The following is a 461,373-nucleotide window of genomic DNA, read 5'->3' on the forward strand; positions in this document are numbered from 1 at the left end:
TGCGCAAGGTCACGGCCAAGCCGCGTGCTGTGCCCAGTCCAGTGCCCCAGTTCGTGCAGTGACACGGCATAGTACGAGGCGGCATCCGGGAACTGTCCCTTGCCCGGCTGGTGGATGATGTCGGCCCGCGGCTGATAATACGCCGCGTCCCGTTCGTCGTGCCGGATCACGGCGCCGGACGCCCGCAGGATGCGCTCGGCCCGTTCGATAGGATCCCATGCGTGTTCTTTTCGTGCCGTGAACGGAGGCAGGCCGTCGATCTGTTCGGCGTTGAACACGGTCGCGAAAAATACGCGAGGCCGCTCGAGCTTGACTGTCTGTTTGACGGGTTCCCCTCGTCCGTCGAGGACAGGCTTGCCATTGCGTTCGAGCGGCCGTTCTTCTGCAAACTTCCAGTACTGGATCGTCGTGCCTTTCTCGCCGGCGCGTACCTGGGCATCCATTGCCTGCGCCTGCCGATAGGTCAGCCAGCGCGGATCGCCGCGTCCTTCGCTCATCAGGTGCAAGGCGTTGATGCCGCGGTAGCGCTTGCCGCTGACGGGATTCAGTGGGAGGTCCACACCCGGCTCCCAAGGTTTTTGCCAGGGAGCGGTACCTTGTTCCAGTTGTTTAATCAGCTTCTCCGCAACGATCAGGTGGAAGGGCTTTTTATGTTCGGTGGTGTCCATGTCTGTTCGCTCCAGGTGCTGGACTCACACGGTTCGCGCCTTCGGCGGCAGGACGGTCACGCGCAGCCGGCGCAGCCCCGTATGGGGCTCGCGCGCGTCCACCTCACCGAGTGCGTCCTCGAGGAAGGCCCCGGCCGCATCGGCCTCGTGCGGGGTGAAATCCGGTTCGAAGCCGACGACCAGTGCGTCGCGCAGCTTGACGGCGGCAAGGGTGGGCCGGTCTGGATCGGGATCGGACAACAGGAATATGTCCAGATGGCCGTTCTCGCCGGCTTCGGTGGCAGCAGCAATGAGTGCTTCAATCGTCGGATCAATCATGGTGTCGCTCCTTGGATCGTGAAAGTGGAAATTCGGGCAGCACGCGGCCATCGCCGGGCTTGGACAGCCTGGCGGCATCATTCAGGAATGGGGGTGCTGCTTACGCTGGAAGGTCAGGAGGAGTGGGATGCACGCGTCGCCGGTCCTCCTACCATGTGAGGACCGGTACGATGACGGTCCTGATCTGCGCACGGCTGACGGGGCCGAAATAGCGGCCGTCGAACGAGGTGGTGCTCACGTCCGACATCAGCAGCACCTCAGAAGCACTAAGCACGTAGCGACTGGTCCGCAGGCGCGGCATCGGACGGCCGGCCCGGTCGGTCACCAGAGGGACGCTGAAGGGCAACATTACGTCGTTCACGCGCACCCCAACGGCATCCACCGTCACGGCATCGCCGCCGGTGGCGAGGATCCGTTTCATCATGTAGCCATAGCCCCCCGGGCAGAAGCCCGCGGCCAGGTAACCGCGCCTGCGCGCCTCTTCGATCGCACCGACCTGCGGAGGGCAGAGCAGCACATACTCTCCTTTTCGTGCCGGACGTTCGCTGGTCCAGTAGAGGCCAAGCGCAATGCTCCTGCTGGTGTTGACTCTGGCACCGGCCAGGCCGAACAGGCCAGCTACCCCGAGCAAGGACGCGCTGATGCCAAGCGCGCGCACCAGGCGCTGGCCGGCGGTCCGGGGGACGACACTACGTCGAAACGTGAATTTCATAGCGATATCCGTTGGGCGCTCGGAGATTCTGTTGCGGGCCGTAGCTGGTCGCTGCATGCCGGTGCCGGAATCGCGGCACGCGCGCCGAAGATCTCGTCCTTGAAAAACAGGGGCTGCCTGCCATAAATGGCCGGGAAACCGCTGACCGAGACGATCATGTCGCCAGCCTCCACGATCAAGTCGCCGTCCTTCCTGGGGCCCGGCATACGCAGGCACTCGTCGGGCGTCAGCAGCGGCCGCTGCGTCTCCTGGTAGGTGCGCGATACCTGACCGAGCAAAGCGCTGGTACGACGGCCGCTGGTCGTGATCTGCTCCTTGACGACCGTGGTGATGCCGGTGAGTTTCGACAAATGTTCAGCTGTCTCCAATCGGTTCGGCGGATAGGCGTTCTGGATGTGGCAGTTGGACGTGATGGTCTCGTCCGGACCGTATCCGACCTCGCGGCTGCGGAGCTGCGTCAGGTCCTGGCAGATGAGATAGAACTTGATCCCGTAAGTAGCAACGAACGCGAGCGACTCCTGCAGGATCTCGAGTTTTCCAAGGCTGGGGAATTCATCAATCATGCCCAGCAGCCGGTGCTTGTATTTGCGCTTGGCGCGTATATGCGCATGCGCTGCCCGAACAAATCCAATCTTGGCCAACGCGCGGCGCCACCACGGCATCTCCAGCATGTGCCGCTCGTACTCCACCTTGTTCGCCAGCAGGCGCACGATCAAGTTCAACACGATCCGCACCAGGGGCCGCAAGCGCGTCTTGTCGTCCGGCTGGGTGACGATATACAGGCTGACCGGACTATCGTGGTTCACCAGGTCCCTCGCGATCGAAAACGTCGAGCGGCTGGTATTGCGCGCGATGACGGGATCGCGCCACAGGGCGAGGTAGGACTTCGCTGTCGACAGGACCGATCCGGCTTCCTCCTCGGGGCGGTCCATCATGTCGCGCGCCGCCGCTCCGACGACGGGATGGGTCTTCCCGTCCATGTGCTGGTAGGTCACCATCTCCATCCACAGCTCCGCGACGCTGCGGTTCGGATCCGCCAGCAGAAAATCGACATGGGCCAGGTTGGCCGGCGTGCCTTCGTTCCGGTGCTTGTACAACGCGTGGAGGATCACGCCAACCAGCAGGGATTGACTGGTCTTCTGCCAGTGGGTTTCCAGTCCTCGTCCGTCAGGGTCGACGATCAGCGTGGCCAGGTTCTGGACGTCGCCAACCTCATACGCCGTGCCGAACCGGATCTCCTCCATCGGATTGATATGGACATCGCAGTCCGGGTCAGCCGGCTCGAAGCGCAGCACCTTGTTCCTGGCATGCGCCTGACGCCAGCCCGCCGTCATGGCCCACAGCTCGCCTTTCAGGTCGGTGATGACCGCGCTGTCGGGCCAGGACAGCAGGGTAGGAACCACAAGGCCAACGCCCTTGCCCGAGCGGGTGGGCGCATAGGTCAGTACGTGTTCCGGCCCATCATGTCTCAGGTAATGCAGTTTGCCGCCGTCATCGATCCATGCCCCAACATAGACGCCGCGACCGCCTCTTGGTACCACGCCGCGCAGGATCTGATGCCACTTGCGCGATCGTGGCAGCAGGCCAGCGTCCTGCATGTCTTTCTTCTCGGCCCAGCGCGCCGAACCGTGCAGGTAATCGTTCGGCTTCGCGGTATTGGCCCCGACCATTTTGCAGATGAGTACACCGATCAGGCCAACGCCGGCAACCGTGATGCCTGCGCCGCCGGCGCGCATGAACGCGTCCGGATAGGACGAATACCACTTGGTGGCCCAATGGATAATCGCCCATGGCGCGTAGAGATGGTCGCCGACATGGGCGCCAAGCGCTGCCTGGTAACGCATGTCCCTCGCGAAGAACTGGGTCGCCGTCTGCATGCCGCCGCCCAGGGACAGCGCTGCCATGGCGGGGAGCAGCTTGCCGCGTCGCGCTGCGTGCTCGCGCACTTGGGGACCAACCGCGTTGTTGAACCCGGCTTTCATCTGCTGCGTCCTTTCGACTTGATGGCACCTTGGGCATTCACGCCTAACTGAGCGCCCAGCGGCAGATGCCGCAGGCGCCGCGCGGTCGCCTCGTCGACTTCAAGAACCATGACCTCGTCACCTTGCCTGAGCAAAGCCAGGGCATGGCCGTCAATCCAGCGCGTGCCTGCATAGGCGGCCGTGCCGGCGTTAAGGGAAGTATATCGAGCGTGTTTCGGTATATCGAAGCCATTGAATCTTTTTTGTTCTCGCTCAGCGATGTACCTGTCGGCGGCGCCGGTGGTGAGGGCACGCCTTGTCGTTGCGGCGGCATCGCTGCGTGTTGACGCCTCGGTGTCGGGCGGTGGCGCGCTTTGCGTCGTCCTTGTGGGACCAGCCACTTCGTGCATGCCGACGTAGTCCGAAACCCGGCGCCTGTCCTCTTCCACGCCTTGTCGTGCACGCGGTGGCGCTATTTTCCCGCCGGTCGAGGATGCACGAACCAGCTGCGAACGGCGCTGTTCCAACGCAGTGTCGGAGAACGTAACGCGCAGGTTGCCGGCAACTGCCGCCATCAGGACCTGCTCCTTGAAGTCATCCGACCCGTTGACAGCGATACGCTCGCCATATCGCGCGATCGCCATCCGCAACGCGCTCTGCATCGCGATCTGGTCCGCGCCAAGGGAAACCTTAAGGCTGCCGCCGTCATCCCGGATTGCGCTGTTGCCGACGCGGTAGATGATCGTGCCTTTCCTCGTGACGCTATCGTGGCCAATGGGGCGGACCGGACGCTGCGGCGGGACGTCACCGGTGACCGTATTACCCGTCAGGCCGCCTTGCCGATTCCGGCTGCGCAGGGCAGCCAGCGCCTGGAGGTCGCCCATTTCCGCTTCGCGCCGCAGCCAGTCCGTCCACTGGGACCGGCGGTGCTGCCGGTTGATGGCCCGGCGTTCGAGCCGGTATAGATTCTTGATGGCCGCGATCTCTTCGCCCAAGGCATGGGTAAGGGCGCCGTACATCAGTGTCTTCGCCGGCCGCGGCATCGAGGCAAGCTTGAGGGCCGCACGTTTCAGCCGCACGCTGCGCTTTGCCGCCTCGATACGCCGCTCCTTGCGCCCCCGAGCCAGGTCGCGTTCGCGCGCGCGGCTGTCCAGCGCCGCCGCCTGCGCCGCCCGATAGCGCGCATACAGTTCGGTGGTGTCCACGCTCGATGCGATCGGTTGCTTCTGGTATCGGCGCGTCGGCTTGCGTGAAATCTGTTGTCCAGGCGTGGCCTGAAAAGAGCCGAATCGCTTTTCAAGGTTCGGCTTGGAAAATTCACGTCCCACCGAGCTGGCCTTGACCATGGTGCCGTCGTCAGCGCTGATCACCAGCCCGTTTGCGCGCGGGTGTATCCGCAGCCCATGTTCGGTGAGCACTGCGTGCAGCTGTTCCCACGAGCGCGCGCCCAGCATCTGCTCCTTGCATTCGCGCTTGATCCAGCCGAGCAGGCTTTCGATACCCGCATGGTGTTCCATGTCCGACGCGCGATTCTCCGCACCGACTTGCTGCGGCGTGTGATTGTCCTTTTGCAGGCCGAACTCGTTTTCGAGCCCGTCGCACAATTTGGCCAGGACCCGATAGACGCGGAACGGTTCATGGATCGTGTAGCGCGTCGGGTGAATCTTGTTGATGGAGACGTGTACGTGCAGGTTGTCGGTGTCCTCGTGTACCACGCTGATTCGCTGGTGGCCGGTGAACCCAAGGCCATCGCAAAGGCAGTCCTCGATCGCCGCCAGCGTGGCCGCGTCCGGATTTTCGTCACGGCGAAAACTGATGAGGAGGTGATAGGTTTTGTCGGCCGTGGACCTCGTGTTCATCGTTTGCGTGTTGAGGATTTCCAGTGCCGCGGCTTGGGCCGAGTCACTGATGCAGTTGGTGATCCGGACTGCGCCCGTGCGCACTTCCTTGCCCTGTGCATCCGTCAGGTAGCGTACAAGCCGGGTGAAGCTGCTTTTGCCCGCGGCGTTCATTGGGATGTGCTTCGCGATCATGGCTGGGCGCTTTTACTTTAGCCGCTAAAATCGCTCGCACCCGTCGCGTGGGGTCAGAACCGCGCGGACCACGTCCAGTAGCTCGTCCTGGGTCGCTTCGATCTTCGCGAGCAGGGCGCGGATCGTCGATTCGCTGAACGCGGCGGTACGTTCGTCATTGGTCAGCCACAGCTTCAGCAGGCCGCCCAGCCGCCCCATGTCGGCATTGACGCGCAGGAGATCCTCGACGCATCGCTGGTCGAGGATGTTTCGGACCGGGTAGCCCAGGCCGACGTTCAGCAGATAGGTCGACAGGCTCTTGCGGGCAGCGCTGGCGCTGGCCTGCAGCTGTGTACGTTCCTCCGGCAGGCAGTACACCTTGACCGGCGGCGTGTTCTTGCGTGTGCGCCTTTGGTTCATCGTCATCTCCGTATGGCCGGCGGCAGCCGGCTGGCCTCGCAGAGCAGGATTCCCGTTGAGCACGAAGTGCGAATAAGGGGAGGGAAGTGGGAACACCGGCGGCGCCGGTGGGCCCACTTCACCTATCCTGCCCGCCTCTGCGAGTCGAATACTCCAGGGCAGCATACCAATCGGACTTTCGGTTAATCCTCGACTAGATCAATGAAACATACCGTTTATATCGAAACTCAGACCGGCTCTCCTATACTCGAATCACACCGTTACCACACAGCGCAACCACGGTTCGAACAGCAGCGCGAACAATGTCGATATCACGCCGGAACGGGCAATCACGATGGCAAAATCCTACAACGAGGAGTTAGCCGAGTGGGTCAGGCAGCGGGCTCGCTCGGCCAGGCACGAGAAGAATCGCGTCGCCTTCCTGAGCGTGAAGGAGGACGTGAGGGAAGCGCTCGAGCAGGGGTGGCCGGTCAAGACAATCTGGACGCATATGGTTGAACAGAAGCGTATTGGATTCAGCTACGACGCCTTTCTCGTCTACGTTAAACGGCATGTGCGATCCGCTGCGGAACCAGCAGTTGCGCGCACGTTCCAAGCGCCTCGTGCATCGCCCGTGACGCCGGCAGGCGGGCCACCCGCTAGTTCAATAGAAAGCAGGACGCCGCAAGCACCCGTCCATGCGCAGCCCGTTCAGGATCAGTTGACCGGCTTCACGTTCCATGCCGCACCCAATCGAGAGGAGTTAATATAATGGCAAAAGCACATTTCGTCCTGCAGGGTAGGGGCGGTATCGGGAAGACATTAGTCGCAGTGGTGCTGGCCCAAGCATTGGGTCACGTGGGCCGTGAGCCGGTCAACATCGACACGGATCCGGTCAACGCCACATTTTCGGGTTACGCCGCACTCAAGGTGCAGCGCCTGGAAATCATGGAGGATGACGAGATCAACCCGCGCAGCTTCGACCACCTGGTCGAAATGATCGACGCGGCCAAGGGCGACGTCATTGTCGACAACGGTGCGAGCTCCTTCGTGCCTCTATCGCACTTCCTGATCAGTAACAGGGTGCCGTCGCTGCTGACCGAGATGGGACACCAGTTGGTCGTCCACATCGTGATCGCTGGCGCGCAATCCCTGCTCGATACGATTCATGGCTTCGCCCAGCTGGCCCGGCAGTTCCCTCCAGAGGCTGTCTTCGTCGTCTGGCTCAACCCGTACTACGGCCCGATAGAACACGAAGGCAAGACATTCGAGCAGATGAAGGCCTACGTTGCGAACAAGGATCGGGTATCCGCCATCGTCAGGCTGCCAAGCCTGAAGAAGGAAACCTATGGCCGCGACCTGGCGGAGATGCTGCAGGCCCGCCTTACGTTCGATGAAGCCCTGGCGCTCGGGACGCTGACGATCATGACGCGACAGCGCCTGAAGATCATCCGTGATCAAGTGTTCGGACAGATCGCCAGCGCTGCCGTGATCTGACAGGGGGCGTACGTGGCTGAAGAACGGGAAGACCAGATCGAGGCCCTCATCCGGGAGATCGCGCAAAAGCACGGCATCGTAGTCGGCCGTGACGATCCCATCTTCGTCCTTCAAACGATCAATCACCGTCTCATGCAGGACAGCGCCAAGGCCCAGCGAGCACAGATCGAAAGTTTGAAGGAAGAGATGGAAGCGCTTGCTCAGCGCTGGAGCCTGGACGCCAAGGAAAAATCAGAACGAATCCTGAATGCGTCGCTCGCCGCGGGCAAGCAGGCGATGGCCCAGTTGATGGAGGAGGGCACAAGGACATCGGCGCGCGTGCTTATCAACGAACTGGATGACTTGCTAGCGAGGCTGGCGCAACCGCTCCGCGAAGCGCGCCAACTTGCTGTATTTAACGTCGTCGCTTCGTGCATCACCTTGCTTGCCGCAGTAGTCGCATTATGGGCAACGCTGCGTTGACCATGTGGGCAGCCGTAGACATTCAGGAGATGCCATGCTTCATCCGGCGGCTCGCTGTCACCTGGGCCGTTTCGGCGGCTCCGCTCGCGTATTTGACGCTGATATGGATACCGATGTCAGGCACCTTGTTGAAGTCGGCTAGCGCGTGTCTGACGAAGCCTTTGCCGGTCTGTTGGTACAGATGGTCCTGGTCAACATGGACGACGATGCCCTCGTGCGCTTTCGCCTTGTCGGCGACAGCGGCGAGAAAGATGTTATAGATGCCGGGCTTGACGCCGGCAGCTTTCTCCACCTTTTCAGTCGCCCATTGACCTTCCCGCTCGTTTTGAACGAGTCGTTGCCCGTTCATGACAAGAAGACGCTGTTTCATGGACATTCCCCTATGGCATTCGCTTCAGTCGTGGCGCTCTTTCCAAGTCCGCTGCCGGTCAACTGCAAATTGTAGCTGATCCGTTCCAGTGGTGGCCTCCCGCTTTAAGTACGGGGTATTGATGGTGGCGTAGGAAGACGGGCAAGGTTGAACGGTTGATTACTCCCCTGGGACCATTGAAGCCCTGTTCACGCAGCTCGGTTTTGCGCGATGACTCGGGAGTAGAATGGGCAGGCCGGGAGATGTAAAGCATCGTTTTGCGCTACCTGAGGTGCCGCAGGTTGGTCGATCGAAGCGATGGACGTGGCTCGATTGCCGCGGCTTATGCTTCAACAAGAGCCAGGAGATGGACCTCGGCCAGGGCGACGTCGCACTCCTGTCCATTGTCTTCGAATCTCAGCCAGGCACGACCTCTGGAAAGCGGCCGCTTGGTGAGCAGTAGGTACGCAATCCGGTCGTTGTGTTGGACCTTGATCAGTCCGATTTTAAACCGCCGCGCGGCTTCTCCCTGTTCACGCGCCGATGCTGTGGCCACATCCTGCCCGCCTTCCACAACATCTGAATTGAATTGCCCGTCCGACCGATAGGCCGCGTGAGAGTCTCGCCGCTTTTCGGCAAGGAATTCGCGGAGTAGTTTTATCTCGCCACGGGTCATCTCCTGGCTTGGATTAGTCAACCACTGAGTCACTTCGATCGGGGCGGACTTGAACGCGGATACTAGTTCGTTTACGACCGTAACGTCGTTGACCCGTCCAGTCCGGAAAGCGATTGCGACAGGCTCGGGAAGGTCCAGTAACGTGACATGCTGAGAGACGAATGATGCCGACTTGCCGATACGGCTGGCGATCTGTCCCTTTTTCTTGCCCTTGGCAAGCTCGCGTCCGATGTAGTCCGCAATTTCCCGTGGCGTCATGCTTTCACGTTGCAGGTTTTCGATTACCTGGTCGGCATCGTCGTAGTCGTTATCGATGAATGCCGGCAGGGTGCTCAAACCCTTCAGCTTACCGGCCCGGTAGCGACGATGACCGTGATTGATGATGTAACGACCAGCTGCGTTCGGATTGATTCGCACGGAAAGGGGAGTCTTTGGCCCTTTTGGGCCGTAGCTTGCAGCCAGTTCGGCAATGCTCTCTGGCCGCAGTCCTGGGTTGTTCCTGCTGCGTGGCTGTGCAGGGTCTTCGTCGATCAACGTAATGTCGATCATTAGTGGCGCGCCGTCGCTGGGAGGGAGCGGCTTCACTGTGTTCGAAGTCGCAACGCTGCGTGAGCGCTTCCGTATTTGTGCCAGATGTGTTTTTGCTCCGATCGTCATCGCTTGGGCTCCCTGGTCTGCTTGACGTAGATCAGCTTACGCCGAAGCCGAGCGCCAGAGTTCGATATATCGCTAAACTTTGATGTATCTTTAGCGGCTAAACAATCAAGTGGCACCCGCGCGATGGCGCCCAGCGTCTTTCACTATCCAGTGGTGCCCTTATGACCAAACGGTGCCAGATTGGACTTTTCGACTTATTGCCGGATAAGACAAAGTTGCTAGTGGTAGGCCTGAGTGGTAATCCCCCCGTTTTTAGAGCGAGCTAGAAGTAGAGGTTAAGCGGCGAGGGCAAGTTTCTGTTTTGGTGTGATGCCGCCGAGTGCCATGTTGGGCCGGTCGTGATTGTAGGTCCACAGCCAGCGAGTGGCAAATTCCTGGATCTCGTCGAGCGTTTCAAAAAGATGGTGCGCCAGCCAATCGTAGCGCACGGTCCTGTTGTAACGCTCGACGTAAGCGTTTTGCTGAGGCTGTCCTGGCTGAATGAAATCGATGCGGATTCCGCGTCTGGCGGCCCAGGCCAACGTCACGGCGCTGATGTACTCTGGGCCATTGTCGCAGCGGATCGCGTTCGGTTTGCCACGCCAGTCGATAATCCGGTCCAGCGATCTGATGACACGTTCGGACGGCAGCGAGAAATCGACCTCGATGCCCAAGCCTTCCCGATTGAAATCATCGATGACGTTGAACAGGCGGATGCTGCGTCCGTCGGCAAGTTGGTCATGCATGAAGTCCATCGACCAACTCTGGTTGATCGTGGTCGGCACGGCCAATGGCAGCGGCCTCTCGCGCACCAGGCGGTGGCGCGGCTTGATCCGTAGGTTCAGCTCGAGCTCCCGATAAATCCGGTAGACCCTTTTATGGTTCCATTTGAAGTCTTTGACGTTGCGTAGGTACAGGAAGCACAACCCGAAGCCCCAGTTGCGCTGGTTGTTTGTCAGCCGTACCAGCCAGTCAGCAATCACATTGTTTTCCGCGTCCAGCTTGGCCTTGTACCGGTAGCAGGTCTGGCTGATGCCAAATGCCCGGCATGCCAGGTTAATCGTGGCTGACCGCTGTGCCACGGCCCACTGCGCCATCTCTCGCCGCTGAGATGGCGCTACCACTTTTTTGTCAGCGCCTCGGCGACGATCTCGGCCTTGAGACGTTCCTCGGCGTACATCTTCTTCAGGCGCCGATTCTCGTCTTCCAGCTCCTTCATGCGTGCCATCAGCGACGCGTCCATGCCGCCGTACTTGGCGCGCCATTTATAGAACGTGGCGTTGCTGATGCCGTGCTCGCGGCACAGCTCCGGTACAGGGCTGCCGGCTTCGGCTTGCTTCAGGATGGCGATGATCTGGCTGTCGGTAAAGCGGGACGTCTTCATGTAGAGCTTTCTGTCTTAAGTAGAAAATTCTACTTCCAAACGCGCTCTTTTTGCGGGGGGATTACCGAGTCTGACGCAAAGCGAAGCAGAACCGCCGACGCATACACCAGCGCACGTGCGGTGCGCTTTAGGCTTCGCGAGCGACCTGTTGCTAGCCTGACTCGCAAGCGGCAGTCGGTGCGCGTCTTGAGCCGCTAAAGGCCAGGTCAGTCAGGGTTGAGTTCATTCGTTCCGTTGGTCTTCATACTGACTTCGCGATCGTGCTGATAGACGCAAAACGACGGCTGGAACGGCGATGGCGATGCCATGGCGCATGCGCTTGAAGGGAACGATTGTCGCGATCGCGAGTCCTGACGTAGGGGTGTTCTTCGATAACGTTCGACAAACGAAATCCCACGAGAGGAGGTTCCCTAGCTGAGGCAACACTTGCCTTCTTATTATGCCTTCGTCGAACGCTTTTCGCCCCTTGCCGTACACTTCGCAGCACTTGGCTGGCAAGCTACGCATCGAATTGATCGTCGCCTGGCGCGTCGCAAACAGCCCCTGGCGAATTTGGTGCAGCGCGAGGGTCGCCTGCCGGTCCTTGCTCTTGACCGCCCGAGCTTTCACTTCCCGTTGCAGCGCTCTTATGTTCCGAAGAAAAGGTTGATTCATGCAAATAACTTTTGCGTTCGTAACGGCCGGCGCTACAGTCAAGATTAGGCAGCAGTACTTATCGACTTTGCTACCATTACTACCGCCCGTCTGAGCGCTTCCGCGTCCGGCATCTTGTCCGCAGCGATACTTTGGAAAAACATCATTAGCCCTTCGATTTGGGAAGCGATCAGTAGAGACCGCAACTCACATTCACGCACATTCAACGATGGATTAAGTTCACTAATCAGTCGAGACAATGTATTTAGATAGGCTCGTTGGCTCTGCTCGAGCGCCTGATTTGCGAAGCTGTGATGACATGCGACTGCTGCAATCTCGAGGAAAAAGACTCTCGTATCTCGATCCCGAATTTCAACTAAGACCTGATCAATGATGGCTTCCAGACGCTTTTCAGCCGGCGCATCACTCTGCTCGATGCGTTCGTAACTCTCGTTATATTCTCGAATAGTTTGCACGATTACTGCTCGCAGCAGCAGTTCCCTCGTCGGGAAATAATGTTGAAGTGTTCCGAGAGGCACCTCGGCTTCACTCGCTACCTTTCGCAAGGTGAATCCACCAAATCCTTCTCGCTGCAAGACCCGTCTTGCATCCTCGACGATAGTTTGCAATTTATCTACGCGCTTCCGGTGTTGCAACGTGCCAGGGGCCTCCTCCACAGCCAGGGCGCCAGCATCGATTGAGAAATTTTTCATAAATCAGTTTTAGAAGTATTTGTCACTGTGGCAAGATTGACTTGCACAACCCTCACCTGCTCTCCGCTCGTCCTTCTCTGTAGCCGACAGTGGCCACACCACCGGATCCGATCAATTCATCCCGTACATTATAGCAGTAAGTCATCCGACCGATAAATTCAATACAGGCGTATGGCATTTTTGAGACAAATATTGCTGTAACGACAATTGTTTCTGCAAGAAGGCAAAAAAAACGCTGGATTTTCCCGGAAATTCGCCCTAGTGTTACAGAAAAATGAAATACACCGGAGAGGTTGGCGACCTCGTAGAGCAAAAGAATCAGTCATTTGACTGACTTTTGCTCGAGGGGAACACAGGAGACAAACGTGAACAAACTCCAACATACACATGTCCTCAGTGCAAGATTGAAAGCCCAAGCAGGAGCGACGGGCCGGGGCCTTCTAGCCTCCATCGGAGAACTGCTTGAAGAACGCACGAATCAGCAAGTAACGCTAGGGGAGATCACAGGCGAACTTTTGCTTTCTTCACGAACGCTGCGCAGCCGCCTACTCGAGCTGAGCACACGCTTTCGGACGCTCGTGGCTGAAGTAGGTGCCAACCAGGTTCGTCGCTACTTGACCGAAACCTCATGGCCCTTGGATCGCATACCTGAACAGGTCGGCTATAGCGATGCGGCTAACCTGCGCCAGGCTGTGAAGCGTTGGACGCGCGAATCTCCCCAAGATTTTTGTTCGCGCTTACGCACACTGCGAAGTACGTAGCTGTGTGATAAGGATTCGGGCGCCGAATGGCCCGAATGCTTCCCATCTCACACTTGACGATCCAACAAGACGTTACCGCTGAATGTCTCGTAGCCCATCAATGGGCTAGCGCGAAATAAAGTTTGATGTGGACTGGTAGTAAAAATATTTTGTTTTCACTGAAAGGAGTATGGCTATGTTGATAAAGAAAAAAATCGCGTGTGCAATGATATACGGCACATCACTGTTAACAGTTGCTGGCGCGTATGCCGCGGATCCGGACCAGTTAGGCAAGGATTTAACGTCGACTGGTGCGACTACGGCAGGCAACAAGGACGGCAGCATCCCAGCATTCGACGGGACGAGCGCACAGCTTCCAGGTTACGCCTATGGGAAATTCCGTGGGGATTTTTTCAAATACAAGAATGAGAAGCCGCTATACACGATCGATGCATCTAACGTTGGAAAATACGCGGACAAGCTTGCGCCCGGCCAAGTCAAGATGCTCAAGGAGGTAAAAGGATTCTCTATGCCTGTATATCCGTCTCATCGCAGTTGCGAAATGCCGGATTTCGTTCAATCGAATACTAGAAAAAACGTACGCGAAGCGAAAATCGGCGTAAATGGATGGACATTGGAGGGCGTTACACTCCCTGGTGTTCCGTTCCCAATTCCAAAAAGCGGAATTGAAGCTGTTTGGAATCACCTTTTACGTTATCAGGGTGCAGCCGAAGAGTTTCCTATCGGACGGGCTTGGGTATCCCCTGCACCTGGCAGCGATAGAGGCATCACCGCCGTTTACAATATGTGGCAATTTTGGCCAAACGGGAAAAAAGGTGAAAACAAACCAGCATCAGACGCTATGTATCAAGGGCTTTACTATGGATACGTTGAGCCGGCTTCGCTTTCCGGGCAAGCCATCGTTCAAAGATTCTATTTCGGAAAACCGACAGAAAGCTATTACTACTTCACCGGGCAACGACGTGTTCGCCGCTTGCCCTCATATGACTATGACGCGCCTCTGCTAGGTTATGAAAACCAATATGCCGTCGATCAATCAAACATTTTTTACGGTGCTCCCGATCGCTTTAACTGGAAAATCATCGGCAAAAAAGAAATGTTGGTCCCTTATAACGCCTTCGGCATGTATGATTTCCGGAAAAGTATGAAAGATGCGTTTCCGCAGCCCAATGTCATTAATGCTGATCTCAGGCGATATGAGTTGCACCGCGTTTGGGTTGTGGAAGGTACGGTTAAACAGGGTATCCGTCACGTTAACCCAAAACGAGTGCTCTATCTTGATGAGGATTCATGGGTTGCCGTCGGAGGTGAGGACTACGATTCCCAGAATCAGATCTGGAAATGGAAAGAATCCTCTCCCGCGCCAGCTTGGGAGTTGGGCGGAGCGTGCGTGATTCCGCAAATCGCGTTGTATGACTTTAACAGCGGTCGACTCACTGTCGATGCCGTCCCGTTCGGCGCGAATAAGGATTTCCGGTGGTATTCCACGGTCTCGGCGGAGCTTCCACAGCTTAAAGAAAGCTACTATACCAGCGAAAATCTCGGTCGCATCAGCGACCGTTAATGGCCTAATTGGGAGAACAAATGAACTATAAATTTCAACTCCAAGCTACTGGCATTTTTACCATGCTTTTGGTAGTCGGCAGCGCACACGCCATGGATTTTGGCATTTTCGATAATAAACTAAAAGCAAGCTGGACGACAGATTTAACCGCGGGTGGGGGGCTGCGTCTCAAAAATCCGAGTTGTTCGCTGACTGGTGATCCGACGTCGTTCGGTTGTGGCAGTCGGGCCGATGTTCAGTTATGGTCAAATGGCGATGACGGCAACTTAAATTATCGAAAAAACCAGTTTTATAGCGCCTATGGCAGCGTTGCGAGCGAACTCCTAATCCGCGCGCCGGATGATGACTATAAATTTATGATCCGTGGCACAGCCTTTTACGATGGGGCCGCGGATAAAACCGAGCGCACACCTCTGAGTAGTTCGGCAAAGAACCAAATCGTTCACAACTTGCGTTTATATGATCTGTGGGCAGAAAAACGCATCACGATCGGTGAGCAGATTGGTCACGTACGCGTTGGTAATCAGGTCATCAACTGGGGGGAAAGTTACTTTTTGCCATACGGCATCAATTCTACAAGCGCCATCGATTACCAAAAGGCAGCAACACCTGGACAGCAGCTAAAGCAAATCATTTTGCCGGCACCATTGATCAGCGTAACCTCGAGCGTTACGGACTCCGTTTCTGTCGAGGCATATTATCAGTTTCGCTGGAATAAGAACCTCTTCCCGCCTGTCGGATCTTATTGGTCGGCATCTGACGTCTTTGGACGTACGGATGGGTATCGTCAACTGATATTCGACAATGTGCAGCCTAATTTTAACGTCGGCGGTCTCGACCCCGCCGCGTCTGCTCGGCTAAATGGCCACGACCCGAGGAATGCCTCGGTATATAACCAATATGCAAGTCAGCTTTATAATAACAATAATGGTGCCTTCGATCTAACCGGTTTTGGTTATCCAGTCCATGAAATCGAGCCCCACAAACAAGGCCACCAATACGGTATCCGCATCGCTTATCGCCCAGATAGCTTCGACATCAACCTGGGGTTTTATTACATGCGATACACGGATAAATCTCCGGTGTTCACTTTCCGGGCTGCCGACGCGACGATGACTTATTTGAAAAATCGCGACTTGTACGGCGTGAGCGCCAATTTCCCGTTGGGCAATTGGTCTATTGGCAGCGAGCTATCTTATCGTCCCCGCGATGCTATCGCACTGACTAGTTGTTTCGCTCCAGGCGGCCCGCTTGATTCGACCACAAACCCTGCGCGTGATGCAAGCGGTAACAACGTGAATTGTCCGGCATATCGTGATAATCAAAAGTGGCAACTTACGGTTAATGCTCAGTACAGCATGACGCCGACCACGACGCCATTCATTGAACTACTTCACGCAACCGGAGGTTATTTCCTTGCGGAAGCCTCTTGGATCCGTTACCCAGGAGTTTCTGCAAGTGGCCGGTATTATTCTGTTATCAACGGAGTGCCCGTCATTCAAGGTCCGGCGGCCGGAGGACTATTCTGGTATGACCGTAACAATCCGGCAAATACGGTAGCGGCAACGCAAGGTACAGCGAATTCCTTGGGGGCCGCATTGTTCGCGAGTGTGACATATGACGGAAACTTGTTGCCAGGATGGCAGGTAACCCCGAGCATTTATCACCAACAGGCCCTTTCCGGCTACACGCCGTCCGCAACGGCAGCGCTGTGGATGCAAGGTGTGAAAGCGACCACCCTAGCGCTGAATTTTGCGCAGAATCCCTTGGAATGGCAGGCAGGAATTAATTACGTTAAGTATTGGGGCGGTAATTCGACAACCAATCCGTACAGCGATCGTGATAGTATCGGCTTCTTCGTGACGCGCACATTTTAATTATGACTACCGCGCCGACCCGAAAAAGCTTAAGTTTAAATTAATTATACTTTGCAAAAATTTGGTATTCAAGGCACGTATTGCATGATTGCCTTGTTCGGCTGCGGTAGTTAGCTGATGTGCTACGCAGTCTACGCCAGCAGTACCTGTGCTTCACTGGCGTCTGTATTTCCTTTAAATAAATTTAACTGAATTATTCATAAGTCAGAGAAATTTTATACATTCAACGAGAATCGAAATGAAAGTCGAACTTGACGTCAATGGAAAGGTGCATCAGTTAGATGTCGATCCGGGAATGCCTCTGTTGTGGGCTTTGCGTGATCACCTCCACCTTACCGGTACGAAATATGGTTGCGGTATTGGGCAATGCGGCGCCTGTACCGTGCATTTGGACGGAGAGGCCGTACGTTCCTGTTTGATTCCCGTCAGCTCCGTGGAAAAGAGCAAGATCACTACAATAGAAGGCCTTGCGCATAATCAATTTCACCCTGTTCAGCAGGCTTGGGTTGATAACGCGGTACCCCAGTGCGGCTATTGCCAATCTGGAATGATTATGGCGGTAGTGTCCTTCCTTAAAAAGACTCCGATGCCCACGAATGAGGAAATCAACGCTCAGATTACTAACATATGTCGCTGCGGAACCTATGAAAGGATTCGTAAAGCCATACATGCGGTAGCAAAGGATGACAAGCATGTCTAAAAAAGTCTTCAGTAATAAGCGTCGCGCATTTCTCATTGGCGCCGCCATGACGTCCGCAGGCGCTTTGTTCACGGTGGCAGGTTGTAATCCAGGCCGGGGCTCGCAGCAAGCAAGTGGAAGTAGGTCCGCCGGCAACGGCGCGGGGCAAGAGCTGAGCGTATGGATCACTATCCGACCTGACAACAAGGTCGTCTTAAAAATTCCGCAGGCTGAGATAGGGCAGGGTGGTCTCACGTCCATTTCTCAATTTCTTGCAGAAGAGCTAGATGTGGACTGGGCGGACGTAATACCAGAGTTCTATGATCCAAGCGTTAATGTGGCAAAAAATAATGTCTACGTCTATGCCGCGACGTTAGGTAGTGCTGGAATTTCGAATCTAATGGAGCCAGCGCGTATTGCTGCCGCTCAGATAAGGTCGATGATGGTCCGGGCCGCATCGGTGCGTTGGAAACATCCCGTCGATACTCTCGATACCGAGTTGGGCCACGTGAGGCATAAGGCAAGCGGACAATCAATTTCATACGCAGATCTTGCCGACGACGCCGTGAAGCTACCGGTCCCGGACCCACACAGTGTAAAGTTGAAATCGCCCGATAATTGGCGATATATAGGTAAATCCGTTCCTCGAGTCGACATCCCTTCCAAAGTGGATGGCTCGGCGAAATATGGGATCGACCTCCACTTCCCGGGGTTGAAATACGCCGCTATTAAGCAATCCCCCGTGTTCGGGGGGCGCTTGAAGTCATTCGATGCAACGGAAGCGAAAAAACATGCGGGTGTTATCGACGTCGTCAGCGTCAAGGCCGGCCCAAGCGGATTGAATGATCCAACGCCGAGTTGGGGCATCGACTACGGAATGGATGATGCCGTCGCAGTCATCGCAGACGATTGGTGGACCGCTAAAACGGTACTTGAGAGCTTGCATGTCGAGTGGGACACAGGCAGTCATGTCAACGCTAATAGTAAAGATATTGCGGAAGAGTTTCAGAGGGCGTTAGCGCACCCGGGCGCTGGAATGAAGGTCGTGCGTGAAGAGGGAAATTTCGACGCCGCGTTCGACAAAGCACATAGACACTTCGAAGCGGTGTATTCGGTACCATTCGCCGAGCACGCAACTATGGAGCCTATCAATTGTACAGCTATTGTGCGTGATGATGGCGTCGAAGTATGGGCCGCGTCGCAATACCCGGACGAGGCGTTACGAATTGCGGCCAGTGCGGCAAATGTTCCCGTGGGGAAAGCCAGGTTTCATCCGGTGCTGGGTGGTGGCGGTTTTGGTCGTCGCATCGTCAGTGACTACGTTTCGCAGGCTGTCCAAATAGCGAGAGCCGTCAAGGGAACGCCAGTGAAGCTTCTTTGGACGCGCGAAGAAATGATCAGGCGCAGCTATTATCCTCCGTATACGCTGTCTAAGTTCAGAGCTGGCATCGATGAGCAAGGCGGACTAGTAGCGTGGGAATCGGTTTCGGTCGGTGGACGTGCCCCTGATCAGAGCTATGGTACCGCTCGTCTCCCGCAGCTCGTTCCAAACTTGCGCATCAGTTACGAAATGCGGGATACACCTCCGCCATTCGGCTGGAAGCGTGGAGTTGCGTTCTCCCAACATACCTGGATGAACCAGTATTTTTTGAACGAAATTGCCCGATTAAGTGGGAAAGATCCCGTCGAATTCCAGCTCGCTCTCCTGCGTCCCGATGAGCTGCCAAAAAACATGGAAAAACGGGAATTGGCGCTTGAACGGATCATGGCCCTCCGCCGCGTGCTTGAGAAACTAAAAGAGACCGTTGAGTGGCCTATTAGACCCTCGCCTGGCAAGGGGCGGGGCATCGCTGTTCACGACCAGAGTTACTGGCCGGAGTACTCGGCTTCTGCCGCTGCGGCGATGGTGGAGGTATCAATGCAAAAACAGCGTCTGAAGGTTGAGCGCGTTGTTGTCGTTGTTGATGCTGGCCGTGTCGTCAATCCAGACAATGCAGTCGCGCAGATACAGGGAGGTGTCGCGTTTGGACTTACCGACTTTCTTTATAGCGAGATCAGCTTAGCAGACGGAAAGGTTATTCAATCCAATTTTCATGACTATCCAATCCTCAGGATGGCTTCTATGCCCAAGGTAGAGGTGCATTTCATGGCTTCTGAAGGCCGTTCTCACGGTATTGGTGAGACTCCGGTACCGCTTGTGATCGCTGCGGTCGCAAGCGCAGTCGCCGACGCGGGTGGTCCGCCTATTCGAAGCCTTCCAGTCGTTGCTCACGGCATCGAAGTCGTCTAGCACATTAGTTGAACACAGCTTCTGCTTCCCTTTGGACATGTTGACCCGCGCGTTAACATGTCTTTTTTTATAAGGGTTTTGTACCTTCACGGTACCACATCCATCTGACAGCGTTCGCGGTCATCCTGATTCTGCATTCAGCGCCAGTTCGACGTCATGTCCTTGACGCGGTTATCGCGCCTTCTACGATTTTCCTCAAGAGAGTGCGCCCGTCGCGATGACGGTCGCGGCGGCGCCGTGTTTGGCCTGAAAACACCTTTGGTTTTTTTGCCTGGAAACCTACGATGGGTTGGCTTCGCGCGAAATGGTGGTGTGACGCGCAACCGGTTCAAGTCGACATTTGTTCCGCGTATCGGACGGAACGACGACCACGATACGCAGGAGGCGTGGCAACTGCGGCACAGTCAGCCATTCCGCGCTGACGCGAGAGTGATGGTACGCCGTGGCGGCGATGACCGGCAACGTCGAACAATTGGGGAAGCAGGAGCTGGAGATAGCGCAACGGGGTGTGTCATGCCTTTCCGAAAATGCACGGCACTGCCACTTGCTGCTGGGGCAACGGCGCGTCAAATGGGTTCGCGTGACACGTGCGGTTGCCCATGATCGGTACGAAAAGCGTGAACGTCTGCTGTTCGGTGAATACATATTTATTGCCTTCGATTAAACCATGGGAACTTATGAAATTGCCGATTTCGGCGGATGTTTTCTGACCACGCCGCGGCATAACAGCGAAGGATGTACCCTGCCAGGCACGTCGGCCTACGTCGAATGGTTCTTGCCCAGCCGGCGAAAGGACGTATCGGTCACGTTCGTGCATGGTGGGGGAGGACAGGGGTCGGAATTTCTACGTACACCGGACAACCGTCCCGGATGGGTACACGCATTTCTGAAGGCGGGCTATCCGGTCTATGTGCTGGATCGCCCTGGTCATGGTCGAAGCAACTGGGACAGCGCCGTTCTCGGGCCGGCCACGCCGGCACCTGATTACGAAACGCTGATCCCACGTTTTGTCGACGTGGCACGGTGCCATCTGTGGCCCGAGGCCGTTTTGCATTCGCAGTGGCCGGCAACGCCGGCCGGCAATGACGACCGCTTCATGGCCAGCCAGGGACCGATGGCGACGCGCCTGGTGTCGAGTCAGAGACATGTCGAGGACATTGCGCCAGCGCTGTTCGAATTGACGGGGGATACGGTTCTTTTGACTCACTCGGCAGGCGGACCATGTGGTTGGGCCCTGAGCGCGTGCGGCGGGCCGCGTGTGCGAGGCATCATTGCTGTCGAGCCGCTTGGCGCCCCCGGCATGGAGCATTCGTTGGGACGGTTCGAGAACGGCCTTTGCGCGGCGGATTTTGGCGGTGCTTACGATCCTTACGGTCCTCCGATTGCGATGTTGACCGGGGAGGCGACATGGATGCGCGCGACAAATTTCAGCGCCGCCGAATTTCTTCGCAAGCGTAACCCCAGCTTCACCCACTTCGATCTGCCTGCCCATGGGATCCGGGGAAACGGGCACATGATGATGTCCGAACTAAACAGCGATTTGATCGCGCAGTTAATGCTCGATTGGCTGGAAACGACACTTTAAAACCTCGACGTCGACCGCAGGCGCATGAGGGCATTGCGTGAGTCATCGCTGGCTTGCGCGAAGCCTTGCATGAGCGACCCTGTCGACGTTTCACACCTACTGGAGCTGTAGTTATGACGAAGAAATTCAGAATCGGGCAGATCGTTCCGAGTTCGAACACGACAATGGAAACCGAAATTCCGGCGATGCTGGCGGCGCGCCAGTTGATCCGGCCGGACGAGCGGTTCACTTTTCACTCAAGCCGCATGCGCATGAAGAAGGTTGTCAAGGAAGAGCTTGCGGCGATGGATGCCGAGTCGGATCGCTGCGCGGTCGAATTATCGGACGCTCGCGTGGATGTGCTCGGCTATGCCTGTCTCGTTGCGATCATGGCGATGGGCCCAGGTTACCACCGTGTTTCGCAAGAACGCCTGCATGGTCGCACCGTGGAGAACGGCGGCGAGGCGCCGGTGATCACAAGCGCAGGCGCTCTGGTCGATGCCTTGAAGGTCATGAAAGCCAAGCGTATTGCTGTCGTCGCTCCTTACATGAAGCCGCTGACCGAAATGGTCGTCGAGTACATTCGCAGCGAGGGTTATGAAGTGTCCGTGTGGCGTGCGCTTGAGATCGCCGACAATCTCGAGGTCGGCCGCCACGACCCGGCCAAACTTCCCGCCATTGTCGCTGAGATGGATGTGTCGGATGTCGATGTCGTCGTGCTTTCAGCATGCGTCCAGATGCCTTCGTTGCAGGCGGTGCCGATGGTCGAGGCGATGACCGGCAAACCTGTGGTGACGGCAGCGATCGCGACGACCTATGCGATGCTGAAGGCACTGGGCATCGAGCCGGTGGTGCCTGGCGCCGGCGCGCTCCTGTCCGGTGCGTATTGAGGGACGCGGTGATGAGTTCCACCTTCCTTTACGGCGCGAACGTGCATGCGAACGGAATCCGCCAGCATTATCTGCGCTATGGCGGCAGTGACGAGCAACGCGCGCAGCGCGATGCGGTCATTATCATCCCGGGCATCACGAGTCCGGCGATAACCTGGGGTTTCGTCGGTGAGCGTTTCGGACAGCACTTCGATACTTACGTGCTCGACGTGCGCGGACGCGGCCTGTCCGAAGCTTCGGATGCGCTCGACTATAGTCTCGAGGCCCAGGCGGCCGACGTCGCCATGTTCGCCCAGGCGCTCGATCTGCGCCGTTATGCCCTGGTTGGCCATTCGATGGGCGGGAGAATCGCAGCCAGGGTCGCTCGAACCGGGCCGCCAGGCTTGACACGCGTTGTCCTGGTCGACCCTCCGGTATCCGGCCCGGGCCGTCGCTCGTACCCGTCGAAATTGCCGTGGTATATCGATTCCATACGTGAGGCGCGCTCAGGTATGGGGATCGAGGCGATGAGAGCGTATTGTCCGACCTGGACCGATGCGCAGTTGAGGTTGCGTGCCGAGTGGTTGCATACATGCGATGAGCGTGCCGTGGTCGCGAGCTTCGAGGGATTTCATACCGATGACTTCCATCAGGACCTGCGGCATGTCGCCGTACCAACGATGCTGATGGTGGCAGGACGGGGCGATGTCATCCAAGCCAACGACGTCGAGGAAATCCGTACCTTGCTGCCCACTGTTGAACTGAGCCGGGTACCCAATGCCGGCCATATGATCCCCTGGGACGACGAAAAAGGGTTTTATGCTGCGCTGGATGACTTTCTCGGCAGCCATATCTGACGCAATTCAAGCGCGCGCGGCCGATCCGATCCCGCGCCGCGGACGACGTATGTCATCAAGGAGGAATAATGCCCGTTAGCGATCTGGAACTGATCAACGCCTGGAAACAGGTCTTGACCTTGTCGAATATGAAGAGCGGCGACAATGTTACCGTACTCACCAGTAGTAATACGCATCCGCAAACACTGGCCACGGCCATGATCGCCGCCGGCATGCTGGGGGCGGTGGTCAACCGTTTGGACCTGCCGCCGGTGAATGCGGAGAAAGCACATAGTCGCGATTCTCTCGCCTATTTGGGAACCACGCCACTCACAGGCAACCGGTCCGCGATCGCCGCCCTCAAGGAAAGCGATCTGGTGCTTGATCTCATGACTCTGCTGTTCTCGCCCGAGCAGCACGAAATCCTTGCGAGCGGAACGAAAATTCTTCTGGCGGTAGAGCCACCCGAGGTGCTGGTCCGGCTTGTGCCAACCGCAATGGATCGAGAGCGCGTCAGGACGGCCGCGGCGCTGATTGAAAACGCCAGGGAAATGCGCGTCGTGTCCGACGCGGGCACGGATCTTCGTTGTGCGCTTGGGGACTTCCCCGCAATCAGCGAATACGGCTTTGTCGATGTTCCGGGCCGCTGGGATCACTGGCCCAGCGGCTTTGTGCTGACCTGGCCGAACGAGGGGGGGAGTGAAGGCACGATCGTGCTCGATCGCGGCGACATTTTGCTGCCTCAAAAATCTTACGTGACCGAACCGGTGAGATTGACCATCAAAAGCGGCTACTGCGTCGCTATTGAAGGCGGCGTCGATGCGGCGCTACTGCGTGATTACATGGAAAGCTTCCGCGACCCCGAGGCCTATGCGATGTCGCACATCGGCTGGGGACTGCAGCCGCGTTCCCGATGGTCGACACTCGCCCTGTATGACCGGGAGCAGACCATCGGCATGGACGCGCGCGCTTACGAGGGCAATTTCCTGTGTTCGCTCGGGCCGAACAATGAAGCGGGCGGCAGCCGTACGACCGCCTGTCATATCGATATCCCTGTCCGGAATTGTACTGTCATGCTCGATGGCAGGGACGTTGTCCGGCAAGGAAAAGTACTGGATCAAGAAATTCTCAAAGGAATATGCCATGCACAGTGAAATCGAAACTTATCGAAGCCAGGGATTCGACGGTCAACTCGAGCCACGCGCCCCGTACGGACTGTTGTTAATCGACTTCGTGAACGGATTTGCCGATCCCGCAGTTTTCGGCGGCGGCAATATTGGCGAAGCGATCGGCAACAGTATTCCCCTGCTTGCGGCAGCTAGAGCGCGCAACTGGCCGGTCGCCCATAGCCGGATCGTGTTCTCCGACAGCGGTTCGGACAATAATATCTTCACGCTCAAGGTGCCGGGCATGCTGACCCTCAAGGAGGACGATCCCCGCAGCGCGATCGTTGCCGAGCTGGCGCCTGTCGAGAACGAGTTGGTCGTGCGCAAGCAGGTACCGTCCGCATTCTTCGGTACGTCACTCGCCGCCTGGCTGACACAGCGCGGCGTCCAGACGCTCGTCGTTGCCGGTTGCGTGACCAGCGGGTGCGTTCGCGCCAGCGTCGTCGACGCGATGTCGCTAGGATTCCGACCGCTGGTCATCTCGGACTGCGTCGGCGACCGCGCGATCGGACCACATGAAGCCAGCCTGTTTGACATGCAGCAGAAATATGCGACTGTCGTAACGCTCGACGATGCGCTCTCGATGACGCGCGTTTAGGAAAGCCCTGAAAGCGTGACTGCGTATTCCCGAATTGAAGTCGATCTACGTTGACCGCTGAGGCTGCTACAAATAACGCGTTCACTGCGGGACAAGCTAGCGATGCTTCTCTCGACGAATGCGAGCGGCATTAAGTCCGGCTGGGACATTTTAAAGATAACGGCGCGCAATCTTGGAACGCCGGAGCGACGCAATCGCGATGTTGCATTCCGCTCGTGTAAGGTAGCGCGCCATACCTTCGACCTTGCTTTAATGTCTCGCCTCTCCAGACTGCCATGGAGAATAGTCCAAAAGGCCCGTCTTTCAGCACGCCGCCCTTCCCGCGACACCAAACAGAATTTTTCAGCGAGTCGATCAACGATAAGCAGATGACACGTCCATCTGGGGAGTGGGACTGAATTCGCTGCGAGAGCCACCGTCTTATATGGCCACAAAGCACCTCGTGTAGAGCCATCGCCCTGCCTATCGTAGCCACATACCAACATCGCAAGCATAGTCTGTTTGTGACCGTGAGCGACCTGTGTCGTGCGGCACCGAAAACTTGCTCTGATCAATCGAACTCTCTCGAAAGTTGCACAATGATTTCTGCAGATCACCTTCTAAACTTTTATATCGACGGCCGTTGGGTAGCGCCCGAAGCAGGTGTCAGCCGACACGAGATCATCAACCCGGCGACGGGTGAAGTATCCGGTATCGTAGCCTACGGCACAGACGCCGACGTACACAGCGCGGTGCACGCTGCCGCTCGCGCTTTCCCCAAGTATGCTGCATGGCCTCAAGCGCAACGCACCGAGCTGCTGCGATCTGTATGCGCTGAATATGAGCGCCGTCTACACGATATGGCTGAGGCGATTACCGCCGAGATGGGCGCTCCGCTCGAGACGCTGTCCAAACCTTTGCAAGCGCAGACAGGACTTTGGCATTTCCAAACTGCATTAGAAATTGCCAGCAACTTCGACTTCGATCGGCTTCGAGGAACAACACGGATCCTGCGTGAGCCGGTGGGCGTGTGCGCGCTTATTACGCCATGGAACTGGCCTGTTAATCAGATCGCTTGTAAGCTCGCGCCAGCACTTGCCGTTGGCTGCAGCGTAGTTTTGAAGCCGAGTCAAAATGCTCCCTATTCAGCAGCCCTGATGGCCGAGATCCTGCACGATGCGGGCGTGCCGGCTGGGGTATTCAACATGGTGCAAGGCTCTGGAGCAGCCTTTGGCGAATTGCTGGCCTCGCATCCACAGGTCGATATGGTGTCGCTGACAGGATCTAATGCTGCCGGTGCAAGTGTAACGAAGGCAGCAGCTGATTCTGTCAAACGCGTCTCACTGGAACTTGGAGGCAAGTCAGCCAACATCATCCTGCCCACCGCCGATTTGCAACAGGCCGTCACCCATGGTGTGACGACGATGATGCATAACTCGGGTCAAACCTGCGTCGCTCCCTCGCGCATGCTGGTTCCGCATGACAAGTTGCAAGAAGTGGAAGCAATCGCAAAACGCGTCTGCGAATCGCTCGTTGTCGGCGATCCGCTTGCCGCTGACACCTTTATGGGACCGATCGCCAACGCGCGTCAGTACAAGCGCGTCGTCGAGATGATCGAAGTAGGTGTAGCCGAAGGTGCGTATCTGGTCACGGGCGGTGCAGCTAAGCCCGCTGGTTACGAACGGGGTTACTTTGTCCAGCCAACAGTCTTCAGCCGTGTAAGCAATCAAATGACGATTGCCCGTGAAGAGATCTTCGGCCCCGTGCTTGCGATTCTCCCCTACGGAACCGTTGACGAGGCCATCGATATTGCGAACGATTCTCCATATGGACTATCCGGCTATGTTTATGGCGCGACCGCCGATGAGGCGCAAGACATTGCCCGTCGTTTGCGCACTGGCATGGTTCATCTCAATGGCGCTAACGTCGACATGGCTGCCCCATGGGGTGGATACAAGCAATCTGGCAACGGTCGCGAGTGGGGCGCTTGGGGCTTTGAAGAGTTTCTTGAGACGAAGGCAGTGCTCGGAGCGGTAGTTGTCTGATCCGTCGAGAATGCTCAGGAGACTCTCATGACCAAAGCAATTATCAACCCCGTATCAGTTTCAGTATCGGGAGCGGGTGCCGGTGAAACCGCCGTTCTCCCTCGCACCTTGGGAACATTCCGCCTGGCGGTGTTCGTCATCGCGGCCGTTGCGCCACTTGCTGCCGTCATCGGTGTACTGCCAGTTGCGTTAGTCTTTGGCAGCGGCACTGCGTTGCCGCTTGCCTTTATTGTTGTCACCGCAGTGATGGCGCTGTTTGCAGTAGGGTATTCCGCGATCAGCCGGGAAGTGATCGTCGGCGGTGCGTTCTACGCTTATATCGCGCGCGGGCTTGGATCCGTTATCGGCCTTGGCGCAGCATGTGTGGCGGTGATCTCGTACACGATGTTCGTGCCAGGCGGCCTTAGCTACCTTGGGTTTGTTATGCAGACTTCGGTAGGAGAACTGCTTGGCTACCATTTTCACTGGATCGTGTACGCGCTCGGAGCGTGGGTCCTTGTAGGCCTTCTTGGCCTTCGAAAAATTGACTTCAGCGCACGTGCGGTTCTGGCACTAATCGTGCTCGAGTTTCTCCTGCTGCTTGTCTTCGACTCAAGCATTGTTGGCCGACTGGGCAGCGCGGCGTTGCCGATGCAATCCTTGAACCTGAGCGGCATGAGTCAGGGGGCACCGGGCGTGGCCATTCTTTTGGCGTTCACCTGCTATTTCGGGATCGAGTCCGCTGCGCTTTACTCCGAAGAAGCAAAATCACCGGAAAAGACCGTCGCCCGCGCCACCTATCTCGCTATCTTCGTCATCGGGATCTTCTATTTTTTTACGTCATGGATCACTGTAGGTGCGGTTGGGCCGAATAACATTAAGGGCATTACTGAGGCTGACATTGGCTTGATCTATTTCAAGCTCAGCGACAAGTTCATGAGCGCTGCGTTTACACATATCATCCAGGCCGCGATCGTTACGAGCATGTTTGCGACGGTCCTTTCGTTGCATAACGTGGCAGCGCGCTACCTGTTCGTGCTTGGTCGCCAGGGTTGCTTGCCCAGTGCACTCGGCCGCGCACACCCGACGCATGGTTCGCCGTCCGCAGCGAGCATTGCGGTCTCACTAATCTCGCTGATCGTGGTAGGTGGCGCAGCGTATCTCGGTTTGCACCCAATGCTCGGGCTCGGGTTGATCGCCTTGGGATTTGCCGCAGTCGGCGTGATGTTCTTACAAGCCCTCACGGCTTTGGCAATTGTGTCGTATTTCCGTGATCGTTCGGATCGAAAGACGTGGCAGCACATCGTTGCGCCAATTCTCTCGTTTATTGGATTGACCGGCGCGCTCGTGATTGCGGTCCACAATTTCGAATACTTAAGTGGCAGCCAGAACCCCTTGGTCAACAGGATACCGATCGGTATTCCGCTTGCAATGGCTTCGGGCATCTGCTTTGCCTTATGGCTTCGCCGGTATCGGCCAGCTAAGTTTGCAGCCGTCCTTAATGACTGACTAATTCTTCCGTTTTATCTGTGCCATGTCGGAAATATTGATGCGCCTTTTTTGCAACCTTTGATAGGAAACATCGCATGAAATTTACAAAACAATCCAAATTTTTTATTCTCGCTATGATGTGCGCAGCCTCATATTCTGCGGCTGCACGCGATCAAGCTAGCGCTACACGTGACGCTACGGCGCAAGAGATTCGCGCGCTTTTTAAGAGTCAAGACGAGGCAAATTGGAATGGTGCGACGCCTGAACAGTTGGCACACAGGTTCTACACAGAGGACGCGATCATCATCGGTGAGGGTGAGGAGACAACGCAACGTGGAATGAAAGATGCAATTACGGCGTTGGTCAATTGGAATGAGTACCTGGGGCCAGGAGGCAATAAGGCGTGTCAGTTCAACGTACTTGATCCAATCATGATCTCCGGCGATATGGCTTCAACGTTTGTTACTTTGAGCTGTAGGCCCAATCCACCGAAAACGACGAAGCAGGAAACTATTCGGCAGCTGTTCGTCCTGAAACGCACTCCAAAAGGTTGGCGCGTAGCTCAGGAAATGTGGGAGATGGGTGGCATGGAGAATTAACCGTTCCCCCTCGTTATCCCATTCACGGTTTGCTTGCGGGCGCCGAAGGGCGGCCCGCCTCTTCAGGGGCGGTTTGTGAGGTAACGGCGCTTTATCGAGGGTTAACCGTGTGGCATTGGCGGGCGTTGTCGTCGCTGACAGCCTCATTAAAGCAGTATGTACTATCGCGTGCGAAAGCTGATCATTAGGCGATGATACCGACCGAACACAGCAATTATTGTTATTTTGTCGAGGTAGACATTATGGCAATAATGCACTTCATGCAAAACTAATCTCCGGTGGATAGGCGCGCCATCGTGTTGCCAGCTTATGCGGCCAATCACTTGTCTGTCGCGTATCGATGCCGCCGCATTTGCGCGATCTGGGTATCCTCGAGGACTGCATCATGGCGACTTCTCTGGCAGGATCATGCAGTACGCGTTGAACCTATGGCAGCACACGCTTTACAGTTGCAGATACTAACGAAAACGAGCAGAAGTTGCTATTCAAAGCGCTTGCACAGCGAGCGCGATGCAAGTTTACGCGTCACGCATGAGCAAACTGACTATCGGCAACGTTGGCCACATGGCACCTCGCCTGACGCTGGGGCAGTGTCTAAAGTTTGGTCATGAACTCAAGAGACCCTCGCTACGACATCCTCTTTGAGCCGGTTCGGATCGGCCCGGTGACCTCAAAGAACCGCTTCTACCAAACCCCCCACGCTTTGGGGATCGGGCCCCACCGATACCAGGACATGGTGGCGTTTCGACAGGCGCGCGCCGAAGGAGGCTGGGGCGTCGTCTGCGTTGAGGAAACGATGATTCATCCAACCTCGGGACACGATCCGTTTCAGGGGCCACACCTGTGGTCGGACGCGGACATCACTCGTGTCGCTCCGATGGCGGAGGCGGTCCATAAATTCGGCGCTCTGGCAGGTGTCGAGCTGGCACACGTTGGCAGTTCAGGCCCCTGCTGGGAGCATCGTGGCTACCCGCTGTCGCCCACCGCAGGTCCGGTGCGCCTTCATCACAATCCGATATCCACTCGGCAGATGGATAGGCGTGACATCGCGCAATTCCGGCGTTGGTATGTCGACGCCGCATTGCGGGCCAAGAAGGCTGATTTCGATATCGTCTACGTCTACTGTGCCCACGACTTGTCGCTGCTGCAGGACTTTCTCGTCAGCCGCACGAACAAGCGCACCGATGACTATGGGGGCTCGTTCCAGAACCGGCTTCGGCTACTTCGCGAGGTGCTGTCCGACGTTAAGGATGCGGTAGGTGACCGCTGCGCGGTGGCGGTACGTTTGGCGGTGGAAGAACGTCGTTGGCAAAGCAGTCTCAACACGCGTGAAGATGGCAGGCGCGTGATCGAAGAATTGGCCGAGGTACCTGATCTCTGGGACGTGAACGTCAGCGATTGGGCTTGGGACAGCGGCAGTTCGCGTTTCTTCGAGGAAGGACAGCAGGAGCCATTCATTTCGTTTGTCAAGCAGGTGACAAGCAAGCCAGTCGTTGGCGTCGGCCGCTTCACCTCGCCCGATGCGATGGTCAGCCAGATCAAGCGCGGTATTCTTGACTTCATCGGTGCGGCGCGCCCTTCGATCGCGGATCCATTTCTGCCCAATAAAATCGATACGGGTCAACACGACGATATTCGCGAGTGCATCGGTTGCAACGTGTGCGCCGCGGAGGTCATGAACAAGACCACTATTCGCTGCACGCAGAACCCGACGGCCGGCGAAGAGGCCCGCTTGCAATGGCATCCGGAACGCGTGCCCGCCGCAGCGCACCCGACGCGAAGCGTACTGGTGGTGGGTGGTGGGCCGGCCGGTCTGCAGGCCGCACTGACGCTGGGCAAGCGCGGTTATCAGGTGTCGATTGCAGAGGCAGGCGAAAGCTGGGGCGGCCGGATTGCGCGAGAACGAAACCTGCCCCGCCTTGCCACCTGGGGCCGAGTCGTAGATCACAGGCTTGCTCTACTGCAGCGCATGCCCAATGTGGAGATGTACCTTTCCAGCCGCTTATCCGCCGACGACGTGCTGGGCATGGCGCCAGATCACGTCATTGTCGCCACCGGCTCGAGCTGGCGGCGCGATGGCACCGGCCGCAGCCATGACGAGCCAATCCCGGGCGCTCAGGCCGCACACGTGTTCACGCCGGACGACATCATGGCTGGCAAGCCGGTGACCGGGAAGATCGTGGTATACGACGATGACTATTACTACATGGCATCGGCGTTGGCCGAGAAGCTGGCGCGGGAAGGCAACCAGGTGACTTACGTCACCACCGCCAGTGATCCAGCGCCCTGGACCTTTAATACCCTGGAGCTCGGTCATGTGGTGAAGGCGTTGCTGGCCGCTGGGGTCGAAATTGTGACGGGAGCCGCTATCACCGCCGTTGAGCCGGGGAGCGTGAAGGCGCAACGAGTCCTAACCGAGCATTCGTTCGCGCTCGAAGCGGACGCCGTGGTACTCGTGACTTGCCAGACTGCGGATGAAACGCTGTACCGGGAACTACAGGAGCGGATCGGAGAAGGCGGGCCGATGTCGCTGGACCGCAGTGGCGACTGCGTCGCGCCCGCGTTCATCGCACAAGCCGTGCGCGATGGCCATCGTGCCGGAATGAGCTACGACTTGCCCGAGGACGAGGGAACGCCTACCTATTGAATGTCAAACCAGAAATATCGACCCCATTTGGAATTTTTCCCATGGACGACGAGCGTAGTCTGAGCCGAGCGTTTATCGAGCAAGTCGGTAATAAGTCCGTTGGGCGCCGATATACATTGGAGGCTGAGTGTTCATGTTCAGTGCATGTCGAAGTAAGATCTAGCGGCCCATAGTGGGGCCTTAAATCATTAACTAGTGCTTCATGCCTCTCACTGAACCGGCAAAATCAAAACCTGTGCGGTGAGCGTCTAGTCAATCAAACAGGTAGTGACCACCGTATTTAATGGAAGCTATTAGGCGCCACTGATCCTCGACAGCTAAGTCGAAAGCAAGTCATCCTGACCTTGCGGTAACCGTACATGCTGCCGCTTTCCAGCCATGACCCCTTGATGGGAACCAGCAGCCGCTTGTCTTCTTTGGCGCGGTGGCTTTCTGGATTCAGACGCCAGGCATAAAAACCACTGGGATGCACGCCGAGCAGCTTGCACAGCCGCCGCACTGGGAATTGGTCCTGAAACTCAGCAATGAAGGTGTACCTTACCCGGGTAATCCCCCCGCAAAAAGAGCGCGTTTGGAAGTAGAATTTTCTACTTAAGACAGAAAGCTCTACATGAAGACGTCCCGCTTTACCGACAGCCAGATCATCGCCATCCTGAAGCAAGCCGAAGCCGGCAGCCCTGTACCGGAGCTGTGCCGCGAGCACGGCATCAGCAACGCCACGTTCTATAAATGGCGCGCCAAGTACGGCGGCATGGACGCGTCGCTGATGGCACGCATGAAGGAGCTGGAAGACGAGAATCGGCGCCTGAAGAAGATGTACGCCGAGGAACGTCTCAAGGCCGAGATCGTCGCCGAGGCGCTGACAAAAAAGTGGTAGCGCCATCTCAGCGGCGAGAGATGGCGCAGTGGGCCGTGGCACAGCGGTCAGCCACGATTAACCTGGCATGCCGGGCATTTGGCATCAGCCAGACCTGCTACCGGTACAAGGCCAAGCTGGACGCGGAAAACAATGTGATTGCTGACTGGCTGGTACGGCTGACAAACAACCAGCGCAACTGGGGCTTCGGGTTGTGCTTCCTGTACCTACGCAACGTCAAAGACTTCAAATGGAACCATAAAAGGGTCTACCGGATTTATCGGGAGCTCGAGCTGAACCTACGGATCAAGCCGCGCCACCGCCTGGTGCGCGAGAGGCCGCTGCCATTGGCCGTGCCGACCACGATCAACCAGAGTTGGTCGATGGACTTCATGCATGACCAACTTGCCGACGGACGCAGCATCCGCCTGTTCAACGTCATCGATGATTTCAATCGGGAAGGCTTGGGCATCGAGGTCGATTTCTCGCTGCCGTCCGAACGTGTCATCAGATCGCTGGACCGGATTATCGACTGGCGTGGCAAACCGAACGCGATCCGCTGCGACAATGGCCCAGAGTACATCAGCGCCGTGACGTTGGCCTGGGCCGCCAGACGCGGAATCCGCATCGATTTCATTCAGCCAGGACAGCCTCAGCAAAACGCTTACGTCGAGCGTTACAACAGGACCGTGCGCTACGATTGGCTGGCGCACCATCTTTTTGAAACGCTCGACGAGATCCAGGAATTTGCCACTCGCTGGCTGTGGACCTACAATCACGACCGGCCCAACATGGCACTCGGCGGCATCACACCAAAACAGAAACTTGCCCTCGCCGCTTAACCTCTACTTCTAGCTCGCTCTAAAAACGGGGGGATTACCCCATCATCAGCGCATCGACAACCAGCTGTGATGTCATGCTATCTTGCATCGACCAGCCAACGATACGGCGCGAATACACGTCCAACACAGCGGCGACGTATAGCCATCCTTCGGCAGTCCAGATATAGGCGAAGTCGGCCACCCATTTCTGGTTGGGCGCCTCGGCATGGAACTGTCGATCGAGCACGTTCTCCGTCAAAGTGCTACGTGCTCCGCGATCCCTGGGTAAGCCTCGGCGTCGAGGACAAGCGCATAACGCCTGTTTCCGCATCAAACGCTCGATGCGGTGCAGGCCACATGACAGCCCTTGCTCAAGGACGTCGTGCGGTACCTTCTCGACAATTGGAGCGCTTCATCGATCGAGGGGCCTCATAGATCAATTTCCGAAATTTTGTGGACGTGGCAAGACTTAGCTTTCCGCATTCCTGTCTTCGCTTCCCCCATTGTTCCCGCGAAAAGCTTGTACACATGCACTTTTCGCCTGTAAGTCATCGATCGATTCGGCCAGCCAGTCATATGACTTGCGATTTCCAATACGTCTGTATGGTATTTTTGCGACAGAAGTTGCATATAGGGTAATTTTTTCAGGCATTTTGGGAAAAAAGCGCTGGATTTTAGGGCGAAAACGGCCTAATGTTGTGTGAAGACGGGCGCACACCACCCATACAACAGCCCCGCGATCGTAAAACAGCAAGTCAGATGACTGACTTGCATAGCGTGAGATACAGGAGACAACCGTGAATACACTCCCATATACCAGTGTCCTCAGTACAAGATGGAAAACTCAGACAGGAATGGCCGATGAGCGACTGCTGGCCTCCGTCCGGCAACTGCTTGAAGAGCGAACGAACCAACAAGTAACTCTAGGCGAGATAGCTGCTGAACTTTTGCTCTCTCCGCGAACGCTGAGGCGTCGCCTGCTCGAGCTGAACACACGCTTTAGTACGCTCGTGGCTGAAGTGCGTGGCAACCAGGTTCGTCGCTACTTGACCGAAACCACTTGGTCCTTGGATCGCATAGCTGAGCAGGTCGGCTATAGCGATGCGGCTAACCTGCGCCAGGCTGTGAAACGCTGGACGGGCGAATCGCCCCAAGGCTTTCGTTCGCGTGTGCGCTCGCAGCAAAGCACACAGGTATGTGACAGGAATTTCGAGCGGCAGATGGCTTAGACCAGTGGCTCACTGCGTTGTAGTGCAAAAACCTCCCTTAATGCAGGTCGCTTGACGATAAGGTCTACCGCCAGCTTGTACTCGATATCTGGTTCGTATGCGTCTTAGGCAGCGCGGAGGATCGCTTCGAGAAGCCTTGACTAAAATTGCGACCCTTCCGGATCTCTGACGCGACAGTACTTGCAACCGTGTACATGTGTGGAAGGGCCGCTTTACGACAAGTGAGCAATGTCTTCATGGATATCGCCACTGTCGACATGTTTTTACTCTGTGTTGGACAGCGAAATCAGCACAGGTATCGATTTCGATGTTGGCGTGCCCGCACCGTGAGCAACACTGTCGAGTGGCGTCAGCCGGTTTGTATGGGGATAATTCGCACCTAGGCAGTCGCACGGGATATCGTAGGCAACCAGCATGAAACGCTCGACAAGGCGCTCGATGCCGTCGCCCTAAATACTACTGATGTCCACCCATTGTCATGCGGCAACGCCTCGCATCGCCAGATCGAGAGGATTTGCGAATACCACATGCCGCATTCCAAAGGCACCGTGGTAGCGGCCGCTATACCGCATTTGATGAGGCACATCCGACGAGCGCTTAGTACCTGAGGAGCGAAGTGGCGTAATAGTCCACTGATCCACACAGAAAGACTGACAATCTCCGCTTTCATAGTATGCGGTACGGCTCCCCAACAGCTCATGTGAACGGCCACCGTGCGCAGCTACATTCATCAACGTCACGACCGTATATCACACAATTTGTAGGTATGTTTCCAACTACGTAATGGCCACTTCCCACCTTTCGTCACGCCGCCGGCGGACTTATTATTATTATCAAAGAAAGAATTTCACATCTGTTCTTTTATTGTTCAGAGTAAGCAATGCAACTTAGAAAAATGGCGCCGTATCCCGCAAGCTGCAAGCTAATAAGATCCATTTTACTCATCACGTCTTCGGATGCGATAGTTTGAATATAGCTTCTGTTCCCTTTTAGACATGTCGACGGCGGCCCTCGCATGTCTTTTTTTATAAGTAGTGCGCTCACTTCAGTTACGCTTCATGTTTAATTATGCATAAATAGTCGGTTGGTCGATAACTCAACGACGTTAATGATTCTGTGGTGATGTGTACCATCCGCCATGCGCGGTTGGATTTGCAATGGCCTTCTGTCACCGCCGGGGGAGACTGGATCGCATCATTGTTCCTATCGGAATAATTGTAGGCTCTATTCCCTCAATCCCTTTATTGTTACGGAAAAAACTATGCAGTCAACAGAACGCAATACGGCATCTTGGCAAGCCGCTGACAAGGCACATTTTATTCATCCATTCACCGATGCAGCGTCACTGCATAAGGACGGTGTCCGTATTATTACCAGTGGCGATGGCGTGTGGGTTCGCGACAGCGAGGACAACCTCCTGCTCGACGGCATGGCAGGTTTATGGTGTGTCAACGTTGGATATGGCCAGCCCGAATTGATTAAGGCAGCATATGAACAAATGAAGTCGCTTGCGTACTACAACGCATTCTTTCATACAGCGGTGCCTTCATCGATTGAACTGGCTGAGCTGCTGGCCGAAGTGAGTCCGCCACAATTAAAGCGGGTATACTACGCAAATTCTGGTTCTGAAGGAAACGACACCGTCATCCGCTTGGTAAGGCATTATTGGGGTCTAATGGGGAGGCCACTGCGAAAGACTTTAATTGCGCGAAACTTTGCTTATCACGGTTCGACCATTGGCGGCGCTTCTTTGAGCGGTATGCCGTGGATGCACGCACAGGGCGATTTGCCAATACCTGGTATCGTTCATATCGAGCAGCCGCATTACGAAGCGCTCGGAAGCGGCATGACGCGGGAACAGTTCGGCTTGAAAGCTGCTTCTTGGTTAGAAGAAAAAATTATCGAAGTTGGTCCCGAAAATGTTGCCGCTTTTATTGCGGAACCTGTACAGGGGGCAGGAGGGGTAATTGTACCGCCCTCTACCTACTGGCCTGAGATTCAACGTATCTGTCGCAAGTACGACATCCTGCTCGTTAGTGATGAGGTGATTTGCGGTTTCGGTCGAACCGGAAACTGGTGGGGATGCCAAACTTTTGGATTTGAACCCGATTTGATGACATTTGCCAAGGGCGTCACCAGTGGCTATGTTCCGTTAGGTGGCGTAATGGTTAGCGACCGGGTTGCCGATGTTGTCGAACGCGGCGGCATGTTTAATCACGGATATACATATTCAGGTCATCCAGTCTCGTGCGCAGTCGGCGTCGCTAACGTCAAAATGCTCAGACAGGAGCGCCTCGTCGATTATGTACGTGAAGACGCCGGCCCATATTTGGCAGAAAAGCTGGCATCGCTTCACGATCATCCATTGATTGGCTACACGGACGGCGTCGGCTTGATGTGGGCGATCCAGATTGTCAGGGATAAATCAACTAATGAACTATTCGAACCCGATAAGCAGATCAACGTAATTTGCCGCGAATTTGCCCGGAAAAATGGTCTTATCATTCGCGCGATTGTAAATGATCGAATGATTATTGCGCCACCACTGGTAGTTTCCCTCGTCGAAATCGATCGAATCGTAGAAATTGTCCGACGAAGTTTCGATGAAACGCTTGTCGAGGTCCAGTTGCGCGGATGGATCTGATAGACCGACGGGGCCGACCTCGCACTGATCAAGTCCAACATTGCAAATTGATTGCCGCGGAAACGTTGTTACGCTGCGTTTCCGAGTACACACGTAGCCGCATCAACGGCGCCACTGGAAGTATTCAACATCATGAATTTGAAACCACTAATTACACGCCTGGAAGCGTTTCTTTTCCGCTATCGCGGCCTGGCCCTTGCCTTACTGTTCGTGTTCACCGCCATTATGGCCGTTTTTGCGAGTCGACTTCACATGGAGGCCGGATTCGAAAAGCAGATCCCTATCGGCCACGATTATGTTGCGACCTTCCAGAAATACAGGCAGGATCTTCCGAATGCCAACCGTCTGACAGTAGTGGTCAAGGCACGCAAAGGCACTATCTGGACCAAGGAAGCTCTTACCCGACTTTATGAGGTAACGCAGGCGGTTACGTTTCTGCCCAATGTCGACCGCCTTGGAGTCAAATCGTTGTGGACGCCAAATAGTTTTGTCAACGAAATTACTGAAGACGGTTTCCGTGCCGAGCCAATTATCCCAGGCACGATCACCGTCGACGCGCTTACGCCAAAGATTATAAATAGCATCCAGACTTCGACTAGTCAGGCGGGATACATTGGCATGTTGGTATCTCGCGATCAGACCGCGGCCATGGTAACCGCTGAGTTAAATGAAGTCGGTGCGGACGGTCGAAAGATTGACTACATTTCATACAACAAATTAATCGAGTCTCGTATTCGACAAAAGTTTGAAGACAAAGATTTTGAAATTGAAATTATCGGTTTCGCTAAACAGATTGGCGATATTGCCGAGGGTGGTAAAAGCGTGATCCGCTTCTTTGGTTTGGCACTTCTGCTGACCTTAGGGGCCGTGTATTGGTACTGTCACTCGTGGCGTTTCACCGTTTTGCCAGTCGCATGCTCGCTGACCTCCCTCATTTGGCAGTTCGGTACGCTGAATTTGATGGGATATGGACTTGACCCGCTGGCTGTTCTTGTGCCTTTCCTCGTTTTTGCAATTGGTGTTTCGCACGGTGTTCAACAAATTAATTTCATCGTGCGAGGCTTAGGCCAAGGAAAGACGACAATGCAGGCGGCACGCGCAAGTTTTACTGGTCTTCTTATTCCAGGCGTTCTAGCCCTAACGACGGCCCTCATCTCTTTCATCACACTTTTGCTAATCCCGATTCCAATGATTCGGGAGTTGGCAATTACGGCGTCGCTTGGCGTTGGTTACAAGATACTTACGAATTTAGTAATGCTCCCTCTGGCTGCGTCATACTGCAATTTTACGGACGAGTATGCCAAGAAGGCCATGCGCAAGCGCGAGGCCCGAACGCGTATTATCCGCACTATTGCGGTAGTCGCCGAATGGCGTAATGCTGTAGTAATCACTTGCGCAGCGGTTTTAGTACTAGCGGTGACCGCGTGGTCAAGCCGTGACCGAGTCATTGGCACGGTCGAGCCAGGAGCACCGGAGCTCCGCTCGGACGCCCGTTTCAATCAGGATGCAGTTGCCATCTCGTCCAGTTTCAATATGGGCCTCGACTGGCTTACGGTCGTCGTAGCAGCTCCGCCTGATTCATGTGAAAACGTTAATGTCGGTCTGTATGCCGATGAGTTCGGTGCCGCCATGCGAAGCGTTCCAGGTATTGTTGCAGTCGATTCGTTTGCCGGACAGTTGCGTACCTATAATCAGGGCTACAACGAGGGCTACCCAAAAATGCATGTGGTTCCGATTGATTCGTCGAACTATTCGGCAATGGCGACCGAAATCGGCCGAGGTAGAGGATATAACAGTAAAGACTGTTCTATGACTGCCGTGCATCTGTATCTTTCGGATCATAAGGCTGTAACCATCGATCGCGTCCTAGACGCGGTGCACCAGTTTATGGCGAACAGAGCGGCACCTTCGGGCGTTCGCCTTCGTTTGGCCGCCGGTAACGCCGGTGTCTTGGCGGCGACTAACCAGGAACTCGAACATAGCGAATTGCCCATGATGTTATATGTCTATGCTGCCATTATTCTTCTTGTTCTCATTGTGTATCGCGATTTTCGAGCTGCACTTGCCTGCTGTTTTCCGCTGACCGTTGGCACTTTCATCGGTTACTGGTTTATGAAAAAGTTTGAAATTGGACTTACCGTCGCAACCCTTCCGGTAATGGTTTTGGCAGTAGGCATTGGCGTCGACTACGCTCTATATATCTATAATCGTCTTCAGATGCATTTGGCCGATGGTGATTCCATGCGCGTCGCGATGTCGAGGGCTTTGGAATTCGAAGGTATTGCAACCATCTTTACAGCCTTGACGCTCGCGCTCGGAGTCGGTACCTGGGTTTTTTCTGACCTGAAATTTCAAGCTGATATGGGAAAACTTCTCGCTTTCATGTTTCTTGTAAATCTTCTGATGGCTTTTACCGCTTTACCTGCTTTGGCCGTAGTTTTGGAACGAGTCTTTCCGCGTAAATCGGCGGCTTATTCCCCTTCGATCTTGTCTCATTGATTCTTGAAAGTCTCGGATATGAAATCGTTTCAGGCAGCAATGTCGTCAATCTTACTTTTGACTGCGTCAGTTTTGGCGAATGCACAGGCGGCTGCGCCTAGCGCAGTCGTCGTGCACCCGGCAAATCAATCGCGGAATTTATTGAATACCGAGTATCTCGCCGCGGCTCAAGCCGGGAGAAGAATTGTTGCCGTTGGTGAACATGGGACCGTTGCACTATCGGACGACAGTGGGAAAACATGGCATCAAGCCCACTCGGTTCCGACGTCTGCAGAGCTTACCGATGTATATTTCGTTGATGCGAACAATGGATGGGCGGTTGGCCATTGGGGAACGATACTCAAGACCACGGACGGGGGCAATAACTGGACGTCTCTGCGCAGCGATACTCAAGTTGACCAGCCGTTGTTCTCTGTCCGCTTCTTAAATTCAAATGACGGGTTCGCCGTTGGGTTGTGGTCCCTGATGCTGAAAACCAATGACGGCGGCGCGACATGGAATACGGTGCACCTTCCGGTGCCGGAAGGTGCAAAGCGCGCCGACCGGAATTTGTTCAGTATTTTTTCAGCCTCGGGTGAGCCATTATTCATTACTGCGGAACGTGGACTGATCTACCGATCGAACGATAACGGCACTACCTGGGATCCAATTGCAAGCGGATATTCTGGTAGTTTATGGTGTGGAACGGTATTGGCAAACGGTACAATTCTCGTTGGTGGTCTGCGCGGGAGCGTTTATCGTAGTCTCGATAAAGGTGCTACGTGGAGCCGCATCGATTCTGGCACTACGAGCTCGATTACAAGCTTAGTGCAGCTGCCTAACCATGTTGTCATCGGTACAGCGCTTGATGGAATTGTCATCACTAGTGAGGACGGTGGGTCGACGTTTAAAATGAGACAGGATAAGGATCGGCAAGCATATACTTCTGCAGTCAGCCTAAAAAACGGCCGACAGCTTTTAGTTGGGTCGCATGGTCTTCAAGTTTTCAATTAGCATCAATTTCCATTGAGTGTAAGGCATTCTAATTTTCTTTCAACTGGCCGCAGAATTTCTGGATAGACGTTTAATGGATATCTGGTTGGTTCAGGCCTACGTTCGAAAGTAAGTTGGCTTGTGGTCGGAGTTTTTGGGGCAGGAAGGGATTGTGCGAAGCCAACTTTGATGTGGTAATAACGTGCTGCGCGTGAAACTTTCCTCGCTTTTGGATCCCGGTTTCAGGGGGGCTGGACGGTTTTCGCCGGCAATGTCCGATTAGAACGTCAAATCATCTATCGGGCATTTTCCTCCTTAGCTCTAAACTACATCAGTTGGAACAAGCGGATGCGCAGCGTCGTGCTTCGTTTGCCGCTTGTGTTCGCCAATATCGTGGAACGCGATGAGTATTCGGGCAAAGCCGCGGCACGCAGACGTTCATCTGAACACCGAGAGATTTACATCCGCGCAAATGCGCGCGTGCATCGATCCCGCTAGGGTTGCGAAGAATGTGCAAGTGCGAATTCCTGGAAGCTAAGCGACGAAGCTCGCTGTCCCAAGGTACGCTTTTGATCTTCTGTTTGGCCGCCTTTCACCTCCAGTGCACTCGTCGTCGCCGCTAGGATACGTGTATTCGTCTATGGAAACGTATGTTCAATGTATGCGGATTCAGATGCGAAGAGTGTTCCGTGGTGGCGGGAGCCGGAGCGCTGACTTGGCGCGAATCGAAATCGCCAACGCGATACTCGGCGGGCAGGCCACGCCCGATGGACGACACCAATCGCCCGAAAAATGTGCCTAACTGTTGAAAGATTGAGAGGTTTATAAAAATGCGTGTTTTCAAGTTTGGTTTCTGGACATCGCTGATGCTCACGGCTTCGCTAGCGAGTGCTGTAGAGTGCGCGTCGCCGGACGCGTGTGGCGTAGAGCGGGGCCGGAAGATCTTCATGACGTGTGCAGCATGTCATTCCATTGATCCCAAGGGCAGTTTTACTGTCGGCCCTAACCTGCGATCTGTTCTCAATCGCCCGATCGGTAAAGCGGCAGGTTTTCACTACAGCGCAGCGTTACAGAAGGCGAGAGGTAACTGGACGCCAGCGGCATTGGATGCCTTCTTGACAGCACCGTCGGAAGCACATCCTGGAACAAGCATGGCTTTTGCTGGACTAAAAAAGCCTGATGACAGAGCAGCGGTGATCAGCTACCTCAAGCAGCTTGCGGAGAACAAAGAATGACTAAAGATACATTAAAACCCGGATTTAAAGGTCGCCGCTTGTTTCTCGGAGCCGCGGCGGCACTTCCAGCCACAAGCGTTCTTGGTGCAAAGCAGCCACAGGGTGCAGCCGGGAGCGGTCCACTAGCCACGAGCGTTCTCGATGCCAAACATTCACAGCAGGACCCTCAGCGTGGCAAGCATAGGTTCGATGCGGATGTAATCGTGATTGGCGCCGGGTTTGCCGGCGTTACCGCTGCGCGCGAGCTTGGCGTCGAAGGCCATAAGGTCATCTTGCTCGAGGCTAGTACTAGACTCGGAGGTCGCACGTACAGCGGGCGATTTGCCGGACAGGACGTTGAATTTGGGGGGGCTTGGGTACATTGGGCCGAACCGCATATTTGGGCGGAGGTCCAGCGCTATGGTCATGGCGTCGAAGAAGAACAGATCGCAAATGTCGATCGTGCGCTCGTGATGCTGTCGGATGGGAGAGTTAAGCAGGTCACGACTGAAGAACTTGCGGCCTATGACCGAAGTGGCATGGACAAGTTTTGCGCAGGCGCGAGGGAGTTGTTTCCGCGACCATATGAACCGATGGCCAATCCGAAAGTGCGAGAGCTTGAAAACATCTCCGCAGCCGAGCACATAGCGACACTTGGCCTGAATGAAATTCAGACGGCCATGTTGAACGCAGAGATGACGCTTTACGGTGCGGGTTCCACCAAAGAGTATAGCTATATGGCTTTCGTTAAATGCTTCTCTTGTATGAGTTGGGATTATTACACATTCAACGACGCGGATCGCCGCTACCGTATTGGCAAGGGCGGAACTCTCGGTCTCTTGAAGTCGATGATCAAGCACAGCAAGGCTGAGGTAAGGTTTTCATCCGCAGTCAACCAGGTTCGTCAAGAACGCGATCATGTGATCGTCACGACCGAAGACGGACGCAAAGTTACGGCACGCGCAGTCGTGGTCACGGTGCCGACTAATACATACAAACGTATCCAATTCATTCCTGAGCTGGCGGCGGCAAAACGTAAGTACATTGACCAAGGAGAAATGGGAGATGGCGCCAAGGTCTTTGTACAGCTCGAAAAAAATCACGGCAACACGTTTGCCTTCTGCGACGACCCTAATCCGCTCACGGTGGTGCAGACAATCGCCAACAACGACGAGATCGGGACGATTCTATCGTTGACCCCTGGCCGCCGCAAACTTATCGACATCAATGATGCCGATGAGGTAGAAAAGCAGGTCCAACGCCTTTTCCCGAAAGCCAAGCTAACTGGCTTGTCCGGATATGACTGGCCGAACGACCCCTATGCCAAACAAGGGTGGGGATCGTACCGCGTCGGGCAGATGAGTCTTGCTCAGGAAATGGCCGTGCCGGATGGGCGTGTATTCCTTGCAGGTGCATCGACTGCTGGTGGCCTCAACGAATACATTGACGGAGCCGTCGAGAGTGGGTTGCGCGCAGGCCGTCAAGTACGAGAAATGTTTGGGCGGTCGTCGAGCTGATAAACGTATAGGATGGACTTAATGATAGGCGGGCCGTCAGAACTTGCTATGTCTGGCTGCCCGTTTGCGGGTAACAGTTTTCTGACATTTACCGCTGATCAATCCCTTGCTCCGCTAGAAAACACGTGTACGGCAGACCCGATCCAAACACTGATGGCCTGACCGAAAAAGAAAGTGTAGATTTTTCGTATCGTGGTGCGATCAAACATTTTTATTCGCAAGCTAATACTTGAAAATATACACGTGTCAGCAACGCGATCAGTGAAACATTGAAAGCTATTACGGCTATCTTAGTGTTGGAACTTGACCGCGGCCGATTCGCACGGCAGTGAAAGTCTAAGATTAGCACCATCATGCTTTCAGAAAATGCCACCCCTTAAACTTCGAGCACCGCTGGCTATAAACCATTCGTCCGGCCGCAGGGACTGTATAGCACATACCAGTTCAATAACCCGGCTCACTAAGTAGGCGGTGCCGAGGCCGGAGCGACTAACCTCATTAATAACGACTAGATGCAGTCGGGAGAACGAAATGCGAATAGCAGATTTACGCATTGGGACACGTCTATGGCTTGGTTTTTCCTTGGTTACGCTGATGATCATGGCGATGGCCGTCTTCGCAATCAGTCGAGTAGAGCGACTCGAGCGGCATATCGAAGAGATCGTCGATGAGGACTATGCCCAAATTAAATTGCTCGGTGAGATGCGGCAAGCTGTCATGTACATGGCTATCGTGACACGAAACATGGCACTCGACAGTAGTGATGAGCAGCTGTCGTCGGGTGTCAACAGACTCCATGACGCGCAAAAACGATATGCCAAAAATGTTGGGGTGCTGAAGAAGCACCTTGCCAAAGCAGGGGTTGCTGACCTTGCACGAGTGATCGACGATGACGAGGCGAGGGCTCGGCCTATCATCGAAAAGGCGGCCCAATACGCGGACGAAAAGCGCCTGGACGAAGTCATCGCTGTGTTGATCAACGAAGCACAACCGGCGCAGGAACGGTGGTTGCACTCGATCGAGGCGTTGATTGAACGTCAAGAAGCCGCTACCAAATTGGCGACTACGGATGCCGTGAATGTGTATCACCAAGCGCGCGTCTGGATCGTATTAAGTGCTTGCGTCGCCGCGCTGGCCTCGGCCGCGACAGGTTACTTTACGACACGCGGAATTACTCGACCGCTGCGCGAAGCGGTTCAGGTTGCACGTAATGTCGCGGCAGGCGATTTGAGTTCGAAGATTGTCGTGCAGCGCCGAGACGAGACTGGCGAACTCATGACGGCCCTGCTGACCATGAACGATAACCTGCAGCGTTTGGTCGGCGAGGTGCGCGGCGAGGCCGACGCCATGAGGTCTGCGTCTGTTGGAATGGTCGATGGCAATCATACGTTGGCGGTAAGAACCGAAGAACAGGCCCAGTCGCTCAAGGAAACGTGGTTACTGATGAATCAACTGACGCAGGCGGTGTCATCAAATGCGTCGAGCGCGGCCAGGGCGAGCGAACTGGTAATTTCAGCCGCTTCCTTTGCCGGTATCGGTGGTACTGCGGTCAAGGATGTCGTCGAAACAATGAATGCTATTAGTGCATCTGCAAACAAAGTTGGTGACATTATCGGGGTAATTAACAGTATCGCATTTCAAACGAATATTCTGGCACTGAACGCAGCCGTCGAGGCCGCGCGGGCGGGTGAGAGCGGACGCGGATTTGCTGTAGTGGCGGCAGAGGTTCGTGCGCTCGCGCAGCGCGTGGCAGACTCTGCCACCGAAATCAAGGTCTTGATCGACAACAGCGTAAGCAAGGTCGCGACGGGTGGAACGCTGGTAGATCAAGCCGGTGTCACAATTACGGATCTCATCGTAAGCATTCAGCAAGTAGAAGATATCGTACAGGAAGTTAAGCGCGCCAATCAAAAACAGGAACAGGACATCGTCCAGGTAAATCAGGCTCTGGAGGGTATCGCACTGAGTACGAACCGAAATGCATCGTATGCCGAGGACGCGGAGAACGCGGCGCAAGCTCTCCTCGCGCGAGCGGACGCGCTGAACCGACTAGTGAGCAAATTCGTATTGCCAAAGGCGGATTCTTTGCGAGGTACTGAATTACCTGCGATAAGTTGTGGGCGTGTAAGTGCATCCGAGCCGAGCAACCTCGATAACATCGACACTCTGGTCTCGGCCGTTCAAGTATCTTCCGAACAAGGGCCAGTAAGTTAGCCAATTCAGAATGCCACAATTATATCGATGAGAGATGTCGCTTGTCTATCAGGCATGCAACGTCCCTGGGATACTGAGAAAGCCTTTGCCAGACATCGTCATCAGAATTGACATGGACTCTATCGACCTTGAAGTGCTCAATGCTTGCTCCAAGTGGCTGTGTCACGGATGGCGTTGTGAATATATAACTGTAGTGCAAACATGGGGTTCCAGTCCCCGACCAGTTGGGGCGACAATGGCGATCCGGGCGGATGGCACCGTAGTCGGCTCTGTTTCCGGAGGATGTATTGAAGACGATCTCGTAGCAGCAGTGCGCGAACGCGGCATTGCACGAATGACACCGGAAGTCCTCACCTATGGAATTTCGGCTGACGAGGCGCACAGGTTCGGTTTGCCTTGCGGCGGAACGATTCAACTTGTGGTCGAACCGCTCGCAGATCACAGTCGCATACACGAATTGACCGGTTTGGTAAGCGAGCGCACCCTGACGAAACGTATTCTCGATCTGGTGACGGGAACGGTGGAGTTGGCCAAAGGCAGCGCTGATGAGCGGCTGTGCATGGCTGATGGGAAACTACTTACCGTCCACGGACCGCATTTGCGTTTGCTCATCATCGGCGCCGGCCAGTTATCCCAATTTCTTGCACAAATTGCGGTTGGTCTCGAATATCAGGTGACGGTGTGCGATCCACGTGACGAATATCATGCCGGTTGGACTTTAGAAGGCGTCGAGCTCGTGCATGCTATGCCAGATGACGTCGTGCTGGAAATGAATCTGGATCGACGCGCTGCGGTTGTAGCTTTGACGCACGACCCCAAATTGGATGACCTGGCGCTGATGGAAGCATTGCGAACAGAAGCATTCTACGTAGGGGCGATCGGTTCCCGCGCTAACAACGCTAGGCGGCGCGAACGCTTACGGTGCTTTGATCTGAGCGAAGAGCAGATTGCCAACTTGCACGCCCCGATTGGCTTATACATTGGTAGCAAGACGCCTTACGAAATCGCTATTTCGATTCTTGCCGAGTTGACTGCCGTGAAGAACAATGTAGCGTTGCCGTGGCAACTGAGCGTCGAGCAGGGCAAGACTTTGGACCAGGACCGCGCGCAATCAGCCCTAGACTAGCAGCCTGCATTCTCGGCGATAAAACCGCCCTTGTTTTCACAAAACTTACCGATCCTGACACCTGGTATTGCCGCGATCATAGCCTTGAGGGGGCTGCACCACATCCATCTGACAGCGTTCGCGGTCATCCTGATTCTGCATTCAGCGCCAGTTCGACGTCATGTCCTTGACGCGGTTATCGCGCCTTCTACGATTTTCCTCAAGAGAGTGCGCCCGTCGCGATGACGGTCGCGGCGGCGCCGTGTTTGGCCTGAAAACACCTTTGGTTTTTTTGCCTGGAAACCTACGATGGGTTGGCTTCGCGCGAAATGGTGGTGTGACGCGCAACCGGTTCAAGTCGACATTTGTTCCGCGTATCGGACGGAACGACGACCACGATACGCAGGAGGCGTGGCAACTGCGGCACAGTCAGCCATTCCGCGCTGACGCGAGAGTGATGGTACGCCGTGGCGGCGATGACCGGCAACGTCGAACAATTGGGGAAGCAGGAGCTGGAGATAGCGCAACGGGGTGTGTCATGCCTTTCCGAAAATGCACGGCACTGCCACTTGCTGCTGGGGCAACGGCGCGTCAAATGGGTTCGCGTGACACGTGCGGTTGCCCATGATCGGTACGAAAAGCGTGAACGTCTGCTGTTCGGTGAATACATATTTATTGCCTTCGATTAAACCATGGGAACTTATGAAATTGCCGATTTCGGCGGATGTTTTCTGACCACGCCGCGGCATAACAGCGAAGGATGTACCCTGCCAGGCACGTCGGCCTACGTCGAATGGTTCTTGCCCAGCCGGCGAAAGGACGTATCGGTCACGTTCGTGCATGGTGGGGGAGGACAGGGGTCGGAATTTCTACGTACACCGGACAACCGTCCCGGATGGGTACACGCATTTCTGAAGGCGGGCTATCCGGTCTATGTGCTGGATCGCCCTGGTCATGGTCGAAGCAACTGGGACAGCGCCGTTCTCGGGCCGGCCACGCCGGCACCTGATTACGAAACGCTGATCCCACGTTTTGTCGACGTGGCACGGTGCCATCTGTGGCCCGAGGCCGTTTTGCATTCGCAGTGGCCGGCAACGCCGGCCGGCAATGACGACCGCTTCATGGCCAGCCAGGGACCGATGGCGACGCGCCTGGTGTCGAGTCAGAGACATGTCGAGGACATTGCGCCAGCGCTGTTCGAATTGACGGGGGATACGGTTCTTTTGACTCACTCGGCAGGCGGACCATGTGGTTGGGCCCTGAGCGCGTGCGGCGGGCCGCGTGTGCGAGGCATCATTGCTGTCGAGCCGCTTGGCGCCCCCGGCATGGAGCATTCGTTGGGACGGTTCGAGAACGGCCTTTGCGCGGCGGATTTTGGCGGTGCTTACGATCCTTACGGTCCTCCGATTGCGATGTTGACCGGGGAGGCGACATGGATGCGCGCGACAAATTTCAGCGCCGCCGAATTTCTTCGCAAGCGTAACCCCAGCTTCACCCACTTCGATCTGCCTGCCCATGGGATCCGGGGAAACGGGCACATGATGATGTCCGAACTAAACAGCGATTTGATCGCGCAGTTAATGCTCGATTGGCTGGAAACGACACTTTAAAACCTCGACGTCGACCGCAGGCGCATGAGGGCATTGCGTGAGTCATCGCTGGCTTGCGCGAAGCCTTGCATGAGCGACCCTGTCGACGTTTCACACCTACTGGAGCTGTAGTTATGACGAAGAAATTCAGAATCGGGCAGATCGTTCCGAGTTCGAACACGACAATGGAAACCGAAATTCCGGCGATGCTGGCGGCGCGCCAGTTGATCCGGCCGGACGAGCGGTTCACTTTTCACTCAAGCCGCATGCGCATGAAGAAGGTTGTCAAGGAAGAGCTTGCGGCGATGGATGCCGAGTCGGATCGCTGCGCGGTCGAATTATCGGACGCTCGCGTGGATGTGCTCGGCTATGCCTGTCTCGTTGCGATCATGGCGATGGGCCCAGGTTACCACCGTGTTTCGCAAGAACGCCTGCATGGTCGCACCGTGGAGAACGGCGGCGAGGCGCCGGTGATCACAAGCGCAGGCGCTCTGGTCGATGCCTTGAAGGTCATGAAAGCCAAGCGTATTGCTGTCGTCGCTCCTTACATGAAGCCGCTGACCGAAATGGTCGTCGAGTACATTCGCAGCGAGGGTTATGAAGTGTCCGTGTGGCGTGCGCTTGAGATCGCCGACAATCTCGAGGTCGGCCGCCACGACCCGGCCAAACTTCCCGCCATTGTCGCTGAGATGGATGTGTCGGATGTCGATGTCGTCGTGCTTTCAGCATGCGTCCAGATGCCTTCGTTGCAGGCGGTGCCGATGGTCGAGGCGATGACCGGCAAACCTGTGGTGACGGCAGCGATCGCGACGACCTATGCGATGCTGAAGGCACTGGGCATCGAGCCGGTGGTGCCTGGCGCCGGCGCGCTCCTGTCCGGTGCGTATTGAGGGACGCGGTGATGAGTTCCACCTTCCTTTACGGCGCGAACGTGCATGCGAACGGAATCCGCCAGCATTATCTGCGCTATGGCGGCAGTGACGAGCAACGCGCGCAGCGCGATGCGGTCATTATCATCCCGGGCATCACGAGTCCGGCGATAACCTGGGGTTTCGTCGGTGAGCGTTTCGGACAGCACTTCGATACTTACGTGCTCGACGTGCGCGGACGCGGCCTGTCCGAAGCTTCGGATGCGCTCGACTATAGTCTCGAGGCCCAGGCGGCCGACGTCGCCATGTTCGCCCAGGCGCTCGATCTGCGCCGTTATGCCCTGGTTGGCCATTCGATGGGCGGGAGAATCGCAGCCAGGGTCGCTCGAACCGGGCCGCCAGGCTTGACACGCGTTGTCCTGGTCGACCCTCCGGTATCCGGCCCGGGCCGTCGCTCGTACCCGTCGAAATTGCCGTGGTATATCGATTCCATACGTGAGGCGCGCTCAGGTATGGGGATCGAGGCGATGAGAGCGTATTGTCCGACCTGGACCGATGCGCAGTTGAGGTTGCGTGCCGAGTGGTTGCATACATGCGATGAGCGTGCCGTGGTCGCGAGCTTCGAGGGATTTCATACCGATGACTTCCATCAGGACCTGCGGCATGTCGCCGTACCAACGATGCTGATGGTGGCAGGACGGGGCGATGTCATCCAAGCCAACGACGTCGAGGAAATCCGTACCTTGCTGCCCACTGTTGAACTGAGCCGGGTACCCAATGCCGGCCATATGATCCCCTGGGACGACGAAAAAGGGTTTTATGCTGCGCTGGATGACTTTCTCGGCAGCCATATCTGACGCAATTCAAGCGCGCGCGGCCGATCCGATCCTCGATATATCGACGCAGCAAAACGCTGCCCTTGTCGAGGAGCTTGCCGCTGCGTCGGAATCCATGCATGAGCAGGCCGACCGACTTTGAAACGTGGTGTCTGCCTTCCCTGCAACTTGATACATTGTTGCCTTTGAGGAAATACACACGGATTTGGCGCTGCATCGGTTTCGAAGCCGTAGGTTGAGCTGAGGGGCATGCGCGCCAATGGGGTTGACTACTACGTCATCGCCCACGCCACCCTAACCGTTGAGAGCAGCGTTGTGGGTGACTACAGGCGAGCTCGAGAGAATCATAGACCGTCAGCAGCACACTATCTCAGCCGTCGGAAAGACAAGGGATCGCTACTGCATCACCAAGGGGATAGGGAAAAGGGATGACGAACAGGCACTGTGCGGCGCAGGCGACGGAATGATCTTTCGCTGCCTCATTTTCGCGCGTCCGCACAGATGCAGGCGCGCGGACCAACTTCGTGTGTGGAGATTGTCTATAATCTGTAACCATAGGGTGCTTGTGAATCGGAGCGAGATTCGTCATTGCGCGAGCAAGTCCTGCGTCGAGCAGGACAACTCGCTCGCAATGAGCCTCGTCAATTCGATTTAACGGTGCACTTGATCATCGTTCGCGCTGCAGCTATAGGCTTCAAGCCATTCCATTGGGTCACGCATGTCGACCCAGCCGCAAAACGGGCTGCACAACCGGTAACCCATCAGTTCTCGAACGCGCAAGGGGAGTTGACGTGCGCGTTCAGGCGAAACGGCAAGGTATTGATTTTCCTCCTGACGCATGTAGCCGAGCGTGTATGAGATGGCAATGGCGATTCGACGCTCATCTTCGGTAACGTTGCTGCCGCCTGCATGATACAGTCCACCAACATAAACGAGGGCAGATCCACGCGGCATCTCGATCGGAATAGCCTCTTCCAATCGCGGGATCCGCTCGTCATCCCAACGATGACTGCCGGGGATGACCATAGTGCCTCCGTTCTCGGCGGTGTAGCGCGTACCGGCGAAAAGCGCCTGCACCAGTGTCGGCGGACCAGGATGACGAGCATAGTACATACTGTCGTCTCGGTGGATTTCCTGTGCCGTTTGACCCGGCCATAGCTCGATAGCCTGTGTCACTGAAAGTTGGATTGTCGGACGCATGCGCAGCTTGTGCGTGGTCGTGCCATCCGGGTTTGCACCGGACCAGACGCCGTCATGCACCAGGAGGCGTTCGGCCGCACCGATAAATGCCGGCGCAAGCATGAGGTCAGCGGTACGATCAGAATGTTGCAGAAGTGCGTTGCAACGCCGTGTCCGATTGCCGGTAAAACCTGAGCCGAACGCTTGGCGATCAAAATGCGGCTGAAGATCAGCAATGAGCTCATCCATCACAGCGTCATCGATAAGATTGGTAATGATCACACCGCCATCACGGTCGATGCAGTCGGCTACGTCGTCGGCAGAGACGTTTCGCGGGAGAGTGCGTAGAGATGGTGACATAATCATTTTGACTCCGTAAGGTGAAATGATCACTATACGTAATTCACCTGCCGGGACGAGGTTCTAGTAGGTCATTGTTACATCGACTGGTAGCTGGTGCGGAGCGATCCAGGCAACAGCCAACGAAGTTTAAGTTTGTAATGGATGCCCCGCTAATGACCATCTCTCACCGTAGTATGCGGCGTGGTGGGATCATCCGGATAGTGAAAATATCTGTATTAATTGTTTCTGAGCGAGTCGATCCTCGTACCTTCGATCGGCTAGTGGAAGTGCCGTACAGCGCTCCGGCTAAATTGCCGGTACTTAGATTGGCGAGACTGTTCCTCCTGCCCAGGACTTTAGTCGGTTGCCCTGCAACGTATTCCGGCGGGGTTTTGCCTCGTGATATATATGACCCAAGAACGCATGACGTTCCAGCCATGGATGAGAAAATGGTCGTGGTCGGTAGCGAAGATACCTAGAGAAATCCGATTGCGCTAGACCTATGGTATCGGGCTGCTTCTTACCTGCAGCAGAATAGAGTCGCCGTGTTGGAAGTGATGGCGTCCGATAAAAATAATCGTCATAAGCAAGGCAAAAACGTACCATCGACCAGGAGAACAGCATGTCCGCAGTTGCGGATCATAATGGCCAGGAGAGCGACGACACGGTCGAATCTTTGCGGGTACTGCAGGTCTGCTGCTAGCCGGCCATTGCCCGACGTCGAGTTGTCCTACGACATTCAAAACACCATCGTTAGCATCCTAAATAAACCTCAGCGACCTATGAAATTTTCAGTATGAAACAGGGGCGTGAAATAATGCCGAGAGCACTGTTCCATGACCGAGGTAATGACCACCAAAACCTAAAAACTACAAAGTCCCATGCCGTTCCCCGGTTAGTCGATCGACCAACACTTTTCCATTGACTACATATTCGGATAACTGGGCCCGCCGCCGCCTTCCGGCGTGACCCACACGATGTTCTGCGTCGGATCCTTGATGTCGCAGGTCTTGCAGTGCACGCAGTTCTGCGCGTTGATCTGAAGGCGGTCCTTGCCTTCGTCCGTCTTCACGAATTCGTACACGCCGGCCGGGCAGTAGCGCTGTTCCGGACCCGCGAACTTGGCCAGATTGATCTCGACCGGCACGTTCGGGTTCTTGAGCGTGAGGTGCACGGGCTGGTCTTCCGCGTGGTTCGTGTTCGAGATGAACACGGACGACAGGCGGTCGAACGTCAGCTTGCCGTCCGGCTTCGGATAGGCGATGGGCTTGAAGTCGGACGCCGGGCGCAGGCATTCGTGGTCCGCGTGGTTGTGGTGCAGCGTCCACGGCGCCTTGCCCTTGAACAGGATCTGGTCGATGCCGGTCATGATCGTGCCGACGACGAGGCCCTTGCTCATCCACGGCTTGAAGTTGCGCGCGACGTGCAGTTCCTCGTGCAGCCACGACTGTTCGAACGCGACCGGATAGCTCAGCAGCTCGTCGTGCTGGCGGCCCGCGCCCAGTGCGGCGTAGGCGGCGTCGGCCGCCAGCATACCCGTCTTGATGGCGGCGTGGCTGCCCTTGATGCGGCTCGTGTTGAGGAAGCCCGCGTCGCAGCCGATCAGCGCGCCGCCCGGGAACACGGTCTTCGGCAGCGACTGCAGGCCGCCCGCCGTGATCGCGCGCGCACCATACGAGATGCGCTTGCCGCCTTCGAAGAAGTGGCGGATCGCAGGGTGCGTTTTATAACGCTGGAATTCCTCGTACGGCGACAGGTACGGGTTCTGGTACGACAAGCCGACGATGAAGCCGACGGCGACCTGGTTGTTTTCCAGGTGGTACAGGAAGGAGCCGCCATATGTGTCGTTGTCCAGCGGCCAGCCGGCCGTGTGGACCACGAGGCCCGGCTGGTGCTTGGCCGGATCGATTTCCCACAGTTCCTTGATGCCGATGCCGTAGGTCTGCGGATCCTTGCCCTTGTTCAGGTCGTATTTCGCCATTAGCTGCTTGCCGAGGTGGCCGCGCGAGCCTTCCGCGAACAGCGTGTATTTCGCGTGCAGTTCCATGCCCAGCTGGAACGCGTCGGTCGGCTGGCCGTGGCGGTTGACGCCCATGTTGCCCGTCGCGACGCCCTTCACCGAGCCGTCGTCGTTGTACAGGATTTCCGCGGCCGGGAAGCCGGGGAAGATCTCGACGCCCAGCGCTTCCGCCTGCTGGCCCAGCCAGCGCACGACGTTCGCGAGCGAGATCACGTAGTTGCCGTGGTTGGTCAGCATCTTCGGCATCATGAACGATGGCGTCTGGTAAGCCTTCGTTTCGGAGAGGAACAGCATGCGGTCTTCCGTGACGGGCGTGTTCAGCGGCGCGCCCAGCTCCTTCCAGCTCGGGAACAATTCATCAAGGGCAATCGGATCCATAATCGCCCCTGAGAGGATGTGAGCGCCGATTTCGCCGCCTTTTTCGAGTACGCAGACCGAGACGTCATGCCCTTGTTCGACGGCCATTTGCTTGAGTCGGATCGCCGCCGACAGTCCAGCCGGGCCTCCACCAACGACAACGACGTCATACTCCATCGTTTCGCGTGGTCCGTATTCTCCGTTCATCTATATTCCCTGTAATTGCCTGTCTGACTTATTCAATAAATAACTGTTGCCTGATAGCTGGCCGCGCTTGGCAGTTTCAGCGTTAACTCATGCTCTGTTTGCGCCTAATGCTTATGGGAAATAGAACTAGTCATAGCTGTGAAACTTGCTAGTCAAGTAAATATGCATAACGAAGTTCACGTTGTTGACGTCGTGAGACAGTTATCAGTTTGTATTCAAAGCTAGTTCGCCGCTCATTGGCGAACCTGCGGGCCGTGTGACGATCGGACGCGAAAACAAGTCAATATCTGCCGTCCGTGCAATCAACACTCAGCGGGGCGACTGTATTTTTTGATGGCAGTGACTAATTCGATGTCTAGCTCAGTCATATCAAAGCTGCATCGCACATTCGGCGCCGCCTCTGAGGAAGTGCACAGCGCTCACAGCCTCAGCTGCTTTAACCGGTTTGCAGTCGCGGGCCTGCGGAGTACAACGCTTGACTTTGCGACCAGGACCGCCAATATGGCAAACGAAGGCGACCAGCGTATAGCGGCGCTGCCTTTCAAACTCTGAACACAAAGCATAAAATTCTCTAAGCTGCGCAGCCATTATCTTGCTAAGGCTTCTTGTATAAAATCTACGGATATATGCCAATTGCGAGCATAACGAGTAGAGACATGCCTCGCGAACAATCCTGGCCGAGCGTGTGGCCATTCGACTAGCTAAGAAACTTATTCTCAACTGTATAGTTCTGCGGTTGCAGTCTCGCGTACTTTTCCATGCTCATTTACTACAGTTTGACTACTGCAATTATGGTTTCCGTGGTCTTCCGCTCACCGCTACGGTTATTAGCTTAAGAGCGTCTATCAAATTTGTGATGATTTAGCAGGGAGCCCGCCTAAGACGCCAAAAGGCATTTCGGACCCAGGTCTCGCAAAACTATCGGAGGTTGCGGACAGTAAGCCTGATCACGTTATCCGCTGTCAGTGCCGGAATGCGTACGTCGGACGAGTTAAACCATTCGACGTACGCTGTGGCAACGTTCATCGCACACTTCTTCAGTAAGCATGCGAAATTGGTTCGTGAAACGCCAGAGCTTTGCCCGATACGTCTTACGGAACGTAGTTAGAAGACAGTGCGCATCTGCTCATGGAACGACATGACCTGACGCATCTTGTCACGATCGGCAGCGATGGCCCGAGCCTGCGCAATCCACTCATCACGCTGCTGACCTGGAAGCATGTGGTACAGCGTACGCAAATTGTGTGTCGCGCGAGGTGATACGAGCTCGATGAATTTTTGCCGTCGATCGCGGTCGTAGAACTCAAGAATGTCTTCGCTTGCACCGTCCTGAATAACACGTCCCAAAGCTTCAACTAACGCGAAGCTGTCGAACATACCGCCTGTCAGGCCGAGTCCACCAGTAGGGTTGGTGACGTGCGCCGCATCCCCAACAAGGAAAATGCGGCCTTGGCGCATCCTGTCCGCTACTCGCTGATGCATTCGATAGGGAGAGAATGCATCAATCTGGTATTCAACACCTTCCGGCAGAAGCTTGGTCAATACTTCGGTAGCCCGCTGCTTCAGGCTTTCTACTGGCAGCTCAGGATCCTCAACGAACGTGACCCGCCAGAAGTTGTTCGGATCGATTTTGCAAATGACCGAACCAAAGACAGGATCGATTTGCATCGTAGTTTTGCTAAATGCTTGACTGTCGAGGTCGACTCGCAGGTTTGTGGCGACGTAGCGCTCTGGCCAAGTTACCCCGAAAAATTGCATTTTCAGCACATGGCGTCGGACGAAGCTGCCCGCGCCATCGGCTCCGATAAGCCAGTCGCCCTCGAGCTCTTCGTTCTCGCCTCGCGATTGCAACTGTGCCGTTACCCCACTTCCATGATCGGTGCAACCTACCAACGAGGTTTCGTATCGGATGCTGACTTTGGGGTATTTCTTAAGATGCTCAAGTACCACGCGAGAAAGCTTGTCCTGCCCTAGGTTTAGCGCGTACGGAAATTCGACGACGCCGTCAAGGCAGCTGAGATTCCAGCGAATCATTTCACCGGTCTGATAGATGCGCCAAGCGTGATCCTGTCGAAGGAACCCAGTCGCAATGCAGTCCTCAAGGATACCCAAGTCACGTAGATGCGGCAGCACCGAAAAGTGATAGACAAGAGCTCTAGGACTTTCGTTTGGCTTATCCTCGGCTTCCAGCACAGTCACTCGGTTGCCCTGCCGAGCCAGTCCCAATGCGGTGAGAAGCCCGGTCGGACCACCGCCGGCGATGATGATATGTTTGCTCAAGTTCATTCCTCGTGTGCCCATCCAGAGCGCGTCCAAGGCGGACGTGACCTGCGAGCGTTGATAGTAAATTGACCCGAACTCATGTTAAAAATCGGCGCCCTTGTCTGCGAGGTGCTTTCAGGCCAAATGCCATGACCGGACGTGCGAACGAAACACCGGCAATGTTCAAGGAGTGCTTGAGTCAGCCAAATCAATATCGATGGTGGCTCGTCCGCATGACCTGAATCGGAATCACGTGTTCCATTGGCGCAAGCTGAATCCGAACGGTAGTTTGTAAGCAGGGGCCGCCCGCATAGAAGTAGTACCGTCCTCAGAACTGAGCGAAGAGCTCAATCAAATCAGGGGCCTACAGCGGTTTCTCCGGCAAAAGGACAACAGTAGCAAAATTCTCCAGGAAACCGTCGAGGTAATAGAGTCACGAAATGGCAAGCGCACTCGTCAAAATTGCCATAGGACGACACTTGAGACGGGTCTGCGAAATCTTCGTTGCGCGCGTTCGGACGTGGCGTCCAAGCCAGCCAGGCGGACTGACGGGCAGGGTGGGCACTTGGCCGTAAGATCGATGACCTAACGTGGCTGAGGCAATACGCCAGTCGATAGCTCATGTGCCACAACTATGGATACCGTCGGGTTTGGATACTTGTACGACGCCAGCGGAAGCTCTAGGGATGAACGCGGTCAAATGGCATACGCGTCAACCATATTACGCATACCCACCACCATGGGTGCGTTGGCCACATGGCACCTCGCCTGACGCTGGGGCAGTGTCTAAAGTTTGGTCATGAACTCAAGAGACCCTCGCTACGATATCCTCTTTGAGCCGGTTCGGATCGGCCCGGTGACCTCAAAGAACCGCTTCTACCAAACCCCCCACGCTTTGGGGATCGGGCCCCACCGATACCAGGACATGGTGGCGTTTCGACAGGCGCGCGCCGAAGGAGGCTGGGGCGTCGTCTGCGTTGAGGAAACGATGATTCATCCAACCTCGGGACACGATCCGTTTCAGGGGCCACACCTGTGGTCGGACGCGGACATCACTCGTGTCGCTCCGATGGCGGAGGCGGTCCATAAATTCGGCGCTCTGGCAGGTGTCGAGCTGGCACACGTTGGCAGTTCAGGCCCCTGCTGGGAGCATCGTGGCTACCCGCTGTCGCCCACCGCAGGTCCGGTGCGCCTTCATCACAATCCGATATCCACTCGGCAGATGGATAGGCGTGACATCGCGCAATTCCGGCGTTGGTATGTCGACGCCGCATTGCGGGCCAAGAAGGCTGATTTCGATATCGTCTACGTCTACTGTGCCCACGACTTGTCGCTGCTGCAGGACTTTCTCGTCAGCCGCACGAACAAGCGCACCGATGACTATGGGGGCTCGTTCCAGAACCGGCTTCGGCTACTTCGCGAGGTGCTGTCCGACGTTAAGGATGCGGTAGGTGACCGCTGCGCGGTGGCGGTACGTTTGGCGGTGGAAGAACGTCGTTGGCAAAGCAGTCTCAACACGCGTGAAGATGGCAGGCGCGTGATCGAAGAATTGGCCGAGGTACCTGATCTCTGGGACGTGAACGTCAGCGATTGGGCTTGGGACAGCGGCAGTTCGCGTTTCTTCGAGGAAGGACAGCAGGAGCCATTCATTTCGTTTGTCAAGCAGGTGACAAGCAAGCCAGTCGTTGGCGTCGGCCGCTTCACCTCGCCCGATGCGATGGTCAGCCAGATCAAGCGCGGTATTCTTGACTTCATCGGTGCGGCGCGCCCTTCGATCGCGGATCCATTTCTGCCCAATAAAATCGATACGGGTCAACACGACGATATTCGCGAGTGCATCGGTTGCAACGTGTGCGCCGCGGAGGTCATGAACAAGACCACTATTCGCTGCACGCAGAACCCGACGGCCGGCGAAGAGGCCCGCTTGCAATGGCATCCGGAACGCGTGCCCGCCGCAGCGCACCCGACGCGAAGCGTACTGGTGGTGGGTGGTGGGCCGGCCGGTCTGCAGGCCGCACTGACGCTGGGCAAGCGCGGTTATCAGGTGTCGATTGCAGAGGCAGGCGAAAGCTGGGGCGGCCGGATTGCGCGAGAACGAAACCTGCCCCGCCTTGCCACCTGGGGCCGAGTCGTAGATCACAGGCTTGCTCTACTGCAGCGCATGCCCAATGTGGAGATGTACCTTTCCAGCCGCTTATCCGCCGACGACGTGCTGGGCATGGCGCCAGATCACGTCATTGTCGCCACCGGCTCGAGCTGGCGGCGCGATGGCACCGGCCGCAGCCATGACGAGCCAATCCCGGGCGCTCAGGCCGCACACGTGTTCACGCCGGACGACATCATGGCTGGCAAGCCGGTGACCGGGAAGATCGTGGTATACGACGATGACTATTACTACATGGCATCGGCGTTGGCCGAGAAGCTGGCGCGGGAAGGCAACCAGGTGACTTACGTCACCACCGCCAGTGATCCAGCGCCCTGGACCTTTAATACCCTGGAGCTCGGTCATGTGGTGAAGGCGTTGCTGGCCGCTGGGGTCGAAATTGTGACGGGAGCCGCTATCACCGCCGTTGAGCCGGGGAGCGTGAAGGCGCAACGAGTCCTAACCGAGCATTCGTTCGCGCTCGAAGCGGACGCCGTGGTACTCGTGACTTGCCAGACTGCGGATGAAACGCTGTACCGGGAACTACAGGAGCGGATCGGAGAAGGCGGGCCGATGTCGCTGGACCGCAGTGGCGACTGCGTCGCGCCCGCGTTCATCGCACAAGCCGTGCGCGATGGCCATCGTGCCGGAATGAGCTACGACTTGCCCGAGGACGAGGGAACGCCTACCTATTGAATGTCAAACTAAATCGACCAAGGGTGTGTAACGCGCTGTCCGCGATATCGCCCTTGGCAAGGAAAAATTAAACCGTCACGCTACGTGATAAGCCTTTCTGTTTCGCATGTAGGGCGAGCTCGACATCCCCGAAACGTCGACCGTTCCAAACTGATATCACGTCAGACGGTGGGCTTGAATTGGATGTTCCATGACCAACACGGCGCATATGAGCCGTAAGTTGGTTGCAAAGCACCAACGCCGCCTTCAAACCTTCAACGACCGCGTGATCAGAATTCATTTGGTTTGCGCTGGCGTTGCTCTGCTTTATGCCACGTGACGCTCCCGCCGTCTTCTTCGTTGAGGAGCGTCGCGACTATCACTAACCCGTCTTCATAACAGCCATGGCAGTTTACTGCTCGCGGCGCCCGGTAGCTTGGATTAATGTCTCAGGGACAATTTGGGGGCAGAAATGACGCATGCCAAGTAGTTTGACAGGTTGGTTCCCTAATTTAAGCTGGTCCACAGCGACCTTTAACCGGCTGACCAGCCCTTCACGCCATTGCATCCACGAGCTTTGGCTGCCCTCGCATCCGAACAGGGCAGCGCCTTTTCGGAATCTTGTTCTTTCACCATCCGACTAATATCTCAGGCTACGCGCCTGGGATATTTCGTTGATACTCTTCAATGTTCGCACCGCCTCCAGTCTAACGTTAGACTGAAGTTACGGCGTGTGCCCTGCCTTTTTACTACCGCTCATTCGCCGCAAGCATTCGTGGAAGACACAGGATCGACGCGGCTCAGCACCTTCTGCCCAAGTCACTCCGCCAAGCCATCGTATGAGCCGATGCACATTGCAGAGCCGCGCGCCACGGTCAGTTCGCGCGAACTCCGCGAATCGTGTAGGGAGGCCCGACGGGCTTACAGATCGTCAATATTGAAAAACAAACTATGTCGGGACTTGCCTTACCCTAAGCTCTAAAGGAGGCGATCGCGGTGTAGGTTAGTTCGGTGTGCTCAACACCACCGACATTGCGTGCACGGAAACCTGATCGCTCCCCACCGTCGCGCACTGATGTGCATCTCGATTATGAAGCGTTTATCGAAATTGGCGCTGCTGCCGACCAAAGACGGTGTCGTCGCGTTCAACGACACCGTGGACACGCCAGAAAATGCACGTTACGCGATGAAATTCCGCACCGCGGAGTCGTGGGAAGGTGTAAGCCTGGTCCCGTCAGTTCGACGCGCAGGTCGAGCTCATGGACAAGATCACCGGGAGTCCCGACCGAGTGCCGCTAATCCACCTGTTGTAGGACTTAGGCGGCCTGCCGGTTTGCGTTAAGATAATTGCCGCGTAAGCTGTGGGACTAATTCGAACAAGTCGCCGACGATACCGTAGTCGGCCACCGAGAAGATCGGGGCATCCGGATCCTTGTTGATGGCGACGATGGTCTTCGAATCTTTCATGCCGGCCAGGTGCTGGATCGCGCCCGAGATACCGACGGCGATGTACAGCTGCGGCGCGACGACCTTGCCGGTCTGGCCGATCTGCCAGTCGTTCGGCACGTAGCCGGCGTCGACGGCGGCGCGCGATGCACCCATGGCGGCGCCAAGCTTGTCAGCCAGCGGTTCCAGGATCTTGAAGTTGTCGCTCGAACCCATGCCGCGGCCGCCGGAGACGACGACCTTGGCGCCGGTCAGTTCCGGACGGTCTGACTTAGTTACTTCGCGGCCAACGAAGCTCGACTTGCCCGAGTCCGCGACGGCGTCGACCGTTTCGACGGTGGCCGAACCGCCGTCGTTCGCGGCGGCATTGAAGCCGGTGCCGCGCACGGTGATGACCTTCACCTTGTCCGTCGACTGCACGGTGGCGATGGCGTTACCAGCGTAGATCGGGCGCTCGAACGTGTCCGGCGCATCGACCTTGGTGATTTCCGAGATCTGGGCGACGTCCAGCTTGGCGGCCACGCGCGGCAGCACGTTCTTGCCGAAGGCCGAAGCCGGAGCCAGGATGTGCGAGTAAGCCGGAGCGACAGCCAGGATCTGCTCGGCGACGTTCTCGGCGAGGCCGTCGGCGAATTGCGGTGCGTCGGCGACCAGCACTTTCGACACGCCCGCGACTTTCGCGGCGGCTTCCGCGACGGCGCCGCAAGCACTGCCGGCGACGAGGATGTGGACGTGGCCGCCGCATTGTGCGGCCGCGGTGACGGTGTTCAGGGTGGCCGCCTTCAGCGCGGAGTTGTCGTGTTCAGCAATAACGAGAGTAGTCATGTTGTCTTCAGCTTTCGAACCGGCGTGCACTTGCCCGCCGGGAGATCATTGTCGAGCCCCCAACCCAGGTGCGCGCGTACTTCCTATAGTGTCGGCAACGGCGCCCAGATGCGCCGTCTATGCATAAGCCATTCGCAAACCTGCTCCTTGCTGGGGGCTTTGGTCGGTGCCATGGTAGTCTGCTTCAGATGACCTTGGCTTCGGTGCGCAGCTTCGCAACCAGTGTCGCCACATCGGGTACCTTGACGCCGGCCGAACGCTTGGCTGGCTCGGCGACCTTGACGGTCTTCAGGCGCGGTGTGACGTCGACACCGAGGTCTTCCGGCTTGACGGTCGTCAGCGGCTTTTTCTTCGCCTTCATGATGTTCGGCAGCGTGACGTAGCGCGGCTCGTTCAGGCGCAGGTCGGTGGTGATGATGGCCGGCAGGGAGAGGGCCACGGTTTCCAGGCCGCCGTCAACTTCGCGGGTCACGGTGACCTTGCCGTCTTCCAGCACGACCTTCGAGGCGAACGTCGCCTGCGGCCAGCCCAGCAGCGCAGCCAGCATCTGGCCGGTCTGGTTCGAATCGTCGTCGATCGCCTGCTTGCCCAGGATGATCAGTTGCGGCTGCTCTTCGACGGCCAGCGCCTTCAGTACCTTGGCGACGCCCAGCGGCTCGATCTCGGCCCCGGTCTCGACCAGCACGCCGCGGTCGGCGCCGATCGCCATCGCGGTACGCAGGGTTTCCTGGGCCTGGGCCACGCCGCAGGTCACGGCCACGATCTCGGTGACCTTGCCGGCTTCCTTCAGGCGCGTGGCTTCTTCCACGGCGATCTCGTCGAACGGATTCATCGACATTTTGACATTGGCGATATCGACGCCACTGCCGTCGGACTTGACGCGGACCTTGACGTTATAATCGATAACGCGCTTTACAGGAACGAATATCTTCATAAGGTTCTTTCGAAAAATATAAGGCAATGTAGCGAGCTAACTATCGCTAGCGCTGAAGATGCAATTTGATAATAATGGGGTCAGCGGCCAAGCGGAATTCTACCTATCACCACGCGCCATCTTGGGTCTTGACTACTTTTTGTAGAGTACTCGAGCTCTCAGTTGTTCGTCGTACCACGGTAACAAATACCAGAGCAATGACAGCCGGTAGAGGCGAGACCACCAACACGCTCATCAGACTGAAGTGACCGAGAAGAATCGCTGCGAGGCCTGGGCCGATTGATTGCGAGGCTGCGATGGCGATGTAGATAGCCCGTGTATAGCGACCACAGGCATCATTGGTGGAAGTCTGCGCCATATAATAGGCCAGCCCCATGTTCCAAGCTCCAGCCAAAAGCGACACTGACAGAGTAAACATCACCACCCCGTGTGAGCACCACGTGAGTCCTAGAGACGCGAAAAGAACTACGGTGGTGATGAAAAGCATGCGAACGCGGTTCCCGGCATCACCGAGGAGGGTGGGGGCAAGTGCACCCAACCCACTACCAAGTAATCCAATTCCCAATGCCCAGGCGATATCATTACCGGAGAGGCCATTTGCGGTGCCCAAACGTTCAAGGAAGCCCCAGACCACGTTCAGGCTTATGCCGAACAATACGAGACCAGCTAATCCAGCGCGTGCTGGCCGGGGATTTGTTAACGCCAGGGGAGCAGCGTGCGCTTCGATTCGCCACGTATCCTGCACGCCCCCGACGCGTCGAGGTAGGAAAAACGCTAGCATCATCGACACCACAAAGAGTAGTGTTCCTAATCCAATCGTTGCCTGATAGCCCAACGTTTGCTGAGCCGTGTTCAACAGCCAAACCCACATAGCATTGATGACACATGACACGAGCAAACCTGCCCCGAAGGCACGGTCAGGTTCTGCTGCGCGCGCCAGCAAACAGGAAGCTACGAGCGTGACAGTGTTGGAGGCGATTCCAGCGATAAACCGCGTCATGGCAACTGCAGCGAAGCCCGTCATCGATCCGGTGACCGCATTGGCCAGGATTGCAACCACGCTGGCCAAAATGATGAGTGACCTCCACTGCACACGCGATGTGGCCCAGAAGGCAAATAATGCTCCGAACACGCAGCCCGCCTGTTCGATGGACAAGATCCAACCTACTTCACTAACACTGAGATCGAGATGGTCCGCGAAGAGCCCTGCCATGATTGGCGAGACACTAATCGGAACCACTGATAAGGCATAGATTAACGTACTAGCGACCATAGCAAGCATAGTCAAAGGCGCGGTCTGGTTTTGATGCATGGTGATTGCCGGTAGGGTTACGAGATAGGAGCACTGCATCGAGCCGCCATACGCCGTTGTGGCGACAGCGACGGCTTGTCTGTTCGACATCCGCCTCTCAGTCGGATGGCAGAGCAGGCCCAAGCGATGATCGAGCGAGTAATCGTACACGGTGTACCCCAAAATTCCGATAATCACATGCAAATATACCGATGAAGCAAAAATACCACTATGTTATCTAGGCGCTAACAACGTTATCTCTACGACAGCATAAGCGGATAGCTAGCCTGTACGGTCGTTACTTTGGCTGCGCTCCCGCAGCGGAGTTTCGGGCACCCGCGTCAGGTGTCGCATACGACTTCATGTAAGCGTTTTTCACTTCTACTTTGCCATCATTAATGACGAAAAAGTCGCATCCGCGAAGTTGCGCCATCTGGTCATTGGCGTCTTTGTATTCAAAGAGCCATTCGGATGCCGCTTTACCATCGGGGCCGAAAATGGGCTCTCCAACCGGCAACAGACGCGCGCCAGGAAAAGCCGAGAAGGTGCTAATCAATGCTTTTCGAATCTCGGCATGACCGCGGTAGGTTTTTCCTAGTGGGTAATCGCCCATTACGTCGTGGTATGTGCCGTTCGCCGAAAAGCACTCAAGTACCGCGTCGACGTCTTGACGGTCCCAGGCGGTACCAAGATTTGCCAAAAGTTGCTTCGACATACATTGAACTCCTCAAGAGTAAGCTGTGATGAATATAATGGTTACCGTGACCCCGAACGGGGTCAAGATGCATCCTGTAGTCAATGTATGCGCCAGAACGAAACTTTGAGAGGTTACAACCGGCCAACTGGCTTTTGCTTCATGGAAAGTACGAAGCCGCCGCACACTTTACGTGTGCGCTGATGGTAGTCCTTGCCAGTCTCTCTCGGGTCCTGCGCGTATGATGAAATCACGCGTCAGTATGACGACCGCTACAGCCTGAGGGTGACGTGCACTGCGACAACGAAAGATCGGCCGGCAACGAATCCCGTGCTGACTCCGGAAACCAAGATCGTTTATCTGAAATCCGATTCGAAGGACACAATAATTCTCGCGCGCGGGCGCCGTTTCTTGATACGGATCGGCATCACCGAGCTAGGGGCGCGATTAGACCCGACACGCTTCATTCGAATACACCGCGCTGCTCTTATTAATCTCGACCTCGTCGAGTGGCATCTGGCGAGACCGCGACCTGAAGCGGCTGTTGAGGTGGTGTGTGGCTGGCAGGTGTGCAAAACGCAGGTATTTCCTGCGCAGGTTCGCTTTGGCGCGGCGGTAGATGCCGGTGTCCGAGAATTCATTGCATAGTCGTTAGCCGCGCCGCGGGCGGGATGCCGTACCTTGGTTCATCGCCAGGTTGCGAACGATTGCCGAGAACGAACGCATGTGCGCGGTCTGCTGCCTCGTACCCCGCTTCCAGAGGATGCCCGGCGTGCGTACCGGCGTCGGGCTTTCCAGCATCACCACGTGCAGACCGCCTTCCGCCGTGACCGCACTCGCCGCGACGATGGCGGCGATGCGCGTGCGGGCGACCAGTCGCAGCATCGGCGCGATTGTGTTCATTTCGGCAACTACGACCGGCTCGGCCGAGCTGGCGCGAAAACATTCGTCGAGCATATTGCGCGTCGAGAATTCGCTGGGCAGCAGAACCAATTGCTGGCGGTGCAGTTCCACGAAGCGGATCCGCTTCCTCTTGGCGAACGGATGTTGGTCGGATACAACCAGCACCATTTCTTCGTTGTGCAGCGGCTCGAACCAAAGTTCCTCCGGCGTGTTCGGACGGTAGGCAATGCCCAGATCGAGCTGTTCAGCCTTGAGTTTTTCGCTGATGTCGTCCGCCGATAGCTCCTCCACCGTCACTTTTACGGTCGGATACCGATCAAGGAAGATCGCAATGCATTCGGGCAAGAACTCCAGATTGAACGTGTGCGTCGCTCCGACTCGAACCTCTCCTGCCAGCGAACTGGCGCTGTCCTTGAGCGCCCCCAAGCCCTGGTCGACGGCACGCAATGCTTGCGTCACGTAATCGAGAAACAGCTGTCCGGCTTCGGTCAGCACGACCTTTTTGCCGATACGCTCGAACAGTGCGGTATCCAGCTCGTCTTCCAGTTGCGCGATCTGGTGCGATAGCGTCGATTGCGTCACATGCACCCGCTCCGCCGCACGCGTGAAGTTAAGACATTCCGAAAGCGCCTTGAAATAACGTAAATGCCTGAGCTCCATGTTCCCTCCAAACCATCGATGCCATCAATGATAACAATGGAAAATCATCATTTCAACATATGGTTGCCTGCTGTTACTCTGTATTTATCCGCAAGAAACCAACTGGACTGAATATGAAGATAGGCAAAGAAACCGTACCAAGAACCGCCATCTCGACGGCTGACGCACATTCGATCACCGTCCGCGGCGTTGACCTGTGTGGCGACCTGATTGGCAAAATCTCTTTCACCGACTACTTCCACCTGCTGGTGACCGGTACGCGGCCGTCGGTCAAGGCGGCAGCCATCATCGACGCGACGCTGGTGGCGATTGCGGAACATGGCCTGGTACCGAGTGTGCAGGCGAGCCGGATGACGCTTGCGGCTGCACCGGACGCACTACAGGGGGCGGTAGCGGCCGGTATTCTCGGATGCGGATCAGTCATCCTCGGGGCATCGGAAAGCGCGGGACGGCTGTTCGACGACATTGCCGCGTATGCACGCGATCACGGGACGGACATCGACACGGCTGCGCTGGCCGTCGTTGGCGAATATCGCGCAGCGCGCCGCGCCATCCCGGGTTACGGACACCCGCTCCACAAGGAGCGCGACCCGCGCGTTAACGCCCTGTTCGAGGTAGCGCGTCACCATGCGATCGACCTGTGTTACGTGGATATCGCGGAGGCGGTGGAGCGGGTTCTGCCGCGTGTCATCGGAAAGGAGCTTAAGCTCAACGTATCGGCCGCAATTCCCGCCGTGCTGCTTGGCATCGGATTTCCGTTGGCGGCGCTCAAGGGTGTCCCGATCCTGGCCCGCACGGCCGGATTGATCGCTCACCTGACGGAAGAACTTGAGCACTCGATCGGCTTCGCGCTCTCGTACCAGGCCACGCGCGAGCTCGTATTCGATGGCACGCAGCTCGTCCGATCCTGATCCCGCAACCGTCAACCACTAGGCAATCCAACATGAGCAAAGTACTAGAAGGCGTGCGCGTCATCGAACAGGGCACTTTCATCACCGGGCCCGCCGCGTCCATGATCCTGGCGGACATGGGGGCCGACGTGATCAAGGTCGAGCAGCCCGGCACCGGCGATCCATTCCGTGCGTTCGATGGCGGACTGTACAGTACCCATTTTCAGACCTACAACCGCAACAAGCGCAGCATCGCGCTGGACCAGAAACTGGAAAGCGATCGGGCCGTGTTTGACGACCTGATCCGTGGCGCGGACGTGTACATCCAGAATTTCCGACCAGGTATCGCCGAGCGCCTCGGTGCCGGCGAGGCCCGGCTGCGCGACCTCAACCCGCGCCTGATCTACTGCGCGATCAGCGGCTTCGGGGCGACGGGGCCGGCCTCTCAGCGGCCCGCTTACGACACGGTCGCGCAGGCCGCCAGCGGCTTTCTCGGCCTTCTCGTCAATCCGGCCGACCCGCGTGTGGCGGGTCCGGCGATAGCCGATGCGATGACGGGTTATTACGCGGCATTCGGCATCCTGGGCGCGTTGTTCGAGCGCGCCAGCAGCGGCCGCGGCCGCAGCGTGGAAGTGTCGATGATCGAGGCGATGTGCCACTTCAACCTGGACGCGTTCACGCACTTCCTGTCGGAGGGGGAAGTCATGGGGCCGTTCAGCCGGCCCAGCGTCTCGCAGTCCTATGTGTTGCAGTGCGCGGATGGCAAATGGATCGCGCTCCACATGTCGTCGCCTGCCAAGTTCTGGCAGGGTCTGGCAACCGCAATGGGCCGTCCGGACATTTTTTCTGATCCCCGTTTTTGTTCTCGCGAACAGCGCATCGAGCATTACGATGACTTGATCGTGCTGTTGCGCGACATCTTCATCAAGGAGATGCGCAGCACCTGGTGCGAACGGCTTGCACGGGAAGACGTGCCGCACGCACCCATGTACGACGTCGCCGAGGTTCTCGAAGATCCGCAGGTCCGACATCTGCAACTCGAGGTGTCGGTGCCCCACGCCGACCTCGGGAGGTTCCGCACGATCCGTTTTCCGATCACTTTCGATGGCGAACGCGGGTTCGACATTACCGCGCCCCCGGTTCTGGACCAGCACGGTCATGCCATCCGTAGCGAATTGTTGCACAAGAAGTAGCCCTCATCGCGCCGCAGGCGCATTACAAACCATAACGGAGATAAATCATGAGTCTCGAAAACTGGACCCCAAGCGACATCGATCTGGAACTGGCGCGCAGGATCGCCCAGCAACGGCGCGCCGCCAACAAGGTCAGGCACCTGCACCATCACGCCTTCCGCTGCCGCAGCGCGGAAGAGACGCGGGCGTTCTACGAGGGACTGCTGGGATTTCCCCTGGTGGCAGCCTGCATCGAGCCGATCGATCCGCTGACGAACGAACCCAAGCCGTACATGCACCTGTATTTCGAACTCGGTGACGGCAGCGCGCTCGCGTTTTTTGACTACCCGTCGCACTTCAAGGCCGACGATTTCCCTGAAGTCGATCAGTTCGGCCACCACATCGCCATGGAAGTGGAGGGCGGCCATGCGACGATCGACGCCTACAAGCACAAGCTTCAGGTGGCCGGCGTCGAGGTCCTCGAGATCGATCACGGCTACTGCCGCTCGATCTACTTCTACGATCCGAACGGGATGCGCGTGGAACTCGCCACGAACGTCTCGGTCACCGAGCGCTTCTTCGCGGACAAGTACCAGTCCGTCGACGCGGACATCGTCGCCTGGCGCGCGCTACGCGAAAAGCACTACGGCGCCGCCGCTGCTGCCTGAGAGCGCACCGATGAATGCCAAGGACTCCATCGTCGCGTTACGGTCATCCGAGGTCGTATCCGTGGACGGCTGCCGCATCGCTTACTGGCAGGGCGGTAACCCGGCCGGTTTGCCGATCGTGCTGCTGCATGGCTTTGCCCTGGACCATACCGTGTGGTCGACGCTGTGCGCACAGGACGGTTTCCTCGACCGGTGCCATGTCGTCCTGCCGGACCTGCGCGGCCATGGCATGTCCGGCCGCGCATTGTCCGCCGAGGGCTACGCCGACGGCCGTGCCTGGGCCGACGACCTCGACGCGGTGATCCGTGCCAGCGGCCTGCATCGGCCCGCCGTACTGGCCTGGTCGTACGGCGGCCGCATGCTGCTCGACTACGTCCGTCACTACGGCAGCGGTGCACTACGCTGCGCCAACCTGGTGGCCGCCGCCAGCCTCGCCGATCCGCGCGTGCTCGGTCCGGATCACACGGTCCTGGCGGACCTATGCGCGGGCGAGGTGGCGGTGGCAAACGCGGCAGCCGACCGTTTCATCCGCGAGGTCCTGCGGACCGCGGCGGGGACGCAGCGGTACCGGACACTGAGCGCTGCCATTGCCTCGATACCAGCCGGTCAACGGGCATGGCTGCGCAATCGCCGCCTCGACTACGACGACGTCGTCGCGCAACTTGACCTGCCGGTACTGGTGAGCCACGGCGTATGCGACACGGTCATCCTGCCGGCCCATGCAGGCAACGTGCAACAGGCGATTGGCGGCGCCTGGGTGTCGCTGTATGAGGATGCGGGGCATGCCCCGTTCCTCGACGACCCGGAGCGTTTCGCCAGCGAACTGATCGCATTCGTGGCACGGGTTGCGTAGCCCGTGTCCGGAGTTAATTACGTCAACAAATACTAGGAGACAAACATGGAAAATCTGGGTGGCGTCATAGTATCGGGGGCTGGTCCGGTGGGCCTCGTCACCGCGCTCGGGCTCGCACGCGCTGGGATTAAGGTCACGCTGGTCGACGCGGCACCGACCATCAACGACTCACCGCGCGCGGCGATCTATTATCCGACGACGCTCGACGTGCTCGACTGTTACGGCCTGCTTGAAGACGCGCTGCACGTCGGCTACAAGAGTACGGAATTCCAGTTCCGTTCGCCGGCCGAGAACAAAGTCGTGAGCATCGACTCGTCCATCCTGACGGGACTGGTCCGCTATCCCTACAACCTGCACCTGGGCCAGCACATCCTGGCCGATCTCGTGCTGCAGCACCTGTCGCGGTACCCGAACGCGGCGGTGCGCTGGAACACCGGCCTGGCGGCGTTCGAGCAGGACGAGCGGGGCGTGACGGTACGGGTCGACACGGCAGAAGGCCCTCAGGATTTGCGCGCGGACTGGCTGGTCGGTTCCGATGGCGCGCGCAGCACGGTGCGCCGCCTGCTCGACCTGCCTTTCGAAGGGCATACCTGGCCGGACCGCTTTGTCGCCACCAACGTGCGCTTCGATTTCGACAAGTATGGTTTCGCGCCGATCAACCAGGTGTCCGACCCCGTCAACTGGGCCGTCGTGGCCCGTCTCGGCAAGGAAAACATCTGGCGTTGCACGTTTGGAGAAGACGCCTCGCTGCCGGAAGAGGAAGTGCTGCGCCGCATTCCGGAACGCTATGCGGCCATCCTGCCCGGCCCGGGCAAGTACGAGATCGTGGCTGCATCGCCGTACCGCGTCCACGAACGTTGCGTGCCATCGATGCGGGTCGGCCGCGTCCTCCTCGCCGGCGACGCCGCCCACGTTTGCAACCCTTGCGGCGGCATGGGGCTCACGACCGGCATCATCGACGCGGTCGAACTGTCCGACGCGCTGTCCGCGGTGATCACCCGCCAGCGCGACGACTCGATCCTCGACTATTACTCCGACGAGCGGCGCCGTGTCTTCCGCGAATGCACGTCGCCTACGGCCAGCCACATGAAGCGCGTGCTGTCGGAGAAGGATCCGCACAAGCGGCGCGAAGACGAACAGGCTTACCGCACCTCGGCGGAGAACGCCGAGATCGGCCGCAAGGCCATGATGTATCCATCCGGCGTGATCGGCCGGCCGTTCCCGGAAGGCATCTACGAACGTGCCGATGCCACAGCCTGAGCCGCGACGCATCTCTCAAAAAGCGACAAGAAACGAAGGCAAGCCATGAGCAAAATTCTCGGAGACAGCAGGGTCCGCACGGAGGGTTTCGAGCGCCATGAATATGTGGTGAACGGCATCCGGACCGTGCTCTACAGCACGGGCCGCGGAGAGACGTTGGTCTACTTCCATGGCGCCGGCACATTCCACGGCTTCGATTTCGCGCGGGACTGGACGGGTGATTTTCGCGTCGTCATTCCCTATCATCCAGGGTTCGGCGAGTCACAAGACGATGCGCGCATCGACTCGATGGACGACTACGTGCGTCATTACGCCAACCTGTTTGACCAGATGGGCCTGAAGAAATTCAATCTTGTCGGCTGCTCGATGGGAGGGCGGATGGCGGCGCAGTTCGCGGCCGACCATGGTGCTCTGCTGAACAAACTGGTCCTTGTCTGCCCGGCCGGGTTGGACGTGCCAGCGCATCCGATGACGAACCTGGCCGACATCCCGCCCGGAGAATTGCTCGACTACCTGATCGAGGACGTGTCGGTGCTGGATCCGTTCGTGCCGACCTGGCCCGATCCTCAGTTCGGCGCCATGCGTGCACGGGAAACGGAATCCGTCGGCCGCGTCCTGAGGAACGGCAGCCTGGTCGATCCGGCGCTTCCCGCCTCGCTTGCGCGCATCGACGTAGCGACCCTCCTGTTGTGGGGAGGGGAGGATCGTGTGATCCCCGCCGCCCAGGCACAGACCTGGGCTAACTTGCTGCCGGACGCCACCGTCCGTGTGGTCGCGGGCGCGGGGCACCTCATCCTCGACGAATCTGTGCAGGCGAGGGGGGCGGTCAAAGCGTTCCTGCGTTCCGGCGCGGACGAGTGACCGACATGGCACCGAAGCCCCTTTTCGCCAAGCTGTGGGACCGGCACCTTGTCGGTCCGGCCGACGGCCCCGGTCCAGCGCTGCTGTATGTCGACCGGCACCTGGTCTATGAGGTGACGAGCCCACAGGCATTCGAGGGACTTCGCCTCGCCCGGCGCCGGCCGTGGCGCCCCGAGACCGTCCTGGCGACGGCCGATCACAACGTGCCGACGATCGCGGCGCAACGCGGGACCATCGCCGATCCGTTGTCGCGAGCCCAGGTGGACCAACTGGCCGCCAATTGCGCCGAATTCGGCATCACGCAATTCCCACTGGGCGATCCGCGTCAGGGCATCATCCACGTCGTCGGCCCGGAGCAGGGCGCGACATTGCCGGGCATGACGGTGGTCGCTGGCGATTCGCACACCAGTACCCACGGCGCCTTTGCTGCCCTGGCTTTCGGAGTCGGGACGTCGGACGTGGAGCACGTACTGGCGACCCAGTGCCTGCTGGTGGAACGGATGAAAACCATGTATATCGAAGTGACCGGCGAATTCGTTCAGGGCGTGACGGCCAAGGACCTGATCCTTGCCCTGATCCAGCGTCTCGGCACGGCCGGCGCGACGGGCTATGCGATCGAATTCGGTGGCCCCGCGGTCGCGCGCATGTCGATGGAATCGCGTATGACGTTATGCAATATGGCGATCGAGGCGGGTGCTCGCGTGGGCCTGGTGGGTGTCGACGACGCCACGCTGTCCTATCTTGACGGGCGGCCGTATGCCCCGAGTGGCGCGGCATGGGATGACGCGTGCGCTTACTGGCGTACGCTCGTCAGTGACGAGGGAGCCTCGTTCGACGCATGGCTGTCCATCGACGCGGGCACGGTGGCGCCCATGGTTACCTGGGGCGTGTCGCCGGCAATGGCCGTGTCGGTTGACGGCTGCGTGCCGTCGCCGGAGGATCAGGCGGACCCCGTCCGGCGCGCACAGGTGTCGCGCGCGCTCGACTACATGGACCTTAAGCCGGGTACGCCGGTTCGCGAGATCACGCTCGACCGCATTTTCATCGGCTCCTGCACCAACGCGCGCATCGAGGACTTGCGTGCCGCGGCGACGGTTGTACGCGGTAGGACGCTTGCGCGCACGATTCGCCAGGCGATCGTCGTTCCCGGGTCTGGCCTCGTCAAGGCGCAGGCCGAAGCCGAAGGACTGGATCGTTTGCTCATCGATGCAGGATTCGAATGGCGCGAGCCCGGGTGCTCAATGTGCCTCGGCATGAACGATGACCGCCTCCTGCCGGGTGAGCGCTGTGCCTCGACCTCGAATCGCAATTTCGAAGGTCGTCAGGGCGCGGGGGGCCGAACGCATCTGGTGAGTCCGGCGATGGCGGCGGCCGCGGCCATCGCCGGCCATTTCGTCGACGTGACGCAGGACTGGTGAGGCCGCCATGCAATCGTTCATCCCATTTACCTCGTGCGTGATGCCGCTCGACCGACCGGATGTCGACACAGATGCCATCATCCCGAAGCAGTTCATGAAGTCGATCGCCCGCTCGGGATTCGGCGCCAACTTGTTCGACGAATGGCGCTACCTAGATCCCGGTTACCCGGGCAAGCAGGGCAGGGCACCTGATCCGGCGTTCGTGCTCAACCAGTCCCGCTACCGGGACGCGCAAATTCTGCTCGCCAGGGAAAACTTCGGTTGCGGATCGAGCCGTGAGCACGCGCTCTGGGCGTTGTCCGATTACGGCATCCGGGCCGTGATCGCTCCCAGCTTCGCCAGCATTTTCTACGCAAACTGCTTCAAGAACGGCCTGTTGCCGATCCCGCTCGACGAACAAGTCGTCGACCGACTGTTCAGGGACGTTGAGGCGACCCCAGGCTACGCGCTCGCCATTGATCTGGTCAGCCAGATGGTCTTCACGCCAGGAGGTGAAGTCATCCGCTTCGAGATCGACGGGTTCAACAAGCGGCGGCTGCTCGACGCGCTGGACGACATTTCGCTCACGCTGCAGCAGGATGAAGCGATCCGTTGTTACGAACAGCGCCGCAGCGCGCTCGAACCATGGCTGTTCCCGTGACGACGATTCCGATCCAAGTAGGCGGCCCGCCACGAGCGGAGGCGCCGGATCCGCAGCCACCCTAGCTGACCGGCAGCGGTTCGTAGTCCATCCATTTAGACAATTACATATTTTGTGCCGTCCACGACAGGCGCACGGAGACTTGCATGCCTATTCCTCGTAAAACACTCGCGCTCGCCGTAGCGCTCACGCTCCCCAACGCCTATGCGGTCGACTTCAAGACGTCGGATCCCGACCTCAAGGTCAGGCTGGACCTGACGCCGAAATACAGCTCGGCATACCGCGTGAAGGATCCGTCAGCGGCACTGACCCGGCTGGATTTTGCCGGCGACCCCAATGTCGCCAACGAAGACGACGGTGACCACAATTTTCGCAAAGGCCTGATTTCAAGCCGTTTCGACCTGTTGGCGGAATTCGACGTCACGGCGAAAAATTTCGGTGCCCGCGTGAGCGGGACGGGCTGGTACGACAGCGTCTACCTGCGCCGTAATGATTACTCGGGCACGCAGGTATTCGTGGGCGGGAATCCCACACCAACCGTAATCTCGACCGCCAACAACAAGCCCGGCCAGGCGCCCAACGAGTTCCTGCCTTCCACCCGCTATCAACATGGCCGGGGTGCCGAAGTGTTGGACGCATTCGTATACGCCAAAGGTGAAGTCGGCGGCATGCAAGGCACGGTACGCCTGGGTAAGCATTCGTTGCAGTGGGGAGAAAGCTTGTTCTTCGGACAGAACGGTATCGCCAACGCACAGGGACCGGTGAACATTTCTAAGATTCTGTCGGTGCCGGCTTGGCAGTTCAAGGAGGTCCTGCTGCCGGTCGAGCAGGTCTCGGGCTCGCTGCAGGTTAGCGAAGGTGTACAGCTCGGTGCGTACTACCAGTTCAAGTGGCGTCCCAGCCGCCTGCCTGGCGTCGGCAGCTATTTTTCGGATAGCGACGTCTTGCCTGATACCGGGTTCGTCAACTTCGGCGTCGACGCCAGCGGCAAGCCCGTCAACCTGCCTTACCTTAACAACAAGGAGCACCTGCCGCGCAACTCCGGTCAGGGCGGCGTGCAACTGAAGTGGAATCCGGCAGGCAGCAACTACGAGTTCGGTTTCTATGCCGCGCAGTATCACGAGAAAACTCCGGCGGCTCCGGTGTTCGATTTCGTGAACGGCAACGTGCACCTTGCCTACGCCGAAGACGTGCGCACGGTTGGGATGAGTGTGAACTCGTCGATCGGACAACTCAACTGGGCACTGGAAGGCTCCATGCGGGACAACGCGCCACTGACCAGTAATCCGGCAGTGCTGGTGCCTGGCGGCGCGGTCACCGGTTGCGGGACGTCCGACAGCAATCCTTGCTATGCCGTCGGGCGCACGGCTCACCTGAACCTGTCCGGCATTTACGTCCTGCAGCCGACGGCCCTTTGGCAGGGCGGGGCCATGCTGGGAGAACTGGCGTGGAACCGTACGATGAAGGTCACGCGCGACATCTTCGCGCCGACACTGGGAGCGACCGGCGTCAACGGTGGACTTGCGGCCAACACCACCAAGGATGCCTGGGCTTTCCGCACGATCTTCGAACCCCAATATTTCCAGGTCCTGCCGGGGCTGGACGTATCGGTCCCCATCGCTGTGGGCTACAACTTCGGAGGGCGCTCGTCCGCCATGTTCAAGTTCGCCGGCGGCGTGTCGGACGGCGGCGACTACAGCATCGGTTTCAAGGGCACTTACCAGAACCAGTGGAATTTCTCGCTGGCCTATACCGATTACTTCGGTGCCGCCGGGACGCTCACCGAAACGCTGGTTCCGGGCAGTGCCGGGCCGCGTCAGCTTACCTTCGCCCAGACGCTCAAGGACCGAGGTTTCGTGTCTTTCAGCGTGTCCCGCACTTTTTAAATGCTTTCGAAATTATCGGAGTTTCGACATGAAGAACATTACCTTCCTCATCACCCTGATCACTGTCCTGGCAACCCCATTGTCGTTTGCCGCGGTAACGGCCGACGAAGCCACCAAGCTCAAGACCACCTTGACGCCGCTCGGCGGTGAACGGGCCGGTAACAAGGACGGCAGCATTCCCGCGTGGGACGGCGGTGCCACCAAGGTGCCGGCCGGCTACAAGTCCGGTGACCCGCGCCCCGATCTGTTCGCGAGCGAAAAGGTCCTGTATTCGATCGACGTCAAGAACATGGACAAGTACGCCGACAAGCTGACCGACGGTGTGAAGGCGCTCATGAAGAAGTATCCCGACTACCGCATCGACGTGTATCCGACCCATCGCAGCGCCGCAGCGCCGCAATGGGTGTACGAGAACACGTTTAAGAACGCCACGCGGGCGAAGCTGGTCGATGGCGGACAGGGTGTCGACGGCGTGTATGGCGGCATCCCGTTTCCGTTGCCGAAGGACGGCTATGAAGTGATCCAGAACCATCGCCTGGCCTGGATCGGTTACTCCATCGTGAGCAATTCCAGCGCCTGGGTCGTGACGTCGGACGGGAAGCGTTCGCTGGCGTCGGCCGGCATCGAGCGTATCCACCGCCCTTATTACGATCCGCACGGCAGCCCAGCCACGTTCAAGGGATACTACAACTACTCCAAATTCTATGCCACCGATCCCGGTTCGAAAGCGGGCGAGTCGATCATGGAGCACGCGTCGATCAATTCGAATAACGCGCGCGGGCTGTGGCAGTACTTGGTCGGGCAACGGCGCGTGCGCAAGGGCCCGTCCGTGGCCTACGACACGCCGGATGCGGTAACGTCCGGCATCGGGCTCGTCGACGAGGCGTTCATGCTGTTCGGTCCGCTCGACAAATACGAGCTCAAGCTGGTGGGCAAGAAGGAAGTCTACATTCCCTACAATAACAACCGCGCGGACGCGGCCAAGATCGCAGACCTGCTCCAGCCGAAGAGCCTCAATCCCTCGCTCGTGCGCTGGGAACTGCATCGCGTCTGGGTCGTCGAGGCAGCCCTGGCGACCGGCAAGCGTCACGTCGTACCCAAGCGCAGGTACTACGTCGACGAGGACACCTGGCAGATCATCCTGATCGACGGCTGGGACGCTAACAATGAGCTCGTAAGGACGAACTTCACGCTCACGCTGCTGGCACCGGATATCCCGGCTCTGATCGGCCAGACCGAATGGGGCGGTTATGACCTGCGCACAGGCGCGTATTACCTAAATATGGCCACCAACGAGATGCCGACGCAGTACAAGCCGGCCGTGCCGGCGCTGGCGCCGGCTGATTTCAGCCCCGAGGCGCTGGCCAACGAAGGTACGCGCTGATGAAACGCGCACTGCTTACCGGAAGCGCCGTGCTGGGATTTGCGGCGGTACTGGCCGCAGCGGCGGCGCCATCCGCATCGCCCGTGCCCGCCGTATTGCGTAACGGCGCGCTCGGCAGCAACAAGGCCACGACGGCGGCGGCCCTCGCGGTGGCGCGCGCCGGACAGCGTATGGTCGTCGGCGGCGAACGCGGCATCGTGCTGCTGTCCGATGACGCCGGGGCGAGCTGGCATCAGGCTAAAGTGCCGGTGCAGACAAGCCTTACCGCGATCCGGTTCGTCGACGCTCGGACGGGATGGGCCGTCGGCCATCTTGGCACTATCCTGACGACCGGGGACGGCGGCCTCACCTGGACGCTACAGCTCGACGGTGTCCGGGCTGCGGCCCTGCAGGCTGCCAGCTTGCGCGCCGAGGGCAATGACCGCGCCGAACGCATCGCCAGCCAGCTAGTCGCGGAAGGACCGGACAAGCCCTTCTTCGATATCGACTTCGCCGACAGCCAGCACGGATTCGCGGTCGGCGCCTACAACCTGGCGTTCATGACCAGCGATGGCGGCCGGACGTGGACTCCCCTATCCGCGCGGCTGCCCAATCCGAAGGGCTTGCACCTGACGGCGGTGCGTGTCGCTGGCAAGGATGTCTACATCGCTGGCGAGCAGGGTCTGCTGATGCACTCCTCCGATGGTGGCGCCACGTTCGAGGCATTACCCTCGCCGTACAAGGGCACCTTCTTCGGCCTGCTGCTGACCCGGTCGGGAACGTTGCTCGCCTATGGCCTGCGCGGCAACGTATTTCGCACGCCCGACCGCGGCGCTCACTGGGTCAAGATCGACAGTGGCGTAAGCGCCTCCGTCAGCGCGGGAATCGAGCGCGACGACGGTAGCCTCGTGCTGTTGGCCCAGACCGGGGACGTTCTCGTCAGCCGCGACGGTGGCGCGAGCTTTCAAAAACGCCCGACACGAGAACAGGCGCCCGCCGCGGGGCTTGCGGCCGCGCCCGACGGCGGCCTGATCGTGGCTACGTTGCGCGGCGTACGGCGCCAACCAAAACTTTAAGGCAACAGCATCATGCATACTGATACCACGCTCGACCACCAGCCGGTGGTCGCCCGCCTCGAAGACTTCGACACGTCCTCCGGTTCGCTGCCGGAGCGGCTGCTGTTCAACAACCGGCCCTGGATCGTCCTATTATGCGTGTTACTGAGCGCATTCCTCGGTTGGCAGGCCACGCATCTCCGATTGAACGCGAGCTTCGAGAAGACTGTCCCGACCAGTCATCCTTACATCGTCAACTATGTCGCCAACAAGGGTAACCTGGCTGGCCAGGGCAACGCGATCCGCGTGGCGGTGGAGACGACGGGCGCCTCGATTTTCGACAAGAATTACCTGGCTACCCTGCAAAAGCTTAACGACAACATATATTTGCTCCCAGGAGTCGACCGTCCGTTCATGAAGTCGCTCTGGACCAGCAACACACGCTGGGTGGCCGTGACCGAAGATGGGCTTGACGGCAATGTCGTGATCGGCGACAGCTATGACGGCAGTCCCGGCGCCCTCGCGGCGGTCAGGACCAACGTCGAACGCTCGGGCGAAATCGGACAATTGGTGGCGGCCGATTTTAAATCGAGCATCATCGTGGTACCGCTGCTCGACAAGAATCCACAGAGCGGCCACGCCCTGGATTACGGCGATCTGGGTCGGCACCTGGAAGCGCTTCGCGCCAAGTACCAGAGTCCGTCGGTGCGCATCCATATCACCGGGTTCGCGAAGGTGATGGGTGACCTGATCGAGGGCATGACCCAGGTGCTGGCGTTCTTTGCCATCGCTATCGGCATCTGCAGTGCGGTGCTGTACGGCTACACGCGCTGCGTGCGCAGCACCGCCCTGGTGGTCATGTGCTCACTCATCGCCGTGGTCTGGCAATGTGGCCTGCTCGCGCTTGCCGGCTATGAGCTGGACCCGTATTCGATCCTCGTGCCATTCCTGGTCTTCGCGATCGGCATGAGCCACGGCGCGCAAAAAATGAACGGCATCATGCAGGACGTGGGACGCGGCACGCACCGGGCGGTCGCCGCACGCTACACCTTCCGCCGTCTGTTTGTGGCGGGCATGATGGCGCTGTTGTGCGACGCGGTCGGGTTCGCCGTGCTGGCGCTGATCAAGATTCAGGTGATCCAGGACCTGGCCGCGGTGGCCAGCATCGGCGTCGCCGTCCTGATCTTTACCAACTTGGTACTGCTGCCCATTCTGCTGTCGTATGTCGGTGTGAGCCGCCGCGCGGCGATCCGCAGCCTCCAGGTCGAAACCGAGGGAACGGCTGGCCAGCGTGCCTGGCTGTGGCGCCAACTCGATCATTTCACGCGGCGCGGCCCTGCGATCGCGGCCATCGTGGTCGGCACCGCCATCAGCGTGGCGGGTTACATGGTGAGCCTGCACCTGAAGATCGGCGATCTCGATCCGGGGGCGCCGGAACTGCGTGCCGATTCGCGATACAACCTCGACAACGATTTCATGGCCCGCCACTATGCGGCCAGCGCCGATATATTTACGGTGATGATGTCGACGCCTGAGGACCAGTGTACTCGCTACGCCAACCTGGCCAAGGTGGACGAACTCGCATGGCGGCTCGAGCAGCTCCCGGGCGTGGAGGCGACCAATTCCATGGCCGCGCTGTCCAAGATATCGATGATCGGCTATAATGAAGGCAACCTGAAATGGTATGAGCTGATTCCGAACGACGCGGCGCTTGGCGGCGTGCAGACGCGTGCGCCGCGCGAGCTGTTCAACCAGGGGTGCTCGTTCCTCTCCCTGTACGTCTACCTGAAGGATCACAAGGCCGAAACTCTTACAAGGGTGGTGGACGAAACCGAGCGTTTCATCGCCGCCAACAACAGCGACGGAGAGCGGTTCATGCTCGCGGCCGGCAGTGCCGGCATCGACGCGGCGACCAACATCGTCGTCAAAAAGGCCATGCGCGAAATGCTGCTGTGGGTGTACGGCGCCGTGATCCTGTTGTGTTTCTTCACGTTCCGCTCCTGGCGCGCCGTCGTGTGCGCTGTACTGCCTCTGGTCGTCACATCGATCCTGTGTGAAGCGTTGATGGTATGGCTGGGGATGGGAGTGAAAGTGGCCACGCTACCGGTCATCGCGCTCGGCGTGGGCATCGGCGTGGACTATGCGCTGTACGTGCTGTCGGTCATGCTGGCGCGCCTGAAAGCGGGCGACACGCTGTCCGATGCCTATCACCATGCCTTACAATTCACCGGACGTGTCGTGCTGCTCACTGGCCTGACCCTTGCGCTCGCCGTGGCAACCTGGGCGTGGTCGCCCATCCAGTTCCAGGCAGACATGGGTATCTTGCTGGCGTTTATGTTCGTCTGGAACATGCTCGGCGCCTTGATCTTGCTGCCCGCACTAGCGTATTTCCTGCTGCCGGGCCGTAAATCGGTGCAGCCCTCGCCACTCTGCGCAGCGGCGTAGCGTTCTTCAAGGGAGGGGAGTCATGAAGATCGGTACGCGCCCGCGCCTGGGATTCGCGCTCATGCTGGTCCTGCTCATCGCCATCGCTATGCTGGGCTTGCAGCACATGGAACGCATGCAGAAGCGCATCGATGACATCACGAGCGTGAACAACGTGAAGACGCAACTGGCCAGCACAATGCGCGAGACGGTGTTCGAACGCATGATCGCGTTGCGCAACATGGCCTTGATCGGTGGCCTGTCTTACCTGCAGCCGAAAGCGGACAACATTGACGCGCAGTCCGCCAAGTATTATCAGGCGGAGCGTCACCTGGAGCGCCTGGTCACCGCATTACCGGCGTCCGCGCAGGAGAAAGCATTGCTGAAGCAGATTGGCCTATACGTGCAGGCGGCCCAGCCGTGGATCGCGAAGACGACGGGGTTGGCCTTCGCCGCCGAGAACGATCAGATCTACACGCTGCTGGTCGAGAACCTGCTGCCCGCACAAACCCATTGGATGGCGGCTCTAAGACAGCTGATCGAACTGGAGCAGCGAGAGAGCAGGCTGGCTGCCGACGAGGCGCTACAGGGTTACCTGCGCGCACGCGCTTTGATGTTGGGGATTGGAGGATTCGCAGTGCTGGTAGGCCTGGCGGTGTCATTCGCGCTCACGCGTCACCTGTTGCGGGAGCTGGGTGGCGAGCCCATCTACGCTGCCGGTATCGCAGGGCAGACCGCCGCCGGCAACCTGGCCGGCAAAGTCGATCTGGCGCGGGGAGACAAGTCTAGCCTGCTTTTCGCAATGAAAACGATGCGCGAGAACCTTGCCGCCCTGGTCGGCAACGTGCGCGGCAACGCCGACAAGATTGCCGGCATCTCGGCGGGCATCGCGCAGAGCAGCCGCGATCTGCTGATGGGCACGGAAGAGCAACGCCGCGCGCTTGACCTCACCACCTCGGCAATGACGCAGTTCGTCGCGCTGGTCAAGGACAGCGGCGAGCAGGCCTGGCATGCCGATGTGCTTGCGGGGTCCGCATCGGATGTCGCACAGCGGGCGGGCGAGGTGAGCGCACAGGTGATACGCACAATGGAAGCGATCAAGGTGTCGTCGCACCCCATCAAGGACATTACCGGTGTCATCTACGGCATTGCCTTTCAGACGAACATCCTCGCGCTCAATGCGGCGGTGGAAGCGGCGCGTGCCGGTGAGCACGGACGGGGATTCGCCGTCGTGGCCGCCGAGGTGCACAACCTTGCCCAGCGTTCAGCTACGGCGGCGCGCGAAATTAGCGATCTGATCGGGGAATCGGTCATGTGTGCCGACTCGGGCAGCAAGTTTGTCGACCGGTAATCCCCCCGCAAAAAGAGCGCGTTTGGAAGTAGAATTTTCTACTTAAGACAGAAAGCTCTACATGAAGACGTCCCGCTTTACCGACAGCCAGATCATCGCCATCCTGAAGCAAGCCGAAGCCGGCAGCCCTGTACCGGAGCTGTGCCGCGAGCACGGCATCAGCAACGCCACGTTCTATAAATGGCGCGCCAAGTACGGCGGCATGGACGCGTCGCTGATGGCACGCATGAAGGAGCTGGAAGACGAGAATCGGCGCCTGAAGAAGATGTACGCCGAGGAACGTCTCAAGGCCGAGATCGTCGCCGAGGCGCTGACAAAAAAGTGGTAGCGCCATCTCAGCGGCGAGAGATGGCGCAGTGGGCCGTGGCACAGCGGTCAGCCACGATTAACCTGGCATGCCGGGCATTTGGCATCAGCCAGACCTGCTACCGGTACAAGGCCAAGCTGGACGCGGAAAACAATGTGATTGCTGACTGGCTGGTACGGCTGACAAACAACCAGCGCAACTGGGGCTTCGGGTTGTGCTTCCTGTACCTACGCAACGTCAAAGACTTCAAATGGAACCATAAAAGGGTCTACCGGATTTATCGGGAGCTCGAGCTGAACCTACGGATCAAGCCGCGCCACCGCCTGGTGCGCGAGAGGCCGCTGCCATTGGCCGTGCCGACCACGATCAACCAGAGTTGGTCGATGGACTTCATGCATGACCAACTTGCCGACGGACGCAGCATCCGCCTGTTCAACGTCATCGATGATTTCAATCGGGAAGGCTTGGGCATCGAGGTCGATTTCTCGCTGCCGTCCGAACGTGTCATCAGATCGCTGGACCGGATTATCGACTGGCGTGGCAAACCGAACGCGATCCGCTGCGACAATGGCCCAGAGTACATCAGCGCCGTGACGTTGGCCTGGGCCGCCAGACGCGGAATCCGCATCGATTTCATTCAGCCAGGACAGCCTCAGCAAAACGCTTACGTCGAGCGTTACAACAGGACCGTGCGCTACGATTGGCTGGCGCACCATCTTTTTGAAACGCTCGACGAGATCCAGGAATTTGCCACTCGCTGGCTGTGGACCTACAATCACGACCGGCCCAACATGGCACTCGGCGGCATCACACCAAAACAGAAACTTGCCCTCGCCGCTTAACCTCTACTTCTAGCTCGCTCTAAAAACGGGGGGATTACCGTATAAATCTTCGGCTCAGAACTAATTTACGCGTGATCAAGGCACGCAGTCAGTGGCTGAATTGCGGTGGCGATGCGGTTATGCAGCGGCCTGCAAAGCCGTGTAGATGGGTTCGACTCCCATCCTCGCCTCCAGCATATCGGTGGATCAGCGCATTTATGCTGATCCACGTCAGTAACACGCTATGTGGCATTGTAGGTCGGTCTAAATTTCCCATTGGTCTCTAGATCCGCAATGCAGCGTTATGAGCCGCGCGTCGACTTCCCTAACCCTGTGTCCGTCGAATCGGCAGAAAGTCACGACATCGCTTCCAATGAAGTCGCGTCAAAACGTATCGTCAATCTCTTGTTGGCGGGTATGGAAGCCGACTGCGTCTCCGCCGGCTGACTGCTGCGCCGCACGATGCAGCAGTCGCCAGGCCGCCGGCAATCCAGCGACCTGGACTCTGCCTCAAGGCGCCAGGGTTTGCGCCTTCAGGTTCAACTTGACGTCCAGTACTGCATCATTTACCGAGCGTGCGATCGCAACCTTATAGCTTCCCTCCGCGACTTTCCATTTCTGCGCAGCGGTATCGAAATTCGCCAGAACACGCGGCTCGAGGTGAACCTTCACGGTGCGCGACTCGCCCGGTTTCAAGGTCACGCGGCCCCACCCGGCCAAACGGGAGATCGTCTTGCCATCCCGGGTCGGGACCGAAGCATAAACCTGGGGCGTGTCGGTACCGGCCCGGCGCCCGACATTCTTGACCGTGAACGTGAGCGTCAAGCCGTCCTCGCCGCCGAAGCTCGGTTTTTCATAGCTGAACCTGGTATAGGAGAGTCCGAAGCCAAACGGGTACAGCGGCTTGATTTGCTGGCGCTGGAACCACCGGTAGCCGACGTCCGACCCCTCGATGTCATAGTCCACATCGAATTCCTTCATGCCCGCCGCCAGGCCATACGTCACTTCGCCCTTGGCATTGGTTTTTGCCGCCAGGCCGGGAATGGTCGGGCGCGGAAGTTGTTCTTCGCTCGCCGGGAACGTCACCGGCAGGCGGCCGGACGCATCGACGTCGCCTGCCAGCACGCTGGCGATCGCCTTGCCACCAGCGGAACCCGGATACCAGGCTTCCATGATCGCGCCCACCTTGTCTTTCCACGGCATCAGCACCGGCCCGCCCGTTTCAAGCACGACCACGGTACGCTGGTTGGCCGCTGCGACGGCCTCGATCAGCTCATTCTGCTTGCCGGGCAGGCTCAGGTTAGCGACGTCTTCGCTCTCGGTGGTCCACTGATCTGCGAACACGAGGGTCAGTTCCGCTCCCTTGGCCAGTTCGACAGCGGCGTTGACGTCATCGCCGCTTGCATACGTGATCTTCGCTTTCGGAAAGCGCTGCTGCAGCGCTTTCATTGGCGACGATGGCAGGTAGGTGATGCGCGCAAACGCCGATGCAGTGCCCGCTGGCTTGATCTCCAGTGCTGGCCCGCCGACCGGACGAACCTGCGACGAGCCGCCACCCGACAGCACGCCGATGTCCGCATGGCCGCCGATCACCGCGATCGACTTGACGCGGTTCGCGATCGGCAGCAGGTCCCTGGCATTCTTGAGCAGCACGATGCCGGCCGTGGAGGCACGTTCGCTGATGGCGTCGTTCGCCGCGTAGTCGATCGCTTGGGCAGTCGGCACAACCGGATGGTCGAGCAATCCGGTCGCTACCGCACTGCGCACGATGCGCATGGCCATGTCGCGGATGCGTTCAGCCGGCACTTCGCCGCTGGCGACGGCGTTCTTGAGCAGTTCGCCGAAATACGGCTTCGCGTCCAGAATGTAGCCGGACTGGTGGTCCAGGCCGGCCAGCGCCGCTTTCGCACCGCTGTGTACTGAACCCCAGTCGGACTGCACCCAGCCCGGATATTTCCAGTCGCCTTTCAGCACGCGGTTCAGCAGGAATTCGTTTTCGCAGGCGTACACGCCATTGACGCGATTGTAGGCGCACATGACCGCAGCGGGCTTTCCGATCTCGATCGCAATCTGGAACGCCAGCAGATCCGATTCCCGCATTGCGGCTTCACCGATCTTTGCGTTCAACACATTGCGTCCGGTCTCCTGATCGTTCATCGCGAAGTGCTTCACGGTCGACATGATGTGATTGCTCTGCACGCCGGCGATCGAATGCCCGGCAATCACCCCCGACAGCAACGGGTCTTCGCCGGCATATTCAAAATTCCGGCCATTGCGGCCGTCACGCACCAGGTTCGCGCCGCCGGCCAGGAGCACGTTGAAGCCCTTGGCACGGGCCTCCGAGCCGATCATTGCGCCGCCCTGGTAAGCCAGCTGCGTATCCCAGGTCGCCGCAACAGCGAGACCCGAGGGCAGCGAGGTGGCGACATCGTCGGTCCGTTTATTGAGAAGGTTCGCGACGCCCATCCCGGCGTCCGACTCGCGCAGCGATGGCATGCCGACGCGCTCGATGCCGGGGATATAGCCGGCGCCGATGATGGCGTCCGCCGGCACGTTCTTCCTCTGGAAGGCCGGGAACATACTCCTCAACAGGCTCATCTGCTCATCGAGCGTCATTTGCGAGACGATCGATGCAGCACGTGCCTCGACATTGTTGGTCTGGGCCTGGCCTATCGATGCCTGGCCGAGCAGGCACAGCACGCCGGCCGAAATCAGCCGGCGCTTCATGTTTGGGTAAATCACATTCCCGCCTTTCTTTGTTTGCGTACGAGATGTACTGGACCGAGCAAGCCGGCCGGTTGTTGTTTCAGGTTCTTCAGGCCCGCCTTCTTTGGATCGATCATCGCGTTGTTCGGGCTGTTGAAGACCCGGATTTCCAGCTTGTTCAGCCCAGGGCGAAGCAGAGACGTGATGTTGGCATCGAAAGGCGCGGCGATCAGGGTCTGCTGCGGTCCGCCCGCCACTGAGACGGTGGCCATGTCATGCACGGCGCCGAGTTCGAGCCACACCCGGTGTCCTCGTTCCAGCCAGGCAGCAGGGACCATGATCTCCGTGCCATAGGTCGCCTGGCCCGAGAAATCGGCGAGTCCGTCGATGGCGCTCCAATCCTTCAACTGGTCGAGCATCAGGCGCGTATTCACCGGCCGGCCATTGTGGCCATGTCCCTGGACATCCAGCGTCCATTGGCGCCGGCCCAGGTCGATGGCGTCGACTGCTTTCCATGCCATCGTCGGCGGCGCTTGCTTCCCGGTGAATACGACCAGCGCGGCGCCGCCGGCCGCGATGTCGAGATGGGTTTCCGTTGCGCCCTCCTTGTGCTCGAAAGGCAGCCCTGCCTGTGTGCCATTCGAGGCGTCCCACAATTCCGGGAAACCTTTGGCCCGCGTGGTGAAACGGACGCTGATGGCCTCGTCCTTCGGGTTGTGCAGGAAGTATGCGGAACGGCCGTCGAGCACCTTTTCGATGAACAGGCAGGAGGTTCCTGCGAAAGTCAGGTTCGCGGGAACGCCGACCTCACGGAGCGATCGTTGCAGCGTTGCGGCTGGCACGATGCGCGCGCCCGCGTTCAGCGCGGATTGCACGGCTTCCCTGACGAGCCCGTCCTGCCGTTCGTGATCGGCATAGCCTGTCGCGTGCGAAGGAGGGCGATCCACAAAGATAACCGGTAGCCCGGCTTTGGCAAAGCGGGCCAGTTGCGCGGCCGTCGCGGCGGGCAGGTTGCCACGCGCCGGCAAGACCAGGGCGGCATAGGTGGCGCCGCCGGCCGTTCGCAGGGTACGGCCCGTCACGCGGCCTTTCAGGATGCTGTCGTCGTTGATCCGGTCGTAATCGTATCCGCTCTCCAGCAGGTCATCCAGAAGCTTCGTAGTGGACGCTGGCTCGATACCATGGAAATAGCCGATCTCGCCAAGATAGACGGAGACGGGAACGACGTTGCGGCTGTTCTGCATTACGCCCTGCAGGCGGCCGATGTAGCCGGTCAGTTCACTGATCGCGTTCCAGAGCGGATTTGCTTCGCTGATCATGCTGCTGAATCCGGCCAGGAAGGGGCTGGGCGCGAACGGGTACCAGCCGGGCCAGGCATCTTTGTGCAGTGCGTAGGGAAAGCCGTGCATCGTGAGGGCGTTCGCCCCGCTCGCGATCAACAGATTGGCGCGTGCCTTCCATTGTGCGGGCGTGATTTCGAACGATTTGCCGGGCCAGCACAGGCTCTCGCACCCGACCAGCTTGCGACCGTACAGGTTGGCGGCGGCGCGCGCCAGGCGCATGAAGTGCGTATCGCCGCCGGATTCAAGGTCTTCGGTTTCAGGAATGTCCGCCAACCCGTACGACTGCAACAGATCGCTCGGGCCGCCGTGTGCCTGCAGGCGCGCCTGCAGGCCATGTTGATGGTTCCACTCGACGAATGGCTGCAAGAAGTTTTCGATAAACAGTTCTGACAGGGTCTGGCGATAATCAGCCCGGATCCGGTCCCCGGTATCGCCGGCGTCGAAGTAGGGTGGGGAGCTATGCTGGTTCCAGGCTTCCATCCATCCGGGTTGCAGCAGGTGGGGTAGGTAGGGCGTCAGGTCATAGCCGCGGCGCGCCTGGAACTGCGCCAGCAAGTCCTCTGACCAGTACATGTCCGGCATGAGTTCCAGGCTGTCGACGAAGGTCGCCCGCAGGGCGCGTGCCGGTACGCCGCCTGGCGCCATTGGATCGCCGATACGGCGCGCATGCGCCTCGAAGGCGGCACGTTTAAAGTGATCGAGGACCAGTTGCGGCCCTTCGCCCACGCCTGCCATGACGGAGCTGTCGACCACGAATTGCTTGAAAACGACGATCTGCCACGTCCCCTCGCTCGGCGGGATCCAATCGATTTTCCCGTCCGCGCCAAGCTTGTCAGTCAGGACAATGCCTTTTGGCGTGTCCATCTTCCCGGACGCCTTGACCACTGCTTTCCTGAAGTTCTTGTTGTCGGTCAGTTCCGGCTCTGCGCTCTTGATGGCAACGACCGCCACGATCTTCTGGCGTGCGGCCAGGCGGTCACGCCAATCCTTGACGCGCGGGTCTTTCCCCCTTGCGTCCAGTGACGACATGGCGCCAAATTTGCGTGTGTTGGGCGGAATCTTCACCTGGATGGGGCCGGTCAGCGGGGCTTGTACGCTCGTGATGGCCGGCGTCAGCTCGATCAGCGCGAGTTCCGGTGTGATCGCGAAACCACCACCCGACGGCCAGGCCGAACCGAAGGTCGTGTCGATCTGCAGGCCTTGAGCCTGGGCTTCGTCGGTGCAGACCTTCAGGTGCTCAAAATATGCTGCATTGGCGTAGTCATTCAGGCGGGCGCGCTCTTGCAGGGTAAGGTCGGGAATCGCCGGATTGAAGGCCTGGATTTCGGCGCCGCCAAATCCGGCGGCGTTCAAGAGCCTGATTTCGCGACGCAGTTCGCTGTCGTCCACGACGCCACCGGGCCACCACCAGCGTACCCAGGGTCTTGCCTGACGGGGCGGCCGCTGGAAGACCTGCTGATAGGTGAGCGTCGTATTCGCGGCGCGAGCCGGCAATGTTGCCAGGCTCGCCAGCCCAGCCAGCGACGAAAGGAAGTTCCTGCGGTTTAAGCGCATCCGTCATGTCTCCATGTTTGTTATTGGCCCCGACCTGATCGTCATTCAATTGATCAGATTTCGACTCGGCACGAGCCTAAGTAAAGCGAAAAGTCGTGTCAATCAATGGCCAATCAACTTTTTGCAAAGTTCGATCACGGCGCAACAAGTTATGTGCGGAACGGTGCAAACCAGTGATTATTTCGTGTTTGCGGGGGGCGCGCTCTTTGCGCCCGTTGACACTGGTCGGCAAGTCCTTTTTACTAGGAAACACGGATTTACAACTGAAAGCGCGCTCAGGTAGATCACCACTATTGACTGCGCGTGTGTTCGAAATGGTGAAACGGAGATAGCAATGCAATTTACGAGACTTGCGGTGGCAGCCATTCTGGCTGGTTTGATGTCTGGCCCGGCGATGGTGCAAGCCCAGACCGGTCAACAACCGGCGGCGGGCCAGGCCGCACAAGCGCAGGGCAAACTGTCGGTTGATTCGTTGGTCGGCGACATCCTCGACTACCCCGCAGCAAAGGCCGTCCTGGTCAAGCACATCCCGGCGATCGGCGAGGATGACCAGATCGAGCAGGCGCGCAGCATGACGCTCCGTTCGCTCCAGCAGTTCGCTCCCGACGCATTTACCGATGCCGTCCTCGCCGCCATCGATGCCGACCTGGCAAAGTTGCCGCCGGGCGCGCTCAAGCACTAAGCCCCCCTGCTTTGCCGCCCAATGCTTGGGCGGCACTGCCGACAATCCGCTACTCAGATAAAAAAAGGCCGCGCGAAGCGACGGCGCAGATGCGTCACGTCCATCGTGTCGGTCCAGGAGACGTAATCAATGAACTATCGTTCCGATATCAATCAGCATTCCGGCTTCAAGCTGTCGCTGTGCGCAGCCGCGCTGACAATGGCATTCCCGACTTTTGCCCAACAAGGCGCTCCGGCTGCCGACACGGGCACCCAGGCCACGGCACAAAAGTCGAACCAGATCCAGGAAGTCGTCATCACCGCCTCCAAGCGCCGGGAAAGCATCCAGTCGGTGCCGATGTCGGTCGATGCACTGACGTCCGAAACGCTGCAAAAAAATAACATCCAGCAGTTCGCCGACGTGGAAAAGCTGAGCCCTGGACTGGTCTTGAACAACGCCGACGGGCGCGGGCAGAACATCTCCCTGCGTGGGGTGACGTTCGACCCCGATACGGGCGCGAGCCCGACGGTGCAGGTGTATTGGAACGAAACGCCGATTTCGACGTCCGATGCCTTCCGCAGTCTCTTCGACATAGGACGGATCGAAGTGCTGCGTGGTCCTCAGGGCACGCTGCGCGGCCAGACCTCGCCGGCCGGCGCCATCACGGTCGCGACTCGCGTGCCCAATCTCGATTCTGTCGAGGGTACGATCAACCAGACTTGGGGATCCCACAAACTGTGGAATACGCAAGCAGCCGTCAACGTACCGCTCATCGAGGGTAAGCTGGCCATGCGTGTGGCCGCGGTATATGACCGCAGCTCGAACGATGTCCATAACGTCGTGAACGGGCGCGACAATGGCGATCGCGCACGCGGCGGCCGCATCTCGCTCCTTTACCAACCCTTCAAAAACCTCGAAGTTCTGTTGGTGCATCAGCAACTCAAAGACGAAAACACGAATTATCCGGTGAACACGGGCGCGCCCGTGGCCGGGCAGGGCAGCGGTCCCACCTTGACGCAGGGGGACCGCAGTTCCGTGGTCGAAGGAAACTATGATTTCTATAACCGGACGAAGCTGACTTCGCTGAACGTTACCTGGAATCTCGACGGCCACAAGCTGAGCTATATCGGTGGCTTCCAGCAGAGCAGGGAAGTAGACGATCGCGATCAGGACATCACGAATGTCATTCAGAACTACGTCAGCCAGCAGCTCGTCAACATCAAGGGTTTGCAGCGGACGCACGAAGTGCGATTCGAATCGACCGACGGCGGCTTCTGGAATTACATGTTCGGCCTCTATTACACGAAGAGTTCGTTCTCCTCGCGGTTCACGCAGCCTCTCGCATATTTTTTCCCGGTGCCGTACGGCGCACCGATGACGATCCAGCTCGAGGGATACACCGCGCCCGGAACGTATGGCAAAGGCACAGCCTTCTTCACCGATCATCGTTTCGCATTAAGCGCAAATGACACCCTCGAAGTCGGTGCCAGGCACCAGAAGAACGAGTCGTATTCGCAACAATATCTGAACGTGTTTGGAAACACCACGGAATCCTTGCCGAAAGGTTTTGCGAATCAGGAGAGCAAGCACTGGACTGGATCCGCCAGCTACAAGCACACCTTTAATAAGGACGTGATGGCTTACGTCAGCTATGCGGGTGGATATCGTCCGGGGGGCGCAGCCGGTTTCGTGACCGCAGCTGGTCTGGACCCCAATTACATCGTGTACAAGCCGGAAAAAAGCAATTCGATCGAGCTTGGCGTGAAATCGTCGTTCCTGAACCGGACGGTAACGCTCAACGCGGACATCTTCCAGCAAAAGATAAAGAACTATATTGGTCGCGCGAACAACGTTTACGTCAGGACGGCCGCCGTGGCGGGTGAAGGGCCAGGCCCCGGCGCCGGTGGCACTTATCCTGCGGACGCTGCCACCGGTGGCATCAACCTCAATACGAATGGCGACGTGATCGCCCGCGGCCTGGAAGCCACCGCCAACTGGCGCATCAACCCGGACTGGCGCGCCCAGTTGTCTCTGAGCTATGTCGACGCGCACTACGACAAGGCCAACCTGTATTGCAATGACACCAATAACGACGGGAAGCCCGATAATCTTGGGTTCGCCGTGCAGCCGGGACGCCAGATTTCCTTATGCCGTAGCAGCCGCCCGCTGGCGGATAGCTCGGAAAACGAAGCTGGACGCCTGAACGCGGTCCTGCAGTCCGAATATGCGCGCCCAATCTCCAATTATGAAGGCTTCGTGCGAGGACTGATCCGGTACACCCCGCCCAGCTATTACCTGCCGACGAGCGAAAATATTCCATCGTTCATCCCGGTCGACCTGTACGTTGGCATGCGCGATTCGGAACGGCGTTGGGAAATCAGCCTGTGGACCCAGAACTTGTTCGACCGTTCGAACAAGGGGAGCGGCTCGCTTAACTATGTGGGTGGACTCCCTGGTGGCTACCTTATTTCCCGCGTACCGCAACAGCGCCGAGTCGGTGTAACCCTGCGCTACGACTTCGGTATGTGAGCAAGGTTGGCAGCGTTGCCGGACAATGACATGGCAGCGCTGCCGCATGGGCACCCGCAGGCGGCAAGCGCATTTGGCGGAGCGCACCCAGGCAAACACCAGATTGGAGAGTAGATTTGAAAAAAGTCAGAAATTTATTGACGTGGTCCGGGTTCTTCAAGACCCATTCACTGATCGGCGCCCTGGTTCTCTCGCTTGCCATTCCGGTTGCACATGCCGAGGTCACCGCGCCGGTGTGGATTACCGATCCGGAAGCGCGCGACATGACTTCGGTCGTTTTGCACTTCCGGCAGAAGCTGGCGCTGCAAACCAAACCCACGGCGCTGTGGGTCGATATCAGTGCGGATAATCGCTTCACCCTGTATGTCAATGGCGAGCGCGTCGCCAAAGGCCCGGCGACCAGCGACCTGGCTCACTGGCGCTATAAACGTATCGACCTCGCGCCGTATCTACGCCCTGGCCAGAATGACATTGCGGCCGTGGTGTGGAATTATTCCATTCCGTCGGGTCCGATGTCCCAGATCTCTTCACGGACCGGCTTCTATTTCAAGGCGGAAGACGAGGCTTACGCTTCCCTGAATAGTGGTCCTGGCTGGCGCGTCAAACTGGACCGCGGCCATCGCTCGTTGTCGGGCATGGGGCAGATTAACAAGCAGTTCAAAGGTTTGTATTACGTTGCGGCGGCGCCTGAGACGATCGACGCGGCGGCGGCGGACTGGGACTGGAAAACTGGCTCCGTCGCATCGGAATCCGGCTGGCATGTGGCCGTCCCGGCAACCGACGAGAAGCATCCCGCACGCTGGGACCTGACCGCCGACCCACTGCCCGAGATGAGCTATCGCAGGATCGAGAATGGCAAGGTCGTGCGAACGGACCTTCCGGAGGCAAAGAACTTCCCCTCCGGTGCCGTCACCATTCCCGCCCGTACTCATACCAGGATTCTTGTCGACCAGGGTTACATGACTGCCGCTTACCCGAAACTGTCCGTCGCAGGAGGCGAAGGTGCGTCCATCAAGCTGTCGTATGCCGAAGCGCTGTACGACGCGAACGGCAAGAAGGGAATACGTGACGAGGTCGGTGACTGCATCGTCAAGGGCATCTTCGATACCTTTACCGCAGACGGCAAGCCGCGCACGTTCGAGCCGCTCGAATGGCGCGTGTGGCGCTTCATGGAGCTGGATGTCCAGACCCAGGACGCACCCTTGACCCTGCAAGGAATGGAGGCCTACGAAACGGGTTATCCGTTCCAGCAAAAAGCGCGATTCGAGGCGAGCGAGGCCGCCTTGAAGCAGATCTGGGACATCGGTTGGCGGACTGCCCGCATCGACGCCCACGAGACCTACATGGACTCGGCGTATTGGGAAAAGCTGCAATACGTGGGAGATACACGCCTGCAGGCGCTGATCTCGTACGCAGTGTCGGGGGACGACAGACTCGCGGTCAACGCGATCGACATGATCGGCTGGTCGGACCGCGACGGCCTCACCGAAGGCGCCTATCCGAGCCGCGGACGAAATATCATCGCCCCGTTCTCCCTGCTTTGGATCGCGATGGTCGATGACTACTACCAGCGGCGTCCGGACGCGGACGTGGTTCGGCGCAACCTGCCTCGCGCACGTCGGATCATCGACTGGTACGCGAAATACATGCATTCGTCGAACCTGCTGGGGAAGAACCCGACCTGGAATTTCGTGGACTGGGTCGGCATGCAGCGTGACCAGTTCCCCAGCTTTGACGCGAACGAAGAGTCCTGCCTCACGACCCTGTTCTATCTTGGCGCGCTCCAGCAAATGGGGCGGATGGAAAAGGCACTGGGCGACGCAGGCATCGGCAGCGACTACGAGGCTCGCTCGGTAAAAATCACGGAAGCGCTGCGCGCAAAATGCTGGAGTCCTGCACGTCAGTTGTTTGCCGACGATCCATCGCTGACAAAATTCTCGCAGCACACCAACTCGCTGGCCATCATGTATGGCGTGGCCAAGCCTGAGGATGCCAAAGGGATCGTTCGCCGCATGACGACGCCGAACGGCATCACGCCGCCGGAAGGCGTCATTCCCACCAGCTATTACTTCTCGTGGTATCTGGGCCGGGCGCTCGTCCAGGCGGGCCTGGGCGACCAATACCTGCAAATGTTGCAGACCTGGCGCGACCTGTTGAAGCTGAACTTTTCCACCTGGCCCGAGGAGGGCGGCGATACGCGCTCGGATACCCATGCGTGGACCGGTCACCCAACCTCGGAACTGCTCGAGATCGTTGCGGGTGTCGGACCGGCCGCACCAGGGTTCGCCAAGGCCAGGATCGAACCGCATCTGGGTTCATTGACTTCGCTCGACGCCGTGGTGCAGACGCCGTCCGGACCGATTTCCGTATCGTACCGGGTCAAGGGCGGCAAACTTACCGCCGTCATCGATAAACCGGCCTCCTTGCCAGCAGTGTTCTCCTGGCACGGGCGGGAACATCCGCTCAAACAAACCAGGACCACACTGCGGTTGGCACGATGAGCCGCTGAACGCAAGGCATGGCTCGCCGCCATCAGGGCGAGCCATTGTCACTTCCATTTCCTCGAACTCCTGGAACCCGTTATCTTCCGATCTCATGGAACACATTCCATCCACGCAGGCGCTCCAGCCACATGACCGCGCTGAAGGCGGCACTTCCGCTCCACTTGTCATCGTTACCATGCTGTTCTTCATGTGGGGACTTCTCACGTCGCTGAACGATGTCCTGATTCCCCACCTCAAAGCGGTCTATACACTCAGCTATGTACAGGCGATGCTGGTGCAATTCTGCTTCTTCGGCGCCTATTTCATCGTGTCGCTGCCGGCCGGGATGCTGATCAGGCGTATCGGTTACCAGCGTGGCGTCGTCGTCGGGCTCGCCGGCGCGGCTGTAGGCTGCGCACTGTTCTATCCGGCGGCCATGAACGGCTACGGGCTGTTCCTGCTGGCGTTCTTTGTCCTGGCGGCCGGCATCACGACGCTCCAGGTAGCGGCCAATCCCTATGTCACCGTACTCGGCGATGCGCATACTGCTTCGAGCCGCCTGACCCTGACGCAGGCCTTCAATTCGCTCGGTACGACGATCGGACCGGCACTCGGCGGCCTGCTGATCCTGTCCGGAATCATGCTGGACGACCGGCAGCTGGCCCAGTTGCCGGCGCAGGCCCAGGTCGCCTATCGCGCAAGCCAGGCGGCGATGGTCCAGCAGCCCTATCTGCTTTTGGCAGGCCTGCTGTTGATGCTGGCGGTGATCTTTGCCGTCATCAATCTGCCGAAAATCGCCCACGGCGACGAGCAGGCGACGGTGCAGGGCACGTCGTCCATTTTCGCGCATCGTCATCTGGTGCTGGGAGTCGTGGCCATCTTCCTGTATGTGGGCGGCGAGGTGAGCATCGGCAGCTTCCTCATCAATTTCATGGAAGATCCGAACATCGCGTCGCTCGGCCAGGCTGAAGCGGCCCGCTTTGTCAGCTTCTACTGGGGTGGGGCGATGGTCGGACGCTTCATCGGGTCTGCCGCGATGCGTCATATCAGCCCTGGCAAAGCGCTGGCGTTCAATGGGGCGTGTTCCATGCTGCTCATCCTGGGCGCAGTCCTGGGTCGGGGGCACCTGGCGATGTGGTCCATCCTTGCGGTCGGGCTCTGCAACTCGATCATGTTCCCGACCATTTTCAGCATGGCGCTGCGCGGCCTCGGCAAGCTCGCCGGGCAAGGGGCGGGCCTGCTGTGCATGGGGATCGTCGGCGGCGCGCTGGTGCCGTTTGCCCAGGGCATGGTGGCCGACAAGCTCGGCGTGCAGCCCTCGTTTGCCGTGCCGGTCCTGTGTTACGCCTTCATTTGCTACTACGGCTGGAAATACCGCGCGGCGCTCGTACGGCCATCGTAACCGCGCACACCTTGCAGAGGCTGGGGCGGCGGGAACATGGTGCCGCCGGGATTACGGGCGACCGTTATGTCTGTTGGGGTGCGCGAGTTGGTCCGCCAGGATGGCGGATGCCCCAAGCAGCGCCGGATAAGGTGCGCTGATGACCCAAGTGGGGATGCGGGCAGTAAACGCACTCAAGCGGCCCTTTCGTTCGAAGCGCTCGCGGAATGGTGAGCCGGCGAAGTAGCTACCCAGGCGGGGCACGACGCCACCCCCGATATAGACGCCACCTCGGGCACCCAACGTCAACGCCAGGTCGGCCGCAACTGTGCCGAGCATCCCGCAAAAACAGTCGACCGCTTCTCGGCTCAGTTGATCGCCACCGGCCAAGGCCCGGGCCACAATATCGCCCGGCCTGAGCCCAGGATCGGTGGGCAATCCCCGACTTGCGGCGAGTGCCTCACGGATCAGTGCGATTCCGGGGCCCGAAACGAAGCGCTCGGACGAGACATGGTCATAGCGCTGCCAGCAATACCTCAGCACATCCGCCTCACGTTCGTCCATTGGAGAAAATGCAGCATGGCCACCCTCGCTCTCCAAGGGTATCCAGCGTCCTCCAGCAGGGATCAGGCCGGATACACCGAGCCCGGTGCCGGCGCCGACCAGCCCGATGGCGCTCCGGGGACGCGCGTCGCCGCCGCCAACCTGGACCAGGTCGGCCTCGCCGAGTAAAGGAAGCGACATGGCCAGGGCAGTGAAGTCGTTGAGGACAACCAGCGTGGCCAGTCGTAGTTCGCTGCGCGCGGCTGCTATCGAAAACGACCAGTGATGGTTCGTCATGCGTATGGCGTCACCATCCACCGGATTGGCGATCGCAACCACGGCATGCCGGACTGGCACGGCGCAACCGTCCAGGTAGGTCCGAACCGCGTCCACGAATCGCGAGTACTCGGCGCACGCCAGCGTACGCGTGTCGTGCACTTTTCCTGGCGCGGATTCGAGCGCGAAGCGCGCATTGGTGCCGCCGATGTCAGCCAGCAGGCGCGGGCCGTCGATATAGTCATGCATGTCTCTTCCTCTTGCTCTACTCACGGATGGAATGTGCCGTCAATGGTGTCGCCGAATCAAACCTTCGGCGTATCGGCCACTTCGACACTTGCAGATACCAGACCGGCTCCGCCGGGCCGACGGTTGTCCGATAACTTTGACCTGGTAAGAAAGACGACGCAGCGCTTGAGCCATAACAGGCCGTCGTCCACATAGGTGAAGACCACCGGGATGACCAACAGGCTGAGCAAGGTCGAGGTCACCAGGCCGCCGATCACGCCGATCGCCATCGGCGAACGGAAGCTCGGATCGGCGCCGAGTCCCATCGCGATCGGCATCATGCCTGCGCCCATCGCAATCGTCGTCATGAGGATCGGACGCGCCCGCTTGTGGCAAGCGTCCATCAGCGCGTCAAACCTGCTCACGCCCTGTTCACGCCGCGCCATCACGGCGTATTCCACCAGCAGGATGGAATTCTTGGTCACCACGCCCATCAGCATCAGCAGGCCAATCACGGAAGGCAGCGACAGGCTGTTGTTGGTGATGAGCAGGGCGACCATCGCGCCGCCGACCGAAAGCGGCAGGGCAGCGAGAATCGTCACCGGCTGCAGGAAATCATGGAACAGCAGCACCAGCACCAAGTAGATGCAGGCCACGCCGATGACGATTGCCACGCCGAAGTTCTCGAACAGTTCAACCATCATCTCGGCGTCGCCGGACTGAACCTGCTGTACGCCGTTCGGCAGCGACTGCAGCGAAGGCAGGCGCTTGGCCTCCGCCAGCACTTCGCCGATGCTGCGCCCGCCCAGTTCTACCTTGATCGTCGTCTGCCGCATGCGGTCGCGCCGGTTGATCTGGCTCGGCCCGCTGCCGGTACGGATCTCGGCGATGTTCGCCAGCGTCACCGGACCATTGCTGCCCAGAACCCGAATCTGGCCGATCGCGTCGATGTCGCGGCGGATTTCGCCGGCAAGGCGGACCCGAACGTCCACTTGACGCTCAGGCAGGTTCAGCTTGCTCATGGCCGCGGCATAGTCGCCGTATGTGGCCATCCTGACGGCCGAGGCCAGCGCCTCGCTGGTCACGCCGAGATCGGCGGCACGGGCGTAGTCCGGCGTGATCTGAATCTCCGGCCTCTGCAGGCTTGCGCCCGAGGTGACCGAACCGATCCCTCGCAGGGTGCGCAGCTCGCGCTCCACGGTACGGCTCGCGCCGGCAAGCGCGTCGGCATGATCACTGGCCAGCATGATCAGCAGCGATTCCCCGGTGTTGGCGCCGCCCACGGTAATCCGCGCGCCCGGCACAGAGGCCAGTGCGTTGCGGATTTCCTGCTCGATCACGGACTGTTTGTAGTCGCGCTCCGTGCGCGGCGTCAGTGTCAGTATCAGCGTCGCGGTTCGGGCATCGCTGCCGCTAGTGGCGGCGCTATTGCTGTTGGCGCTGATCGTCGTTCCGACCGAACTGAACACGTGACGCACGTCCTTGATCGTGGCCAGGCGCTGCTGGACCAACTCGGTGACGCGCAGGGTGTCGTCGATCCGGCTGCCCGGGGTCAGCTCGATGCCGACCTGCGTCTGGCTTTGGTCTGCCGGGGGCACGAAGCCAGTCGGCAGCAGAGGAATGAGGGCGAGGGATGCGACGAAGAAGCCGACCGCCCCGAGCACGGTGGTCTTGCGGTGCGCCTGGCACCAGCGCGCGCAGGCAAGGTAGCGCAGCATCAGCCAGCCGTCGCGTTCCTCCGGATGGTCGCCCTTGAGCAGGTAGGCCGCCATCATCGGCGTCAGCAGCCGCGCTACCAGCAGCGACGCGAGCACCGAGATCGCGGCCGTCATGCCGAACTGGCGGAAGAACATACCGGCGATGCCGCTCATGAAGGCGGTGGGCAGGAATACCGCCACCAGCGCCAGCGTGGTGGCCACCACGGCCAGGCCGATTTCATCGGCCGCGTCGAGGGCCGCCTGGATCGGCGGCTTGCCCATCCGCAGGTGGCGAACGATGTTCTCGACTTCCACGATCGCGTCGTCGACCAGGATGCCGATGACAAGCGCCAGTGCCAGCAGGCTCAGCGTATTCAGTGTGAAGCCGAGGAAGTACATCGCTGCAAATGTCGGGATGATCGACAGCGGCAGGGCGGCGGCCGAGACCAGGGTGGCACGCCAGTCGCGGAGGAACCAGAACACGACCAGAACCGCCAGCACGGCGCCTTCGTACAGCAGGTGCATCGAGCCATCGTAATTGTCCTCGATCGCGTCGACCAGGTTGTAAGCCTGGCCGAACTTCACGTGCGGATGCGCGGCCTGCAGCCTGGCCACGGCCTTCCGTACCCCGGCCATCACGGACACTTCGCTCGCCCCTTTGCTACGGGTAACCTGGAATGCAATGACCCGCTTGCCGTCGAGCTGGGCGTAGGAAGTCCGTTCGGCATACGCATCCTTCACGGTCGCAACCTGGTCGAGGCGCACGTGGCGCCCGTCACCCAAGGGAATCTGCAAGCGTGCGATCTCGTCGGCGGTGCCGACCGCGCCGAGCGTGCGCAGCGACTGGTTCTGCCCCGTCAGCCTGCCTTCGCCGCCGGACAGGTCGCGCTGAACTGCCCGCAGCTGGCTGGATACCGTGCCCGCACCGATGCCGAGGCCGTTGAGCCGTACCGCATCGAGCTCGACCACCACTTCGCGGTCGACGCCGCCGATGCGCGTGACCTCGCCGACGCCGGGAACGGAGCGCATGGCCTTGGCGACATCGTGGTCGACGAACCACGACAGCGGCTCCTCGCCCATGCGGTCCGACTGCACGGTGTAGGTCACGATCGCTCCGCCGGTCACGGTCATCTTCGAGATGGTCGGCGGCTGCATCTCGGCAGGCAGTTCAGGACGGGCGCTGTCGACGGCGTTGCGGACCTGATTCAGCGCTTCTTCGCCGTTCTTCTCGAGTTTGAACTGCGCGGCGATCGCCACGGTGCCATCGGTGACGGTCGTGGTGATGTGATCCAGTCCCGACACGGTCGCGATCCTGTCCTCGAGCTTGCGCGCGACTTCTGTCTCCAGCTGGCTCGGCGCCGCACCCTCGAGCACCGCGCTCACATTGATGACAGGAAGGTCCATGTCAGGCAAGCTCTGCACGCCAAGCTTGTTAAAACCTACGATCCCGAGGACCGTCAGGACGACGAACAGCAGAATTGCCGGAACCGGATTGCGGATCGACCAGGCAGAGCAGTTCATGCGGATTCCTTTGCTGCGCCGAGACGGACGGCATCGCCGTCATTGAGGAAGGCACCTCCACTGCGCACCACCGGCGTGCCCGGCTTGATGCCATCGAGGATCTCGACCTGGTCTGCGCGGCTGCGGCCAGTACGCACTTCGTGCTGGATCACGGTCTGGCGTCCGGCGTCGATCTCGAACACATAGCTGCGGCCGTCGCGCAGGGTGATGGCACTGCTCGGCAGTACGGTGGCCGGACGCTGGCCAAGCGCGATACTGCCGCTCGCATAGGCGCCGGCACGCGCACCCGCGCCCTTGGGCAACTCCACGTAAGCGATCGCCACGCGGGTTTTCTGGTCGAGCGTCGGCGCCAGTTGCCGCACGCGGCCCTTGACGGTGACGCCGCCCGGCAGGCCGATTTCCGCTTCGTTGCCGATCCTGAGCTGGGCAAGCTGCACGGCGTCGAGCTCGGCGCGCCATTCGATGCGTTCATCGCGCACCAGCGTAAACAGCTCGGCGCCGCTGGCAACGACGGCGCCCAGCGTCGCGCTGCGGCTGGCAATGACGCCGTCGTCGACGGCGACGATACGGGTCTGGCCAAGACGGATGCGTGCGCTCTCCAGGTCGGCTTCGGCCGATTTCAGCGTGGCGGCCGCCGTCAGTTCCGTGATCTCGTATTGCTCGATCTGTTGGCCGGACAGTGCGCCGCTCGCGCGGACTGCGTTACCGCGGCGGACATCGGACTGGGCTTCGCTCAGCCGGGCGCGCGCCGAGGCGACGGCGGCTTCGGCCTTGCGCACGTCTGTCCTGACCGTCTCGCTGGCCAGTTCGGCCAGCAGCTGTCCACGCTTGACGCGCGTACCGACGTCCACATGCAGTGCGCTGATGCGCAGGCCGCCGGTTTCGGCGCTGATGGTGGCTTCCTGCCAGGCGGCCAGCGGACCGCTGGCCGAGACGGCGAAAGGCCAGCTCACCTGGGCTGGCCGGACCGCTTCCACCGCAAGGCTCTTCGCTTTGCCGGGCGCGTTCGGCACCGCGGCGGGCGCCGGCGCGCGCACTATCAGGACGACCGCGGCGAGGGCGGCCACGGTGATAAGGGTAAAGCGCTTGGTTCGGGTCATTGCGAAACTCCGGTGGGATACGTGGTATTGGTGTTCTGCCAGCCTCCGCCAAGGGCCTTGTAGAGCGCAATGCCGTACAGAACCCGGTCGCGCCGGGTGGAAACAAGGGCCTGTTCCGCCTGCAGCGCGGAGCGGCGGGACTCTTCGAGGGTCAGCAGGCTGATACCGCCCGCCTGCCAGTTTTCCTGGGCCGATTCGAAGTAGCGGCGATAGTCGCGCGCGCTGGCGGCCACGTCGTCGAGGCGCTTGCCGGCCGCGTCGAGCCGCACCAGGCTTTGCTCGGTTTCGCGTACGGCGCTGCGTACGGCGCCCTGGTAGGACGCCAGCGCCATGTCGTAGCCGGCACGCACCGAGCTCACTTGTGCACGCAGCCGGCCACCATCAAAAAAGGGCAGGGAGAGCGAGGGGCCGAAGGACCACGGACTGGTGTTCAAGGTCGTTCCTCCCGCCGAGGTCCGGCCGACCGCTACCGATCCAAGAAGGGAGAGGCGGGGATACCGGCTCGATTCGGCAACGCCGACGTCGGCACTGGCCGCCGCCAGCGTGCGTTCGGCGGCCACGAGGTCAGGGCGCTGGCTGAGGAGTTGGGCGGGTACGGCACGGACCTCGAGGGCGGCCGGGACGGGAATGGCGGGAACCTCTTGCCCTAGATGCCGGCGAAGCTGCGGCTCGTCGAGACCAGTCAGGGCGACGAGCGACTTGACCCCAAGTTCGCACTCGGCCTCCTGTGCCGTGAGCGAAGCCGAGGCATTCGCGACGCCGGCGCTGGCCAGTGTCAGTTCAGCCGGCGCGGTCAGCTGGAGCTCAGCGGCGACGCGAATGCCGGCCGCGGTCTTGCGCAGCGAATCCAGGTTGTCACGCTGGCTCTGCGCCAACAGCCGGCAGGCGCGGTACCTGACATACTCGCTGGCGACTTCGGCGGCGAGAGAGACCCGTGCGTCATGCCAGTCGGCTTCGCGTGCCTGCACGCGCGCCGAGGTGGCTTCACGATTGCGCTGCACGGATCCAAACAGGTCGATCTCCCAGCTGGCATCCAGGCCCGCCGAGCTGACCGTGGTCATCGCTGTCTGGCTGGCCAACAGCGGATTTGCGCCGCCGGCGTCACCGGCGCGCAGGGAGCCACTGCGCGTTGCGCCGATTCCCGCATTCAACGTCGGCAGCGCGCCGGCGCCAGCCTGGTCACGGCTCGCCCTGGCCGCGGCGATCGCGGCGGCGGCCTGGCCCAGTGTCGGGTGATCCGCTTCGCCGGCGCGGAGCAACAGGTCGAGCGTCGGGTCGTTGAAGCCCTGCCACCAGGCGAGCAGGGCGCCGGTGCTGCCTCCGTGTGGAAGCGCCGCTTCCCACGCCGCAGGTATCTTCAGGGAAGGTGGCGTATAGTCCGGTCCTACCGTGGCACAGCCGACAAGGGTTGCGAGTGCGGTCGCAAGTGCAACACGCAGTAGTCCATGGATAACCATGGGCCCGGATGAGAAGTTCATGATGTTTCGGGATATGACGGGTTATCGTCCATATTAACTGTACCAATGAGTTCAAGTATGCGCTTGACGCAGTGAGCGCGTCAAGCAATACTGTACCTATTAGTTCACTAAAGGATCGGATCGAGATGAGAGTGCGTACGGAAGCGCGGCGCGAGGCCATCCTGGACACGGCGGGCGCCGTCTTCATGGAGCTGGGTTACGAAGGGGCATCCATGACGGAAATTGCCGCTCGCGCGGGGTGCTCGAAGGTGACGCTGTACGGCTATTTCGCTTCGAAAGACGACATGTTCCTCTCCGTGATCGCACACCATGTCGGACGAGAAGTCGATCCGATACTGGAACAGCTGGCCGCTTCCGCACAGGAAGATCCTTCGATGGTGCTGAAGCGTTTCGGCGAACGTTATCTCGCGGTGACGCTGGCGCCGGAATCGATTGCGATGAAGCGGCTGATCATCGCCCAACTGAGCGATCCGGAGCTGTCCAAGCGGTTCTGGACACTGGGACCGCAACGCTATCTCGATGCGGTGGAAGCCTACCTCGCCGCTGCAACCAGCGCGGGGCGCCTGAAGGTTGTGGATCCCAAACTCGGAGCCCAGCACCTGACCGCCCTGTACGAGGCGGAAACGAGCGGCGGAGGATTGTTCGCGAGCGGGTGGATCTTCACGCGCAACGACATCAAGCGCATCGTAGGGCGTGCGGTCGACACTTTCCGCAGCATTTATGGATGAAGCCGTGGGCCAGTTGCGCATGCTGGCATCTGGAATCGTCATGGGCGCGCCGGCGCTGTAGCGTCGCCGACCAGCTTGTAGAAACGCACCGCATCACGCAGCCTGAACGCGTTGTCGTGCATGCGTAGTGCCGCCGCTGCAGCCTCTTCAACGAGGGCGGCATTCGCCCCGCCTCTCGCAGTGCCCCATCGCTCGTCCGCAGTGACTGTCTCTTCCCCCCATCAATATCCTGATTATTTGAAACAAGCAGCCTGCTGATGCTTGTGTTACTACAACAGGCTGGTTAATATAATCAAACGTTTGTTTGAATAAGAGACCCGGAAGGATACGCAATGACACAAGCATCGCCGACGCGCAGGGTGCGCGCAAACGGTCAATACGCCCGGGAAAAGATCTTGCTGGCAGCGCTCGGATTGTTTTCCAAAAAAGGCTATGCCGCGACATCGGTGCGCGACGTCGCCGGTGCCGCCGACGTCAATCTGGCGGCGATCTCTTATCACTTCGGCGACAAGGCTGGCCTGTACCGGGCCGCGCTGCACGAATTCCTCGATGACGTCGGAGACGATCTTCCAGCATTCGATACACCCGGTCTGACGTTGCAGGAGTTGCTGCGGAGGTACATGCATGTCTGCCTGCGGCCTCTCGGCATGGGCAAATCGGCCCTGCTCAGCGTGCAGTTGCGCGTGCGCGAATTCATCGAGCCGACCGGGTTGCTGCAATCCCTGACTGCCGAGCGCGACCAGGCTTATGCGCTGCTTCTCGGCATCCTGACCCATCATTTCGGTCTCGATGCACCGGACGACGAGCTGGAAGCCCTGGCATTTTCGATTTTCGCCTTCGTCGGCAACCTGTATTCCGCCCAGGACCACCTCGCAGCCAGACGGCCGGAATTGCTCGAGGCCACGGACGCCGCTGGCGCGTGGGAAGAACGCTTCACGGCTTATGCGTACGCCATGGTCGTGGTCGAATCCGAGCGCCGCAAGGCGGCAGCGCACGCGATCCAACGCCCCGACTGACAGGACGAATTCGAACCAACCGTGACACCGTTGTAGAAGCACCCATAAAAGCAATGATATCGAGGAGACAATCATGAACCACGATCGCCGCAAAAAATTGTTGAAGCTTCTCGCCGCGCACCAGACGGCTTCGATCAGGTGGCTTGCCGAAGCGCTCGACGTATCGCCCGCCACCGCGCGTCGCGACATTGACTGGCTCGCCAGCCGCAATCTGCTCGTCCGTACGAGAGGCGGCGCGCAAAGCGCCGGACCGAAGTCCCAGCAAAGCTCGCTGTCGAGCGAGGCGTTCCAGAAGAGCATCCTGGAATGCGCGGCCCGCAAACGCGCCATTGCGAAGAAGGCGGCATCAATGTGTGCGGACGGCGAAACGATCATCATCAATGGCGGTACCACCACATTCATGATGGTCGAGTTCCTGACCGAGAAGAATATGCGGATCCTGACTAATTCGTTCCCGATGGCCCAACGGCTGCTGGCCACGAGTGAGAACGAAATCGTCCTCTCCGGAGGCAAGATCTATCGCGAGCAAAATGTCATCCTGGCGCCTTTTGACAATGACGTCACCCAGAGCCATTACGCCAGCAAGATGTTTACGAGCGTGTATGGGCTGTCCCTGCTTGGCCTGATGGAAGCCGACCCGCTGTTGATTCAGGCGGAACAGCGCCTGATCAAGCAGGCCGAAGAGCTGATCGTCGTGGCCGACAGCTCAAAATTCGGCCGCAACGCTGGTCTGATCCTGTGCCGCCTGGACCAGGTTGCGCGCGTCATTACGGATACCGATGTCTCGGACAAAGCTGTCCAGATGCTGGAACACCAGGGAATCCAGGTGATTACGGTGCCGGCCGAACAGCCCAGGCAGCACCCCGACGCCGCGGCGCCCGGCCAGCGATATGAACGCGAACCCCGGGAGCAGTGGGAGATAGGCGCCTACATCTGAGCCGTCGGCTGTTTTGTCGGAACCAATAAAACAACGAACATGGTCAGAGAGTCTCCGGCGCTCAAGCATGCCCTGCTCGTGGCTACTGGCTTGTAAATAAACGCCGAATGTCTCCTCGCGTTCGGGTGGCCTCCAACGCTTCAAAGGACGCTGCCTCAAACTGCGTCCTTTTTTTTGCTATGGGGGCGGCGCCGCTTGCTGGCGATGGGCGACAAGTCAACTCCCAATCGACGCGAGCTGACTGTTATTGGGCAGGAGGCGATGGGATCCTGCTAGTCGGTCTGACAGCCCAACGTGGTTGCTTCGCCGCACAGGTGCCAGGCCTGGCACTGCGCGCCGACTACGATGGTCGTGTAGTTGTCAGATTCAGCTTTTTCCGTCACTGAATGAAAGAGAGTGAATATTGATTTCTCCGTCGGAGCTGCCCTTGATGGTCATGTATAGGCTTTCCTCGGGACGTCTGATATCGACAGAAAGTGACGCATTGCGAGGCAATTTCCAAAATTGCGACAGGTCGTAGCTGCGTTTTGCCAGCAACCGCCCTTTTTTCGAGTCCCGGCGAACTTCGATCGAGAATGATCCTGAACCATTTTCGCTTGTTGATATCAAAATATCCAATGTCGAAAAATGCTTCGTAAACTGTATATTAGGAAAATAGAGGCTGCTTTCGTTCTGGATCGGCTGCATTACGAACGCGTTGCCGAATTCTCGCTTCCTGCAGCCAATCACGGCGAAATAGTCACTCGCCCGGATTCCTTTGTCAGCAACATAACGTCCCACACCTGCGGCTCGAATCTCAAGCGGCGCGATGTCGCCGTTCTCTCGATAGTGGACGTAAGTTATTACGGAATTTCGAAAAAATGGTGAACAATACGAAGCTGACTGGTCGTTGCATGCGAAATACGTCTGGCCATGCAATTCAAAAAATGAACCATGCCGGTCATAGTTCAGCCAATCGCGTGCGGAGACGCCTTTCCGGGACTTCGCCGGCGCCATCAAGAATTGAGGGTCAACATTATCCTCTGTGAATAGTCGCCCCTTGCATTCGTATGGACCGTAGGGTGAATCGGATATTGCGTAATATGACCCCCAAGACAGATAGTACTTGCCCAGCCTCGAATGCAGGAATGGCTTATCATCCGTAACGCCACGGCCGTACGGTCCCTCGGCATTGCGAATAATTATGCGTCTCGGTTTTTCAGCCAACGACGTCATTTCGTCGTTGAGTTTTGCGATGAAATAGCTGAACGTTCCAAACACGATGTAGCTGCTGCCATCGGGGTCTTGCAGTATTCCCGGGTCACGAGCTTCGGTCTTGACAGTGCCATCCGCAATGAGCGGCTGTCCCAGCGGGTCACTCCAGGGGCCATAGGGAAGCGAACTTTTCACCACGCCAATGTTCTTCGGCCCCATCGAGAAGTACATGAAATAGTCGTTACCTTTACGTGCGGCGTCAGTGGCCCAGCATTCATCGCTATCGGTCTTCAAGTATGTCGATCGCGGGCTCAGCGTGCTGACCAGATCCCAATGAACCAGGTCATGGCTCCGCCAGACACGCCAATCCTTCATTACGAAATTAGAATTGGCGGCGTCAAAGTCATGCGTGGCGTACATATAGGCGACGTCGTCGTAGACCCGGATTTGTGGATCACAGGTTCCGCTACCACGCAGTATCGGATTGCCAAATTCCTGGCCGTCATTTTGCTTGTATGCCTTTTCGCCTGCTTCGACAATACCCGCACCTGCAGTTAAGGCTGTTATCCCGCCAATCAGGAAACCTCTTCTTTTCACGCTTCACCTTCGCCAGAGTTATGATGGCTCTTGCCGTGGGCCATTCAGAACCGCATCTCGCCAATGCTGGCGATATGCAAGCAAACTTTCGCAGGAAATTGGCGGAACCGTTTTGCCGGACGCAGCTGGAATGCTGTCGGGATAGCGCAGCAGCCAGGCTCCGCAGGTCGTGCCGCTACCATCGTCCGAGTAGCTCACTTTCTGCCGCGGCCGTAGACCTGCGAGCAAGGCGCCGAACCACTGGTTTGCGGTGAAGCTGCCCTCGACCGACAGCGGACCGGCCGCACCGAGCGCGTCGAGGCAATAATCCGTCAGCAGGACCAGATACAGGGTCGCCAGCGCGTAGCGTTCACGCGCGTCCTGTGGCTCTGGGCCAATAATGCGTCCTGCACGACCTGCAAATGGTCCGCCGGCGGCGGCAAAAGAAGGCAGGGCGAGTGTGCCGCGGTTCATCACGCGCTCGAGATCAGCGAGGGTACAAGCCTCCCCACGTTCATGGGGGCCGGCCAATTCGGCGAACTCCCGTCCGCCCATGAAGCGCATGCACGCCACCGGCTGGCCCTGTGCATTCGTATTGGCCAGCATGTCCGCTTCTTCACGTAGGGCAGCCATGCTGACGCCGAAGGCGGCCGCAATCATCCAGGTGCCAGTGGAGAGCACGGTGCGCGCTCCACCAGCGTGATCGCTGTCGAGGTAGCGGACGAGCGAGGCATTACTGTCATGGATGCCGCAGAGGACCTGGCACGTGGGGGACAGGCCGGTAGCTGATGCAACTTCGGGACGCAGCGTACCCAGCGCGGCCGATGGTGCGGCCAGCGGCGGCATCAGCGTCTGCCACCCCATGCGCGCCACCAGGCCCGAATACTCCTGGCGATGCGGGTTCCACAAGTCGGTATGACAGCCCAGCGATGTCGCTTCGCTGGCTGCCACGCCGCACAGGCGCCACGCCCAGTACTGCGGATACATGAGGATACGGCGTGTGCGTGCAAATTCGCCTGGGAAGCGCTGCTGCAGCCAGGCCAGCTGGCGACCCAGGTTCAGTCCCACCGGCAGATTGGGCGAACAGGTCTCGGCATAGGCGGGCCGCACCGCGTCGTAATCGACGCCCGCCAGGGGCGCTTCGTAATCGAGCACCGGCAAGATCAGACCGTTGTCGTCCACCAGCGCGGCGGTGGCACCGTGGGTAACGGGCACGATGGCCGTGACATCGGCCTGCGCGGCGAATGTGCGGCAGGTCGCAAGCAGCCAGTCCCAAATGCCGTCGGTATCGTGATGCGGATAGGGGCCATTCATCAATACCGTGTTGGGGCGCCGTTGCTCGGCGAGCATATGTCCGGCTGCGTCGATCAGGGCCAGCTTGACGTTGGTCTTGCCGATATCGAGGACAATCAAAGCGTCGTTCATCGCGTGCCTGCCTTATGCCCGGGTCGATCGACCGCGCAGCAGGCGCGGCACCGCGATCGTCACCAGCAGCAGCGCGCCGACGACGATGGTCATGTAGATACCGGGGATGTTCGCCAGCGACATCCCGTAGGTAAGCGTACCCATGGTCAGTACCGCGAGCATGACGCCGCCGATGGTGCCGGTACCGCCGGCGATGCTGACGCCCCCCAGGATCACCATCGTGATGACTTCCAGCTCCCACCCGGTCGCGATGTTGGGGCGGGTACTGCCGATGCGTCCCGTCAGCAGGAATGCCGCCAGCCCGGCCATCGCGCCCGTCAGCATGAACAGCGCCAGCCGGTAGCGGTCGACAGCGATGCCGGAAAAGCGCGCGGCGTCGGGGTTGTTGCCGATGGCGTAGATGCGGCGGCCCCAGACGGTCGTGTGCAGCAGCACCGCGAACAGTGCGGCAAATGCCAGCAAGACCACGAACTCGCGCGGCACGATGCCGAAGAAATAGCCTTGGCCCCAATCCGTCATCAGCGCCGGATATCCGGTGAACGCCTTGTCTCCGAGGACGACGCTGGCCAGGCCGCGGTACAGCGACACGGTGCCGATCGTGACGACGATCGACGGCAGGGCGTAACGGGTCACCAGCCAGCCGTTCAGGAAGCCGCAGGCGGTGCCGGTCGTCAGCGCGACGACAGGTAGCATTTCGGCCGGCAGGCCGGCGCCCTTGGCAAGGCCCATTGCAACCGAGGACAGGGCAAGGGTGCCGGCCACCGAGATGTCGATCTCGCGGCAAATGATGAGTAGCGCCATCGGCAGCGCGATCAGCGCCTTCTCGCTGAAGTTCGTGGTGCCGTCCAACAGGTTGTACGGGTCGAGAAAGTACGGCAGAACGATGCTGTTGCCCGCGAAAACGAGAACAAACAGCATGGCCAGCAGGCTTTCCCAGCGCGTCAGCACATGCTTCAGTTTGGTGTTCTCACGGTCGAGGATCGTATAGCGTGACGTCTTTTCGCTGGGCGTCATGGTGATCGGATTCATGCTGCGCTCTTCATGTCGTTGGTATGCAGGGGAAGGATCTGGCGGCCGCGGCTGGTTTTGCCGCGTGCGTTGATCAGCACGGCGATCAGGATCACCAGGCCGGTGAGGGCGCTCTGCCAGAACGGCGAGACCTGCAGCACCGGCAGCGCGTTGCCGATCACCGACAGGAACAGTGCGCCAAGCATCGCGCCGGGGACCGAACCGATGCCGCCGCCGATGCTGACGCCGCCAATGACGCAGGCCGCGATCACAGTGAATTCGAAACCGTAGGCGACCTCCGTGTAGGCAACCGCGTAACGCGCCACCCACAGGTAGCCGCACAGGCCGGCTACGGCGCCGGACAGGCCATAGACCCACAACAGGCGGCGCGCGATCGGGATGCCGATGTAGCCGGCGCACTGCGGCGCGTTCCCGACCGCGTACAGATCCCGTCCGAAGCGGGTATGCCGCGCGAGAAACGCCATCAGGGCCAGCATCGCCGCGGCAAGCCACACGAGGTGCGGCAGGCCGAGCAGCCGGGTCAGCGGAAAGGCGATGAAATCGTGCGGCATCTGGTGTGCGGAAACCCAGGCGCCGCCGGAGAGTACGAATACCATGCCGCGGTAGACACTCATCGTCCCCAAGGTGATGACGATCGGCGGCAGCTGCAGATAGCCGATCAGCCAGCCGTTGACCAGGCCGAGGCCCAGGCCGACGAGAATCGCGACCGCGATCACGATCGGCAGCGGCAGCCCGGGATTGTGCGACGCCAGCATGGCGGCCACCATGCCCGACAGCGCCAGGTTGGAAGCCACCGACAGGTCGACGCCGCGGGTGACGATCACCAGCATCTGAGTTAGCGCCAACATCACCAGGAGGGTACTGTCCGTGACCAGGTTGGCCAGCGACGATGGGGCGAGAAAGATCGGCGCGCGCAGGCCGACCAGGCCGATCAGAATGACGACCATCAGGGCGAGCAGGAACTCGCGTTGCTTCAACAGATTCATTGGACCTCCAGATTGTTTTCCACCAGCTCGATGCCCGATGCCGCGGCGACTACGCGCTCGGGCGTGGCATCGGCGCGCTCGAACACGCGCTGCACGCGGCCGTGGTGCATGACCACGACGCGGTCGGCCATGCCCAGCACTTCCGGCAATTCGGAAGACACCAGGATCACGGACAAGCCGCGCGTGACCAGCTGGCTGATGAAGCGATGGACGGCGGCCTTCGAGCCGATATCGATGCCTTTGGTCGGCTCGTCGAGGATGATCACCTTCGGTTCGGTGGCCAGCCACTTGCCGAGAACGACCTTTTGCTGGTTACCTCCCGAGAGTTCGGCGACATGCTGGGTGAGGTGATTGGCCTTCAGTTCCAGCTGCTCCGAGAAGTGGCGTGCGATGGCCGTCTCGGCGGCCCGCTTGCCGCCGCGCAGGAAGAAACCAATCCGCGACAGGATCGGCAGCGTGATGTTGTGCATGATCGGCATCGTCAGATGGGCGCCATGGTGCTGACGGTCTTCCGGTACGTAGGCAATGCCATGGGCGATCGCTTCTTCCGGAGTAGCGACCCGGATGGTCTTGCCGTCCAGGCGCACGGTGCCGCGGACGTTGGCCGTCATGCCGAACAAGGCCTGCATGACTTCCGAACGGCCGGCGCCGACCAGGCCGTAGAAGCCCAGGATTTCACCCTTTCGGAGCGTAAAACCGACGCCGTCGAACTCAGTCGGGTGGCACAGGTTCTCCACTTCCAGAAGTGGCCCGCCGATTACCGCGACCTCTTTCGGATAAGCCTGATGCACCGCGCGACCGACCATCAGCGCCACCAGTTCGGATTCGGAAATGTCCGCCAGATTGCCCTCGGCGACAAAATTGCCATCCCGGAGGACCGTATACCGGTCGGCCACCTCGTAGATCTCGTCGAACTTGTGCGAGATGAAGATGACTGCCGTGCCGGCAGCTTTGAGCTGCGCGATGATGCGATACAACTCCCGGATCTCGCGCTGCGATAGTGCAGCGGTCGGCTCGTCCATGATCACCACGCGCGCATCCTGCGACAGGGCACGCGCGATCTCGACGAAATGGCGCTGGGCCACGGACAGGTCCTTCACGCGGGCGCGCACTGGCAGGTCGACCTCCAGGCGCGCGAACAAGGCCTGGGCCTCGGCTTCGATGCGTTTCCAGTCGATGCGGCGCGCGGTGCCCGTCACCGGTTGCCGCCCGACGTAGATGTTCTCGGCCACCGACAGCTCGTCGAACATCACGGTTTCCTGGTGCACGGCGGTGATCCCGGCGGCCATCGCTTCCTGCGGGCTGCCGAAAGACACAGGCTTGCCGTCCAGGTTGATGGTGCCGCCGTCCGGCCGGTAAATGCCGGTCAATGTCTTGACCAGGGTGGACTTGCCGGCACCGTTCTCTCCAATCAGGGCCATGACCTCGCCAGCCCGGATATTAAGGTTCATGCCGTTCAGGGCAACGATGCCGTTGAAGCGTTTGCTGATGCCGGACAGCTGGAGTACCGGCGCGTGCGCACCGGTGCTCTGCGGCGCGGCGCCGCCGTGTGGAATAGGGCTGGACAGTTGTGTGACTGACATACGAATGGGCGGACAGGTTGTGATGATGGCCGCGGCGCGTGTCGAGAACAGGAACGACACGCGCAGCAGATACTCGCCGTCCCAGCGCGCGGCGGGAACGACATGCAAAACTGCAGCCAATGATCAGGCCGCAGAGGGAGCGTCAGAACAGCTTCGCAAACTTGTCGACGTTGTCGCTGTTGTACGTAAATGGTGGGCCAAGAGCCGCTTCGCGGTTGGCGTCGAGTGTGACGCTACCCATACGCCCAACCGAGACCGTGGTGCCGGGCTGTGACTGCGCCGTGCCCTTGACGAACTCGGCGGCGGCATAAGTCGCCGCGTAGCCCAGGTCGATCGGATTCCAGATCGCAAATTCCTTCACCGCGCCGCTCTTTACATGGCCGGCCATTTCGGATGGCAGGCCGAGCCCGGTCACGAACACCTTGCCGACCAGCTTTTCGTCGACGACCGCCTTGGCTGCGGCCACGATGCCGACCGTGGTGGGGGCGATGATCGCTTTCAGGTCGGGGTGGCTGCGCAGCAGGCCGATCGCCTCGCGGTAGCTCTTGTCGGACTGGTCGTCGCCGTACACGGTACCCACCAGCTTGACCTTGGCGTACTGCGGCTGCTGCAGCACTTTTTTCATCACGCCGATCCAGATGTTCTGGTTGGTGGCCTGGGCCGAGGCCGACAGGATTGCGACTTCGCCCGCTCCGCCGATGGCGCTGGCGGCCATCTGCACCTGCTTCTCACCGATCAGCTCGGCGTTGGATGGGTTCAACTGCATCAGACGTCCCTCCGGCGTCAGGCCACTGTCGAAGGAAATCACCTTGATTCCGCGTTGCATCGCCTTTTTCGCGATCGGGACCAGCGCGTTCGGATCGTTGGCGGAGATAACGATCGCATCGACCTTTTGGCTGATCAAAGAGTTGATGATCTCGATCTGTCCCTCGGCGCTCGGGGTCGTGGGACCGGTATAGATGACGTCGATGCCGCCGATCTGTCTGGCCGCCTCGTCGGCGCCGATATGGGCCGCGTTGAAAAAGCCATTGCCCAGGTTTTTCACGACCATGGCGATGCGGGTCTTCTCGGGCTTTTTCTGGCAGCCGGAGCTGCCGACGAGGATGCCGAGGGCGACTGCGCTCAGCAAGAGTCTTCGAAAATTCAATTGAGCGTCTCCATGTAGTACATGTTTGGGGAATTCAAGTCATACTGGCCCTCGAGTGACATGGCGTCGCCGTCGTGCTGCGATTCGTATGAGTCCGTTTGATCGGGCTGTACAGTGATCACCTTGACCCCGCTCTGTTCAAGCATCTGGACCGCTTTATCCGATACGTCCGTATCGGTAATCACAGAAGACACCCGGTCGAGTCCGCACAGGATGAGGCCGGCCCTGCGTGCGAACTTCGAGCTGTCGGCCAGCACGATCAGTTCTTCGGTCTGGCTGATCAACCGCTTCTCGGCCTGGATCAGGACTGGATCGGCTTCCATCAAACCCAGCAGGGACAAGCCATACACGCTCATGAACATCTTGCTGGCGTAATGGTGCTGCGTGATGTCGTTGTCGAACGGCGAAAGAATGACATTCTGTTCACGATAAATTGTGCCGCCGGGCACGATGACTTCGCTCTTGCTGGACACGAGCAGGCGCTCGGCCATCAGGAACGAATTGGTCAGGATCTCGAGGGGCTTCTCGGTGAGGAATTCCGCCATCATGAACGTCGTCGTGCCGCCGTTGATGATGATTGTTTCGTCATCCGAGCACATCGATGCGGCGTAACGCGCGATGGCCCGTTTGCGCGATGCGAAGCACTGGATGTTGTTATCGAAAGTTTCGCTTGCCAGCGGATGCTGTCGGCTCTTCTGCTCGATGTTCCTGGCGCCGCCTCGGGTGCGCGCCAGCAGCTTGCGATCAGCGAGCCAGTTGATGTCGCGTCGGACGGTGGCCGGCGAAGCATTCAGCCATTCCACCAGCTGCGGGACCGTTACCATCTGATGTTCGGCGAGCAGTTTCAACAAGCTCTTGCGGCGCTTGTGATTCACCATGTTTGTCTCCTCCATCGGTCATTGTTCTTGTGTTCGACCGGATCTGTTCGAGAGAGATTAGTGAGTCATGTAGTCACGGTCAATCGCAAAGCGTGACAAATAAATGATTATTTCTGGTGCTTGTCGCTCAAATGCGATCAAACGAATCATTCCGATGATTATTCGCTGCGCGCGGTCCAATCCGGCCGCCGGCCCGTTGACACCGGTTAGTCGTCTGTCTTTTACTAGTTTTAGACGCCGCGGACGTAATGCATCCGTGGTTTGTTGGTGAGACATGAATGCTATCGGGCGATAGCGGCTAACTGTATGGAGACCTTTTTGATGGGCACGATGAGCGAAACGAAGCAGAAGGAACCAATCACGTCGCGCTGGGATGACCAGCACGCCGCCACCCTGAGCGAACCTGAACTGTTGTTGTACCGTTCGAACCTGCTCGGTTCCGACTTGCGCATCACGAACTTCGGCGGCGGCAACACGTCCGCCAAGATTGCGATGACCGATCCGCTCAGCGGCGCGCAGGTCGAGGTATTGTGGGTGAAGGGTTCGGGTGGTGACCTGGGTTCGATCAAGCTGGACGGATTCTCGACGCTGTACATGGACAAGCTGGAGGCGCTGAAAGGGCGTTACCGCGGTCTGGAACACGAAGACGAGATGGTCGGCTACCTGCCGCACTGCACGTTCAACCTGAACCCGCGTGCGGCATCGATCGACACCCCGCTGCATGCCTACATCAACCGCAAGCACGTGGATCACATGCACCCGGATTCGGTGATTGCGATCGCCGCGTGCAGGAACAGCCGCGCGCTGACGGAGAAGATTTTCGAAGGCGAGCTCGGCTGGCTGCCGTGGCAACGTCCGGGTTACGACCTGGGCCTGAAACTGGAAAAGCTGTCGCAAGAGCAGCCGCATCTGAAAGGCATCATCCTGGAAGGTCACGGTCTGTTCACGTGGGGCGATAGCGCCAAGTCGTGCTACGAGACGACCCTGGCGATCATCAAGCGCGCCGAGGACTGGCTCGCTGCAAACGTCAAGCAGCCGGTCTTCGGTGGCCGCAAATATACGCCGTTGCCTGCGCAAGAGCGAGCTGCCATCGCGGCGCGCCTGATGCCTCTGCTGCGCGGCAGGATCAGCAAGGATGAATACAAGCTCGGCCACTTCGACGATTCCGACGCCGTGCTGGAATTCGTCGGCAGCGCCGATCTCGCGCCGCTGGCCGCACTCGGTACGTCGTGCCCTGACCATTTCCTGCGCACGAAGATCCGTCCTCTCGTGCTCGACTTCGACCCGACCGCGCCGGACCTCGACCGTCTCGTCGCTGGCCTCGACCAGGCATTGGAAGCCTACCGCGCGGACTACACCGCGTACTACGAGCGCTGCAAGCGCGACACGTCGCCGAAGATCCGTGACGCCAACCCGATCATCTACCTGATCCCGGGCGTGGGCATGCTGTCGTTCGCGAAGGATAAGGCGACGGCGCGCATCGCCGGCGAGTTCTACGTCAACGCGATCAACGTGATGCGCGGCGCGAACGGCGTCAACGAATACGTCGGCCTGCCGGAACAGGAAGCCTTCGACATCGAATACTGGCTGCTGGAAGAAGCGAAACTGCAGCGCATGCCCAAGCCGAAGAGCCTTGCGGGCCGCATCGCGCTCGTGACGGGCGGCGCCGGTGGCATCGGCCAGGCCGTCGCGCGCCAGCTGCTGCAAGAGGGCGCGTGCGTCATGCTGACCGATATCGACGCGGAAGCGCTGGAATCGGCGCAACAGCATCTCGTCAAGGTGGCCGGCAAGGATACGGTCGGCACGGTGCAGGCGAACATCACGGATGAAAGCCAGGTCGCCGATATTCTCTCGGCAACCGCGCTGCGATTCGGTGGCGTCGACCTGCTCGTGTCGAATGCGGGCATCGCGTCGGCTGCGCCGCTGGACGAGACGTCGCTCGAAGTCTGGAAGCGCAACCAGGACATCCTCGTGACGGGTTACTTCCTCGTCAGCCGCAACGCCTTCCAGATCATGAAGCAGCAAAAACTGGGCGGCAGCATGGTCTTCGTCGGCAGCAAGAACGGCCTCGTCGCCTCCGCCGGTGCGTCGGCGTATTGCACGGCGAAGGCGGCCGAGCTGCACCTGGCGCGCTGCATCGCGCTGGAAGGGGCGGAGCACGGCATCCGTGTCAACGTCGTCAATCCGGACGCCGTCATCCGCGGCTCGCGCATCTGGGACGGCAAGTGGAAGGAAGAGCGCGCCGCTTCGAACAAGATCGAAGCCGACGACGTCGAAGAGTTCTACCGCAAGCGCAGCATGCTCAAGCGCAGCGTCCTCCCCGAGGACATCGCGGAAGCCGTGTATTTCTTCTCCAGCGAAAAAGCGGGCAAGAGCACCGGCAACGTCCTGAACGTCGATGCCGGCAACGCAGCCGCCTTCACGCGCTGACCATCACAAGGAAATACGCAGCGGAGCAAGCCTGCTGGCGGGCTTCGCTGTCAAGGAGACACGAGATATGAAAAACTTGATCGACGCCGGCCTGGTGGCCGAACAGAATGCCAAGGCGGCCGCACAGCTGCAGGCCGATTATGACGCGCTGGGCGGCATGCTCGCCCGCCGCGGGCAGGACATCGAAGCGTTGACCTCGCTCGCCCAGGACTTCGCGGTGGCCGTTCCAAGCTGGGGCGTGGGCACGGGCGGTACCCGCTTCGCGCGCTTTCCGGGCCGCGGCGAGCCGCGCAACGTGTTCGAAAAACTGGATGACTGCGCCGTCATCAACCAGCTGACCCGCGCCACGCCTGCGGTTTCTCCGCACTTCCCGTGGGATAAGCCGATGGATGCGAAGGAGCTGCGCCAGTATGCGGACGCGCTTGGCCTGGCCTTCGATGCCGTCAATTCGAACACGTTCCAGGACCAGCAGAACCAGGAACACACGTACAAATACGGCAGCCTGACCGCCAATGCGGCTGCGACGCGCGCACAGGCCGTGAAACACAACATGGAGTGCATCGAGCTGGGCCGCGCGCTTGGCTCGAAGGCGCTGACGGTGTGGGTCGGCGACGGTGCGAACTTCCCGGGGCAGAGCAACCTGCGCGGCGCACTGGAGCGCTACCTGGACAGCATGCGCGAGATCTATGCCGCGCTGCCGGACGACTGGAACGTCTTCATCGAACACAAACTGTTCGAGCCGGCGTTCTACGCGACGACCATCGCCGACTGGGGCACGAGCTTCGCGTGCGCGACTGCGCTAGGTCCGAAGGCGAAGTGCCTCGTCGACCTCGGTCATCACGCCCCGAATACGAACATCGAGATGATCGTGGCGCGCCTCGCGCAGTTCGGTAAACTCGGCGGCTTCCACTTCAACGACAGCAAATACGGCGACGACGACCTCGATTCCGGCTCGATCAATCCGTTCCAGCTGTTCCTGGTCTTCAACGAGCTGGCCGACGCAGCGCAACGCGATGGCGCCGCGTTCAAGCCGGCGTACATGCTGGACCAGTCGCACAACGTGACGGACCCGATCGAGAGCCTGATGAACAGCGCCGTCGAAGTACAACGCGCTTACGTGCAGGCTGCGCTTGTTGATCGGACCAAACTCGCTGAACTGCAAGGCTCGAATGACGTGCTGCTGGCCGCCCAGGCTCTCAAGACGGCATTCCGCACCGACGTTTCGCCAATCCTGGCGATGGCGCGCTTGCGCGACGGTGGGGCGGTTGATCCGGTGGCTTGCTACCGCGCAAGCGGGTACCGCGACCGTGCCGCGAGCGCGCGTCCGGCCAAGGCTGGCGCGAGCAGCAGCGGTATCGTCTGACGTCTGGCTTGTATGAATTCCGCGCCGGTCTGTCAGGCGCGGAATACGTTCGTGATAACGACAGGTTGTCGATCTGGATTGATGAGAGCATTCATGGGAGCAGAGTTGCGTCGTAAGCTGGTCGTTGGAAACTGGAAGATGAATGGCAGCAGGCAGACCGTCCTGGAACTGCTGGGAACCATTGGTGCTAGGTCGAAGGCCGCAGGATGCGAGGTGGCGATCTGCCCTCCATTCGTTTATCTGGACCTGTGCAACCTCGTCTTGTCCGCGACCGACATTGCGCTTGGCGCACAAGATATGTCCGAACACGCGAGCGGGGCGCGGACGGGGGAAGTGTCGGCAACCATGCTGACCGACTTCCGCTGCCGTTACGTCCTGCTCGGACACTCCGAACGGCGCACGTCTCACGGCGAATCTGACGAGACCGTAGCCCGAAAGACCCTGCAGGCGATAGAGGCGGGGCTGAGCCCGATCGTTTGCGTCGGCGAGACGTGGGAAGAGCGCCAGGCCGGGCGCACTTACGATGTGCTGGCGCGCCAGATCCATGTCGTCGCCGATGCGCTGAACTCCAGTGGACAGCTCATGTCGTTGACGGTCGCGTATGAACCCGTCTGGGCAATCGGCAGTGGTGTGACGGCGACAGCAAGCGTGGCACAGGACGCCCACGCATTCATCCGGCAATGCCTCGCGAGGCATTCTGCGACTGCCTCGCAACGTGTGCGCATCCTGTACGGAGGAAGCATGAAGCCGGACAATGCCGCGGAGCTGCTGGCGATGCCCGACATCGATGGCGGCCTGATCGGCGGTGCGTCGCTCAATGCGTCGCAATTCCTGTCGATCATCGATGCTGCGGTGAGGCTCGAAGCAGTGCAGTAAGCGCCGGACGTGCCTGCGTCGCAGATCGATTCAAGTCGTATTCCTTCGTTCAAGTTATCGTGATTATTTCATCCGCTACCGACTATCGCGCGGCTGCACGCCGCGTATTACCCCCATTCCTCTTCCACTACCTCGATGGCGGGGCGGGCGCCGAGGAGACGCTGCGTGCCAACGTCGACGACCTGCAATCCGTCAGGCTGCGCCAACGTGTCATGCGCGGTTCCGAGCAGCTGGATCTCGGCGTCGAATGGTTCGGCCAGAGGTATGACTTGCCCATTGCGCTGGCCCCTGTCGGGCTGACCGGAATGTACGCAAGGCGCGGCGAAGTGCAAGCGGTCCGGGCCGCGTGTGAGCGGAATATCCCGTTCATCCAGTCGACGGTGTCCGTGTGTCCGCTGGCGGAAGTCGCTGCGCAGGCATCCAGGCCGATCTGGTTCCAGCTTTACGTGTTGAAGGACCGGGGCTTCATGCGTGACGTCATGAAGCGCGCCAGCGACCTGGGCGCGACGACTCTCGTTTTCACGGTGGACATGCCGGTGCCTGGCGCGCGTTACCGCGACGCGCATAGCGGCATGAGCGGCCCGAACGCGGCATTGCGTCGCGTTATCCAGGCCATGCTGCACCCGCGCTGGGCACTCGACGTTGGACTGCGCGGCCGTCCTCACGATCTCGGGAACATTTCGGCCTACCGCGGACATGCCACGGGACTGCAGGACTATATCGGATGGCTTGGGGCAAATTTTGATCCCGCCATCGGTTGGCGGGACCTCGAGTGGATCCGCGACGAGTGGAAGGGCAGACTGGTGATCAAGGGCATTCTGGATAGTGACGATGCGCGCGACGCACTCGCCTTCGGCGCGGATGGCATTGTCGTCTCGAACCACGGCGGACGTCAGTTGGATGGTGCATTGTCGACGGCCCAGGCCTTGCCGGCCATCGCCGACACTGTCAAGGGAAAGATGACGATTTTCGCGGACGGCGGTGTGCGTACCGGTACGGACGTGTTTCGTATGCTGGCGCTGGGCGCAGATGGCGTCCTGATCGGGCGCGCGTTCGTGTACGCGCTGGCCGCGCAAGGTCAGGCCGGTGTGGAGCGGCTACTTGCGATTCTGGAAAAAGATATACGGACGAATATGGTGCTGACCGGCGCGAAATCCGTGCGTGAGATCGGTCCGCACCTGCTGGCCGTTTAGCGCCTGTTCATCCGGGCCGACCTATTCCCTGATGACGTCAAGCTTCATGCGATCGTTAAAGGGCGGCTCGACCAGGTGGCGACGCCACCGGACCAGCAGGGGCGCGACGCGGAGGAGGCCCAGCTGCGAGGTGTCGCTGCACTCGTTTGCGAAAGCGGTCATCGTGCGCGGCCGGGACATCCGAGTCGTTGCCGAATTGTTAGGTCATGCCAGCGTCACCACCGTTGCAGATGCCGAGTCGCTGAGCGTTCTGGAGTCGTTGCCGATGCGAGCTGTAAACCGCTTCCATTCGGCCTTAACTAAACCGATTGGTTCTAGGCAGTAAAGACCTGGTTTCGCTCTGCCACTTAAACTGGCAGAGCGTTTGTGGCAGATTTGTAAGAAATTCAAAACTGCGGCGCGTAAAGCAGGCGGCCGAATAACGATATGTATATGGAGATAGGACGGATGCGTTTAACCCGCAAAGATTTCCTCTCGCCGCTGGCGGGGCTGGCAAGTCTGGCAACCGGTCGTGCTGCACCTGCCAATGGTTCTGCTCAATATCGTTGCCGGCTTACTGCTACTCGTGACAATTGCGGTACCGCGTCTGTTGCACGATCGCAGGCCGGAGGCATTTTCATGAGGCGATTCTTCACTTGTCTGCTGATCGCAGTCGCTCCCTGGGCTGCGGCCAGTCCCGATGTGGTGCCTCTATGGCCCGAAGGCGTGCCGGGCGCCATGCAGAATGGCGCCGCGTACGCTGGCGATGACCGGGCCCCAACGGCGTATGCGCCTACGCTGACCGTGTATAGCCCGCCGAACGACCACGCGAACGGGACGGCGGTGATCGTCTGCCCGGGTGGCGGGTACGTTGGACTGTCAGTCGATCTTGAAGGGTCCGACTATGCGCGTGCACTCAACGACATGGGGGTGACTGCGTTCGTGTTGCGCTACCGGGTGCGGACCCGCCATCCAGCACCACTACTTGATGTACTACGTGCGATGCGTCTCGTGCGTTCTCAAGCCGACCGCTATCACATCCGTCCGGATCGCATAGGGATCATGGGGAGCTCGGCGGGCGGCCATCTGGCAGCGACCGCAGGCACGCTGTTCGATCATCCACTCGGACGCACCGGGGCAGACCTGGACAAGGTCAGCGCCCGTCCTGACTTCCTGATACTGGCATATCCGGTGATCACGATGAGCGGTCCGGACGCGCATGCAGGTTCGCGCAAAGCGTTGCTAGGCGCATTTCCAACAGAAGAGGATCTGCGGCTGATGTCGGTTGAAACACAAGTCACCAGTGCAACTCCGCCGACCTTGCTCATTCATACGCAGCAAGACCGCCTGGTGCCGGTCGAGAACAGCATCCTGTTTTATCAGGCGCTGACACGGGCGAGAGTGCCCGCCGAGATGTATCTGTTCGAACGTGGCGAACATGGGATTGGTATGCGCTCAAGGCTCGGTACAGCGGCAGACTGGCCCAAACGTGCAAAAGAGTGGCTGCAGGGAAAAGGACTATTGGACTAGCTTGAGCAGCATTGCTTTTGGTGGCCGAACATGCGGTTGCCTGCGCTATTCCGTCGAGCAGACCCGGCTCGGCATTCCGGTCCTGTTTCATGAAGAAACGGCACACGGCTGGCGTTCGAGGACGCCACATCGTTCCCGATCCCGCCTGCGCTGGGCAGTACCTGGAATCCCGCACTCGTCGAGCGATCAACATCGACAATTCGAGTGCCGCCGCCCCGTCGGCGCGTGACGTACATCTCGGCACTAGTCAGTCGCTGAGGTTTCCTTTTACCCGATCAACCCCATCGAAAGAGAAGAAATGCCGAAACAGATTTTCCTGACCGGCGCGTCCGGAAACATGGGCAATGCCGCCTTGGAGCACCTGCTCCTATTGCACAAGGACATCAGCGTACGCATCCTCGTGCTCCCTTCCGAGCTACGCCACCGTCGTATCCGGCGCTGGCAAACTGACTCAAGGGTCCAGGTCCTGGCGGGTGACCTGCGCAACTATGGGGATGTGCTGACAGGAGTGAAAGGGGCTGATTATGTCTTGCATGTCGGCGGGATGGTGTCGCCTGGATGCGACCGGTTCCCCGAGCTGACGCGTCAGGTCAATGTCGGCGGCGCTGCCAACATTGTTCGGGCCATACAAGAGCAACCGGATCCGAATGCGGTCAGGCTGGTCTATATCGGCACCGTGGCGCAAACGGGTAGCCGTAACGCGCCTGTCCACTGGGGCCGTACTGGAGATCCGATCAAGATCAGCAGATACGATCACTATGCGGTCACTAAAACTCAGGCCGAGGCGATCGTCGCCGAGTCCGGCTTACGCTACTGGGTCTCGCTGCGCCAATCGGGCATGGCGCATCCGGACATGTGGAAGATCTTCGATCCGATCATGTTCCACAACCCGATCAATGGCGTATTCGAATGGTCGACGGTGAAGGACTCCGGCCGCTTGACGGCCGCGGTCTGCGGGGAAGATGTTCCGGAACGGTTCTGGCGCTCCTTTTACAACATCGGTGGCGGACCGTCCTGCAGGGTCAACAATCACGAATTCATGCGGATGAGCTTCGAGGCGATGACAGGGGATTACCGAAAAGTGCTCGACCCACACTGGATCGGGACAAAGAACTTCCACGGCCAATGGTACGCCGACTCGGATGTACTCGAACAACTGGTGCCGTACCGAAGCCAGAGCCTGGCCGATTTCATGCATGACTACGGTCGGGCCATCCCTTGGTATGTCAAGGCGACGGCGCGCTTTTTCCCCGGCGCCGTCCGGAAGCGCATTGCCGGCCTGGCGCACGAGGAGGGCGGAACGATGGCTTGGATCGAGAACAACGATACCGAGCACATCAACGCTTTCTTCGGATCGCGTGCCGACTGGGAACGCATACCCAAGAGCTGGGACCGATTTGAACTCGCCAGCGCCCCGACCGCGCCGGTCCTGCTTGATCATGGTTACGACGAGCGCGTGGCACCGGACCAATGGGATGGTGACGTGCTGAATCAGGCGGCGGCATTTCGCGGTGGCGCTTGCCTGTCAGACGCGAGCGGGGGGCCTTACCGCCCGGTGCGTTGGCGCTGTGCACGCGACCATGAGTTCGACATGTCGCCCAATCTGTTCCTGCGCGGAGGCCACTGGTGTCCACAATGTATGGTGGATCCGTCGACGTACGACGACGTAGCGCGGCGCAGCCCTTTCTTCAGGCAGGTTTGGCCGGACTGAAGGTTACAACTGCTCTCGAGTATCTAGAAGAGCTGTTGCGATTCAGCTGGCCGACGGCCGGGAACCATTAGGAGTCGGCGGCGGTAACTGGTCTACCGGCTTTCCGGACGTTAGTGGCATTGGATATGCGTTCGCCGAACAATAGAGTAGCGTGTTAGACACCAGGGAAAAATGCCATAAACGAGGAACAGAGGCTGTCGCAGATGAGGCAGCTTCCGAGTGCATTCGTGGCGCAGCTCGGACGGCTATTGCAGTGGCGCTAGCCGACGTGCCTGTGTGGTGCTGTTCAGCGTCGCGTGTTGAACGAACTCATGTGGTGCAACGTGCGGTGCAGAGCTAACTCTTTGATTCGTTGCGGGAACAGGCGGCCACGCTGTCGGCGCTGGTCAGTGCCTTCATGGTCGATCGGACGAGCAGATCCCATTCACGGTACCATGAACGTAATGGCCCAAAGCGGGACGGCGAGCACGCTCGCGAATACCGATCGTGTAAATGCCAGTTATTGCCAGTTGCGGATCAATGAATTTTGCGTGGTATCGCGGATGGTACTGAACCGAAAGTGCCCTAAAAATGCCAGTCCATTCATAAGCTTGGCTCATCCATTGATCATCGAGTGGGAGTGAGGTTTCCTTCTGGAAACATCGCTCTTATAGTTTAAAAAGGCTCGCTTCGGCGAGCTTTTTTGTGCGATATGAATCTCCGGCTCAGAACTACTTTAAACGTGCTCAAGGCCCGCAGTCTGTCGCTGTATTGCGGCGATGAAGCAGTTATGCACCGGACTGCAAAGCCCTTTAGGCCGGTTCGATTCCCATCCCCTCCTCGAGCATATCTGTAGATCAGCGCTTTTGCGCTGATGTATGCCATTTTCATTTCTGGTTGTCGTGGTCGCGCACATTAACAATTTTTCGCGCGACACACGCCTACCGAACTCATGACAATTCATTGCGCATGGTCTGCCTGGCCGGCAAACGCAGCGTAAACGTACTGCCTTTGCCGGGTGTGCTAATGACCTCGGCTGTCCCGCCATGAAGTTCGGCGATCGAGCGCACCACCGCCAGGCCCAGACCCGTGCTGTCGGCCGAACTGCGTGCGGCGTCGGCACGGTAGAAGCGGTCGAATAGAAAGGGCAGGTGTTCGGCGGCGATACCGTCGCCGTCGTCGCTGACCGCGATCACGACAGCGTCGTGCTCCCAAGCGGCCGACAGCCTCACCGTGCCGCCACGGGGGGTGTAGCGCAAGGCATTGGTCAGCAGGTTCGACAGGGCGCGGCGCAGCAGTACGGGGTCGGCATCCAGTTCGGCCTCGCCGTGGATCGCCAAGGTGATGCCCTGTTCTTCCGCCGCGATGTCGTAGAAGTCGGCCAGCTTGCGAAATTCGACGGCTAGCGCCACCCGTTCCAGGTGCAGGTGCTGACCGGCGTTGTCGGCGCGCGCGAGGAACAGCATGCTCGACACCATGCGCGAGAGCCGCTGGCCTTCCTCGACCACGATGCCGAGGGTGTTCTGGTATTCTGCCGGCGCGCGCGCGCGCGCCAGCGTGACGCTGGCAGCGGCGACCAGGTTGTTGATCGGCGACCGGAACTCGTGCGCGAGGTCGGAGGAAAAGCGGGTCAGCTGTTCGAACGACTGCTCCAGTCGGGCCAGCATGTCGTCGAAGGCGCTGGCCAACACTCCCAAGTCGGATGGCCAGGCCTCGCTCGCCATACGGGCATGCAGTTTCTCGGCGTTGATGCGGCCGATTTCCCGGCTGATTGCCCGCACCGGAGCCAAGCCACGCCGAGCGAGCAGCCAGCCGGCGCCTGCGGACAGTACGATTGCCAGGGCGATCACACCTGCCAGCTTGGCGCGGTAGGCGCTCAGCACGTGCTGATCCTGCGAGACATCCAGCACGCCGCGCAGGAGCGTGCCGCGAGGACCGAGTGAAGGACCCCGCAATTTCGCCGCTTCGCGGCCGGGCAGATCCGCCGCAACGTCGAGTACAAGGTAATAACGCACCGGCTGGCGCGACCGGTCGGCCCACCTCACGAAGCCCGACCGCATACCGGCATGCGCGAGCGCGGCGCCAAATAGCGCCGTGTTCGATGATGCAGCCAGGACAAGTCGGTCCGGCGCCACCAGTTGCCAGGCAAATTTCTGGTAATCCTCCTGGTATTCACCCCACTCGTGCTGCCATTGGCTGGGGACCTGCCTGCGCGCCAGGTGTTCGAGCACGTCGCGCTGGATCTGGAGGTCGTCGCGCAGCTCGGTTTCCTCCTTGTCGCGCAGCTGCTCCACCAGCTCGGAATACATCATGACCGAGACGCCGATCACGATCACTGCGGTCGCCGTGCCGAAGAACAGGCTCAGGCGCGCCGTCAGCGACCAGCGCCCGGCATCGAACAGCTTAATTGCGGACTTCGAGAACATAGCCGACACCGCGTACCGTATGCAGGAGCTTGACGGAATAGGGGTCGTCCAGCTTCGTGCGCAGGCGCCGGATCGCCACCTCGACGATGTTCGTGTCGGACTCGAAATTCATGTCCCAGACCAGGTCGGCGATCACGGTGCGCGACTGTACTTCGCCACTGCGTCGGACCAACAGCGACAGTAGCGCGAATTCCTTGGGAGTCAGTTCGAGCCGGTCGGTGCCACGTGTGGCCCGATGCTTGAGCAGGTCGACCCTGAGATCGCCCAATTCGAACACGGTTGGCTCACTCGTCGCGGGCGAACGCTCATTGCGGCGCAGGATAACGCGCACCCTTGCCAGCAGCTCGCTGAACGCGAACGGCTTGACCAGATAGTCCTCGGCCCCCAGTTCGAGGCCGCGCACGCGGTCGTCGATGGCATCGCGCGCAGTGACGAACAGCACCGGCGTCTGGCGCTGCGCACGGCGTGCGGTTTCCAGGATGGTCCAGCCGTCGAGGCCCGGCAGCATGACGTCCAGGATCGCCAGATCGTATTGCACGGTCAGCAGCAGGTGCAGGCCATCGGGCCCGTCGTGGGCGACGTCGACCACCATGCCTTCTTCCTTGAGGCCCTTGGACAGGTAGGCGGCGGCGGTAGGCTGGTCTTCCACCAGCAGAATCTTGGTCACGTTCTCGATCGCTTTCAAAGCGTTTATTATCCCTGGCGCGGGCTCATTCCACCGTCGCCTCAATCGGCGCAGCGACACGCCGCGGAGACGTGCGGCGCGGTGCGGCGAGCCGGTCGAACCACACATACAGCACCGGCGTGATGAACAGGGTGATCAGCTGCGACAGCAACAGGCCACCGACGATCGCGACGCCAAGCGGCTGGCGCAGTTCGGCGCCGCTGCCCAGGCCCAAAGCGATCGGCAGGGCCCCCATGATAGCGCACAGTGTGGTCATCATGATCGGGCGGAAGCGCAGCAGGCAGGCCTGGCGCACCGAGGCGTCCGGCGCCAGCCCCAGGCGGCGCTGGGCGTCGAGCGCGAAGTCGATGATCATGATCGCGTTTTTCTTGACCACCCCGACCAGCAGCAGGATCCCGATCATGGCGACGAAGCTCAGGTCGAGGCCGGTCATGCGCAGGGCCAGCAGGGCGCCCACTGCGGCCGACGGGATGCCCAGCAAAATCGTCACCGGATGGATCCAGCTTTCGTACAGCATGCCGAGGATGACGTAGATGACGGCGACGGCGATCGCGATCAGCCACAATTGGCTGCTTTGCGATTGCTGGAACAGCGCAGCCTGCCCGGCGAAGGCGCCGAAGACGGTCGCCGGCAGCGCGATCGCGTGGCGCGCCGCGTCGATGGCGGCGCCGGCGTCGGACAGCGACTTGCCGGGTGCCAGGTCGAATGTGATGGTCACCGCCGGCAACTGGCCCTGGTGGTTGACCGCCATCGTGCCGGGGCCGCGTCCGACCCGTGCGAACGCGCTCAGCGGAACCAGGGCGCCCTGGCTGCTGCGGACGTGGATTTTTTCCAGGCTCGTTTCGTCGCGCCGGAAGCGGTCTTCCAGCTCCATGATGACCTGGTAACTGTCCTCGGGCGCATAGATGGTCGACACCTGGCGCGTGCCGAACGCCGCATACACGGTCGCGCGCACGGTGGCCAGGTCGACGCCGAGCTGCGCGGCCTTGTCGCGGTCGACCTCGAGGCGCGCTTCCAGGCCGTCGCGCTGGGAGTCGGTGGCCAGGCCGACGAACACCGGCGACCTGCCCAGCTCCTCGACGAGGCGGGCGGCCCAGGTCTCGAGCGAGGCGGGACTGACGGCCTGCAGCGTGTACTGGTAGGTGCTTTTCGAGCCACGTCCGCCGATCCGGAGGTTCTGCACCGGGCTGAAGAACACCTTGACGTTCGGCAGGAAGGCGGTCTCCGCGCGCAGCTGCCTGAGCACTTCGGCCAGCGGTGGGCGCGCGCCGCGGGGCTTCAGGGTGAGATAGAGATTGGTGGTGTCGTGGTCGACCTTCGAGGCGACGTCGCTGACGCCGGGGTCCTTCATCAACACCGCTTCGATCCGCTTGAGCACCGCGAGGCGACCTTCGTACGACATGTCCTGCGGGGCGTCGACGTTGACCGTCACCTGGCCGGTGTCTTCCTGCGGGAAGAAGCTTTTCGGCGCCGCCAGGTACAGCCAGGCGGTCAGGAGGCAGGTGGCCAGTGCCGCCAGCAGGACGGCGGCGCGGCGCGCCAGCGCCAGGTCGAGGGCGCGGCCGTACAGCGCCAGCAGGCGCGCGAAGCCGCGTTCGAAGGCGGCGCTCCAGGCCGGCGCCGGCCACGGCGCATGCGCGTCGTGCGCCATGAACATCGGCACCAGCAGGGGGATCAGGGTCAGCGAGGCCGCCGCCGACACCAGCACCGCCAGCGCCACCACCAGCGCGAACTCGTGGAACAACAGGCCGATCGTGCCCGGCATGAACAGCACCGGGATGAACACCGCCACCAGCGACACCGAGATCGACACCACCGTGAACGCCACTTCGCCGGTGCCCTTGATGGCGGCCTCGTGGGGCGCCATCCCATCCTCGACGTGGCGCATGATGTTTTCGAGGACGACGATGGCGTCGTCCACCACCAGTCCGACCGCGATGGTGAGACCTATCAGGGAGATGTTATTCAGGCTCATGCCGAACGCGAACATCAGGCCGAAGGTGCCGATCAGCGACACCGGCAGGCTGATCGATGGGATCAGCGTGGCCGCCAGGCGCCGCAGGAACAGCAGGATCACGAGTACGACGAGCGCGATCGTCAGCAGCATCGTCAGGTTGACGTCATGCACCGCATCGCGAATCGATATCGAACGGTCGTTCAGCACCGTCACCTTGACCGAACCGGGAAGCTGGGCGACCAGCTTCGGCAGGGCGGCGCGGATCGCGTCGACGGTCGCCACCGTGTTCGCACCAGGCTGGCGCTGGATCTGCAGCAGGATCGAACTGGCGCCATTGATGCCGCTGGTATTCTGGTTGTTCTCGACGCTGTCCAGCACCTGCGCCACGTCGCTCAGCCGCACCGGGCGCCCGTCTACGGTGGCGACGACGACGCGGGCGAAGTCGGCGGCCTTCATCAGTCCTGTCGCCATCTGGATGCTCATCATCTGGCGGCGCGTGTCGAGCTGGCCCAACGGCGCATTCGAATTGGCGGCCTTCAGCGCCGCGGCGACGTCCGGCAGCGCCAGGCCGAGCGCGTTCAGGCGGTCGGGATCGACCTGGACGCGCACCGCATAGCGGCTCTGCCCCGACACGTTGACCTGCGCCACCCCGCTCAGGGTCGAGAGCGCGGGCACCATCAGGTTGTCGGAAAAGGCATTCAGGTCGCTCAGGCGCAGGGAAGGGGAGCTCAGGCCGATCAGGAGGATCGGCGCGTCGGCCGGGTTCACCTTGCGGTAGGAGGGCGGCGTCGTCATCTCGGCCGGCAGCGAGCGCGATGCGCGGAACAGGGCGGCCTGCACGTCGGCGGCGGCGGCATCGATGTTGCGGCTGGCGTCGAATTCCAGGGTGATCTGGGTCTCGCCCTGGATGCTGCTCGAGGTCGTGGCGAGCAGGCCGGGGATGGCGGAGAACTGCTTTTCGAGCGGCGTCGCCACCGAGGTCGACATCGTTTCCGGACTGGCGCCGGGCAGGCGCGCGCCGACCTGGATGGTGGGCATGTCGTAGACCGGCAGGGCGGCCACCGGCAACTGCAGCCAGCAGGCGAAGCCGGCCACGATGACGCTCAGCCACAGCAGCAGGACGGCGATCGGCCGTTGCAGGCAGAAGCGGGCCAGGTTCATGGCGTCTCCGGCGCGGCGATGCGCACGCGCATGCCCGGCCGCAGGTTCTGGCCGCCTTCCTGCACGACGCGCACGCCCCCTTCGACGCCGGCGACCACCGCCAGTTCGTCCTGGATGCGCAGCAGCCGCACTGGCCGGGGCGCCACCTTGCCGTCGGCCCCGACCAGGTAGACGAAGCGTCCGTCCGGACCTTCCTGGACCGCTTGCGGCGGCAGGACCACCGCGCCGTGGCTCGTCCCGGCATGCACGACCACCCGCACGAAGCCGCCGGGCCACAGCATCTGCTTCGGATTCGGGAAGCTCGCCTTCAGGGCGATGGTCGCGCTGCCGCGGTCGATGGCACTATCGACGAACGCCAGCCGGCCTTCGGCGCTGGCGCCGGCCGCGTCGGTGACCGACACCGCCACCGGACCGGCCGCGCGCGCCGCCAGCAGGGCCGGCAGTTCGTGTTCCGGCAGGTTGAAGTCGACACCGACCGGCGAAAACTGCGAGATCGTGACCAGCGGCGCGGGCGCTCCGGCCTGGACCAGGCTGCCCGGATGCACGACCACGGCGCCGGCGCGGCCCGCGAGCGGCGCCATGATCCGGGTGCGCGACAGGGTGGTGCGGGCGGCCGCGGCTTCGGCCTGTGCCGCGCGCAGTTGCGCCGCCAGGGCGTCGACCTTGCTGGCGGCGGTATCGACCGCGCTCGGGGCGATGAACCTGGAGGCGGCCAGCGCCTGCGCCCGCTGCTGCTCGCGCCGCGCGTCGGCCAGCTGGGCCTGCACCAGGCCGACCTGGGCCTCGGCCCTGGCGAGTGCGGCGCGGGCATCGCTGTCGTCCAGCGTGAACAGCAGCTGGCCACGGGCAACCGCATCGCCTTCATGGAAATGGACGGCCAGCAGCGTGCCGTTGAGTTGCGGCCTGACGTCGACGAAATCGAGTGGCACGACGTGGCCCTGCGCCGCCAGGTCGACCGGAATGTCGACGGCGCGCGCAGCGGTCACGCTCACGAGGGGCTCCCTGGCGGGCGCCGGTGTGCTCGTCGCGCCTGCCTGCCCGTGCAGCGCCGCCGCCGCGAGGGCCGCGCCGATGGCCAGCGCACCGGCCGCGACGATCATCTTCTTGCGTACGGAAGCCATGACGGGAAGAAAGTTGGAGGAGGCGTTATTGTGGCCGCACGCGAATGACGGAATGCGGACGCTGCGATTACATTTTTGTCAGGTTCGGCGTGCGCATGGCACGGTTCGCTATCCTGTCGCTTCGATACGCTATCCGAATGCCTGGATGATGAGCTCATTGATCGACTGGATCCTGCACCTCGACACCCACCTTGCCGCGCTCGCGTCCAGCCACGCGGTCCTGGTCTACGTCGTGCTGTTCGCGGTGATCTTCATCGAGACCGGGGTCGTGATCCTGCCCTTCCTGCCGGGCGACTCGCTGCTGTTCGTGGCGGGAGCGATGGCCGCCCAGGGCACGTTCGGCCTGCCCGTCCTGGTGCCGCTGCTGGCCCTGGCGGCCATCCTCGGCGACAGCATGAACTATGCGATCGGCGGCCAGTTGCGCGCGCGGATGCTGGACAAGCAGCGGATCCGCTTCATCAAGCCGGAGCACCTGGAGCGTACCCACGATTTCTTCGACCGGCATGGGCGCAAGACCATCGTGCTGGCCCGTTTCGTACCGGTCGTGCGCACGTTCGCCCCCTTCGTGGCGGCGCTCGGGCATATGGCTTACAAGACTTTCCTGGCTTACAACATCGCGGGCGGCCTGTTGTGGGTGGGCGCGCTGGTCGGCGCCGGGGTTGCTTTCGGTAACCTGCCATGGGTCTCCGAGCACCTGACCGTGGCCATCCTCGGCATCGTCGCTGTCTCGCTGCTGCCGGGCCTGATCGGCTGGCTCTCGGGAAAAAAACAGGGGGAAGCGAGCACGAGTCGCTGACAAGCTATGTCTCGGCTCGGTTTCGTCTGGACCGTCATGCCGACTAGGACAAGGAGGATTGACCACATGGAAAAAACCAAAGAACATCATTTAGCTAAAGTTCCCGAAGTCACGCTGGGCTTCTGGATCATCAAGATCGCCGCCACCACGCTGGGAGAAACCGGCGGCGACGCGGTGTCGATGTCGATGAACCTCGGCTACCTGATCGGCACGGCCATCTTCGCCGTGGTATTCCTGGCGGCTGTCATTGCACAGATCAAGGCCAGGCACTTTCATCCGTTGCTGTACTGGGTCACCATCATCGCCACCACGACGGTCGGCACGACGCTGGCGGACTTTGCCGATCGCTCGCTCGGCATCGGCTACGCCGGCGGCTCGGCCTTGCTGCTGCTCTTGCTGTCTGGTTCGCTTTTCATCTGGCATCGCAGCCTCGGCTCCGTGTCGGTGAGCACCGTGAGCTCGCCCAGGGCCGAAGCGTTCTATTGGGTCACGATCATGTTCTCGCAGACCCTGGGCACGGCACTGGGCGATTGGACCGCCGATAGCGCGGGTATGGGCTATTCCGGCGCCGCCGTCGTGTTCGGCGGCTCGCTCGCCCTGGTCGCGGCCGTGTATTACTGGACCCAGGTGTCACGCACCATCCTGTTCTGGGCCGCGTTCATCCTGACCCGTCCGCTGGGGGCCGTGGTCGGCGACTTCCTGGACAAGCCCCTGGACCACGGCGGCCTGGCATTGAGCCGGTATTCCGCGTCGGCCGTGCTGTTTGGGTTCATCCTGACCAGCCTGCTGTTGTTCCGGCAACGGGCGGCCCGCGCCGCACACTGAACGCGGAAGGTGGATGTTCCGATGTGGAGAAGCGGACCGGCTTGAGCGTGCGGCTCATCCTGCGCGACCTGACAAAATTGTAATCTCCAGGTCGGATTGCTGTCATGTCCGGTCGGCCATAATGAGCGGCTGCCCTGCGCGAGCGTCATGGGCCAGCTGACGATCCACGGACATGAGAACAAGCTTGTTGACAACCTGGCTCCGCCCTTCTGCGGGCAGCCGCGAAGCCGGCCCAGTGCGCTTCATCCTTGCGCTGGCGCTCGCCAACACGGCGTTGTTCCAATGGCCGTTGTATGCCCTGGCGGCCTCCACCCGCGCAAGCTTCGACTGGAGCAGCGCGCTGGCGATCGGCACCCTGTTCGTATTCCAGCTGACGATTTCGCTGGGGGTGCTGGGCTTGTGCGCCCTTGTCTCGATCCGGCTTCTCAAACTCGCGTCCGCCCTGTTCGCCGTCGGTAACGCCGCCGCCCTGTATTTCATCGTCCAATACGGAATCGTCATCGATGCGACGATGGTGGGAAACATCGTCAACACGAATGTGAAGGAAGCTTCGGAACTGGCGCATCCGAAGCTGCTCCTGTACGTGATTGCCCTGGGGTTCGTGCCGGCCGCGCTCATCCTGCGCCAACGCGTCGCCGCTGCGCACCGCGTGCGCAGCGCCATGGTGCTCGTGCTCGCGCTGGTGCTGGGTTCCGCCTGGCTGTACGCGAATGCGCAGAGCTGGCTATGGATCGACAAGAACGCGAAGGCATTCGGCGGCCTGATACTGCCGTGGTCCTACGTGATCAACGCGGCGCGGTACTACAAGTCGGAGGCGGAGCGCCATCGCGTTGTGGAGCCGCTGCCGCCGATCACCGCCGGGCGGCCCGGCGGCATGGTGTTCGTGCTCGTGATCGGCGAGGCCGCGCGCGCGCAGAATTTTTCCCTGTTCGGCTATGGCCGCGAAACGAACCCCCGGTTGCGGCAGGACGGCGTGCTGGCCTACCCGGGGGCGCACGCCTGCGCGACGTACACGACCGCGTCGCTGCGCTGCATGCTTTCGCATCGCGGTGTGGACGGAATCTCCGGCAACGACGAACCCTTGCCGAGCTATCTCCATCGCCACGGCGTCGAGGTGATCTGGCGTACGAATAATTTCGGCGAACCGCCGCTTCAGACGAGCCGTTACGACACCGCCGACCAGATCCGGAAAGCGTGCACGCAGGATTGCGCGCGCCTCGACTACGACGAAGTGCTCCTGCACGGCCTCGATGCGATTCTGCACGACGGGAAGCCCGACACCAAGACCCTCGTCGTCCTGCACCTGGGCGGGAGCCACGGACCGCAGTACGCCAAGAAATATCCGCCCGAATTCGAGCGGTTCAAGCCGGCCTGCCAGAGCGTCGACCTGCAGAAATGCAGCCCCAGCGAACTGGTGAATGCCTACGACAACACGATCGTGTACACGGATGAGGTCCTGCACCGCGTCATCCAGCTGTTGAAGTCGGCGACGGCCAGGCCGAGTGCGATGCTCTACATGTCCGACCACGGCGAATCGCTGGGGGAGGGCGGCCTGTACCTGCACGGGGTGCCGATGGCCATCGCACCGGAGGTGCAGTACACGGTCCCGCTGCTGGCATGGACGTCCGACGAATTCGTACGGCGCGGTGGCACCCTGAAGACGCCGCAGCGTTTCCGCAAGCCGCCCTCCCACGACGTCATCTTCCACAGCGTCATGGGAGCGATGGGCTTGCGCAGCGCAGTCTATGTCCCGGAAAACGACCTGTTCCAATTTATCACCCAGCCATGAACGACCGATCGATATTCCGTCTCGCCTATACCGAAGTCCGGCGCCCGCTCGCGCTCGTCGCCATCCTGCTCGTCGGGATCGTCCTGAGCGCGGCGTTTCCGAGCAAGTTGGCGAGCTATCCGGTGTTGCCGGCAGGCACCAGCGTTCCCACGGAGGTCAGGCTGACCGAGAACTATGTGCGCTTCGTCCCGACCGCCGTACAGATCGTATTGCCGCTCGTGCTGGGCGATAAAGTCGGGCTCGTCCAGCTGCTTTACGTGGGCGTGTCGACCACCGTCCTGACGCACGGATTGAAGCATTTTCTCGATGACAGATGGGTGGATCACACCCGGCTGGGCCAGCGGCCGAATGGCGGATCGATCAACATGCCGTCCGGACATTCGTCGATGGCGTCGTGCGCGGTGTATTTCATTGGCAGGCGCTACAGCCTTTGGCTCGGACTGTTGCTCTCGGTAATCGTTGCGATGACCATGTATGCGCGGGTCATGCTAAATGCGCATACCATTTCCGCGGTGATCGCCGGGGCCCTCGTGGGATGCCTGACCACGGCATGGTTTACCTCGCAAAGGTAGTGGCTGTGCGAGCAGCGCGGCCAGGACGAACCTCCCCGAGTTTCGCATGCTCGTCAGGGCGGCTCTCGGCGTACAACTGTGGCCGACAGGCACGTGACTGGCGGGCATGCACCGAACTCATCTCGTATGCAGGGTTCGCGGGCCGTCGGCAGATCCCATTCACGTTACCATGTCCGTAATGGCCCAGAGCGCGATGGCGAGCACGATCGGGAATATCGATTGGCTGATGCCGGTTATTGCCAGTCGCGTATCAATGAATTCCGCGTGGTATCCCGGATGGTACTAAGCCGCACGTGCCGTAAAAATGCTAGTCGATTCATGGGCTTAGTCCAGCCATTTATGACCGAGTGGGAGTGAAGAGTCGTCGTAACTAATTTCTAAGTAAGATTTGGCGAGCCGTTGATCGTTCAGGTTGGATGATCAACGGCTTTTCTATTTCTTCACGAGATAAGGCGCGGTCGCGACCATGCGGCTTGCGACCCGGTGCGATGCCGGAGTCGTCAACACCGCGTCGAAGCGCGGTACTCACGCGCTATGCTGAGCAGCCATTGCTTGAACGGCTGAAGCGAAGGGGCGTTCTCCTTCGATTCGGGATAGACAAGGTAGTAGCCCTTGTCGTTGAGCAGTGACATCTCGTTGGGCACGATCAGTTCTTTGCTTGCCAGCTCGGCCAGGACGAAGAAGCGGGGCACCAGCGCTACCCCGAGTCCTGCACGCGCGGCCTCCACCAGCATGGAAAATAATTCGTAGCGTTGGCCGCTCATGCAGTCGACATCGTGCACGCGCGCCTGGGCCAGCCACTGGCGCCAGGCATCCGGGCGGGCCGATTGATGCAGAAGCGGCAGCCGTGCCAGCGCCGGCGGCGCCAGGGACCCTGACCCGTTCAGCAGTTCCGGACTGCATACCGGAACCATTTCTTCGCCAAACAAATGCTGGGTGATGGCACCTGGCCATACGGGATTGCCGAAGTGGATGGCCGCGCTGAACGGCGTATCCGTGAACAGGAACGGTTCGGAGCGGGTCGTGAGGTTGAGCGTGATATGCCCGTGTTGCGCGTAAAACTGCGGCAAGCGCGGGATCAGCCAGCGTGTCGCGAACGTTGGAATCACCGCGAGCTCGAGGATGCCCTCGGCGCCGCTCCGGGTCGCGACCGCGAGGGTGTCGCGTTCGATCCTGTCCAGGTTGTCGCGCACCTGTTTCGCATACGTCTCGCCGACCTCGGTCAGGCTGACACGCCGCCTGACGCGGTTGAACAGGGGCAGTCCCACGTAGTCTTCCAGCGTTGCGATCTGGCGCCCGATCGCGCTGGGCGTCAGCGCCAGTTCGTCCGCACTGCGGGTAAAGCTCTGGTGCCGCGCCGCCGACTCGAACGCGATCAGGGCTTCCATGCTCGGGAGTTTTCTTCTCAACGTTGTTTCCTCAAACGCACAATGTCGCGCATTTTTATCGTTTGTGCCACAGGGTCTTTGAACGAATACTAAGCACTGCTGCAAGCCAATCTTACGTACTTCGAATTTTTGCATTGCGAAGCTGCTTTGATGTTTGCGTTCAATCAAAGCATTGCACTGCCAGTACGCAGTGCCATCGCAAATTATCAATGGGACATGGAGGAAGACATGCTAGTCGAAGTTGCCGCACCCCGATTCAAGCCCTACACCCGACTCACGATCCAGCAGGCGCCGCAATGGGCGGCGATGCCCACGCATTTGCAGGAAGCCGTGCTGGTGGTATCCCGCGTCCTGCCGTTCCGCACGAACCAGTATGTGATGGATGAACTGATCAACTGGGACAACGTGCCGGACGATCCGATTTATCGACTGACGTTCCCGCACGAAGACATGCTGGCGCCCGAGGACTATGCGCTGCTGCGCGACCTGGTGCTGGTCAAGCAGGACGAAGTCGCCATCGAACGCGAGGTGCGCCGTCTGCGGCTTGGCATGAATCCGCACCCGGCGGGCCAGATGACGCACAACGTGCCGTCCATCGACGGCGTGCCGCTGCGCGGCCTGCAGCACAAGTACAAGGAAACGGTGCTGTTCTTCCCCAGCGCCGGCCAGACCTGCCATGCGTATTGCACGTTCTGCTTCCGCTGGCCGCAATTCGTCGGCATGGACGATCTCAAGTTCGATGCGAAGGAATCGAACGAACTGGTCAGCTACTTGAAGCTGCACCCCGAAGTGACGGACGTGCTCATCACCGGCGGCGACCCGTTGATCATGAGTACCCGCGCCCTCGCCGGCTACCTCGAGCCGCTACTGGCGCCCGAGCTGGCGCACATCCAGAATATCCGTATCGGCACGAAGTCGGTCTCGTACTGGCCGCACCGCTTCGTCACGGACAAGGATGCCGATGAACTGCTCCAGCTGTTCCGCAAGGTGGTCGACGCCGGCAAGAACCTGTCCGTCATGGGGCATTACAACCACCCGGCCGAACTGCGTCCGGCGATCGCGCAACGCGCCGTCAAGCGGATCGTCGGATCGGGCGCAACGCTGCGCATGCAGGCGCCGCTGATCCGCCATATCAACGAGGATCCGGCCGGCTGGGCGGAATTGTGGACCACGGGCGTGCGGCTGGGCGCCATCCCGTACTACATGTTCGTGGAGCGCGATACGGGTCCGAGCCACTACTTCCGCCTGCCGCTGGCCAAGGCGTACGAGACCTTCCAGGCCGCTTACCAGCGGGTGTCGGGGCTGGCGCGCACGGTGCGCGGGCCGTCGATGAGCGCGTTCCCCGGCAAGGTGGCGATCGACGGCATCGTCACGATCGGCGGCGAAAAGGTCTTCGCCCTTCAATTCCTCCAGGCGCGCAATCCGGACTGGGCGCGGCGACCGTTCTACGCGAAGTTCGATCCCGAAGCCACCTGGCTGGACGACCTGGTGCCGGCCTTCGGCGAGGAGCGGTTCTTCTTCCAGACCGAGGAAGACGAGCCCCACCGCGTGATCCCGATTGCCGCGCCGCGGGCGCAGGCCCACGCCGCCACCGCCGGCGATGGCGCAGGGGATATCGGCACCTTGAGCACGGGAACCTGACATGACGCGCTTACTGCATCGGCAAATTCACCACGCGTATCCGCGCGCCGTCGGCGGCGAGGGCATCCATCTGATCGACGCGGCGGGCAGGCGCTATATCGACGCCAGCGGCGGGGCGGCCGTGTCCTGCCTCGGCCACCAGCATCCAGCGGTGCTGGCCGCGCTGCACGCGCAGCTGGACCAGGTGGCCTACGCCCACACGAGCTTCTTCACGACCGACGTCGCCGAGGCGCTGGGCGAGGAATTGCTGGCCCAGGCGCCGTCCGGGATGTCGCATGTGTATCTGGTGTCGGGCGGCTCCGAGGCCGTCGAGGCGGCGCTGAAGATGGCGCGCCAGTATTTCGTGGAGCGCGGCGAGCATCAGCGCCGCTACTTCATCTCGCGGCGCCAGAGCTACCACGGCAATACGCTCGGGGCGCTCGGGGTCGGGGGCAATGCCTGGCGGCGCGCCCAGTTCGCGCCCATCCTCGTCGAGAATCACTACATCGATCCCTGCTACGAATACCGCTACCGGCACCCGCATGAGACCGGCGAGGCATATGGCGCGCGCGCCGCCGCCGAGCTGGAGGCGAAGATCCACGAACTGGGTGCCGCCAACGTCATCGCATTCGTCGCCGAAACCGTCGTCGGCGCCACCCTCGGCGCCGTCCCGCCGGCGCCAGGCTACCTGGCGCGGGTCCGCGACATCTGCACCGAGCACGGCATCCTGCTGATCCTCGACGAAGTCATGTGCGGAATGGGACGTACCGGCACGCTGCATGCTTGCGCGCAGGACGGCGTGGCCCCCGACCTGATGACGGTGGCGAAGGGCCTGGGCGGGGGATATGCGCCGATCGGCGCGACGTTCGTGGCCGGGCACGTCTACGATACGTTCGCCAAGGGGTCCGGGATGTTCCAGCACGGTCACACGTATGTAGGCCATCCGCTGGCTTGTGCCGCCGCGCTGGCCGTGCAGCGCACGGTCCGCGAGGAGCGCCTGCTCGACAACGTGCAGGCCCGCGGGACGCAGCTGGAGCGGGCCCTGCATGCGCGTTTCCGCGATCATCCCCATGTCGGCGACATCCGCGGCCGCGGCTTGTTCTGGGGCGTCGAACTGGTGGCGGACCGCGGCTCGAAGCTGCCCTTCGATCCGGGACGGCGCCTCCACGCCGACATCAAGTCGGCGGCCATGCAGCGCGGCCTGATGGTGTATCCGATGGGCGGAACGATCGACGGCCGCGCCGGCGACCATGTACTGCTGGCGCCCCCGTTCATCTGCGACGCCGCGGCCATCGACGCCATCGTCCTGCGGCTGGGCGAGGCTATCGACGCGGCCATCGCCGGCCGACGCGCAGGCGACCATTGACCACCGCATCACTGAAATGCAAAGGAACGACACCATGTCCCGTATTCCCTATGCGGCGCCCGGACCGGATGCGCCACAGGATCTTGTCGACGCCATCCTCGCCCGCCGCGGCGGACGCCTGCTGAACCTCGACCGCATGCTGCTGCAAAGCCCGGCGTTCGCGAGGGGCTGGAACGCCTTCCTGGGCGAGGTCAGAACCGGCCTCGGCTTGTCGCCCAGGCTGCGCGAACTGGCCATCTGCCTGGTGGCCGTCCTGAACGGCGCCGATTACGAGTTCCACCATCACGCCCCCGAGTTCATGAAGGCCGGCGGCACCGCCCGGCAACTGGCCGCGTTGCAGCGGCTCGAATACGGTATGCCGGACCCGGCCCTGTTCGATGCGAGCGAACGTGCCGTCGTCCGGCTGACGTTCGAAATGACGCGCGACGTGCGGACTGCGGACGCCACGTTCGCGGCGGCGATCGCCGCGCTGGGCAACCACCAGCACGTGGTGGAACTCGTCGGCGTGATCGCCACCTACAACATGGTGTCGCGCTTTCTGCTCGCGCTGCATATCGAGCCCGAAGCGGTGGCGTCCCGACCATCCTGACCTTGAAGAGGCAACGCAATGACGTACGTGGTCACCGAAAGCTGCATCAACTGCAAACATGCCGATTGCGTGGAAGTCTGCCCCGCGGAAGCCTTCCACGAAGGAGCGAACTTCCTCGTCATTCATCCCGAAAAATGCATCGACTGCGAGATGTGCGTGAGCGCCTGTCCGGTCGACGCGATTTTTTTCGAAGCGAACGTGCCGCTGGAACAGAAGGAGTTCGTCGCACTCAACGCCCACTATGCGGCAGTCTGGCCCGTCATCCTGGACAAGAAGCCGGCCATGCCGGACGCGGGATACTGGCACGGCCGGCCGGGCCGGCGCCAGCTGCTCGATCCGGCGCCGGCGCCGGCCTAGTATCACGACCCGGCAAAGTATCGAACATGGCATGACTTCGGCTGTGCGATTGACATTTTTAGTGGGATCAGCACGTTACCCCAGCTGTTGAAAATCGAAGGGGGAGTGAGTTTCCTTTCGAAAGCCTAATTTTGCAGTTCATTAAAATCCCGCTGCGTCTTGGCGGGCTTTTTTCCAGAAGAATGCATGCCAGTGGCGGCGCGGCGCGCGAGCGTCATGCCCAGCCCCACGCCGGCGCCGAGACGCAACGGCGCTTCGGCGACCCGAACATCCATTACCTTGACGGGCGCGTCCTGTACGGCGACGAGGACCATGCCCGCCTGCCGCTGCCCGACGGCCTGCATCCGGATGGTGCGACGCACGCGCTGATGGGTGAGCGGTTTGCCGCCGCAGCCTTCGGCGAGGGGCGGCCATTTGCTTGAGACCGGCTTGCTGGCTAACTTGAAGTCCTCTAACTTGAAGTCCTGTTTTTACAAGGCTTGTTTATTTCCCTTCTTGCTCTCCAAACACCAGCTTTCGCTTTCCAGACAGTTCGAAAACATGTCGGCTATTGGCGAAAAACGTAAAACACCCCCACGATCACGGCCATTAGAATCAGGCGAAAAAACGAGGCGACGAGTGGCTTCGCACTGATCGGGCGTGTGCTCGTTCGCATCTCCGAACCGTACGGGTTTTGCTTAAACAAGGAGAACAGATGAGACATGGTTGGCCCGCGTTACTCTTCACCACGCTTGTTGCTTGCGGAGGCACAGGCGCCACGAGCACGTCAACACCGACACCAGCCTCGCCATCCGCACCTCCCGTCGCCGTGCCGCCTGTGAGCACCGCGGGCTGCGGCAGCGGTTCCAAGTTGACCACCGGCATGCATTCGCTCACCAGCGACGGTACCGAGCGCAGCTACTGGATCGAACTACCGGCCACCTATGACCGCAACAAGGCCTATCCCGTGATCATCGGGCTGCACTGGCGCGATGGCAGCGCCGCCGATGTCTACGGTTGGAGCGGCTTTTTTGGTCTGAAGAATTTGTACGGCGACAATGCGATCTTTATTGCCCCGCAGGGCCTGGACAAGGGGTGGGCCAACACTGGCGACCGCGACATTCGCTTCCTGCGCGCCATGATCGGCGACGTCCAGCAGGGCACGTGCACCGACCCTCGGCGTGTCTTTGCTACCGGCTTCAGCTTTGGCGGCATGATGTCCAACGCCATCGGATGCCAGATGGGCGACGTGGTGCGGGCGATCGTGCCCATGGCCGGTTCGCTCTGGAGCGGCTGTGCCGGTTCTTCCTACAAGGTGGCGGCGCTGTTCATCCACGCCAAGGACGATAACACCGTGCCGTACTCGGCGGGGATGGAGGCGCGCGATGTTTTCCTCAAGCGCAATAGCTGCAGTGCCGCCACAGTGCCCGTCGGGAGTAACGGCTGCGTGGAGTACCAGGGCTGCGACAGCGGCAAGCCCGTAGTCTGGTGCGGCACCGAGACGGGTGGCCACTGGTACCCCGGTTTTTCGGCGCAGGAGTCCAAGGCCTTCTTCGATCGCTTCAAGTAGTCCCGGAAAAAACGAAAGGTCGTTGATGATGCGGATGCGCTCATCAACGACCTTTTGGTTGGGGGCTACCGCGCGCGATCAGCCTTCCATCTGCTCCAGTTCCTTGCCGCGCGTTTCATGCACGTAGCGCAGCACGAAATAGACCGAGATCACTGCGGCCACGGTGTACAGGCCGTAAGCGCCCGCCAGGCCGATGCTCGCGAGCAGCATCGGGAAGGTCACCGTGATCAGGAAGTTGGACGTCCATTGGGCCGCGCCGGCGACCGCCAGGCCCGAGCCGCGGATCTGGTTCGGGAACATCTCGCCCAGCATGACCCACATCACCGGACCCCAGGAAATGTTGAAGAAGATCACGTAGATATTCGCCGCGGCCAGGGCGACCACGCCCATCGTGCCGGACAGGGCCAGCTTGCCGTTCGCGTCGAGCGAGGCGCTGGCAAAGGCGAACGTCACGATGCCGAGCGTCACCGCCATGCCGGCCGAGCCGATCCACAGCAGGGGTTTGCGGCCGATGCGGTCGATCAGGAATACCGTGACGATGCAGGCGCCGATGCTCAGGCCGCCCGACAGGACGTTGATCAGCAGGGCATCGCTTTCGGAAAAGCCCACGGCCTGCCACAGCACCGCGCCGTAATAGAACACCACGTTGATGCCGACCAGCTGCTGGAACGTCGCCAGGCCGATGCCGACCCACACGATCGGGCGCAGCTTGCCGGTCGTCTTGTTGACCAGGTCCGACAGGCGCGGACGGTGGTGGTCTTCGGCCAGCGACACGTCGATTGCGGCGAACTTCGCGCGGGCCGAGGCTGCGCCGTACAGGCGTTGCAGCACGGCCAGTGCTTCGTCCTTGCGCTTCTTCGCGACGAGGAAGCGCGGGCTTTCCGGGATCGTCAGCAGCAACAGCAGGAATAGCACGGACGGAATGGCCATCATCCAGAACATCCAGCGCCATGCCTCCTGTCCCAGCCACAGCACGCCGGTCGAGGCGCCGGCCGCGTGCGCCAAGAAATAGTTGCTCAGGAAGGCGCAGAACAGGCCGCTGATGATGGCGATCTGCTGGACCGTCGCCAGCCGGCCGCGGTAGCGGGCCGATGCCACTTCGGCGATGTACGCCGGCGACATCACGCTGGCCGCGCCGACCGCGAAGCCGCCCAGCACGCGCGCGGCGACGAAGATGACCGAGCTCGTTGCAAAGCCCGCGCCCAGTGCCGACAACAGGAACATCACGGACGAGATCAGCAGCACGGTCCGGCGGCCCCAGAGGTCGCCCAGGCGGCCGGCGGTGAAGGCGCCGAGCGCGCAGCCCAGCAGCATCGACGCGACTTCGAAGCCGAGTTCGGCGTCGGTCGAATGGAAAGCCTGCTTCAGGCCGTCGACGGTGCCGTTGATGACGCCGCTGTCAAATCCGAACAGGAAGCCGCCGATCGTGGCGACGCAGCTGATCAGGACGATGAGGCGGGTGTTTTCCGCCTCCTGGATGGTACTCGTGCTCTCGACGGCACTGGTGTTCATACAAGTCTCCTTGGATAGTCTTGGTGTGTCATCGCCGTCGGTGCAGGTCTATAACATTCTGTACCATCAAACCAATAGCGCTAACATCTTGTCGAGTCTGTACGATTTCCGTGCTCGTGTCAATGCATTCCGAGGCCCTGCATTCGCCCGCGGGCAATGGATCGGGTAAGATGCGTGCCTTACCCTGCAAAGCCCTGTATTCACGGGGCTTTGTGTTGAAATACTAGGAATCTCCGATGGAAATCAAGGTCAACTTTCTCGACAAGCTGCGTCTGGAAGCCAAGTTCGATGACTTCACGGTCATCGCGGATCAGCCGATCCGTTACAAGGGCGATGGCTCGGCGCCGGGCCCGTTCGATTATTTTCTGGCCTCGTCGGCCCTGTGCGCGGCGTACTTCGTGAAGTTGTACTGCAACACCCGCGCTATCCCCACCGACAATATTCGCCTGTCGCAGAATAACATCGTCGACCCGGAGAACCGTTACAAGCAGATCTTCAAGATCCAGGTCGAGCTGCCGCCGGACATGTCGGAGAAGGACCGCCAGGGGATCCTGCGTTCGATCGATCGCTGTACCGTGAAAAAAGTGGTGCAGACCGGGCCCGAGTTCGTGATCGAAGAAGTCGAGAACCTGGATGCCGACGCGCAGGCGTTGCTGACGTTGCAGCCTGCCGCCGACGCGGCCACCTATATTCCCGGCAAGGACCTGCCGCTGGAACAGACCATCGCCAATATGTCCGGGCTGCTGGCCGGCCTCGGCATCAAGATCGAAATCGCATCCTGGCGCAACATCGTGCCGAACGTGTGGTCGCTGCATATCCGCGACGCGCACTCGCCGATGTGTTTTACCAACGGGAAGGGCGCGACCAAGGAAAGCGCACTGGCGTCCGCGCTGGGCGAGTATATCGAGCGCATCAGCAATAACCATTTCTATGCCGGCAGCTACTGGGGCGAGGAAATCGCCAACGCGGCCTTCGTCCATTATCCGGACGAGCGCTGGTTCCAGCCCGGCCCCGACGATGCGGTGCCCGACGAGATCCTCGATGCGTACTGCCGCGCCATCTACGACCCGGAAGGCGAACTGCGCGGCTCGCATCTGGTCGACACCAATTCGGGCAACGTCGCGCGCGGGATCGTGTCGCTGCCTTACGTGCGGCAATCCGACGGCGAGACGGTCTATTTCCCGTCCAACCTGATCGAGAACCTCTACGCCAGCAATGGCATGAGCGCCGGGAATACCCTCGCCGAAGCGCAGGTGCAATGCCTGTCGGAGATTTTCGAACGTGCGGTGAAACGCGAGATCCTGGAAGGCGAGATCGCGCTGCCGGACGTGCCGCAGGAAGTGCTGGCGAAATACCCGGGCATCGTGGCCGGGATCCAGGAACTGGAAGCGCAGGGCTTTCCCGTGCTGGTCAAGGATGCGTCGCTGGGCGGCGCCTATCCCGTCATGTGCGTGACCCTGATGAACCCGCGGACGGGCGGCGTATTTGCCTCGTTCGGCGCGCACCCGAGCTTCGAGGTGGCGCTGGAGCGGAGCCTGACCGAACTGCTGCAGGGCCGCAGTTTCGAGGGCCTGAACGATCTGCCGCAGCCGACCTTCGCCAGCGAAGCCGTGACCGAGCCGTACAATTTCGTCGAGCACTTCATCGATTCCAGCGGCGTGGTGTCGTGGCGCTTTTTCAGTGCCAAAGCGGACCACGATTTCGTCGAATGGGATTTCACCGCGCAGGGCGACAACGCCAATGCCGAGGAAGCCGCGACGCTGCTCGGGATTCTCGAGGAGATGGGCAAGGAAGTGTACATGGCGGTGTACGACGAGCTGGGCGCCACGGCGTGCCGGATCCTCGTGCCCGGCTTTTCGGAAATCTATCCCGTCGAGGATCTCGTCTGGGACAACACCAACAAGGCGCTGCTGTTCCGCGCAGATATCCTGAACCTGCACCGCCTGGACGACGACGCCCTGGCCGCGCTGCTGGATCGCCTGGAAAACAATGAGCTGGACGAGTATTCGGACATCGCCACGCTGATCGGCATCGAGTTCGACGAGAACACGGAGTGGGGCCAGTTGACGGTCCTCGAGCTGAAGCTGCTGATCCATCTCGCGCTGCAGCAGTTCGAGGAGGCGCACGAACTGGTGGGCGCCTTCCTGCAATATAACGACAACACCGTCGAGCGGCGTCTGTTCTACCAAGCGCTGAACGTGGTGCTGGAGGTGGTGCTGGACGACGAGCTGGAGCTGGACGACTACGTGACCAATTTCCGCCGGATGTACGGCAATCCGCGCATGGACGCGGTGCTGGGTTCGGTCGACGGCAGCGTGCGCTTTCACGGCTTGACCCCGACGAGCATGAAGCTGGAAGGGCTCGACCGGCATCATCGCCTGATGGACAGTTACCGCAAGCTGCATGCGGCGCGGGCCAGGTCGAGGTAAATGCGTGGAGAAGAGCCCCTGATTGCAGGGGCTTTTTCTTTGCTCGCTTGCTGTTGTTATCCGATCACACACAAGTATTGACATTGGATTCATTCTCAGCAGACAATGCCCCTGAATTTGGCAACGTTTCCAAATTTTTTTCATCGAGTTTGGCAACGTTTCCAATTTGTCAGTCGCACACGGCTGATCGGACGCGTCGCAAGAGGAAGACGACGCAATCGCGTCCAGCGTGCGTCACGGAGTGGCAACGTTTCCATTCGCGCGGATGGAGGCGCTTCCAGGATCACATTAGTTCAAACAACGAGGAGACACCATGCACCGACCCGGCAAAGTCCGCCCCCAGCAACGCATCCTGACCATCACCCCGATCGCCGCCGCCTGCGCCGCGCTGCTGTGGGGTGGCGCAGCCGCCGCGCAAACCATGGAAGACGCCACCGCGAACACCGTGGTCGTCACCGGCATCCGCGGCAGCATCGAGAGTTCGATGGCCATCAAGCGCGAATCCGATTCGATCGTCGAAGCGATCACGGCCGAGGACATCGGCAAGCTGCCGGACGTGTCGATCGCCGAATCGATCGCACGCCTGCCGGGGCTCACGGCCCAGCGCGTGGCGGGCCGCGCCCAGGTGATCTCGTTGCGAGGCCTGTCGCCGGACTTCGCCGGCACCTTGATGAACGGGCGTGAACTGGTCAGCACGAGCAATAACCGCGGCGCCGAATACGACCAGTATCCGTCCGAGCTGATCAACGGCGTCACCGTGTACAAGACGCCGGATGCGTCGCTCGTGGGGCAGGGCCTGTCCGGCACGGTGGACCTGCAGACCGTGCGTCCGCTCGACCGCCGCGAGCGCGCCCTGGCGTTCAACGTGCGCGGCGAGCGCAACGGTAACGGCAAGCTGAACGACGAATCGTCGGCCTGGGGCCAGCGCGTCAGCTTCGCCTACATCGACCAGTTCATGAGCAACACGCTGGGTGTCGCCGTCGGCTACGCGCACCTGAATTCGCCGGGCCAGCAGAAGGAATACAAGGCCTGGTGGTGGGGCGACCAGAACAACCTGCCGCCCGGGAATGCCGATGTGGTGGCTCTTAAAGGCGCGGAAGTCACGGCGACCTCGCGCAAGCAGGTGCGCGACGGCCTGATGGCCGTGCTGGACTACAAGCCTTCGCGTGCATTCCGCAGCACGCTCGACCTGTACTACTCGCAATTCGACCAGACGGAAATCATGCGCGGCATGATGTGGAACTCGCACCAGTGGAGCGCGGTGACCTACCGCGATCCGCAGATCGAGACGATCGGCAACGTGAAACTCCTCACGGGCGGGACGCTGGTGAACCTGGAACCGATCGCCCGCAACGACTACAACACCCGCAAGGACACGTTGAGCGCGCTCGGCTGGAACAACAAGTACCGGACGGGCGAATGGGAATTCATCGGCGACCTGTCGTACTCGCAGGCCAGGCGCCACGAGCAGGTACTGGAAACCTACGCCGGCCTCGGCCCGGCCGGGTCGGGCATCACGGACAACAATTTCCAGTTCAGGATCCCGGTCGAAGACGGCATCCCCAGATTCACGCCGAGCGTGGATTTCACGAACCCGTCCCTCATCAAGCTGACCGACGTCGGCGGCTGGGGCAAGGATGCGGACATGCACCGTCCGAAGGTCGACGACACGCTGGGCTCCCTGAAAGTCTCGGCGAAGCGCAGCCTGGTCGGCATGTTCAGCTATGTCGAGGGCGGCCTGAATTACTCGAAGCGCGACAAGAAGCACTCGGACATCAACAACTACTACTTCCTGAAGAATAACCACGCGCCGGTGTCGGTGTCGCCGGACCTGGTCAAGCCGTCCACGTCGCTGTCGTTCGCGGGCATCCCGGCCGTGCTCACGTACGACACGCTGGGCGTGCTGGCCAGGTACTACGACCAGCAGGCCGCGCGCAGCGCCGACCTCGCGATCCAGAACTGGAGCGTGGAAGAGAAGGTCGCCACCGGCTACGCCAGGCTGGGCATCGACACCGACCTCGGTCCCGTCCCCGTGCGCGGCAACCTGGGTGCACAGGTGATCGGCGTGAAGCAGGGATCGGACGGCCTCGCGGTGGACGGCGACAAGATCACGCCGTTGCACGGCGGCAGCGACTACCGGGACGTGTTGCCCAGCCTGAACCTGAACTTCGACCTGAGCCACTTCGTCGACCGCACCGCGCTGCGCTTCGGCGCCGCGAAGACGGTGGCGCGTCCGCAGATGCAGGACATGCGCGCCGGCGCGTCGGGCGGCATCAGCGACACGACGCGCGAATGGAGCGGCAGCGGCGGCAATCCGACGCTGGAACCGTGGCGCGCCCGCGCGTTCGACCTGTCGCTCGAAAACTACTTCGCCAGGAGCAGCTACGTCGCCGTCGCCGCATTCTATAAAAACCTCACCAACTACATCTACAACCAGCAGACGTCGTACGATTTCACGGGCTTCCCGACGCAATCGAAGACGGTCCCGATCAGCAATATCGGCACGATGAACCGTCCCGCCAACGGCCAGGGTGGCATGGTCAAGGGCCTCGAACTGTCCGGCTCCCTCGAAGGCGGGCTGCTGTGGCATGCGCTGGACGGCTTCGGCATCCTCGGCAGCTATTCGCTCACGGCGTCGTCGATCCACCCGAACGGTCCGGGCACGAGCGAGAAGCTGCCGGGCCTGTCGGGCAGCGTGTCGAACGTGACGCTGTTCTATGAAAAGAACGGCTTCTCGGCGCGCGTCAGCCAGCGCTACCGCTCCGCGTTCCGCGGCGAAGTCACGGGCCTGTTCGCACTGCGTTCGTTCAGCGAGATCCTGGCCGAGAAGCAGATCGACTTCCAGGCCGGCTACGCGTTCGAGCAGGGCAGCCTGAAAGGCCTGTCGATCCTGCTGCAGGTGAATAACCTGAACAACTCGCCATACCAGACGAAGCAGGGCAGCCCGTTCGCGAGCGGCGCCTATGCGCCCGAGCGCTACACGACCTATGGCCGCCAGGTGCTGCTGGGCCTGAACTACCGCCTGTGAGGACATGACCATGCGACTCACGACAGCGGCACTGGCCGCACTCGTCCTGTTTTCCGGTTGCGGAGGCGCCGGCGGCGGCGCGGCCGTGCCGCCGGCCGCGGCCCCGGTTCCTGCGGCCGCCACGACGCCCCCGCCCACGGCGCACCCGGTCGAGCCGGGACCCGCGGTGCCGATCACGCAAGCGGCGCAGATGATCCACGCGCAGGGCGCGAAATGGGTCACGGCCGGCGGCACCGAGATCCACCTGAAGGGCGCCAACGTCGGCAACTGGCTGATCAACGAATGCTGGATGATGGGGCAGGGGTCGAACGGCGTCGACACGCAATGCAGGCTGGAGGGCGTGCTGGACAAGCGCTTCGGCTACGCGGAGCGCGACCGCCTGTTCAAGCTGTTTCGCGACAACTGGATGCAGCCGGCCGACTGGGACCAGCTCGCGCAGTTCGGCGTGAACGTGGTGCGCCTGCCGTTCATCCACACGCTCGTGGAAGACGAGCGGCATCCGGGGAGTCTGCGCGCCGATGCGTGGCACTACCTGGACGAAGCGATTGCCCAGGCGGAGCGGCGCGGCATCTACGTGATCCTCGACCTGCACGGCGCGGCCGGCGGCCAGGCCGGGGAGAAGGAGCAGCACGACGGCTGCACCGGCCCGGCCGAACTGTGGACGACGCCGGCCTACCAGGACCGCACCGTGTGGCTGTGGCCGAACACGGGCGGCTGGCAGACCTGGACAACCGTCAGCGCGACCGTGAACCTGACCGCAGGGCAGCAGGACCTGACGATCTTTTCCAAGGTCGGCGGGTCGCCCACCTCAGGGTTCGGTCACCGCATCACGTGCGGCTGCGGAGGCGCCCGTTTTCCTGGTCGCGGTCTCGAGCAGGCTTAGTACGGCATCGACCATATTGTCGACCGTGAAGCGCTTGGCGATGGCCCTGGTATTGCCTGCAAGGCGGCGGTGCAACGGGCGGTCCAGCAGCAGGCGTTCGAGCTGGGTGGCGAGATCGCCGCTGTCCCACGCCTTGAACAGGAGGCCGCCCATTTTCTCGCCGTCGCGGATGACTTCGCCGATGCCGCCATAGTCGGGCACCAGTACGGGGGCACCATGGCTCATTGCTTCAGCAACGACGAGGCCGAACGGCTCGCGATTGACAGACGGACAGACCACGCAATGGCTGTGCGCGTACAACGCGTCGCGTGTTTCGATTGAAATCGAACCCGCGTGAAAGACCTTCAGATCGAGATGGGTGGACAGATCGTCCAACACCTTGCGGTAGGCGCCGCCTTTCGCCGTCGAGCCGCAGATGACGAGTTGCATCGCCGTGTTCCGCCTGGCCAGCAGCCGGGCTGCGTAGAGCAGCAGATCGATGCCTTTCTCGGCGTCTTGGCGTCCGACATAGGCGACGATCGGATAATGCGGCGACAAGCCAGGAAAGGCCGACTTCAGGCTCGCGAACGAATGTTTGACCTTGCGCTCGGTTTGCACGATGCCGTTGTACACGACCGCGAGCGAGTCTCGCGGCACGTCCATCTCCGCGATGATCCGGTCCGCGTAGTCGGCACTGACGACGACGGATGGCCAGGCGGAAGCACGGATGGCCTCGTTGAGCATGCGGTGGAACTCGTCGAGCAGCCCCAACTGTTTAGCATGCGCGGCGAACTGCTCGTCCCCCTGGAATGTCAGCAGGTAGTCGAACTCGTGCGTGCTCATCCGTTGCGCCGCCAGGGCCAGGGGGCCGAGCGCCGCGAAACTCATCAACACATGGCTGGCCCCATCGCGTGCGAGAAGGCGTTGCAGACGCCGTGCAAGGCCCCGGTCTCCTCCGGGGCGGCCGTAGAGCGCATGGATCAGGTTGCGCAGCAGTCGGTCGACATAACCGCTGCGCGCCTGAATCGTGCGTACGCGCAGGCGTCGCGGCAACAGGAACAACAGACGGCCCACGCACTGGTCGAGGAATCCGGACGGCGTCGCGAAATGGTAGCGCGTGCCATGACACAGCATGCGGTGCGCGATGCCGGGGTCGGCGAGTTCGGCGTTCACTTCCATCATCCAGTAGATCACGACCTTGTGGCCGCGCCGCCAAAGCGCATTGGCCAGTGCCAGGTCCCGTACGGTCGAGCCGAGGTAATCTCCGCTGCCCATCGTGACGATGGCAAACGTGCGTGTCGATTCCATCATGGTCTCCCTATGGTTCTGCAAGACGCTAATACGTGTAGGACGCGCCCACGAATACCGATCTGTGCAGCAGGCTGCCGAATTCGCTGTTCGCCGCCCCGCGGTAATGCGCCGGCACGACCAATAACTGCAAATGGTCGCCCAGTTCGTATTCCGCGTTGACGATGAACTGGGATGAAACGTCATCGAGATTGCGGATGTAGCGCGCAGTCAGATTGAGTTTGCCGGCGATTTTCGTGTCGAGGAATTGCAGCATCGCGTAGCGGCGCCGCGCCAGCGGAAGGACGGGATCGAGCAATGCGCCCCGGCGCTGCAGGCACGTCTGGATCGGCGCGTCGGGGCAGCCATCCTTGTTGAAGAAATACTCGGCTGTCAGTGTCGGGCCGCTTTCCAGGGTGTACGAAGCGCCGGTAAGCAACTGCCGGTTGCGCGGCGCGACCCCTGGGCCGTTCGACTTGCGCCCGGCACTGGCTTCCGCATGCAGCAACAGCGCGTCCGACACGTTCCATCCGGCGAAACCGCCAATGCGACTCCCTTCGCCGGTCGCTTTCGATCCGATCAACGAAAAGTAGGTCTTGTCGCCAGTGAAGTCCAGCTTGACGGCGCGTGCCTTGCGATAGCGATTGATCGGATCGAGACGGCCCTTGCCGGTGTTGTCGATGAGCGAAACGGTAACGGCGGAGCTCGCGACGTAGACGGCGCGGGCATAATCCAGCCCCGGCTGTTCGAGGTTCGGGTTGTTTTTGCCGTTGTTGGCATTGAACGGATTCGATGGCGACACGAGCGAGGAGGGCCCCCACTGCAGGTTTTCCCGGCCATAGCTCAGCGTCAATCGGTCGTGCGGACGGAAGCGGATCGATCCCTCGTTCAGGAACACCTTGTGCTCGATCTTCCGGTCAGGGGACATGCCGGGATAGTCGATACGCGAGCGCGTCCAGTAAAAGCGCGGCCGCAGGTCGAATTCGAATGCGCGCAGCTTCAGGTTGAAATCGGGGCGGAACTGGAACGCGGCCTGGTTGCTTGCGATGCCCAGGCTGTTGTTCGGGTTCAGCGGCGAGGAGAGCGTATCCTGATAGAGCCCGTAAGCAAGGCCGTTGATGCGCGAATAAAATCCATCACTGATTTCCTGGGCCAGAGTCGAAGACTCCGGCGCGGCATATGCCGACCAGGACAAACCCAGGCCCACTACACATAGGGAAAGCCGTTTTCGCATCGTTAGCCTCATCGCATGAAGAGATTCAGGTTGAAGACGTAGTCAGGTATTGCTTCGATGTGTGGATTGGCGAGTTTCAGGTAAGTCACCTCCGTGTTCATCAATTCCCCCCGCAAGGTGATCCGGGACAGGAACGGACGGGTGTTGCCGTTGACCTTGACGGTATTGGCGTAATCCATCCAGGCGGATTTGAATTTCTTGCCCGATACGGTGAAGTATTCGGCCTTGATCCCGAGCAGGCGCTTTTTCGAAACCCAATAGGTGATGCGGTCGTACGTCACCTTGTCGATATTGGCTTTCAGGTCGAAGACGTAGCACTCCTCGCCGTTGACAAGTTCGTCGGGGAGCCGCGTGGCCGAGTAGTTGTCGGCATAGTTGGTCGCCGCGATATCGCCATACGCCGCGTCGCCCATCAGCTTCTGGCGCTGCGAGATCGGTACGGGCCTGCTGAGGCCCGGCTTGTAGAACCACATGTTCGTGTTGAGCATGAGGATCTTGTTGCCCCTGTACTTGGGCGGCTCCAGGCTGACACCGGCGAAATCGAAGGCACGGACCTTGATGTCGTAGACCAGCCGATCCTTGACCCTGTCGTTCTCGGACGATTCGATGGCGACCCGCCAGGCGAGGCCATCCACATTGCCGCGCGCTTCGTCCGCCGCCCTCAGGATGTCGGTGGAAGAGGGCTCGGCGCGACCGGGACACGGCAGCGACAGGAAGATCGCCAGTGCCATGGCCGGCCGAGTCCATCGGGTCAGGTACGGTGCAGTCATCGCAATCTCCTCGTTCTTCAGGCATAGCCCAGCGCATTCGGGATGGGCATGCGCGCGGCCTTGCGGGCCGGCAGGATCGCAGCAACGGTGGACAACAGCATCAGCATGAGCGTGCTGAATACCCAGTACGTGGGGACCAGGTAGATTTGCAGCGGCACGCGGCGCGCCATCTGGGGCGGTATCCACGTCGGCTCCAGCCAGCTCACCGACGTGACGACGAGCAGCGTCAGCGCGATGCCCAGCAGCGATCCGAAGCCGCCCAGCACGACGCTTTCCATCGAGAACAGCCCGACGATCCGGCGGCGCTTGACGCCCAGTGCGCGCAGCGTGCCGATCTCGCGGGTGCGCTCCATGACCGCCATGGTGAACGTGTTCACCACGCTCATCACGACGATCATGAAGACGATGACGAAGCTGACGACGAAGATCACGTCGAACATCTTTTTCGTCTTGGTGTAGAAGGGCGACAGCTCGGCCCACGTCCGGATGTCGACGTCGAGGCCGGACCGCCGCAGTTCCTGCGCCAGGATCGTCCGGAACGCTTCGACATCGGTGTCCCGGTCGAGCAGCAGCGTGACCCGATCGACGCTGTGCGTGTCGTACAGGCTCTGGGCGAACCCGAGCGGTACGATGGTGAGCTTGTCATCGAGCACCTCGACAGGCGAATCGATGAGTTGCACGAGCCTGGCGTCGAGGGCATTGATCTGGCCGCTCACAGTCGGCGACATCGCCACCGCGGTGGCGCCGAGCGGCAGATTCAGGGCCTTGGCAAGGCCATGGCTGACGCCGATGCCATTGACGTCATCGTCCGCCAGCGGTTGGCCGTCGTACTGCCGGATGCGCTTTTGGGTCGCGTTGGCGTATTTCCTGATTTTCTCGACATCGGACGGTACGCGGCCCGTGCCGATGAAGATCGTCGAGACTTCGCCGTTGCTCAACAGGCCGGACACGCCCAGCTGCGCCGTGTTGACGAGGACTTCGGGGTGGCGTGCAGTCACGCCCTCGACGGTCATCAACTGGTCCGCGGTGAGCAGGTAGCGCGTCGGGTCCAGCTTCCCCTTGTCGAGGAATCCGGTCTTGAAGATGGTGAGGTGTCCGTTTGCCTCGCCGTAGATGTAATTTTCCTGCAGGTTGTTGAAGATGTAGACCATGAATCCGCCCAGCACGTTCACGGCCACGAAGCCAAGTGCAATCGCCAGGATCGTGAAGAGGGAGCGGCGCGCGTTGCGGAAGAGATTCCGGACAGCCAGTTTGATCCAGGTGAGCATGATTAACCTCGGTTGGCAAAGGAGGTAATGTGGTTCCTGCGGTCGTCCTGCACCATGCCGTCATGCAGGACGATCTGCCGGTCGACCCGCTCCAGCAGGCGCTGGTCGTGGGTCGAGAACACGAACGCCGTTCCCTCGGTATGGCTGATCGAGCGCATCAATGCGATGACCTTGAGCGCATTGTCGGAGTCGAGGTTGGCGGTCGGCTCGTCGGCAACCACGAGCATCGGCGCGCCGACCAGTGCCCGGGCGATGGCGACCCGTTGCTGCTGGCCGCCTGAGAGCTTGGCCGGGCGATGGGCCAGATGGTGCTCCAGGCCCATGTCGGTGAGCCGTTTCAGCGCGATATTCCGCGCTTCGCGTGCTGTCGCCTGTCCGACCTGAAGCGGCAGCATGACGTTCTCCAGGGCCGAGAGTACCGGGATCAGATTGAAGCTCTGGAACACGAAGCCGATGGCGCGGTTGCGCAACGCGCTGCAATGATCGTCCGACAATGCTGCCGCGTCCTGGCCCTGGAACAGCACGCTCCCCGAACTGGGCGTATCCAGCAGGCCGCACAGATTGCAGAACGTGGATTTTCCCGATCCGGAGGGACCCCAGACGGCCACGAATTCCCCGGGGACGATCGAGACGTTGATCGCCTTGAGTGCGTCGATGCGGTTCTCTCCAAGCTCGTACTGCTTGTGTACATTCCGCATCTCGATGAGTGCCGGAACAGCGCTGACGGTCATGATTGCTCCTTGTTGTCGTGCGTGTGCACGGGACTGTCGATCGCCACGATGAAGTCGCCGTCACGCAGCGTCCTGACATCGGCGCACGCGCCGTCCGGTACGTGGCGCATGCGCAGGCTGTGGTCGTCCGCCCATGCGCACGCTTCGACATCCCGGGCCGGACGATGGAGGCCGAGGCCAAGGCGCTTGCCGAACGCCTCCTTGGCACACCACAGGCGGGTGATCCAGGCGGCTCGCTCCGGGGCGCCGTATGCCGCCAGTTGCCGCCGCTCGCCTTCGGTCGTGAAACTCGCCAGCCAATGCGCATCGTGCTCGGCGACGCGCTCGATATCGATGCCGACCGGTGCGCCGGCGGCGATGGCAACCGCGACCCCATGGCTGTGCGCGATACTGATGCGCGGGACGGGCGTCGGGGCCGGCCAGGAGGCGACGACGGGCTGGCCATGCGGGTCGTTGCGGATGGCGAACGTCGCGGGATGCAGGTCCAGGTCCGCGTTGGCCGTGCGTGCGCTCCAGGCGCGCGCCGCGTCCTTGGCCGCGACGCGCCCAAGGAGCCATTCGAGCTGACGCTGCGGGTAGTGGGCCTTCGCGTCGAACTCGATCATTTCCTCGGCCCGCAGGTAGTGACGTGCCAGCAGGGCGAGGTCGAAACCGGCGATGGTCTGCGCCGCCAGCCATTGGTAACCGATGTCGCGATCGGGGCCGGCCAGCGACCGGGTCTCGCTGAGCAGGCACCGGCTCGGGTGGCGTTGCAGGGCCACGAGTTCCGGCGCCCATTTGAATTGCCAGGACCGCCAGCCGGCGACGCGGAGCCAGGCGCCGCCCGCGCCGTCGCCGATCTCGACGTCCGCGCTGATCATCTTCAGCTGGCGTCCCGTGATCCTGATCGTGACGGGCAGGATGCTGCCTGCGGCCGGCGTCGGGCCATGGAAGTCGAGCCGCCCCAGACCGACAGGGAAGGCGGAGCTGCCGTCCTGCATGCTCCAGACGGCAATGAGCTGGCCGATGGTGTCCAGCAGTCCCGGGTCGCACAGCAGTTGCGGTTGGTCCGAGAAGGTGAACCAGTCCTGCGTGGGCCTGACCCGCAATTGCCCATGCAACCCGTCGGGGCCGATGTGCAGCGGTCCGTGCAGGCACTGGAACCGCGGTCCATGGAACAGGTGGCGGTCCGCATACAGTTGACCGGCGTCGACCGTGGTGCCGGTCGGCGGGAGGATCGATTGCGCCGGCGGCGGGGCCGAATAACGCGTGCCGAGCAATACCGTGGAAGCGATCATGCTCTCGTGCGCGGGCCCGGCCAGCACTTCCACCGCAATGCGTTTGTAATCGGCGTGCTCGTGCCCATGCTCGACCTGGCCCTTGACCGTCAACTCGAGTTCGCCGTTGTCCGACACCGCGATCCAGCGCCGGGCCGTGACGTTTTCGAAGCCGAGCAGGCCATAGCCGGGGGTAAGGCATGCGGCCGCCTCGGCCATCAGTTCCAGGCTGCCCGTCATGGGCACTACGGGATAGCATTCGCGGAGTGGCTTGACCCCCGGGGCATGGACGAAGTTATGGTCCGCCAGGAACAGGTCCGTGTCGAGCGCCAGCCGGCGCGCTACCGTGATGCTGGCGCCGGCCTGGTAGTCGAGGATCCGGTCGACGAACGGCAGGACCGGCGCCGGTTGCCGGGGCGCCGCAGTCCCGGTATCGTCGGCGCGCGCCTGGTGTGCCGCTGCCTCGAACGCCCGGCCCACGAGCGGCGCGCTGCCCGAGACCAGGTAATGATTGGTGGGTGCCATCAGATCTTCTCCAGTACCAGTCCGCCGAGGGTGAGTCCCGGGCCGTAACCGAGGCAGACGACGCGCGTGCCGGGCGCAATGCCGGGTTCGTCAACGATGCCTTTCAGGATGTGGGGAATCGTGGCCGACGACATGTTTCCGTTCTCGCGCAGGACCGCCTTGCCGACGGCGACCTGGTCGTCCAGTAGCCCGAGTTCATCCTGGATGCGTTCGATGATCGTCGGCCCGCCCGGGTGGATCGCGAATACCAGGGCTGGCTTGGCCTGCTCGAAATCGATGCCGATCCGGCCCAGCAGGTCGTCGACGAACGCGTACACGTGGCGCCTGATTACGACCTCCACCATGTCCGACGTCGTTGTCCGGAACCGGTACGGGCCCGGGACCAGGGTCATGGCGTCCGCGGAATCGGGCAGCAGGCGTTCGTTGAACGCAAGTACGCGCAGCCCCGGCAATGCGTAGTCGCGTGCATGCGATGGGGTGCACAGCGAATAGTTGATGAAACCGTCGGCGTACAGCGACATCGCGGCAATGTTCGCGGCGCTGAACTCCTCGATGTCGTGGTGGCCGGACAGCAGTTCGGTATGCACGATATCCACGCGCTGCCTGGGCGACGCCGTGCCATTCTGCCCCGATGCGAGGAAGCCATGCGCCATCTTTATCGCGGAGAAAGCGCCATGGCTGTCCACGTGATAGCAATGCGATACGCACGTGGAAAACCATTTTTTTTCCACGACCAGGCGCTCCAGCGGGCTCGGCGCAAGATAGCCCGTGGAGGTCACGTGAATCAGGTCATCCGGCGCAACCGCGGCGTCGCCATACATCTCGCCGAGGCAGTCGCCGACGATCTTCCCGTAATACTGGTGCCGGGTTTTCAGGTCCGCGCCTTTGGTATCCTCCGGGCCGGCGAAGATACGCAGGTGCGCGTGCTCGGGATCGGCCAGGAACATGTCGCCATCCATGATGCGGATGTCGGCCAGTTTCGGGAAAAAGACGAGTTGCCGCTGCCTGATCACGGCAGGCGGCACCGCATACTGTTCGAACTTGCCCTGCATGTCGGCCACGGCCTGTTGCTTGCCCTGCCGGGTGGTGATGCCATGCAGCTTGCAATAGCTGCGTGCCATGGCATATGCGGACACCTCCAGGGCAAGCCGTTGAGGCACCGGCGTGGCGACCCTGACCGGGGTGAAATTAACCAGAACTGGATAGTCGTAGTTGTCCATTGCATGCTCCGCTAGTTCGTCAGCCGCAGGGTCGCGATCTGGCCGATGCTGGACGTAATCACGATTTCGGGCTGGCGACGGGGGCCGTGCTCGAGCTCATCCAGGAAATGGCGCTGCCCGGTTGCAGGGGCGATCGGCTGGATCGAACGCGATGCATACAGCCGGCGCAGATCGTCGTTGACCATGCCCGCATCCCACGGCCCCCAGTTGATGGAAAGCGCGTGCAGGTGGGGCCAGGCATGGCTGAGCTGGTCCGCCAGCTTGTTCAATACCTCGTTCGCGGCACTGTAGTCGGCCTGGCCGATGTTCCCGAACCGACCGGCGACCGAGGACAGGAAGACGATGAAGCGCAGGGCGGCAAGGTCCAGCCGTGCCGCAAGCGTCAGCGCGGGCACGACTTTCGTATCGAACACCGAGTCGAAGGTGTCCACGGACTTGTTGAGTATCAGTTTGTCGCTGATCACACCCGCACCGTGGATGACGCCGTCGATCCTGCCCAGGCGCCGGTAGATCTCGTCGAGCAACGCGTTGAACGCCTCGTTGTCCCGCACATCCAGGCAGTGGTATTCCACCGTGCAGCCGCTGTTGCGGAAGGCCGCGAGGTTGGCCGCCATCTCGCGTTCCTTCAGGAGCTGCTTGAGTTCGGCTTCGACCGCCGCCGGCCTGACCTTTTGATGCCGTGACTGGAACCGTTCCGTCAGCAGGTGCCGCAACGCCTGCAGATCCGTCACGTCGCGTGTCAGCTCGTCCTCGTCGCCCGGCAACGGACTGCGGCCGACAAGGACGAGGTGCGGGTGATATTTATCCGCCAGCATGCGCGCAAGGTTCGCGGTAATCCCGTAGGCGCCGCCGGTCACGAGGACCACGGAACCGGGTTCGAGGGCGAATTCCCCGAGATTGTCATGCTCGCGTGCGCGCGGAACGAGATCGATGCGGTAGCGCCCGTCCTCGTCGAACCCCACCTCGATGTCGGGATTCGAACTGAACATCTCGCGCGTGATCCGGGCGGCGAGCTCCGCCGGATCGAGCGCCGGTGCGGCATCGATGCATTTCACCCGGACGTTGGCCCATTCCCGGGCGGCCGACTTCACGACGCCCAGCGTCCCGGCGCTGCCGACCGCGGTATGCGCGCCGCCAGCGAGGCCGAAGCGGCCGTCGAACGATGTCACGTTGATCAATCGGCCGGCGCCGGCGTCGGCACTGCGCCGCAGGGCGGGGCCCAGCACTTTCAGGAGCATGAACAGTGCCCGCGCATCGTTCCTGTGGTCCCACGTCGAGCCACCCTCGTCGGCGCCCATCAGGTTGATCAGGGCCCCGGGCGGCGTCTCGTCCACCCGCAGCAGTTCGGCAAGCGGCGTCACGGCGTCGAGCGAGGAAAGGTCGACCTCGAGGCGCGACGCGTCGACGGCCCGCGTGAATGCGCCGGGCACGACGTGACGAACCTGGCAGCCTTGTTCCTCGAGCCGCTCGCGCAACGCGATCGCGAGGGGCGAGACCTTGCTGACCAGGACAATGGGGACGCCGCCCGGCCAGGCGATCGTCGCGTCCGCGTCCAGCGGTGCGTCGCATGCCTGGACGACATAGCTGAGCACGGGGTCGGACTCTGCCGGTGCATCACGCGACTCCACTTCCTCATCCGGCGACGAAAGTGGAGCCGGCGCTTTTTTTGCCGGGCTCTCCGCTACTGTGGATTCCGCTTCGGGCGCAAGCAGGCGCTCGTACCACGCCACGACTTCACGCAAGGTCTTGAAACCCGACAGCTCCTCGATCAGCTTTTCTTCGTCGCGATCGCCGACGAGGCTGTGGCGTTGCGACAGATTGCTGAAGATCTCGATGCGCTTGATCGAATCGATGCCGAGGTCCGCCTCCATGTGCGCGTCCATGTCGAGCATGTCGACGGGGTAGCCGGTCCGTTCCGACACCGCTTTCAACAGCTCCGCCGAGAATTCGGCGGTCGATGCCGGCCTGGCTTCCCGAGGACTGCCGTGGGGCGCCGCCGACCGCGCTGTCATGGGAGCGGAAGAAGCGGCCAGCGGGACCGCGGCTGGCAGTTCGGGCAGGATGGGCGCCTGCGCGGGCTTGCCGATATGAATGGGGGACGGCGCGGCGCTCGCTGGCGCTGTCGCAAGGCTGGCCACGGTGGCCTGGGGGCGCGGTTCAGGCACGGGATTGACTGGCCGCGTCGACCCGACCGGCAGCACCAGCGGCGGCGCCACGAGGCGCGGACCGATGCCGGCCAGCTGTGCCTGCAGGTCGAGGAACTGGCGGAGGACGTGCTGCTGCTCGGTCTGGAATGCGAGCAGAGATTTCAACGTGTCGTGAAAGTCACCCATGTGCGATGAGGACCCGGGAAATGCTGGCACTGGCATGGCTGCGTCGCCCGATAAATCGGTGGGCAGGGGTTCTCTGCTGGTCATTGTCGTTCTCCGATGAGTAGTTGTGGCGGTGTCTTGCGATACCTGCACCGGGCGCGTGCCCGCCTGCATGTGGGCGGCGGGTACGGACGCAGGCGGTGCCGGGGGCGACGGCTGCGGAGGGGGCGTGCCGGGGCGCGGCGGCGCGGACCAGGGGACGGCCCGGCCGCCGTTCACGCGCCAGACCAACGGGCCGTGCTCGTGGCGCCGGCGCGCTTGCGCCAATGTCTCGTCGAGACCCTGCTCGGCCAGTCCTCGTCCTGAGAACCATTGCCCGAGGTTGATGGGCAATCCCCTGGCTTCCGCCTGCGCCAGCAGCTGTGCGAGTTGTTCCCAACCGTTCCTTCCCGGGGCGTCGAGCGCAAGCACGCAGTGCGGACGCGTGCCAAGGATGCGACCGACCAGGCCGGTCAGCGTCAGGCCCGGCCCGCACTCGACGAACACATGTGCGCCTGCCGCGTACACTGCCTCGATCTGATCCGTGAAGCGGACCGGTTCGGAGATATGTCGCGCCAGCAGCGAGCGCATCTGATCGGGTTCGGGCGGATAGGGGGCCGCGGTCAGGTTGGCATAGACTGGCACGCGGGGCGGCGCGAAGGCGACCGAGTTCAATTCATCGGCCAGGGCAGCTCCGGCCACCGCCATCTGTGGGCAATGGAATGCCGTGCTCACGGCGATCCGCCTGGTGCGCATGCCCTGCTGGACCAGGACCGGCAGCGCCGCCTCGATCGACTCCGGCGTACCGGCGATGATGGTCTGGTCGGGCGCATTCAGGTTGGCCACCGTGACTTGCAGACCGTAGCGGGCGATGGCCTCGTTCGCCCGGTCGCCATCCACGTCGAGGGCCGCCATGGCGCCGGCCGGGGCGCTCGTCGCGAGGCGACCGCGGGCGAGCGACAGGTGCAGCAAGGCCTCACGCGTGATCACGCCGGCCGCGCAGAGCGCGACATATTCGCCGTAGCTGTGCCCGGCAACGAAATCGGGACGCAAGCCATAACTGGTAAGAACGTCGTACGCGGCCATGTTGACCATCCCGAGTGCCGGCTGCGCGACGTCGGTGGCGTTCAGGGCTTGTTGCTGGGCATTGCGGTCGGCGTCGTTGAACGCCGGTCGCGGATAGATATAGTCGGCGATGGCGGGCTGGCCGGGATCGTTCGTTGCCGGCTGGGCGAAACAGGCGTGCAGCGCGGGCAAGTCCGTGACGAGATCGCGCAACATGTTGATGCGCTGCGCCCCCTGGCCTGGAAACAGGAAGCAAACGCCGCCGGGTGCCTCGGTGCTCTCGCGGTAATGCAGGCCGCTCGCCGGATGGATGGGTGTCCGCGAATCGAACTGCGCCAGCGCGTGCGCCAGCCTGCGGCGCAGATCGTCGACGGAGCTGGCCACGACGACCAGGCGGCACGGCTGGCCGCCGTTCGCGCGGCGCAGCACGTGCTGCTCGCGGTACAGCGAGAAGGCCAGTTGCGCCAGGTCGACTTGAGGCGCGCGCTGCAGTTGCTCCAGCAGGTCCTTGATCGCTTGTTCGATGTCGGCGCGGCTGGCGCCGGTAAACGCGAACAGCTCGACGTTGCGGGGCTGCAGGCTGGTCCTGTCGGCCGGCCGGTACGCATTGGCGTACTCGGATAACACCGCGTGGAAATTCGTGCCGCCAAACCCGAAGGCGCTGACGCCGCAGTAGCGCGGGTGGGCGCGGCCGGCATGAAGCCAGGGGCGCGGTTCGCTGTTGACATAAAGGAAGGAGCCCGGTGCAGCGAGCGCCGCCACTGGCCGCTCTACGCCGAGCGTGGGCGGCAGGACGCGGTGATGGAGCGCGAGGGAGGCCTTGATCAGGCCCGCGATGCCGGCCGTGACCTTGGTGTGTCCGATCATGGACTTGACGGAGCCGATCGCACACGCGGGCGCCGGCGCCGAACCCATCACGGTCGTGAGCGCGGCGACTTCCGACTTGTCGCCGAGCGCGGTACCCGTGCCGTGCGCTTCGATCAGCGTAACGAGGTGCGGGTCGACGCCGGCGTCCCGGTAGGCGCGCTCGAGTGCTGCAACCTGGCCTGGCGGATGCGGGGCGGTCAGGCTGCGGTGGCGGCCGTCGCTCGCGCTGCCGACGCCGTTGATGAGCGCATAGATGCGGTCGCCGTCACGCTCGGCATCGCTGAGGCGCTTGAGCACGATCGCCCCCACGCCTTCGCTGATTGCGATCCCGTCGGCGCTTTCGTCGAATGGGCGCGAACGTCCGCGCGGCGACAATGCGTGCGTCTGGGCGAAGCACATGAACCCCAGTGCGCTATTCGTGCAATCGACGCCGGCCACGAGCGCCACGTCGGCCTGGCCGTCGCGCAGCTGCCTGAAACCGACTTCGAGCGCGGCGAGCGAGGATGCGCAGGCCGCGTCGACCGTGAAGTTGCTGCCGCCGAGATCGAGCCGGTTGGCCACCCGTCCTGCGATGACGTTGCCGAGAATGCCGGGAAAACTGTCCTCGGTCCACTTCGGCAACTCCTTGTCGAACAGCGTATCGATGATGTGATCGCGGGTTTCCTGGGACAGCGACTCCACCCGCGCGAGATACAGCGGCAGTACGGTGCGCAGGTTGTAGAGCGTGCCCAGGTCGTTCATGCCGCCGACGGCCACGATGCATGCCGTGCGGTCGCGTGCGAAGGGCCGCTGGTCCAGGCGTGCATCCTCGAGCGCCTGGCGGGCGACTTCGAGCGTAAGCAGCTGGGCCGGCTCGATCGAACCGAGCGTTGCCGGTGCGATACCGTAGCGCTGGGGGTCGAATGGCATGTCGTCCAGGAATCCCCCCCATTTCGAATACACTTTGTCGGCGACGCCGCGGCGCGCCTCGAACAACTGGGCGGCCGGCCAGCGGTCGTCACTCACTTCCCGAATGGCGTCGAGTGCGCGCATGATGTTGTGCCAATAGGCCTGCAGCCCCTGTGCCTTGGGAAATTGCGCTGCCATGCCGATGATGGCGATCGGTTCGCTGGCTGCCGCGGGCTCGGCGTCTTCGCTGCGCGGCACGTGTTCCTGCAGGAGCCGCATGCTCGCACCGGATACGGCGTCGTGCAGCTCCGCCAGGCTGCAGGTCTCGTCACGCAGCCGCGCGACATCGCCCAGCATGTACAGTCCGTCGCGTCGTTGCGCGTCTTCGTCGAGGGTAATGTAGCGCTGGCTTGCAGGCACATCCGGATCGCCGTTGCGCGCGACGCCTTTCGAGGCGATGCGCAGACGGCCGATGTTCATGAGCTCGAGCGCCATCAGCGTGTCTTCGTCTGACTTGCTTTCCAGGACGAGCTGGCGCCGCAGCGCCTCGAATTCGTCGCAGAATGCGGTCCTGGCGCAGCGGGTGTAGATACCGACGCCCGACTGCAGCAACGCGGTCTCCTTGCACTGCATGGCCTGGCGCTGGAATTCCCCGACGATCGCACCGCTTGCAACGATCTCGTGGGTGAACAGGTACGCGGTACCCATCAGCACACCGACTTTCATGCCCCGCGCGCTCAGTGGTGCGGCAATGAGCGCGACCATTGCCGCCGATAACGCGTCATGGACGCCGCCGGCAAACAGGACGTGCACGGCCTCCGGATCCTTGATGTCCGCGCTGGCCAGGATGCCGACCGCTTGTTCCCACAGCACGAAGCTGCTGCGCGGGCCCGTGTGCCCGCCGCATTCGCTGCCTTCGAACACGAAGCGCCGCATGCCGCTCCCGAGAAAACTGCGCAACAAGCCGGGTGACGGGACGTGCAGATAGGTGACCGTGCCGAGTTCTTCGAGCTCGCGGGCCTGGCCCGGACGGCCGCCGGCGATGATCGCGAACGGCGGCCTGATCTCGCGCAGCACCGCCAGCTGTTCCTCGCGTAGCTCGCGCGGTACGAATCCCAGGATGCCCACGCCCCAGGGCATCGTGCCCATCAGTTCGCGGGTCGCGCGCAGGAGGGCGGCAACCTCGGGACCGCGCAGCACCGCGAGAGCGACGAATGGCAAAGCGCCCGCCGCGGCGACATCCCTCGCGAACGGCGCGACGTCGCTCACGCGCGTCATCGGGCCCTGGGCGATCGGGAAGCGCGTGCCGTGGGATCGTGCGAGCGGGCCGTCGGGCTGCAGTGCCTGCAGGGTGTTCGCCTGCCGCAGCCGGTTTTCGATGGAGTCCCGGATCGCAGTGACGATGCGGCCGACCGTACCGAAGCGCGTTCCGAGGGGCTCCGCGAGACCGATGTCGGCCCCCGCCGGGATGATCGGGTCCCCGGCGTCGAGCAAGCCGTTCAACAGGGCGTCCTGCCATTCCTCGCCCTGTGCAACCATGCGTTCGATCTCGCGCTGGCGGACACGTCCACTCCGGCTGAAGCAGCGATAAGGCGTGTCTTCGCTGCCGACCAGCGCAGTCTCGCTGCCGTCGATCCCCGACCATGCGATATTCGCGGGCGGGCAGGGTGCTTCGGCCGTCTGCCAGAGCTGTTCGCCGATGACGACACCGCGCGCGCCAGCCAGCATGACGGCCGCCGCCGTGTGCGGACCGATACCGCCCTGGATCCAGTAAGGAATTGCCAGCTTTCCCGCGCACTCCTGCGTCAGCATGAACGCCGAGCGGCGGCACACGTGGCCTCCCGCCTCATTGCCTTTGAGGACCACCCCGTCGAAGCCCGCGTCCTGTGCCGCCTGGGCCTCGGCAAGATCGCATGCTTCCAGCAGGACGGCGCGGGCGATTTTGCGCCCGGTCCTGGCTGCGGCACGAAGGTCCCCGGAACGCACGCCAGCCAACTGCAGCACGGGCGCGCGTGTTTCGAGGCCGCTATCTCCCGCCAGGTGGTTGAGGACGTCATGCCTGGCCTGGAGCAGGTCGAATCGGAGCCCCCAATTCGCCGCCTGACTCGACCAGCGTGCGACTTCGGCGACGGCCGCCGCCATGTCGCCAGGTGGCGTCCTGATGCCGAGGTCGAGGATACCAAGCGCGCCCGCGCGGCTCGCTGCGATGGCAATCTGCGGCGCCAGCCGGAATTGCGGGCTGAGCGCGATAATCGTTGGTAGTTCAGTCTTTACCGCGTTTGACGCATTCATGAGGATCTCCACGGTGTCTCTTCAAATAGGCGGTTGACCGCCCGCTCAGGCATGAGGGATGACCATCAACGCCCCTTTGGAAAATACCTGCCAGAAATTCGTTGGATCATGGCGGACGCGTGAAGACCGGCCGCCCGTGGAACGGCGGGACCTGGCAGGTACGCGGGCCGGAAATGCCAACGATTGATGGGTGCGCATTGATATGCAGACGCCGCCGCCGGGCTCGCGATACACCAGCGCGCACGCCGGCGTGCGCGCGTCGACCCTGGCCTCGTCCGGCCAGCCATGGGGCAAATCCATCGGTCCGTCGTCGCAACCCACCACCTGCAGCCTGCCGGCCTCCGGGCGCAGTGCTTGGGTGACGGGCACGAACAGGAACGGGGGCTCAAGGACATCGAACACCGCTGCTTCGAGCTGTGGACCGAGGCCGGGATCGAACTTCACGTAAGCTGCCCCGGCTTTCAGGATCGCCAGGATTGCGCGCACCTCGGCAATCGAAGGTTCGAGTCTGACGATACAGAAGCATCCCGCGTGCAGGCCACGACGCTGCAAATACAGCGCGAGTTCGTCGGCCTGATGGTCGAGCTCACCATAGGTCAGCAACTGGTTGCCTGCCTTGACTGCAGGCGCACCAGGGAATGTCTGCGCATTCACTTCGAAGCGGCGCTGCAAGGGAAGTGAATGCAGATTATTTATCGTCACGCATCCGTAATCCGATGGATGCAGTGTCCTGCATAATTTTCTGAGGATGTGTAATTCACTTCTATATTGCGGTGCAGTATACAAAGTGTCGTCATCGAGGAATAATGAAATATTACCCCGGGCCGGTATTCTTGCGAGTTCCAGTCCAACGTGCATTTCTCTCTCCCGGTCATTCCATGGGCGCTTGGTTCACGGCTCTACAGGACGGCTCTTTCATTGCTTGACGGTATGTTCTGGCATGAGTTGTTCTGGTGCGACCTGCGCTGGCATGGGGGCGGCGAGCGGCAATTCTCCTGTTTGTTTTTTGTGCTTGACGCTGCGTTTCTTCAGGCTGTTGCTGAGTTCCGAAATCAGTTCCGTGGCCACGAAAATGATCTGATTGACACTGAGGCCGGTATGCAGCATCTCGCGATAGAAAGCGCGGGCCAGCATGCGCGCGAACTGGTTCGGATTTTGCATGATCCCATTCATTAACTGCTTGACTGCCGAGTCATTGGATTGGGCGATCGCCAATTGGGCAAATCTCGAGTTGAGAATATTCTGCAGTTGGATCACCTGAATGGACTTCGTCACCAGCGGCGTGAGAACACTGAAAAGTTGCAGGTCTTCTTCTTTGAATCCGCCCGGCTGCAACGAGAGTGATGCATGGATGACTCCAACGATTTTTCCTTGTAAAACAATCGCGGATACCATGCTTTCGGTCGTGCCGTGGACATCATAGGCGCGCTCCGGACCGGCGGAGGTCTCGCTGACGGTCGCTGCATAGATCACGGGTTTCTGATTCGCCAGCAGCTCGGGCAGCGGACCGAATTGAGGCCCGCTATCGAGTGGCGTCTGCGAAAGATCGCACTCGGCCAGGATCAGGATGCTGCAGCCTTTCGCGGAGAGTATTCGGGCAATGACCTCCGACAGGGCATCGAGACACTCCTTCATGCTCCCTTCGGGAGAGAAGCGGGAGAATTCTTCCCTTAACCGGGAAGCGGTCTTATCACTCAGCATCATGGCATCCTCATAAGATTATTCAGCATCCGACTTATACATCCTGATGATTATTATGTTTTCGATGGTGAATGACGTGGGGTGTGATTACTGTCGTGAATTGAATTCGTGCCGGCTAGCAATATTTATTCTGGTGCTTCTTGCTAACTACAGTCACATGTCGTGCCTATGATTGTCGAATCCAGTGCGTGCGCTTGTAATCATTGCCATAAACCTTAATTAGACATTATCACCTGTCGAATGTGGCTGTTTGATTGCAGTCAAACCGGCGGATAAGCTCGGCCGCGCGTAAAGAGACGGCGGCGCGATATTCCAGGACATGTCGTGAAAGCACAACTTTGGTGCGTCGTGTTGGTGATAAAACGGAAGAATATATCTATTTTTGCTGCGTCGCACCATGAATTCAGAGATGACTTGATGGGGGCGGATCGATGACTGGTTTCAGGTAATGCAGAGCTTGCCAAAAAGCGCAAATCCGGATATGCCATTACTCCATCCAGGCCGTTTAGTGATTCAAGGAACCTAAGTTTAAAGAATTGAAATTATCCGAATGAACCGGCCGACCTTGTGAATTGCGCTTTGCCCGGATGAAGCATGGGATCGTTGAATTCGGCCTTGCGGGCAGTGTTTCGAGAAATTGCTCATTCGTGGACGCGAAGGTGGAAGCGGGTTGTGGCTTGATGAACGATCGCTTTCGCTCGTCAATGCCGGGCCGCCGCGGCAAGGACATCGGCGGGGCAGGGATCGGGCACGTTCATCGTTACGGGAAGCTGCGCACCTGGACAAGCGAACGGGAGGATGGTCCGTGCGACCCGCCACAGATGCGCGCTGGTGGCGCCCGGTCGGCACGGCACCATGGTGTGAAGCAGCTGGCGGCGTAGTGTGGTTCTCGCGGCCTTCGACCGCCGCGCGTAGCGGTTGAAGTGGCGCGGTGATCGCCGATACCGTGGAGGTGCGCTTGGCTTTTTTACCGGAATAAGAAGACAGGATAGGTGACGTCTCCTTATTCCTCCGGAATCAGACTTTCTCCAGTATCAGGCCGGACACCGTCAACCCAGGTCCAAAACCCAGGCACAGCACGCGCGTTCCTGGCCGGATGGCTTTTTCGTCCAGAATCGCTTTCATTATGTGCGGAATGGTCGCAGAGGACATGTTGCCGTTTTCATGAAAGACCGACTTGCTGAACGAGACCTGATCTTCGCGCAGGCGCAGTTCGTTCTGGACATGCTCGACGATTTTCGGCCCACCCGGGTGGATCGCGAACATCATCGAGTCCTTGTCGCGCTCGAAGTCCATGCCGATCCTGCGCATCAGGTCGGTGGCGAAAGCGTAGACATGCCGCTTGATCACCACCGGCACCATGACAGACAGGGTCACCTGGAACTGGTGGTCGGTCGGCATCATTGTGATCGCATCGGCGGCGTCGGGCAGGAGTTGCTCGTTCAAGGCGAGGATGCGCAAGCCCCGCAGGCCGTGCTCGCGCGCGTAACTCTCGGAGCACGCCGAATACTTGATGAAGCCGTCAGCAAACAATGTCATGGCGATGATGTTTTCGATACCGCTGTCCTCGATGTTGTGATGACCGGACAGGAGCTCGGTATGGACGATATCGATCCGCCGTTTGGGTGGAGCGGCACCGGTAAGCGACGAGGACAGGAAGCCGTGCGCCATTTTGATCGCGGGAAACGCTCCATAGCAGTGTTTATGGTAGCAATGCGTTACAGCGGTATCGAACCATTCCTTGTGTGCGACCACCCGTTCCACCGGGCTGGGTGCCAGGTAGCCGGAACTGGTCACATGGATCAGGTCGTCCGGACCGGTCATCGTATCGGAGTACATGTCCGTGACGCAGTCGTTCACGATTCTTTCATAGCTGAGGTGGCGGGTTTTCAGGTCGGCCCCCTTCGTATCGTCGGGGCCGGCGAACAGCCGCAGATGCTCCTGCGTGGGTTCTGCCAGCACCACGTCGCCATCGGAAATGCGGATATCGGTCACTTTTGGAAAGAAGACCAGCTGCCGCTGCCTGATCTGGTCGGACGAGACCGCGTATTTCGCGAATCGACTTCTCATGTCGGCCAACGCCTGGCGCTTGCCGTCCTTGCTCTCGATACCGTGCACCTTGCAATAGCCACGGGCAAGGCCGAATGCCGATAGCTCCAGCGCGAAACGTTGCGACACCGGTTTGGAGACCTGTATGGGTTTGAAATCGACCAACACCGGATTGACATCTGTATTCATCATGGCCTCCTTCTGCTCTCGGGGGATAACGCATTGATCAGGTCCAGGCCTCAGCTTATCGCCAAGTCCGCTGCATAAGGACGCGTATGCGATTTCGTTGATCCGACTCAAAGCTCAGCCATGGGATGTTTTGAAAAGAAATAACCCAGGATCAAAAAATGTTGCTTGCAAAAGTAACGGGTCAGCCGACGCCAGGACGGTTTTGTGTTGTGCGACGCAAAATGTGGGGCTTGAACAACGGTTTTCCGGACTCGGCGGAGGCGCCGCGCTTCGGTTCATGCGCGTGCCGTTCAGAGGGGAAAACGTGGGGTCCGGGCCGGGCGACGACGCGGTAGGCGTTGTGGTGCGATCGCAGCAATCTCAGCCAATCATTGATCAAACCAAAACCTTGGCAAGATTGAACGTGCAAGAGTGAGCGTTGTAAATTTTTCTTTTGAAAATTCTCATTATCAACTTCTGTTGGGGAAAAAATAATGCGACAAATCAATCTTTCACTTGCACTGTTCGTCATGGCAGTCGTTTCCGGCTGCGGCGGCGGCGATTCCAGCAATACGACCACGGATGCCGGCTCGGTGGGCTCCACCCCGGGCGGAAGCGGCACCGCGAAACCGACATTCGCTGCCCAGGTGACGTTCGGCGACAGCCTGGTCGACGTCGGCAGCTATGCGGTCGGGGGCATTCAGGCATTGGGCGGCGGTAAATACACGATCAATGGAAACAATACGACGGTGAGCCCGGCCCTGGACGGGAAGAACTGGACCGAAGTCCTGGCGAGCCAGTTGAAACTGCCGGCACCGTGCGCGGCCCAGACCGGGCTGGAAGGCGACGCCGCCAAGGGTTTCTCTATACCGGTTACCAACCACGGCGGTTGTTTCGCCTATGCCCAGGGCGGCGCCCGCGTGAGCAACCCGGTGGGGCCCGGCAACAAGCAGACCGGATCCGCGCTGGGACTGCTGACGCTCCCCGTCGCGGCCCAGGTCGCGAACCATCTCGCCGCCAGCGGTGGGAAGTTCAAGGGCGACGAAATCGTCGTCGTCATGGCCGGCAGCGCGGATGCGCTTGCTGAACTGGACAAGTTGAAGGCGGATGCGACTGCAGCCGGCGAAGCTGCCGGCAAGGAGGCCGGCGACAGGGTGGCAAGGAGCGTGTTTGCGCTCTCGCTCACTGGCCAGTTGCTCAAGGCCGGCCTGAATTCCGTGAATGCATTGCGAGCGTCCGATGCATTGATTGCCGAGCTCGCGAACCCGAAGCACACGCCCGACAGCCTGGCGCTGGTCCTGGTGGCAGCCTCGCTGCCGCATCCGGGCGATCCCCAGCCCCAACCGGGCGGCACGACGCCCGACTGGCCGTTCCTCATACCCCAGATGATCGCCACGGCGACGGCTGACGCCAAGGCCGCCGCGGCCCCGATTGCTGCCAGTGCCGCGGCGAAGGCCGGCGCCGACTATGCCGATGCAAATGGCCCGCGCGTCGTGGCCGCCATGACAAGCGCCGCGGCCGACCTCGCTGCACTGGTCAAGACCAGCATCGTCGGGAAGGGCGCGAAATATGTCGTGGTCAATAACCTTCCGGACCTGACGATCAGCCCATTCGCGCTAGCGCAGCCTGCGTCGTCCCAGGCACTGATCAAGACGATGGTCACCGCTTTCAACGACAGGCTCAAGGCTGACCTGGCCGGTCAGGCCGGCGTCCTGTTGATCGACGTGGCGAGCGTCAGCCGTGCCCACGCGGCCGACTCGAAATCCTTCGGCCTGACCAGCGTCACCACGCCGGCTTGCGGCCCCAACGCGCTCGGCGCCGTCCTGAATTCGCTTGCGTGCAATGCCAGCAATACGATCGGTGGCGACGTCAGTCATTTCATGTTTGCCGACGGCATTTATCCGACGCCGTTCGAGCATTCGTTGATCGCCAAGTATGTAGCCGACCAGATGACCCTCAAAGGTTGGCTGTAGATCCTGCGGGAGCGACGCTGGCCGCTACCGCGGCCGCGTCGCTGCATGACCGCTTGTGATGTTGTTCACGCGTGACAAAGTCTAGTTCCTGCAGGAAACAACCGGTGAGCCGATGCTAATATGTGCACGTGCTCATCCGCGCGATCATGCAAATCTTTAACTTCCTCCTGCTGGCCGGTGCCGTGACGGCGCTGTTCCTGGCCTCCGTCGCCTGGACCCGCCGTCACGCCCCCGGGGCGCCAGCGCTGCTGGCCATGCAGCTGAGCGCGGCCTGGTGGCTGACCTGCTACGCGCTGCCGTTCGCGCGGCTGTGGCCGGACGACGGGATGTTCCTGCGGATGCGCGTCATCTTCCCGGCCGTCGTCGCGATCGCGCCGCTCACGCTGGTCTTCGTGCTGAGCTACACGCGCGGCACGAACAAATGGCCCCGGTCGCGGCTCCTGGCGCTGGCCACCGTGCCTGCCGTCGTGGTCGCGGCCGCGCTGTCGCCACTGCACGACCTGTGCTTCGGCACCTGGCGCGGCGAGTCCACGGACAGCATTTTCCGGATGGGCCCCCTGTTCTGGGTCCATTCGTTGTACAGCTACGTAGTGGTCGCGAAGTCGGTGCTTGCCCTCGTGGCCGCGTACGACCGGGGATCGCGGCACGTGCGGCGGCAGACGCGCATCCTGCTGGGCGCGCTGCTCGTCCCGATCATCTGCAACGTGACCTTCATCGCCGGCGTGTCCCCGCCGGATCTCGATCCCACCCCGATCGGCCTGGTCGCGAGCGGCATCCTGGTATCGCTGGCGATCTTCCGCCGCGGCCTGTTCGATCTCGTCGCCGTGGCGCGTGAAAAGATCGGCTCGGCCATCACCGACGGCTTCATCGTGATCGACGCCCAGCGGCGTGTCGTCGAAAGCAATGCGGCGCTTCGGCGCATGTTCGACATCGGCCAGCCGGTCAAGCCGGGCCGCCTGCTCGGCGACCAGCTGGCCGAGCTGGATGAACACGTGGCCCGCCTCGGCAATGCCCCGACGACGACGGAATTCGTGCATGGCGGTGCGCGGCATCTCGAACTGCGCACGTTCGCCATCGGCGACGACGACGGCAACGCGATCGGCGCCGTCCTGATCGTCCGCGACGTCACCGAAGCGCGGACGACGTCGCTCGCCCTCGAGCAGGCGAACGCGCAGCTCAAGGCCCAGCTGGACACCATCCAGTCGATGCAGGCGCAGTTGCAGGAGCAGGTCATCCGCGATCCTCTGACGGGGCTGTACAACCGCCTCTATCTGACGGACGCGCTGGCGCGCGAATTGACGTGCAGCGCGCGGACCCGGGGCTCGTTCGCGGTCGTCATGATCGATGTCGATCACTTCAAGACGGTCAACGACGTGCACGGCCATGCGCTCGGCGACGCGATGCTGCGCGCGCTTGGGAGCCTGCTCCGGCAACAGGTCAGGCCGACCGATTCCCCATGCCGGTACGGCGGCGAAGAGTTCGTCGTCATCATGCGCGACGTGACGCTCGACCTGGCCATCGAACGCATCAACGAATTGCGGGTCGCGTTTTCCGCCCTGCGTTTCGCGTCCAACGGTGCCGATGTCGGCAGGTCGTTCTCGGCGGGCGTCGCGCTGTTTCCGCTGCATGGCCGCGACGAGGCGACCCTGCTGGCCGCAGCCGACGCGGCGTTGTATGCGGCCAAGGCCGCGGGCAGGAACCAGGTCTGCGCGGCGGCTGGGCGCGTTTCGAATCCTCGGCCCTTGTCGCTCGGCTGACGTTGCCCGCGGCTGCGCGGCTGCGCGTCAGCGCGTCAGCGCAGGTTGACCGCCGCCAGCTTGCCGGCGCTCGTCAGGATATACAAGACCCCGCGCTGCGAGATCGCCAGGTTGCCGCCCTGCGGATACGTCCACACCACCTTGCGCGTGTTCAGGTCGACCGCCTGCGTCGCGGTGGACGAACTCACGAAGGCAAGGTTGCGCGTCACGATGACGTTCGAGAAGTCATTGTTGCCCAGGTCGACAGTCCACAACAGGTTTCCGTTCGCCGGTGCGTGTGCCTCGAGTGTGCGGCCGTTCGCGCCGAATGCGTACACGGTGCCGTTACCGTAGGCGGCCATGCCGAATGTGTAGCCGTCCAGCACCCACGCGCGCGCGTGGGTGGCCAGGTCGAACGCCATCAACTGTCCGGACGCGACGATCGCCTGTCCCGTACCGGTCAGGACCACCGGGGCGGCCGTGAAATAGGTGCTGTACGGGTAGGGCGCGCCGATGGCATAGGCGCTGCCGCCGTCGGCGGCGTCGAACACCTTCAGGATGTTGTCGGGCGTACTGTACGTGTAGACGAATCGGCCATCGGTGGCTGGGCTCCAGCCTTCCTCGACCGTCGAGGGGACCGTCCAGGCGAACTTGCCGTCCTGGTCGGCATATTTGGCGAGGCCGCCGTAGTAACCGTCGATCGAGTACACGTCGGTGCCGACTACGGTAGGGGCCGAGTAATTACTCCATTGCGAGCTCATCGCGGTTTGCTTGAGCAGCGCGCCCGTCGCCTGGGAATAGACCCACAGATAGGTGTCCTCGTGCCCGGTGGACGTGACGTAGACACGGCCGTTCGCCGCTGCCGGCGGATTTACGTGGTTCAGGTTGGTGAGCTCGACTTTCCATGCGATCGTGCCCGAATCCTCGGAGATCGCCAGCAGTTCCCATTGCGTGTTCGCGCCCTGGCGGACGATGAATACCCGTCCGTTGTCGATGGCCGTCGATGCGTATCTGTTCTCGGAATTGACCGCACTGGACAGCTGCCAGCGGCGCGTGAACGTGGCGGGATCGAAGCTGGCGTCGACAAATCCCGTATGGGCCGCGTTGCCCTGGTACGTCGTCCAGCTGCCCAGCCCGTTCACCGGGGCGAGCGCGGACAGATTGGTTGGCGACTTCACGTTCACGGTGAGCGGCAGCGTCCACGGCGAGCCGGCCACGGGACGTTGGCAGGTGCGTACGTCGTCATCGCACATGCGCAACTGCAGGTTACTGTTGTACGTGCCCACCGCGAGGGCGTTGCTGGTGGCGGTCGAGAGCGTGAACACGTAATGGCCGTCCGGCGCGAGCGTCATCTGGTCGGGCGGGGTCACGGTGAGGCTGGCGGGATCGAATACGCCGATACTGGCGACGCGCCTCGCGAGTTCCTTGTCCAGTTGTGCTTCGAACGTGACGGTGGTCGCCTCGCCGGGATAGGTCGTCACGCTTAGGCTAGGCACCGACAGGGTCAGGCGCGCCGCCGCATCGGTCCTGGATTTGACCTGCACCGTCAGTGGCACGTGCCAGGGCGACCCGGGGAACGGTTTGGCGCAGGTGAGCGGTGCATCCTCGCACACGCGCACCTCCAGCGAGGTGGTATGGGTGCCGGCGCTGAGGTTCGGGGAGGTACGGAGCGTGGCGACATAGGACATCGCCGAGGCGCCCGACACCGATACGTCGGTCGTGACCACGCCTTTCGTGTCGATGATGCCGATGTTGAAGGACTGGGCAAAGGTGCGGCTCGACGTCGCCGTCACCGATACGGGCATGCTTTCTCCTTCGTACTGGCTAACGGTCGGTGCCGCCGGATCGAACGTAAGCCAGGCCCCGTCCGGATTGCTGGCCCCGGAACCGGACCCGCCGCCACCTCCCGAGCCGCCGCCGCCGCATGCGGCCAGCGTGAACGCGAGCGCGCACGCGAGCAAACCTCGCACATTTACCTTCATCACATTTCCTTGACTAAAATGATTGCAAAAACGACATTTTAATCGGGAAACGTTTTCGGGTGTAAATATATGTAACTACGCCATCACGCCTTGGCCAAAAAACTTCCCAGCGTCGCCAATAGCGTCGCCCCATCTACACCGTCCGGGTCGGCTTCGTCCACGGTAGCTGGAATCACATCCGGGTTATAGCCCTCCCACAGCGGCTTGATCAACCCCGCGCCTTCACCCAGCAGATTGCGCACGACGCCGAACGCGGTGCGCGGCAGCTCCAGCGTGGCCCATTCCGCGGTCGCATTGGCCGGCCCCGTCCCGACGGGCACGCCCAGCCGCGTGGCCATCAGCGCCCGCCGGAACTGGCGCAGCCTCTTCGAATAGCCGTCCTCGATCACGCGGTCGAACGAGCCCAGGTCGGCGGCGCCGTCGAACGTCATGCCGCGCCGCCGGAAGTGGCTCGTGCCGACGAGGGAATACACGTCGTCGACGATCACCACCGCACTGCGGATGGCGGTCGCGCGGCCGGGAAAGCCGAGCGGGTGGAACACGGCCAGCCGGTCGCTGATGATGCCCGGGAATGTCGAGACGAGCGCCTTGCGCGCCCCGATCGCCTGCTGCACGAAGGTGTCGAAGTTCATCGGCGGGCCGCTGTGCGCGAAATCGGTGTCCCACGGCAGCGCCACCACCACGCGCAGGTCGCGGTGATCCGTCATGCGGTCGATGATCACCTGGGCCAGGTCGAGCATGTGGGGCGGCATGCCGCCGTTGTCGGCGGCCGTGGGGGCGAACTGGGCGCTTTCGATGTAGACGAGCTCACGCGCTTCGCCCAGCGCGCGCCGCAGCGACCACAGGGCGTCGCGCCGGCCGTGCTTCGCCACCCAGTATTCGCGTCGGATCTCGCGCAGCAGCCGGTCGCCGTTGGGCGAGTTCACGGTCGGCGGCGGGCCGGCCGGATTGACGGCGTTCGAGACCGCGTCGACGATGTCCTGCACCGTCGTCGCATCCTCGAAAGCCGATTCCGGCGCCAGCGACAGCTCGGGCGTGTCGCACACGGCCGCGATGGACTGCAGCGCCGCGCCCATGCGCGTGCCGGCGTTCGGCGCCGCATCGTTCGGCGGCGTGGCCGGTTCGTTCATGTTGTTGCCGGCGCCGTACAGGATCCAGCCGTCCAGCAACGTGGGCGCGCCGGGGAAGGGCAGCGGCGGCTTGGCGCGGCGCAGCGCGTGCCACGCGAAGTCGTAGGCCAGCGCACCCGTCACGCGCGCGCCCGCCGCGTGGATGTCCGGACCGGCCGGGTTGCCGGGGTTGCCCTGCGTGTGCTGGGCGGAGCGCGACTCCGGCATCCAGCGCGCGCCCGTCACCACGGCCTGCCACGACAGCGCGCCGTTGCTCGCGGCAGCATCCGGGATGCCCGCCGCGACGATCGTCTCGAAGCGCGCCATCAGCGGCAGGCGCGGACCCACGCGCGGGATGCTTTCGGAGGCGAGGCTGCGCGACAGCGCGGCCAGGGTGCCGCCGTTTGCGGCCGGCGTCGTGCGGGGGAGGCCGAACAGCGGGACCGGGCACCAGCCCCGCATCTCGGGCGGCACCAGCGGCAGGCGGTCGGTGCCGCCGAACGTGTTCACGGGCGGCGCGACGGGCGGGTCGACGGGCACGCGGATCCCGCTCCACAGCTTGCGCTGGCCGCCGCGCACCGTCACGACGATGTCCACGTCGATCCGGATGCCGGGGCTGTGCGGATCGCCCGGGCCCAGGCCGAACGGGTTGGCCAGCAGGATCCTCACGTCGTTCGTGCCGTCCGCCAGGGCCGCGCCGCCGTCGCCGCGCACGAACGAGGGCTGCTTGCCGATGCTCGCGATCTCGGCGAAACGGCGCGCGTACACGCGGATATGCGCATCCAGTCGCCCGTGATGCCGGGCGTGTTCCCGAGCCCGATCAGCAGGTTGCTGGCGCCGGCCGACACGGCGATGTCGTTCATCCCGTGCGGCGCCACGAACAGGCGCACGACGGGGAGGTACAGGCCGGTCCAGTTCTCGTCGTAGCCGAACTGCGCCAGCACCTCCGGTGGCGTGTAGCCGTTCGACAGGTCGAGGACAGCGCTGCGGAAGCCGAAGCCCACGACGTTCGAATCGCCGATGAATGCGTACGGCGGCGTCATCGTGATCAGTTCGGCGGTACCGAGGTCGCTGCCGTCGTCCAGGCTGGTCGCGCCGAGGCTCAGGAGGTTGAAGGCGAGGACCCCGGCAGCATCCTGCGACAACTGCATGCGCAGCCTCGGCAGGGTGAACGACACGACGGTGTTGGCGGGGTCGCGTTCCAGCAGGCCATCCGACTCGCGCAGCTTCGCGCCTTTCAGCATGGGCGGGCGCAGCACGACCGTCGTGAGCAGCATGTCGAGTGTGAACTGGGCGCCGGGATAGTCGGATACCGGCATGTCGATCGGCAGCGTGTCGAGCACGTTGAACACGTCGGTCGTGGTGGCCGCCACGCCCGTCGCGGCCGCGATGATCGGGGAACCGGCGCGCGGGACGAACAGTTCGAAGGCGATCTGCGTATCCTGGATGTCGATCCACGGATCGCGCCGGGTCGGATCGTCCTGCGGATGCAGGCCGCCGGCGGTGGCGGTGACGGTCAGGCGCGCGTTCGGCAGGTCGAGCACGGGCCGCGCGGAGACGGCGAACTTCGCGACGCCGCGGATCGTCGTGCCTTCGGCCGCGCCGGTTGCCTCGTAGCGGTCGACATAGATGGCACCCAGCGCCGCTTGCCAATCGCCCAGTGTCGTGCCGAGCAGTTGGTAGGGCGAGACCAGGTCGAGCAGCGAAAGAGGGAAGGCGGGCATGGCGGACTCTTTCAGACGTCGATGACCCCGTACGGGCGGCACGCGGCCTCTCGCACGATGAGATTCGAAAACGGCGGCGGTTGTTCTGGAGGTACGGCGCACTGGCCCCGGCCGCGCGAAAGTGGACCGGGAAGAATGTGTTCTTGTTATCGAGGCGGAGTCGACTGGAGATAATTTAAACGCAATTTTGTTAAATCACAAGCGGTCGGTTGCAAAATATTCGTAAATATGTTTGTTGCGTATTCAGGATGGATAACAGGGCCGGGTCCGACGGCCAAATGTAAAAAACCCGGAAGCCGCACATCGGCTTCCGGGCTGCGTTCAGGTCTTCAGGACCGCTCAGAACCTGCGCGCTTCACGCCCCCGCCACGCCATCATCGCCAGCATGGCAACCAGCATCAGCGCCGCCGTCGACGGTTCCGGAACCTTCGTCACGCTGCTGACCGGGGTCGAGGGCGCCGCCACGAGGACCTGTTCGCCGACCGGTGCAAACGGCTGCAGGAACAGGTTGCCCAGGTCGCCGTCGGCGCCCAGGTAGTGCGTCGCATCGAACAGCGCCCAGCCGAACGCGGTGCCGATGTCGCCCGGCAGCATGGTGAAGCTGACGTCGAAGGCGAACCTGCCGCCCAGCTGGATGGCCTGGACCAGGTCACCGCCGCCGCCGGCATTGCCGAACACGAAGGAACCGGGCGCGGTGCCCGTGACCGTGCCCGTCAGGTCCGCCGCGCCGTCCAGCGCGCCCGCCAGGTTGCTGACGATGGCGGTTGCCGCCGGCGCGCCGTCCAGTCCCAGGAAGTACAGCTCCAGGAAAGCCGGCCCCGAACCCAGCGACGCCGTGTCGATGTCGACGTGATAGAGCGGGGTGGCCGCCGCCTGGCCGCAGGTGCCGGTCAGCGCGGCCGCGAGTGCCAGCCAGGATAAGAAGTGCTTGAAGCGAAACATGGTCAGGTCCTTTACTGGATGCTGAAGAGGGCCGGCGTGTACGCAATGCCGACCTTGTTCGGGTTGGAGAAGGTGGTCGTCAAGGTGACGCTCTGGCCCGGAGCCAGGCTGGCGGCCGGCAGCGCCATGTACGGCACGCCGTCCTTCACGCCGGTTTGCGTGTCCAGCGTGACGCCGGCCGTCAGTACCTGCAGGCGGAAATGCAGCGGACCCGTCAGCGTCTGGCCACCGGTGTTCGTGATCGTCACCGTGCCCGTGTACTTGTTGGTGAAGCGGTTCACCGTCAGGCCCGAGCGCGCGATCGATGCGAAGGAGGTCACGTCCGCCGATTTGTCGATCGACACCGTCACCGCGTGCGCCTGTTCGGTATTGCCCGCCCAGTCCTTGCTCCAGTAGCTCACCGTGTGCGTGCCGCTCGTGGTCAGCGTGACGGAGTTGCCCGTCTGCTGCGCACCGCCGTCGACCGTGTAATACGTCGCTGCGACACCCGAGCCGCCCTGGTTGTCCGTGGCCGCGAAGGTGACCGTCGCGTCCGTGGTCGCCGTGCCTTGCGGCGCGGTGGCCGTGGTCACCGGTGCGATCACGTCCGCGCCATGCAGCGAGCCGTGCAGGCGAACTTCCCTGATGGTGCCGAACCACGCGTTCGGATTGTACACACGGATGTAGCGGTAAGGCACCAGGCTCGTGACCGGCAGCGTCTGCCATTCCGCCGTCGACTGCGCCGCCGGGGTCAGCGTGGTCCACGCGGTGTTGTCGTTCGAGCCCTGGAACACGAGGCCGTTGACGCGCGTGTAGTACTTGTCCTGGCTGCCGATGACTTCGGTGCTGGTCAGGCTGACCTGGTTGCCTTCCTTGAAGTCGAAGACCACCCAGGCACCCGTGCCGGAGCCGCCCGAGCCGTTACGGAAGTCCGAACCGGTGCCCAGGTTCGCGTCGAACAGGGTCTTCACGATCGTCAGCGTCGTGGCGGCGTTGCGGTTCGTGGTCGAATCGATCAGCGTTGCGATGGTCGGAACGTTCGGGATGAGGTCGCTCTCGTCGACCAGGGTCAGCGAGGTCTTGTCAGTCGTTTCCGTGACCTCGTAGCCCGTCTTGCCGGCTTGCGTGAGGTAATTGATGGCGAACTTCACCGTACCGGGCTGCGTCCCCTGGGGCAGGTTCGCGGTGGCCGTGTAGTTGATGTTGTCCGTCGTCGCGACTGTAGCGGGCAGGCCGGCGATGGTGACCGCCACATTACTGATCGCTTCCTTGGCCGTGAAGTTCAGTTTCGCGGTACTTCCGGGCACAACCCTGTTGCGCAGCGCCTGGACCGAGGTGAGCGACGCGGATGCGATGCGGTTGGTGGACTCCACGGCGCCATACAGGCGCAGCTCGGCCACGTTCCCATACCCATTGTTGGGGTTGGTCATGCGAATGTAGCGGTACGGCGTCGGATCGGTGATCTTCAGGCTCTGCCAATCCGACGTGTTCGCCGCAGCCGTCGAGATCGTCGTCCAGGTCGCATTGTCGTTCGAACCCTGGAAGATGGTGCCGGTCGTACGGCCGGTGAACTTGCTGTCCTGAAGAGCGATGACATCGGCTCTGGACAGCGCCACGGTTCCGCCGCCCCGGAAGTCGAACTCGAGCCAGCCATTGCTCCCGCTGCCGTTCAGGCGCAGGTCCGTCGCCGAGGCCAGGTTGCTGTCGAACAGGCGGTTGGCGTTCGAGATCACATCGGTCGCATTGCGGCCGTTGGAATCCGTCAGGGTTGCGATATCGATCACGTTACCGATGTAATCTTTCTGGTCCGCGATGAACAGGTTCGTGGAATCGGTCGAGAACATCACGGGTTCCGCGTCCACACCGGCGCCAGTCTTGTAGTTGGCCAAAAACTTCACCGGTCCGGTCGCCGTGGTGGGCTTGACGACCAGTGTCGCGGTCCAGTTCAGGTTGTCCGTGGTCGTGATGGTTGCCGGCTCGCCCTGGATCGTTGCGGTCACATTGTTGACCGGTTCGGAGGACTGGAAGGAAAGCTTGATCGTGTTGCCGGACACAACGCGGTTCTTTACAGCCTGGTCCGACGTCAACGAAACGCTGTTCAGCTTGTTAACCGTTTCATAGCGGGTACCGAAGAGCCTGAACTCGCCGAGCTCGATGATGTTGTACCACGTGTTCAGGTTGACGGTGGAAAGCTTGAAGAAGCGATAGCGCTGGCCGCGCAGGTCCTCCTGCACGTCCAGGGTCTGGCGCGCCTCGCTCTGAATCGTTGCGTCGGGTGTGAGTCGCGTCCAGTGCTCGTTGTCGTTGGAGCCAAAGGCCGCGACGCCACTGGCGCGTTCCGGGAAGCTGGTGCGCGGCTCGAACTGGAACGCGCTCGCCGCCACCTTGAAGCTGGGACCGAAGTCCAGCGTGAACGTGAGATTGTTCTCCCTGGCGATGAAGTACGGGATGAAGGTGATGGGATCGTCGTCGACCCCGGTGGCGGCCCAGTCACCGAAGTTCGTCACCAGGTTCGAATTGAAGAACAGATTGGTGTAGTTCATGCTGCCGTCCTTCAGCAGCGGGGTCAGTTCCTGGAGTCCGGCGACCGCGTTACGCAAAGTCGCCAGTTTCTGGAAGTAGGTGGTGTCGTTGCCGGACCCGACCGCGGCCTGCATGTCCGCATAGGCAGCCTGGTAGGCATCCCTGGTCGACGTCACGTACAGCGTGTCCGGTTTGAATTGCGCGGCCACGACCCCGACGGTCGCCTGCCGGTCCGCACCCACGACGACCGTCAGCCGCTTGGTGGTCACTGTCGTCCCGTCCGAAGCCTCGACCACTAACGCGTACGTACCGGCCTGCGTCGGCAACCAGGAGAATGCGCCCGTGCTGGTGTCGAACGACGCGCCTGGCGGCAGGTTGTCGATGTTGTAGGTCACGACGTCGCCCGCAGCCGGATCGGTGGCCGAAAGGTCGATCGTCGTCGGGACGGTTGCGCCGGCATACGTGTACAAGGTCGTGTCGGCATTGCCGGACTTGAACACCGGCGGGCTCAGCATAGTGCTCGACTGGGCATTGATGTGATCGATGTCGACCGTGGTGCCGTTGCCGGTCAAGGTAACCTGGAGGAAATCGCCGAGGTTGATGGGTACCACCAGGTAGCGCCACTCGCCCCGGGTGTTCGGCAACGCGATCGGGTTGGCATAGGTGTCCAGGGTCATGGTGGCCGGGCCATTGGTCCGGAAGCGGAAGCCGATCGACGTGACGGTGCCGCCGTAATAACTGTACACGGCATAGCGCGTGCCTTCCGGCGTGGCCGTGCTGCGCACGAAGCTGGTCGAGCCTTCGGTCTGCGTCACCGAAGAACCGGTGAGCGGGGAGTAGCGGTCTTCCACTTCGCGATACGGATCGATGACTGAAATGCCCAGGTATTTGCTGCCCTCCGCCTCGGCTGCCTTGGGGATGCCAATCCAGAAGTCGCCGCCGCCATCGGCGCCATCCCAGTTGTAGGCCCTGCGCTTGGCGTAGGCCGTCGTGTAACTAGGGGAGATCTGTTCGAGGTTCAGGCCGCGGACATACTTGTAGTAATAAAACGCTTCCCAGGTGTTCTGCGTCAGCCGGCCCCGGCCCGATGACGACACGGTCGGATACATCGCCCGGACGCTGCCATCGGGGTTGACACTCATGGCGACGGGAACCCACGGGATGTCGTAACCGATATTCCATTTGCTGAACAGGTCATGAACAGCCAGCAGACGATCATCGAGGAATTCATAGGGGCCGACGGCGTTCGACTCGGTCGAAGGCGTACCTGTCACCGGATCGACCTTGGTACCTTGCGACATGATCATGCGCGCCAGGATTTCCGAGTTGGTGAGGTCGCCGGCGCCGTGGGCCTGATCGCGGCCCATTTCCACGTGCTGGATCTGGGGCGGAATCGCTTCGCCGGTGGCGTCATTCTTCGTCACCAGGCGGAACAGCCTCTCGATCGAGCCGGTCCATGCAGGATCGGGCGCATCCTTGTTGACGGTGAACCACTCGACCGTCTGATTGTACGAATCGCGATCGCCCATGAAGATCGCACCGGACATCTTCGCGATGGTCGTGTACAGATGCTGGTTCATGAAACGGCAGTTGCAATTGTCGTCGGTCAGGATTGTCGGCACGAAGAGGTTGGCCGCGATCTTCTGTGTGTCGTCATCCGTCCACGCGAGCGTCGGGTCCTGGGTGCTGGAATAACGCATAATTTCGGCCGCGCCGACCATCCGCTGCATCGGGATTCCGGTATGGATGTGCGCATCGGTGTAATACGCGTACTTGGCCGGATCCATTTGCTCGTACAGGCGCATGATGCGCATGACGTTGGCCCGGTAGACCGGATCGCCGGTCACGTAGTAAAGGATCGCCTGGGTGTAGGCGGTCAAGGCGTCCGACTTGAAAATGCCCTCGGCACCCTGCGATTCAATTCCGAGAATGCGCGGCTTGGTCTGGTCCGAGGCATTGACGTTCGCGATGTTGGGCGTGCGCTTGGCGCTGGCCGACTGGAGCATCATGTTGAAATGTGTATACCAGGGCTCTTTCTTCGCCAGAACCTGGGCCCGCATGTTTTCCAGCTGCGCCTTCGTGAAGCCGACGCCGGGATGCTTGAATCCGCTTGCATCGATTGTTTCGGTGAGGACCGGCTGGTAGCTGGTCACCATCGTGTCGATCGGATCCGCGGCCATCGCGAGCTGGCCCGGGAAGGGCACCAGCGTCGTCGCGATACCGACTGAAAATGCCATGCAGACGGCGCGTCTTAACGCATGGTTCAATTTGATTGTTCTCATGTCTGTCCCTCCATTTTTAATCTCTTCGTGTTTAGGTTACCGATAACATTGTTGACCGGAGACGGACCGGAAATGCAGGGTGCGGCAGCACCCGCTTGCGTAGCCGAACCGGGTCGCATTGGTTTTTTATATATGAAGTGCTTATAAACGAGTGCCGTATCGAAGAACGTTCGGCGCAGTCTCACCGTACGTGTGCCTGAAACAATGCCGTTCCCGACTCGATCGGGTCACGATCAAGTCGCCGCTTGCACATGGCGGGATTGTACGTTATCGATACCGTACAATTGTAGGCCTAATTTCAGCAGGCGCGAACATATTTTTTGCCGCGCTGGCGATGCTCATGCCGGCTGGATGAATGAAAAAACCAAAAATGAAAAAAACCCAAAAGCCGGACAACGGCCTTTGGGGTCCGATTAAGACTGCAGGACGTCAGGACGGATCAGGGCCGGCGCGCGCCTTGCCCGCGCCACGCCATCATCGCCAGCATGGCAACCAGCATCAGCGCCGCCGTCGACGGTTCCGGAACCTTCGTCACGGTGCTGACCGGGGTCGAGGGCGCCGCCACGAGGATCTGTTCGCCGGCCGGTGCAAATGGCTGCAGGAACAGGTTGCCCAGGTCGCCGTCGGCGCCCAGGTAGTGCGTTGTATCGAACAGCGCCCAGCCGAACGCGGTGCCGATGTCGCCCGGCAGCATGGTGAAGCTGACGTCGAAGCCGAACCTGCCGCCCAGCTGGATGGCCTGGACCAGGTCACCGCCGCCGCCGGCATTGCCGAACACGAAGGAGCCGGGCGCGGTGCCCGTGACCGTGCCCGTCAGGTCCGCCGCGCCGTCCAGCGCGCCCGTCAGGCCGCTCACGATGGCGGTTGCAGCCGGCGCGCCGTCCAGTCCCAGGAAATACAGCTCCAGGAAAGCCGGCCCCGAACCCAGCGACGCCGTGTCGATGTCGACGTGATAGAGCGGGGTGGCGGCCGCCTGGCCGCAAACGCCGGTCAGCGCGGCCGCGAGTGCCAGCCAGGATACGAAGTGCTTGAAGCGAAACATGGTCAGGTCCTTTACTGGATGCTGAAGAGGGCCGGCGTGTACGCGATGCCGGCTTTGTTCGGGTTGGAGAAAGTGGTCGTCAAGGTGACGCTCTGGCCCGGGGCCAGGCTGGCGACCGGCAGCGCCATGTACGGCACGCCGTCCTTCACGCCGGTTTGCGTGTCCAGCGTGACGCCGGCCGTCAGTGCCTGCAGGCGGAAATGCAGCGGACCCGTTAGCGTCTGGCCACCGGTGTTCGCGATCGTCACGGTGCCCGTGTACTTGTTGGTGAAGCGGTTCACCGTCAGGCCCGAGCGCGCGATCGATGCGAAGGCGGTCACGTCCGCCGATTTGTCGATCGACACCGTCACCGTGTGCGGCTGCTCGCTGTTGCCCGCCCAGTCCGTGCTCCAGTAGCTCACCGTGTGCGTGCCGCTGGTGGTCAGCGTGACGGAGTTGCCCGTCTGCTGCGCGCCGCCGTCGACCGTGTAATAGGTCGCCGAGACACCGGAACCGCCCTGGTTGTCCGTGGCCGTGAAGGTGATCGTCGCGTCAGTGGTCACCGTGCCTTGCGGCGCGGTTGCGGTGGTGCCAGGCGCGGTCGTGTCCGCGGCGTTCACCGTACCGTACAGGCGCAGTTCGGTCATGTTGCCGAACCAGGCGTTGGCGTTGGTCATGCGGATGTAACGGTAGGGCGTGGTGCCGGTGATCTTCAGCGACTGCCACTCCGGCGCATTCCCGGCGAAGGTCGAGATGTTGGTCCACGTCGCGTTGTCATTGGAACCCTGGACGACGGTGCCGTTGATCCGGCCCGAGTACTGGTTCTGGGGACCGATGACGTCGACGCGGGACAGCACCGTGGTGACGCCGGGCCGGAAGTCGAACTTGACCCAGCCATTGTTGCCGCTGCCGTTGAGGCGCAAGTCGGTGTTCGTCGTCAGGTTGCTGTCGAACAGTAATTTTGCGTTCTTGATCACATCGGTTGCATTGCGGCCGTTGGAATCGGTGACGGTGGCAATGTCGAGCACGTTGTCGATGTAATCCTTCTGGTCCGCAATGAACAGGGTCGACGAATCGGTCGGGAACAGGACGGGTTCGGCGGCGGTGCCGTCGGCGGTCCTGTAGTTGAGGAGCAGCTTCACCGGTCCCGGTGCCATGGCGGCCTTGACGACTGTCGTCGCCGTCCAGTTCAGGTTATCCGTGGTGGTGACGGTGGCCGGTTCGCCCTGGATCGTCGCACTCACGTTGTTGATCGGCTCGGACGACTGGAACGTCAGCCTGATCGTATTCCCCGGCACGACCCGGTTCTTCAGCGCCTGGTCGGAACCCAGCGACACGCTGGTCAGCTTGTTCACGGTTTCATAGCGGGTGCCGAAGATCCTGAATTCGCCGAGTTCGAGGATGTTATACGACCAGAGATCATGGATCATCGAGAGCTTGAAGAAGCGATAGCGCTTGGTGCGGAACTCGTCCGCCACGTTCAGCGTCTGCCAGCCCTCGATCCCGAGCGTCTCGTCGGGCGAGATCCGGGTCCAGTTCTCGTTGTCGTTGGAACCGAAGATGGTCACGCCGCCGACGCGTTCCGGGAAGCTGGTGCGCGGCTGGAGCTGGAACTTGTTCGCGGCGACCTTGAAGCTGGGACCGAAGTCCAGCGTGAACGTGTGATTGGTATCGCGGGCGATCGTGAACGCGATGAAGCTGTCGGTATTGTTGTCGACCCCGTTCGCCGCCCAGTCGCCGAAATTCGTCACCAGGTTGGTCTTGAAGAACAGGTTCGTGTAGTCCATGCTGCCGTCCTTCAGCAGCGGGGTCAGTTCACGCAGGCCGGAGACCGCGTTGCGCAATGCCCCAAGCTTCTGGAAGTAGGTAGCGTCGGTGCTCGACCCGATCGTGTTCTGCATGTCGGCATAGGCGCTCTCGTAGGCCGTCTTCGTCGCGGTAACGTACAGCGTGTCCGGCTTGAACGGCGCGGCGACGGTCGCCACGGCAGCCTGCCGGTCGGCGGCGACTTCGACGATGACACGCCTGGTGGTCACCGAGGTGCCGTCCGATGCTTCGGCGAGGAACGTGTAGGTGCCGGCCTGCGTGGGTAGCCACGAGAACGCGCCCGTATTGGTATCGAACGTGGCGCCCTGCGGCAGGTCGTCCATGTTGTAGGTCACCACGTCGCCGGCCGCCGGGTCGGTGGCAGACAGGTCGAGCGTCACCGGGATGGTGGCGCCTGCATACGTGGTCGCCGTCGTGTCGCCGGTGCCGGACTTGAAGACTGGCGGGCTCAGCAAGGTGCTGGACTTGACGTTGATGTGGTCGACGTCGACCGTCGTACCGGCACCGGTGATCTTGAGCGGCAGGAAATCGCCCAGGTTCATCGGCACCACGACGTAACGCCACTGGCCCCGTGTATTCGGCAACGCGACCGACATGCCGTCGACGTCCATCATGGCCTGGCCATTGGTGCGGATGCGGAAGCCCATGTTGGGGATGGCGGCCCCGTTATAGCTGTACACGGCGATGCGCGTGCCTTCCGGCGTGGCCGTGCTTCGCACGAAGCCGGTCGTGCCTTCGGTCTGCGCGACCGCATTGCTGTCGTATGCCGTGAACCGGTCTTCCACTTCACGGTACGGATCGACGATCGGGAGGCCCAGGTATTTGCCGCCTTCCGCTTCGGCGGCCTTGGGAAGCGTCAGCCAGAAGTCGCCGCCGCCGTCGACGCCATCCCAGTTGTAGGCCTTGCGCTTGGCGTAGATCGTGGTATAGCCCGGCGCGATCTGTTCCAGGTCGAGGCCGCGCACGTATTTGTAGTAATAGAAGGCTTCCCAGTTGTTCTGGGTGAGCCGGCCGCGGTACGACGGATTCACGTTGTTGTACATCGCGCGGATGCTGCCATCCGGATTGACGCTCATGGCGACAGGCACCCATGGGATGTCATAGCCGATCATGTATTTGCCAAACAGTTCGTGGACGGCCAGCAGGCGGTCGTCCATGAATTCGTACGGGCCGACGGCGTTGGATGCCGTCGACGGCGTGCCCGCCACCGGATCGACCTTGGTACCCTGCGCCATCATCAGGCGCGCGAGGATCTCCGAGTTCGTGAGGTCGCCGGCGCCGTGCGCCTGGTCGCGGCCCATTTCGACGTGCTGGATCTGCGGCGGAATCGCTTCGCCGGTGGCGTCGTTTTTTGTCACCGTCCGGAACAACTGCTTGATCGATCCGGTCCAGGCCGGATCGGGGGCATCCTTGTTGACGGTGAACCACTCGACGGCCGTGTCATAGCCGTCGCGGTCGCCCATGAAGATCGAGCCGGACATCTTGGCGATGGTCGTGTACAGGTGCTGGTTCATGAACCGGCAGTTGCAGTTGTCGAAGGTCTGGATCACCGGCGTGACCAGGTTCCTCGAGAAGTTGACCGTATCGTCGTCCGTCCATGCGAGCGCCGGCGTCTGGGTGCTCGTGTAGCGCAGGATTTCCGCCGCCGCCGTCATGCGGCTCAGCGGAATCCCGGTATGGATGTGCGAGTCGACGAAGTACACGTACTTCGACGGATCCATTTTCCCGTACAGGCGGATGATCCGCATGGCGTTGGCGCGATAGACGTCGTCGCCGGTCACGTAGTACAGGATCGCCTGCGTGTAGGCGGTCAGTGCGTCGTTGATGAACAGGCCGTTGGCGCCCTGGGAATCGATCCCCAGGATACGCGGCTGCGTCGGGTCGGCGCCGTTGACGTTCGAGATGCCCACCGTACGCGACGCTTTGCTCGACTTGAGCATCATGTTGAAGTGGGTATTCCAGGGCTCCTTCTTCGCCAGGACCTGGGCCCGCATGGTTTCCAGGGTCTCCTTCGTGAGCCCGACCCCGGGATGCCTGAAGCCGTTCGCATCGATGGATTCGCTGATGACGGGCTGGTAGCTGGTCACCATCGTATCGATCGGGTCTGCGGCCAGGGCGACCTGGCCCGGGTAGGGCACCAGCGTCGCGGCGATACCGATCGACACCGCCATGCAGGCGATGCGCCTCGCCGCACGGTCGAATTTAATTGCTCTCATGTTTGTTCCCCCATTTTTCTACCTCTTCTCGTGTTTAGGTTACCGATAACATCTTTTGCCGGAGCCAGAGTCGGGAAAGCCCCAAATCTGCTTCCAGAGGTTTTTAATGTATGAAAAACGTCCGCGTCCGGACGGTATCGACAGCTCCAGCCTGTAAAATTGCCGCACTGGCTAGACAGAAATGTACGTTATCGATACCATACAATTGTAGACCTAATCCCTGCCAGCCGACACAAATTTTTAACGATTACGACCATCTGCAACGGACATGCCCACCTTTCCCGAACATAAATTCTCCCGCTGGTGCGCAGTCGCACTGTCCGGCTTGCTCGCTGCCGCCATGACGGGCCCTTGCCAGGCCGGCGACGGCGTCACCTGGGGTGACTGGGCCAAGTGGGGCGACCTGGGCAACGGCCGCTATCGCAATCCCGTCCTGCCGGCCGATTACAGCGACCTGGATGCGATCCGTGTCGGCGACGACTACTACGCGATTACATCGACGTTCCAGTTTTCTCCGGGGATGGCGGTGCTGCATTCGCGCGACCTGGTCAACTGGCGCACGGTGGGCCACGCGGTGCCCGACCTCACGCAGATCTCGCCGGAACTGGACTGGACGCGGATGAACCGCTACGGCCGGGGCATCTGGGCCGGCGCCATCCGCCACCATGCGGGCCGGTTCTGGATTTATTTCGGCACCCCGGAAGAAGGCTATTTCATGACCAGCGCGGAACGGCCGGAAGGGCCGTGGACGCCGCTGCAGCACGTGTTGCGTGCAACCGGATGGGACGACTGCGCGCCGTTCTGGGACGATGACGGCAAGGGCTACCTGGTCGGCACGCACTTCAGCGACGGCTACAAGATCCATCTGTGGGAACTGAGCGCGGACAACCGCAGCCTCGTGCCGGGGACCGACCAGGTGATCTACCAGTCGAAGGGCAGCGAGGCCAGCAAACTGTACAAGTTCAACGGCACCTATTACCACTTCTTCAGCGAAGTGCAGGGCGACGCGCGCGTGATGATGATGCGGCGGGCGCCGTCGATCCGCGGACCGTGGTCCGAGAAGCGCCAGCTGATGCAGGCGGACCGCGCCGCCATGGAGCCGAACCAGGGCGGGATCGTCCAGGGCCCGGACGGCAACTGGTATTTCTTCACCCACCACGGCAGCGGCGACTGGGCGGGACGGGCCGCGAGCCTGCTGCCGGTCCACTGGATCGACGGCTGGCCGGTGATCGGGCAGCCCGACCGCGCCGGCATCGGCACCATGGTGTGGGAAGGACGGATGCCGGGCACGCCGTCCGTCCGCCGGTTCCCGCAAGGCGGCGACGACTTCGATGCGGGCGCGCTCGCGCCCGTCTGGGAATGGAATTACCAGCCGCGCATGGACAAGTGGTCGCTGTCGGCCCGTCCCGGCCATCTGCGCCTGCACGCCTTTCCCGGCCTGGACGGCGTCAACCTGCTCAAGGTGGGCAATGTGCTGACCCAGCGCGTCGTGCGGACGGGCAGCCAGTCATTCGCAGCGCGGATAGAACTGGCGGGGATGGCCGAGGGCCAGCATGCCGGCCTCGTCCACTTCACGGCGCAGCCGCACGCCGCCAATCCCGCCGAATCCACGGCGTCCGCGGGCATCGTGATGGTGGAGGGCAAGCGTTACCTGGAAGTGTCCCGGGACGGCAGTTACACCCGATTACAGCCGTGGAAGCACGATGCGATCTGGCTGCGCTCGACGTGGGGGCTGGATGGCAAGACCACCCTGGCCGTCAGCGCGGATGGAGCAAGGTACGAGACCGTGCTGCCCGACTTTTCGTTGACGTGGGGCGCGTATCGCGGCAGCCGTGTGGGCGTGTTCACGTTCAATCCGGCTGGAGAACATGGCTACGTGGACGTGGACAGGGTGGATTATCGCATCGACAACCGTCAGTATTAACTTGTCAACAAGAGGCAAATGGTCCACACTGGTTGTGTGATTATTTGTGATATTTCTCCTTGACTAGACATGAGCACCGTCACGCTGGACGCGGCCGTACTGCTGGACATCATCGACATCCAGACCGAGATCGCCTGCCAGGGCCTGGATCTGGGCGGCGTCATGCAGCTGGTCAGCCAGCGCGCCGCGACGCTGTGCCGGGCCGAGGGTGCTGCGGTGGAATTGGCCGAGGGTAATGAGATGGTGTACCGCGCGGCAGCCGGGCTCGCCCGGGCGCAGTTGGGGTTGCGCCTGCGGCGCGAAGGCAGTCTGTCCGGCCTGTGCGTGGACGGGAATGAAATCCTGCGTTGCGACGACGCCGAGCTCGACCCGCGCGTGGACCGCGCAGCGTGCCGCAAGGTCGGCCTGCGCTCGATGCTCGTCGTGCCGCTACGCCATGACGTCCATTCGGTGGGCGTGCTGAAAATCGTGTCGTCGGCGGTGAACGCCTTCGGCACCTGGCATGCGCAGGTGCTCGGCCTGCTGTCGACGCTCGTCGGCGCGGCGATCTACCACGCGGTGCAGAACGCGTCGAACGACCTGTACTACCGCGCGACGCACGATGCGCTGACGAGCCTCGCCAACCGGGCCCAGTTCTACGACAGCCTGCGCCAGCAGCTGGCGCGGGCGGCACGGTGCCATGGGCACGTCGCCGTCCTGAACATCGACATGGATGGGCTGAAAGCGATCAACGACAACCTCGGCCACCGCGCCGGCGACGCTGCGCTGTGCGAAGTGGCCAGCCGCATCGGCGCCGAACTGCGCGCGGACGACATGGCGGCGCGCGTCGGCGGCGACGAGTTCGGCGTGATCCTCGTCGGCGTGCGCGACCGCTGCAGCGTCGCGAACAAATGCCAGGCATTGACGACGGCGATCGGCGCGCCGTTCGAGTTCGAGGGGCGCGCGCTGGCGCTGGGGGCGAGCATCGGGTTTGCGCTGTGGCCGGAGGATGGCGATGACATGGAGCAGCTGATCGAACTGGCGGATCGGGCCATGTATCGGGTCAAGCATGGGCGGCGCGCGGGCGTGGGTGCGGGCGCCTGAGTGTCATTTGTCGTCGAGTTCGGCCCGGTCGCGTCCGATAATCCGGAACGACGTGCTTGCGCTCTGACGCACAGGGAGTTTGATGCCTTCGAATTTCACGGGGACATGGGTCGTGTATCTCGTAGTGAGATCAAGCATCCATTCTCTCAGGCCCCGGATTGCCGATGGGGAAAGGCGCTCTTCCATTCTGATCGATTCCCCAGGCGCTAACGACGTGACCTTGTTGCGTAGCGAGAGATCGGCAGGCGGGAATGCGCACAGCGGGAGTATCTCTTGTGTTTCGTTGTCGATCAAAGCAGGGCATATTTTGTCCCGGTCATTGTCGAGGAGGTGGCCAGGCGTTTGAGTCATCAAAATAATGAAAGATACACGAGAACTTTTCCGGATTTTTCGCACGAAAAACCGTTGACCTTGCGCCCGGATTTCCTTACCTTTGTCTCATACGCGTGGCACCCGGCAGTTGTCGCGAGATCGAAATTCGCGTTCCTGTTCTTTACCAGGATGCTTTGAAAATGGCTTGAAAGCCATGGGCGCGCGGCTTCCGGAACAATATAAATAGCTTTGTCGTTCGTGCCGCTCGTGAAACTTTCGGCATGCGTGACCGGTTCGACTTCCGCAACGAGGGTCATGTAATCCGTGGAGCCCGGTACACCACCTTCGTATTCTGGCGTTCCGAACATTTCCCATCGGACAGACTTTAGATCGGGCGATAGATCAACCAGCCGTTGTAATGCCTTGACATCGTCGGAGGCCTTGAGTTTTTTATCTTCGGCCGAGCAGCCGGAATTACAAAGGACTACTGCGGTAGCAAGCATGGCCAACGCGTAGCGAGTCCTGGCCGCCTTCAAAATGCACATGTTAGGCCTGTGGAATCGTTTCAAGCGACGGTCCGTCATCGTCAGTTATCTGTGGAGATGTCATCTTCAAATCGTCCGGCAATTTGTTCGACGAAATACCACTTGCACGGACGCTCTACAAAGGCACGCTTGTTTCTCGATGAGATGTAATTTAGGAACTGCATCTTTTTATATGCGCGGCACCAATCATCGAAGTACTCGTCGGTAGGTTCTACACGCCCCTTGTTTCGTGTGGCATCATTCGGCGCCCTCCAGATGTTGTCACGCCCAACTATTGAGAGATATTCGAGTGCCAGGTCGCTGAAGGTCTCGCAGAGATCGAGCGCGCCCCCAGTGTTTCCGGTCCAGGCAAATTGCAGCGTACCGTTCGGATCGTCTTGAGGAACATATACACCCGTGCGTACCGGTCGTTTCCCGCTTTCTCCTTCGACATCCGTTCGAATACGGAACTTCGGAAATATTGGAATGTCGCTCATATGCAATACCCACGACGATTCCATTCCTAAATCCGTCCAGCAACGGTTTATGGTGGAGTCAAGTTTAAAGGCGGGGGCGACAGCGTCTCTGCTCAGTTCACGAAATTTTTCTTCTTCCTCTGGCAACGTCCAATTCATCGAAAAATGGCTCATGCCTATGAGCGTACCGCTGATGCCTGCGATGTCATACCATTCGGTAGCGCGCATCTGTTTTTGTCCCACAAGTGCGTGCAGACAATCCCTCAAAATTGGATGGATACGAATAATATTGCGAAGTCCGACCCTCTGCTGTAACTTCTTGTTGATTATCGCTCGGTTTTTTGGTGTCTTCTGAGTGACATGCGCAAGACAGCGCGCAAAGTAAAATTGCGAGGCTAAATTTTTTTATTTTGAATACTCAATGCGGAACTACCGAACGGCGAAAGTATGGTCAATAGCCGGTCTTGCGGCGGAGCGTGACAGCCCGGCGTTGTCGTCAGGTTGAAATCCAAATTTTTATTCCGCTGAAGGATGCACAGAGCAACCTCTCGTGCAAAGAATAGCTGCAACAGAAAGCGGTTTCAAGACACGTTTAGCGCTTGACGCCGTCGTCAGGCGCGCATGGTCGTTGCTCATATCGAGTCGTCCGGTGCCGATATGGAGATTATTTTTTGTCGAGCTCGGCTTTGTCGCGCCCGTGAATCCGAATACTCGTGCTGACGTTCTGATTTATAGGTGCTTCCTTATCAATTAACTTGACCGGAACGACAATAAAGAATCGCGCGGTGAGATCAATCATGCGCTCCCTGAACGCACTAATCGCCCCTCTGGATACGAGCTGTTCGATCTTGATACTTCCTCCAGCAGGTATTTCCGTGAACTTGTTTTTCAGGGAAAGATCCGGAGGTGGGGGTGGGTTGGTCTGAAATTCTTCTCGTGTCTCGTTATCGATTAAAACGCAGTGTGGTCCTTTTTGGTCAAGAAATTCGATAGGCACACCTACCGGGTTTTTCGAGACGTTTGTGATGGTTAAATCGATCAGCATCGACTGGTTTGCGAAGATGCATTGCGCATTGTCTTTGCATTCAGCGTGCACAGATAGAACTGAATCTTGCATTGCCGCCTCCGGGCTTGCGGATAAGAATAATAAAGTTATCGTGACAAACTTCAGATGATTTTGCATGTAATCGGACGTCCAATCTTTTCGGTAAGGAGGTCTCTCGCCTCGATGGCTATATTCCATGCATGACGCGGATATGTTTTCGTAACATGGCTCGTAGACATAACCGATGCGTCGGCTGCGCTCTCCTTTTTGCCGTCGTAGGGGCCGTCGATTGCAGCGCTGAGGGTACCGTCGGGCGTGACATATCGTATCGTCGTGTCAGTTTGATCGGGTTGCGCGGAATATTCGTCAGGGAGTCCGACACAGTGCCCAAATTCGTGCGCAAAAACATACTCGTCCGATTCCGTCCATACCTCGATATCGCCCAGACCCACGCCTTCCCGAATCTGCGTTTCGCTAACACTCATCGTGAAATGCTCGTCGGCATCTACCCAGATAAGCTTATAAGTTATTGGTAGCGTTCGCTTGCCACATTGTGGGTCGCGTATTTCGAGCTGAAACTTCCCATTCCATTGGGTGTATATGCCGCGCTCGGCCCGGCTTTTTAATGCGGCAACTCTTTCCAGCCAAGCTCGCCTTTTCGTCTTTTTTACTTCGTCCGGTAACCGCTCCTCCCTGAACATCTCCGAAAGGCTCAGCCGTGGTTGGGGTTTAATGCGAAGCTCGACGACGACAGGTGTTCCCGATTTTGCTGGCACGTAAAGCTTATAACGTATACGGGTTCTAGGTAGCAAAGTGGCGCCATCTGCATTTCTTGTCGTTCCATAATAACGGGTGGATTCGGCAACAACTTCCTTCTCATGATCTTCGATCCAACAGTTGGGAAGATCAACAAGCACTTCTTTCCGCTTTTTTACTTCGACAGGGCTGGTCGTCGTACTCGCTGCCGCTTTATATCTCGGATTGCCCTTTAACGGCGCATTCTGTCGCGCCTCCAACTCCGAGTCCCGCCGGTCCAGCAGCTCAATGGTCAAAGGTTCTGCAGAATACGAGCTGATCAGATGGGTGTGACCATCCTCGTCGGTAAGTCCTTCCTCGTAGCTTCCATCGGCTCGCTTTACACGATAGGGCTGTCTCGGCATTGCGGCGCTCGTCGTTTGGTCTCGGAGAACGAACGCTTCGTCGAAAAGATGCAGGCGGGTATCCGGCAGCGCATTCATTGCGGCGGATTTGTCATGTCCGCCATCGAGCACATGCTGTCCGCCTTTTACCGAGAACGTCCCCGGACAAGCAAACGTAATGTCCTTACCCTCCAGCGTGATCGACGCCTGCCCCGCCTGCAGTACGATCGTCTTGCTCGCCTTGACCTCGATCCCGTCATTGACCGAGATGACGGTGACTTCCTTGTCCGCCAGGATCTCGAGCTGGTCTGTATGCGCCTGCACCGACACCGGCCCGTTACCGGCGAACGCCTGAATGCCGCCCTCGTGGGCATACAAGGACGTCGCCTCGGCCGACACCGACGACGACGTGTACGCCGCCGTCATGTGCATGTCCGACTGCGTCGTCCAGTGCAGATGCTGGCCCGCGAACAGCACAGTCGACGCGGGCGTCGCCCAGTTGATGCCGGCCTGCGAATCCATCAGCACGACCGGCGCGCCGAATTTTTCGACGGGCGACGACGTGTCGAGGTCGCGCGATCCGGGCGTCGGCTTCGCGGCGTCCTGGTTGTTTACCGGGCCGGCGAACTTGCCCTGGTCGGCGGGATCGATCTGCGCGAGGAAGTCCTTCTGCGCTTGCACGGCCGCCTTGCTGGTCAGCGCATGCTGTCCCGTCGCAGCGTCCAGCAAGGTGGTGCCGAGCGACTGCGCCGCTTTCAGGCCGTCTACCGCTTCGGCCGCGTCCATTTGCGTCGAGCTGACGCTGGCGCCTTGCGCGGAACGTGCGCGCGTCGTCAGCAGCACGCCTTCCGCGCCGCGTACGACGGCCCAGGCATCCGTGCGCAGTTCGAAGCCGCTGCCGCGGTAGTGGCCGCGCTGCGCGCTGCCTGGCGCCTGGCGCACCAGGTGGCCCAGGTTCAGCTGCGTGGCCGCCGTGCTGGTGGCGAGGCGCATGCGCAGCTGTCCCTGCGTATCGTCCAGCTGCCACTGGTTCCAGCCGGCGCCGTCGAATGTCTGCGTGTGGATGCCGGAGATCGTGCCTGCGTGGTCGACGCCGGAATCGACGCCCGCCGCGAACGGCGGCGCATCCGCGCCCGTGTACAGCTGCGCGACCACGACGGGGCGGTCGATGTCGTTGTCGATGAAGTCGACCAGCACTTCGGTGCCGATGCGCGGCGTGAATTGCGACCCCCAGTTCGGGCCCGCCAGCGCTTCCGCGACACGCACCCACGTACCCGAGCGGTCATCGCCGGGCGCGCATCCTGCGTCGTCCGTGTCGTGATCCAGGCCGCCGCGATTCGCGCCGGCGCCGCGCTGCCAGGCGAACTGTACGCGCACCTGGTGGTCGCGCGTCGTGGTGGCGACGCTGTCCGGCAGGCCGACCACCAGCGCCGTCTGCGGGCCGAGCGCCGTGTGCGGCTGGGGCAGGGCGGTCGCATGTGGGACGATGGCCACGGCGTCGCGCACGCAGCCGAACCGGTTGCGGTACGTGCCGGGTTCGACGCCGCCACGGTCCACGGCCGCGATCTGCGCGCCGACGTTGTTGCGCGCCTCGTGCTCGACCCACAGCACCTTGAAGACGTTGTCGCCGTCGGGGTAGCGGTCGTGCTGCGTCAGCGTGAACGCATGGCCCGGGGCGAGCCGGCGCGCGGCACCTTCGCCTTCGAACAGCTTGTTGTCCAGTTCCAGCGCGTGGAGCATCAGGCGGCTGTGCAAACCGGCCGCGCCGGCATCGGTGGCGATGCGTTCGCCGGCGCCGTCGTACACCGGCAGCAGCGGCAGCTCGCCGGCGTCCAGGATCGATTGCTGTTCGGCGGCGGGCGCGCGGACCTGGGCCGGATCCCAGCTGCTGATCGAGACGGCGTTCGCCTGCACGCGCCGGCGCGCGCTGAAGCCGTCGATGGCGTCGTCGGTGTCGGTGGCGCGCACGCCGTGAAAACGGATGGCGGCGTTGCCCGGCGTCGTGGGGAACTCGGCCGCGCTGTCGAAGATGATCACGCGGTGCCGCGCCTGGCCGTCGTCGGTTGTGACGTCCTGGTCGTGCTCGAAGCGCCAGGACAGGCCCTCCGACGCCATCAGGCGCACGAAGAAATCGTAGTCGCTTTCGCGATACTGGGTGCAGATGGGGCGCGGCGGCAGGCCCTGCGTGATGTCGAAGTCGAAGCGCAGTTGCGGGTAGTCCGCGAACAGCTCGGTGACGATGTCGCGGACGTTCTTGTCCTGGAAGATGTAGTTGTCGCGGCGCAGGCGCAGCAGGGCCAGCGCGGGCTCCAGGCGCAGCCGGTAGCGCGCGACGCCGCCATCGGCACCCAGCCATTCAGCCGCGGTGCAGATGCCGTGCCACGCGCGGCGGCGTCCGTCCGGTTGCAGCAGGCCGACGGTCAGTTCTTCGCCGATGAAGCCCGCGAGATCGAGGTCGGTCGACGTGCTGAGGGCCTCCACGTCGAAACGGTATAAATCATTTACGGCTTCGCGGCCGCGCACCCGTTCCGCGAGCGGGGATTGCGGCAGTGCGGCGTCGTGCGCGCTGGCCAGCGTGATGAGGCGGGCATGCTGGGACAGGCCGGTGCCGAAGCGGCGGAGTGCTTCGCTTAATGTTGCGAGGTCCATGTCAGAACGATGTCATTGTCGGGTTGGCGGAGTTGGGAGGGCGCCCAGGCGTTGCGAGAGGGCGGCCCTGGCCGCCCTGATATCGCCGGTTGCGCCCGCGCCGTTGATGTCGGCGGACAGGCCTTTTTCGACCTTCAGCGTGCCGTCGTTCGCAATGGACGCGATGACGACCAGCTGCTTGCCGGCGACCGATCTGAACATGGAAATGTAGTACGTCGCGGCGGGCGCGGCCAGCCGAGTGGCAGCGAGGACGCCGGCGCACCCGGTCGTCGACGCCACCTCGGCCAGGTTTGCCGATAGCGGTTTGGCGCCGGCTTCCATCGCGAAATGGCAGGCGCGGGCGTGGCTGTCCTCGAAGGTGGCAAATGAGGACGTATCCCCCGCGATGAAGTCACGTTCCAGGAACCGCCATTGCGGGAACGTCTTCCGCATCATCGCCGCGCGTGCAAGCTTGATGCCATTGGCTTCTTTCCTGGAGTCGGACGACGGGACCCCGTCGTTGAGCATCTTGTCGTCGACGAAGCCCTGGGCCGGATCATCGTACACGTAATGGAACTCGCGATACGTGTCGTCGCGCGTGTCCCGGTCCAGATATTCGATGGCAAGGTAATGCTTGTCCTGCAGGCGGAACGCCCTGATCGACGGTATCGCGACGCATTGCGGAAAAGTGTTGCCGCTGTCCGCATCAAGTATGTCGATATAGCGTGGCTTCGGCGCGTCGGGGACGGCAACGAGGAGGCCGCAGCTCGGCGCCACGCCGTCCTTGTCGTAGAACGCGACGGGTACTACCGCCGGGTTGGGCGAGCGCGCCAGCTGACGGAGTTCGGCCCTCTCGGCGCCGCGCCCTTTCAGGAATGCGGCGACGTTAACTGATTGGGCGGCGGCCTGGATACTGAATGTCGGGATAGCCAGAGCAACGAACGCTGTGATCATTTTCATGGTGGCAGTCGGGCCTCAATCTGCAAAGGTATCTTCCGACATCTCGACCTTTTTGCCACCGCGCGTGAACGTATAGATGATGCGGCCGGATGTCGTATCCGAGCGCGTCTGCATCGTCATCGGTACGCCATTCGCCGTGAACGATGCCAGGATCGTGGGCTTGTCGAATCGCGCGCCGACCACGGCTGCCGAGAACGGCGAGCCATCTTCCGGGTTAGCCGCAATTTGTGCGAGCGTCTTCATCACAGGCGTCCAGAGCTTCTTGTCGGATGTCGGAGCGGCCACATAGATGTATCGGTAGCCCTTGATACTTTTCATCTGTGAGGCGAACAGGGGATCCTTGCCGTACTTCGCCAGTTCCGTATCGAGCGACGTCGGCGTGGTGTTTTTGACTTCATAGCAGCACACGACGTCCAGGGTCGAGCCGGGGCCTTGCAGACCGTTGAAGACAGTCGATCCGGACAACTTCTCGTCGGTGAAGATGTAGGTCGGACGGGCGGTTACGTGGCTCCCGTTTGCCAGAACAGGGATTTGTTCGACGATACCGACGATGGGAAGCCCGTCGGCATGACAACCGACGCAGGCTAATGCGATGAGCGAGAAGAAGAGCCGTTTTTTCATGGAGACTGGTCGGGAAAGGTCAGGAAGAGGCTTTTCGGGTTGGATACCCGCTGGGCGTAGCCGATACTCGTGCTGACGACGCGCTTACCCGGCTTCGCCATGTCGCCGGGATTGTTGGTGCGCCATGCGAAGGAGCCGCCGATGTACGGCGTTCCCTCGCCGTTTTCGTCGAAGTAGTGGACGGCCTTCTTTTCGCGATAATAGGTCGCACGTACGAACATCGATTACCCCTCAGCGGCCGAAGAATTCATGGTCTATCGCGTCGCGTCCATCCACGTAATGGCCCTTCGAGCGTTGCTTACTGTCGCTCTTGAACAGTGGGATGTCCTCATTCTCGTTGAACCGGACGACTTCGAAATCGAAAGGCGTCTTGCGCGCGCCTTGCGCGTCGGCGCTTGGCCCGACCTTCGTCGCCTGGACCGCGAACAGGTGATTGCCTTCGACGTAAAACGCGACGGCGTGCGTGTTGGCGTCGCCGGACTCGTAGTTGCGGAAGTTGTAGCCGAGGCCCTTGGGCGTGGTGGTCGTTACCTGCAGCCAGGGCTCGCCCGCGCTGTCCGGCACCAGGTACACGGTGAACGTATCGAAGCTGCTCGCCGTGCCGTTGGCGACCATCCCGCGCACGATGTGCAGTGACAACTTGCTCAGATTGACCTCGTTGACGCCGTAGCCCAGCTTGACCTCATGATGGGTCGACGCCGCAATCGCCGGTGCTTGTACACCGGCACAGAGCCAGGCGGCGAATAGGACACCTGCCACAACGTTACGCGCTATGTGCATGCTTTTTTTCATCATTAGGGCGAAAGCGCTCAACTACGCCGCACCGAGAAAGCGCCAGACAGTCAATCCATATGGGGACTTCAGATCCTGCATTGGCGCCCCTTGCGTATAGACCGTATCGTGGACGGGCACCCCGATCGATTGCCAGCGTCGTCCAATCGGGCATGTTTCGCCAGGCTTTGCACGAATTTCAGCGGTTGCAGTGCGCGGCGCACCTGTGGCACTTCCTGCCGTCGAGTTCCTGAGATGTGCAACGAGGTCGCGTGGGTAGAAAGGTAGGTCCCGATACGATTGGTCGTCGACATTCAAAGCAATCGTGATTGCTGCCGCTTCCCATGCCCAATAGCCCAAGAACGAAGGGGCGCCGGTGTGAGCGTCGTAGTAGGGTTCGCGACGGCTCGCTTCGTACCAGTCCAGCAGATACGCCTTGATCAGTCCGGGGCGGTCGGATGGTTGCGCGTCGAAGATTGGCAACGCCTTATAGTACGGTAAATGACGCGTGCATTCATCGGGTAAAGGCGAGGGCCGCTGGCTGTAACACGACGCAATTCGTTCGAGCAGACCGTCGCGCATCGAATTGTTATAGTCGAGAATTGCCATGATCCGGGGGATCAATTTTGTATGCCCGAGCAAAACGGAAAAGCAGAGCAGCCGGTTTGCTATCTGGAATTCGACATCCTGCAGATGGATGACAGGCGAGTTGAGTCGCGTTCCTTCGTCAGTTCGATTGAATGCCTGCGTATATAGAGCGAACTCCTCGAAATAGTCGACGACGTGCGGGAAAAATCCTTGTAATTCCATGATGTGCACGCCAGCCGAATAGCTGAGCGTCAACAGGTCGATCGCATAATCGGAACGTGCCCCCGTGAGACGCACCAGCGCGGCCACGTCTTGGCCGGAGAGCCATTCTGGATCGCTCAGTTTCTTTTGAGCGTTAGGAATTCGCCTTGAGATGTCTGCGGCTTCATCGCTGTAAGCAGCGTAGTCGAGTAAAGGTTCTCGCTTTGCCTGTTTGAATTCGGACTCGGTCAGTATATGGATCATGGTTCTCGCAAGTTTTTTCCGACGATCGAGCAAGTCGCCGCGGTGTTATTTCGGCCGGTATCTAATGATTCGCTTGTTGTCAATGTCGTTCGCAGTCTGCGATACAAACAAGCTTCTCTCGATTCTTGGCGACCTGCTCTAGCGTCATTTCGCTTTTGTCGGCGCTCATGACTACGTTATCGGGTACACGATACATCAACGGTTTCACCGGGTCGATATGCCGTGCAAATGCGACTTCGCCGTTACCAAACCACGCTTGATCGTCATTTTTCTGCTTGTACTGGTCAGAGGGTTCCTCATACATTCTCTTGATTCCGGGCCAGCCAGGCGAAGTATTAACGGCACTCATGCAACTGTCGGCATTCTGACCTGGACACAACGCGTTTAACTTTTCATTGTAGAAGTTAAGGAACAGCCAAGTCGCGTTTCTGCGACGTTTTGGATCGCCCGGAGCGAGGAAAACGGCATTTCCAGAAATAAATACTCGATCGCCTGTGGGCTTATGGCTTTTGGGGCTGATCGCTCTTCCTTCTTTATCGAAAAGAACGTGGAAAAATATGTTCGAATACGCTGCAGGCGCAATCAGATAAGGATTCTTGTTGACGCTCTCGCGAAGAATGACTGCGTCTTCGCTACCCGTACCCGGCGATCTGATATACAACCAATAGCGAAATGCCCAAGTCGGCACCGGCATGTATTCTTCGGCGCTACGAAAATCGTCATGCTTGACCCATCCTCTGACACCGCTGACTTTGCATTGCGCCCAACCATCCGCGCTGTTTTTGATGCAAGGCTTGACGGCGCCGCGTTGATTTATCACTGGCTTGTCTTTCAGCGTAGCGATAGGGCTTGTGTCACCTTTATTTTGGTATATGTTGAGCACGCCATTGACTGGAAAGATTGGGGCATCCAGGTCCATCCCAAAGTTAGTGTAATTTTGACTCCCTAACGCTTCGTCCGCAAGGATGCTTCCGGAAAAGAAAAACATGAACGAGAATAGAATTCCGATTTTAGTATCCAAGTTCAGTATCCCTCACGGTAATATGCAGATGGGTTCCGTGCAATTTCTCATTGCCGGTAATGAGGTGGTTCGGTTGTGCTGGCGAATTGTCACGAGTGTTTAAATCCATTTCCCATGGATCAAATGTCTGCTTAACATCACTGTTCTCTCGCAGCTTATGAATAAAAGTGCGAATAGAGGTGCTGTCGCTGTTGCGAATCGCTATCGTCGCGGCTTCACGTTTATTTGTCTCTTGCGCCACTAGTTGCTTGAGTTCTTGTTTTTCATCCTCGGTAAGCGTCTTTTTTCCTTCAAGCCGATTTTTTTGCGTCAATAAATTTATGTATGCCGTGTCTGCAGAAGTCCGGCTGCGGCTTAGCTTCAAGTCACGACCTTCCACTAATATGCGGCTTACGTCCAAGCCCACGCCAACGCGATGCAAGACTGAACCAAGCATGGGGCGCCAACCCGATGCAATCTCAAGTGCCGTAGCGTCCAATTCGAACGCGGCCTTCAAGAATGCTTTATAAGTCTGAGGGTGAACGCGAGGAATAATTTCGGCTTTGGCTGCAGCAAGGTTCGTAATAGAAGGTATGTTTTGCCTGCAATTCTGAAATGCAGCCGCTTGCCACGTGATTACCATGTTTTTCTTGTTTGGTTTTACGACGCTCAGCGTTATAGCGTTGCCGCTAACGCTTGCATTTCCCCCAAAAATCTGTTGCAAGGCTGCTTGGAGTTCCGGAGGTTCGAATCGACTTTGTTCCAGGGCCTCATCCGCTGTGAATTTATGACTGAATTTTAACCAGGTCGTCCCGAAAAGGCTTGCAGAATAGACCTTTTTGGTTCCTGTCGAGACTGGGTCCGACGGTAGTTCATCTGAAGGGTCATAAGCCGTACCCTTGATTTCCGAAATCTTCACTACCACGTCGCTCAGCCCTTCTTCCGCACGCACGCGATAAAGCGGGGTAGTGCGATATTGAACCTTTGCATCATTGCCAAGGTATAAGGCGACTTCTTTGCCAAACGGAACTTTTTGTCGAATTTTGTTGTTTCTCATTAACAAAATACCTTGCCCCTTCATCAGGGGTTTGCCTTGATCGCCCGACATCTCAGCAATAACATACGGCAGTTTTTCCAGTTTCTTCTCAGAGCCACGCTTGGTATCGAATTCCCACGCAACATACACGCCAGCTTCTTTTATGACATCTTGTACATGGTTCTCGGACTTTTTCTTCGTACCGGATAGCTGAACTGCGCCAGCTTGCTTAACGGTCGACAGAGGAGCCGGTGGAGACAAAGGCGCCTCCTGGAGCTCTTGATGTCCAGCGTCTAAGTCGTTTTGGCGTGGTGATTCGTCATGCTTGCTGTCTTCGCCAGCAACTGCTTGACTGAACGTCTGGCTGTACCATGGTTTAGTCGTGACCTCGGCAGCGACAATCGTTTTTCCTTTGCCGCCTCCCACTTTTTTTTGCAGGGGTTTTAGAGACTGTCCGGGGTCAGGTCGAGGTAGATGCAATTGTACGGTAGTTCGGGTGTCGGTAACGGCGATGACGGTCTTGCCGTCCGCGCTTGTTTCGCCTTCGATTTTTTTCTGCTCACCATCGCCGGTGAAGTAGGAAAGTAAATAGCGTAGACCTCCCATCGGCTTTCCATCAATGCCTTTTACGAGAAATTGCTTGGCATGGGGAATTGGCTCAGTTTTTCCTTCTTTCCAACCTTCCACGCGCATGATTGCTAATTTAAATTCGTCCAGCTCTTCCTTGGTGAGAGATCCAATAGTCCGAGCGGCGTCCAGGCCGGTCATCTTTCTGACTGTGGCTGCATATTGCTCCGGATCGTTATGGTCGGTGGCCGGGGCATATTTTTTAAAAACCTTATCCAGTTTGATATCGGAATAAAAATTCTTTAAAGAATACTCCAGGGCCGCAAATCCATCCTCCTGACTCGCAAATGCCGCAAAGCTGCCGCCGCGTCCGATCGATAAACCACTCTTTTCGGCGGCAATAAGATTCCCTGGGTTGTTATTTCGCCAGGCGCGAGTGCCTCCGGATCGTAAGAATTCCGTGCCGTCTGCGCAAACGTATATGACACTGTTTTTTTCGCCATCACGCGCTTGGATGAATTTCTTCTCACCCATTATTCGATCCCGTTGATAGGTGACGCCTCACTGTCGATAGCACGATTGACATCACAGTATGCTTTTTTCGAGCTGTAAACTTTACGCTCTTTAAAATAGTGTAGTGGCGTGCCAGGGGCGCGCTCATCATTCTTCGTTAGATCGAATTCCTGGAATTTTACGGAGTTTTTTTCAGACCACTGGCCCTTCCGGCTCGCGTAAACGACACGAATTTTCTTCCCGTCCTGAAACGCGCGCATTCCAGTGATCGCGCAGTCGGCGCCGGAACGCAATGTCAGGGAAGCTTGATAGTCGTCGTTTATCTCGAACGGAATAGCTTCAGCGGCTCCACGCGGATTTCTTATCAGGAAACTGACAGTTTCCAGCGCATGTGCATTGTTCAGGTCAATGATCGTGTGCAAAGCCACGACATCACCGCTGGCGAGTTTGATCGGCGTCATGTCACCACGCAATACCACTGGGAGCGTCTGGGCCGTCGCGGAGAGGGCGGCTATCGCCAAGACGCTAGCACTCGCTATGGCTCGAATTTTCATCGCTTTCCTCTTCACAGATCCATTGCAAATCACGGTCGAATAAGATGTAGGTCGTCTCAGGGTTTTCGGTGTCGACATACGCCGTCATGCCATGCGTATCTGTCACACCCTTGATCTCTTGTTGGTCCGCTACGTATATCGTGTAGGCCTGATCTGCCAGCGGTGTGCCAAGCGTGTCCTTGAGCCTGAAACGTTGGCCAAACTGATGGCTCAGCTGCGGCATGGCTGGTAGTTCGAATTGTGCGCTCGCCGGGCCGGTGAGCTCCTTCATGCTCGCCTTGAAGGCGATTGTCCCCGGGCCATGCACTTCGATGTCACCTCCCGAAAGCCGAATGTACGCGCCTTGCGCAGTCAACAGCACATGCTCCTTCGCTGCCACGTTCACGCTCCTCGCGATGCTCGCCACCGTAATCGTCTTGTCGGCTGTCAGCCGTGTCTGGCCACTTTGGCTTTGCATGCTGATTTTGCCGCTGGCCGCATGCATGCGGATGCCGGTTTCCTGATTCGGTTTGTCGGTGCTCGTGGCCTTACCGTACGTGAACAGGCTGACCCCGGCGCTGACCGAGTGAATGGTATTGCCTTGTGAGGCAAAGCCGATGTCCTGTCCCGCCGTGATGTTGGTGGTCGTGCCTGACGCAATGACGGTCGATGCTGGCGTGAGCGCTGCGATGCCTGCCGGCGTGTAGAGTTGCAGCTGCGGTTCGCCGTAAGCGGTGGCGTCGCCGTTGGCTGACGTCGCGGTCAGTGTATCGCTGGCCTTGGCGAGCGCTTCGGTTGCCGGCAACTTGTCTGGAGACGTGCCTCCCGCCAGCATGGCGTTGTGCTTGCCGGCCGTCTCGGCCAGGCTGTGTTGAAGTGTATGGCTTTGTTCGATCTGTGCAGCCGCCTGTCCGGACTCCAGCGCGCCCGCATCGGCCGACGCACGCTCGGTCGCAATCAGCAGTCCGCGGCCGGCGCGCACCGCCACCCCATGCTCCGCCTTCAGCTCGGCCCCCAGCCCCACGGTCCCAAGCCGCTGGTTATCCGTCTGATGCACGAGATGCCCGAGATTCAGCTCGGCCGTCCCCCGATGCGCCTTCGCATGCCGCTGCAACGCCACGCGCGCCTGTTCCGGCGTGTCGTCGAACACGAGCTGGCTGTACGCGCCGGCCCCGTTGCCGCTGGCCCGCATGGCCTGGCTTTTCAGGCCGGACAGCACGGCCGCGTGCGCGTGCGCGCCGGCCGCGCCGGGGAACCAGGCGCCCGCGTTGCCGGTGGCCGCGCCCGCGCCGCCGGCTGCCGTGTTGTGCTGGGCGTCGTCGGCACCGGCCCCGTTATAGACGGCGCCGATGACCACCGGCCGGTCGATGTTCCCGTCCAGGAAATCGACCAGCACTTCCTGGCCGACGCGGGGCAGGGCGTGGCTGCCCCAGTTGGCGCCCGCGACCGGCGCGAGCGGCGTGGCCACGCGCACCCACGTGCCGGCGCGGTCGTCGGCCGGGGCGCCCGTGTGGCCGTGCGGTTCGGGATGATCGAGGCGGCTGTGGCTCGCTTCGCCGCGCTGCCAGTGGAACTGCACCTTGATACGGTGGTCGCGGTCCGTGTGGATCGCGGTGCCGCGCGGGCCGACGACGATGGCCGTCTGCTGGCCCTGCACCGTCGGGCGCGGATGCAGCAGGCGGCCGTGGCCGTCCACCGGGCTGTCGCGGTATGGCGTCGCGGCCGGGATCGCGTCGAAGCTGTTGCGGTACACGGGGCGTTCCGCGATGCCCTTGCCGCGCGCGTGCAGGCTGGCCGACAGGATCTCGTCATTGAGCGCGGCGACCGGATCGTGGCCCAGGTGGCGGACGAGCGTCGATGCGGTATCGGCATCCAGGTTGTTGTGCGCGAGGTGGCGCACGCGTACGAGCAGGAACGGGGCGGCCGCGCTGTCCCGGGCGCCATGCTCCGCCAGGATGAACGTTGTCCCAGGCGTGAAGGTACGCACGTTGCCGGCGCCCACGTGGACGACCTTGCCCGCTTCGAGTGCCTGCAACTGGCGCTCGGCGATGCGCGCGCCGTGTTCGCGGCTCGTGTACGCGTACACGCCGGGGATGTCGCGGCTGGCCAGTTCGACCGGATCCTGTCCGGCCGCGCCGGCGGTCCGCACCTGGCGCGCGCGATAGTCCCAGCTGCGCAATTCGACGGCATTCGTCGCGAGACGCGTCTCGGTGCGCCAGCGGTCGACGCTGTCCTCGCGCATCACGGCGCCGGATTGCGTGAAGCGCACGAGGGCCTGCGTGTTCGGCTTGAACGCGTCGTTGCTGTCGGCGATGACGAGCGTGTGTGCGCCCAGCGGCGCGCCGTCCGGATCGCCCTCGTGCTCGAAGAAGGCGAACAGACCTTCTTCGCTCATCAGGCGTCGCACGAACGCGAGATCGCTTTCTTGGTATTGCGTCGTCAGGCTGCGCAGCGGGTAGAGCGAGCGGTCGACCTGGAAGCGCCAGGCCGGCGCCAGCCTGCCCTTGCCGTCGTATGCGGAAAACACGGTGTCGATGATGTCGACGATCGACTTGTCCTGGAAGACGCGGCTGTCGCAGCCCAGCGCGAGGAACGCGGTCCAGGGTTCGATCGTCAGCGTGTACCGGGCCAGGCCGCCGTTCGCGCCCGTCATCTCGGCCGCCGTCACGTGGCCGTGGAAAGGACGCACGCCCTGGAACGGCCCCGCCAGCAGCTCGAGTAGCACGGACTGGCCCAGCAGCGATTTCAGCGCCAGCCCCGCATCCGTCGACAGCGCCGACACACGCAGCCGGTAACCCGTGTCGATGGCTTCCTCGCCGTGCAGCGATTCGGCCAGCAGGACGTCGTCACCCAGCGGCGTATGCAGGCGCAGCACGCGGCTCGACTGGGTGAAGCGCGCCACGAGCGCCCGGATCGCCTGGGCTGTCAGTGGAAGAGAGGGTGTCGTCAGCATACGCGGAGTTTTCGTTGTCGCATGGTTCAGGTGCCGATGAATGCCGAGCCCAACGCCTCCAGCGCGGACTTGAGCGAGACATCGTGACGTTTCAGGTGCCTGGACACCTTGTCGACGGTATAGTCGGACTCCACCTGGTCTTCGACCCAGTCCAGGTCGTCGAAGGCGATGTGGCGCTCGTTGCCCGCCTGTGGATCCATGATCGCCTGCAGCGTCCGGGCCGATGCGCCGCCGAAACCGAGCACGAGGCGCGGCCGCGCGCCGATGCGAGTGACGAACAGCGCGAGCTCGAAATCGGCGCGCGCGAGGAACGGCGCGATCGCATGCATCCAGTACGCGCCGACGAGGCCGCGGTACAGCGGGTCGGCAGGCAGCGGCAAAACGAGGCTTTTCTCCAGCCGGCTCGCGCTGCTGGCCAGGACCGGCTGCAGCAACAGGCCGAGCGCCAGCAGCAACTGGCGCACCGAGCCCGCGTAGCCGGCTTGCGCCAGCAGCGCCTGCAGGGTGCCGAGCGACTGCAGTTCGATGAAGTCGGTAAATGCCGCCGCGTGGGCATCCGCACGCAGGTCGAGTTCGACGACCTGGCCGGCCGCCGCGCGGAGCGGCACGTCGGCGTCGACGGCCGTCACCAGTCCCTTGCTGAGCGCTTCCAGGCGGTTCCACAAGAGACCCAGCATCAGCGGCGCGGACGGGACGAACGCGCGGGGTTCGGCCACGTCCAGCATGCCCATCATGAGGAACGGAAAGCGGCGTCCCGACTCGTCGCTGCTCGCGACGATGTGGCCGGCGATCGCGTGCCGGCGGCGCGGACCCGTGATGACGAAGTGCAGCGGGGCGACTGCGTCGTAATTCGCCTTCCATTGCGCGTCCGCCGTCATGAGGTCCATCGCGCGCGCGAGCCAGTCGTCCAGCAGCTTGACGAGCGCCGGGTTGTCGGAACCCTTGACGAAGTCGCCGCGGCTCGGGATCTTGCCGAAGTAGCCGATCGACACGTGTGTGGACGCGAGACTCATCAGACGGCGGCGGACGTGGCGAGACCGGCCGGGCGGACCACGGCGACACTACGATGGACCGGATCGGCATTCCCGACGCACAGGACGGCGCCGGCACCATCCAGCGCATGGCGGCGGGCCAGCGCGAGCGTCGCCAGGAACGGCACGCCACCTGACAGTCCGCAAGCCGGCCCGGTGGTCCTCACGTCGATGCCTGCATCGAGGTGCGGCAGATCCTCGTGGGCCAGTGCCATCGCCTCGAGGACGCGGTTGCTGCGGTGGTCCGCATCCGCGAACAGCGCGGACACGGTGGATGCGTCGACGGCCGTTTCGGCCAGCACCCGTTCCGCCAGCCGGCGCAGGTCCGTGGCGTCGGTGCGGTGCATGGCGTCGGCCGATGCGCTGCGCGTGGCGCTTGCCGCCTGCAGCGTCGGCGCCGTGTACGCGGTATCGGACAGCAGGAGCCCGGCGGCGCCTTCGCCCGGCACCAGTCCCTGCGGATGGGCGGCGGAGAAGAGGGTGCCGTCGGCCGCCATCCGGTCGACGGCCGCCTGGTCGATGTGCGAATCGAAGGCGAGCAGGATAGTCAATGCCGGATCGTTGTTCGCCTGGCCGGCCAGCACCGACAGCAGGGCGCTGGCGGCCGCCGCGGGTTCGCCCGGCGGGGCGGGGCTGACGGTGACCTTGTCCGCGTCCCAGCCGGCCTGCGCGGCGACGTGGACGAACCACGCGCCGGCCGCCGTGCGCTGCGCGGCGGTCCAATCTACAGGCGCCAGGGGCACGATGCGCAGCAACGGATCGTCGACGGCGGCCAGTGCCGCGGCGTCGGCGAGTTCGCTCACGACGGCGCTGGCCAGTTCGAGGGCGCGCCAGTGCGCTTCACCGAAGCGGACGTCCGACTGGCCCTGTGCGGCGAGCCACGGCTCGGCCTCGGCCCGCCACGCGGCGTCGCCGGCGGACGGCACGCGCACGCTCATCACGGGATAGCCGGCGTCGTCGACGAGTTCCGGGTCCAGGTCAGGGCGCGCGCGTCGTGCGTCGAGCGCGGCGGCCAGTTCATCGACTGAATCCCCATGGCGCGTGCGCACGGCCGCATCGACCAGCGCCAGCGCGGGCAGGCGCGCCGCCGCGGCGGGAGCCGGTGCGGCGGTCGTGGCCGGCGCGGCGGCACCGGCTGCGGGTTGCGGCCGCGCGAATCGCCGGACCAGCACGACGGCGGCCAGCACGGCGAGCGGCAGCGCGACCAGGTACGTGACCAGGTCGGACGTGGATGGCGCGCGGTCGGTGCCGCGCCAGGTGAAGATGGCGCCACCCCAGAAGGCGCCGAACGTCAGCATCGTCAGGATGCCGCCGCGGATCCATGTGCCCATCAGGTCCGTCTCCGCCTGTGGCTGCGGCGCTGTGGGTTACACATGATCTACCGTCGCCTGCTGGCCGGCGATCAGCGTGGCGCCGCAGCCGGCCTTGTCGCCATGGCGTGCGGCGGCCTTGCCGTCGACGATGAAGGTGGTGTCGCCGCTGACGATGGGGGAGCGGCCGTGGCGCGGACATACGGTCATGTCGCCCACGCGCGCGATGCCCTTGCCGTCGCAATCGCTCAGCGTCGACGCTTCGATCACGCTGCCGCCGTGCGATGTCCTGTCACCCAATACGATCAATGGTCCTGCCATGCTTTTCTTCCGTCACCGTTACAAATGTGCAGCATGCAATGTTACATGCAGACAATATTTTTCCGCATTATAGCTGGGCAAAACTGTGTTCTTAATCACAGTTTGTAACAGTTAAGCAGTTTCTTTGAGGCTATAGCGTGGCGCTCGCGATTAGCGTAAAGTTAAGTTTGTTAAGTATGGATGAGTTGGAGAGTGTGTCTTGCAGCAATCGATGACCCATGCGCTGGAAGCGCTGGCCGCCCTTGCCGGATTCGACAGCGTCTCGCGCCTGTACGCGTTGCGGATCGGGAATGGCGCTACGGATTTCCCGGGCGGTGAACTGCTGGTCGAGGCGTTCGTCGCCGACGATGCGGTTCAGGGGCTCGGCGTACGCGACGTGATCGCGTTGTCGACCAGCGCCGCGATCGAGCCATCCTTGCTGCTGGGCCGGCCGGCCGCCCTCGAAGTCACCTTGGCGGACGGCACGCGCGCCGACTTCGCCGGCGAGATCTGCGCGGCCGCGCAGCTGGGCAGCGACGGCGGCTTGGCGCGCTACCGCGTCCGCATCGCGCACTGGGTGTGGCGCATGGCCCACGTGCGCAATAGCCGCGTATGGCAAGACAAGTCCGTCACCGACATCGTCGACAGCGTCTTTTCCGCCTATGCGCCCGACGCGCGCTGGCGCTGGAGCGACGACGTCGGCCCGTTCATGGACGGCGCCAACCCGCGCAGCTACTGCTGCCAGTACCGCGAATCGGATCTCGCGTTCGTCGAGCGGCTGCTCGCGGAAGAAGGCCTGGCATGGCGCTTCGAACAGGCCGACGACGGTCCGCGCATGGTGCTGTTCGCGGACAGCCGCGATGCGTCCGCCGTGACCGACGACCCCAGCATCGACGCCGGCGGCGCACGCTTCCACGGCGCGCACGCGCGCGAAAAAAGCGACAGCGTGCAGGCGCTGGCGGCGCTGCGCAGCGTCGGCGCTTCGGCCGTCACCTTGCTCAGCTACGACTACAAGAGCAAGCAGGCCGTGGCCGCGAACTCGCCGTCGCGGCTGTCGAACGGCAGCCTGCCGTGGCTTGAATCGTTCGACACGCCGGGCCAGTACGCGTTTGCCGACGGCGCTGACGCACGCCGCTACGCCGACCTGCAGATGGAAGCGCGCGAGGCGCGCAGCCAGTTGTGGCGCGGCCGCTCGACCCTGCGCACGCTGCGCGCGGGCACGCGCCTGACGGTGACCGGCGCCCCGGTGAGCGCGCTCGGCGCGGCGGCACCGTTCACGATCCTGCGCGTGACGAGCGTCGGCGTGAACAACCTGCCGACGCGGGCGCAGGATGCGCTGGCCGAGTTGTTCGGCCCGATCCCCGAACTGCTGGAAGAAACCCTGCGTGACGACTTGCCGGAAGACTTCGGCCTGGCGCTCGCGCAGGCGCGCGCGGCCGGCTACGCGAACTGCTTCGAGGCCGTCGCCGCCGACGTCGTGTGGCGTCCGCAACTGGACGGCAGCGACGGCCGCAGCCACGCGCGCCCGACGGCGGCCGGCGCGCAGAGCGCGATCGTCGTGGGCGCCGACGGCAGCGACACGCCGCGCGGCGCCGACGAACTGTATTGCGACCGCCTGGGCCGCGTGCGCATCCGCTTCCACTGGCAGGACGGCGGCGACGCCACGTGCTGGGTGCGCGTGGCGCAGCGCCTGGCGGGCGGCGGCATCGGCAGCCAGTTCCTGCCGCGCATCGGGCAGGAAGTCATCGTCCAGTTCATCGAAAACGACATCGACCGCCCGATCATCGTGGGCGCGCTGTACAACGGCCAGGGCGAAGGCGGCGTGACGCCGACCCCGGGCGGCGAGCACCGCGACGCCGGCATCGATCCATTCGACGCCGCGCACGACCACGCGACGTCCGGGCAGGGCAACCTCGCCGGCGGCAACAGCCCCGTGTGGCACGGCGCTTCGGCCGCGCTGGCCGGCCACCGCAATGCTGCGGCCCAGTGGGGCGTGCGCACGAAGGAATTCGGCGGCGCGGGCTACAACCAGCTGCTGTTCGACGACACCGACGCGCGGGGCCGCGTGCAGCTGCGTACGACGCACGCGGCGACGGAACTGAACCTGGGCCACCTGATCCACGGCGCCGACAACTACCGCGGGAGCCTGCGCGGCGAAGGCGCCGAACTCCGCACGGACGCCTACGGCGCGCTGCGCGCGGGTGCCGGTCTGCTGGTATCGAGCTACCGCATCGAGCACGACGCGTTGTCGCGCGACCCGGCGGGCGACAACGTGGCGGGTATCGCGCTGCTGAAGCAGGCCGTCAAATTGGGCGAGACGTTCAACGACGCGGCCGTGACGCACAAGACCGTGGGGCTGGCTGCGCATCTGGGCGCGACGAAGGCCGGCGCCAGCGCGCTGGATGCGAAGGCGGCGCCGTTGCAGGCTATGTTGAACGCGGTGGCCGGCATGGTGGCGCTCGATGGCGGTGCATTGGGCGACGACAAGCTGCCGCATGTGGCGGCGCCCGTGATCGCTCTGTCGGCGAAGGCCGGGCTGGGCGTGACCGCGGCGGATGCGGTGCAACTGTCGAACGGCGAGGCGGTCAGTCTGATGAGTGGGCAGGACACGCAGTTCGTCACCGGTGGCGCCATGCGGATGCATACCGGGCAGGCGATCGGCGTGCTGGCCGGCGCCGTGAAGGCGGGCGAAGGTGACGTCGGACTGCAGATGATCGCGGCGCAGGATGCGGTCGACATGCAGGCGCAGGCGGGCACGCTCGATGTACAGGCGCGCGATGACGTGCATGTCGTCAGCGCGAACGCGCACGTGGATTGGGCGGCGGCGAAGCGGATCAGTTTGTCGACGGCGGATGGGGCGAATATCACCATCGAGGGCGGGAATATTACGGTGCAGTGTCCGGGGAAGATTGCGGTGCATGCACTTAAAAAGAGTTTCATGACCGGCGTACGCCTTGACTATGACCTGCCAAGGCTGCCTTCGAGCGCTCCGGTGTGTATCGAATGTCTCGTAAAGGCCGCCAGCTTCGGCTCTCCCCTTGCAATGGTTGTGTCATGAGAAATACGCGTCGCTTATCACAAGATGAAACGGACGTGGTCGAAGCCGTCAGCCAGATGTGCAGCCTAATCCAAAGTCGACAAGGATTTGAATGGTATGGGCTTGTTGATACTGTATTCGACTACCCGGATGGAAAATTTTTTAACGAATGTGCCGACGTAATTAACTGCTATGTGGGTCACCCGCAATTAGAGGCACTTGCAAGTGCCGCGCCTTGTCTGGTATCACTTCAAGATAATGATGCTTTAGCCCATCGATTGACATCACTTTTCCGGCATTGTTCTGCTCGGCCCATGTTGAGTTTTTTCGCCAGTGAAGTGAGCGGTGCAAGAATGCTCGAGCATTGGCGGGCATTCTATATGGCTAGATTGGACGAGGGACAGGAAATGCTGTTGCGATTCGCTGATACACGAGTGCTGCCAAACCTCCAGCACGTGCTCGCCCTCGATCAGTGGGCAGCTTTCTGTGGTGCGGTGAGGTACTGGTATTATGTTGATCGAACTGGAAAAATTGCGGAGTGCGCAGTTTCAAATATTGCTGACTATCGCCATGATCAGTTGCAGTTGTCGAATCACCAAGTTGACAGGTTAATAAAACTAAGCTATCCAGACATTCTGATGCAGCGAATCATTGAATCCTTGCCTGACGCGATCCCTCCGTTGATTTGTCCTTCTTCCCTATATGAGCTAATTTCCGCGTCATATCGTTTAGCTCAACGCTACTCGATAGAAAACGAGGCGGACGTATTTTCTTTAGCCGTTGCAGCGTGCCTTACTGAGGGGAAAAGCAACAAAAATGCTGGGCTTTATCGATTGTTGGAAAGTGGGAGCTGGAGCGCCGGCAATTTAGGCGACGAAATGTTTGAGGCTAATATTGTATGAAATTTAACTTTGCGGCATTGCAGAACAAAAAGAAGAAGTCGATTTCCTTCGCCATCTCATGTTTTTTTGCTGCCGCATCGCTGCAGGCGTGTGGCGACGAGGGTACGGCGGTGAGTGTCACTGCATACAATCATACGCGGACTCATGATATCGAATATTTTACAATGAACGGGGCCGGCGGAGTAGACGTAAGGCGAGGGAGCTCAAGTGGGGAAACTTGTTGTATCGTAATTCCTAATAAGTGGCGTCCAGGTCTCAAGGTTTCGTTAACGTGGCGTTATGCTGCGCCAAATGATAATGAAAACAACGTAATGCCTGTGATAACTCAAGAGGTAGAGTTGCCCAAATATCCTCACCCTGATGCGATGCGAGTGCATTTCTATGAGAACGAAAGAATAAAGATCGTCCTGTCAAAGTGCTCGCCAAAACACCCTTTCTATCCTCTTTCGCCTGAAGATCGTCTCCCGTGGAAGCCTATGTCATCGAAGAGCGAATATCGTGAGAGTGGAGGCCCAATTGACTGTTGAAGTTCAGTTTGCTTACAACCCCGAAATTAATAACACCCGATCGCTTGTTCGGCCATTATCGCCTCGCGAAGTCATGCAGCAAGCCAAGGCCGTTTCGGCACAGTATTCGGAGCAATCGGTGCTGAAATGTTGTGGTCAAGTTTTTATCGGAATTTTCTTTGATGGAACAGGTAACAATGAAGACATCGATTACCTATCAGTAAAAAGCACGCCGCAGAAATTTCAACACAGCAATGTTGTCCGACTTTTTCACACGTTTAAGAGAGAAGAGGAAGGCACGACAGCATATTATCCGTTCTACATCCCCGGTGTCGGAACTCCGTTCCCTAAAATTTCTGACACCGGTGGAAAGCTAGGAACTGGGACTTCTTGGAATGGAGAGTCTCGTTTGATTTGGGGGCTTACGAGGGTTTTTAACGCGGTTAGCGATTATCTGGAGGGGAGTCAATTAATATCTGATTCGGTGGCTAATAGCATGGCTAACGCCTTGGGCGGGATCGGTTCTTTGGAGGCGCAACGGAATTATGCGTTGGGACGTACATGGATGGATCAGTTGTCGCAGTTGGTCAAAAGACAGCCGAAGAATCGGCCGTCCATAGAACAGATCAATATTTCGGTTTTCGGATTCTCTCGCGGCGCCGCTGAGGGCCGAGCATTCGTTAATTGGCTGTATCAGATTTGCGCAAAAAACTCCGAAGGCTATACTTTTGCGAACATCCCGATAAGAGTACAGTTTTTAGGGATTTTTGATACAGTTGCATCAGTTGGCATTGCCGGTGCCTTTTCCTCGGGACTAATGGGGGCGGAGGGGCACCAGTCCTGGGCTAATAAAAACATGCAGATTCATCCGGGGGTTGAAAGCTGTCTGCATATTGTCGCTGCCCATGAGGTTCGCGCTACGTTCCCGCTTGACTCGGTAAGAATTGACCAAAGATACCCTCCTAACGTTAAAGAATATGTTTATCCAGGATCGCATTCGGATGTCGGCGGTGGCTACAATCGGCATGCGCAGGGTAAGACAGACGCTCTTGCTCGAGTACCGGGTTTTGAAATGTACTGTGCAGCCCGCGCGGCAGGTGTCCCATTATTGCCACTTGAAGGTCTATCCAGGCCGGTCAAGGAGTGCTTGGTGCCGACCAACGAGGCATTAATAACATTCCAGAGATATATGCGCGAGGCACAGATTCCTGCGGGGCCGGTGGAGGAAATGATGCGCGCTCATATGGCCAAGTATTTTTCTTACAGGTATCAAGCTATAGCGAACGAAGAAGATAAGTCGACAGCGGAAGAATATTTCGCTCGCAACTTCTTTAGAAAATCGACGGCAGAGCGCGAGTATTTAAGAGACACGCAGCAGTATTTTGTTGCCATTATTGCCGCACTGGTTGAGAAGCTCGAGTATCGGATGGGCCACGACTCGGTACTGTATGGACTTCGACACGATGGCCTTGGCGAGACTTATGTAAAGCAGCCATTTCAAGAGATCGATTTCAGGACGCTTAATCTATTGTCCAGCGCAGCTCAACTGGTGAATAGACGAATATTTGCTTTGCTTGATGTTAAGGATCAGAAGTCCAACGAAAAGTCTATCGCAAGATTGCACCGGACTTTAGAGAGATGGTATAAGTGGCTTAAGGAAAACAACCTGCCAAATCTTGTAGATTCAAGCGCTCCGGAACGCGATGTTTTAACTGTGGCATCATCCATTGCAAGAGATTCGCAATCTCAGGAGATGCGAGATTTTTTCGATAACTGGGTGCATGATTCAATGGCTGGTTTAGCGAAAGATGGTATGAACGAGTTTTTATTCAATGGAATTGGCCTTTTCAAGTTTCGTCGTGTCTATTTTGGTGACCGCTCCGATGAAATAATTCACCGACGTGTGATCGAAGCTAACGATCGCGAGAAAGCAGCGTCTCGATTGAAGCAAAAGCAACGGAAGGAATGGGATCTGGAGTCAGCCGAGTATAGACGAGCGGCGTCGTAGAAGTAAGGATTTTGTTGGTGCGGTCTTGGGAACTTTAGGAGTGGACGAAAGTCTTTGTGCTGGGTTGGATTTCAAAGAAAAATATCCAACACTTCGAAAATAGTCGTGCAGGCTGTATGAACTTTGACGGCTTCCCGGCCGTCATGCGTGTAGTTTTTCTTGTTAACTTTGCGATCACGAACGCCATCTCGAGGCTTATAACATGAGGTCATGCAATCATTCTAAGGCAGTATTCGCTGCTAAAGTTAATTCGAAGTTCGGGACGCTACGTGTCCAGTCCCGTTTGATCGTAAACGCGTTTGACGAATAATTCTGGCCGCTTCTGCTGCCATTCTTTGAGCGCGAGGATAGGCGTTTTACTGCCGATGGCGCGTTGTGGAATGTGGTGGTTGTACAGCTTCAAGTAGTTCAGCAATGTGGCCTGCAGGTCGGCCCTGCTGTCGAAGCGGGTTTGCTGTAGCAGTTCGTTGATCCGTCCGTTGAAGCGCTCGACCATGCCATTCGTTTGGGGATGACGCGGCGGTGCCAGTCGATGCTCGGCAGGCAGGCCTGCGCAAGCGACGTCGAAGGCGTGCTTGCCGCTGGGCTTCTTGTCTTTGGTGGCGAAACGGTCGGTAAATTGCGAGCCGTTGTCAGTCAGGATCTTGCTGATCTTGATGGGTGAAGCCAGCTTGAGCCGACGTAGGAAATCGACGCTGCTCGCCTCGGTCATGTCGCCATAGATGTGCATGAAGACCCAGCGCGTGGCGCGGTCGATGGCGACGAACAGATAGCGGCGCGAGGTCTCATCCGGCATCTGCGGCAGGTACTTGATGTCGATGTGGATGAAACCCGGCTCGTAGTCCTTGAAGGTCTTTTTCGGTGCGATGGTTTCGCCCTCGGCCTTCGGAATCACGTCTTCCAGGCGCGACATGCCTTCGCGCTTGAGCAGGCGTGCGATGCCCGATCGGGAGACGTCGGGATTGATATATTGCCGCGTAATGAAAAGCAGGTCGTCGAGGGGCAGATAGAGCGACTGGCGCAGTGCCAGAACGATGGCTTCCTGGGCCGTGCTCAGCGTCGTATGCAACGTGTGCGCACGATGCGAGCGGTCCTGCACGTCATCCCGTTTGAGCCACTTCGCGGCCGTCGCCCGTGTGATGCCGAAGACCTTCGCCGCCTGACGGTCCGATAGGCCGGAAACCTTGATCTCCTGCCGGACTTTCGGGGTCGTACGAGCTTGCGGATGGATGCGTGAACTCATGCTGCGAACTGCTCCTGTTGCGGTTGAATGCCGGGACTGCTGAACCCAGCAATCAAGTCGCCCAGCATAGCCCTTGCGCGAAACAAAGGCCAGCTACGACGAGGAGCATGATCACACGAAACTAAACAGCTACGTATTCTTGGCATGCAAAAGCCCGGGTAAAAGAAAAATCCCCTAGCGAAATACAAGGTTTCATCGTAACGTTGCCTTTATCATGGACTGAAGGAGAAAACAACCGTTCGGCAATGAATCTTACGATGCTTGCGAAGACAGATCCCACAACAGTGCCTCAACAGACAGTCGCGAGTACAATGCAACCGACTGAAACTGAAGTCAATGGATAGTTGATTCGCATTGTTTTCAGCCTCGTATACTCCTGGAATATTATTGATGTCACGAACTGAATCCTCGTCTCCTCACGGAAGGATATTTCCCCGTCTAGTGCTTGCCTTGCTAGTGCTGGGGCGTTTTTCAAATGCGCTCCAGGCGGCAGATCTGCCGGTCGATGCGTCAAAGGCCACACCTTCTCGAGCTCCAACCTCGGACGATTTATTGAAAATAGCCGCCCCCGACTATCAGAAACCGGTTGGCGTCAATTCGGAGTGTTTTGGTCGAATGATGTTCGAAGTTAGTGGAGTTGATGAGTGGCCGACTTACTATCGCCACATGTATCCAACAGGCATTTTTGCAAGGTCGTTCAGCGATAATGTTGGGGATCCATATGATAGTATGCGCTTTGGGGATACGCTCATCGCTGTTATTGCATCGACAAAAAGGTTTCCGAAAGAGAAGATATTTGAGGCTACACCTTTCGGTAGAATAGCTGCGTTGCAAAAAAATATTGAAGAAAAGCGCTCTTATATTGCAAGATTGAAAAAGTCCGGAAAAATATCGGACGTTGATAAGGCCGAGATCGAGGAGCAGTCGCAGGATTTCCAGCGATTCGAGGCGATCATAGCTGAGTACAGAACGAAATTTGAGAAGTTCAACACCGGACTGCCGAACAGTGAGGCGTATTGGACCAGTGAAGACTCGTCAGTTGATAATTCCGATCTCCGTTCGATTCTAAGGGCGTACCTGATGCGAGGCGATCACATCTTCGTATTCGAATCCAATGCGAAGATGAAAAATTCTGCGAATAAGGAGAGTCATAAGAAAAAATTCTCTTCCATGCTCTCGAATTTTCGCCCGCGAGCGGCTAACGAAATTCCTGCAGAAAGAGGTGTATGCATACCTTTCGGCTTTATCGCAGACGATGGAGAAACACCTATCGCATTCAAGCAGTCAATACGCTTCAGTGATGCTCCGGGTGTCCTGTATACCCTGAGTACGGGTACTGTCGATTCACGGAATATCAAGGCGACGCCTTTGCTTGCAATGGCCGAGGCGGCCATTTCGCCTCCGCAGCCGGAGAAGCCGGGCGACCCAGCACCAAAAGTGATTCAACGTATTGGCCCTCGGATGGTCAAGATGGCGGGGGTGTCTGCGTCACAGGGAGGGGTGCACCTGAAGTTTGATCAACCTGGAAGCAAGGGGTACGAAATTTACAGTGTGTTCACTGGTTATGGAGGATGGCTGGGCACGACGGTATTGCCTTATATTCTCGTGAATATGCGTACCATGAACAAGAATCTGGCTCCGGAATTGAAGGAAAACCCTCCGCCATTCGCTGTCAGTAAGAACCGTATGGACCTGATGGTCAAAAGCATGCGCTGGAGGCCAACCACGCCACCCATGCCGGAGCTGACTCGAAGATAAATCAGAGAAGCGCGTGAGCAAATGTTCTCTTCCGTGCTTCGAATCACGGCGCGCACGAAAAGCGACAGTGTGCTGGCATTGGCGGGGCTGCGCAGCGTGGGCGCAGCGGCCGTCACGCTGCTCAGTTACGACTGCAAGGGCAAGCAGGCGGTCGCCGCGAACTCGCCGTCGCGGCTGTCGAACGGCAGCCTGCCGTGGCTCGAATCGTTCGACACGCCGGGCCTGTCAAATCCCGTCTGATCATAAACGCGTTAACGAATAATTCTGGCCGCGTCTGCTGCCATTCTTTAAGCGCCTGGACGGGCGTTTTTGCGTCGAGTGCGCGCTGTGGTATGTGGTGGTTGTACAGCTTCAAATAGTTCAGCAAAGTCGTCTCCAGATCGGCCCTGCTGTCAAAGCGGGTCTGCTGCAGCAGTTCGTTGATACGGCCGTTGAAACGCTCGACCATGCCATTCGTTTGAGGGTGGCGCGGCGGTTCCAGCCGATGCTCGGCAGGCAGGGCTGCGCAAGCGACGTCGAAGGCGTGCCTGCCGTGGGCTTCTTGTCTTTGGTGGCGAAACGGTCGGTGGATTGCGAGCCGTTGTCGGTCAGGATCTTGCTGATTTTGATGGGTGAAGCCAGCTTGAGCCGGCGCAGGAAATCGACGCTGCTCGCCTCGGTCATGGCGCCGTAGATGCGCATGAGGACCCAGCGCGTGGCACGGTCGATGGCGACGAACAGGTAGCGTCGCGAGGTCTCGTCGGGCATCTGCGGCAGGTACTTGATGTCGATGTGGATGAAGCAGGGCTCATAGTCCTTGAACGTCTTCTTCGGCGCGATAGTCTCGCCTTCGGCCGTCGGGATCACGTCCACCAGGCGCGACATGCCTTCGCGCTTGAGTAGGCGTGCAATGCCGGACCGGGAGACGTCGGGATTGATGTATTGCCGCGTTATGAAAAGCAGATCGTCGAGCGGCAGGTAGAGCGACTGGCGCGGTGCCAGGACGATGGCTTCCTGGGCCGTGCTCAGCGTCGTATGCAGCGTGTGCGCGCGATGGGAGCGGTCCTGTACGTCCTCTCGTTTGAGTCACTTCGCCGCGGTTGCCCGCGTGATGCCGAAGACCTATGCCGCCTGGCGATCGGACAGACCGGAATCCCTGATCTCCTGCCGGACCTTCGGGGTGGTGCGAGCTTGTGAATGGATGCGTGAACTCATGCTGCGGACTGCTCCTGTTGCGGTTGAATGCCAAGACTGCTGAACCCAGCAATCAAGTCGCCCAGCATAGCTCTTGCACGAAACAAAGGCCAGCCACGATAAGGAATATGATCGTACGAAACTAAACAGTTAAGCGCAGGAAGGGTGAAATGAAGATCTTTAGAAATAATATTTATGATGCGCGCCATTAATGGCGATTAATTGGATTATGGTGGGCTAGTTTAGGTAACGGATGAAATGGCGCAGAGCTCGTGCATACGTTGGCGCTTTGGTAAGGGAATAATGATGAGATCGTTCTTAATTGCACTGTTGTGCAGCTTCGGTGTGGTGTGTTCGTGGGCTCAGGCTGCTCCGTTAAACGGCACATGGAAATTCGATCGTGCTGTGGATTACTACGGGCGCACCCCGCTGGGTTTGGTATCGCACTTCAATACAGTAGTCATCAAGGATGGCGAAGCCAGGTTTTCGTCAGACTGTGCGGTTCGATTCAATGCGGAAGAGTATTTTTTCTCCGACGTGTTTCAGCCGCTCACCAAGGGTGATGTTACCGAAAAGCAGGTTAATGAGTTTCTGAATAAGAACCTTGGAGTGTCCCTGGTCGGAACGAAGGATGTGTATAGTTTGGCGAATGCGCCGGCAACGTGTGCTCGTCCCATCATGGAATTTTTTGTTGTTGGCGACAAGTTGCTGATTCCATTTGGCGCAACGTTTTACAGTTACGACAAGCAGCAAACACTGGAAATTGGGAAAAATGCGTCAGAAAGCGTTGTGCCGAGTATTCTTTCGAACTACAAGTATACGCGTTTGCCCTTGAACTATGACCGCTACTTCTCCTGGTGCAGACCGAAGATTGCCGGTGAAAACGGCCGTCCGCAGACAACTGATAAATGCAGGCCCGATTTTTATCCGTACGTCGCGGATTCAAAAAGTCACGATCCACTCATGAATATTATCGGCAACCACGATTATGCAATGAATGGACAGGAATATACCGAAGGGTTCTCGCCACCGTTCAAACAAAAAGTAGCTGCGACCTTTCTCGTACTCCCGCCCATGAAACGGGTAGTCCTGGTCCGTGTCGATGACTTCGACCTCGTGCGCGACGAAGAGCGCGATGTAATGTCCGGCGTGTATCTTTCGATTGTAAACGGGAAGGTCATCGATCAGATCGAAGGTTGTCAGTTCGATCAACGGTATATGTGTGTCGTCGACGGCACGCCGGTGGCGAGATTGACCGATAGCGGTAAGTTTGAGCGTATTTCATCCAAATGAGGTCGCGCTTCCGATAAACCGGCAATGCGCCTTTCATTGTCCCGACGGCGAGATCCACGTAGCGGTTATGACGTGGATCACTGCAACCACAAACATACAGTCAAGCCCTCCCGGGTACAACGATATCAATTTATTGAATTACCGAGCAGGGACGTCCTTACGGCGCGGCTTCGCTGCAAATTTCATCAGGACGATCCCGCAGCACCTTACGCTCGATGCGCCCATTCGCAAAGTACGGGATCTCCGGACAATAACGGCGCCCAGCCGTCGTATCGACCTGTTTCCACGCCGTGCTCTCCGTGCGCACGACCTTGAGCCGCCCCGCTGCGTCACGCTTCCAAATCGCGATGTCGCCCGATGCAGTGGACAAAGCCCGCGATTCGCAGCCGCTGAAGTCCTCGAACGTCAACGTCAGCCGATCGCCGACCTGTTCCACCCGATCAGCAAATTCGATACGCCCGTCCCGATACTCGGGAATCGTGTAGCAATACAGGATCTTCTGGCCGACCAGCACCGGCAATTGCACGCTGGACGCCGTGGCGGCTTCCTTGAGCCGCCCGCCATCCCAGCGATACGTCGTCACGCCATGTTCGCAGCACCCGTTACGCCATTGCGAAACGATGGTTTTGAATGTCTTGTCGAACTCGGGTGACGTAATCGCTTGCAGCGTTTCCGGCGCATCGACGAAGCGCTGCGTGCGCGGATCGAACAGCCAGGTCTGCTGCGGAATGTTCGGCCCCGCCGGCAAACTGAGCGCGATCGTCAGATCCGGGAACCCATCGAAATTGGCGTCGACGAACGATGGAATGAAGACGCGGCCCGGCCCCTGGGAATCGGTCGGCAATTCCTGAGCGAGCCGGCCGTTTCGATAAATCCTGATGGCCGATACGTAAGGCGCTTCGTCGCTGTCATCCGTCTCTTTCGGCATCGCATCGGCAACTAGGCGGAGCTCGAACGGCACCGGCTGCGTATCGCGCAGGTGCAGCGCAAACGTCTTCCCGCCATCGGGCGATGTCCAGTTTCCCGAGGCGCTATCTCCGTCCAGGTTCACCGTCCAGCGGCCGGTCGCAATGTTCTTCGCAGACTGCGAATCGCGCTCGGTCAGCTTGAGCGTGTTGGCTTTCACCGTACCCGTCAGCTGAAGCTGTTGCCGGGTTTTCCCGGAACAGGGCGCATAGCAATATGATCCCGATACGTTCCCGGCGATGCGGGTCAGCGCCACGTTGATCGGCTTTGTGCCGAGTGTGCCGGACAGTACCCGTTCCCAGACAGGAAATTCTACGCGAGGCAGCTTTGTTTCCTGGGCAAAAGACTCTCCATGCGCGGACAGCAACGAACAAGCCAAGACGAATACAAAGATGTTGCGCATTTTGCTACCTGTGATTGATCCGCTCGAAGTCTACATGGAAACCCGAAACAGCAAAATCGCTATGATTTGTACGGATCTTGATGTCGTCTAGCATCGCCACAATGCGTTTTTACACAGGACGAATCGATGGTACGAATGGATGAATCGCTGGTCGCATGGCTCGACGAGCATGCGGACAGCCTGGATGCGGACACGCTGCATGCGGACGCGCTGCCGGCCCGTCTGGCCCGGGCCGGCCTGTTCGCGGTGGCAGTGCCTGAAGGCGAGGGCGGTGACGGGCGCGCTTTGAGCGCGGCCGTCGATGTCGTCGCGGGACTCGCCGAACACTCGCTCGGTGCCGCCTTCGTGTACTGGGCACAGCGTGCCGTCATCGCCTGCCTGCTGGCGAGCCCGAACCGGGAGCTCGTGCGCAGGCTCGTGCCGGACCTGGTGCACGGCCGGCTCGCGGGCGCGCCCGGGTTGTCGAACGCGATGAAATTCCTGGGCGGCCTGGACCGGCTGCGCATTACCGGCACCGCCGTACCGGACGGCATGCGGTTGAATGGCACGTTGGCCTGGGCGACGAATGTGCGCAGGCAGGGATTCGTCGCCGCGATCGCTGTGGGCGACGAACATGGCGACAATCCGGCCGTGCTTGCGCTTCCCCACGACGTGCGTGGCGTGGTGCGCGAACCCGACCTCGATCTGCTCGCGCTGCGCGGCACCAACACGGCGGCCGTAAGGCTGGACGACGTCACGCTCGATGCGTCCTGGCAGATCCACCCGCAGGCGCGGGTTTTCCTGCCCTCGATCCGTCCCGTTTTCGTCGGCCTGCAATGCGGGCTCGGGCTCGGGCTCGCGCGCGCATCGCTGCGGGCAGGGCGCGCGGCGCTCGGTAACCGCCCGTCGGCCTTGTCGGGCGAAATCGACGCGCTCGATGCGGACATCGCAGCCTACCGCCAGACACTGTGCGCCGGCCTCGATGACGGCACCCTGCGCGACCGGCCGCGCGAGCTGCTGACGCTGCGCCTGCGGATGGTCGACATCGCGGCGGCTGCCCTCGCGCTGGAATTGCAGGTGTTGGGGGGACGTGCCTTGCTGCGCGCGGAGAGCGGCGGCTACGCCCGCCGTGCGCGTGAAGCAGCGTTCCTCGCGGTTGTCACGCCAACGGTTGGCCAGCTCAAAGGTGACCTGGCCAGACTGGCGTAGTCCGGATTTCACACACTTCACAAATGTTGTCTATACGAAATTATTTTCTTGCCAGAATGAGTAAATACCAGATAACATTTGCCTCAAGTCAACCTTAAGGAGCCGGCCAACGGCTTCCGCGTGGAGTGAAGATGCTGAGCCGCCTGCCCGTGCTGTGGAAAGTCCTGTTGGCCCCGGCCATCGCCATGTTGTGCATGGCGGCTTACCTGATCTTCACGGCCATCGTCTTCAAGCAGAACAACGTGCGCCTGGCGGACGTGCGCGACGTGCAGTACCCGGTGCTCGATGCGCTGACGGAGAACGCGGGCGCCCTGGACAAGATCATCGACGTGCTGAATTCGGCGGCCGCCGCCGGCGAACCCGAGCAGATCGCCGGCGCCGACGCCCTCGCCGCGAAGGTGGCGGACAACTACCGCCGCGTGCGCGCACTCGACAAGGTCCATGAGCAGGACCTGGGCCGGCTGGCACTGGAGTTCGACACGTATTACAAGACGGCCCGCGCGATTTCCGACGCCATGGCGAATCACAGCGGCATGCCGGCCAAGGACAGGCTGCAGGCGATGGCCACGGCGCTGGCGACCTATCGCAAGGATGTCACGGCGTTCCGCACGGCGGCGCGCGACCGCTTTACCGGGACGGTCGGCGCGGCGACCGACGCGTCGAACCGGGCGGTGCTCGGTGGCGCCGTCACCGGCGTGCTGGGCCTCGTCGTCACGCTCGCCTTCGCCCTGCTCGTCGCGCGCACGCTGGTGCGCCAGTTGAACGAGGCGGTGCGTGTCGCGGAAACCGTCGCGGCGGGCGACCTGACGAGCATGATCGCCGTGGATGCCCAGGACGAGACGGGCAAGCTGCTGCAGGCGCTGCGGGACATGAACGGCAGCCTCGTACGAATCGTCAGCGAAGCGCGCAGCGCCACCGACAACATCGCGGCCACGTCGGTCCAGATCGCGCAGGGCAATGGCGACCTGGCCGGGCGCACGGAGCACCAGGCGCAGGCTCTCGTGCAGACGTCGTCGTCGATGGGCGCGCTCACCGGCACGGCCAAGGAAAACGCGGCGAATGCCGCGCAGGCCAACGAGCTGGCCGGATTCGCCGCCAACGTCGCCACGCAGGGCGGCGCGGTCGTCGGGCAGGTGATCGCGACGATGGAAGCGATCCATGCGTCGTCGCGCGAAATTGCGGACATCGTCGGCGTCATCGAGGGCATCGCGTTCCAGACCAACCTGCTCGCGCTGAACGCCGCGGTCGAGGCGGCGCGTGCCGGCGAACACGGGCGCGGCTTCGCCGTCGTGGCGAACGAAGTGCGCAGCCTCGCGCAGCGTTCGGCCGCCGCGGCGAAGGACATCACGGCCCTGATCGGGCGCTCGGTCTCCCAGGTCGAACTGGGCACGACACTGGCCGACCAGACCGGCCGCACGATGGACGAAATCGTGAGCAGCGTCCGGCGCGTCACCGACATCATGGCCGCGATCGCCGAAGCGAGCAAGGCGCAGACCGCGGGCATCGAGCATATCAACGATGCCATCGCCCAGATGGACTTGGACACGCAGAGCAACGCCGGTCTCGTCGACGAGACCGCGGGCCTGGCGAGCGCGCTGCGCGAGCAGGCCGCCAGCCTCGCCGCCGTCGTGAGCGTGTTCACCCTGGCACGCCAGGACGGCTTGCCGCAGCCGGCCGCGCGCGACAGGCTCGCGCTGCCGGAATCCAACCGGCCCGGCGCGGGGCGCCGCGCCTGACCCGCCTCCTTTTCAACACCACACCATCATCATGAAAAGAGTCCTTTCCGCTGCGGCATCCGCCGTGGCGTTCGCGGCGTGCGCCGTGGCGCCCGCGCACGCCGAGATCAGCATCATCGTGTCCGCCCACTCGTCGCTGGCGCCGCCCGTGACGCAGGTATGCCAGGCGTTCCTCGGCAAGATCAAGTCGCCGACCCCGATCAACCTCACGGAAAAGAACCCGTTGCGCGACGAGTTCTTCGCCAAGGCCTGCAAGAAGGACCCGGTCCAGGTCCAGGCCATGTGGGGCAAGCTGATTTTCACGGGCACCGGCACGCCGCCGGCCGAGGTGGACTCGGGCGCGGCCATGCGCAAGGCCGTCGCGGCCGATCCGAACGCCGTCGGCTACATCGACAGGAAGGACGTTGACGCCACCGTCAAGGTCATCGCCACCGCCAACTAACCGATAAAAAGCATGAAGAAACTGATGATCGCCGCGCTGTTGTCCAGCGCCGGCATGGCACAGGCCAGCGACTTGAGTATTTCGGGGTTCGCCACCGTCACCGCGGGCAAGGCCTATGGCGGTTCCGACGGGGAGTTCATGGGACAGCCGTGTCCCTGCTTCATCGGCAATTACGAGCACGGCGCCGTCTACCACGGCAACGAATGGAGCCTCGCGCGCGAATCGCTCGTCGGCCTGCAGGCCACGTACCGGTTCACCGGCAAGCTGTCCGGCACCGTCCAGGCGGTGGCGCGCGCTTCGGAACACGGCAAGCCGGAAGTCGACTGGGCCTATCTCTCGTACGACGTGGCGCCCGACACGACCGTCCAGGTGGGCCGCCGCCGGCTGCCGATCTACGCGTATTCGGACAGCGTCTACATCGGCTACACGCTGCCGTGGGCGCGCGTGCCGCAGGATATCTACGGCTGGGAAGTCGGCGCCTACAACGGCGTGAACGTGCGCCATTCGCGCAGCTTCGGCGACTGGGCCGTCACCGGCACCGTCTTCGCCGGCCAGGAGACCACGGAGAACAACACCGAACAGCGCAAGATCTATTACGGCTACCGCGTCGACGACGACTGGAAGCACATCCTGGGCGGCTACCTCGACGTGTCCAACGAGGTGTTCGGCGCACGCCTGATCTACATGCAGAACTCGATCGACCTGTCGATGTATCCGCCGGGCGAAGACCCGACGTTCGCGCGGGGTACGCGCCAGCGGATCATCGGCCTGTCCGGCAGCATCGACTACGGCAACTGGATGGTGCGCGCGGAAGCCAACCGCTTCATGCGTCCCGCGCTGGACTACAAGTCGTCCAGCTGGACGGCGACGGTTGGCTACCGCATGGGCCAGTTCATGCCGATGGCCGGTTTTTCCTCGTACAAGGAAAAGCAGACCGCGACCTATACGGAAACGCAGAACGACAACACGCGTTTCGTCGGCGTGCGCTGGGACTTTCGCAAGAACATGGACCTGAAGGTGCAGTGGGACTCGGTGAAGGATTCGAGCGCGTACGACTTCACAAAGAACGCGAAGATGCTGACCGTGACCTGGGACGTACTGTTCTGACTCATCCGGTTCCGTGCGACATCGATCGTGAGCATTCGTTATATTTAAATTAACCATGCTCATTCGCTGTCGAGAGGAACATGAAGGTATCGAGGAATCGCTTCATGCCGCGCCGCTGCGCCTGCGCGGTCCTGCTGGCGCTGGCCGCCGGCGCCGTCCAGGCGGACGACGATCCGCTGCCGGAACCCGGACATGGCGACGATACGCGTCCATACAAGAGCTATGGCGCCGCGGCGCTGGAAATCGCCACCTTCCAGCTCCTGCTGAACCGCGTGGATCACGCCTTCGTTCGTCCGGACGACTACGGCGTCAGCGTCGGTTCGTTCCGGCGCAACCTGCGCAGCAGCTGGGTCGTCGACCGCGATCCGTTCGAGATCAACCAGCTCGGCCACCCGTACCAGGGTTCCGTCTACTTCGGCCTCGCGCGCAGCAACGGCCTGTCGTTCTGGGAATCGCTGGGCTTCGCGTTCGCCGGCAGCGCCGTGTGGGAAATCGCGGGCGAGACGACGCCGCCCTCGCGCAACGACCAGATCACCACGAGCTTCGGCGGCAGCTTCCTGGGCGAATCCCTGTATCGCATGGCGAACCTCGTGCTGGAGCAGGGCTATGGCCTGTCGCCGCGTTGGCGCGAGGCCGCCGCGGCCGCGGTGTCGCCGCCGCTCGGGTTCAACCGTTACGTGCGCCCGGGGCGCGGGTCCGGCATCTGGCCCAGCAACAGCCCGGACGTCTACGCGCGCCTGCAGCTGGGCGCGGGTGGGGTCTCGCACCGGAACGTCGGGCCGTCGCAGGCGCCGCACCGCAACGAGGTCTCGGCCGACTTCGCGCTCGACTACGGGCTGCCCGGCAAACCCGGTTACACGTATCGCCGGCCATTCGATTACTTCCTGTTCCGCCTGCGGCTGTCGAACATCCAGGGCATCGAAAGCCTCGCGTCGCGCGGCCTGCTGTGGGGAGCCCCGTATGCGCCCGGCCGCAACGTGCGCGGCATCGCGGGCCTCTACGGCAGCTACGATTACCTGGCCCCGCAGCTGTTCCGCGTGGCCAGCACCGGCCTGTCGCTGGGCACCAATGCGCAGTGGTGGGTGGCCGACGGACTCGCACTGCAGGGGCACGCGTCGGCCGGTGTCGGCTACACATCGACGGGGACCGTGCGCGCCAGCACGAGCGGCCAGTACAACTATGGCTTCGCACCCCAGGCGATGCTGATGCTGCGCGTGATCGGCGGCGAGAAGGTCGCGCTCGACCTGACGGCGCGCGAATTCTTCAACGGTAAACTGACCAGTCCCGAGACCAGTGGCACGGACCGCGTGTTCCGGGGCGACGCCACGCTGACATACCGTCTGACCGGTCGCCACGCCGTCTCGCTCAAGTACATCACGTCGCGCCGGACGTTCGCCTTCGCCAACGTGCCGGAGCGGCAGCAGCGGCGCGATACCATCGGTCTTTACTACACCTGGCAGCCGTTTCGCGGCTTCGGCGCCGTCGAATGGTAGGGCGCTCGCCACCGTTGTAAAACGTTTTACTTGCGGTTATATTGCGTCGGATAGCCCAGGTGGAGACGACATGGAGAAAAAACGTTTTGCGCGCACGGTCATCGCCTGTGCGCTGATGGCGTTCGCGGGCGCGGCGCAGGCCGATGTGAGCCAGCGCGTGGAAGCGCTGCTGCGGCAGATGACGCTGGACGAAAAGGTCGGCCAGCTGAACCAGCTGTCGGGCAAGGACTTCAGCACGGGGCCGGGCTCCGACAAAGTGCGCGACATCGAGCGCGACATCCGCGAAGGCAGGATCGGCTCCATGCTGAACATCCGCGGTGCGGCCGAGACGCGCCGGGTGCAGGCGCTGGCGCTGCAGTCGCGCCTGCACATTCCGCTGCTGTTCGGGCTCGACGTCATCCATGGCTACCGCACCGTGTTCCCCGTGCCGCTGGGCGAAGCGGCGTCGTGGGATCTCGAGGCGATCGAGGAATCGGCCCGCATCGCCGCGCGCGAAGCCTCCGCGGCCGGCGTGCACTGGACGTTCGCGCCGATGGTCGACATCGGCCGCGATCCACGCTGGGGCAGGGTGATGGAAGGCGCGGGCGAAGATGCCTACCTCGGATCGCGCATCGCCGCGGCCCGCGTGCGCGGCTTCCAGGGCCCGAAGCTGGGCGGCCTCGAATCCGTGATGGCCACCGCGAAGCATTTTGCAGGCTATGGCGCCGCGATCGCGGGCCGCGATTACAACGCCGTCGACATGAGCGAGCACCAGCTGTACGAAACCTATCTGCCGCCGTTCAAGGCCGCGGTGGATGCGGGCGTGGCGACGTTCATGAACTCGTTCAACACGCTGAACGGGATCCCGGCCACCGGCAACGCGATGCTGCAGCGGGATATCCTCAAGGGCCGCTGGGGTTTCAAGGGCTTCGTCGTCAGCGACTGGGGCTCGGTGCGCGAGATGGTCGTCCACGGCTATGCGAACGACTTGCCGGATGCGGCCGCGAAGGCCATCACCGCCGGCAGCGACATGGACATGGAAAGCGGTGCGTACGCGTCGTCGCTCGCGAAGCTCGTGCGCAGCGGACGGGTAGATGTGGCGCTCGTCGACGATGCCGTGCGGCGCGTGCTGACGAAGAAGTTCGAGCTGGGCCTGTTCGACGATCCATACCGCTTTTCCGATCCCGCGCGCGAGAAGGCGGCGCTGGCGGATCCGCGTCATCGCGCGGCCGCGCGCCGGATCGCGGCGGAATCGATGGTGCTGCTGAAGAATGATGGCGGCGTGCTGCCGCTGCGCAAGGACGCGCGCTCGATCGCCGTGATCGGCCCGCTCGCCGACGCCCGCCGCGACCTCGAAGGCGGCTGGATCGTGGATTCCAATGCGGCCACGATGGCGAGCCTCGTCGACGCCGTGCGTGCGCACGCGGGACCGGGCACGCGCGTCGCGTACGCGGCGGGCTGCGACGTCGCCTGCCGCGGCACCGACGGCTTCGCGGCGGCGCTCGACGTCGCGCGCGCGGCCGACGTCGTCGTGCTGGCCGTCGGCGAAAGCTGGGACATGTCGGGCGAGGCGAAATCGCGCGCCGATATCGGCCTGCCGGGCCGCCAGGCGGAACTGTTCGACGCGCTGAAGGCGATCGGCAAGACGCCCGTCGTCGTGATCATGGCCGGGCGCCCGCTGATCTTCGAGAACGTCGCGGCAGGGGCGAACGCCATCCTGTATGCGTGGCACCCGGGCAGCGAAGGCGGCAATGCGATCGCGGACGTGCTGTTCGGGGACGTGAATCCATCGGCGAAGCTGCCGATGACCTTCCCGCGCAACATGGGGCAGATCCCGATCGGCTACCAGCAATACCAGACGGGCCGCCCCGTGCTGGACAACGGGAACAGCGTCTACCGGTCCGCCTACATCGATTCGCCGAACACGCCGCGCTACGCGTTCGGGCATGGCCTGAGCTATACGACGTTCGCGTACGGCGACCTGCGTCTCTCCAGCACGCGGATGGCGCCGGACGGGAAGATCACCCTCCAGTTCACGCTGACGAACAGCGGACGCGTGGCCGGCGCCGAGGTCGTGCAGCTGTACCTGCGCGACCCCGTGGCGTCCGTCGTGCGGCCGGTGAAGGAACTGAAGGGTTTTCAACGTATTGTATTGAAACCGGGCGAGCATCGCGCCGTCAGCTTCACGATCGACCGCGACACCTTGTCGTTCTTCGACCGCAAGCTGGCGTGGGGTGCGGAACCGGGAACGTTCGAGCTGATGGTCGGCAGCGCATCGGACGACATCCGGCTGCGCCAGGCCATCGAGCTGGCGCCCCGTTGACGACGCCCGTCAGAACGTCACGTCCGCGCGCACGCCGACGTAGCGGTGCCAGTCGCGCGGCGGCAGCCATTCGGTGGTGTTCACGGCATGCGGCATATTCGGTGCCTTCGGGCTCCACGTGCTGTTGGCGATGCTGTTGTTCAGGCCCGCCGCATACTGGCGGTCGAACAGGTTGTCGACGAACAGCGTGGCTTTCCAGCGGCCGCCCCGGTCCGCGGCGCCGAACGTCAGGTTCGTGATGCTGTAGGCGCCTCGGATCGTGTTCGGATCCTGGTTCAGCGAGAACTGCGTACGGCTCTGGTAGCGCGTGGTGGCGGCGACGAAGCCGTCGAAGGGCAGCGCGGGCAGCGGCACGTCCAGTTGGCCGCCCAGGTTCAGTTTTACTTTCGGCGCGTTCGGCAACGTCTTGCCGGCCAGGTCCTGCACGTTCGTGTTGTTGAATTCGGGGCTCTGGTAGCAGCCCGGTCCCTGCACGGCCGCCGTGCCGGCCGCAGCTCAGACGCGGGAAGCGTTCATGCGCTATATTCTACGGTCTTCCAATTCGTCGATGCATATGCACGTGATCGAAACAACCGTCGTCGTCGCTGCATCCCCGGCCGCGGTCTGGGACGCGCTGACGGACCCCGCCGCGATGCGCGTGTGGATGGGCGAACCGGAAATGGCGATCGACGTCGCCACCGACTGGCGGCCCGGGTCGCCCATCGTGATCGGCGGCGTGCACCACGGGCCGTTCCGCAATCACGGCATCGTGCTGGACGCCTTGCCCGGCGCGCTGCTCCGCTATACGCACCTTAGTTCCGTGTCCGCGCTGGCGGACGTACCGGAGCACTACAGCTTGATCGCGTTCGCGCTCGATGCCGTGGAGGGCGGGACGTCCGTGCGGTTGACGGTGGAGCGGTTTGCGACCGAAACGATCTACCGGCACCTCGACCTGTACTGGCGCGGCACCATGGAAGTGTTCAAGGCATTCGTCGAGCGCCGGCCTATAATGAAACCATGAACTCGGATTTGTGGAACGCGCTGGCGGCGCGCCGCCATGTGGCCCTGCGCCGCCTGCAGGCGCCGGGTCCGGACGATGCCGCGCTGGCGCGGATGATGGACGCGGCCGCGCAGGCGCCCGATCACGGCTGCCTGCTGCCCTGGCGCTTCGTGCTGATCCCGCCGGAGCGGCGCGCCGATCTCGGCGCCGTGTTCGAGGAAGCGCTTGCGCAGCGCAATCCCACGGCCGACGATACAGCGCGGGCGTCCGCGCGCGAGAAAGCCTTGCACGCACCGTGCCTGCTCGTGGCGGTCCTCGTCGACGCGCCCGGTACAACCATCCCGGTCGAGGAAAAACTGGTCTCCCTGGGCTGCGCGCTGCAGAACGTGCTGCTCGCGGCGCGGGCGCTGGGCTTTGCCAGCGGTCTCGCGAGTGGCGGGGCGCTCGACACGCCCGCCATGCGCCGCCTGCTGGCGCTCGACGCGGACGAGCGCGCGGTCTGCTTCATCGGCATCGGCACGGGCGAACCCAAAAAAGCGCCCCGGGTGCGTCCGCAGCCGGGGCAGTTTTTTTCAACGTTGTAGGGTGGGCGCCTGCGCCCACGCGTAACGTTCGCGTTATGCCGGCTTTCGCGTGGGCACGTGGTGCCCCCCCTACTGCACGAGCGGCGTCGCGCTCCCTTCCAGCGTGACGCCCTCGATGCGCGCGCGGCCCACGAGGATCTGCAGATACTGGTGGATTCCCCGCTGCAGCGCGGCCGTCGCGAGCATTGCTGCGATCTGCGATTTCACCGTCTCGAACGGCAGCAGCGAGCCGTCGATGCGGCGCAGCACCTGGACGATGTGCAGGCCGAAGCGCGTCTCGATGGGACGCGCGGCCAGCTCGTTTTCGCCGAGGCGGAACAGCACGTCGTCGAATTCCGGCACGCAGTCGCCGCGGCTCAGCTGGCCGAGGCTGCCGCCCACGGCGCCGGACGGGCAGTTCGAATACTGGGCCGCCAGTTCGCCGAAGCGGTCCGGCGTGGCCCGTAGCGCCGCGAGGATGTCCTCCGCCGTTTCGCGGACGAGGTCCAGCGGCACCGTCGGCGTCACCTGGAACAGGATGTGGCGCGCTTCGACCATCGCGCCGCGGGTGAACCGGTCCGGATGGTTCCGGTAGTAGGTGCGGCACGCCGCCTCGTCGGCCTGCGGCACGCTGACCTCCTGCGTCAGCAGCGCCTCGACGCGTGCGTCGTCGTCCACGCCGGCAATCCCGAGGCGGTCCGCTTCCTGCAGCAGCACGGTGCGCAGCACGACTTCGTGCACCGACGCTTTCAGCGGATTGGCGGCGCCCTTGTGGTGCGGCAGTTCCTGTTCGATCAGGCGGTCGTCGATCTCGACGCCGTTGACGGAGATACCCATGATGACTCCTTAGCGCGGACGGACCAGCTGGAAGGCACGGCCCAGGTATGTCACCGCGCCGAAACCGCTCCAGATGTGGACGAGGCGGGTGAACGGGAAGATGACGAACAGCGACATCCCCATGAACAGGTGCAGCTTGAACACGAGCGGCGCATCGAGGATGAAGCCGGCGGCGTCGCCGCGGAACGTGACGATGTGCTGGGCCCAGGTCATCAAGAGGACCATCATGTGGCCGTCCAGGTGGCCGGCGGACACTCCAATCGACGACAGGCCGAGGAGCAGGGTGCCGAGGATCCACAGCAGCACGATCTTGTCCTTGAACGTGGTGGCGGCGCGCAGGCGCTCGTTGCCGAGGCGGCGGGCGAGCAGCAGCAGGATGCCGACCAGGCACAGGGTGCCCATCACGCCGCCCGCGGCCATCGCGAACAGCTGCTTGGCGCCGTGCGTGACGCCGAGCGTATCCCACACCCACACGGGCGTCAGCAGGCCGACGGCGTGGCCGCCCAGCAGGCCGATGATCCCGATGTGGAACAGGATGCTGCCCAGGCGCAGCTGGCCCCTGTGCAGTACTTGCGTGGATTCCGAGCGCCACGTGTATTGCTCGCGGTCGAAGCGGATCAGGCTCCCGAGCAGGAAGATCGCCAGGGCGATGTACGGGTAGATCCCGAACAGGAATTGATTTATATAGTTCATGCTACCTCCTCCTGATGCACGGCAGGACGCGTGCCGCGCGGGTAAAAATTGATCGGTTGCGGGCCGGACGCTTGCGGCTTGAGCAGCGGCTCGACGCCGTCCGCGCCGGGGCCGAAGGTTTCCAGTGCCTCGTCCATGTCCTTGATCGGCGGCTCGGACAGTTCTTCCGCCGCGACCGGGGACAAGGCTTCCAGCACGTCGAACACGCTGGCATACGGGCTGCCGTTCGCGGCCAGCTTGCGGCCGATGAAGGCCAGCACGTGGACCGCGTCGCCCAGCAGGCGGCCGGCTTCCTCTTCGTCCAGCTGCGACAGGAATTCGAGGAACAGCGGCACGAAGTCCGGCAGCTCGTCGCCCTGCATTTCCAGGCCGTGCTTCTTGTACTCTTCCATCAGGTCGACCATGGCCTGGCCGCGGTCGCGCGATTCGCCGTGGATGTGCTCGAACAGATGCAGCGAGTGCGACGGCGTGCGGTCGAACGTCTGCACGTATTCCTGCTGCAGCGTGATCATGTCGTTCTCGGCCAGGTGCGCCAGCAGCGGCGCCACCCGGGCGCGCATTGGCAGCGGCAGGCCGTCTTCCAGCTCGGGCAGGGCGGCGACGAGGTCGCCCTCCGGGTACAGCAACAGCGCGGACAGGATGCGGTAGTGGTTCATGTCAGGCTCCTTCCGTTTCTTTGTTCTTGCGCGATTTCGGCATCGAGACGAAGATCGTCGATCCCTGCTTCTTCTTGCCGAACAGCGAGGCGTCGCTGGTGCCGTCCGAGCAGCCGTTACCGAACGAGAAGCCGCACGAGCCTTTTTCGTTGAAGCTGTCCTCGGCCATCTCCTTGTGGCTGCTCGGGATCACGAAGCGGTCTTCGTAGTTCGCGATGGCCATGATGTGGTACATGTCTTCCACGACCGCCTGCGACAGGCCCACCTGGCGCAGCACGTCGAGATTCTCGACCTTGTCCACCGACTTCGAACGCATGTAGGCACGCATCGCCAGCATGCGGTCCAGCGCATGCACGACCGGCGCTTCCTTGCCCGCGGTGAGCAGGTTGGCGAGGTAGCGCACGGGGATGCGCAGGCTCTTCGTGTCCGGCAGGATGCCGTTCATGCCCATCTTGCCGCTTTCGGCCGCGGCCTGGATCGGCGACAGCGGCGGGATGTACCACACCATCGGCAACGTGCGATACTCCGGGTGCAGCGGGAACGCGATCTTCCATTCGACGGCCATCTTGTAGACGGGCGAACGCTTGGCGGATTCCAGCCACGAGTCCGGGATGCCCTGGCGGCGCGCTTCCGCGATCACGTCTGGATCGTGCGGATCGAGGAACAGGCCGAGCTGCGCTTCGTACAGGTCCTGCTCGTCGGCGACCGACGCCGCGGCTTCGATCTTGTCGGCGTCGTACAGCAGCACGCCCAGGTAGCGGATACGGCCCACGCAGGTTTCCGAGCACACGGTCGGCTGGCCCGCCTCGATGCGCGGGTAGCAGAACGTGCACTTCTCGGCCTTGCCGGACGACCAGTTGTAGTAGATCTTCTTGTACGGGCAGCCCGAGATGCACATGCGCCAGCCGCGGCACTTGTCCTGGTCGATCAGCACGATGCCGTCGTCTTCGCGCTTGTACACGGAACCGGACGGGCACGATGCCACGCAGGTCGGGTTCAGGCAGTGTTCGCACAGGCGCGGCAGGTACATCATGAAGGTGTTCTCGAAGGTCGAGTACATCTCCTTCTGCACGTTGTCGAACAGTTTATCCTTGCTGCGCTTGGCGAATTCGCCGCCCAGGTCGTCTTCCCAGTTCGGCCCCCATTCGATCTTGTCCATCTTCTTGCCGGTCAGGACGGAGATCGGACGGGCGGTCGGCGGTGTCTCGGACAGCGGCGCGTTCTGCAGGCGCTCGTAGTCGTACGTGAACGGCTCATAATACTCGTCGATCTGCGGCAGGTTCGGGTTGGCGAAGATGTTCGCGAGGATCTTCAGGCGGCTGCCCTGGCGCGGTTCGATCCTGCCGTCCGCCTTGCGTCTCCAGCCGCCGTTCCACTTGTCCTGGTTTTCCCATTCCTTCGGGTAGCCGATGCCGGGCTTCGTCTCGACGTTGTTGAACCAGGCGTATTCCACGCCGTCGCGGCTCGTCCAGACGTTCTTGCAGGTCACCGAGCAGGTGTGGCAGCCGATGCATTTGTCCAGGTTCAGCACCATGCCGATTTGTGCTCTGATTTTCATGTCTTTACCTCGTTATCTGTTCAAGCACCCTTCGGGCTGGCGGCGCGTGCCAGCGCGGGTTCGCGGTCTTCCGTCTTGTGCTTCGGCGTTCCCGCCGGCCGTGCCGGGGCGGGGCGGGTGGCCTGCTGGTCGCCGTTCGGACGCGATTCGTCGCGGGCGCCTTCCATCCAGTTCACGTCGCGCATCTTGCGGACCACCACGAATTCGTCGCGGTTGGAGCCCACCGTGCCGTAGTAGTTGAAACCGTACGACAGCTGGGCGTAGCCGCCGATCATGTGAGTCGGCTTGGTCACCGTGCGCGTCACCGAGTTGTGGATGCCGCCGCGCTTCTTCGACATTTCCGCACCGGGCACGTTCACGATCTTTTCCTGGGCGTGGTACATGAGCGTCATGCCTTCGGGGACGCGCTGGCTCACGACGGCGCGGGCCGTCAGGGTGCCGTTCACGTTGAACACCTCGATCCAGTCGTTGTCCACGATACCCGCCGCTTTCGCATCGATCTCGGACAGCCACACGTGCGGGCCGCCGCGCGACAGCGTGAGCATGCGCAGGTTGTCGGAGTAGGTCGAGTGGATGCCCCATTTCTGGTGCGGCGTGATCCAGTTCAGCGCCAGTTCCTTGTTCCCGTTCGGACGGCGGTTCATGATCGCTTCCGTGGTCTTGGTGTTGATCGCGGCCTTGTACACGCACAGTCCCTCGCCGAAGTCGCGCATCCAGACGTGGTCCTGGTAGAACTGCTGGCGGCCCGTCAGCGTGCGCCAGGGGATCAGTTCATGGACGTTCGTGTAGCCGGCGTTGTAGCTGACTTCCTCGCTTTCCAGGCCCGACCACGTCGGCGACGAGATGATCTTCCTCGGCTGCGCCTGCACGTCGCGGAAGCGGATGCTGTCATGCTCGCGCGGGATCGCCAAATGCGTGTGGTCGCGGCCCGTGATCTTCGACAGCGCGTCCCAGGCTTTCACCGCCACGTGCCCGTTCGTTTCCGGCGCCAGGGTGAGGATCATCTCGGCGGCGTCAATCGCCGTGTCCAGGCGCGGCTGGCCTTTCGAGACGCCTTCTTCCAGCACGGTGCGGTTGATGCCGCGCAGGACGTCCACTTCATGCGCCGTCTTCCAGTCGATGCCCTTGCCGCCGTTGCCCACTTTTTCCAGCAGGGGGCCGATCGACGTGAACTTCTTGTGGATGTCGCGGTAGTTGCGTTCCACCACCGTCATCGACGGCATCGTCTTGCCCGGGACCGGCTCGCACTCGCCGAGGCGCCAGTCCTTCGGATCGAACGGCTGACCGAGTTCGCCCGGGGTGTCGTGCAGCAGCGGCGTGAGGATCAGATCCTTGCGCGTGCCCAGGTGGGCGCCGCCGATCTCCGACAGCTTGGCCGCGATGCCCTTGTAGATTTCCCAGTCCGACTTCGCTTCCCACAGCGGCTGCACGGCTTCCGACAGCGGGTGGATGAACGGGTGCATGTCGGACGTGTTCAGATCGTCCTTTTCGTACCAGGTCGCCGTCGGCAGCACGATGTCGCCGTACAAACACGTCGTCGACATGCGGAAGTCCAGCACCACGAGCAGGTCCAGCTTGCCCTCGGCGGCCGGGCGCACCTTGACGTCGCGCGGCTTGACGCAGGCGTCTTCGTCGCTCATCAGCGCGTTCTGCGTGCCCAGCAGGTATTTCAGGAAGTACTCGTGGCCCTTGCCCGAGCTGCCCAGGATGTTGGAACGCCACACGAACATATTGCGCGGGAAGTTCGCGGGATTGTCCGGATCGTCGCACGAGAAATTCAGCTTGCCGGCCTTGATCTGCTCGACCGCGTACTTGGCCGGGTCCTGGCCCGCGCTTTCCGCGGCGCGGACGACGTCCAGCGGATTCGTCTCCAGCTGCGGGGCGGACGGCAGCCAGCCCATGCGCTCGGCCTTGGCGTTGAAGTCGATCAGCGCCATCTCTTCCAGCTTGCCGTCGGCCGTCGGGCACAGGATCTCGGACGTGTGCAGCTTTTCGTGGCGCCACTGGCTCGTGTGGGCATAGAAGAACGACGTGCCGTTCATCTGGCGCATCGGGCGGTTCCAGTCCAGCGCGAAGGCGAGCGGGGTCCAGCCGGTTTGCGGGCGCAGCTTTTCCTGGCCCACGTAGTGCGCCCAGCCGCCGCCGCTCTGGCCCACGCAGCCGCACATCATGAGGATGTTGATGATGCCGCGGTACGTCATGTCCATGTGGTACCAGTGGTTCAGCGCCGCGCCGACGATCACCATCGACTTGCCGCGGGTGCGGTCGGCGTTGTCGGCGAATTCGCGCGCCACGGTCACGACATCCGCGGCCTTCACGCCGGTGTGCTTCACCTGCCATGCGGGCGTGTACGGGACGTCGTCGTCGTAGCTCTTCGCCGCGTTCGGGCAGATCCCGCGGTCGACGCCGTAGTTCGCCATCGACAGGTCGTACACGGTGGTGACGAGTGCCGTGGTGCCGTCGGCCAGCGTGATCGACTTGACCGGAACGTTGCGCAGCAGGAGGTCCTCCGCGTCCTTGCCGCCGAAGTAGGGGAAGCCCACCGGGGCGATGCGGTCATGGTCGTCCAGCAGCGACAGCTGCGGATCGATCGGATTGCGGGTGGCGCCTTCCTTCTGTTCGAGGTTCCACTTGCCCGACTCGCCCCAGCGGAAGCCGATCGAGCCGCTCGGCGCGACGATCTTGCCGGTCGCCTGGTCGATGACGAGCGTCTTCCATTCCGGGTTGTTCGATTCATCCAGGTTGTTCGCGAGGTGCGAGGCGCGCAGGAAGTAGTCGGGGACCAGCGTGCCGTCGCGTTCCTTCAGCATGACCAGCATCGGGAAGTCGGTGTACTGCTTGGCGTAGTCGCGGAAGTAGGCGGATTTGCCGGTGGCGTGGAATTCCTTCAGGATCACGTGGCCCATGGCCATGGCCAGTGCGGCGTCGGTGCCCTGCTTGGGCGCGAGCCAGATGTCGCCGAACTTGGCCATCTCGCCGAAGTCGGACGATACTGCAACGGTCTTCGTGCCCTTGTAACGCACTTCCGTGTAGAAGTGGGCGTCCGGCGTGCGGGTCATCGGAACGTTCGAACCCCAAACCATCAGGTACGTGGAGTTGTACCAGTCGGCCGATTCCGGCACGTCGGTCTGCTCGCCCCACACTTGCGGGCTCGAAGGCGGCAGGTCGCAATACCAGTCGTAGAAGCTCATGGCGACGCCGCCGATGAGGCTCAGGTAGCGGGTGCCGGCGGCATAGCTGACCATCGACATGGCGGGGATCGGCGAGAAGCCGATGATGCGGTCCGGGCCGTATTTGCCGATGGTGTAGGCGTTGGCGGCGGCGATGATCTCGTTGACCTCGTCCCACTTGGCGCGCACGAAGCCGCCCTGGCCGCGTACGGTTTTATAGCTGGCGGCCTTCAGCGGATCGTTGGTGATGTAGTCCCAGGCCGCGACCGGATCGCGGGTGGCGCGCGCTTCGCGCCACAACTGCATCAGGCGGCCGCGCACCATCGGGTGCTTGACGCGCTGCGCCGAGTAGACGTACCACGAGTAGCTGGCGCCGCGCGGGCAACCGCGGGGTTCATGGTTCGGCAGGTCCGGGCGGGTGCGCGGGTAGTCGGTCTGCTGGGTCTCCCAGGTGATCAGGCCGTTCTTGACGTAGACCTTCCAGCTGCACGAGCCCGTGCAGTTCACGCCATGCGTCGAGCGCACGATCTTGTCGTGCTGCCAGCGCTGGCGGTAGGCCTTTTCCCAGGTGCGGTCTTCGTTGACGACGGCCCCGTGGCCATTCGAAAACGTCTCGCTCGGTTTGCCGAAAAACTTCAGGCGGTCCAAAAAGTGACTCATGGTTTCTCCAACGGCGCGCCGGAGGCGCGCTCTCGATATTCGGTGTTGTGCAGCTGTGTTCAGTCTACGGAGCGGACCGGCTGTGCGGTATTCGCAAGAAGTCGGTCCGGCCGTGGATTAGGGAGTAGGCGACCTACTCCTTTATGACTAGCAGGTGATCTCGGCACCCTTGCGGGCATAGAACCACCAGGTGACGGCGATGCAGGTGACGTAGAAGCCGATGAAGCACCACAGCGCGGCGTCGGCGCTGCCCGTCAGGGCGATCGAGGTGCCGTAGCTCTTCGGGATGAAGAAAGCGCCGTAGGCGGCGATGGCCGAGGTGAAGCCGAGGACGGCGGCCGCTTCCTTGTTGGCGCTGGCGACGGCCTGCGCTTGTGCGCCTTCCGACTGGCCCCTGGCGGCGCGCTGGTGCAGGGTCAGGAAGATCACGGGGATCATGCGGAAGGTCGATGCGTTACCGACGCCGGTGCAGGCGAACAGCACGAGGAACATGCCGAAGAAACCCGCGAAGCTCCCTGCGTGCAGGAAGTGCAGCACGCCCAGCACGGCCAGGATCATGCAGACGAACGTCCACACGGTGACGCGGGCGCCGCCCAGCTTGTCGGCGATGAAGCCGCCGGCCACGCGGGCGAGGGCGCTGACGAGGGGACCGACGAACGCGTACTGCAGCGGGTTCACTTGCGGGAACAGGGTGCTGGTCAGCAGCGGGAACGCGGCGGAATAGCCGATGAACGAACCGAAGGTGCCCACATACAGCCAGCACATGAGCCAGTTGTGCTTGCGCTTGAAGATGACGGCCTGTTCGGCGAACGACGCCTTGGCCGACGCGAGGTCGTTCATGCCGAACCAGGCGGCCAGGGTGCTCACGACGATGAACGGCACCCACACGAAGCCCGCGTTCTGCAGCCACATCTGCTTGGTGGCGGCTGCGCCTTTTACCACCTTTGTCCAGGTCTGCGGCTCGCCGCCGAACAGGGCGAACGTGATCACGAGCGGGACGACGAACTGCGCGGCGGAGACGCCGAGGTTGCCGAGGCCCGCGTTCATGCCGAGGGCATAGCCCTTCTGCGCTTTCGGGTAGAAGAAGCTGATGTTGGCCATCGACGATGCGAAGTTGCCGCCGCCGAAGCCGCACAGCAGCGACAGCACGAGCATGGTCGGGTAGCTGGTGTTCGGGTCCTGCACGGCGAAGCCGATGCCGAGGGCGGGGATCAGCAGCGACGCGGTGGAGATGGCGGTCCATTTGCGGCCGCCGAAGATCGGCACCATGAACGAATAAAAGATGCGCAAGGTGGCGCCCGAGAGGCCCGGCACGGCGGCGAGCCAGAACAGCTGGTTGGTGCTGTACTTGAAGCCGATGGCCGGCAGGTTGACGACGACGACGCTCCACACCATCCATATCGCGAACGCCAGCATCAGCGCGGGGATCGAGATCCAGAGGTTGCGGCTGGCCGTGGGCTTGCCGCGGCTGTGCCAGAAGGCGGGAACCTCGGGTTCCCAGGACGAGATGAGGTAACGACTCACGATGTTCTCCTGTGATTATTGAAGTGGTATCAGGCGGCCTTGCGCAACGGCGTGACCGGTGCGGCGACGGGCGCCCTGGTTTGCGGTTTGAACGAGAAATGCATCCAGACGAGCGACACGCACACGGTCCCGTACAGCAGCATGAAGGAGCTGGAACGGATGCCGGTGACGTCGACGATGGCGCCGAACATGATCGGCAGGATGAAGCCACCGAGGCCGCCGGCGAGGCCGACGACGCCCGAGACGGCGCCGATGTTGTCGCTGAAATCGTCGGCGATGAAGCGGAACACGGACGCTTTGCCGATGGCCATCGCCACGCCGACGACGAACAGCAGCAGGGTGAAGATCACGGGGCCGAGGCCGATGTGCAGGTCCATCGCGCCGGAAACCGTCTTGACGCTCATCGTGGTCTGCGGATACGACAGGATGAAGAAGCACACCCAGCACACCCACATCACGTACCAGGTCACCTTGTAGGCCCCGAACTTGTCGGAAATCCAGCCGCCCAGCGCGCGCAGCACGCCGCCCGGCAGCGAGAAGCACGCGGCCAGCAGCGCGGCTTCCTTGAGGCCGAAGCCGTATTCGCCCACGTAGTATTTCGTCATCCACAGCGCCAGCGCCACGTAGCCGCCGAATACGACGGAGTAGTACTGGCAGTAGCGCCACACGCGCGGATCCTTCAGCACGCGCATCTGCGCGGCGAAGCTCTCGCCCGATGCCGATTTGTGCGACGGGTCGGAATAGGTGCCGAACCAGAACAGCAGGGCGGTGGCGACCATCGCGGCGGCGTACACCTTGGGCAGCGCCTGCCAGCCGAGGGCGGCGATGATGGCGGGCGCCACGAACTTGGTCAGCGCGGAACCGGAGTTACCGGCGCCGAACACGCCCATCGCGAGGCCGCGGCGCTCCTTGCCGAACCAGCGCGCAACGTACGGCGTGCCGACCGAGAACGAGCCGCCGGCCAGGCCCACGAAGAGGCCCAGCACGAGGAAGTGCCAGTAGGCGGTGGCATGGCTGATCATCCAGATCGGCAGCGCGCAGGCCAGCATCAGCGTGAAGAACACGATGCGGCCGCCGTAGCGGTCGGTCCAGATGCCGAGGGGGACGCGCACGAGGGCGCCGCTCAGCACGGGCGTGGCGACGAGGAGGCCGAATTCCGTCTCGTTCAGGCCGAGTTTCGTCTTGATGGGGATGCCCAGCACCGCGAACATCATCCAGATCGCGAAGCAGATCGTGAATGCGAAGGTACTGCTGACCAGGACCGCGAGGGGCCGTCTGTCGGTGCTCATTCTTGTTCTCCCGATAAAAGCATGTGGTGATGCCGGAAGCGTACGTGGCGGGGGCCAGCCCAACCATTGGCCGGAGGGGTGTGCGCGGCAACGCAATGGAGCTAGGCGCCCTAGTCATAAAGGTGTAGGTCCGTGTACGATGGCGCTTATTGCCCCTATCGCGCCCCAGTCGCACGGAACCGCCCATGCCGCACGCACTCAGCCCCGAACAGCTCAGCAACATCATCGACATCGCCGAAAACGCCGTGATCTGCACGGACGAGCGGCAGAAGATCATCCTGTTCAACAAGGGAGCGGAACGGGTGTTCGGCTGGACCGCCGCGGAGGTGACGGGCCAGGACCTGGCGATGCTGATGCCGCCGCGCTTCCGTCCCGGCCACGCGGAGCGGGTGGCCGGCTTCCAGCACGGGGAGCGCACGGCCCGGCGCATGGGCGAGCGGGGCACCATCCACGCGGTGCGCAAGGACGGCAGCGAATTCCCGGCCGAGGCGACGATCTCGAAATCGGCGGCGGGCGGGCGCGTGATCCTCACGGCGATCCTGCAGGACATTTCGGAGCGCAAGGCCTACGAGCGCGAACTGGAACTGGCGCGCGACAGCGCCGAAGCGGCGATGCAGGCCAAGAGCATGTTCCTGGCCAATATGAGCCACGAGATCCGCACGCCGCTGAACGCCGTCATCGGCATGACGAGCCTCCTGCTGCACACGGACATCGACGACGAACAGCGCGACTACACGGAGACGATCCGTTCCAGCAGCGAGGCGCTGCTGGCCATCATCAACGACCTGCTCGATTATTCGAAGCTGGAAGTGGGGCGCCTCGACCTCGAGCGCCACGCGTTCGAAGTGCGCCGCTGCGTCGAGGAAGCGCTCGACCTGCTCGCGCCCAGCGCCAGCGACAAGAACCTGGACCTTGCATACATGATCGAGCCGGGCGTGCCCGCGACGATCCTCGCGGACGCCACGCGCCTGCGCCAGATCCTCGTGAACCTGCTGTCCAACGCGATCAAGTTCACGCACCACGGCGAGGTCGTCGTCACCGTGTCGGGCGAGCCGCGCGAGGAGGGCGGCTACCGCCTCGTGTTCGCCGTGCGCGACACGGGCATCGGCATCCCGCCGCACCGCCTGGACGATATCTTCCACTCGTTCACCCAGGTGGACGCATCGACCACGCGCAAATACGGCGGCACGGGCCTGGGCCTGACGATCAGCCGGCGTCTCGCGGAGATGATGGGCGGCGGGCTGACGGTGGACAGCGAACCGGGACGCGGCTCGACGTTCAGCGCGGCCATCGTCGCCGACGCGTTCGACGACCAGCTGGCCGAACACGTGCTGCGCGACCGCGCGGCCACGGTGCGCGGGCGCCGCATCCTGATCGTCGACGACAACGCGACCAACCGCCGTATCCTGATGAAGCAGGCGCTGTTGTGGGGCATGTCGCCGCTGGCGGCGGCATCGGCGGTCGAAGCGCTGGACCTCGTGCGCGACGGCCACCCGTTCGACGTCGCCGTGCTGGACATGCAGATGCCCGACATGGACGGCGCGCGCCTCGCGGCCGAGCTGCGCAAGCACCGCGACCGCGCCGCGCTGCCGCTCGTGCTGCTGACCTCCGTCGGCCAGCGCCAGGCAGGTGCCGAAGGAGAAGCCGTGCGCGAGTTCTCTGCGTGGCTGAGCAAGCCGATCAAGCCGGCCGCGCTGCTGGAAGCGCTGCAGCAGGTGCTGGGCGAGCGCCAGGCCGCGGCGCGGCCGGCGCCGGTGCCGGCCCGGGAAGAGACGGATCTCGCGATCCTCGTCGCCGAGGACAACACGATCAACCAGAAGGTGATCCGGCAACTGCTGCGCCACCTGGGCTACCGCGCGGACGTCGTCGGCAACGGTCTCGAAGCCGTGGCGGCGCTGGAGCGCCAGGATTATCCGGTGATCCTGATGGACATGCAGATGCCGGAAATGGACGGCCTGGAAGCGACGCGCCGCCTGCGCGAGCGCTTCCGCGGGGCCAACGCGCCGTACATCATCGCGATGACGGCCAACGCCATGCCGGGCGACCGCGAACGCTGCCTGGACGCCGGCATGAACGACTACGTGCCGAAGCCGATCGAGATGGACGTGCTGGACAAGGCGCTGGCCGCCGCGCGCGGCCACGTGGCGGCGCGCCGTGCGGGCGCCGCGGTGCTGGACCCGGCCCGCATCGCGCAGCTGCGCACCATCGACGACGATGCGTCACTGCTGGAGGACGTCGTGCACGCGTTCGTGGGCGAGGTGCCGCAACTGCTGCACAAGCTGGAACACGCCGTGCGCGAGCACGACGGGCAGCTGCTGGCGGCGACCGCGCACTACCTGTTGTCGAGCATCGATTTCGTGGGCGCGAACCGGATGCGGGTGCCGTGCACGAACCTCGAGCTGATGGGGAAGGCGGAGAACTTCGAGGATGCGGGGGAGCAGTTAGCTTCGCTTACGAACGCTTACGAGGAAGCAAAAGCCGCATTGTTGACGTTGAGGTAGGGCTGGCTCCCCGATCCCGCGCGGACGTTCGCGGACGTTCGCGGACCGCACGCGTTGCGCGTGGGCACGGGGTGCCACACACCCTACGATCGATCAACCCTGTCGATCGGGGCCGCTTCCTAAACCCTGCTCGACGGCGAACACCGCCGCCTGCACGCGGCTCGACAGGCCGAGCTTCTTGAGGATGTTCTGCACGTGGATCTTGACCGTGCTCTCGGCCAGGTCGAGCACACGCGCGATCAGCTTGTTGCTTTCGCCGCGGGCCAGGCACGCGAGGATCTCGCGTTCGCGCGGCGTCAGCTTGTCCAGGTCCGATGGCGGCGCGGCCGGCTTGGGTTCGCGCTGTTTCTGCAGCTGTGCCACGAGCTTGGCGGCCATCGATTCGGCCAGCACGGATTCGCCGGCGGCCGCGCGTTCGATGGCGCGCTGCAGGTAGTCGGCGTCGATGTTCTTGATCAAATAGCCCCGCGCGCCTGCATGCAGGGCAGTGGCCAGGTCTTCGCCTTCCTCGGACACGGTCAGCATGATGACCGCCGCCTCGGGCCACCCCTGCAGGATCAGTTCCAGCGTCTCCACGCCGGTCATGCCGGGCATGTGCAGGTCGAGCAGGATCACGTCGGGTTTCAGTTGCATCGCCCGCTTCACGCCGTCGATGCCGTCGGATGCCTCGCCGACGACGGTGAAGCGCGGATTGCGCTGCAACAGCGAACGTACGCCGCTGCGGAACAACGTGTGATCGTCGACCAGCAGCACGCTGATCGGCTCGCGGGTGTCTTGCCCGATGTCTTCCATCCGAAACTCCATTCGATTCAAGCGGCCCGCCGGTGCGCGCTCGGGACGTGCAGGCGGACGGTGGTGCCGGCGCCGTTCGCGGATTCGATGGCCAGGTCGGCGTTGATATGCCGGGCCCGTTCGCGCATGATGTGCAAGCCCACGTGGCTGTCGCCGGACGCGGGCACGGCGACGGAATCGAACCCGACACCATTATCGCTGATCGATAGCGAAAAGTCTTGACCGTCGCGGACCTGCACGAGCACCTTGTCGGCATGCGCGTGTTTACGGATGTTCGACAGCGCTTCCTGCACGATGAACAGGAGCTGCAGCTGCTCCTCGCGCGGGAACGGCAGGCCGCCGCCCCCTTCGGCCTTGAAGCTGGCCTCCACGCCCGTCTGGTCGCGGAACTTGCGCACGGCCTTGCGCAGCGCGCTGTTGAGGTCATCCTCTTCCAGCCGGCTGCGGAAATTCTGCAACAGTTCGCGTACGTCCTCGTAGCTTTCCTTGACGCCCGCACGCAGCAGCGGCACGATCGCGGCCGCATCCTGCTGCTGCCCGTCGTGCAGCGACTGTTCCAGCATCTGCACCTGCAGGTTCAGGAAGTTCAGGCCCTGGGCGATGCTGTCGTGCAGGCCGCGCGCCACCATGTTGCGCTCTTCCGAGATGGCCATTTCGCGCTCGCGTGCCGCGAGCCGCATGTTCTCGACGGCGGTGCCCAGCAGCCGGCCCAGCGTTTCCAGCAGGGCGGTCTCGCGCTCGTTGAACGATGTCTCGGTACGGAAATGCAGGCTGAATACGCCGAGATGCTGGTCCTGGGCGAAAATCTGGAACACCGACACCGTCGCGAATCCTTCGCGCGCGCAGCGCGACACGTCGGGGCCGGGCACGGCGCGCAGCAGCCGCACGACGGGGTGCCTGCCCTGCGCCGCCTCGCCGCACAGGCAGTCGCCGACCGGCATGCAGCGTTCGGCCTTGACCATCTCGTCGGACAGGCCGGCCTGCACGATGAGGTGCACCTTGTCCGTGTTGGCGTCGATGAGCCGCACCGATCCGCCGTCCGCGCCGAAGTAGCGCATGATGCGCTCGACGAAGCCTTCGCACATCGGTTCCAGCGTCTGGCGCACCTGCAGGAAGGCGGCACTGTCGTACAGCAGCGCCAGTTCGCGGTTCTGGCCTTCCAGCGCGGCCGTCTTGTCGCGTACCTTGTCTTCCAGGCTCGCGTAGATCTGTTCCAGGCGGTCGGCCATCCGGTTGAAACCCGTCGCGAGCTGGCCGAATTCGTCCTGGCTGGCCACGTCGAGGCGGACGCCGAAATCCGTGTCGGCCATGCTGCGCATTCCGGCATGCAGGCGCTCGACCGGGTCGACGATGAGGCTGAACATCAGGTACACGAGGACGACGGTCCCGCCCATCGCCAGCGCCATCAGCGCCAGCTGCGAGCAGCGCAGCCAGAACGTGCGCACCTCGTTGTCCCGTTCGATCAGGCCCACGATGGCGTCGATCTGGGCGACGTAGCCATCGACCCGGCCGAGGAAGTCGCGCAGCGGGGGCAGGCGCTCGTCGCCCCGCGCCTGCAGCACCTGCAGCGCGAGCGGCCGCAGTTCGCGCTGCCAGCGCAGCGTGGCCAGGGAAAAGCTGTCGCGGATGGCGGCCGTCGGCGGCAGGCCGAGGGGCCGCTGCGGGTCGCCGCGGTCGATCAGCGCCAGCGTCGCATCGATGGTCGCGATCTGCGCCCGCGCATCGCGCGCGTAGCCGCCGCCGGGCATGTGCACCTCGCGGCCGAGCAGCATCGCGAGCCGGTATTCCTGCTTGCGCACGCCGCCCGTTTCGTTGATGGCGGCCGCCGAGCCTTCCAGCTGCCACGACAGCCACAACGTCGTGCCGATGGCGGTCAGCGCCAGCAGCAGGAAGCCGATCAGGGCGCCGGCGATGCGGGTCGACAGGCGCAGGTGGCCCGGGATCGGCGGATAATCGGGCGTCGTCGTCATGCCGCGGCGTCCAGCGGCTGGACGAGGTTCGCGATGTTGCGGACGACGAAGTTGTCGCCCGGGTCGCAGCCCGTCAGCAGGGCCGGGTCCACGCGCACATCGCGGCAGCCGATGACGAGCGTGGACGGATGCTGTCCATCGCGCAGCGAGGCGCGCACGACCGGCTCGCTCATGAAGCGCTGCTGGAAGCGGGAAAAGCCGCGGATGAAGCGCTCGATGTCCTGCATGTCAGCCTCCCGTCTGCGACATGAAGCGGACGATTTTCTCGGGCCGCGCGGTGAAGTCGTGCTGGTGGGGTTTCAGTTCGATGGCGTGGCGGATCGCGGCGTCGAGCTCCGCGTCGCTGGCTCCAGCGCGCAGCAGCGGACGGAATTCGAATTTCTCTTCCTGGCCCAGGCACAGGTACAGGGTGCCGTCCACGGCCAGGCGCACGCGGTTGCAGGTGGCGCAGAAATGCTGCGACATCGGCGTGATGAAGCCGATGCTGCTCCTGCCGTCGCGCGTGGCGAGGTAGCGCGCCGGACCGCCGCCCAGTTCCAGCGCCTGCGGCACCAGGTCGAATCGTTGCTGCAGGCGTTCGCGCACGGGCTGCAGGTCCATGTAGGCGGCGTTCTGTCCGGTCTCTCCCATCGGCATCACCTCGATCAGGCGCAGCACGAAGCCGTGGCCGATGCAGAACTCGGCCATGCGCTCGATCTCGCTGTCGTTCACGCCGCGCATCGCGACCATGTTGATCTTGATGGGATCGAACCCGGCCTCCTTGCCGGCCATGATGCCGTCCAGGATGCGCGCATGGCTGTCGCGGCCCGTGATCGATTCCATGCATCGCCGGTCCAGCGTGTCGAGGCTGACGTTGATGCGCGCGACGCCGGCCTTGCGCAGCGCCTCGGCGTGGCGGCGCAGGGTCGTGGCATTGGTCGACAGCGACAGGTCGTCCACGCCGGGGATGGCGGCGATACGGCCGGCCAGGTCGGTGACATGGCGGCGCAGCAGCGGCTCGCCGCCCGTCAGGCGGATGCGGCGCGTGCCGAGGCGGGCGAACGCGCGCAGCAGGCGCTCGATCTCGTCGAACGTGAGCCAGTCCTCCGGTTCCTCGAACCCCTTGAAACCCGTCGGCATGCAATACGTGCAACGCAGGTCGCAGCGGTCCGTCACGGACAGGCGCAGGTATTCGATCGTTCGGCCGTAGCGGTCGCGCAACATCGCGGTTCTCCAAAGGGTTGATGGTGAAGATTGTAGAGACCGCGCGCCACTCTGGCAGTCGGCATGACGGATGACGGGAGCTAGTTCTTTCGGCGTATGTCGGGCCACGCGGCCTGCCGCTAGACTCAGTTTCCTATTGGCAAGAAAGTGTCGAAACGAAAGGAATTCATATGGCAATGTCAAATTTCAGGATCGGCACGCGCCTTGCCTCCGGCTTCGGCCTCGTGCTGGTGCTGCTCGCGCTCGTGGTCGCGGTCGGGCTGCAGCGCTTCCACGACGCCGGCCAGGCGACGGCGACGCTGATCGACGACGACTGGGCCAAGGCGGAAGCCGCCGCCACCATCGACACGATGACGCGGGCGAATGCGCGCCGCACGCTGGAGCTGTTCATCGCGCCGGACGACGGCTACCGCACCCGGGTGCGCGAGAAAATCGCATCGAACCGGCACGAGATCGACGGCGCGCTGGCCACGTTGCGCCGCCTGGTCGCCAGCGACGAAGGCAAGGCCGTGCTGGCCCGCGTGGCCGAGCGGCGCGAGGCGTACGTGGCCTCGTTCACGCAGGTGAACGCCCTCGTCGACGCGGGCAAGCGCGCCGAGGCGCAGCAACTGGTGCTGGCGGAAACCCTGCCGCGCCTGGACGTGTTGCAGCAGGCCGTGCACGATCTCAACGTCCTGCAGAAGGGGCGCGCGGTCGCCGCGGGCAAGGCCGTGCAGGACCGGATCGCGTCGGGGCGGGTGCTGATGCTGGCGCTGGGCGCCGCCGCGCTGGCCGTCGGCCTTGTCTTCGCCGTCCGCCTCGCGCGTTCGATCGTGCTGCCGCTGCGCAGCGCCGTCGCGGTGGCGCAGCGCGTGGCCGGCGGGGATCTCACCAGCCGGATCGAGGCGGGTTCGAAGGACGAAGTCGGCGAGCTGCTCGGCGCGCTGGCGGCAATGAACGCGAGCCTCGGCACGATGGTCGGCGAAGTTCGGCGCGGGACCGAGACGATCGCCACGGCGTCCTCGCAGATCGCGAGCGGCAACATGGACTTGTCGGCGCGCACCGAGATGCAGGCCAGCGCGCTGCAGCAGAGCGCCTCGTCGATGGAGGAACTGACAGGCACCGTGCAGCAGAACGCGGACAATGCGCGCGCGGCGAACGCGCTGGCGGCGGCCACGGCGACGATCACGGCCGAGGGCAGCGACGCCGTGGCGCGCGTGGCGGCCACGATGGGCGAGATCAGCGACGGCGCGCGCCGCATCGCGGACATCACGGGCATCATCGATGGCATCGCGTTCCAGACCAATATCCTCGCGCTCAACGCCGCGGTGGAAGCCGCGCGCGCCGGCGAACAGGGCAAGGGATTCGCGGTCGTCGCCACCGAGGTGCGCAACCTGGCGCAGCGGTCGGCCGCCGCGGCGCGCGAGATCCGGCACCTCATCGACGATTCGACCGCGAAGATCGCGGGCGGTACGGCGCTCACCGGCCGCGCGGCCGACACCATGCAGCGCGTGCTGGCCAGCGTGCGCCAGGTGACGGGCATCATGGCCGAGATCACGGCGGCCAGCGACGAGCAGCGCATCGGCATCGAACAGGTCAACCAGGCCGTGGGCCAGATGGACAGCGTGACGCAGCAGAACGCGGCGCTCGTCGAGCAGGCGGCCGGCGCGGCGCAGGCCCTGCGGGAGCAGGCGCATACGCTGAACGACACGATCCGCATGTTCAGGCTGGAAGCGGCCAGGAGCGCCTGACGCCGCCAACTCGCCCGCGCCAGCAGGGAGCTGGCGGTGCCGGTCGAGTTTTTCGGGTCGTACTCAACCTACAAATCTGGTTTACCTGGATAATCAAACTCCGACAACACGTTCACCTTCAAATGGCAGCCGTAACAAAAAAATTGGCTTCAGCGCCGTTGTTCCTTGTCCTTGGGCTCGCCACGTCGACGGTTCACGCACAGGCACACGCGCCCGTGTCCTCGATCACCGACGCAGCCCTGGATCAGTACCGCGACATGTATCAGCAGAGCCCGCTTTGCACCAAGGCCGAGATAACGTTGTGGAACTGCGAAACCGGGAAGCGCGTGTTCTCGCTGTGTTCGTCACCCGTCGTGACCCGCACGACGGGCTACCTGCAGTACCGGGCTTCGAACGCCGGGAAGCCGACATTCGCTTACCCTGCAATCAAGACTCCGCCACTCGGGTTATTCAAATACAACTCGTTCGGTAACGGTAACGCATCCATTGAGTTCACGAACAACGGATATCACTACACCCTCGCGGATCCGCTTCGGGATACCTCTTCGATCGTTGTGTCCGCACCCGGCGCATCGGGCAAGAAAACGGAAATCGCATGTGGTCCCAACCAAACGCTGCAAGTGAATTACACCATGCGGCTTATGTACGATGCGGGACTATGGGAAGATGACTAGGCAGGTCGCTTGACGAACCTGTTACAACGGAGTCTTCCGGGAATATAGGATGAACGTCACGCCGCATCAGCGCATCGATGCCGGCCACCGTGCCGGCCATCGCCAGCGCCGCGACGCCGGCGCCGGCCCACGTGGCGATGCGGTCGCCGGCCGCCCACTCCTGCCACGCCAGCACGGCGGGCATCAGCAGCATCGGCGCCGTCATGGCGGTGGCGAGCCAGGCGTGGCGGCGCACGCCGCCGGACAGGCTCTCAGCCACCGCAGCACCCGCCGCAGCAACCGCCGCTCTTTTCCTTGCGCGCTTCGCCGTAACCGGCGCCCAGCAGCGCGGCGGTGATGTCCCGCGTCGACGTGGCGTCCTCGTCGAACTCCACGTGCATCTCGCGGCCGCCCGGTTCAAGGTCGATACCGCGCACGCCGGGCAGGGTGCACAGGGCGCTCGTGAGGCGTTCGATGTCGGCGAAGGCGAGAGGGGCCGAGAACTGGAAATCGTGTTGCATGATGCTCCTTTTGCGTTGGGTCGTTGGTACACCGTCAGGGTAGGGCGGCCCGCCGCCCTTGTCCTTGAACCGGTTTCAGGTTTTACGAATCAGGCACAGCCGCCCAGGTAGTGGCACGACGTGCAGCGCGTGCAGCCGTCGACCTTGCGCAACGCCCGCGCGCCGCATTCCGGGCACTTGGCGCCCGTCTCTTCGACCGCCGCGATGTTCGGTGCCGGCGCCTCGTCCGGCGTGCCGCGCCGTGCCAGCAGGCGATCCAGCGCGTCGGCGGGCACCTGGTTGCCGTGGGCGTCCAGGAAACCGCGCCGGATCAGGATCCGCTGCAGCATGAAGGCGATGGCCGCCACTTCCGAGTCGTGGTACATCGGCACCTGCACGCCGTCCGCCCGCGTCAGGTGGCCGCAGCGCACCGGCCCCTTTTCCCACACGACGGCGCGCATGTCGGCGAGCGCCTTGGCGATGGAGCTGCCGGCGCGCGCGGCCAGCGACAGCAGGCGCATCGTGGACGTGATCCACTGGTGGCCGTCGCTGCGCTGGTTCGCGGGCATGAAGAACTCGAACGGGCGCTCGATGGCGAGGTCGCGCCCGTTCAGCCGTCCTTCCACGCGCATGAAGCTGATGGTCAGATAGACCGTCTTCTTGCCTTCCTGGGTCGTGTATTCGACCTTCGAGGTGACCGATTCCAGTTCGCCGGCCGGGCGGCTCTCGAAACGGCGGCGCAGCGGATCCACGTGGTACGGCACGCCGGCGTCCGGTGCTTCGGCGACAGGCGGCGCGACACTCAATACGCTGCCCGTGACGGCGTTGGGCCGGTACGTGGCGAGGCCCTTCAGCCCCGCGCGCCACGCCTCCGTGTATAAATCCTTGAAGTCGTCGAACGGGTAGTCGGCGGGCACGTTGACGGTCTTCGAGATCGCGCCGTCGACGTACGGCTGCACGGCCGCCATCATGCCGAGGTGGTCCTGCGCCGACATCTCCAGCGCCGTCACGAACTGCGCCGGCAGTTCGGCCACGTCGTGGCCGAGGTGGCGGTACAGGCGCCACGCGTGGTCGGCCACCTCGTAGATGCGCGTGCTGTCGTCCGGCATGCGCTTCTTGCGCTGGTACACCCACGAAAACGCGGGTTCGATGCCGTTCGACGCGTTGTCCGCGAACGCGAGGGCGATGGTGCCCGTGGGCGCGATCGACATCAGGTGCGAATTGCGGATGCCGTGGCGGGCGATCGCTTCGCGCAGCTCGTCCGGCAGGCGCCGCGCGAACGCGCCGTCCAGGTAGCGTTCCGCGTCGAACAGCGGGAATGCGCCTTTTTCGCGCGCCAGCGCCACCGATGCATCGTACGCGGCGTCCCGAAGTGCGCGCGTGACGTCGGCGGCGAACGCGCGGCCCTCGTCGGCGTCGTAGCGCAGGCCCAGCATGACGAGCGCGCTGCCCAGGCCCAGGAAACCGATGCCGATGCGGCGCTTGTTGCGGCCTTCCGCCGCCTGCTGCGGCAGCGGCCATTCGGTGGCGTCGAGCGCGAGGTCGAGCATGCGCACGCCGACGGCCGTCACGTCGCGGAACGTGTCGAGGTCGAAGCGCGCCTCCGGCGTGAACGGCTGGCGCACGAATTTCGTGAGGTCGAGCGAGCCCAGGTCGCAGCAGCCGTACGGCGGCAGCGGCTGCTCGCCGCACGGGTTCGTGGCCGCCAGCGTCTCGGCGTAGTACAGGTTGTTCTCGCCGTTGATCCGGTCCAGGAACAGCACGCCCGGCTCCGCGTGGTCGTAGGTGGAGCCGATCACCTTGTCCCACAGGTCGCGCGCCCGCACCGTGCGGTACACCCAGCGGCCATCCGGGCGCAGGTATGCGCCGTTCGCCCGGTCGTCCGGTCCCGGTTCGGCCGCATGCGTCAGCTCGACGGCGGCGTCATCCAGGACGGCACGCATGAAGGCATCCGTGACGCCGACGGACAGGTTGAAATTGCTGAACGCGCCGCCGTCCTTGGCCGCGACGAAGGCCTCGATGTCGGGATGGTCGATCCGCAGGACGCCCATCTGGGCGCCGCGGCGGGCGCCGGCCGATTCGACCGTGCGGCACGACGCGTCGAACACGGCCATGTACGACACGGGGCCGGACGCGCGCGAAGCCGTGCCTTTCACGAGACTGCCGGCGGGGCGGATCGCGGAAAAGTCGTAGCCGACGCCGCCGCCGCGGCGCATCGTTTCCGCGCTTTCCGCCACGGCGCCGTAGATGCCGGGGATGGCGCCGTCGCGGCCGCTGATCGCGTCGCCGACCGGCTGCACGAAGCAGTTCATCAAGGTGGCCTTCAGGCCGATGCCGGCCGCCGAGTTGATGCGGCCGGCGGGCACGAAGCCGTGGTCCTGCGCCCACAGGAAGCGCTGCTCCATCTCCGGGCGCAGCGGTTCGGGTTCGTGCGCGGCCAGCGCGCGGGCCACGCGGGCGCGCACTTGCGCGACGGTCGTCTCGTCGCCTTTCGCGTATTTCTCCTGCAGTACGTCGGCCGACACGTCCTGCGTCGGCATGGATGCGGCAAAGAGGGATTCGTTGGCGTTCATGTGATCCTCGGTGATAGTCAGGCGACCACTATCCCCGAGGCCCGCCGGCCCCGCCTTAAACTGGTTGAAGCATTCGGCGTTCCGCCGCGAGCAGCGCCACGTCGTCCGCCACCTCGCGCGCGACGGCGGCCGCTTCGGCCGGGTCGAACTGCATGTGGTAGCGCTTGCGCACGCCATGTTCGGCCAGCTGGACATGCAGGTCCGGCGTCACTCCGTGGCGCGCGAGGCAGTGGCGCGCACATTCGAGCGGACAGCCGTCGATGGCGACGACGGGCCGCCCGGATTTCGCCAGCTTGACGAGCGACGGCACGTCGCCGCCCACGCCGGCGATGCACGACATCTCGGCGACTTCCTCCCGGTCGAGTTCCAGCGCGATGTGGTTGGCCATCTGCGCCGCGCTGGAACAGCCGGAGCAGGAATAGACGAGGGGGAAAACGGTACGGTCACGGCCCATCAGGTTCTCCTTTCAACGGTCGACGGCGTCCAGCGTATTCTTGATGAGCAGTCCCAGCTCCGTGTCGCCTTCCATGACCAGGCGGCGGCTGAAGAACAGCGTGTCCGGGTCCTCGCGGCGCGTGGCCAGCAGGCCCAGGTCGTACAGGGTCGCGCCGATGACGACGTCCGGTGCCGTCTTTGACGTCACGGCCGCGAACGAGCGCCCGTTCCACGCGACGTCGAAGGCGACGCCCGCGTCCAGTACGGCCAGGCGCAGCCGCTTGCGCAGCAGTTGCGCGCGCACGTCGTCGTCCAGGTGGGGTTTCAGGCCGGCGTTCAGGCCCGCCGCGAACAGCCACGCGCCGGGCCGGCCGGGCAACCGGGACAGGACGTGGCGGACGGGCGCCGGCAGGCGGTAGGGGGAGGCGTTCATGCGGCGACCTCCTCGAGGCCGGGGCGGCCGTGCCAGAAGCCGTTGCAGGCGGCGCCCGGCATCCACGCGCCCATGCGCTCGCGCGCGGCGGCCCCGGTCAGGGCGCCCGTCAGCACGCCGTGCACGCTGGCGACGATGTCCGCCATGTGGGCCAACTGCGGGCTGAGACGCACGACGCCCACGCCCAGTGCGCGCATGGCGGGCAGTACGTCGACGAGGTTGTAGACCTTCGCGGACTGGGTCTGGATGCCGTTCAGGACGAGGAACGGCTTGCCTTCCTGCGTGTCCAGCACGAGGCCGTCCGGGTGCTCCAGGCAGCTGAAGCGGCAATCGTCCTTGGGCAGGTTGCGGTGGCGCGCCGTGAAGCAGCGCGCGGAAAACGCGAGCGGCATGCGGCCGTAGGCGAACACCTCGGTCTCCACGCCGGCCGGCAGGGCAGCCTGCATGGCCGCGAGGCTGGTCGACGGCATTTCCAGCGGCGCGACCCAGCGCACGGCGCCGGCGCGGGCGAGCACGGCCAGCGTGGCCGGGTTGTAGATGTTCAGGTGGGGGCCGGCGACGAACGGGCGGCCGTCGACGCAGTGGACGGCGCCCATGTCGTTGGCCTCGACGAGGAAGCGGCCGTTGCCGCCGACGCGGCGCAGGGTACTCAGGTCGGATGGCGATTCGATCAGCACCTGGGTGGACAGCACGACGTCCTTGCCGGCGCCGGCCAGCCGTTCGGCCAGGGTGAGCCAGTCGGAAGGACGCAGCTCGTGCCGGCGCGAGCAGACGGTTTCGCCGAGGTAGACGATGTCGACGGGCGTCTCCGCCATCGCATCGTAGAACGCGAACACCGTGTCGCGCGGCCAGTAGTATTGCAGGGGCCCGAGGGCAATCTTCATGATGGTCTTCCGGTGCGGGGTCATTTCCAGGGGCGGTGGTAGGCGCCCAGCGTGTGCTGGCTGCCTTCGGCGACGTTGTCCAGGCTCGTCATCCACTCGCGCCGGACCGTGTAGCGGCCGTGTTCCGCGAGGCAGGCGTCGATCGCGGCGCGCCACACCTTCGTGACCTGGGCCACGTACGCGGGGCTGCGCTGGCGGCCTTCGATCTTGACGGCGCGCGCGCCCACCGCCGCGAGCTTCGGCAGGATCTCGAGCGTGTTCAGGCTCGCGGGTTCCTCGATCGCGTAATACGTCTCGCCGTCCACGTCGAAGCGGCCCTTGCACAAGGTGGGGTAGCCGGCCTGCTCGCCGTCGCCGTAGCGGTCGATCAGGACGTCGTACAGGCGCGCCTCCAGCGCGCGCGGCGTCCGCGTCCAGCGCACGGCCTTCGCGGGCGAGCACACGCCGTGCGTGTTGGGCGATTCCCCGGTGGCGTACGACGACAGCTGGCAGCGGCCCTCGGCCATCACGCACAGGCTGCCGAAGCCGAACACTTCGATCTCGACGGGCGAATGCTCGATGACTTTTTCGGCCTGGGCCAGCGACAGCACGCGCGGCAGCACGGCGCGCGCGATGCCGAAGTGGCGGTGGTAGAAGGCGATGGCGTCGATGTTCGTCGCCGAGCCCTGCACGGACAGGTGCAGCCGCAGCTGCGGATGCACGCGCGCCGCATAGTCCATCAGGCCCGGGTCGGCCAGGATCACGGCGTCGATGCCGTGCGTGGCGGCGCGGTCGAGCGCGCGGCGCCACGGGCCGTCGCCGCCCGGCTGCGGATACGTGTTCAGGGCGAGGAAGACCTTGCGGTTGCGGTCGTGGGCATAGCGGATGCCTTCGACGATGGCGGCTTCGGAGAAGTTCAGGCCGGCGAAGTTGCGCGCATTGGTCGCGTCGCGGAAGCCGAGGTAGACGCAGTCGGCGCCGTGGTCGATGGCGGCCTTGAGGGCCGGCAGGCTGCCGGCGGGGCAAACGAGTTCGAGGGAGGGAGAGGTCATGGCGGGCGGGTGAACGGTAACGCATGGAGCATAATGACGCGCCGCCTCTCTCGCCTTGAACGGGTTCAAGCAAATCGCACGGCGTGTCCGTCCGGGTCGAACGCGAGGAACCGTTCGATGGCGCCGCGGTGCACGGCGTCGATCATCATCTTGAGGCCGCGGTCGATGCCGGACGCCTGCTGTTCCCCTGCCAGTGCGGCGACGAACACCATGTCCCACGGCTGGCCCGTCGCGCGCGACTCGTCGGCCAGCACGCCGAAATCCGCGAGCTCGTCGAGGCCCTTGTCGACGCACATCACGGGCGCCAATGCGCCGCCGCAGCCTTCCTCGAAGCGGCGCGCCTGGCCCGGTGTGTGCGCCTGCGGCAGTTCGGCGACCGCAAACACGAACAGCAGGCGCTGCGCCTCGGGCTGGGTGCGCGCGGCGGCGAGGAAATCGGAAAAATTCGAGAGCTGCATGGGGAAATCCGTGACAAGGAGGAGGATGGTCCGATTGTAGGCGGCTTCCCCGCGCGCGTAAGTCGGCACGATGGAGGACGCCGCCTAGTTCTTCCGGACTATCCCGCGCGGCGCCCGACCGCGCGAGAATGGCGGCATCCCGACCATTTCATGACGTCCCGCGACCGTGGCCACCATCGACCCCTGCACCTTCCTGCGCCGCCTGCCGCTGTTTTCCGATCTCGGCGAGGAGGAACTGCGCGCCGTCGGCGCCGCGGCCACCGAGCGGCACGTCGGCCGCGGCCGCACCATCGTCGAGCGGGGCGACCCGTGCGAGGGGTTTCACTCGATCCTGTACGGCCAGGTCAAGCTGGCCTTCATTTCGCCGCAGGGCCAGGAAAAGGTCATCGAGATCCTCGGTCCCGGCAAGACGTTCGGCGAGGCGGTCATGTTCATGGAAAAGCCGTACTTCGTGACGGCGACGGCGCTGGAAGACTGCCTGCTGCTGCACGTGCGCAAGGAAGCCATCTTCGCCGAGCTGGAACAGAGCGCGGCATTCGCCCGGCGCATGCTGGCCGGGATGAGCCGGCGCCTGCACGGCCTTGTCGCCGATGTCGAGGCGTACACCCTGCACACGGGCGGCCAGCGCGTCGTCGGCTATCTGCTGAAGGATGCGCCCGCATCCGGCGCGACGGTGCGGCTGTCCGTCAGCAAGCGCCTCGTGGCGTCGCGCCTGAACATCACGCCCGAGTATTTTTCGCGCGTGCTGAACGATCTCACGCGGCGCGAACTCGTGCGCGTGGACGGGCGCGACATCGCGATCCTCGACGCGGACGGATTGCGCGCCTACGAGGGATAAGCGTCCGCGACCCGTTTCGTCTCGCGCGCGATCACGGCTTCCTCGTCGGCCGGCAGCGCCCACACGGCGACGGCGCTGTCCGGCGCGTGCAGGCGCGGGCCATGGGTTGCATTGGCGTCCGCGTCGAGGCGCACGCCCAGCCACGCGGCCTGCTCGCACACGCGGGCGCGGATGGCCGCCGCGTGTTCGCCGATGCCGCCCGTGAACACGAGCACGTCGAGGCCGCCCGCCGCCGCGGCCAGGGATCCGAGTTCGCGCGCGATGCGGTATACGAACACGTCGACCGCTTCGCGCGCGGCCGGCTCCAGGCTCGCGAGCAGGGTGCGCATGTCGCCGCTGATGCCGGAGATGCCCAACAGGCCGCTGTCGAGGTACAGCAGGCGTTCCAGCGCGTCCGGCGTCATCCGTTTTGCGCGCAGCAGGTGCAGCACGAGGCCGGGGTCGAGGGCGCCGCAGCGCGTGGCCATCGGCAGGCCGTCCAGCGCGGAAAAGCCCATCGACGTCGCGACGCTGCGGCTGTCGACCATGGCGCACATGCTGGCGCCGCTGCCCAGGTGGGCGACGACGACGCGGCCACGGGCGCGCGGTTCGATCGCGGGCAAGGTGTCGGCGATGTGGGTGTACGACAGGCCATGGAAACCGTAGCGCAGCATGTTCTCGTCCGCGAGCGCGCGCGGCAGGCCGTACAGGCGCGCGACCCGCGGGTTCCCGAGGTGGAACGCGGTGTCGAAGCAGGCGACCTGCGGCAGGCCCGGATGCAGGCGCGCCATCGCGTCCATGCCGGCCACGGTGTGCGGCTGGTGCAGCGGCGCGAGCGGGGCGAGGGCCTGCAGCTCCGCCAGCAGGGCCGGCGTGACGAGCGCCGGTCCCGCGTGATCGTTCCCGCCGTGGACGACGCGGTGGCCGATGGCCGCGAGCCGGGCCGGCGCGAGGTGGTTCTCGACCTGGCCGACGACGGCACGCAGTTGCGCGGGGCCGTGACCCGCCACCTGGCCGTGCGCCGTCGCGACGAGATCCGCGCCCCGTTCGACGTAGACGGCGTACTTGATGCTGGACGAGCCGGCGTTGATGCATGCATATCCCTTGCTCATGATGATCCGATCACGGCGAGACCTGTCGAGTGGCGCACGAGCAGGGACGCGAGCGCGCACGACGCGAGCCGGGCCAGCGGGCCGTCCGCGCGGCTGGTGAGCATGATGGGCACGCGCGCCCCGATCACGATGCCGGCCACCTGAGCTTCCGCCAGGTACTCCAGCTGCTTGGCCAGCATATTGCCCGCTTCCAGGTCGGGCACGACGAGGATGTCGGCCTGGCCGGCCACCGGGGACACGAACCCTTTCGTGCGCGCCGCTGCTTCCGATACGGCGAGGTCGAACGCCATCGGCCCGTCGAGGATCGCGCCCTCGATCTGGCCGCGGTCAGCCATCTTGCACAGCGCGGCCGCCTCGATGGTCGACGCGATCTTCGGATACACCGTCTCGAGCGCGGACAGGATCGCCACGCGCGGCGCCGCGATGCCCAGCGCGTGCGCCAGGTCGATCGCGTTGCGGACGATGTCGCGCTTGTCCTCCAGCGTCGGGTAGATGTTGATGGCGGCGTCCGTGAGGAGCAGGGGACGCGGATACGTGGGCACGTCCAGCGCGAACACGTGGCTGATGCGGCGGCCCGTGCGCAGGCCGGTGTCGCGGGCGACGACGGCATGCATCAATTCGTCCGTGTGCAGCGCGCCCTTCATGATGGCGCCGACCTCGCCCGTGCGCGCGAGCGCCACGGCGGCATCGGCGGCCGCGTGGCTGTGCGCGGTCGGCACGATGCGGTACGGCGCGAGGTCGACGTTCGCCAGCTCCGCCGCCTGGCGGATCTTCGCTTCCGGGCCGACGAGCACCGGCGTGATCAGGCCCTCGCGCGCCGCTTCGACGGCGCCCAGCAGCGACACCGTATCGACCGGGTGGACGACGGCGGTATGCACGCGCGGCGCATCCTGCGCGGCCGCCAGCAGCGCGCGGTAGCGGCTGCCGCGCTCGCGCAGGCGGACTTCCGGCAGCGCGATACGGGGCCGCGCGACCTTCTCGGCCGGCGCGATGACCTCCGCGGTGCCGCTCGCCACCTGCTGGCCGTGCTGGTTCGTCACCGTGCAGTCGAGCGTCACGCGGTGCTTGTCCGGATCGAGGCGGGCGACGGTGAGCAGCACGGTCACGGTGTCGCCCAGGCCCACGGGTTTCAGGAAGCGCAGCGACTGGCCCAGGTAGATCGTGCCCGGGCCGGGCAGCTGGGTGCCGAGTACCGTGGAGATCAGGGCGCCGCTCCACATCCCGTGCGCGATCACTTCATGGAACATGCTGCTGCGCGCGTATTCCTCGTCCAGGTGGGCCGGATTGACGTCGCCCGACATGACGGCGAACAGTTCGATGTCGGCGCGGGTCAGCGTGCGGGCGAGGCTCGCGCTGTCGCCGACCTTCAGTTCGTCGAACGTGCGGTTGCTGATGGTGTCCATCGGTCACCCCAGCACGTGGTAGCCGGCGTCGACGTATTCGACGTTGCCCGTCACGAGGCGCGCGCCGTCGCTCGCCAGGAAGGCGGCGAACGCGCCCACGTCGTCGAGCCGGGCCAGCATGTGCTCGGGCGCGCGCGACCAGGCATCGTCGAGGAGCTCGTCGAAGTGTTCCAGGCCGGACGCGGCGCGCGTGCCCATCGGGCCCGGCGACACGGCGTTCACGCGGATGCGCCGGCTGCCCAGTTCCACCGCGAGCGCGCGCACCGACGCTTCCAGCGCCGCCTTCACGGGGCCCATCAGGTTGTAGTGGGGGACGACCTTCTCGCCGCCGTAGAACGTGAACGTCAGCAGGCAGCCGCCGTGCGGCATCAGCGGCTCCGCCAGTTTCGCGCAGCGGATGAAGGAATGGCACGACACGTCCATCGCCAGCGCGAAGCCTGCCGCCGAGCAGTCTACGACGCGGCCCTGCAAATCGTCCTTCGGTGCGTACGCGATCGCGTGGATGACGACATCGAGCGTGCCCCATTCGGTGCGCACCGCGTCGAACACGGCCTCGAGCTGGCCGGGCGCGCGCACGTCGCACGGCAGCACGAGCGGACAGCGCAGTGTTTCGGCCAGCGGGCGCACGTGGGGTTCGGCGGCGTCGTTCAGGTAGGTCACGGCCAGTTCGGCCCCGCACGCGGCCATCACGCGGGCGCAGCCCCAGGCGATGCTGCGGTCGTTGGCGATGCCGAGAATGAGCCCGCGCTTGCCGCGCAGGTCGATGAGAGCGTTCTGCATGGGATTCTCCAGTGAGGGTTCAGCGTTCCAGCACGTAGCGGCCGGGTGCGGGGCCGAGCGAGGCGCCCGGCGCGGGCGGCGCGGTGCGGCCCGTGCTGCCGGCTGCCAGCCAGTCGGCCCAGGCGGGCCACCACGAGCCGTCGCGCGCGGGCGTCGCGGCCAGCCAGTCGTCCGGGGCGACGTACGTGTCGCCGTCGCTGCGGCGCGCGAGGCGGTAGTGCCGGCCGCGGCGCCCCGGTTCGCTGACGATGCCCGCGTTATGGCCGCCGCTCGTGAGCACGAACGTGACGTCGGCGTCGGCGACGAGGTTGATCTTGTAGACGGACTTCCACGGCGCCACGTGGTCCGATTCGGTGGCGACGACGAACTGCGGCGCGCGGATGTCGGCCAGCGCCACGGGCCTGCCGTCGATGCGATATCTCCCCTCGAACAGGTCGTTCTTCAGGAACAGCCGGCGCAGGTATTCGCTGTGCATCCGGTACGGCATGCGCGTGGCGTCCGCGTTCCACGCCATCAGGTCGTTCATGGGCTGGCGCTGGCCGAGCAGGTAGTCGTTGACGATGCGCGACCACACGAGGTCGTTGGAGCGCAGCAGCTGGAAGGCGCCGGCCATCTGGCGCGTCTGCAGGTAGCCCTGGCGCCACATGATGTCTTCCAAAAAATCCAGTTCGCTGTCGTCGATGAACAGCGACAGCTCGCCCGGCTCCGTGAAATCCGTCTGGGCGGCGAGCAGCGTGAGCGATTGCAGGCGCGCGTCGCGCCGGCCCGCCAGGTACGCGGCGGCGATCGCGAGCAGGGTGCCGCCCAGGCAGTAGCCGGCGGCGTTGACGCGCCGGTCGGGGACGATGGCGGTGACGGCATCGAGCGCGGCGAGCACGCCCAGGTGCAGGTAGTCGTCCATGCCGAGATCGCGGTCCGCCTCGCCCGGGTTGTGCCACGAGATCATGAAGACGGTGTGGCCGCGCCCGACGAGGTAGTTCACGAGCGAATCGTGCGGCGACAGGTCGAGGATGTAGTACTTCATGATCCACGCGGGCACGATCAGCACGGGTTCCGCATGCACGTCGGGCGTCGCGGGCGCGTACTGGATCAGCTCCATCAGCCGGTTGCGCAGGACGATCCTGCCGGGCGTGACGGCGACCTGGCGGCCCGGCACGAAGTCCTCGGTGCCGGCCGGCGGGCGGTCCGCCAGCAGGCGCCACCAGTCGTCCGCGAAGTGTGCCGCCCCCTTCGAGAAATTCATGCCGCCCTGTTGCGCCGTGGACTGCAGCACCTCGGGATTCGTCGCGACGTAGTTCACGGGCGACATCATGTCGAGCAGCTGGCGCGCGACGAACGATACGACCTGTTCGTGGTGCGGCGCGACGCCGCCGATGCCGGTCGTGACGTTGTGCCACCACTGCTGGTTGAGCAGGAAGCCTTGCTGGATCACGTTGAACGGCCACCGCTGCCACGCGGCGCCGTCGAAGCGGCGGTCCTGCGGCAATGGCTGGATGCAGGGTGCCGCCGGTCCGGCGGCGGCACGCGCGGCGTAGTCGCCGAAACGGCCGGCCTTGCGCAAGGCCTTGTCGCACAGCCGGGCCCATTTTCCCGGCGATTGCGCCAGGTGCAGGCTCCAGTCCATCCACGCGAGCGCCAGCGCGGCGGGCGAAATGCCGGACGTCATGCGGCCCAGGGCCGCGTGCAGCAGGCGGTCGGTCACGGTAGGCGGTTCGATGTCGGCCCAGGGGTCGGCCGGCGGCGGGTTGAACTTGTCCATGGGCCCACCTTACCGGTTTGATCGAGGTGAGATCGTTGATCCAGATCAAAACTTCGAAAAATTAACTTGTCATCAACATTTCATCATCGATGCCTACGCTGAAGCCTTGTTGAGCATGAGGTGTATTTCCAATAATCAACCTGGAACATTCAAATGCAATCTTTCGATCTCGCGTTTCCCGCGCCGATGGTGCACGCATGAGCCGCCGCGGCTTCCTCCGCACGCTGGCGCAGGCCGGCGGCGCCAGTGCCGTCCTCGCTTCCTTCCCGCCCGCGATCCAGAAGGCGCTGGCCCTGCCGGCCAACCAGCGCACCCGCAGCCTGCAGGACGTCGAGCACATCGTCGTGCTGACGCAGGAGAACCGCAGCTTCGACCATTATTTCGGCACGCTGGAAGGCGTGCGGGGATTCGGCGATCCGTTCCCGATTCCCGTGATGGATCGGCGGAACCTCTTCAACCGCAAGACGGTCTTCGTGCAGCAGACCGTCGGCGGCGCGCCGGTGCCGGGGCGTCCGAACTGGCCGCAGAGCCGCGCCATCGCGCCGTTCCGCCTGAATACCGTGCAGGATTTCCCGGTCATGCGCGTGGCCGGCACGCCGCACGCGTGGCTGGATGCACAGCTGGCGTGGGACCACGGCCGCATGAACGACTGGTGTACCGTGAAGCAGAACCATGCGCTGGGCTATTACGCCGAGGCCGACGTGCCGTTCCAGTTCGCGCTCGCCCGCGCCTTCACGATCTGCGATCACTATCATTGCGCGACGCAGACCGGCACCAACACGAACCGCCTGTTCCTGTTCACCGGCCATAACGACCCGCTGGGCGCCGCGGGCGGTCCGTCGACCGACAACAGCCACGACGATTTCAATCCGGACCCGAACACCGACTACCGCTGGACGACGTATCCCGAGCGCCTGGAAGCGGCCGGGATCAGCTGGCAGGTCTACCAGAACATGGCGGACAACTTCACCGACAATTCGCTGGCCGGCTTCCGTTCGTTCCGCAACGCGTGGTACCAGCGGCCGGGCTATTCGCCGTCGCTGCGCAGCCGCGGCGTCAGCACGCGCGATCTCGACCTGCTGAAGGCGGACGTGCTGGCCAACCGGCTGCCGCAGGTGAGCTGGGTCGTCGCCACCGCCGAAGGGTCCGAGCACCCGGGGCCATCGAGCCCCGCGTCGGGCGCCGACTACATCGCGCGCGTGCTTGATGCGCTGACGGCCAATCCGGAGAGCTGGAGCAAGACGGTCTTCATCATCAACTTCGACGAGAACGACGGCTTCTTCGACCACATGCCGCCGCCGGCCGTCCCGTCGTACACGACGTACAGCCCCGATCCGGCGCAGGCCCGGCTCGCGGGCGCATCGACCGTCGACACGACCGGCGAATACCACCACATCCTCAACGGCGCCGACGCGCGCACCTTGCACCGTCCGTATGGCCTGGGTCCGCGCGTGCCGTTGTACGTCATCTCGCCGTGGACGAAGGGCGGCTGGGTCAATTCGCAGGTGTTCGACCACTCGTCGATCGTCCGCTTCATCGAGGCGCGCTTCGGCGTGCGCGAGCCGCTCATCAGCCCGTGGCGGCGTGCCGTGAGCGGCAACCTCCTGTCCTGCTTCGATTTCGTGAACCCGAACGACAGCGCGGCCGCCTTGCCCGATACGGCCGCGCGGCGCGCGCTGGCGCTGAGCCTGGGCAGCACCAAGGTCCCGGCGATCCCGACGGCCCTGTCGGCCCCCGTGCAGGCCGCCGGCGTGCGGCCGGCCCGTGCGCTGCCGTACGAATTGCAGGTGCAGGCGCAGGTGTCCGCGACCGGCGGCCTGGTCGATCTCACGTTCGAGAATGCCGGTGAAGCCGGTGCCGTGCTCCACGTGTACGACCGCCTGGCCCTGGACCAGGTCCCGCGCCGCTACACGGTCGAAGCGGGCAAGCAGTTGACGGGCCGCTGGACGACGGGCGCCGGCTACGACCTGTGGGTGCTGGGACCGAACGGCTTCCACCGCCATGTCGCGGGCGACGTGCGCCGCACCGCGGACGCCCCGTTGCCGGAAGTGGTCGTGCGCGCCGACCGCCGGGCCGGAGAGCTCGTCGTCGACTTCGTGAACAACGGCGGCCAGCCATGCACCTTCCAGCTCATCGCCAACAAGTACACGACGATGCGGATCCCCGACGTGCGCGTACCCGCGCGCTCGCGCAGCACGTTGCGCCTGTCGCTGGCGCAGACCGCCAACTGGTACGACTACGCGGCGCGTGTCAACGGCATGCCGGGCTGGCTGCGGCGCTTCGCCGGCCACCTGGAAAACGGCCTGCCGTCGATCAGCGACCCGGCGATGCGGGGCGCGGCGCAACTCGACCAGTATCGTATCGTTTGATCAGGAGATGTCCATGCATGTTCGCTTCCTCATGGCCGCCGCGCTGCTCGCGGCGGCATGCAACGGCCAGGCCGCCGTCGTCTACGGCAGCAACCTCGTCGTCAACGGCGATGCCGAAGCCGGCCTCGCCGGCTGGACCGGCTACGCGGGCTACGGCGCGTTCCAGTCCGTGGACTATGGCAGCAATTGGGTGCTGCCCACGCAGCCGGGACCGGCGGACCGCGGCAACAGGATGTTCGCCGGGTTCGGCCAGTATGCCGTCGGCTGGCAGACGCTGGACTTCGGCACGGCGACGTCCGGCACGATCGCCTATTCGCTGACCGGCTGGCTCGGCGGCTGGCAGGACCAGGGCGACAACGCGCTGTTCTACGTGCAGTTCCTCGACGAATTCGACAACGAAGTCGGGAACTCGGTGCTCGGCCCCGTGACGCCGCAGGACCGCAACGACCAGACCGGCCTGATGTTCCGCGAGACCGACGGTTTCGTGCCGACGGGCACCCGCAAGCTGTCGTTCTGGCTGTCGATGGAGCGGCTCGTCTCGGGCGACAACGATGGCTATGCGGACAACCTGTCGTTCGTCCTGCGGGCGCCGCCGGCGGGCGACGTGCCGGAACCCGGCATGGCGGCGGTGTTCGCGCTGGGCCTCGGCATGCTGGGCTGGTCGCGCCGGTCAAGACGCCCAGCGATGCCGCAGCACGGGCGCCGCGAGGTCGAGCCCCAGCCGCAGGCAGGCCAGGGCCAGCAACAGGCCGCCGGCTGACGCCAGGGGCGGCACCGCGCACGCGGCGAGCAGCACCGCGACGGCCGCGGCGTGCCAGCGGCATTGCGTGCGCAGGCGGCTCGGGGCGATGAGTTCCGCGAACTTCGGCACCGGCACGTGCGGCGGCAGGCGGGCGCGCAGGTGGTGCCACACGAGGAACGGGACGATCCGGTACAGCATGCCGTTCACGGCGGACATCGCGCAGCCCGCGAGGAAGCAGACGCCGACGAGGGCGTCCGATGCGCCGCCCGGCCACGCGAACAGCCACGCGGTACCGGCCAGCGCCGCGAGCGACAGCAGCCAGTAGGGCGTGCCGGCCGCGGTGCGCGTGCGTTTGCGCCGCAGCAGCAGGGAAGCGGCCAGGCCGGCATAGGCGGTGACGAGCGCGGCGCCGGCCAGCGCGGGCACGGTGCGCCAGGGCGAATCCAGCCAGCGGCCCGCGATCCATCCGGCCGATGCGAGCAGCACCAGCGGCACCAGAACGCGCGCGGCGAGTGGCGGAAACGGGTCGGTCGCCTGGAACATCGGAATCACCTGGAACGACACGGCCATCACGAGCGGCACGACCCAGCCGGCCAGGCCCAGCGCCGCGTGGGTGTCGACCAGCGGCGGCACGGGGACGGCCGGGCCGCCCGCGAGCCAGCCGGCGAGGAGCAGGCCGGCGACGACGCACGCCAGCAGCGCCGCGGCGGCCACCGCCCACATCGAGGGCAGCAGGCAGGCCAGCAGCACACCGAACGCCGCCACCAGCACGGCGCCCGCCAGCGCGAACAACAGGACATGCCCGGACAGGAACGCGGCCGCGAGCAGCGCCGCGCCCGCACCGAGCAGCGGGCAGCTCCAGGCGGCGACGCGGTACGTCCCGCGCAGCGGCAGGCCGGCCACGGCGGGCACCATCTGGAGCAGCGAGCCCGCCATCGTCATCGTCAGGAAGCCCAGCGTGACGAGGTGCACGGCGGCCAGCGCCGGCGCGGACCAGCGCGACGCGAACACGGCCGCGCCGTGCCACGCGACGACGACGCCCGCCGCCACCCCGAACCACGGCGCCGCGAGCAGGAACGCGAGCGGCACGGCGGGCGGCGGGAGGCGGGTAGTGTCGACGGCGCGCCGCATCAGGCGCTCCGCGCGATGGTCACGAGGCAGCCGTCGTCCTGCCACTCGGATTGCCAGCGGTAGCCGGTGCGTGCGAGGATGCCGTACAGCGGGTGCGGCTCGCGCGCCAGCAGCACGCGCAGCCGCGTGCCGTCGGGGAGGGCATCGAGCGCGGCCAGCACGCGCTCCATGGGTTCGGGGGCGGTCAGGGCCCGCAGGTCGAGAAGATCGTTCATGATGGTGCGATGAGGCTGGACAGCGCAATGCCGTCCAGCGACTCGAGGAAACAGGCCGTCGCGCGGCACAGCGCCCCTTTCAGCACGCACGCCGGCGCGAGCGGGCACGCGCGGGCGCGGCCGTCCAGGCAGGCGACGAGGTTGAAATCGCGCTCGGTGTGGCGCACGACGTCGCCCACGGTGATGTCCGCGGGCGCGCGGGCGAGGCGGATGCCGCCGCAGCGGCCGCGCACGGTCTCCACGAACCCGGCATGTCCCAGCTCGTTCACGATCTTCGTCAGGTGATGATGCGAGATCCCGTGCAGGGCGGCCACCTCGCCGGTGGTGGCGAGGCGACCGCCGTTGGCGCCCAGGTACATCAGGACGCGCAGGGCATAGTCGGTATGTTCGGTGAGACGCATGTCCGCTCCGGCGCCCGTGGGTTCAGGCCTTGGTGGAAACGCGGGCCTTGGCGGCGGGCCGGCCGGCGATCTCGATCGGCACCTCCACCGGGACCGTGGCCGGGCGGGCCGGACGGCGCATCACCCGCAGCACGAACAGCGCGAGGAACAGGGTGCCCAGCGCGAACACGATGTCGCCCGGCACGCGCAGCCACACCATGTTCTCCATGAACGGGGAGTGGATCACTTCCGGCGAGCGCGCGAACCACATGCCCTTCGAGATGCTGGCCCAGGCCTGGTAGATGCCGGCTGGGACGAGCGCCATGAACACCATCATCGCGAGGCCGATGTTCAGCAGCCAGAACATCGGCTTGAGGAGGGCGTCCGACCAGGCCAGGCGGTCCGTCAGGCCGCGCAGGCAGAACAGCATCAGGCCCACGCCCAGCATGCCGTACACGCCGAACAGCGCGGCGTGGCCGTGCGCGGCCGTCATGTTCAGGCCCTGCATGTAGTACAGCGCGATCGGGGTGTTGATCGAGAAGCCCAGCAGGCCTGCGCCCACCGTGTTCCAGAAGCCGACGGCGATGAAGCACAGGATCGCCCAGCGGTAGCTCGCCACCCACGGCGCGGCCTTCATGCGCTGGTAGTTGCGGTAGGCCTCGATGCCGATCATCGACAGCGGCACCACTTCCAGCGCCGAGAACATGGCGCCGATCGCGATCACGGCCGTCGGCGTGCCGGTGAAATACAGGTGGTGCAGGGTGCCGAGGATGCCGCCGAACAGGAACACGATGGTCTCCAGCACGATGGCGGCGTTGGCGCTGGCCGCGCGGATCAGGCCCAGGCGGGTGAACAGCAGGGCGATGACGGCCGTGGCGAACACCTCGAAGAAGCCTTCGACCCACAGGTGCACGAGCCACCACCTCCAGTACTCGACCATCGCGTAGTGCGTATGCTGGCCCCAGGTCAGCGACGTGGCGTAGAAGCCGCCGATGCAGACGGCCGCGAGGAACACCATGGCGATCAGGCCGCGGCTTTCCGACGGTTTGCGCAGCGCGGGCCACAGGCCGCGGCCGAGCAGGAAGGCCCAGAACAGCAGTCCGACGAACAGCAGGTATTGCCACACGCGGCCCATGCTGGTGAATTCAAGGCCCTGGTTGCCGAGCCAGAAGCTGAAGTCGACGCCGCGATGCTGCAGCGTGCCGAGCCAGCCGCACGCGGTCGAGCCGGCGACGATGAACAGCAGCGCGTAGAACAGCACGTTCACGCCCAGCGCCTGGAACTTCGGCTCATGGCCGGAGATGGCGGGCGCGATGTACAGGCCCGTCGCCAGCCACGCGGTGGCGATCCACAGCACGGCGAACTGGGTGTGGATCGTGCGGCTGATCGTGAACGGCAGGATGTCGCCCAGCGGGATGCCGAAGAAGCTGTGGCCTTCGACCGAATAGTGCGCGGTGATCACGCCCATGCCGACCTGGGCGAGGATCAGCGCGACGACGACGGCGAAGTACTTGCGCGTGGCCTTCATCGACGGCGTGGCCTTCAGCTTGAACAGCGGGTCGTCCTTGGGCGGCTTCGGATCGGCTTCTTCCGGCTGCGCGGAGTGGAAGAACACCATGCCGGCGATGGCGCCGATCATGACGATGATGCTGGCGACCGACCAGATGCCGGCGCCGGCCGTCGGGGTGTTGCCGACGAGGGGCTCGTGCGGCCAGTTGCTCGTGTACGACAGCGCGGTTTCGCCCGGACGGTCGGTGGCGGCCGCCCAGGACGACCAGAAGAAGAAGCCGGTCAGCGCGGTGCGGTCGTCCGCGGCGGGCAGGGAGCCGGCGCTCATCGCGTACTGTTCGCGCAGCTTGTCGAGCTTCGGATCGGTGCCGAACAGGCCCGCGTAATGGCTGGCGACGGCCGCGATGGCGGCGGTGCGCTCGGCGCTCAAGGTCAGGGTGCCGGTGGCGGCATCGTACGTGTTGCGGCGCAGGGCGTCCTTGACCAGGGCGTCGATGCCGCCCCGTGCGGCCGCATCCAGCTGCGCGTACGGCTTGCCGTGGCCGCGCTGCGCGAGTTCGTCCTGCAGGGCGACGGCTTCGCGGTGCAGCCAGTCGGCCGACCAGTCGGGGGCGACGTAGCTGCCGTGGCCCCATACGGTGCCCAGCTGCTGGCCGCCGGCGGCGAGCCAGGCCTGCTGGCCCCGTGTGATCTGGTCGCCCGTCCAGATGACGTGGCCTTGTTGGTCGAGGACTTGCGCGGGGATCGGCGGGGCCTTCAGGTAGATCTCCCGGCCCACGAACAGCAGCGTGCCGAAGGAGAGTACGCAGATGATCGCCAGCCAGGTCCATAGTCTGCGTGTAGCGTGCATGGCTTGTGTTCCTTCACTGTGATTGATCGGTGGCGCAGCGGGGCGCCTGGACCGCATTGTGCGGCGAAACACCGCAATAGTTGCATCGCAAATGCAGCTTTATTTGAAATGCTTGACCCAGTTTAGGAAACCGCGCGGGACACGCCCATCGGCACGGCGGACTAGTCACTTTGGCCGATTGTCCGGCGCCCCGGCGGCTCATAACATGCAGCGTAGATACCACTTAAAAGGAGGCCGCCATGGCCCTCATGACCATCGAAGAAGCCCGGCCGGCGCCCGCACCCGGCCACGGCGCGCCGCTGTTCGCACTCGGGTTCCGCCCGTTCTACCTGCTGGCCGCCGCGTTCGGCGCCCTCGCCGTGCCGCTGTGGATCGCGGCGCAGGCGGGCGTGCGCCTGCCCGCGCGCATCGACATGTTGTGGCATATGCACGAGATGGTGTTCGGCTTCGCGCTGGCCGTCGTCGTCGGCTTCCTGTACACGGCCGGCTACGCCTGGACGAAGCTGTGGACCCCGCGCGGCAAGGCCCTTGCCGCCATCGCCACCGTGTGGGTGGCGGGGCGGATCGCGATGCTGGCCGCGCCGCCCGTCGTCGGTGCCCTGGTGGACGCCGCGTTCCTGCCGGTCGCCGCGTGGCCGCTGTTCCGCGTGCTGAAGCAGTCGGGCAACATGCGCAACATGTTCCTCGTCGGTCTGCTCGCGCTGCTCACCCTGACGAACGTGTGCTACCACGCGGCCGCGCTGGGCTGGATCCGCGTGAATCCGCTGGCGCCCGTGCACGCCGCGATCCTCCTGATCGTCGTGATCGAAATCGTGATCGGCGGCCGCGTGATCCCCATGTTCACCCGCAACGGCGCGCCGGGCACCCAGCCCGTGCAGGATGCGCGCCGCGACAAATGGGCGCTGGTGCTGACCGTGCTGGCGGGCCTCGCGTGGATCGCCGGCCTGCCGGCGCCCGCGACGGCCAGCCTCGCGCTGTTCGCCGCCGTCGGCCAGGCCATGCGCCTGCTCGGCTGGCAGCCGTGGCGCACGTGGCGCAACCCGCTGCTGTGGATCCTGCACGTGTCGTACTTCTGGATCCCGTTCGGCTTCCTGCTGCTGGCGCTGGCGCAGTACGGCGTCGTCACGGGCAGCGCCGCGCTGCACGTGCTGACGGTCGGCGCGCTCGCGGGCCTGATCATGGGCATGATCACCCGCACGGCGCTGGGCCACACGGGCCGTCCGTTGAAGGCCGGCCGCGGCGAGACCGCGATGTTCGTCCTCGTGCAGGCGGCCGTCGTGCTGCGCTTCGCCGCCGGCGTCGTGCCGGCCTGGCGCGACACCGGCCTGGTGCTCGCCACCGTGTGCTGGAGCGCCGCCTTCCTCGCCTACCTGGCGGTCTATGTGCCTTACCTGACGGCCGCCCGCATCGACGGCCGCGAAGGCTGAACCGGAGTGACCATGCATCCCACCATCGAATTCGACGCCGACCTGATCGCCCGCATGACCCAGCGCGGTCCGCGCTACACGTCCTACCCCACCGCCGACCGTTTTACCCCCGCGTTCGGCGCCGGCGAGTTTGCCGCCGCCGCGCGGCCGGGCAGGCCGCTGTCGCTGTACGTGCACATCCCGTTCTGCGAATCGCTGTGCTACTACTGCGCGTGCAACAAGATCATCACGCACGACCACGGCAAGGCGGTGAAGTACCTGGGCTACCTGCTGCGCGAGATCGACATGCAGGCCGCGCTGTGCGCGGACGGCGCCGTCGTCGAGCAGCTGCATTTCGGCGGCGGCACGCCGACTTACCTCAGCGACGCCCAGATGGGCGACCTGCTGGGCAATTTGCGCAGCCGCTACGCGTTCGCGGCCGACGACGCGGGCGAGTTTTCGATCGAGATCGACCCGCGCACCGTGGACGCCGCCCGCATCCGCACGTTGCGCCGCCAAGGCTTCAATCGCCTGTCGCTGGGCGTGCAGGACTTCGACGAGGACGTGCAGCGCGCCGTCAACCGAATCCAGCCGGAAGCGCTGACGCGCGACGCCATTACCGCCGCGCGCGAGGCGGGCTTCCGCTCCATCAGCATCGACCTGATCTACGGCCTGCCGCTGCAGAACGTGACGACGATGGCGGCGACGCTCGACAAGGTCGTCGCCGCGGCGCCGGACCGCATCTCGGTCTACAACTATGCGCACATGCCGCAGCTGTTCAAGTCGCAGAAGCTGATCCGCGACGAGGACCTCCCGGACGGCGCGACGAAGCTGGCGATGCTGGGCCTGTGTATCGAGCGGCTCGGCGCGGCGGGTTACGTGTACATCGGCATGGACCATTTTGCAAGGCCGGACGACGAACTCGCGCGCGCGCAGCGCGACGGCACCCTGCACCGCAATTTCCAGGGCTATTCGACGCACGCGGACGTCGACATGGTCGCCTGTGGCGTGTCCGCCATCAGCGCCGTGAACGGCACCTATGCGCAGAACGAGAAATCGCTCGAGCGGTATTACGCGCGCATCGGCCGCGGCGAGCTGCCCGTGGCGCGCGGGCTGGCGCTGTGCAGCGACGACCTGCTGCGGCGCGACGTGATCCAGAAGCTGATGTGCGACTTCGCGCTCGACCTGCGCGGTCTCGCGACGCGCTGGGACGTCGACGTCGCCGAGCATTTCGCGCCCGAGCTGGCGCGGCTGGCCGACCTGGCGCGCGACGGCCTGCTGGCCGTGACGCCGGACCGCATCACCGTCACGCCGAAGGGCCGCCTGCTGGTGCGGAACATCTGCATGGTGTTCGATGATTATTTCGGCAAGCCGGCCGCCGTGCCGTTGCAAAGGATGCAGTATTCGCGTACGGTGTAGCGTTGCCAGAGCGTCCAGACTGTATTCGCAGAGACACAGTTTCCGCAAATATGTGAACATTCCGTGCGGCAATGTTCTATATTCTCGACATAAGGCTTGATTCCTCTCAAGCTGATCGAGTTTTGCCAAACTGCCATGAATGCAGCCACCTTACATCTTCCCGCGCCCAGGATGGCGCCGACGCCGCCATGCCCGGAGGGCTATGTCGCGCTCGAATGGCTCGAACATGCGCCCGGCTTCGTCGCCTTCCTCGTCGGTCCCGACCTCGTGTTCGCCCATGCGAACGACGCGTACAAACAGCTGGTGGGGCGCAGCGACCTGATCGGCCTGCCGATGGGCGACGCACTGCCGGAAGTGGCGGAGCAGGGCGTCGCGGCACTGTTGAAAGCGGCGCTGACCACCGGCGAACCGGTCGTGCACCGTGCCTGGCCGGTCCAGCTGGCCGGTCCGGGCGGCGCGCTGCAGCTGCGCTACGTCGACTTCGTGGCGCAACCCGTGCCGCACAGCGCGGCGCCGGGCGGCGCCGGACTGCTGGTTCTGGGCAGCGACGTGACGATGGAGACGGTGTCCCAGCGCGACCTGCAATTCAGCCTGACGCACGACATGCTCACGGGCTTGCCGAACCACGCGCTGTTCCGCGACCGCCTCGAGCACGCGCTGCGTCGCGCCGCGCGGGCCCAGCGTCCGCTGCAGGTGGCGGCGCTGCAGCTCGACCTGTTCAAGCGCGTGCACGCGCTGGTCGGCCACGCGGGCGGCGAGCGCATGCTGGTCGAGATCGCGCGGCGCATCGAGCGCGCCGCCGGGCCGGACGTGACGGTCGCACGCGACGGTGCCGACAAATTCCTGTTGCTGCTGGAAGGGACGCAGCAACCGCAGGTGACGGCGCGCATCGAGGAGATCATTCGTACCGTCGCGGCGCCGTTCGAACACGCCGAACACGCCGAACACACCGTGTACGTGACCTGTTGCGTGGGCGGTGCCGTTTTCCCCCTGAGCGGAGGCACGGCGGAAGACCTGCTGCTGGCCGCCGACCGCGCCCTCGCGTGCGCGCAGGATGCGGGTGCCGGCACCCAGCGCTGGGACGATACGCTGCCCGCCGACGGTGGCCTCGACCGGCTGCGGATCGGCTTCGCGCTGCGCGAGGCGCTCGCGGGCGACGGCCTGTCCCTGCGCTACCGGCCGCGGGTCGACCTCGTCAGCGGCGCGATCTGCGCCGTGGAAGCGTCGGTCTGCCTGCACCACGACGGCGCCGCGGTGCCGTCCGCCACCCTGCTCGGCGTGGCCGAAGAGTGCGGCCTGGGCGGCGCGCTGGCCGACTGGGTGTTGCGCCACGCCGCCGCGCACGCGGCACAGTGGCGCGCGCACGGCCACACGGCGCTGCGCGTGGGCGTCAACCTGTCGGCGCGCCAGGTCGCGATGTGCGACCTGGAGGGGACCATCCTGCCCGCGCTCGCGGCCGCGGGTGTCCCGCCGACCTGCCTCGACCTGGAGCTGGCCGAGCACCTGCTGGCGGACGACGCCGGCCGGCTCGCCGACTGCCTGCACGCGTTGCGCAACGCGGGCATCCGGCTGTGCCTCGACGGCTTCGGGACCGGCTCGTCGAGCCTCGTCAACCTGCAGCGCCTGCCGCTCGACGTCCTCAAGATCGACGGCTCCTTCATCGCGCGCGTGCCCGACGGGGACAGCGCGGCGGCGGTCGTGGATGCGATCGTCACGATGGGGCACAGCCTCGGCATGCGCGTCGTCGCCGACGGCGTCGAGCGCGAAGGGCAGTGCGACTTCCTGGCGCGTCACATGTGCGATGCGGTGCAGGGCGATTTCGTCTCCGCGCCGGTGCCGTTCGACGCGCTGACCGCGCTGCTGCAGACCGGCCCCGGCCTGGCGCCGCGCCTGCTGCGCTTCAACCGCACGCAACCCACGCTGCTGCTCGTCGACGACGAGCCGAGCATCGTGTCGTCGCTGCGGCGCCTGCTGCGCGGCGACGGCTACCGCATCCTGACCGCGAACAGCGGCAGCGAAGGCCTGAAGCTGCTGGAAGAACATACCGTCGACCTGATCGTGTCCGACCAGCGCATGCCCGAGATGACCGGCGTCGAATTCCTGCGCAAGGTGCGCCAGCTGTACCCGGACACGGTGCGCATCGTCTTGTCCGGCTACACCGAGCTGCAGACGGTGACGGACGCGGTGAACGGCGGCGCGATCTACAAATTCCTCACCAAGCCGTGGGACGACGAGCAGCTGCGCGGCCACATCCAGGAGGCGGTCGCATACGGCGCGATGGCCAACGAAAACCGCCTGCTCACGCTGGAAGTGCGCACGGCGAACCAGAAGCTCGCGGCCGTGAACCGCCAGCTCGAGTCCGTGCTGGCGCGCCAGCGGAGCGACATCGAACAGGGCGAGATCAGCCTCGACATCGTGCACGAGGCGCTCGACAACGTGCCCGTGCCGGTGCTGGCGGGCGACGACGCCGGCACCATCGTGCTGGCCAATCGCGCGGCGCACGGGCTGTTCGCGGCGCAGGGGCCCGTGCTGGGATGCGCGTTGCGCCAGTTGTTCCCGGGTTTGCCCGAGCCGCTGCCGGACGGCGCGAGTTTCGCCTTCGAACACAAGCTCGGAGAGCAGCGGCTCCATGCCCGCGCGCAGCCGATGGGCAACGGCTCCCAGTCGCGGGGCTGGCTGATCGTGATCGAGGCCGCATGACGACGACCGTGGTGGAACTCACCCAGGTGGTGCAGCGCCTGCGCGACCTGCCGGCGCTGCCGTCCATCGTGCTCGACCTGATCAGTTCCTTCGGCCGCGAGGACGTCGACGTGACGACGCTGGCGGAAAAGATGTCGCGCGACCAGGCGCTGGCCGCGAAGATCCTGCGGCTGGCGAATTCGTCGTTCTACGGCCTCCCGGCCAAGGTGAAAACGGTCAAGCAGGCGATCGTCGTCCTCGGGTTCGACAGCGCGCGGGCGCTGGCCGTCGCGAGCACCGTCATCGACCGCTTCGGCGGCGCCGGCGGGCCCAGGGTCGACGTCGCGCACTTCTGGCGCCATTCGATCGCGACGGCGCTGTGCGCCCGCAGCCTCGCGCGCCAGGCGGGGCTCGACCAGGATGCCGCCTTCATCGGCGGCCTGCTGCACGACATCGGCCGGCTCGTGCTGGCGATCAGCTTCCCCGAACAGTATGCCCGGGTGATCGCCGAGTACGACGACGCGGGCCTGTCCGCGGTGGAGCTGCGCGTGCTCGGCGTGGACCACGAGCACGCCGGCCAGTTGCTCGCCGAGGCGTGGAAGTTCCCGCCCGTGATCCAGCGCGCGATCGGCCGGCACCACGCGCCGGCCGCGGCCGACCTGGCCGACATCCCCGGCGTCGTGCACGTCGCGAACGGGCTGGTGCACGCGCTCGATCCGAACGGGCGCATGGCCGGCGTGGCGGCGGCCAACCTCGGCCTGTTGCCGGAACAACTGCAGGCCGTGTGCCGCGAGACGGAAGGGCAGTTCGAGGAAGCGTGCCGCCTTTTGATGCAAGATTAGCCATGAACGACATTATCGAGAGGGCCGGCGCCATGGAGGCTCAGTCATGAACATGTTTTCCGCCACCGCGCGCCCGGATGCGCCCGCGGCCACGATCCTGTGCGTCGACGACGAGCCGAACATCCTCGCCGCGCTGCGCCGCCTGTTCCGCCGCGAACACTACAAGGTCCTCGTCGCGGGCAGCGCCGCGGCAGGGTGGGCCGTGCTGGAAGAAGAGCACGTCGACATCGTGATCTCCGACATGCAGATGCCGGAGGTGAACGGCACCGAATTCCTCGAACGCGTGCGCCAGCGCTGGCCGGACACGCTGCGCCTGCTGCTGACGGGCCACGCCGACCACGAGGCCACCGTCGGCGCGATCAACCGCGGCGAGGTCTATCGCTACATCACGAAGCCGTGGAACGAGGAGGCCATCCTGCTCGTCGTGCGCGACGCGCTGGAACGCCAGTCGCTGCAGCGCGAAAAGCTCCGCCTGGAAGAACTGACGCGCCAGCAGAACGAGCAGCTGCGCGACCTGAACGCGAACCTGGAGCAGCGCGTGCGCGACCGGACGGCGGAATTGTCCGCGGCCCAGAAATCGCTGCAGGCCTCGCACGAACGCCTCAAGAACAACTTCCTCACGCTCATCAAGGTGTTCTCGAGCATGGTCGAGACGCGCGCCGGCGCCGTGCCCGGCCACGGCCGCAAGGTCGCCGACCTGGCGCGCCGCATCGCCATGCGCATGGGCCTGACGGCGCGCGAGGCGCAGGACATCTTCGTGGCGGGCCTGCTGCACGAAATCGGCAAAACCGGCTTTCCCGACGGCCTGATCGGCATTCCGGAATCCGTGCTGAAAGGTGACAATCTCGGGCTCTACCGCACCTACCCGCACCTGGGCGAACAGCTCCTGATGCCGCTCGAGGAATTGCGCGAGGCGGCACGCATCATCGGCGCCCACCGCGAGCGCTTCGACGGCGCCGGCTTCCCGGAAGGCATGGCCGGCTTCGACATTCCGCTCGGCGCGCGCATCCTGGCGGTGGCCCACGATTACGAGGCGCTGCAGCGGGGCCTGCTCGCGCAGCGCCGCGCGGATGCGGCGCAGGCGACGGAACTCGTCGCGGAAAGCCGCGGCAAGCGCTACGACCCGGAGGTCGTCGAAGCGTTCTACGATATCCGCACCGGGCGCAGCGTGGCCGAGGTGATCGCCGAAGTCGCGATGGGCACGGCCCAGCTCAAGCCGGGCATGGTGCTCAGCCGCGACCTGCTGTCCCCGGAAGGGACGCTGCTGCTGTCGGCCGACCATGTGCTGTCCGACCGGATGCTGAAGCAGCTCGCCGAATACGAGCGCCGCTCGTCGATCGAATTACAACTTTTCGTGAAGTCAGGGTCTCCCGATGCGCCGCATTCTCATTCTTGACGACGAACCGTCCGTGCTGAGCGCATTGCGGCGCACGCTGCGCGCGGCATTCCCGCCGGACGACGTCGTGATCGAAGCGTTCGACGAGCCGGAAGCGGCCGTGCTCCGTGCCGGCGAACAGGACTTCGACGTCGTCATCTCCGACTACCGCATGCCCGGCCTGAACGGTGCCGACGTGCTCCAGCTCATGAAAGGCCTGCAGCCGGAAGCGGTCCGCATCGTCGTGTCCGCGACGAAGGAAATCCTCGAGGTGGCCGACGCCGTGAACCGCGCCGAAGTGTTCCGCTACCTGGCCAAGCCGTGGCAGCAGGAAGAACTGGTCGCGACGGTGCGCGAAGCGTTCGCCCGCCGCGACCGCCGCGCGCCGCCGCGTCCGGCGCCGGCGGCGGCGGGCGGGCAGGACGACGTGTTGCGCCGGCTCGAGCAGGACGAGCCCGGCATCACCCGGGTCGACTGGGACGAGGACGGCAATATACGCCTGTTCTGACGCGGCATCCTGTCCGGATCGGCGGGAAACACCGCTCCCATGCCGTAAAATCAGTCATATCATGTGGATTGAATTGCCATAAGGCAATTTATTTGACACAATCCCGCTCATAACGATATTTACATGGGCACGGAGGCATGTCATGGGTTGGATTTCACGTTTGATGGGCGGTTCGGACGGCGGCACCAGCCCGTCCGCGGCGGCGGCCAAGGCCGGCGAGCAGAAACTGGAGCAGGCGCGCGAAGCCGAACGCATCGGCCACGACATCGATGCGGCGTACTACCGCTGGCTGACGGGCTCGGCCCGTTTCGATGCGGCGCCGGACGTGGAACAAGGCATCCTCGACGAGGTCCGGGCGCTCGCGGCCCGGCCGGGCGATGCGGCCGGGCTCGTGCCGCGCGTTCCCGAAGTGATCCCCCAGCTGCTGGGCAGCCTGGGCGCGGAAGACGTCTCGACCACCGACCTGTCGCGCCTCGTCATGCAGGATCCCGTGCTCGTGGCGGAAGTGATCCGCGAGGCCAACAGCGCGTTCTACCGCCCCATGACGAAGGTCGATACCGTCGAGGCCGCCATTAAGCTGCTGGGGCAGAACGGCCTGCGCATGGTGCTGGCGCGCGTCGCGTTCCGGCCCGTCATCAACATGGAGTCGGACGGCTTCGCGCGCCGCGTCGCGCCGCGCGTGTGGGACCAGTCCGAGCGGTGCGCCCTCGCCGCGAGCCTCATCGCGCCGGGCATCCCCGCCGGCGGCTTCGAAGCGTACCTGGCCGGCCTGATGCAGAACGTGGGCCTGATCGTCGCGTTCCGCCTGTGCCCGGACCGCGCCGTCCCCGGTTCCACCGGGTTCAGCAGCCAATTGCTGGCGCTGGGACGGCAGCTGTCGGCCGGCATCGCGCGCCACTGGGAATTTCCGGCGGAGGTGACCCTGGCCATCGAACAGGCGGGCGCGCCGGACGCGTCCAACCTCGCGCGGGCGCTCGCGCAGGGCGACCGCATCGCCAAACTGCGCCTGCTGATCGACGCCGGCGCGGTGCCCGAGGACGATGCCCTCGTCACGGATGGACTCGACAGCTTCCAGCGCCGGTGCCTCGGCAAGCTGGCCCACCTCGAGACCTGATCACATTGCCCACACTCGTTGTGAGGAATGTCAATTTTTAGCAACAATATAACGATAACCTCTGTCGTTTAATTTGCGACAGAATTATCGAATTTGCGGTATTTTAGATGCGCGTGGGCGATTTATTGCTGGAAATTTCATGAAATCCACAGGTTTGGCCGTTCTTCCTGCGTGCCGAGCCCGTACATACGTCCATGCCACGCGCAATGGGACTGACACGCCGGCCGCAAGGTCCGCTAGGATCAGGCTCATGCGAAGAATGCCAGCGGTCGCCTGGTATCGCATCGACAGGAGATGAGCATGAATCCCTCCGCTTTTGCGCCCGAAGCGGCGTTGCCGGCCCGGCAACCGGCAGCACTGCAGGTCCTTGAATTCGATTGCCGGGGGCGACGCTTTGCCGTGCCGCTGGCGTCCGTGCGGCGGGCCGTGCTCAGCGCGCGGCCGGTGCCGCTGCCGGGGGCGTCCGACATCGTGCTCGGCGTGCTCGACGTGGGCGGCGAGACCGTCACCGTCGTCGATTTCGGCCTGCGCGCCACCGGCCGCCCGACGGTCATCACACCTTCCCAGCAATTCCTCATCGTCGAGATGGACGGGGTCCTGTGCGCGCTCGTGGTCGACGCGGTCGTCGGCCCCGGCACGGCGGTGCCGGACAGCGGCTGGCCGGACGCCGCGGGCGCCGCCGATTACGTCGACGGCGTGGTGCGCCTGCCGGACGGCCTGTGCCTCGTGATCGATCCGGCCCGGTTCCTGTTCGAGCACGAACGGGTGCAGCTGACGCGAGCGTTGGGAGCGGTGGGTGAGCGCCATTGACGACACCGTCGTCGCCGACGTGTTCGACCTGGCGGCGCAGCGGGTCGAGGCCGCGACCGGCCTGACGTTCACGGGCCTGCGCCGCCGCCAGTTCGACGCCGCCCTGGCGCGGATGGCCGACGCGCTGGGCCTGCCGGGCGCCGCGGCCTGCGCGTCGTGGCTGCTGGCCGGGCCGTGGGACGCTGCCCTCAGCGCCCTGTGCGCGCGCTTCCTCACCGTCGGCGAAACGTATTTCCTGCGCGAGCCGCGCGCCTTCGACCTCGTGTGCGACCAGGCGCGCGCCCTGCTGGCCCGGGGGACGGCGCGCCCGCTGCGCGTCTGGAGCGCCGGCTGCTGCACGGGCGAGGAACCGTATTCGATCGCGCTGGCGCTGCGCCGCGACGTCCCGCAACTGCCGCCCGAACGCGTCGACATCCTCGCCACCGACCTGAACGACGCCTTCCTCGACGTCGCGCGTGCGGGCGTCTACCGGCGCTGGTCGTTCCGCCGCACCGACCCGGCCGAACTGGCCCCGTTCATCCAGCCGCTCGGCGACGGCCGCTTCGAAGTCGACGCCGTGCTGCGCGCCCAGGTCCGCTTCGCGCAGCTGAACCTGGCCAGCGGCGCGTATCCGTCCGCCATGGACGTCATTTTCTGCCGCAACGTCCTGATGTACTTCGGGCCCGAGCAGTCCGCGCGCGTCGTCGCGCGGCTGCGCGCCGCCCTCGTCGACGGCGGCTGGCTCGTCGTGAACGCCAGCGAGGCCTCGACCCGGCTGTTCCCGGGCTTTACCGCCGTGTACCTGGAGGATGCCGTGTTCTTCCGCAAGGACGCGCTGCCCGCGCCGGCGCCGGTGCCGGTGGCGCCCGCACCGGCCGCGACCCGGCCGGCGCCGGTCCCGCGTCCCGAGCCGTTGCCGGCCGCGGCGCCGAGCGCGCCGGTGCCGCCGGACGATGCGGCCATGGCGCGCGTGCACGCGCTCGCGCAGGCGGGCGGGCGCGAGGAGGCGCTGCAATGCCTGCGCCGCGCCGTCGAGGCCGAGGCGCTGTCGGCCCCATTGCAGCAGCGTGCCGCGCTGTTCGCGCTGGAGCAGGGCGACCCGGCCCTCGCGCGCCATTGCGTGCGGCGTCTCCTGTACCTCGAACCGGACAGTGCGTTCGGCCACTACCTGTGCGCGCTGATCGAAGACGCCGCGGGCCGGCGGCCGCGCGCGCGCAGCCTGCTGCGCGACTGCCGCCGACTGGCCGGCGCCGCCGACGCCGAACTGGGCGGCGCGGCGGCGGCGTGGCTGGAGCGGATGTCATGACGGCCGCCTTCGACTGGGAAGCCTTGTCGCGCCGGCTCGAAGCGGCCGCCGCGGCCTGGACGCGCTGGACCGCATCGAGCCCGGCGCCCGCGAGCGCGTGCTGGCCGCGCGTGCCGCCGCGCTGGCAGCGGCGGGCGCCGCGCCTGGCGCGGCACCGCCCGCCGGCATCGAGGTGCTGGCCTTCCGCTGCGGCGGCGAGCGCTACGCGTTCGACGCGGCCTGGGTCGCGCGCGTGCTGCCGGCGCTGCCGCTGACTACCTTGCCCGGCGTGCCGGACGTCATTGCCGGCATCACGATGTGGGAAGGCGACGTGCTGGCCGTCGTCGATCTGCGCGTGCTGCTCGCGCTGCCGCTGACCGAACTGGCCGACCCCGGCGCGCTGATCGTCCTGCGCGGCGAGGAGAGCCGGTTCGCCGTGCTGGCCGAGGCGATCGACGGCACCCGGCGCTTCCCGCACGACTGCCTTGGACACGACCTGCCGATGCTGGCCGACCCGGACGCCAGCTACCTGCTCGGCGTCGCCCCCGACCGCACCGCGCTGCTGGACGCGCGGCGCCTGCTTGCCGATTCCACGCTGATCGTGAATACGGACCACCAATAACAAGAGGAGATTCCCATGCGCGCCCTGGCCGACTTTTCCACCCGCGCGAAACTGATGCTCGGTTTCGCATTGATCGTCGTGGCGATGGCGCTGTCCAGCTTCTCGTCGTGGAACGGACTCGCGCGCCAGCGGGCGTTGCAGCAACGCCTGTACAACGACGACCTGGCGATCACGATGAACGTGCTGGAGCTGCGCAGCGCCATCAACCGCGAACGCGTGGCGCTGCTGTCGACGCTGGTTGCGGGCAGCACCGCGCAGGCGGGATTCGGCCGCCAGCTCGAAGCCGAGGAAGGTGCGATCCGGAGGCTGTTCGGCGAGCTCGCCGCGCACAAGGACGCCGACCAGGCGTTTGCGGCGGACTACGCGCGTCTCGTCAACGCCTACCAGGAATACGGCGTCGTGCGCGACAACGACGTGCTGCCGCAGGTGCGGGCCGGACAGCGCGCGGCCGCCGGCGAAGCGGCGACGGGACGCCTGCAGAACACGTTCGACCGGCTCAGGACCGTCGCCGACGAGATCGCGGCGAAGCAGATGCAGGAAGCCCGGACCCGGATGCGCGATGGCGAGGCGCTGGTGGAAAGCGCGGGCGTGACGCTGATCGTCCTGAACCTGGCGGTCGTCCTGCTGGCGTTCGTGAAGACGGTGTGGCTCAACCGCGCCATCGCGGTTCCCCTCCGGGAAGCGACCACCGTGGCCGCGCGCATCGCGACGGGCGACCTGCGCGCCGACGTCCCGGCCGGCACGAGCCGCGACGAGGTCGGGCAGATGCTGCGCGCACTGGGCGACATGGTGCAGTCCTGGCGCACCCTCGCGGCCGAGACGACGCGCGGCGTCGCCACGCTGACCGGGGCCGCAGGCGAGATCCTGTCCAGCACCGCGCAGGCGGCGGCCAGCACGGCCGAGACGGCGGCCGCCGTCAGCCAGACCACCGCCACCGTCGAGGAGGTCAAGCAGACCTCGCTGCTGGCGTCCGAGAAGTCGCGCGCCGTGTCGGACGCGGCGCAGCAGGCCGCCCGCACGGCCGCGGATGGGCGGCGCGCACTGGAAGACAGCATGAAGGGCATGGAATCGATCCAGGAAAAGATGGAAGCCATCGCCTCCACCGTCGTGCGCCTGTCCGAGCGCAGCCACGCGATCGGCGAGATCACGGCGACCGTCGCGGGCCTTGCCGAGCAGTCGAACCTGCTGGCCGTGAACGCGGCCATCGAGGCCGCCAAGGCCGGCGAGCATGGCCGCGGCTTCGCCGTGGTGGCGCAGGAAGTCAAGAGCCTCGCCGAGCAGTCGCGCCAGGCCACGAGCCAGGTGCGCGAGATCCTCGGCGAGATCCAGAAGAGCGTGGGCGCGGCCGTGATGATCACGGAGCAGGGCGCCAGGACGGTGGCGCAGGGCGTCGAGCGGGCCGCGCAGGCCGGCGAGGCCATCCGCGGGCTGACGGACAACATGACGGAGGCGGCGCAGGCGGCGGTGCAGATCGCCGTCTCGAGCCAGCAGCAGCTGGCCGGCATGGACCAGGTGGTGCTGGCGATGGAGAACATCCAGCAGGCCAGCACGGAGAACGCGGCGGGCACGCGCCAGGCGGAGGCGTCCGCGCGCAACCTGCACGCGCTGGGGCAGTCGCTGCGCCAGACCATGACCCGCTTCCAGTTCTGATCCTGCGATGACCGACGAAGCATTCCGGGAGCGGCTGCGCGCCATCTTCGGCGAAGAGGCGCGCGAGCACCTGGCCCAGATCGACGTGGGCCTGGTGGCGCTCGAACAGGCGGGCGGGGGCCAGCGCGACGTCCTGTTCGAACGCCTGCTGAAGGTGCTGCATACCCTCAAGGGCGCGGCGCGCACCGTCGACGAGATCGAGCTGGAGCGCCTGTGCCATGCGCTGGAAAGCATGCTGGGCGCGGCGCGCGCGGCCGGCGCGGCGGGGGTGTCGGCGACGGCCGAACAGTTCGACCTGCTGCACCGGGCCGCCGCCGCGGCGCGTCAGGTCGTCGACGCGCCCGCCCTGCGCAGCCGCAAGGTGGCTGGCATGCTGGCGGCGCAGGTCGAGACCGCCGCGGCCGAGCTGCCGGCGCAGGCGGCCGAGGCGCCCGCGCAGGAAGCGCCGGCCGCGCCGGAGGTGCCGGATGAGCCGGATGAGCCGGACCCGCCGGCGGACGAGACGGAGCAGAACCGGACGGACGAGCGCATCCGCGTCGACGGCCGCTGCATCGATGCGATCCGCGCCCACGCCGAAGGCCTGCTGCCCGTCGAACTTAAGTTGCGCCACCACGTCGACGAATTGCGCGCTCTCGCGGCCGGGATCGCGACGCGGCGGCGCGAAGGCGTCGTCTCCTTCGACGATGAAGCGGCGCGCCTCGAGCTCGCGTGCGCCCAGCTGGCCACGGGGCTGGAAAACACGGGCAAGGAATTGCATGGCGTGCGCGCGCGCCTGTTCGAGGCCGTGCTGGAAACGGCGCTGGTGCCGGCCGCCGCCGCGTTCGGCGAGCTGCCCGCGCTCGTGCGCAACCTGGCGCGGGGCCGCGGCAAGCAGGTACGGCTGGAGACGCTGGGCGCCGACGTGGACCTCGACCGGCGCGTGCTGGGCGTCGTGCGCGAAGCGCTGATCCACCTCGTCACCAATGCCGTCGACCACGGCATCGAGACGCCCGACGAGCGCGCGCGCGCGGGCAAGGATCCGGCCGGGCGCATCGAGATCGCGGTGACGCAGCGCGACGCGCGCACGGTGTGCGTGCGCGTGCGCGACGACGGCGCCGGCATCGACGCGGACGCGGTCGCGCGCCGTGCCGGCGTGGACGCGGCGGAACTCGCGCAGATGAGCGAACAGCAGCGCCTGCAGCTCGCCCTGCGGGCCGGCGTGTCGACCCGCACCGAGGTCACGTCCGTGTCGGGCCGCGGCGTGGGCCTGGCCATCGTGGCGGACAAGGTGGCGGCCAGCGGCGGCCAACTGGTCGTGGGCACCGTGCCGGGCGCCGGCGCGTCGTTCGAACTGCTGCTGCCGGTGGGCGTGGCGAGCCTGCGCGCGCTGGTCGTGGAAGTCGACGGCCACCGCTACGCGCTGCCGCTGGCCGGCCTGGAGGCCGTGCGCAGCGCGGCGCAGGCGGCCGTGCGCACCGTCGAGGGCCGCGAGACCGTGCTCGTGGGCGGGCGCGTGCTGCCGCTCGTGCGCCTCGCCGCACTGTTCGGCACGGCGCGGCCCGGCACCGACGGCGACCAGGGCGTCGTGGTCACCGCGCAGGCGGGCGGCCAGGCGTTCGCCGTGCTGGTCGACGCCATCGTCGCCGAGCAGGACCTGCTGCCCAAGCCCCTGGGGCCGCTGCTGCGGCGCGTGCGCTGGTTCAGCGGTGCGGCGCAGCTGGGCGACGGCACGCTTGCGCCCGTGATCGCGCTCGAGGACGTCGCCGGCGCCGGCTATGCGGTGGACACGGCCGTCGACGGCCTCGACGCGCAGTCGCGCCTGCGCACCGGGCGCTACGACGTGGTCGTGAGCGACGTCGAGATGCCGAACATGGACGGCCTGGCGCTCACCGCCAGCATCCGGGCGACGCCGGCCACCGCCGAGCTGCCCGTGATCCTGGTGACGTCGCTGCAGACGCCCGAGCAGCGCGAAGCCGGCCTGCGCGCGGGCGCGGACGCGTATTTCACGAAGGGCAGTTTCGATCAGGACCGCCTGCTGGCGACGGTGCGCCGGGTGGCGGGGATGGAGGCATCATGATCCGGGTACTGGTGGTGGACGACTCGAATTCGGTGCGGGCGCTGCTGATGCACATCCTCGGCACGGCCCCGGGCCTCGCGGTGGTCGGGTGCGCGGCGGACGGCGAGGAAGCCGTGAAGCTCGCGCGCGAGCTGCAGCCGGACGTGATCACGATGGACCTGCACATGCCGCGCATGGACGGCTTCGAAGCCATCCGCCGCATCATGCGCGAATGCCCCACGCGCATCGTCGTCGTCAGCGGCAGCGACTCCCGGGCCGAGGTCGACGCCAGTTTCCGCGCGATCGAGGCGGGCGCGCTGGTGCTGGTGCGGCGGCCGCTCGGCATCGGCAACCCGGCGCATGCGGACAGCGCGCGCGACCTCGTGCGCACGGTGAAGGCGATGGCCGAGGTGCGCGTCGTGCGGCGCTGGAGCGATGCGCGCCGGGCCGCGCGGCCGCTGCAGGGGGCGCCGCGGCGGCTCGTGGCCGTCGGCGCGTCGACGGGCGGACCGACGGTGCTGCGCGACATCCTGGCCGAACTGCCGGCCGACTATCCGCTGCCGGTCGTGATCGTGCAGCATCTCGCGCCCGGCTTCATGGACGGCCTGGCGACGTGGCTGGGCGAGGCCAGCGGCTACCCGGTGGAGGTGCTGAAGGATGGCGCCCCGCTGGCGGGCGGGCGCGCCTGCCTCGTCCCGGAAGGCTGGCAGGCGACGCTGGGCCCGGGGCTCGTCGGCCGGCTCGTGCTGGCGCCGCCGGAACACGGCATGTGCCCGTCCGTGTCGCACCTGTTCCGCGCCATCGATCCCGAACTGCGTCCAGCCACCGCGGCCGTCCTGCTGACCGGCATGGGCAAGGACGGCGCGGCCGAATTGAAGCTGTTGCGCGAGCACGGCGCGCTGACCATCGCGCAGGACCGCGCGAGCGCCGTCGTCTACGGCATGCCCGGCGAGGCGTTGCGGCTGGACGCCGCGATGCTGGTGCTGGAACCCGCGGAAATCGGCAAGGTGCTGGCACGCCTGCCGGCCGAGCCGTTTCCGTCATCCGTATTTCCAACCCTTGGGGACCTTCCATGAGCACGTCTCCCGACAACGTCGTCGAACGCGATACCGTGGCCTCCCACGAGATCGAAATCCTGGTGGTGGAGGACAGCGCCACCCAGGCCCGCCAGCTGGCGCAACTGCTCGAAACCGTGGGCTACCGCGTGCGCATCGCATCCGACGGCCGCGCGGGCCTGGAGGCGGCCCGACAGCGACCGCCGACGCTCATCGTCACCGACATCAACATGCCGCGCATGGACGGCTTCGAGATGTGCAAGGCGATCAAGCAGGACCCGCACGTGCGCGACGTGCCGGTGATCCTGCTCACGTCCCTCTCCAGCCTGTACGACGTGATCAAGGGCCTGGACTGCGGCGCCGACAACTTCATCCGCAAGCCGTTCGAGGCGGACTACCTGCTGGGCCGCATCCGCTTCATCCTCGCCAACCGCGCGCTGCGCTCCAACGAGCGGGTACAGCTGGGGATGAAGATCAACCTGGGCGGCCAGACCCATTTCATCACGGCGGAACGCCAGCAGATCTTCGATCTCCTGATTTCGACGTACGAGGAAGCGATCCACATGACGGAGCAGCTGCGCGCCCAGCAGGAGCGCATCGCCCATTCGTACCAGTCGCTGGAAGGGCTGTACCGGGTCGCGGAGGCGATCAATCCGGTGCTGTCGGAGCAGGACGTGGCCGAGCGCGCGCTCGACCGCGTGCTGGACCTGCCGGGCGTCACCGGCGCGACGATCCGGCTGCACGACCACGACGGCCGGCCCACGTTCGCCGTCGCGCGCGACGGCACCGGCGCCGTCATGGAGCCGTGCACCTGCGTCATGCCGGCCGGGGCGCAGCCGGCGGCCGTGATGCGGTCGACGTGCCGCGGCTTTCCCAGCCTGCGCGTCCCGCTGTCGACCGGCACGCGCAGCCGCGGCATGATGTGCCTGACCGTCGGCGACGGCCCGCTGGCCGAGGACGACCGCCAGGTACTGGAGACGGTCGGCAGCCAGATCGCCGTCGCCGTCGAGCGCGCGCACCTGTACGGCAACATGGAGCGCCTGGTCGACGAGCGCACGGCGGCGCTGGAATCGGAGCGTGCGCTGCTGGCGGCCGTGGTGAACCTGTCCGGGGCACTGGTCTGCGTGGTGGACGGCGACGGCAGCATCCGGCTGTTCAATCCGGCCTGCGAGCAGACGTCGGGCTGGCGTGCGGAAGAGGTGCTGGGGCGGCCGTTCCGCGACCTGTTCCGCCGCGCCGACAACGCGCCCGTGGAATTCAATGCGTCGCCGGCCGGGACGATGCCCGTGCAGCAAAGCGGCGAATGGGTCGCGCGCGACGGGTCCGTGCGCTCCGTGATCTGGTCGTCGACCATGCTGCCCCGCGCCGACGGCAGCGTGCAGTACGTCGTCACGGCGGGCATGGACGTGACGGAGCTGCGCCGCGCCGAAGAGAGCCTGCGCTATCTCTCCAACTTCGACCGCGAGACCGGCCTGCCGAACGACGTGCTACTGCGCGACCGCGTGCGCCAGATGCAGGCCCGCGTCATCGACGGCAAGCCGCTGCTCGGCTACATGCTGCTGCGCCTGACGCGCTTGCAGGTGATCCGCGCCAGCGTGGGCGTGGAAGCCGAACAGGCGCTGCTGCGCCAGGCCGCGGGCCGCCTGGGCGAGCTCCAGGACGCCGATCTCACGGTCGCGCGCACGGGCGAGCGCACGTTCACGCTCGCCGCGCTGCGCGCGAACGAGGCGGAGATGGCCACGCTGGCGCGCCTGGTGCTGGAGCGCATGGACGAGGCGTTCGTCCACGACGGCGAGGACGTGCACCTGGACCCATGCATCGGCATCGCCCTGTTCCCGAACGACGCCGACGACTATGACGGCCTCACCCAGGACGCCGAGGCGGCGCTGCAGCGCGCCCTGGCGAGCAAGGACGAGCGCTACGCGTTCTACCGGCCGGAACTCAACGACGGGGTGTACGAGCGCTACCGCTTCGAGAACGCGCTGCGGCGCGCGCTCGAACGCGACGAGCTGATCGTGTACTACCAGCCGCAGGCGAGTCTCGCCACCGGTCAGCTCATCGGCTTCGAGGCGCTGCTGCGCTGGCAGCATCCGGAACTGGGCCTGATCCCGCCGGGCCGCTTCATCGGCCTGGCGGAGGAGACGGGCATGGTCCTGCCCATCGGCGAGCGGGTGCTGCGGCTGGCCTGCGAACAGTCGATGGCGTGGCAGCGCGAGGGCCTGCGCGCCGTGCCGGTCTCGGTGAACCTGTCGGCGCGCCAGTTCTCGGAACGGATCGTCGAGACGGTCGCGAAAACCCTCGCCGCGACGGGGCTGGAACCGAAGCTGCTGGAACTGGAGTTGACGGAAAGCGCGTCGATGGAAGACCCGCAGAAGACCGTCGACATCCTGTGCAAGCTGAAGGAGATGGGCGTGCGCCTGGCCATCGACGATTTCGGCACGGGCTACTCGAACCTGAACTACCTGAAGCGCTTCCCCGTCGACCGCCTGAAGCTCGACCAGTCGTTCGTGCGCGACCTGACGTCCGACCCGGACGACCTGGCGATCGCGCGTGCCGTGATCGCGATGGGGCACGGCCTGCGGCTGGACGTGATCGCGGAAGGCGTCGAGACGGAAGGGCAGCTGGCGCTGCTGGCGCAGCACGGCTGCGACGAGGTGCAGGGCTACCTGTTCGGCCGGCCCGCGGCGCCCGAGGATTGCGGCCGCATGCTGCGCGAGGAAAAGTCGCTCGCCCTGGACAAGCTGCAGCCGCAGCCCTATCACCGCACCCTGCTGTACGTGGACGACGAAGTGAACCTGCTGACGGCGATCCGGCGCGCGATGCGCCAGAGCGGCTACCGCGTGCTGGTCGCGAGCAACGCGCGCGAGGCGTTCGAGATCCTCGCGACGAACGAGGTGGGCGTCATCGTGTGCGACCAGCGCATGCGCGGGATGAGCGGCACCGAATTCCTCGCGCGCGTGAAGCAGATGTATCCGCTCGCCGTGCGCATGGTGCTGTCGGGGTACACGGACCTGCAGTCGGTCACGGAGGCCGTCAACCGGGGCGCGATCTTCAAGTTCCTGACGAAACCATGGATCGACACGGAACTGGACGAGGCGGTGCGCGAGGCGTTCGCCGAATTCGAATCGAAACGGCTGCACGGGAACCCGTGAAGGAGGCTTTGCTATCGCGCTTTTGGATACCGGCCCGGCCCATTTCATATAGCTGGGCGCGGGGAGGCTGGCTCATACTTGGGGTTTCCCTTCTCATAACCATAACGACGAGACCATGACGCTTCTTCCCCGTACCCTCACCATCGTTGCCCTCGGCGTCGCCATGCTGTGCGGCGGCGCCCATGCGGCCGACGTCCGCGAACGCCAGTCGTTCGACGCCGGCTGGCGCTTCACGAAAGGCGATCCGGCCGGCAGCGCGGCACCGGACGCCGCCTCCCAGCCGGCCTTCGACGACGCCGCGTGGCGCAAGCTCGACCTGCCGCACGACTGGGGCATCGAAGGGCCGTTCAAGCAGGAATACCCGGGCGAGACGGGCAAGCTGCCGTGGTGGGGCGTCGGCTGGTACCGCAAGCACTTCACCTTGCCGGCCGGCGACGCGGGCCGCCGCGTCTACCTGGACATCGACGGCGCCATGTCGCACGCGAAGGTCTGGGTGAACGGTCAATACGTGGGCGGGTGGCCGTACGGCTATGCGTCGTGGCGCGTGGACCTGACGCCGTACGCGAAGCCGGGCAGCGACAACGTCGTGGCGATCCGGCTCGACAATCCCGAGAAGTCGTCGCGTTGGTATCCGGGCGGCGGCATCTACCGCCACGTCTGGCTCGTCAAGACGACGCCCGTGCACGTGGCCCAGTACGGGACGTTCGTGACGACGCCGCAGGTCTCGAAGGCGCAAGCCACCGTCTCCGTGCAGACGACGGTGGAAAGCAACGGCCGCGCGGCGCAGGTGCAGGTCGCGACCGAGATCTACGCGCTCGACGCGGCCGGCAAGCGCGGCGCCGCGCCGGTCGCGCGCCAGGCGGCCACGAAGGTCACCAAGGTGGAGGCGGATCGCCAGGCCCAGCTCACGCAGACGCTGACGGTGCCGCAGCCGAAGCTGTGGAGCATCACGAGCCCGCAGCGCTACGTGGCCGTCACCACCGTCACGGAAAACGGCCAGGTGACGGACGTCGTCGAGACCCCGTTCGGCATCCGCAGCGCCGTGTTCGACGCGAACAAGGGCTTCCTGCTGAACGGCCAGCGCGTGCCGCTGAACGGCGTGTGCATGCACCACGACCTGGGCGCGCTGGGCAGTGCGATCAACGAGCGCGCCCTCGAGCGCCAGCTCGAGCTGCTGCGCGAGATGGGCACGAACGCGATCCGCACGAGCCACAACCCGCCGGCGCCGGAGCTGCTGGACCTCGCCGACCGCATGGGCTTTGTCGTGCTGGACGAGGCGTTCGACATGTGGCACGAGAAGAAGACGCCGAACGACTACCACACGTCGTTCGACGAATGGCACGAGAAGGACCTGCGCGCGCAGATCCGGCGCGACCGCAACCACCCGAGCGTGATCGCCTGGAGCACCGGCAACGAGATCCCGGAGCAGGGCAAGCCGGAAGGCTGGAAGCTGGCCGCGCACCTGGCCGAGATCGCGCGCGGCGAGGACCGCACGCGCCCGATCACGTCCGCATACAACCACACGGATTCCGGCTACAACGGGTTCCAGAACGTGGTCGACATCTTCGGCTACAACTACAAGCCGGGCGAGTACGGCAAGATGCATGCGTCCGCGCCCTACCTGCCGATCTACGGCAGCGAGACCGCGTCGACGATCAGCTCGCGCGGCGAATACTTCTTCCCGGTCAGCGACGACAAATCGAAAGGCGCCGCCAATTTCCAGGTCAGCAGCTACGACCTGACGGCGCCGCCGTGGGCGACGTCGCCCGACGTCGAATTCAAGGGGCAGGACGACAATCCGTTCGTGGCGGGCGAATTCGTGTGGACCGGCTTCGACTACCTGGGCGAGCCGACGCCGTACAACGACGACACGACGAACCTGCTGAACTTCACCGATCCCGCCCAGCAGGCGCGCGCCGCGCAGGAACTGGCGACGCTGAAGAAGATCGCGATGCCGTCGCGCAGCTCGTACTTCGGCATCATCGACCTGGCCGGCTTCAAGAAGGACCGCTTCTACTTGTACCAGGCCCGCTGGCGCCCGGAGCTGCCGATGGCGCACCTGCTGCCGCACTGGAACTGGCCGGAGCGCGTGGGCCAGGTGACGCCGGTGCATTTGTACACGTCGGGCGACGAGGCGGAGCTGTTCCTGAACGGCAAATCGCTGGGCCGCAAGAAGCGCGGCCCGCGCGACTACCGCCTGCGCTGGGACGACGTCGTCTACCAGCCCGGCACCTTGAAAGCGGTCGTGTACAAGAAGGGCAAGCGCTGGGCCGAAGACACCGTCGCGACGACGGGCGCGCCCGCGAAGCTGCTCGTGTCGGCCGACCGTGCCAGGCTGCGCGCGGACGGGAAGGACTTGTCGTTCGTGACGGTCACGGTCGCGGACAAGGATGGCCGTCAGGTACCGCGCTCGCATGACCGCATCACCTTCAAGCTGTCCGGGCCGGGCGAGATCGTCGCGACGGACAATGGCGACGCGACCGACCTGGAAGCGTTCCAGTCGCCGGCGCGCAAGGCCTTCAACGGCCTGGCGCTGGCCATCGTGAAGACGAAGGCGGGCCAAGCGGGCAAGCTGACCCTGACGGCCAGCGCCGATGGGCTCGAAGGGGCGCAGGTGACGCTGGACACCCAGGCGCAGTAAGGCCGACTGTTGTAATCAGGCGATAGCGACCGAAACTCTTGCATGCAAGAGTTTCAAGAAAGCCCCCACGCTCGGCGTTTCCTCCGGATAATGGAATTTCCGTAAATATGCCGAGCCATCGCCATGGAATTTGAAGTTTTCGAATCGCTATCGTCGAGCCCCGCGCCGGCCGAAGCCGCGTCGCCCCTGGTCCGGCTGCAATACCTGATCGACAATACGCCGGCGATCATCTACGCCACCGTGCCCAGCGGCGACTTCAAGATGACGTTCGTGAGCAACAATGCCTACAAGGTCCTCGGCTACCGGCCGGAAGAGATGCTGGCCGATCCGAACTTCTGGTTCGACCATCTCCACCCGGACGACGCGCCGGGCATCTTTTCCAGCCTGGCCCAGCTGTTCGTGGAAGGCGAGCGCACGTACGAATACCGGTTCCGCACCGCGAGCGGCGAGTTCGTGTGGATGCACGACCGCCTGCGCCTGATCCGCGACGAGCACGGCACGCCGGTGGAAGTCATCGGCTCGCTGACGGACATCACCTCGCGCAAGAACATGGAGCAGAAGCAGCAGCAGCTGATCGCCCGCCTGAGCGAGGCGCACGAGCAACTCCTGCAGTCGGAAAAGATGGCGTCGATCGGCCAGCTGGCGGCCGGCGTCGCGCACGAGATCAACAACCCGATCGGCTTCGTCAACTCCAATATGGGGACGTTGGGGCACTACGTGGACACGCTGCTGAACGTGGTGGACGCGTACGGCGAGGCGGTGCAGAAGGCGGCGCCCGGCTCGGCGCTGACGGCGCAGATCGAGGCGATCAACCGCGAGGCGGACCTCGGCTACCTGAAGGACGACATCGCCGACCTCGTGAGCGAGTCGATGGACGGCCTGAAGCGCGTGAAGGACATCGTCCAGGCGCTGAAGGATTTTTCGCACGTCGGCCAGAACGACTGGCAGTACGCGGACGTGCACGCGGGCCTGGACACGACGCTCAACATCGTCGCCAACGAGATCAAGTACAAGGCGACGGTCGAGAAGCACTACGGCAAGCTCCCGGAAATCAAGTGCCTGGCCTCGCAGCTGAACCAGGTGTTCATGAACCTGCTCGTGAATGCCGCCCAGGCCATCAATAGCAAGGGCGTGATCACGATCGCCACCGGGGCGAGCGAGGGCTGGGTGTGGGTGAAAATCAGCGACAACGGCTGCGGCATCCCGCCGGACAACCTGAAACGCATCTTCGAACCGTTCTTCACCACCAAGCCGGTGGGCAGCGGGACGGGCCTCGGCCTGTCGCTGTCGTACAGCATCGTCAACAAGCACGGCGGGCGTATCGACGTGGCGTCGAAGCCGGATGTCGGCACCGTCTTCACGATCAAGCTGCCGGTGGTGCCGCCGGCGTCCTGACGCTCACTCCTCATGCAGGCGGATCGCCTGCTTCTCCTGTTCCGGCTTGTCCAGCCAGCGCCGGTGCAACGCCCGCTCGATGGGCTTGCCGCACACGAACAGGACGAACACGAGGACGAGGGCGATCGCGGCGATCTGCCACGAGCCCATGCCGCACAGGATGCCGAGGATCGCGGTGATCCAGATCGACGCGGCGGTCGTGAGGCCGCGCACGCGGTCGCTGCCGTTGTCGCGGATGATCACGCCCGAGCCGAGGAAGCCGATGCCCGTCACCAGTCCCTGGATCACGCGGCTGACGGCGGAAGGATCGGCCTGGCCGTCGCCCGTGAGGAAATTGGCGCCGGCGAGGGTCAGCACGCAGGCGCCCAGGCATACGAGTCCCAGGGTGCGGATGCCGGTGGGCTTGCCGTGCAGGTTGCGGTCCAGGCCGATCAGGCCGCCGACGAGGACCGAGACCGTCAGGCGCAACAGGATGTCGAGGTAGTCCATGCGTCGGGTTGTTGTCGAGAGGACACTATCCTACCACCTGGATGGCACCGTTGCAGGCAAGCTTGTGGATCTGATAAATGCTGTTAAAACATTCGTAATTTCGAGCATTCGGGGCCAGAAAACTGTCTCGTTCCCGTCCAAAAAGCATGGTTTCGTCGCGTTTTTACGACCACATTTCGCGAGGTTGCGCTAATATTGACGCGCGGAAACTTTCACCCAATGTTTATGAAAACACGTTCCCTGACCACCCGGCGCGAACGCGGCTTCACGCTGATCGAGATCCTCGTCGTCGTCGCAATCGTCGGCATCCTCAGCGCCATCGCCGTCCCGACCTATCGCGACTACGTGATACGGGCGCGCCTGACCGAAGCGTTCTCGGGCCTCGGCAGTGTGCAGATCGCCGCCGAGGATTACTGGAACAACGGCAGTCCCCACACGTACGCCGGCTTCGACCGGCTACCGCCGAACAGTAGCAGCTTCACGTTCGCGCTGAGCGGCGCGACCGCGTCCGCGTACACCGTGACGGCGACCGGTGCCGGTCCGGTGGCGGGCTTCGTCTACACGGTCGACCAGAACGGCAACCGCGCGACGACGGCCGCGCCGACCGGGTGGGGTACGAGCACGTCGTGCTGGATCGACCGCAAGGGTGGCCAGTGCACCCAGTGACGCTCCCGCCGGCGGCGCGCGGCTTCACGTTGATCGAGGCCGCGGTGGTCGTCGCCATCATGGGCATCGTGCTCGCGGTCGGCTTGCCGTCCATGTCGGACTGGCTGCTGGGCCGCAAGGCGCTGGCGGCCGCCGTGTTTTACCAGGACGGCTTCACGCTCGCGCGCAACGCGGCGATCGCGCACAACAGCCACAGCCGGCTCGTGCTGACCGAAAACGCCGCCAACGGCAAGATGGACTGGCGCGTCGACATCTGCTTCCCGACGTCGGGCACGCCGTGCAACGACGTGACGGGCGGCTGGTCGACCGCCGCCGCGGCGGACGGCGATCCCGATCCGAACCCCGTCTTCCGCTCGATCGCACGTAGCGCCCAGGCCATGCCGGGCGAGAGCGACCTCGCGCAGGCCGTGAGCCCGTCCGGCGCCACCGAAGTCTATTTCACGCCGCTGGGCTGGGTCGATACGGCCGTCGCGCCGTATCTCGCGCGGATCGACATGGCGCCGTCGCTCACGCGCGCGCACGCCTTCGCCCCGCTGGCCGTCGTGTTGACGCTGGCCGGCATCGCGTCCATCTGCGACCCGGCGGCGCCGGCGCACGACGTCCGCGGGTGCCCGCCATGATCGCACGCCGCCAGCAGGGCATGGCCCTGATCGAATCCATCGTCGCCGCCGTGTTGCTGGCGGTCGGCCTGCTCGGCGTCGTCGGCATGCAGGCGCGGTCGATGGGCGCCCTGGCCGACACCGGCATGCGCGCCGAGGCGACCATCGCGGCCGACCGGCTGCTCGGCATGATGGCCGTCGACCTGCCGAACGCGGGCGCGTACGCGCTGGCCGCGGGCGCGACGCCGAACGCGCGCCTGCAGCCGTGGTACGACGACACGCGTGCGCGTATCCCGAATGCGCAGGTGGTGATCGCCGTGACGCCCGCGGCCGGGCGCACGCGCGTGGCGATCACGATTTCCTGGACCCGCAAGACGGGGGCGGCACAGAACGCGCACCGGGTCGTGTCCTACCTGGCGGCGGCGACATGATGCGCGCGCCATCGCGCCGGGCAGGGGGCTTCTCGCTCGTCGAGCTGATGGTCAGCGTGGCCATCGGCCTGCTGGCACTCCTGTTTGCGCTGCGCATGGTGGGGGGCGCCGAACAGACGCGCCGCACCGCGCTGGGGGGCTCGGACGAAATGCAGAACGGGATGGTCGCGCTGTTCTCGCTCGCTAACGACGCGGGTAATGCCGGTTATGGCCTCAACGATCCCATCATCGCCGGCTGCAACACGCAGTTCAGCGACACGGCGGGATACGAGCTGGCGCCCGCGCCGCGCGGCACGGCGACCGTGACGCCGCTTGCGCCCGTCGTGATCGAGTCGCACGGTGCGGACGCGGACCGGATCTCGTTCTATGCCGGCACGTCGGTCGGCGGCACGCCCACGCTGCGTCTGACCAGCGACGCGGCAGCCGGCGCCACGCAGCTCGACGTGGACCGCATCGTGTACGGTTTCAGCCAGGGCGACGTGCTCGTCGTCGCGCCCGAGCAGCCGGGTGCCGACTGCCGTCTCGTCCAGCGTTCCGACAACGACCAGACGGCCACGCGCGTCCTGCTGGCGTCCGGCGGCGGCATGCGCTTCAACGACAACACGTCGACGGCCACGTTCAAGGGCTACGCCGCGCGCGTGTTCGACCTCGGCCCGGCCGGGAACCTGGCGTTTCGCTCGTGGTCAGTGGCGGACGGCTACCTGCAGCTGCAGGCGGCGGCGCCGGTGGACGCGGCGGGGCAGCCGTCGACCGTGGCCGAGGACATCGTCTCCATCAAGGCCCAGTACGGCATCGACACCCGCACGGGGAGCGCGTTCCTGCCGCAGAACGGCCTGCAGGTGAACCGCTGGACGGCCACGATGATCGATGCGGACGGTTCGGGCACGGTGGGCGACGCGGGCGACTGGCAACACATCGCCGCCGTGCGCCTGGCCGTCGTCGCGCGCAGCAAGGCCGTCGAGCACCCTGCCGCCGGCGCGGCCTGCACGACCACGACGGCGCAACCGGTCGTATTCTCGAGCGCCGCGCCTGCCGGCGTGGCCGGCGTGCCCATTACGGTGAACGTCGCCGTGACCGGCGATCCGCTCGACTGGCGCTGCTACCGCTACCGCGTGTTCGAGACCGTGGCCACGCTGCGCAATGCGGGATGGAGGCCGAATCCATGAGAACGCGGCCGAACCTGCGGGCCCACGGCATGGCGCTGCCTGTCGTGCTGATCATCCTCGCCGTGATGCTGCTGGGGAGCGTGTACCTGCTCCGCTCCGTCAACTCCACCGCGCTCACGACCGGCAATCTCGCCTACGACACCACCCTGAGCCGCGAAGCCGACCTGGGCTTGCACACGGCGTTTGCCTGGCTGAGCCAGACCGCGCAGACCAACAAGGCGGCGCTGAACCAGGACGACGCGGCCAGCGGCTACGTGGCCACGTGGGACGCCGCCAGCCAGGCGCGCGACGCCGCATTCTGGAACGGCAGCCGCACCATCACCGGCGACGACGGCACGAGCATCGAATACGTGATCCACCGCCTGTGCGCGTCGGCCGGCGCGTACAGCGGCACGAACCGCTGCATGCAGACGGCCGCCAATACGGCGACGGCGGGCAGCACGGTGGCGATGGGCGACAGCCTGGCCTCCGACGCGCCGTCGTATGCGGGTACGCCCCAGCTGCATTACGTGATCACGGCACGCATCACCGGCGGCCGCGGAGCCAACGTGACCAACCAGATGATCGTCCTGATCGGCGCCTGACCTACCATCATGAATAAACTCCTCGTCATCCTGGGCTTCGTTGCCCTGACGCTGGCCGGCACCGCCGGCGCGGCCGTGACCAGCATTGCCCAGCTTCCGCTCCTCAACGTCGACGGCACCGGTAACGTCAAGCCGAACCTGATGCTGCTGTACGATAACTCGGGCTCGATGGCGAGCGCCTTCACGCCGGACTATATCGACGACAGCACGACGTGCCGCTCGCGCGCGCTGATGACGGGCGGGACCCGCGGCTGCACGGTCGGGCACCCGCCATTCAACAGCGCGGACTTCAACCGCCAGTACTACGACCCGAAGGTGCGCTACACGCCGCCGGTGCGCGCGGACGGCACCTCGTACACATCGATGACGCGCAGCGCAACCAGCGACTGGACGTCCGTGACGACGGACGGCTTCGGCGTAAACCGACGCGACCTGCTGGGGAACAGCGCCGCCAGCACGAACCTCGCGACCGGATTCCCCGACCTGCGCTGGTGCGACTCGAACAGTGCCAATTGCGTCTACAACTCGGCCACGTACACGTATCCGAACGATGTGCGCTATACCGCGAAGGCGTACACGACCAACCCCTACTACTATACGATCAACGTTGCCGAGTACTGCACGACCGCCGCGCTGACGACGTGCGTGACGACCGCAGTGGGCGCACCGGCACCCAACGGTTATCCGTTCCCTGCCAGGGTGCGCTGGTGCGACAGCACCGCGCTCACCAACTGCCAGGCGAAATACGTCGGCAACTTCAAATACCCGCGTTTCTCGAATCCGAACGGCGGCGTGGTCGCCGCGTATGGCACGATCACGATCGGCACGTCGGCCTCGAACGGTGCCATCACGATCAATGGCGTGTCGGTCGCCGAGTCGGGGGGCAACGTCGTCATCACGAACAACGCGGTGACTGCCGCGTCGGGCACGAATACGGTCGGCAAGCAGCAGACGGTAGCGACCGCGCTCGCCGCGTCGATCATCGCGAAGACGGGGCTGACGAACCAGTACCTCGCCTGCGTGCGCACGCCGGCGTCGGGCTACGGCGTGCCGGCCTGCTCGACCTACGGCATCACGCTCGGCACCGACAACGTCGTGGCCGTGATCCCGATCGACTGCGCCAGCGGCACGAGCGGCAAATCCATGGGCGTCTGCTCGGTCCTGACGGACAGCAGCCGTTCCGGCTGGGCCATCACGGTGGACGCGCCGGCGGCCATCGTCCAGGCCGCGCAGCCGGCAACGGCCCTCATCACGGTGTCCGGCACGGCCAGCAATAGCAAGAACGCCAGCGGCCGCACCGTGCTTGCCGGCGGCACCAAACTGGGCAGCAAGACCATCATCGCATCCGACCTCACGTTCGGCAAGAGAGCGAGCAATACGGCGGTCGCTTCGGCCATCGCGGGTGCGATCGGCACGCAGGGCACCATCACGGCGTACGCCGGCGGTAACGCCGTCACGACGGCCTGCGCGGGCAAGAGCGCCGCCACCGTCTGCGTGGCCGACACGGGCGCCAGCGCGGGCGGTGCCGCGATCACGATGGGGGCGCTCACCAACAACGGCGGCGACATCAGCTTCGCGCTGACGCCGGCGTCGGCGCCCGTGCCCGCCGTGTACGACACGATGCCGGTAACGACGACACCGCTGGGCAGCGGGGCGGCCGTATTCGTGCGCACGGACATCGTGCCCACCGTGACGAGCTATCCGAAGGCGGCCGGCCGCACCGACTGCGCCGGCGACACCTGCACGTACGACGAGGAGATGACGAACTTCGCCAACTGGTATGCCTACTACAAGACGCGCAACCAGATGATGAAAACCGCCGTCGGTCTCGCGTTCCAGGCGTTGACGTCGAACTACAACGTCGGCATCGTCGCGCTGTCCGCCGCCGCGGCCGAGGGCACGATGACGGCGCCCCAGCAATTCACGGGCGACGCGCGCACGACCTGGTACTCGACCCTGTACGCGATGGACGGCAGCCAGTCGACGCCGCTGCGCCCCGCGCTGCACGCGATCGGCAAGATGTACGCCAACCTGAGTCCCTACGTGGCCGCGGCCGGATCGGAAGTGGTGCAGTACCCGTGCCAGCAGAACTTCACGTTCATCACGACCGACGGATACTGGAACGGCGGGGCCGCGTCCACGGTCGTCAACAACGACAACGTCGAAAGCACGGCGCGCTTCTGCACGCGCGGCACCGGCTGCTACGATCCGAGCGCCCAGAGCTACAACACGCTGGCCGACGTCGCGCTGTACTGGTACAACGGCGGTTCGAACACGGTATCGTCGTCGCTGCGCTCGGCGCTGGAAGACTGGACGAAACCGGGTCTCGTACCCGCGCAGGCGGGAGAAAACAGCCGCCTGCACATGAATACCTATGCGCTCGGCCTGGGCGTGGACGGCGTCATGAACTACGAGCCGAAGTACGATTCGGCGCCGGTGCCGGGCGGCGATTTCTACAACCTGATTACCGGCGCGGCGACCGGCTGCCCGTGGAACGGCAACGGCGCGTACGTCTGGCCGGATCCGAAGACGAGCGATTCCAGCGGCTCGGCCGCCTACCAGTCGCGCGTGGACGACCTGTGGCATGCCGCCATCAATGGCCACGGCCACTATTTCAGCGCGTCCGATCCGACCCAGGTCGTCCAGGGCCTGTCCTCGGCGCTGTCGGCGATCCAGGTGCGCATCGGGGCGGCGTCGGCGGCCGCGACGTCCACGCCGAACATCTCGCAGCAGGACAACGACATCTTCTCGTCCACGTTCACGACCGTGCGCTGGTACGGCGAACTGTCGGACCGCAAGATCGATCCGATTACCGGCGCGGTCTCGACGACGGCCGCGTGGACGTCGTCGGACACGGTCGGCCGCCTCGTCGGAGACAGCAGCGACTCGCGCACGATCTGGATGCAGGATACGGTGAACGGCGGCCTCAAGTCGTTCACGTACGCGAACCTGACGGCGACCGAGAAAGCGTGGTTCGACAACAAGTGCGCGGCGCTGGCCCAGTGCGCCAGCCTGTCGGCGACCGACCGCGCCACCGTCAACGCCGGCGCCAGCATCGTCGACTGGCTGCGCGGGCAGCAGCAGTACGCGGACGGGACGGTCCTGCGCGCGTACTCGCGCACCGACCACAACCCGCCCGGCCTGACGACGACGATCCCGATCGTGCTGGGCGACATCGCTTCTTCGAAACCGGCCTACCTGCGCGATCCGCGCAAGGGCTATTCCATCGCGGGCTATGCCGATTACAAGGCCGCCAACGCGACGCGCTCCCCGACCGTGTTCGTGGCCGCGAACGATGGGATGCTGCACGCCTTCGATGCGGCGTCTGGCTCCGAACTGTGGGCCTACGCGCCGCGCATCACGATGAAGAAGCTGTACCTGCAGGCCGGCACGACCTACGGCACCAACCACCAGTTCACGACGGACGGCGCGCCCGAGGTGGCCGACGTCAAGATCGACGGCACATGGCGCGCCGTGCTGGTGGCCGGCCTGAACGCGGGCGGCCGCGGCTACTACGCGCTGGACGTCACCGATCCCGCGCATCCGCGTGCCTTGTGGGAATTATGCGCCGATCCCGCGGTGTGCAGCGGTACCGCATATGACGCCGACATCGGTCTCACCTTCGGCAACCCGCAGTTCGGCACGTGGAAGGACAGCGGCGGGACCGAGCACTGGGCCGTGTTCCTCACGTCCGGCTACAACAACGTTCCCGGCACCGACGGCGTAAACGGCGGCAACGGCGCGGGCTACCTGTACGTGGTCGACGCCGCCACGGGCCAGGTACTGAACAAGGCCAGTACGGCCAACGGCGACACCACGACGCCTTCCGGCTTTGCCCGCATCACGGCCATTACCGCGAATCCGCTGACGGATCCGCTCGTGACCTATGTGTACGGGGGCGACAACCAGGGCAGGATGTACCGCTTCGACTACACCGCCGGCGGCGCGCCCGTGGTCGTGCAGATGGCGGATGCGGGCAGCACGCAGCCCGTGACGACGCGGCCGGAAATCACGCAATGCCGTGCGAACGGCACGGATGCGCAGGGCAACGCGACGACGGCCGTGCGCACGATGGTCGTGTACGGGACCGGGCGGTTGCTGGACCTGCCGGACATCGCGAATACCGACACGCAGAGCGTCTACGTGCTGAAGGACACCGGTGCGGGCATTCCGGCCGTGGACTGGCGCACGGCCGCGAAGATGGCCCGGATGCGCCTGTCGAAAAGCACGGCCGGCGGCGGCGACACATACGCCATCAGTGGCACGACCGTCAACTGGGGGACCCAGGCGGGCTGGTACATGGACCTGGACCAGAACAGCGGCGAGCGCGTCAACCTGGACCCGAAAGTCGTTTCCGGCACGCTCAACGTGGTGGCCAACATGCCGACGTCGTCGTCCGCCTGTTCGGTCGGCGGTACGAGCAATCTGTACCAGCTCGACGTCTGCACGGCGCAGCCGTTGCTGGTCGATTCCAGCAACCAGCCCATCGTGGGCCGCGCCCTGTCGAACACGTCGGCGGCCGTCGGCTTCATCATCGTGCGGCTGCCGAACGGCGCGCTGAAGCTGATCGCGACGACTGCGGACGGCAAGAACACGCCGTTCGATCTGCCGGCCGCCACGGCGCAAGCCGCACGCAAGGCCGGCTGGCGGCGCGTGCGCGACTGAGCCGCGTTACGGCAGCGCGGGGGCGGAGTCCAGCGCCGACAGCGTTTGCGTGGCGCTTCCGCCCGCATCTTCCACGCGCAGGCGCACGGGCAGCCAGTTTCGCTCCGGCGCGAGCCAGATGTCCAGCCGTGCCATGCCGGGAGCGGCGAGTTCCGCGAGATGCCAGGCCGCGAGCGTACCGATGCCAGTCGCGACATCTTCCCGGCCCAGCACCTTGAACCGCGCGATGCGCAGGTCGCGCGCGCCGGCCACGACGACGTCGAGCGTGTCGCGGACCTGGTCCGGTTCCGCAAGGCCGATGCCGGCGAGCTGCATCAGCACCGATGCGCGGTCCTGGATACCGACGTTGTCCGGACTTTCGGCGCCGGTTGCGCGGAACAGCACGCGGTGGCCGTCCGCATCGAATTCCGTCAGCAGTGGACCGGCGTCGCCGTCCTCGCGTGCAAGCCGCGGCGCGATGCCGGCGTCGCCGCTCGCGCCCTCGCTGTGCAGGCGTCCAAGGACGCCGTCCATGTCGAGCACATAACGGTCGCCATCCGTGCGCCAGGTCAGGCGCGTCGGGCCGGCCGGCGCCGGGACGCCGCCCGCCGGCTGGCGCACGAGGTCGTAGGTGAGCTGGACCGGGGCGGGCAGGCGGACGCGGTAACGGCCCGGCATCTGCAGCAGCGGCGGCCCGGTGTCGGACGGCGCGGCGGATACGGTGCCCGGCGCATCCGGGGCTGGACGTTGCGCGTCGGCGGGTGGTGGCACGGGCGTGGCTGCCGACCGCTGCGCGGGTCGCGGGCGTGCCGGTGCTGCGACGGCTGCCGGTGTCGCCGGGGACGGGGAAGTCGGCGCGGCCAGGACGGGGACCGGAGCAGGCGGCGCGAGCCTTACGCTGAGTCTGCTTTCAGCCGCCACCGGCGTGGCCGGGAACGCTCCGCGACCGCGCGCGGCGAGCAACTGCAGCAGTGCGAGGTGCGCTGCCGCGGAACACACGCACAGGACCAGCAAACGCCGGTGCCGGGACAGGAAGGCAAGCGTCATGCCGCTAGTGTAGCAGTGCGCTGGTGGCCTTCCTCAACCCGTCTTCTCGACAGCCTTGACCATGCACTTCGACAGCTTGTCGAAGTGCGCCAGCGCCGCCTGCGTGAGCGTCACCTGCTTGCGCCTCGTGTCCTCGGTATCGGTCAGCATGATCCAGCCCTTCTCGCGCATCGACGTCAGGCGGCTGTGGACGGTGGCTGGCGCTCCGAGTTCCTTCTTGGCCATCATGTCGCGCACGCACAGGCGCTCGCCGTCCTGCATGGCGCGCGCGACGGTGCCGAGGATGCGTTCTTCCAGCGGGTCGAGCGAGGGCAGGGACGGCAGCCCGCGCAAGGCTTCCGCGAGTTGCAGAAAGCGCAGATAGATGTCGGCGGGACGGGTCGATTTGCTCATGGGCAGATTATAATGCGATAGCCACGCGAACTCCATCACCTACAAACCCTCATGTCATCCCCTTTAACTCCTGGTAACCACGCTGGACCGGGCGTGTCCGACCGCGCCCGCGTCGCCTGCGCGAGCGTCGTCGGCTCGGTGGTGTTCTACCTGCTGCTGGCGCGGTTGCAGGACTGGGTGTTCCCCAACGTCGAGTTCATGCGCGGAGTCGGCTGGATCTACCTGCCGGCGGGCGCACGGCTGCTGTGCCCGTTGCTGCTGGGCTTGCCCGGCGCGGTCGGCGTCCTGGTGGGGTCGTGGTGCGAATGCTTCTTCCACCTGTATCCGGACGATCCCGTGCGCTCCTTCGCCGGCGGCATCAGCTCGGCGCTCGCGCCCTACCTGGTGTACCTGTTCGCGTTGCGGGTGCTGGGCATGCAGGCGTCGCTGGCCAACCTGACGTCGCGCCGCCTGCTGCTGCTCGTGCCGCTGTTCGGCGTGGCCAGCCCGCTGATGCACCACCTGTGGTTCTGGATGCATGGCGACCACGTCCACCTGGCGCAGGGTTTCGCCGTCATGGCGGCCGGCGACATGCTGGGCGCGCTGGTGGTCCTGTACGCGCTGAAGGGCATGCTGGGGCTGCTGCCGGCGCCGGCACCCCGCCGGGAAGATCTTTCATGACGAGGTGGACATGATTCCGCTGCGGATTCATGAATCCCATTCATAAGGTCAAGCAATCCCCGCCGGTCCCGCGCGGCAGGTTTGCCGTTACCATCGTCGTCCTGCGATGCAAACGACAACCTTACGAAAGGATCATCCATGACCGTCAAGGCCTATGGCGCCCATGCCGCCGACAAACCGCTCGAATCCCTGGACATCGCCCGCCGCGCGCCGGGTCCGCACGACGTGCAGATCGAGATCGCCTATTGCGGCGTGTGCCACTCCGACCTGCACACGGTGAAGGCCGAGTGGGCCGGCACCCTGTATCCGTGCGTGCCGGGCCACGAGATCGTCGGCAGGGTCTCCGCCGTTGGCGCCCACGTGAAGGCTTTCCGGGAAGGTGACCTGGTGGGCGTCGGCTGCATGGTCGACAGTTGCCGGCACTGCGCGGACTGCGAGGAGGGCCTCGAAAACTATTGCGACGGCATGGTCGGCACGTACAACGGCCCGACCGCGGACGCACCCGGCCACACGCTGGGCGGCTATTCCGAGCGCATCGTCGTGCACGAGCGCTACGTGCTGCGCGTGCGCCACCCCGAAGCGCAGCTCGCCGCGGTCGCGCCGCTGCTGTGCGCCGGCATCACGACGTACTCGCCGCTGCGCCACTGGAACGCGGGCCCGGGCAAGACCGTGGGCGTCGTCGGCATCGGCGGCCTGGGCCACATGGGCATCAAGCTGGCCCGCGCGATGGGCGCGCACGTCGTCGCCTTCACGACGTCCGAATCGAAGCGCGCGGATGCCGAGGCGCTGGGCGCGCACGAGGTGGTCGTGTCGCGCGATGCCGATGCGATGGCCGCGCGGGCGAACAGCCTGGACCTGATCGTCAACACGGTCGCCGCGCCGCACGACCTGGACGCCTGCCTGAACCTCCTGAAGCGCGACGGCACGATGGTGCTGGTCGGCGCGCCCGCGACGCCGCACCCGTCGCCGCAGGTGTTCAACCTGATCATGAAGCGCCGCGCGCTGGCCGGCTCGATGATCGGCGGGATCGCGGAAACGCAGGAGATGCTGGACTTCTGCGCGCGGCACGGCATCGTCGCGGACATCGAGATGATCCGCGCCGACGAGATCAACGCCGCATACGAACGCATGCTCAAGGGCGACGTGAAGTACCGCTTCGTGATCGACAACGCGACGCTGGCCGCCTGATGCAGCCACAAGTCTCATCGCTCCCGAACGGCGTCGCGCAGGACGCGCAAGCCGCATGGGGCGCCGTGTTCGCGCTGGCCCTGGCCGCGTTCGCGCTCGTCGCGTCCGAGTTCATGCCGGTCAGCCTGCTCAGTCCCATCGCGTCGGACCTGCGCATCAGCGAAGGCCAGGCGGGGCAGGCGATAGGCGTGTCCGGCGCGTTCGCCCTCGTGACGAGCCTGTGCGTGGCGCGCCTGGCCGGACGCCTCGACCGTAAGGTGCTGCTGCTCGGCCTCACGCTGATGATGATCGTGTCCGGCACCATCGCCGCGTTCGCGCCGAACTACGCCGTGTTCATGGCGGGGCGGGCGTGCATCGGCGTGGCGATCGGCGGATTCTGGTCGATGTCGGCGGCGACCGCGATGCGGCTCGTGCCGGACCACCTCGTGCCGCGCGCGCTGGCCATCGTCAACGGCGGCAACGCGCTGGCGACCGTGGTCGCGGCGCCCGCCGGCAGCTTCCTCGGCGCGCTGGTCGGCTGGCGCGGCGCGTTCTTCGCGATCGTGCCTGTCGCGGCGCTGGCATTCGCGTGGAAGTTCGTGAGCCTGCCCGCCTTGCCCGCGGCATCGGACGCGACATCCGGCAGCGTGTTCGCGCTGCTGAAGCGCCCGGCCGTCGCGTACGGCATGGCGGGCGTCAGCCTGTTCTTCATGGGGCAGTTCGCGCTGTTCACGTATCTGCGGCCGTTCCTCGAAACGGTCACGCACGTGAGCGCGACGACGCTGACCGGCATGCTGCTGGCGATCGGCATCGCGGGCTTCATCGGCACGACGTGCATCGGCGCGGTCCTCGACAACCACCTGTACCGCACGCTGGCCGTCATCCCGCTCGTGATGGCCGTGCTGGCCGGCGCGCTGGTGGCATTCGGCGGGTCGACGCCCATCGTCGCGATGCTGCTTGCCGTGTGGGGCCTCGTCGCGACGGCGGCACCGGTAGGCTGGTGGACGTGGCTCGCGCGCACCTTGCCGGACGACGCGGAGGCGGGCGGGGGCCTGATCGTGGCCGTCGTCCAGCTGGCGCTCGCCCTCGGCGCCACGTTGGGCGGCGTGCTGTTCGACGCCTGGGGCTTCCGCGCGACGTTCGGGTTGGCCGCGCTGCTGCTCGTCATCGCCGCGGCGCTGGCCCGCAAGGCCGCGCGCGCCTGATTCAAGCTTAGAATCACGGCATGGCACGCGATAATCTCAGCGACATCCTCGTCTTCCTCGCGGTCGCGCGCGAACGCAGTTTTACGCGCGCGGCCGTCAAGCTCGGCATGACGCAGTCCGCGCTTAGCCATACCATCCGCGCGCTGGAAGCGAGACTGGGCGTGCGGCTGCTGACGCGCACGACGCGCAGCGTGTCGCCCACCGAGGCCGGCGAACGGCTGTTGCAGAACGTGGCGCCGCGGCTGGAAGAGATCGACGCGGAGATCGCCGCCGTCAGCGAGCTCGGTGACCGGCCCGCCGGCACCGTCCGCATCACGGCCACGGACCACGTCATCGACAACGTGCTGTGGCCGCGCCTGGCCGCCGTGCTGCCGCAGTACCCGGACATCCACCTGGAGATCAGTTCCGAATACCGCATGGTGGACGTGGCGGCCGAACGCTACGACATCGGCGTGCGCTGGGGCGACCAGGTCGAGAAGGACATGATCGCCGTGCGCCTCACGCCCGACACGCAGACGATGATCGTCGGCGCACCCGAGTACTTCGCGCACCGTCCCGTGCCCGCGTCCATCGACGACCTCATGAAGCACGAATGCATCCGCCTGCGCCTCGCCGGCGGCGGCGTCTACGCGTGGGAGATGCTCGATCGCGGCGCAGCCGTCGACGTGCGCGTGCGCGGACGCTACACGTTCAACGGCGTGTACCAGATGCTGAACGCGGCGCTGTCCGGCTGCGGCCTCGCCTACATGACCGAAGACGTGGCGGTACCGCACCTGCGGGCCGGCCGCCTCGTCAGCGTGATGGCGGACTCCTGCCCCAAATTCCCCGGCCTGCATGCGTACTATCCGAGCCGCCGCCACGCGTCGCGCGCACTGGCCGTCGTGCTCGATGCGATCCGCCACAAAGGCTGATTTCTGCCGGGATTTTTCGTGCGTACCATATCTCCGAAGAGGCTGGCGCACGGTTGAAGCGAATACCTGAACGGATGGCCAGGATGTTCTAGAATGGGTCGCCTGCGGTGCCTGTCGCACGCCGCATGGAGGACCGCATGGACCTGCTCGAGGCAATCAACGACCCCGCCGCCTTGCGTGCGCTACCCCGCGCGCGCCTGGAGACGCTGGCGCGCCAGTTGCGCCGCTTCCTGCTCGACACGGTGGCGCGCACCGGCGGCCATCTCGCGTCGAACCTGGGGACGGTGGAACTGACGATCGCGCTGCACTATGTGTTCGCCACGCCGCGCGACCGCATCGTGTGGGACGTTGGCCACCAGAGCTATGGCCACAAGGTGTTGACGGGCCGGCGCGCGCAGATGCACACCCTGCGCCAGGCGGGCGGCCTCTCGGGCTTCCCGCGCCGCTGCGAGAGCGTGCACGACTGCTTCGGCACGGCGCATTCGTCGACGGCATTGTCCGCCGCGCTCGGCATGGCGCTGGCCGCGAAGCTGCAGGGCGACGACCGCCATGCCGTGGCCGTCTGCGGCGACGGCGCGCTGTCCGCCGGCATGGCGTTCGAGGCGTTGAACAACGCCGGCGTCGATCCGTCGCTGCGCCTGCTCGTCGTCGTCAACCACAACGGCATGTCCATTTCGCCCGCCGTGGGCGCGCTGGACCGGCATCTGTCCGATCTTGCCGCCGGCCGCGTGCGCCCCGGCGCATCGCTGTTCGAGGCGCTCGGCTGCGCGTATGCCGGCCCGGTGGACGGCCATGATCTCGACGCGCTGATCCCCGCGCTGGCGGCCGCCCGGGGGCGTCCGGGTCTGCAGGTGCTGCACGTCGTCACGCGCAAGGGGAAGGGCTATGCGCGCGCGGAGGCCGCGCCCACGCTGTACCACGGCACCGGGCGCTTCGACCCCGCGCAGGGCGTGCCGGACGGCGCCCGCGGCCGGCCGGCGTACACGGACGTGTTCGGCGACTGGCTGTGCGACATGGCCGCGCACGACCCGCGCCTCGTCGGCATTACGCCCGCCATGCGCGAAGGGTCCGGCCTCGTGCGCTTCGCCCGGCGCTTCCCCGACCGCTACGTGGACGTCGGCATCGCGGAGCAGCACGCGCTGACGTTTGCGGGCGGCCTCGCCGTCGAAGGCATGAAGCCCGTCGTCGCCATCTATTCCACCTTCTTGCAACGTGCCTACGACCAGTTGATCCACGACGTCGCGCGGCAGAACCTCGACGTGACGTTCGCGCTCGACCGCGCCGGCCTCGTCGGCGCGGACGGCGCCACCCATGCGGGCAACTACGATATCGCCTACCTGCGCTGCGTGCCGAACATGGTCTTGATGGCCGCGTCCGACGAGGCCGAGTGCCGGCGCATGCTGACGACCGCCTACCGCCATCCGGGGCCGGCGGCCGTGCGTTATCCGCGCGGACCGGGTCCCGGGATCGTGCCGGCGGCCGAGCTGGACACCATTCCGTTCGGCCGCGGCGAGGTGCGCCGGCACGGGGCCGGCATCGCGATCCTTGCCTTCGGCCCGATGCTGGCGCCGAGCCTCGAGGCGGGCGCGGAACTGGGCGCGACGGTCGCCAACATGCGGTTCGTGAAGCCGCTCGACGCGGACCTCGTGGCGGCACTGGCGCGCGACCATGCGCAACTCGTGACGGTGGAGGAGGGCGCCGTCATGGGCGGCGCGGGCGCGGCCGTCGCGGAGGCGCTGGCCGCGGCCGGCCTCCAGCGCCCGCTGTTGATGCTGGGCCTGCCGGACCTGTTCATCGAGCACGGCGACCCCGCCGCGCTGCTGGGTGCCGCAGGGCTCGACGCGGCCGGCATCGCGGGCGCCATCCGTCAGCGATATCGTGCCGATGCTCCTTTGCTCGTAGCGAACAGTAGTTAGCGAGAGGTGCCCCATGCTTCCCGAGACGGATGCGCTCACCGTGCCGGACCACACGCCGGCCAGTTCGTTCGGCCTGGCCATGCGCGTGCTGCCGGCGCCGCGCCGGGCCGCGATGTTCGGCATCTATGCATTCTGCCGCGCCGTCGACGACATCGCCGACGGCGCGGCGCCGCCCCGTGAACGCCGCGCGGCGCTGGAGCGGTGGCGCGCCGACGTCGACGCCGCGTATGACGCCGGCGGATCCCCGCGCCTGCGCGCGCTGGCGCCGCACATCGCCGCGTACGGCCTCGCGCGCGCCGACTTCCATGCGGTGATCGACGGCATGCTGATGGATGCGCAGGACCGGCCCATCTGCGCGCCGCCGGCCGACACGCTCGACCTGTACTGCGACCGCGTGGCCGCCGCCGTGGGGCGCCTGTCCGTGCGCGTGTTCGGCCTGCCGGCGGACGACGGCATCCTGCTTGCCCACCACCTGGGCCGCGCGCTGCAGCTGACGAACATCCTGCGCGACATCGATGAAGACGCCGCCATCGGCCGTGCCTACGTGCCGCGCGAACTGCTGCTCGCGGCCGGGGTCGAGCCGCGCGTGTGCGCCGCCGGCGCGGACGACATCGCCGCGCATCCGGCGCTGCCCCGTGCGTGCGCGGACCTCGCCGCGCAGGCGCGCCGGCATTTCGCTGCGTCCGACTTCGTGCTGCGCCGCCACCGGGGCAGCCCTGGACGGGCGCCGCGCCTGATGGGGGCCGTCTACGCGGCGCTGCTCGAGCGGCTCGCGGCGCGCGGGTGGAGCCGGCCGCGCACGCCGGTCCGGCTGGGCCGGCTGGCCAAGGTCGGCATTCTGGTGCGGCACGCGCTGCTGTAGCCACGGGGGACGCCATGCACGACTCGTCATTCCGGTCCACGGCGCCGGCCGGCGCCGTCGAGCGGAACGCACCATCGGCAAGCGCGCGCGGCTGGAGCCGGCCATCGACGCGGCGCTCGCGGCGGTACTGGCCACCAGCGCGGCGACGGCCACTGGGTCTACGAACTGGAAGCGGACGTCACCATTCCCGCCGAATACGTGTTGCTGGTGCACTATCTTGGCGAGACGCCGAACAAGGACCTGGAACGCAAGATCGGAACGTATCTGCGCCGCCGCCAGGGCGAGCACGGGGGCTGGCCGCTGTTCCACGGCGGCGCCTTCGACCCGAGCGCAAGCGTCAAGTCGTATTCGCGCTGAAGATGACCGGCGATCCGCCCGACGCGCCGCATGGCGCGGGCACGCACTGCGATCCTGGAGCACGGCGGTGCCGAGCGCAGCAATGTGTTCACGCGCATGCTGCTCGCGCTGTTCGGCGAGATGCCGTGGTCGGCGGTGCCCGTGATGCCGGTCGAGATCGCGCTGCTGCCGCTGGTCGCCGTTCCACCTGTCCAAGGTCTCGTACTGGACCCGCACCGTGCTGACGCCGCTGCTTGTGCTGGGCGCGCTGCGGCCGCGGGCGCGCAATCCCCTTGGTGTGGGCGTCGGCGAGTTGTTCCTCGCGCCGCCGGAGAACCTCGGGCTGGCGCCGCGCGCCGCACCAGGACCGCATGTGTTCGCGCTGTTCCGCACGCTGGAGTCGCAGGTGCGGCTGCTGGCGCCGCGTCTGCCCGCGCGCCTGCGCCGGCGAGGCGGTGGAACAGGCGGCCGCGTTCGTGCGCGCGCGCCTGAACGGCGAGCATGGCCTGGGCGCCATCTTTCCCGCGATGGTCAATGCCGTGCAGATGCTGGACGTGCTCGGCTTGCCGCCGGACGCGCCCGAGGCGTCCGCCGCGCGCCGCGCCATCGACCGGCTGCTCGTCGACCGCGGCGCCGAGGCCTATTGCCAGCCGTGCCTGTCGCCCGTGTGGGACACGGCGCTGATGTGCCACGCACTGCTGGAAGCGGGCACGCCGGCCGCATTGTCTGCCGCACGCCGTGGCCTCGACTGGCTGCTGCCGCTGCAGATCCTCGACCGGTCGGGCGACTGGGCCGCACGCCGGCCGGACGTGCGCCCCGGCGGCTGGGCGTTCCAGTACGAAAACGCCTGCTATCCCGACGTCGACGACACGGCGGTCGTCGCGATGGCCATGCACCGGGCCGCGCACCTCGAACCGTGGCCGCTGCCGGACCAGTACGCGGACGCCGTCGCCCGCGCCCGCGAGTGGATCGTCGGCATGCAGGGCAGGGGCGGCGGCTGGGGCGCGTTCGAGGCCGACAACACCCACTACTACCTGAACCACATCCCGTTTGCCGACCACGGCGCGCTGCTGGATCCGCCGACGGCCGACGTGTCCGCGCGCTGCCTGTCGATGCTGGCCCAGCTCGGGCCCGGCGCCTGCGCGCGGCGCCGCGCGCCGGCCGCGGGCGCTCGGTTGGCTGCTGCGTCGCCAGGAAGCGAATGGCAGCTGGTACGGACGCTGGGGCGTGAACTATGTCTACGGCACATGGTGCGCGCTATGCGCCCTCGCGGCGGCCGGCCTGCCGCCAGAGGCGCCACCGGTCGCGCGCGCCGCCCGCTGGCTCGCCTACGTGCAGAATCCGGACGGCGGCTGGGGCGAAGGCGGCGACAGCTACCGGCTCGACTACGCGGGCCACGCGTGGGCGCCGTCGACGGCATCGCAGACGGCGTGGGCGCTGCTGGGCCTGATGGCGGCGGGCGCCGTCGAGACGCGGGCCGTCGCGCGCGGCATCGCCTGGCTCGTCGACCACCAGCGCGCGGATGGCCTGTGGGACGAGCCGCAGCACGGCCACGGGCTTCCCCGCGTGTTCTACCTGCGCTACCACGGCTACGCCAGGTATTTTCCGTTGTGGGCGCTGGCCCGCTACCGCAACCTGCGGGCCGGCGGCAGCGGCCGGGTCGCGTTCGGGATGTAGACCGTGCCTTCGGCGCCGTGCGTGCTCGCCGTCTGCGGCATGCCGTTCGAGGCGGCGATCGCGGACGGGCCCGGCGTCGCCAGCGTGTGCGGGCCGGGGCCGTGGCGGGTGGCGCAACGGCTGCACGGGATGCTGGAGGGGCCCTGTCAGGCGCGACCCGGTCAGGCGCGACCCGGTCAGGCGCGACCCGGTCAGCAGGGACCCGCTGGCTGGGCTGGCATCATCAGCTTCGGCTGTGCGGGCGGCCTGGACCCGGACCTCGCGTGCGGCGACTGCGTGGTGGCGACGGGCGTGCTGACGCCGGACGGCCTCGTCGCGACGGACCCGGACTGGTCGCGCGCCTTGCTGGACCGGCTGCCCGGTGCCGTCCCGGGCTGCTCGCGGGCGCGGACGCGCCACTCGCCACGCCGGCCGCCAAGGCGGCGCTGTGGCGTGACGCGGGCGCCGCCGCCGTCGACATGGAAACGCATGCCGCCGCGCTGGCCGCGAGGCGGCACGGCCTCCGTTCGCGGCCTGCCGCGTCGTGCTCGATCCGCCTGGCGCACCGTGCCGCGGCCGCGCTGGCCGGCCTGGACACGGGCGGCATCTGGCCCGTGCTGCGCGCGCTGGCCCGTGGACCGGGGCAGGTCGCCGCCGTGTGCGTGCTGGCGGGCGAGGCGTGGGTGGCGCGGCGTGCCCTGCTGCGGGCGCGTGCGCGGCTCGGGGCGGGGCTGGGGTGTCATTGTTCGCCATCTTCCCTGCCGCCATCGTCCTTGTTGTAATCCGGCAGCGGCGTTTCCTTGCACTCGTCGAGCTGCGTACGGCGGCGGCCCAGGTAGGCGTCGCGCACGAACAGATAGCGGTCGAGCGCGGCCTGTTCCAGCAGATTGGTCGCGTTCAGGTAACGGGCCCGCGTGCTGACGAAGTCGACGCCCCAAGCGTGTTGCGCAAGGCCGGCTTCGCGTAGGTGATGGGCGAGGCGTACTGGTCGACGCCGAAGCCCGCCGCGTCGCGGAACGTGCTCGGACCGAACAGGGGCAGCACGAGATAGGGGCCGGCCGGCACCCCGTAGTGGCCCAGCGTGAGGCCGAAGTCCTGGTTGCGCTTGGCGATGCCGGCGGGCGTGGCGATGTCGAGCACGCCCAGCAGACCGAACGTGGAATTCACGGACACGCGCATCAGGTCGTTCATGCCGTCCATCAGGCGCAGCTGGGCGAAATCGTTGAGCATCACCGGGACATCGCCCAGGTTGGAAAGAAATTGTCCACACCGGTGCGGACGAAGCGCGGCACGGTGCGGTTATACGTGCGCGCGACCGGTTGCGCGATGTGGCGGTCGAGCGTGTCGTTGAAGCGGAACGTGGCGCGGTTGAGCGGTTCCAGCGGATCGGCCGGATCGAGCCCGGGGCCCGTGGCGCAGCCGGACAGGAGCGCGAGGGGCGTGAGCAGCAGGGCGGCAACGATCCGCGGCGGCGGCGGGTGGGTCATGGCGGACCTCGTTCGGCAGGTGCCGGGGCACGGGGCTGCCCCAGCAGGACGGGCTGGAAGAACACGGCGCCGATCAGGGTGCAGACCAGCGCCAGCACCAGCAGCTTGCCCATGCTCGCGGTGCCGGGGTGGTGCGACAGCCACAGGCTGCCGAACGCGGTGCCGGTGGTCGCCGCGCTGAGGACGATGGCTTGCGTGAGCGGATGCTCCAGCCGGGCCGGCTGCCCCGCGCGCCACGCCATGATGTAATAGATTTTAAAAGCGACGCCAACGCCCAGCAGCAGCGGCAGCGCGATGATGTTCGCGAAATTCAGGTGGATGCGCAGCAGCACGCAGGCCTCCAGCGTGGCCAGGCTCGACACGAGCAGGGGCACCATCGTCAGCAGCACATCGCCCACGCGCCGGAACGCGATCCACAACAGCAGCGCGATGGTCGCGATGGCCAGCAGCGCCGCCTGCACGAACGCGGCGACGATCAGGTCGGCCGCGTGGCGCACGGAGATCGGGCCGCCGGCCGCATCGGGGCGATGCGCAGGACGGCATCGGCAAAGCGGCCCAGCCGGCTGTCGTCGCCGAGGCTCGTCCCCGTGGGCCGCTTCGGACTGACGTCGACCAGCGCGCGGCCGTCGGGCGCGATCCAGTTGCGGCGCATCGCGGCGGGCAGCGTCGCCAATGTGACGGGTTCCGGCCGGAGGGCCAGCCGCAGGGCGTCCAGCGCGAGCCGTAGCGTACCCGCCAGCGCCTGGTCGGCGCGGTCGCAGGCGGCAGGCCCTGCGCGCGCCAGGGCAGCGAGCGCCCGCGCGAGCCGCGACGCCTCGGCCGCACCGGGACCCGGATGATCGAGCGCCGCATTGTGCAGCGCTTGCGCGGCCGTGCGCAGCGCCGCCGTGCGCTGCGCATCCGACGCCGGCGCGACTGCCGGTGCCGCTGCGGGCCGCTCCAGCACGGGCAGCAGGCGGGCGGCCGCGGCCGCGATGGCCTCCAGTTTTTCCGGCTGACGGTCGGGCACGAGGCTGGCGGCCGTCAGCGCATGGGCCACGTCGGGCAGGCGTTCCAGGCGGGCCGCCAGGGCCGCGGCCTGTGCCAGCGACGGGGCGAGCACCTGCACGTTGTCGAGTCCGATGTCGGTGCCGCGCGCGAGCGACGTCAGCGTGGCCATCGATTCGCTGCCGGGATTCTTGAGGTGCAGCGGATCGAAGTCGAATTCGAGGCGCCACAGCAGCGGAATGCCGGCCGCGACGAGCGCCAGCGTGGCCGCGAGCACGGTCCTGCGGTGGGTCTGCAGCGCATGGTCGATGCCGGCGAGCCACGGGTAGCCGGGCGCGAGCGCCCCCGCCGGCGGATCGGTAATGCGGATCAGCGCGGGCAGCACGGTCAGGCAGGCGGGCAGGGCGACGCACAGGATGCCGACGCCCGCGATCTGCCCCAACTCGGCCACGCCGCGGTACGCGGTGGGGAGGAACGCGAGGAAGCCGAACGCCGTGGCCGTCGCCGCGAGCGTGAGCGGCAGCGCGAGCGCGCGCGCCGTCGCCAGCAGGGCCGTGCCGGTGCCGGGCCGGACGCGCCGCAGTTCGCGGAAGCGCATGCCGAACTGGATGCCGAAATCGATGCCGAGCCCGACGAACAGGATCGCGAACGCGATGGAGATCAGGTTCAGCGCACCCACCATCATGAGCCCCAGCGCGGCCGTGAGCGCGAGGCCGCCCAGCATCGTGATGCACAGTGCCAGCACGAGCGGGGTCGAACGCACCGCGCGCCACAGCAGCACGAGCACGATCGCGACGGGGATGCTGCCGACGAGCGGCGACCCTTCCTGCAGTGAGGCGAACTCGTCGTCCGACAAGGGCACCGGCCCCGTCAGCGAGACGTGCGCGCCGTAGCGCTCGGCCAGGCGCAGGTCGGCGGCGGCCGCGCGGATCGCGTCGCTGGACGCGGCGCCGGGCAGCAGGGCGGCGTAGTCCAGCACCGGGCGGACTTCCACGAGGCCGGGTTCGGCCGCCACGCCGGCGGTGGCGAGATCCTGCCAGGACAGCGCGGTGTTTCTTCCGGCGAGGACGCCCTCGACCGTGGCGGCGCCGCGCGCCAGCAGCGGCGCCATCTGCGCGAGCGAGACCTGGCCCGTCAGCAGGGGCGTGCCCAGCGTGACGGCCAGCAGGTTCGCGACGCCCCGCAGGGACGGGTCGCGCGCGAGCGCACCGAGCAGGGGCCGTGCATCGACGAGGCGCGCCGCCAGGTTGCGGACCTCCTGCGCGTCGAGGTACAGCAGGCCGTTGCGGCGGAAGAATTCGGCGCCCGCGCCGAGGTCCACCGGGCGGAACAGGGGGGGTCGCCGGCGCTGGCGGTCGGCCAGTTCGCGCGCCGCCTGCGCCGCGAACTCGGGCGCGGGCGCACGGATGACGGCCAGGGTGGTGTCGCCCCGGTTCGGGAACGCGGCGGCGATGGCGGCGTCGCGCCGGGCCCATGGCGCATTCGCGTCAATCAACTGCCCGACGTCCGTATTGATCGCGAAATGGCGTGCCACATAAAGCCCGGATCCAAGTACCAGCAGCGCAAACGCCCCGAGCACCGCCCATGGGTGGCGGCACGACAGGTGGACGAGCCTGGCAATCTGGTGGGTCAGCATGGTGTGTTCATTAGAACGGATGCGGTGCGGGTGGCCGTATGATCTGGCGCAGCCGTGCGCGGGAACACGGACGGCGGACGACGGTCATATGGATGTGCCGATCGAGGATCCCATGAAACCGTCCTTATTTGTGTTTGCCCTGGTATGTTCCATGCCGCCGCCGGCCTGTGCCCAGCAGGTGGCGGAGCGTACGCCGGAGCAAACATTGAGGAGCACGATCGACAAGGTCATGAGCGCCATCCGCAGCGACCCCGGCGCGCGCGCAGGCGACCCCGAGCGAACGCTCGAGATCGTCCGCCGCGACTTCCTGCCGTCCACGGACTTCATGCTGACGACCCAGTACGCGGTGGGCAGCGCGTGGGCACGGGCGACGCCGGCCCAGCGTGAGGCGCTGTTCCGCGAATTCCAGACCTTGCTGGCGCGGACCTACGCGATCCAGCTGACGCAGATCCAGCAGGAGAACACGCAGTTCCGCTACGCCCCCGCGCGCCGGTCCGCCGCGAACGCCACCGATGCCGTCGTGAAGACGACCGTGGTCACGGGCGCCGACGCGATGCCGATCGACTACCGGATGCACAAGACGTCCGCCGGCTGGAAAATCTACGACATCAACATGATGGGTGCGTGGATGATCCAGGTGTATCGCCAGCAGTTCGCCGCGCGCCTGGCGACGGAGGGCGTCGACGGCCTCATCCGATACCTGGCGGCTCATAATCGTGGCCCCTGAGCGCGGTCGACGAACGGACGCAGGCGGCGCATTTCGAACCAGTGCCACGAGACGAGAGCCGGCACGCCGGTCGCGAGCTCGCGCATCCGTTTGGCGAGCGCGAGCGACAGCGCCACATCCCCGCCCACGCCGGCCAGCTGGCCGAACAGCAGCACAGCGGCTTCCTGCACGCCCAGGCCGGCGGGCACCATGAAGCCGGCGTGGCGGACGGCTTGTGTCAGCGCCTCGATGGCGAGCGCGGCCTGCAAGCCGACGGGGTGGCCGAGCAGGGCCAGCGCGTACCACGTTTCGAACGTGCCCAGCACGTTGGCGAGCAGCGACCACATCCCGGCGCGGGCGAGACGGCCTCGTTGCCGGAACAGGCGCGCGACGGCCGCGTCGATGCCCGCGCCGTCCAGGTGCAATGCGATGACGTTTTGCGGCCCGAGCAGGCGCAGTACCCAGCGTTCCAGCCGCGCGAACGGCGCGCCGTGGCCGAGCAGCCACCAGGCGAGCACGGGCAGCGGCAGCGACAGCAGCAGCGCCGCCACGACGATCCCGACGGGGCCGGGTCCAGCCGCCAGCGTCAACATCAGCAGCGCGCCGGCGCCGCAGAACAGGTAGAGCACGACGATCGTCAGCACCACTTCCACGACGACACTGGCCGCGACGCCGGCCGTGTCGGGCACCCGCAGGCCCGCGAGCCGTACGCCGGCGACTTCGCCGCCGATGTTCGCCACCGGCAGCAGCCGGTTGACGGCCTCGCGCACGAATGCCACCCACAGCAGGAACAGCGGCCCGGCGGCGCGCCCGGGGTCGAACGGCGCGAGCAGGATGCGCCATGCGCGCACGTCGAACAGCTGCGTGACGACTCTTGCCGGCACGACCAGTAGTAGCGCCCAGCCGGCCCGCTCGAATGCGGCCACGACGCCGGTCCAGCCTTCGGCCGCGACGAGCGCCGCCACCAGCGCGAGCCCGGCGAGCGATGCCGTCCAGGCCAGCCGGCCCATCGTGCGGGTGTGGTTCATGGGCTGCTGCGGTGGTCCGCCCCGACGGCGCGGGTGTCCGCCCCGACGGCGCGGATGTCCGCCCCGACGGCGCGGGTGTCCGCCCCGTCGCCTGTTGCGGCGACAAGGTCGGCGAATCCACCGAAGCGCCACCCCTGCGCGCGCAGGGCGCCGCACACCGCACGCACATGCGGCGAGAGGAGTGCCGCGAACTCGTCGGCGTGGCGGTAGCCGCGCATCGATGGCGCGATCGCCGCACCCGACGCGAGCGCCGGATGCAGGTACAGCTCGCCGATGCCGGACGTCGGCAGGTTGCACAGTGCATCCAGCAGGGCCGCCTCGTCGAAGCGCCCGGACTGGCGGATGCCGGTCACGTAATCGTTGTGGCCGATGTGGGCGGCGTCCAGCCTGGCTTCGAGCAGCGCCAGCCAGGGCCGCAGCCACCGCGGGGACGCCTGCGCGGGCGGCCCTGTCTCGCGCGGCAACCTGACGGCTTGCAGCCCGAACGCGCGGCCGATATCGAGGATGAGCGTCAGGATCGTCGGGTGCACATGAAAATGCTTGTGCGCGTTGACGTGGTCCAGCACCAGGCCGCTCGCGGCGAACGCGTCGAACTGGGCACGGATCTCCAGCGCCAGCTGGCGGCGTACGCGCGGCAGGCAGAAGTACCGCGCGCCGTCGCGTGCCATGCGCCCCCCGAAGCGGCCCTGCGCGTCGACGAGGTCGGGGATGGCCCGCGGCGGCAGCACGGACGCGCCGTCGGCCAGGACGAGGTGCAGGCCCACCCGCAGTCCCGGCAACGCGCGCGCGCGGGCGATCGCATCCTCGGCGGCCGGCGCGCCCACCATCAGGCTGGCCGCGGTCAGGATGCCGTCCCGATGCGCGCGCTCGACGGCCGCGTTCACGCTCGGGTGCAGGCCGAAGTCGTCGGCCGTGACGATGAGGCCCCGTCCCGGCGGCGCGCTCATGAATGGGACGCGCCGTGGGCGCGCAGGAAGTGGAAGAATTCGACGCCTTCGCGCAGGCGGCGCCGGGTCATGTCCCAGCTCTGCAGCATCTCGCTGACGATTTCCCAGATCTTCGAAGGCCGGAAATAAAAACTGCGATAAAACTGTTCCACGCCGTGATAGATCTCGTCGCTCGACAGGTGCGGATAGCTGAGCGCGGCCAGTTGCACGCCGCTGCCGTCGACGAGCGGAATGGTCTTGTGGGCCGGTATCCAGTCGTTCTCCAGCGCCTGTTCGTACAGCCGGGTGCCCGGGTACGGCGCCGCCAGCGAGACCTGGATCGTGTGCGGGTTGATTTCCTTGGCGAAGGCGATCGATTTCGCGATCGTCTCCCGTGTCTCGCCGGGCAGCCCGAGGATGAACGTGCCGTGGACGGTGATGCCGAGCGCGCGGCAGTCGGCGGCGAAGCGCCGCGCGATGTCGGTCCGCAAGCCCTTCTTGATGTTCAGGAGGATCTGGTCGTCGCCGGATTCGTAGCCCACGAGCAGTAGCCGCAAGCCGTTTTCCTTCATGATCTTGAGCGTCGAATAGGGCACGTTCGCCTTCGCATTGCACGACCATGTCACGCCCAGCTTGCCGAGACCCCGCGCGATCTCCTCGGCGCGGGGGCGGAAGTCGGTGAACGTGTCGTCGTCGAACATGATTTCCTTCACTTCCGGCATGTTCTCGCGGATCCATCGGACCTCGGCGAGCACGTTTTCCGCCGACCGGGTACGGTAGCGGTGGCCGCCGACGGTCTGCGGCCACAGGCAGAACGTGCAGCGCGAGCGGCAGCCGCGGCCCGTGTACAGCGACACGTACGGATAGTTCAGGTAGCCGATGAAGTAATTGCGGATGTTCAGGTCGCGCCGGTAGACGGGCGCGACGAACGGCAGCGCGTCCATGTCTTCGATGATCGCGCGCGGCGGGTTGTGCCGGATGGCACCGCCGGCATCGCGCCAGCTGATGCCGTCGATGTCCGCGAGCGGCCGGCCGGCGGCGACGTCGCGGCAGGTGTAGTCGAATTCCTCGCGCGCGACAAAGTCGACGGCAGTGCCCGCCCGGAGCGATCCGCCGGGATCGACGGCGACCTTGGCGCCCACCATGCCGATGCGTATCGCGGGATGCGTTTCCCTGAGCATCGCGGCGAAGCGCACGTCGCCCGGAAACGAGGGCGTGCTCGTGTGGATGATCACGAGGTCGTAGTCGCGCGCGATGTCCAGCGTCTGCGCCACGGAGAGCCCGTCCGCGGGCGCGTCGAGCAGCCGGCTGCCGGGCACGAGGGCGGCGGGCTGGGCCAGCCAGGTCGGATACCAGAACGAGCGGATTTCGCGCTTCGCCTGGTAGCGCGAGCCGGCGCCGCCGTCGAAACCGTCGAACGACGGCGCCTGCAGGAACAGGGTCTTCAGCATTGCGGTATGCATCGTGGTCGTGTCCATGTTCGCTATCGCCAGGATGGCCGGTCATGCGGCGCGGGCACACCGCCGGGCCGGTCGGGGCCCGCCGCCCGGCCCGTATCGATGGGCAGGCGGTGCCGCCGCCAGTGCGTCGACGTACCGGCAAAGGCGCTCGCCCACTCCAGCATGAGCAGGCAGTCGCGCAGCGGGGCGAGCCAGGCGTGACCGGGTGCGGGGATGTCCGGCGCCGGCCTCCGCCAGTGCAGGCCGAGGCGTGCCGCCGCGCCGCACAGTGCCGGCGCCATGTTCCACGCTGTCGGCGCGAGCCACAGCCCGAGCGCCAGCATCGGCAGGGTGAAGGTGATGCAGGACAACGCGTAGCCGAGCGGATTGAGCGAGCGGATCGTCTGCATCCAGCGCCGCTCTCTCGACCACAGCGCGCGCAGGCCCGTTTCCGTCACGTCGGTCCCCACGTTCACGTCGGACAGCACCGTCTCCAGGCCCAGACCGCGCACGAGTTCGCCGAGCCGGTAATCGTCGGCCAGGCGGTTCTTCAGCACCTCGACCCCGCCAACGGCCTCGAGCGTCGCAGCGCGCACCGCAATCGTCGCCCCGAACGCGAAGGCGCTGGTGCCGCCGCTGCTCGCGACCCGCACGGAGGGGGCGAACCAGGTGTCGATGAAGAGTGCGCCGATGCGCGGCCAGACACCGTCCAGCGGCCGGCCGTGGTACAGGCAGGTGACGATGCCGACCTGCGGCTCGGCCAGCGGCGCCGTCACGCGGGCGACGTACTCGGGCCCGACGACGATGTCGCTGTCGGCCAGCACGAGCCAGGGATGGCGTGCAGCCTGCATCATGTTGATGAGGTTGCTCACCTTGAGGTTGCTGCCGTGGATGCGCGGATCGACGACGAGCCGCATGTCCACGGCGGGGAAGCGCCGGGCGAGGCGTTCGACGACGGCGATGGCCGGGTCGGCGGGATCGCGGACCCCGAACACGAGCTGGACATGCGGGTGCGTCTGGCTGCACAGGCCGGCGAGATTCTCTTCCAGCCGGGGCTCGGCACCGCACAGGGGCTTGAGCACGGTGACAGGCGTCCACACGGGGGGCCGGTCCGCGCGCGCGACGCGGATGCGGCCACGGCAGAGCAGCGCCGCCACCGCGTACAGCGTGGCCAGCACCGTCAGCGCCGAGCCGGCCAGCGTGACGAAAGACGGCATCATCGGGCTCCTCCATTCAGCCCGGCCTTGCGGCCCCGGATCTCGTCGAGACGGATGGCGACCTGTTGCGCATGCACGTGTTGCGCGGGCCGCTGTCCGCCCAGCGGAATGTCGGGTGCCATCGGCCCGTCGGTGGCGACGCCCCGCAGCGCGACGCGGGCGGCCGTGAGAGGACGCGCGAGCGTATCCCGCACGGCGCTCGCCTCGTAGCCGCTGTGCACCATGCAATCCGCACATTTCTCGTAGCGTCCCGTGCCGTAGGCCTCCCAGTCGGTGTCGTCCATCAGTTCCCGGAACGATGCGGCATAGCCTTCGCCGAGCAGGTAGCATGGACGCTGCCAGCCGAATACGGTGCGCGTGGGATTGCCCCATGGGGTGCAATGATAGGTCTGGTTCCCCGCAAGGAAGTCGAGGAACAGGCTGGACTGGCTGAACGCCCAGCGCCGCCCCCCGTCGCCGCGTGCGAGTATGTCCCGGAACAATTGTCTCGTCCGGTTGCGCGTGAGGAAATGCTGCTGTTCGGGCGCGCGTTCGTAGGCATAGCCGGGCGACACGGTGATGCCGTCGACCTCCATCGTCTTCAACGTATCGAAGAAGCTTGCCACCCGCTCCGGACGGGCATCGTCGAACAGCGTGCAGTTGACGTTGACGTGGAAGCCCGCCGCCTTGGCATGCCGGATCGCGGCCACGGCACGCCCGTACACGCCCGGGCGGCAGACCGAGCGGTCGTGCATGCCCTCGTCGCCGTCGAGGTGCACGGACCATGTGAAGAACGGGCTCGGGCGGTACTGGCCGAGCTGCCGTTCCAGCAGCAGCGCATTCGTGCACAGGTAGACGAACTTGCGGCGTGCGACGATGCCGGCGACGATCGCGGGCATATCCTTGTGCAGCAGCGGCTCGCCGCCCGCGATCGAGACGACGGGCGCGCCGCATTCGTCGACGGCGCCGAGGCACTCTTCCACCGACAGGCGCTGGTCGAGGATCTCGGCCGGATAATCGATCTTGCCGCAGCCCGCGCACGCCAGGTTGCAGCGGAACAGCGGCTCGAGCATCAGCGCGAGCGGATAGCGTCGTTCGCCGGCCAGGTGCTTGCGCAGCACGTAGGCGCCGACGAGGACTTTCTGCAGGAGGGGGATGGCCATGCCCGTGTCCCCGCCGTCAGTGCGTGCCGGCTTCCGGCCCGTCGGCGAGCGCGCGCGGCAACCGGAATTCGATGTGTTCCTCGATCCCGTCCAGCGTCGACACCTCGACGGGCCCGAGGGAGCGCAGGGCAGCGATCACGTGCTCGACCATGGCCTCCGGTGCGGAGGCGCCGGCCGTGATCCCGACCACCGCCGCGCCTGCGACCCAGGCTGGGTCGAGCTCGCTGCCGTCGGCCAGCAGCCAGGTCGGCGTGCCGGTCTCCGCGCCGATCTCGCGTAGCCGGTTCGAGTTCGAACTGTTGGGCGCCCCGACGACGAGCAGCACGTCGACCTGGCGGCACAGGTCGCGCACGGCGCGTTGGCGGTTCTGCGTGGCGTAGCAGATGTCGCGCACGTCGGGTCCGACGATGTCCGTGAAGCGCCGCCGCAGGGCCGCGATGACGCCGCGCGTGTCGTCCACGCTGAGCGTCGTCTGCGTCACGTAGGCGACCGGCGTGTCGGGCGGCAGGTCGAGGGCCTCGGCCTCGCGTGCGTCGCGCACCAGTAGCACGCGGCCGTCGATCTGCCCCATCGTCCCCTCGACCTCCGGGTGGCCGGGATGGCCGATGAGGATCACCGTCCGGCCGCCGGCGGCATACTGGCGCCCCTGGATGTGGACCTTGGCGACGAGCGGGCAGGTCGCGTCCAGCACCCGCAGGGCGCGCGCGCCGGCATCGGCCTCGACCGTGCGCGCCACGCCGTGCGCACTGAAGATCGTCACCGCCTGCGGCGGCACTTCGTCCAGGTCTTCGACGAACACGGCGCCCTTGGCGCGCAGGCCGTCGACCACGGCCTTGTTGTGGACGATTTCGTGGCGCACGTACACGGGCGCGCCATGCCGTTCGAGCGCGCGCTCGACGATCTCGATGGCTCGGACGACGCCCGCGCAAAACCCGCGCGGCTGGGCTAGGATCACGTGCATGACGGTTCTCTGCGGTGCTTTCCGTTCGGTGCTGATTGGAGTCCCGGCCGGCGCGCAAGTTCGCACGCGGCGTTTGATCCAGATGCGTATGCGCGTCGCATATGCGATTAGAATGCGCTGCGGATGGATGCCTGAAGGAGGCCATGGTGGCGCGGAGCGACCTCGTGCTGGTCACGGGCGCGGCCGGGTTCGTCGGTGCCGCCGTGGCGCGCGCGGCGCTGGAAGAGGGGTATGCCGTCCGTGCCCTGGTGCGCGCGAGCAGCCCGCGCCGCAATCTGGCGGGGTTGGCCGCCGAGGTCGTCGTAGGCGACATGCGCGACGCGGCGGCGGTCGGGCGCGCGCTGGCCGGCGTGCGCTTCCTGCTGCATGTCGCAGCGGATTACCGGTTGTGGGCGCCCGACCCCGGCGAGATCATGCGCAACAACCTGGAGGGAACGGCGACCGTGATGCGGGCGGCGCTGGCTGCCGGGGTCGAGCGCGCGGTCGTCACCAGCAGCGTGGCCACGTTGCGGGTGAGTCCGTCGACCGTGGCGGCCACGGAAGACGAGCCGCTGGCTGAGCACGAGGCCATCGGCGTGTACAAGCGCAGCAAGGTGGCGGCCGAGCGTCTCGTCGAGCGCATGGTCGCGCGGGAAGGCTTGCCGGCCGTGATCGTCAATCCGTCGACGCCGGTGGGCGCGCGAGACGTGCGGCCGACCCCGACGGGGCGCATCATCGTCGAGGCGGCCCGCGGCCGGATGCCGGCGTTCGTCGAGACGGGGTTGAACGTCGTCGACGTCGAGGACGTGGCGCGCGGGCATCTGCTTGCCCTCACGCGTGGGCGCGTGGGCGAGCGCTACATCCTCGGCGGGCAGAACGCGATGCTGCGCGAGCTGCTGGGCGAGATCGCGCAACTCGTCGGGCGCAGGCCGCCGCGCGTCAGATTGCCGGCCGCTCCGCTGGTGCCGCTGGCGCACGCGGCCGAGGCGGTCGCGCGCCTGCGCGGGCGCGAGCCGTTCCTGACGGTGGACGGTTTGAAGATGTCGCGCAACCGGATGTTTTTTTCGTCGGACAAGGCGGAGCGGGAACTTGGCTACCGGCCGGGACCGTATATTGGCGGCGTGCAGGCGGCGGTCGCGTGGTTTGGGCGGGAAGGGTATCTCGACTAGGGCTCGACCGCGGCATGCCCTGTTCGGCCTGTTCGAAGGGCGGTCGTCGGCCAGGGCTGACGGTGATCACGACCGGGGGGAAGCGAGTCAGGGCGGTTATTGCATTCAGCGCCACGAGCAAACGTGCACTGTCGCCGGGCCGTCCTGCTTCCATTCACCATTGGGTGTACGCGCGAGAAAAATATGCGATGAGTGACGGCAGTCTCCGGCTTGATGGACTTTGGGATAGACACTTCCCGTCAGAAATTCGATTCGGTCGCCCTGCAGCCGGAACTGGAACACGCGGAGATAACCCGGCGTTGAATACGCCATGCTGCGATCGGGCACGTCTGCCAGGGCGACGACGTTTCCCACGCTTCCCAAAGCGTGTCGCGCTTCCGAAGACAAGCCGTCATCGACAACAAACGTCACCGTCTCCACGCGGCTCGTCAGCCTGAGCGCAGCCTTTGCCACGGAAAGCCAATCGGCATCGGTCAGTTCCTCGGATGTCCGGCCTTGCGCGGCCACGGTGCAGATTGACGCCATGAACAACAACAGCAGTACGGATTTCCTCATCGTGATCAGGTCCAGGTCGTGTTGGACTTGAGCGGCGCATTGTCGAGCAGCATAGCACTCAGCGTGGCCAATCGAACGGTCTGGGCAGCCGCAGCGCGAGCCGGGCCAGGCGCGGCACCGTGTGGGGACGCAGCAGCCGTTCGTCATAGCCCGCAAAGCGCCGGTCGTTTTCTGCAAGGCATAGCGCGAGCAGGTCACGGACGCCGACGCCATCGTCCGCCACCGATTGCGCCCCGTGCAGCGTGAAATTATTGTCCTGCGCGCGTGCGCCTCCGTCCGCGTCGATGGCGCGCGCGAAACCGATCCGCTCCCATGCGAGGAACGCCCACACCGCGGCGACCTTCGTATCGAAGCGCACGCGGCGCAGGAAGGACAGGCGCGCGCGGTGCCAGGCGGCCCAGTTGGCGAACAGCAGGATGTGCCGGCACTCTTCCTGCATCACGGGCTCGAACGTGTCGACGAGCGCCGGCGGGAACAGGCCGGAACGCCGCGCCAGCTCGAACAGGCCAAAGGCGAAAAAGCTGTCGATGCATTCGCTGTAGCCGGTGACAAGGTAGGCCCATTCCGGATCCCGGGGCGGGTGCTGGACGGGTTCGGGCGCGAGGTCGATGCCGTACGCCGCCACCATCCGCGCGAGCACGTCCTTGTGGCGCTGCTCTTCCCACGCGTTCAGCGCGAGGGCGTCGCGCATGGCGGGGTCGCGCAGCGTGCCGGCGTAGGCCGCCATGCGCAGGCGCGCCTTGCCTTCGGTCTGGACCGCGATGTCCCAGATCGGCAGCGCGACGATGCGGTCGCGCACTGCCGGTTCCAGCTCGGGCCAGTCCAGCACGGCGGGGCGGTAGGGGTTGAAGGTGTCGCGGAACATGCGGCACGTGGCGTCGCCGTGGCGGTCCGAGCCGGGAACCAGCGGACCGTCGTCCGGGTCGCGCCAGTGCCGCATGCGCGCGTCGGCCGCGGCCAGTTGTGCAGCGCTTTGGCCCGGTACAGGCTGCGGCGGGGGCCGGAAGCCGGGCACCAGGCCGGCAACGTCGAAGGCGTCGGTGGCATAGCCGTCCATGCGTGTCTCCCAGACGTCGATCAACATCCAGGTATCGACCGGTTCAGACGGCAGAGGTTCCCGCCGCCAGGCACACCAGCTTGATCTCCATCTGCAACGCCACCAGCAACGTTGTTTGCACGAACCCCAGTTCCCCCCTGATGGGATGCCGGAACCGCCGCTCCCCGCCTTCCCGGTGCAGCACGTCTTGCTTGTCCCAGCATTGCGCGAACAGCGTGCTGTCCCGGCACAATTGTTCAACCAGCGCCTGCATGTCCCCATCCGCCGGCCGCCGGTGGAAATCGGCCCGGAATTCCGCCGCCAGCCGCCGGGCCCGTGTCTCCCAGTCCACGATGAGCTCGCGCGCGGCCGGATGCAGGAAGACGTAGCGGAGCAGGTTGCGGTCGGGCGCCTCCGCGTCCAGCCAGCCGACGAACAGCACGGCGGCGGCATCGTTCCAGGATCGTGCCGTCCACGTATGGTCGAGCAGGTAGGCCGGCGCGGCCATCAGCCCCGGCAGCGCCAGCAGCGCCGGGGACAGGTCGTCGACGTGGTCGGGCAGGGCGCGCGGATCCTTCTTGCCGGCGAGGTCGAACAGCGACGCCCGTTCGGCCGCGGACAGCTGCAGCGCGTCGGCCAGCCGCGACAGCGCGGCGACGGAAGGCTGCACGTCGCGGCCCTGTTCCAGCCACGTGATCCACGTGACGCCGAGGCCGGCCGCGTCCGCGAGTTCCTCGCGCCGCAAGCCGGGCGTGCGCCGGCGCGTGCCGGGCCGGGCGGGCGTCAGGCGCGCGCGGTGGGCGCGGATGAAGGCGCCGAGCATCTGGCGCTGGTGCTGTTGCGTTCCGGTCATGGTGCTCTTTATACCAGGATAAACGGGCTCCTTGTAACAGGAAAACGCCTCGCAGACAATAAGTGGACCATGAGCCAACGATCAAACCCAGGAGCCAACATGCACAACCACGATGCCGCCGTCCTTGAACAATACGATTCCCGCGCCGAGGCCTATCTCGCCAGCGCCGTGCACGCCGCCGGCGCGGACCTGGAGCGGATGGCGGACCTGATCGGCCACCGTCCCGATGCCGTCGCGCTGGACATGGGCTGCGGCGGCGGCCATGTGGCGTTCCGCATGGCGGGCCAGGTCGGCAAGGTCGTCGCATACGACCTGTCCGCCGCGATGCTGGACACCGTCGCCGCGGAAGCGCGCCGGCGCGGCCTGGACAATCTCGTCACGAAGCAGGGCGCGGCGGAAGCGCTGCCCTGCCCCGATGCGTCGTTCGATATCGTCGCCACCCGCTACAGCGCGCACCACTGGGGCGCGTTCCGCGACGGACTCGCGCAGATGCGCCGCGTCGTGAAGCCGGATGGTCTCGGGTTATTCATGGACGTCGTCTCGCCCGGCGTGCCATTGCTGGACACATGGCTGCAGACGCTCGAGCTGCTGCGCGATCCATCCCACGTGCGCAACGCGTCGGTGGCGGAATGGCAGACGACGCTGGCGGCCGTCGGCTTCGCGGTCGACGACGTGGTCACGTACAGGCTGCGGCTGGAATTCGCGTCGTGGATCGCGCGGATGCGCACGCCCGACGTCCACGTGGCCGCGATCCGCTCGCTGCACGCGCGCGCCGCGAGCGAAGTGAGGGATTATTTCCAGATCGGGGAGGACGGCAGCTTCACGGTCGACACGGCCCTGATCGTGGCCCGTCCGGTTTAGGCGCGCAAACGGTCGACGCGCAGCCGCTGGCGGTCGTCGCTGAGGGCCCGCACGGCCAGCATGGCGGCGCCGACGGACGCCAGGCCGCTTGCGCCGGCCAGCAGGAACATCAGCAGGATCTGGTATTTGACGGCCTCGATCGGGTCCATGCCCGCGAGCAGCTGTCCCGTCATGATGCCGGGGAGGGTGATGATGCCGGCGGCCGACATCTGGTTCGCGACGGGAATCATGCCGCGCCGCGTCGCGTTGCGCACGAGCGGGCCGATGGCTTCGCGCAGCGGCGTGCCGAGGGCGAGCCGCGCTTCGATGCGGGCGCGCTCGCGCACGACGCCGTCGAGGATGCCGTCCAGCGCGAGGCTGGCGGCGTTCAGCACGCTGCCGAGGACGATGCCCATCAGCGGGATCGCGTAGCGCGGTTCGTACCACGGTGTCGGGCGCACGGCCGTCGCCAGCGCCAGCAGCACGGTCGCGACACCGGTGCAGGACACGACGGCGGCGCTGATCCGGTAGTTCACGTGGCGCTTCAGGCGCTGCTTCGGCCGGGTCGCCACTTCGCGCGCGGCGGCGGCGATCATGAACACGACGACGGCCAGCGTGGCTGCCGCGGAGCTCGTGGCGAACACGTGGCGCAGCACGAGGCCGACGATGGTCAGCTGCGCCACCATGCGCACGGCCGCGACGAGGATCTGGCGGTGCAATCCGAGGCCCAGTGCGAGCGACAGCGCGGCGTCCAGCAATATCAGGATAGCGGCGGCAAGCAGATCCCAGGCGCCAAGGTGAATCGCGTTCATGTCGTCGTCAGCTTTCCCTGTTCGAGCCGGAAGATGCGCTGCGCGAGGCGGCGCGCCTGTTCGCCCGCGTGCGTGACGATCAATATCGCCATGCCGGCCGCCAGCCGTGCGCGCAGCAGCGCCTCCACGCGCGCGACGGCGTCGGGATCGAGGGCGGCCGTCGGTTCGTCGAGCAGCAGCACGCGCGGACGCCGGGCCAGCGAGCGGACGAGGGCGAGGCGCTGGCGTTCGCCCGTCGACAGGCGTTCGATTTCCGTGTCCAGCAGCGCAGGGGACAGGCCCAGCGCGGCCAGTGTGGCGCCGACGAAGTCGCGGTCCGCGGCGGCGAAATGCGCGCCGGCCGTCGCTTCCCACCACGCGGGTTCGGCCGCCTGGTAGACGACGGCGGCGCGCCAGTCGGGCGCGGACATCGACGACGCCGGCCGCCCGTCCAGCAGGGCGCCACCGTCGTGCGGATCGAGGTCGGCCAGCATGCGCAGCAGGACGCTCTTGCCGGCGCCGGACGGTCCCTGGATCGCGATGCATTCGCCCGCGTGCACGTCGAACGTGAACGGTCCGCCGAACGGCGAACGCAGGTCGCGTGCCGACAGCAGGACGGTCGCGCTCAACCCAGCCATGCGCGCAGCATGTCCGCGCTTTGCGTCATGCCGGATTTCAGGCGGCGCTCGGCCTCTACGGCGCATTGTTCGGGCGTGCCGGCGCCCTGGTCGGACGCCTTCATCGCCATGGCCCTCGCGGCGATCCCGAAGGCGAGGATCGCTTCGTCCCAGGTGAGGCCCGAGGCCAGCGCGTGTTCGACGACGTGCGCCGTCAATGCGCCGAGCCGGTCGACCCGCGCACGGTCCATGTTGTCCAGTTTTAGCATCGCTCGTTCTCCATGGCTATCGTTTGCCACGTTGTAGCATGTCCGCGGCGGGGCGTCCGTGCGGTGGCGATCACGAACGGGCGGCGGCGCGGATCAGGTCGAAGGGGGAGATGTCGCGCACGGTCGAGCGCGAGTTCAGCAGGTTGTTGTCGAAATGGCCGAAGCCGCCCGGCACGCCGCCGCGGTCCTGCCAGTGGCGCAGGGGCGTTTCGTCGGCGCCGAACTGCGCTTCCAGCTCCAGCTGTTTGACGCGGGCGGTCAGGGTGGCGACGGTGCTGCGCAGTTCCGCCAGTTCGTGGTCGCGCTCGAGCAAGGCCTGGTCGTGGGCGGCGCGCAGCTGGCGCATGCGCTCGTCGAAGCCGGCGTGCAGGCGGTCGGCCACTTCGTCGACGAGGGCGTGCAGGACGCGGCCCGTGTCTTCGCGGCGCATGCCCGGCACGGCGTCCGCGCCGCCGTCTTCGGCGCGCAGCTCCTTCAGGTATTTGTGGATGGTCGACTTGGAGCCGCTGTCGCCGAGCGCATGGCGCACCGCGTCGACGGAGGGATGACGGCCCTCCGCCACCAGCCGGTCGCGGGCTTCCCTGACCTGCGATTTCGTGAGTCCGCTGCGCGCCATGAATACTCCACTTCGTTCGATCCGATCAGGAACTGGCCTGATTCACCAGTCCGCGGTGCCGCACGCGATGCAATTTCGGGTGCACGACCGGGACGGTCAGCATTGTACTGCCGACGGCCATCAAAAGGAGCGCGGTGAACGTTTCGCTCGTGATGATCTGCTTGTCGAGGAGGATGTTGGCGAAGATGATCTCGATGAGGCCCTTCGTCTGCAGCAGCCAGCCGATGATGGATGCCTCGCCGTCCTTCCATTTCAGGACCTTGCCGGCGATGTGGGCGCCGGCCAGCTTGCCGCCGACGGACGCGAACAGCAGCAGGCCGCCCGCGAAGAACACCGCATGGCCGCCCAGGTCCCACTTGGTGCGCAGGCCGGTGCTGAGGAAGAACACGGGCATCAGCGCGAGCAGCACGTTCTTGAAGAGGGCATCGAGGTGTTCCTGCTCGAACCAGTCCGCATCCATCACGACGCCGGCCAGGAACGCGCCGACCATGAAGTGCAGGCCGGCCCAGTCGGCGCCGAACGCGCAGGCGATCAGCCAGATCATCGCCACATACCAGCGGTCGGTCTGGCCCAGGCGCGCCATCAGGCGGCGGAACACGAACGTCAGCACGGTGAACGCGACGAGGAAGCCGAGCTGGCGGCCGATGCGTTCGAAGTCCAGCATGATGATGGCGAGGACGCCCCAGATCGCGACGTCGTCCAGGCTCGCATAGCGCAGGATGCGCTGGCCCATCGGCTGGCGCAGGAAATCGAGTTTTTCCATCAGCAGCACGAGGATCGGCAGCGCGGTCACGGCGCAGGCCATGCCCGTGCCCAGCGTGAACTGCCACGGCGCCGCCCGCGCGCCCATCCAGCCCGGATACGACATCAGCAGCGCCGCGGCCGCGCAGCCGAACAGCAGGGGCGTGCCCAGCGCCAGGCCGGCCGTCGTCGCGCTCTCGCGGCGGTAGGTCCAGACCTTTTTCAGGTCGAGCTCCACGCCGGCCAGCATCACGAACAGCATCACGCCCCACTGGGCGATGCCGTTCAGCGTCTTTACGACGTCCGGGTTGAACACGAACTTGTGGTACTCCGGGAAAGCCGCGCCCAGCACGCCGGGGCCCAGCACCACGCCCATGATGATCTGAACGATGACCAGGGGCGCGACGTAATCCGTGCGGCCCAGGCGCCAGATGGCGTACGGGACGACGAAGATGATCAGCATCGCGAGCAGGAAGATTTCGGTGGTGCTCATGGGTCTCCTTGTTGTATTACGTAATTATGTAACGGCATCCTAGCGAGAAATTGAAAAAATGAAAAGGATTTCATAAAACCTTGCATAGTCGACAATTTGTTGTCATAACATAAGAAAATCGTTACGATTCTGCGACGCGCCCAGCCGCGCCAACGACGAGGAACCCGTGGCATTCGACTTTTTCCGCAAGATTTCCCGCGCACCGACGCATCCCCGCACGGTGTCCCGGCCGCGCGAATTCGACGTCGCCGACCTGTACCGGGGACCGGTCGCCGCGGACGGCGGCACCGGCGGCGCGGACGACATGGCGGGGCAGCTGGACGAGAAGCTGCGCCAGGCCTACTTCTGGATCGTCAACAAGGCGATCATCAGCCCGCACTACGACATCGAATTCAACGAGGGCCCGCCGCAGACGTTCACGGTGGGCGACAGCCGCCGCACCCTGACCTTGCCGTCGGGGCAGAGCTATTCCAGCTTCGTGCTGCTGCCGCTGCTGACGTTCGCCACGCGCCGCAAATGCCTGTTCGTCGGCGGCCCGGGGCGCGGCAAGACGGCCAGCGCGGTGCTGATGGGCGTGCTGTCCGGCGCCAGCGTGCGCGACGTGCGGCGCGCCATGCAGCACGGCCATCCGCAGATGACCATCGCCGACCTGCTGGGCAATCCACTGCCGGCGGATCTCGTCAACGCCCAGGACATGGCGCAGATCCGCATCGCGTGGCGCGCGTGGCTGGGCATGCGCGTCAAGATCGTCGACGAGTACAACCGGATCCCCACGCGCACGCAGAGCGCGCTGCTCACCGTCATGGGCGACAACTATGCGGAAGTGCTGAACCAGGTGTACGAATGCCCGGAGTCGGCGTGGTACCTGACGGCCAACGACGAGCAGGGCGGCGGCACGTATGAAGTGATCGAAGCGCTGCGCGACCGCATCGACGTCGTCGTGCAGGCCCTCGCGTTCAACCCGCGCTTCCTCGACGAACTGCTCGTGCGGATCGAGGAAGACGTGCGGCCGGAAGAACTCATGCCGCGCGAGCTGGTGTTCACGGACGAGGAAGTCGACCGCATGGGCCGCGCGATCCGCGCCGTCGAGGTGCCGGTCGCCGTGCGCCGCCGGGTGGAATTCTTCGCCAGCCAGTTCGAGCTGGCCGAGATGGCCGGTGGCCAGTTCGAATACATGACGAAGGACACGGCGCGCCTGTCCGGCATCGCGTGGCACGAGCTGGCGGCGCTCGACAACGGGCGCGACCGCATGAAGGACCTGGGCTGCCAGACCCTGAACGGCCTCTCGGTGCGCAATCTCATGACCCTGCTGCTGTTCGCCAAGGCGCTCGCCTGGTTCCGCGGCAATCCGCAGGTGGAGCTGGACGACGTGCGCCAGATCCTGCCGTTCGTCCTGCACGACAAGCTGCGGCCCGACCCGGACGCGCCGTTCTTCGCGCTGCCCGAAAATGGTCCGTACCGGTCCGACCGCGTGAGCTGGCTGCGCCGCCTGTTCGACCTTGCGAGCGCGGAATACGCGCGCCTCGATCTCGACCGCAACGATGCCGTCGCGGCGATGGCGCACGAATTCGCGCAGGGACTGGACGGCGTGTCGGAGCGCGAGACGCGTGCGCGGCTCGTGCGCATCGAAAAGCTGATCGGCGAGCGCGTCAAGGGCCGCAAGCTGTATGGCCACCTGTACGACGACCTGCTGAAACTGAAATACCTGCACCAGCGCTACACGAACTACCTGGCCTGGCTGCGCGCGCAGGCATGATCTCGTCCGCCTTCGCCGCCGCGCTGGCCGCCGGCCGCAACGCCTTCAACCAGCGCGTGCGCGACGCGCAGCGGCATTATCCGGCGTTCCGCACCGACGTCCTGCAGCGCTTCCTGGCGGATGAAGTCGACGGCGTCGTCGGCGCCGTCGATCCCGCCCGTGCCGGCGCGGTCGCGGATGCCGCGGTCGACGTCGCGCTGGCACTCGTCGGCCGCGCCCTCGTCGGCCCGGCCGCGCGCGCGGACACGCCGGCCGCCGTGTGGCGCACGCTGTTGCCCCGATACGCGGACCTCGTCGCGAAGTATCCGGACACGGTGCCGGCCATGCTCACGAACGCGGCCATCCACCTGGACACGCTGCCGGGCGTGCGCGGCGCGGACTGGATCGCGCAGCTGGCCGCGCTCGCGCCGCGCACCGCCACCGTGGACGAATTGCGTGTCGTGGGCCAGGTGGCCGCCTGGCGCGCGGGCGCGGCGCATTTCCGGGCCGGCGCCATCGCCGCCGCGGACGCGCTGCCGGCCGCGCTGGCGCTGGCGGCGTTCGGCGCGCGCGATGACGATGCGTGGCCGGACCTGCGCGCGCGCATCGGCGCCGATCCGTGGTGGAGGGCCGACGGCGCCGACGTCACGGCCGGGCGCGAGGTCGGCGGATTCACGGGCTTCGGCGGCGCGTTCGCCGCACCGCCGGAGGTGCGCGCGGGCGCGGACGGCTTCGTCGTGCGGGCAGGGGAGCGCTGCCACCTGCTGCTGGCCGACGCGTACGGCGCCGTGCTGCTGGCCGCCACGCCCGGCGAGTTCGACCGGGCGGTGCCCGGCGGCGCAGTGCGGGTCGATGCGCGCCGCATCGCGCCCGACCTGCCGGCGGACGGCCTGGCCGTGTGCGCGAGCGGCCCTACGCTGGCGCTGACGTCGCCGTACACGCATGCGATCCGCGTGCTGCCCCGGGAGCCGCGCTGATGGCGTCCGGCACGCAGCAGTTGACGGCGCGCTGGCACGCCGCCTGGCCGCAGGCGCTGGCCGCGTGGAGCCGCTACACGTACCTGCACGACCCGCGCCTGTGCGCCAGCACGCTCGCGGCGGCGAAGGAGGGACTGCGCGACAGCTTCGCGATGATCCGCCTCGCCGACCAGAGCGTCGTGATCGACCTGGAAGCCGTGCGCAAGTATGGGCTCGACGATTACGCCGTCGAGATCCTCGCCCACGAGATCGGCCACCACGTGCTTGCCCCGGGCAATGCGACGGACCACATGCGCATGCTGGCGCGCATCCGGCGCGGGCTGCCCAGCCTGGAGGAGCAGGCGCCGCTCGTCGCGAACCTGTACACGGACCTGTGCATCAACGACAGGCTGCAGCGCCAGAGCGGCCTGCGCATGGCCGACATCTATCGCGCGCTGGCCCGCGCCGGCACGCCGCGCAACCCGATGTGGACGTTCTACATGCGCCTGTACGAGCACCTGTGGCAGCTCGGGCGCGGCACGCTGGCGGGAGACAGCGTCACGGAAGCGATCGATGCGGACGCGTGGCTCGGCGCGCGCCTCGTGCGCGCCTACGCGGACGACTGGATGACGGGTGCCGGCCGCTTTGCCGCGCTCGTGCTGCCGTACATCGCGGACGACGCCGGCCGCCTGGCCGCATTGCGCGCGCTGCACGACACGGAGACCGCGGCGGCTGGCTGCGCGCCCGGCGCCGTGCACGAGGTCGAGGACGGCGAAGCGGATGCGGCGCTGCACCCGGCGCACGACCCGCGCGTGACCGGCGATGATGGCGAGGACGGCGAGGACGGCGAACCGGCCGAAGCGCCGCCCGCGCACGTGGCGGGCCAGGCCCGCGAGCCGTTCGAATACGGTGCGATCCTGAAGGGCGCCGGCATCGCGCTCACCGACCACGAGATCGCGATGCGCTACTACCGCGAACGCGCGCAACCTTACCTGATCCCGTTCCCGCGCCGGCGCGCGCCGAAAGCGGGCGAGCCGCGCATCGCCGCCGTCGAACCGTGGGACATCGGCGAGCCGCTCGACCGCATCGACTGGCTGCACAGCCTGATGCTGAGTCCCCGGCCGATCCCCGGCGTGACGACGGTGCAGCGCGGCATCGAGACGGACGCCGGCACCGAGGAAACGCCCATGCCCGTCGACCTGGACCTGTACGTCGACAGCTCGGGCTCGATGCCGGATCCGCAGGTGACGACGTCGTATCTCGCGCTGGCCGGCGCCATCGTCGCGCTGTCGGCGCTGCGCGCGGGCGCCTCCGTGCAGGCCACGCTGTGGAGCGGCACGGACCAGGTGACGGTCACGAACGGCTTCGTGCGCGACGCGGACGCCGTGCTGCGCGTGATCACGGGCTGCTTCGGCGGCGCCACCGCGTTCCCGATCCACCGCCTGCGCGACACGTATGCGGCCGGTCCGCGCCGCCGGCCCACCCACATCCTGATGATTTCCGACGCGGGGATCGACACGATGTTCGCGGACGACGAGCGGGGCAACCGCGGCTGGGACGTCGCGGCGACGGCGCTGCGCCATGCGCGCGCGGGTGGCACGATGGCCCTGAACATTCCCGAAGATTGGCCGGCGCTGGCGTCGGCGCTGGCGCAGTCGAGGTATGCGGACCCCTGGAAGACGCTCGTGCGCGCCCGCGACGAACAGCGCTGGGACGTGCATGCCGTCGCCGACATGGCGCAGCTGGTCGCGTTCGCGGCCGCGTTCAGCCGGCGCCGCTGGGCCGACGCGGCGGGCGGGCGAGGATCGCGGTGAGCGTGGAAGGTCCGGACCTGGAGAGCCTCGTGCGCCGTCTTGCCGGGACGCCGTCCGAGTTCACCGACGAGCCGCGGATCGCCGGCAGCGGCCGCGTCGCGGTGGCCGCCGTCGTGAACGATCTGCTGTACCTGCACGGCGCCCGGGCGCCGCACGCCGCGCTGGCGCCCTTCGAAGGCGGCAGCGTGCGCGCCGACCGCAACCGCCTCGCGCTCGTCCTCATCATCGCGTGGCTGCTGGCCGACGACGGCCTGCGGGCGCTGGATCCGGGGCAGCCCGCGCTGCTGGACGCGCTGGCCGGCGTGGCGCGGGAACTGGCGGCCGTGCCGGCGCACCGCTACGTCGACGATGCCGAGCGGCGCGAGGAACTGGCGCGCACGGTCCTCGCGCGGCTCGGCTGCCACCCGTACGGCGAAACGCCGGAACAGGCGGCCGACCGCCTCGCCGCCGTCAGCGCCGCGGAGCGCCGCCGCCTGCTCGACGCGAGCCGTGCCGCCGAGCGGCGCGCGCGCGCGATCCGCGAGGCGCTGGTGCGCAAGGCCGCCGAGGAATCGGCCGACAAATGGACACGGGAATGAGCGACGACGACCTGGACGCGGAACGCTTCCCGACGCTGACGGCGCACGGCCGGCGCATGCTCGACTTCATGCGCGACCACCCGCACGCGCCCGTGTACCGCAACCGCAGCGGCAACCGTCTGCTCGCGCACGAGGTGGCGGCGCAGCGCGCGTACGAGGCGGAGGTGGCGGCGGCGACCGTCGGCTGGGAGCCCGGCACATTGCCGGACTGGGTGATGCCGTTCGTGGCCGCGACGTTCGCCACCGTGCCGCATTACCGCGCGCTCGGCTCGGCACCACGCCGCTTCGGCGATATCGCGCCCGTGTCGCGCGCCGATTTCGCCGCCGACGTGGCGCAATTCGTGCCCGACCACGTGTCCCTCGACCGCATGATGCACTTCCGGACGACGGGCACGACGGGCCATCCCCTGCTGATCCCGTCGCACCCCATCGTGGCCGCGCGCTACGCCGCCTTCCACAAGCGCGCGCTGCGCCGCGAGGGCATCGTGCCGGCGTACGGCCGGGGCCAGGTCGGCGTCGTCCTGCTGGGCTACCAGCGCCAGTGCTTCACCTATGTGTCGGTGTCGCCCGCGATGGACGAATCCGGCCTCGCCAAGATCAACCTGCATCCGGACGACTGGCGCGATCCGGACGACCGCGCCCGCTACCTCGACGCACTCGCGCCGGAAATCGTCGCGGGCGACCCGATCTCGTTCGCCGAATACCTCACCTTGCCGTTGAAGACGCGGCCGCGGGCGCTGATCTCCGTGTCGATGCTGTTGCTGCCCGGCCTGCGCGCGCGGCTCGAGGAACGCTTCGGCTGCCCGGTGCTGGACATCTATTCGCTGAACGAAGCGGGGCCGGTCGGCGTGTTCGATGCGGCCGCCGGCGGCCACGTGCTGCTGCAGCCGCGCCTCTATGTCGAGATCCTCGACACCGGCGAGATCGCGGTCACGGGCGGCTTCAATTTCTGCCTGCCCCTGCTGCGTTACCGGACCGGCGACTTCGGCGCGCTCGCCCACGGTCCCGCCGGCCCCGTGCTCACCGGACTGTCCGGACGGCGGCCGGTGCGCTATCTTGCGCGCGGCGCGTGGATCAACAACATCGACGTCACGCACGCGCTGCTGCCGTTTCCGCTCCCGCACTTCAACGTGCACCAGCGGAGCGACGCCGCCGTCGTGCTGCGGCTCGCGCCGGGCGGGATGCCGTGGGCGGACGCCGCGCGCGCCGCGCTGGCGCGGCTGTTCGGCGCATCGGTCGACGTCGAGCTGCTGGATGCGGACGGCAAGACGCTGCAGTACACATCCGACCTGGCGGGGGCGCACGATGGCTGAGCCGATCGACAAGCGTTTTGCACGCGGCCTCGTCGTCGGCAAGTTCGCGCCGCTGCACCGGGGCCACATGCACCTGATCCAGAGCGCGATCGATGCCTGCGCCGAGGTTCTCGTGATCAGCTACACGAAGCCCGAGTTCGCGGGCCACGGTCCCGCGGCGCGCGTTGCATGGTTGCAGGCCGTGTTCCCGCAGGTGCGCAGCCTCGTCGTGGACGATGCGTGGCTGGCCGACTGGTCGCGGACGCGCGGCCTGCGCGAACGCCGGCGCCTGCCGCACAACGACGACCATGCGGACGTGCACCGCGCATTCACGGCCTGGCTGTGCACGGCGATCTGCGGCACGACCGTGGATGCCGTGTTCACGAGCGAGGACTACGGCGACGGCTTTGCCGCGGCCCTGTCGGCGCATTTCGGCGCCCGCGCGCGCCGGCCGCACGACGTGCGCCACGTGTGCGTCGACCGCGCGCGCGTGACGGTCCCCGTGTCCGGCACGCGCATCCGGGCGGACCTGCACCGGCACCGCGCCTTCCTGCATCCGGAGGTGTATGCGACGTTCGTGCGCCGGGTGTGCCTGCTGGGCGGCGAATCGAGCGGCAAGACGACGCTGGCCCGGGCGCTGGCGCGGGACCTCGGCACCGTGTGGGTGCCCGAGGTCGGGCGCGAACTGTGGGAGGAGTGGGGCGGGCGGCTGGACTACGCCGACATGCGGCGCATCGCCGAGCGCCAGGTGGCGCGCGAAGACGCGCTGCTGCGCGACGCCACGCGCTGGCTGATCTGCGACGGCAGCGCGCTGACGACCGTGTTCTATAGCCTCGATGGTTACGGCCGTGTCGACCCGGCCGTGCGGCGCCTGGCCGAGCTGCCGTATGCGCACACGTTCCTGTGCGCGCCGGATTTCCCGTTCGTGCAGGACGGCACACGGCGCGACGCGGCGTTCCGCGCGCGCCAGTTCCGCTGGTATGCGCGGGTGCTGGAGGCGCGGGGTGTTCCGTACGTGCTGCTCGAAGGGCCCGTCGCGCAGCGGGTCGCAACGGTGCGGGCCACGCTCGCGGCGTCGTGAGCCCCCTCCTACGCGGCGGCGGCGTGTTGTCCGATTGGGTGGGATGCGGGGCGGTCCCATATGGCGTTTATTGTCGTTACGCCAAGGAGCACATCATGACGGATCAGAAACGCGGCGATCCCAGCCGCCATACGAACTTCCCGGCCGCGTCGCCAGAAAGCAACGTGAACCCGCCGGGCGCGCCGCAGAGCAGCCACGGCAGCGCCACGGAACCGGTTCCCGGCGTCGATCGGGGCAACCGCCAGGGTGGGAAGGCGCAGACGCCCGACGATGCGGCCGCAACGGCCGACCGCGGCACGAGCCGCCGTGACGGATAAACCAACGGTAATGCTCCGGTAATAAAAAATACGGGGTCCGCGTTTCGTCCCGTGCGTGAGGATGCTCTACAATAGTTGCAAAGCATCAGGAACACGGATCACATGCTTCACCTGCACATTTCGGTCGTCCGCCGTGCGCTGGCGATCGCCGGCCTGGCCCTGCCTCTCGCAGGGTCCGCCGCCTCGTCTGTTAGTCCCGGCGTCTACCTCGAAGAGATGACGTCGCCGGAATTGCGCGGCCGCATCGCGGCCGGCACCACGACGGCCCTCGTGCCCATCGGCGGCACCGAGCAGAGCGGCCCGCACATCGTCCTCGGCAAGCACAACGTCCGCGCCCGCGTGCTGGCGGGACGCATCGCCGCCAAACTCGGCGACGCCGTCGTCGCGCCCGTCGTGGCCTACGTGCCGGAAGGGGCGATCGCGCCGCCGGCCGCGCACATGCGCTTCGCCGGCACGATCTCGATCCCGGACGCCGTGTTCGAGGCGCTGCTGGAAGCCACCGCGAAGAGCCTGTGCCGGCACGGCATCCGCGACGTGTTCTTTTTGGGCGACCACGGCGGCTACCAGGCGAATGAAGCCAGGGCCGCCGCGCGGGTAAATCGAAGCAACGGCGGCGCCGGCGGTTGCCGCGCCCACGCACTGGGCGCCTATTACGATGCCGCCACGACCACGTTCAACGCCGACCTGAAACAGCGCGGCTTCACGGACGCCGAGATCGGCACGCACGCGGGCCTCGCCGACACGGCGCTGTCGCTGGCCGTCGACCCGGCGCTCGTGCGGCCCGCCCAGATCGCGGCTGGCGCGCGCGGCGGCGTAGGCGCGGGCGTGCATGGTGATCCGACCCGTGCCACGGCGGACCTGGGCCGCATCGGCGCCGAGCGCATCGTCGATGCGTCCGTCGCGGCGATCCGCGCCGCCCGCGAACCGTCTTCGAATTCCTCCCATCGAAAGTAAAGAGTCATCGTGTCCTCCAAAACCACCATCGGTGCCGTCCTGGCCCTGGCCGTCGTGGCTGGCGGCGTCGTCGCGTCGCGCTTCGTCGATGCGACCGCGACCGCGACCGCGTCCGCGCCTGCGCCCGCCACCAAATCTTCAGCCGTGGTCTCCGTGCCCGGCATGCCCCGCGTCGTCGATTCGCACAACGTCTACAGCGAGATCAGGCAGTTGAGCCCCGCAGTGAAAGGCGACCTGGAACGCGTGTACGTGCCGAACCTGCGCTCGAACGACGTCTACGTCATCGATCCGGCGACGCTGAAGGTCGTCGACCGCTTCAAGGTGGGCCGCAGCCCGCAGCACGTGATCCCGTCGTGGGACCTGCGCACGCTGTGGGTCGCGAACAACGCCGAGCGCACGGGCGACGGCAGCCTGACGCCGATCGATCCGCGCACCGGCAAGCCCGGCGCGAACGTGCCCGTCGACGATCCGTACAACATGTACTTCACGCCGGACGGCAGGTCGGCGATCGTCGTCGCGGAAGCGCGCCACCGCCTCGACTTCCGCGATCCGCACACGATGGCGATGCAGTACGCGATCGAGGTGCCCAAATGCGGCGGCATCAACCATGCCGAGTTCTCGGTCGACGGCCGCTATGCGCTGTTCACGTGCGAATTCGACGGCAGCCTCGCGAAGATCGACCTCGTGGAGCGCAAGGTGCTCGGCTACCTGAAGCTGACGATGCCGTCCACGCGCTTCCGCGAAGGCGTCGACCCGACGGCGCCGGGCGCCAGCGAGATCTGCACGTCGAAGAAAGGCATGCCGCAGGACGTGCGCATCGCGCCGGACGGCAAGCGCTTCTACGTCGCCGACATGGACGCGGACGGCGTGCACGTCGTCGACGGCGACAACCTGACGCAGATCGGCTTCATCCCCGTCGGCCTCGGCACGCACGGCCTGTACCCGAGCCGCGACGGCAAGTTCCTGTACATCGCGAGCCGCGGCACGCACCGCATCCACGGCAAGCCGAAGGGCAAGGGCAGCGTGGCCGTGCTGGACTTCGCCACGGGCAAGATCGTCGCCAACTGGCCGGTGCCGGGCGGCGGCAGTCCGGACATGGGCAACGTCAGCGCGGACGGCAAGTGGCTGTGGCTGTCCGGCCGCTTCGACGATGTCGTCTACCGCATCGACACGAAGACGGGCGCCATGCAAAAGGTGAGGGTCGGCGGCGAGCCGCATGGCCTGACGGTCTGGCCGCAACCTGGCCGCTACTCGCTGGGCCACACGGGCAACCTGCGCTGATCCGCGCGCAGGTGGCGCCAGTCCGACAACGCTACGTTGCGGATTGGCGACGGCGGGACGAAATCCGATTAATTGGTGTCTAGGCCATTTTCGCGCGGCATTAATGGTTTCGATAATTAATGGCATGTACTAACGCCCCGCCCATCATGCTAAAAAATATCACCATCAAAGCGCGCCCTGACGGCCGGACCGGGCAAGGTCGGCGGCCTTGTCGACGACATCGCGCGCAATGATGCAGTCATCGACACGCAGTGGAAGGCGTACATGGCCACGGCGATGCCCGGCCATGAACAACTGGAAGCCCAGCGCTTCATGCAGCTCAAGACGAAGTTCCTCGACGAGGCCCTGCGGCCGCTGCGAACAAAACGTCGGTGCCATGTAAAGATTTTCGGCAGAAATAAAAGTTTCCCGTGGAAACATCGTGACATTGATCGTTGTCTAGTGCAGATGGGCCGGCACAGGTTGCGGCCGCGTACCCGGCGGCGGTGCCTGGCGCGTGGCGGCGGCGACCTCCGTGCCGGCATCCCACGGCAGCGACAGCACGGCCTCCAGCGCATCGGCGACCTGGCGGCCCAGGCCGACATCGCCGCCCTCGATCTGGGGCAGCGTGCGGTGCAGGGCGCACAGCACGACGGCGTAGTCGGCACGGCGCGGGTGCAGCGCGGCGTCGCCGAGCCGTTCCAGCAGTGCTTCCTCGCGGCGGAAATCGGCTTCGACGGCCGCCACGACGGCGGGGAAATCCTGGACGAAGACGTCGTCCGGCTGCGCCTGCAGGGCGGCGACGCGGGCACACAGGCGCGCCCGGCTCGTGCGCAGGGCCGCGCAAGCCGCGAGCGGATCGGCGTCGGGATGATGGAAATGCATGATCTACCTCACTCTCGTCGATGATGACGAGCAGTGTCCGGGCGACGCGGGGTTTTTCGTTTGATCTGTCTCAAGAGGCAGGGATTCCGGCTCCGGTAAATCGGCGCCGCACCGTCTCAGTGCGCGAGGAGGAGCGGCACGCGGGACCTTGCCGTCAGTTCGCGCGTGACGCCGGCCACCGCCCATTCGCGGTAGCGGCTGCGGCTATACGCGCTCGATTCTAAGCATAGCCTTTAAGCATAGTTCAGACGGGCGGAACGGCAAATTGATTCTGTCAATGTCGTACCGCCGCGCGATCGAAAAAATCATCGGCAGAGCGCGCCGCACAGGCATATGCTTAAGTTGCATATACATATAGCGGAGACAACGATGAAATTCGGAATGCAACCCGGCCGCGTAAAAGCGCACCTGCACCTGTCGCACATCCACCGCCCGCATTTCCACATGCCGCACATGATGCACCGCGACTGGCATGCGTTCGAGCCCGTCCTGCGCGTCGCGCAGATCATCCTGCTGGTCGTGCTGGCCCTGCCGTTCGCGCAATTCGTCGCGAAAACGATCGTGTGGGCGTTCAGGGCGCTGTTCGGGTGAATCGATCAGCGAATTGATCCGCGCAAACGGCGCGGCTGCTTTAGCATGAACCGGATCTGACCACGATCCGGACCACCATGCCATTGCTTCCTTCCGCCCGTCGCCGTTTCACCCTCTCGTTATTGTCCATTCCGCTCTGGAGCCACGCGGCGCCGGACGGCAAGCGCGTGTCCATCGTCGACACCGGCGCCGTCGCCGACGGCGCCACGGTCAATACGCGCGCCATCCAGGCCGCCATCGATCGCCTGGCCGGGCAGGGCGGCGGTACCGTCGTCGTGCCGGCCGGCGTGTTCGTCAGCGGCGCGCTGTTCCTCAAGCCGGGTGTCCACCTGCACCTCGACAAGGGCGCCGTGCTGCGCTGCTCGACGGACATGCGGCACTTCCCCGTCCAGCGCACGCGCATCGAGGGCCACTTCGAAGAACGTTTCAATCCCGGCCTGGTCAATGCGTCCGGCTGCGACGGCCTGGCGATCACGGGCGAAGGCACGCTCGACGGCGCCGGCCGCCCGATCTGGGACCAGTTCTGGAAACTGCGCAACGCGTCGAAGGAGAAGGGCAACTTCCGCAACCTGGACGTGCCGCGCGCCCGGCTGGCCGTCATCGAAGGCTCGCGCGGCGTGACGATCGCCGGCATCACGTTCAAGGATTCGCAGTTCTGGAACCTGCACCTGTACCGCTGCCGCGACGTGGTCGTGAAGCATGCCAGCTTCGAGGTGCCGGACGATTACAGGCAGGCGCCCAGCACGGACGGCATCGACATCGACAGCTGCCAGGACGTGCTCGTCGACGGATGCCGCTTTTCCGTGACGGACGACTGCATCGCCGCGAAGGGCACGAAGGGTCCGCATGCGCTCGCGGACAAGGACAGTCCGCCGACGGAACGCATCCGCGTGCGCAACTGCACGTTCCGGCGCGGCCACGCGCTGTTCACCTGCGGCAGCGAGGCGACCGTCGTGCGCGACGTCGTCGTCGAACGTTGCCGCGTGCAGGACGTGGGCGCCATCGCGCACCTGAAGCTGCGGCCGGACACGCCGCAGCGCTACGAAAACATCGCGTTCCGCGACCTCGTGCTGGACTCCGGCAAGGGCGAGATCGTGGCGATCCGCCCGTGGAGCCAGTACTTCGACCTGCAGGGCGAGGCGCCGCCGCACTCGTTCGTGCGCGGCCTCGTGCTGGACGGCCTGCGCGGCCGGTTCGGCGCCTTCGGCATCGTGGCGCCGAACCCCGGCCAGACCGACATCGGCGGGCTCGTGCTGCGGAATATAAATGTGCAACTAACCGACGAGCGGCTGCAGGTAAAGGACGCGGGCAAGCCGGTGGTGGAGAACGTCGTGGTCAACGGCAAGCCCTGGGTCGTGTAGGGCCTGCCGGCGTCCGGTTTCAACGTACCAGGCAGGGGCGTTTGTTGTCGAACTTCCAGCCCGGGATCAGGAACTGCATCGCGACCGCGTCGTCGCGCGCACCCAGGCCCATGTTCTTATACGCCTGGTGGGCTTGTTCCAGTTCCGCTTCGTCCAGTTCGATGCCCAGGCCCGGTTTCGCCGGAACGTGCACGAGGCCGCCCTCGATCTTCAGCGGCTCCTTCGTCAGGCGCTGGCCGTCCTGCCAGATCCAGTGCGTGTCGATCGCGGTGACCTTGCCCGGCGCCGCCGCGCCCACGTGCGTGAACATGGCGAGCGAGATGTCGAAGTGGTTGTTCGAGTGCGAACCCCACGTCAGGCCGAACATCTGGCACAACTGCGCCACGCGCACCGAGCCCTGCATCGTCCAGAAGTGCGGGTCGGCGAGCGGGATGTCGACGGATTGCAGCTGGATCGAGTGGGCCATCTGGCGCCAGTCCGTCGCGATCATGTTGGTCGCGGTCGGCAGGCCGGTGGCGCGGCGGAATTCGGCCATCACTTCGCGGCCCGAAAAGCCGTTCTCGGCGCCGCACGGGTCTTCCGCGTACGCGAGGATGCCGTGCTTGTCGCGGCACACGCGGATCGCTTCGGCCAGCGACCAGGCGCCGTTCGGATCGAGCGTGATGCGCGCGTCCGGGAAGCGCTCGTGCATCGCGATGACGGCATCCATCTCGTCGTCGGCCGACAGCACGCCGCCCTTCAGCTTGAAATCGTTGAAGCCGTAGCGCTCGCGCGCGGCCTCGCACAGGCGCACGACGGCGTCCGGCGTCAGCGCTTCTTCATTGCGCAGCCGGAACCAGTCGTTGCCGGCGTCCGGCTCGGCGCGGTAGGGGAGGTCGGTCTTGCTGCGGTCGCCCACGTAGAACAGGTAGCCCAGCATCTCGACGGCGTTGCGCTGCATGCCTTCGCCCAGCAGCGCCGCGACCGGCACGCCCATGAACTGGCCCAGCAGGTCGAGCAGCGCGGATTCCACCGCCGTGACGGCGTGGATCGTCGTGCGCAGGTCGAACGTCTGCTGGCCGCGGCCGCCCGCGTCGCGGTCGGCGAACGCGGTGCGCATCGCGTTCAGGACGTTGTTGTACTCGCCCAGCGTCTTGCCGACGACGAGCGGGCGCGCGTCTTCGATGGTCTGGCGGATCTTTTCGCCGCCCGGCACCTCGCCGAGGCCCGTGTTGCCCGCACTGTCCTTGAGGATGACGATGTTGCGGGTGAACCAGGGGCCGTGGGCGCCGGAGAGGTTCAGCAGCATGCTGTCCTGGCCGGCGACGGGGACGACGCGCAGTTCGGTGACGACAGGGGCGCTGGTAACGATGGTGGTCATGTTGGCTGTATCGGTAGGGGGACAAATCGTTCCCCATGATATCTTTCGATCGATTCAGCAGCAAACCAAATTAGGATGGCAAGTATCCAGAAATTGAATTTATTGCGTCCGAAACGTCGGCAAAACCTCGTTCAGGAACAGTTGCAGCACAGGATTGTCGTGGTTGCGGCGATAAGTACATACCGTTTCGACGGGCTCGGTGGCCATCCGGCGCATGACGATGCCGTCGAATTTCAGGCGGGCCGCCCCTTCCGCGATGAGGGCGGCGCCGATCCCCGCGCGGACCAGCGCCAGCATCGTGTGCACCTGGCCGATGTGCTCGACGACGTCCGGCACGACGCCGGCGCGGGCGAAGCGCTCGCTGAGCATCTGGTAGAAGGGCCGCGCCTCGTACGGCGAATACATGACGAACGGCCGGCCGTGCAGGTCGGCCAGCGCGGGTTCCAGGGGCCACTGGTCGGCGTCGCGCTCGTGGATGGCCAGCATCAGGGATTCCGTCGCGATCAGCTGGCTGTCCAGGTCCGCACTGACGGGGTGCGGGCGCATCAGGCCCAGGTCCAGCTCGCCCGCGTTCAGCGCTTCCACCTGGGCCGTGCTGACCAGTTCCTTCAACGTCAGCGTCACGCCCGGCGACCGTTCGCGCAGGCGGCGCACGACTTCCGGCAGCAGGCTGTAGCCGGACGCGGACGTGAAGCCGATGGCGATGCTGCCCTGTTCGCCCTTCGCGGCGCGCCGGGCGGCAAACATCGCTTCCTCGGCGATCCGGAGGATGCGTGCCGCTTCCGGGAAAAACGCCTTGCCGGCGGCCGTCAGCCGGACCGTGCGGCTGTTGCGCTCCAGGAGCTGGGCGCCGACGTGGTGTTCCAGCAGGCGGATCTGGCGGCTCAGCGGGGGCTGCGTCATGTTCAGGCGCTCCGCGGCGCGGCTGAAATGCAATTCTTCGGCGACGGCGACGAAGCAGCGGAGCTGGCTGATCTCGAACATGGATGTCCTGGGCGGTGGTTGGGGCGAGCGCAATTATGACCGATGCGCCGCCCATCCGGCCGCCCGTGGTATCGTCGGGCAGTGTCAAGGACATGCAAGGAGGGACGTCATGGGTTTCGACCAGCGCATCGCCATCGTCACCGGCGCATCCGGCGGCATCGGCCGGGCCACCGTGCGGCGCCTGCTGCAGGGCGGGGCTGCCGTGATGCTCGCGGGCCTCCACCTGGACCGCCTCGACGCCACGCGCGCCGGCCTCGGCAAGGAATTCGACCCCGCGCGCATGGCCACCATCGCCTGCGACGTGGCGCGCGAAGACCAGGTCATTGCCGCCGTCGACGCGACGATCAGGCAGTTCGGCGGCTGGGACTACGTCGTCAACAACGCGGGCACGATGCTGTTCAAACCGATCGAGGAGCAGACGGAGCAGGACTGGCGCGGCATCCTCGACGTGGACCTGCTGGGCGCCTTCTTCTTCACCAAGCAGGCTTTCCTGCGCATGCGCCGGGGCGGCGCCATCGTCAACGTCTCCAGCGTCCACGCCGTCGAGACGGAACCCCTCGTCGCGCCGTATGCGGCGGCGAAGGCGGCGCTGCTGTCGCTCACGCGTTCGGCCGCGCTGGAAGGCAAGGCCAAGGGCATCCGCGTGAACGCCGTGCTGCCGGGCGCCGTCGACACGCCCATGCTGTGGGATAACCCGAACGTGAAGGCCGGCGTCGAAGTCATCGACAAGGCCGACGTCGGGGCGCCCGAGGACCTCGCCGCCGCCATCGCGTTCCTGCTCACGGACGAGGCCCGCTTCGTCGACGGCGCGTCGCTGCGGGTCGATGGCGCGCGGTTGGCGCGCCTGTAGCCGCGCCGCAAGCGGCAGGGTGGGCACCCCGTGCCCACGCGTAGTGGCAGGGTGGGCACCCCGTGCCCACGCGTAATGTTAATGCCAGCGGACGGGCATCAGCATCTTCGACCGGAACCAGCGCGCCAGCAGGTTGCCGCACATCCGCACCAGGCCCAGATGGCCCATCACGTGGCGCTGGTACGTGAGACCGTACATGGCCAGCGCGAACGGCCCTTTCACATGCAGGTGGCGGTTGCCGATCGCGCGGCGCAGGATGCCGACCGCGCCCGCCCGTCCCAGCGACACGAGCGTGCCGTAGTCGCGGTACTGGAAGCCCGGCAGCGTGTCCGGCGCCTTGTGCGCCAGCAGCGTCGCCAGGTAGATCGCCTGCTGGCGCGCGGCCTGGGCGCTGGGCGGGGCCATCGCCGTCTTGTCCGGATTGAGCAGGGTGCAGCAATCGCCCATCGCGTGGATCTCGGGATCGGTCACGCTGCGCAGCCGGCTGTCCACGACCACCTGGTCGTTGCGGTTCAGCGCCACGTTCAGGCCCGTGCTGAAGCGCGGACCCTTCACGCCGGCCGCCCACACGGTGATCGCGGCGGGGAACACGCGGCCGTCCGTCGTCGTCACTGCGTCCTCGCGCACTTCGGCGATCGCGGTGTCGGTGCAGATCTCGATGCCCATCGCGCGCAGCTTGCGCACGGCCAGGTTCGACGCCTCGGCGTCCAGCGACGGCAGCACCTGCGGCCCGCGCTCGACGATGCGGATGTGCACCTGGTGCGGCGACTCGAGGCCCGCGAGGCCGTAGTGGGCCAGCGTGTCGACCGTGTGGCGCAGGTCCGCCGCGAGTTCGATGCCGGTCGGGCCGGCGCCGACGATGACGATGTCCAGCAGCGGCGCGCCGGCATCCGTGCGGGCATTGCGGCGCCGTCCCGCCTGGGCGCACAGGCCGAGGAAGCGCTGGCGGAACGCTTCCGCGCCTTTCACGCTGTCGAGCGCCAGACAGTGTTCCTGCGCGCCGGGGATGCCGAAGAAGTTCGTGACGGAGCCGTAGGCCAGCACGAGGCGTTCGTAATCGATGACGGTGCGGGCATCGGGCGCATCATCGAAACGGCTGCGCACGGTCAGGGTGCGGCGGGCGCGGTCGACGTCGACGACTTCGCCGCAGACGAACGTGAAGTGGTTGTCGATGGCCTGGCGCGCATAGTCGATCATGTGGTCGGCCGGGTCGATGGTGCCGGCGGCGACCGCGTGCAGCAGGGGTTTCCAGAAGTGGGTGGGGGCGCTGTCGATGAGGATCACGCGCTCCCGGTGGCGAGCGCCGAGGCGGCGTCCCAGGCGGGTGGCGAGTTCGAGGCCGGCGACGCCGCCTCCGACGATGACGATGGACTGCATGGTGTGCTCCCTTCTTTTTCGAATCGATGGGACACCGGGGGGAAGGCTCCCGGCGCCGCGCTGCGTTCGCGCATCCGGCGGGAGCAGCGCCCGCGGATGCCGGGAAGACTGCTTTAGTGGGCCATGGTCTGCATTGCTACCTTGCGCATGTCCTTGCGCAAAACGGTCGCCTTGGGCGTGCGTACGCCGATGCGCGCGGTGCGGGCGGCGGCGATGGCGCGCGGCGACGTCGTCACGGCCAGCGCGGCGTCGGGCTGTACGCCCAGCTGGTCCAGGACGACGGAATACGGGGCCTTGTGGCCGCGCGCTTCGAAATCGGCGCCCGTCAGCACGACGGAAAAGATGTGGTGCGCGGTGTCGCCGAAGCGGCGGCGCAGCTGTTCGCCCGCCTCCTGGTGCGGCAGTTCGGAGATCAGGGCGCACGGCAGGCCGTCTTCGATCGCCTGGTCCAGCAGGCGCTCGGCGTCGGCCGGGACGCCGGTGGAACGGAATGCGGATAAGTCGAAGATGAACGCTTGTGCCGTCATGATGATCTCCTTTTGCAGGTCGTTGTCGCTTGAATTGGTTTTACTATACGGCTGGGCGGGATAAAATAAAAATAAATCTTTTTTAGAATCCGATAAGGTATAGCTTATGTATCCAGCCAGCTTCAAACAACTGCAGGCGCTGATGCTCGTGGCGCGTCACCAGAGCGTGTCGCGCGCGGCCGAGGCGATGCACGTGACGCAGCCGGCCGTGTCGCTGCACCTGAAACTGCTGGAGGAAGCGGCCGGCGTGCCGCTCACGCGCCGCCAGGGCCGCAACATCCAGATGACCGCCGCGGGCGAGCTGCTGGTGGGGTACGCGGAACGCATCCTGGGCCTGTGGGAAGAGGCGGGCGACGAGATCGCGGCGCTGAAGGGCGTCACGTCCGGTACGCTGCGCATCGGCGCGGTGATGACGGCGGAGCACCTGCTGCCGCCGATGCTGGTGCGCTTCACGACGGGTCGTCCGCACGTGCGGATCAAGCTGCAGGTGGGCTCGCGCCCGGAGGTGATCGGCATGCTGTCGCGCGACGAGATCGACCTCGCCATCATGGGCACGCCGCCGCGCGAATTCCCGACGAGCGCGAGCCGCTTCGCGCGCCACCCGATGGCGTTCTTCGTCGCGCCCGGCCACGCGCTGCTGGAGAAGGAGAACGTGACGCTGGCCGACATCGCGGCCCACAACCTGCTCGTGCGCGAACGCGGCTCCGGCACGCGCGCGGCGATCGAGCGGCGCTACGAGGAAGAGGGCGTGGCCCTCGCGATCGGGTCCGAGTTGTCGAGCAACGAGGCGATCAAGCAGATGACGGCGGCGGGCCTCGGCGTCGCCTTCCTGTCCGTCCACGCGTGCACGCTGGAAGTGCGCAACCGGCTGCTGGCCGTGCTGCCGGTGCCCGGCGTCGTCGTGCAGGGCGAATGGCATGTGATGCACAAGGCGGCGCGCGCGATTCCGACGGTGGCCGCGTCGTTCCACGAATTCATGGTGGAGCACGGCCAGCAGGTCATTTCGGACGAGCTGGAAAACATCGCGTGGCGAACCTGAATCCTTGGGCCGCCACGCGCGGCACCGGCGCTCAGCGCGCTGATTTGCGGCGAGCCGCGGCCAGGCCGGCGAGGCCCAGTCCGAGCAGCGTCAGGCTGGCCGGCTCGGGCACCTGGGCGACGTCGAAGTCGACGTTGTCGATGGCGATATAGCCATTCGAGGGCGCGCCGGAGAAGGTGACGGACGTGACGTTTTTCAGATTCGCAAACTGGTAGCTCTGGTAAGCATTGCCGAGCGAGATCGTGTCCGTGCCGTTGAGCGTCAGGTCGAACGCGTTCACCGACGTGTACCAGCTCAGCCCCGCGTCGAATCCATTGAGGGTGAAAGTGCCGCCGCCGGTCCTGGTGATGGTCACCGTGGCGTCGAGGCCGTAGATGAGGTTGTCGGTGCCGTTGTCGGCCTTGCCGCCGCCGGGCGTCCAGACGTAGGCGAACCCGCTCGAGGAGGTGAACGTCAGCCCCCCGGTGGACAACGGCAGTGCCGGCGTACCCGCCTGGTCGTCGAAGGTGATGACGCTTGCCTGCGCCTGGCATGCGCCGAATGCCAGGAACAGCATTGCACCGATGAGTTTCAGAGAAGTGGTTTTCATGTCAGTCCTTGAGGTTTATAGATATTGACGGACATAAAGCAATATTGATGCCATTTGATAATAATCAATGACTTATAGAAATTAATGTTGTCTTGTGTAAGTTTTTTCGACAGCGCTTGCGGCGGTGCGCGACCAGAATATATACTCCATATATGGAACGTATATGAAAGGTAGGGACATGGGCATCGTGAACATCGAAGACGAGCTGCACGACCAGATCCGCAAGGCGAGCACGGTGTCGTGCCGCTCGATCAACGCGCAGGCCGCGTTCTGGGTCCGCATCGGCATGCTGTGCGAGCTGAATCCGACGCAGAGCTTCAACGAGATCATGGCGCGCGAGCTGAGGGCGGCGGGCGTCGTGCCGCAGGCGCTCAAGGTGGCGTCATGACGAAGCGGCCGGAGGAAGTCGCGCTGATGGCGGCGGCGGGCAAGCTGCTGGCGGACGTCTTCGCGCAGCTCGACCGGCTCGATCTCGCCGGCATGTCGACGATGCAGGTGAACGACCTGGTCGACGACTTCATCGTGAACACGCTGGGCGCGCGCCCGGCCAGCAAGGGCCAGTACGGCTATGCGTTCGCGCTGAATGCGTCACGCAACGACGTCGTGTGCCACGGCGTGCCGTCGCCGGCCGACGTCCTGCAAAGCGGCGACATCGTGAACTTCGACATCACGCTGGAAAAGAACGGCTACATCGCCGACTCCAGCAAGACCTACCTGGTCGGCGCCGTGGCGGCGCCGGCGCAGAAGCTCGTGCGGGTGACGTACGAGGCGATGTGGCAGGGCATCCGCGCCGTGCGTCCCGGCGCGCGGCTGGGCGACGTGGGCCATGCCATCGAGCGGCATGCGCGCCGCCACGGCTATGCGGTCGTGCGCGAGTACTGCGGCCACGGCATCGGGCGCGAGATGCACGAGCCGCCGCAGGTGCTGCACTGGGGCCGCCCGCAGACGGGCCTCGTGCTGCGCGAAGGGATGGTGTTCACGATCGAGCCGATGCTCAACGCGGGCCGCTCCGCCGTGCGCACCGGGGACGACGGCTGGACGGTGCGTACGTGCGATGGGGCCTTGTCGGCGCAGTTCGAGCACACCGTCGCCGTGACGCGCAGCGGCGTGCGCGTGCTGACCTTGCGCGCCGGCGAAAAGATGCCCGTCTAATACGTTTCCGTGGGTCAATAGATACGTCACAACTTGATTTGTGGAATCTGACGTTTCCTGATGTTACTATTCGGGACTACGTGTGGAGGAAGCATGGTTGTGCGCCGGATATTATTGGGCCTGCTGCTCGTCTGCCAGGCGGCCGTGGCCCGGTCCGGCGACGTGCATGAAGACTTTACCCGCGACTTGACCGTGATCCGGGAAGAAGCGTACGTCATGCCGCGCGCGGCATTGCAGCGGCTGGATGCGCTGCGGCGGGGGCACACCGGCCGCGAACTGGGCCAGGTTCTCGTCGTGACCAGCCGCGCTTATTGGTGGATGAAGGACAAGAACCGGGCCGTCGATGCGGCCCTTGGGGCCGAACGGCTCGGCCGCGAGCTTCACGACGACGATTTGCTGGCGAGGGCGATGCTGAGCCACGCGTATGCCTTGTCGATGTTCGTGCACGACCAGGAAGCCGCGCGCCGGCTGATCCAGGGCGCTGCCCGGCTCGCGGCCGACTCCGCCGACCCCTACTTGAAAACCCAGGCACTCGTCACGCAGGGATTGCTGGCGGAAGAGGACGGGGACACGGCGGGCGGCATCGAATTCGTAACCCGTGCGGTGGACGTCGCGCGGGCCGGAGCCGATCCGGACGCCCTGCAAATGGCGTTGCGCGAACAGGCGCGCCTGCTGGCCATCGTGGGGAAGACCACGGAGGCGCTTGCCCGCACCGACGAGATGATCGCCACCGCACGGGCGCGCGGCATCGCCGGCCAACTCGCGCATGCGCGCCTGTCCGAATATGGGACGGCCGCGCGCGCGGGCAACCTGAAGCGTGCCGAAGCCGCGCTGAAAGCCGCGGTCGACATCCTGGAACAACTCCATGCACGGGAGAGGCTGGCGGTGCCGCTGGCGAATCTGGCGGAGCTCTACATGCAGAGCCGGCGCTTCGGCGAAGCGGAACGGGCGGCCGTGGCGGCGCTGCGCATCTCGCGCGCCGTCGGCGACGACTACGGCATCCAGCTCGCCTCGTTCGAACTCGGACTCACCCGGATCTACTTCCGCAACATCGCCGAAGGAAGGTCCATGGCGGACAAGGCGCTCGAGGCGCTGAAGAACGACGACCAGTACGTCCGCATGCTGCTCAACTACGGCCATGCGCTGGGCCAGGTCGGTTTTGGCGAGGCGGCGTTGACGATCTACGAGAAAGCCGGTTCCGTATCGCTGGCCGCGTGGCGCAAGGAAAAGCAGTTGTCCTATGAAGCGTTGCAGCGGGCCTGGGACAACCAGAAGAAGCAGAGCGAACTCGCCGCGCTCCACCACGAGAGCGTGTTGAAGGCCGCGGAGCTGCAGAACGCCCGGCGCCAGCGGAGCCTGTGGGTGGCGCTGTGCGCGACGACCTGCATCGCCGTCGTCCTGATCGGCTTCCTGTACCGGCGCGTGGCAAAGGCGAACAAGTCGCTGCGGCAGAAGAACGACCAGCTGTTCCTGCAAAGTACGCGCGATTCGCTGACGGGGCTCTTCAACCGTCACTACTTCTACGAACAGGTCGTGCCCCATCACCACCGCAAGGCGGGCGCCGCGTCCGAACGGCGCGCCGGCGCGGAAGGGCGCACGGGCGGCGTGTTCCTGCTGATGGACATCGACCGCTTCAAGTCCATCAACGACACGCTGGGCCATGGCGCGGGCGACGTCGTGCTGAAGAACGTGGCCGCGCGCCTGGCTGCCACGCTGCGCGAACAGGACGTGCTGGTGCGCTGGGGCGGCGAGGAATTCCTCGCCTACCTGCCGGGCATCGGCACGGACGAAGCGCGCCAGGTGTGCGCGCGCGTGCTGGCGGCCGTGGGCGGCGCGCCGGTCGCGCTGGACGACCGCGCGTTGGACGTGACGATCTCCATCGGCTTCTGCCCCAAGTCCCTGATCCCGGGCGACGTCGATCCGGACTGGGAGCAACTGGTCCATCTCGCCGACCTGTGCCTGTACGCGGCCAAGCAGGGCGGGCGTAACCGGGCGGTGGGGATCCTGGACGCCGCCGTGCTGGCGCCGCACGTGATCGCCGCGGCGGATGCGGACCTGAAGCGGGCGGCGGCAGACGGCGTGCTCGCGCTCGCGACCGTCATGGGGCCGGCCGCGCCGCCGGTCCGTGCGGCCGCCTGACCGTCGGCGTCAGGACTCCCAGTACCCCGGCGTGTTGTACACCGCCTTCAGGTGATCGATGAAGTGCCGGATCTTCGCCGGCAGGTAGCGCTGCTGCGGGAACACGGCCTGGATCGGATAATTCCCGACCGCGTATTCGTCCAGCACCGTCACGAGCTCTCCCCGTTTCAGCTCGGCCTGGATCTCCCACGTGGAGCGCCAGCCGATGCCCAGTCCCTGTTTCACCCAGTCGAACAGCAGCTCGCCGTCGTTGCAGGCGAGGTCGCCGTCCACGCGCACGGCGAACAGCTTGCCGTCGCGCTGGAACGTCCAGCCGCGCTGCTGGCCGCCCTGCAGGTTGAAGGCGAGGCAGTTGTGGCGCGCGAGATCTTCCGGCGCGCGCGGCACGCCGTGGCGCTCGAAGTAGTCGGGCGTGCCGCACACGACGCGGCGGTTGGGGAAGAGCGGAATCGCCACGTAGTTCGGGTCCGTCACCTCGCCGATGCGGATCGACATGTCGTAGCCTTCGCGCACGAGATCGACGACGCTGTCCGTGAAGTTGAACGACATCTTGAGTTCCGTGTGGATGGCGCGGAAGGCCGGCGCGTGCGGCGCCACGTGCTTGCGCCCGAACGCCGCCGGCGCCGACACGACCAGGTGGCCGCGCACCGTGCTGCGGCCCGCGCTGATGCTGTTTTCCGTGATGTCGAAATCGCGCAGCAGCTGGCGACACGGTTCGATGAATTGTTCGCCCAGCGCCGTCAACGTGAGGCCGCGCGTCGAGCGGTGCATCAGGCGCACGCCGAGGCGTCGTTCCAGTGCGTCCAGGCGCCGACCCATGACGACGGGCGTCACGCCTTCCGCCAGCGCGGCGCCGGCGAAACTGCCCTTCTCGGTGATGAGTACGAAGCTGCGTATTTCGGTGTAGCGGTCCATGCCTTTTATCCCATTCAATACTTAAAGTATCGACAGAGCCGATAATAGCAGCAATTCAACTTGCCGTGGGTTATGGCTATGCTGGGTCATCAGTCCAAGACTAACCATAGCAACGGAGGAGAACATGGCCCGAATGAGAGCAATCGACGCAGCGGCGGAAGTGCTGCGCAAGGAAGGTGTGAGTACGGTGTTCGGCGTGCCCGGCGCCGCGATCAACCCGTTTTACTCGGCGATGAAGAAGAACGGCGGCTTCGAGCACGTGCTCGCCCGCCACGTGGAAGGCGCCTCGCACATGGCCGAGGGCTATACCCGCGCCAAGGCCGGCAACATCGGCGTCTGCATCGGCACGTCGGGTCCGGCCGGCACCGACATGATCACGGGCCTGTACTCCGCCTGGGCCGATTCGATACCTATCCTATGCATTACGGGCCAGGCGCCCCGTGCCCGCCTGTACAAGGAAGACTTCCAGGCCGTCGACATCGAGTCGATCGCCAAGCCGGTCACCAAGTGGGCCGTCACCGTGCGCGAGCCGGACCTGCTGCCGCGCGTCGTCCAGCAGGCCTTCCACCTGATGCGCTCCGGCCGCCCGGGCCCCGTGCTGATCGACCTGCCGTTCGACGTGCAGGTGGCCGAGATCGAATTCGACGTCGACACGTACGAGCCGCTGCCGGTCTACAAGCCCGCGGCGACCCGTGCCCAGGCCGAAAAGGCGCTGGCGATGCTGAACGCGGCCGAGCGTCCGCTGATCGTCTGCGGCGGTGGCGTGATCAATGCCGACGCCGCCGCGCGCCTGCGGGAATTCGCGGAGATCGTCGGCGTCCCGGTGATTCCCACCTTGATGGGCTGGGGCGCGATCCCCGACGACCACCCGCTGATGGCCGGCATGGTCGGCCTGCAGACGTCGCACCGCTACGGCAACGCGACGATGCTCGAATCCGACTTCGTGATCGGCATCGGCAACCGCTGGGCGAACCGCCACACGGGTTCCGTCGACGTCTACAAGAAGGGCCGCAAGTTCGTCCACATCGACATCGAACCCACGCAGATCGGCCGCGTGTTCGGGCCGGACCTGGGCATCGTCTCCGACGCGGGCGCCGCGCTGGACCTGCTGATCGACGTGGCCCGCGGCATGGCGTCCATCGGCGGCCTGCCGAACAGGAGCGGCTGGGCGGCGCAGTGCCAGGAACGCAAGCGCACGATGCTGCGCAAGACGCACTTCGAGAACAACCCGATCAAGCCGCAGCGCGTGTACGAAGAGATGAACCGCGCCTTCGGCAAGGACACGACGTACGTCAGCACGATCGGCCTGTCGCAGATCGCCGCCGCGCAGTTCCTGCATGTGTACAAGGAGCGCAACTGGATCAACTGCGGCCAGGCGGGTCCTCTGGGCTGGACCGTGCCGGCCGCACTGGGCGTCGTCGCGTCCGGCGCCAAGACGGACGTCGTCGCGATTTCGGGCGACTACGACTTCCAGTTCATGATCGAGGAACTGGCCGTCGGCGCGCAATTCAAGCTGCCGTACCTGCACGTCGTCGTGAACAACGCCTACCTCGGCCTGATCCGCCAGGCGCAGCGCGGCTTCGACATGGATTACTGCGTCCAGCTGGCGTTCGAGAACATCAACGCGCCGGACCTTGGCGCCTACGGTGTCGACCACGTGGCCGTGGCCGAAGGCCTGGGCTGCAAGGCGATCCGCGTGCGCCAGGTCGACGACATCCAGCCGGCGTTCGCCGAGGCGCGCCGCCTGATGAACGAGCACCGCGTGCCGGTGATCGTCGAGATCATCCTGGAGCGCGTGACCAACATCGCGATGGGCCTGGAGATCGACGCCATCAACGAATTCGAAGCGCTGGCCGACCATCCGGGCGATGCCCCGACCGCGATTCGCGTCTGAAGCAAGGAGAAAGACATGCCAAGATTTGCTGCCAACCTGACGATGCTGTTCAACGAACTGCCGTTCCTCGACCGCTTCGAAGCGGCGCGCGACGCGGGGTTCAAGGGCGTCGAATACCTGTTCCCGTACGGGTTCGAAAAGGAAGCGCTGGCGGAACGCCTGCAGGAATTCGGCCTGACGCAGGTCCTGCACAACCTGCCGGCCGGTGACTGGGAAAAAGGTGAACGCGGCATCGCGGTGCTGCCGGGCCGCGAGGCCGAGTTCCGCGAAGGCGTCGCCCGCGCCATCGACTACGCGAAAGCGCTGAACTGCCGCCAGGTGAACTGCCTGGTGGGCATCGCGCCCGCCGGCGTCGACGAAGGCACGCTGCGCCGCACCGTCGTCGAGAACCTGCGCTACGCGGCGACGCAGCTGAAGCAGGCCGGTGTCAGGCTGCTGATCGAACCGATCAACACGTACGACATCCCGGGCTTCTACCTGAACACGACGCGGCAGGCGCTCGACCTGATCGACTCGGTGGGCGCGGACAACCTGTTCGTCCAGTACGACGTCTACCACGCCCAGCGCACCGAAGGCGAGCTGGCGAAGACGGTCGAGAAGCACCTGGCCCGCATCGCGCACATCCAGGTCGCGGACAACCCCGGCCGCAACGAGCCGGGCACGGGCGAGATCAATTATCCGTTCCTGTTCAGGCACCTCGACCGCATCGGCTACGACGGCTGGATCGGCTGCGAGTACAAGCCGGCCGCGGACACCCGCGCGGGCCTGGACTGGATCGCCGCATTGGGCCCGAAATTGGCTGGTTAATCAATTCAAGCAAGGAGACACATCATGGCAAACATCGGATTCATCGGCCTGGGCATCATGGGTGCCCCGATGGCGGGACACCTCATCAACGACGGCCACACGCTGTTCACCAACACCGTCGGCCCGACCCCGTCGGCGCTCGTCGAAGCGGGCGCCCGCGTGTGCCTGAACGGCGCCGAAGTGGCGGCGCAGGCGGACATCATCTTCATCATGGTCCCGGACACCCCGCAGGTGGACGAGGTCCTGTTCGGCAAGGACGGTGTCGCGTCGGCTCTGTCGGCCGGCAAGATCGTCGTCGACATGAGCTCGATCTCCCCGGTCGCCACGAAGGATTTCGCCAAGCGCATCAACGCGCTGGGCTGCGAGTACCTGGATGCGCCGGTGTCGGGCGGCGAAGTGGGCGCCAAGGCCGCGAGCCTGACCATCATGGTCGGCGGCAGCGAGGCGGCGTTCGCGCAAGTGAAGCCGCTGTTCGACAAGATGGGCAAGAACATCACGCTCGTCGGCGGCAACGGCGACGGCCAGATCACCAAGGTCGCCAACCAGATCATCGTCGCGCTGACGATCGAAGCGGTCGGCGAGGCGCTGCTGCTGGCCGCCAGGGCCGGTGCCGATCCGGCCCGCGTCCGCGAGGCGCTGATGGGCGGTTTTGCGAACTCTCGCATCCTCGAAGTGCATGGCGAACGGATGGTCAAGCGCACGTTCGCGCCGGGCTTCCGCATCGACCTGCACCGCAAGGACCTGAACCTGGCGCTGACCACCGGCCGCCAGCTGGGCGTGGCGCTGCCGAACACCGCCACCGCGCAGGAACTGTTCAACACCTGCGCCGCGCACGAGGGCGGCAGCTGGGACCACTCCGCGATGGTGCGTGCTCTGGAGATCATGTCGAACTTCGAGATCGGCCAACGCACGCCGACGTGACGAGGACGCTACGCGTGCGCGCGCGGCGCCCACCCTACGATTCGACGCCGACGTAGGGTGGGCACCCCGTGCCCACGTCGCGAGCAGCCGCTCATCCGAGGCGGCACCCGGGAACCAAACAGGAGACTTTGATGACCACGATGACCCCACGCGAACTGCTGGCCAGCATGTTCACCGCCGCCGTCGGCGCGGCCCAGCCCGCGCTGTGCATCCCGCGCAACCTGCCGGCGCCGCCGAAAGGCCGCACGGTGGTGATCGGCGCCGGCAAGGCGTCCGCCGCGATGGCGCAGGCGCTGGAGCGCAGCTGGCCCGGGCCCCTGTCGGGCCTCGTCGTCACGCGCTACGGCTATGCCGTGCCGTGCGAACGCATCGAGATCGTCGAAGCCGCCCATCCGGTCCCCGACGCCGCCGGCCGCGAAGCCGCCCAGCGCATGCTGCGCACGGTGCGCGGCCTGTCCGCGGACGACCTTGTGATCTGCCTGATCTCCGGCGGCGGTTCCGCGCTGCTGCCGCTGCCGGGCGAGGGCGTCACGCTGGAAGACAAGCAGGCGATCAACCGCGCGCTGCTCGCTTCCGGCGCCAGTATCACCGAAATGAACTGCGTGCGCCGCCACCTGTCCGCCATCAAGGGCGGCCGGCTGGCCGCGGCCTGCCACCCGGCGCGCGTGGTCAACCTGCTGATTTCCGACGTCCCGGGCGACAATCCGATGGACATCGCCTCCGGTCCCACCGTGGCCGACCCGACGACCTGCGCGGATGCGCTGGAAGTCGTGCGCCGCTACGGCATCGACCTGCCAGCGGGCGCGCGCCGCCTGCTCGAATCCGGCGACGGCGAGACGATCAAGCCGGGCAACCGGCGCCTGGAACACGTCGAAACGCACATCGTCGCGTCGCCGCAGATGGCGCTGGAAGCCGCGGCGGACGTCGCCCGCCAGGCCGGCGTGACGCCGCTGATCCTCGGCGACAGCATCGAGGGCGAGGCGCGCGACGTGGCCAAGGTCATGGCCGGCATCGCCCTGCAGGCGCGCCGCCACGGCCAACCGGTGGCGGGGCCGTGCGTGCTGCTGTCCGGCGGCGAGACGACGGTCACCCTCCGCGGCAACGGCCGCGGCGGCCGCAACGTCGAATTCCTGCTGGCGCTCGCCGTTGCGCTGGACGGTGCGCCGGACATCCACGCGCTGGCCGGGGACACGGACGGCGTCGACGGCGCGGAGGAAATCGCCGGCGCGTTCGTCACGCCGGACACGCTGGCCCGCGGCTGGGAACGCGGCCTGCCGCCGCGCGCGAGCCTCGAGAACAACGATGCGCACACCTTCTTCCGTGCGCTGGGCGATTCCCTCGTCACGGGGCCCACCTTGACCAACGTGAACGATTTCCGCGCGATCTACGTGGCTTAACGCTAATCAGTCGGGGTCAGAGCCCACCCGTGAACACCGGGCTCTGACCCCGAGAAAAGAGAAAGTCTTCCCTTTAACGGGTGCGCCGCGGCGGCGGCGTACCCGTTTTTTTTCCCCCTAGTCAGTCGGGGTCAGAGCCCACCCGTGAAAACCGGGCTCTGACCCCGAGAGTAAACTGACCCCGAGAGTAAAGGACTCACCATGCTACGCCAGCGCCGTGCCCGTATTCTTGCCACCCTCGGCCCCTCCAGTTCCACCCCCGACCAGATCTACGCGCTGGCGCTTGCCGGCGCCGACGTCTTCCGTTTGAACTTCAGCCACGGCAGCCACGACGACCACGCCGCGCGCTACAACATCATCCGCAGCGTCGAACGCGACATCGGCCGTCCCATCGGCGTGCTGATGGACTTGCAGGGACCGAAGCTGCGCGTCGGCCGCATGGCCGGCGGCAAGGCGATGCTCGAAACGGGCAGCCGCTTCCGCCTCGACCTCGACGCGACGGAGGGCGACGCGACCCGTGCCGGCATGCCGCATCCGGAAATCTTCGCCGCGCTGCGCCCCGGCACCGACCTGCTGCTGGACGACGGCAAGCTGCGCCTGCGCGTGGACGCCTGCGGTGCCGACTTCGCCGAGACGACCGTGATGGCGGGCGGCGCGCTGTCCGACCGCAAGGGCGTCAACGTGCCCGGCGTCGTGCTGCCGATCTCCCCGCTGACGACGAAGGACCGCGCCGACCTCGCGTTCGGCCTGGAACTGGGCGTGGACTGGGTCGCGCTGTCGTTCGTGCAGCGCCCCGAGGACATCGTCGAGGCGAGGAACCTGATCGGCGAGCGCGCCTGGATCATGGCCAAGCTGGAAAAGCCGGCCGCGATCGACGCGCTGGACGGCATCGTGCTGCTTGCCGACGGCATCATGGTGGCGCGCGGCGACCTGGGCGTGGAGCTCCCGCCCCAGCAGGTGCCCGTGCTGCAGCGCCGGATCGTGCATGCCGCGCGCGCGGCCGGCCGCCCCGTCGTCGTCGCCACGCAGATGCTGGAATCGATGACGACCGCGCCGGTGCCGACGCGCGCCGAGGTGTCGGACGTCGCCACCGCCATCTACGAAGGTGCGGATGCCGTGATGCTGTCGGCCGAATCGGCGTCCGGCCAGTACCCGGTGCAATCGGTGGCCGTGATGGACAACGTGATCCGCGAAGTGGAGCAGGACCCGCGCTGGCGCGAAGGCCTGGACGCGAGCCACAAGCCGGCCGACAGGACGACCGCGGACGCCATCTGCTGCGCGCTGCGCCGCGTGACGAACCTGCTGGCGCCCGCCGCCACCGTCACGTATACCGCAAGCGGCGCGACGTGCCTGCGCGCGAGCCGCGAGCGTCCCACCGCGCCGATCCTCGCGCTCACGCCGAAGATGGCCATCGCGCGCCGCCTCGCGCTCGTGTGGGGCGTGCATCCGGTGCCGTTCGAGGAAGCGGAAGGCTTCGACCGCATGGTGGCGGACGGCGTCGCGGCCGCGCGCTTCCACGGCCTGGCCGACGCGGGCGACGACGTCGTGGTGGTGGCGGGCTTCCCGTCCGGGCGGCCGGGCCGCACGAACCTGCTGCACGTCGTGCGCGTGGGCGAGGAACCGGTCGTGTGACTATGTGCGCATCTTCCGCCATGGTGGCTCTGGTAACGTAGCGTTTCCACCACCGACAGGAGAAGCGCATGAAGACCCAGCTGGAAAAAGCGCAGGCGTTCGTCGACCTGCACCGCCGCGGCAACTGCTTCGTCATCCCGAACCCGTGGGATGCGGGATCGGCGAAGCTGCTGCAGCACCTGGGCTACCAGGCGCTGGCGGGCACCAGCGCCGGCTTCGCGTTCTCGAAGGCGAAGACGGATCCGACGATCACCATCGCGGAGATGTTGCCGCACCTGGCCGAACTGGCCGCGGCGACCGACCTGCCGCTGTCCGCCGACCTGCAGTCCGGCTTCGGCGCCGCGCCGGAAGACGCGGCCCGTACGATCGTCGAAGCGGCGGCGACGGGCATCGTCGGCGGTTCCATCGAGGACGCGAGCGACGATCCGGAAGCCCCGCTGTACGACATCGAGCTCGCCACCGACCGCATCCGCGCGGCCGTGGAGGCGGCCCGTGGACTCCCCTTCAAATTCATGCTGACGGCGCGCGCGGAAAACTTCCGCGTCGGCCGCCCGGACCTGGCCGACACCATCCGTCGCCTGCAGGCTTACCAGGAAGCGGGTGCCGACGTGCTGTTCGCGCCGGGCATCGCGAAGCCGGACGACATCGCGGCCGTCGTCCGCGCCGTCGACCGGCCCGTGAACTTCATGGCCGGCGCGCCGGGCCTGGGCCTGACCGTGGCGGAGCTGGCGGCGCTGGGCGTCGCACGCGTGAGCCTGGGCGCGTCGCTTGCGCGGGCCGCGTACGGCGCGCTCGTGCGCGACGCGAAAGAAGTGCTGGAGCAGGGCACCTTCGGGTATGCGGACCACGCCCTTCCGGCGGCGGAGTTAAATCGTATTTTCACCGCGTGAGGTTGAGCGTCGCCCCGGCGAAGGCCGGGGCCCAAGTTCGTAGCGCAGTCGCGACGCAAACAAAATTGGCGGGAACGACGGTTCCGATCACGCCGGCACCGCACCCCCGAACTCCACGATCCCCAGCCGCGCCGCCAGGTGCATCAAACGGAAATCGTTGTCCGCCCCCAGCTTCTGGCGCACGGACGTGAGGGTGTTCAGCACCGTCTTCGGGCTGACCGTGAGCTGGGCCGCGATGGCCTGCACGGATTCGCCGTGCACGAGCAGGCGCAGCATGTCGAATTCGCGCGGCGTCAGGCCGTCCAGCGGCGCCGGCGCCACCGCGGCCGCCACGTCGGACGACAGCACGCGCGTCCCGGTCATCACGGCGCGGATGCCCGTGATGAGTTCTTCCGGCTCGCTGCGCTTGGTGAGGTAGCCGTGCGCGCCCGCCTTCAACGCCTGGGCGACGTGGCCGGCGCTGTCGTGCATCGACAGCACCAGCACCTGCAGGCCGGGCTGGCGGGCGCGCATGCCGGCGATGGCTTCCAGGCCGCTGCTGCCTTTCAGGCTCAGGTCGACGATGGCGACGTCCGGCCGGACCTGCTGGACGAGCGCGTTCGCCTCCGGCGCGCTCGCTGCCTCGCCGACGACGTCGAAATCGGGCTCGGCGCACAGGAGGCGGCGGTAGCCGCTGCGGACGACGGCGTGGTCGTCGACGAGGACGATGCGGATCATGCCGGCACCTCCGTGGTCTCGGGCACCGGCAGCGGCAGCGTCGCCAGCAGCCGCAGGCCGCCCGTCGGGCCGGCCACGAGCCGCAGCTGGCCGCCCGCCATGGCGATGCGTTCCGTGATCCCGAGCAGGCCGCCATGCCATGTCGCGCCCTCCTCGGGCAGGCCGCGGCCGTCGTCGCGCACTTCCAGCACGAGGCCGCCGCTGCGCACCGCGAGCCGCACGACGCACAGCGACGCGCCGCTGTGGCGGACCACGTTCGTCACGGCTTCCTGCACGACGCGGTAGACCGTCAGCGACAGCAGCTCGCCCACGTCCGGCAGCTGCGTGGGCAGGTCGAGCTCGAAATCGATGTCCGTGTGGCGCGCGCGCCAGCCCAGCACCAGTTCGCGCAGGGTCTGCGCGAGGCCGGCCCCGTGCAGGCCGTGCGGGCGCAACGTCTTCAGCATCGCGCGCAACTGCTCGCCGCACGTGCGGATCTCGCGCCGCAGGTCCGTCGCGCATTCGGCCACCGCGTCGCGCGTCAGCATGTTCGCATGGCGCGCGAGATGGGTCGCGGTGACGTTCAGCGCCGTCAGCGTCTGGCCCATCTCGTCGTGCAGCTCGCGCGCCAGCACGCGCCGTTCGTCTTCCTGCACCGTGATCAGCTGGCGCGCCAGCGCGTGCTGCGCGCCGCGCGCGTCCGCCAGCGTGCGCGCGAGGTGAGTGATGGCGTCGGCCACGCGGCGGAATTCGCGCAGCGCGAACGCGGGCAGGGCGGGATCGGGTTCGCCCCGCGCCAGGCGGTGCAGGCCCGCCTCCAGCGCGCGCACGGGCGACAGCGCGCGGTCGGCGCACCACCACGTGACGGCCAGGGTTGTACCGGAAAAGAACAACAGGGTGATCCAGATTTGCACAGTGTCGTGCAGGCGCTCGCCGATTTCCGACTCGGGATTCGGCGCGATGTAGAGCAGTTGCCCGCCGATGCGGATCGCCCGCTCGCCGCGGTCCGGCGGGGCGAACCCCAGCCAGGCGGGCAGCGGGTGCGCGGCGCGCTGCGGCGGCGGTTCGTCCGCCGTGCGGATGCTCAGGTGGCGCAGGCCGGCGCCGGCGAGCAGCGCGCGTACGGCGCCCGCGTCGGCGGCGGGGGCGCTGCCGGCCGCCACGAGCACGTTCACGAGACGCGTGGACGCGTCCACCTCGGCACGGATGTCGCTCCGGAGTGAATACAGTTGTATCAGCGTGGTCATGGCCAGCAGGCTGCCCAACAGAAGGCAGAGCGAGCCGAGCAGGCGGCGACGCAAGTCCATGTTCCCCTCGTCATGTGATGTTTGCCCTTGTGTACGCAACTTCCATACCAGTCGGGAATTTTTCCCTGTCGCCGCCACCGCGGCGCTGGAATAGTTCGTGCAAAAGAAAGCACAAGGAGACATCGATATGACCCGCACCGCACTCGCCGCCGCCGTCGCGGCACTCTGTCACGGCATCGCCGCTGCCGAACCGGCGCCCGCCATCGTGGAAATCGTCGGCACGACGCCGCTGCAGGGCCTCGGCGTCGCGCGCGAACGGATCCCCGCGAACGTCCAGGCGCTGGACGGCGACGACATGAACGACCCGTCCGCCGCGACCTTGCCGGCCGCGTTGAACCGGCGCCTGGGCAGCGTGTTCGTCAACGAGATCCAGGGCAATCCATTCCAGCCGGACGTCAGCTACCGGGGCTTCACCGCGTCGCCGCTGCTCGGCACGCCGCAGGGATTGTCCGTCTACGTCGATGGCGTGCGCATGAACCAGCCGTTCGGCGACGTCGTCAGCTGGGACCTGATCCCGCGCGCGGCCATTTCCACGCTGAGCCTCATGCCGGGCTCGAATCCGCTGTTCGGCCTGAACACGCTGGGCGGCGCGCTCGCGGTTCGCACGAAGGATGGCCTGCACGATGCGGGCAGCGCCGTGCAGGCGCAGGCGGGTAGTTACGGCCACGGCGAGATCGTGTTCGAGCACGGGGGACACGACGACCGTGGCCTGCACTGGTACGTCACGGGCACGGCGTTCCGCGACGGCGGCTGGCGCGACGACTCGCCCACGCGCCTCGGCCAGATGTTCGGCAAGGTGGGCTGGCACGACGGCGTCACGGACGTGGCGGCGAGCGTCGCGCTGTCCGGCAGCCGCCTGGCCGGCAACGGGCTGCAGGAGCAGCGGATGCTCGACCGGGACTACGCGAGCGTCTACACGAAGCCGGACGTGACGCGCAACCGCGCCGTGCTGTTCAACCTGACCGGCAGCCGCAAGGTCGCGGACGGCGTGCTGTTGTCCGGGAACGCGTATTACCGCTACATCCGCACGACCACGTTCAATGGCGACTTGAACGATGACGACGACGGGCTGTTCGACGCCATCGTCAACCGCACCGCAGGCACGCAGACGAACCATGGGCTGAGCGGACAGGCCGAGTTTTCCGACCGCCTGACAGTGGGCGCGGCGTACGACGCGAGCCGCGCGGACTTCCGCCAGGATGCGCAATATGGCGACTTGCATGCGGACCGCAGCGTCACGCCGGTGCACGTGTTCGACGACGACATGGCCATCGACCTCGTCGGCCGCACGCGCACGTGGAGCGTCTTCGCGACGGATACCATCGACCTGCGCGACGACCTGCACGTCACGCTGTCCGGGCGCTACAACCGGACGACGGTGCACAACCGCGACCGGATCAATCCGGGCGGCGGCGGCGGCTCGCTCGACGGCGACCACCGTTTCGGCCGCTTCAATCCGGCGCTCGGCATCACCTGGGCGCCGTCGCGCAAGTTCAACGTGTATGCCGGCTACGACGAAGGCAGCCGCACGCCGACGGCCGTGGAACTGGGCTGCGCGGATCCGGAACATCCCTGCAAGCTGCCGAACGCGATGGCGGGCGATCCGCCGCTGAAGCAGGTCGTCACGCGCACGTGGGAAGCGGGCGTGCGCGGCACCATCGGCCGGATACACTGGAACGCCAGCGTGTTCCGCGCGACGAACGACGACGACATCCTGTTCGTCGCGGACGATGCGGCGGGCTTCGGCTACTTCCGCAATTTCGGCCGCACGCGGCGCCAGGGCGTCGAGCTGGGCGTCGACGGCCGCGCCGGGCCGGTGACCGTCTCCGCGTACTACACGTACCTGCACGCGACGTTCGCCAGCGGCGAGACGGTGGGCGGCGAGGGCAACAGCAGCGCGGATGCCGACGGCAATATCGCGATCCGTCCCGGCGACCGCATCCCCCTGATACCGCGCCACGTGTTCAAGGCGCGCGCGGCATGGCAGGTCACGCCTGCGTGGTCGGCGGAACTGGGCGTGCAGGCGGTTTCCGGCTCGACGGCGCGCGGCAACGAGAACGGCCTGCACCGCCCGGACGGCGCGGCGTACCTGGGCCGCGGCGCGACGACTGGCCATGCCGTGTTCGACTTCGGCACGGCGTTCCAGGCGACGCCGCGCCTGCGCGTGTTCGCCCAGGTCGACAACCTGTTCGACCGGCGCTATGCGACGGCGGCGCAGCTCGGCACGACCGGGTTCGATGCGGACGGCAGCTTCGCCAAGGAGGACCGCGTGCACTCGACGTTCTACGCGCCCGGCGCGCCGCGCACGGTTCGAGTGGGGGTGCGCTACACGTTCAACTGAGCTTCGACCGACGGCTCACACCCACAGCCGGTACATCCAGAACGATTCGTCCTCGGCGAAGCGGCGCGCGAACTCCGCCGGGGTGAAGCCGGTGATGCGCCGGACGGCGCGCGTCATGTGGGCCTGGTCGGCAAAACCTGCGTCCAGCGCCATCGTGGCCCAGTCGAACGGCTGGCCGGCGTCGTGGCGGTCGCGCGCCGCGAAGAACAGGCCTTCCGTGCGCACGATCGACTGCCATTCGCGCAACGAGCGGCCGCTGAACGATTTGATGCGGCGCTCCACGTGGCGCGGACTGTGCTCGCGCCGCCATTCGTGCGCCTGCCACGCGAGGCGCTCGACCCAGTTGCGGCCGAGCTGGCGTAGCGACGGCTGGTCCGTGGCGCGGCCGGACAGCGCCTGCCAGCGCCGCGCGAGATGGTGTTCGAACACGCCGACCATGTCCTCGTCGCGGCTCGCCAGCAGCGCGTCCCACAGCGGCGTCCACTCGCGGCCCATGACGGCGGCGGCGGGCACGAAGCGGTCCTGCACGCGCGCGAGGTCCAGGCCGAACAGCATGCGCGCGGCGTCCGCCTGGAACAGGGCCATGCAGCCGCGGCCCGTCGTCGGTGCCCACGACGTGGTGGGATGCGCCTGGGTGCCGGCGACCACGCACGCCGTGCCGAACGGCCGCCACACCGGCACGCCGCCCTCCATGCAGACCTGGCCCGCGTCGATGTCGCGGTACCACGACAACGACACGAGCTGCGACGACGGGAAGTGCGACAGGCGCTGGGCGTCGTTCAAGGTCACGTTGCGGACGTCGCGCCCGACGACGGCGACGAGCGCGCCCTGCAGCGACGCCGGCGGCAGACGAAGCCAGTCGGTCGGCGGGCCGTCGGGCGCGGCCCGCGGCGCGCGCGTCAGCGGATCGGGGCAGGGCAGGTGTTGTGTCGGGATCATGATCGGCGAGTATAACAAGACGTGATGCCATTTTGTTCACGGTGGCATCCGCTTGCACGGGGGCGCCGTCCTAGGCCTCTTGCGGAACGCGGTTCGACGCACCGGCGGCGAGCGCCGCCCACGCCGCGCGCGCCAGCAGCAGGTCCGACACCAGCGCGACGGCGAGGGCAGCGGCGCCGATCTCCATCAGCACCCGGTGGTCGCCCCCGGTCGCCGCGAAGATCCAGGAATACGCGTAGCCCGCGAGCGCCTGGAACAACGCGAAGATCGTCGTCGCGCGGCTCCACGCGGCGCCCTGCGCGGGCACGTCCTGCGGCAGGGTGTGGCGGATGCGGCCGAGGGTCAGCGGCACGATGCCCGGCGGGTAGGTGCCGATGACGAACGTGGCCGCCAGCAGGCCGGCGAGGCCGTGCGCGAGGACCAGCACGGCCGCGGCGAGGATCTGCAGGACCAGCGCGATGCGCGTCGCGGTGCCGATGCCGAGGCGGTCGCCCAGCACGCCGTACAGCATCGGCCCGGCCGTCGCGCCGAGGCCATAGACGACCCAGAACAGCGCCGCCGTATGGCTGCCCAGGTGCAGGCCGCGCGCCACGTAATCGACGAGGAACACCATCATGGGCACGAGGCCGACGGCCTTCAGCGCGTACTGCGCATAGATCAGTTTCAGCGCGAAGCCGGCGTGCGCGGGGGCGCGGCCGGCGCTGGCCGCGGGCGGCGGTCAGCAGCAGCGACAGCGCGCCCAGCCCGGCCCAGGTGGCGGCGAGGCCTTCGTTCAGCAGCAGCGGCACGACGGTGCCCGAGGCCGCGATGCCGAGCCCGAGCCCCAGGAAGATCGCGCCGCTGGCCACGCCGCGCCGCTCGGGCGGCACCTGCGGCAGGATGCTCAGCGCGGCCAGCACCATGATGATGCCGCCCGAAAGGCCCGACAGGAAGCGCCAGCCGAAGAACCAGGCGACGGACAGGGGCAGGGCGCAGGCGAAGAATGCGAGCGAGGCGAGCGCCATCATCAGCTGCAGGGTGCGCCGGCTGCCCAGGCGCGCGGCGAGCGGCCGGCCCGCCAGCGCGCCCGCCAGGTAGCCGACGAGGTTGGCCGCGCCGAGGAACACGACGTCCTGCGCGGCGAACCAGTGCGCCTCGATCAGCGGCGGAATCAGGGGCGTGTAGGCGAAGCGCGCGAGGCCGATGCCGACCAGGCTGGCGCACAGGCCGGCGAGGATGGCGCGCGTGGCGGCGGCGCGGTCGAGGGTGGTGTCCATGCTGGATCCTTGTGGGTGGCTCATGTTTGACAGGTTAGTCAAACTTGACAGGGCTGTCAAGGATGCCGATAATCGGGTCATGGCAGGCACAAAACAATTCGATGAAGACGAGGTGCTCGACCGCGCGCTGCTGCTGTTCTGGCGGCGCGGTTTCGGCGCGACGTCCATGCAGGACGTCGCGCAGGCGACCGGTGTCCTGCGCGGTTCGCTGTACCACGCGTACGGCGACAAGCAGGCGCTGTTCCTGCGCGTGTTCGGGCGTTACCGCACGCGTTACCTGGACAGCCTGCGCGAAGCGCTGGCCGCGCCCACGGCCGAGGAAGCGCTGCGGCGCTATCTGCGCCTGGCCATCGACATGGTGACGGCCGTCGATGACGACGAGGTGACGCGCGGCTGCCTGACGACGAAGACCGCGACGGACGAGACGGCGATGGACGATGCGATCCGGGCCGCGTTGCGCGGCCTGCTGGACGACGTGCAGCAGGCATTGGCGGAGCGCCTGGGGCAGCCCGACGTCGCCGGCCGGCTCGCGCTGCCGCCCGCCGCGGCCGCGCGCCTCGTCACGACGACGACGCGGGGCATGGTGGTGCTGGAGCGCGTGTACCGCGACGTCGCCCAGCTCGAAGCCGTGGCGGACGATCTGCTGCGGTTGATGTTTCCGGACTAGTCAGCTCAGGTCGTGCAGGTCCTTGCCGAGTGCGGGACCCAGCGTGAAGTCGCTGAATGCGACGTCGAGCCCGGCGCGCTGCGGCGTGCAGCACATCGGTCCCACCAGATAGCGCGGCGCGGCCGGGAAGGGCGCCAGGCGCAGCATCGGCCACGTCGCGCCGTCCGCCGAGTACTGCACGCGGATCACGCCGGCGCCGACGGTCACGCGCAGCCAGAAGCCGTCGGGCAGCGCCGGAGCCGGCGCCACGGCCCAGTCGGACGTCCCGTTCGTCAGCACGGTGCTGAGCAGTGCCTGGCCGTCCGAGAACTCGACGCCCACCTTGATCCAGCGCTGTTCGTCGACGCGGACCATGAGGCCGGCCTGGTCGTACAGTTCGGCGAACGCCGCGCGTACGTGCACCTGCGCCGTGAATCCGTCGGCGGCGGGCGCGCCGAAGAAGTGGCCGTTGTCGCGGATGAAGCCATAGCTCGTGATGCGCCAGAAATCCGTGCGGTCGCCGGTGACGACATGCAGCGTGCCGTCTTCGATCCGGTGCACCGGCGGTTCGTTGTGCCAGACGCAGTGGGCGAATGGTGCGGTATCCATGAGGCTTCTCCTTTGATCGGGTGTTCAGGCGTACGCGATCGGCGCCGGCACGCGCAGCGTCCACGCCGTGCCGTCGCCGGGCGCCGTCCGGACCGTCAGCGCCGCGCCGAGCGTGCGGGCGCGCTCGCGCAGGCCGGGGATGCCCCAATGGCCGTCGCGCCCGCGTTCCAGGTCGATGTCGTCCGGCAGGCCGACGCCATTGTCGGCGATCGTGACGACCAGCGCCGACGGTGCATACTGCAGCGTGACGTCGACCGCACGTGCGCGCGCGTGCGTGAACGCATTCCACAGCGCTTCGCGGGCGATGGCGAAGGCTTCGTCGGCGGCGGGTTCGCGCAGCCTGCGCGCGCGGCCGTCCGCATACAGGTGGAAGGCGATACCGGCGTCGCGGGCCAGCGGTTCGGCGAGGCGGCGCAGCGCGCCGGCCAGGTCGGCGTCGGGCACGGCGGAGGTGCGCAGGCCGGCCACGCGGTCGCGGCCCTCGGCCACGACGCCGTTGGCGCGCGCCAGGGCGGCTTCCAGCGGCGCGCGGGCGTCCGCCGTCAGCCGGCTGGCCGTGCTCCAGAACAGCAGCATCAGGCCCTGGATCGATTGCAGCAGCGTGTCGTGCAGTTCGCGCGCGATGCGTTCGCGCTCGGCGGTCCGCTCGCCCATGCGGACGGCGAGCCGGCGTGCGGTCCGGCGCATCCAGAACAATTGCAGGCGCCATGCGACGACCACCGCCGCCACGACGCACAGGACGCGGAACCAGGTGGTCTGCGTCAGGCTCGGGGCGATGTCGAACGCGAGCGCGGCGCCCTCCGTGTTCCACACGCCGTCGTCGTTCGACGCGAGCACGCGGAACCGGTAGTGGCCCGGCGCGAGATTGGTGTAGTGGGCGGACCGCTCGCCGCCGTCGCGCCAGTCGTGGTCGACGCCGTCGAGCCGGTAGCGGAAGGCCACGCGCCCGGGTTCGCGATAGGAGAGCGCGGTGAAGTCCACGTCCAGCGTGTCCGTCCCCGCCGGCAGGCGCATGCCGTCGCCGGCCGCGAACGCGGTCGCGCCGGACTTCAGTCCCGTGATGACGACGGGCGGCACCAGGGTATTGCGCGGCAGCGCGGCCGGGTCGAAGCCGTACACGCCGCCGATCGTCGTGAACCACAGCGTGCCGTCGTCGCTGCGCACCGCGGACGGCACCGGGATGATCGCCCCGGCCGTGCCGCGCAGGCCGTCACGGTAATCGAGCCGGCCGTAGGCGACGGCGTACCCGGGGTCGCGCAGCACCCGCTGCTGTTCGGCCGGCGCGATGCTGGAAATGCCGCCGGCGCCGTTGAGCCACAGGGTGCCGTCGCGCGCGAACACCATGCCCGTGATGCCGGCGAACGGCTCGCCGTTGCGACCCGCGACGGGAGTGAAGCGGGTGCCGTCGAAATGCATGAGCCCATTCTCGCCGCCGATCCAGGCGCCGGCGCCGGCCGGCAGGATCTGGACGACGGTGCCGACCGTGAGGCCGTCCGCGCGGCCGTAATGCCGTATCCGGCCGCCGTCGAGGAGGACGAGGTCGTCGCCGACGGAGCCGAACCAGACCCGCCCGCGCCGGTCCGCCGCGACGGTGGCCGCCGCGTAGGTCTCCAGTGCCGCGATGCCGCCCCCGGCGATCCACCGTCCCTCGCGCCAGGCCGCGACGCCGCGCCGGCCCAGCGCCATCCACAACGTGCCGGCGCTGTCCTGCGCCATCGCGTAGGTGGTGGCCGGGCCGTCGATGCCGGGATGCAGGCGGCGCCATCCCGAGCCGTCCGGCCGCACGGTCCACAGTCCGCCGAAGCCGGCGGCCCAGACGTCGCCCGCCGGGCCCCGGTACAACGCGGTGATCGTGTCGTTCACGCCGGGCGGCGCGTGGCCGTAGTCGCGCGCTGGGGCGCCGGGGGCGGCCAGCCACGCATGGCCGGCCCACACGCCGGCGCCCGCGCCGCCCGCGAGCGGCAGCGCGTCCGACGCGGCATCGCCCGACAGCGCCTCGGCCCGCACGCGCGGCGCGCGGAAGCGGTCGAGGCCACTTTCGGTCCCGACCCAGACATTGCGTTCGCGGTCCTCGAACACGGCCTGCACCTTGCGTCCGGAGAGCCCGTGCTCGGCCCACATGCGCCCGAGCCGGCCGTCCTCTGCGCCGCGCACGATGCCCGAGCCGTCGGCCACCCAGGCATGGCCGTCGTGGTCGAAGGCGAACAGGGTCGCGCCTTTCGGCACATCCCACGCGGACGGCGTTCCGCGCGCCGGGCCGGCCAGCATGCGCAGCGCGGAGCGCGCCTCGTCCGTCGCCCAGACGCTGCCGTCCGGGTGGGCGACCAGGGGCAACAAGGTCGACAGGGGGGTGAGCAATTCGAAGCGGGTGCCTCCCTTCGGCAGCACGAATACCCCGGCGGTGCCGCCGGCCCACAGCGTGCCGTCGCGGTCCGCCAGCAGGGAGGCGAACCCGCTGTCGGGCACCCCGAGCGCGGGGTCGCATGGCTGCCAGCGGCCATCGGCGCCGAGGACGAGCAGGCCGCGGCCGGTGGCGAGCCACAGGCGGCCGGCAGCGTCGCGCGCGGCGGCAAAGACCGAGCCGGCCGGTCCGCCCTCCTTGCCGCCGGGGTAGTGGCGCATGCGGCCGGCCACCATCAGGCTCACGCCGCCGTACTTGTAGCCGACCCACATCCGGCCATCGGGCAGCACGCCGATGCCGGCCACGTTCGACGACAGCGGCGCCTCGCTGCCTGCCGCGCGCAGGAAGCGCACGCCATCGAATTTGTACAGGCCGGACGTGCTGCCGATCCAGATCCAGCCGTCCGGGGTCTGCGCGATGCCGGTGATGTTGGAGGGCGCGCCTTCGCGGGCCGTCCAGCTGGCGTGCGGCAGGCCGAGCACGGGGGCCTTGTCCACGGGCGCCGCGTGGGCGGGGAGGATGCAGACGATGGCTGCCAGCAGCGCCGCGACGGGTCGAAAGATTGACGTCATTCCCGACAGTATAAAAGCTGTCGGTTCGGCGTGCCAACTGATCGTCGATGTCGTTTTCGTTCAATACCGGGTTCGCGCACCGGGCCGAGAATGCCAGGCATGAAAACGACCACGCCCCCCTCCCGGCCTGACGGGCTGGCGCTTCCTGCGCGCGATGTCGCGCGACCTGCTCGGCGCATTGTCCGCGTGGCGCGACGAGTACGGCGGCATGGTGCACCTGCGGATCTGGCCCGAGCACCAGATCCTCGTCACCGACCCCGAACGGGTGCGCGAACTGCTCGTCGACCATCACGACGCGCTGGTGCGCTGGGAGCGCGCCATCGAGGTGTTCGCCCAGGTGCATGGCATCAGTACGCTCACGTCGGAAGGCGCCGCATGGCGCACCAAGCGGCACGCACTGCAGCCCGCGTTCACGCCGAAGGCCGTGCAGGCCTTCGTGCCCGCGATGGCGCTTGCCGCCGACGCCGCATTCGCGCAATGGCCGCAGGCCGACGGCGCGTGGACGATCGAGAGCGCCTTCACGTCGCTGGGCATGGACGTGATCATGCGGATGACGTTTTCCAGCGGCGTGACGGCCGACACGCGCGATGCCGAATGGGCCGTGCACCAGCTGAGCGTCGAGGGGGCCGCCGAGATGTACTGGCCCCGGAGCTGGCCCGACTGGATGCCGTGGAAGGCGAAGAAGCGCCGCGCGCTCGCGACGCTCGACCGGCTGATCGACGGCCACGTGCGGGCGCGCATGGCGATGCCGCAGGCCGACTGGCCGCAGGACCTGCTCACGCGCCTGCTGGCGTTGCACGTCGAGGACCCCGTCGCGTGGCCGCTGAAAGCCGTGCGCGACGAGTGCATGTCGGCGTTCCTGGCGGGCCACGAGACGACCGCCGCGACCCTGACGTGGTGGTCATGGTGCATGGCCGCGAATCCGTCCGCGCCGGCGGCCGCCCGCGCGGAGGTGGACGCCGTCCTGCAGGGCAGGCTGCCCACGGCCGCCGACCTCCCGGCGCTGGACTACCTGGGCCGCACCTTGCAGGAGACCCTGCGCCTCCATCCCGCCGCGCCCATACTTATCACGCGCCGGTCGGTGCGGCCGATCACGCTGGGCGGCTGGCAACTGCCGGCCCGGACGATGTTCGGCATACCGCTGCACCTGATGCACCACGACGCCCGCTGGTTCCCGGAACCGGATGCGTTCCGCCCCGAGCGTTTCGCGTCCGGCGCGCCCCCGATCCCGCGCGGCGCCTTCATGCCGTTCGGGACGGGCCCGCGCGTGTGCCTGGGCCAGCATCTCGCGCTGGCGGAGACGACCCTGCTCGCCGCGATGTTCCTGCAGCGGTACACGGTCGAGGCGCCGGCCGGTATGGCGGCGCCGAAGCCCGTCTTCAACATCACGCTGAGGCCGGAGACGCCGCTGACGCTGCGGCTGACGGCGCGCTCCTCGCCGTATCCGTAACCGCTAACGCGTAATGCCGCCGCATAGCCGGCGTCCGCGTGGGCACGGGGTGCCCACCCGACGGTGCATCAGTCGAGCGGGTAGGGTGGGCGGCCCTCCGCCCACGCGTAATGCCGCCGCATAGCCGGCGTCCGCGTGGGCACGGGGTGCCCACCCGACGGTGTCTCAGTCGAGCAGGTCGAACAGCGTACGCGCGACGACCTTGGTTGCGCGGCGCAGGTCTTCCAGGTCGATGTGCTCGTCGGCGCGCTTGGCATTGCTTTCGCCGACCGTGCGCGGGCCGCAGCCGTACAGCACGGCCGGGACGCCCGCTTCGCCGAACAGGCGCGCGTCCGTGTACAGCGGCGTGCCGGCCGCGCTGATCTCTTCGCCGAACACATTCGTCGCGTGGCGCGACAGGGCGTCGACCAGCGGCCGGTTGCCGTCCAGCGGCTGCAGCGCGTTCGCCAGCAGCATGCGCTTGATCTCGATAGTGATGCCCTGGCTGTCCGCGACCGCGTCCTGGATCACCTTGCGGATCGTCGCTTCGACTTCCGCCGGGTTCTCTTCCGGGATCATGCGGCGGTCGAGCTTCAGCACGACCTTGCCCGGCACGACGTTCGTGTTGGTGCCGCCTTCGATCAGGCCCACGTTCAGGTACGGGTGGTTGATGCCCTTCACCTGGCTCTTCACCTTTTTATATTGCGTGTTCTGGTCGTACAGCGCGACGAGGATGCGGGTCGCGGCCTGCAGCGCGTCGACGCCCGTTTCCGGCACGGCCGCGTGGCCCATCTTGCCGTTGACCGTCACTTCCATCTGCAGGCAGCCGTTGTGCGCGGTGACGACCTGGTAGCTGAAGCCCGCGGCGATCAACAGGTCCGGCTTGACGAGGCCCTGCTGCAGCAGCCAGCCCGGACCCAGTTCGCCGCCGAATTCCTCGTCGTACGTGAAGTACAGTTCGACGCCGCCCTTCAGCGGGGCGCCCAGCGCTTCCAGGGCGCGCGTCGCGAACGTGAAGGTGGCGAAATCGCATTTGCTGACGGCGGACGCGCGGCCGAACAGCTGGCCGTCCACGACTTCGCCGCCGTACGGATCATGCGTCCAGCCTTCGCCCGGCGGCACCACGTCGCCGTGCGCGTTCATCGCGACGGTGCGGCCGGCGCCGTACTTGCGGCGCACGATCAGGTTCGTGATCGTCTCCAGGCCGGCGGCCTTGACGGTCGGCGCCGGCACCGAGTGCTTCTCGGCCTCGAAGCCGAATGCCTTCAGCAGGTCGGCGGCGCGCTCGGCGTGGGGCGCGTTGTTGCCCGGCGGGGTGTCGGTCGGCACGCGCACGAGCTCCTGCAGGAAGCGCACCTCCTCGTCGAAGTGGGCGTCGATCCAGGCATCGAGGGCCTCGTAGGGGGCGGCGGTTTTATCGGTCGTGGTCATGTCAGAATTCCGTGGCGAGTTGGTCGAGAAGGGTGTGGAAAGCCTGGACGCACAGTTCGGCGTCGTCGTTGGTGATGGATTCGAGCGGGTTGTGGCTGATGCCGGCGTTCAGCCCGCGCAGGAACAGCATGGCCTGCGGCAGGATGGCGTGGATCTTCATCGCATCGTGGCCGGCGCCGCTGGGCATGCGGAACACGGGCAGGCCCAGCGTCTCGACGGCACGTTCCCAGCGCTGGCGCCATTCGGTCGCGCAGGGCGCGGCGGCGGCGCGCATCGTTTCCTCCAGCGAGAACTGCAGGCCGCGGCGGGCGCAGATCGCGGCCAGTTCGGCCTGGATGTCGCTGGCGGCGGCATCGCGCACTTCGTCGGTCGTGGCGCGCACGTCCAGCGAGAAGCGGCAGCGTCCCGGCACGACGTTGATCGAGCCGTTCGGCACCTCCAGCATGCCGACGGTGGCGACGAGGTCCGGCACGGCGCCGCCGCGCTTCTCGGCGAACAGCACCAGCTCGGCCGCGGCGGCTGCCGCGTCGCGGCGCATCGTCATCGGCGTGGTGCCCGCGTGGCTGGCGACGCCGACGATCTCGCCGACGAATCGCACGCTGCCGTTGATCGAGGTGACGACGCCCAGGGGCAGGTCGAGGTCATTCAGCACCGGGCCCTGCTCGATGTGCGTCTCGACGAAGCCGAGATACTTCGAGGGATCGCGCTTCAACGCGGCGATGTCGTCGGCGTTCAGGCCAGCATGTGCGATGGCGTCGCGCATCGTGACGCCGTCCGCATCCTTCTGATCGAGCCAGTTCGTGTCGAAACCACCGCACAGCGCGCCCGACCCGAGAAACACGGCTTTGTAGCGCTGGCCTTCCTCTTCCGCGAAGCCGACGACTTCGATGCCGTACGACAGGCGCTTGCCCTGGCGGTGCAGTTCGCGCACGCACGCCATCGGCACGAGGATGCCCAGGCGGCCATCGTACTTGCCGCCGTTGCGCACGGTGTCGTAGTGCGAACCGGTCAGCAGGCGTTTCGCGGTAGGATCGGCGCCATGATAGATGCCGACCACATTGCCGACGGCGTCGATCGCGACGTCGTCGAAGCCGCACTCCTCGCGCATCCATGCCGCCAGCTGGGCGGCGGCCGCGCGGTGCGCGTCCGTCAGGTACGTCACGCACAACTCCCCGCGCTCGGCGTAACCGGGTTCGCTGTGGGCGGCCAGCTGTTCATGCCAGTCCCACACGAGGTTGCCGAGGGTCGGGTGCTGGTCGAACTTGTCGTCCAGGCGGATCTCGGCGATGCGGTGGATGTTGCGCAGCGCTTCCGCGAATTCGAAGTCCGGGCCATTGGCCAGGCGGCGCGCGAACGTGGCGATGATCTCCGCCTTTGGCAGGCCCAGGCCGCGCGGGCCGCGCACCGCCAGGATGAATGGGAAGCCGAATTTGGCGTTGTAGTCGGCGTTGAGCTTCTGGATCGTCGCGAATTCCTCCGGCGTGCAATTCGTCAGGCCGGCCTTGTTCTGTTCATTCGTCGATTCGGCCGTCAGCGTCTTGCTGACCATCGCCTTGCCGGCGAGCTCCGGGTGGGCGCGGATCAGGCCCAGTTGTTCTTCGCGCGACGCGTCGCGCACGGCTTCGACGAGGCCGCGCTTCAGCTGCGCCAAGGTGGCGAAAGGGCGCTTGGCCCAGGCGCGCGCGGCGATCCAGGGCGAGTGTTCGTAGACGCCGTCCAGCAGGGCGGTGAAGTCCGCTTCATCGGCGGCGTTGAGTGTCTCCAGCAGTAACATTGTGATTACTCCCACGCGAATGCGGTGTCGGGGTTGTACGGATGCACGCTCTTCCAGTGGCGCGCGATGTCGATGCGGCGCGTGACCCACACGCGGTCGTGCTGTTCGATGTAGTCCAGGAAGCGTTGCAGCGCGCGGAAGCGTCCCGGGCGGCCCAGCAGGCGGCAGTGCATGCCGATGCTGAGAATCGAGGGGCGCTCGCCGCCTTCCTCGTAGTGCACGTCGAACGCGTCGCGCAGGTACGCGAGGAACGGGTCGCCGTGCGAAAAACCTTGCGGCAGGGCGAAGCGCATGTCGTTCGTGTCCAGCGTGTACGGCACGACCAGTTGCGGTGCCTGCGTGCCGTCGGTCTTGCGGACCTTCAGCCAGAACGGCAGGTCGTCGCCGTAATAGTCGCTGTCGTATTCGAAGCCGCCGTAGTCGGCGACGAGGCGGCGCGTATTCGGGCTGTCGCGGCCCGTGTACCAGCCGAGCGCGCGTTCGCCCGTCAGGCGTTCGATCGCTTCCATGCCGCGCACCATGTCCGCGCGTTCGGTCGCTTCGTCGACGTTCTGGTAGCTGATCCAGCGGTGGCCGTGGCACGCGATCTCGTGGCCCAGCTCCTTGAATGCGGCCGTCACGTCGGGCGAGCGTTCCAGCGCCATGCCGACGCCGAAGATCGTCAGGGGGAGGCCGCGCTTCTCGAATTCGCGCAGGATGCGCCAGACGCCCACGCGCGAGCCGTATTCGTAGATGCTTTCCATCGACAGGTGACGGGCCGGGAACGACGCCGGGTTGAACATCTCGGACAGGAATTGCTCGCTGCCGGCGTCGCCGTGCAGCACGCTGTTCTCGCCGCCTTCCTCATAGTTCAGGACGAACTGCACGGCGACGCGGGCGCGGCCCGGCCAGTCGGCGTACGGTTGCTCGCGGCCGTAGCCGGCGAGGTCACGTGGATAGTGCTGGGTCATGATGGTGTCTTTGATTCAATGGTGGAGGATGTCGGCCAGGTCCACGCGCTGCGGATCGAGGTGCAGGTTGTGCTGGACGTTGGCCAGGTGCTTGGAGACGAGGCGCACCGCCGCCTTGACGTCGCGCTTTTCGAACGCGTCGACGATGGCCACGTGCTCATCGAGGGATTCTTCCGCCGACTGCGACGACTGGCGCATCAGCGCGATCAGCGAGGAACGCGTCAGGAGTTCGGAGAGCATCTGCACGAGCACCTGGTTGCCGAGCATTTGCGCCAGCACGAGGTGGAAATCGCCCAGCAGGCGCGTGCGGCCCGGGACTTCCGCATTGTTGACGGCCGCGCGTTCCAGCTCAAGGTGTTCGCGCAGCTGTTTGACCTGGGCGTCGGTGATCGTCGCGCACAGCTGCTTCGTCACGGCCGTCTCGAGGATGGCGCGCACTTCGAACACGTCGTTCGCTTCCTCGGCCGTTGGCGTGGCGACGAACGCGCCGCGGGCCGGCTCCAGCACGACGAGGCGGTCGCGCGACAACTGGTTGAAGGCCTGGCGCACGACGGTGCGCGACACCTTGAAGATGTCGCCGATCTTCTGTTCGGACAGCTTCGTGCCCGGCATCAGCCGGCGCTCGGCGATCGCGGTGGTGATGGAGTCGACGATGCGCTGCGTGGCGCTGCCGGACGGCGCGCTCGCGGGCGTATCATGGATATCGCTGGTCAGCGGGACGATCTTCAGGGGTTGGTGGGCTCGGTTCATGGTCGCTCGGGACAATAAGTGATTGACATCGTGCCTGAAGTGTATACACTTTTCGAAAAAAAGAAAACACAAAGTGTATGCAATTTTTTACGTCAATCAACAAGAAAGGAAATCAGATGGGACACCTCAGCACCCACGTGCTCGATACGATGAACGGCTGCCCGGCCGCCGGCATGCGCGTCACCCTCGAAGCGCTCGACCATGACGGCAGCGCGCGCACGATCAAGACGCTCACCCTCAATAGCGACGGCCGCAACGACGGCGGTCCGCTGCTGAATGCGGAGACGATGGCGGTCGGCCGCTACCGCCTCACGTTCGGTGTGGCGGCGTATTTCCGCGAGAAGGGCGTGAACCTGCCCGAGCCGGCTTTCCTCGACGTGGTGCCGCTCGAATTCGGCATCGCCGACGCGGCCGGCCACTACCACGTGCCGCTGCTCGTCAGCCCGTGGTCGTATTCCACTTACCGTGGCTCGTAAGCACGGAGCGTTGTTTTTCTCATAAAGTCATACCCTTTTTCAAAAAGATCGTATACAGTTGTTGTGTCGCCGCGGAGCGCATCGGCAGCAGGGCCCAGCCCCTCGCCGGTGGTTGCGATGATTTGCCCCTCACAGAGCCCGCTGTGGTGATGGGACAGCCTGGTGTGTTGGTTGCGCCATGCTTCCTTTGTTTTTGAGGCTCTCATGGAATCCTATTTGCTCGACTGGGTGAATCTGCTATTGCGCTGGACCCACGTCATTACCGCGATCGCCTGGATCGGCGCATCGTTCTACTTCGTCTTCCTCGATAACTCGCTCACCAGGCCGACGTCGCCCGACCTCGTCGAAAAAGGCGTCGACGGCGAACTGTGGGCCGTGCACGGCGGTGGCTTCTACCATCCGCAGAAATACCTCGTGGCCCCGAAATCCATGCCCGAAGGCCTGCACTGGTTCTATTGGGAGAGCTACGCCACGTGGCTGTCCGGTTTCGGCCTGTTCACCGTCCTGTATCTGTTCAATGCCGGGACCTTCATGGTCGACAAGCAGGTGCACGACTGGACGGCCGGCGCCGCCGTCGGTACCGCGCTGGGCTTCCTCGTCGCGTTCTGGCTCGTGTACGACACCATCTGCCGCACGTTCGGCCGCAAGAAGAACGGCGACGCCATCGTCGGCGCGATCATCTTCGCGTTCGTCGTGTTCGCCGCCTGGCTCGCGTGCCAGTTGTACGCCGGCCGTGCCGCCTTCCTGCTGGTCGGCGCCATGCTGGCCACGTCGATGAGCGCCAACGTGTTCTTCTGGATCATTCCGGGCCAGCGCAAGGTCGTCGCGCAGCTGAAGGCCGGCCAGCCGGTCGACCCGATCTACGGCTGGCGCGCCAAGCAGCGCAGCGTCCACAACACGTATTTCACGCTGCCGGTGCTGTTCGCGATGCTGTCCAACCACTATGGCTGGCTGTACTCGGGTGAACACAACTGGGTCGTGCTGGTCCTCATGATGCTGACCGGCGCCCTGATCCGCCAGAGCTTCGTCGCCCGCCACAAGGCGCTCGTACACGGCAAGCGCGTGCCCTGGGAATTCGCGGGCTTCGGCGTGGCCGCCATGCTGGGTCTCGTCGTCTACCTGACCCCGAAACCCGAGGCCGACGTGCCGGCCATCGCGTCCGCCGCGCCCGTAAACAGTGCCGCCGCTGCCGGCGCCACCGTGCAGAACGTGAGTTTCGACCAGGTGAAAGGCGTCGTCGCCCAGCGCTGCGCGATGTGCCACTCGGCCGCCATGCCGAGCAAGGGCATCTCGTTCGATTCGCCCGATTCGATCAAGCGTCACGCCCAGCAGATGTACCAGCAGGCCGTCGTGACGAAGCAGATGCCGCTGAATAACGCCACCCAGATCACGCCGGATGAGCGCAATCTCATCAAGCGCTGGTACGAAGAGGGCGCCCCGACCAACTAACCCCGTTGTACCCTGTCCGGCGGCCCTCCACAGCGGGCCGGCGGACACGCTCGCGCGCCCGGCCCAGATGGCCGGCGCGTGGCGGGCGGCATGCTGTTTGTTGTTCATAAAAACATTTAGGAGACAAGCATGACCCAGCCGTCCCGCCATCCGGTGGACGAACGGCTGCCGCTCGCGCGCCTTGGTGCGCTCGGGTTGCAGCACGTCCTCGTCATGTACGCCGGTGCCATTGCCGTCCCCCTCATCGTGGGACGTGCACTCAAACTTCCGCCCGAACAGGTCAGCATGCTGATCTCGGCCGACCTGTTCTGCTGCGGAATCGTGACACTCATCCAATCCCTTGGCCTGACATCGTGGTTCGGCATTCGCCTGCCCGTGATGATGGGCGTGACCTTCGCGGCCGTCGGTCCGATGGTCGCCATCGCGAACGCGGTCCCCGGCGTCGACGGGGCGCGCGCGATCTTCGGTGCCGGCATCGGCGCCGGTGCCGTGGCGCTCCTGCTCGCGCCCCTGATGAGCCGGTTGCTGCGGTTCTTCCCGCCCGTCGTCACGGGCACCATCATCCTGATCATCGGCGTGACCCTGATGCGCGTCGGCGTGGGCTGGGCGATGGGCGGTCCGGAAAGCACGGCGCAAAGCGTCGATACCGTGAAACTGGCGGCGATGGTCGATGCGGCGCGCGCCAGTGCCGCGCAGGCCGCGGCCGCGCTGCCGCCGGGTGCCGAAGCGCCGGCGCTGAAGCTGGCCGGCCCCGTGCCGATGACGCCGAACCCGAACTACGGCGCGCTGGACCACTTGGGCATCGCCGCGTTCGTGCTGGCCGTCGTGCTGTGCCTCGTCCGGTTCTGCCGCGGCTTCCTGGCCAATATCTCCGTCCTGCTGGGCATCGTGGCCGGCTGCGTCGTCACGTTCGCGCTGGGTGAGATGAACTTCGACAAGGTGGGCAAGGCCGCCTGGTTCCAGCTCGTGACGCCGCTGGCGTTCGGCACGCCCACGTTCGACCTGGTCATGATCGTCACGTTCGCCGTCGTCATGATCGTCGTGATGATCGAGTCGGCCGGCATGTTCCTCGCCCTGTCCGAACTGACGGGCAAGGACCTGGACCGCAAACAGCTCGCCGCCGGCCTGCGCACCGACGGCCTGGGTACGCTGATCGGCGGCCTGCTGAACACCTTCCCGCACACGAGCTTTTCGCAGAACGTGGGCCTCGTCGCCGTCACGGGCGTCAAGAGCCGCTGGGTGTGCGTGGCCGGCGGCATCATCATGATCGTGCTGGGCATGCTGCCGAAGATGGCGGCGCTCGTCGAAGCAATTCCCCAGTTCGTGCTGGGCGGCGCGGGCCTCGTCATGTTCGGTATGGTGGCCGCCGCGGGCATCCGCATCCTGACGCGCGTGGACTTCCGGAACAACCGCTACAACCTGTATATTGTCGCCCTGTCGATCGGCTTCGGCCTGATCCCGCTGGTGGCACCCCGCTGGGCCCAACAGATGGCCCACAGCCTGCATCCGTTGCTGGAGTCGGGCATCCTGCTGACCGCCGTCGCCGCGGTCGCACTGAACCTCTTCTTCAACGGTACCCGCGACATCCCGGCAGAAAGCCATGGAGACGCGGGCGCCACCAACACCCATCCAATCGTCCAAGGGAGCAAAGCATGAAAAAAACCGTCCTGACCATGGCGCTGTGCGCGTGCGCGGCAACGTCCGTGCAGGCCGCCGAATGGAGCGACACGTCGATCGGCTACCGCACCGGCGGCCGTTTCCGCGAGCCGTTCAACGCCAGTGAAATCCACAAGGACATCATCGACATCAACCACGTGAGCGGTTATGCCTACGGCACGAACTTCTTCAACCTGGATGTCCTGTTGTCGAACAAGACCGATCCGTCCGCACCGGGCGCGAAGTCGGGCGCACAGGAGTTCTACCTCGTGTACCGCAACACGATCTCGCTGGGCAAGGTGAGCGGCAAGGAATTCGCCTACGGCCCCGTGAGCGACGTGGGCCTGACGCTGGGCTTCGACGCCAACACGAAGGACGATGCCGGCTACAACTCGAAGAAGCGCATGCTGGTCGTCGGCCCGACGCTGGCCTTCAAGGTCCCGGGCCTGCTGAACGTGGGTATCTACGGCCTGTGGGAGAGCAACGCGCCGAACAACGAGTTCACGCAGACCAGCGTCGCGCGCTACCGCTACGACACGCACCCGATGCTGGGCGCCGTGTGGGCATTCCCGATCGGGGCGTCGGGCTGGTCGTGGGAAGGCTTCGCGAACTGGATCGCGTCGAAGGGCAAGGACGAATTCGGCAACCAGACGGCGCCGGAAACGAACATCGACATGCAGTTGCTGTACGACCTGGGCCCGCTGCTGGGCGCCAAGCCGAAGACCTTCCGCGCCGGCGTCGCCTATCAATACTGGCACAACAAGTTCGGCAACGACAGCAAGCGCGTGCCGGGCGCCTCGGCCAGTACGCCGATGGTCAAGGCGGAGTACCACTTCTGATTTCCGGGTAGGACGGGGCGGCACGGCGGTGCCGGCCCGTTGTTGCCACCGGCGCGCTTGCCTTCGGGCGGTGCGCCGTTTTTTATTGCGGATGCTGTTTGCAGGGGAACAGCCAGATGGACTTTTCCGAGGACCGCGCTTGCCACCTTGCTATCGAGTACGTTTCCGGGTAATCTGCCCGGATAGTGCCTCTGAATAGAACATCAAGGAAGCTTAATACGAATGGCGAAAGCGCCCTACATCGAAGAAGGCCGATTGCGGCACCTTCTCAAAGTCGCGGCGGTCGCGGGTGAGTCGCCCCTGCGCAATGTCGCACTTCTCACGACCGTGTATGGCACTGGAATGATGCTGACCGAAATCGCCAGGATGCCAGTCCGCGCATACCTGAACGGTGATGGCTCTGTACGCGTTAAATCCTGCGTTGACGCTGCGATCGCGTACAACCGGAAGGAGCGCCCGATCTACTGGTCCAATACTAAGGTGGTGAAAGCGCTCGATTCCTACCTGGAGTACCGAGTCGCGCATCGTCAGAGGCTTACCCCGATGGCCACGGCGTTTCGGGGCTTGGACCCGGACGGACCGATCTTCCTGACGGGCGATGGTGAACCATACAAGCTCATTGAGCGCCGCACTGGCAGCGGCGCCCCCAGTTATTCGTGCGACTCCTTGAGTCAGCTCTTTCGGAAGCTGCACCTCCAGGCCGGCATCGAGGGGGCGAGTGCGATGTCCGGTCGCCGCACCTTTGCCGTGCGACTGGCGAATAATGGCTTCGATCTACGACACATCAACGAGCTGCTGGGCCATGAAACTCTGACGGCCACCAAACGACTGATCGACGCCGATCCTGTCAACTTGCGCGCGATTGTGGCGAGGGTAATCTGATGCAGTATCGAGACTTCCCAAAAGGCGATGCGCGGCGCTACTTCGTAGTGCTCGCCTCCATCGATTCGATGACGAAGGGTGAGGCGACAATTCATCGCGTTGCAACTGCGATCAACTGCACAAGGGCCGAGGCGCAACGAGCTGTCCAAGCGGCCGTTGAGCAATTCGGTGTGACTTTCGAGCGTGACGGCTCCACGTACACAATTTCATCGTGGGGGGTGCTGAAAAAATCAGGCGTCATCGAACTCGCAAATAGTCCGTTAATTGATGCGAAAAATAGTTGACCGTATCGTTTAACGGACTATAATAGAAGAATATTCAACGCAGCAACAAAATATAATATGCCCACGATCAGTGCGTTTTACGGCCTCATCATCCAGATGTTTTTCAAGGATCATGCGCCGCCACATTTTCATGTGAAGTATGCCGAGCACAAGGCGATCATCGACATCAAAAGCTTGTCGTTGATCGAGGGGAAGCTCCCGCGTAGGGCGCTTGGCTTGGTTCTCGATTGGGCTGAACTACGCCAAGAAGAGTTGCTTGCGGACTGGCAGCTGTGCCAAGACATGCAGAATCCGAAACCAATTGCCCCTTTGGAGTAAGACCATGAAATGGGACGTTGCTGAGGTCAAAGTCGTTGGCGACTTCGCGCTCGCGGTGCGTTTTCAGGACGGCTTGGAGGGTGAAGTTAAGTTCACGCCAAGCTTCTTTCGTGGCGTCTTTGAGCATCTGGCCAGTCGTCAAGAATTTCAAAAGGTACGCGTCGTTGACGGCGTTGTTACTTGGCCGGGAGAGCTGGATTTAGCTCCCGACGCAATGTACTCAGAAATCGAACGCAGTGGCGAATGGCTGCTCAACTAAGGAAAAAGTATGCCCGAAAGTGAAAGCAGACGTCGGATGGAGATCGACTGGACGGTGGCCCTCCCTCATTCGGGAGATGTTCCTGTTTGGGTGTGTGTCGCCACGCTAGAGCACGAATGGAAACGAAGTGAGAACGAGTACATTGTAGCCGGTGGCCACAACGGAATGCCCGGGAAATACAAAAACTTCGGCCAATGGATACTGTCAGCTAAGCATGTTGAAATGCCAGAGGTTTGTTTAGTTGCCGGTTTTGTGCGCTTTAATAACGGCAGACATCGCTTTGCCTGGCTGCGCGATCACGGTGTGATCGCACTGCCGGTCGCCGTTCAACCGAGCGATGTGGCTGCCTTTCGAAGGAAGTTCGGCTCCCCAGCCCGAACGTCTCAATGGCTCAGTAGTTAGCGAGGAAAACGACCTGGTGCCAATCGGCGCCCCGAACCCGGCCGACAGCCGAGGAAAGGATGCACCAATGAGTAAAACTGTAGAAGAAGCGAAAGCTGCACTGGACGCAGCGAGGGCCGCAGTTTTGAGCGAGATGGAAAGTGATATTACGCGTAAAGAAGGAAGTGGCGCGCAAGAGCGACGACGTGAAGAACGTCAGCAGAAGCTGCGGGACGTCGAATATCAAGCTGCACGCGAATTGGAACAAGCCGAGCGACGTCAGCGAGAGAGCGCGTCGGGAAACACTTCCTCCTAAACGCAGAAAAGCCCATCATCGCATGGTGCATCAATAAAAGGAAACCTGGGTATGCCACTTATTAATTGCCCTGATTGTGACAAGCAAATTTCGGACGCCGCGCCAAGCTGCATTCATTGTGGCCGGCCTATGAAGGAACATGCACCAGCACCGATGCTAAATGCTGCTCTAACTCTCGCGCCTTGTCCGAAATGTCGTAGCACAGACGTTACAGACAAGCTTGCCCAGGTTGTCCAAGAGGGCGGATTCAGCCCATTGTCCGGGATGTTGCTAGGTGGCTTTGCTGCGCTCGCAACGAAGGGGCGTTACATATGCAATAGCTGCAAATTTCAATGGAAAAGCAACTCGTGATTATTTCTAAAAGGCAGAAGCGCGGAAAACAGTGATCTACACCGTGCGCCATAAGGCTCGGCTCAGTGAAGGGGTGTTAATCGACTGAGACTATTCGATTGACGGTTGTAATCCGCAGATATTGCGATGGATTTTAACGGAGGCATAATGAATAAAATCGGGTCAAAAGCTACTTTCAGCCACCGCCCTTTTTGGATCACAGCAGTGTTTTTCGCAGCGCTAATCGTAGAAGCGGATGCGTATGGGAAGGAAATTACCACCTGTAAGATCGCAGGGGGATACCGTCTGGAGGACTCAGGTGGAGGTTGGAAAGACCATGGCTGGGAAAAGCTCGGTCACAGTGCGACTCTGTCAAGTACCGACAACGGCTACGATATCAAAGTGGGGAGCAGTACTAACGAAGCGCGATCGTTAAAGAAAGACGGCGCCCGAATCAGGCTCTACGATTCGGACAGCAATACGCTTACCTTCTTAATCAATGGCGAAGACGGTGTACAAGTGTGGACCTTTTTCAAGGCCAACGATGGCAGTTCGCGTGTGATCATCGGCGGATCTGGTCGAACCGAAGGCGCTATACAAGGTGCCGTTATAGTGGGTCATTGCACAAAAATCTCCAAGTTCGATTTGGACTGAGACTTAGATGATTACGAACGTGTAGTCGAACGCCGAGGAAAACAAATAAGGTCCAAGCACACCATGCGAATACACTTCAAACTTGCTTTTACTGCCTCTCTTGCCTTGCTTACGAATTTAGCACACAGCGTTGACTACGCGAACACTAACGCAGCCTACAAGAACGGAGACTACGAAAGCGCCCTGCGCGAACTCATGCCGCTGGCCGACCGGGGCGATCCTGACGCCCAGATGCTCATTGGCTACATGCACGAGAAGGGCCAGGGCATTTCCGCCAATATGGTCGAGGCCGTGAATTGGTATCGACGAGCAGCTTCACACGGAAATGTTGTGGCGCAGTTTAATCTCGGGAACATGTATGAGCAAGGCATTGGCGGACTGCCCAAGGATCCAAAAGAGGCGTTCCATTGGATCGAGTTGGCCGCAAAAACCGACTTCGCCAACGCCCAAGCTAAACTTGGCTACTACTATGGGACAGGCTTTAGCGTGCCGGTGGACTACAAGCTTGCTCTGTACTGGTCAGCTACCGCCGTAAAAAACGGCTACGAGGATACAACAGGCCACGTCAGCTACTTCTTCCAAAAGGCAGTGCCGCAAGAAACTGTTGCCTTCAAAAGCTACCGCATCCTGTCCCAAGCAAAAGGCTTCGACAGCGCCGCCATTTCATATGTGGTCACCAGCAATCCTCAAATGGGCTTGATGCTGTCATATGGTGGCCAACCGGCTGTCAATGCGATAGGCAAGGGCGCAGTTAAGTTCTGTCGGCTATTGACCGCGCCCCAAGTCGCGGCGGTGCTACAGGGAGCTGCAAAACTCAACGTGACACTCAGCCAGTTTGGTGTTCTTGGCGGACTTTCTGGCCAGTCGTTTACGTCTGTCATAGCGACGCTCCCTCTCGATCAGCAAGAGCAGGTTATAGCCATCAAGAACTTTGTCGAGTTTGTATCGGCCGTCGGTCAAGGTGCCTACTACTCGTGCGACACCACGAAGTCATGATTGTAAGTAGCAGCACTTCGAAGCATTAAAAAATCGCGCCGTACAGATCGCTTCACGTATCTTCGGGAAATGGGCGCGGTTTTCGCGTCTGCGAAATCGAAAAAGGCGTGATGCGTCACGCAAAGGAAAAGACCATGAATATTACGCTGCCGAACTGCCCCAATTGCGGGCATGCCTCTACGGCTCCTGTGCGCGCCAGCATGAGCGCCATGCCTTACCAGTGCCCTCATTGTCACGCCGCTTTTAACCTGGTGATCGCGATGTCGAACTTTGCGCAGCTTCGGGAAGCATATGCGGACGTGACGGCTGATGAATTGATAGCAGGGGCCAAATGCAAGATCGTGCTCCCACAACCCTGACGCTCTCGGAAAACTCCCAGCAGCACCGATTGCCCGCCACGAGCGGGCAGCGGCATTGAGAGGGTCGGCGCGGTGCCGGACCAGTGAACGAAAGCGACACATGAACACGAACGAACAGCAGTGCGTCGGCTCCATCCGTCTGGTGTATGCCGACACGGCAAGTAACCAAGTCATCACGCTGGGCGGCGCCGGATTCGTCAGTCGTGAAGAAGACGATGCGGCCTGGGACAACGTTCCTGCCTTCGCCCGCGCAACCAACCTGGTTGCTGATCGCCTCGACGCCAACGGCGACATCGTTGACGATAAGCCGGTGTCGGCCGAGACTTGCGAAGTCTTGATGGGTACTCCGATCGACCAGCTGATCGCCGCTGGCCGCGCCAAATTGGCCGACGAGCTGGCCACCGCCTAACTGGACCGGAAAAGATTGTGGGAAACAATTATCAAGCCTTCATGCGGGCCTTGTCTCTGATCTTCTTAATGCCAGGATTTGCTTACGCAGGCAGTTTCGATGAATTCCGAGCAATCGACTGGAATTTGACCAGGGCGATGATCACAAGTCGATATCCGCAAGTTGCAGTCGGAAAATGCTCGGCACTTACAGCATCAACTTTTAGTGATAACGGTATCGAATGTGAATCGCTCTATATTCCCGACGATAAATACGACATTTCCGGAATCCCCTTCCGGATTACTTTCCGGTTTTTTGAAAAAAGCGGCCTACTGGAAAGCGTTTCCTTCCATGCTCTCGAGCATGTACCGCCGGGGGAAATAGGTAAGAAAAGTTCAGTATCGATCTGCACCAGAATCGAATCTATGTTATCGAAATTATATGGACTAGGACAAACGGAGGGAATAATCGACAATGAAGCCTCGTATCTAAAAATAGTTCGCTGGAAGCAAGATAGCATTGCCGTGAATTCTCGGTGTAAATATCCGACATACAATCAAGTAAGCCTACACGTTTCCTTCAGAAGTGCGGCTTCCTCAGACAAGTAGGTTGACAAAGTAATGGCATTCATACGCGACTGCGGTCCCTGCAAAAACAGACCAAACACCATGATGAACGGGTGCGCCGCGCTGCTCGCTGTGCGTGTGGACGAAATTTAAGCCGGCGTGAGCCGCCAAGGAAGAGGACTAAGACGATGAACGTACAGATCACAGAAGGAAAATCCGGCCGCCAGATCGCGCTCTACCCGATCAACCTGGGTGGCGACATAGCTAGATCGGAAACAGACGCCATGCTGAACGAACTCCAGCCAGACTTGCGCGAGTTGCTGGACCTGGTGCGCAAGGTCGAAAACTTCGACGCGACAGTCGCCGCGGCCCGCGCCGCCGGCAAGCCGATCGACCCGACGGCGGACGCCCAAGAGGCGCGCAAACGCAACGAACAGCGCATCGTCTACCTGCGCGATAAGTGGGCCATTTAAGGCAGAGGAAAACTAGCATGGATGATTTGGACCTGATTGAGCTGGCTGTGCTGCGCAACCTGGTTGCCGACAACTGGCAAGAATTCGTCACGGCGTGCGCCGAGTACGAAGACGTCGACGCCGGCAAGCTGTACGCGAAGCTCGGCGGCGATCCGAGAGATCTGTAGCAGAGGAAAACGTCATGCAGCTAACCTTGGGCCAAGCCATGCTGATCTACCAGCGCGCGATCGACAAGACGGCCGATGCCGGCGAAGGCTGCACCTGGTGGGAGGAAGTACGTGGCGAGTTGGAGGCGGTGATCGCGGCACCGAACACGGCAGCGGCCGCCGCGCTGATCGCGTGGTGGCATCAGGTCTGGAAGGACGTAGGCGACACGCCGGCACGCGCCGCTGGTCGCATTCGCCGGCACGCAGCGAGCGTGCTCGGCAAGTAAAGGAAAAAATCATGATTCCTATGTACACACTCCCGGCAGTCGTAATTCTTCGTGCGAGAACGGAACGTGTCCTGCTCAATCCGGACGACGTGATGTGTGAGGGCGAACTAATGCAGACCCTTGGTGCCTCAATTCCCGAAGAATTGGTCGAGCACTGTTCCCGGAACGGCGTGCATATTTTCGTTGGTGACGACGGTAAGTGGTACGCAGAGCCGCTCAAAGCATAGAAAAAGCCGACGATGCCGCTCCAGCCAAAACCACGATTCGCAGCACCGTGCAACCACTGCGGGGAGTGCTGCAAGGGACAGCTGTGCGAACTGGCGCAGATGGCATTTCACGGTGCGTCGGCGCCGTGTCCAGGTCTCGATGTGCGCGAGGATGTCGCGTTGTGCAGCTTGGTCATCACGGAGGCAACGGCCGGCATGGAACCGATGCTGGCAAACTCCCTGGGTATCGGGTGCGGTTGCTCGATGCCGGATGCCGGCACGACCGATGCCGAGGTCCACGAGTTCGACAAGGTGTCTTTCATCAAGATTTACGGCCGCGTACGCAAAGCGGCTTGAGGACGGAAAAAGCCGATGGCCACTTGGAATGACATCGCCGAAATTGTGCATGGTCCGCGTGGTGTGCACGAGATGATGTTGCGGGCGTCGGACCTGACGTCGACGGCAGGCACTTGCCTGTACGCGGCGTTCATCCTGCGGATATCCCTTGAGAAGTTTGGCGGATGCCGTGCTGTCGTCCGCGGTGGCGACGGCTTGCAGGACGGTGGTGCGAAGGATTCCGACGGCGCCTGGCACGGTCACTACTGGGTAGAAGGGATTACGACAGACGGCATCGCTTTTGTCGCCGACGTGACAGGCGACCAGTTTGGGCACGAGCCGGTGTACTTCGAGCGCGTCGCGGCCGCACGCGCACGCTACGCTCCAGGTGATGACGCAACCGTTGCCACGGCCGTTCGCGAGCTGGCTGACAGCATGGCGGGTCAGGTACAACTGAGTTGAAGGAAAAAGAAGGGAGACCAACATGCACATCCGTACCCTAATTGTGGAGTGCTTCACTGCCGCGTGCTGTCTGCTAGCGGGGAACGCTGCCGCCGAGGGTAGGTTGGCGGAGGGCGAGATTTTCGGCATCCAGCTGGGTGAGCCGATATCTATGTCGCCGAGCGAAGTGAAAATGGCTGGCCGTGAACATAGCAACACGTTCGTGCGCACGGTCGCCCAGAAGCCAGCGGACGTGCGGTTCCTCCAAGTTTTCGTTACGCCTATCACACACACAGTGTGGTCTGTCCAAGGCAAGACCGAATTTCGAGACAAAAAAGCGGCAGACGCCTTCGTCGCCAAGTATGTGAAGGTTCTGCCAGGTCTGAGCGATGCGTTCTCGCCCAGCTATGACACGGCCGAGGACACCCCCCTGAAACTAACGTCGCCCGAATGGATTTTAGCGCTTCGGGTTGTTGACTTAAAGAAGATGTACGGTAGGACTGGCGGGTACCTCGTGAGCATGGATATGTCAGCGGCTTTCGGGGGCAAGGCACACGAACGAATCAGTGAGTTGCAGCGCGTCGAGCGAAGCGAAGAACGCACCCGCGAACAGCGCCGGGCCGTGAATGAGGCGCGCGCGAACGGAGGCCTACAAGGGCTGCGTTAATGTTGTCGATGGCGCGAACTACACTCGTGTTAGAAAGCTAGCCACCACTACAGAGCCACCCAAAGAACGTTGTGTGCACAACGGTTGAGTTATCAAGGAAAACTGAAATGATCAGGTACGTGAAACCGGAGGAGTGGGGAACTGTCGAGGGCAAGCTGGCCGACATGCCGTGGATTGTAGCCAAGGAGCGGTTTGTTAGCTTCTTCCACGATCCACGTCGCGGTCTCGGACTGTACGAACACGTGGAGAAAAACCACGGATGCAACGCGTGGAATGCTGCCTCGTGGGCCGTGGCTATGAACTCGGTAATCGCAATATTGAACACCATTCCCGATGGTGCCAACGAGGCCGATGTAGTCGAAGCCTTTGGCTTGTAGAGGAAAAATTCATGGCTACGCAAAAGTGCTGGATTCTGAAGTTCGTCGCCGGCAACCCGGCGATGTTCACCCGCGTGCGCACCGACGGGTCAGGGCCCGGTCGACGCGGCGAAGTTCTCCAGGCCGCGGAGAAGGTGGCGGGAAATGGCTGGCGCGCGTGGGTCGAGCATGCTGTGGCCGGCGAGCGCATCTTTGAGAGCGAAGTCGAAAAAGCATACAAACAGGCTCACCAGGCTGCCGCCTGAACAGGACGGAAAAGTCGAACATGACGAAAATTCGAACTGCAGCCGGCGCCGACTTCGCGCTGACCTTCACGCCAGGCCTGCCGCCAGCGCTGACGGGACCGAACCTGTATCTCCTTTACGATGGATCGTTGGCGATGGGAGAACTGGACCGGGACAGCGACGGGAAGCAGTGGCTACGTTCGTTCAACCCGGTGGGTATGACGCCACTGGACATCGCAGCGAATAAGATCATCGGCTGGGCGCCGGCAGGTCCGCGCCGAGGCGTGTTCGACTGAATCTTCAACCCACGGAAAACATCGTGCACATCTATTTGGAGCAACAATGGTTTTGAAAAAAGCAAGCAGCGGTTCCGTCGCATTGTTGTTTTTACTCGCAGCTTGTAACGGTCAGCAGTCAGGTACTCACGCTGGGGGGGGCAGATGGGCAGGAGCGATACGTGAAGAGTAGGTTTCCTTTGGCGGAACTGTGGCACACGTTCCTCACAGGTGACGGGACCGCGTTTTGCGGAGTCATAAAGACCAACGAACACTACTCGGGCGAAGAACCGCTACGCTTTTTCTTCGTAGACCTCGACGCCGGTCGCGTACGTATTACAGGCGATCTAGACGTGAATGCGACCACATACCTGAGCAAATGCGCTGTCGACCCGAATTCGAAGGAGGCTTCTTCAATAAGGGAACGATGGGCTGAGACCGAGAAAGCGTTGAAAGTCAAAGGTGATGAACGCAGAGCGCAAGCCGCCCAGCAGCGTCAGCACGAACGGTGGGTAAACGAGAATGCCGACGCGCTGCGAGCATTGCAGCAAGCGACTGATGATATACAGGCTGGGAAACGGTAAAGGAAATCCGCCACCATGTCTTTCAGCCATCAAGAGCTATGCAGCCTAGCCGTGAACTGGCTTCAGCGCGCACCTCGTCGTAGCGGCCCGGCGTGTCAGGTGGCCTTTTCGGAAGCCAAGGGCGGTTGGAACGGCGAGATCCCCGACGCGATTGGGTTCAGGACGGCGGCGGAAGACGAAGGTTCCGTTGTCGTAGAAGTGAAGGTAAGCCGCAGCGACTACCTGGCCGACCGAGCCAAGGCCCATCGGCAAGATGGGGCATTGGGCATGGGTCTGTACCGCTACTATATGGCCCCGGAAGGCATTATTTCAGTGCAGGAGCTACCTCAGGGTTGGGGGCTCGTCGAAGTGTCGTCGAAGCGCGTTTTGCGCGTCTTGGCCGGCCACGTGACCGTCAAGCGCGCCGATCAGGCGGCGTGGAGACATGAACGTGCGCTGAACCGGGAATGGCTACTGCTGGCGTCGATGTTATCCAGAGTGGGCAATGTCGAAGCGCTGCATACCGAACTGAAGAAGGCGAATAACGAGCGGTCACGATTGGCCCGAGAACTCGATGCGCTTCGGGCATGTGGGCGCGCGAGCATGCTGGAGCGGGCCGTAGCAGAAATCGCTCCAGGCACAAAATTAATCGCCCGACGCAAAAGCGCGTAGGGCACCGAGGAAAACAGCTGTGGAACGAATCTGGATGTCCGAAGGAGGTATGTTCGCTGTGGCGACGGTTTTGCTATGCGGGATCGGCGGTTCGTTCCTGCTCGTGCCGGCGGCGATCTTGAGCATCCTCATGGGGGCCGGTCGCATCGGAGAAGTCACCGTCGTTGCCGGCCTGCTGATCGGGACCATAGCTTTCGGCCGTGCCCTAGTCTTGCAGCGCCGCAGATACGCAGCTCACATCAACTAACCCGGAAAACGCAAAATGAGGCACACGACCATTTCAACGAATGGCACCTGTCCCAGTTGCCGTGGTGCCAACTGGAAGACATTGGAGGCACTGGCGTTGACCCAGCGTCAGCATTCGAGCGCTCGCACGGCACGGCTACGGCAATCGCAATGTACCAATACGACGACGGCTACAAGAACAGATGTCTTGGACGTGTTCGCCCGGCGAATCGTCGGCTGGCGTGTCAGTTCATCGATGAGCACTGATTTCGTTCTCGATGCGCTTGAACAGGCACTGTATGCCCGCCAACCCGGCGACAAAGGAACGTTGGTCCATCATTCCTACAGAGGTTCTCAATATTTAAGCATCCGCTACAGTGAACGTCTTGCCGAAGCGGGTATCGAACCGTCAGTCGGTAGTCGGAGTGACAGTTATGATAACGCGCTGGCTGAAACGATCAACGGCTTGTACAAGACGGAATTGATTCACCGTCGGGCCTGGAAAACTTGGGAATCTGTAGAGCTAGCAACCCTGGAATGGGTGGTCTGGTTCAACCACCATCGGCTAATGGAACCACTGGGCTATATCCCGCCCGCCGAAGCTGAGGCAAGCTATTACAAGCAGGTCAAAATCGCTGCCGATGAAGCCGCATTAACTTAAACCAGTCAGCCTCCACGATACCCGGTGCGGTTCATGGCGCGCCGCATTTTAGGTAATACAAGTCTGTACGCCAGGACCGTGCTCGGCAAGTCAAGGAAAACACCAGGAAAACAATGGAAAATGAATCGAATTCGAGACGGAGCCTCCTGCATCGACGCCCCCCTTTTCATCACATCCTTCTCATCGCTTTATTCGTCGGCCTCGGCACTTGGTACGCGTTTAAATCCCTGGATGAAGTTCATCAAGAAGCAGCGCAGCGTCAAGCGAGCAATGAACTGGACAATGAGCTGGAAAATCGGCGCATCGCCGAAATCGAGGCGATCAAGGCCAGACTGCGGCGAGCCGACCCCAAGCACGAGCAGACCTGTGCACACGCCGCGAGCTTTCGCTATCCCGAAGAGAACAACGAAAGCGAGTTGACCCACATGCGCCGAATCGAAAACTGTGTGGATCAGATAGCAAAGCGGGCAGCGCATTGAAGAGGAAAAGAGCGCATTAACGGTCTCCATCGAAATACAGGTGAACCAATGCAGGCAAGCGACCACGACATCATCATCGTCGGCGCCGGCCCCACGGGCCTGATGCTGGCCGCCGAACTGGCATTGGCCGGCGTGGACGCCGCCATCGTCGAACGCAAGCCGGCGCAGGCCCGCGTGGGCGGCCGCGCCGGCGGGCTGCACGCGCGCACGCTCGAACTGCTCGACCAGCGCGGCATCGTCGACCGCTTCCTCGCCGCGGGCAAAACGCACCCGCGCGTCAGTTTCCACGCCGCCCTCGACATCAGCGATTTCCCGACGCGCCACAACTACCTGCTCGCGCTGGCGCAGGAACAGACCGAACGGCTGCTCGCCGCGTGGGCCGATGAACTGGACGTGCGGATCTACCGCGACCGGGACGTGGACGGTATCGCATGCGACGACGACGGCGTCGACGTCACGACGACGCAGGGCACGCGCATGCGTGCGCGCTGGCTGGTCGGCTGCGACGGCGGCCGCAGCCGCATCCGCAAGCTGGCCGGCATCGGCTTCCCCGGCTGGGACGCATCGACGAGCTGGATCATCGCCGAAGTGAAAATGCGCGAAAAGCCGGTACTCGGCTTCCACGAGGACGCGTCCGGCCGCCATGCGATGTCCATCCTCGAAGATGGCGAGACGGCCGGCGTCGTGCTGGCCGGACGCGATCCTCGGGCGGCCGGCGAGCCGACGCTCGACGAACTCGCCGCGGGCCTGAAAGTCATCTACGGGACCGATTTCGGCGTCCATTCTCCCACGTGGCTGTCCCGCTTCAACGACGCCGTGCGCCAGGCGGACGCCTATCGCAAGGACCGCATCCTGCTCGCGGGCGACGCCGCGCACATCCATCCGCCGCTGGGCGGGCAGGGCCTCAATCTCGGCGTGCAGGATGCCGTCAACCTCGGGTGGAAGCTGGCGCAGGTCGTGAAGGGTGTATCGCCGGCGGCGCTGCTCGATACCTACCAGGCCGAACGCCATCCCGCCGCCGCGCGCGTGCTGCGCAACACGATCGCGCAAGGTGTGCTGCGGCGCCCGGACGACCGCACGCCCGTGCTGGGCGAATTCGTCGCGGAGATGCTCGCGATGGACGAGCCGCGCAGGCGTTTCGGCGCGATGATCGCCGGCCTGGACATCCGCTACGACCTGGGCGCCGGCCACCCGCTGCTCGGACGGCGCATGCCGGACCTGGACATCGTCACGGCGGCGGGGCCGACCCGCGTCTACGCGCTGCTGCATGACGGGCGGCCGGTGCTGCTCGATCTCGGACTGGGCGCGATGGTCGGCGGCGGCCGCGTGAAACGGATCGAGGCGACGTTCGATGGCGTGTGCGAACTGCCCGTCGTCGGCGCGGTGCCACTGCCGGCCGCGATGCTGATCCGGCCCGATGGGTATGTGGCGTGGGCCGGCGATGGCGGCGCGGACGGCCTGCGCGCCGCGTGCGCGGCCTGGTTCGGCGCCTGACCGGGGCAAGGGCGCGCATCGCGCCACACGGCCTGCATCGTTCGTGTGCACGCACGTGGGCGTCCTCTCCAACAATGGTGCGCCACCGCACCAGCAGGCAGCACCGGCACGTTCGCAGTGCGCAGGTACGTGAGAATCGCCCCGGTCTGATGCGGGCCCGCTTCTTGCATAACTCCCCATGACGGCGCAATCGACGCCGGATTACCGATCAACATTGCCGCGTCATCGCGGTTCCCTGGGGAGTATTTCATGGCGTACCTGGTGCCTTCAGAATTCGTGACCAAGATGGTCGACGCGGGCGAATCCAAGATCTATATGTCGACGCGCGATGCGCTGATCCGCGCCTACATGGCCGGCGCCATCCTTGCGTTGTCGGCGGTGTTCGCCGTCAGCTGCTCGGTGGCGACCGGCGTGCCGCTGATCGGCGCGCTGCTGTTCCCGGTGGGTTTCTGCATGCTGTACCTGCTCGGCTTCGACCTGCTGACCGGCGTGTTCGTCCTGACGCCGCTGGCGCTGATCGACAGGCGGCCCGGCGTCACGTTGCCGCGCGTGATCAAGCACTGGGGCATCGTCTTCGCCGGTAACTTCCTCGGCGCGTTCACCGTGGCCTTCCTGATGGCGTACATCTTCACGTTCGGCTTCCACACGGACGGCGGCGTGCTGGCCAAGACGATCGGCACCATCGGCGAAAAGCGCACGCTGGGCTATGCGGAATACGGCTTCGCCGGCATGGTCACCCTGTTCATCCGCGGCATGCTGTGCAACTGGATGGTGTCGACGGGCGTCGTGGGCGCCATGATCTCGACGACGGTCGGCGGCAAGGTCATCGCCATGTGGATGCCCGTGATGCTGTTCTTCGCGATGGCGTTCGAACACTCGGTCGTGAACATGTTCCTGTTCCCGTTCGGGATCCTGACGGGCGCGCACTTCACCTTCCTCGACTACCTGGTCTGGAACGAGATCCCGACCGTGCTGGGCAACCTCGTCGGCGGCCTCGCGTTCACCGGACTGACGCTGTACTCGACGCACGTGAAGACGGCGCCAAAGCGCTCGTTCAACAAAGTCTGACGACGCGCGCGCCGGCGTCCCGCTTTGCAGCCCATGATGCAGCCTTTGACGCTCTCCGTCGGCCAGCACAGTGACCGGGGCCGCAAGGCCGTCAACCAGGACTGCCACGGCGTGGTGATCCCGCGCGCGCCGCTCGCCTCGACGAAGGGGGCGGCGCTCGCGCTGGCGGACGGCATCAGCAGCAGCGCCGTGAGCCACGTCGCCAGCGCCACCGCCGTCGCGGCCTTCCTCGACGATTACTACGCGACGGCGGACGCCTGGTCGGTCCGGACGTCGGCCGAGAAGGTGCTCGCTGCCGTCAATGCGTGGCTGTATGCCCATACGCGGCAGGGCCAGGACCGCGCCGACCAGGACTGCGGCCATGTCTGCACGTTTTCCGCGCTCGTCATCAAGTCGAACACCGCCCACCTGTTCCACGTGGGCGACGCGCGCATCTACCGCGTCCACGCGGGCGCGCAGAGCGCCAGCCTGGAGCAGCTGACGACCGACCATCGCGTGTGGGTGTCGCCCGAGCGCAGCTACCTGAGCCGCGCGCTGGGCGTGCAGGACCGTATCGAGATCGACTACCGCGCCGTGGCGCTGGAAGCCGGCGACCTGTTCATGCTCGCGACGGATGGCGTGTACGAGCACGTGTCGGGCGCCGACGTCCACGCCGCGTTGCAGGACGCGCCGGACCTGGACGCGGCCGCGAGCCGTCTCGTGCAGCGCGCGTTCGCCAACGGCAGCGCGGACAATCTCACCGTGCAGCTGGTGCGCATCGAATCGCTGCAGGCGCGCGAAGCCTCCGAACTGCTGCGCCAGATGGCGGACCTGCCGCTGCCGCCGCTGCTGGCCCCGCGCGCGGAACTCGACGGCTACCGCATCGTGCGCGAGGTGCACGGCAGCAGCCGCAGCCACGTCTACCTGGCCGAGGATCCGGACAGCGGCGCGCACGTCATCCTCAAGATGCCCTCCATCGATCTCGCCGGCGCCCGCGCCTACATGGAGCGGTTCGTGATGGAAGAGTGGATCATGGGACGCGTGCGCAGCCCGCACGTCGTCAAGCCGGCGCCGGCGCGGCGCCGCAGCCATGTCTACGTCGCCGCCGAATACATCGAAGGCGTCACGCTGGCGCAGTGGCTGCGCAGCCAGCCGCGTCCCGGCCTGGACGCCGTGCGCCGCATCGTCGACCAGGTGGCGAAAGGCTTGCGCGCGTTCCACCGGCTCGAGATGCTGCACCAGGACGTCCGGCCGGAAAACGTCATGATCGATACAGCCGGCAACGCGCGAATCATCGATTTCGGGTCGGTGAGCGTGGCCGGCGTCGTCGAGATGGTCTCCCATGACGAGGACTGGACGCTGCAGGGCGCCGCGCTGTATGCCGCACCAGAGTACTTCCTCGGCGAACGCGGCACCGTGCGCTCGGACGTGTTCGCGCTGGGCGTGCTCACGTACTTCATGCTGACGGGGGAGCTGCCGTACGGCGTCGGAATCCCGCGCGCGGCGGGGCGCGCGGCGCAGCGCCGGCTCGCGTACACGCCCGCGCGCGAGCACGATCCGTCGATCCCGGCCTGGGTCGACGCGGCGCTGCACAAGGCGCTGCAGATCGATCCGCGCCGGCGCTACGAGGACGTCGCCGAATTCGTGTACGACCTGCACCATCCGAACAGCGCCTTTGCCGAACGGCGGCGCACCCCGCTGATCGAACGGACTCCGCTGCTGTTCTGGAAGGCGGTGTCGTTCGGGCTGGGGGTGGCGCTGGTGGCGGACCTGGCGTTGCGGGGCTAGTGGCGGGCCAGCCGCGCGAACGCCTCCGCGAATGCCCGCCCCGCCGCCTCGGCACGTGGCGCCCCGACATCGAACGTGCAATGCCGCAGCGACGGTGCCGCCGCGAGGCCGGCCTGCGCCAGCATGTGCTCGGCCCGCAGCGCGCCCAGCATCCCGTCCAGCATGACGTTCTGCATGTCGAGCGACGCATTGTCCGTGTGGCCCGCATCGAGCACGCTGGGCGCGAACGCCATCGACACGGCGCCGTAGCGGATCGCCTCGCGCATCGCGACGCGGCAGGCGCGCCGCAGCATCTCGCCGTCCAGCCGCCCCGGATCGCCCATCCCGATCACCAGCACCGCGCGCGCCACCACGGCGGGCGGCGGCGACGTGATGAGCAGGGTCTCCAGCGGCTGGGCGCGGAATGCGCCCGTTGCGCGCAGGCGCGACAACTGGCCGCCGAGCGCCTGGTCCAGCGCGAGCAGGCCGCCGGCCATGCCGCCGCCGAGTTCATGCTCGAACATGCAGGCGACGCTGAAGTCGACGTCGGCGTGGGATGGGCCCCAGGCGACGACGTCGAACTGGACGCCGTCGGCGGTGCCGATCGGCAGGCGGGTGGGTGAGGTGTCGGTCATGATGGGGCCATGCTAACGCGATTCGCGCCGCCATGCACCGGCCAATGGTCAGGGTGGCGGACATATAATGGCGGGCCCATCAGATCAGGAGACCCCCGCGTGAACGCCATCGAAAAAGCCAGCGCCTTCGTCGGCAAGACCTTCTCGTTGTGGGTGCTCCTGTTCGCCGCCCTCGGTTTCTTCGCGCCGCAGCTGTTCGTAGGTTATAAAGGCTGGATCGCGCCGCTGCTGGGCATTGTCATGTTCGGCATGGGCCTGACCCTGTCGACGGAAGATTTTCGCGACGTGTTCCGGCGGCCGAAGGACGTCGCGATCGGCGTCGTCGGCCACTACCTCATCATGCCCGGCATCGCGTACGTGCTGGCCATCGCGCTGCGCCTGCCGCCGGAGATCGCGGTCGGCGTGATCCTCGTCGGCTGCTGCCCCAGCGGCACCGCGTCCAATGTGATGACGTTCCTGGCGCGCGGCGACGTGGCGCTGGGCGTATCGATTGGCGCGGTGTCCACCCTGATCGCGCCGTTCGCGACGCCGGCGCTCGTGTCGCTGCTGGCGGGCGCGTGGATGCACATTAATGCGGCCTCGCTGTTCATGGACATCGTGCAGGTCGTGATCGTGCCGATCGCGCTGGGCATCGTCGCCAGGACGCTGTTCCGCCGCCAGGCCGCGGCCAGCGTGAAGGCGCTGCCGCTCGTGTCCACGGTGGCGATCGTGCTGATCATCGCGATCATCGTCGCCCTGAACCAGAGCAAGCTGCTGACGAACGGCCTCTTGATGTTCGCCGCCGTCATCCTGCACAACCTGCTCGGCTTCGCGCTCGGCTATCTGTTCGCGCGGCTGTTCGGCATGGACCTCGCCAAGCGCAAGGCGGTGATGTTCGAGACCGGCATGCAGAACTCCGGCCTCGGCGCGGCGCTGGCGGCGGCGCATTTCAGCCCGCTGGCGGCCGTGCCGAGTGCCTTGTTCAGCGTGTGGCACAACCTGTCCGGCTCCGCGCTCGCCACGTGGTTTGCGCGCAGGAAAGAGTGACCCGGCGGTGCCGTCAGGCCGGCTTCCGCAGTGCGCCAGCACGAGCCGGTGTTCGTGGTCGTGCGCCGGCAACGATGACAAGCATTCCCGTGCCGGCGGCCAGTGCGACGCACAACCAGGCAAACCAGTCGCCCAGCCGTGTGTACGGCGTCGGTCCGGTTCCGAGCGGGACGTCCGCCGAGGCGACCGCTTTGCCGGGAGCGCCAACCTCTGCCACGGCGCGGACGCGGCCCCGATCATCGGACACCGTCGCGAGGCCGTGCGACGCGACGCGCAGCATGGCGAAGCCATTCTCGACGCCGCGCATGATCGCCTGCCGCGCGTGGATCCAGCCGTCGAGTGAAAAGTCGTTGGCCGGGACGATCATCAGGCGGATGCCGTCCCGGGCGTCGGCGCGGATCGTGCGCGGGAAATCCAGGTCTTTGCAAATCGCGGTCGCCAGGCCATTGCCGAGGATGCCGGGACCTTGGCCCGGCGTGAATACGGCTTCGCCCGGGAGGAGCAGATGCCGTTTTTCATAGACAATCGACGGCTTGCCGGGTACGAATGTGACAGCCATGTTGCGTTGTGGGTTTTGGTTGTGGGTGCCGGCTACGACGACTGTCGCGGTGTCGCGCGCCGCCAGCCGGACCGGTTCCAGCGCTTCGCTTTCGATGCCGGTTTCGGGCGTCACGATGACCTTGGCGCCGCGTGCGGCCAGTTCCCGGATCGCCGTCGCATACCGCGGGGCGATGTCCTCGTCGTTCGCACCGGCCGCCGGGACGATCCCCACGGCGGCAACGCGCACCGGCGTCGTCTGCGATGACGCGAGGCGCACATAACCGCTGGCGACGACCGCGATCGCCAGGGCCGTCCCGATCGTACCCGCGATACGTTCGCCCCGCAGTGCCAGGGCGATGGCATTCGCAAACAGGTACAGGACGAATGTGACTCCGTAGACGCCGGCAACCGACGCGACCTGGATCGCCGCAGGCCAGTGGACTTGCGTATATCCGATTGCACCCCAGGCGCCATGGGGCGAGATCGCGCCTGCGAGGAATTCGCAACTGGTCCAGAGCGCCGGAAAGGCGAATCCGATGGCCGCACCCGGCAATACATGCCGCGCCCGTCGCGCCAGGAGGATGGATGCACCCAGCAGCAGACCATTCCCGATCGCCATCACAACACCGTCGACGAGCACATAGGTGCCGTAAACCTGGAAGATGTAGACGGTTCCCATGGTGGATGCGAACAGTGACGCGGCCATCACCTGCCAGCGTGGCGCTTCGCGATACGCCAGCCACAGGAGCGGCGTCGGCGCGATCCAGGCCAGCATCCAGGTGTCGGCAATGCCGTAGGTGAAGTAATACAGGGCGCCGCTGAGCAGGGCGCAGGCGAAAGCAGTCATTCGTGGGTCTCCGGAGAATAGGAAAGGATGCAGTGATCAACGGCGCGCGCATAAGCCGCGCGGAATTCGTCTTCCGACACGAAGCGTCCCGCGCGGTACATGTCCACGAGACCCTGGCAAAGCGCGGACAGGGCAAGCACGATGTCCTCGGCCGAGGGCGCGTGCCGCCCGCGCGCGCGCATCCGTTCTGCCTGCTGGCGCGCCAGGTGTACCACCGGCGACCGGCCCTCGGCGAAGTCGTTCGGATATTGCCTGGCCCCGCTGGCGCGGAGCAGGAACGCGGCTTCGTAGCGGCGGGGTTCCGTCACTGCGAATTCGAGAAAGGCGGTGCTCAGCTGGCGTAGCCACGCCGCGGGATCCGGCTCGGCGATATGGGCGACACGCGCCTCCCATGCGACAAAGCCGTCGAGCATGAGTGCGTTCAGCAACGCGTCCTTGTCGGCAAAATGCTTGTAGATCGCCATCGGGGTGATGCCGACGGCGGCGGCGATACGGCGCATCGACAGACCGGCTTCGCCTTCTTCGTCGAAGAGCGCGCGGGCGGCCTGGAACAACCGGGTTTTCGTGGATTCGGAAGTCATGGTATACAGCGTATACCTCGATGCCAGCCCAGTCAATACGGGTGGTTAAAACAATTTATCCGCGCTCAAGAACGATGCTGTTTGCCCACAGGGACGACAAGTCGTCCCTCGGCAAGCGTGCACGGCCGGTTTGCGAGACCGGGATATACTCGCCTCCGCCCGAGAAACGAAAGGAGAGCGGCGTGGCACAGCGTCCCGGCATCTTTCCCACCTTCTTCCTGTCCGGTTTCGAATGCTCCACCTTCCTGTGGGGAAAGGAGCGCGTGCGCCGCAACCTGGTGGCGGAAACAGGCCATGACCGCCATGCGGCCGAAGACTACGAACGGCTGGCGCACCTCGGCATCGCCGTGGCGCGCGAAGGCATCCCGTGGCCGCTGGTCGACCAGGGCGGCCGCTACGATTTTTCGGGTCTCGACCCGTACATCGCCGCGATGAATGCATCCAAGGTCATCCCGATCTGGGACCTGTGCCACTACGGCTTCCCGGACGATCTCGATCCGTTCTCCGATGCCTTCGTCGACCGGTTCGCGGCGTATTGCCGGGCTGCGGCCGCATACGTCGTGCCGAAGGTGCGCGGCCCGCACTTCTTCACGCCCATCAACGAGATCACCTTCTTTTCGTTTTGCGCCGGCGAATGGGGCTGGGCCGCGCCGTACCGTTGTTCGCGCGATGACCGCATGCAGTTGCGGCTGGCGCTGTGCCGCGCCGCGATCGCGGGCGTGAAGGCGATCCGGGAGGTCGATCCGGACGCGCGCATGGTGCACGTGGATCCGCTGGTGCGCGTCGTCGCCCCGCGCGACCGTCCCGACCAGATCGAGGCTGCACGCCATGAGACGGAAGTCGACACCTTCCTCGCGTGGGATATTCTGTACGGCCGCGAGCATCCCGAGTTCGGCGGCGCGCCCGAGGTGCTGGACATCGTCGGCGCGAACTCGTATTCGTTCGGGCAGATGGAGTACCGCGAGCACGGCCCGCACGCGCTGCTGGCCCCGGACGACGACCGCATCGCGCCCCTGTGCGACATGCTGGAAACAGTGTGGCAACGCTACCGGCGGCCGATGATCATCGGCGAGACGAGCGGCCTTGGTCGCGGACGCGCGAGCTGGCTGCACGACGTGATGTGCGAATCGCTGGCGGCCGTGCGGCGCGGGATGGACCTGCAGGGCATCTGCCTGTTCCCGGGCATCGACATGCCCGACTGGCATACCGGCGAGTGGGTGCACAACGGAATCCACGACCTCGTCCCGAAAGACGGCGACCTGGAACGGGTGCCCGACCAGGCCTACGTCGACGAGTTGCGGCGTTGGCAGAAGGAGCTGAACCGGGTCACCGCGCTGGACGAAGACCCGTTCAGCGACCCGGTGGAACTGCAGGACGTGATCGACGCGGCGCACCGCCTCGACATGAAGCCCGATAAGAATTGGTGCTGAGGATCGGGCGCCGAGGCGGCCGCCGCGACACCTGTCGGCCGCGATACGGATGGTGCTGCGACACCTGTCGCACGCGCGGCCGGCCATTCTCCGTTTTTCCCCTGATATCCCGTCCGTGCCGCCACTGGCACGCTAGTTGCGTTCAGCCCGGCGGCAACATCGTTCGGGACCAACCAACAATGAGGAGACGGATATGTCGAATTTACTACCGCTGGCCGGCCGCTCTGCCATCGTGACGGGCGGTGCGCGCGGTATCGGCAAGGGCATCGTGCTGGAACTCGCGCGCGCCGGGGCCGACGTGCTGATTGCCGACCTGCTGGAGGATGCCATGCAGGCGACGGCGGACGAAGTCAGGGCGCTGGGCCGGCGCGCGCTCACCCGGCGCGTGGACGTCACCGACGCCACGCAGGTGCAGGCCATGGTCGACGAGGCCGTCGCGGCGTTCGGCGCGCTGGGCATCCTCGTCAACTGCGCGGGCGTCATCAACATCCGCCCGGTGGCGGACCTGACGGAGAAGGACTGGGACTTCGTCATGGACGTCAACGCCAAGGGTACGTTCCTGGGATGCCGTGCCGCGCTGGCGCCGATGCGCGGGCAGGGGTGGGGCCGCATCATCAACGTCGCGTCGATCGCGGGCAAGGAAGGCTTTCCCAATCTCACGCACTACAGCGCGTCGAAGTTCGCGGTTGTCGGGTTCACGAATGCGCTGGCCAAGGAAGTGGCGCAGGAGGGCATCACGGTGAACGCCATCTGTCCCGGCGTCGTGCGCACCTATATGTGGGACCGTCTCGCCGACGAATGGAAGCAGGAGGGGGAGTCGGTCGAGGATTCCTGGGCGCGCCACCAGCTCACGCTCATCCCGCAGGGCCGCGCCCAGACACCCGAGGACATGGGCCGCATGGCGCTCTTTCTCGCCACGATGGACAACGTGACCGGCCAGTCCGTCAACGTCGACGGCGGCTTCACCTTCCACTAGCCGCCTCGTATCGCTTTCAGGAAGCCGGGACGGTACGGCGGTGCCGTCCTGTCGTTACCGCCGGCACGCCGTCGTCCCTGTGGCGGCGTGCCGTTTTTTTTCGGCTACTGCGAGGCCAGGATCGCCTCGACCGCCGCGATCTCGTCGCCCGCCAGCGGTGCCATCTCCACCGCGCGCACGGCATCCAGCACCTGCTGCGGCCTGCTCGCGCCGATCAGCACCGAGGCAATCGAAGGCTGGCGCCGCACCCACCCGAGCGCGAGCTGCGCGAGCGTGCGCCCGCCCGCCTGCGCGACCTGGTTCAGCGCCTCGATGATGCGCAGGCGCTCCGGCGTGATGTGCTCCGGCTTCAGGAAGCCGACCTTGCCGGCCGCGCGCGAATCGGCCGGCAGCGTGCCGCCAAGGTAGCGATCCGTCAGCAGGCCCTGGGCCAGCGGCGAGAACGCGATGCCGCCAATGCCTTCGCGCTCCAGCACGGGAAGCAGGTCCGCCTCCGGCTGGCGCACCAGCATGTTGTAGCGCATCTGGTGGATCACGAACGGCGTGCCCAGGCGGCGCAGTTCCGCCGCCGCGGCGGCCGTGCGCTCGCCGTTGTAGTTCGAGATGCCCGCATACAGCGCGCGGCCGCTGCGCACGATGTAGTCGAGCGCCGCCATCGTCTCTTCCAGCGGCGTGTCGGGATCGGGACGGTGGTGATAGAAGATGTCGACGTAGTCCAGGCCCATGCGCTTGAGGCTCTGGTCCAGGCTCGCGACGAGGTATTTGCGGCTGCCCCAGTCGCCGTACGGTCCGGGCCACATCGTGTAGCCGGCCTTCGTGCACACGACCATTTCGTCGCGGTACGGCTTCAGGTCCCGCGCGAGCAGGCGGCCGAAGTTTTCCTCGGCCGACCCGGGCGGCGGGCCATAGTTGTTGGCGAGGTCGAAGCACGTGACGCCGTTGTCGAACGCCGCGCGCACGATCCAGCGCTGGCGATCGAAATCGTCATTGCCGCCGAAGTTGTGCCACAACCCCAGCGACACGGCGGACAGCCGCAGGCCGCTGCGGCCGCAATGCGGGTAGGGCATCGAACCATAGCGTCCGGCCGCCGCCTCGTACATCATGGATTGACTTTGCCCGCGCCGGCGGCCGGCTTGCAGACGTAGATCGTGGCCGGCTTGCCGTCCGGCGAGCGGTAGTCGCGCTCGACGGCGGCACGGGCCGCGTCGACCAGCGCGTGCGGCACGACGGCCACCACGCAGCCGCCGAAGCCGCCGCCCGTCATGCGCACGCCGCCCTGGGTGCCGATGACGTTCTTGACGATGTCGACGAGGTTGTCGATGGCGGGCACGGTGATCTCGAAATCGTCGCGCATCGACGCGTGCGATGCCGCCATCAGTTCGCCCAGGCGTACCAGGTCGCCGGCCTGCAGCGCGTCGGCGGCGGCCAGCACGCGGTCGTCTTCCGTCACCACGTGGCGCGCGCGGCGCAGCACGACGGGGTCCAGTTCGCCCGCGCGGGCTTCCAGCGTGGCGAGGTCGAGGTCGCGCAGGGCCGGGATCCCGAAGTGGCGGGCGGCCGCTTCGCACTGCTCGCGGCGCACGTTGTAGGCGCTGTCCACGAGGCCGCGCGTCACGTTCGAATTGAAGATCATGATGGCGGCGTTGTCCGGCACCGGCACGGGCTTCACCTCCAGCGAGCGGCAGTCGATCATCAGCGCGTGGCCTTCGACGCCGCACGCGGAACTGATCTGGTCCATGTTGCCGCACTTGGTGCCGACGAAGTCGTTTTCCGACGCCTGCGCGATCAGCGCGATGTCGATCGGCGACAGCGCCTCGAAGCCGGGCAAGCTCGCGAACAGGCGGCCCACGGCAACCGACAGCGAGGCCGACGACGACAGGCCGGCGCCCTGCGGCACGTCGCCCGCGATCGCCATGTCCATGCCCTGCACGGGCAGGCCGCGCTTCACGAACTGTTCGACGACGCCGCGCACGTAGTTGGCCCACATCGGCTGGTCCACGCGGCCGATCGGGGCGTCGAGGTCGTATTCGTCGAGCGCGTCGCCGTAGTCGGCCGCCACGACGCGCACCTTGCGGTCGCCGCGCGGCTTGGCGGCGATGGCGGTGCGGTAGTCGATGGCGCACGGGAGCACGAGGCCGTCGTTGTAGTCGGTGTGCTCGCCGATCAGGTTGACGCGGCCCGGGGCCTGGACGAACAGCGTGGGGGCGGTGCCGAATGCGGTTTCGAAGGCGGCGGCGGTGCGGCTATTGCGTGAAATGAGGCGGTTATCTTGCATGTCAGGTCGTTTGGTTGGATTCGGTGTCGAGGTAGTGCACTTCGGATTGCGCGCGCAGGCGTTCGGCCGCCTGTTCGGGGGTCAGGTCGCGCTGGGCTTCGGCCAGCATCTCGAAGCCGACCATGAACTTGCGCACCGACGCGGAGCGGAGCAGCGGCGGGTAGAAGTGGGCGTGCAGCTGCCAGCCTTCCGCCTCTTCGTCTGGAATACCGTACGGGGCGCCGTGCCAGCCCATCGAGTACGGGAACGAGGTCTGGAACAGGTTGTCGTAGCGCGTGGTCAGGCGCTTCAGCAGCACGGCCAGGTCGGCGCGCTGGGCCGGCTGCAGCTCTTCCAGGCGGCGCACGGCGAAGCGGGGCAGGACCAGCGTCTCGAACGGCCACGCGGCCCAGTATGGGACGACGGCGACCCAGTGCTCGGTCTGGACCACCACGCGTTCCTGTGCGGCGATCTCGCGCTCGGCCACGTCCAGCAGCAGGCGGCGGCCCTGTTCGGCGTGGTAAGCCTTCTGCTGGCGGTCTTCGGCGGCCGGCAGGTTCGGGACATAGCTGGTCGCCCAGATCTGGCCGTGCGGGTGCGGGTTCGAGCAGCCCATCACGGCGCCCTTGTTCTCGAACACCTGGACCCAGCGGTATTTGGCGCCCAGCTCGGCGGCCTGTTCGCACCACGTGTCGATGACGCCTTCCAGCGCCGGCAGCGACAGCTGCGGCAGCGACTTCGCATGGTCGGGCGAGAAGCAGATCACGCGGCTCCTGCCGCGCGCGCTCATCGTCTGGAACAGCGGGTCCGTACCCTCCGCGGCTTCCGGGGTGTCCGGCATCAGCGCGGCGAAGTCGTTCTCGAACACATAGGTGCCCGTGTAGTCGGGGTTCTTTTCGCCGTTGACGCGGGTATTGCCCGGGCACAGGTAGCAGGTCGGGTCGTGCGACGGCTTGGCCGAGCGGTCGACGGCTTCCTGTTGCCCCTGCCACGGACGCTTGGCGCGGTGCGGGGACACGAGGACCCAGTCGCCTTGCAGCGGGTTGTAACGGCGGTGCGGATGGTCGGATGGATTGAACATGGTCTTCTTCTGCGATTCGGAAATAGGATGCTCGAAAAGCCACGGCCGGGCGGCGCGGCGCGCGTACCGGTGGAAGCAGAGGCTGGCGCCGGTGTCTGGGGCCATTCTACCGCCGGTCGCGCCGCGTACGGCTGCACAGGCGTGCGGGCTTTTCCTGAGGCAAGAAGCTTAACGTGATGCCGGGAAAGGAGTTATACCCAATGCAAGGGTAAATATCCTGTTTTTATATGGCAAAGGCTCAATGCGGCCGTTGCAATCGAAGCAACAGCCAGGCGATGGCGCCCGTGACGAGGGCGGTAAAGCCCAGCACGAGCCAGAACCCGTGCGGATGCTGGGACAGCGGCACGCCGCCCACGTTCATGCCCAGCAGGCCTGCGATCAGGTTGATCGGGAGGGCCATCACCGTCACGATGGTCAGCAGGAACAGGCTGCGGTTATTGTCCTCGTTGACCCGGGCCGCGATCTCTTCCTGCAGCAGTTTGATTCGTTCGTGCAGTGCGGCCAGGTCGGACAGCACGACCGTGAATTCCTCGGTCGACTGGCGCAGCTCCTGGCGGTCTTCCGGCGCCACCCAGGCCGGAGGGCGTTGCAGCAGGCGGAAGAGGGCGGCCGGTTCGGGCGCCAGCAGCCGCTGCAGCCGGACGAGCACCCGCCGCAGCGCGCCCAGGTCTTCGCGCCGGCGCGTGAGGCGGCCGGCCAGCAGCTGGTCCTCGGCGGTGTCGACCCGCGCGACGGCATCGCGCACGATGTTGACGAGGACGTCGGCCTGGTCGCGCAGCAAATGCACCAGCAGCTCGACGCTCGACCGCAGCGGCGCGCCGTTCAGCACATCCTGGCGCAGGCGCTCGATGGATTCCAGCGGCTTGCGCCGGGCCGTGATCACGCCGTGCGGCGTCACGTGGACCCACAGCGTGGAAATCTCGGCCGCGTCGACCGAAAAATTATGCAGGACGTCGTTGACGACGGCGATCAGGGCGCCGTCCGCCATTTCGATGCGGGTGGAGCGCGAGCCCTGGTGCAGCGTCTCGTAGAATTCCTCGGGCAGGCCGGCGTGGGCGCGCAGCCAGCGCTCGCTGGCCGCATTCGACAGGTTGAAGTGCAGCCAGACGAACTGCCCGGGGACGGGGGCGTGCAACCAGGTCGCGGCGTCCTTCGCGTCGACGGACACCGCTTGCGCGGCGTCCTGCAACAGGAAGCCCCAGACCAGCCCCGTCACGTCGGAGCCGTAGTTGAACGCCGGTGTCGCCATCATCCATCCCATGCAAGCCAGAGGTGACGGCATTGTAGAGCATCTCGCTCCGTCGTTCCCGCGAAGGCGGGAACCCAAGTCGTACGCACGCCGCTTACGTTCAACGCGGGTGGTGCGCATGAAAAATTGGGCTCCCGCCTGCGCGGGAGCGACGATGGATATTACGCGGACAAGGTCGTGTCGTACCGCTTCCCGCCGATCATGACGTTCGCCAGCTTCAGCCCCCGCACGTTATATGTGTACCACGGATGCGCCGCGTTGACGGGCGTGCCGAAGTCGCAGTCCGTGATCGTCACGTCGCGCACCGGCAGCACGGCCGGCGCCGGCGCCGGCCCGTTGTAGTCGGACGCCACCGGACCGAGGATGACGAACGCCTGGAAGCACGACGCGAGCGACCCGTCCTTCGTCTTCACGTTGCCCACCTTGACCTTCGAGATGTGCACGTTGCGCACCTCGGGCGGGCGCACGCGCACGTTGTCCGCGCGCGGCGTGTAGTCGCAGTCGAACGTGACGACGGCCCCGGCGGCCGTGGCCACCGTCCTCGAGGCGATCGGGGAGCCGGGCAGCGACGCATAGAACGACGGCGACGTCTGCACGCCGTTCGGGATGCTCACGTTGCGGACATAAAAATTGCGCAGGAAGCCGCCGCGGTTCATGTTGGTCTTCAGGCGGATCGCCGTGTTCAGCGGGTTCGTCGCCCAGTTCATGTTCTCGAACACGAGGTCCTGCGCGTACACGTTCTGGATGCCGCCCGCCATCTCGCTGCCCAGCGTGACGGCGCCGTGGCCGCTCTGCATCGTGCATTTCTGGATGACGATGTTCTGCGACGGGCCGTACTGCGTGTCGAGGTTCTTGCCCGCCTTGATGGCGATGCAGTCGTCGCCCGTGTTGAACTGGCAGCCTTCCACGAGCACCGTGTCGCACGCTTCCGGATCGAAGCCGTCGCTGTTCGGCCCCAGGCTGTTCGCATGCACCTTGCGGATCGTGAGGTTGCGGCACGCGACCGGGTGGTGCTGCCAGAACGGCGTGTGGATGACCTGGTAGCCTTCCAGCAGCACGTTCGTGCACCCGATCAGCTGGATCATCGGCGGACGCAGGTAGTGGCCCACGCCGAACACGCGCTTCGCCAAGGGCACGCCCGCTTCCGACAACGCGGGCAGGTACGCGTCGTCCGCGCGCCACTTGTCGCCTTCGCCCTGGATCAGCCGGCGCCTTTCCTCCGACAGCCCAGGGGCCACGTCGGCCAGCGACTTCGGATTCAGTTCGTTGACCTGGTTCTGCGCCAGTTTGCCGGGCACGTAGTTCGGCGACTTGTCCTGGGCGACGGAGTTGATCGTCGCGTTCTTGCCCTTCCACGTCCACCAGCAGTCGGCGCGGCCGGGGAACGGCACGCCGCCCTGGCCGTCGAGGATGGCCGTCCAGTCGTCGCCGGTGAGGGCGATGTTGTCCTGGTTGCGCGCATAGACCATGGGCGAATAGTTCAGGCAGTCGTTGCTCTGCCAGCGCGAGACGACCAGCTTGCCGTTCGGGCCGCAGTCGACGTCGCCGTATTTCGCGTAGTCGGCCGGATCGTTGCTGAAATAGACGTGCGCGCCGCTCGCGAGGTGCACGTTCACGTTCGACAGCAGCACGATCGGGCCCGCGCAGAACCAGTCGCCCTTCGGGATCACGACGCGGCCGCCGCCCTCGGCGTGGCATTTCTCGATGGCCGCCCTGAACGCGGCGTAGCAGTCGTGCGCGCCCGGCGCGGGCGTTGGCAGGTCGGCCTGGTCCTCGAACGACACCCACGCCTTCACGGGCACGAGCTTGCACGGCGCGGCGCCGAAATCGGTGACGAGATACTCCGCCTTGCGGAACTTGACGGGGTTGGCGAGGCGCTGCGCGATGCCGGCCGCTGCCTTCCACGGATCGGGAACGGCCGCCGCCAGCGCCCGCCCGGGCCCCGACAGTGCGAGTCCGGCGACGGTCGCGGTTTTCAAAAAGCCGCGGCGGGCGTCGAATGATTGCTTCATGGTGTCTCCGTCATTCAAGGATGTTGTCATATTCGCCGAGGTAGACGTCGGCGGGGACGGGCCGTTGGCCTGGCGGTGCGAACGGCGTGCCGGCCAGGTTGTCCCAGTAATCGTCCGAGCTGAATTGCGCGGGGCGGTGCGCCAGCGTGCCGTTGCGGTTCCATTCCGACCACGGCGTCGTCTTCTCGAAATGCGGGCCGATGCGCGAGCGCAGGATCACGGCCTTGCCGACCGTCTCCAGCGTGCGCCGGCGGATCGTGCCGTTCGGCGCCTTGTACACGTCCACGTCGCCCAGCCGGCACGTATAGCCCTCGACGGGGATGAAGCCGTACGGCGTGCAGCGCTCGTTATGGAACCATTGGCGGGCAAAGTAGAACTGCGTGTTCGCCGCGCCCGGCGCATCGCTCGTGAAGCGGCAGCCGTCGAACACGAAACCGTACTTCGCGCGGCGGTTCGTGTCCGGCGCGGCCACGTACGACGCGGCGCGGCCGCCGATGGCGTGGATGTCGCAGTCCTTGAAGACCGCGATGGTGTCGCCGAAGATGAAGTCGACGTCGCCTTCGATGTGCGTGTCGTGGAAAAAGCTGCGCACCGTTGCCGTGCCGTCCTGCGAGCTGAGGAACAGCGTGTCCTGCAGGCCGAGCAGGCGCACGCGCTCGAACTGCGCCTTGTCGGCGCCGTCGACGCGCAGCGCGACGGCCTGGTGGTGCACGCGGCTGCCGCCCGTCGTGTCGGGGCAGTTGTCGCCTTTGCACTCCGCATGCGCGACCGCACCGTCGCGGTTGTACGCGTTCTCGATCGTCAGGTTGCGGGCCTGGAAGCCGTTCGCGCGCACCCACACGGTCGCCGAGCCCGTCGTCTGCAGGGCGGGCAAATCCTTCAGCGCGTCGACCATCGCCCGCACGCCTGGCGCCGCGTGCTCGAATTCGGCGGCGTAGCGGCTGCGGTAGGCAGCGCCCGTCGTCGAGGCGTCCAGCGCGGCGCTGATGCGCACGGCCTGCGGGTCGGCGCCGGCGCCATCCAGGGTAATCGGCGGGGCGCCCGGCGGCACGTAGACGAGTTCCTGGTACGTGCCGGGGGCGATGCGGATGACGATGCGGCGCGTACCGCCCGCCGCCACGGCGCGGTCGACGGCCGCTTGCACGGTGGCGAAACGGGTCGCTCCGTCCGCCGGTGCGCGCGCATCGACCGTGTAGTCGGCATGCAGTGGCGCGCCGGTCGCGAGCGGATCGGCCAGCGGATCCCACGGCTCGATGCGTTCGTCGCCGACGGGGCCCACGTACTTCAGCACCTCGCGGTAGTCGTAGGCGCGCGCCTGCTCGGCCGTCAGCTGCGGGCGCCCGGAACGGACCGCCGGCTCGGGAAACGGCAGGAACCGCCCGGCGCAATCGGCGGCGGCGCCGAACGCGCCCTGCACGCGCGCATGTTCCCGTTTGATGTCCGACCCGGCGGCGATCGCCACGTCCTTCAAGTCCAGCACGAGCGGATGCGCGTCGTCATATCCCTGCAGCAGGATGCGCCCCGGGGTCGTGCTGCGCACCCGCTCCATGCGGATGGCGGCGTAGTCGGGGATGAGCGCACCCGGTTGCGCCGGCTGTTCGTAATGCGTCGTGATCTCGATGGGAGAGCGGATGCCGCGCAGGCACACGTCGCGGTAGACGATGCCGTGGACTCTACCGCCGCGCATGTCGTTGCTCTTGATACGCAGGCCGGACGTGGTTCCGTCCATCGCCAGGTCGTCGACGAGGACGCGGCGCACGCCGCCGTTCGTCTCGCTGCCGATGGACATGCCGTGGCCGCTGTAGAAGCGGTTGTGCAGGATCGAGACGTTCTCGGTCGGCCCGTTGCCGCCGGCCTTGATCGCCACGTTGTCGTCGCCGGTGCGGATGATGCTGTGCGCGATGGTCACGTTGCGCGACGAGATCGGGTCGATGCCGTCCGTGTTGCGCGCGTCGTGGGGCGTGTCGATGACGACGCCCCACGCGGTGAAGCCGTCCACGTTGTTCAGCGTGACGTGGAAGTTTGGGGAATTTTTCAGCGTGATGCGATACAGGGTGACGTCGCGCGCCTTGTCGGCCTGGATCAGGCGCGGCACGTTCTGGCGGGTCTTCTCCTTTTGCGCGCGGCGGGCGATCTGCCACCAGGTCTCGTCCTTGCCCGCGATGCGCTGTCCGCCCTGGCCGTCGATGGTGCCGGTGCCCATGATGCCGGCGCCGCGCACGCCGTCGAGCAGGATGAACGGCCGGCAGCCGCGGCCCGATGCATCGTTCGTGCCGCACGTGCCGGCGCCGCGGTCGAACAGGCGCGGGTCCGTGCTGGCGTACAGCGTGGCGCCTTTGTCGACGAGCAGTGTGACGCCGTCGCGCAGTTGCAGTGGCCCGGCCACGAAGCTGCGCTTGTCGTTACTGGCCGCGAGCACCACGGCGTGGCCGGGCGCGCACTTGTCGATGGCCGCCTGGATGCGCGCGGCATCGTCGCGGCCCGCGTTCGTGGTCGCGCCGATCAGGACCGCGCAGGCCGGCGGGACGACCGGCTCGCGCACGTCGCGCGTGTCCTGTGCGTGCGCCTGCGCGCCGGCGAGCGCGCAGGCGAGCAGGGCGAAGCGCCTCAACGCTTGCCCCCGTCCCTGAAGTAGGCCGCCGTCTCCGGCCGCGCCGCCACCAGCTCGCGCTCGACCATCCGCGCAAAGAAGTCCGCGCCCTTGGTGCCGAGGTGCGTGCGGTCGAACGCCGTCTTCGCGGCGCCGGCCGGTTCGACCTTGTTCGGATCCGCAGGCATCCCGTAGCCCGGCGGACGCGGAACGACCGCCAGCGTATCCGCTTCATCCTGGCCCATGGCCTGGACGGCGGCCACGCTATCCCGGTTCAGGTCCAGCAGCACGGCGTGTTCCTGCGCGGCCGCGCGCCGAGTCGCCTCGGCCCACGGCGCCAGGTCATTGCCGAGATACGCGCCCTTGAACGTGCGCCGGGTCAGCGGCGTGACGAGCACCGGCACGCCGCCCAGGTCCCGCGTCTCCCGCGCATAGCGCGCCATGTTGACGGGGAACTGGGTGACGAGGTCGGTCGAGCGCCCCGGCTTGCCCGGCTGGTCGTTGTGGCCGAACTGCACGAGCACGTAGGTGGCCTTGAACGACGCGCCGTCCTTCAGCATGCGCTGGACTTCGTCCCAGCGGCCCTCGGCGCGGAAGCTGCTGGTACTGCGGCCGCCCCGCGCGAGGTTCACGCAAGTGACGTCCGGCGTGAAGCGCGCGCAGAAGGCGTCGCCGTAGCCGCTCTTCGTGGCCATCGTGGAGTCGCCGACGAGGATCACGCGGATAGGCGCGTCGGCGGCGCTGGCCTGGCCGGCCAGGATGAGGCCGGCCAGGACGATACGTTTCAGTAGTGTCGCTTGCATTGCGATTACTCGAAATCGTAGCTGACGCGCAGGTTCCACGAGCGACCGATCGGATTCGCGACGCTGCTCAGGTAACCGCTGCTGTAGATCGTGTTGTTGGTGATGGGCGGGGCCTTGTCGAACAGGTTGGTGACGCCGGCCGTGATGCGCACCTGCTTCTGCACGCGGATCGAGCCGGTCAGGTTCCACGTCGAGAACGACGGGATATCGCGGTAGTACGCCGACGTGACGGCGGTGTTGGCGTCGCGGTAATGGCTGTTGAAGTTGTTCGTCAGCTGCGCCGAGTAATCGCCGCTCTGCCACGACAGGCGCAGGTTGTGCTTCCAGCGGAACGTGATGATCGGGTAGCTCGACGTGGTGCCGTTGCTGGCCCAGCCGAACTGGCCGACGTTGGACATCCACGGGCCGTTCGGCACGAGCTGGTTGTCGAAGCGGGTCAGGTAGGTGCCGTCGATGGCGGCGCCGAACGTTCCGAAGCGGTTGCGCGCGATCTCCCAGTGGGCCGACACGTCGACGCCGCCCGCGATCTGGCCACCCAGGTTCATCGTCGTGTTGTTGATGTAGGCGAGCGAGCCGTCCGCATTACGCACGAACAGGTTCTTGTAGTCGGCGTAGTTCGTGAAGTAGACGTTCTCCGGCAGGTTGGCCAGCATGTCCTTCATGTTAACCTGCCAGTAGTCGAGCGACGCGGTGAACGAGTGGGACGGTTCGAACACGACGCCCAGCGTGCCTCCCTTGGAGCGCTCCGGCTTCAGCTGCGAGTTCGAACCGGTCAGCTTGTTCAACTTGGCGTTGCAGACATCGGCGGCATCCACGCCGGGCACCGCCGTGCCGGTACCCGGCATGGTGATGGACGGGCCCGGGCACAGGACCGGATCGTCCCAGCGTCCCGCCGTCGTCGTGTTGGCGACGGTGGTGCGGTAGCCGTAGCGGTCGAACAGTGTCGGCGCGCGGAAGCCCGTGTTGGCCGAGCCCCGGAACATGATGGTCTTGGTCGGCTGCCAGCGGAAGCTGATCTTGGGCGTGAAGGTCGAGCCGACGTCGCTGTATTTGTCGACCCGCACGGCGCCGTTCAGCGTCAGGGTCTTGGTGACGGGGGCGTCCACCTCGCTGTACACGCCGATGATGTTGCGTGCGCTTTCTCCGTGCGCCGGGACGACCTTCGCATAGGTGATGTCGGCGGCCGGTGCCAGCTTGGTGTCCTCGTTGGTATCGCGGTGGATGTCGGCGCCGATCGCGATCGCGAGGTCGCCGCCGGCGAGGGCCATCAGCGATTTGCTGATGTTGCCGTCGATGCCATAGTAAGAGCTCTTCGAGCTGCGGTTCTGCATGCCGTCCGCGGCGATCGAGTCGAGATAGTCGAGGCCCGCCTGATCCTGCAGGCCGAACGGGTTCAGCGTTCCGTTCGCCAGGCCGTTGATCAGGCCGATGCCCGAGAAGTAGCCCGACTGGAAATAGCCTTTGCGCTGGGACAGCCCGTAGCTCATGCCGGCCCGGTAGTCCCAGGTGCCGACATGGCCGTCGGCGGAAACCAGCAGCCGCTGGTTGATCTGGTTGTCCCGGGTCACGGCCGGCCCGCGGTCGGCCACCGCCCAGGACACGGTCAGCGGCTGGTTGGTGATGCCGGCGACGGCCGGCACTCCGCCGCTGCCGCCCGGATACCATTTGCTGCTCGATGGCAGGATCGCCTTTGCGCTCCCGACGGCGACCGCCTGCGTCGGGTTCTTGTAGCCGAAGATCGATTCGTCGCCGCGGGTGTATTCGACGGTAACGGTGTTGTCGGCGTCGATCCGCTTGGTCGCTCGCGCGTACATCGTCAGCTGTTTGTTCGGGTGCAGGGCCGAGCCATAGGTGTCGTCGTCCAGTACACACGTGCTCTTCGCGCCCTGGACCGAATAGGGGCTCAGGCAGCCGCTCGCGTAATACGGGTTGGCGGCGTTCTTGTTGGCCGAACTCGTGAAGTTGGCGGGTGTCGCGTACCCGCCGGAGGCGGCGCTGCGCGGCAGGCCGATCGCCGCCATCGCCGCGTCGTCCGGAATGAAGCCGGTGCGGTCCGACAGCTTCAGGCGGCTGCGCTGGTGGAAGTCGACGGTGCCGTAGATGTTCCAGCCGTCGCGCGCGAGGTTGCCCTTGCCGAACGTGGCCTGGATGCGCTGCTCGTCGCCGCCGCCGCGGCGCTGCGGCTGCACGAGCTGCACGGTGACGTTGCCGCCCTCGACTTCGCGCTTGGTGATGAAGTTGACGACGCCGCCGATCGCGTCCGAACCGTAGATCGACGACGCGCCGTCGCGCAGGATCTCGACGCGTTGCAGCGCGCTGATCGGGATGACGTCGAGGTTGGCGTAGCCGTCGGCGATGGCCTCGTTGGCGAGGCGGCGGCCGTTCAGCAGCACGAGGGTGCGGTTCACGCCCAGGCCGCGCAGGTTGATGTTGGTGCCCGAGCCGGCGTTGGACGGCTGCAGCGACGCCGACTGCGGCAGCGCCATCATCACGTCGGCCAGCGTGGTCATGCCCTGCTTGACCAGTTCCTCGGCCTTGATGGTCGTGACGGGCAGCGCTTCCTCAGTGGCCATGCGCTTGATGCTGGAGCCGGTGACTTCGACGCGCTGGATCGGCGCGTCGCTTTGCTGTGCCTGCGCCTGCTGGGCGAGCGAGAGGACCGCGAGCGCGATCGAGGACATGACGAAATGGCGGGGCGGGGTGCTGCGGGGGTATTTCATGAAGCTGTCTCCTGTTTTTATGTCGATGACGTGTCGGCGTCCGCAGGGGGGAGCGGCGCCGATGGTTGCTTCTTACAAAACCAGCCTGGCGAGGTCGAGCCACATGTGCGTTGCGTGCGGCCCTGTGTTGGAATCAATTCTAGATTGGTCTGACCACAAGATCAATGTGGCCAGACCAGATTATGAGGAGTATGTGCTGGAAAAGCAACACATATGATGACTGATCTCGGTTTCGATCTCAGTTTGCGCCGGCTTTCAGCGCGATGCGGACGGGGTGCGCGGCACGGTTGGCCTCTGCCGCCACGTAGGCCTGCCACGCCGCCTTGGACGTGATGCGGCCGGCGCGGTCCCACGCGGCGCCGACCCAGTAGCGCAGCGGCTTGCCCGATTCCACGCGGGCCAGCACGAGGTCGTTCAGCGCGTCCTGCGCGAAGCCGGTCGACGCGGGCAGCACGACGGCCGTGCCGAACGCGCCGTTCGAGGCCTGCTCGACCCATTGCAGCAGCGCGTGGTTCGCATCGTCTTTCACGAGCGCGATGCGCGGTTCCTGCTTCCGGTCGGACGGCGTCTTGTTGAGACCCACGGCGACCGTCAGCGCGGACGGTCCGCTGAACGTGAACGTGCTGTCGATCTGGTCGAGCTGGTGGCCGGCGTCGACGGTGAAGCGCTTGGTTTCCGTGATCTGGGTGCCGGCCGCATTCCACGCGGCGTACGACAACTCGAACACGGCGCGGATCGGGCCATTGGCCAGCACCTTCCAGCCGGCCCAGTTGCCGCTCGTATAAAGCTGTTTGCCGTCCCACACGCCCGTACCGCCGGCCCCGCGCGAGCGGCCGACGTTGTACATGTCCATGCCTTCGCCTTCGTCCTTGTGGTAGTGGTCGTGGCCCTTGTTGTACCAGCGGTCGACGATGGGATAGTCCACGCGCTTGAACCAGATATCGAGGCCGCTCGTCTCCAGCACTTCCTTGCCGCTGCCCGGCGCGGCCGGTGCGGCGAGGGCGGGGCCGTAGGTGCGGTGGCCGATGACGTCGTTCTCCCACGCGAAATCGTCCAGGCGTTCCGGCACGTAGCGCGCGAACGCCTTCGGTGCGAACGGCGGCGTGAGCGCGTCGTTCTTTTCGACGACGAACGTCGCCGTCTTTTCGCCGGGCTTGAAGTCGTGCTGGAACAGCAGTTCGCCGTACGCCGCGCCGACGCCGTGCGGGTCCTTGGCCAGCGGCGCCACGTTCGTCACCTGGTAGGGCAGCAGGTGGCCGGCCGCGTCCTTCACGGCGAGGTGCTGGATCAGCGCGCCGGGCAGCGCGGCGTTCACGTCCTGCCACGGGATGACGATCGTCTCGGATGGACGCGCGGCGTCGAGGTCGTGGGTCACGGTAACGGTGAGGCGGTCGGCAGCGCCGGCGCTCGCGGACAGCACGAGGCCTGCGGCGCAAAACATTGTTTTCGCTTGCATGTTCCAGGCTTTCATCGAAGAGGTGTCAGGGATGTTCGCGGTAGCTGGTCTGCCCGCCGTCCTTCGGCACGTAGTGATACGTGCGGACGCGGAACTGGATGTCGATTGCCGGGTTGTTCAGCAGCCGGATCATCTCCGCGCCGGCCAGCAGCATCGGACCGTAGCCGTGCATCGCCGCCGTGCTGGTGGGGCGGTTGTAATAATAGACCTGGTCGCTCGCGAACGTCGTGCCCACGCATGTGCCTTCCACGCGGCCCTGGGCATCGATGCGCGCGGACAGCGCGTTCCAGCCGGCCTGCGCGATCGAGCCGTACGTCGTCGGGCTGATCCAGCCTTCGTTGACGGCATGCGCGAGCACGTACACGAACATGGCGCTGGCCGACGTCTCCAGGTACGAGTCGTCGCGGTCGATCATCTGGTGCCACATGCCCGCGCCGGACTGGCGTTCGGCGATGCCGCGCAGCGTTCTTTTCAGCTGCGCCATCACCTTCGGATAGCCCGGGTGGTCCTTCGGCAGCACGTCGAGGACGTCCGACATGGCCAGCACCGCCCAGCCGTTCGCGCGCGCCCAGTAGAAGCGCGGGGCGTCGGGATTGTTGGCGTTCCAGCCGTGCGTGTACAGGTTGCGCTGCGGGTCGAACAGGTAGTCCGTCATCTGCAGGACGTTCTTCACGGCGTCGTCGAAGTACGCGCGGTCGCCCGTCATGCGGCCCAGTTCGGCCAGCGCGGGGATCCCCATGTACATGTCGTCGGCCCACAGCGACGCGGCCTGCGGGCGCTGGCGCGCGAGGGTGCCGTCCGGGAGGCGGAACTGGCGCTTGGCCACCCAGTCGCCGCACACCTTGATCTGCGCGGAGAGGTCGGGGCCGATGCCGGCCTGGCGCGCGCGCATCATCGCGGCGCACATCGAACCGGCGTCGTCGAGCGCGCGCGGATCGAGGAAGTGCGCGAAGCTGTTGGCGCGCTCGAGGTGGAAGCGCTGTTCCTGCGCGCGGAAGTAGGGGAGGCGGTCGGCGAAGAATTGCAGGTGGCGCTGCGTGAGGGCGGCATAGCGCCTGTCGCCCGTCGCGGCCGTGGCCTTCAGCAGGCCGGCATGCACGACGCCCATCTCGTAGGCCTGCAGGCCGAAGTCGGCGTCGCCCTTTTCGACGACGGCGTCCGCGACGGGCGTGCGGAAATCCGTGACCGGCGCGCCGCTGCCCTTGTGCACGATGCGGGTCGGCGTCTGGCTGTCGACATAGCCGCGGATGCGCTGCAGCGACGCCGCGATCTCGGCGACGACCGGCTTCTTGTACGGCACCGGATACGTGCCTTCGGCCGCGTCGTTCGGGTTCTTGTTGTCTGGGTTACGATAAGGCCCCTCGGCATGCGCAGGGGCGGCAAGGCACGCGAAAGCGGCCAGGAAGGCGAGCAATCTGGATGGCGGCACCGTGTAGTCTCCGGTCGTTTTTTATATGGTGGACGTTTTCCGTCCTTTATTTGGCCAGACCATTCTAGGTTGGTCTGGCCACTTTTGCAAGGTGGACTAGCCGGGGTGTGTTGTTGGGTGGCATACTGGACTTCCCACGACGAGGCGGAGGCCAGGATGCGCAGGACGATACGTTGGATGGGTACGGCGTTGCTGCTGGCCGCATGCGCGGCGCGGCCCGTGAACACGCCCTTGCCGGAGAGCTACACGGCCGAGACGACGTACGCGAAGCTGGCGCCTCGATATCCGTTCATCCGCATCGCGAGCCGCGCGGTGCCGCCTTCAGTGCGGGCCGTCACGGACGTCACCTATGTACGCCGCAGACATGGCGACCTGAGGCACGACCTGAAACTGGACCTGTACCTGCCCGCGGCGGCGGGCACGGCGCCGCGCCCGGCCATCGTCTTCGTGCACGGCGGCGGCTGGCGCGCGGGCGTGCGCGCGAACTTCGCGCCGATGGCGATCCGCATGGCGGAGCGGGGCTATGCGGCGGCCACCATCAGCTATCGCCTGGCGCCGGAAGCGCCATACCCGGCCGCGATCCACGACGCAAAGGCAGCCGTGCGCTGGGTGCGCGCGCACGCGGCGGACTACGGCATCGATCCGGGCCGCATCGCCATCGCGGGCGGCTCGGCCGGTGGCCAGATCGCGGCGCTGACGGGCGTGACGAACGGAGAATCCCGCTTCGATCCGGACGGAGGAAAGGTGTCGAGCGACGTGCAGGCGATCGTCAACATCGACGGCCTGTCGGATTTCACATCGGAAGAAGCGCGCAAATACGAAGACGACCCGGCGAAGCAGCCTTCGTCCGCCGGCGCGTGGTTCGGCGGCCGCTACGCGGAGAAGGCGGCGCTGTGGCGCGACGCGTCGCCGCTGTATCACGTGAAGGCGGGCACGCCGCCCATGCTGTTCATCGTCAGCGCGCAGCGGCGTTTCAGCCTCGGGCGGGAAGAGATGGCCGGGAAACTGCGGGTGCTGGGCGTGCCGAACCGGGTCGTGCCCGTGCCCGACACGCCCCACAGCTTTTGGCTGTTCGATCCGTGGCTGGCGCCGACGGTGGAGGCGGCGGATGCGTTCCTGAAGGAGGTCATCCCGCCCCGAACGGATTCTCCAGGCTCGCCGCCGGCTGCGTGAACCACTTCGGTCCGTTCGCCGTCATGTAGAAATGGTCTTCCAGGCGGACGCCGAATTCGCCCGGCACGCAGATCATCGGCTCATTGGAGAAGCACATGCCCGGCTCCAGCGCCCGGGTCTCGCCGCCGACGAGGTAGGGGCCTTCGTGGATGTCGAGACCGATGCCGTGGCCCGTGCGGTGCGGCAGGCCGGGCAGCTTGTAGCCGGGGCCGAAGCCGTTGGCCTCGAGCGCGCGGCGCGCGGCCTTGTCGACCTCTTCGCACGGCATGCCCGGCTGGGCCGCATCGAACGCCGCCCGCTGCGCCGCCTTTTCCGCGTTCCAGACGAAGCGCTGGCGCTCGGACGGTTCGCCGAACACGTACGTGCGCGTGATGTCGGAGATGTAGTTGTGGACCTTGCAGCCCGTGTCGATCAGCACCGTGTCGCCCCGTTGCAGGGTCTGCACGTAGCTGACGCCGTGCGGGTACGCCGTCGCCGCGCCGAACAGCACGATGCAGAAATAGGAGCCGCTCGCGCCGACCTTGCGGTGCGCGAGATGGATGAATTCCTCGACTTCCTGCGTCGTGATCCCTTCGTGCAGGATGGACGCCGCCGCCACGTGCACGGCCATCGTCATGTCCATCGCGCGCTGGATCAGCGCGATCTCCGCGTCCGACTTGCGGCTGCGGCAGTGCGACGTGACCGGGTGCGCGTTCCGCAGGGTGTAGCCATCGGTCGCGGCGCGGATCGCGTCGAACAGGAACAGCGGCGTGCCGTCGTCGATGGCGAGCACGCTGCCGGCCCCGATCCCGCGCTGTTCCAGCACGGCGCGCAGGCGCGCGGCGGGACGCTCGTGCTCGTCCCAGACGGCGATGTCGCCGTCGACGACCATGAAATCGCGGATCGTGCTTTCCTCGAACGCGGGCGCGATGTAGACGGGGCCGCCCTGCGCCGGCAGGATGGCGCCCACCATGCGTTCGCTGGGGCTCCATCTCGTGCCCGTGAAATAGGTCAGGTTGCTGCCGGCGTTGAGGTAGACGGCGTCGACGCCTTGCGCCGCCATGAACGCCTGCGCACGTTCGATGCGCCCCCGGTGCTCGGCCAGCGCGATGGGCACGGCGCCCGCGGTCATGTCGTCCAAGGCGTCGAGCGCCGCCTGCTTGTCGGTGCCACCAATATTCATGTTTTTCATTACCTCATTCAAAGTCCGACAGCGCCCGCGCGGTCGCGGGCATGATGGGTGTCCGGGCATCCTCGTGGGACCACCCGAACAGGAAGGCGCACGCCGCGCCGCAGGTCTTGCCCTGGCATGGCCCCATGCCGACGCGGGTCGCCAGTTTCGCTTCGCGCCAGTCGCGGTGCGGCAGCAGGCGGGCCTGGGTCACGTCCTCGCAGCGGCACACGATCGTCTCCGGGCCGCACATCGCCCGCAGCGACTCGTCCGGCGCGAACGTGCGCGCCAGCAGCGCCGCGAACGCGTGCGATGCGCGCCGCAGCGGCAGGTCGCGCCCGGACGGGGGCAGGCCCAGCGCGGCCAGCGCCGCGATGCGGCCCTCGGCGACGGCCTTGTCGACGCCGCCGATGCCCGTGCATTCGCCCGCGGCCCAGACGTCCGTGCGGCTCGTCCGCTGCGCATCGTCGACGCGGATCGCGCCGTCGACGACGTCGCACCGGAGTGCGCGCGCGAGGTCCGTGTTCGGGACGAGGCCGAAACCCGCCGCGAGGAAATCGCAGGCATACTCGACTTCTTTGCCGCCGGCCCGGACGACCACCGAGCGCACCGTGTCTTCTCCGTGCGCCGCGACGAGCGTGGCGCCCGTCACGTACGGGATGCCCCGCAGTTCGGCGAACAGCGACGCCGCCTGCAGGAACTTTTTCCCGTGCCGCGGCAGCAGTCCGAGCCCGAAGGCCGACAGGCGCGACCACGGCTGGTGTTCGACGATCGCGGCCACGTGCGCACCCGCGCGCAGCGCCGTCGACGCCGCCGCCAGCAGCAGCGGCCCCGTGCCGGCGACCACGACGCGGCGTCCGCACACCGGCATGCCGCCCTTGATCAGCGCCTGCAGCCCGCCCGCGCTCGTGACGCCCGGCAGCGTCCAGCCGGGGAACGGCAGCGACAGTTCGCGGCTGCCCGAACACAGCACGAGGCGCTCGAACGGGACGGCGGCGCCGCGTCCGCCCGTCTCCACGAGCAGCGTGCCGGCGTCCACGCTGCCGATGACCTGGGTTCCCTGCATCACGGTGCAATCCGGGTGGCCGCGCAGGGCAGTCCACGCGCTGCGTGCGCGGGCGTCGGTCCAGCGCGCGGGGCCGCCGCGCCAGATCTGGCCGCCCGGCGCATGATTGTCGTCGATCAGGCAGATCCTTGCGCCGGCGTCCAGGGCGGTCCGTGCCGCGGACAGTCCCGCCGGACCGCTGCCGACGATGTGCAATACGGTCTTCACCAGTCGCCTCCCGTGTCGATGGTCATGCCGTCCGCGCAGATCGTCCTGCACGCCAGCTGGTTGGCGCAGCCGTCGACGGTCACGCGGCATTCCTGGCACTGGCCGATGCCGCAGAACGCGAACCGGGGCTGTCCCGTGACCGAACGCCGCGTGCGCAGCGACCGGGCGGCGACGAGCGCCGCGACGACGGTAACGCCGCACGGGACGGCGACCGCGACGCCGTCGACCAGGACTCGGCTCAGGGAATCAGGCGGGGACATGGGCGAACCTCGACGGTGAATAAGGAGCGGCTGCGATGGAGGCGGGCCGGCTCAGCATCAGGTCCGCCAGTAGTTGCGCGGTGCCGAACGCGGTCGTCACACCGAGACCTTCGTGGCCTGCGGCGAGCCACACGCGCGGCAAGACCGGATGGCGTCCGATGACGGGCCGCCCGTCGTACGTCGCGGGCCGCATGCCGGTCCAGCTGCGGATGATCTTCATGTCCGCGAGACAGGGCAGCAGCGCGATGGCCGAACGCAGCACGTGCGCCAGCACGCGCGGATCGACGTCCGCATGCGCGATCCCGTCCTGGCGGCAGGATCCGATCAGCCATTGGCCCGTGATGCGCGGCTGGACATTCGCCGCGACGGCGAGGGCGTCGCTGCCGGCTTCCGTTTGGCCCTCAGTTTGCCCATAATCCATGCTCACGACCTGGTGCGACAGGCGCCTGGGGTAACGCGCCGTGATGGCGAGATGGCCCTTGCGCGGGAAGATCGGAATGTCCGGCAGCAGCCGCGTGACGGCGGTCCCCGTCGCGACGACGACGTCGCCCGCGGCGATGCGTTCGCCGTCGGCCAGCGTGACGCTGTCGTCGTCGACGCGTGCGACGGCCGTGCCGAAGCGCGTCCGCCCGCCCAGCGCGACGAGCGTCCCGGCCAGGTTGCGCGCGACGGCCGGCGGGTACACGACGCCGTCGCGCGCGACGCGCACGCCGCCCGCAAGGCCCGCGCGCAACGCGGGTTCCGCGCGCGCGAGCTGGACGCCGGACAGTTCGGCCGCATCCCAGCCGCGCCGCGCCAGGCGCCCGGCGCGGACGCGCGCCTGGGCCAGCTGCGCATCGTCCTCGGCGACCCACAAGGTGCCGCAGCGGACGTGTTCCGCGAGGCCGGCGCTGGTGGACAGGTATTCGTCCCAGCGCGCCAGCGACAGCAGGCACAGGTCGAGTTCATCGTCCGTCTCGTCGAGCGCGACGAGGTGGCCCATGCCGGCCGCCGTCACGCCGTTGCCTGGGTGGTTCGCATCGACGAGCAGCACGTCGCGCCCGAGCGCCTGCAGCTCCGCCGCGCAGGCCGCGCCGACGATGCCGGCGCCGACGACGATCACGTCCGGATGCTTCACGCCAGCGCGGGCAGGGCGGGGCGGTTGGCGATGGCGGCGCGGATCGTCTGCTCCACCTTCGCGCGGCGCTCGCCGGCCAGCGGCAGGCGCGGCGCGCGCACGCGCTCGTTCGAACCGATCGCGATCGCTTCCGCGAGCTTGATGTTCTGGACGAGGTAAGTCGACACGTCCAGGTCCAGCAGGGGGCGGAACCAGCGGTAGATGCGCAGCGCCTCGTCGTAGCGCTTGGCCTGGACCACGCGCCAGATCGCCACGGTCTCTGCCGGGAACGCGAGGCCCACGCCGGCGACCCAGCCCTGGGCGCCCACCGTCAGCGCTTCGAACGCGAGGTTGTCGACACCGGTCAGCAGGTCGAAGCGGTCGCCGAAACGGTTGATGATGTCGGTGCTGCGGCGGATGTCGTCCGACGATTCCTTGACGGCGACGAAGCGGGGATCGTCCGCCAGTTCTTCCATGATCTCGACGGTCACGTCGACGCGGTAGGCGAGGCGGTTCGAATAGATCATGATCGGCAGGTCGCCCGCCTGCGCGATGGCGCGCAAGGTCGCCACCGTCTCGCGTGGGTCCGTGTGGTAGATCGTGCTAGGGACGACCATCAGGCCGTCCGCGCCCGCCCTGGCCGCCTTCTGCGCCAGCGCGCACGCATCCCGCGTGGACGCTTCCGCGACCGTCAGCAGCGCGGGCTTCGTGCCGGCCGCTTCCTTGCAGAGTTTCAGGACGTCGATGCGTTCGTCGTGCGACAGCATCGGCCCCTCGCCCAGCGAACCGCAGGCGATGAGGCCATCCACGCCGGCGTCCATCTGGATGCGGAAGCAACGCAGCATTTCGTCATGGTCGAGCGAACCGTCCTCGTCGAACTTGGTGGTGACGGCGGGAAGAACACCTTTCCACATGGGGTTAGTCTCCTTTGCTTGAAAGGTCTCATGCTAGGCCTGTTTGGCGGCGGGGTCTTGCGTGAAGCGCTCGCCGGGGAAGCCGAAATCGGCACAGCGCCCGGCCGCCGTTTGCCATGCCGGCGCAACCCGCCTATATTGGCGTCCGGGAGGACAACATGATCGACGACACTACCATCCGGGCCATCGACACCATCGGCATGCAGGCCGTGGAAGCGATCTTCGACGCGCTCGGCGACGTCGCATTCTTCGTCAAGGACCGGGACGGCCGTTATGTGAGCATCAACCGCACCATGGTGCGGCGCTGCGGAGTTCGGCACAAGAAGGATGTGCTCGGCAAGACGGCGCTGGAACTGTTCCCGCGCGCGCTGGCCGAGACGTATCTCGCGCAGGACCGGCAAGTCATCGCCAGCGGCACGGCGATCGACAAGCAGCTCGAACTGCACATCTACCCCGGCCGCAGCCGCGGGTGGTGCATCACGAAGAAGATACCGCTGTTCGGCAAGGATGGCGACGTCGTCGGCCTGATCGGCACGTCGCAGGACCTCGGTTTGCTGGACGACCTGCACCCGGCGTACCGGCAGATCGCGCGGATCGCGCAGCACATCAGCGACAACTATCGGGAGAATATCTCGCTGAAGGCGCTGGCGGAGGAAGCGGGGCTGTCGCTGTCGCGCGTGGAACGGCTGTTCCAGAAAGTGTTCCAGCATTCGCCGCGGCAGCTGCTCGTGCAATGCCGGCTGGCGGCCGCGCGCACCCTGATCGAACAGGATCCGGGCGCGAAGATCGCGGAGATCGCGTACGAATGCGGCTACACGGACCACAGCGCGTTCAGCCGCCAGTTCAAGTCGTACGTGGGCATGAGCCCGACCGAGTACGGGCGGCAGATGAAGCAGGACTAGACGGGAATGCCCCATGCGAATGGGTCGCCTTCGTCGAACAGCAGCGTCGACTCGGCGCTGACCCAGGCCGTGCCGCGGATGGTCGGCGCGACGGTATCGCCCGCGCGGCGGTAGCTGCCTTCGAACACGCTGCCGATGATGCTCTCCTGGCGCCACACGGCGCCCTGTTCCAGATCGCCATCCGCCGCCAGGCAAGCCAGTTTCGCGCTGGTGCCCGTGCCGCAGGGCGAGCGGTCGTACGCCTTGCCGGGGCACAGCACGAAGTTGCGGCTGTCGGCGTTGAGAGATGGGGCGAACAGTTCCACGTGGTCGATCGGCGCGCCGCCGTCTCCCGCGATGCCTTGCGCGGCCAGCGCTGCCATGACGGCTTGCGCGAACGCCTTCAGCGCCGGGATGTTGGCCGGGGCGATGTGGAGCGCATGGTGCTTGATGAGGAAGAACCAGTTGCCGCCCCACGCGACGTCGCCGCGCACGGTGCCATGGCCCGCGACATCGACGTGGACGTCCTTGCGCGTCCGGTACGACGGCACGTTGTCGATGCTCACGGAACCGTCCGCGTGCAGCTCGGCCGTCACGACGCCGACGGGCGTATCGATGCGGTGGCGTCCGGCCGTGATGCGGCCGAGGTAGGCCAGCGACACGACGAGGCCGATCGTGCCATGTCCGCACATGCCCAGGTACCCGACGTTATTGAAAAAGATGACGCCCGCCGCGCAGTCGGGCGCATGCGGTTCGCACAGCAGCGCGCCCACCAGGACGTCCGAACCGCGCGGTTCGCACACGGTGCCCGTGCGGATGTGGTCGTAGTCGGCGCGCATCCGCGCGAGCCGCTCCGACAGCGGGCCGTTGCCCAGGTCCGGGCCGCCATCGACGATGAGCCGGGTGGGTTCGCCGCCGGTGTGCGAGTCGATGATCGAGATTTTTTTCATGCCTGGAAGGCTAAACCCGGTCCGGCGGCGGGTCTTGTTGTTTTTCCGCGTCTTGATGAGGGAAAGCGGCACACCGTTTGGGGGCCAGTCATGGCGTTGTGACAATCTGCAAGAATCCAATAAAAATTTCCAAATATCATTGAACGTTGCGGCGTCAATAGACCAGCAAAATCAATGTGTTACGGATAAATAACTAGGAAAGTCACAAAATGCATCCGACCTCATCCGGCGCCAGGGCCGACCACGCCAACAACGCCGACAAACTGTTCCTCGCCGTCCTGTGGGCGCTTGCCGCCACGTCGCTGGCACTGGGGCTCGTGTACGACTCGCTGCTGCTGGCGGTCGCCGCCGGCCTGCCGCTCGCCCTCGTGCCGAGCGCGCTGATCGCGGCCGCGCCGGGCAGCCTCGCCGCGCGGCTCTCCGTCGCGGTCGCGCTGATGCTGTTCTGCGCGCTGAACATCCACCAGGCGCACGGCATGACGGAGCTGCATTTCGGAATCTTCGTCCTGCTCGCCTTCCTCGTCTGCTACCAGGACTGGCGCGTCATCATCGCCGCCGCGGGCACGGCCGCCGTCCACCACCTCATGTTCAACTATCTGCAGGAATGGGGCTATCCGACGCTGTGCTTCACGCATCCGGGCATCGGCATCGTGCTGCTGCACGCCGCGTACGTCGTCGTCGAGGCGGCCGTGCTGTCGTACCTCGCCGTCCGCCTGCAGCGCGAGACGACGGCCGTCGCGGCGAGTGCCGGCACCCTGCACGCCACCTTGCGGGCGATGCGCAGCAGCGCGGACCAGGTGGCGCGCGACATGGACCTGATCACGCAGACGTCCAGCGCGGTGGCGACGGGCAGCGCCGACCTGTCCGCGCGCGCCGCGGCGCAGGCCGCGCGGCTGGAACATGCCGCGGCCGCGGTCGACCACCTGACGGCCACCGTCAAGCGCAACGTCGACCACGCGGCGCTGGCCGACGAGCTGGTGGCGTCGGCCTCCGCGCTGGCGGTGAAGGGCGGCGACGTCGTCGCGGACGTCGTGCAGACGATGGAAGCTATCCGCTCCAGCTCGCGCGAAGTGCAGGACATCGTCAACGTCATCGACGGCATCGCCTTCCAGACCAACATCCTCGCGCTGAACGCCGCCGTCGAGGCGGCGCGCGCGGGCGAGCAGGGGCGCGGTTTCGCCGTCGTGGCGGGCGAAGTGAGGAGCCTCGCCCAGCGCAGCGCGCAGGCGGCCAAGGAAGTCCGGCAACTGATCGGCGACTCGGTCGTGCGCGTGGACGCGGGCGGCCGGCTGGTGGACGAAGCGGGGCAGGCGATGCACCAGATCGTCGGCTCGGTCCAGCGCGTGGCCGGCATCATGACTGCGATCTCGGGTGCGAGCCAGGAACAGCGCGACGGCATCGAGCAGGTGCGCGATTCGATCCGCGAAATCGAGCTGACGACGCGGCAGACGGCCGAGCTGGTCGGGCAGAGCGCGGATGCGGCCGGGACGATGTGCGCGCATGCGTCGTCGGTGGCGCGGGCGGTGGACACGCTGCGGCAACCGGAAGCGGCCGCGTAAGTGGAAATGCGCGCATTTTCGCGGCGTCCGCGCTGCTAGACTCGTCGGGTCAGCATTCGAGGGGGCCGCGATGAGCGCATACCGAGCCAGCAACGTCGTGTCCTTGCACGGCGATCCGATCTACCACCACACGGAAAGCACGCCGTGGACGCCGCCGCAGGGCGAGATCTGCCTGCAGCAGATCTCGGACCACATCGACCGCCACCTCGGGCCCGTCGATTGCGTGTTCCATGAACTGGTGTCCGACACGGTGCACATCGACGTCCATATCGTGAAGCCGACGGAGGCCTACCCGTTCATCCGGCTGGTCACGTCCGGCATGAGCGACCTGCCGATGGCGACGCCGCCGGACGCCGACGTCCCGCGCCACGCCGAGCTGATGATCACGCTCCCGCCGGACTGGAAGCTGGACAAGGAATCGTTCGAGGACGAGCGCTGGTACTGGCCCGTCCGGCTGCTCAAGACGCTAGCCCGGCTGCCGCACAAGTACGACACGTGGCTGGGCTGGGGCCACACGGTGCCGAACGGCGACCCGGCGGAGCCGTACGCGGCGGACGTCCGGTTCGACGGCTGCATCCTGCTGCCGTCGATCAGCGTGCCGGACGGCTTCCACCGGCTGCGTATCGACGCCGGCAAGGAGATCGCGTTCTTCGCGGTCGTCCCGCTCTACAAGGAGGAACTGGCGCTGAAGCTGCGTGCCGGCGCCGAGAAACTGCTGGAGCGCTTCGACAAGAAGCACATCGACGACATGATCGATGCGCGCCGGCCGAACGCGGGCAAGAAGCTGTTCGGTTTCCTCTGACCGAACACGGCCCGGCCTATCTGAACTTGACCGGCGCCGCGATCTCCCTCGCCATCCGGGCCCCTACTTGTCTTCGTTCATGGCACCGAGGTGAAGCGGCATTTGGTTGAAGTCGATGCCGCAGCCGGCGCCATCGCGGCTGCGGCATAGGAAGAGTGCTGGATACCGGTCGAAGATCTTGCCCGGCTTCGGATCAGCCAACACTGTCGCCGATGCGATTCAACGCGCCTTTATGCCGGGGTCGTAATGATCGCCCACGTTGGCGGTGTCTTTTTTTCCTTGACAACAGCATCCGTGTTCGAGTCTTTGAATGTCGCCATCGCCTCGATAAGCTTGGCAGAACCTCGCCTCGTCAGGGAGTCGCTAGTCGACGCGCCCCCTGCAATTCCGTAACCCTCATTGGGATCCCACCAGTTGGCGCCGGTCGAGCCGATTCCGTCACAACTATTCCAGGTGCCATAAAAATCCACATGGCTGTAATCGAGGTGGGCCAGATTGCTGTCGCCAAACGAGTTAATATCGAACCCTTTCAGAGTCGACTCGATTGTATTGGAATCGCCGAAAACATCCGTTTGCAGATTGTCCAACATCAAATCGAGTTTCATATTATTGCCGGTGATCGAAACATTGTCGAACACCGACGCTTGGTGCTCCATCGCATTCTTGACTTCTCGAACCTCCACTCTTCCCGTTTTTTCGGTCGTGCGGAAGTCGTAATAGCTTGAGTTCAGATAATCGATCGTGGAGACAGTCGCACCGTCAGAGCCCGAAGTGGAGGGCAGCTGGTACCAGGGGTTGGACGCCGGTTGCAAACTGTTCAGGTAATTCTGAAGCTGCGCGCTCGACGTCGGCAATTTGACGCCGCACGCAGGTGTCTTGACCAATAGTGCGTCGAAGGTACCGTCAAACCTGCCGCTGCAAGTGCCGTACATGCCACGCTATTCGAGTTCGACGTGTATGGCGAGTACGTAAGATGGAGCCCAGCAATACCCGTATAGGCGGCCACGATGCTGTTCCACTGCGACTGGGTAGCATTATTGGTCACCGTTACCTTTTGAAACGGCGCTCCGGCATCGGAATTCATCTGCCCGGTGTTCGGGTCGATTCTGGGCACGACATCGATGCCGCTGTTTTGGTCACCCGGCGTGAATGTGCCGCTTCCTCCTACTTTCAACGTTCACCACACTGATGGCGTATTCGTGAGCGTCTGTCCCGCAGCCAGGTTCATTTGTTTAAGCTGCTCCACCGTCGACATTTGCAAAGAAGCATTTGAAGTCGTTGGCCCTGCAGATATGTACTGGCTCGCCCCATTGCTGTCGGTGTATGTCAATGTCATGTGATAGAAGAGCGTGCCCCCCGCTTTCGTTACTGCTTGGCCCAACTGGACTGAATACCACCTCGATCTTACCTGCCATACATCCTCCTTATAAGGTTGTTGAGACGATAAGGCATCGCCGAACGTCGGCGACGGTTCTGGTGCCGTTTTTAGCGGGAAACGGCGCCCGTAATACGATCGTAAGCGCGGAACCATAAGTGAGGCCCGAGACCAAGCCAAAGCCGCCGACGAGTTCGTCCGGTTGTGCAGTTGATCCGCTTGCCTGCACCAGATCGGATTTCTGACCGGCAGCGTGAAGCAAACGGTTGACCTCATTCACTGTTTTGCCTTCCAGATGGGAATTCCGGCAAACCTCGGTAACGTCCTGAAAGCGTTGGAATGTTTTCTCGGTTTTAAACGCCGTCTCAATACTTATCCGGAAATTTTTCCCTTCTGTTTCGACATCGCCGGCTTGCGCCTGGGCAGATATTGCAAATGAGTAGGAACACAGCGTGAGGCTCAGTGCGGTCAGAATGTTGTTTCGAAACATTTTCGTATGGCTCCTTGGGTCAGCGCTCGTGCAAACTCGCGGTTACACGGCGAACAAATGGATCAAATGCATAATCGATTACCCGCCTTCGGTCTGTGGTAAGTTGATAGTCGCCGCGGACCCTGTTGTTTTGCATCTCATCTTCGAACGGACGCCGTGGCAAATAGCCGCTTTTAGCAAGTGCGACCAACACATCAGCGAGATCCCGCATTGACTGCTGGCCTGTGGGGGGGGGGCGCCATATTCTATTGCTGACGTTGTGCGGGTAGCCGCATAATCCTACAAAGCGCCGAGTCAAGGCATCCTCGTAGGACTTTTCGTAGACCTTCGATAGCCAGGCAGCGTTGGACAACGGCCCCAAATCTCTGCGAGGAAAGTACTTTTGCACGTAGAAACACAGCATTTCGATCGATTTCTGCAGACTGACTTGATCTGTCCAGAATGGTGTCATATTGCGTCGAAAGCCAAAGCCCGGTAATGCGCTGACGGAGTCCAAATCATTCCAACGCCCGTCCAGACTGACATTCGAAGTGGACAGTGTCCCGTGCGACAACCGTTTCGCTTTCGCGGCTGCCATTTGCTCTGCAAATCTACGAATCATTTCCTTTAGGCCAAGTGTTAGGCGTTCGACCGGTCTCAGTTTTGCGAACGCATATGCAGTCGTCGACGCAGGTAGCGGCAGCTTGTCGGGAAGTCTCGCAATCGCCTCCTTTACGCGGCTGGTGTCAGAAGGAATTAGCGACCGATTTTCAGGCCGGACATGAAACCCGGGAGCTCTCATGAAATGGGCCGGCCGCCAAACGAACTCGCGCACACCCATTCCTGCCGATGATCGATTACCGTTCGCAACCAGGTCTCCGGTGTGAATAACCGCAGTCATGCGTACCGCGCCGAAGGGTAAGGCATAATGAAGTACTTCTCCCCAGATTGCTTCGACACACATCTCGCTCAAGCTGGCACGTCCGTATTTCGATATGAAGCGGCGTCTTCATCCGAATAGCCCGACAGTAGGTTTATTCCAATGCCTTTTACGATCCATGGATGGTGCCAACCGCAACGTACACCACCGCCGTTGTGATGAATGCCATCGCCCCCATAGCACCCCGCGTAAAACGTCATGCTAATATTGGCGGACGATCGGATATCACCTCGCAACGGAATATGCCAAGCGCATTCGTCTAGCAGGGCCGCGGCTCCTCCATTGAACGGGAGTCGCCTGTTCGACCACACCACCGTTGCATTCGCAGTTCGTACCGTTTCGAAGGGAAGACCCCAAGGTCGATATTCAAACTCATCTCGGGTATTTGTGCATATGGCGGAAATTGCCGTTTCGCTTAACTGGTTCGTTAATTGACATGAAAAATCGTCTTCAAATGATATCGATCACATCGCATCGCGCACATGCTATCGGCGATTTTTGTCTTACTTACTATCCGAATGTAACAATCTAAAAATATTTTTTCGTTTGTCGGCACGACCGCTTAATCGCCGGTGATTTCGCTGTGCGCCGTGCCGTTGAAGGTCATCATGGCGACCCAGTGACCTGGACCGCAAACTCGTGCTCTGCACCTGGGAGGCCACTTTGCGCCGATCGGTGGCATCCCGCCGTCCAGGAAGAGCAATCCGCAGTTGTTCGGCAAGTGACTGCACAGTCGCTTGGCGACGATGTGGAGGTGGCGGCCATCGTGGCCGGTATGAAGCGCATTTGGGGCAACGTAGCAGTTCTGCCACGGTCCGTAGCGAGGTGGAACATTGCGCGAAGGCGAGCGAGTCCTTCAGCGCCAAAAGGTCCATTGATCACGTGCCAATGCCCGAGATAGGCACGGCTGCGACGAGTGGCAGATAGTAGTGCAACGCGGTCAGCCGCTCACCTCGACGGCGATCGACGAGACATTCCATTCGTTTCTGCGGAGCGAAACGACGAGCAGTTCATCGCCTGGTCCCGACGTCGCCGCAACCAGGCGCCGGCGCTCGTCCCAGAATGCACTGCGGCCGGCCGACGTCCCGCCGCCGGTCGGCCCGCCGTGGTTCACCAGCAGCACGGGCATGGACGGGGCGTTGCGTAGCACTGCAACAGCGCACTGTCGACCGGATAGTCGGATTCCCCGACCAGCGCGCTTGCGGCGTAGAGGCGCGCGCCCGCAGCCGCCGCCGCCGCATGCGCGGGCTGGCCGAAGTCCGCGTTGGACGCCAGCGCCAGCGGCATGCTGCAGGCATCGAGCAGAGGTCCGCCTGTACCCGCGCCGAAATACTCGGACTCGACCGTGTGCAGGTGCTGTTTTGTCTGTACGGTCAGGCTGCCGTCCGGATGCAGGATGAAGGCCGCGATGAGCGGTTTGTCATTAGCCTCGGCGCGCAGCGGCAATCCGGCGATCACGCTCATCCCGGTCTGCCTCGCCCACGCACGCAGCGGCGCGACGCAATCCGTTTCCGCCGCCTGCGCGAGGCCGGCACAGAGCGCCGGCTCGTAGCCCGTCAGCGACAGCTCGGGGAAGACGGGGACGTCGACGCCGTGGCGCTACACGGCGTCGATGAAATCCAGGTGCCGGCGCACGCTGGCGGCGATGTCCCCCGCAATGGCGCTGCATTGGGCGGCGGCGCACACGGGACCGGTCATGGTTTGTGCGCGCGCTTCGCCAGTTCGCGGTCGAGCGCATTCGCGAACCGCTGCCGGTCCGCCTGGCTGAACGCGGCTGGTCCGCCCGTGTCGACGCCGCTGCTGCGCAATTCGTCCATGAACGCGCGCATCGTGAGCTGCTGCGCGATGGTGTCCTTCGTGTACCACTCGCCGCGCGGATTCAATGGCAGGCCGCCCTTGTCCAGCACGAGGGCGGCGAGGGGAATGTCGCCCGTAACCACGATATCGCCGGGCTGCACGCGCGCCACGATTTCGGCGTCGGCCGCGTCCGCGCCGGCAGGCACCTGCAGCGCGCGGATGAAGCGCGAGCCGGGCACGCGGATCAACTGGTTGGCCACGAGCGTGACGTTCAGCTGTACGCGGTCGGCCACGCGGAACAGGATGTCCTTGATGACGGCCGGGCAGGCATCGGCGTCGACCCAGATCTCCATGCTCAGCCGCGCGAGAAGGTGCGCGTCACGCGGTCGAGGTGCGCGCGCATGGCCGAGCGGGCGCCGGCCACGTCGTGCGAGGCGATGGCGGCCAGGATCGCGCGGTGGTCGAGGAGCGTCAGCTGGCGCAGTTCCTCGGTCTGGAAGTGCTCCGTCAGCTTGTGCCAGAGGCTGCCGCGCTGGGCCCACAGGTATTCGATCACGCCGACGAGGGCGCTGTTGCCGGCCGCGCGCGCGATCGCGAGGTGGAAATTGCGGTCGGCCGATTCGTTCTCGCCCAGGTTGTCCTGGTTCTGCTCCATCTGCTCGACGGCGACGAGGATCGCATCGACGGCCGCCGGCGTCGCATTCTTCGCGGCCAGCGCCGCGACCTCGACCTCGATCATGCGGCGCGCGGCGAGCACCTCGAACGGACCGGGACCGGCCGCCGGGCGCGCGGTCGGCAACGCCGCCTGTTCGCTGACGTACACGCCGGAGCCGCCGCGCACTTCGACGACGCCGCCCAGTTCCAGCGCGATCAGCGCTTCGCGCAGCGAGGTGCGCGAGACGCCCAGCTTCGTGGCCAGGTCGCGCTCGGCGGGCAGGCGCTCGCCCGGCTTGACGTTCTCTTCCCGGATCAGCGCTTCGATCCGGCTCGACACCACGCGATACAGTCGCGGCTCGGTCGCAATCGCATCGGGTGGCGCGGGCATTTTTCTCATTGTGTCAGTCCAGGAAAAAGTGGAGGCGATTGCCAAGATCGCATCTTAGTTTGGTCGGGATAATGTTGCAAGTGGTCGGACCAAAACGGTCATTTGGGCTGACTGCGTTGGTGGTTTTGCCGCGTGCTGAACTTTATTCGGTCAAGGTTGGGGTCGGCGCCGTTCCAGCGCTGTGCATACGCATGTACAATGGGAAATATTGCCGAGCCGACGAATCGAACCATGACGACCGCATATCCAAGCCTGAGCCACGCCCAGCGCATTCCGCTGGCCGCCGAAATCCATTCGCGTCCCTTCCTCCGGCTGGAAGCGCCCGAAGCCATCACCCACCTCGCCGTGTACCGCGCCAACGAGGCCGGATCGCGCAGCGAGCACGGTCCCAACCAGCATGCACTGCTCGCCGCGCTGTGCGGGCATTTCGGCGTCGCGGCGCCGAACGTGACGGCCAATCACTTCTATCACGACTTCGGCCGTTTCCGCCTCAAGTGGGAACGCCACACGGAGTTCGCCACGTACACGTTTACGGAAAAGATCGCGCCCGGGCTGCCGCTCGCCGAGGCGTTCGCGCGCATGCCGCTCGCGCACCTGCCGCAGGCGTGGATCCTCGGCCTGCACGGCCGCCTGATGTCCGCCGCGCACGTGCTGCTGGAGCGCGGCGCCGCCGATCCGGCCACGCTGCAGGACGGCTTCGCCAGCAACAACCTGGTCGGCTCGCGCGTCATGCAGGGCGGCGAGGTGTGGACGGATTTCGCGATCCAGTCCGACGGCTTCTCGCGCTTCGTGCTGCGCGACGTGGAGATGCGCGCGCAGCAGGCCGGCCGCCTCGCGCAGCGCGTGCTGGAGATCGACACCTACCGCATGATGGCGCTCCTCGGCCTGCCGGCCGCGCGCACCGTGTCCAACGCGCTGGACGATATCGAGGCCGAACTGGCCACGCTGGCCGAGCGCATGGTCGCGGGCGAGGCGGTCGCCGGCGACCAGGACCTGCTGGCACAGATCACGAAGCTCGCGGCGCGCCTGGAAAAGCTTTCGCTCGACAACGGTTACCGCTTCTCGGCATCGAAAGCGTACTACCGCCTCGTGAAGGCGCGCATCGAGGAATTGCGCGAGGCCCGCATCGAAGGCGTGCCGACCGTGGAGGAATTCATGGACCGCCGCCTGACGCCGGCGATGAACACGTGCGAATCGACGGCCGCGCGCCAGGAAGCGCTGGCGCGCCGCATCGCCAACGTCAACGACCTGCTGCGCACCCGCGTCTCCATCGTCCAGGAAAACCAGAACCGGCAAATCCTGCAATCGATGGACCGCCGCGCCGCCCAGCAACTGCGCCTGCAGCAGGCCGTCGAGGGCTTGTCGGTCGCGGCGATCTCGTACTACGTCGTGGGCCTGCTCGGCTATGCGGGCAAGGGCCTCAAGAGTCTCGGCATGCCGGTCAATCCGGACCTGCTCACGGGCGCGCTGGTGCCCGTCGTGGCGGGCCTCGTATGGCTCAGCCTGCGCCGCATGCACAAGCAGATGCACAAACGTTCGCACGGCTGATCCATGGCGGGCGCTCCCGGTCTCATGGCGGCGTGCGCTGCGCTGGCGTTGGCCGTACTGGCGTTGTGGGTGCCGGCGCCCGCAGTGCGGGGGAATCGCGACTGGGCGTGGTGCGCGGGCGTGCTGCTGGCGTGCGCGGTCGCGAAGGCCGCCGGGGTGCTCGACGCGATCGGCCTCGCCGTCACCTTGTTCTACCTCGCGCTGGCGTTCGGCGCGCGCGCGGCCGGCCGGGCTTCGGTCCGCATCCCGCTGCTCGTGCTGACGGGCGTGTGCGCTCTGCTGCTGGCGCTGCACCGGCTGCCGGGCTTTCACAATCCGCTGCTGGTCGACCATGCGCAGGTGTCGGCGGGCGCGCCGCCGTTCACGCTGTACGCGAACTTCGACAAGGCCATCGCCGGCATCGTGCTGATGGGCGTGTTCTGCGCGCCGATCCGCGCGCGTGCCGACTGGCTGCCGATGCTGCGCCGTACGCAGCCCGTGCTGGCGGCGACGCTCGTCGTCGTCCTTGGTGCAGGCCTGCTGCTCGGCGTGGTGCGGCCGGACGTCAAATGGCTGCCGTGGACCTCCTGGTTCCTCGTCAATAACCTCTTGATCACCTGCGTGACGGAGGAGGCCTTCTTCCGCGGCTACCTGCTCGGCGGCCTGGCGCGCGGCATGGAGGGACGACGTTACGGCGTGGCCGTCGCGGTGGTCGTATCGACTTTGCTGTTCGGGCTCGCGCACGCCGCCGGCGGCCCGCTGCTCGTGCTGTTCGCGACGCTGGCGGGCTTCGGCTATGCCGCCGCGTACCTGCGTTCCGGGCGCATCGAAGGCGCGATCCTCACGCACTTCGCGCTGAACGCCGTCCACTTCATCGCGTTCACGTATCCGGCCCTCGTGCGCTGAGCTGCATTGCAACTTCTGTAACACGGTGTGACAGCGTACCGTGCGCGCGCGGCGCCGGGACTATGATCGGGTATCATTCCCACGTTGTACCGACGATCATGAGCGCTTCGAACTTCCTCCGGCCGGCCGTCGCACTCGGCCTGCTATTCACCGCGACGATCGCCGCCGCGCAGACGCAGGACCCGCCCGCGCGCGTGGGCCGCATCGCCTACCTCGCCGGCCCGGTCAGCTTGTCTCCCGCCGGTGCGACCGACTGGGCGCAGGCGCCGCTCAACCGGCCCCTCGTCGCGGGCGACCGCCTGTGGACGGACGCCGGCGGGCGCGACGAAGCCCAGTTCGGCGCCGCCGTCGCGCGCATGGACGCGGGCACCTTGCTGACCGTGCTCGCGGCCGATGAACGCACGACGCAACTGCAGGTGTCGCAGGGCCGCATCGACCTGCATGTGCGCCGCCTGGTGCCGGGCGAGACCGCCGAGGTGGATACGCCGAATCTCGCCTTCGTCGCGCGCGAGGCCGGCGACTACCGGCTCGCCGTCGCGCCGGACGGCAGCACGACGGACGTGACGGTGCTGAACGGCGCCGGCGACGTGTACGGCGACGGCACGTCGCTGTCGCTCGCGCCGGGGCAGGGCTATCGCTTCGGCGGCCAGGACCTGGACAACTACGTGCTGCTCCCGGCCGCGCCGCCGGATGAATTCGACCGCTGGGCGCTGGCGCGCGACCAGCGCTACGAGCGCGCCATCGCACGCCGCTACGTGCCGCAGGGCGTCGTCGGCTTCGAAGACCTCGACGACTACGGCAGCTGGCGCACCATGCCCGACTACGGCACCGTGTGGGTACCGGACCGCGCGCCCCGCAACTGGGCGCCGTATCACGCGGGACACTGGGCGTGGATCGATCCGTGGGGCTGGACGTGGATCGATGACCAGCCTTACGGTTACGCCGTGTCGCACTACGGCCGCTGGATTCGCACGCCCGACACGTGGGCCTGGGTGCCGGCGCCCGCGCGCGCGCAACCCGTGTACGCTCCTGCGCTGGTGGCGTTCGTCGGGACCGTGCTGGCGTTCGGCGGCCGCTCCGATCCCGGCGTCGGCTGGTTCCCGCTCGCGCCGCACGAGCCATACCGGCCGCCGTACCACGCGAGCCCGACGTACATCACGAACGTCAACGTGACCAATACCGTGATCCGGCAGACGACCATCGTCGACAACATCACGAACATCAACTACCGCAACCGCGGCGTGCCCGGCGCGATCGTGGCGATGCCCGCGCGGCAGTTCGCGCAGGCCGCGCCGACGGCGCGCGCCGGCCTGCTGCTGCCGCCCGGCGTGGCCCGTGCCGCGCCGGTGCTGGCGGCGCCGCAGGCGCGGCCTCTGCCGCAAAGCCGGATCGGCACGGCCCCCGGTCGCCTGCCGCCGGGATCCGTGCTGCAGCGCGTCGCGGTGACGCGGGCGTTGCCGGCGCACGGCTTCGGGCACGGGCCTGGCCCGGCGGCGCGTCCGGATGCGCGCGTGGCCGGGCACGGGCCGGTGCCGCTGCGCGTGCTGCGTCCCGCGCTCGGCAAGCCGGTGACGCCGCAGCCGGCGCGTGGTCCCGTGCCTGGCGCCGCGCCGGCCGGGCACCTGATGGCGCAGGGTGGACGGCCGGCTGGCCATGGGCCGCAAACGGCCGCCGTGCCGCTGCCCGGGCCGGCCGGCCGACCCGTCCACGAAGCACCGCCGCTCGCCGTGCGCCCGCCAGTCGCGCCGCCGGATGTGCACGGCCCGCGGAACACCGCGCAACTGGCCGCGCGTGGCGGTAGCGGCGCAGGCGCGACGGCGGCGGAGGCGGGCCGTCCGCAGCCGCCGCACGCGGGCCGGGGCGGGCTCGCGGACGAGCCGCGCGTTGCCGCACATGGCGTGACGGCGCAACCGCAGGCGCCGCGCCCGATGCATGGCGGCGAACCGCAGCAGGCAATCCGGCATGCTCCGCCGGCGCACGGTCCGGCACCGCAACCGGTAGTGCACGACGCGCCGCGCGCGCCCGTGCCGCAGCGGGTGGCGCTGCAGGCGCCGCATCCCCAGCCGGCCGCGCGCCCGCAGCCGCCTGCGCAGCATGCGCAGCCCGCACCGCATCCGCATCCGCAGCCTGCATCCCATCCGCAGCCGGCACCGCGACCGCAGCCGCCAGCGCCGCCCGCACCGAAGCCCTCGCCGCACCAGCAACCGGCGCCGCAGCCGCACGCGGCCCCCGCCCACGGCCCGGACAAGGGCGGCGACCACGGTCACAAGAACGGCGAGAAGGGCGGCCACTGACGTCGGCAAGGGGCGCGGTGTAAGATGGGCTTCCGTCCAGCTCACCGCCGCGCCATGCCGACACCACACCGCCCAGCCAACGACCATCGATACGGAGCCGCACCATGATGCTGCTGCTCGTCTTCCTGGCCGGGCTGTGGGCCGGCGTGCAGAACGCGTTGGCGGGCGGCGGCTCGTTCGTCACCTTGCCGGCGCTGATCGTGTCCGGCATGTCGCCGCTCGCCGCGAACATCACGTCCACCGTCGCGCTGTTCCCCGCGCAGATCACGTCCGGATACGCCGGCCGCAAGCTGGTCAGCGGCGCGGGCGGCCTGCCGTTCTGGGCGCTGTTCGTGTTGAGCATCGCCGGCGGCGCGGCGGGTGGATTGCTGTTGCTGCACACGTCGCCGGCCGTGTTCGCGCGGCTCGTGCCGTGGCTCGTGCTGTTCGCGACGGCCCTGTTCACGTGGGGGAGCTTCTTCCGCAAGCCCGGCGCGGCGGGCGCCGTGCACCTCGGACCCGCGGCGACGGCGGTCGCGCAATTCCTGATCGCCGTCTACGGCGGCTATTTCGGCGGCGGCATCGGCATCCTGATGCTGGCCGCGCTGACGATGGCGGGCCTCGCCGCGCGCAATGCCGGCGCCACGAAAAACGTGCTCGCCGGCGTGATGAATGCGTCGGCCGTCGTCCTGTTCCTGACGTCGGCCGACCTGCACTGGCTGCAGTGCGGCGTGCTGGCGGCGGGGGCCGTCATCGGCGGCTTGCTGGGCGCATGGGCGCTGCACCGCGTGAACGAGAAGGCGTTGCGCGTCGCCATCGTGTGCATCGGCATCGCGCTCACCGTCGGCCTGTTCCTGAAACCCATTTGACAGGCACGTCGAAAAACCCGCTGCGCGTTGCACTGTCGTCCTGCGATGCTCGCTGTACTACTCGTACAGCTGCGCTTCTCGGACAACATTGCTGCCGCTCGCGACGGTTTTTCGAGGTGCCTTGAGCACGCCTTCGGCGTGCGCTGGACACGGCCACCTGCTTGGTCTACAGTGGAATCATGCGGTATCGCCATGAATGATTCCGCCAGGAAGGTAGGTGCGCCATGCTGGATTTACTCTATGGGCTCGAACCGGATCTTGCGTTGCACGCGATCGTGCTGGCATTCGGTTGCGCGACGTTTTTCCTGATCCTGTTGTGGCGGCGTTGCCCCAACTGTACCTGGCAGGAGTGGTCCAGCGAGTTGCTGGGCCGCGACGACAGGGACGATGCCGATCACGAGTGATCGGACCGGCGTCACACCGGCGGCACCGTGTCTTCGGTCCGGTAGCGCGCCACGAAGGCCGCCAGGTTCTTCGAATGGTAGCCCTGCGCCAGCACGTGCAGTCGCGCCGCGAACGGGGCATAGGCCGGATCGAGCGCCTGCAGGTGGTCGGCCCGCTCCCGGACTTCGCGCATGCTGCCGATGCGCACCAGTTGCCACAGGATGTCGATTTCCTCGGCCGGCGGGACGACGAATCCGGCCTGTGCGTCCGGTTCGGGCCCTCGTTGCTCGCTGATCCAGTGCAGCGATAGCAGTGTGCCGATGGTGTCGAGCAGGATCTCGAGGTTCACCGGTTTGCCGAGGAACGCATTGGCGCCGGCCTCGCGGGATTTCCGTTCGTCGTCCGGACTGACGCTGGCCGTCACGGCGACGATCGGTATCTCGCCCCATCCCGGCATCCGACGGATTCGCCGCGTTGTCTCGTTGCCGTCGATGACGGGCATCATGACGTCCATCACGATCAGGTCGGGCTTGAAGCTGTCGAGCAGCACCAGGCACTCCAGTCCGTTCGACGCCGCGGCCACGACGAACCCGGTCTCCTGCAGCAGGTCCACCAGCATCGCGCGGTTCTGCGGCACGTCGTCGACGATCAGCAAGCGCTTGCGCTCGCCCTGGTAACCGACGATGTGGTCCAGCGACGGCACGACGGCCGGGGTGCCGGCCGCGGCCGGTACGGCGAGTTCGAACGAGAACGTGCTGCCCTTGGCGGGCTCGCTGGCCACCTGGATGGTGCCGCCCATCAGGCGCACCAGTTGCTGGCTGATGGCCAGGCCCAGGCCCGTGCCGGCCGCGTGCCGCTGCGCGTCGCCCACTTGTTCGAAGGGCTGGAACAGACGTGCGAGCTGCTGCGCGCTCATGCCGATGCCGCTGTCGGCGACTTCGAAGTGCAGCCGCACGCAGGCATCGTCCCTGGGGACGGAAGGCGCGCGCAGCACCCGCAGCGCGACTGAACCGCGATCGGTGAACTTCACCGCGTTGCCCAGCAGGTTGAGCAGCACCTGGCGCAAGCGTGTCTCGTCGATCGTCACGGCTTCCGGCAGGTCGGCCGCCGGTTCGTAGTGGAACGACAGGCCTTTTTCCTCCGCCTTGACCCGCATGATGTCGACGACCACCTGCAGGAACGCGCCGAGATGCATGGCGGCCGGATGCAGGACCATTTTGCCCGCCTCGACCCGTGCCAGGTCCAGTATGTCGTTGATCAGGGTGAGCAGGTGCTGGCCGCTCTCGTGGATGGTGGCGAGGCCCGCGGCCTGTCGTTCGTTCAGCGGGAGCCGTTCGCGCTTGAGCAATTGCGCGTAGCCGATGATGGCGTTGAGCGGCGTGCGCAGTTCGTGACTCATCTGCGCGAGAAAGTTACTGCGCTGGCGCGCGAGGCCGACCGCCTCGGCCAGCGCCGCCTCGCGGGCCGCCTCCGCCGCCTTGCGTTCGCGGTCGACGGCAGCCAGTTGTTCCAGGCGCAGCCGGGTCACGGAGAGACTGGAGCGGAAGTGCAGCAGGCCGAGCGACAAGCCGAGAATGCCGCACGCGATCCAGGCAATGACCAGCCCCGTCAGCAGGGTTGTCTTGGAGATCCATTTGCCGGTGAACCTGATCGACCGTACCTCGACCGTGATCGTCTGATCCTTCGGAACGTTGTCGGTCGCGACTTCCAGCGCCGTGACATGGTCGAGGCGGACATAGCTCTTGGACAGGGGTATCTCGCGCGAGCTGCGCCACCAGTCCGCCGTGCGCAGCGCATTCATCGGGATCGTAAACCTGGGCTGTGTCGGCAACTGGAGCTGCACTTCGTTGAACCGTTGCGAGTTCCATTCGTTGACCGAGGAAATATCGGGCTCGAAGTTCATCAGATGCACCTTGATGAGATGCCGGCCTCGTCCCGAATAGCGCACGTCGAACGACATCGTGTCGTATCGGGACATGTCGATCCCCTTGACGGGGTCGCCCAACTGGAACTGCAGGCTGCAGAACGGATACATGGCGGCCGATCCCAGGTGGCAGCGCATCACGATGGCGTCCGGGGTGATCGACAGCGAGCCGACCGAATTGCCGTTCGCGTCGATGCCGCGGGTCTTGTCCCTGTCGTCGACCACCTTGACGTCATGCGGATGCTGCGGGGAGATCTCGAGGGTGCTGGTCATGCCGTAGTGCTGCCAGACCAGTAACAGCGGCGTCGCCAGCAACAGCAGGATGACCAGGGAATAACTGATCTTGGTCGGGAACGAGAGCGACAGTTTCATGTGCACACCCCCGGCAGCGGGACGAGACGTTTCAGTATACACCGAAGCATTGTGCGCTTGTCATGATTTTCAGATCAGTCCGAACCGTCCGCGTGGTAGTGGTCGGCCTGCACCTTCCCGTTCACGCCGTGCGTGCGCACGTCCGGCGTGATCGGCAGCATGCTCGCGTTCCAGCTCTCCCATTCTCCCTTCAGCTTGTCGAATACGTCCGGATGACGCTGCGCCAGGTTGGCGCGTTCGCGCTGGTCCACGCTCACGTCGAACAGGAAGTCGTTGCCGTTGAGGCGCAGGTATTTCCAGTTGCCCGAGCGGACGGCGCGCTGGGCGTTCGCCTTGTAGCGCCAGAACAGCGTCCGCTCGCCGGGCGCGCGCTGGCCCGTCAGCACGGGCAGCAGATCCTGGCCGTCGGGCGGGTAGGCCGGATCGGGCGCGCCGCCGGCCGCGGCGAGCAGCGTGGGCAGCCAGTCCATGCTGATCGCGACCTGGTCCGTCGTCTTGCCGGCGCCAAGGCGGCGCGGCCAGCGCACGATCGCGGGCACGCGGATGCCGCCTTCCAGCAGTTCCGTCTTCTGGCCGCTGAACGGCCACGTCTTCGAGAAGCGCTCGCCGCCATTGTCGCTCGTGAAGATGACGATCGTGTCGTCGGCAAGGCCCTTGTGCCGTAGCGCGTCGAGCACGCGACCGATCGCGGTGTCGAGCCCCGTCACCATCTTGCCGTACGTGACCAGGTCGCCGCCGTCGTAGTGGAAGATGTTGCCGATGTCGCGCGACACGGCTTCGTCGCCCGGACCTTCCCACGGCCAGTGCGGCGCCGTGAAGTGCAGCGACAGGAAGAACGGCTGCTTGCCATCCTGTTGGCCGATGTATTCCGTGGCGCGCTCCGCGAGCAGGTCGGTGTAATAGCCGACCTTGTGCACCGGGACTTCACCTTCGTACAGGTCTTCCGGCACCTCGGGGCCGACGCCCGGCTTGTGCGTGAAGTAGTCGATGGCGCCGCCGTAGTTGCCGAAGAAGACGTCGTAGCCGCTCTTGAGGGGGCCGAACACGGGCAGGTAGCCCAGGTGCCACTTGCCGAACAGCGCGGTGCGGTAGCCCGCCTTCTTCAGCAGCGACGGCAGCGTGGGGTGCTGCGGCGGCAGGCCGATGGTCTTCGACGCTCCGGCGATCGGCTCTTCCAGCCCGCCGCGCAGGCGGTACTGGTAGCGGCCCGTGATCAGGCCGAAACGCGTGGCGGAGCACACGGCGGAATTGGCGTAGGCCTGCGTGAAGCGCACGCCCTGCGCGGCCAGGCGGTCGAGGTTCGGCGTGGCGAAATCCGTGTTGCCGTAGACGCCCAGGTCGGCGTAACCCAGGTCGTCCGCGAGGATGAAGACGATGTTCGGCTGCCGGTCCTTGCGGTCGGCCGCGAACAGTGCCTGCGGGGCGAGGGCGAGGGCGGGGAGGCCCTTGATGACGGCGCGGCGTTTCTGGTCGGTTTTGCTCATGATGGTTCCTTGCTTAGAAATCGAGACGGGCCGTCGCGCCGATCGTGCGCGGCGTGCCGATGACGGCGTTGTACGAACCGAACGTGCCGTTCCACATGCTCGTGTAGTACTGGCGGTCGAACAGGTTGCGGGCCCACAGCTGCACGTCCCACGCGTGCTCGCCGTTCGAGCGCACGCCAGCGGACAGGTTGGCGAGGCCGTACGCCGGGATGCGCGAATACTTCGACGCGTCCAGCGTGCCGTAGGTCGACGAGCGGTACGACACGTTGCCGTTCACATAGGCGCGCCACACGTCATCCAGCGGAAGCTCCCAGCGCGCGCCCACGTTCGCGGTGCGGCGCGGCGCGTTGACGAGGGCGTCGCGGCCGGACAAATCGCACGACACGGCATTCACTTCCGGTGCGCACGGCGCATTCTTGTACGTCAGGTAGCGCGGGTCGTTGAACGACACGTTCGCCTGGATGTGCAGGGTACGGACGGGAATCGCGAGGGCCTCGAACTCGATGCCGCGGGTGCGCACGTCGCCGGCGTTCGTCAGGTACGACGTCCGTGTCGCCGGGTCGTAGGCATTGCTCTGGTAGCCGTGGACGACGGTCGCGAACAGGTTCGCGTTCAGCTGCAGGCGACGGTTCAGCAGCGTGCTTTTCACACCCAGTTCGGCCGCGTTGGCGCGTTCGGCGCCGACCAGCAGCGACGCCGCGCCGGCCGCGCCGGGCACCTGCAGGTTGATGCCGCCGGACTTCTCGCCGTGCGACAGGCTGGCGTACAACAGGACGTCGTCCCACGCTTTGTAGCCGGCCGAGAGCAGCGCGCTGGGGCTGGACTGGTGCAGCGCCAGCGGACCGGAATCGTAGGCGCCGTAGCGCGCGTTGCGCACGGTGAGGGCAGGGCCGGAGACCGTCGGGCCGACGGGCGCGTACCGGATCACGCGCACGCGCTTGTCCTCGTACGTGCCGCGCAGGCCGGCCGTCAGGTCCCAGCGGTCGGTCGCATGCCACGTGGCCTGGCCGAACAGCGCGTAGCTGTTCACGCGCAGCGTGCCCGGCGAGTTGCTGGTGACGTCGTTCCACGCGCCGGCCGGATTGCCGTTGAAGCGGTCGGCGAGGGGACCGTTGACGGCGAACGCGTTGTTCGCCAGCTCCTGGTAGTAATAGTAGGCACCGGCGACCGTGTCGACCGCGCCCGGGCTGCTTCCCCAGCGCAGCTCCTGCGTGAACTGGCGGTGCTTCGCGGACTGGCCCACGTTCAGGGTCACCGGCACGTCGAGGCCGTCGTCGTTGTGCGGCACGAAGTTCCAGGTGCGCCACGCGCTGATCGAGGTGATGCGGCCGGCGTTGGCGAGGTTCCAGTTGGCTTCCGCCGATACGCCGCCCTGGTGCACGTTCACGTGCGAGCCGTTGTCGAGGGTGACCGCGCGATCTTCCGGATCCGTGACAGGATGCCCGCCGACGAGGGCCGCCTGCGCGAGATACTTGCCCGTCGCGCCGGCGTTATAAAAAATCAGCGTGCCGTTGTTCGAGTCTTCCTCGTTGTAGTCGGCGATGACGCGCAGGCTGAAGTCCTTGCCTGGTTCATACAGGGCCTGTGCGCGCAGGCCCTGGCGCAGGCCGCCCTGCACGCGGGAGCCGTTGTAGCGGTTGCGGATATAGCCGTCGTCCTGCGTGCGGTACACGGACAGGCGCGCCGCCAGGGCGTCCGTCACGGGACGGTTCAGCACCAGCTTGCCCTGCACGTAGCCATAGGTGCCGGCCGAGAGTTCCGCCTGCGATTCGACGTCGTGCGTTGGCTTGCGCGACGAGATGTTCACGACGCCTGCCGTCGTGTTCTTGCCGAACAGCGTGCCCTGCGGACCGCGCAGCAGTTCCAGCTGTTCGATGTCGAGCGCGTCGAACGCCGCCATGCCGGGGCGGGCGAGGTAGACGTTGTCGAGGTACAGGCCCACGCTGCCTTCCAGGCCGTCGCTGGCGGGGTTGTTGCCGAGCCCACGCACCGCAAAGCTCATCTGGCGGGCGTGGACGTAGTTGATCGTCGTGCTGGGCAGCAGTTGCTGCAGGTCCTGGGCGCGGTAGACGCGGTTCGCTTCCAGCTCGTCGCCGTTCAGAACCGTCATCGGCGTCGGCACGCTCTGCGCGCTTTCGACGCGGCGGCGGGTGGAGACGAGCACCGTCTGGATCGTGTCGGACAGCGGTTGCGTGGCGGCGGGATCGGGGCCCGCATCGGCGGCGGCGACGAGCACCGGCGCGACGGCGGCATTCGGCCCCGGGTTTGGTCCCGATTCCTGCGCCCACACGCATCCGGCGCACATCATCATGGCCGCCGCCGCGATGGTGGTGCGTGAAACGGCCGGCGCCCCGTGGCGCCTGGTCTTGTGCTGAGCTGCGGATGCGTAAAACACGTGGTTCTCCTTGAACGTCATGAAAATCGGGATGAGCGAAGCCGCTGCGGCGCGCGGGGAACGCGGCGCAGGCGTTACAAAAAAAGAAAGGGGTTAGCGCGTGCTGGCGACGGTGTCGAGCGGACGCTCACTGCGCGGCGTACCGGCTGGCACCCAGTCGTACGGCACCGGCTGGGCGCGATAGACCCAGTTCGTGCGCACCGTGCGTCCGCTGCCGCCGACGGCCGAGTCGCCATAGAACGGGCTGACGTACTCCCACACGATCTCGCCCTGCGGCGTGACCTGGAAGATGCGGCCGTTCATGCCTTCGTCGATGAGGGTGTTCCCGTTCGGCAGGCGGCGCGCGCTGCTGATGAAGGCGCTGTAGAAGCTCCACTGCGTCTGCTTCGAGTCCACCGCGGTGTACTCCCACACGATTTCTTGCTTGACCGGGTCGATCTCCAGCACGCGCGAGTGCGGGAAGATGCCGGGGCTGACGATCGGGTAGCCGGCCTCGCCCTGGTTGTCGAACACGAGCAGGTTGCCGGCGCCGGGCAGGCCGGGCGCGATCAGGTGCGGGTCGTGCTGGCCGATCAGCTGGTCGACGGGCCGCGGCAGCTTGCCGCCCGTCGGCGCGAAATCGGGGCCGAGGCGCCACACGACCTTGCCGGTCTTCCTGTCGATGATGGCGACGATGTTCGCCTGGCGCGAACTGATGATCACGTTGTCCGGCGCGAAGCGCGCGTCGCCGCCGTCGAACCATTTGTTCGGGCCCAGCGCGCGAGCGCTGTTCGTGTGCAGGTAGTCGACCGCTTTGGCGCCTTCGCGCGGCGCGGAGTTGCGCACCTGGTCGAGCGCGGCTTTCGAGAAGCCGAATTCGTCGAGGTGGTCGGACGCCGTCCAGCGCCACACGATCTTCCCTTGCGGGTCGACTTCGTACAGCACGTCGTCCAGCACGCGCGGCGCCTTGAAACCCTTCACGTCATGCACGAGGTTCGCCAGCACGAGCGTGTTGCCGTTGGACAGACGCTCCCAGTCGTGGTGCTGCTTCGCCGCGCCGCCCGCACTTGGGCTGACGTCGGCATTCGTGTTCGTGTCGGCGCCGCCGTATGCCGTCTGCGCGGCCGCGCCCCAGCGCCAGACGACCTTGCCGTCCCAATCCAGCTCGCCGATCGCGGCATTGCCGAGGCCATTGCCCGCGGTCTGCACGCCCGGCAGCTGCGCCAGTTGCAGCAACACGCGGCCGCGCGCGCCGCCGGCTTTGGACGGTTCCACCAGCACGGGCGGAAAGCCTTCCTGCGCCCACTGGTGGACCTCGTTGCCGTTCATGTCGATCAAATGCGTCTTCTTGTCCTGGCCCGAGAACAGCACGTAGCCGTTCCACGCCTTCTGCGGTTCGTAGCGGGTGACGCCCGTCGGGAACACGCTGGGCGCCGCGAAGGCGGCCGCCACCGGCAGCATGCACAGGGCCAGCAGGGCGCACGTTTGCAGGCGGCGTGCCTGTTGCTGTCGTCGTTGGAGGCGGGCCAGGCGGCGCTTGGTGTTGGCGGTCATGACGTCCCTTTCGTTATGGATGAGTCGAAACATCTTACGAAGGGAAGGCCGGATGCAGAACGAATATGTTGACATATCCATATCCCGGCGAGCGTTCTAACGATATGCGGTTTTTGTAGCAGTCCGCTGCCGCGGAGCCAACAACCCGGTGCATAAGGTTCTGTTCGCGTTAAGTCGGCGAACTCGAATCCCCGCTGTCGGTGAAGCCCCGTGCGAGGTCAGTACGATCAGCACGTTCATGATCTTATCCCTTGCTTAAGGGATACAGCAGGTGTCGGGTTGGGCGCGTTCATGCGCACACGGCAACCCTACACCGACCGGTCGTCCAGTACTTTTTCGGAATTGTTCCGGAAGCGCGCCACGAACGCGACCAGTTGCTTCGAATGGTAGCCCTGCGCCAGCGTGTCCAGGCGGTTCGCGAACGGCGCATAGGCCGGATCGAGCCCGCGCAGGTAGGCGGCCCGTTCGCGGATCTTGCGCATGTTGCCGATCTGTGCCAGCTGCCACAGCGTCTCGATCTCGTCGGCCGGCGGGACGGCCAGCGCGGCATCCTCGCCGCCCTCGGGCGCCGGCAGTCCGGTGGTCCATTTCAGCGCCAGGAGCGTACCGATGGTCCGCAGCAGGAGCTCGTGGTCGACCGGCTTGGCGAGGAAGGCGCTGGCGCCGGCGTCGCGGCTCTTGCGTTCGTCGTCCGGGCTGGCGCTGGCCGTCACGGCAATGATCGGCACGTCGCCCCAGCCCGGCATGTGACGGATCTGACGCGTCGTCTCGTTCCCGTCCATCGCCGGCATCATGACGTCCATCAGGATCAGGTCCGGCTTGAAGCTGTCGAGCAGGACCAGGCTTTCGAGTCCGGTCGATGCCGCGGCGACGATGAAGCCGGTGTCCTGTAGCAGGTCCAGCAGCATGGCGCGGTTCTGCGGCACGTCGTCCACGACCAGCAGCCGCCTGCGCTCGCCCTCGTAGCCCACCAGGGCCTCGTGCGGTGCCGCGGCGGCCGGAGAGGCGGCGGCCACGGGCACGTCGATCTCGAACGAGAACGTGCTGCCTTTGCCGGGCGCGCTGGCGACGGCTATCCTGCCGCCCATGAGCTGCACCAGTTGCTGGCTGATGGCCAGGCCCAGGCCCGTGCCGCCTTCGCGCCGCTGCGCCGTCGCCACCTGTTCGAAGGGCTGGAAGATGCGCGCCAGCTGCTGGGCGTTCATGCCGATGCCGCTGTCGGCCACCTCGAAGCGCAGCGGCGCCAGGTCCGGTGCACCGGACGGCGCGCCCGGCAGCACCCGCAGCGCGACCTTGCCGTGATCGGTGAATTTCACCGCATTGCCCAGCAGGTTGAGCAGCACCTGGCGCAAGCGCGTCTCGTCGACCGTCACCGCGGCCGGCAGGCCGGGCGCGAGCTCGCAGTTGAACGCCAGGCCCTTCTCCTCGGCCTTCACGCGCATGATGTTCGCCAGCACCTGGAGAAACGTGTCGAGATGGACGGCGCCCGGGTGCAGCACCATCTTGCCGGCTTCGACCCGCGCGAGGTCGAGGATGTCGTTGATCAGCGTGAGCAGATGCTGGCCGCTCTCGCGGATGGTCGCCAGGCCGGCCGATTGGCGTTCGGTGAGGTCGTGGCAATCGCGTCCCAGCAGCTGGGCGTAGCCGATGATGGCGTTGAGCGGCGTGCGCAATTCGTGGCTCATCTGCGCGAGGAACTGGCTGCGCTGGCGCGCCAGTGCGACGGCCTCCGCCAGCGCGGTCTCGCGCGCGGCCGCGGCTTCCTTGCGCTCCCGGTCGATGGCGGCCAGCTGCTCGAGGCGCGTCCTGCTGGCCTGCATGCCGGACCGGAAGTGCAGCAGGCCGAGCGACAGCCCGAGCATGCCGCAGCCCGTCCATGCGGCCATCAGCCAGCCGAGCAGCGTCGTCCTGGAGATCCATTTCCCGCGAAATTCGATCCTGCGGACTTCGACCGTAATGGTGTGGCCGGCGGCGCTGGCGTCGTCGGCCTGCAGTTCCACGGTCGTGACGTGGTCGAGCCGGACAAAGCTCTTCGATAGCGGGATCCGGCGCGCGAAGTGCCACCAGTCGGCGGTGCGCAAGGCATGCAGCGGGATCGTGACTTCGGACTGGGCCGGAATATCGATCAGCGCCTCGTTGAAGCGCTGCGCATCCCACTGGCCCGGCACGTAGAATTCCGGTTCGAAATTCAGCAGGTGAAGCTTGACGACATGCCGGCCGTGGCCCGTATAGCGCACGTCGAGCGTGACCGTGTCGTAGCGGGACAGGTCGATGCCCTGGTCCGGGGCGCCCAGCCGGAACCGGATGGCGCAATTCGGATACCTGGCCGCCTTCCCCATCTTGCAACGCAGGATGTAGGCATCCTTCGTGACGGCCAGCGACGCGACCGAATTGCCCGGCGCGGGGTTCCCGCGCGGCAGGACGCGATCGTCGGTCACCGTGGCGTCATACGGATGCTGCGGGGAGATCTCGAGGGTGCGCGTCATGCCATAGTGCTGCCAGGCCAGCAGGACCGGGGTCGCCAGCACCAGGAGGATGACCAGGGCGTAACCGATCCTGGTCGCACGGGAGAGCCACTGGATCATGTTCGCATCGACTGGAAATCGTCCTGCCGGCGGGCCGCGTCCCCGGTCCGGAAGCGCGCCACGAAGGCCGCCAGCTGTTTCGAATGGTAGCCCTGCGCCAGCGTGTCCAGGCGGTTCGCGAACGGCGCATAGGCCGGATCGAGCCCGCGCAGGTAGGCGGCCCGTTCGCGGATCTCGCGCATGCTGCCGATCTGCGCCAGCTGCCACAGCGCCTCGATCTCGTCGGCCGGCGGGACGGTCAGCGCGGCGTCGTCGCCGGCCTCGGGCGCCGGGTGGCCGGCGATCCACTGCAGCGCCAGCAGCCTGCCGATGGTGCGCAGCAGGAGGTCGTGGTCGACCGGCTTGGCGATCAGGGCGTCGGCACCGGCGTCGCGGCTCTTGCGTTCGTCGTCCGGGCTGGCGCTGGCCGTCACCGCGATGATCGGGACGTTGCCCCAGCCCGGCATGTGACGGATCTGCCGCGTCGTTTCGTTCCCGTCCATCACCGGCATCATGACGTCCATCAGGATCAGGTCCGGCTTGAAGCTGTCCAGCAGCACCAGGCATTCGAGGCCGTTCGCCGCGGCGGCGACGAGGAAGCCGGTCTCCTGCAGCAGGTCCTGCAGCATCGCGCGGTTCTGCGGCACGTCGTCCACGACCAGCACCCGCTTGCGCTCGCCCTCGTAGCCGATCACGGTGTCGTGCGGCGCCACGACCACCGGCGCGGCGGCGGCCACCGGCACGTCGATCTCGAACGAGAACGTGCTGCCCTTGCCGGGCGCGCTGACCACGTCGATATGGCCGCCCATGAGCTGCACCAGTTGCTGGCTGATGGCCAAGCCCAGGCCCGTGCCGCCTTCGCGCCGCTGCGCGGCCGCCACCTGTTCGAACGGCTGGAAGATGCGTCCGAGCTGTTGCGTGTCCATGCCGATGCCGCTGTCGGCCACCTCGAAGCGCAGCCGCGCGCTGTCCGGCGCACTGGACGGCGCGGCCGGCAGCACCCGCAGCGACACCTTGCCGGTGTCGGTGAATTTCACGGCATTGCCCAGCAGGTTGAGCAGTACCTGGCGCAACCGCGTCTCGTCGATCGTCACCGCGGCCGGCAGGCCGGGTGCGAGCTCGTAGCTGAATCCCAGGCCTTTCTCTTCCGCCTTGACGCGCATGATGTTCGCCAGCACTTGCAGGAACGTCTCGAGATGGACGGCGGCCGGATGCAGCACCATCTTGCCGGCTTCGACCCGCGCGAGGTCGAGGATGTCGTTGATGAGCGTAAGCAGATGCTGGCCGCTCTCGTGGATCGTGGCCAGGCCCGAGGCCAGCCGTTCGGACAGGTGGTCGCGGTCGCGTCCCAGCAAGTCGGCATAGCCGATGATGGCGTTGAGCGGCGTGCGCAATTCGTGGCTCATCTGCGCGAGGAACTGGCTGCGCTGGCGCGCCAGCGCGACGGCCTCCGCCAGCGCCGTCTCGCGGGCCGCTTCGGCTTCCTTGCGCTCGCGGTCGATGGCGGCCAGTTGCTCCACGCGTGTCTTGTTGGCCCGCAGGCCGGACCGGTAGTGCAGCAGACCCAGCGACAAGCCGATGACGCCGCACACGATCCACACGAATACCAGCCAAGTCATCAGCGTCGCCCGCGAGATCCATTTGCCGCGGAACTCGATCTTCCGCAGCTCGACCGTGACGACTTGTCCCGTGTCCTGATAATTGTCCGTCGCCAATTCCACGGTCGTGACGTGGTCGAGGCGGACATAGCTTTTCGACAGCGGGATCTGGCGCGAGAAGTGCCACCAGTCGGCGGTGCGCACGGCATTCATCGGCGCCGTGAATTCTGGCTGGGCGGGTACGTTGATCAGCAGTTCGTTGAACCGCTGCGAATTCCAGTCCTCCAGCGTGGAAAACTCCGGTTCGAAGTTCATCAGGTGGAGCTTGAGGACGTGCCAGCCCCGGCCCGTATAGCGCAGGTCGAACGCGATCGTGTCGTAGCCGGACATGTCGATGCCCTGGACCGGGTCGCCCATCTGGAATTGCAGCTTGCAGAACGGGTAGGTCGCGGCGGCGCCCAGATAGCAGCGCATGACGAACGCATCCTTCGTGACGGTCAGCGACGCGACCGAATTGCCGTTCGCGCTGTTGCCGCGCGTGTTGTCGCGGTCGTCCGTCACCCTGGCGCCATGCGGATGCTGCGGGGAGATCTCGAGGGTGCGCGTCATCCCGAAATGCTGCCAGACCAGCAGGATGGCTGTCGCCACCACCAGGAGAATGACCAGGACGTAACCGATCCTGGTCGAACGGGAGAGCCACTGAGTCATGTGCGTACCGATTCGAAATCGGACGGGAATGACTCAGTATAGTGCGACGTTATATCTTTGCAACATGTTGACGAATGTCGTTGTCGCGCGCGCGCCGACCTGACCAAATGTGTATTGAGCGCAACGTTCTGTGATCAATCCTTTAAGCATTTAACGTGTTTGCAGTGGAATGATATTTGCCATACAGAAATATGTCGTCAGCATACATCCCGCTACGCGACCTCATCCGCGAGCACGATCCGGTCCTCCCGGCCACCCTCGGGCGCACGCATCGGATATCAACCCAGCAATAACATTCCCAATCATCATGAAAAGCAAACACTTTGCAACCCTGCTGCTCGTGCCGGCGGTCTTGTCGACCGCCCATGCGCAGAACGGCGAGACCTCGCCGGTCCGTGTCAGCGGCTTCGGCACCGGCGCCCTGACGTGGACGGACACCAACGACGCGCAATTCGCGCGCGCCAACCAGGCCAGCGGTGCCGGCACGTCCCCGCGCACGGGCGTGGATTCCAACCTGGGCATCCAGGTCGACGCGAACATCAACGACTGGCTGTCGCTCACGGGCCAGGGGCTGGTGCGGAAATTCGGCGAAGACGACTACGGCGCCGATGCGACGCTCGCCTTCGCCAAATTCAGGCTGTCCGACACGCTGAACGTGCGCGTCGGCCGCGTGCCGCTGGCCATCTTCATGGTCTCGGACTATCGCAACGTGGGCTATGCCAACACGATGGTGCGGCCGTCGCTGGAGGTGTATTCGCAGGTGCCGATGGACAGCCTCGACGGCGCCGACCTGAGCTGGCAGCAGAACATCGGCCCGGCCACGCTGACCACGCAACTCGCGTACGGCGATTCCTCCATCACGATGGCGGGCGGCGACGGCAAGGCCAAGGTCACGAACGGCAGCGTCGTGAACGTCATCTACGAACAGGGGCCGTTCACGCTGCGTGTCGGCCGCAACGACGGCAAACTGACGCTCGACCAGGGTTTCTTCCATTTGCCGAAGACCAGGGTGTCGTTCACGGCCGTCGGCTTCGCCATGGATGCGAACAACGTCGTCGTGCAGTCGGAATACACGCAGGCACGCGGCGTCGGCGAAGGCAGCGACGGCTGGTATGCGATGGGCGGCTACCGGTTCGGCAAACTGTTGCCGTACTACAGCCACGGCAAGCAGACCGGCGCATCCGCGCAGAAGACCGACAGCGTCGGCCTGCGCTGGGACGCGTTCCGCTCGGCCGACATCAAGTTCCAGGTCGACCGCGTAGATCCGGAAGGTCCCGGCCTGTTCATCCAGCCCAGGCGCGGCTTCCGTGGCCCCGTCACCGTCGGCACGGTTGCCGTCGACTTCGTTTTCTGAGGAGACCGCAATGAACCAGATGATCCGTTCCTTCGTTCTCGCCGCCGTCCTCGGGACCGCCCTGCCGGCCATGGCCGAAGTCGTCGTCGTCGTGAACCCGTCCGCGCCGCAAGCGTCGATGACCAGGGATGAAGTCGCACAGTACTTCCTCGGCAAATCCACGGCCCTGGCGCCGGTCGACCAGCCGGAAAGCGCGCCGATCCGCGCGGAGTTCTACAAGAAGGTCGCCGACAAGGACATGTCGCAGGTGAAGGCGCTGTGGTCCAAGCTCGTCTTCACCGGCAAGGCGACGATGCCGAAGGAAGTCGGCGGCAGCGCCGACGTCAGGAGGGCCGTGGCCGCGAACCCGAAGGCCATCGGCTACATGGAGAAAAGCGCCGTCGACGCGACCGTGAAGGTCATCTACACGGCGCCTTGAAGCTCACCTGCGACATCACAGACAGTCGACGAACGCGGTGACGGCGGCGGCGAACGCGCCCGCCTGTTCGATGGCACCCAGGTGCGATGCTCCGGTCAGCACCTGCAGGCGCGCATCGGGAATGCCGTCCGCCAGCGTGCGTGCCATCCCGACGGGCGTGCGCTGGTCCAGTTCACCGGCCAGCACGAGCGTCGGCACGGCGATCTGCCCGAGGCGCGCCGTCGTGTCGACGCCGCCCACGGCCGCGCAGCAGCCGATATAGCCCTGGACATCCGTCGTGACGAGGCGCTGGCGGAACCTTGCGACCGTTGCAGGATGGGCCGAACGGAAGCCTTCGTGGAAGTAGCGGCCCATCACGGCGTCCGCGATGGCGTCGATCCCGCGTTCCTGCACGGTCGCGATGCGCTGGCGCCAGAGGTCGCGCGCCGCGTCCGGATAGCCCGACGTCGTATGCGCCAGCACGAGCGCGCCGACGAGCGACGGGTGGCGCAGCGCCAGCTCCTGGCCCGCCATGCCGCCCATCGACAGGCCGATCCACACGACCGGACCCGTGTCCAGTTCGCGCAGCAGGCGCGCCGCGTCGTCCGCGAGGTCGGCCATCGAATACGCACCCGCCGGCGCGTCGGAACTGCCGTGGCCGCGGTGGTCGTAGGCGATGACGCGGCAGTCGGCGGCCAGCCGGTTGGCCAGCGCGTCCCACATCGTCAGGTCGCAGCCGAGCGCGTGGCTCAGCACGACCGTGTGCCGGGGGCGCCTGCCGTTGCGCGGCGCGCGCACGCTGTAGTGCAGGGCGGGGCGGCTGTCCGTGCGGCCTTCGCGGCCGACGCCGGGGTGCACGCTCTCCAGCGGCGCTGCCGGTTCCAGCAAATAGCCGATCTGCGGACCGACGTCGCGCAGGATCGCCGCCGCATGGGCGAACGCCGTGTTCGCGGCGGGCACGCCGGCATAGATCGCGGACTGCATCAGCACTTCCTTCAACTCGTCGGGCGTCAATCGGCTGTCGGCATCGCCCAGCAGCGCGGCGCGCACGTGCAGCTCGTATTCCTCCCAGCGGCCGAGCGCGATGGTGATGGCGAGGACGATCGTGCGGCGGGTCTTGCGCGGCAGGCCGGGACGGTCCCAGATGTCGTGCCACGCATAACGGGTGATGAAATTCTGGAAGTCGGCGGTGAAGGTGTTGGCGTTCGCGAGCGAACGCTCGACCCAGGCGTCGCCGAGGACGGCGCGGCGCTGGTCCAGGCCGCGCAGCAGGTCGTGGTCGAGGGGATCGAAGCTCATGCTATATCTTTCCTGAGTGCGGCCAGGCGTTCGCGCGCGAGGCGTTGGGCGGGTTCGATGGCGGCGACCGGGTCGAACAGGGCGTCGAGCTCATTGATATCGAGTGAGCCGAGCGCCGGATCGGCGGCGATGTCGTCGCGTGCCACGTCGCGCAGGTGGCGGCCATCCGCGACGGCCGTCTGGGTC

Annotated in this window: 368 protein-coding genes and 12 pseudogenes (2 of these 380 running past the window's edge); 204 read left to right on the plus strand and 176 right to left on the minus strand. The window is 64.4% G+C overall.

The annotated features are described in order from the left end of the window. The 6 genes and pseudogenes from ACEN98_RS14520 to traJ form a co-directional block, all read right to left on the minus strand. Nucleotides 1-668, minus strand: a pseudogene (locus ACEN98_RS14520) (ArdC family protein) (its annotated part extends 228 nt beyond the left edge of the window); the annotation flags it as partial. Nucleotides 669-692: 24 nt separating this feature from the next. After that, nucleotides 693-986 (minus strand): hypothetical protein, encoded by a 294-nt coding sequence (locus tag ACEN98_RS14525; RefSeq protein ID WP_413385445.1) that lies wholly within the window; start codon nt 984-986, stop codon nt 693-695. A gap of 148 nt (nt 987-1,134) precedes the next feature. Beyond that, nucleotides 1,135-1,698, minus strand: a complete 564-nt coding sequence (traF, locus tag ACEN98_RS14530) for a conjugative transfer signal peptidase TraF (RefSeq protein ID WP_413385448.1) — start codon at nt 1,696-1,698, stop codon at nt 1,135-1,137. Beyond that, the gene (locus ACEN98_RS14535; RefSeq protein ID WP_413385451.1) at nt 1,695-3,680 is read right to left on the minus strand and encodes a type IV secretory system conjugative DNA transfer family protein; all 1,986 of its coding nucleotides are present in this window, start codon (nt 3,678-3,680) and stop codon (nt 1,695-1,697) included. Before ACEN98_RS14535 ends, traF begins: the two co-directional genes overlap by 4 nt. Beyond that, the gene (traI, locus tag ACEN98_RS14540; RefSeq protein ID WP_413385454.1) at nt 3,677-5,692 is read right to left on the minus strand and encodes a TraI/MobA(P) family conjugative relaxase; all 2,016 of its coding nucleotides are present in this window, start codon (nt 5,690-5,692) and stop codon (nt 3,677-3,679) included. The genes ACEN98_RS14535 and traI overlap by 4 nt, the downstream gene beginning before the upstream one ends. Before the next feature lie 24 nt (nt 5,693-5,716). Next, complete coding sequence (gene traJ, locus ACEN98_RS14545) at nt 5,717-6,091, minus strand: conjugal transfer transcriptional regulator TraJ (RefSeq protein WP_413385456.1); 375 nt, start codon at nt 6,089-6,091, stop codon at nt 5,717-5,719. 334 nt (nt 6,092-6,425) lie between these two features. Between traJ and ACEN98_RS14550 the strand changes: the two genes are divergently transcribed. From ACEN98_RS14550 to ACEN98_RS14560, 3 genes are read left to right on the plus strand one after another with little or no spacing between them, the layout of a single operon-like run. Continuing rightward, a complete protein-coding gene (locus ACEN98_RS14550; RefSeq protein WP_413385459.1) occupies nt 6,426-6,842 on the plus strand; it encodes a TraK family protein in 417 nt (138 codons plus the stop codon). After that, the gene (locus tag ACEN98_RS14555) at nt 6,842-7,567 is read left to right on the plus strand and encodes a conjugal transfer protein TraL (RefSeq protein WP_413385461.1); all 726 of its coding nucleotides are present in this window, start codon (nt 6,842-6,844) and stop codon (nt 7,565-7,567) included. Before ACEN98_RS14550 ends, ACEN98_RS14555 begins: the two co-directional genes overlap by 1 nt. Nucleotides 7,568-7,579: 12 nt before the next feature. Further along, nucleotides 7,580-8,029, plus strand: coding sequence for a conjugal transfer protein TraM (locus tag ACEN98_RS14560; protein WP_413385463.1), 450 nt, complete (start codon nt 7,580-7,582; stop codon nt 8,027-8,029). A gap of 22 nt (nt 8,030-8,051) precedes the next feature. On the opposite strand, the gene ACEN98_RS14565 is transcribed toward ACEN98_RS14560, so the two are convergent. The 5 genes from ACEN98_RS14565 to ACEN98_RS14585 form a co-directional block, all read right to left on the minus strand. Continuing rightward, the gene (locus ACEN98_RS14565; protein WP_413385465.1) at nt 8,052-8,399 is read right to left on the minus strand and encodes a KfrB domain-containing protein; all 348 of its coding nucleotides are present in this window, start codon (nt 8,397-8,399) and stop codon (nt 8,052-8,054) included. Between the two features lie 322 nt (nt 8,400-8,721). Continuing rightward, nucleotides 8,722-9,603, minus strand: coding sequence for a ParB/RepB/Spo0J family partition protein (locus tag ACEN98_RS14570; RefSeq protein ID WP_413385467.1), 882 nt, complete (start codon nt 9,601-9,603; stop codon nt 8,722-8,724). A 383-nt stretch (nt 9,604-9,986) separates the two neighbouring features. Then, nucleotides 9,987-11,074 (minus strand): IS3 family transposase gene (locus tag ACEN98_RS14575; RefSeq protein WP_413385469.1). Its coding sequence is split into 2 segments (ribosomal slippage): nt 9,987-10,822 and nt 10,822-11,074, totalling 1,089 coding nucleotides; the frame shifts between segments, so codons are not numbered across the junction. A 222-nt stretch (nt 11,075-11,296) separates the two neighbouring features. Continuing rightward, on the minus strand, nt 11,297-11,728 hold the full coding sequence (locus ACEN98_RS14580) for a hypothetical protein (RefSeq protein ID WP_413385471.1): 432 nt from the start codon (nt 11,726-11,728) through the stop codon (nt 11,297-11,299). A 44-nt stretch (nt 11,729-11,772) separates the two neighbouring features. After that, nucleotides 11,773-12,420, minus strand: a complete 648-nt coding sequence (locus tag ACEN98_RS14585) for a TetR/AcrR family transcriptional regulator (RefSeq protein ID WP_413385473.1) — start codon at nt 12,418-12,420, stop codon at nt 11,773-11,775. A gap of 365 nt (nt 12,421-12,785) precedes the next feature. On the opposite strand from ACEN98_RS14585, the gene ACEN98_RS14590 reads away from it, so the two are divergent. The 16 genes from ACEN98_RS14590 (at nt 12,786) to ACEN98_RS14665 (ending at nt 33,062) form a co-directional block, all read left to right on the plus strand. After that, nucleotides 12,786-13,181 (plus strand): helix-turn-helix domain-containing protein, encoded by a 396-nt coding sequence (locus tag ACEN98_RS14590; protein ID WP_413385476.1) that lies wholly within the window; start codon nt 12,786-12,788, stop codon nt 13,179-13,181. A gap of 175 nt (nt 13,182-13,356) precedes the next feature. After that, nucleotides 13,357-14,745: a DUF1329 domain-containing protein gene (locus ACEN98_RS14595; protein WP_413385479.1), complete on the plus strand. Its 1,389-nt coding sequence runs from the start codon at nt 13,357-13,359 to the stop codon at nt 14,743-14,745. A gap of 20 nt (nt 14,746-14,765) precedes the next feature. After that, nucleotides 14,766-16,622, plus strand: a complete 1,857-nt coding sequence (locus tag ACEN98_RS14600) for a DUF1302 domain-containing protein (RefSeq protein WP_413385482.1) — start codon at nt 14,766-14,768, stop codon at nt 16,620-16,622. Nucleotides 16,623-16,860: 238 nt separating this feature from the next. Then, nucleotides 16,861-17,322 (plus strand): (2Fe-2S)-binding protein, encoded by a 462-nt coding sequence (locus ACEN98_RS14605; protein ID WP_413385486.1) that lies wholly within the window; start codon nt 16,861-16,863, stop codon nt 17,320-17,322. Beyond that, on the plus strand, nt 17,315-19,591 hold the full coding sequence (locus ACEN98_RS14610) for a molybdopterin cofactor-binding domain-containing protein (RefSeq protein WP_413385489.1): 2,277 nt from the start codon (nt 17,315-17,317) through the stop codon (nt 19,589-19,591). The genes ACEN98_RS14605 and ACEN98_RS14610 overlap by 8 nt, the downstream gene beginning before the upstream one ends. Nucleotides 19,592-20,033: 442 nt before the next feature. Further along, on the plus strand, nt 20,034-20,255 hold the full coding sequence (locus ACEN98_RS14615) for a hypothetical protein (protein WP_413385491.1): 222 nt from the start codon (nt 20,034-20,036) through the stop codon (nt 20,253-20,255). A 3-nt stretch (nt 20,256-20,258) separates the two neighbouring features. Beyond that, nucleotides 20,259-21,176 (plus strand): alpha/beta fold hydrolase, encoded by a 918-nt coding sequence (locus tag ACEN98_RS14620; RefSeq protein WP_413385494.1) that lies wholly within the window; start codon nt 20,259-20,261, stop codon nt 21,174-21,176. A gap of 113 nt (nt 21,177-21,289) precedes the next feature. After that, on the plus strand, nt 21,290-22,045 hold the full coding sequence (locus tag ACEN98_RS14625) for an Asp/Glu racemase (RefSeq protein ID WP_413385496.1): 756 nt from the start codon (nt 21,290-21,292) through the stop codon (nt 22,043-22,045). 11 nt (nt 22,046-22,056) lie between these two features. After that, nucleotides 22,057-22,881, plus strand: a complete 825-nt coding sequence (locus ACEN98_RS14630; RefSeq protein WP_413385499.1) for an alpha/beta fold hydrolase — start codon at nt 22,057-22,059, stop codon at nt 22,879-22,881. A 68-nt stretch (nt 22,882-22,949) separates the two neighbouring features. Next, nucleotides 22,950-24,014, plus strand: coding sequence for a 2,5-dihydroxypyridine 5,6-dioxygenase (locus tag ACEN98_RS14635; protein ID WP_413385501.1), 1,065 nt, complete (start codon nt 22,950-22,952; stop codon nt 24,012-24,014). Further along, nucleotides 24,004-24,624 (plus strand): N-carbamoylsarcosine amidohydrolase, encoded by a 621-nt coding sequence (locus ACEN98_RS14640; protein ID WP_413385503.1) that lies wholly within the window; start codon nt 24,004-24,006, stop codon nt 24,622-24,624. Before ACEN98_RS14635 ends, ACEN98_RS14640 begins: the two co-directional genes overlap by 11 nt. Before the next feature lie 578 nt (nt 24,625-25,202). Further along, nucleotides 25,203-26,648 carry an aldehyde dehydrogenase family protein gene (locus tag ACEN98_RS14645; protein ID WP_413385506.1) on the plus strand — a complete coding sequence of 482 codons (1,446 nt, stop codon included), beginning with the start codon at nt 25,203-25,205 and terminating at the stop codon, nt 26,646-26,648. Between the two features lie 27 nt (nt 26,649-26,675). Next, nucleotides 26,676-28,136 (plus strand): APC family permease, encoded by a 1,461-nt coding sequence (locus ACEN98_RS14650; protein WP_413385508.1) that lies wholly within the window; start codon nt 26,676-26,678, stop codon nt 28,134-28,136. A 77-nt stretch (nt 28,137-28,213) separates the two neighbouring features. Next, nucleotides 28,214-28,717, plus strand: a complete 504-nt coding sequence (locus tag ACEN98_RS14655; RefSeq protein WP_413385510.1) for a YybH family protein — start codon at nt 28,214-28,216, stop codon at nt 28,715-28,717. Nucleotides 28,718-29,324: 607 nt separating this feature from the next. Then, on the plus strand, nt 29,325-31,364 hold the full coding sequence (locus ACEN98_RS14660) for an FAD-dependent oxidoreductase (protein WP_413385512.1): 2,040 nt from the start codon (nt 29,325-29,327) through the stop codon (nt 31,362-31,364). A gap of 610 nt (nt 31,365-31,974) precedes the next feature. Further along, nucleotides 31,975-33,062 (plus strand): IS3 family transposase gene (locus ACEN98_RS14665; protein WP_413385469.1). Its coding sequence is split into 2 segments (ribosomal slippage): nt 31,975-32,227 and nt 32,227-33,062, totalling 1,089 coding nucleotides; the frame shifts between segments, so codons are not numbered across the junction. Between the two features lie 40 nt (nt 33,063-33,102). On the opposite strand, the pseudogene ACEN98_RS14670 reads toward ACEN98_RS14665, so the two are convergent. Beyond that, a pseudogene (locus ACEN98_RS14670) lies at nt 33,103-33,435 on the minus strand (DDE-type integrase/transposase/recombinase); the annotation flags it as partial. A gap of 403 nt (nt 33,436-33,838) precedes the next feature. Between ACEN98_RS14670 and ACEN98_RS14675 the strand changes: the two are divergent. From ACEN98_RS14675 to ACEN98_RS14730, 12 genes are all read left to right on the plus strand, one after another. Further along, complete coding sequence (locus ACEN98_RS14675; protein ID WP_413385515.1) at nt 33,839-34,270, plus strand: helix-turn-helix domain-containing protein; 432 nt, start codon at nt 33,839-33,841, stop codon at nt 34,268-34,270. Between the two features lie 1,261 nt (nt 34,271-35,531). Then, entirely contained in the window at nt 35,532-36,914 is a 1,383-nt protein-coding gene (locus ACEN98_RS14680; RefSeq protein ID WP_413385517.1) for an aspartate aminotransferase family protein, read from the plus strand. Nucleotides 36,915-37,046: 132 nt separating this feature from the next. Next, the gene (locus ACEN98_RS14685; RefSeq protein ID WP_413385519.1) at nt 37,047-39,413 is read left to right on the plus strand and encodes an efflux RND transporter permease subunit; all 2,367 of its coding nucleotides are present in this window, start codon (nt 37,047-37,049) and stop codon (nt 39,411-39,413) included. Between the two features lie 18 nt (nt 39,414-39,431). Next, nucleotides 39,432-40,406, plus strand: coding sequence for a WD40/YVTN/BNR-like repeat-containing protein (locus tag ACEN98_RS14690; RefSeq protein ID WP_413385522.1), 975 nt, complete (start codon nt 39,432-39,434; stop codon nt 40,404-40,406). An 845-nt stretch (nt 40,407-41,251) separates the two neighbouring features. Next, the gene (locus ACEN98_RS14695; RefSeq protein ID WP_413385993.1) at nt 41,252-41,620 is read left to right on the plus strand and encodes a c-type cytochrome; all 369 of its coding nucleotides are present in this window, start codon (nt 41,252-41,254) and stop codon (nt 41,618-41,620) included. Continuing rightward, on the plus strand, nt 41,617-43,116 hold the full coding sequence (locus tag ACEN98_RS14700; RefSeq protein ID WP_413385524.1) for an FAD-dependent oxidoreductase: 1,500 nt from the start codon (nt 41,617-41,619) through the stop codon (nt 43,114-43,116). The genes ACEN98_RS14695 and ACEN98_RS14700 overlap by 4 nt, the downstream gene beginning before the upstream one ends. Before the next feature lie 531 nt (nt 43,117-43,647). Next, nucleotides 43,648-45,330 (plus strand): methyl-accepting chemotaxis protein, encoded by a 1,683-nt coding sequence (locus ACEN98_RS14705; RefSeq protein ID WP_413385527.1) that lies wholly within the window; start codon nt 43,648-43,650, stop codon nt 45,328-45,330. Nucleotides 45,331-45,442: 112 nt separating this feature from the next. Continuing rightward, a complete protein-coding gene (locus ACEN98_RS14710) occupies nt 45,443-46,456 on the plus strand; it encodes an XdhC family protein (protein ID WP_413385529.1) in 1,014 nt (337 codons plus the stop codon). Between the two features lie 446 nt (nt 46,457-46,902). Further along, complete coding sequence (locus ACEN98_RS14715) at nt 46,903-47,124, plus strand: hypothetical protein (RefSeq protein ID WP_413385491.1); 222 nt, start codon at nt 46,903-46,905, stop codon at nt 47,122-47,124. A gap of 3 nt (nt 47,125-47,127) precedes the next feature. Then, complete coding sequence (locus ACEN98_RS14720; protein ID WP_413385494.1) at nt 47,128-48,045, plus strand: alpha/beta fold hydrolase; 918 nt, start codon at nt 47,128-47,130, stop codon at nt 48,043-48,045. 113 nt (nt 48,046-48,158) lie between these two features. Beyond that, entirely contained in the window at nt 48,159-48,914 is a 756-nt protein-coding gene (locus ACEN98_RS14725; RefSeq protein WP_413385496.1) for an Asp/Glu racemase, read from the plus strand. 11 nt (nt 48,915-48,925) lie between these two features. Continuing rightward, on the plus strand, nt 48,926-49,750 hold the full coding sequence (locus ACEN98_RS14730; protein WP_413385499.1) for an alpha/beta fold hydrolase: 825 nt from the start codon (nt 48,926-48,928) through the stop codon (nt 49,748-49,750). Between the two features lie 630 nt (nt 49,751-50,380). Here the strand turns inward: ACEN98_RS14730 and ACEN98_RS14735 are convergent. The 3 genes from ACEN98_RS14735 to ACEN98_RS14745 form a co-directional block, all read right to left on the minus strand. Then, nucleotides 50,381-51,274, minus strand: a complete 894-nt coding sequence (locus tag ACEN98_RS14735; protein WP_413385531.1) for a phytanoyl-CoA dioxygenase family protein — start codon at nt 51,272-51,274, stop codon at nt 50,381-50,383. Between the two features lie 901 nt (nt 51,275-52,175). Beyond that, nucleotides 52,176-53,804 carry an electron transfer flavoprotein-ubiquinone oxidoreductase gene (locus ACEN98_RS14740; RefSeq protein ID WP_413385533.1) on the minus strand — a complete coding sequence of 543 codons (1,629 nt, stop codon included), beginning with the start codon at nt 53,802-53,804 and terminating at the stop codon, nt 52,176-52,178. A 1,134-nt stretch (nt 53,805-54,938) separates the two neighbouring features. Then, nucleotides 54,939-56,114, minus strand: a complete 1,176-nt coding sequence (locus tag ACEN98_RS14745; protein WP_413385536.1) for an FAD-dependent oxidoreductase — start codon at nt 56,112-56,114, stop codon at nt 54,939-54,941. A 781-nt stretch (nt 56,115-56,895) separates the two neighbouring features. On the opposite strand from ACEN98_RS14745, the gene ACEN98_RS14750 reads away from it, so the two are divergent. Both ACEN98_RS14750 and ACEN98_RS14755 read left to right on the plus strand, forming a co-directional pair. Then, nucleotides 56,896-58,935, plus strand: coding sequence for an FAD-dependent oxidoreductase (locus tag ACEN98_RS14750; RefSeq protein ID WP_413385512.1), 2,040 nt, complete (start codon nt 56,896-56,898; stop codon nt 58,933-58,935). Between the two features lie 190 nt (nt 58,936-59,125). Further along, complete coding sequence (locus ACEN98_RS14755; protein WP_413385537.1) at nt 59,126-59,254, plus strand: hypothetical protein; 129 nt, start codon at nt 59,126-59,128, stop codon at nt 59,252-59,254. Nucleotides 59,255-60,252: 998 nt separating this feature from the next. Here the strand turns inward: ACEN98_RS14755 and ACEN98_RS14760 are convergent. The 4 genes from ACEN98_RS14760 to ACEN98_RS14775 form a co-directional block, all read right to left on the minus strand. Then, nucleotides 60,253-61,185, minus strand: coding sequence for an electron transfer flavoprotein subunit alpha/FixB family protein (locus ACEN98_RS14760; protein WP_413385538.1), 933 nt, complete (start codon nt 61,183-61,185; stop codon nt 60,253-60,255). A gap of 184 nt (nt 61,186-61,369) precedes the next feature. Further along, entirely contained in the window at nt 61,370-62,119 is a 750-nt protein-coding gene (locus ACEN98_RS14765; protein WP_413385539.1) for an electron transfer flavoprotein subunit beta/FixA family protein, read from the minus strand. 106 nt (nt 62,120-62,225) lie between these two features. Continuing rightward, nucleotides 62,226-63,521, minus strand: a complete 1,296-nt coding sequence (locus tag ACEN98_RS14770) for an MFS transporter (protein WP_413385540.1) — start codon at nt 63,519-63,521, stop codon at nt 62,226-62,228. Nucleotides 63,522-63,708: 187 nt separating this feature from the next. Beyond that, on the minus strand, nt 63,709-64,125 hold the full coding sequence (locus tag ACEN98_RS14775) for a nuclear transport factor 2 family protein (RefSeq protein ID WP_413385541.1): 417 nt from the start codon (nt 64,123-64,125) through the stop codon (nt 63,709-63,711). A gap of 309 nt (nt 64,126-64,434) precedes the next feature. Between ACEN98_RS14775 and ACEN98_RS14780 the strand changes: the two genes are divergently transcribed. Further along, the gene (locus ACEN98_RS14780; RefSeq protein WP_413385542.1) at nt 64,435-64,752 is read left to right on the plus strand and encodes a LytTR family DNA-binding domain-containing protein; all 318 of its coding nucleotides are present in this window, start codon (nt 64,435-64,437) and stop codon (nt 64,750-64,752) included. Nucleotides 64,753-64,755: 3 nt separating this feature from the next. Here ACEN98_RS14780 and ACEN98_RS14785 read toward each other — a convergent pair whose 3' ends face one another. After that, nucleotides 64,756-65,667, minus strand: coding sequence for a LysR substrate-binding domain-containing protein (locus ACEN98_RS14785; RefSeq protein ID WP_413385543.1), 912 nt, complete (start codon nt 65,665-65,667; stop codon nt 64,756-64,758). A gap of 113 nt (nt 65,668-65,780) precedes the next feature. Here ACEN98_RS14785 and ACEN98_RS14790 point away from each other — a divergent pair, with 113 nt between their 5' ends. The 14 genes from ACEN98_RS14790 to ACEN98_RS14855 all read left to right on the plus strand — a co-directional run bounded on the left by ACEN98_RS14790 (nt 65,781) and on the right by ACEN98_RS14855 (nt 82,657). Then, nucleotides 65,781-66,578, plus strand: a complete 798-nt coding sequence (locus tag ACEN98_RS14790) for a citryl-CoA lyase (RefSeq protein ID WP_413385544.1) — start codon at nt 65,781-65,783, stop codon at nt 66,576-66,578. 32 nt (nt 66,579-66,610) lie between these two features. Further along, on the plus strand, nt 66,611-67,750 hold the full coding sequence (locus ACEN98_RS14795; protein WP_413385545.1) for a CaiB/BaiF CoA transferase family protein: 1,140 nt from the start codon (nt 66,611-66,613) through the stop codon (nt 67,748-67,750). Nucleotides 67,751-67,797: 47 nt separating this feature from the next. Continuing rightward, nucleotides 67,798-68,397: a VOC family protein gene (locus ACEN98_RS14800; RefSeq protein ID WP_413385546.1), complete on the plus strand. Its 600-nt coding sequence runs from the start codon at nt 67,798-67,800 to the stop codon at nt 68,395-68,397. A gap of 10 nt (nt 68,398-68,407) precedes the next feature. Further along, nucleotides 68,408-69,250, plus strand: coding sequence for an alpha/beta fold hydrolase (locus tag ACEN98_RS14805; protein ID WP_413385547.1), 843 nt, complete (start codon nt 68,408-68,410; stop codon nt 69,248-69,250). Between the two features lie 45 nt (nt 69,251-69,295). Continuing rightward, nucleotides 69,296-70,510, plus strand: coding sequence for an FAD-dependent oxidoreductase (locus ACEN98_RS14810; protein ID WP_413385549.1), 1,215 nt, complete (start codon nt 69,296-69,298; stop codon nt 70,508-70,510). 45 nt (nt 70,511-70,555) lie between these two features. Further along, nucleotides 70,556-71,371: an alpha/beta fold hydrolase gene (locus ACEN98_RS14815; RefSeq protein WP_413385551.1), complete on the plus strand. Its 816-nt coding sequence runs from the start codon at nt 70,556-70,558 to the stop codon at nt 71,369-71,371. 5 nt (nt 71,372-71,376) lie between these two features. Further along, nucleotides 71,377-72,789: a 3-isopropylmalate dehydratase large subunit gene (leuC, locus tag ACEN98_RS14820; RefSeq protein ID WP_413385553.1), complete on the plus strand. Its 1,413-nt coding sequence runs from the start codon at nt 71,377-71,379 to the stop codon at nt 72,787-72,789. A gap of 7 nt (nt 72,790-72,796) precedes the next feature. Further along, a complete protein-coding gene (leuD, locus tag ACEN98_RS14825; protein ID WP_413385554.1) occupies nt 72,797-73,429 on the plus strand; it encodes a 3-isopropylmalate dehydratase small subunit in 633 nt (210 codons plus the stop codon). A 146-nt stretch (nt 73,430-73,575) separates the two neighbouring features. Then, nucleotides 73,576-75,315, plus strand: coding sequence for a DUF1302 domain-containing protein (locus tag ACEN98_RS14830; protein ID WP_413385555.1), 1,740 nt, complete (start codon nt 73,576-73,578; stop codon nt 75,313-75,315). A gap of 28 nt (nt 75,316-75,343) precedes the next feature. Beyond that, entirely contained in the window at nt 75,344-76,699 is a 1,356-nt protein-coding gene (locus tag ACEN98_RS14835; RefSeq protein ID WP_413385557.1) for a DUF1329 domain-containing protein, read from the plus strand. After that, nucleotides 76,699-77,754, plus strand: a complete 1,056-nt coding sequence (locus ACEN98_RS14840) for a WD40/YVTN/BNR-like repeat-containing protein (protein ID WP_413385559.1) — start codon at nt 76,699-76,701, stop codon at nt 77,752-77,754. Before ACEN98_RS14835 ends, ACEN98_RS14840 begins: the two co-directional genes overlap by 1 nt. 12 nt (nt 77,755-77,766) lie before the next feature. Further along, a complete protein-coding gene (locus ACEN98_RS14845; protein ID WP_413385560.1) occupies nt 77,767-80,178 on the plus strand; it encodes an efflux RND transporter permease subunit in 2,412 nt (803 codons plus the stop codon). Nucleotides 80,179-80,200: 22 nt separating this feature from the next. Beyond that, the gene (locus ACEN98_RS14850) at nt 80,201-81,508 is read left to right on the plus strand and encodes a methyl-accepting chemotaxis protein (RefSeq protein ID WP_413385561.1); all 1,308 of its coding nucleotides are present in this window, start codon (nt 80,201-80,203) and stop codon (nt 81,506-81,508) included. 61 nt (nt 81,509-81,569) lie between these two features. Beyond that, nucleotides 81,570-82,657 (plus strand): IS3 family transposase gene (locus ACEN98_RS14855; protein ID WP_413385469.1). Its coding sequence is split into 2 segments (ribosomal slippage): nt 81,570-81,822 and nt 81,822-82,657, totalling 1,089 coding nucleotides; the frame shifts between segments, so codons are not numbered across the junction. Nucleotides 82,658-83,146: 489 nt separating this feature from the next. Here the strand turns inward: ACEN98_RS14855 and ACEN98_RS14860 are convergent. Both ACEN98_RS14860 and ACEN98_RS14865 read right to left on the minus strand, forming a co-directional pair. After that, nucleotides 83,147-85,363, minus strand: coding sequence for a beta-glucosidase (locus ACEN98_RS14860; RefSeq protein ID WP_413385562.1), 2,217 nt, complete (start codon nt 85,361-85,363; stop codon nt 83,147-83,149). Nucleotides 85,364-85,374: 11 nt separating this feature from the next. After that, the gene (locus ACEN98_RS14865; protein ID WP_413385563.1) at nt 85,375-88,239 is read right to left on the minus strand and encodes a glycosyl hydrolase; all 2,865 of its coding nucleotides are present in this window, start codon (nt 88,237-88,239) and stop codon (nt 85,375-85,377) included. Between the two features lie 355 nt (nt 88,240-88,594). Between ACEN98_RS14865 and ACEN98_RS14870 the strand changes: the two genes are divergently transcribed. The 4 genes from ACEN98_RS14870 (at nt 88,595) to fucP (ending at nt 95,314) form a co-directional block, all read left to right on the plus strand. Continuing rightward, nucleotides 88,595-88,921, plus strand: coding sequence for a hypothetical protein (locus ACEN98_RS14870; RefSeq protein WP_413385564.1), 327 nt, complete (start codon nt 88,595-88,597; stop codon nt 88,919-88,921). Nucleotides 88,922-89,050: 129 nt separating this feature from the next. Beyond that, nucleotides 89,051-91,429: a TonB-dependent receptor gene (locus ACEN98_RS14875; protein ID WP_413385566.1), complete on the plus strand. Its 2,379-nt coding sequence runs from the start codon at nt 89,051-89,053 to the stop codon at nt 91,427-91,429. 116 nt (nt 91,430-91,545) lie between these two features. After that, complete coding sequence (locus ACEN98_RS14880) at nt 91,546-93,930, plus strand: alpha-L-rhamnosidase C-terminal domain-containing protein (protein WP_413385567.1); 2,385 nt, start codon at nt 91,546-91,548, stop codon at nt 93,928-93,930. 94 nt (nt 93,931-94,024) lie between these two features. After that, nucleotides 94,025-95,314 carry an L-fucose:H+ symporter permease gene (gene fucP / locus ACEN98_RS14885; RefSeq protein WP_413385568.1) on the plus strand — a complete coding sequence of 430 codons (1,290 nt, stop codon included), beginning with the start codon at nt 94,025-94,027 and terminating at the stop codon, nt 95,312-95,314. 51 nt (nt 95,315-95,365) lie between these two features. Here the strand turns inward: fucP and ACEN98_RS14890 are convergent, their stop codons facing one another. The 4 genes from ACEN98_RS14890 to ACEN98_RS14905 are packed head-to-tail and all read right to left on the minus strand — an operon-like array spanning nt 95,366 to nt 102,136. Beyond that, nucleotides 95,366-96,361, minus strand: a complete 996-nt coding sequence (locus tag ACEN98_RS14890) for a glucokinase (protein WP_413385569.1) — start codon at nt 96,359-96,361, stop codon at nt 95,366-95,368. Between the two features lie 56 nt (nt 96,362-96,417). Further along, nucleotides 96,418-99,558, minus strand: a complete 3,141-nt coding sequence (locus ACEN98_RS14895; protein ID WP_413385570.1) for an efflux RND transporter permease subunit — start codon at nt 99,556-99,558, stop codon at nt 96,418-96,420. Continuing rightward, nucleotides 99,555-100,658: an efflux RND transporter periplasmic adaptor subunit gene (locus ACEN98_RS14900; protein ID WP_413385571.1), complete on the minus strand. Its 1,104-nt coding sequence runs from the start codon at nt 100,656-100,658 to the stop codon at nt 99,555-99,557. The genes ACEN98_RS14895 and ACEN98_RS14900 overlap by 4 nt, the downstream gene beginning before the upstream one ends. Beyond that, nucleotides 100,655-102,136, minus strand: a complete 1,482-nt coding sequence (locus ACEN98_RS14905; protein ID WP_413385572.1) for an efflux transporter outer membrane subunit — start codon at nt 102,134-102,136, stop codon at nt 100,655-100,657. The genes ACEN98_RS14900 and ACEN98_RS14905 overlap by 4 nt, the downstream gene beginning before the upstream one ends. A 131-nt stretch (nt 102,137-102,267) precedes the next feature. On the opposite strand from ACEN98_RS14905, the gene ACEN98_RS14910 reads away from it, so the two are divergent. The 3 genes from ACEN98_RS14910 to ACEN98_RS14920 all read left to right on the plus strand — a co-directional run bounded on the left by ACEN98_RS14910 (nt 102,268) and on the right by ACEN98_RS14920 (nt 104,817). Next, on the plus strand, nt 102,268-102,864 hold the full coding sequence (locus ACEN98_RS14910) for a TetR/AcrR family transcriptional regulator (RefSeq protein ID WP_413385573.1): 597 nt from the start codon (nt 102,268-102,270) through the stop codon (nt 102,862-102,864). Nucleotides 102,865-103,196: 332 nt separating this feature from the next. Then, nucleotides 103,197-103,880 carry a CerR family C-terminal domain-containing protein gene (locus ACEN98_RS14915; RefSeq protein ID WP_413385574.1) on the plus strand — a complete coding sequence of 228 codons (684 nt, stop codon included), beginning with the start codon at nt 103,197-103,199 and terminating at the stop codon, nt 103,878-103,880. Nucleotides 103,881-103,953: 73 nt separating this feature from the next. Further along, nucleotides 103,954-104,817, plus strand: coding sequence for a DeoR/GlpR family DNA-binding transcription regulator (locus ACEN98_RS14920; RefSeq protein WP_413385575.1), 864 nt, complete (start codon nt 103,954-103,956; stop codon nt 104,815-104,817). Between the two features lie 366 nt (nt 104,818-105,183). On the opposite strand, the gene ACEN98_RS14925 is transcribed toward ACEN98_RS14920, so the two are convergent. From ACEN98_RS14925 to ACEN98_RS14955, 7 genes are all read right to left on the minus strand, one after another. Then, nucleotides 105,184-106,608 (minus strand): family 43 glycosylhydrolase, encoded by a 1,425-nt coding sequence (locus tag ACEN98_RS14925; protein WP_413385576.1) that lies wholly within the window; start codon nt 106,606-106,608, stop codon nt 105,184-105,186. Between the two features lie 18 nt (nt 106,609-106,626). Next, a complete protein-coding gene (locus ACEN98_RS14930) occupies nt 106,627-108,012 on the minus strand; it encodes an FGGY-family carbohydrate kinase (RefSeq protein WP_413385577.1) in 1,386 nt (461 codons plus the stop codon). A 12-nt stretch (nt 108,013-108,024) separates the two neighbouring features. After that, nucleotides 108,025-109,041, minus strand: coding sequence for an ABC transporter permease (locus ACEN98_RS14935; RefSeq protein ID WP_413385578.1), 1,017 nt, complete (start codon nt 109,039-109,041; stop codon nt 108,025-108,027). After that, nucleotides 109,038-110,027 (minus strand): ABC transporter permease, encoded by a 990-nt coding sequence (locus ACEN98_RS14940; RefSeq protein WP_413385579.1) that lies wholly within the window; start codon nt 110,025-110,027, stop codon nt 109,038-109,040. Before ACEN98_RS14940 ends, ACEN98_RS14935 begins: the two co-directional genes overlap by 4 nt. Then, on the minus strand, nt 110,024-111,610 hold the full coding sequence (locus tag ACEN98_RS14945) for a sugar ABC transporter ATP-binding protein (RefSeq protein ID WP_413385994.1): 1,587 nt from the start codon (nt 111,608-111,610) through the stop codon (nt 110,024-110,026). Before ACEN98_RS14945 ends, ACEN98_RS14940 begins: the two co-directional genes overlap by 4 nt. 142 nt (nt 111,611-111,752) lie before the next feature. After that, nucleotides 111,753-112,736, minus strand: a complete 984-nt coding sequence (gene rhaS / locus ACEN98_RS14950) for a rhamnose ABC transporter substrate-binding protein (RefSeq protein WP_413385995.1) — start codon at nt 112,734-112,736, stop codon at nt 111,753-111,755. A 17-nt stretch (nt 112,737-112,753) separates the two neighbouring features. Continuing rightward, a complete protein-coding gene (locus tag ACEN98_RS14955) occupies nt 112,754-113,635 on the minus strand; it encodes a DeoR/GlpR family DNA-binding transcription regulator (RefSeq protein ID WP_413385581.1) in 882 nt (293 codons plus the stop codon). A gap of 321 nt (nt 113,636-113,956) precedes the next feature. Here ACEN98_RS14955 and ACEN98_RS14960 point away from each other — a divergent pair, with 321 nt between their 5' ends. The 6 genes from ACEN98_RS14960 to ACEN98_RS14985 all read left to right on the plus strand — a co-directional run bounded on the left by ACEN98_RS14960 (nt 113,957) and on the right by ACEN98_RS14985 (nt 122,717). Next, complete coding sequence (locus tag ACEN98_RS14960) at nt 113,957-116,065, plus strand: bifunctional rhamnulose-1-phosphate aldolase/short-chain dehydrogenase (RefSeq protein WP_413385996.1); 2,109 nt, start codon at nt 113,957-113,959, stop codon at nt 116,063-116,065. Between the two features lie 67 nt (nt 116,066-116,132). Then, on the plus strand, nt 116,133-117,428 hold the full coding sequence (rhaI, locus tag ACEN98_RS14965; RefSeq protein ID WP_413385583.1) for an L-rhamnose catabolism isomerase: 1,296 nt from the start codon (nt 116,133-116,135) through the stop codon (nt 117,426-117,428). Nucleotides 117,429-117,533: 105 nt separating this feature from the next. Then, nucleotides 117,534-118,304, plus strand: coding sequence for a triose-phosphate isomerase (tpiA, locus tag ACEN98_RS14970; protein WP_413385997.1), 771 nt, complete (start codon nt 117,534-117,536; stop codon nt 118,302-118,304). Nucleotides 118,305-118,363: 59 nt separating this feature from the next. Continuing rightward, nucleotides 118,364-119,497 carry an FMN-dependent L-lactate dehydrogenase LldD gene (gene lldD / locus ACEN98_RS14975; RefSeq protein ID WP_413385585.1) on the plus strand — a complete coding sequence of 378 codons (1,134 nt, stop codon included), beginning with the start codon at nt 118,364-118,366 and terminating at the stop codon, nt 119,495-119,497. A 426-nt stretch (nt 119,498-119,923) separates the two neighbouring features. Further along, nucleotides 119,924-121,006 (plus strand): alpha/beta hydrolase, encoded by a 1,083-nt coding sequence (locus ACEN98_RS14980; protein WP_413385587.1) that lies wholly within the window; start codon nt 119,924-119,926, stop codon nt 121,004-121,006. Between the two features lie 298 nt (nt 121,007-121,304). Next, nucleotides 121,305-122,717, plus strand: coding sequence for an NAD-dependent epimerase/dehydratase family protein (locus tag ACEN98_RS14985; RefSeq protein WP_413385588.1), 1,413 nt, complete (start codon nt 121,305-121,307; stop codon nt 122,715-122,717). Between the two features lie 929 nt (nt 122,718-123,646). Here the strand turns inward: ACEN98_RS14985 and ACEN98_RS14990 are convergent. The 4 genes from ACEN98_RS14990 to ACEN98_RS15005 are packed head-to-tail and all read right to left on the minus strand — an operon-like array spanning nt 123,647 to nt 130,046. Next, nucleotides 123,647-125,122, minus strand: coding sequence for a heavy metal sensor histidine kinase (locus tag ACEN98_RS14990; RefSeq protein WP_413385589.1), 1,476 nt, complete (start codon nt 125,120-125,122; stop codon nt 123,647-123,649). Beyond that, nucleotides 125,100-125,789 carry a heavy metal response regulator transcription factor gene (locus tag ACEN98_RS14995; protein ID WP_413385590.1) on the minus strand — a complete coding sequence of 230 codons (690 nt, stop codon included), beginning with the start codon at nt 125,787-125,789 and terminating at the stop codon, nt 125,100-125,102. Before ACEN98_RS14995 ends, ACEN98_RS14990 begins: the two co-directional genes overlap by 23 nt. A gap of 43 nt (nt 125,790-125,832) precedes the next feature. Then, the gene (locus tag ACEN98_RS15000; protein WP_413385591.1) at nt 125,833-128,925 is read right to left on the minus strand and encodes an efflux RND transporter permease subunit; all 3,093 of its coding nucleotides are present in this window, start codon (nt 128,923-128,925) and stop codon (nt 125,833-125,835) included. Beyond that, nucleotides 128,922-130,046, minus strand: a complete 1,125-nt coding sequence (locus ACEN98_RS15005) for an efflux RND transporter periplasmic adaptor subunit (RefSeq protein ID WP_413385592.1) — start codon at nt 130,044-130,046, stop codon at nt 128,922-128,924. The genes ACEN98_RS15000 and ACEN98_RS15005 overlap by 4 nt, the downstream gene beginning before the upstream one ends. A gap of 145 nt (nt 130,047-130,191) precedes the next feature. On the opposite strand from ACEN98_RS15005, the gene ACEN98_RS15010 reads away from it, so the two are divergent. The 4 genes from ACEN98_RS15010 to ACEN98_RS15025 all read left to right on the plus strand — a co-directional run bounded on the left by ACEN98_RS15010 (nt 130,192) and on the right by ACEN98_RS15025 (nt 134,028). Beyond that, nucleotides 130,192-130,842, plus strand: a complete 651-nt coding sequence (locus tag ACEN98_RS15010) for a VTT domain-containing protein (protein ID WP_413385593.1) — start codon at nt 130,192-130,194, stop codon at nt 130,840-130,842. Nucleotides 130,843-130,908: 66 nt separating this feature from the next. Continuing rightward, nucleotides 130,909-131,667, plus strand: a complete 759-nt coding sequence (locus ACEN98_RS15015; protein ID WP_413385594.1) for a hypothetical protein — start codon at nt 130,909-130,911, stop codon at nt 131,665-131,667. 235 nt (nt 131,668-131,902) lie between these two features. Then, the gene (gene eptA / locus ACEN98_RS15020) at nt 131,903-133,456 is read left to right on the plus strand and encodes a phosphoethanolamine--lipid A transferase EptA (RefSeq protein WP_413385595.1); all 1,554 of its coding nucleotides are present in this window, start codon (nt 131,903-131,905) and stop codon (nt 133,454-133,456) included. Further along, nucleotides 133,453-134,028 (plus strand): phosphatase PAP2 family protein, encoded by a 576-nt coding sequence (locus ACEN98_RS15025; protein ID WP_413385596.1) that lies wholly within the window; start codon nt 133,453-133,455, stop codon nt 134,026-134,028. The genes eptA and ACEN98_RS15025 overlap by 4 nt, the downstream gene beginning before the upstream one ends. Before the next feature lie 500 nt (nt 134,029-134,528). On the opposite strand, the gene ACEN98_RS15030 is transcribed toward ACEN98_RS15025, so the two are convergent. Continuing rightward, the gene (locus ACEN98_RS15030) at nt 134,529-135,416 is read right to left on the minus strand and encodes a LysR family transcriptional regulator (RefSeq protein ID WP_413385597.1); all 888 of its coding nucleotides are present in this window, start codon (nt 135,414-135,416) and stop codon (nt 134,529-134,531) included. A gap of 228 nt (nt 135,417-135,644) precedes the next feature. Between ACEN98_RS15030 and ACEN98_RS15035 the strand changes: the two genes are divergently transcribed. The 6 genes from ACEN98_RS15035 to ACEN98_RS15060 all read left to right on the plus strand — a co-directional run bounded on the left by ACEN98_RS15035 (nt 135,645) and on the right by ACEN98_RS15060 (nt 140,897). After that, entirely contained in the window at nt 135,645-137,057 is a 1,413-nt protein-coding gene (locus tag ACEN98_RS15035) for a KamA family radical SAM protein (RefSeq protein ID WP_413385598.1), read from the plus strand. A gap of 1 nt (nt 137,058) precedes the next feature. After that, the gene (locus ACEN98_RS15040; protein WP_413385599.1) at nt 137,059-138,402 is read left to right on the plus strand and encodes an aspartate aminotransferase family protein; all 1,344 of its coding nucleotides are present in this window, start codon (nt 137,059-137,061) and stop codon (nt 138,400-138,402) included. Between the two features lie 34 nt (nt 138,403-138,436). Then, nucleotides 138,437-138,991, plus strand: a complete 555-nt coding sequence (locus tag ACEN98_RS15045) for a carboxymuconolactone decarboxylase family protein (protein WP_413385600.1) — start codon at nt 138,437-138,439, stop codon at nt 138,989-138,991. Nucleotides 138,992-139,009: 18 nt separating this feature from the next. Further along, the gene (gene fdxA / locus ACEN98_RS15050; protein ID WP_413338179.1) at nt 139,010-139,348 is read left to right on the plus strand and encodes a ferredoxin FdxA; all 339 of its coding nucleotides are present in this window, start codon (nt 139,010-139,012) and stop codon (nt 139,346-139,348) included. Between the two features lie 131 nt (nt 139,349-139,479). Then, on the plus strand, nt 139,480-139,770 hold the full coding sequence (locus tag ACEN98_RS15055; protein ID WP_413385602.1) for a hypothetical protein: 291 nt from the start codon (nt 139,480-139,482) through the stop codon (nt 139,768-139,770). 440 nt (nt 139,771-140,210) lie between these two features. Then, nucleotides 140,211-140,897 carry an alpha/beta hydrolase family esterase gene (locus tag ACEN98_RS15060; protein WP_413385603.1) on the plus strand — a complete coding sequence of 229 codons (687 nt, stop codon included), beginning with the start codon at nt 140,211-140,213 and terminating at the stop codon, nt 140,895-140,897. Between the two features lie 78 nt (nt 140,898-140,975). On the opposite strand, the gene ACEN98_RS15065 is transcribed toward ACEN98_RS15060, so the two are convergent. Then, nucleotides 140,976-142,409 carry a sugar porter family MFS transporter gene (locus tag ACEN98_RS15065; protein ID WP_413385604.1) on the minus strand — a complete coding sequence of 478 codons (1,434 nt, stop codon included), beginning with the start codon at nt 142,407-142,409 and terminating at the stop codon, nt 140,976-140,978. Between the two features lie 236 nt (nt 142,410-142,645). Between ACEN98_RS15065 and ACEN98_RS15070 the strand changes: the two genes are divergently transcribed. The 3 genes from ACEN98_RS15070 (at nt 142,646) to ACEN98_RS15080 (ending at nt 148,749) form a co-directional block, all read left to right on the plus strand. Continuing rightward, nucleotides 142,646-144,838 carry an OsmC domain/YcaO domain-containing protein gene (locus tag ACEN98_RS15070; protein WP_413385605.1) on the plus strand — a complete coding sequence of 731 codons (2,193 nt, stop codon included), beginning with the start codon at nt 142,646-142,648 and terminating at the stop codon, nt 144,836-144,838. Nucleotides 144,839-145,151: 313 nt separating this feature from the next. Continuing rightward, on the plus strand, nt 145,152-147,866 hold the full coding sequence (locus ACEN98_RS15075; RefSeq protein ID WP_413385606.1) for a TonB-dependent receptor: 2,715 nt from the start codon (nt 145,152-145,154) through the stop codon (nt 147,864-147,866). A gap of 10 nt (nt 147,867-147,876) precedes the next feature. Next, on the plus strand, nt 147,877-148,749 hold the full coding sequence (locus ACEN98_RS15080) for a cellulase family glycosylhydrolase (protein WP_413385607.1): 873 nt from the start codon (nt 147,877-147,879) through the stop codon (nt 148,747-148,749). Here the strand turns inward: ACEN98_RS15080 and ACEN98_RS15085 are convergent. The 11 genes from ACEN98_RS15085 to ACEN98_RS15135 all read right to left on the minus strand — a co-directional run bounded on the left by ACEN98_RS15085 (nt 148,675) and on the right by ACEN98_RS15135 (nt 168,424). Further along, on the minus strand, nt 148,675-150,039 hold the full coding sequence (locus tag ACEN98_RS15085) for a glycosyltransferase family 4 protein (protein WP_413385608.1): 1,365 nt from the start codon (nt 150,037-150,039) through the stop codon (nt 148,675-148,677). The two genes, ACEN98_RS15080 and ACEN98_RS15085, sit on opposite strands and share 75 nt — an antisense overlap. Before the next feature lie 25 nt (nt 150,040-150,064). After that, complete coding sequence (locus ACEN98_RS15090; protein WP_413385609.1) at nt 150,065-151,249, minus strand: hypothetical protein; 1,185 nt, start codon at nt 151,247-151,249, stop codon at nt 150,065-150,067. An 8-nt stretch (nt 151,250-151,257) separates the two neighbouring features. Continuing rightward, nucleotides 151,258-151,980: an outer membrane lipoprotein-sorting protein gene (locus tag ACEN98_RS15095; protein ID WP_413385610.1), complete on the minus strand. Its 723-nt coding sequence runs from the start codon at nt 151,978-151,980 to the stop codon at nt 151,258-151,260. 56 nt (nt 151,981-152,036) lie between these two features. Then, nucleotides 152,037-153,287 (minus strand): ABC transporter permease, encoded by a 1,251-nt coding sequence (locus tag ACEN98_RS15100; protein ID WP_413385611.1) that lies wholly within the window; start codon nt 153,285-153,287, stop codon nt 152,037-152,039. 2 nt (nt 153,288-153,289) lie between these two features. After that, complete coding sequence (locus ACEN98_RS15105; RefSeq protein ID WP_413385612.1) at nt 153,290-154,018, minus strand: ABC transporter ATP-binding protein; 729 nt, start codon at nt 154,016-154,018, stop codon at nt 153,290-153,292. Beyond that, on the minus strand, nt 154,015-155,799 hold the full coding sequence (locus ACEN98_RS15110; RefSeq protein ID WP_413385613.1) for a 4'-phosphopantetheinyl transferase superfamily protein: 1,785 nt from the start codon (nt 155,797-155,799) through the stop codon (nt 154,015-154,017). Before ACEN98_RS15110 ends, ACEN98_RS15105 begins: the two co-directional genes overlap by 4 nt. Then, nucleotides 155,799-157,019 (minus strand): 3-oxoacyl-[acyl-carrier-protein] synthase III C-terminal domain-containing protein, encoded by a 1,221-nt coding sequence (locus ACEN98_RS15115; RefSeq protein WP_413385614.1) that lies wholly within the window; start codon nt 157,017-157,019, stop codon nt 155,799-155,801. Before ACEN98_RS15115 ends, ACEN98_RS15110 begins: the two co-directional genes overlap by 1 nt. An 11-nt stretch (nt 157,020-157,030) precedes the next feature. After that, on the minus strand, nt 157,031-164,494 hold the full coding sequence (locus tag ACEN98_RS15120; protein WP_413385615.1) for an SDR family NAD(P)-dependent oxidoreductase: 7,464 nt from the start codon (nt 164,492-164,494) through the stop codon (nt 157,031-157,033). 33 nt (nt 164,495-164,527) lie between these two features. Next, nucleotides 164,528-165,340, minus strand: coding sequence for an AMP-binding protein (locus ACEN98_RS15125; protein WP_413385616.1), 813 nt, complete (start codon nt 165,338-165,340; stop codon nt 164,528-164,530). 57 nt (nt 165,341-165,397) lie between these two features. Then, nucleotides 165,398-166,186: a GAF domain-containing protein gene (locus ACEN98_RS15130; protein WP_413385617.1), complete on the minus strand. Its 789-nt coding sequence runs from the start codon at nt 166,184-166,186 to the stop codon at nt 165,398-165,400. A 1,014-nt stretch (nt 166,187-167,200) separates the two neighbouring features. Next, nucleotides 167,201-168,424: a 3-oxoacyl-[acyl-carrier-protein] synthase III C-terminal domain-containing protein gene (locus tag ACEN98_RS15135; RefSeq protein ID WP_413385619.1), complete on the minus strand. Its 1,224-nt coding sequence runs from the start codon at nt 168,422-168,424 to the stop codon at nt 167,201-167,203. 470 nt (nt 168,425-168,894) lie between these two features. Here ACEN98_RS15135 and ACEN98_RS15140 point away from each other — a divergent pair, with 470 nt between their 5' ends. Both ACEN98_RS15140 and ACEN98_RS15145 read left to right on the plus strand, forming a co-directional pair. Then, nucleotides 168,895-170,373 (plus strand): esterase, encoded by a 1,479-nt coding sequence (locus tag ACEN98_RS15140; RefSeq protein ID WP_413385620.1) that lies wholly within the window; start codon nt 168,895-168,897, stop codon nt 170,371-170,373. Nucleotides 170,374-170,519: 146 nt separating this feature from the next. Next, complete coding sequence (locus tag ACEN98_RS15145; protein ID WP_413385622.1) at nt 170,520-172,130, plus strand: diguanylate cyclase; 1,611 nt, start codon at nt 170,520-170,522, stop codon at nt 172,128-172,130. A 35-nt stretch (nt 172,131-172,165) separates the two neighbouring features. Here the strand turns inward: ACEN98_RS15145 and ACEN98_RS15150 are convergent, their stop codons facing one another. The 7 genes from ACEN98_RS15150 to ACEN98_RS15180 form a co-directional block, all read right to left on the minus strand. Next, a complete protein-coding gene (locus tag ACEN98_RS15150) occupies nt 172,166-174,091 on the minus strand; it encodes a PQQ-binding-like beta-propeller repeat protein (protein ID WP_413385623.1) in 1,926 nt (641 codons plus the stop codon). An 83-nt stretch (nt 174,092-174,174) separates the two neighbouring features. After that, on the minus strand, nt 174,175-175,968 hold the full coding sequence (locus ACEN98_RS15155) for a hypothetical protein (RefSeq protein WP_413385625.1): 1,794 nt from the start codon (nt 175,966-175,968) through the stop codon (nt 174,175-174,177). After that, nucleotides 175,866-176,924 (minus strand): hypothetical protein, encoded by a 1,059-nt coding sequence (locus ACEN98_RS15160; protein ID WP_413385626.1) that lies wholly within the window; start codon nt 176,922-176,924, stop codon nt 175,866-175,868. Before ACEN98_RS15160 ends, ACEN98_RS15155 begins: the two co-directional genes overlap by 103 nt. 339 nt (nt 176,925-177,263) lie before the next feature. Then, a complete protein-coding gene (locus ACEN98_RS15165) occupies nt 177,264-177,866 on the minus strand; it encodes an NF038129 family PEP-CTERM protein (protein ID WP_413385627.1) in 603 nt (200 codons plus the stop codon). A gap of 11 nt (nt 177,867-177,877) precedes the next feature. Continuing rightward, nucleotides 177,878-182,605 carry a discoidin domain-containing protein gene (locus ACEN98_RS15170; RefSeq protein ID WP_413385628.1) on the minus strand — a complete coding sequence of 1,576 codons (4,728 nt, stop codon included), beginning with the start codon at nt 182,603-182,605 and terminating at the stop codon, nt 177,878-177,880. A gap of 484 nt (nt 182,606-183,089) precedes the next feature. Beyond that, a complete protein-coding gene (locus ACEN98_RS15175; RefSeq protein ID WP_413385629.1) occupies nt 183,090-183,692 on the minus strand; it encodes an NF038129 family PEP-CTERM protein in 603 nt (200 codons plus the stop codon). Nucleotides 183,693-183,703: 11 nt separating this feature from the next. Continuing rightward, entirely contained in the window at nt 183,704-187,714 is a 4,011-nt protein-coding gene (locus ACEN98_RS15180; RefSeq protein WP_413385630.1) for an OmpL47-type beta-barrel domain-containing protein, read from the minus strand. A gap of 268 nt (nt 187,715-187,982) precedes the next feature. Between ACEN98_RS15180 and ACEN98_RS15185 the strand changes: the two genes are divergently transcribed. After that, the gene (locus ACEN98_RS15185) at nt 187,983-189,638 is read left to right on the plus strand and encodes a family 43 glycosylhydrolase (protein WP_413385631.1); all 1,656 of its coding nucleotides are present in this window, start codon (nt 187,983-187,985) and stop codon (nt 189,636-189,638) included. A 69-nt stretch (nt 189,639-189,707) separates the two neighbouring features. Then, nucleotides 189,708-190,721 (plus strand): diguanylate cyclase domain-containing protein, encoded by a 1,014-nt coding sequence (locus ACEN98_RS15190; RefSeq protein WP_413385632.1) that lies wholly within the window; start codon nt 189,708-189,710, stop codon nt 190,719-190,721. A gap of 350 nt (nt 190,722-191,071) precedes the next feature. Here ACEN98_RS15190 and ACEN98_RS15195 read toward each other — a convergent pair whose 3' ends face one another. From ACEN98_RS15195 to ACEN98_RS15270, 16 genes are all read right to left on the minus strand, one after another. Then, entirely contained in the window at nt 191,072-191,536 is a 465-nt protein-coding gene (locus tag ACEN98_RS15195) for a hypothetical protein (protein ID WP_413385634.1), read from the minus strand. 83 nt (nt 191,537-191,619) lie between these two features. Next, nucleotides 191,620-192,261, minus strand: coding sequence for a hypothetical protein (locus ACEN98_RS15200; protein ID WP_413385636.1), 642 nt, complete (start codon nt 192,259-192,261; stop codon nt 191,620-191,622). Between the two features lie 436 nt (nt 192,262-192,697). Next, nucleotides 192,698-193,216 (minus strand): hypothetical protein, encoded by a 519-nt coding sequence (locus tag ACEN98_RS15205; protein WP_413385638.1) that lies wholly within the window; start codon nt 193,214-193,216, stop codon nt 192,698-192,700. After that, nucleotides 193,201-196,866 (minus strand): type VI secretion system tip protein TssI/VgrG, encoded by a 3,666-nt coding sequence (gene tssI / locus ACEN98_RS15210; RefSeq protein WP_413385639.1) that lies wholly within the window; start codon nt 196,864-196,866, stop codon nt 193,201-193,203. Before tssI ends, ACEN98_RS15205 begins: the two co-directional genes overlap by 16 nt. Before the next feature lie 12 nt (nt 196,867-196,878). Next, nucleotides 196,879-197,805: a hypothetical protein gene (locus ACEN98_RS15215; RefSeq protein WP_413385640.1), complete on the minus strand. Its 927-nt coding sequence runs from the start codon at nt 197,803-197,805 to the stop codon at nt 196,879-196,881. 15 nt (nt 197,806-197,820) lie between these two features. Beyond that, nucleotides 197,821-198,426 (minus strand): hypothetical protein, encoded by a 606-nt coding sequence (locus ACEN98_RS15220; RefSeq protein WP_413385641.1) that lies wholly within the window; start codon nt 198,424-198,426, stop codon nt 197,821-197,823. Further along, complete coding sequence (locus tag ACEN98_RS15225; RefSeq protein WP_413385642.1) at nt 198,423-198,647, minus strand: hypothetical protein; 225 nt, start codon at nt 198,645-198,647, stop codon at nt 198,423-198,425. The genes ACEN98_RS15220 and ACEN98_RS15225 overlap by 4 nt, the downstream gene beginning before the upstream one ends. 10 nt (nt 198,648-198,657) lie before the next feature. Further along, the gene (locus ACEN98_RS15230; protein ID WP_413385643.1) at nt 198,658-199,206 is read right to left on the minus strand and encodes a hypothetical protein; all 549 of its coding nucleotides are present in this window, start codon (nt 199,204-199,206) and stop codon (nt 198,658-198,660) included. Nucleotides 199,207-199,239: 33 nt separating this feature from the next. Then, entirely contained in the window at nt 199,240-200,250 is a 1,011-nt protein-coding gene (locus ACEN98_RS15235) for a PoNe immunity protein domain-containing protein (RefSeq protein ID WP_413385644.1), read from the minus strand. A 79-nt stretch (nt 200,251-200,329) separates the two neighbouring features. Continuing rightward, nucleotides 200,330-201,271: a hypothetical protein gene (locus tag ACEN98_RS15240; RefSeq protein ID WP_413385645.1), complete on the minus strand. Its 942-nt coding sequence runs from the start codon at nt 201,269-201,271 to the stop codon at nt 200,330-200,332. After that, entirely contained in the window at nt 201,261-203,387 is a 2,127-nt protein-coding gene (locus ACEN98_RS15245; RefSeq protein ID WP_413385646.1) for a hypothetical protein, read from the minus strand. The genes ACEN98_RS15240 and ACEN98_RS15245 overlap by 11 nt, the downstream gene beginning before the upstream one ends. Beyond that, nucleotides 203,387-203,920, minus strand: coding sequence for a carbapenem self-resistance protein CarG family protein (locus tag ACEN98_RS15250; RefSeq protein WP_413385647.1), 534 nt, complete (start codon nt 203,918-203,920; stop codon nt 203,387-203,389). Before ACEN98_RS15250 ends, ACEN98_RS15245 begins: the two co-directional genes overlap by 1 nt. Further along, nucleotides 203,892-206,852, minus strand: coding sequence for a type VI secretion system Vgr family protein (locus ACEN98_RS15255; protein ID WP_413385648.1), 2,961 nt, complete (start codon nt 206,850-206,852; stop codon nt 203,892-203,894). The genes ACEN98_RS15250 and ACEN98_RS15255 overlap by 29 nt, the downstream gene beginning before the upstream one ends. Nucleotides 206,853-206,878: 26 nt before the next feature. After that, nucleotides 206,879-207,865 carry a type VI secretion system-associated protein TagF gene (gene tagF, locus ACEN98_RS15260; RefSeq protein ID WP_413385650.1) on the minus strand — a complete coding sequence of 329 codons (987 nt, stop codon included), beginning with the start codon at nt 207,863-207,865 and terminating at the stop codon, nt 206,879-206,881. Then, entirely contained in the window at nt 207,865-209,214 is a 1,350-nt protein-coding gene (locus ACEN98_RS15265) for a hypothetical protein (protein ID WP_413385652.1), read from the minus strand. The genes tagF and ACEN98_RS15265 overlap by 1 nt, the downstream gene beginning before the upstream one ends. Before the next feature lie 36 nt (nt 209,215-209,250). Then, nucleotides 209,251-209,514, minus strand: a complete 264-nt coding sequence (locus ACEN98_RS15270) for a PAAR domain-containing protein (protein ID WP_036228705.1) — start codon at nt 209,512-209,514, stop codon at nt 209,251-209,253. Nucleotides 209,515-209,725: 211 nt separating this feature from the next. Here ACEN98_RS15270 and ACEN98_RS15275 point away from each other — a divergent pair, with 211 nt between their 5' ends. The 4 genes from ACEN98_RS15275 (at nt 209,726) to ACEN98_RS15290 (ending at nt 215,946) form a co-directional block, all read left to right on the plus strand. Beyond that, on the plus strand, nt 209,726-212,551 hold the full coding sequence (locus ACEN98_RS15275; protein ID WP_413385999.1) for a type VI secretion system Vgr family protein: 2,826 nt from the start codon (nt 209,726-209,728) through the stop codon (nt 212,549-212,551). Continuing rightward, entirely contained in the window at nt 212,548-213,432 is an 885-nt protein-coding gene (locus tag ACEN98_RS15280; RefSeq protein ID WP_413385653.1) for a DUF4123 domain-containing protein, read from the plus strand. Before ACEN98_RS15275 ends, ACEN98_RS15280 begins: the two co-directional genes overlap by 4 nt. Next, a complete protein-coding gene (locus ACEN98_RS15285) occupies nt 213,429-213,959 on the plus strand; it encodes a DUF3304 domain-containing protein (RefSeq protein ID WP_413385654.1) in 531 nt (176 codons plus the stop codon). The genes ACEN98_RS15280 and ACEN98_RS15285 overlap by 4 nt, the downstream gene beginning before the upstream one ends. A 73-nt stretch (nt 213,960-214,032) precedes the next feature. Then, the gene (locus tag ACEN98_RS15290; RefSeq protein ID WP_413385655.1) at nt 214,033-215,946 is read left to right on the plus strand and encodes a T6SS phospholipase effector Tle1-like catalytic domain-containing protein; all 1,914 of its coding nucleotides are present in this window, start codon (nt 214,033-214,035) and stop codon (nt 215,944-215,946) included. A 265-nt stretch (nt 215,947-216,211) separates the two neighbouring features. Here the strand turns inward: ACEN98_RS15290 and ACEN98_RS15295 are convergent, their stop codons facing one another. Further along, the gene (locus ACEN98_RS15295; protein ID WP_413385657.1) at nt 216,212-217,189 is read right to left on the minus strand and encodes an IS481 family transposase; all 978 of its coding nucleotides are present in this window, start codon (nt 217,187-217,189) and stop codon (nt 216,212-216,214) included. Nucleotides 217,190-217,630: 441 nt separating this feature from the next. Here ACEN98_RS15295 and ACEN98_RS15300 point away from each other — a divergent pair, with 441 nt between their 5' ends. After that, the gene (locus ACEN98_RS15300) at nt 217,631-218,947 is read left to right on the plus strand and encodes a T6SS immunity protein Tli4 family protein (protein ID WP_413385658.1); all 1,317 of its coding nucleotides are present in this window, start codon (nt 217,631-217,633) and stop codon (nt 218,945-218,947) included. Nucleotides 218,948-219,072: 125 nt separating this feature from the next. Here the strand turns inward: ACEN98_RS15300 and ACEN98_RS15305 are convergent. Further along, a pseudogene (locus tag ACEN98_RS15305) lies at nt 219,073-220,141 on the minus strand (IS481 family transposase). A gap of 282 nt (nt 220,142-220,423) precedes the next feature. Between ACEN98_RS15305 and ACEN98_RS15310 the strand changes: the two are divergent. Further along, nucleotides 220,424-221,413 (plus strand): hypothetical protein, encoded by a 990-nt coding sequence (locus ACEN98_RS15310; protein ID WP_413385660.1) that lies wholly within the window; start codon nt 220,424-220,426, stop codon nt 221,411-221,413. 157 nt (nt 221,414-221,570) lie between these two features. On the opposite strand, the gene ACEN98_RS15315 is transcribed toward ACEN98_RS15310, so the two are convergent. Beyond that, nucleotides 221,571-222,782, minus strand: coding sequence for an XAC2610-related protein (locus tag ACEN98_RS15315; protein WP_413385661.1), 1,212 nt, complete (start codon nt 222,780-222,782; stop codon nt 221,571-221,573). A 135-nt stretch (nt 222,783-222,917) separates the two neighbouring features. Here ACEN98_RS15315 and ACEN98_RS15320 point away from each other — a divergent pair, with 135 nt between their 5' ends. The 6 genes from ACEN98_RS15320 to ACEN98_RS15345 all read left to right on the plus strand — a co-directional run bounded on the left by ACEN98_RS15320 (nt 222,918) and on the right by ACEN98_RS15345 (nt 231,050). Further along, nucleotides 222,918-223,970: an acyl-CoA dehydrogenase family protein gene (locus tag ACEN98_RS15320; protein WP_413385662.1), complete on the plus strand. Its 1,053-nt coding sequence runs from the start codon at nt 222,918-222,920 to the stop codon at nt 223,968-223,970. 131 nt (nt 223,971-224,101) lie between these two features. After that, nucleotides 224,102-225,706 (plus strand): methyl-accepting chemotaxis protein, encoded by a 1,605-nt coding sequence (locus tag ACEN98_RS15325; RefSeq protein WP_413385664.1) that lies wholly within the window; start codon nt 224,102-224,104, stop codon nt 225,704-225,706. 31 nt (nt 225,707-225,737) lie between these two features. Then, a complete protein-coding gene (locus ACEN98_RS15330) occupies nt 225,738-226,148 on the plus strand; it encodes a hypothetical protein (protein ID WP_413338366.1) in 411 nt (136 codons plus the stop codon). A gap of 12 nt (nt 226,149-226,160) precedes the next feature. Further along, nucleotides 226,161-227,255, plus strand: coding sequence for a hypothetical protein (locus tag ACEN98_RS15335; RefSeq protein WP_413385665.1), 1,095 nt, complete (start codon nt 226,161-226,163; stop codon nt 227,253-227,255). Between the two features lie 80 nt (nt 227,256-227,335). Further along, nucleotides 227,336-228,748, plus strand: coding sequence for a DUF3943 domain-containing protein (locus ACEN98_RS15340; protein WP_413385666.1), 1,413 nt, complete (start codon nt 227,336-227,338; stop codon nt 228,746-228,748). Between the two features lie 70 nt (nt 228,749-228,818). Then, a complete protein-coding gene (locus ACEN98_RS15345) occupies nt 228,819-231,050 on the plus strand; it encodes a glycoside hydrolase family 3 N-terminal domain-containing protein (RefSeq protein ID WP_413385667.1) in 2,232 nt (743 codons plus the stop codon). Between the two features lie 9 nt (nt 231,051-231,059). Here the strand turns inward: ACEN98_RS15345 and ACEN98_RS15350 are convergent, their stop codons facing one another. After that, entirely contained in the window at nt 231,060-231,524 is a 465-nt protein-coding gene (locus ACEN98_RS15350) for a hypothetical protein (protein ID WP_413385668.1), read from the minus strand. A gap of 85 nt (nt 231,525-231,609) precedes the next feature. On the opposite strand from ACEN98_RS15350, the gene ACEN98_RS15355 reads away from it, so the two are divergent. Further along, the gene (locus ACEN98_RS15355; RefSeq protein ID WP_413385669.1) at nt 231,610-232,050 is read left to right on the plus strand and encodes an SRPBCC family protein; all 441 of its coding nucleotides are present in this window, start codon (nt 231,610-231,612) and stop codon (nt 232,048-232,050) included. After that, nucleotides 232,047-232,613 (plus strand): nitroreductase, encoded by a 567-nt coding sequence (locus ACEN98_RS15360; protein WP_413385670.1) that lies wholly within the window; start codon nt 232,047-232,049, stop codon nt 232,611-232,613. The genes ACEN98_RS15355 and ACEN98_RS15360 overlap by 4 nt, the downstream gene beginning before the upstream one ends. A 69-nt stretch (nt 232,614-232,682) precedes the next feature. Here the strand turns inward: ACEN98_RS15360 and ACEN98_RS15365 are convergent, their stop codons facing one another. From ACEN98_RS15365 to ACEN98_RS15395, 7 genes are all read right to left on the minus strand, one after another. After that, the gene (locus ACEN98_RS15365; protein WP_413385671.1) at nt 232,683-233,429 is read right to left on the minus strand and encodes a peptidylprolyl isomerase; all 747 of its coding nucleotides are present in this window, start codon (nt 233,427-233,429) and stop codon (nt 232,683-232,685) included. 9 nt (nt 233,430-233,438) lie between these two features. Next, nucleotides 233,439-234,122 (minus strand): respiratory nitrate reductase subunit gamma, encoded by a 684-nt coding sequence (narI, locus tag ACEN98_RS15370; RefSeq protein WP_413385672.1) that lies wholly within the window; start codon nt 234,120-234,122, stop codon nt 233,439-233,441. Continuing rightward, on the minus strand, nt 234,119-234,778 hold the full coding sequence (narJ, locus tag ACEN98_RS15375; protein ID WP_413385673.1) for a nitrate reductase molybdenum cofactor assembly chaperone: 660 nt from the start codon (nt 234,776-234,778) through the stop codon (nt 234,119-234,121). Before narJ ends, narI begins: the two co-directional genes overlap by 4 nt. Before the next feature lies 1 nt (nt 234,779). Next, nucleotides 234,780-236,336 (minus strand): nitrate reductase subunit beta, encoded by a 1,557-nt coding sequence (gene narH, locus ACEN98_RS15380; protein WP_413338348.1) that lies wholly within the window; start codon nt 236,334-236,336, stop codon nt 234,780-234,782. A gap of 20 nt (nt 236,337-236,356) precedes the next feature. Beyond that, nucleotides 236,357-240,166, minus strand: a complete 3,810-nt coding sequence (locus tag ACEN98_RS15385) for a nitrate reductase subunit alpha (RefSeq protein WP_413385674.1) — start codon at nt 240,164-240,166, stop codon at nt 236,357-236,359. Between the two features lie 147 nt (nt 240,167-240,313). Next, a complete protein-coding gene (locus ACEN98_RS15390; RefSeq protein ID WP_413385676.1) occupies nt 240,314-241,690 on the minus strand; it encodes a NarK family nitrate/nitrite MFS transporter in 1,377 nt (458 codons plus the stop codon). Between the two features lie 29 nt (nt 241,691-241,719). After that, a complete protein-coding gene (locus tag ACEN98_RS15395) occupies nt 241,720-242,979 on the minus strand; it encodes an MFS transporter (RefSeq protein ID WP_413385678.1) in 1,260 nt (419 codons plus the stop codon). A 185-nt stretch (nt 242,980-243,164) separates the two neighbouring features. Between ACEN98_RS15395 and ACEN98_RS15400 the strand changes: the two genes are divergently transcribed. Further along, the gene (locus ACEN98_RS15400) at nt 243,165-245,480 is read left to right on the plus strand and encodes a response regulator (protein ID WP_413385680.1); all 2,316 of its coding nucleotides are present in this window, start codon (nt 243,165-243,167) and stop codon (nt 245,478-245,480) included. Nucleotides 245,481-245,573: 93 nt separating this feature from the next. On the opposite strand, the gene ACEN98_RS15405 is transcribed toward ACEN98_RS15400, so the two are convergent. The 4 genes from ACEN98_RS15405 to moaA are packed head-to-tail and all read right to left on the minus strand — an operon-like array spanning nt 245,574 to nt 249,445. Then, entirely contained in the window at nt 245,574-246,272 is a 699-nt protein-coding gene (locus ACEN98_RS15405) for a response regulator (protein WP_413385681.1), read from the minus strand. 17 nt (nt 246,273-246,289) lie between these two features. Beyond that, nucleotides 246,290-248,242, minus strand: a complete 1,953-nt coding sequence (locus ACEN98_RS15410) for a type IV pili methyl-accepting chemotaxis transducer N-terminal domain-containing protein (protein ID WP_413385682.1) — start codon at nt 248,240-248,242, stop codon at nt 246,290-246,292. Continuing rightward, nucleotides 248,239-248,469: a carbonic anhydrase gene (locus ACEN98_RS15415; protein WP_413385683.1), complete on the minus strand. Its 231-nt coding sequence runs from the start codon at nt 248,467-248,469 to the stop codon at nt 248,239-248,241. Before ACEN98_RS15415 ends, ACEN98_RS15410 begins: the two co-directional genes overlap by 4 nt. A 1-nt stretch (nt 248,470) precedes the next feature. Continuing rightward, complete coding sequence (moaA, locus tag ACEN98_RS15420; RefSeq protein ID WP_413385684.1) at nt 248,471-249,445, minus strand: GTP 3',8-cyclase MoaA; 975 nt, start codon at nt 249,443-249,445, stop codon at nt 248,471-248,473. Between the two features lie 170 nt (nt 249,446-249,615). On the opposite strand from moaA, the gene ACEN98_RS15425 reads away from it, so the two are divergent. Both ACEN98_RS15425 and ACEN98_RS15430 read left to right on the plus strand, forming a co-directional pair. Further along, entirely contained in the window at nt 249,616-251,175 is a 1,560-nt protein-coding gene (locus tag ACEN98_RS15425; protein ID WP_413385685.1) for a methyl-accepting chemotaxis protein, read from the plus strand. A 215-nt stretch (nt 251,176-251,390) separates the two neighbouring features. Beyond that, a complete protein-coding gene (locus ACEN98_RS15430) occupies nt 251,391-251,849 on the plus strand; it encodes a hypothetical protein (RefSeq protein ID WP_413385686.1) in 459 nt (152 codons plus the stop codon). On the opposite strand, the gene ACEN98_RS15435 is transcribed toward ACEN98_RS15430, so the two are convergent. The 8 genes and pseudogenes from ACEN98_RS15435 to ACEN98_RS15470 form a co-directional block, all read right to left on the minus strand. Next, complete coding sequence (locus ACEN98_RS15435; RefSeq protein ID WP_413385687.1) at nt 251,815-252,108, minus strand: hypothetical protein; 294 nt, start codon at nt 252,106-252,108, stop codon at nt 251,815-251,817. The genes ACEN98_RS15430 and ACEN98_RS15435 overlap by 35 nt on opposite strands. After that, complete coding sequence (locus ACEN98_RS15440) at nt 252,101-252,349, minus strand: heavy-metal-associated domain-containing protein (RefSeq protein ID WP_413385688.1); 249 nt, start codon at nt 252,347-252,349, stop codon at nt 252,101-252,103. Before ACEN98_RS15440 ends, ACEN98_RS15435 begins: the two co-directional genes overlap by 8 nt. An 89-nt stretch (nt 252,350-252,438) precedes the next feature. Then, nucleotides 252,439-254,901, minus strand: coding sequence for an adenosylcobalamin-dependent ribonucleoside-diphosphate reductase (locus ACEN98_RS15445; RefSeq protein WP_413385689.1), 2,463 nt, complete (start codon nt 254,899-254,901; stop codon nt 252,439-252,441). 55 nt (nt 254,902-254,956) lie between these two features. Then, a complete protein-coding gene (locus tag ACEN98_RS15450) occupies nt 254,957-255,355 on the minus strand; it encodes a putative zinc-binding protein (RefSeq protein WP_413385690.1) in 399 nt (132 codons plus the stop codon). A gap of 18 nt (nt 255,356-255,373) precedes the next feature. Then, nucleotides 255,374-255,769 (minus strand): annotated as a pseudogene (gene ubiT / locus ACEN98_RS15455) (ubiquinone anaerobic biosynthesis accessory factor UbiT); the annotation flags it as partial. Beyond that, nucleotides 255,766-256,653, minus strand: coding sequence for a ubiquinone anaerobic biosynthesis protein UbiV (gene ubiV / locus ACEN98_RS15460; RefSeq protein ID WP_413385691.1), 888 nt, complete (start codon nt 256,651-256,653; stop codon nt 255,766-255,768). The pseudogene ubiT and the gene ubiV, both read right to left, overlap by 4 nt. 20 nt (nt 256,654-256,673) lie before the next feature. Further along, on the minus strand, nt 256,674-257,684 hold the full coding sequence (ubiU, locus tag ACEN98_RS15465) for a ubiquinone anaerobic biosynthesis protein UbiU (protein ID WP_413385692.1): 1,011 nt from the start codon (nt 257,682-257,684) through the stop codon (nt 256,674-256,676). Between the two features lie 65 nt (nt 257,685-257,749). Then, complete coding sequence (locus ACEN98_RS15470; RefSeq protein ID WP_413385693.1) at nt 257,750-258,142, minus strand: ribonucleotide reductase subunit alpha; 393 nt, start codon at nt 258,140-258,142, stop codon at nt 257,750-257,752. 166 nt (nt 258,143-258,308) lie between these two features. Between ACEN98_RS15470 and ACEN98_RS15475 the strand changes: the two genes are divergently transcribed. Further along, entirely contained in the window at nt 258,309-258,980 is a 672-nt protein-coding gene (locus tag ACEN98_RS15475) for a Crp/Fnr family transcriptional regulator (protein WP_413385694.1), read from the plus strand. On the opposite strand, the gene ACEN98_RS15480 is transcribed toward ACEN98_RS15475, so the two are convergent. Genes ACEN98_RS15480 through ACEN98_RS15495 form a run of 4 tightly spaced genes read right to left on the minus strand, consistent with a single transcriptional unit; the run spans nt 258,968 to nt 264,013 of the window. After that, nucleotides 258,968-260,071, minus strand: a complete 1,104-nt coding sequence (locus ACEN98_RS15480; protein WP_413385695.1) for an acetate/propionate family kinase — start codon at nt 260,069-260,071, stop codon at nt 258,968-258,970. The two genes, ACEN98_RS15475 and ACEN98_RS15480, sit on opposite strands and share 13 nt — an antisense overlap. After that, nucleotides 260,068-261,474: a bifunctional enoyl-CoA hydratase/phosphate acetyltransferase gene (locus ACEN98_RS15485; RefSeq protein WP_413385697.1), complete on the minus strand. Its 1,407-nt coding sequence runs from the start codon at nt 261,472-261,474 to the stop codon at nt 260,068-260,070. Before ACEN98_RS15485 ends, ACEN98_RS15480 begins: the two co-directional genes overlap by 4 nt. 3 nt (nt 261,475-261,477) lie before the next feature. Continuing rightward, on the minus strand, nt 261,478-262,239 hold the full coding sequence (gene fabI / locus ACEN98_RS15490; RefSeq protein WP_413346180.1) for an enoyl-ACP reductase FabI: 762 nt from the start codon (nt 262,237-262,239) through the stop codon (nt 261,478-261,480). Nucleotides 262,240-262,273: 34 nt separating this feature from the next. Then, entirely contained in the window at nt 262,274-264,013 is a 1,740-nt protein-coding gene (locus tag ACEN98_RS15495) for a PHA/PHB synthase family protein (protein WP_413385698.1), read from the minus strand. A gap of 197 nt (nt 264,014-264,210) precedes the next feature. On the opposite strand from ACEN98_RS15495, the gene ACEN98_RS15500 reads away from it, so the two are divergent. Together ACEN98_RS15500 and ACEN98_RS15505 are read left to right on the plus strand one after the other, a co-directional pair. Continuing rightward, complete coding sequence (locus ACEN98_RS15500) at nt 264,211-266,382, plus strand: phosphocholine-specific phospholipase C (protein ID WP_413385699.1); 2,172 nt, start codon at nt 264,211-264,213, stop codon at nt 266,380-266,382. 13 nt (nt 266,383-266,395) lie between these two features. After that, nucleotides 266,396-267,142 carry a PEP-CTERM sorting domain-containing protein gene (locus tag ACEN98_RS15505; RefSeq protein WP_413385701.1) on the plus strand — a complete coding sequence of 249 codons (747 nt, stop codon included), beginning with the start codon at nt 266,396-266,398 and terminating at the stop codon, nt 267,140-267,142. Here the strand turns inward: ACEN98_RS15505 and ACEN98_RS15510 are convergent. Genes ACEN98_RS15510 through ACEN98_RS15525 form a run of 4 tightly spaced genes read right to left on the minus strand, consistent with a single transcriptional unit; the run spans nt 267,053 to nt 271,209 of the window. Then, nucleotides 267,053-268,255: a hypothetical protein gene (locus ACEN98_RS15510; protein ID WP_413385702.1), complete on the minus strand. Its 1,203-nt coding sequence runs from the start codon at nt 268,253-268,255 to the stop codon at nt 267,053-267,055. The two genes, ACEN98_RS15505 and ACEN98_RS15510, sit on opposite strands and share 90 nt — an antisense overlap. Next, nucleotides 268,255-268,470 (minus strand): DUF2249 domain-containing protein, encoded by a 216-nt coding sequence (locus tag ACEN98_RS15515; protein ID WP_413385703.1) that lies wholly within the window; start codon nt 268,468-268,470, stop codon nt 268,255-268,257. Before ACEN98_RS15515 ends, ACEN98_RS15510 begins: the two co-directional genes overlap by 1 nt. Then, nucleotides 268,467-268,871 (minus strand): RrF2 family transcriptional regulator, encoded by a 405-nt coding sequence (locus ACEN98_RS15520; protein WP_413385704.1) that lies wholly within the window; start codon nt 268,869-268,871, stop codon nt 268,467-268,469. The genes ACEN98_RS15515 and ACEN98_RS15520 overlap by 4 nt, the downstream gene beginning before the upstream one ends. Before the next feature lie 22 nt (nt 268,872-268,893). Beyond that, entirely contained in the window at nt 268,894-271,209 is a 2,316-nt protein-coding gene (locus tag ACEN98_RS15525; protein ID WP_413385705.1) for a nitric-oxide reductase large subunit, read from the minus strand. A 239-nt stretch (nt 271,210-271,448) separates the two neighbouring features. Here ACEN98_RS15525 and ACEN98_RS15530 point away from each other — a divergent pair, with 239 nt between their 5' ends. The 16 genes from ACEN98_RS15530 (at nt 271,449) to ACEN98_RS15605 (ending at nt 295,176) form a co-directional block, all read left to right on the plus strand. Continuing rightward, nucleotides 271,449-272,636, plus strand: a complete 1,188-nt coding sequence (locus ACEN98_RS15530) for an NnrS family protein (protein ID WP_413385706.1) — start codon at nt 271,449-271,451, stop codon at nt 272,634-272,636. 12 nt (nt 272,637-272,648) lie between these two features. Then, nucleotides 272,649-274,034 (plus strand): oxygen-independent coproporphyrinogen III oxidase, encoded by a 1,386-nt coding sequence (gene hemN, locus ACEN98_RS15535; protein WP_413385707.1) that lies wholly within the window; start codon nt 272,649-272,651, stop codon nt 274,032-274,034. A 135-nt stretch (nt 274,035-274,169) separates the two neighbouring features. Next, on the plus strand, nt 274,170-276,734 hold the full coding sequence (locus ACEN98_RS15540) for an EAL domain-containing protein (RefSeq protein WP_413385708.1): 2,565 nt from the start codon (nt 274,170-274,172) through the stop codon (nt 276,732-276,734). Continuing rightward, nucleotides 276,731-277,555, plus strand: a complete 825-nt coding sequence (locus tag ACEN98_RS15545; RefSeq protein WP_413385709.1) for an HDOD domain-containing protein — start codon at nt 276,731-276,733, stop codon at nt 277,553-277,555. Before ACEN98_RS15540 ends, ACEN98_RS15545 begins: the two co-directional genes overlap by 4 nt. A gap of 46 nt (nt 277,556-277,601) precedes the next feature. Further along, entirely contained in the window at nt 277,602-278,951 is a 1,350-nt protein-coding gene (locus ACEN98_RS15550; RefSeq protein ID WP_413385710.1) for an HD domain-containing phosphohydrolase, read from the plus strand. Then, nucleotides 278,929-279,438 (plus strand): response regulator, encoded by a 510-nt coding sequence (locus ACEN98_RS15555; RefSeq protein WP_413385711.1) that lies wholly within the window; start codon nt 278,929-278,931, stop codon nt 279,436-279,438. The genes ACEN98_RS15550 and ACEN98_RS15555 overlap by 23 nt, the downstream gene beginning before the upstream one ends. 142 nt (nt 279,439-279,580) lie before the next feature. Next, nucleotides 279,581-280,552: an HDOD domain-containing protein gene (locus tag ACEN98_RS15560; protein ID WP_413385712.1), complete on the plus strand. Its 972-nt coding sequence runs from the start codon at nt 279,581-279,583 to the stop codon at nt 280,550-280,552. Nucleotides 280,553-280,852: 300 nt separating this feature from the next. After that, entirely contained in the window at nt 280,853-281,362 is a 510-nt protein-coding gene (locus ACEN98_RS15565; protein WP_413385713.1) for a chemotaxis protein CheW, read from the plus strand. Beyond that, a complete protein-coding gene (locus ACEN98_RS15570) occupies nt 281,349-282,647 on the plus strand; it encodes a CheR family methyltransferase (protein WP_413385714.1) in 1,299 nt (432 codons plus the stop codon). Before ACEN98_RS15565 ends, ACEN98_RS15570 begins: the two co-directional genes overlap by 14 nt. 97 nt (nt 282,648-282,744) lie before the next feature. Next, nucleotides 282,745-283,248 carry a chemotaxis protein CheW gene (locus tag ACEN98_RS15575; RefSeq protein ID WP_413385715.1) on the plus strand — a complete coding sequence of 168 codons (504 nt, stop codon included), beginning with the start codon at nt 282,745-282,747 and terminating at the stop codon, nt 283,246-283,248. A 15-nt stretch (nt 283,249-283,263) separates the two neighbouring features. Next, nucleotides 283,264-284,898 carry a methyl-accepting chemotaxis protein gene (locus tag ACEN98_RS15580; protein ID WP_413385716.1) on the plus strand — a complete coding sequence of 545 codons (1,635 nt, stop codon included), beginning with the start codon at nt 283,264-283,266 and terminating at the stop codon, nt 284,896-284,898. 7 nt (nt 284,899-284,905) lie between these two features. Next, the gene (locus ACEN98_RS15585) at nt 284,906-286,954 is read left to right on the plus strand and encodes a chemotaxis protein CheW (RefSeq protein WP_413385717.1); all 2,049 of its coding nucleotides are present in this window, start codon (nt 284,906-284,908) and stop codon (nt 286,952-286,954) included. Further along, nucleotides 286,951-288,009: a chemotaxis protein CheB gene (locus tag ACEN98_RS15590; RefSeq protein WP_413385718.1), complete on the plus strand. Its 1,059-nt coding sequence runs from the start codon at nt 286,951-286,953 to the stop codon at nt 288,007-288,009. The genes ACEN98_RS15585 and ACEN98_RS15590 overlap by 4 nt, the downstream gene beginning before the upstream one ends. After that, complete coding sequence (locus tag ACEN98_RS15595) at nt 288,006-291,140, plus strand: EAL domain-containing protein (RefSeq protein ID WP_413385719.1); 3,135 nt, start codon at nt 288,006-288,008, stop codon at nt 291,138-291,140. Before ACEN98_RS15590 ends, ACEN98_RS15595 begins: the two co-directional genes overlap by 4 nt. Nucleotides 291,141-291,255: 115 nt before the next feature. After that, entirely contained in the window at nt 291,256-293,781 is a 2,526-nt protein-coding gene (galB, locus tag ACEN98_RS15600) for a beta-galactosidase GalB (protein ID WP_413385720.1), read from the plus strand. A gap of 123 nt (nt 293,782-293,904) precedes the next feature. Then, a complete protein-coding gene (locus ACEN98_RS15605; protein WP_413385721.1) occupies nt 293,905-295,176 on the plus strand; it encodes an ATP-binding protein in 1,272 nt (423 codons plus the stop codon). A gap of 3 nt (nt 295,177-295,179) precedes the next feature. Here the strand turns inward: ACEN98_RS15605 and ACEN98_RS15610 are convergent, their stop codons facing one another. Then, entirely contained in the window at nt 295,180-295,665 is a 486-nt protein-coding gene (locus ACEN98_RS15610) for an MgtC/SapB family protein (protein ID WP_413385722.1), read from the minus strand. A gap of 225 nt (nt 295,666-295,890) precedes the next feature. Here ACEN98_RS15610 and ACEN98_RS15615 point away from each other — a divergent pair, with 225 nt between their 5' ends. From ACEN98_RS15615 to ACEN98_RS15640, 6 genes are read left to right on the plus strand one after another with little or no spacing between them, the layout of a single operon-like run. Then, nucleotides 295,891-296,331, plus strand: coding sequence for a type IV pilin protein (locus ACEN98_RS15615; RefSeq protein WP_413385723.1), 441 nt, complete (start codon nt 295,891-295,893; stop codon nt 296,329-296,331). Further along, on the plus strand, nt 296,328-296,951 hold the full coding sequence (locus ACEN98_RS15620; protein WP_413385724.1) for a Tfp pilus assembly protein FimT/FimU: 624 nt from the start codon (nt 296,328-296,330) through the stop codon (nt 296,949-296,951). The genes ACEN98_RS15615 and ACEN98_RS15620 overlap by 4 nt, the downstream gene beginning before the upstream one ends. Then, on the plus strand, nt 296,948-297,361 hold the full coding sequence (locus ACEN98_RS15625; RefSeq protein WP_413385725.1) for a type IV pilus modification PilV family protein: 414 nt from the start codon (nt 296,948-296,950) through the stop codon (nt 297,359-297,361). Before ACEN98_RS15620 ends, ACEN98_RS15625 begins: the two co-directional genes overlap by 4 nt. Next, nucleotides 297,358-298,527, plus strand: a complete 1,170-nt coding sequence (locus tag ACEN98_RS15630; protein WP_413385726.1) for a PilW family protein — start codon at nt 297,358-297,360, stop codon at nt 298,525-298,527. The genes ACEN98_RS15625 and ACEN98_RS15630 overlap by 4 nt, the downstream gene beginning before the upstream one ends. Further along, nucleotides 298,524-299,111 carry a hypothetical protein gene (locus ACEN98_RS15635; RefSeq protein WP_413343209.1) on the plus strand — a complete coding sequence of 196 codons (588 nt, stop codon included), beginning with the start codon at nt 298,524-298,526 and terminating at the stop codon, nt 299,109-299,111. Before ACEN98_RS15630 ends, ACEN98_RS15635 begins: the two co-directional genes overlap by 4 nt. Before the next feature lie 9 nt (nt 299,112-299,120). Then, on the plus strand, nt 299,121-303,776 hold the full coding sequence (locus ACEN98_RS15640) for a pilus assembly protein (protein WP_413385727.1): 4,656 nt from the start codon (nt 299,121-299,123) through the stop codon (nt 303,774-303,776). Between the two features lie 6 nt (nt 303,777-303,782). Here ACEN98_RS15640 and ACEN98_RS15645 read toward each other — a convergent pair whose 3' ends face one another. Together ACEN98_RS15645 and ACEN98_RS15650 are read right to left on the minus strand one after the other, a co-directional pair. After that, nucleotides 303,783-304,802, minus strand: a complete 1,020-nt coding sequence (locus tag ACEN98_RS15645; protein ID WP_413385728.1) for a DUF3108 domain-containing protein — start codon at nt 304,800-304,802, stop codon at nt 303,783-303,785. A gap of 33 nt (nt 304,803-304,835) precedes the next feature. Continuing rightward, nucleotides 304,836-305,195 carry a MarR family transcriptional regulator gene (locus ACEN98_RS15650; RefSeq protein ID WP_075791842.1) on the minus strand — a complete coding sequence of 120 codons (360 nt, stop codon included), beginning with the start codon at nt 305,193-305,195 and terminating at the stop codon, nt 304,836-304,838. A gap of 93 nt (nt 305,196-305,288) precedes the next feature. Here ACEN98_RS15650 and ACEN98_RS15655 point away from each other — a divergent pair, with 93 nt between their 5' ends. From ACEN98_RS15655 to ACEN98_RS15700, 10 genes and pseudogenes are all read left to right on the plus strand, one after another. Further along, nucleotides 305,289-305,855, plus strand: coding sequence for a hypothetical protein (locus ACEN98_RS15655; RefSeq protein WP_413385729.1), 567 nt, complete (start codon nt 305,289-305,291; stop codon nt 305,853-305,855). Nucleotides 305,856-305,993: 138 nt separating this feature from the next. Next, complete coding sequence (locus ACEN98_RS15660; RefSeq protein ID WP_413385730.1) at nt 305,994-307,043, plus strand: NAD(P)-dependent alcohol dehydrogenase; 1,050 nt, start codon at nt 305,994-305,996, stop codon at nt 307,041-307,043. Further along, entirely contained in the window at nt 307,043-308,227 is a 1,185-nt protein-coding gene (locus ACEN98_RS15665) for an MFS transporter (RefSeq protein ID WP_413385731.1), read from the plus strand. The genes ACEN98_RS15660 and ACEN98_RS15665 overlap by 1 nt, the downstream gene beginning before the upstream one ends. Before the next feature lie 20 nt (nt 308,228-308,247). Beyond that, nucleotides 308,248-309,138: a LysR family transcriptional regulator gene (locus ACEN98_RS15670; RefSeq protein WP_413385732.1), complete on the plus strand. Its 891-nt coding sequence runs from the start codon at nt 308,248-308,250 to the stop codon at nt 309,136-309,138. A gap of 137 nt (nt 309,139-309,275) precedes the next feature. Continuing rightward, nucleotides 309,276-311,054, plus strand: a complete 1,779-nt coding sequence (gene dxs, locus ACEN98_RS15675; RefSeq protein WP_413385733.1) for a 1-deoxy-D-xylulose-5-phosphate synthase — start codon at nt 309,276-309,278, stop codon at nt 311,052-311,054. Between the two features lie 13 nt (nt 311,055-311,067). After that, nucleotides 311,068-311,916 (plus strand): presqualene diphosphate synthase HpnD, encoded by an 849-nt coding sequence (gene hpnD / locus ACEN98_RS15680; RefSeq protein ID WP_413385734.1) that lies wholly within the window; start codon nt 311,068-311,070, stop codon nt 311,914-311,916. Between the two features lie 183 nt (nt 311,917-312,099). After that, nucleotides 312,100-312,541 (plus strand): annotated as a pseudogene (locus ACEN98_RS15685) (squalene--hopene cyclase); the annotation flags it as partial. Between the two features lie 82 nt (nt 312,542-312,623). Continuing rightward, a pseudogene (locus ACEN98_RS15690) lies at nt 312,624-313,325 on the plus strand (squalene--hopene cyclase); the annotation flags it as partial. Continuing rightward, nucleotides 313,303-313,929, plus strand: coding sequence for a prenyltransferase/squalene oxidase repeat-containing protein (locus tag ACEN98_RS15695; RefSeq protein ID WP_413385735.1), 627 nt, complete (start codon nt 313,303-313,305; stop codon nt 313,927-313,929). The pseudogene ACEN98_RS15690 and the gene ACEN98_RS15695, both read left to right, overlap by 23 nt. 263 nt (nt 313,930-314,192) lie before the next feature. Beyond that, nucleotides 314,193-314,690, plus strand: a complete 498-nt coding sequence (locus ACEN98_RS15700) for a hypothetical protein (protein WP_413386000.1) — start codon at nt 314,193-314,195, stop codon at nt 314,688-314,690. On the opposite strand, the pseudogene ACEN98_RS15705 reads toward ACEN98_RS15700, so the two are convergent. Both ACEN98_RS15705 and ACEN98_RS15710 read right to left on the minus strand, forming a co-directional pair. Then, nucleotides 314,648-315,395 (minus strand): annotated as a pseudogene (locus ACEN98_RS15705) (VacJ family lipoprotein). The gene ACEN98_RS15700 and the pseudogene ACEN98_RS15705 overlap by 43 nt on opposite strands. After that, nucleotides 315,392-318,018 (minus strand): annotated as a pseudogene (locus ACEN98_RS15710) (MMPL family transporter). Before ACEN98_RS15710 ends, ACEN98_RS15705 begins: the two co-directional pseudogenes overlap by 4 nt. 151 nt (nt 318,019-318,169) lie before the next feature. On the opposite strand from ACEN98_RS15710, the gene ACEN98_RS15715 reads away from it, so the two are divergent. Further along, on the plus strand, nt 318,170-318,745 hold the full coding sequence (locus tag ACEN98_RS15715) for a phospholipid-binding protein MlaC (protein ID WP_413385736.1): 576 nt from the start codon (nt 318,170-318,172) through the stop codon (nt 318,743-318,745). Here the strand turns inward: ACEN98_RS15715 and ACEN98_RS15720 are convergent. The 6 genes from ACEN98_RS15720 to ispH are packed head-to-tail and all read right to left on the minus strand — an operon-like array spanning nt 318,727 to nt 325,437. Continuing rightward, a complete protein-coding gene (locus ACEN98_RS15720; RefSeq protein ID WP_413385737.1) occupies nt 318,727-319,752 on the minus strand; it encodes a lysylphosphatidylglycerol synthase domain-containing protein in 1,026 nt (341 codons plus the stop codon). The genes ACEN98_RS15715 and ACEN98_RS15720 overlap by 19 nt on opposite strands. After that, a complete protein-coding gene (gene hpnK / locus ACEN98_RS15725; RefSeq protein WP_413385738.1) occupies nt 319,749-320,699 on the minus strand; it encodes a hopanoid biosynthesis-associated protein HpnK in 951 nt (316 codons plus the stop codon). The genes ACEN98_RS15720 and hpnK overlap by 4 nt, the downstream gene beginning before the upstream one ends. Continuing rightward, on the minus strand, nt 320,696-322,129 hold the full coding sequence (hpnJ, locus tag ACEN98_RS15730; RefSeq protein WP_413386001.1) for a hopanoid biosynthesis associated radical SAM protein HpnJ: 1,434 nt from the start codon (nt 322,127-322,129) through the stop codon (nt 320,696-320,698). The genes hpnK and hpnJ overlap by 4 nt, the downstream gene beginning before the upstream one ends. 32 nt (nt 322,130-322,161) lie before the next feature. Then, a complete protein-coding gene (hpnI, locus tag ACEN98_RS15735) occupies nt 322,162-323,337 on the minus strand; it encodes a bacteriohopanetetrol glucosamine biosynthesis glycosyltransferase HpnI (RefSeq protein WP_413385739.1) in 1,176 nt (391 codons plus the stop codon). Further along, on the minus strand, nt 323,334-324,476 hold the full coding sequence (gene hpnH, locus ACEN98_RS15740) for an adenosyl-hopene transferase HpnH (RefSeq protein ID WP_413385740.1): 1,143 nt from the start codon (nt 324,474-324,476) through the stop codon (nt 323,334-323,336). Before hpnH ends, hpnI begins: the two co-directional genes overlap by 4 nt. A gap of 16 nt (nt 324,477-324,492) precedes the next feature. Then, nucleotides 324,493-325,437 carry a 4-hydroxy-3-methylbut-2-enyl diphosphate reductase gene (ispH, locus tag ACEN98_RS15745; protein ID WP_413385741.1) on the minus strand — a complete coding sequence of 315 codons (945 nt, stop codon included), beginning with the start codon at nt 325,435-325,437 and terminating at the stop codon, nt 324,493-324,495. Nucleotides 325,438-325,580: 143 nt separating this feature from the next. Between ispH and hpnA the strand changes: the two genes are divergently transcribed. After that, on the plus strand, nt 325,581-326,585 hold the full coding sequence (hpnA, locus tag ACEN98_RS15750) for a hopanoid-associated sugar epimerase (RefSeq protein ID WP_413385742.1): 1,005 nt from the start codon (nt 325,581-325,583) through the stop codon (nt 326,583-326,585). Nucleotides 326,586-326,690: 105 nt separating this feature from the next. Here hpnA and ACEN98_RS15755 read toward each other — a convergent pair whose 3' ends face one another. Genes ACEN98_RS15755 through ACEN98_RS15765 form a run of 3 tightly spaced genes read right to left on the minus strand, consistent with a single transcriptional unit; the run spans nt 326,691 to nt 329,029 of the window. Continuing rightward, the gene (locus ACEN98_RS15755; RefSeq protein ID WP_413385743.1) at nt 326,691-327,140 is read right to left on the minus strand and encodes a hypothetical protein; all 450 of its coding nucleotides are present in this window, start codon (nt 327,138-327,140) and stop codon (nt 326,691-326,693) included. Between the two features lie 58 nt (nt 327,141-327,198). Next, entirely contained in the window at nt 327,199-328,197 is a 999-nt protein-coding gene (locus tag ACEN98_RS15760; RefSeq protein WP_413386002.1) for a ferritin-like domain-containing protein, read from the minus strand. Between the two features lie 43 nt (nt 328,198-328,240). Then, nucleotides 328,241-329,029, minus strand: coding sequence for a helix-turn-helix transcriptional regulator (locus ACEN98_RS15765; RefSeq protein WP_413385744.1), 789 nt, complete (start codon nt 329,027-329,029; stop codon nt 328,241-328,243). Nucleotides 329,030-329,128: 99 nt separating this feature from the next. On the opposite strand from ACEN98_RS15765, the gene ACEN98_RS15770 reads away from it, so the two are divergent. Next, on the plus strand, nt 329,129-329,890 hold the full coding sequence (locus ACEN98_RS15770; RefSeq protein WP_413385745.1) for a class I SAM-dependent methyltransferase: 762 nt from the start codon (nt 329,129-329,131) through the stop codon (nt 329,888-329,890). On the opposite strand, the gene ACEN98_RS15775 is transcribed toward ACEN98_RS15770, so the two are convergent. From ACEN98_RS15775 to ACEN98_RS15795, 5 genes are all read right to left on the minus strand, one after another. Further along, a complete protein-coding gene (locus ACEN98_RS15775) occupies nt 329,887-330,681 on the minus strand; it encodes an ABC transporter permease (protein WP_413385746.1) in 795 nt (264 codons plus the stop codon). The genes ACEN98_RS15770 and ACEN98_RS15775 overlap by 4 nt on opposite strands. Further along, entirely contained in the window at nt 330,678-331,298 is a 621-nt protein-coding gene (locus tag ACEN98_RS15780) for an ATP-binding cassette domain-containing protein (protein WP_413385747.1), read from the minus strand. The genes ACEN98_RS15775 and ACEN98_RS15780 overlap by 4 nt, the downstream gene beginning before the upstream one ends. After that, a complete protein-coding gene (locus tag ACEN98_RS15785; protein WP_413344194.1) occupies nt 331,286-331,546 on the minus strand; it encodes a hypothetical protein in 261 nt (86 codons plus the stop codon). Before ACEN98_RS15785 ends, ACEN98_RS15780 begins: the two co-directional genes overlap by 13 nt. Before the next feature lie 70 nt (nt 331,547-331,616). Then, entirely contained in the window at nt 331,617-332,162 is a 546-nt protein-coding gene (locus ACEN98_RS15790) for a DNA-binding protein (protein WP_413385748.1), read from the minus strand. 25 nt (nt 332,163-332,187) lie between these two features. Beyond that, complete coding sequence (locus tag ACEN98_RS15795) at nt 332,188-333,396, minus strand: cation:proton antiporter (RefSeq protein ID WP_413385749.1); 1,209 nt, start codon at nt 333,394-333,396, stop codon at nt 332,188-332,190. Nucleotides 333,397-333,562: 166 nt separating this feature from the next. Here ACEN98_RS15795 and ACEN98_RS15800 point away from each other — a divergent pair, with 166 nt between their 5' ends. From ACEN98_RS15800 to ACEN98_RS15840, 9 genes are all read left to right on the plus strand, one after another. Beyond that, on the plus strand, nt 333,563-335,152 hold the full coding sequence (locus ACEN98_RS15800; protein ID WP_413385750.1) for an AAA family ATPase: 1,590 nt from the start codon (nt 333,563-333,565) through the stop codon (nt 335,150-335,152). Continuing rightward, the gene (locus tag ACEN98_RS15805) at nt 335,149-336,108 is read left to right on the plus strand and encodes a hypothetical protein (protein WP_413385751.1); all 960 of its coding nucleotides are present in this window, start codon (nt 335,149-335,151) and stop codon (nt 336,106-336,108) included. The genes ACEN98_RS15800 and ACEN98_RS15805 overlap by 4 nt, the downstream gene beginning before the upstream one ends. Then, entirely contained in the window at nt 336,108-337,901 is a 1,794-nt protein-coding gene (locus ACEN98_RS15810) for a VWA domain-containing protein (RefSeq protein WP_413385752.1), read from the plus strand. Before ACEN98_RS15805 ends, ACEN98_RS15810 begins: the two co-directional genes overlap by 1 nt. Next, nucleotides 337,898-338,479: a hypothetical protein gene (locus ACEN98_RS15815; RefSeq protein WP_413385753.1), complete on the plus strand. Its 582-nt coding sequence runs from the start codon at nt 337,898-337,900 to the stop codon at nt 338,477-338,479. The genes ACEN98_RS15810 and ACEN98_RS15815 overlap by 4 nt, the downstream gene beginning before the upstream one ends. Beyond that, the gene (locus ACEN98_RS15820; RefSeq protein WP_413385754.1) at nt 338,476-339,792 is read left to right on the plus strand and encodes a capsule biosynthesis protein CapK; all 1,317 of its coding nucleotides are present in this window, start codon (nt 338,476-338,478) and stop codon (nt 339,790-339,792) included. The genes ACEN98_RS15815 and ACEN98_RS15820 overlap by 4 nt, the downstream gene beginning before the upstream one ends. Further along, nucleotides 339,785-340,852 carry an AAA family ATPase gene (locus ACEN98_RS15825; protein ID WP_413385755.1) on the plus strand — a complete coding sequence of 356 codons (1,068 nt, stop codon included), beginning with the start codon at nt 339,785-339,787 and terminating at the stop codon, nt 340,850-340,852. The genes ACEN98_RS15820 and ACEN98_RS15825 overlap by 8 nt, the downstream gene beginning before the upstream one ends. A 95-nt stretch (nt 340,853-340,947) precedes the next feature. Continuing rightward, nucleotides 340,948-341,169 carry a hypothetical protein gene (locus ACEN98_RS15830; RefSeq protein ID WP_413385756.1) on the plus strand — a complete coding sequence of 74 codons (222 nt, stop codon included), beginning with the start codon at nt 340,948-340,950 and terminating at the stop codon, nt 341,167-341,169. 102 nt (nt 341,170-341,271) lie between these two features. Further along, complete coding sequence (locus tag ACEN98_RS15835; RefSeq protein WP_413385757.1) at nt 341,272-342,123, plus strand: creatininase family protein; 852 nt, start codon at nt 341,272-341,274, stop codon at nt 342,121-342,123. Between the two features lie 9 nt (nt 342,124-342,132). Continuing rightward, entirely contained in the window at nt 342,133-343,404 is a 1,272-nt protein-coding gene (locus ACEN98_RS15840; protein WP_413385758.1) for a hypothetical protein, read from the plus strand. Nucleotides 343,405-343,569: 165 nt separating this feature from the next. Here the strand turns inward: ACEN98_RS15840 and ACEN98_RS15845 are convergent, their stop codons facing one another. Further along, nucleotides 343,570-343,782 carry a hypothetical protein gene (locus ACEN98_RS15845; protein ID WP_413385759.1) on the minus strand — a complete coding sequence of 71 codons (213 nt, stop codon included), beginning with the start codon at nt 343,780-343,782 and terminating at the stop codon, nt 343,570-343,572. A 60-nt stretch (nt 343,783-343,842) separates the two neighbouring features. Next, nucleotides 343,843-344,268 carry a hypothetical protein gene (locus ACEN98_RS15850; protein ID WP_413385760.1) on the minus strand — a complete coding sequence of 142 codons (426 nt, stop codon included), beginning with the start codon at nt 344,266-344,268 and terminating at the stop codon, nt 343,843-343,845. A 369-nt stretch (nt 344,269-344,637) separates the two neighbouring features. Between ACEN98_RS15850 and ACEN98_RS15855 the strand changes: the two genes are divergently transcribed. Beyond that, nucleotides 344,638-344,859, plus strand: coding sequence for a hypothetical protein (locus tag ACEN98_RS15855; RefSeq protein ID WP_371766759.1), 222 nt, complete (start codon nt 344,638-344,640; stop codon nt 344,857-344,859). A 77-nt stretch (nt 344,860-344,936) separates the two neighbouring features. Further along, nucleotides 344,937-346,220 (plus strand): glycoside hydrolase family 28 protein, encoded by a 1,284-nt coding sequence (locus ACEN98_RS15860; RefSeq protein WP_413385761.1) that lies wholly within the window; start codon nt 344,937-344,939, stop codon nt 346,218-346,220. A gap of 19 nt (nt 346,221-346,239) precedes the next feature. Here the strand turns inward: ACEN98_RS15860 and gudD are convergent, their stop codons facing one another. Both gudD and ACEN98_RS15870 read right to left on the minus strand, forming a co-directional pair. Next, a complete protein-coding gene (gene gudD, locus ACEN98_RS15865; RefSeq protein WP_413385762.1) occupies nt 346,240-347,580 on the minus strand; it encodes a glucarate dehydratase in 1,341 nt (446 codons plus the stop codon). Nucleotides 347,581-347,679: 99 nt separating this feature from the next. Next, nucleotides 347,680-348,564 carry a LysR family transcriptional regulator gene (locus ACEN98_RS15870; RefSeq protein ID WP_413385763.1) on the minus strand — a complete coding sequence of 295 codons (885 nt, stop codon included), beginning with the start codon at nt 348,562-348,564 and terminating at the stop codon, nt 347,680-347,682. 109 nt (nt 348,565-348,673) lie between these two features. Here ACEN98_RS15870 and ACEN98_RS15875 point away from each other — a divergent pair, with 109 nt between their 5' ends. After that, on the plus strand, nt 348,674-349,414 hold the full coding sequence (locus ACEN98_RS15875; protein WP_413385764.1) for an SDR family NAD(P)-dependent oxidoreductase: 741 nt from the start codon (nt 348,674-348,676) through the stop codon (nt 349,412-349,414). A 78-nt stretch (nt 349,415-349,492) separates the two neighbouring features. Here the strand turns inward: ACEN98_RS15875 and ACEN98_RS15880 are convergent, their stop codons facing one another. Together ACEN98_RS15880 and ACEN98_RS15885 are read right to left on the minus strand one after the other, a co-directional pair. Further along, nucleotides 349,493-350,791, minus strand: a complete 1,299-nt coding sequence (locus tag ACEN98_RS15880) for an NAD(P)/FAD-dependent oxidoreductase (protein WP_413385765.1) — start codon at nt 350,789-350,791, stop codon at nt 349,493-349,495. Nucleotides 350,792-350,904: 113 nt separating this feature from the next. Continuing rightward, complete coding sequence (locus tag ACEN98_RS15885; RefSeq protein WP_413339539.1) at nt 350,905-351,318, minus strand: hypothetical protein; 414 nt, start codon at nt 351,316-351,318, stop codon at nt 350,905-350,907. A gap of 106 nt (nt 351,319-351,424) precedes the next feature. Here ACEN98_RS15885 and ACEN98_RS15890 point away from each other — a divergent pair, with 106 nt between their 5' ends. Beyond that, complete coding sequence (locus ACEN98_RS15890) at nt 351,425-352,357, plus strand: LysR family transcriptional regulator (RefSeq protein WP_413385766.1); 933 nt, start codon at nt 351,425-351,427, stop codon at nt 352,355-352,357. Nucleotides 352,358-352,388: 31 nt separating this feature from the next. Here the strand turns inward: ACEN98_RS15890 and ACEN98_RS15895 are convergent. Beyond that, nucleotides 352,389-352,481, minus strand: a pseudogene (locus tag ACEN98_RS15895) (PEP-CTERM sorting domain-containing protein); the annotation flags it as partial. 643 nt (nt 352,482-353,124) lie between these two features. Here ACEN98_RS15895 and ACEN98_RS15900 point away from each other — a divergent pair. The 3 genes from ACEN98_RS15900 to ACEN98_RS15910 all read left to right on the plus strand — a co-directional run bounded on the left by ACEN98_RS15900 (nt 353,125) and on the right by ACEN98_RS15910 (nt 356,237). Further along, nucleotides 353,125-353,334 carry a ParD-like family protein gene (locus ACEN98_RS15900; protein ID WP_056124858.1) on the plus strand — a complete coding sequence of 70 codons (210 nt, stop codon included), beginning with the start codon at nt 353,125-353,127 and terminating at the stop codon, nt 353,332-353,334. Continuing rightward, on the plus strand, nt 353,331-354,098 hold the full coding sequence (map, locus tag ACEN98_RS15905) for a type I methionyl aminopeptidase (RefSeq protein ID WP_413385767.1): 768 nt from the start codon (nt 353,331-353,333) through the stop codon (nt 354,096-354,098). The genes ACEN98_RS15900 and map overlap by 4 nt, the downstream gene beginning before the upstream one ends. 93 nt (nt 354,099-354,191) lie before the next feature. After that, on the plus strand, nt 354,192-356,237 hold the full coding sequence (locus ACEN98_RS15910; protein WP_413385768.1) for a diguanylate cyclase: 2,046 nt from the start codon (nt 354,192-354,194) through the stop codon (nt 356,235-356,237). A gap of 9 nt (nt 356,238-356,246) precedes the next feature. On the opposite strand, the gene ACEN98_RS15915 is transcribed toward ACEN98_RS15910, so the two are convergent. Then, nucleotides 356,247-357,152, minus strand: a complete 906-nt coding sequence (locus ACEN98_RS15915) for a LysR family transcriptional regulator (RefSeq protein WP_413385769.1) — start codon at nt 357,150-357,152, stop codon at nt 356,247-356,249. Between the two features lie 124 nt (nt 357,153-357,276). Here ACEN98_RS15915 and gcl point away from each other — a divergent pair, with 124 nt between their 5' ends. The 6 genes from gcl (at nt 357,277) to ACEN98_RS15945 (ending at nt 364,693) form a co-directional block, all read left to right on the plus strand. After that, on the plus strand, nt 357,277-359,046 hold the full coding sequence (gcl, locus tag ACEN98_RS15920) for a glyoxylate carboligase (RefSeq protein WP_413385770.1): 1,770 nt from the start codon (nt 357,277-357,279) through the stop codon (nt 359,044-359,046). 15 nt (nt 359,047-359,061) lie between these two features. Then, nucleotides 359,062-359,853 carry a hydroxypyruvate isomerase gene (gene hyi / locus ACEN98_RS15925; RefSeq protein WP_413385771.1) on the plus strand — a complete coding sequence of 264 codons (792 nt, stop codon included), beginning with the start codon at nt 359,062-359,064 and terminating at the stop codon, nt 359,851-359,853. A 24-nt stretch (nt 359,854-359,877) separates the two neighbouring features. Continuing rightward, nucleotides 359,878-360,774, plus strand: a complete 897-nt coding sequence (locus ACEN98_RS15930; RefSeq protein ID WP_413385772.1) for a 2-hydroxy-3-oxopropionate reductase — start codon at nt 359,878-359,880, stop codon at nt 360,772-360,774. 131 nt (nt 360,775-360,905) lie between these two features. Next, on the plus strand, nt 360,906-362,171 hold the full coding sequence (locus ACEN98_RS15935; protein WP_413385773.1) for a glycerate kinase: 1,266 nt from the start codon (nt 360,906-360,908) through the stop codon (nt 362,169-362,171). A gap of 201 nt (nt 362,172-362,372) precedes the next feature. Further along, nucleotides 362,373-363,803: a pyruvate kinase gene (gene pyk, locus ACEN98_RS15940; RefSeq protein ID WP_413385774.1), complete on the plus strand. Its 1,431-nt coding sequence runs from the start codon at nt 362,373-362,375 to the stop codon at nt 363,801-363,803. A gap of 68 nt (nt 363,804-363,871) precedes the next feature. Beyond that, nucleotides 363,872-364,693, plus strand: coding sequence for an isocitrate lyase/PEP mutase family protein (locus tag ACEN98_RS15945; protein WP_413385775.1), 822 nt, complete (start codon nt 363,872-363,874; stop codon nt 364,691-364,693). An 87-nt stretch (nt 364,694-364,780) separates the two neighbouring features. Here ACEN98_RS15945 and ACEN98_RS15950 read toward each other — a convergent pair whose 3' ends face one another. Together ACEN98_RS15950 and ACEN98_RS15955 are read right to left on the minus strand one after the other, a co-directional pair. Continuing rightward, on the minus strand, nt 364,781-365,410 hold the full coding sequence (locus ACEN98_RS15950) for a response regulator transcription factor (RefSeq protein ID WP_413385776.1): 630 nt from the start codon (nt 365,408-365,410) through the stop codon (nt 364,781-364,783). Beyond that, the gene (locus tag ACEN98_RS15955; RefSeq protein ID WP_413385777.1) at nt 365,407-366,696 is read right to left on the minus strand and encodes a sensor histidine kinase; all 1,290 of its coding nucleotides are present in this window, start codon (nt 366,694-366,696) and stop codon (nt 365,407-365,409) included. The genes ACEN98_RS15950 and ACEN98_RS15955 overlap by 4 nt, the downstream gene beginning before the upstream one ends. Nucleotides 366,697-366,823: 127 nt before the next feature. Here ACEN98_RS15955 and ACEN98_RS15960 point away from each other — a divergent pair, with 127 nt between their 5' ends. Beyond that, nucleotides 366,824-369,037, plus strand: a complete 2,214-nt coding sequence (locus ACEN98_RS15960) for a TonB-dependent receptor (RefSeq protein WP_413385778.1) — start codon at nt 366,824-366,826, stop codon at nt 369,035-369,037. 15 nt (nt 369,038-369,052) lie between these two features. On the opposite strand, the gene ACEN98_RS15965 is transcribed toward ACEN98_RS15960, so the two are convergent. Together ACEN98_RS15965 and ACEN98_RS15970 are read right to left on the minus strand one after the other, a co-directional pair. Then, nucleotides 369,053-369,976, minus strand: a complete 924-nt coding sequence (locus tag ACEN98_RS15965; RefSeq protein ID WP_413385779.1) for an AraC family transcriptional regulator — start codon at nt 369,974-369,976, stop codon at nt 369,053-369,055. Between the two features lie 70 nt (nt 369,977-370,046). Further along, a pseudogene (locus tag ACEN98_RS15970) lies at nt 370,047-371,232 on the minus strand (YbfB/YjiJ family MFS transporter). A gap of 79 nt (nt 371,233-371,311) precedes the next feature. Here ACEN98_RS15970 and ACEN98_RS15975 point away from each other — a divergent pair. After that, on the plus strand, nt 371,312-371,899 hold the full coding sequence (locus ACEN98_RS15975; protein ID WP_413385780.1) for a TetR/AcrR family transcriptional regulator: 588 nt from the start codon (nt 371,312-371,314) through the stop codon (nt 371,897-371,899). On the opposite strand, the gene ACEN98_RS15980 is transcribed toward ACEN98_RS15975, so the two are convergent. Next, nucleotides 371,900-372,487 (minus strand): DUF1349 domain-containing protein, encoded by a 588-nt coding sequence (locus ACEN98_RS15980; protein ID WP_413385781.1) that lies wholly within the window; start codon nt 372,485-372,487, stop codon nt 371,900-371,902. A gap of 24 nt (nt 372,488-372,511) precedes the next feature. Further along, entirely contained in the window at nt 372,512-375,460 is a 2,949-nt protein-coding gene (locus ACEN98_RS15985) for a triple tyrosine motif-containing protein (RefSeq protein WP_413385782.1), read from the minus strand. Nucleotides 375,461-375,614: 154 nt separating this feature from the next. Between ACEN98_RS15985 and ACEN98_RS15990 the strand changes: the two genes are divergently transcribed. Beyond that, nucleotides 375,615-376,910, plus strand: coding sequence for a cytochrome P450 (locus tag ACEN98_RS15990; protein WP_413385783.1), 1,296 nt, complete (start codon nt 375,615-375,617; stop codon nt 376,908-376,910). A 165-nt stretch (nt 376,911-377,075) separates the two neighbouring features. Here ACEN98_RS15990 and ACEN98_RS15995 read toward each other — a convergent pair whose 3' ends face one another. The 4 genes from ACEN98_RS15995 to ACEN98_RS16010 are packed head-to-tail and all read right to left on the minus strand — an operon-like array spanning nt 377,076 to nt 381,794. Beyond that, entirely contained in the window at nt 377,076-378,320 is a 1,245-nt protein-coding gene (locus ACEN98_RS15995) for a M20 family metallopeptidase (RefSeq protein WP_413385784.1), read from the minus strand. Nucleotide 378,321: 1 nt separating this feature from the next. After that, on the minus strand, nt 378,322-380,094 hold the full coding sequence (gene uraD, locus ACEN98_RS16000; RefSeq protein WP_413385785.1) for a 2-oxo-4-hydroxy-4-carboxy-5-ureidoimidazoline decarboxylase: 1,773 nt from the start codon (nt 380,092-380,094) through the stop codon (nt 378,322-378,324). 5 nt (nt 380,095-380,099) lie between these two features. Further along, the gene (puuE, locus tag ACEN98_RS16005) at nt 380,100-381,044 is read right to left on the minus strand and encodes an allantoinase PuuE (RefSeq protein ID WP_413385786.1); all 945 of its coding nucleotides are present in this window, start codon (nt 381,042-381,044) and stop codon (nt 380,100-380,102) included. 15 nt (nt 381,045-381,059) lie between these two features. After that, nucleotides 381,060-381,794, minus strand: a complete 735-nt coding sequence (locus ACEN98_RS16010) for a GntR family transcriptional regulator (RefSeq protein WP_413385787.1) — start codon at nt 381,792-381,794, stop codon at nt 381,060-381,062. A gap of 116 nt (nt 381,795-381,910) precedes the next feature. Here ACEN98_RS16010 and uraH point away from each other — a divergent pair, with 116 nt between their 5' ends. The 32 genes and pseudogenes from uraH (at nt 381,911) to ACEN98_RS16170 (ending at nt 402,308) form a co-directional block, all read left to right on the plus strand. Next, nucleotides 381,911-382,270, plus strand: coding sequence for a hydroxyisourate hydrolase (gene uraH, locus ACEN98_RS16015; protein ID WP_413385788.1), 360 nt, complete (start codon nt 381,911-381,913; stop codon nt 382,268-382,270). Nucleotides 382,271-382,474: 204 nt separating this feature from the next. Then, nucleotides 382,475-383,719, plus strand: coding sequence for a urate hydroxylase PuuD (locus ACEN98_RS16020; RefSeq protein ID WP_413385789.1), 1,245 nt, complete (start codon nt 382,475-382,477; stop codon nt 383,717-383,719). Nucleotides 383,720-383,848: 129 nt separating this feature from the next. Beyond that, nucleotides 383,849-385,375 carry a nucleobase:cation symporter-2 family protein gene (locus ACEN98_RS16025; protein WP_413385790.1) on the plus strand — a complete coding sequence of 509 codons (1,527 nt, stop codon included), beginning with the start codon at nt 383,849-383,851 and terminating at the stop codon, nt 385,373-385,375. Then, complete coding sequence (locus tag ACEN98_RS16030; RefSeq protein ID WP_413385791.1) at nt 385,372-386,214, plus strand: outer envelope protein; 843 nt, start codon at nt 385,372-385,374, stop codon at nt 386,212-386,214. Before ACEN98_RS16025 ends, ACEN98_RS16030 begins: the two co-directional genes overlap by 4 nt. A 222-nt stretch (nt 386,215-386,436) precedes the next feature. Further along, nucleotides 386,437-387,096 carry a tyrosine-type recombinase/integrase gene (locus ACEN98_RS16035; RefSeq protein ID WP_413385792.1) on the plus strand — a complete coding sequence of 220 codons (660 nt, stop codon included), beginning with the start codon at nt 386,437-386,439 and terminating at the stop codon, nt 387,094-387,096. Further along, the gene (locus ACEN98_RS16040) at nt 387,096-387,380 is read left to right on the plus strand and encodes a hypothetical protein (RefSeq protein ID WP_413385793.1); all 285 of its coding nucleotides are present in this window, start codon (nt 387,096-387,098) and stop codon (nt 387,378-387,380) included. The genes ACEN98_RS16035 and ACEN98_RS16040 overlap by 1 nt, the downstream gene beginning before the upstream one ends. 57 nt (nt 387,381-387,437) lie before the next feature. Beyond that, nucleotides 387,438-387,698, plus strand: a complete 261-nt coding sequence (locus ACEN98_RS16045) for a DUF4160 domain-containing protein (protein WP_413385794.1) — start codon at nt 387,438-387,440, stop codon at nt 387,696-387,698. Between the two features lie 4 nt (nt 387,699-387,702). Next, entirely contained in the window at nt 387,703-387,957 is a 255-nt protein-coding gene (locus ACEN98_RS16050) for a DUF2442 domain-containing protein (protein WP_413385795.1), read from the plus strand. 36 nt (nt 387,958-387,993) lie between these two features. Then, the gene (locus ACEN98_RS16055; protein WP_413385796.1) at nt 387,994-388,359 is read left to right on the plus strand and encodes a hypothetical protein; all 366 of its coding nucleotides are present in this window, start codon (nt 387,994-387,996) and stop codon (nt 388,357-388,359) included. A 67-nt stretch (nt 388,360-388,426) separates the two neighbouring features. Beyond that, on the plus strand, nt 388,427-388,654 hold the full coding sequence (locus ACEN98_RS16060; RefSeq protein ID WP_413385797.1) for a hypothetical protein: 228 nt from the start codon (nt 388,427-388,429) through the stop codon (nt 388,652-388,654). 498 nt (nt 388,655-389,152) lie between these two features. After that, nucleotides 389,153-389,638 carry a hypothetical protein gene (locus tag ACEN98_RS16065; protein ID WP_413385798.1) on the plus strand — a complete coding sequence of 162 codons (486 nt, stop codon included), beginning with the start codon at nt 389,153-389,155 and terminating at the stop codon, nt 389,636-389,638. A gap of 63 nt (nt 389,639-389,701) precedes the next feature. After that, the gene (locus ACEN98_RS16070; protein ID WP_413385799.1) at nt 389,702-390,634 is read left to right on the plus strand and encodes a tetratricopeptide repeat protein; all 933 of its coding nucleotides are present in this window, start codon (nt 389,702-389,704) and stop codon (nt 390,632-390,634) included. Nucleotides 390,635-390,768: 134 nt separating this feature from the next. Then, entirely contained in the window at nt 390,769-390,993 is a 225-nt protein-coding gene (locus ACEN98_RS16075; protein ID WP_413385800.1) for a hypothetical protein, read from the plus strand. Nucleotides 390,994-391,093: 100 nt separating this feature from the next. Further along, complete coding sequence (locus ACEN98_RS16080; protein WP_413385801.1) at nt 391,094-391,402, plus strand: hypothetical protein; 309 nt, start codon at nt 391,094-391,096, stop codon at nt 391,400-391,402. Between the two features lie 17 nt (nt 391,403-391,419). Further along, the gene (locus tag ACEN98_RS16085) at nt 391,420-391,989 is read left to right on the plus strand and encodes a hypothetical protein (RefSeq protein ID WP_413385802.1); all 570 of its coding nucleotides are present in this window, start codon (nt 391,420-391,422) and stop codon (nt 391,987-391,989) included. Between the two features lie 146 nt (nt 391,990-392,135). Continuing rightward, nucleotides 392,136-392,420, plus strand: coding sequence for a hypothetical protein (locus tag ACEN98_RS16090; RefSeq protein ID WP_413385803.1), 285 nt, complete (start codon nt 392,136-392,138; stop codon nt 392,418-392,420). A gap of 17 nt (nt 392,421-392,437) precedes the next feature. Next, nucleotides 392,438-392,587 (plus strand): hypothetical protein, encoded by a 150-nt coding sequence (locus ACEN98_RS16095; protein ID WP_413385804.1) that lies wholly within the window; start codon nt 392,438-392,440, stop codon nt 392,585-392,587. A 14-nt stretch (nt 392,588-392,601) separates the two neighbouring features. Next, nucleotides 392,602-392,853, plus strand: coding sequence for a hypothetical protein (locus tag ACEN98_RS16100; RefSeq protein WP_413385805.1), 252 nt, complete (start codon nt 392,602-392,604; stop codon nt 392,851-392,853). Between the two features lie 422 nt (nt 392,854-393,275). Continuing rightward, complete coding sequence (locus ACEN98_RS16105) at nt 393,276-393,416, plus strand: hypothetical protein (protein WP_413385806.1); 141 nt, start codon at nt 393,276-393,278, stop codon at nt 393,414-393,416. Between the two features lie 15 nt (nt 393,417-393,431). Beyond that, the gene (locus tag ACEN98_RS16110; protein WP_413385807.1) at nt 393,432-393,857 is read left to right on the plus strand and encodes a hypothetical protein; all 426 of its coding nucleotides are present in this window, start codon (nt 393,432-393,434) and stop codon (nt 393,855-393,857) included. 22 nt (nt 393,858-393,879) lie between these two features. After that, nucleotides 393,880-394,503 (plus strand): hypothetical protein, encoded by a 624-nt coding sequence (locus ACEN98_RS16115; RefSeq protein ID WP_413385808.1) that lies wholly within the window; start codon nt 393,880-393,882, stop codon nt 394,501-394,503. Between the two features lie 107 nt (nt 394,504-394,610). Further along, entirely contained in the window at nt 394,611-394,880 is a 270-nt protein-coding gene (locus ACEN98_RS16120; protein ID WP_413385809.1) for a hypothetical protein, read from the plus strand. 11 nt (nt 394,881-394,891) lie between these two features. Beyond that, nucleotides 394,892-395,125: a hypothetical protein gene (locus ACEN98_RS16125; protein ID WP_413385810.1), complete on the plus strand. Its 234-nt coding sequence runs from the start codon at nt 394,892-394,894 to the stop codon at nt 395,123-395,125. Between the two features lie 20 nt (nt 395,126-395,145). Beyond that, nucleotides 395,146-395,400, plus strand: a complete 255-nt coding sequence (locus ACEN98_RS16130) for a hypothetical protein (protein WP_413385811.1) — start codon at nt 395,146-395,148, stop codon at nt 395,398-395,400. A gap of 161 nt (nt 395,401-395,561) precedes the next feature. After that, complete coding sequence (locus tag ACEN98_RS16135; RefSeq protein ID WP_413385812.1) at nt 395,562-395,963, plus strand: hypothetical protein; 402 nt, start codon at nt 395,562-395,564, stop codon at nt 395,961-395,963. A 15-nt stretch (nt 395,964-395,978) separates the two neighbouring features. Then, the gene (locus ACEN98_RS16140; RefSeq protein ID WP_413385813.1) at nt 395,979-396,614 is read left to right on the plus strand and encodes an adenylosuccinate synthase; all 636 of its coding nucleotides are present in this window, start codon (nt 395,979-395,981) and stop codon (nt 396,612-396,614) included. A gap of 19 nt (nt 396,615-396,633) precedes the next feature. Further along, complete coding sequence (locus ACEN98_RS16145) at nt 396,634-396,861, plus strand: hypothetical protein (RefSeq protein ID WP_413385814.1); 228 nt, start codon at nt 396,634-396,636, stop codon at nt 396,859-396,861. Between the two features lie 183 nt (nt 396,862-397,044). Next, a pseudogene (locus ACEN98_RS16150) lies at nt 397,045-397,500 on the plus strand (DDE-type integrase/transposase/recombinase); the annotation flags it as partial. A 113-nt stretch (nt 397,501-397,613) separates the two neighbouring features. Further along, nucleotides 397,614-397,979, plus strand: coding sequence for a hypothetical protein (locus ACEN98_RS16155; protein ID WP_413385815.1), 366 nt, complete (start codon nt 397,614-397,616; stop codon nt 397,977-397,979). Nucleotides 397,980-398,027: 48 nt separating this feature from the next. Next, nucleotides 398,028-399,473: an FAD-dependent oxidoreductase gene (locus tag ACEN98_RS16160; RefSeq protein WP_413385816.1), complete on the plus strand. Its 1,446-nt coding sequence runs from the start codon at nt 398,028-398,030 to the stop codon at nt 399,471-399,473. Nucleotides 399,474-399,722: 249 nt separating this feature from the next. Next, nucleotides 399,723-400,541 (plus strand): formate/nitrite transporter family protein, encoded by an 819-nt coding sequence (locus ACEN98_RS16165; RefSeq protein ID WP_371766803.1) that lies wholly within the window; start codon nt 399,723-399,725, stop codon nt 400,539-400,541. A gap of 33 nt (nt 400,542-400,574) precedes the next feature. After that, nucleotides 400,575-402,308, plus strand: coding sequence for a protein kinase domain-containing protein (locus ACEN98_RS16170; RefSeq protein ID WP_413385817.1), 1,734 nt, complete (start codon nt 400,575-400,577; stop codon nt 402,306-402,308). Here ACEN98_RS16170 and ACEN98_RS16175 read toward each other — a convergent pair. Continuing rightward, nucleotides 402,305-402,922 carry a M17 family peptidase N-terminal domain-containing protein gene (locus tag ACEN98_RS16175; protein WP_413385818.1) on the minus strand — a complete coding sequence of 206 codons (618 nt, stop codon included), beginning with the start codon at nt 402,920-402,922 and terminating at the stop codon, nt 402,305-402,307. The two genes, ACEN98_RS16170 and ACEN98_RS16175, sit on opposite strands and share 4 nt — an antisense overlap. 99 nt (nt 402,923-403,021) lie before the next feature. Between ACEN98_RS16175 and ACEN98_RS16180 the strand changes: the two genes are divergently transcribed. Then, nucleotides 403,022-403,948, plus strand: coding sequence for a bile acid:sodium symporter family protein (locus tag ACEN98_RS16180; protein ID WP_413385819.1), 927 nt, complete (start codon nt 403,022-403,024; stop codon nt 403,946-403,948). A 13-nt stretch (nt 403,949-403,961) separates the two neighbouring features. Here the strand turns inward: ACEN98_RS16180 and ACEN98_RS16185 are convergent, their stop codons facing one another. Further along, the gene (locus tag ACEN98_RS16185; RefSeq protein ID WP_413385820.1) at nt 403,962-405,335 is read right to left on the minus strand and encodes an apolipoprotein N-acyltransferase; all 1,374 of its coding nucleotides are present in this window, start codon (nt 405,333-405,335) and stop codon (nt 403,962-403,964) included. Beyond that, nucleotides 405,332-405,916 carry a TetR/AcrR family transcriptional regulator gene (locus ACEN98_RS16190; RefSeq protein WP_413385821.1) on the minus strand — a complete coding sequence of 195 codons (585 nt, stop codon included), beginning with the start codon at nt 405,914-405,916 and terminating at the stop codon, nt 405,332-405,334. Before ACEN98_RS16190 ends, ACEN98_RS16185 begins: the two co-directional genes overlap by 4 nt. A gap of 182 nt (nt 405,917-406,098) precedes the next feature. On the opposite strand from ACEN98_RS16190, the gene ACEN98_RS16195 reads away from it, so the two are divergent. Further along, complete coding sequence (locus ACEN98_RS16195) at nt 406,099-407,346, plus strand: b-glycosidase (protein WP_413385822.1); 1,248 nt, start codon at nt 406,099-406,101, stop codon at nt 407,344-407,346. Between the two features lie 193 nt (nt 407,347-407,539). Next, on the plus strand, nt 407,540-408,322 hold the full coding sequence (locus tag ACEN98_RS16200; protein WP_413385823.1) for an SDR family NAD(P)-dependent oxidoreductase: 783 nt from the start codon (nt 407,540-407,542) through the stop codon (nt 408,320-408,322). 104 nt (nt 408,323-408,426) lie between these two features. Here ACEN98_RS16200 and ACEN98_RS16205 read toward each other — a convergent pair whose 3' ends face one another. The 10 genes from ACEN98_RS16205 to ACEN98_RS16250 all read right to left on the minus strand — a co-directional run bounded on the left by ACEN98_RS16205 (nt 408,427) and on the right by ACEN98_RS16250 (nt 423,916). After that, nucleotides 408,427-409,425 carry an aldo/keto reductase gene (locus tag ACEN98_RS16205; RefSeq protein WP_413385824.1) on the minus strand — a complete coding sequence of 333 codons (999 nt, stop codon included), beginning with the start codon at nt 409,423-409,425 and terminating at the stop codon, nt 408,427-408,429. Further along, nucleotides 409,422-410,597, minus strand: a complete 1,176-nt coding sequence (gene galK / locus ACEN98_RS16210; protein WP_413385825.1) for a galactokinase — start codon at nt 410,595-410,597, stop codon at nt 409,422-409,424. The genes ACEN98_RS16205 and galK overlap by 4 nt, the downstream gene beginning before the upstream one ends. A gap of 1 nt (nt 410,598) precedes the next feature. Further along, nucleotides 410,599-411,657, minus strand: coding sequence for a UDP-glucose--hexose-1-phosphate uridylyltransferase (locus ACEN98_RS16215; RefSeq protein WP_413385826.1), 1,059 nt, complete (start codon nt 411,655-411,657; stop codon nt 410,599-410,601). Nucleotides 411,658-411,895: 238 nt separating this feature from the next. Continuing rightward, the gene (locus ACEN98_RS16220; protein ID WP_413386003.1) at nt 411,896-412,906 is read right to left on the minus strand and encodes a transporter; all 1,011 of its coding nucleotides are present in this window, start codon (nt 412,904-412,906) and stop codon (nt 411,896-411,898) included. 161 nt (nt 412,907-413,067) lie between these two features. Next, a complete protein-coding gene (locus ACEN98_RS16225; RefSeq protein ID WP_413385827.1) occupies nt 413,068-414,918 on the minus strand; it encodes a glycoside hydrolase family 28 protein in 1,851 nt (616 codons plus the stop codon). Between the two features lie 10 nt (nt 414,919-414,928). Then, entirely contained in the window at nt 414,929-417,529 is a 2,601-nt protein-coding gene (locus ACEN98_RS16230) for a pectinesterase family protein (RefSeq protein ID WP_413385828.1), read from the minus strand. After that, nucleotides 417,526-418,311 carry a rhamnogalacturonan acetylesterase gene (locus tag ACEN98_RS16235; protein WP_413385829.1) on the minus strand — a complete coding sequence of 262 codons (786 nt, stop codon included), beginning with the start codon at nt 418,309-418,311 and terminating at the stop codon, nt 417,526-417,528. Before ACEN98_RS16235 ends, ACEN98_RS16230 begins: the two co-directional genes overlap by 4 nt. Nucleotides 418,312-418,316: 5 nt before the next feature. Beyond that, entirely contained in the window at nt 418,317-421,031 is a 2,715-nt protein-coding gene (locus ACEN98_RS16240) for a TonB-dependent receptor plug domain-containing protein (protein ID WP_413385830.1), read from the minus strand. Between the two features lie 238 nt (nt 421,032-421,269). Next, nucleotides 421,270-422,487: a DUF4861 family protein gene (locus ACEN98_RS16245; protein WP_413385831.1), complete on the minus strand. Its 1,218-nt coding sequence runs from the start codon at nt 422,485-422,487 to the stop codon at nt 421,270-421,272. A gap of 25 nt (nt 422,488-422,512) precedes the next feature. Then, the gene (locus ACEN98_RS16250) at nt 422,513-423,916 is read right to left on the minus strand and encodes a glycoside hydrolase family 88/105 protein (protein ID WP_413385832.1); all 1,404 of its coding nucleotides are present in this window, start codon (nt 423,914-423,916) and stop codon (nt 422,513-422,515) included. Between the two features lie 177 nt (nt 423,917-424,093). Between ACEN98_RS16250 and ACEN98_RS16255 the strand changes: the two genes are divergently transcribed. Continuing rightward, the gene (locus ACEN98_RS16255) at nt 424,094-425,089 is read left to right on the plus strand and encodes an alpha/beta hydrolase fold domain-containing protein (RefSeq protein WP_413385833.1); all 996 of its coding nucleotides are present in this window, start codon (nt 424,094-424,096) and stop codon (nt 425,087-425,089) included. Here the strand turns inward: ACEN98_RS16255 and ACEN98_RS16260 are convergent. Genes ACEN98_RS16260 through ACEN98_RS16280 form a run of 5 tightly spaced genes read right to left on the minus strand, consistent with a single transcriptional unit; the run spans nt 425,043 to nt 429,782 of the window. Next, nucleotides 425,043-426,251, minus strand: coding sequence for a M24 family metallopeptidase (locus ACEN98_RS16260; RefSeq protein WP_413385834.1), 1,209 nt, complete (start codon nt 426,249-426,251; stop codon nt 425,043-425,045). The genes ACEN98_RS16255 and ACEN98_RS16260 overlap by 47 nt on opposite strands. 13 nt (nt 426,252-426,264) lie before the next feature. Continuing rightward, a complete protein-coding gene (locus ACEN98_RS16265; protein WP_413385835.1) occupies nt 426,265-427,512 on the minus strand; it encodes an FAD-dependent oxidoreductase in 1,248 nt (415 codons plus the stop codon). After that, complete coding sequence (locus ACEN98_RS16270) at nt 427,509-427,772, minus strand: 2Fe-2S iron-sulfur cluster-binding protein (protein WP_413385836.1); 264 nt, start codon at nt 427,770-427,772, stop codon at nt 427,509-427,511. The genes ACEN98_RS16265 and ACEN98_RS16270 overlap by 4 nt, the downstream gene beginning before the upstream one ends. Beyond that, nucleotides 427,759-428,889: an NAD(P)/FAD-dependent oxidoreductase gene (locus ACEN98_RS16275; protein ID WP_413385837.1), complete on the minus strand. Its 1,131-nt coding sequence runs from the start codon at nt 428,887-428,889 to the stop codon at nt 427,759-427,761. Before ACEN98_RS16275 ends, ACEN98_RS16270 begins: the two co-directional genes overlap by 14 nt. Next, a complete protein-coding gene (locus ACEN98_RS16280) occupies nt 428,886-429,782 on the minus strand; it encodes a dihydrodipicolinate synthase family protein (RefSeq protein ID WP_413385838.1) in 897 nt (298 codons plus the stop codon). Before ACEN98_RS16280 ends, ACEN98_RS16275 begins: the two co-directional genes overlap by 4 nt. 158 nt (nt 429,783-429,940) lie before the next feature. Here ACEN98_RS16280 and ACEN98_RS16285 point away from each other — a divergent pair, with 158 nt between their 5' ends. Further along, the gene (locus ACEN98_RS16285) at nt 429,941-430,684 is read left to right on the plus strand and encodes a helix-turn-helix domain-containing protein (RefSeq protein WP_413385839.1); all 744 of its coding nucleotides are present in this window, start codon (nt 429,941-429,943) and stop codon (nt 430,682-430,684) included. Here the strand turns inward: ACEN98_RS16285 and ACEN98_RS16290 are convergent. Then, nucleotides 430,681-431,613: a 4-hydroxyproline epimerase gene (locus ACEN98_RS16290; protein ID WP_413385840.1), complete on the minus strand. Its 933-nt coding sequence runs from the start codon at nt 431,611-431,613 to the stop codon at nt 430,681-430,683. The genes ACEN98_RS16285 and ACEN98_RS16290 overlap by 4 nt on opposite strands. 209 nt (nt 431,614-431,822) lie before the next feature. Here ACEN98_RS16290 and ACEN98_RS16295 point away from each other — a divergent pair, with 209 nt between their 5' ends. Both ACEN98_RS16295 and ACEN98_RS16300 read left to right on the plus strand, forming a co-directional pair. Beyond that, nucleotides 431,823-433,172: a methyl-accepting chemotaxis protein gene (locus ACEN98_RS16295; protein ID WP_413385841.1), complete on the plus strand. Its 1,350-nt coding sequence runs from the start codon at nt 431,823-431,825 to the stop codon at nt 433,170-433,172. A 70-nt stretch (nt 433,173-433,242) separates the two neighbouring features. Next, entirely contained in the window at nt 433,243-433,974 is a 732-nt protein-coding gene (locus ACEN98_RS16300) for a suppressor of fused domain protein (RefSeq protein WP_413385842.1), read from the plus strand. A 63-nt stretch (nt 433,975-434,037) separates the two neighbouring features. Here ACEN98_RS16300 and ACEN98_RS16305 read toward each other — a convergent pair whose 3' ends face one another. The 8 genes and pseudogenes from ACEN98_RS16305 to ACEN98_RS16340 all read right to left on the minus strand — a co-directional run bounded on the left by ACEN98_RS16305 (nt 434,038) and on the right by ACEN98_RS16340 (nt 439,600). After that, nucleotides 434,038-434,175, minus strand: coding sequence for a hypothetical protein (locus ACEN98_RS16305; protein WP_413385843.1), 138 nt, complete (start codon nt 434,173-434,175; stop codon nt 434,038-434,040). Nucleotides 434,176-434,204: 29 nt separating this feature from the next. Then, nucleotides 434,205-434,906: a hypothetical protein gene (locus ACEN98_RS16310; protein WP_413385844.1), complete on the minus strand. Its 702-nt coding sequence runs from the start codon at nt 434,904-434,906 to the stop codon at nt 434,205-434,207. Between the two features lie 492 nt (nt 434,907-435,398). Next, nucleotides 435,399-435,839 (minus strand): hypothetical protein, encoded by a 441-nt coding sequence (locus ACEN98_RS16315; protein ID WP_413385845.1) that lies wholly within the window; start codon nt 435,837-435,839, stop codon nt 435,399-435,401. Nucleotides 435,840-435,858: 19 nt separating this feature from the next. After that, entirely contained in the window at nt 435,859-436,416 is a 558-nt protein-coding gene (locus ACEN98_RS16320) for a hypothetical protein (protein WP_413385846.1), read from the minus strand. Between the two features lie 1,282 nt (nt 436,417-437,698). After that, nucleotides 437,699-437,887 carry a hypothetical protein gene (locus ACEN98_RS16325; RefSeq protein WP_413385847.1) on the minus strand — a complete coding sequence of 63 codons (189 nt, stop codon included), beginning with the start codon at nt 437,885-437,887 and terminating at the stop codon, nt 437,699-437,701. Next, nucleotides 437,869-438,345: pseudogene (locus ACEN98_RS16330) on the minus strand (nitrilase-related carbon-nitrogen hydrolase); the annotation flags it as partial. The pseudogene ACEN98_RS16330 and the gene ACEN98_RS16325, both read right to left, overlap by 19 nt. Before the next feature lie 107 nt (nt 438,346-438,452). After that, nucleotides 438,453-438,908, minus strand: coding sequence for a YaiI/YqxD family protein (locus ACEN98_RS16335; RefSeq protein ID WP_413385848.1), 456 nt, complete (start codon nt 438,906-438,908; stop codon nt 438,453-438,455). Between the two features lie 2 nt (nt 438,909-438,910). Then, on the minus strand, nt 438,911-439,600 hold the full coding sequence (locus ACEN98_RS16340; protein WP_413385849.1) for a FadR/GntR family transcriptional regulator: 690 nt from the start codon (nt 439,598-439,600) through the stop codon (nt 438,911-438,913). A 231-nt stretch (nt 439,601-439,831) separates the two neighbouring features. On the opposite strand from ACEN98_RS16340, the gene ACEN98_RS16345 reads away from it, so the two are divergent. The 5 genes from ACEN98_RS16345 (at nt 439,832) to ACEN98_RS16365 (ending at nt 445,579) form a co-directional block, all read left to right on the plus strand. Beyond that, the gene (locus ACEN98_RS16345) at nt 439,832-441,148 is read left to right on the plus strand and encodes a DUF3422 family protein (RefSeq protein WP_413345120.1); all 1,317 of its coding nucleotides are present in this window, start codon (nt 439,832-439,834) and stop codon (nt 441,146-441,148) included. A gap of 3 nt (nt 441,149-441,151) precedes the next feature. Next, nucleotides 441,152-442,033, plus strand: a complete 882-nt coding sequence (locus tag ACEN98_RS16350; RefSeq protein ID WP_413385850.1) for a CPBP family intramembrane glutamic endopeptidase — start codon at nt 441,152-441,154, stop codon at nt 442,031-442,033. Nucleotides 442,034-442,131: 98 nt separating this feature from the next. After that, nucleotides 442,132-444,327, plus strand: coding sequence for a DUF6600 domain-containing protein (locus tag ACEN98_RS16355; RefSeq protein WP_413385851.1), 2,196 nt, complete (start codon nt 442,132-442,134; stop codon nt 444,325-444,327). A 107-nt stretch (nt 444,328-444,434) separates the two neighbouring features. Further along, nucleotides 444,435-445,175 (plus strand): sulfite exporter TauE/SafE family protein, encoded by a 741-nt coding sequence (locus tag ACEN98_RS16360; RefSeq protein ID WP_413386004.1) that lies wholly within the window; start codon nt 444,435-444,437, stop codon nt 445,173-445,175. Between the two features lie 224 nt (nt 445,176-445,399). Next, the gene (locus tag ACEN98_RS16365; RefSeq protein WP_413385852.1) at nt 445,400-445,579 is read left to right on the plus strand and encodes a hypothetical protein; all 180 of its coding nucleotides are present in this window, start codon (nt 445,400-445,402) and stop codon (nt 445,577-445,579) included. An 11-nt stretch (nt 445,580-445,590) separates the two neighbouring features. On the opposite strand, the gene ACEN98_RS16370 is transcribed toward ACEN98_RS16365, so the two are convergent. The 6 genes from ACEN98_RS16370 to ACEN98_RS16395 all read right to left on the minus strand — a co-directional run bounded on the left by ACEN98_RS16370 (nt 445,591) and on the right by ACEN98_RS16395 (nt 458,137). Continuing rightward, entirely contained in the window at nt 445,591-447,855 is a 2,265-nt protein-coding gene (locus tag ACEN98_RS16370; protein WP_413385853.1) for an ATP-binding protein, read from the minus strand. 74 nt (nt 447,856-447,929) lie between these two features. Continuing rightward, a complete protein-coding gene (locus ACEN98_RS16375) occupies nt 447,930-449,339 on the minus strand; it encodes a sulfatase (protein ID WP_413385854.1) in 1,410 nt (469 codons plus the stop codon). A gap of 13 nt (nt 449,340-449,352) precedes the next feature. After that, nucleotides 449,353-451,734 carry a TonB-dependent receptor gene (locus ACEN98_RS16380; protein WP_413385855.1) on the minus strand — a complete coding sequence of 794 codons (2,382 nt, stop codon included), beginning with the start codon at nt 451,732-451,734 and terminating at the stop codon, nt 449,353-449,355. Between the two features lie 93 nt (nt 451,735-451,827). Continuing rightward, entirely contained in the window at nt 451,828-453,267 is a 1,440-nt protein-coding gene (locus ACEN98_RS16385; protein ID WP_413385856.1) for an arylsulfotransferase family protein, read from the minus strand. Nucleotides 453,268-453,575: 308 nt separating this feature from the next. Next, on the minus strand, nt 453,576-455,852 hold the full coding sequence (locus ACEN98_RS16390) for an ATP-binding protein (RefSeq protein ID WP_413385857.1): 2,277 nt from the start codon (nt 455,850-455,852) through the stop codon (nt 453,576-453,578). Then, nucleotides 455,849-458,137, minus strand: coding sequence for an ATP-binding protein (locus tag ACEN98_RS16395; protein ID WP_413385858.1), 2,289 nt, complete (start codon nt 458,135-458,137; stop codon nt 455,849-455,851). Before ACEN98_RS16395 ends, ACEN98_RS16390 begins: the two co-directional genes overlap by 4 nt. Before the next feature lie 307 nt (nt 458,138-458,444). Between ACEN98_RS16395 and ACEN98_RS16400 the strand changes: the two genes are divergently transcribed. Together ACEN98_RS16400 and ACEN98_RS16405 are read left to right on the plus strand one after the other, a co-directional pair. Continuing rightward, complete coding sequence (locus ACEN98_RS16400; RefSeq protein WP_413385859.1) at nt 458,445-459,491, plus strand: hypothetical protein; 1,047 nt, start codon at nt 458,445-458,447, stop codon at nt 459,489-459,491. Between the two features lie 10 nt (nt 459,492-459,501). After that, a complete protein-coding gene (locus ACEN98_RS16405; protein ID WP_413385860.1) occupies nt 459,502-459,909 on the plus strand; it encodes a hypothetical protein in 408 nt (135 codons plus the stop codon). A gap of 15 nt (nt 459,910-459,924) precedes the next feature. Here ACEN98_RS16405 and pcaD read toward each other — a convergent pair whose 3' ends face one another. Together pcaD and ACEN98_RS16415 are read right to left on the minus strand one after the other, a co-directional pair. Then, nucleotides 459,925-461,187: a 3-oxoadipate enol-lactonase gene (gene pcaD, locus ACEN98_RS16410; protein WP_413385861.1), complete on the minus strand. Its 1,263-nt coding sequence runs from the start codon at nt 461,185-461,187 to the stop codon at nt 459,925-459,927. Next, nucleotides 461,184-461,373, minus strand: partial view of a lyase family protein gene (locus tag ACEN98_RS16415; RefSeq protein ID WP_413385862.1) — the 3' portion only. 1,172 nt of this gene lie beyond the right edge of the window; only the last 190 of its 1,362 coding nucleotides appear in the window; the start codon falls outside the window, past its right edge — the gene reads right to left on this strand; its stop codon occupies nt 461,184-461,186. Before ACEN98_RS16415 ends, pcaD begins: the two co-directional genes overlap by 4 nt.

Source organism: Massilia sp. CT11-137 (genome assembly GCF_047302885.1).
GTDB classification, from domain to species: domain Bacteria; phylum Pseudomonadota; class Gammaproteobacteria; order Burkholderiales; family Burkholderiaceae_D; genus Telluria; species Telluria orientalis.

Bases quoted from the DNA above. Each gene is read 5' to 3' on its own strand.
- ACEN98_RS14525 (WP_413385445.1), bottom strand. From the start codon at position 986: ATGATTGATCCGACGATTGAAGCACTCATTGCTGCTGCCACCGAAGCC.
- traF (WP_413385448.1), bottom strand. From the start codon at position 1,698: ATGAAATTCACGTTTCGACGTAGTGTCGTCCCCCGGACCGCCGGCCAG.
- ACEN98_RS14535 (WP_413385451.1), bottom strand. From the start codon at position 3,680: ATGAAAGCCGGGTTCAACAACGCGGTTGGTCCCCAAGTGCGCGAGCAC.
- traI (WP_413385454.1), bottom strand. From the start codon at position 5,692: ATGATCGCGAAGCACATCCCAATGAACGCCGCGGGCAAAAGCAGCTTC.
- traJ (WP_413385456.1), bottom strand. From the start codon at position 6,091: ATGAACCAAAGGCGCACACGCAAGAACACGCCGCCGGTCAAGGTGTAC.
- ACEN98_RS14550 (WP_413385459.1), top strand. From the start codon at position 6,426: ATGGCAAAATCCTACAACGAGGAGTTAGCCGAGTGGGTCAGGCAGCGG.
- ACEN98_RS14555 (WP_413385461.1), top strand. From the start codon at position 6,842: ATGGCAAAAGCACATTTCGTCCTGCAGGGTAGGGGCGGTATCGGGAAG.
- ACEN98_RS14565 (WP_413385465.1), bottom strand. From the start codon at position 8,399: ATGAAACAGCGTCTTCTTGTCATGAACGGGCAACGACTCGTTCAAAAC.
- ACEN98_RS14570 (WP_413385467.1), bottom strand. From the start codon at position 9,603: ATGATCGACATTACGTTGATCGACGAAGACCCTGCACAGCCACGCAGC.
- ACEN98_RS14580 (WP_413385471.1), bottom strand. From the start codon at position 11,728: ATGAATCAACCTTTTCTTCGGAACATAAGAGCGCTGCAACGGGAAGTG.
- ACEN98_RS14585 (WP_413385473.1), bottom strand. From the start codon at position 12,420: ATGAAAAATTTCTCAATCGATGCTGGCGCCCTGGCTGTGGAGGAGGCC.
- ACEN98_RS14595 (WP_413385479.1), top strand. From the start codon at position 13,357: ATGTTGATAAAGAAAAAAATCGCGTGTGCAATGATATACGGCACATCA.
- ACEN98_RS14600 (WP_413385482.1), top strand. From the start codon at position 14,766: ATGAACTATAAATTTCAACTCCAAGCTACTGGCATTTTTACCATGCTT.
- ACEN98_RS14605 (WP_413385486.1), top strand. From the start codon at position 16,861: ATGAAAGTCGAACTTGACGTCAATGGAAAGGTGCATCAGTTAGATGTC.
- ACEN98_RS14610 (WP_413385489.1), top strand. From the start codon at position 17,315: ATGTCTAAAAAAGTCTTCAGTAATAAGCGTCGCGCATTTCTCATTGGC.
- ACEN98_RS14620 (WP_413385494.1), top strand. From the start codon at position 20,259: ATGGGAACTTATGAAATTGCCGATTTCGGCGGATGTTTTCTGACCACG.
- ACEN98_RS14625 (WP_413385496.1), top strand. From the start codon at position 21,290: ATGACGAAGAAATTCAGAATCGGGCAGATCGTTCCGAGTTCGAACACG.
- ACEN98_RS14630 (WP_413385499.1), top strand. From the start codon at position 22,057: ATGAGTTCCACCTTCCTTTACGGCGCGAACGTGCATGCGAACGGAATC.
- ACEN98_RS14635 (WP_413385501.1), top strand. From the start codon at position 22,950: ATGCCCGTTAGCGATCTGGAACTGATCAACGCCTGGAAACAGGTCTTG.
- ACEN98_RS14640 (WP_413385503.1), top strand. From the start codon at position 24,004: ATGCACAGTGAAATCGAAACTTATCGAAGCCAGGGATTCGACGGTCAA.
- ACEN98_RS14645 (WP_413385506.1), top strand. From the start codon at position 25,203: ATGATTTCTGCAGATCACCTTCTAAACTTTTATATCGACGGCCGTTGG.
- ACEN98_RS14650 (WP_413385508.1), top strand. From the start codon at position 26,676: ATGACCAAAGCAATTATCAACCCCGTATCAGTTTCAGTATCGGGAGCG.
- ACEN98_RS14655 (WP_413385510.1), top strand. From the start codon at position 28,214: ATGAAATTTACAAAACAATCCAAATTTTTTATTCTCGCTATGATGTGC.
- ACEN98_RS14660 (WP_413385512.1), top strand. From the start codon at position 29,325: ATGAACTCAAGAGACCCTCGCTACGACATCCTCTTTGAGCCGGTTCGG.
- ACEN98_RS14680 (WP_413385517.1), top strand. From the start codon at position 35,532: ATGCAGTCAACAGAACGCAATACGGCATCTTGGCAAGCCGCTGACAAG.
- ACEN98_RS14685 (WP_413385519.1), top strand. From the start codon at position 37,047: ATGAATTTGAAACCACTAATTACACGCCTGGAAGCGTTTCTTTTCCGC.
- ACEN98_RS14690 (WP_413385522.1), top strand. From the start codon at position 39,432: ATGAAATCGTTTCAGGCAGCAATGTCGTCAATCTTACTTTTGACTGCG.
- ACEN98_RS14695 (WP_413385993.1), top strand. From the start codon at position 41,252: ATGCTCACGGCTTCGCTAGCGAGTGCTGTAGAGTGCGCGTCGCCGGAC.
- ACEN98_RS14700 (WP_413385524.1), top strand. From the start codon at position 41,617: ATGACTAAAGATACATTAAAACCCGGATTTAAAGGTCGCCGCTTGTTT.
- ACEN98_RS14705 (WP_413385527.1), top strand. From the start codon at position 43,648: ATGCGAATAGCAGATTTACGCATTGGGACACGTCTATGGCTTGGTTTT.
- ACEN98_RS14710 (WP_413385529.1), top strand. From the start codon at position 45,443: ATGGACTCTATCGACCTTGAAGTGCTCAATGCTTGCTCCAAGTGGCTG.
- ACEN98_RS14720 (WP_413385494.1), top strand. From the start codon at position 47,128: ATGGGAACTTATGAAATTGCCGATTTCGGCGGATGTTTTCTGACCACG.
- ACEN98_RS14725 (WP_413385496.1), top strand. From the start codon at position 48,159: ATGACGAAGAAATTCAGAATCGGGCAGATCGTTCCGAGTTCGAACACG.
- ACEN98_RS14730 (WP_413385499.1), top strand. From the start codon at position 48,926: ATGAGTTCCACCTTCCTTTACGGCGCGAACGTGCATGCGAACGGAATC.
- ACEN98_RS14735 (WP_413385531.1), bottom strand. From the start codon at position 51,274: ATGATTATGTCACCATCTCTACGCACTCTCCCGCGAAACGTCTCTGCC.
- ACEN98_RS14740 (WP_413385533.1), bottom strand. From the start codon at position 53,804: ATGGAGTATGACGTCGTTGTCGTTGGTGGAGGCCCGGCTGGACTGTCG.
- ACEN98_RS14750 (WP_413385512.1), top strand. From the start codon at position 56,896: ATGAACTCAAGAGACCCTCGCTACGATATCCTCTTTGAGCCGGTTCGG.
- ACEN98_RS14755 (WP_413385537.1), top strand. From the start codon at position 59,126: ATGACCAACACGGCGCATATGAGCCGTAAGTTGGTTGCAAAGCACCAA.
- ACEN98_RS14760 (WP_413385538.1), bottom strand. From the start codon at position 61,185: ATGACTACTCTCGTTATTGCTGAACACGACAACTCCGCGCTGAAGGCG.
- ACEN98_RS14765 (WP_413385539.1), bottom strand. From the start codon at position 62,119: ATGAAGATATTCGTTCCTGTAAAGCGCGTTATCGATTATAACGTCAAG.
- ACEN98_RS14770 (WP_413385540.1), bottom strand. From the start codon at position 63,521: ATGTCGAACAGACAAGCCGTCGCTGTCGCCACAACGGCGTATGGCGGC.
- ACEN98_RS14775 (WP_413385541.1), bottom strand. From the start codon at position 64,125: ATGTCGAAGCAACTTTTGGCAAATCTTGGTACCGCCTGGGACCGTCAA.
- ACEN98_RS14785 (WP_413385543.1), bottom strand. From the start codon at position 65,667: ATGGAGCTCAGGCATTTACGTTATTTCAAGGCGCTTTCGGAATGTCTT.
- ACEN98_RS14790 (WP_413385544.1), top strand. From the start codon at position 65,781: ATGAAGATAGGCAAAGAAACCGTACCAAGAACCGCCATCTCGACGGCT.
- ACEN98_RS14795 (WP_413385545.1), top strand. From the start codon at position 66,611: ATGAGCAAAGTACTAGAAGGCGTGCGCGTCATCGAACAGGGCACTTTC.
- ACEN98_RS14800 (WP_413385546.1), top strand. From the start codon at position 67,798: ATGAGTCTCGAAAACTGGACCCCAAGCGACATCGATCTGGAACTGGCG.
- ACEN98_RS14805 (WP_413385547.1), top strand. From the start codon at position 68,408: ATGAATGCCAAGGACTCCATCGTCGCGTTACGGTCATCCGAGGTCGTA.
- ACEN98_RS14810 (WP_413385549.1), top strand. From the start codon at position 69,296: ATGGAAAATCTGGGTGGCGTCATAGTATCGGGGGCTGGTCCGGTGGGC.
- ACEN98_RS14815 (WP_413385551.1), top strand. From the start codon at position 70,556: ATGAGCAAAATTCTCGGAGACAGCAGGGTCCGCACGGAGGGTTTCGAG.
- leuC (WP_413385553.1), top strand. From the start codon at position 71,377: ATGGCACCGAAGCCCCTTTTCGCCAAGCTGTGGGACCGGCACCTTGTC.
- leuD (WP_413385554.1), top strand. From the start codon at position 72,797: ATGCAATCGTTCATCCCATTTACCTCGTGCGTGATGCCGCTCGACCGA.
- ACEN98_RS14830 (WP_413385555.1), top strand. From the start codon at position 73,576: ATGCCTATTCCTCGTAAAACACTCGCGCTCGCCGTAGCGCTCACGCTC.
- ACEN98_RS14835 (WP_413385557.1), top strand. From the start codon at position 75,344: ATGAAGAACATTACCTTCCTCATCACCCTGATCACTGTCCTGGCAACC.
- ACEN98_RS14840 (WP_413385559.1), top strand. From the start codon at position 76,699: ATGAAACGCGCACTGCTTACCGGAAGCGCCGTGCTGGGATTTGCGGCG.
- ACEN98_RS14845 (WP_413385560.1), top strand. From the start codon at position 77,767: ATGCATACTGATACCACGCTCGACCACCAGCCGGTGGTCGCCCGCCTC.
- ACEN98_RS14850 (WP_413385561.1), top strand. From the start codon at position 80,201: ATGAAGATCGGTACGCGCCCGCGCCTGGGATTCGCGCTCATGCTGGTC.
- ACEN98_RS14860 (WP_413385562.1), bottom strand. From the start codon at position 85,363: ATGAAGCGCCGGCTGATTTCGGCCGGCGTGCTGTGCCTGCTCGGCCAG.
- ACEN98_RS14865 (WP_413385563.1), bottom strand. From the start codon at position 88,239: ATGCGCTTAAACCGCAGGAACTTCCTTTCGTCGCTGGCTGGGCTGGCG.
- ACEN98_RS14875 (WP_413385566.1), top strand. From the start codon at position 89,051: ATGAACTATCGTTCCGATATCAATCAGCATTCCGGCTTCAAGCTGTCG.
- fucP (WP_413385568.1), top strand. From the start codon at position 94,025: ATGGAACACATTCCATCCACGCAGGCGCTCCAGCCACATGACCGCGCT.
- ACEN98_RS14890 (WP_413385569.1), bottom strand. From the start codon at position 96,361: ATGCATGACTATATCGACGGCCCGCGCCTGCTGGCTGACATCGGCGGC.
- ACEN98_RS14895 (WP_413385570.1), bottom strand. From the start codon at position 99,558: ATGAACTGCTCTGCCTGGTCGATCCGCAATCCGGTTCCGGCAATTCTG.
- ACEN98_RS14900 (WP_413385571.1), bottom strand. From the start codon at position 100,658: ATGACCCGAACCAAGCGCTTTACCCTTATCACCGTGGCCGCCCTCGCC.
- ACEN98_RS14905 (WP_413385572.1), bottom strand. From the start codon at position 102,136: ATGAACTTCTCATCCGGGCCCATGGTTATCCATGGACTACTGCGTGTT.
- ACEN98_RS14915 (WP_413385574.1), top strand. From the start codon at position 103,197: ATGACACAAGCATCGCCGACGCGCAGGGTGCGCGCAAACGGTCAATAC.
- ACEN98_RS14920 (WP_413385575.1), top strand. From the start codon at position 103,954: ATGAACCACGATCGCCGCAAAAAATTGTTGAAGCTTCTCGCCGCGCAC.
- ACEN98_RS14930 (WP_413385577.1), bottom strand. From the start codon at position 108,012: ATGAACGACGCTTTGATTGTCCTCGATATCGGCAAGACCAACGTCAAG.
- ACEN98_RS14935 (WP_413385578.1), bottom strand. From the start codon at position 109,041: ATGAATCCGATCACCATGACGCCCAGCGAAAAGACGTCACGCTATACG.
- ACEN98_RS14940 (WP_413385579.1), bottom strand. From the start codon at position 110,027: ATGAATCTGTTGAAGCAACGCGAGTTCCTGCTCGCCCTGATGGTCGTC.
- ACEN98_RS14945 (WP_413385994.1), bottom strand. From the start codon at position 111,610: ATGTCAGTCACACAACTGTCCAGCCCTATTCCACACGGCGGCGCCGCG.
- ACEN98_RS14955 (WP_413385581.1), bottom strand. From the start codon at position 113,635: ATGGTGAATCACAAGCGCCGCAAGAGCTTGTTGAAACTGCTCGCCGAA.
- ACEN98_RS14960 (WP_413385996.1), top strand. From the start codon at position 113,957: ATGGGCACGATGAGCGAAACGAAGCAGAAGGAACCAATCACGTCGCGC.
- rhaI (WP_413385583.1), top strand. From the start codon at position 116,133: ATGAAAAACTTGATCGACGCCGGCCTGGTGGCCGAACAGAATGCCAAG.
- ACEN98_RS14980 (WP_413385587.1), top strand. From the start codon at position 119,924: ATGTATATGGAGATAGGACGGATGCGTTTAACCCGCAAAGATTTCCTC.
- ACEN98_RS14985 (WP_413385588.1), top strand. From the start codon at position 121,305: ATGCCGAAACAGATTTTCCTGACCGGCGCGTCCGGAAACATGGGCAAT.
- ACEN98_RS14990 (WP_413385589.1), bottom strand. From the start codon at position 125,122: ATGTTCTCGAAGTCCGCAATTAAGCTGTTCGATGCCGGGCGCTGGTCG.
- ACEN98_RS15000 (WP_413385591.1), bottom strand. From the start codon at position 128,925: ATGAACCTGGCCCGCTTCTGCCTGCAACGGCCGATCGCCGTCCTGCTG.
- ACEN98_RS15005 (WP_413385592.1), bottom strand. From the start codon at position 130,046: ATGGCTTCCGTACGCAAGAAGATGATCGTCGCGGCCGGTGCGCTGGCC.
- ACEN98_RS15010 (WP_413385593.1), top strand. From the start codon at position 130,192: ATGATGAGCTCATTGATCGACTGGATCCTGCACCTCGACACCCACCTT.
- ACEN98_RS15015 (WP_413385594.1), top strand. From the start codon at position 130,909: ATGGAAAAAACCAAAGAACATCATTTAGCTAAAGTTCCCGAAGTCACG.
- ACEN98_RS15025 (WP_413385596.1), top strand. From the start codon at position 133,453: ATGAACGACCGATCGATATTCCGTCTCGCCTATACCGAAGTCCGGCGC.
- ACEN98_RS15030 (WP_413385597.1), bottom strand. From the start codon at position 135,416: ATGGAAGCCCTGATCGCGTTCGAGTCGGCGGCGCGGCACCAGAGCTTT.
- ACEN98_RS15035 (WP_413385598.1), top strand. From the start codon at position 135,645: ATGCTAGTCGAAGTTGCCGCACCCCGATTCAAGCCCTACACCCGACTC.
- ACEN98_RS15040 (WP_413385599.1), top strand. From the start codon at position 137,059: ATGACGCGCTTACTGCATCGGCAAATTCACCACGCGTATCCGCGCGCC.
- ACEN98_RS15045 (WP_413385600.1), top strand. From the start codon at position 138,437: ATGTCCCGTATTCCCTATGCGGCGCCCGGACCGGATGCGCCACAGGAT.
- fdxA (WP_413338179.1), top strand. From the start codon at position 139,010: ATGACGTACGTGGTCACCGAAAGCTGCATCAACTGCAAACATGCCGAT.
- ACEN98_RS15060 (WP_413385603.1), top strand. From the start codon at position 140,211: ATGCATTCGCTCACCAGCGACGGTACCGAGCGCAGCTACTGGATCGAA.
- ACEN98_RS15065 (WP_413385604.1), bottom strand. From the start codon at position 142,409: ATGAACACCAGTGCCGTCGAGAGCACGAGTACCATCCAGGAGGCGGAA.
- ACEN98_RS15070 (WP_413385605.1), top strand. From the start codon at position 142,646: ATGGAAATCAAGGTCAACTTTCTCGACAAGCTGCGTCTGGAAGCCAAG.
- ACEN98_RS15075 (WP_413385606.1), top strand. From the start codon at position 145,152: ATGCACCGACCCGGCAAAGTCCGCCCCCAGCAACGCATCCTGACCATC.
- ACEN98_RS15080 (WP_413385607.1), top strand. From the start codon at position 147,877: ATGCGACTCACGACAGCGGCACTGGCCGCACTCGTCCTGTTTTCCGGT.
- ACEN98_RS15085 (WP_413385608.1), bottom strand. From the start codon at position 150,039: ATGATGGAATCGACACGCACGTTTGCCATCGTCACGATGGGCAGCGGA.
- ACEN98_RS15090 (WP_413385609.1), bottom strand. From the start codon at position 151,249: ATGCGAAAACGGCTTTCCCTATGTGTAGTGGGCCTGGGTTTGTCCTGG.
- ACEN98_RS15095 (WP_413385610.1), bottom strand. From the start codon at position 151,980: ATGGCACTGGCGATCTTCCTGTCGCTGCCGTGTCCCGGTCGCGCCGAG.
- ACEN98_RS15100 (WP_413385611.1), bottom strand. From the start codon at position 153,287: ATGCTCACCTGGATCAAACTGGCTGTCCGGAATCTCTTCCGCAACGCG.
- ACEN98_RS15105 (WP_413385612.1), bottom strand. From the start codon at position 154,018: ATGACCGTCAGCGCTGTTCCGGCACTCATCGAGATGCGGAATGTACAC.
- ACEN98_RS15110 (WP_413385613.1), bottom strand. From the start codon at position 155,799: ATGGCACCCACCAATCATTACCTGGTCTCGGGCAGCGCGCCGCTCGTG.
- ACEN98_RS15115 (WP_413385614.1), bottom strand. From the start codon at position 157,019: ATGGACAACTACGACTATCCAGTTCTGGTTAATTTCACCCCGGTCAGG.
- ACEN98_RS15125 (WP_413385616.1), bottom strand. From the start codon at position 165,340: ATGCACGTTGGACTGGAACTCGCAAGAATACCGGCCCGGGGTAATATT.
- ACEN98_RS15130 (WP_413385617.1), bottom strand. From the start codon at position 166,186: ATGATGCTGAGTGATAAGACCGCTTCCCGGTTAAGGGAAGAATTCTCC.
- ACEN98_RS15135 (WP_413385619.1), bottom strand. From the start codon at position 168,424: ATGATGAATACAGATGTCAATCCGGTGTTGGTCGATTTCAAACCCATA.
- ACEN98_RS15140 (WP_413385620.1), top strand. From the start codon at position 168,895: ATGCGACAAATCAATCTTTCACTTGCACTGTTCGTCATGGCAGTCGTT.
- ACEN98_RS15145 (WP_413385622.1), top strand. From the start codon at position 170,520: ATGCAAATCTTTAACTTCCTCCTGCTGGCCGGTGCCGTGACGGCGCTG.
- ACEN98_RS15150 (WP_413385623.1), bottom strand. From the start codon at position 174,091: ATGAAGGTAAATGTGCGAGGTTTGCTCGCGTGCGCGCTCGCGTTCACG.
- ACEN98_RS15160 (WP_413385626.1), bottom strand. From the start codon at position 176,924: ATGCCCGCCTTCCCTCTTTCGCTGCTCGACCTGGTCTCGCCCTACCAA.
- ACEN98_RS15165 (WP_413385627.1), bottom strand. From the start codon at position 177,866: ATGTTTCGCTTCAAGCACTTCTTATCCTGGCTGGCACTCGCGGCCGCG.
- ACEN98_RS15170 (WP_413385628.1), bottom strand. From the start codon at position 182,605: ATGGCATTTTCAGTCGGTATCGCGACGACGCTGGTGCCCTTCCCGGGC.
- ACEN98_RS15175 (WP_413385629.1), bottom strand. From the start codon at position 183,692: ATGTTTCGCTTCAAGCACTTCGTATCCTGGCTGGCACTCGCGGCCGCG.
- ACEN98_RS15180 (WP_413385630.1), bottom strand. From the start codon at position 187,714: ATGAGAGCAATTAAATTCGACCGTGCGGCGAGGCGCATCGCCTGCATG.
- ACEN98_RS15185 (WP_413385631.1), top strand. From the start codon at position 187,983: ATGCCCACCTTTCCCGAACATAAATTCTCCCGCTGGTGCGCAGTCGCA.
- ACEN98_RS15190 (WP_413385632.1), top strand. From the start codon at position 189,708: ATGAGCACCGTCACGCTGGACGCGGCCGTACTGCTGGACATCATCGAC.
- ACEN98_RS15195 (WP_413385634.1), bottom strand. From the start codon at position 191,536: ATGCTTGCTACCGCAGTAGTCCTTTGTAATTCCGGCTGCTCGGCCGAA.
- ACEN98_RS15200 (WP_413385636.1), bottom strand. From the start codon at position 192,261: ATGCGCGCTACCGAATGGTATGACATCGCAGGCATCAGCGGTACGCTC.
- ACEN98_RS15205 (WP_413385638.1), bottom strand. From the start codon at position 193,216: ATGCAAAATCATCTGAAGTTTGTCACGATAACTTTATTATTCTTATCC.
- tssI (WP_413385639.1), bottom strand. From the start codon at position 196,866: ATGGACCTCGCAACATTAAGCGAAGCACTCCGCCGCTTCGGCACCGGC.
- ACEN98_RS15215 (WP_413385640.1), bottom strand. From the start codon at position 197,805: ATGAAAATGATCACAGCGTTCGTTGCTCTGGCTATCCCGACATTCAGT.
- ACEN98_RS15220 (WP_413385641.1), bottom strand. From the start codon at position 198,426: ATGAAAAAACGGCTCTTCTTCTCGCTCATCGCATTAGCCTGCGTCGGT.
- ACEN98_RS15225 (WP_413385642.1), bottom strand. From the start codon at position 198,647: ATGTTCGTACGTGCGACCTATTATCGCGAAAAGAAGGCCGTCCACTAC.
- ACEN98_RS15230 (WP_413385643.1), bottom strand. From the start codon at position 199,206: ATGCACATAGCGCGTAACGTTGTGGCAGGTGTCCTATTCGCCGCCTGG.
- ACEN98_RS15235 (WP_413385644.1), bottom strand. From the start codon at position 200,250: ATGATCCATATACTGACCGAGTCCGAATTCAAACAGGCAAAGCGAGAA.
- ACEN98_RS15245 (WP_413385646.1), bottom strand. From the start codon at position 203,387: ATGGGTGAGAAGAAATTCATCCAAGCGCGTGATGGCGAAAAAAACAGT.
- ACEN98_RS15250 (WP_413385647.1), bottom strand. From the start codon at position 203,920: ATGAAAATTCGAGCCATAGCGAGTGCTAGCGTCTTGGCGATAGCCGCC.
- ACEN98_RS15255 (WP_413385648.1), bottom strand. From the start codon at position 206,852: ATGCTGACGACACCCTCTCTTCCACTGACAGCCCAGGCGATCCGGGCG.
- tagF (WP_413385650.1), bottom strand. From the start codon at position 207,865: ATGAGTCTCGCGTCCACACACGTGTCGATCGGCTACTTCGGCAAGATC.
- ACEN98_RS15265 (WP_413385652.1), bottom strand. From the start codon at position 209,214: ATGGGCACATGGATCCGCGGCGGCATCCTGACGATGCTGACGTTCGGC.
- ACEN98_RS15270 (WP_036228705.1), bottom strand. From the start codon at position 209,514: ATGGCAGGACCATTGATCGTATTGGGTGACAGGACATCGCACGGCGGC.
- ACEN98_RS15275 (WP_413385999.1), top strand. From the start codon at position 209,726: ATGACCCATGCGCTGGAAGCGCTGGCCGCCCTTGCCGGATTCGACAGC.
- ACEN98_RS15280 (WP_413385653.1), top strand. From the start codon at position 212,548: ATGAGAAATACGCGTCGCTTATCACAAGATGAAACGGACGTGGTCGAA.
- ACEN98_RS15285 (WP_413385654.1), top strand. From the start codon at position 213,429: ATGAAATTTAACTTTGCGGCATTGCAGAACAAAAAGAAGAAGTCGATT.
- ACEN98_RS15290 (WP_413385655.1), top strand. From the start codon at position 214,033: ATGCAGCAAGCCAAGGCCGTTTCGGCACAGTATTCGGAGCAATCGGTG.
- ACEN98_RS15295 (WP_413385657.1), bottom strand. From the start codon at position 217,189: ATGAGTTCACGCATCCATCCGCAAGCTCGTACGACCCCGAAAGTCCGG.
- ACEN98_RS15310 (WP_413385660.1), top strand. From the start codon at position 220,424: ATGATGAGATCGTTCTTAATTGCACTGTTGTGCAGCTTCGGTGTGGTG.
- ACEN98_RS15315 (WP_413385661.1), bottom strand. From the start codon at position 222,782: ATGCGCAACATCTTTGTATTCGTCTTGGCTTGTTCGTTGCTGTCCGCG.
- ACEN98_RS15320 (WP_413385662.1), top strand. From the start codon at position 222,918: ATGGATGAATCGCTGGTCGCATGGCTCGACGAGCATGCGGACAGCCTG.
- ACEN98_RS15325 (WP_413385664.1), top strand. From the start codon at position 224,102: ATGCTGAGCCGCCTGCCCGTGCTGTGGAAAGTCCTGTTGGCCCCGGCC.
- ACEN98_RS15330 (WP_413338366.1), top strand. From the start codon at position 225,738: ATGAAAAGAGTCCTTTCCGCTGCGGCATCCGCCGTGGCGTTCGCGGCG.
- ACEN98_RS15335 (WP_413385665.1), top strand. From the start codon at position 226,161: ATGAAGAAACTGATGATCGCCGCGCTGTTGTCCAGCGCCGGCATGGCA.
- ACEN98_RS15340 (WP_413385666.1), top strand. From the start codon at position 227,336: ATGAAGGTATCGAGGAATCGCTTCATGCCGCGCCGCTGCGCCTGCGCG.
- ACEN98_RS15345 (WP_413385667.1), top strand. From the start codon at position 228,819: ATGGAGAAAAAACGTTTTGCGCGCACGGTCATCGCCTGTGCGCTGATG.
- ACEN98_RS15360 (WP_413385670.1), top strand. From the start codon at position 232,047: ATGAACTCGGATTTGTGGAACGCGCTGGCGGCGCGCCGCCATGTGGCC.
- ACEN98_RS15365 (WP_413385671.1), bottom strand. From the start codon at position 233,429: ATGGGTATCTCCGTCAACGGCGTCGAGATCGACGACCGCCTGATCGAA.
- narI (WP_413385672.1), bottom strand. From the start codon at position 234,122: ATGAACTATATAAATCAATTCCTGTTCGGGATCTACCCGTACATCGCC.
- narJ (WP_413385673.1), bottom strand. From the start codon at position 234,778: ATGAACCACTACCGCATCCTGTCCGCGCTGTTGCTGTACCCGGAGGGC.
- narH (WP_413338348.1), bottom strand. From the start codon at position 236,336: ATGAAAATCAGAGCACAAATCGGCATGGTGCTGAACCTGGACAAATGC.
- ACEN98_RS15385 (WP_413385674.1), bottom strand. From the start codon at position 240,166: ATGAGTCACTTTTTGGACCGCCTGAAGTTTTTCGGCAAACCGAGCGAG.
- ACEN98_RS15395 (WP_413385678.1), bottom strand. From the start codon at position 242,979: ATGAGCACCGACAGACGGCCCCTCGCGGTCCTGGTCAGCAGTACCTTC.
- ACEN98_RS15400 (WP_413385680.1), top strand. From the start codon at position 243,165: ATGCCGCACGCACTCAGCCCCGAACAGCTCAGCAACATCATCGACATC.
- ACEN98_RS15405 (WP_413385681.1), bottom strand. From the start codon at position 246,272: ATGGAAGACATCGGGCAAGACACCCGCGAGCCGATCAGCGTGCTGCTG.
- ACEN98_RS15410 (WP_413385682.1), bottom strand. From the start codon at position 248,242: ATGACGACGACGCCCGATTATCCGCCGATCCCGGGCCACCTGCGCCTG.
- ACEN98_RS15415 (WP_413385683.1), bottom strand. From the start codon at position 248,469: ATGCAGGACATCGAGCGCTTCATCCGCGGCTTTTCCCGCTTCCAGCAG.
- moaA (WP_413385684.1), bottom strand. From the start codon at position 249,445: ATGTTGCGCGACCGCTACGGCCGAACGATCGAATACCTGCGCCTGTCC.
- ACEN98_RS15425 (WP_413385685.1), top strand. From the start codon at position 249,616: ATGGCAATGTCAAATTTCAGGATCGGCACGCGCCTTGCCTCCGGCTTC.
- ACEN98_RS15440 (WP_413385688.1), bottom strand. From the start codon at position 252,349: ATGCAACACGATTTCCAGTTCTCGGCCCCTCTCGCCTTCGCCGACATC.
- ACEN98_RS15445 (WP_413385689.1), bottom strand. From the start codon at position 254,901: ATGAACGCCAACGAATCCCTCTTTGCCGCATCCATGCCGACGCAGGAC.
- ACEN98_RS15450 (WP_413385690.1), bottom strand. From the start codon at position 255,355: ATGGGCCGTGACCGTACCGTTTTCCCCCTCGTCTATTCCTGCTCCGGC.
- ubiV (WP_413385691.1), bottom strand. From the start codon at position 256,653: ATGAAGATTGCCCTCGGGCCCCTGCAATACTACTGGCCGCGCGACACG.
- ubiU (WP_413385692.1), bottom strand. From the start codon at position 257,684: ATGACCTCTCCCTCCCTCGAACTCGTTTGCCCCGCCGGCAGCCTGCCG.
- ACEN98_RS15470 (WP_413385693.1), bottom strand. From the start codon at position 258,142: ATGCAGCTCTCGAATTTTTCCGATTTCCTCGCCGCCGCGCGCACCCAG.
- ACEN98_RS15480 (WP_413385695.1), bottom strand. From the start codon at position 260,071: ATGAGCAAGGGATATGCATGCATCAACGCCGGCTCGTCCAGCATCAAG.
- ACEN98_RS15485 (WP_413385697.1), bottom strand. From the start codon at position 261,474: ATGGACACCATCAGCAACCGCACGTTCGACGAACTGAAGGTCGGCGAC.
- ACEN98_RS15495 (WP_413385698.1), bottom strand. From the start codon at position 264,013: ATGGACAAGTTCAACCCGCCGCCGGCCGACCCCTGGGCCGACATCGAA.
- ACEN98_RS15500 (WP_413385699.1), top strand. From the start codon at position 264,211: ATGAGCCGCCGCGGCTTCCTCCGCACGCTGGCGCAGGCCGGCGGCGCC.
- ACEN98_RS15505 (WP_413385701.1), top strand. From the start codon at position 266,396: ATGCATGTTCGCTTCCTCATGGCCGCCGCGCTGCTCGCGGCGGCATGC.
- ACEN98_RS15510 (WP_413385702.1), bottom strand. From the start codon at position 268,255: ATGCGGCGCGCCGTCGACACTACCCGCCTCCCGCCGCCCGCCGTGCCG.
- ACEN98_RS15515 (WP_413385703.1), bottom strand. From the start codon at position 268,470: ATGAACGATCTTCTCGACCTGCGGGCCCTGACCGCCCCCGAACCCATG.
- ACEN98_RS15520 (WP_413385704.1), bottom strand. From the start codon at position 268,871: ATGCGTCTCACCGAACATACCGACTATGCCCTGCGCGTCCTGATGTAC.
- ACEN98_RS15525 (WP_413385705.1), bottom strand. From the start codon at position 271,209: ATGCACGCTACACGCAGACTATGGACCTGGCTGGCGATCATCTGCGTA.
- ACEN98_RS15530 (WP_413385706.1), top strand. From the start codon at position 271,449: ATGGCCCTCATGACCATCGAAGAAGCCCGGCCGGCGCCCGCACCCGGC.
- hemN (WP_413385707.1), top strand. From the start codon at position 272,649: ATGCATCCCACCATCGAATTCGACGCCGACCTGATCGCCCGCATGACC.
- ACEN98_RS15540 (WP_413385708.1), top strand. From the start codon at position 274,170: ATGAATGCAGCCACCTTACATCTTCCCGCGCCCAGGATGGCGCCGACG.
- ACEN98_RS15545 (WP_413385709.1), top strand. From the start codon at position 276,731: ATGACGACGACCGTGGTGGAACTCACCCAGGTGGTGCAGCGCCTGCGC.
- ACEN98_RS15550 (WP_413385710.1), top strand. From the start codon at position 277,602: ATGAACATGTTTTCCGCCACCGCGCGCCCGGATGCGCCCGCGGCCACG.
- ACEN98_RS15555 (WP_413385711.1), top strand. From the start codon at position 278,929: ATGCGCCGCATTCTCATTCTTGACGACGAACCGTCCGTGCTGAGCGCA.
- ACEN98_RS15560 (WP_413385712.1), top strand. From the start codon at position 279,581: ATGGGTTGGATTTCACGTTTGATGGGCGGTTCGGACGGCGGCACCAGC.
- ACEN98_RS15565 (WP_413385713.1), top strand. From the start codon at position 280,853: ATGAATCCCTCCGCTTTTGCGCCCGAAGCGGCGTTGCCGGCCCGGCAA.
- ACEN98_RS15580 (WP_413385716.1), top strand. From the start codon at position 283,264: ATGCGCGCCCTGGCCGACTTTTCCACCCGCGCGAAACTGATGCTCGGT.
- ACEN98_RS15585 (WP_413385717.1), top strand. From the start codon at position 284,906: ATGACCGACGAAGCATTCCGGGAGCGGCTGCGCGCCATCTTCGGCGAA.
- ACEN98_RS15590 (WP_413385718.1), top strand. From the start codon at position 286,951: ATGATCCGGGTACTGGTGGTGGACGACTCGAATTCGGTGCGGGCGCTG.
- ACEN98_RS15595 (WP_413385719.1), top strand. From the start codon at position 288,006: ATGAGCACGTCTCCCGACAACGTCGTCGAACGCGATACCGTGGCCTCC.
- galB (WP_413385720.1), top strand. From the start codon at position 291,256: ATGACGCTTCTTCCCCGTACCCTCACCATCGTTGCCCTCGGCGTCGCC.
- ACEN98_RS15605 (WP_413385721.1), top strand. From the start codon at position 293,905: ATGGAATTTGAAGTTTTCGAATCGCTATCGTCGAGCCCCGCGCCGGCC.
- ACEN98_RS15610 (WP_413385722.1), bottom strand. From the start codon at position 295,665: ATGGACTACCTCGACATCCTGTTGCGCCTGACGGTCTCGGTCCTCGTC.
- ACEN98_RS15615 (WP_413385723.1), top strand. From the start codon at position 295,891: ATGAAAACACGTTCCCTGACCACCCGGCGCGAACGCGGCTTCACGCTG.
- ACEN98_RS15625 (WP_413385725.1), top strand. From the start codon at position 296,948: ATGATCGCACGCCGCCAGCAGGGCATGGCCCTGATCGAATCCATCGTC.
- ACEN98_RS15630 (WP_413385726.1), top strand. From the start codon at position 297,358: ATGATGCGCGCGCCATCGCGCCGGGCAGGGGGCTTCTCGCTCGTCGAG.
- ACEN98_RS15635 (WP_413343209.1), top strand. From the start codon at position 298,524: ATGAGAACGCGGCCGAACCTGCGGGCCCACGGCATGGCGCTGCCTGTC.
- ACEN98_RS15640 (WP_413385727.1), top strand. From the start codon at position 299,121: ATGAATAAACTCCTCGTCATCCTGGGCTTCGTTGCCCTGACGCTGGCC.
- ACEN98_RS15645 (WP_413385728.1), bottom strand. From the start codon at position 304,802: ATGACGCTTGCCTTCCTGTCCCGGCACCGGCGTTTGCTGGTCCTGTGC.
- ACEN98_RS15650 (WP_075791842.1), bottom strand. From the start codon at position 305,195: ATGAGCAAATCGACCCGTCCCGCCGACATCTATCTGCGCTTTCTGCAA.
- ACEN98_RS15660 (WP_413385730.1), top strand. From the start codon at position 305,994: ATGACCGTCAAGGCCTATGGCGCCCATGCCGCCGACAAACCGCTCGAA.
- ACEN98_RS15665 (WP_413385731.1), top strand. From the start codon at position 307,043: ATGCAGCCACAAGTCTCATCGCTCCCGAACGGCGTCGCGCAGGACGCG.
- ACEN98_RS15670 (WP_413385732.1), top strand. From the start codon at position 308,248: ATGGCACGCGATAATCTCAGCGACATCCTCGTCTTCCTCGCGGTCGCG.
- dxs (WP_413385733.1), top strand. From the start codon at position 309,276: ATGGACCTGCTCGAGGCAATCAACGACCCCGCCGCCTTGCGTGCGCTA.
- hpnD (WP_413385734.1), top strand. From the start codon at position 311,068: ATGCTTCCCGAGACGGATGCGCTCACCGTGCCGGACCACACGCCGGCC.
- ACEN98_RS15715 (WP_413385736.1), top strand. From the start codon at position 318,170: ATGCCGCCGCCGGCCTGTGCCCAGCAGGTGGCGGAGCGTACGCCGGAG.
- ACEN98_RS15720 (WP_413385737.1), bottom strand. From the start codon at position 319,752: ATGAACCACACCCGCACGATGGGCCGGCTGGCCTGGACGGCATCGCTC.
- hpnK (WP_413385738.1), bottom strand. From the start codon at position 320,699: ATGAGCGCGCCGCCGGGACGGGGCCTCATCGTCACGGCCGACGACTTC.
- hpnJ (WP_413386001.1), bottom strand. From the start codon at position 322,129: ATGCTGAAGACCCTGTTCCTGCAGGCGCCGTCGTTCGACGGTTTCGAC.
- hpnI (WP_413385739.1), bottom strand. From the start codon at position 323,337: ATGATGCCGTCTTTCGTCACGCTGGCCGGCTCGGCGCTGACGGTGCTG.
- hpnH (WP_413385740.1), bottom strand. From the start codon at position 324,476: ATGGCCATCCCCCTCCTGCAGAAAGTCCTCGTCGGCGCCTACGTGCTG.
- ispH (WP_413385741.1), bottom strand. From the start codon at position 325,437: ATGCACGTGATCCTAGCCCAGCCGCGCGGGTTTTGCGCGGGCGTCGTC.
- hpnA (WP_413385742.1), top strand. From the start codon at position 325,581: ATGGTGGCGCGGAGCGACCTCGTGCTGGTCACGGGCGCGGCCGGGTTC.
- ACEN98_RS15755 (WP_413385743.1), bottom strand. From the start codon at position 327,140: ATGAGGAAATCCGTACTGCTGTTGTTGTTCATGGCGTCAATCTGCACC.
- ACEN98_RS15760 (WP_413386002.1), bottom strand. From the start codon at position 328,197: ATGGACGGCTATGCCACCGACGCCTTCGACGTTGCCGGCCTGGTGCCC.
- ACEN98_RS15765 (WP_413385744.1), bottom strand. From the start codon at position 329,029: ATGACCGGAACGCAACAGCACCAGCGCCAGATGCTCGGCGCCTTCATC.
- ACEN98_RS15770 (WP_413385745.1), top strand. From the start codon at position 329,129: ATGCACAACCACGATGCCGCCGTCCTTGAACAATACGATTCCCGCGCC.
- ACEN98_RS15775 (WP_413385746.1), bottom strand. From the start codon at position 330,681: ATGAACGCGATTCACCTTGGCGCCTGGGATCTGCTTGCCGCCGCTATC.
- ACEN98_RS15780 (WP_413385747.1), bottom strand. From the start codon at position 331,298: ATGGCTGGGTTGAGCGCGACCGTCCTGCTGTCGGCACGCGACCTGCGT.
- ACEN98_RS15785 (WP_413344194.1), bottom strand. From the start codon at position 331,546: ATGCTAAAACTGGACAACATGGACCGTGCGCGGGTCGACCGGCTCGGC.
- ACEN98_RS15790 (WP_413385748.1), bottom strand. From the start codon at position 332,162: ATGGCGCGCAGCGGACTCACGAAATCGCAGGTCAGGGAAGCCCGCGAC.
- ACEN98_RS15795 (WP_413385749.1), bottom strand. From the start codon at position 333,396: ATGAGCACCACCGAAATCTTCCTGCTCGCGATGCTGATCATCTTCGTC.
- ACEN98_RS15805 (WP_413385751.1), top strand. From the start codon at position 335,149: ATGATCTCGTCCGCCTTCGCCGCCGCGCTGGCCGCCGGCCGCAACGCC.
- ACEN98_RS15810 (WP_413385752.1), top strand. From the start codon at position 336,108: ATGGCGTCCGGCACGCAGCAGTTGACGGCGCGCTGGCACGCCGCCTGG.
- ACEN98_RS15820 (WP_413385754.1), top strand. From the start codon at position 338,476: ATGAGCGACGACGACCTGGACGCGGAACGCTTCCCGACGCTGACGGCG.
- ACEN98_RS15825 (WP_413385755.1), top strand. From the start codon at position 339,785: ATGGCTGAGCCGATCGACAAGCGTTTTGCACGCGGCCTCGTCGTCGGC.
- ACEN98_RS15830 (WP_413385756.1), top strand. From the start codon at position 340,948: ATGACGGATCAGAAACGCGGCGATCCCAGCCGCCATACGAACTTCCCG.
- ACEN98_RS15835 (WP_413385757.1), top strand. From the start codon at position 341,272: ATGCTTCACCTGCACATTTCGGTCGTCCGCCGTGCGCTGGCGATCGCC.
- ACEN98_RS15845 (WP_413385759.1), bottom strand. From the start codon at position 343,782: ATGGCACCGACGTTTTGTTCGCAGCGGCCGCAGGGCCTCGTCGAGGAA.
- ACEN98_RS15850 (WP_413385760.1), bottom strand. From the start codon at position 344,268: ATGCATTTCCATCATCCCGACGCCGATCCGCTCGCGGCTTGCGCGGCC.
- ACEN98_RS15855 (WP_371766759.1), top strand. From the start codon at position 344,638: ATGAAATTCGGAATGCAACCCGGCCGCGTAAAAGCGCACCTGCACCTG.
- ACEN98_RS15860 (WP_413385761.1), top strand. From the start codon at position 344,937: ATGCCATTGCTTCCTTCCGCCCGTCGCCGTTTCACCCTCTCGTTATTG.
- gudD (WP_413385762.1), bottom strand. From the start codon at position 347,580: ATGACCACCATCGTTACCAGCGCCCCTGTCGTCACCGAACTGCGCGTC.
- ACEN98_RS15870 (WP_413385763.1), bottom strand. From the start codon at position 348,564: ATGTTCGAGATCAGCCAGCTCCGCTGCTTCGTCGCCGTCGCCGAAGAA.
- ACEN98_RS15875 (WP_413385764.1), top strand. From the start codon at position 348,674: ATGGGTTTCGACCAGCGCATCGCCATCGTCACCGGCGCATCCGGCGGC.
- ACEN98_RS15880 (WP_413385765.1), bottom strand. From the start codon at position 350,791: ATGCAGTCCATCGTCATCGTCGGAGGCGGCGTCGCCGGCCTCGAACTC.
- ACEN98_RS15885 (WP_413339539.1), bottom strand. From the start codon at position 351,318: ATGACGGCACAAGCGTTCATCTTCGACTTATCCGCATTCCGTTCCACC.
- ACEN98_RS15890 (WP_413385766.1), top strand. From the start codon at position 351,425: ATGTATCCAGCCAGCTTCAAACAACTGCAGGCGCTGATGCTCGTGGCG.
- ACEN98_RS15900 (WP_056124858.1), top strand. From the start codon at position 353,125: ATGGGCATCGTGAACATCGAAGACGAGCTGCACGACCAGATCCGCAAG.
- map (WP_413385767.1), top strand. From the start codon at position 353,331: ATGACGAAGCGGCCGGAGGAAGTCGCGCTGATGGCGGCGGCGGGCAAG.
- ACEN98_RS15910 (WP_413385768.1), top strand. From the start codon at position 354,192: ATGGTTGTGCGCCGGATATTATTGGGCCTGCTGCTCGTCTGCCAGGCG.
- ACEN98_RS15915 (WP_413385769.1), bottom strand. From the start codon at position 357,152: ATGGACCGCTACACCGAAATACGCAGCTTCGTACTCATCACCGAGAAG.
- gcl (WP_413385770.1), top strand. From the start codon at position 357,277: ATGGCCCGAATGAGAGCAATCGACGCAGCGGCGGAAGTGCTGCGCAAG.
- hyi (WP_413385771.1), top strand. From the start codon at position 359,062: ATGCCAAGATTTGCTGCCAACCTGACGATGCTGTTCAACGAACTGCCG.
- ACEN98_RS15930 (WP_413385772.1), top strand. From the start codon at position 359,878: ATGGCAAACATCGGATTCATCGGCCTGGGCATCATGGGTGCCCCGATG.
- ACEN98_RS15935 (WP_413385773.1), top strand. From the start codon at position 360,906: ATGACCACGATGACCCCACGCGAACTGCTGGCCAGCATGTTCACCGCC.
- pyk (WP_413385774.1), top strand. From the start codon at position 362,373: ATGCTACGCCAGCGCCGTGCCCGTATTCTTGCCACCCTCGGCCCCTCC.
- ACEN98_RS15945 (WP_413385775.1), top strand. From the start codon at position 363,872: ATGAAGACCCAGCTGGAAAAAGCGCAGGCGTTCGTCGACCTGCACCGC.
- ACEN98_RS15950 (WP_413385776.1), bottom strand. From the start codon at position 365,410: ATGATCCGCATCGTCCTCGTCGACGACCACGCCGTCGTCCGCAGCGGC.
- ACEN98_RS15955 (WP_413385777.1), bottom strand. From the start codon at position 366,696: ATGGACTTGCGTCGCCGCCTGCTCGGCTCGCTCTGCCTTCTGTTGGGC.
- ACEN98_RS15960 (WP_413385778.1), top strand. From the start codon at position 366,824: ATGACCCGCACCGCACTCGCCGCCGCCGTCGCGGCACTCTGTCACGGC.
- ACEN98_RS15965 (WP_413385779.1), bottom strand. From the start codon at position 369,976: ATGATCCCGACACAACACCTGCCCTGCCCCGATCCGCTGACGCGCGCG.
- ACEN98_RS15975 (WP_413385780.1), top strand. From the start codon at position 371,312: ATGGCAGGCACAAAACAATTCGATGAAGACGAGGTGCTCGACCGCGCG.
- ACEN98_RS15980 (WP_413385781.1), bottom strand. From the start codon at position 372,487: ATGGATACCGCACCATTCGCCCACTGCGTCTGGCACAACGAACCGCCG.
- ACEN98_RS15985 (WP_413385782.1), bottom strand. From the start codon at position 375,460: ATGACGTCAATCTTTCGACCCGTCGCGGCGCTGCTGGCAGCCATCGTC.
- ACEN98_RS15990 (WP_413385783.1), top strand. From the start codon at position 375,615: ATGTCGCGCGACCTGCTCGGCGCATTGTCCGCGTGGCGCGACGAGTAC.
- ACEN98_RS15995 (WP_413385784.1), bottom strand. From the start codon at position 378,320: ATGACCACGACCGATAAAACCGCCGCCCCCTACGAGGCCCTCGATGCC.
- uraD (WP_413385785.1), bottom strand. From the start codon at position 380,094: ATGTTACTGCTGGAGACACTCAACGCCGCCGATGAAGCGGACTTCACC.
- puuE (WP_413385786.1), bottom strand. From the start codon at position 381,044: ATGACCCAGCACTATCCACGTGACCTCGCCGGCTACGGCCGCGAGCAA.
- ACEN98_RS16010 (WP_413385787.1), bottom strand. From the start codon at position 381,794: ATGAACCGAGCCCACCAACCCCTGAAGATCGTCCCGCTGACCAGCGAT.
- uraH (WP_413385788.1), top strand. From the start codon at position 381,911: ATGGGACACCTCAGCACCCACGTGCTCGATACGATGAACGGCTGCCCG.
- ACEN98_RS16020 (WP_413385789.1), top strand. From the start codon at position 382,475: ATGGAATCCTATTTGCTCGACTGGGTGAATCTGCTATTGCGCTGGACC.
- ACEN98_RS16025 (WP_413385790.1), top strand. From the start codon at position 383,849: ATGACCCAGCCGTCCCGCCATCCGGTGGACGAACGGCTGCCGCTCGCG.
- ACEN98_RS16030 (WP_413385791.1), top strand. From the start codon at position 385,372: ATGAAAAAAACCGTCCTGACCATGGCGCTGTGCGCGTGCGCGGCAACG.
- ACEN98_RS16035 (WP_413385792.1), top strand. From the start codon at position 386,437: ATGGCGAAAGCGCCCTACATCGAAGAAGGCCGATTGCGGCACCTTCTC.
- ACEN98_RS16040 (WP_413385793.1), top strand. From the start codon at position 387,096: ATGCAGTATCGAGACTTCCCAAAAGGCGATGCGCGGCGCTACTTCGTA.
- ACEN98_RS16045 (WP_413385794.1), top strand. From the start codon at position 387,438: ATGCCCACGATCAGTGCGTTTTACGGCCTCATCATCCAGATGTTTTTC.
- ACEN98_RS16050 (WP_413385795.1), top strand. From the start codon at position 387,703: ATGAAATGGGACGTTGCTGAGGTCAAAGTCGTTGGCGACTTCGCGCTC.
- ACEN98_RS16055 (WP_413385796.1), top strand. From the start codon at position 387,994: ATGGAGATCGACTGGACGGTGGCCCTCCCTCATTCGGGAGATGTTCCT.
- ACEN98_RS16060 (WP_413385797.1), top strand. From the start codon at position 388,427: ATGAGTAAAACTGTAGAAGAAGCGAAAGCTGCACTGGACGCAGCGAGG.
- ACEN98_RS16065 (WP_413385798.1), top strand. From the start codon at position 389,153: ATGAATAAAATCGGGTCAAAAGCTACTTTCAGCCACCGCCCTTTTTGG.
- ACEN98_RS16070 (WP_413385799.1), top strand. From the start codon at position 389,702: ATGCGAATACACTTCAAACTTGCTTTTACTGCCTCTCTTGCCTTGCTT.
- ACEN98_RS16075 (WP_413385800.1), top strand. From the start codon at position 390,769: ATGAATATTACGCTGCCGAACTGCCCCAATTGCGGGCATGCCTCTACG.
- ACEN98_RS16080 (WP_413385801.1), top strand. From the start codon at position 391,094: ATGAACACGAACGAACAGCAGTGCGTCGGCTCCATCCGTCTGGTGTAT.
- ACEN98_RS16090 (WP_413385803.1), top strand. From the start codon at position 392,136: ATGAACGTACAGATCACAGAAGGAAAATCCGGCCGCCAGATCGCGCTC.
- ACEN98_RS16095 (WP_413385804.1), top strand. From the start codon at position 392,438: ATGGATGATTTGGACCTGATTGAGCTGGCTGTGCTGCGCAACCTGGTT.
- ACEN98_RS16100 (WP_413385805.1), top strand. From the start codon at position 392,602: ATGCAGCTAACCTTGGGCCAAGCCATGCTGATCTACCAGCGCGCGATC.
- ACEN98_RS16105 (WP_413385806.1), top strand. From the start codon at position 393,276: ATGGAACCGATGCTGGCAAACTCCCTGGGTATCGGGTGCGGTTGCTCG.
- ACEN98_RS16110 (WP_413385807.1), top strand. From the start codon at position 393,432: ATGGCCACTTGGAATGACATCGCCGAAATTGTGCATGGTCCGCGTGGT.
- ACEN98_RS16115 (WP_413385808.1), top strand. From the start codon at position 393,880: ATGCACATCCGTACCCTAATTGTGGAGTGCTTCACTGCCGCGTGCTGT.
- ACEN98_RS16120 (WP_413385809.1), top strand. From the start codon at position 394,611: ATGATCAGGTACGTGAAACCGGAGGAGTGGGGAACTGTCGAGGGCAAG.
- ACEN98_RS16125 (WP_413385810.1), top strand. From the start codon at position 394,892: ATGGCTACGCAAAAGTGCTGGATTCTGAAGTTCGTCGCCGGCAACCCG.
- ACEN98_RS16130 (WP_413385811.1), top strand. From the start codon at position 395,146: ATGACGAAAATTCGAACTGCAGCCGGCGCCGACTTCGCGCTGACCTTC.
- ACEN98_RS16140 (WP_413385813.1), top strand. From the start codon at position 395,979: ATGTCTTTCAGCCATCAAGAGCTATGCAGCCTAGCCGTGAACTGGCTT.
- ACEN98_RS16155 (WP_413385815.1), top strand. From the start codon at position 397,614: ATGGAAAATGAATCGAATTCGAGACGGAGCCTCCTGCATCGACGCCCC.
- ACEN98_RS16160 (WP_413385816.1), top strand. From the start codon at position 398,028: ATGCAGGCAAGCGACCACGACATCATCATCGTCGGCGCCGGCCCCACG.
- ACEN98_RS16165 (WP_371766803.1), top strand. From the start codon at position 399,723: ATGGCGTACCTGGTGCCTTCAGAATTCGTGACCAAGATGGTCGACGCG.
- ACEN98_RS16170 (WP_413385817.1), top strand. From the start codon at position 400,575: ATGATGCAGCCTTTGACGCTCTCCGTCGGCCAGCACAGTGACCGGGGC.
- ACEN98_RS16175 (WP_413385818.1), bottom strand. From the start codon at position 402,922: ATGACCGACACCTCACCCACCCGCCTGCCGATCGGCACCGCCGACGGC.
- ACEN98_RS16185 (WP_413385820.1), bottom strand. From the start codon at position 405,335: ATGACTGCTTTCGCCTGCGCCCTGCTCAGCGGCGCCCTGTATTACTTC.
- ACEN98_RS16190 (WP_413385821.1), bottom strand. From the start codon at position 405,916: ATGACTTCCGAATCCACGAAAACCCGGTTGTTCCAGGCCGCCCGCGCG.
- ACEN98_RS16200 (WP_413385823.1), top strand. From the start codon at position 407,540: ATGTCGAATTTACTACCGCTGGCCGGCCGCTCTGCCATCGTGACGGGC.
- ACEN98_RS16205 (WP_413385824.1), bottom strand. From the start codon at position 409,425: ATGATGTACGAGGCGGCGGCCGGACGCTATGGTTCGATGCCCTACCCG.
- galK (WP_413385825.1), bottom strand. From the start codon at position 410,597: ATGCAAGATAACCGCCTCATTTCACGCAATAGCCGCACCGCCGCCGCC.
- ACEN98_RS16215 (WP_413385826.1), bottom strand. From the start codon at position 411,657: ATGTTCAATCCATCCGACCATCCGCACCGCCGTTACAACCCGCTGCAA.
- ACEN98_RS16220 (WP_413386003.1), bottom strand. From the start codon at position 412,906: ATGGCGACACCGGCGTTCAACTACGGCTCCGACGTGACGGGGCTGGTC.
- ACEN98_RS16225 (WP_413385827.1), bottom strand. From the start codon at position 414,918: ATGAAGCAATCATTCGACGCCCGCCGCGGCTTTTTGAAAACCGCGACC.
- ACEN98_RS16235 (WP_413385829.1), bottom strand. From the start codon at position 418,311: ATGCAAGCGACACTACTGAAACGTATCGTCCTGGCCGGCCTCATCCTG.
- ACEN98_RS16240 (WP_413385830.1), bottom strand. From the start codon at position 421,031: ATGAAATACCCCCGCAGCACCCCGCCCCGCCATTTCGTCATGTCCTCG.
- ACEN98_RS16245 (WP_413385831.1), bottom strand. From the start codon at position 422,487: ATGCAAGCGAAAACAATGTTTTGCGCCGCAGGCCTCGTGCTGTCCGCG.
- ACEN98_RS16255 (WP_413385833.1), top strand. From the start codon at position 424,094: ATGGGTACGGCGTTGCTGCTGGCCGCATGCGCGGCGCGGCCCGTGAAC.
- ACEN98_RS16260 (WP_413385834.1), bottom strand. From the start codon at position 426,251: ATGAATATTGGTGGCACCGACAAGCAGGCGGCGCTCGACGCCTTGGAC.
- ACEN98_RS16270 (WP_413385836.1), bottom strand. From the start codon at position 427,772: ATGTCCCCGCCTGATTCCCTGAGCCGAGTCCTGGTCGACGGCGTCGCG.
- ACEN98_RS16280 (WP_413385838.1), bottom strand. From the start codon at position 429,782: ATGTGGAAAGGTGTTCTTCCCGCCGTCACCACCAAGTTCGACGAGGAC.
- ACEN98_RS16285 (WP_413385839.1), top strand. From the start codon at position 429,941: ATGATCGACGACACTACCATCCGGGCCATCGACACCATCGGCATGCAG.
- ACEN98_RS16290 (WP_413385840.1), bottom strand. From the start codon at position 431,613: ATGAAAAAAATCTCGATCATCGACTCGCACACCGGCGGCGAACCCACC.
- ACEN98_RS16295 (WP_413385841.1), top strand. From the start codon at position 431,823: ATGCATCCGACCTCATCCGGCGCCAGGGCCGACCACGCCAACAACGCC.
- ACEN98_RS16300 (WP_413385842.1), top strand. From the start codon at position 433,243: ATGAGCGCATACCGAGCCAGCAACGTCGTGTCCTTGCACGGCGATCCG.
- ACEN98_RS16310 (WP_413385844.1), bottom strand. From the start codon at position 434,906: ATGTACGGCACTTGCAGCGGCAGGTTTGACGGTACCTTCGACGCACTA.
- ACEN98_RS16315 (WP_413385845.1), bottom strand. From the start codon at position 435,839: ATGTTTCGAAACAACATTCTGACCGCACTGAGCCTCACGCTGTGTTCC.
- ACEN98_RS16320 (WP_413385846.1), bottom strand. From the start codon at position 436,416: ATGGCAGCCGCGAAAGCGAAACGGTTGTCGCACGGGACACTGTCCACT.
- ACEN98_RS16325 (WP_413385847.1), bottom strand. From the start codon at position 437,887: ATGCCCGTGCTGCTGGTGAACCACGGCGGGCCGACCGGCGGCGGGACG.
- ACEN98_RS16335 (WP_413385848.1), bottom strand. From the start codon at position 438,908: ATGGAGATCTGGGTCGACGCCGATGCCTGCCCGGCCGTCATCAAGGAC.
- ACEN98_RS16340 (WP_413385849.1), bottom strand. From the start codon at position 439,600: ATGCCCGCGCCACCCGATGCGATTGCGACCGAGCCGCGACTGTATCGC.
- ACEN98_RS16345 (WP_413345120.1), top strand. From the start codon at position 439,832: ATGACGACCGCATATCCAAGCCTGAGCCACGCCCAGCGCATTCCGCTG.
- ACEN98_RS16350 (WP_413385850.1), top strand. From the start codon at position 441,152: ATGGCGGGCGCTCCCGGTCTCATGGCGGCGTGCGCTGCGCTGGCGTTG.
- ACEN98_RS16355 (WP_413385851.1), top strand. From the start codon at position 442,132: ATGAGCGCTTCGAACTTCCTCCGGCCGGCCGTCGCACTCGGCCTGCTA.
- ACEN98_RS16360 (WP_413386004.1), top strand. From the start codon at position 444,435: ATGCTGCTGCTCGTCTTCCTGGCCGGGCTGTGGGCCGGCGTGCAGAAC.
- ACEN98_RS16365 (WP_413385852.1), top strand. From the start codon at position 445,400: ATGCTGGATTTACTCTATGGGCTCGAACCGGATCTTGCGTTGCACGCG.
- ACEN98_RS16370 (WP_413385853.1), bottom strand. From the start codon at position 447,855: ATGAAACTGTCGCTCTCGTTCCCGACCAAGATCAGTTATTCCCTGGTC.
- ACEN98_RS16375 (WP_413385854.1), bottom strand. From the start codon at position 449,339: ATGAGCAAAACCGACCAGAAACGCCGCGCCGTCATCAAGGGCCTCCCC.
- ACEN98_RS16385 (WP_413385856.1), bottom strand. From the start codon at position 453,267: ATGACCGCCAACACCAAGCGCCGCCTGGCCCGCCTCCAACGACGACAG.
- ACEN98_RS16390 (WP_413385857.1), bottom strand. From the start codon at position 455,852: ATGATCCAGTGGCTCTCCCGTGCGACCAGGATCGGTTACGCCCTGGTC.
- ACEN98_RS16395 (WP_413385858.1), bottom strand. From the start codon at position 458,137: ATGACTCAGTGGCTCTCCCGTTCGACCAGGATCGGTTACGTCCTGGTC.
- ACEN98_RS16400 (WP_413385859.1), top strand. From the start codon at position 458,445: ATGAAAAGCAAACACTTTGCAACCCTGCTGCTCGTGCCGGCGGTCTTG.
- ACEN98_RS16405 (WP_413385860.1), top strand. From the start codon at position 459,502: ATGAACCAGATGATCCGTTCCTTCGTTCTCGCCGCCGTCCTCGGGACC.
- pcaD (WP_413385861.1), bottom strand. From the start codon at position 461,187: ATGAGCTTCGATCCCCTCGACCACGACCTGCTGCGCGGCCTGGACCAG.